The organism is Bacteroidia bacterium, from assembly GCA_041391665.1.
Taxonomy (GTDB): domain Bacteria; phylum Bacteroidota; class Bacteroidia; order J057; family J057; genus JAGQVA01.
This window is the reverse complement of the sequence record JAWKNO010000002.1, coordinates 692,056-1,153,428: the sequence shown is the minus strand read 5'-3', so window position 1 is coordinate 1,153,428 and position 461,373 is coordinate 692,056. Positions and strand designations below refer to the sequence as shown.

The following is a 461,373-nucleotide window of genomic DNA, read 5'->3' as shown; positions in this document are numbered from 1 at the left end:
CTTGGATTGATGCTGATTATGTCTTTATCTGCTTTTGCACAGGTGGATGTAAAAGATATTATCCGAAAAACTGAAGAAAAACGCCGGGGCATTGAGAGTTCCCAGGCGGAAATCACCATGACGATTATTCGTCCCGAATGGACACGCTCTATGTCGCTCAAAAGCTGGAGCAAAGGCGATGACTATGCCATGATGCTCGTAACTGCTCCTGCCCGCGACAAAGGTACGGCCACCCTGAAGCGCGATAAAGAAGTCTGGAACTGGATGCCAACTATTGAGCGAACCATCAAACTCCCGCCTTCTATGATGTCCCAGTCCTGGATGGGCTCTGACTTTACCAATAATGACCTGGTGCAGGAAGTGTCCATCATCGACGATTACGACCACAAAATTTTGAAAGACTCTACCATCCAGGGCCGCGCCTGCTGGAAAATCCAGTCAATACCCCACGAAGGCGTAGCCGTTGTCTGGGGGAAAATTCACGCTTTCGTCGATAAGACTGACTACCTTATGATGCGTTCTGAATATTTTGATGAAGACGGATACCTCGTAAATATCCTTCAGGCTTCTGGTATTAAAAATTTTGGCGGACGCACCTTTGCTTCCAAACTGGAAATGATCCCGGTAGAGGAAAAAGGTAACAAGACCGTACTTGAATACCAGAATATCGTTTTCGACCAAAACATACCGGAAACATTCTTCTCTGTGCAAAATATGAAGCGGCTAAAATAAATTATCCTCATGATCCTATTCAAACTTGCCTGGAGAAATCTCTGGCGAAACAAGCGAAGAACACTGATCACTGCTGCCTCTGTATTTTTTGCCGTAATGCTGGCCATCCTTATGCGATCACTGCAGGAAGGCTCTTACGAAAAAATGATTGAGAATGTCGTGAGTTTTTATACCGGTTATGCGCAGGTTCATAAGGATGGATACTGGGACGACCAGTCGCTGGACAACAGCTTTGAAATCACTCCGGAACTCGAAAAAGTTATGGATAACCAGCCGCTGATCGCTCATTCTGTAGCCAGACTGGAGTCTTTTGCCCTGGCTTCCTCCGGCGAAATCTCAGAAGGATGCCTGGTGGTCGGTACAGACCCTGCTGCCGAAGACCAACTCACACACTTATCTGGAATGATCAAAAAAGGAAAGTTTTTCGACATCCAAAGTCAGGGGGCAATTATTTCCACCGGACTCGCCGACAAACTGGGCATTTCTGTCAACGACACGCTGATTTTGATCAGCCAGGGATATCAGGGGGTAACTGCAGCAGGAAAATATCCTGTGGTGGGATTGGTGCGATTTGGCAGCCCGGAACTCAACAACCGCCTCGTATATCTTCCCCTGCCGCTGGCACAGCAATTTTATGGCGCACAAAACCGGCTTACTTCTTATGCAGTATCACTGGAAGATCCGCACAAAGTACCGGCTATGCTCAAAAGCCTGAAAACCAGCCTTGACGAAGGATATGAAGTTTTAGGCTGGAAAGAATTAATGCCGGAACTGGTCCAACTGATTGAAGCCGACCGGGCTGGAGGAATTCTGACCATGGGCGTATTGTACACCATCATTGGTTTTGGCATGTTTGGTACGGTATTAATGATGGTAGCGGAAAGACAACACGAAATGGGCGTTTTGACTGCGATCGGCATGAAGAAATCCAGGCTTGCAGCCATTATTACCATAGAAACCATTTTCATTTCCATGATCGGCGTAATCGCCGGGGCTTTGGCCAGCCTGCCGCTGGTAATCTATTTTCACTTTAACCCGATCTACCTGGGCGACCAGATCGCAGAAGCTTCCGCAGAATTTGGCATTGAGGCCTTTTTCCCCACGGCCATTGATCCCGGAATTTTCCTCACGCAGGCACTCGTTGTCTTTTTCTTTGCATGGATTGTGTCCATTTATCCTGCCTGGAAAATCATGAAACTGAATCCCATAACAGCTATGCATACCTAACTAATTTTACTCCTATGTTATTCAAACTTGCCTGGCGAAATATGTGGCGCAATAAACGCCGTACGATGATCACCCTGGCATCAGTGTTTTTCGCCGTACTTCTTTCAACAACGATGCGTTCTCTTCAAAGGGGTGTCACTGTCAAAATGATTGAGAATGTAGTCAGTTTTTATACGGGCTATGTGCAAATTCATAAAAACGGTTACTGGGATGAACCCAATCTGGACAATACTTTTGAGCAGACTTCCGCTATCACAAAAGTTGCCAATGATGATCCCCGGATCGCAAAAGTTGCCCCAAGATTGGAATCTTTTGCCTTGGCTTCGTCGGGAGATATTTCTGAAGGTTGTCTGATTCTGGGTATCGATCCGGAGAATGAAAATTCTCTCACCGGTCTCGGTTCCAAATTGTCTGAAGGAAAATATCTGAAAAAAGGAGATCAGGGCGTAATGGTTACCTCCGGCCTCGCCGAAAAACTTAAAATCGGAATCGGAGATACGCTCATCCTCATCGGCCAGGGATATCAGGGCATCAGTGCTGCCGGTATATTTCCCGTTACCGGCATAATCGGCTTTGGCAACCCCGAACTCAACCAGCGACTTGCCTACCTCTCTCTCGATGCCGCCCGGAGGTTGTATGGCGCAGAAAACCGGCTGACCGCTTTTGCCATTAACCTCAAAAAACCCGCTTTTGCCGCCGCAGTTGCAAAGGATATCCGGGGCGAACTGGACAACCAGTACGAAGTCATGGACTGGGCAGAAATGATGCCCGAGATAGCACAGCTACTCGAAATTGACAAGACCAAAGGGCGGATAGTCATGGGGATTTTGTACATGATTATCGGCTTTGGCATGTTTGGCACTGTGCTGATGATGACTTCGGAGCGAAGGCATGAATTTGGCGTCCTGATGGCCATCGGCATGAAAAAAAGAATCATGGCCGGAATGGTGATTGTCGAATCCATTCTCATCTCCATGGCAGGAGTGGCCGCAGGCTTTATGGCCAGTATCCCATTGATCTTTTATTTCTACTTCAATCCGATCCGGATGGGAGGTAAAATGGCCGAAGCTTATGCAGAATTCGGTCTGGATCCTATTATGCCTATGTCCATCGAACCGCAAATTTTCTATTCGCAGGTATTCACCGTTCTGGCTTTTGCTATTCTTGTCTCAATTTATCCGGCGTGGAGCATTATCAGAACCGACCCTGTAACCGCAATGAAATCTTAAGAACACTAACATTATTACCATGATTTTTCAAGTAGCCTGGAGGAATGTCTGGCGAAACAAGGTCCGAAGCCTGGTCGTAATATCGGCCGTCGCGCTGGGATTGATCGCCGGTGTGTTTATGATGTCTTTTTCATGGGGAATGAACATCGAACGTTCCCGCGAAATCATCGAAACCCGCACCTCCCATATACAGATTCACGAGAATCACTATAAAGATGACCGGAAAATGAGTTTGTTTATCCCCGAAGGGATGAATTTACTCAACCAGACCAGTGCCCGTCCTGAAGTAAAAGCAGCCACAGGCAGAATCCTCTCCAATGGCATGTTGTCCACCACAAAAGGGGGATTTGGAGTGCAGATCAGTGGCGTCATTCCTGAACGGGAATCCGTTGTAACCCTCCTCGACCAGCGACTGGTCGCAGGTGAATACTTCAACGAGTCAGGAAACAATCCCATACTTATCGGTGACAAACTGGCCGAAAAACTCGGATGGAAATCGGAATCAGACTCTGCGGGCGCAACTGCTGCTGCTTACCGTCTGAGAAAGAAAATTGTCCTTGCTTTCCAGGGGCCCGACGGAGAAACCAAATACGGAAGTTTTAAGGTGTCAGGTGTCTATAAAACGATCAACTCCAAATTTGACGAAACCAACGTATTTGTACGATTTGATGACCTCAACCGCCTCTCCGGCACAGAAGGCCAATTGCACGAAATTGCCATTATCCTCAATGATCAGGCACTGGCAGAGGATTCTGTTTTCCTGGCATCGATCCCCGAAGGACGCACCGATCTGTTGGTAGAAAACTGGAAAGACATCGCACCGGATCTCCGGCTGCTGGATGAGACCTTTGCTACCACACTGTATATTTTCATCGGTATTATTCTGCTTGCCCTGCTTTTTGGTATCATCAATACCATGTTGATGGCGGTGATGGAAAGAACCCGCGAACTGGGAATGCTGATGGCCATTGGGATGAACAAACCCAAAATTTTCTTTATGATCATGCTGGAAACCTTGTTTCTCTCTTTTGTTGGCGGGCCTGTCGGACTATTATCCGGATTTGGACTGGTAAAACTATTTGGGAAAATAGGCATAGACTTGTCCAGCATGGCAGACAGTGCTTCGCAATTGGGAATAAGCAGCATTGTTTATACAGATCTTGAATCCCAATACTATTTCCAGATTGCGATCATGGTGGTGGTTACAGCAATTATTGCTGCGGTTTATCCCGCATACAAAGCCTTAAAACTCAAACCCGTAGAAGCCATTCGCGCATTATAATATATACTCATCTCTTATTTATCAGCAAAATGAAAGTCATAGAAACCATCCATATCGATAAAATCTACGAAGGCGTTGTTCCTGTACATGCGGTGGACAATGTAAGCATCGCCATTGAAGAAGGCGAATTTACTGCCATCGTAGGCCCTTCCGGCTCAGGAAAAACCACCCTTCTCAATATCATTGGCGGCCTGGACAGACCCTCATCGGGCCAGATCATTGTCAATGGAACAGACATTTCCCAACTCAGCAATAACGAACTGATCGACTTCAGACTCAAGAATATTGGCTTTGTATTTCAGTCATATAACCTGATTCCGGTACTTACCGCCAAAGAAAATGTAGAATTTGTGATGCTACTCCAAAACCGCTCAAAAGAAGAGCGCGATGCACGGGTAACCGAGCTGCTAGAAGCTGTAGGCCTTGGAGACAGGACCAACAACCGCCCCAACCAAATGTCGGGAGGGCAACAGCAGCGCGTAGCGGTCGCCAGAGCACTCGCTTCCAAACCCGGATTTATTCTTGCCGACGAACCCACTGCGAACCTCGATTCTGCCTCCACCTCCAACCTGCTTGACATCATGGCGGACCTCAACAAAAAGGAAAATATCACTTTTGTATTTTCTACCCATGACCAGCGGGTGATCGACAGAGCCCGAAGGGTAATTACCCTGGAAGATGGAAAAATTGTCAGCGATATAACCAAGTCCTGATTATGAAACGTTACTATCTGTTCGTTCTGGGTATTTTTCTGGCTATTTTTAATGCCAGTGCCCAGAACGACTCCACCGAAAAAATTACCCTTAGCGGCTATATAAAATTTCTCCAAACGGTCTCTTTTTCCGGTTTGGATACATTTGCTGATCCCCTGACCAATAACCTGATTCACAACCGGCTCAACTTCAGGTATTTCCCCAATGACCACTGGACCGTCGCTGTAGAAGCGCGAAACCGTATTTTTTACGGTGAGCAAGTGCGTTTCACCCCCAACTATGGAGACCTCATCGACCAGTACAACGGACTTGTTGATCTTTCGGTCCGGTGGCATGAAGGCGATGCCATACTCGTTCATTCGATCATTGACCGGGCGTATGTCGATTATTCTTCCGGAAAATGGGAGGCGCGGGTCGGTCGTCAGCGGATCAACTGGGGGGTAAACCTCGTCTGGAATCCCAACGACCTGTTTAATGCCTTCAACTTTCTCGATTTTGACTATGAAGAAAGGCCGGGAAGTGATGCCGTCAGAGTTACCTATTACCCCGGAGTACTTTCTTCGGCTGAAGTGGCCTTTGCCCCCGCCAAAAACATTGAAGAATCGGTAGGCGCCGCCATGTATAAATTTAATGCACGGGGTTACGACGTACAGGTTTTGGGAGGTTATTACAAAGGAGATCTAGCACTGGGTACAGGTTGGGCGGGCAATCTTGGACAAATCGGGTTTAAAGGAGAAGCCACCTGGTTTGTGCCGATGGCGCCTTCTCCCGATTCGGTTCAGTCGCTGGGGGTTTCGGCAACTGCCGACTATCTTTTTGGTAACGGCATTTATCTCAGCGGCGCATTTTTGTACAATTCGGCAGGAAAAGCGGGTGGACTTGGCGGAAGCGGCGGATTATTCAACTCAAACCTTACCGTTTCAGCTAAAAACCTTTTTCCGGTAGAATGGGCATTTGTGGCACAGGGCTCGGGAAGTATCACCCCGCTTTTTTCTGCCAGCGGCGTAGTGATTTATTCGCCCCAGAACAACCTTGTAGCCGGGATTCCCACCCTCACCTACTCTATCAAAGAAAACTGGGATATCGACCTGGTGGGGCAATTGTTTTTTATGGAAGTACAAAACGACTTCCGGAGCCTGGCTGCTTCCCTGTTTTTCAGGATAAAGCTCAGCTTTTAGCCGGTTTCAGTACGTCGCCCGCCCACCGGAAAGGTCAAATACAAATCCGGTGTTGAAACTCGCTTCCGGAGATACGATCCATGCGGCCAGAGAGGCCACTTCCTCTACGGTTCCCAGTCTTTTCATCGGTATTTTATCCACCATATACTGCAACATCTGCGGATCGGTATCGAGGTTCATGGGGGTAGAAATCACTGCCGGGGCAATACCATTTACGGTTATTCCCGTTCCGGCATATTCTTTCCCAATTCCCTTTACCAGCCCTATTACGCCTGATTTACTGGCAGCATAGCCAGCCATTCCGGGGTTTCCCTCCTTTCCACCAATGGAGGCTATCAATAAAATCCGACCATAATTTCGCGGCTTCATATAGGGAATAGCATACTTGGTAATCAGAAAAGAGGCATTCAGGTTCACATCCACCACATTGCGGAAATCGGCATAGCTGTACTCTGTAATTTTTGTCGAGGAGGGGCCGATAATACCTGCACTGTTGACCACAATATCCAGCCGGCCCCAGGTATCAAATATAGTAGCGAAAGCTGATTTCACCTGTTCCTCATCTGTTATGTCGATGGCCATTCCAGATACAGACAGGCCTCTTTGGCTCATTTCTGCACAGGCTTCATTTAGAATATCGGGCAAAATATCCCATAAAATCACACGGGCGCCTTCGGCGGCCAGTCGCTCTCCGATACCCGCACCGATACCCCTGGCACCGCCGGTTACCAGTGCCACCTGATTTTCAAAACGTTTTGTCATTTGATCTGTTTTCGGGAAAGATAATAAGAACGTAGAAATAAAGTAAATGGGCGGAGGCATTTCGAGCATTGTCTATAACCATTTGCACAAACTGACCCTTGTAATCTTTGAACAGAGTCGGGATTGAACCACGTAGGATCATGATTACCTTATGGCTACGTGCCAGGTGGGTATATTCTGGTTAATCACTATCAATTGATGCTTCTCCACCCTGGGGATTGTTGGGTCTTTTTCATGTGCAGGGGCATCTTTGGTTTTATGGGCTACTTTTCTATTCCGGATAAGAATATTCTCTTAATTTTGATTCCGGAAAGACAACTGAACTGCTATTTTCTCATGCCGCTGATTTCAACCTCCTCGTACCGCTCTCCCTGGTGGCTGTCCAACCCCCATGCGCAAACCATCTTCCCCAACCTCGTGCGCCCTATGGCAGATGTAAGCTATGTGCGGGAAGTACTCCCTACTCCTGATGGCGACTTCCTCGACCTCGACTGGGTAAGGCAGGGCGCTCCCCGACTGCTGATTGCCCTCCACGGACTCGAAGGCAGCAGCCAGTCCAAATACATTCCGGGCATAATCCATACCTTCCGCCAATACGGCTGGGATGGCCTTGCCCTGAATTTTCGGGGCTGCGGGGGAACGCCCAACCTTCTTACCCGCGCCTATCACAGCGGAGAAACCGGCGATCTCGATTTTGTGATCAGGCATGCCGTTTTCATGGGGTACAAAAGAATTGTCATCGCCGGATTCAGCCTGGGAGGAAATGTGCTGCTGAAATATCTGGGGGAAAAGGGCGCATCTATTCCTGCGGAAATCACACATGCTGTCGCTTTTTCCGTTCCCTGCGACCTTGCTTCCAGTTCGGCCAAACTGGACCGCCGGGAAAACTATATCTACCGGCAGCGGTTTATGATCAGACTGAGAAAAAAAGTCAGGCAAAAACCCTCCATGATGAAACTGGCAGGCGACCCGGAAAAACTCAAAAACTTCCGGATGTTTGACAATGCCATTACTGCACCGATTCACGGTTTTGCTGATGCAGATGACTATTATACCCAATCCTCCTGCAAACAGTTTATCCCCGGAATCAGGATACCCACACTCCTCGTCAATGCGCAGAATGACCCGTTTCTTACCCCCGCCTGTTTTCCGGAAGAAGAAGCCCGAAACAGCAGGTATTTTTATATGGAAACCCCACACGACGGGGGTCATGTGGGGTTTTATACGCCGGGAAAGGCAAATATCTATTGGTCAGAACAGCGCGCAATTGACTTTGCAGAAGGTAGTTGATCAGCCTTCAGCCTCTACCACACCTGCACCGGAAATATTTTCTTTTACTTCTGCAGGATTACCTTTGTAGCGCACTTTACCTGCACCGGATACGTTGACATCCAGTTTCTGGTCAGTATTTACCTCTGCATAACCTGCACCACTGATTGAGATACTCATTTCATGTGTCTTAAGTTCGAATGCCTTCAGCTTACCGGCACCCGAAATATCTACCGTCGTTACCCCCGCCTCACCCGAGAGGGTAACATCGCCGGCACCTGAAAAATCAGTGTGGATAGATTCCATCATTACGTTGAGATTGACTTTCGACGCACCGGAAGCTTTGATCTCGAGTGATTCGCCATTCAACTGGGTACCAGAACTAAGCGATACCCCACCAGAAGTATGAACCTTATTGTATGCGGCTGAGGTAACCACAACTTTCATTCTGGAAAAATTTCCAATATTCCCGGTTGTTTGAATTTCCAGAACTTCATCGTGCACTTCCGCAACAATATTTTCCTGAAGATTCCCATCAGTTTCAACTTCAACAGAATAGGTATCTCCCTGATTCAGCACCACTTCAAAAGCTCCGCTGACCCGAATCGCATTAAAAGGTAACACATCTCGTTGCTCAATGGATACAGTTCCATTTCCTTTTACTTCGTCTTTCTTATTTTTTTTGGCAAAATAAACGCCGATGCCGATCAGGATCAGTGTTCCGTAGAATAGCATTCGCAGAAATCGTCGCATAATATTTTTTTTAAACGAATTATAATTAAATGACTTGGCAAAACACTACAGGTTGGAAACAAACTAATAATTTTCAAGTTTTACCTGAAAAATCTTCACAACGCTGTATGCTGAAAATTGCCTGGTCAGACCTCTATCGTCATCCGCTTCCCGAGGGGCATCGATTCCCTATGGAAAAATACAACCTCATTCCGGAGCAGCTACTATATGAAGGGACGATCACAGAAGAAAACCTGTACAACCCGGGCTTTGCCGAGAGAGAAGATATTTTGCTCACACATGCAGAAGATTATCTGAATAAACTTCAAAATCAGCTACTTACCCCCAAAGAGATCAGAAGAACCGGCTTCCCCCTTTCTCCCCAACTGATCCGCAGAAGTTTTTCCATTACCAATGGTACCATTCAAAACACATTGTTTGCAATGAAGTATGGGGTTGCTATCAACGGTGCGGGGGGCACACATCATGCGTTTGCAGACAGAGGAGAAGGATTCTGCCTGCTCAACGATATCGCCATCGCAGCAAACTGGCTGCTTGCCAATAATCATATTCAACGGGCACTCATCGTCGACCTGGATGTTCATCAGGGAAATGGCACTGCTGCAATATTTCAGCATGAACCACGGGTTTTCACTTTCAGCATGCACTGTGAAGCCAATTACCCTTTGCAAAAAGAAAAGTCAGATCTCGATATCGGTCTGAACCCTTTCACCAGAGACGAAGAGTATCTTCAAACCCTCAAAAACACGCTTCCCCGGCTGCTACAGGAAACCGAACCCGATATGGTCTTTTACCTCTCCGGGGTGGACATATTGAGCACAGACAGACTTGGGAAACTTTCCTGTACCCGGGAAGGTTGCAAACAAAGAGATGCCTACGTATTAAAACTTTGTCACGAAAATGAGCTTCCCGTTGTCATATCTCTGGGCGGCGGTTATTCGTACCATATAAGAGATATTGTGGAAGCACACTGTAATACTTTTCGCCTGGCGCAGGAGATTTGGTTTTAGTTGAAATGAATTCCAACTTTGGGCACTGAGACTGAATCCTTATTATAAATCAGTTCGTATTGATTCAATACTAATTTTAACAAAAAAAATCAACAACAAGACATATGCAAAGGATAGGAATTATTTTTTTGGTACTGGTTTTATTTTTGGGTGGATGTGGTTATTTCACCGGCAAAAGCAATTACAACCGGATGGTAGAACTTCAGGAAGAAGTTGACGCCCAATGGGGGCAGGTGCAAAACGTATATCAGCGTCGGGCCGACCTTATTCCAAATATCGTTGAAACCGCCAAAGGATACGCAAACTTTGAACAATCCACATTGAATGGCGTCGCAGAAGCGCGGGCCAAAGTAGGCCAGATTACCGTAACCAAAGAAGTGCTGGAAGACCCCAAAATGATGGAACGTTTTTCTGAAGCACAAAACCAACTGGGGCAGACCCTTTCAAGGCTGATGTCTGTCGCTGAAAGTTACCCCGAACTCAAGGCAAATGAGAACTTCAAAGCGCTGATTGTAGAGCTGGAAGGCAGCGAAAACCGAATTTCCGTTGAACGGAAAAAGTTTAACGATGTCGCCCGCGAATACAATACCTATATCAAGAAGTTTCCTTCTAATATTTTTGCCAACTTCTTCAACTTTGATGATGTAGCCTATTTCGAAGCGCAAGCGGGTACCGAGGCTGCACCGAAAGTAAGTTTTGAGTAATGAAAAATTGTAGCGATGATTCGGGGGAAAGCACAAAAAGGCACAATCTGGTTTTAACCCCTTTCTCCCGAATCCTATTCTCCCTGCTTTTCCTGGTACCGGTGTTTTCTTCCGGGCTGTTTGCACAGACGTTTCCGGAACCGCTTGGGTTTGTCAATGATTTTGAAGACATACTTACCCATGATCAGGAACAGCAGTTGAATGCCTATCTTACGGAGTTTGCACAAACCACTTCCAACGAAATATCTGTTGCTACGCTTCGACTTCCGGAAGATGAAACCATCGAAACCTATACGGTTGCGCTGGCCCAGCATTGGGGCGTAGGAGGTGCAGAGCAAAACAACGGGGTACTCGTTGCGATTTACCCCGGCATTCGAAAAATCAGGATAGAAGTTGGTTATGGGCTGGAGGGGGCGATACCGGATATTCTTGCGACCAGCATCATCTCTGAGGTCATGCAACCGGCTTTTCGTCAGAATGATTTTTACGGCGGTATTTATAAAGCTGTTGACATATTGGCCAAAACGGCCAGGGGCGAATACGATACCGGCCCATTACTTCGCAACTATTACAACAAGCCGACTTCCCGTGATACAGTAGATGCTTCGAGGCTGGTTGTGCTGATTATCATCATCGTTTTATTTGTCATCCTCAGCAGAGGTGGCGGTAACGGAGGCGGCGGCAGAGGTCGCAGAGGCGGCAGCGGTATTATATTCTGGGGCGGTGGATTTGGTGGCGGAGGCGGAGGATTCGGCGGTGGTGGAGGATTTGGCGGCGGCGGCGATTTTGGTGGATTTGGTGGTGGTAGTTTCGGCGGCGGCGGCGGCTCTGGTGGTTGGTAAATCCGAAAGGATTTATTGGCTAAATATTTCCAACTATTGCAATTTTGGCTATATTTGGACTTACGCCGCAATTTGATCATCTATGCTGGAAGCTATTCGCCGATTTTTTGCCGGATTATTTGGACTGGAATCATCTGTCAGAAATACAGAAGATCTGTATGATGGCCCTGAAGATGCCTCTGACATTCAGGATGAACATATCATATTTATTGAGGAAAATCCTGAGGCTTCTCAAAGAAGCAGAGGCTTTGGCCTTGAAATTTCGGAGGTAATAGAAACCGATGGTGACGGGGCAAATAGTGATTCACCTGTTTTTGAAATCACGCACCCCCGTTTCCTTTGGTGCCTTGACAACGGACATGGCAGACTCCAGGAAGGCAAAAGATCTCCTTTCTTTGAAGATGGAACCAGATTCGAAGAGTGGGAATTTAACCGGGATATCGTACGCCGAATCATGGAACAACTGGATGCCTGTGGGGTCCAATATTTTAATGTCGTGCCTGAAGTGGATATTGATGCCTTTACAACAGGCAGATCCGTACGCGCCAATGAAAAGGTTTCCCCTATGGGATTGCCAAAAATATTCCTCTCTGTTCACTCCAATGCATTTGGCATGAGTGCGTGGGCTGATGGATTTACGGGCATTGAGTCCTGGTATTATCCGGGAAGCAGCTCGGGCATTCGCCTGGCTTCAGCTTTCCAAAGAGAACTTATGAAAAAACTGCCCAACTGGTCTGACAGAGGGATAAAAAGTCACCAACCAAACAGCCGGAAAATTTTCACGGTACTCCGGGTTCCGCAAATGCCTGCTGTGTTGACCGAGAATGGTTTTTATACAGACCGCACGCAGGCTCGCGCACTTATGACGGATGAAGTTCGCCAAAAAATTGCCGATGCACATATAGCAGCAATTTTACAGATAGAAAGAGATGGGTATGATAATATTCCTGTTTACCGGCCCAATATGATTGTAGGAGACTAATGACAGAATTGCTTAAAAAGTCTGACAAACTTTTTGTCTATGGTACCTTGCTCCGCGATACTGAAAATCCCATGTCTGCTTATCTTAAGTCAAAAAGTACTTTTGTAGGTGAAGGTTCTATGCGCGGAAAACTCTTTAAAGTTGATTTTTACCCGGGTGCAGTCTTTTTACCGGAAATCAATCAGCAGGTTTTTGGGGAAATCTATTCCATTCTTCATCCTGAAGAGGTTTTTGAAGTGTTGGACACGTATGAAGGCTACGTCCCCCAGGCACCAGAGCAAAGTCTTTTTACCCGCAAAGTGATTCCAGTCAAGACAGCGGGCGAAACGCTTTATTGTTGGGCTTACCTTTATAACCATCCTACAGTTGGATTAAAACAACTGGATTCCGGTTATTTTTTGGAATAAAAAAAAGGCGGTCGTACCAATACGACCGCCTTTTTTGATACTGTTCTTTTATGGGAAAATTCCCAGATCCATGTAACTGCGTGCGATTTTATCAATGGCGTTGATAAATGCAGCTTTACGAAGAGTCGAAACCCCTTTTTCCAATTTCTTCTCACGGGTTTCGTGGAATGCTCTGATCATGGTATCCTCCAGCCCGGACTGAACCAGGTCGCGTTCATCGGCACCCCTGATAATATTTTTGCGCATTACATCGGAAAGGGAACCACCGGTTGCTGCTTCAATAGCCTCCACCAGTCGCTGATTGTTGAGTGCATCATACCGTTTTTCAATTTTTCCAAAAGAAACACGGGAAAGGTTTTTCAGCCATTCAAAATAGGAGACCGTAACACCACCGGCATTCAAAAACAAATCGGGAATAACTTCAACACCCATATCTGCAAGCATAGCAGCGGCAGAAGATGTAACGGGTCCATTGGCAGCTTCTCCGATAATTTTTGCTTTTATCCGGGGTGCATTTTCTTCAGTAATCTGATTTTCCAGGGCTGCAGGAACCAGAATATCACATTCATATTCGAGCAACTCAATGGAATGATCAAGCGTCACCGCGCCGGGGAAATTGCGGATGGAGCCGGTTTCTTTTCTATGGGCATCAACGGCCATTACATCCAGCCCGTTGGCGTTGTAAATCCCCCCGTCGTACTCTGCAATACCAATAATGGTAGCACCAGCTTCCTGCAGGTATTTAGCAGAATAAAAACCTACATTTCCCAATCCCTGGACAATCACAGTTTTATCCGAAAGGCCTGTTTTCATCCCAAGTTTTTTCATGTCTTCAGGTACATCTACGGCCTCCCGAATACCAAAATAAACACCTTGGCCGGTAGCCTCGGTTCTACCCCGAATCCCGGATTGGGAAAGTGGCTTTCCGGTAACACAGGCCCCGGCATTAACAGATTCCGGGTGAAAGGCAGAATACGTATCCATAATCCAGGCCATCTCCCGCGAGCCGGTTCCATAGTCTGGTGCAGGCACATCCAATGCCGGACCGATACTGTTTTTCTTGATCAGTTCGTAAGCATACCGTCGGGTAATGCGCTCCAGCTCAGAGGTTTTATACTTTCTCGCATCAATGCGGATTCCCCCTTTTGCACCGCCAAAAGGAACGTTTACCAGGGCACATTTGAACGTCATCAGGGCAGCAAGGCCGGTAACCTCTGACTCGTTGACATCAGGTGCATAGCGAATACCGCCTTTAGTGGGCGTTTTATGATGCGAATGCTGAACCCGATAGGCCCTGATCACTTCATAGACGCCCTTCTTTCGACGGATAGGGAAATTAAACTTGTAGATCGCGTTGGGTTGTTTGATCTGCTCAATCAGACCCGGATGATACTCCGTATAGCGTGCAGCCTCATCTATAAAGTTGCACACCTCTGCAAAAAGGTCAAAATTATGCTTGTTACTACTCATGGGGTGAGGTTAAAAAATAAATCGTGCGCCCCTGCAATAAATTTTACAGAAACGCACGTTTGAATATAGGGATTAACCGATTCAGAACAAACTCAGTTTTTATTCCGGATCATTTTTTTCATCACCTTCTTTTCCCGGGCCGTTCTGGTCAGTTTCTTCAGCCGTCTCGTCCACCTCAAATATATTCACATCCCACTTTCCACCCATAAATCCCTCTTTGAATTTTTTCTTCTCCTCGGGCGACATCCCTTCCATTTTCTCTTTCATTTTTTCCCGCCAGTAGGCTCTCCGCTTCTCCCAGTGCCCCCCGCCACAGCTCCCGTGGTGGCATCCATGCCGGAATACTCCACCACTAAGAAATTTGCCCAAAATTACCAGCCCAATTGCCTGAAGAAACCCGATGATCGGCCCCCCAAACAATGAAGGAATCAGGATATTCCACAATAGTTTTACGACAAATCCTGAAATCAACAACCCAACGATTCCTCCACCCCAATGGCCTCTGTGTTTATAGTGCCCTTCAAATTTTCTTTTCCCGTGCTTATGCATGACTTTTATATTTTTTGTTAAACATAATCTGCGGTTTGTCATAATTCTTCATACAAACTCCGCAGCCTTTCTCTCAGGTACAATACAGCATATCTTTTTCGTGAGAGCGCCGTGTTCACCGTTACGCCGGTTGATTCTGCAATTTCCTTGAAGCTTTTGTCTTCAAACTCATGCATCACAAAAACTTCCCGCTGCAATTCTGGCAGTTCTTCCAACGCTTCTTCAAGGGCGTCAAGAATTACTCCCCGATCGTACATCGCATCAGGTTGGCGTGAAAGGTCTTTCAGAATCCCCGCCAAAGACAGGTCTTCCTCATACTCCTCCCCTTCTCTGCTTTGCATTTTACGGCTGAAGTTTTCGGGCTTCTTTTTCCGGTAACTGTCTGTGATCCGGTTTCGCGCCACAGTAAACAGCCAGGAAGTCACCTTATCTACGGATTCAATCGCATCAAAGCTATTGACAAACTGGAAGAACACATCCTGCAGGATATCTTCTGCATCTTCCAGGTCAGGTACCCGTTTGCGAATAAAATCCAACAGACGGCTTCTTTCCTTCTTTACGGTCTCTTTAATAATCTGCTCACCCTGGGCGGTCATGACATTCTCCTCAAAAGATTATGCTTGTTTTCCCGATAGACGGACAAGCCAGCGGGATATTTTAAGAAAATGATTTTTTTATCATTCCTCTTGCAAAATACGGGAGAACCTGCAAATGGTTAGCTAGTACTGCCCTACCAGAACGGTCCAGGGCCTGTGAATAATTCGCCAGTGATCATTGACATAGATGAGCATATCGTAAGCACTACCCAGATATCTGCCGGGTTGAATAAACTTGAAACGATAAAAGGTAAAACCAGGGTTCATAAAATGAGCCAGCTCTTTATATCCGCCAGGAAAATACTGGGCATCACCCGAATATTCAAGCAATTCACTGGTAGTCGCATGCCAAAGGAGAATGTCCGTTTGTGATTTTAGCAATGGCTGGATCACGATGCCCGCCTGGCGGTCCAGTTTACGCTGATAGCGATATACTTTTTTACCTAAATCCCCTTCAAATATCGTCTCACAATCCAATAAGGTGGGTTTCATCTCACGGGTGATATCACGTCTTTCAGAAAAAGATTTTGACAGGATATAATCCAGCAATTGTTTGGCTCCCTGAGGCGTACCCGGAAATTGGTCTGTAATCGTCGATTGACCGATGGTGCAGGTAAATGAAAAAATGAGCAGGACGGCGAAAAATGAACGAAGCAAAAACATAACGCACATATCAAAATCAAGTACTTAGTCTAAAGTAAATAATACTTACTTAGTAAAAAAGCTATTTGTCCATCCAAACTATCACGTACATTTATTCTATGAATACTGAAACACTCACGCATTTGATCAAAAAAGAGGGCTACAGGCTGGGGTTTGATATGATAGGTATTTCTCAGGCTGAGTTTCTCGAGAAGGAAGCACGAGATCTGGAAAAATGGCTGAATATGCAACAGCATGGGACTATGACCTGGATGGAAAACTATTTTGACAAACGGGTAGATCCCCGTCTGCTCGTCCCCGGAGCAAAGTCTGTGATCAGTGTCATTCACAATTATTTCCCCCAGCCAGACTCCTGCCAACCAAAGGATGCGCCCAAAGTTTCTACTTATGCCTGGGGCGAAGACTATCATAAAGTACTCAAAAAGAAACTGTATGAATTATTTCTTTTTATTGAAGAAACAACCGGAACAGAAATACCGGGAAGAGTATTTGTGGACTCAGCACCCGTCATGGACAAAGCATGGGCCAGGCGAAGTGGATTAGGTTGGATCGGTAAAAACACCAATCTTATCACGCCCCACAAGGGTTCATGGTTTTTTATCGGGGAAATTATCCTTGATCTGGAGTTAGTAGCAGACGGTCCGGTCAAGGACTATTGCGGCACTTGCACACGTTGTATCGATGCATGCCCTACCGAGGCACTGGAGCCTTATAAAATCGATGCCTCCCGATGCATTTCTTACCTGACGATAGAATTGAAGGAAAATATCAGCGCTTCATTTGAAGACAAACTGGAAGGCTGGGCATATGGCTGCGATATTTGCCAGGAAGTCTGTCCATGGAACCGTTTCTCGACACCTCATCCAGGGGGAGAATTTAAGCCCTTGCACCATATCACCCAATTTGATCGCGCAGACTGGGAGGAGTTGGATGAAAAAGCATTCAAAAAACTCACACGCTACTCTGCCATGAGCCGTATTAAATGGGGGAAAATGCAGGACAATCTAAAAAAAAACCGAAAATAGAGACCGGTCTCGATATTTTACACACTCCTTTCAGCACCTACCGGATTGCCCGGATATTGAATCCTCGAATGATAAATACTCAGCAACTGTTTGTGAATGACTTTGCGAATGACTGCGATATCGTTGAAGGTGAGGTTGGAGTTTTCGAGTTGATTATCCTTGATTTTGTAATCAATAACATTATCAACCAGTTCCTTTAACTTTTCCGGAGTGGGGTTTTTCATCGCACGGGAAGCTGCTTCTATAGAATCAGAAATCATCAAAACAGCCGTTTCCTTCGAAAAGGGCTTGGGCCCGGAATACCGAAATCTGTCCTCAAATTCGGGCGCATCGCAGCTGTTTTCCCGTAGATAAATCCGGTAAAAATACTCCACACGTGTGGTTCCATGATGCGTTTCAATAAACTCAATGATTTCCCTTGGAAGCGAATATTTATGCGCCAGCTCAATCCCCCTTTTTACATGCCCAATGATGATCGCAGTACTTTCTTCGCAGCTCAACTGATCATGAGGATTTTGGCCTTCAGACATATTTTCGATAAAAAATCTGTGGTTTACCATTTTCCCCACATCATGGTACAAGGCACCCACATGGGTAAGGAGGGCATTTCCGCCTATTTCATTTATCGTTGCCTCGGCAATATTGGCAACCTGAAGACTATGGTGAAAGGTGCCCGGCGCTTTCCTCGCCAATTCTTTTAATAGTGGGTGATTGGTATCCAGCAGTTCCAGGTACGTGAGGTCAGAAGTCAGACCAAAAATCTGTTCAAACAGGAAGATCAGATTATAAGCGATAATCGTAATCGCTACATTGATGACAAACAGCAGAATTGTCCGGTAGTTGATGTCCGCAAAATCGCCTTTCGAATAGATATTAAAAAGGATATAAGACAAAGTATATGCGAGGAAAATATAGGCCAGTGTATAAAAGAAAATTTCCCGCTTCCTCAGTTTGCGCAGACTGTAAACAGCCACTGTACCGGCAATCATCTGAACAAATACAAATTCCAGCCCTTGCTGGATCAGTACGCCCCCATAAAGCGCCACCAGAATATTACAGAGGAAACCCGTGCGAAGACCAAAAAAGTTGGTGATAAAAATGGGCACAATACACGCAGGGGCAATATAGATATAGGAAAGATTCAGATTGGGGCCGATAATATCAGAAAGCCTTTCTGCCAGATCATTGAGTTTGGTAGAAACAACCATTGCGGCCACCGCCAACAAGAGCGTAAACAATATCAGCCCCAGCTTAGCATTGTTGAAATAAATCCTCGGCCGGTTGACACTCAGATAGGAAAGCAAAATGACAGTAATCACCAGGATAATCAGGAATTGACTGACGATGATACTCATTGCATTTTCACCCCCCATGTGCAGGCTTTGTTCATGGATCAGCGATCGGAGTTTTGCATCCACCTGCTTATCCACGATTTCATCTTTTGAAATAATCCTTTCCCCCTCCTGAATGCTTCCATAGACAGGAGACACCAGTGCCATCTGCGCATCGCGCACCTGTTGTGTCAATTTATCATCATATCTCAGATCAGGCTGAATATGCATCAGCACCACTCTTTTTATTAGTTCCTGCTCCGCATTATTGCCGGAGGGGGTAATGCGGTTCATAAAATCATTAAGCGGATCCACTCCCAGCAGCATGCGGCTCAGGGGTCTGTATTCTTCATATGCAGGTGCCAGACGAAGAGAAACCAGATCACCGATAGAATCAGGCAATACTGAGTTTATATAACCTTTTTCCAGAATTTCCCGGGCGAGATTGACACTGGCCGTAGCCATACGCTCCTGCCAGTCTTTGGTGTAATTGTCATTCAGCTTTTCAGGGGCAACTTTATATTGCCGGCTAAAAGCAGCCAAAAGAGCGGGAATTTCACTTTCTGCGCTCCCATCAGCCTGACGAATTTTTTCCAACTGAGCGACGATATTTTCCCATTCTTTCCTGATATTTCGGGAAACCTCCGGAAAAACTGCAGAATCTTTTACAAAAATAGGCAGCACCTCCTGTCGTACCCGCATTTTTTCGGCCTGTACGCTATCAGGAGATTTGTAAATCGAAAAGGGAAATGGCGCAACAAGGTCTGCCCCCTGCCAGGCTTTTCCCACTTCATACTGGAACTTCAACCGGAAGGATCTAGGCATCATCAGGGTCATTAAAACAAGGTATAACCCCACAAAAGCCATTCTAACCAAATATCGGCTATCGCGAAGCCGCCGGTATCTGAAAATATTTCGCCTGCTGTTCACCATAATTATCCACAGCACCCAAACTCATATCACTGTTTTTAGTTGGGTTTGTAAGTCAAATGTACTTATTTTGAAGGTTTTCATTGATATAAAAATTCATTTTCAATCATGATAAAGGAAAATCATAAAGGGCAGGCCGTCAGAAACTTTGAAGCACCCGATTATTATATGATGGATGATCTGCTTACCGATGAGCAAAAGCTGATCCGCGCATCCGTCAGAGACTGGATGAATCAACACATTATTCCCCATATCAATGAATGGGCACAGAATAATGAATGTCCGAAACACCTGGTAAAAGAAATGGGCGCCCTGGGCCTTTTTGGGCCTTCTTTGCCCGAAAAATATGGGTGTCCCGGACTCGATGAAATTTCTTATGGCCTGATCATGCAGGAAATAGAAAGAGCAGATTCGGGCATTCGGTCAATGTGTTCTGTACAGGGTTCATTGGTCATGTACCCGATTTATAAGTATGGTTCAGAAGAACAGCGCATGAAGTATCTTCCACTGCTTGCTTCAGGAGAACTTATGGGATGTTTTGGTCTTACGGAACCAGACTTTGGCTCAAACCCTGGCGGAATGGCTTCCTCCTTCACCGATGAAGGCGACCATTATCTGCTGAACGGATCAAAAACCTGGATATCCAATGCACCATTTGCAGACATTGCAGTCATATGGGCAAAAAATGAAGCGGGAAAAATCCATGGGATGATTCTGGAAAGAGGCATGGAAGGATTTACTACTCCCAAAATTGAAAACAAATGGTCGCTTCGCGCTTCAGATACCGGCGAGCTTGTGTTTGACAATGTAAAAGTACCCAAAGAAAATCTATTGCCCAATGTCAGCGGTTTACGCGGCCCGCTGGGTTGTCTCGATAAGGCGCGATATGGTATTTCATGGGGGGTCATTGGCGCCGCTATGGATTGTTACCATACTGCGCTTACCTATTCGAAAGAGCGTATTCAGTTTGAAAAGCCGATCGGCAGCTTCCAGCTTACCCAGAAAAAGCTGGCTGAAATGTTGACAGAAATCACCAAGATGCAACTACTTGCACTCAGACTGGGACAACTGATGAATGAAGGCAAAGCCTCTACACAACAGATTTCTATGGCAAAACGCAATAATGTCGAAAACGCCTTAAAAATTGCCCGGGAAGCCCGGCAAATTCTCGGTGGCATGGGTATTACCGGAGACTATCCCATCATGCGGCATATGATGAATCTCGAATCAGTGGTTACCTATGAAGGGACACACGACATTCACCTGCTCATTACAGGCATGGATATTACGGGACTAAATGCTTTCCGGTAAGCGATTACTTGCTTACCCCTATCCCCCACTGGTACACCATCACCCCGCCTTCATGGGCGCCATAACTCATGGCGCCCAAAGAAGCGGCAAATAAGGCAAGAAACACCCATTTGCCGACGCTCCCCATCTTTCCATGGCGGATAAACTGCCACACCCACAACCCCGTGAATAGCCAGATGGAAAGATAGCCGAGCAGTTCATGGCGTTGGAGGATATCTGCGGTTTCAGCAGAAACCTCCACCATACTTTCGGCTTGTCTTCCCGAAAAAATCGAGAGAATCATCGCAACCAGCCCCAAAACATGAAGCAGATTGGCAGACCGGGTAACCCAATCCTGCGGTCGTACTGCATGCCAGACAAAGAGGCCAAAAGCAGTATATAGCAAGGCGATCGGGAAATGAACGGTTTGCGGATGAAAAGGCATAATACTACTCTTCTGCGGCAGTTTCTTCCTCCTTCTCAGGCGTAGCTTCTGTAGTTTCCTCTGTACTCACTTCCAGGCTGACATTAAAAGCCTCCAGAATTTCATACCAGGAAACAAGTTTTTTTACATTGGAAGGATACACTTTTTCCTTGTCGTAATTAGGCAGTACCTCTTCAAGAAAACTCATCAACTCATCTTTACTGCTGAGTTTGTTTACGGGTAGCCCGTCGGCATATTTTTCTTTGATGTTTTTCAGGACACTGATCAGGGGCTCACTGTCATCATCGGTATAGATACTGACATCCATCAGCTTGGTTACCACCATATTTCCCTTGATCAACTGCCGCTTTTTACGGTCGTCCATGGACTCTACCACGATGGCTTTTTCGTCGGCTTTCAGGATTTTGTGTAATCCCGGAGCGCCAGCAAGCGCCACGACATCTTTAATTTCTACAGATTCTGCGGACATATTTTGATTACTATTTGTAAACCGGGTTGCAAGTTTTGAATGTTACACAAGAAAACCAACTGGTTTTTTAAGAAAAATTGTCTTAACAGCATATTATACATGACAAATATGCAGAAATAAACGATCTTTGTGCACAGGGCATGCCCTTTGTACCTGATTAAAAGTTGACATTTCTACTTATCAGGTTGTGTTGCCTCCAAGCAACATGGCTCATCACCAACCTATTTTTTCGATAAGATGACATTTTTCAATATAAATTTTGACCAGGAAAATTTTCTTGAGGATGAGTTTCCAATCATTTCCAATTCAGAGGAAAAAATGATGGCGGAGGAAGATATTCCGGAAGAAATCAGCATCCTCACACTCAAGAATACAGTTCTATTTCCCGGAGTTGTGATTCCCATTACCGTTGGCAGGGACAAATCAATACAGTTAGTAAAAGAAGCTTATAAAACTCCGAATAAAATCATCGGGGTCGTCTCCCAGCGAAATATGAATATTGAGGATCCTCAAAAAGAGGATCTTTTTACCACAGGTACCCTCGCGCGGATTCACAAAATGATCCGGATGCCTGACGGAAGCGTTACGATTGTCATTCAGGGTCGAAGCAGATTTAAAATAGAATCATTTACCCAGGAACAGCCCTATTTTCGGGCAAAGGTGAAAAAAGTACCGGAGATTTACCCCCTCCCGGATGAATCCCGGGCTATTATGTATAGCCTGAATATCGAGGCCTCCCGAATCATAGAGCTCTCGCCCAACATTCCAAGTGAGGCCCAAATTGCGCTGGAAAATATCGATAGCCTGAGTTTTCTGATTCATTTTATCGCATCCAACCTCAGCCTGAACGTACCCCAAAAGCAGGAAATCCTGGAAATAGACTCCCTCAAAGGAAAAGGTGAATTGGTTTTGCAATATCTGGGAAGCGAACTCAAAGTACTGGAACTGAGTGAGGAAATTCAGATAAAAGTAAAAACTGATCTCGACAAACAACAACGGGAATATATCCTGCGTCAGCAAATCCGCACCATTCAGGACGAACTGGGGGAAGCTGGGCCCGATTCAGAGCTTGACGATCTGCGCAGAAGGGCGGAAGATAAAATATGGCCGGAAGAAGTTGAAAAAGCCTTTCAAAAAGAAATAAACCGGTTAAGCAGGCTTATTCCGGCTATGCCCGACTATGCAGTGATCATGAACTATATCGAGTGGCTGCTTGAACTCCCCTGGCAAAATTATTCGGAGGATAATTTTGATTTCAAGGAAGTACAAAAAATCCTCGATGACGATCACTATGGTCTGGAAAAAGTCAAAGAAAGAATCCTTGAGCATCTGGCTGTATTAAAGCTCAAAGCAGACAAAAAAGCGCCCATTATCTGTTTCTATGGCCCTCCCGGTGTGGGAAAAACCTCTTTAGGCAAATCTATCGCAAGGGCGATGAACAAAGAATTCATCCGGATTTCCCTCGGCGGAGCAAAAGATGAAGCAGAAATTCGCGGGCACAGGCGCACCTATATTGGCGCTATGCCGGGAAGAATTATACAGGGCTTAAAAAAAGCCAGCACCAGCAATCCGGTACTCATGCTCGATGAAATCGACAAAGTAGGCAATGATTTCCGGGGAGACCCATCTTCTGCTTTGCTCGAAGTACTGGATCCAGAGCAGAACAATACTTTCAGAGATAACTTTCTGGAAGTAGAATATGACCTTTCACAGGTTATGTTTATCTGTACTGCAAATACGCTTTCTTCTATCCACCCCGCCCTCAGAGACCGGATGGAAATTATAGAAATCAATGGATACTCTCAGGAAGAAAAACTGGAAATTGCCCGTCGCCACCTGGTCCCCAAAGCCAGAAAAGATCACGGGTTGAAAGCCAGTAATATTAATTTCTCCCCCAAATCCATTGAAAAGATCATCGAACACTATACCCGCGAATCCGGCGTACGGGCACTCAGCCAAAAAATTGCTGCGGTTTGCCGGGGTGTAGCCAAGGAGATTGTCCTCTTTGACAAAGAAAACGTAAGGGTATCGGAAAAAAACCTCACGCAGTTTCTCGGCATCGAACAATTTGAAAAAGACCTTTACCAGGATTTGAAAGTGCCTGGTGTAGCCATCGGGCTTTCTGTCAGTTCGGTCGGCGGGCGTATTCTCTTTATCGAAGCTACGCTCACCCCCGGAAGAGGCAGACTCAGCATGACCGGCCAGTTGGGCGATGTAATGAAAGAATCTGCCACCCTGGCCTTTACCTACCTCAAATCACAGAGCAGCAAGTTTGGAATCCCCTATGAGGTTTTTAACCAGTGGGACGTCCACCTGCACGTGCCTGCTGGCGCCATTCCCAAAGACGGGCCTTCGGCAGGCATTACCATTCTGACGACCCTCGCATCAGTCTTTTCCCAGCGACTCGTAAAACCGTCCGTCGCGATGACAGGTGAGATTACACTCAGAGGGAAAGTGTTGCCGGTGGGAGGAATTAAAGAGAAAATCCTGGCAGCAGTGCGGGCAGGCATTACCACCATTATCCTGTGCCGCGAAAATCAGAAAGACGTCAGCGAAATCAAAGCCGATTATCTCAAAGGAATTGAGGTCAGATATGTCTCCGATATGAGCGATGTATTGACATTGGCGCTGGAAACCGATAAGGTTACCAACGCCATGAATCTTTTACCCCAAATCCGCGAAGAAGCAGGGAAGGATATCAGTCAGTTGGAGCAGATCCGGAAGATTGTCGCTCAGGCTTAGACTTAAATAGCGGCTTTCATTATTTCTACCCCCCGGGAACGGTCTATTATTTTGCCATTCAGGCCGTGGATGATGCCGGAAATTCCAGCCTGTCCAATGTGGTGCGGATGTTGGTCCATTTGCCACTTTGTTCGGAGATTTTAACAGGCCAATGATGAACATTAACGCTAGTATTGTGACCGATAAAAACGGCATTTTCACAGGTGTGAGAGTAGGTGATCAGACGATCTCGATTGAGCAATGGAATAAGGATAACTCGGGCCCAATGTCAGTAGATGAGTTCAAAGAACAGTACAAGGATTTATACAACTCCTTATTTGGTAACCAAGAATAAAAAAATTTAAGATGGTGAATATCGTTCAAAGAAAGAATTTAGAGATACCCTTGATTATAATGGGGGTTCTGGTTTTGACTTCTTTTGTTCCAATTATCCAGATAATGATAATGACCTTGAATGGAGGAGTTATGTATTTATTCTCTATGCTATTTGGTAGCAAGGAGCTTGTCTCAAACTTTTTATTGGCGATTGAAGGCTTCATATCGTTGATTGGATTGATTCTTTATTATAAGTCAATTAAAATCTCTTGGAGGATACTCTCAGTGATTTTCACTGTTTTGTTTTTGCTACCATTGATGGCTTACATTTTTGAGTTTCTTGAGACAGATACGTACTTTTTACAAAACTTGGTTGCTGGGTTTGCAGTGGGCTTGATCCTTCTTGTTGTGGCGTTATTGAAAAAGAACCCTGACCATTAGCCTTAAAAAATAGAAATCAAGATAGTAAGAGAGCTTCTACAGTTGATGTAGAAGTTTTGTTATTGCGTAGCAGGCAGGTTCTTTTGAAAGAAGTCCTGGAACTTCTTTTTGGTCAGTATGGTAACGATCATTTTAAAAATCACATTCCGGTCATCGTCATCGAGTTGATTGATCAATTTTAGTTGCTGGGTCAATGGTTCATCTTCGAGGTTTATAAGCAGATCGGTGGTCATACCAAAGCGCTTGGCAAATTTGTAAAGCACAAGTCAAGTTGATTTAAAGAAAAATGTTACTTCGGAACTATCTGAAACCATATAGCATTTGTCCCAAAAAGTAACCCCCATGCACCTCTCCGCCCAAAGCCTGATCGAGATGTAGCGCGAGAATGTAGAGCCAGATTATAATCTGGCTCTACGGGACCTACCGGGTGGGTATATTTTGGTTAATCACTATCAACTAGCCGTTCTCCACCGGCTAGATGCTGCGGAGTGAAAATGATACGATTATGATTTACCGGCAATGACAAATTCTTTCAGGAGATCATTTCGGTATAGGTCTTCTATCGGAAAACACAGATCAAAATCATTCCAGTCGAGGTTCCCGGACTTTATCTGAAAGTTTTGGAATAAAGATTCCTGAAGATATTTTTTGATTGCGGGGTGAGTGGATTTTTCGAGAAAAGGTTTGAAATCAACCAGTTTCTGATAACCATCCGAAAACCTTAGACGGATCGCAAAATCTCCAATATAATACGCCTCTTTGATAAGAACAGGGGTGCTTTTCGTCGTGTATTGATATCTTTCCGTAATTTTCATGTACTACAATTTTTGCGTAATCTTCTCAAAAGTCACTTCTCTATGATAGACGAAATAGTCAATCCATTTACTTACGATTTCGTCGGCATAATGGGTTAAAAAAGTTTTCAAATGATTCAGTTCTTTGCCTTTTAGCGGCTTACGTCCCTTTACATCGGAAATAATAATCTCTGCAATCTTCCCATTCAAGACAAAGATTTCGGCTTTACTTTCGTATTCTCCTTGCCGTGCATGCACATGAATCGGTTCATGTTCGTTCGAATAAAAAAATAGTACAATTCCAAGGTATTCATAAAGCTTAGGCATGGATCTGCTTGAATTTTATCCCTTAAAGTTACAATTTTTCTTCCAAAAGTTACCCATCCACCTCAACAAACCCTACGAAATTACTTTCACCGGGGGACCCAATATCAACCAAAAAATTCGTTATATTTATGCTTGCCCTGAGCCTGGTCGAAGGGATGCCGCAGGCACCAAATTAAGTCAGGAAGTCGTGAATACCTCCAATACCGTTACCAAAACCTCGGATTATGTGGGCGCTTTTCATTACGAAAACGGCAACCTGATTTTCCCTCAAATGGAAGAAGGCAGGGTACGGCTCGACGGCACTGACTGGGTGTATGAGTATCAGATTAAGGTCGAAGATCTGCCCGGCAGAAGCATTTGGGTAATGTCCGGGTTATACTTCGGGAGCCTCAGCACAAGCCTTTGGTGATCTGAATGATGATGGGATTCTTGATCCGAATACGGAGATACAGGATACGAATGATTACTATGCTTGCATCCGCCCAAGCGGACCCTTTCGGCCTGCGCATGGCCGGAGAAAACACCCTCGTGGCTTCGCCGGGGAATGAATATCTGTATAATGGCAAGGAACTACAAACGGAGCTGGGGCTGGGGTGGTATGATGGCGTTTACCCTGAGCGATCGTCGAAGGGGGGCTAGGATGTATGCGCCCGATGAAGGGCGGTGGAAGGGGATGGATGCGTTGGGGGAAAAGTATGTGAGATTTTCTCCCTATGTGTATGTGGCAAATAATCCGTTATTGTTTGTGGACCCGAATGGGAATGATATTTTTATAGTAATTGATGGGCAATCCCAAAGGGTTACACAAGAAGTGCTAGATAATCCTGATAACAATTCTTCTGTAGTTGAATCGTTACGCATTGCTCTTCGCATTGAAGATAATTATATCGGAAAATACTTAGATAGTAAAGAGCATGACGTGTATATTTCTACATCCCAAACCCTAACGAAAACATTGACAAATGCTAATGAGTTCAATGCCGGAGAGGAAGAATCCTTTAAACTTGATTCAAAAGTTCCAGAGAAATTTGGTGAGTTGGAAACCCAAGGACTTGATTCTTTTAATGGGCTGGATGTTTCTTCATCAAATGAGGAGGGAAAAACATACTCCTTAGTCTTATTAAATAGTGATGTATATGGTGAAACGGCAACAGAAGAAAGTATTAAGGGTAATATGGCACTGTTTGCAGGAGGAACTGAAGAATTTGAGAAAGTGAAATATCAAGGCGCATATGAATTAAATCATGAAGCTGGAGCTCATATAGATAATCGGAATGATCCAAAATATCCAGGTAATCCACATGCACCAGCGAAAGGGGCCAATCCCAATAATCAATGGGATTATTGGGGTCAAAAAGAAGTAATTTTACGCGCCAGGGTTAAGGATCTTTATGAAAAAGATAAGAATTAACTACTTCATAGACCTATCGACATGAAATTAAATATTCTATCTGTATCAGTAGCCTTAGGTTCATTAGTTGGGCTAATTCTTTGCGGATGCCACAGTACTCAGGAATTTGTTTTCAATGTAAATAAGAATATTGAAATTCACATTTACTCTAAGCATAAACCTATTCAAAATGAAGAAAAACCTGACCCAATTCAAGAATTATTGACGGTCAAAGCAGAAGATTTGATTAGAGTAAAGCTAGATTGTATCCCTGAATGTACCATAGAGATAATAACTGACCATTCAGGCATTCATATGGCTCGACAATTACTAAATCCTTCACACAAAGCAGGGTGGATATACTTTCGTTTAGTTGATTTAGCATGCCCATATCGAAGCAAAATTCAAGGAAACGGATTCAGAACTAATAGAATATATTTACGTGTCCGACTATCATCAGGAGAATATCAAAATATTGGGTTTTTACTTAATAAACCAATATTAGTGTGTATCTAGACCTTTTTTAGGGTATCCGTCCCACGAAGTACATGTTTGAAAAAGGGATTGGCGTAGCGAGGTTCGTGGGATGGAATTGCTACGACCTAACAGGTCGCAGCCTCATATCAACCAGAAAATTCGTTATATTCGTTATATTTATGCTTGCCCTGAGCCTGGTCGAAGGGATGCCGCAGGCACCAAATTAAGTCAGGAAGTCGTGAATACCTCCAATACCGTTACCAAAACCTCGGATTATGTGGGCGCTTTCCACTACGAAGACGGCGATCCCGGTAAGGGATTTTCGTCCGTAAAGGGACTTCAACCTGATGTTCCTTCAAATGGAAGAAGGCAGAGTACGGCTCGACGGCTCGGGCTGGGTGTATGAGTATCAGATTAAGGTCGAAGATCTGCCCGGCAGAAGCATTTGGGTAATGTCCGGGTTATACTTCGGGAGCCTCAGCACAAGCCTTTGGCGATCTGAATGATGATGGGATTCTTGATCCGAATACGGAGATACAGGATGCGAATGACTACTATGCTTGCATCCGCCCAAGCGGACCCCTTCGGCCTGCGCATGTCCGGAGAAAACACCCTCGTGGCTTCGCCAGGGAATGAGTATCTCTATAATGGCAAGGAACTACAAACGGAGTTGGGGCTGGGGTGGTATGATTATGGGGCCCGGATGTATGCGCCCGATGAAGGGCGGTGGAAGGGGGTGGATGCGTTGGGGGAGTTGTATGCAAATTATGGAGCCTATACCTATGTACTGAATTCACCGATCAACTTAATTGATCCGGACGGACAATCGGTACAAGGCATCGCCGGACAAAGAGCGAAAACTTCTCGACCGACTACCTATTACGGCCCTGATGTAAGCCTAAATAATATTTCCCATCTACTCGGTAATGCCGATCCGGGGGAAACCTTTCATCGAATCACGGGCGAAAAGATTCATGATGACGGCCTTTCGGATGGTAGAGTCTATGTTGGAATCAAAACGGACGGTTCCGATCGAGAATATGTGGGGCAACGACAAGATATACCCGATAAAACCCTGGACGCTTATGAAACAATTAATAATTTCAAGAAGATGGCCATTCAGTTGAGATTCGATGTTGATCATGGCGTCTTAACATCAGGCTATTTAAGCCATAAAATCGTTACTATTTGGACATGGAAACAAGCAGTTACTGATCATTCTTATTTTGACTCAAAAAATGACAAGGAAAGTTTACTTTATAAAAAGACTTTTCCTGAAATTGCTAAATTTTATGGCTTTTTTGAAGGCCGTTTGTTACGATATGATGCTTTTGGGAATCTAGCCTTTGGTGCTGCGGCCAAAGCCTATGGATTGTCCCTTACACTCAACCTATTTGGGGGTGGGATGAATCAACTTTATAAGGGGTGGGAATTAGACTTTTCACCGGAAGCCTTCGTACTTAGGCGATTTTTAAGAAGAACCGGTCATCCGCTCGGCGGGCCTTCAACCTTTTTTGATACCGAAAAGGATGCCTACTGGGTGAAATATGGATACAATAATTTTTAAACCACAATGAAATACCTGATTGCGATTGTTCTCCTTATTACCTTGTTTAGCTGCTACCAACCCAAAAGCACCTATAAAATTGAAGTCAAGGATTTAGAAGAATTTGAAAGGGTCTATCTTTCAATGGATACCTTACTGCGGAAAATCAATGAAAAAGGCTGTCCCGATGACAGCCCCTGTGATTTCAGTTTCATAGAGGATATTTTATTTGTAGGAACCCATAGGTATAAAGTTTCGGAAAACTTTAAACATTCAGACAGCTTGTTTGAGAACTTTACCCCTGAAGAGTTTTCACTTCTACAAAAGAATATGTCCTTTATGTTGAAGGAGAGAATTGCAGGAATAGGTCCCGAAATTTGCAATTCAAGGTTGTTCCTTTATAAACAAACAGATAGAGATGAATGGTATGATACAGAATTTTTAACCTATGTTGAATCAGAGGAGCAGTATCATTGCCTGGAGGATAATTTTTTTGTCCGGGTTTTCGATCGCAAAGGTAATATTGTTCTGGTTGTAGGTAAAGATTGAAAATAACCCCGTTTTTTAGCAATCACTCTTATTAGAGATATTTTTCAGTATAATCCCTCAACAAATTCAGACCAAAGGCTAAAGTGCACCAAAAGAAAATGAACCTCCCCGCCCAAAGCCTGATCTATACGCTCCTGATCAGCCTGATCGTGAGCACCTTGCTGGGTGGGTATATTCTGGTTAATCATTATCAACTAATATTTCTCCACCGGCTGGATGCCGCAGAGCGGGCGAGGGAAAATCTACGCTCCGGGCTGCTCTGGTATCTCCATCTGGGGTGGAATCTAGGGGAGACCTTTGAGACCGATCTTTTTGACTTCGGCTCAGATCATGTATCTATCTCCAGTGAACCCTGGGGATTGTTGGGTCTTTTTCATGTGCAGGGGCGGTACAATCAAACGGTAGCCGAACAATCCTGCCTCGTCGGTCAGGGACGAAACCTTTCGACTGATTTTTCCCTTTCCCTCACTGACCAGCGCCAGCCGCTGGTGATAGTGGGAAATACAAGACTGGAAGGGAAACTCCTCCTGCCCCAATCCGGTATCCGGTCCGGCCAGATTGGTGCAACTGCCTGGATCGGTTCCACCTTGCCCACAGGAGCGAATGCACCGATTTCCATCCCCTCACTCAATTCCCGTTATTTCCCTTCATTAGAGAATTTCCTCCGCAACGTAGCAGAAATGCAGCCTTCCGGGGAATGGTATTCTCTTGAAAATGATTCTGTTTCCCACCCCTGGACAGAAAAAGTATATGAACGGGTTTCGCCACATTCGCTCCTGATATCTGCCAGTAGTTATCGTGGGAAATGCCTGATTCTCTCCGGAGGAGAGGTGCGAATAGCTGCTTCCACCGAAATGGAACATACCCTGATTTTTGCCCGGCGGATTACCTTTGCCTCAGGCTTTCGCGGTTCAGTTCAGGCCGTTGATCACCGGGGGAATTACGCGCAGGAAAAGCGGTTGATTCTGAAAAGATAAGCCTCTGCTAGTTTACTTCCCCAAATTCTTTAGACCACAAGCAAACTTGATTTAAAGAAAAATGTTACTTCGGAACTATCTGAAACCATATAGCATTTGTCCCAAAAAGTAACCCCCATGCACCTCTCCGCCCAAAGCCTGATCGAGATGTAGCGCGAGAATGTAGAGCCAGATTATAATCTGGCTCTACGGGACCTACCGGGTGGGTATATTTTGGTTAATCACTATCAACTAGCCGTTCTCCACCGGCTAGATGCTGCGGAGTGAAAATGATACGATTATGATTTACCGGCAATGACAAATTCTTTCAGGAGATCATTTCGGTATAGGTCTTCTATCGGAAAACACAGATCAAAATCATTCCAGTCGAGGTTCCCGGACTTTATCTGAAAGTTTTGGAATAAAGATTCCTGAAGATATTTTTTGATTGCGGGGTGAGTGGATTTTTCGAGAAAAGGTTTGAAATCAACCAGTTTCTGATAACCATCCGAAAACCTTAGACGGATCGCAAAATCTCCAATATAATACGCCTCTTTGATAAGAACAGGGGTGCTTTTCGTCGTGTATTGATATCTTTCCGTAATTTTCATGTACTACAATTTTTGCGTAATCTTCTCAAAAGTCACTTCTCTATGATAGACGAAATAGTCAATCCATTTACTTACGATTTCGTCGGCATAATGGGTTAAAAAAGTTTTCAAATGATTCAGTTCTTTGCCTTTTAGCGGCTTACGTCCCTTTACATCGGAAATAATAATCTCTGCAATCTTCCCATTCAAGACAAAGATTTCGGCTTTACTTTCGTATTCTCCTTGCCGTGCATGCACATGAATCGGTTCATGTTCGTTCGAATAAAAAAATAGTACAATTCCAAGGTATTCATAAAGCTTAGGCATGGATCTGCTTGAATTTTATCCCTTAAAGTTACAATTTTTCTTCCAAAAGTTACCCATCCACCTCAACAAACCCTACGAAATTACTTTCACCGGGGGACCCAATATCAACCAAAAAATTCGTTATATTTATGCTTGCCCTGAGCCTGGTCGAAGGGATGCCGCAGGCACCAAATTAAGTCAGGAAGTCGTGAATACCTCCAATACCGTTACCAAAACCTCGGATTATGTGGGCGCTTTTCATTACGAAAACGGCAACCTGATTTTCCCTCAAATGGAAGAAGGCAGGGTACGGCTCGACGGCACTGACTGGGTGTATGAGTATCAGATTAAGGTCGAAGATCTGCCCGGCAGAAGCATTTGGGTAATGTCCGGGTTATACTTCGGGAGCCTCAGCACAAGCCTTTGGTGATCTGAATGATGATGGGATTCTTGATCCGAATACGGAGATACAGGATACGAATGATTACTATGCTTGCATCCGCCCAAGCGGACCCTTTCGGCCTGCGCATGTCCGGAGAAAACACCCTCGTCGCTTCGACCGGGAATGAATATCTCTACAATTGAACGAAGTGAAATCCCCTTGGGATGGGAAAGAGTTGCAGGATGAGCTGGGGCTGGGGTGGTATGATTATGGCTTCCGATTTTACGACCCGGAAAAGGCGCGGTTTGTGTCGGTGGATCCCCTGGCGGAGTCTCAATCAGCTTTTACACCATATCATTACACATACAACAATACCATTTTATTTGTTGATTCGTCAGGACTAGCATCCTTTAAAATAGCTGCTAGGGATTTTTTAGGTAGCGGAGGGAGAAATAGTAATAATAATCTCCTCGGAGGGCAATCGTTATTCATTGAATATTTAGCTCATATTGGTGCTCACGAAATTTATCATACGATGAGATATAGAGCCTATAAGTGGGATTGTTATTCTGATTCTGAAGCAAAAAGTATTGCAATCGGCCATTTGGGTGGCCCAAGCTTAGCTCAGGATGGATATTATTCTGAAGATGCCTTCTTCCCAAGCTCAACAATAGCAACTAAAGAAAACCGACAAAAAGTAAATCAGATTCCAGCTGAAGAGCGTGCTTTGATTCTTTTTTATTACGGGAAAAAATAAACATTCCAATGAAGGGTACTATTTATATTCTCGTCATATTTTTGATAATCTTTCAAATGGGATGTTTCAAAAATAACTGTCCAAGACAATCAAAAATAAATTCGATGAATTGTTCCTTTTCAAAAGAACACTTAGTCGATGTTGTTTTCAAAAATGATTCTAGATTTAGCGTTTTTGAGAATGAAAAGGATTTTTCAGCCCTCGATGCTCACGATACCCTCCAACTGTCATGCGGAATCAAATTATATACCTTTAATTACTTTGACTTATTTTTTTCTGTAATTGAAAGTGAACAGTTAAATCTATGTGAGATTTTGGATTCTGATGATTTGACTCAAATTCTCGATTCTAAATCGGACATTGATGATCTCACTTTTTTGCGAGAATGTCTAAAGGATTGTTCTGACTTAAAACCCTCGGATATCCGATCAATCTTAGAACATATGTACTTTCTGTATATGTATCAACAGTCACCTAATAATTATTCTAAAACTTTGGATCATCTATCCAAAGAGATTCCAAATGCACTATTTTCTTCTGGCCACGATTCTTTAACAATAGTTAAGAAGATTGATTCAGTCTTAACGAATCAACAAAAGGAGATCGAAAAGAATAAAGCAATCTATTTCTATTATCCGAACTATACAGAAATAGTAAGTGTCTCGATAGATTCTTCCAACCCACTTAATTTCAAATTATCAAGCTATGATATTGAAAAAGAAAGGTAACTTGGGAAGTAACAGGATTCAGAGAACGGAGAGTGTAGTTTCCCCCAATTTTTGGGACAACAAGTTATGGTGACAAAAAGTAAAGCGTTACCTTATGGCTACAATCAAATAGTGTAGCATTTCCTCAAAAACCGCCAACCCCCATGCACCTCCCCGCCCAAAGCCGGGGCGTGACGTAGGGTGAACACGTAGAGCCAGATTATTATCTGGCTCTACCAGGTGGGTATATTCTGGTTAATCACTATCAATTGATGTTTCTCCACCGGCTGGATGCCGCAGAGCGGGCGGGCCTATACCGGCCCGGCTTTGCGGGTCAGCACTCCCGGTATGCAACCTATTATTCTTCCACAAATACAAACCCCGACGGAATCACGCCTGCACGAAAAGTATCTATTGCGGTACCGCTTTCTTCAAAGCGAAGCATAAGCCCACGCTGGGAAAAGTCCAATGCATCGGCTACATACAATGTGCCGGAAACCGGGTCAACCCCCAGTCCATAAAAATAACTACCCTCACCACTCAAAACCTTGGGTGCTGCAGGAAGTGTAGTCGCATCAATAGCGATTTCGTACAAACCATTATTCAAGTAGTATATTCTGTCTCCGTCAGGATTTACTGACAACCGCACAGGATAATCGCTTGTTGTGAAGGTGAAACTTTTTAGTGTGGAGAGATCAGAAGGATTGATTACCGAAAGGGTTCCGGCAATCCCGTTAAAAGAGTCTCCGCTGCTCAATACCCACAGTCGCCCCTGTTTGTCCAGCCTGAGGCTATTGGAACCAAGGCCAACTTCCACACTGTCCACCACCTGGTCAGTTGCCGGGTCAACCACATATACATATTCACTGGAAAGATTGGTTATAAATACCCTGCCTTCGGCCAGTAACATCTCTTCCGTCCATCCGGGCAAAGCGATCGATCCCGTAATTGTATTTGTATTCAGATCAACAATGGAAACTGCACCGCCAAAAAGATCGGATACATACGCTTTAGCACTGCTAACCTGCAACAGGAAGCGAGGGCTGGTAAAACCCGTAATTGTGTTTTGCACAGCCAGATCGCTGAGCGTTACCACCTCGATTTTCTGCGAATTATTCACGACAATATATCCTTTATCGCCAATAATCGTCATGGATTGAAGCACATCTCCCAACGGAATCTGATTTCTGGAGGAAAAAACATCGCTGGAAAGCAGGGAGGTTTTCGGATCAAATTGGTCAATGCTTGCGTTTCCAGCCTGAAAGTTACCTTCATTCAGAATAAAAACATTACCAGATCCTTTGGGGTCAACAGGAGCATCTGGTTTGCATGAAGTAAAAACCAGCCCAAGAAGTATTGGGAAAAATAATTTGTTAATCAGGTTGGTGTACATATGAATAATTATAGATTGGTTACTGTTTTATTTCTGAGGGCTTGTCAAAAAACAAATCGAGCCGAAGGGTATAGTTGCGCAAAGGCATCGGATAACCGGCCACCACCTGGTAAGCGGTATTCCATATATTCCCTACATTCAATGAGCATGACATCATATAATGGCGCCATGTCCACGATTTACCCGTGCCCATACGCCCCAGATGGTAGGAAGGCAAACCGGAAGAATGGTCGGAAGTGATATACCGTTTGCCGCTATAGGTATGGTTATAGGAAAACCATACACCTTTAAAGGAGAAGATGGAAAACGCCTGAACGTTGTGTTCGGGTATGTATATCAATTGTCGGTTTACGCCATCATCCCAGGCAGAAAGTTTGTTCTGCCGGGTAGATTTTACCCACTGATAGTTGATTTTGCCTTCAATTGTCCAATTGCCTAAACGAAAAGCGCTGGAAGAAATACCCGCCTCAACACCACGGCTCCAAACCAGTTGTACATTATCTGGTTTCCAGAAGCTACCGCCCGGAAGCCAGAGAATCCAGTCTTTGATACGGGAATGAAACAGCGTAACATCACCAGTAACCCTCCCCTGCCCTACGGGCATGTGATAAGTCAGCCCCGTCTCGCTGCTAAATCCTGACTCTGGCAGCAGATCGGGATTGCCCCCCGGTTTCCAGTACAGATCGTTGAAAGTCGGCAGCCGGTAGTTACGACCCGCATGCATTCTCCAGACAAGCCGTTCGTTCCATGTTTTTTCCAGCCCGATTGCCGGGACAACGGGAAGTGCGATCTGATTTCGAAATCCCTGCCTGATGCTGGCAACCAGATTCAGGCTGTTGGGGAAAATGTGTTTATAAGAACCAAAAAGAGCCGCATTTGACTCGTTAAACCGTTCTTTTCCATAACCATCGGCGGTTGCACGGAGATAACTGAAGTTTGCCCCGGCCTGGATGATATCGGATCCGGAGAGAATGACCCTTGCTTCCGATTCCGTTGTCAGCACTGCGGACCTGCTTTGGGAGAAAATCCCTGAAACAGAATCAGCATAACCGATTTTATCACTAAAATACCCAGACCGGATCAGGAAAAAAGTTCTTTCAGCATTCCTTTCCCATATCAGCGCAGAGCGAAGGTTTTGGTCGTTTTGTTGTGCTGTGGGAGGAAGTTGGCGGGGACTGTCAAAATACCAGAGATGCAGATGCAGTTGCTGGCGAGGGTTTATCCGGAAAGATTGGGAGAGTGTTATTCCTGTGCGGGAAAAAGCGCCATGATCAAACCGGGCAGAAATACCTCCGGGTTTGACGTAGCGGAAATCATTTTCTGCATCCTGACGGAAAAAGGCAACAGAAGTCGAAGACTGATCAGCGCCAGAAAGAAACCGCGCAGAAAGACCGCGTTGGCCAAAACTGCCGGTTTCGGCAGAAACAGAAATTTTCTGTCCGGCACCATAGTGCGGTACTGAGGAGAGGTAAATAATTCCGCCCATGGCCCCGCTGCCAAATAAAGCAGAAGCCCCTCCGGGCTGAATGCGGATTTTATCGGCCATTCCCACCGGGATCAGAGAAAAGTCCACCCCACCATGCATTGGATTTTGGAGGTTAAACCCCTGCCAAAGGACAGCAGTATGCCCGGAACCCGTACCGCGGAAAGAAGGAGAAGACACGCCGCCCGGGCTATAGCTTTTAATAAAAATGCCAGACTGAGCCGCCAGCAAATCCCCCAGAGAAGCATTTCGGAAATACGATTGAAGCGAACTGTCAGGAGAAAACTGCTTCAATCCGGACGAAAGCAGATCTTGTCTTTCCGCAGAAATATTAATCGGAGAAATATGGGCAAATACCGAATCAGTCTGAGCCGGGAGTTCAGAAGAAAAAAACCATAAAATCAGCGATAAGCTATAAATTTTCTTTTTCATAAGCTGCAACCGTAAGGGCGCGCAGCTTCGAAGTAAAGGCAGGAGAACCTGATGTTTTCCACTATTAACAGGAATTGAAATCAGGATCTGTAAGTAACCATATGCCCTGCGGTAAAGCAGGATGTATGGCTCTTTGCTTTTTCTCCGAAAGCTCCGAACCTGATTTCCGGCAGGTCTTCTGACTTACTTCACCTTGCCGGCCTTCCCATCTTTTCAGAAGACAGTGGCTATTGTCGGCAGAGGTTTAGCTGAAAAATCAGCTGAAGATTACAGCAGCGGGAACTGTACAGGATTTTCACCTGATTCCCTATTATCCCAGAGGAAAAATCCACATTGGGACCGAAAATCATCCAAAGGTATGGGAAATTTTTGATAAAAAAACTGCAATTATTATTAGCAAGTCTAATTTTTTTATCAGAGATTTATACCAGGAATCAGCGGTTAGTATTAAGGCGGGTGGACGAGTAGTCCAGATTTTTTCCACATTTGGGTGTGAGTTTTCCACAACACTGTGCATAACCCTGGTAGAGACCTGCTTAGATTGCCGTGAAGGGACATACCAGAATCTATAAATGTGGATAAATTTGGCATCTTTTTAAGTTACTGATAAACAGCGATTTGTGAAACTATTTCAATTTTCGTCTGATTGGGGAGCGGAAAGACTATTCGTATATTGACCTCCCTTTTCAACAAAAGAACACCAAACGACCAGAAGGCCTATGTCTGACCATTTAAACCGTGATTCCCAGCCACCTTTTTCTAACCCGGATAACTTACAGGGAAAAGTAAGACCCATCACCACGCCTTCCCTGGGTGCAGGAAAACTGCCACCACAGGCACTGGATATGGAGGAAGCGGTACTGGGTGCGCTGCTGCTTGAAAAAGATGCGCTGCACAGAATCATGGATATCCTCCAGGCTCATATGTTTTATAAGGATGCGAATGCGCTGATTTTTGAGACGATTCTCGAATTGTTTCAAAATTCGGAGCCAGTAGATATCCTGACCGTAAAAAATGCCCTTCGAAAAAAAGGGGAGTTGGAAAAAACAGGCGGTCCTTTTTACCTCACAGAGCTCACTTCAAGGGTAGCCTCGGGGGCAAATATTGAATATCATGCGCGGATTGTAGCAGAAAAGTTTATTCTCCGACAGTTGATACGGGTCTCTGATGATGTCATTCGCCAGGCCTATGACGAAACTTCTGACGTGTTTGAGCTGTTGGACAAAGCAGAACAGGGACTGTTTGAGATTTCCGAAACCAATCTCCGGCGCAACTATATGTCTATGCCCGAACTGGTAATGAAAACCCTCGATCGTCTGGAAGAAATGCGTGGCAAAGATTCCAGCGTGACCGGTATCCCGTCAGGCATCGCCGATCTCGATCAGATGACTGCCGGCTGGCAGAAAAGCGACCTGGTCATCATCGCTGCCCGTCCCGCGATGGGAAAAACTGCGTTGACGCTGACATTGGCCAGAAATGCGGCGCAGCGGTTTAATGAACCCGTTGCATTCTTTTCTCTGGAGATGGCCGCCGTGCAGCTCGTACAACGTCTGATTTGTGCAGAAGCCGAACTCGATGCCCAAAAGGTGCGGACAGGCCGGCTGGAAGACTATGAGTGGAAACAACTTATCACCCGGATCGGTTCGCTTTCCAAAACGCCCCTCTTTATAGATGACACGCCCGCTTTGTCTATATGGGACCTTCGCGCCAAATGCCGGCGCCTCAAAGCAGAAAAAGGAATCGGAATGGTCATTGTCGATTACCTTCAGCTCATGTCAGGAAATTCGTCAAAAGGCGGAAACCGCGAGCAGGAGATTGCAGGCATCTCGCGGGCACTCAAAGAAATGGCCAAAGAACTTAACGTCGTCATGATCGCGCTGTCGCAGCTCAGCCGTGCCGTAGAAAGCCGGGGGGGAGACAAACGCCCGGTGCTGTCCGACCTTCGTGAAAGTGGAAGTATTGAACAGGATGCGGACATGGTTATGTTTCTCTACCGCCCGGAATATTATGGATTTGAAACGGACGATGAAGGAAACTCAACCCTTAGTATGGCTGAATTAATCATTGCCAAACAGAGAAATGGCCCTACAGGAACGGTCAAAATGCAGTTCATCGGGAAGTACGGAAAGTTTACCGACTGGAATACAGGCACTCCGGGACTCGACATTCCCAAAGGGTTTAATACACTTGACGCAGGTAATACCAACACGATCACGTTGCCCTCAAAAATGAACCACGACCAGGGGACAGGGGGAGACGATGACAGCGTTCCATTCTAACCCGAAAGACAAGCCTTTTCCAACATGTAAGATTTGGGGTAAATTAGCGGAAAAAATGGAGCATTAAATTGCTTCCAAATTTGCAATATCCCAAATGCTTAATTTATATTCGTAATATCATTTTACGTTTTTTTACATACCTCATTCCAAAGCTCAATCTTTAACATTAACCTGTACCGTAACTGGCGCGTTTACCCACCCGACAGAAAAATTTACGGCAATTTTTTGAATCTGAACAAACGCTTACTCCTTGTAATTATGATCCAAAGAAAACCCTTTCTGATCATTTTGACGCTTTTGATATGCAGTCAGGCATTTGCTGCGGACAGAAGCATTCCGTTTTTTTCGGGGACACTTGATGAAATCCAGTCGCAGGCGATGGAAAGTAATCAGCCATATTTTGTCTATTTTTCTGCGAGGGAAAACAGATCGTGCAAGCGAATGACCCGTTATACCTGGACAGACCCCATGCTCAACCGGTTTATTTCGAAAAATTTCCTTGCTGTGGAAATTGATATTCTGGAGGCTGATTTCAACCTTGTCCAACAATTTCAGGTTTACGCCTACCCCACCATTCTTCTTTTCAGTCCTGATGGAAAAGTCCTTGGCAGAGCCAGCGGATACCTGGCGCCAACTACCGTTTACCATATTCTTAAAAAACATATGGCATCCATCAACGAGGAAATGCAGAATACCATCCTTGCAGAGGAAAAACCGATTGCGCCAGCGCCAACGATAGAAAATAATATTGCAGAGCCGGAAGAAACTGTAGCCCAAACAACGCCTGTCGCAGCTGAACCGCAGCTCGCTATGGCTACCCGTAGTGCCGAACCCGCACAATCGCAACCCATCATCGATATGAATCCCAATATCGTTATGCGTGGACAGTCAGCAGCAGTTATTCATCTGGATATTCCCGGGCTGGAGGCTTATAGTCTCAAAAGACTCGCTATGGAGCCCGGACAAGATGTGTTTGGACTCCTCGTTGACAGCCATACCAGTTACCGTAGTTTTGAGGAAAAAGTAAAACAATACAGGAACCTCTGGAAAGGAGAAATATGGGTCTATGCAGAAGAAGTGGCGGAAACTCCGGTATATAAACTTATTCTGGGTGCCTATGCAACAAAAGAAGAAGCAGACATCTTTGCACAAGCCATGTATAAGTTTGGTAAAATCAATAGCAGCATCCTTAACATAGGCCACCTCAACCGATAAAAATAAAGTATGTATATTGGGGCGGAATCTTAACATTCCGCCTTGATCTCTTTTTTTCAGGAATAATGAAATATCCTGAAAAATTCTACGTATTTTTTTTAAAATTGGATATTGCAGTCTTTCTTATTTACCCAGCAAACACATGCAACTTCTTTCAGTCCATGCCTTTACTTTTATTCTTTACTTTTATGCTGTTGTTTTTCCGCCCTTCTCACTTTTTTCCACACTGAAGGGGGAAAATCCAGGCAGTGGAGATCCGACTTCCCGCGCAGAGGGATTCGGTACCGGCTCTGGGTTAATTCTAAAAACAACGTACAGTAGTAATGATATCCGACCAAAATCCATTGCACATTCTGGTAATGGATTGTTTTTCGCGCAAAATATGATGTATCGCCACTCGATTACGGTTTTTGACCGAAATTATACGGTGGTGAAAACGATTTCTGATAAGGTGGATTTATCTAAATTCCCCCTGGATGGCTATCGTGGCATTGCACAAGGATCGCCTGTGGAAGTAGCCTTCTCTGCCGATGGCAAATATGCATGGGTTTCCAACTATAAAATGTATGGAGAGCAGTTTGGCAACCCCGGAACGGACAATTGCCAGATCAGTCAGAAGTATGACAATAGCTTTGTCTATAAAATCAATACCCAGACATTTGAAATTGAGTCCGTCATCGAAGTCGGTTGTATTCCCAAATATGTAGCCATTACTCCCGATGGCAAATCTGTTTTGGTAACGAACTGGTGCAGTGGGGATTTGAGTATCATTGATACCGAACTGGAAGAAGAAGTGAAACGCATCCCGCTTGACCGATACCCGCGGGGAATAGCCATTGACTCCAAGTCACGGTATGCCTATATCAGTATCATGGGAGAAGATGAAATTGCCGTTATCAAACTGGCTGATTATTCGGTATCCTGGATATCGGGTGTGGGAAAAACTCCCCGCCACCTCTGTATTGACCCCACAGACCGCTACCTATACGCGACTCTTAGCAGGGAAGGCGTGGTAGCCAAAATTGACCTGGTCAAAGCCCGGGTAATCAGCAAAATATCCACAGGCAATGCCGCAAGAAGCATGACCATGACCCCCGACGGGCAGTTTCTTTATGTCGTAAACTATATCGACAATACGCTCACTAAAGTAAAAACCGACGATATGTCTTTGGTCGAAACCGTTTCAACCAAAGAAAAACCTATTGGCGTTACCTTTGACTCCTCCACAAAGTCTGTTTGGGTTGCTTGTTATACCGGAAGTATTATGGTTTTTGAAGACAAAAATTATTATGACCTCCGCGAAAGGGTAGATCTGATGGAAGCCGGTCCTCTCCCTCCGGCCAGTACCGTTTCCAGAGATTACCGAAGAAATTACTTCAACCCTGCGATAAAAGAAAAAGAGCAGGACGACCATTATTATATCTACAAAAATCACGAGGTGGAAGATGATGAAGACTTTAATGCACCGTCTCTTTCACGGGGGAATGCGTGGATTACGGCCACGCCAGAAAAACCTTCACCTGAATCTGTAAGTTCCAGCCCCACAACTGCTTCAGAAGAAGAGATTTCCAGATCCAGAACCGTGCTCTCCAAACCTAATATTTCATCTCTTTCCAAACTTGACCAGATCAATGGACAAGTATCGGGTTTCCATGTGATCGTTGGGAGCTATGACCAACGGGACAATGCCATCGTCAGAGTTGAAAAACTAAAAAATCAGGGAATACAAGCCATGATTCTCCCCACTGATGATGGAAAATTCCGTGTAAGTTGTTTTCAGTTTAATACACGGTCTGAAGCCGAAAAATCTCGTATTGAGCTTTTTCAAAAACACAAAATTGAAGCCTGGATTCTGGAAAAATGATCTACGATATAGTCATTGTTGGAGCTGGCCCTGGTGGAGCAACCTGCGCCCTTGCCCTCGCCGGTAAGGGTCTGAAAGTAGCGGTAGTCGATAAAGCAACATTCCCACGCGACAAAATCTGCGGAGATGCACTGAGCGGAAAAGTTCTTTCTGTGCTGAAGTACCTGTCTCCGCAAACCCTTGAAAAACTCCATCAATTTCCCCCTAAAATTGGTTCGTGGGGCATCCGGTTTGTCGCCCCTAATGCAAAAATCCTGGACATACCATTTAAACATGTCAAAACGGCTTCCAGTGATTTTGCTCCCGGCTATATTGCCAGGAGGATGGATTTTGATGATTTTTTATTTCGCCAGATTCCTTCAGAAACGGCGGTCTTCCAGCATTATCCGATTTCTTCCATTTCCCACGAAGCCGAGGGTTTCCTGCTGAAAAGCGGAGAAAATACGCTACGCGCGAAAATGGTTATTGGGGCCGACGGCGCACATTCTATTGTAACCAAAAGCCTCGGCAATATTCCCGTTGAGAAAAAGCATTATAGTGCAGGAATCAGAAGCTACTACCGCGGGGTTACGGGCTTTCATCCTGAGAATTTTATCGAACTACATTATATCCATGATTTGCTGCCGGGCTATTTCTGGATATTTCCCTTACCTGATGGGCAGGCAAATGTGGGATTAGGCATGCTTTCTTCTGACGTGAAAAAATATCGTGTAAACCTGAAAGAAAAGCTCCAAACCATCATCACGACACATCCGGAAATTTCCCGTCGTTTCACGCATGCGACGCCAATAGGTGAAGTGAAAGGATTTGGCCTGCCGTTGGGATCAAAAAAAAGAAAGATTTCAGGAGAGCGGTTTATGCTGACCGGAGACGCGGCCTCTCTCATCGACCCATTTAGTGGAGAAGGGATTGGAAATGCCATGCTTAGCGGAAAAATTGCAGCAGCGCATGCAGTCAAGTGTTTTGAAACCGGCAACTTTTCCGCGCAGTTTATGGAAGGATATGACGATGCCGTTTACGCCAAAATATGGAGCGAGCTAAAACTGAGTCACAATATGCAAAAGCTGGTCAACTTCCCGTGGTTATTTAATTTTATCGCAAAGAAGGCCAACAGCAACTCTGCGGTACAAACTATGCTTACTATGATGTTTGACGATCTGAACATCAGGAAAGAACTTAGTAAACCTTCTTTTTATTGGAAGCTGATCGCAGGCTGACCAAGGCAATAATAAAACAGGGAATCATCAGCAGAAGTAACGGAAACACCGGCACGGCAAACCGCGAGGCCCCGGAACTTCCCGTAAGCCCGGCAATGTACAAAACTAAACCGATGATTATCACCCGGTTTTCAACAGATACCCTTCGGCAAAAGGCAAAATAAATCAGCCCCGCCAGTTTCACCGCATTTGCCAATGCAACCAGGACCAGCAACAAAACGATCAGCAAGGGTTGTTTTTGCAGATATAACCCAATGCCTCGATATCCCCCCTCACTAAATGCCGACAAAAATCCTGGGCTATTGTGCTGCGAATCGATACCTGTAAAGGAATAGAGATCAAAACGACCAGGGTCCATAAATAAATTGATCATGCCTTTGATGTGAAATTTGACAAATTGCAGCTTATGTGCCCGGATAACGTCTGAACATTCTTTTACCAACAGTTTTTGCCCTTCCGCATAACTGGGTTGATCGAGCGAACGATACAAAATCCCGTCGGCGAGAACTAACGCACTATCGGGACCATAGGTGTGAATCAGCAGATTGTAGGTAGTATATTGGAGTAAGCTGAGATTTTGAATGCTCGAAAAATGAAAGTAACCCGTTTGCCTTTCATTTGCCTTCATATAAGCCCCCCAGATCAGAAAGGGAATCACCAGATGCCATACACCCATCGGAGAACGCCATCTGACAATGAGTGCGGCGATAACCACTGAATGAGGAATGATAAAGAGGTACAAAACAGGTTTTGTCATCGCACCCGCGATCAATAGTAAAGTATAGATGCCTATCCACCGCCAGGATTTTGCGCTTATTCCCTTCATTGCAGCCAGTGTCATGCCCAGGAGGAATGTCTGAAAAAGTATTTCTGACATGACCATATTGGCGTAAATAAACTGAGCCGGATATAACAAAATCAGCGGAATCATCCATCGAAAGTGTTTTTCCTGAAGTCCAATGAAGGTGCCGATTTCTATGAGCAGGATAAAATTAAAGAGGCTCAGCAGGTTCTGAAGGATGATTACAAGCCACGCATTTCCCCCAATCCCAAAAACAAAGGAAAGAAAAAGCGGATATACGGGTGGGCGTTTGGTAAAATCATCATACCTTACAGGCTCATCAAGCTCTCCGCAGTAAAAAGTACCCGTTGAAAGAATATTTTCCGCCTCAGCTATATACTCCTCAGAATCAACCAGATACAAATTGCCATTGACCACCTGCCACCCTAAAAACAAAAGGTGGGCGGCCAGCACCAACAAAAGGAAAACCCGGTGTTTCCCATATATTTTAAACATCATGCGAATCATCGAGGGTTGATATTAAGCAAAATCCGACAATTTAGTATATTGCCACAATAAGCAAACTCCGTTAGCAGGACATGGTCCAATTTGGAAAGGATGAAAAAAGGGACTGGGAACAGACCCTCGAAACAAATACTATTCCGGCAATTCGCCGGTTCCTTGCTATTTATCCGATGAGTGTGCATGCGCCAGAAGGTATGCGCATTCTGGCAAACCTCAAAGAGGAAAAAATGTGGGAACTCACAACAAGACAAGATGTGATGTTTGCCTATGAAAACTATTTGAAAGAATATCCTTCAGGCAAGTACGCAGCATTGGCAGGTGAAAAAATAGAAAAACTTGAAGACCAGCTTGCGTGGAAAGAAACCTGCAAAAAAAATACTGTATCGGCATATCTTGAGTATAAGAGTAATTTTCCTTCCGGTGAATTTGTCAGTGAAGTAGAACAGAAAATCACCGCCCTCGTCAGGGCCAAATCAGGCAATAGCGGTGGCGAAACAGAAGATGACGATACGCTTAATGAGGAAGCCGCATTGGAAGCAGCTACAAATGAAGATTCTGTTTCGGCTTACAATCAGTTTTTAAAACGGTTTCCCGATGGAGAGTATGCCGACCAGGTAAGAAACCGGATTCACCAACTAGAAATACATCTGACCAGGCAGTACCGGGCGATTGAAGAAGAACTTCAGGCCTGGGAATACGCCGACAAGCAGGATTCGCTGCTTTCTTATCGGGATTTTATTAAAAATTTCCCGGAAGGCAGATTTGCACCACTCGCCCGCCAACGGATCAAAAACCTTGAGCGAAAACTACAAGGCAAAGTCGTCATTAAATCAGGTGAACATATTGTATCGGGCCAAAAGTCCAATTCTGGCAACACCGCCAGCAAAAGCACAAAGCCATTTGTCCCTGGTGAAAAAGATAAGTTGGAGAGAGATCTCCAGGGATTTCGACTGGCGGTGATCTGGGGAATGGGTTTTGGTATATTGTCGATTGCCACCAGGTTGCTGTCACCGGGATTTTTTCCACTCAGTCTGATAGCGGCCATTTTGGTCGGTGGATTTTTTGTTTATCAACGCAACAAACATCTTACTTCAAAAGAGGTTTCTATCTATTTAGCAGGCACCGGGTTGATTATTTTCTGGATTACCATAGAAATATTCCTGACAATGCTCAATAATTACGCGGTTGCTATTATATTCAGCGGAATATTTGCCATATTGTTTGTCATCATCCTCCGGCATTATTACCGGCGGTATCAAAATCGAGAAGGGTAATAAAAATTATGGATTTCTTCAACAACCCTCCCCAAGTATTGATCAGTGCAGGATATATTGTACTGTATCTGGCTACATTCTTTTTTGCTAAATGGCTAAAAGGATTATTTTCAACTTACAAACTCGACGAACAGCTTACCCAATACGACAACAATGCCGTATCTGTGAGTGTTGCCGGTTATTTTATTGGGATAACCCTGATCTTCATCAGTGCGATCAGTGGCGATTCAGGTCAGGCTGTGGGAATTGAGTTTTTGACAGTGGCTGGCTATTCCCTCTTCGGGATCCTGCTGCTCCATGTCTCAAGGATTGTCAACCGCAAACTGATTTTATATAAATTTTCGGTTGATAAAGAAATCATTCAGGATCAGAACCCCGGAACCGGTGCAGTGGAAGCAGCCACTTATATTGCTTCGGGATTGATTATCGCCGGCTCTATTTATGGCGAAGATGGAGGGCTATTGGTTGCCCTGGTATTTTACATGATCGGACAATTATGTCTTGTACTCTTCTCGCTGATGTACGTAAGGTTTACGCCCTACTCGGTACATGAAGAGATCGAAAAGGACAATATTGCCGCAGGCCTTAGTTTTGCCGGCGGATTGATTTCCATTGGAATCATTGTCATGCATGCAGTATCCGGTACCTTTGTGGGCTGGAAAGAAGATTTGCTTTCCCTCGGCAAAGATGTCCTGATTGTATTTGTGTATCTGCTTGTGGTAAGAATCATTTTCGACCGGTTTGTGCTTCGAAATTCCAACCTTGCAACTGAGATTGCTAAAGATCAGAACATTGGTGCAGGTCTGCTTGAAATGGTAGTTGCCATTTGTTTTTCAGCGGTTTTGTATTTTGTGATATAATTGGTCCAGCTTTCCCACGGCCCAATTACCCAGAGGAAAATAAAAACCGAAAAAAATAGCCATTCCCAGGCTGAAATTCCGGATACCGAAAACCTGATCCAGCATATTGTCGGGATAAGCGTAGGAAGTCTGAAACCAATACCCGGCAAATTCGAGCAGGGCCATTGCGACCAGCCCATAAGCATATTGCTCGTACCATTTCAACTCCCTGAGCAGCAAGGAGATGGGTACCATATACAAAATATAGCAGGTAATCACCTGCCACCAATAGGTAAACCGCGCGATAGCCGTCGCCTGGCCGATGTAGTTCATCATCAGTCCCCAGCAAAAATACAGGGTTATATAAATCAACAACGTATGTTGCGGTACACGCAGTTTGTCTTTTAATACTGTAAGATTAATCATAGGATTCCATCGTAAAGGCATGGCTAACAAAATGTCCGTGGTGGCTGAGTGAGAGATCAAACACCTGCTTTATGCCGCGAATATATAACCGGGGAATTCCTTCCTTCGATTTCAGCAGCACAAAGTTTTCAATACTACTAAAAGGAAATAGTTTTTTAAGGTGAGCAAATAAATGCTGCCTTACGGCAACCGAAGGGTTTTTAGTCTTTGGGAATTGCCCAATGCCTGTGTAAAGTTGTTGCAAACGGCTATTTTCGGACGAGGCAACTGCTGATATATAGTTGTTTTGTATTACTACCCGGGCATATACAATTCCTGCCGGCGTTTCTACTTCGATACCGACTTTCGGTGTGAGCGCAGATACGACAAACCGCTTAGGGGCAAACAAACGCGTACGGCTATGTTTTACCCATACCTTATAGGCACTTTCTTTCAATGCCCAGCAGGTCCAATGGCTTAAGCCTGGGTTTGGAGAAGATAAAATCAGTTCCTGTTCCGCAGGGCCATAAATTTTATCCAGATAACGCGGGTTTCGAAAAACACCCGATACATCTGAAGCAGCGATACAGATGATGTCATTGCCAATCATGGCTTTGCGTTTATCCGCTCAGAAATAATCCGCACAGCTTCACCTACGGTGAGCATTTTTTCTGCTGATTCGTCGTCAATGTCTATATCAAACACCTCCTCAGCATCAAGGATAATATCGACCATGTGAGCAGAGTTGATCTTAAGATCATTGAGGAGATCTGTTTCACCGGTAACCTTTTCAAGCAAAGACTTATCCTCGACATAAGGCGTAACGATCGTTCTGAGTTTTTCCGTAATTTCTGTTATTTCCATAGTAGCTATTTGTTTTCCCAGCGTTTAAAAATAATACAGGTATTGACATCGCCAAAACCAAAGCTGGATTTGGCAATAATTTTAAAACCGGTATCCGTCACTAATTGTTGTGGCACTTTTTGAGGATCAACCCATTTGGCAACTTCGGGATGCATATCTTCACAGTTGAGCGAAGCGTGAAAAAATCCCCGATGAAGCTGAAGCATTACGGCAACACTTTCTATTGCACCCGCGGCGCTCAGGCAATGGCCGATCATTGATTTCAGTGAATGAATATAGGGAAAATCCTTTCCTTCTCTTCCAATGGCCTGTGCCCAGTTGGCAACCTCATAGGGGTCAGCCATGGTAGAGGTAAGGTGGCCTGAGATTGCATCAATTTGCCCGGACTGAATCCCACTTGCCCGCAAAGCAGCCCTGATGCAATGCTGAACCCCTTCACTGTTGGGCGCAGTCATAGACCCGGCGCCGCGTTGTCCGCCTGAGTTGATATTACCACCGAGGATTTCGCCATAGATTCTGGCGTTTCGGGCAAGCGCGGTTTCCAGCGATTCGAGGATGAGTGCGCCAGCGCCGCCTCCCGGCACAAAGCCGGAGGCTGTTGCGCTCATCGGCCGCGAACCCTCCTCCGGCCTTTCGTTAAATTTCCTCGCCAGCACACGCATTGAGTCAAAGCCGCCCCAGACAAAAGGGTCCGGACTCTCACAACTTCCGGCAATCATTCTTTTTGCCTGTCCGCTTCGAATTCTGTCGAAAGCCATCAGGATGGCTTCTGTTCCGGTTGCACAGGCAGAGGCATTGGTTGAGACCTGATTCCCCAGGCCAAGCATTCCCCCCAAATGTGCACTTACCCCACTTACCATACCCTGGTCAACCGCCCCGCTTCCCAACCTTCTCGTATTGCCTTCTTCAATCAAAAAGAGGCTGCGTTTGATAATTTCTCCGGCTGCCTGACCCGTACCCATAATACACCCCGTGTCCCAATCGGGCGATTGTTCTTTATCTGAAGGAATAGCGAACCCGGCATCCTCCCAGGCTTCCAACCCTGCCAGGGTAGCGAAGATGATACTTTCACTCCGCAACATTTTCATCTGCACGGGTGAAAAATATTTTTCTTTCAGGCTATCCTCAACTTCGGGTTTGCCTCCTATGTGGCAGGCAAAGTTTTTTTCTGCGAGTATTTCTAAAAACCGGATACCTGATTTCCCCTGCCGAAGGGCAGATTCGAATTCAGCCAGTCCATTCCCATTGGGAGATATTACTCCCATCCCTGTAACCACTACCCGGTTTTTGATGTTTTCCATGATAGAATCACTTATCGTTTGAGTAACATGCCAGAAAGTATCCCCCGGCAAACTGTTTTCCCTTCAGCATTAAACATCTGAGCTTTTACCTTGAGTTTTCCCAGGCGGAAATATATTTTCTCCGCAGAAACGACTACCTGTTCGCCGGGCAAAACGACATGAAGGAAATCCACCTCAGATCCTGTCAGAACAAATGCCGGTATATTTGCCGGATCAGAAGTATCCCAACCTTTGTCTTTACCCAACAGGTAAATACCCAAAGGAAGCAATCCTGCCTGCGCCAGCGTTTCAATGAGAATTACGCCCGGTGTTACAGGATTTCCGGGAAAATGACCTTTATAAAAAAATTCGTCCTCCCGATAGGTATAGAACCCGGTAACAGCAGATTCGCTGACATTGGTAATTCCATCCACAAAACGAAAAGGCCGCTCATGGGGAATACAAGCCAAAATATTATCCGAAAATATATGCATAACTATACAAGTCTTTCACCGCCATCCACGGGTATGATTGCGCCATTTATCCAGGAGGCTTCATCCCTGCAAAGTAAATATACCGCATTGGCGACATCTTCAGGAAGAGTCAGGCGGCCAGATGGATTTCTGAATACTGCACCTAGCTTCAGATTTTCATTGCCGGGAATCATACGTAAGGATGGGGTATCCGTGACGCCCGCCTGAATCAGATTGGTGCGAAGTCCCAGATGGGCCAGTTCGACCGCCATAGAGCGGACCAAGGATTCGAGGGTAACTTTCGCGGCAGATACAGCTGCATAAGAAGGCCATACGCGTTGGTTGCCTTCACTTGTGAGACCAATGATCCGCGCATCGTCAGCAAACAAAGCGCGGCTGATACACTGCTGTGTCCACGTAAGCAGGCTGGTTGCCATAGCGTGAATGGTCAACCGGAAATCTTCTTCCGAAAGATGTTGGCCGGATATAGGTTCCAAACCAAGGGACTTTTTCAGGTTTTCCCAGGGTTTTACCAGTTTTTCCCCATCTACATTGGCAAGGGAAGCAAAATCCGGATAATCAGATTCAGAATCCCTCACAATCAATGGCTTAAGATTTCCTTTTGCTATGGAGTGGAACAGCAGACGGATTTTGCCTGTGCTGCCGGCAAGACTTGAAAATTCATCCAGCACCTTAGTCATTCCCTCTTCCTGAAGCGCATTTACATTCATACTTTGAAATGCTACCCCCGTACGACGAATCACATCAAACGATGCTTCAATAGCCGGAATTTCCGCCCTTCGGTCGCGGTGGACCACGAAAATATTCATCCCTTCATCAGCCAGTTTTTTTGCAGTTGCCAGGCCCATTCCGCTGGATCCGCCAAGTATCAATGCCCAATAACCACGATTGGTAAATGATAATGCCATCTTCGATTGATTTTAATTTAACGCCATTGCAGTAAAACTCTCTGGGCGGAAAAACCCGGACCAAAACTCAGCATCAGGCCATATTCTCCTGCGGAAATTTCCTTTCTAAGAAATCTTTCCAGCACATACAAAACGGTAGCGCTCGACATATTCCCAAATTCGCGCAGTACGGCTTTCGTGTCGTCTATATTCTTTCCCATATTTCCCAGCAACCCTTCCACCATTCTGACGATTTTTTTTCCTCCGGGATGGAAAATCAGGTGTTGAATGTCTTCGATGGTGAGATTATTTTTTTCAAGGAATGGGAAAAGAATATCATCAAAATGCGCTTCGATCCGCTCAGGTACCTGAGGGTGAAGCACCATTTGAAAGCCGGTATTTTTCACATCATACCCCATCATATCGATAGCATCAAAAAAGTGATACATTTCCCCGTCGAGAATTACAGGCCGAAGTTCATCTGTGGGGCCAAGAATTGTACAGGCAACGCCATCTCCAAAAATGGCTGCACAGACAATATTGGTCATTGAAAAATCTTCCCTTACTACTGCGCAGGAGGGAAATTCTGCGGCCAGAATCGCTACCCGTTTACCCGGGTTTGCTTTGAGGAGATTGTGGGCATAGATCAGCGCGGAAGTACCTGCTGCACAACCCATTTCCGTAACCGGGAGCCGCACAATGTCTTTACGCATTTTGAGCCGGTTGATCAGATAAGCATCCACCGAAGGAATCATAAAACCTGTGCAACTGGTGGAAATAATAAAATCGATATCCTCCGGTTGAAGGTTGGCCAGTTTGAGGGCATCTGTGAGGGCTTTTTCCCCCAGTGCAATGGCCTGCTCCATGTAGATTTGATTGCGTTCTTCAAAGGTTTCACCCGCAAGCATACTGGCGGCATTTCGCACAATATACCGACGGTCTACTTCTGCATATTTAAAGATACGCTGAGCTTTCTTTCTTTCACGCTCGGGGAGTTCATTTACCCATAAATCTACATAGGCAAGACTTTCTTCCTGAGTGATCGATTGCGCCGGCAAAGCTGTAGCCGTTGCTATAATTTTTGATTGCATGAATCTGCTTTAGATAATTCTGAAATTAAGCAGGTAGGTGTTGTGAGTGTAATTTACAACATCACCTGGTATAAAACACCAACTGAAAACGGAAAGCCCATTTCCACCTGATATGCCATTCTACGGGATTTAATATGCTCATTCTCTCCGCCAACTCTTTTCGGGTAAAACCCCGCATAATAGAAATCAGTCCATCGTGCCTGACGACCGTCGGCGACCGAAATAACCCGGTAACCATCCTAAAAAGAAGGAATGGCAACCAATGTCGCTGCAAATCATTGACAATCACAGCCTTTCGGCTGATTCGGGATAGCTGGTGAAAAATCTCCGGCAATTGCTCGTCGGGAAAATGATGCAAAAACAAGCTGCAAATCACCAGGTCGTAACTGTTTTCGGGAATCTCACCTGAAAATACGTCTGCCTTTTCATACTGAATCTCCGGAAATTTCAGGGATTTAGCACGCGCATATTCTATACAGGTTTCGTTAAAATCGAGTCCATAAAGTTGCACAGGAACCCCTTTCTTCATTGCCCAGGTAGCGATTACCCGGAGAATATCCCCACCGCCACAACCCAGATCTGCAATAGACAGCGGTTGCTTGCCCATTGGTTTCTTATCCAGCACCCTCTCGATTGCATCAACAACAATTTTTCTTCCACCCAGCAACTGATTGATCTTTTCCAGATTGTCAAGTTCAGAACGCAGAACGTCCCCCGAAAGCGAGGGGTCATCCATCGTTTCCGGGAGTTGTGTTCTTATATCAAACCGGGGCTGAATATGGGAAAGTGGCGTATTCTTTATTTTCATTTCCAAAGGGTTTTCCATGTGTTTGACGAACAATTGATTGGAGCAGATCCGGCTGTTTTGCCAGGAAGCGCACAGACAGGTTGGTCAGGGAGGGATTTCCAAAAACAGATTGCAGTCTTCTTCCAAGCCACATTCGCATACGAAATTCTTCATTCCATTCCTTTGAATAACCCTCAATCATTTGCTGACGGTTTATTTTTTGCCGAATAAATTTTTCCACCCAGGGGGCTGCCATCCAACCGGAGCGTATCGCCATGGCCATTCCGTTTCCGCATAGCGGTGTAATCATCCCCGCAGCATCCCCGATCATGATGATACCATCTGTAACCCGTGATTTGGGTGCAAAAGAGATTTCATTGATGGTAATAGGCTTGTCAAACAAGCGTTTTCCATTTTCAAATACTTCTCTAAGCCAGGGATTTTGCCCCAGAACCTTTTTCTCCGCCCCTTCCATGCCGCCGGCAGCCTTAAAAACCGACCTTTCCATCATATAACAAACATTGGTTCTGCCCTCCTCTACCCTGGAGACGCCACAATAACCACCCCTGAAGGTGTGTAACTCGACCAGGTCATCAGCTACGTCCCAGTTCATATGATATTTGATCCCCAGATAAGGCGAACGTTTCCGGAAAAACGGGCGGTCCAACACCCTGTCTAATCCGGAGCGTTTGCCAAAAGCGCCAAGTACAACCGGACTTACCCTTTTTTCGCCGCTCCGGGTCACGACTTCAAATCCGTCGCCGATAGCATTGACTGATGCGACTTCTGTACCGGGAAGAAATTCCACGCCCAGCGCCTCACCTTTACGCACCAGCGCATGGTCGAGGGTAAAACGACTGATGCCAAACCCTCCCAGTGGGAGCGGGGTTTGGGAGACAAAGCCATCGGGAGAGCTTAACTTAAAGCGATGAATGCTGACTGCCCCATGAGAAAAAGGATCAACGCCCAGTTTTTGGAGAAGCGGTAGTACCTCATTGGAAATATATTCGCCGCAAACCCGGTGAAAGGGCCAGTTTTTTTTCTCTATTAAGGTTACAGGGATTCCTTTTTCCCGAAGGAGAATGGCTGTTATAAGCCCGGAAAGACCTCCACCGACAATGATTACAGGAGAATTTAACACAAGCAATTTTTCATCAAAGATACAGGCTAAACTGTTAAAACAATTCCGCCTTTGCAAAGGTTTAATAATAATGTTGTAACTTTGTATTTTACAAATTTGATAATACCGTCATGATCTATACAGAAATCACTCCCAATCCTGCCTCTCTCAAATTTGTTGTGGATTGGACCTTATTGCCCAATGGCTCTGCCGATTTTCCGGATGTATCTGCTACAGAAGATGCGCCCATCGCCCGGAAATTGTTTGACTTTAAGTTTGTGGAGCGGGTGTTTATTGGTTCCAATTTTATTACTATCACAAAAAGTGCTGATTTTCAGTGGGAAGAGTTGATTCCTGTCATCAAAGATTTTATTAAGGCATTTTTTGCACAGGGACTTACGCCGCTTACCGGTAAATATGAGGAAATGATGGTTCCCGCAGCTGATCCTGATGATGATGAAGTTACGACCAAAATCAAATCATACCTGGAAAGTCACGTTCGTCCGGCTGTCGCTATGGACGGCGGAGACATCATTTTTGATTCCTTTGACGAAGGGATTCTGAAACTTCGCCTGCAGGGGAGCTGTTCCGGTTGCCCGTCTTCAACCATTACCCTTAAAAAGGGAATCGAAGGATTATTGACCCGAATGGTTCCTGAAGTTAAATCTGTAGAAGCTGTATAGCCCGGTACAAAGCTGTTTCCAGCTTCCGAAACGGGCAAAAATTGTTTAATCACTTCTTCCAGGCTGTCGCCGAGAAAACTACAATCCTTCAGATTCCGCAGAAACTGATACACATTCCGTTTGAGCATGCTGTCCGATGGCGAGGTACGCATAATGGTGCTTAATGTATCCTTCAGCGATTTCGGACCATTTATCTGGCTAATAAAAGCACGAAGAGAAGTTCTCACTTTTGCAGCATCACCGTTTTGGATAATGGCAGCAATCGTATCCTGAAGGAAAGCACAGTTACTCAAAACCGTAAACACTTTATCCATTGAGTCGGACATGATCTGGGTACTGTCTATCGCAGCAACCAATGGCTTATCCGATTGTGCGGGAATATCTCCCGGAAGCGTTACAAAAAAGCCCATTGATTTTCCGATTCCCCGGATATAATCTACAGCCATTTTATCAGTCTCGACCAGTATTCCTGCTTCAATGGCTTTGTTTTTTACGATTTCTTCTGTTTCGGCAAGCGCGTCTTTCATTTGCTGGTAAACTTCATAGTACATACCCTCTTCCTCCTTTGAGAAAAGGCCATTTTTGGCTTTGCCTCCGGTCTGGAAACGTTTGGTATCGGATAAGTTTATTACCACAGAATCCAGTTTGGCCACGGGCATCCGGTTGACAAACATCACCATGGAATCACCGCCACTGTGACGGGTCAGATGTTCTGTTTCAAAATCCAGCTCTTTCAGGTCCACCATTCCGGTAACCTCCACCGAAACGATAAACAATAACTTTGGCAAAGGCTCTCCTTTTCTTTTGAGCATTTCACCTTCGGCCTCCACAAGATTAAGTCTCCGTTTTTCCAGATCGCCCCTGGCGTCAAGGACATCTTTTTCAGCTTGCTGATAGGCTTTGATCGCCTTTTCCTTTACCTTTTTTAAATCTTTCCGGAAATCATCTGACTGCTTTTGCATTTCCTGGAGGATATTTTTCTTAGATTCAAGATTTTCGCGAAGCCTTTCCCGCCGAAGTTTGATTTGGTCCAGCATTTTGCTTTCAAGTTCCTTCATCTCCCGCTTTTTCGCATCCATAGTTTCATTTGCCTGCCGTTTCCGGTCCCGGGTTGTGTTTCTGGCTTTTTTAATCACCTCCTCCTGAGCAGAGACAGATTCGGCAGCTTTGTATTGCCGGTAACTAATGGCAACCACGGGGCCATACCAGGTGTCGGCGGAATCCAGTTTCCAGCGGATTTTATCAAAAGGATTGACTACCGGGAGATCAAAATGCTCAAGTGTATCGCGTGCGGCAAAATAAGCATCCTCAAATTTCTTCAAGTTTTCATCCGCCGAATTGTAGCGAATAATGGCTTCTTCCATCTTCGCTTTGAGGCTGTCGCGGAGAATTTCTTTCACGATCACTATCCGTTCGCCTTCACTTACCTGATCTTTCGCCCGCTCTACCAGTTGCTGCATTCGGTCAGAGGTGCCGATTGCCACAATCTCTTCATAGTAGTAAGTAACCAGACGCAATTGCTCGACATATTCAATCTTTTGGAACAGGGAGGTTACCTGCACCTGATCTTTGGATTTGGTAAAAAACTGCTTCTTCACAAAAAAGAAAACAATCACTCCAAGAACGAAGATCAGCAGATTCCGAACCCCGATCAGGCGAAAAAAATGTATGATGATTGATATAAATCCCATAGGTTTTTGATTAACGACCGCCAAATGGCCGCATAGCGGGTAAGAATCTGAAATACTTTTTCTCCAGCGCTTTTCGCTGCTCAGGATCGGTGATCGAAAAAATTTGCTGATACATTTTTTCGAGACTATCCGGCTGCATAGCGACAGGTTGATCGGACTTAACAAATTCTACCCGGTAGCCAAGATTATTTACCATATTGGTAATATATTCTTCCGCTTTATCTTCTGTATCATCAAGAATTCCATTGATAATTGCCCTTCGATGTACATCCAAACTGGCACTGTCCAGTGCCGTTCGTATTTTATCATACGCTTCCAGATAATTCGATTTAGGGTCAAATTTTTCCTTCATTTGTCCCCAGAAAGAACGCTGGAATGTATACTCTTTGGTATTCCGGACACTGATAATGGTTTGGGAAATTTCTGGTTCCGGCAGCGTAATCAGAATCAGGCTGTCAGGGTTGATGGAATAGCGAAGTTTGCTGAGATCAACAAACCCGCGCACTTCAGATGGGGCGACAATCAGAAACTGTAGTTTTTCTTTATTACCTTTTGTAATCGGCAGAATCGTCTCATAATGATGTTTGACCAGTGTCAGCTCCTTAATTCGCTTAATAGCCTCTACCTTGGCATAGGCGGGGTTTACGGGTTTGGGGGCAAACAGCGGTTTTATCAGGAAAAATCCCAGCACCAGAATGCCCAGCAAGAGGATCCCCATAACGATGGCAGACCCCACATCTCCTTTATCGCTTTTTTCATCTCCCGTACCACTTATGACCACAGGTCGCGCAAGCAAGTTTTTTATCTGCTCCAGTAAATTGGTCTGCACCTGCTCCGGGTCAGCAGGTGGCGGCGTGGGATTGTCCCCGGGAACCGACCTTGACTTATCCTGATCCTCGTGACTAAAAAATGGTTTCTTTGCCATCTGTAATTATCATGTGGAGGATAATATACAAAGATTCGGATAAATCTCAATAAAGTTGTCCTTCTTCCGCTTTTACTTCCACATTTTCAAGGAAAGCGTCAAGTGCAAATATCATGTTCTCTCCTACCCTGGTATCGAGTAGAAATACCTTTTTCAATGCTGGCATTTCAGATATTTTCAGCACATCCTCATCACTGATATCTGTATGGGAAAGGTTAAGTATCTCAAGGTTGGATAATGCTGTGAGATAGGTAAGCCCTTCACCTTTCACACAGGTTCCTGCCAATATCAATGTTTTAAGGTTGGGCATTCGGCTGAGATAATACAGGCCTTCGTCTGTAACTTCGGCTGAGACCAGGGAGATGCGAGAAAATGCTTCTGCATAGGGCTGAATATCCGCCAGCATATTGTCCGAGATTTTTGATGGAGGAATTTTCATTGAAAGGGCAAAATGCAGACTGTCGTCCGGATCAGGGATCAGTATCATTCCATAGGCGTCTGCAATGGGTTGGATTTTCTTTTGAAGCTTGTCCCGTTCCGCTTTCTTTTCCATCTGAATGACCTGTACCCGGCCAATTTCGGGGAGCAACTTATCAACGGCCATCGCAATCTCAGAGCCTTGAGATAGTTCTCCCAGCTTTTGTTCGGGATCAGCACCACTTTCAATCCACCACTTGAGTAATGCTACTTCGGATTCATTCATCTGTGGTTTTCCCGAAGGGGGCATATGTTCATCTTCCGTTTCCGCGAGGGTAATGCGGGCGAATAGCTCACTTTTGGTGAGATCACCGGGAGTAACCGAAGTTTTCTCACTTTTTCCTCCTTCCTGAAGGGCCGCAAAAGAGGTCATGATCAGGCCGCCTTTTTTCTTGTTTTTATTGTGGCAACTGATACACTTCACCTCAAATACAGGTTGCAGGATATCCTGGTACACGAGCAATTCTTCCTGAGGTTTTTGCACAATGGGAGCCTCCGGCCTGAAGAAGGGAAAAACCTCGGTGAGGTAATCTTCCCCATGGGTCAGACTTCCGCCCAAATGACCGGTATAAATCAGCCAGCCGTTGGCGACCAACAGAAAAAGGACATATAGTTTGTAGTAGATGGATGTACCTTCTTTATTCTGCCGCAAAAAAACCGAGGCAATAAGCAAAAGTAAGATTACACTTACTCCCCCCCAAAGGTGATCATTTACCAGTTCGCCTTCATAGCCTCCTGTTGCATAGAGAAAGTATCCGGCTAAAACAGCCCCGATAGCTGAAGCTACCGCAATTGCCATCATCCAGGGCCGATAGGAGGTGAGGGATTCATTTTTCCCAAAATAAATGAGCGCCTCCAATGCAAGCGGAAGCAGGATCAGCACAATAGGAAAATGAACAATCAGCGGGTGAAATCGCCCGATAAATGCTGCCAGCCCCTCCGACGGGAGTTCGTGTGGCAAAAAAGGAATCGCCATGGCAAGCAGTGCCGCCATCAACCCTCCTGCGAAAAGAAAACGCCGAAAATTAACCATAGAGTTCACATAGTTCTCCTGTAGCATCGGCAAAATTTTCTTTTTCCATGCCCAGTACGTTCATCATTGTAAGATATAGATTAGCCAGAGGGGTTTTTTCGGGAAAATTGATATTCCTGCCAGTCTTTAAAGCACCGCCTCCTTTGCCACCAACCACAATAGGCAAATTTACCGGAGAATGCCGGTTGCCATCACGAAGACCAGAACCAAAGACAATCATCGAATTGTCAAGTAAGGTGCCATCTCCTTCAGGGATTGCTTTCAGTTTTTCGAGCAAATATCCGTATTGTTGAATATGCCAGGTGGAAATAATTTCATACTGCGCCATCATTTCCGGAATATTGCCGTGGTGGGAAATGGAGTGGTGATTGCCATTTACACCTTCGAGGAAGGAAAAATTGCGCGTACTGACAGAGTTGCCAAACATAAAGGTCGCTACCCGTGAAATATCACTCCAAAAAGCCAGAACAATAATGTCTAAAAGCAGCCGGGTTTTTTCCGTAATATCAATTCCCTCCGTCAATGCGATATAATCTTCGATGCGTTCATCCATTCTGAGAATTTCCTGCTTGACTTCTTTGGGAAGTCTGGCCTCAAAATCACGCAAATCAGGCGTGTTTTCAATACGCATTTCAATCGACCGGATGGCTTCCATATACTCCGACAACTTATTCTGGTCTGCAGCGCCCAGATTTCGTTTCATGGCATCTGCATCATCTTTGACGATGTCCAGTACACTTTTTTTCCAGGGATTTTCCTGCTTTACAGGTTTTCCGGGAACAAAATTCCGAAAGAGACGGTCAAAGGCCTGTCTTGGTTCGATTTCTTTAGGATTGGGCTGGGTGGCACTTCGCCAGGAAATCGCAGAACCGTATAAGCGGGTAAATCCCACATTCACATCTACCCCGCTCTTAAACCCATCCAATGCATATTCCAGGGAAGGGAAAGCGGTTTGGCCTCCTACCTGGCCGGCGATCATCTGATCCACAGACATACCTCCGCTATTAATATCGGCACCTGTTGTTTTCTGAATTTTCATACAGGTGAGGAAATTGGCGGTTTTGGTGTAATGCCCATCCTGCTTGGTATCGGAATTTTTGTTGAACAGTTCGCCCAGTACCAGGATGTCATCTTTCACCGGAGAAAGCGGCTGAAGTACAGGTGAAAGTTTAAAGTTTCGCCCGACACCTTCCGGAGACCAGTTATGAGGGTGCACACCATTTGGCATAAACAAAAAAGCCGAACGAATGGGCCGTTGTTTTTCAAAGAAAGAACGGGCATTTAATCCTGTGGGGATCATTGCTTCAAGGAAAGGTAAGGCAATACAGGCGCCCATACCTTTCAGCGCCCTGCGGCGGGAGAGTTGCCAGGATTTATTGCTCATAGTTTAGTACTCTTTTTCAATGGGGTCTGAAATTTTGTATCGGAAAGGAAAGCTTAAAACCAGTTCACGTATAAAAGCGGTTGTATTAAAATCCGTTTCCAGTAAAGTTTCCCTGAGATGATCGATCGTACGTTTGTCTTTAAACTGTATCGACCGGCCCAGCGAAAATGAGATCATCTTTTCGGAAAGGTTTTTGGCAAAAAGTGCTTTATCCTTCAGCAGAATTTGTTTGAGCTCGACGGGGCCTTCGAATTTTTCTCCGGTTTTTAGAACACCTGTGGCATCCAGTGCGCCGGTTTCATAGCTGTCCCGCCACCTTCCGATGGGGTCGTAGTTTTCCATGCCGAAACCCAAAGGATCCATTTCCTGATGGCAGGAGCTACATGCAGGGTCCGAGGCATGTAAAGTCATGAGCTGTCTGACGGTAAGCTCGTTGCCTGCTTTTTTTGCGGCTTCCAGCTCCGGTACATTGGGTGGTGGTGGTTTGGCCGGCGTGCCGAGTATCTGTTCCAAAATCCATTTACCCCGAAGCACCGGGCTGGTGCGATGAGGGAGGGAGGTAGTGGTAAGTACGGCTGCCATACCAGTCAGACCGCCTCTTTCGCGATTGTGAAGCACCACCTTCCGCATTTCGTCGCCTTTTACCCCCTCTATGCAGTAATGTTCCGCCAGCCTTTCATTCAAAAAAGTATAGTCGCTGTCTAGCAGGTCCAGGAAATTTTCACTTTCAGTCAGCACATAGTGGAAATACATAGCCACCTCCTGGTTCATCACCTTCTTAAGTACCGGGTCAAACTCCGGAAACATTTCCGGGTCCATGCTAAAGGAAGGATCTTCCATCCGGCTGGTTTCCAGCCATTGGGTCGAGAAACTCTCGGCCATACGGAAAGATTTGGGGTCGCGGAGCATCCGTAACACCTGGCCTGTCAATACTTCCGGATCGTGTAAATCCTGACGGTAAGCCGCTTCCAGGAGGATTTCGTCGGGCAGACTTGACCAGAGAAAATAGGAAAGGCGGGTAGCCAGTTCAAAATTGGTAACGGCATAAGGCCCTTTCATCAAGGGGTCAGTTTCGGTGCGGAGAAGAAATTGATGGGAGATTAAAATCAACTTCATGGTCTCTTTTACCGCAGTTTCATAGGGCGACTCCTTTGCCGTACTATAGACTTCCTCGAAAAATCCAATCAACCTGTCTTCTTCTGCCGAGGTAAGAAACCGCCTGAAAGCACGGGTGGCAAAGGGAACAATTGCTTTTCGGCCAGCTGTGGCAATAACTTCATCGCTCAGATCTCTTCCGGTCCAGAGTTTTACCCACCACGATTTCAGGGCATATCCCACCGGCTTTTGAAAGGCAGGAACCCACTGGTTCCACTTTTCATTGTCCCGGCTAAATGTCTCAATAGCAAGTTCGGCGGCATCATAATATTTTTCCATCAGGAGGGTATTGATGAATAAAGTCCCTCCCTGGTTATCAAATCCGCCGCCGCCGGAAGGATCGGTAGGAAAAATCGAATCTACTGGCAATTTCACCCCCAGCAAGTCATATATTGAATACTTATACTCCCGGTTGCTCAGACGACGAGGCGGAATCAGACCCGGATCGGCGTCATTTAGCGCATCTTCCAGATAGCGGTTGATATAAGTGATGAGGGTATCTTTTTCAGCTTGCTCCAGACGCGGTTTGTGTTTGGGCGGCATTTGACCGGTTTCGACTTCCTCCATCAACTTAATAAACATGTTGCCATTTCTGACAACCTGGTGCACCCAGACATAATCCTCAAAGTTGATCCCGGCTTTTTTATCCAGGGCATTGTGGCAGCTTTGGCAATGTTTGACAAGGATAGGTTTGACGACCCTTCGAAAACGACGGTCCTCGTCTGTATCTGCCTGCAGAATACCTGCGGCGACAATTATCAGCACAGCAAACGCACAGAAATGTTTTAGCAACGATTGAGGGAGCATGGGCTTGTAGGTATTACCTGTAGTTTACAAATTCAATTTACTGATTTTCTGCGAATTAAACCCTTTGCGCAAACCATTTCATCAACCATTTTTTATCTGCCTATTCAAAATTCAGGATAAAGGCCCGTCAACAAGGCTCACAGGCAAACAAACAGTGAAATTTTGTATAATTACATCTCCAAAAATACATCTTGATGCAGATACCCCTTCTTGATTTTTCCAGTGAGGAGCGCAACGAACTGATGCACACACTGATTCAGAGACTGGAAAGTTATTATGCCCATACCAAAAGCCTGGCGGTTGCTCCTGTACTTGATCGGGAAACGATCATCCAGGCTGCAAGGAAGTTTGATTTTAATCACCCGGTCAACCCTCGGGAAGCACTTCTGGATATCATTGGTTCGCTGGAAAAATTTACTGTACATACCTCCCACCCCGCTTATTTCGGGCTATTCAACCCCAGATCCAATTTTGCGGGTATCATGGCTGATCTCATTTCTGCGGCTTTTAATATACAATTGGCGGCATGGAGTCATGCACCTTTTGCTGCTGAAGCTGAGAATTATCTGATCCAGGTGTTTGGCGAGAAATTTGGCTATGCCCCCGGAAGTATTGACGGGGTTTTTGCTACAGGAGGTGCGGAAGCCAACCAAACTGCTGTTCTTTGCGCACTCAACCATCACTTCCCTGAATTTGCGTCAGCAGGACTGAGGGGTATGGCCCGGCAACCTATGATATACTGTTCGGCAGAAGCGCATCATTCTATAGTAAAAGCTGCACGTACTTCCGGACTTGGATCCGGGGCAGTAAGAAGTATTCCTGTGGCCGGGGATCTCCGAATGGATCTGCAAATATTGGAAAACGCCATCATCGAGGATATCCGGAACGGAAAAATACCTTTTATGGTGACCGGGACCGCGGGAACCACAGGCCCAGGGGCCATCGATGATTTACCCGCCATTTCAGCCATTTGCAAAAAATATAATCTTTGGTTCCATGTCGATGCAGCCTATGGAGGTGCGGTTGTGGTGCATCCTGTTTTCAAAAAATGGCTGAAGGGTATCGAAGAAAGTCAGTCGGTTACCTTTGACATTCACAAATGGCTTTCGGTACCCATGGCTTGCAGCATGTTTATTACCAGTCAAAAAGATATCTTATCACAGACTTTTTCCATTTCTACCGGATATATGCCCCGGGATGCAAACAGGCTTCCGGTAACAGACCCTTTTACGCATTCCATTCAATGGTCAAGAAGATTTATTGGGTTTAAACTGTATCTGTCAATGGTTATGTTTGGCTGGGAAGGTTATGCCCAAACCATAGAACATCAGATCCACATGGGCAACTATCTCAGACAACAGTTGTTGGACTCCGGATGGGTAATAAAAAATCATTCTATGCTGCCTATTGTCTGCTTTGCCGACATGGCGCGTGAAGAAGAAGAGGGCTTTGTTTCCCGGGTTTGTGAATTTGTGGTAAAGTCGGGCAAAGCGTGGATTTCCGTTTTTCCGGTCAAAGGTCGTTCCTGCCTTCGCGCATGTATTACCAATTACGGTACAACGGAAACTGAAATCCGGGAGTTGATCCAGTTGCTACATGAGGCCAGAGCAGAAGTCGGCAAAGGGTATTAAACCAACGCGAACGGGGGGATTTTTTTTAAGAAAATTTTACTCAATCGTTTGTCCTTTCTGTAAGTTCATGTTATTTGTGAAAAAGGAGTAAGTTTCATCATAAAAAAGATATTCAACTAACAACTACTATGCAGCTATCTATTCATAACTGGATGCGGGCCGAATCACTGGAAACCACCCTGCGAAGAATTTCCTCCCTGGGATATCACAGCATAGAAATCTCCGGAGAACCGGATCGGTACGACACAAAGGAAGTTCGCCAGCTTCTGAAAAAATATAACCTTACCTGCTGGGGGTCAGTAACGCTGATGCTGGAACAGCGAAACCTTGTAGCCAAAGATCCCGCCCAACGCCAGATGTCGGTTCAATATGTGAAAGATATTGTCACGATGGTAAAAGAACTCGATGGGTATATGGTATCTGTTGTTCCGGGTACGGTAGGAAAAATCGTTCCTGACGGTCGTCCGGAAGAGGAATGGCAGTGGGCGGTGGAAGGAATGCAGGAGATCTGCCATTTTGCAGATTCGGCAGGCGTAAGGATCGGTATTGAGCCCATCAATCGCTTTGAAACTTACTTTATCAACCGCGGAGATCAGGCACTGGCACTGGCTGAGGCTGCCGGTTCCAGTTGCGGGGTATGTCTCGATATTTTCCACATGAATCTGGAGGAAAGTGACCCCTATGCCATGATAAAAAGAGCCGCCAGCCGGCTGGTTGGATTTCATGTAGCCGACAACAACCGCTTTGCTCCCGGTATGGGAACCCTCGACTGGCCCAGGATTGTAAGCACCCTTAAATCCGTCGGATATGATGGCGCACTCTCCGTGGAGTTTTCGCCGCCAGTAGATCGCACACCAGCCAATCCCCACAAAGACTCGATTGATACAAATCCCGAAGGCCTCAGCCCCGAACACAAAAAATTCCTTGAGGACCACGGAAGTTCTATACTTAGTGAAGAATTTTATACCATGCTTACCCGCAAATCCATCGAAACCCTTTCACCCCTGATTTGATGAAGATCGCAGATGTATCGGCGTATTGGCTGAGGTGCCCTATTCCGAAAGAAAAACAGCACACCTCCGACTATGGACTATTGACGGATTTTGATATGACATTAGTCGTAGTCACTACTGACACTGGTTTACAGGGGTTTGGAGAATCGAAAGCTGCCGTAGGCTCTTCGGGAGTATGCGCCTCTATTGTCACATGTGTGGAGCAGGAGCTTCGCCCGATCCTCATCGGAGAAGATGCCCGCAATATATCGATGTTGTGGGAAAAAATGTACAATGGCACGAGAGATCATTACGCGCTGTCGAGAGGCCGGGGGTTTCCGATATTAGGGCGCAGAGGCCTTACGGTATCAGCCATGAGTGGAATCGATATGGCGCTTTGGGATATCAAAGGCAAGGCACTGGGAGTATCCGTCGCCGAGTTGCTGGGTGGGCTCTGTCGTGAATCCATGCAGGCTTATGCCAGTGGAGGCTGGGCAGATGTCGAAAATATAGGCAGCCAGTTGAAAGGATATCTGGACAAAGGGTTTGATGCTGTGAAAATGCGTGTAGGGGTGATGGATCAGACCGTAGCGACCAGCGTAGCCAGAGTCAAGGCAGCCCGGGAAGCCGTAGGGCCGAATGTAAAAATCATGGCAGATGCCCATGGTACCTATAGTGTACCGGAAGCCAAACGGTTTTGCCGCGAGTTGGAAGATTATGACCTGTACTGGTTTGAAGAGCCTATCAGCCCCGACAACCGGCAGGGTACAGCAGAAGTCCGGTCTTCGACGGCCATTCCGATCGCTGCCGGTGAAAGTGAATACACCCGGTTTGATATACGGGATATGATAGAACAGCGGGCAATGGATGTCGTGCAGCCGGATGCAGCCATTATTGGTGGCATTACGGAGGCCATGCGGGTGGCTACCTTAGCCCAAACTTATCAGCTGGAACTTGCCCCGCATTGCTGGGGTTCAGCCTTCTCCTTTATGGCAGGCATCAATGTGGCCTTTGCCAGTCCGGCGGCGACAATTATTGAATTTTCCTCCGGAGGAAATCCGATGATGTACGACCTGGTCAATGAAAAAATTGCGGCTGTAAACGGACGGATAGAAGCACCTCGTACACCGGGACTGGGTGTCACGCCCAACTGGGATTTTGTCAATGAATTTAAGCAGTAAATACTGATTACTATGGCTACTAAAGCAATTCGCATCAATCACGTTACCCTGATTGTCGACAACCTCGAAAAAGCAGGGAAATTTTACGAAGAAGAACTGGGGCTGGAAGTTTTACCGGCATTTAAGTTTGACTACCCCGCCATGTTTTTCCGTATCAATGCAGAACAACAACTGCATATTTCCGAATGGGAAGACAAAGTTTCTTTCCGCGGTCATATATGTATGCAAGTCGATGATTTTAATGCGGCTTTCTATCGGTTTAAGGAACTGGGTATCATTGATGTAACGCCCTGGGGGCATGTACGCCAACTGCCTGATGGTGCCATGCAGATGTTCCTCCGCGATCCCTCTGGCAATCTGGTTGAAATATCTTCCGCTCCGGGAAGTACCATTGATCCTGCAATATTTAAGGATGAATTGTACCGGGAAGGCGTATATGTTTCCAACCGAAACGATGCCCGTGGGCCACAAAGTGAAGATGCGACACTATACCATAACTAATGGAGCAACCTCGCGTCCTGCTACTGGAAACCATTCACGATGAGGCCTATCAATACCTGTCCGGACAATGTGTGATTGTACCGGGTTATGAAGAGGCATCTGTGTCTGGCGATTTCCATGCGATCATCACTCGTGGGAAAGGTAAAGTCACGGCTGACCTCATGGATCAAAACAAATCCCTGCGGGTAGTTGCCCGTTGTGGTGTCGGGCTGGACAATGTGGATGTTGCTGCGGCTACTTCAAGGCAAATACCGGTAATCAACGCACCCGGTATCAATACTCAGACAGTAGTCGAACATACGATCTCCCTCATGCTGATGCTGGTGCGAAATATGTACAACAGTGTGACCGCCGTCAAGCAGGATCAGTGGCAATTCCGAAATTCCCTCGTGTCTGATGAATTGTCCGGCAAGACGCTCGGCATTGCCGGTATGGGTAATATTGGCAAAAAGGTAGCAAAAGTAGCGCAAGCGCTGGGCATGAATATTTGCTATTACGACCCATGGGCTGCGGTTGATGAATTTCAGAAAGTAGAACTGCACGAATTGCTCCAAACCTCAGATGTCGTTTCTATTCACTTGCCGCTTACCGGACAAACCCGAGGAATGATCGGAAAAACAGAACTGGCGAAAATGAAGCCATCATCTTTTCTTATCAATACTTCACGTGGAGAAATCATTGACCATCAGGCACTTGAGCAGGCCATTCGTTCGGCCCATCTGGCCGGATTTGCAGCAGATGTATTACCCGAAGAACCTCCTGAAACCGGTTATTCCCTCCTTTCTCATCCGGGCGTGCTGGTAACCCCGCATTCTGCCAGCCTCACAGCTTCAACTTATCGGCAGATGTGCCTGATTACCGTACAGAATGTCGTCAGCCTGCTTTCGGGTACCCCTTTCGACCCTCAATGTATTTTTAACCGCAGAGATATTCTGCCTTTCCAATAACAACTAACTCTCCTGAATCATGCGCTTGTTCTACCAATTAATAATTCCCGCTATTGCTGCATGTATGCTGCTTATAGCCGGGTGCAACACCCCCACAACCACGACTAATCCCGATCAGGGTATTCTGGATGCTTCTATGGACGGCATTGCCAGTCAGGTTCATCTACCTAAAGGCTTTAAAATCGAGCACCTGTACAGTCCCTCTGAACACGATCAGGGCTCCTGGGTATGTATGGCCAACGACGGCCAAGGCAATCTGATTACTTCTGATCAGTATGGCTATCTTTACAAAGTTGCCCTTCCAAAAACTGGAGAGACAGGTATTACCGTAACAAAACTTCCTCTCGAAGTCGGACATGCGCAAGGTATGCTTTGGGCATTTAACAGCCTCTATGTGATGGTCAACAGCGACAAAGGTATAGAAGGCAGGGGGAGTGGTTTATACCGGGTTACGGACTCAGATCAGGATGGCGAGTTAGACAAAATACAGCTTTTAAAAGAATTAAATGGCGCAGGTGAGCACGGTCCCCACGCACTCAGGCTGGCTCCTGACGGAAAAACCATTTTTGCACTGGCAGGTAATCATACCGACGTGCCCGAGGGTTTCACCTCCATTCAGCCTGCTGTATGGAAGGAAGACCGTGTTTTTCCGGCAATCAAGGACCCCCGTGGGCATGCAGCTTCCAGAGAAGCACCCGGTGGATGGGTAGCGATGACTGACTCCGCAGGTTCTTATTGGGAAATATTCAGCTCTGGCTACCGGAACCCATTCGATATGGGATTTGATGCGAGAGGAGAATTGTTCATTTTCGATTCTGATATGGAGTGGGATCTGGGAATGCCCTGGTACCGCCCGATCAGAGTATGTCATGCAACAAGCGGCAGTGAATTTGGGTGGCGCAATGGCACGGGAAAATGGCCTGAATACTATCCAGACAATCTTCCGCCTGTCGTAAATATCGGACAAGGTTCGCCCACAGGGGTAATCATGGGAAGAGACGCCGCTTTCCCCGCCAAATATCAACAGGGGCTTTTTGCTTTTGACTGGAGTTTTGGCACTATGTATTTTATTTCATGGGATATGGCAGGTGGGAGTTATAGCGGCCGAAAAGAAGAATTTGTATCCGGAGTTCCTATGCCGCTTACTGACGGGGTCATTGGTCCTGATGGTGCCATGTATTTTGCCACGGGCGGGCGAAGAACTGATTCGCACATATTCCGTGTTTCCTATATTGGGGAGGAATCGACAGAACCTATTGCGCACGATGTTTCAATGTCTGACGCATTTTCCCTTCGCCGGGAATTAGAAAGCCATCACCAGGATCCAAAACCAGCGGACCTTGAGCTGGCATGGAAAAACCTCGGCCATGAAGATCGGTTTGTACGATATGCCGCCAGAATTTTGCTGGAACAGTTTCCGCCTGCCCAGTGGAAAGATAAACTCCAGAAAGAAACACAACCTCAGGTCATCATTGAGGCTTCGTTATCCGCAGCGAGACTTGCCCCTTCCGACTGGAAGGAATCTGTTTTGGGATTATTGGGCAAAACCAAATACAGCGATTTGCCGGAACCCATGCAGCAGTCCTATATACGGGCTGTGGGACTGGCTATCAGCAGATGGGGAAATCCGGAAGAGACGAACAAACAGTCTTTGCTCGCATCCCTTTCATCCGCTTTTCCGGCAGAAGACCCACTGATTTCCCGCGAAATTCTGCCTTTACTGATCAGATTAGGAGATGAGTCTGTGGTGAAAAAAGCGGTGGAATATCTATACGAAACCGCCGTCTCTACTCCGGAAAAAACCTCACTTATCAGCCAGGAGATTACCACCCGCAGCGAACAATACGGCCCGCAGATTGCCGATATGCTTAAAAATATGCCTTCCTCTCAGTCAATATCTGTCGTTCAGAGCCTGAGTTATGCGGAGACAGGCTGGACAAGTCAACTTCGGGAAAAGTACTTCCTTTGGTTTCAGGATGCTTTAAAAAAATCTGGTGGCGTAAATTACCGGGGATTTCTCGATGCCATCAGACAAAATGCATTAGACAGAGTGCCTGCATCAGAAGCCGAGTTGATTGCCAAGGTAACCGGAAGTATTGCCGCAGATCAGTCGCAGGTTTTGGCCAATTTGCCACAGCCGGAAGGACCAGGCAAAAACTGGAATATCGGAGAAGTAGGACACTTTACAGGTCAGGCAGAAGATTCGCCCAAAGACTTTGCAAGAGGGGCAAAAATGTATGAGGCAGCTCTTTGCGCCTCGTGTCACATGATCCGGGGAAAAGGAAACAATATTGGCCCGGATCTCACACAGGCCGGAACCCGGTTTTCCAGAGGAAATATTCTGGAAGCCATTATGATGCCCAGCGATGTGATTTCCGATCAGTATGCCATGACCGTTTTTACTTTAAAAAATGGCACTACCGTTACGGGAAGAATATTGGATGAAAACAAAAATACTGTAGAAATCAACTCCAACCCTTATGCTCCTCAGCAAAAACAGTCCATTGCCACGTCGGATATCGCCGCAAGAGAACTTTCACGCGTCTCTATCATGCCAGCAGGTCTGATCAACCGGTTGAACAGTGGCGAGATCATTGACCTGATTGCTTACATTCAGGCAGGCGGAGACCCCGATCACGAGATATATAAAAAGTAATAAACACAGGAAGCGCCCTCTCACGAAGGCGCTTCCCATTTAATAGTAAAGAAATTTATTAATCAGAATGCATTCTGACGAGTCTTTTTGCTGAATACTGTCAGGAAAATGATTTTTATATCTGTGAGCAAACTCCAGTGATGGATGTACCAGAGGTCATGATTTACACGCTCGCGTTTTTGTAGCTCCGTTTCAGTTGGGCCTCTCCAGCCATTAACCTGTGCCCAACCTGTCAGACCAGGTTTTACATAATGGCGAACCATATACTCATTTACTACTTCACGGAAATCATCATTCAGATTGAGGCGGTGTGGCCGGGGACCAACTACACTCATATCCCCCTTCAAAACATTAAAAAACTGAGGCAGCTCATCCAGATCAAATTTCCGAAGGTATTTACCAATCTTTGTGATACGCGGATCGTTGATCACTGTCGAACGGGTACCTGCAACGGCATCATCACTGTCAGTCATAGTCCGAAACTTGTAGCAAACAAATGTTCCTCCTGCCTGTCCTTTTCTTAGTGGCTTATAAAATACAGGGCCTTTTGATCCCATTTTGATCAAAATTGCAATTACCAGAAATACCGGAGAGAGGAAAGTCAGTACAGCCAGGGCAAACAGAATATCAAACCCCTTTTTGAGCATAAAATTGTGGAAGTGATCCAGCGGGATTTGCTTGAGCTGATATACCGGCATACTTCCGATACTATAAGCCTTATAGTTGTGTTCAAACTCCGGCGGAAATTCAGGAACCAGGTTTACCCGTATGCCGCGATTGTCAGCGATATGAATGGCCGTCTGAATTTCTTCTTTCTTCTCAAATGGAAGCGCAATCACAATTTCGTCGACCGGTTTGGTATCCAGAACCCGGGATAAGTCATTCATTCTACCGAGCAGATTGATCCCGTTGGAGCCAGGATAATCATCATCAAGAAAGCCGACAACATCATATCCCAGATGTTTGTTTTGAGTAACAAAATCCAGCACCTCTTTTCCTTTTTCACCCGCGCCCAAAACCAGCATCTTTGCACCAAAATTATAGTACTTTTTACTTTGGCTGAAGGACTTTTGCACCAGTTCGATGGTTACCAGATTCAGTACATAAAATAATGCAATCGTCTGGATCGCCATTTCAATAAAAGAAATATTAATTCCTGAAAGGAAAATGGCCGTTACAGAAAGCCCGATCAGAATAAAGCAGCCTACCCCAAGAATCCGTGCCCGTGTAGAAAGTCGCGTTTTAAAGTATACATCTTGCGCACTGTTTATAAAAACAGTCAGTATCCAGGAAGAGAGATACACAAAATTTAACAGCAAAGCCGTCTTTTTAAACACAACCGGATCAAGACCGTAGGTTACACCATTTTTGATAGACCAGAATAGAATCAACAGGTTAGCGATACAGAGAATCAACAGTTCAAGGAAGATATATCCGAAGATTATTCTTTGCTTTTTTACTTTCATGGCTGATTATATGTGGGGGAATATTTCGTATTAAGTGGTACCATAGTGATGTGATATTGGCTCGAATTTTAGAATAAAAATGTTTTGGTTTCAGAAGGATGTTTGGTTTAGCGTATTTAAGGTAAATATAGCTCCTTTATGGCCTCAAACCTTACAATCAGAATGAGTAGAACAATTTAGATTCTGAAAGGTAAGTTTTGCCAGATGAAGTGATTTCCTAAAAGCAAAAGGTACAAGAATCAGGCCGAAATGATCAATTTCGCTAACTGGGTACAAAAATTATTTTTGGGCTTATAATATTCTTATAAGACAATTTCCAAAAAAGTATTACCCGGGAAATGAAAGAATTTGGTTTGAAAAAAATTTATTTATAAAGACAGATAAAAAACAGTTTGGCGTTGCTTTTGATAGATTCACGCAGAATAGGTCTACCGATAAAGGCATCAGGTAAGCCGTCCGTTCGCAATTTGTAACCGGTTGCAGTGCAACACACGCAAAATTTCCAGAAATTGACATACCTTCAAACCCGAATTCGACAAATACATATTTTATTATGAACCGGAACAGTCTGTTAATTTTCTTTGTAGTCTTAACAGTAACAACCCTTTCCTCCTGTATCAACTTTAAAAATCTCGTTTTTCTACAGGAACAGGAATCTGAAGAAGGGGTTGCACTTGACTCACTAAGACCTTATTTTAGTAAGTACCTGAGCGAAAACTACCGTGTCAGGCCTTTTGACCAACTCTATATAAAGGCAAGTAACTATGAAAATTCGACCATCAACTTCTTTAACTCTGCGGGTGATGGAGGTAGCAACTCCGGTGGCGGCGGTGGTGGTGGCGGCGGTGGAAATACAAATGCAACATTCTTATACCTAAGCAGCTATATTGTAGATAATTACGGCAATATTAATCTCCCGCTTATTGGAGATGTAAGTGTAATCGGAAAGACCACAGAAGAAATACAAGATACGCTCAATGTGCATTTACGAACTTATCTGGACTATGCTTCGACCAGCGTAAAGCTGGCAAACTTCAGAATTACAATGTTGGGGGAAATCAGACGGCCCGGGCAAATATATATTTTCAATACCCGCACCCCGCTTCTTGAGGCATTAGGAATGGCAGGTGATATTACAGAATATGCTAATATCAGGAGAGTTAAAATTATAAGAGAAGAAGGAAATGCGGCACATACGGTCTATATCGACCTGGCTGACGCAAATTTAATCTCGTCAGAATACTATTTTGTCAGACCTAACGATATCATTTACATAGAACCCGTCAAAGCAAAAGCTTTTAATCTAAACTCACGGCCTATCAGTGTCGGCCTTTCTGCCGCATCTGTATTATTGGTTATCGTAAATATTGTGCTAAACTCAATCAAGAAGTAAAAAATTGAAAACGACGCCATCTCCTTACCCTTCTAATAATAACCTGGATATCCAGGCCCTGCTTAACGCTTTATTAAAGCGTTGGTATTATTTTGCCATATGCATTCCATTATTCCTTCTGCTTGGTATTATTGCCATCCAGACTACAGCCCCTACTTACAAAGTCAAAGCAAGTATGTTAATTGATTTTGGTAAAGAGGACGAAGTATTGGGAAGCAACCAGTTCATGGAAAGCGGAATCCAGCTTTTTGGCAACAACCAGAATCTCATCAATGAGATTGCCGTAATCAAATCCTTTAATCTCGTTAGAGAACCCCTGAGATATCTGGGCTTTCAAGTTTCCTATTTTGAGAAAGGTGGTTTCAGCGACAAAGAGCTTTACAAAAAGTCCCCGTTTTCAGTAATCGCCAATGAAACACAGCAGCAAATCATCGATATACCCATCACATTCAAAGCCATTTCTGACCAACTTTATGAAATTGAAATAGAGACAGAGGACTACAAAATGCTGTTGCCAGACGGAAGTGTGCAAAAATTTGAAGGAAAAGAGCTAAAAATTAAACAGGCATGCCAATACGGTAAAGAATGTGCTACTGAATATTTTTCATTCTTAATTGTAAAGGGCGACAATTTTAACTCGGTAGAGTCGCTTAAGGATCGGGAAATCTATTTTATGCTTCACGACCTTGAAAAACTGACAACCAAATATATCAACGGACTTACTATTGCAGCTATTGACGAGGAGAGTACGGTCATCGAACTTTCCACTGAAGGTACAGTTATTCAAAAGGAAGAGGATTTTCTCAATACCCTTTGCAAAACCTATATTCAGGCTAAGCTGGACGAAAAAAATCAGTTTGCTATGGGGACCATTGACTTTATCGACTCTCAACTCGACATCGTAACCGACTCCCTTAAAGGCGCAGAGGATCAGATGACCAATATTCGCCAAAGTCAACAAACCCTGGATCTTAACCTTACTGCATCTAATGCTGTATCTAAAATGCAGACACTTGAGGCAGATAAGTCCAATCTGAGTGTCCGCAGTAATTATTATAAAGATCTTCTGAAAGGTCTGGAAGTTGAGGAGGGTATCCAGACGATTGTCGCTCCTTCCCAACTGGGGATCACGGATCCGGTTCTCAACGATTTGGTGATGGAGTTGAAGCGATTGAATAATGAAAAAATTGCGCGCTCTTTAGGAGGTGCGAACTCTGCTAATATTGAGCTAAAAATCCTTAATGAGCAGATTGCCAATAATATGAATACCCTTCGGGAGAATGTTAAAAGTATTATTAAATCCACAGAATATACCCTTACTGAAGTCAATCGCCGCATCGCCGAAGCGCAGGCTGTTGTGAGTCGGCTACCCAGAGATGAGCGCAACCTTATCAAAGTAAGAAGAAAATTTACCTTCAATGAGACGCTCTATAACTATCTGCTTCAGCGCAGGACAGAAGCGGGAATTGCCCAGGCAGCCAATACTTCCGACAGCAAAATACTCGACGAGGCACGAATGGCGGGCACGGGTCCTGTTTCCCCTAATATTCCTTTTATTCTTGTGGGCTGTATTATTTTGGGTATTCTGATACCTACGTTGTTGTTAAGCACACAGAGCATTTTGAATACCACTATTTCAGAGCAATCTCAACTGGAGAATAAACTATTCACGCCCATTGTTGGCAATATCCGCCAGGGGATCGCAAATAGCAAAAAACTAGACCTTGATAATCCTGCAAATGCTGCAGTAGTAGAATCATTCAGGTATCTGAAAGTCAATCTGCAGTATCTCGCGCCCGACCGATCCCGCAAAGTCATTTCTTTCACCTCGACTGTACCGAATGAGGGCAAAACCTTTTGCGCTATCAACCTGGCCTATGTACTGGCAATGGCCGGATCAAAGACAATTATCCTGGGAATCGATATGCGCAAACCCATGCTTGCCATCAACCTGGGGATTCCAGATAACCGAGGTATGAGTGACTATCTGACAGAACAAGCGGGACTAGAAGCAGTGATTCAATCAACCGGAATTCCCAACCTCGATGCGATAACCAGCGGGCCAGTTCCCCCCAACCCTGGCGAACTGCTTGGACTCGATCATTTCCGGGAATTACTCGATAAGCTTCGGGGCATGTATGATTATATTATTCTGGATACACCGCCAACAGGCCTTGTTGCAGATTTTCTGGCCATCGCTCCGCACTCAGACGTCAATCTTTATGTTGTACGTATGGGCTTCTCCAAATGGGAATTCCTGAAGGAGGTTGAAAATGCCAGCACCAATAAAGCTTTGAAAAACCTTTATGTAGTGGTCAATGGAGTACAGAAAGGCCCCGGTAATAAGAAATACGGATATTACTCCTCATATTATCGTCCAATGGACGGTAAATCAAAAAATAAAAACACCAAGCCCGGATCCGACAATGGTAATACCATGATTGACAAATTAAAAACATTGATCACAGCTAAATCTTAAATTGTGTCTGAAATAAAAAATCAACCACACGCACTTGTTACGGGCGGTGCAGGGTTCATCGGAAGTCATTTGGTTGACCTTCTCCTTGGTAAAGACTGGGAAGTAACGGTTCTTGACAATTTTGATCCCTTCTATGACCCTATTCTGAAAAGGGAAAATATTTCCCAGCACCTGTCATCCCCCTCCTACACCTTGATTGAGGGCGATATACGGGATCAGGAATTAATTGACCAATTAGGTGAATTTGACGTCATTGTACACCTTGCTGCCAAAGCAGGCGTAAGACCATCCATTCTCAATCCTACTGAATATCAGGATGTCAATGTGAAAGGAACCCAAAACATGCTGGAATTTGCCAGGAAAAGGCAAATCAAACAGTTTGTATTTGCTTCTTCCAGCAGTGTCTATGGTATAAGCCCAAATGTCCCGTGGCGGGAAGCCGATGCGGTTTTGCAACCGATCAGTCCTTATGCCTCCACAAAAGTAAGCGGAGAACTATTGGGCCATGTATATAGTCATCTTTACGGTATCCGCTTTGTGGGCCTCCGGTTTTTCACGGTCTTTGGTCCCCGCCAACGCCCGGATCTGGCGATTCATAAATTTGCGGAGAAAATGATCCATAAACAGCCTATTCCGGTATTTGGAGACGGCTCCACACGAAGAGACTATACATTTGTCGGTGATATTGTACAGGGAATTGAGAAGGCTATGCATTTTGAGGATAACAACTATCAGATTTTCAATTTAGCCAATGGAAACCCCGTATATCTTACCGATATGATTCATTTTCTGGAAGAAGAGCTCAATGTCAAGGCAATCATTGACAGGCAGCCCGAACAACCCGGAGATGTACCACAAACCGTAGCAGATATCCATCTGGCAGAAAAACTCCTTGGATATAAACCAGAAACGAGTTTCAAAGAAGGCGTCAAAAAATTTAGTGAATGGAAAAAATGCCATCAGTAGACAACATTTTCATCACAACCATTTTTTATATTTTCTCTAACAGATTTATTGGCTAAAATCCTTCATTGTGAGTGTAAAAAGAAAAGTTAAAGAATCTCTCCCCTACTCAATCGCTATTTCAGTATTCAATTTATTTATTTCCCTTTTTGGGATGGTTTATCTTGTCCGTTATCTGGACGAGGTTGAATATGGTGCAATGGGATTGTTTACGGGCTTGCCATTTATGTTGAATATTGCAATCTCAATGGGCTGGGATTCCTATATTACCCGGTTTATTCCTGGCCTTGTAGATAAAAAAGAGATAGGCACAAAATTCTGGCAAATCCTCGTCCCCAATATGTCTCTGGCAGCGGGCATTTGCCTGCTCTTGGTAATAGGATACGACTGGTGGGCACCCAGCTTTCAGATTGGTCAGTACAAACTGCATTTTATTGCCTTTCAGGGGTCACTTTTATCGACTTTTGGATTTGTATACGTCCAGAAAATGCTAAATGCACGCTTCATGCAGAAGCATATGTTGTATTCTCGGATTGCCTATCAGGCGTTACGATTGGGATCGATTATATGGGGTATCCAGACCAAGCAAAGCTTCCTCTATTTTATGTATGCATTCTCTATTGTGGATACGGTATACTTCCTCATTGGGATCTCCTTTGTGGTATTCAACTCCGATTGGCCGCGGTTTCGGGAAATATTCCGCACACCTGTAGAATTGCCTGATGAGAAAAGTTATCGCAGAGTCAGTTATATCAATAAAATCGGTACTTCTTTTTTAGGAACGGATATCGACAGGTACATTCTGGGATATTTTTCCAATCCCACCCAGGTAGCTATCTATGTACTGGCGACAAAGGTGCTTACCAAACTAATGGACTTTTATCCGGAGAAAATGTTTAAACCAGTTTCAGAGCCAGCATTTTTTAGTAACTACGACAACAGCGAAAAGAAAGAAAAGGAAGTAAATCGCATGTTTCGTTTTATGTTTAATGCCAACAATATCATAGGTTTTCTTTTCCTAGCGATTCTGCTTCCTTTAGGCAAGGACTTTTTGATTCTGGTATTTAAGAAAGACTATACAGCAGATGCCTATTTCCCCCTGATCGTCTTTCTGATCTTCCTGGTATTTTATTCTATGCCTCTGGGGTTGGTTGCGCAGGCCATTAAAAAACCTATGATTCTGGTTTACTCAAAATTGACGATTATTTTCAACATTGCCACCGGGATCCCACTGGCATATAAATATGGAGCGACAGGTATGGCTCTCTCAACTGCGGCGAGCGTTTTTTTAAAGAACCTCATGGTTTATTATATGACACGGCGCCATATCGAAGTAAAAATCCCCTGGCATTCTGCTGCGAAATCCACGATTAATACACTGGTTACTGCAGGAATCATCTATGCAGTCAAGCTATTTTTACCTTTAAACCTGTACATTCTGGCCATTCTGGCTACGATCGTGTATTTTGTTACAATGAAATTCAATCCAATTTTTACGAACAATCAGCGCACAATTTTCTTTGATCTCGTTCCTAAAAAAATGAAACGGGTCATGCACATTATTTTTTGATAACCAATTTTTAGTCATTATATCGCTGTTATGCTTCCAAATTTCCTAATCATCGGTGCTCCCAGAGCCGGAACCACTTGGATTCAGAAAAACCTGATTCAACATCCTGATATCTATATGCCATCAAAGAAAGAAATTCATTTCTTTGACCGGTTTTATGAAGAGGGAATCGGGTACTATGAAAACTATTTTGAAGGGGTTTCCGGTCAGACAGCGATCGGTGAAGCGACACCTGCCTATCTCCATCGCGAAAATGTCCCCCAGCGTATTTACGATCATTTGGGTCCGATCCGGATGATCGTTACCCTACGCAATCCTGTAGATCGACTCTATTCAAGATACTGGAATTCAAGGGGTAAATTTATCGAAAACAAGGGGCTTTCGTTTGAAGAAAAGGTCATGGCCAAGCCTGAGTTTATTGAAGAAGGTTTTTATGCTGCACATCTCAGTCGATATTATGAAATCTTTCCCAGGGAGAATATTCTGGTGATGTTTTTTGACGATATCAAAAAAGACAGTGATGGATTTCTTAAGCAAATATTTGAATTTATTGGGGTTGATCCTGATTTTGACTCCTCTATTTCTGATAAGCGGGTGAATACCTCTGACTCGAAAAAGCTCCTTGTCAAAAGTAAACCGATTTATTATTTATCTAAAGCTTCCCGCAAACTATCATTGACTAACCTGGCGACGAAACTAGAGGATATCAACCGTGCGACTTTACCTCCTATGACCTCAAAAACGCGTATGTGGCTGATAGACAACTACTATCGGGACAAAAACGAAAGCCTCGGAAATCTTCTTGGAAAGGATTTGTCTTCATGGAACAAAGTCTGAAAAAAACATATGGAACTGGTCAAACAATTCATCAAACATCGCTCAACTTTTCATACTCCCGGACAGGAAAAAAATGTTTTCCTGTTCTCTACCCCAAGGAGTGGCAGTACCTGGCTGACGGAAATCATTGCGGCTCAACCCGGCTTCAAAATGGTTAAGGAGCCATTTAATCTCAGAAACCCTGTAGTAGCTGAACATCTCGGCCTGAATTCATGGGAAGATATGTTTAGCATCACAAGCCGGGATAAAATTTATCAATACGTACAATCTTTTCTGAAAGGCAAAGACAATGATCTTCGCTGGAAAAGACCTGCACCATTTTCTGATCTCTGGCACCTTCGCACTGATAGGATTATTTTTAAGATTCTGTTTTCAGGCGAAGATTTTATCGGATGGTTTCAGGAAAAGTTTGACGGGCAAATTGTTTATCTGTTGCGACACCCAATACCAGTATCTTTTTCCAGAAGTAAAAGCCCCAGACTAGCTTCTTTCCTTCAATCTGATTTTCGCAATAACCTTAGCGATGAGGAGTACGGCTATGGCATGAATATTTTAAATAATGGCAACGATTATGAAAAAGCGGTACTTGACTGGACGCTTCAAAATCTTATGCCACTACGTCAGATGAGGAATGACTGGCTGTTTATTTCATACGAACAGCTGGTTCTGGAGCCGGAAAAAATGGTGTCTCATATGGTGTCAAAGCTGGGCTTTAAAGATCCTGATCAAATGTTGTCTCGAATAAACAAGGCTTCTGCATCATCACATAAATCGGCAAAAGAGTCACAAGATGTGCTACTTGATCCAGAACAAATAAAAAATAGCCGCCGCTGGTTGGTCGAAAAATGGAAATCCAAAATTAGTCCGGAGAATGAAAAAAGAACATTCGAGATTCTGGAAGCTTTTGGCGTAGACCACTACCAGTATGGAGACTTTGAAATGAACACAAAATACCAGATTCACTAACCAGAAATTCAGGTAGATTGAATAGAAAAATTTGTTTTGTCCTCCCTCACTTCCATCTGGAATATACCGGGGGCGCTGAGACCCAATGTTATTACCTCGCTCAGGAACTGGTCTCCCGTAATTGGGAAGTCCACTATATCCGTGAGTCTGGCAATAATCATCCGGAAGTCATGGAAGGAATCGTCGTTCATCCTATCCCAAAGAGAAAAAGCTATTTGAAATGGATGAATTTTCTTGCCATACGTCGCCAGATGAATTTCATCAAAGCTGACTACTGGTATACCCGTGCCAATATTTCTTACCTGTTCTGGCTGAATCTTTTTACCAGAAGTGCCGGGGGCAAAGTCATCTGGGCTTTTTCACGTGACTCCCAGCTAACTGCCGGAGGTGAAATGGAAAGACATGCCTCGCCTTTTATTCAGGCTTTTCATAAGATAAATGAATGGCTGTTTTTTCGCACCCTGCCTCGCATCGACCTGATCCTGGCACAAACCAAATACCAGGAAAGCCTATTGAAAAAAAATCTTGGCCTTTCAGGAAAACAAATTTATAACGCCCACCCGGTACCAAAAGAAAAAACGGAGGTGTCCCGCAAAGATAAAATTCTCTGGATTGGGCGAATACAAGATTTTAAACATCCGGAGCGATTTGTTGCGCTGACAGAATCCATGAAGGGTCAGGGACTCGAATTCGGTATGATTGGCGGCCTTGGAAAAGATCCATTAAGCAAACAGATACAGGAAGCAGCAAATGCAAATCCTGAAATCAGGCTATATGGTAAAGTTTCTCCTGAAGAAGTCCATGAAAAATTAAATGAGGCAAAGTTTTTGGTGAATACCAGTGACTATGAAGGGTTTTCCAATACTTTCATCGAAGCCTGGCAGCGAGGTGTTCCCGTTATTTCATTCCATGTCGACCCCGACAATATGATAACGGACCAGGACCTGGGGATTGTTAGCAAAGATTTTGATGAAATAAAAAGATGGATAGCCAGAATGCTTGCTGATGACAAACAGTGGGAAGCCATATCTCAGCATTGTAAGTCATTCGCCAAAGCAAATTTTGAAATAGGTGCAGCCGTTGATAATTTGGAGATGGCGCTGAAATCAACACATTAATATGAATATAGCCTACATACTTGGCCTGGGGCACAGCGGATCAACTTTCCTGCAACTGGTTCTCTCCACGCATCCCGATGTAGTTGGGATGGGTGAAATCGACAAATTATTGAAAGAGCTGGAGGCAGGAGTAGCAGAAAAAGACATCCCCCTGTGTTCCTGCGGAGAAAGTATGGCTGACTGCGAGGTTTGGGGAGAATTGAGGCACCAGATCAAAGGTTTGGACAAGCAGGAAGCACTAAAGAAAATCATGGTTCATTTTGAGGCAAAATTCCCAGCAACAACCATGGTTGACGCATCCAAATCGCTGGGATTTTTAAAAGATTATTATCGACCGGACAATCATCCCGGTCACAAAATAAAAGTAATCCTTGTTATCAGAGATATCCGAAGCTGGCTCACTTCGGTAAAAAAGACCAATCTTCGCAAAGGCCGGAAACATTACGGTGCAGTATATGAAGGGTATCGATGGCTAAACGCAAACCTCCGGAACTTAAGATTTCTGAAAAAAAATAATTTTGAGTATAAGGTCGTGGTTTATGAAGATCTTGTATTCCGGCATGAAAGTGTAAAGGCAGATTTATTCCGGTTTCTGGAGCTATCCCCCGCGCCGGAAGAAGCGTTTCCTTCAAGATCTCACGACATTTATGGGAATCGGATGAAAAATGATCCCTCTAAACAAGGGAAAATTGTATATGACCACGCATGGATGAAAAATGGATACCAGCCATTGGTTTCTATGCTTCTTTCACCCCAGTATGTATATAATAAGCAGTTTTACGCGATTAGTACCGGAACAACTCAGGGAAAATGATTGAAATATTTTTTGCAATAAGCGGAGCACTCGTGGTGATTTTCCTGGGTTTGATAATCCTAAGGAGTAAAAAAACCATATTCTGGATTTCTTATATCCTGTGTTTTACCCCACTGGGATATCTCTCTCGATTTTTCAATGTAAAAGGTCCTTTTAACCTCAACTGGTTTGCCTTTTTTGCGCTCGTGGCGTTGGCATTCGGTACAGCGTTATTCCGAATCAACAAAACCTACTATCCCAGGGGTCCGGTACTGATATATTTGGGTATTGCGCTTATATCCGTTATGTCCATGCTGTTGAACTATATCACACCCTTTTCTGTGATTTTTCCGCAGAGGGGATACCTGATGATGTTTGCATATTTTGCCCTGTTCCGCACCATTTATGAATACTACGACAAAGAAGATATCTTTAGCTTTATTGTGATTACAGGAATCTTATCCGGCTTTTATGCAATTTTCCAACGAATGGTTTTTGTAACTATTCTAAAAATAGGATCGCCGGACATGGTAACGGGTTTTTTCCCTGCAGATGGAGGATTCAACTATTTTCAACTGATTTGTATTATCATTCTGGTAGTATATTGGTTTCAGGAAAAGCCAATGAAGAATCTGCCCGTATCAGTTCCCACCGCTTTGTTACTGATTGTGGGTTCTTTTGCATTTGCCAATGATAAGGTAGTTTTCATTTTCCTCCTAATTATTATTGGGGCCATCATCACGCAAACAGGTATTGAGGTGATCAGAAAACACCTGCCCAAACTATTTGCTGGATTTATTTTTCTTACTATAGTGGGAATAGTGTTTTCTGACTATCAGGATGAAGCATATAGTTCTGACGGAGGTGCGACAACTGCCGAGAAAATGATGGACATTGAGTTTTATAAAGCCTATATATTTGGAGACGAATCAGACGAAGGAAAATTCGCGAAAGGCGGGCAGCTAAAAAGAGGTGCAGCTGTGGTGGTTGCCTTTGAACAAATACAAAAAAGCCCTTTCCATGTTTTATTTGGCAGAGGCCCTGGATCTACTTCACAAAATTCCGTTCGGGGCGCAGAGGGAGAACTGGAGAAGCTGTTTCCCGGATGGGAGATTGGTCGCACAGCCTTATCCTGGTATATTGCTGAAACCGGTATACTGGGCATGATCTTTCAAATCCTTTTTATCATCTCCATCGGTTTCTGGAAGGCGCCAAATGCTACAGAAGAAGAATCTCATTTTCGAATCATCAGGAAGACTTACGCCTTATTTTCCTGTATGTATATCACTTTTGACAACCTGTATTTTCTTCCGGTCATGGGTCTGCTTGTCGTAGTAATGACCTATCCGATTCCTGTACGAAAAGTTAAAGATTCAGGCGAAAATGAAACAGAAACGCCCGAAACAGAACTCAAGACTATTTTATAATAATTTTCACCAACTGTAACACTTATTGTTTTGCGCATACTAATTAATGTACCAGACCTGAATGTAATTGGCGGCAAAGCCAATTATTACACTGCTCTTAAACCCCAGTTTACAAAGGATGTGTCTTATTTTACGTACGGTTCCCGCGGAAAAAAAGCAGGGAAAATCAGTACTATGATTCGTATGGTTACAGATTATTTCAATTTTTTTAAAACCATTAGGAGGAATCAGCCAGATCTTGTACTACTCAACCCTTCGCTGGAATTTAAAGGGTTTTTCAGAGATGGCATATTCTTTTTTATTGCCTCTCTATTTCCCGTAAAAATTGTGGTTTTCTGGCGGGGATGGTCTCCAACATTTGAAAAAACCGCTACCTCCAAATACTGGTGGTTTATGAAAAGAACCTTTATGAAGGCGGATGCGACCATTGTTTTGGCCCAGGAATTTGTCGAAAAAGTAAAAAAATGGGGCTTTACAAAACCTGTTTATAAAGAAACCACTGTTGTCGATCAACGTCTGGTGGATGGGCTTACCGAAATTCAGGTTATTGAAAAAATACAGGACGATTCTGAAGTAAATTTACTTTTTCTGGCCCGTCTTGAAAGGAACAAGGGAATATTTGAAATATTGGAAAGCTATGAAGCATTAAAACCCCGTTTCCCAAACCTGACCCTTTCTATTGCAGGTATCGGAGGGGCCTACCAGGAGGTTGAATCTTTTATCCAGTCTCACAATCTGAATGATGTGGAAATGCTGGGATTCGTTCAGGACGACGCCAAAAATGCCGCTTTTCACCACGCCGATATATATCTTTTCCCTTCCACCCACGGTGAGGGTATGCCAAATTCCCTGTTGGAAGCAATGGGCTGTGGACTTCCGGTTATCACTACCCCAAATGCGGGCATTAAAGATTTTTTTGAAGAAGGAAAAATGGGACTGATTTTGGAGGAAGTCACTTCCGCAAAGCTAACTCAAAAAATTGAACAACTTCTGGAAGACCAAACACTTAGAACCAAAATCAGTACCCATAATTTCCAATACGCTTCGACCAGATTCTACGCCTCTGTAGTCGCAGGCAGATTAGAAAACATTTGCAGTGAGGTGCTCGCTAATCCCGTTGAATCCATATCTGGAAAGACCGTTGTTCCATCCCGACCTTAACGCTGAGGATATAATACCCCTCAGGTATAAAATCGGGAATACGGTATTTCACCATTCCGCTCTCCGTTCTTATTTGCTTGGAAGCGAGTTTCCTGCCATTGGTATCAAATATCCTGGCGATCACGGTTGTGGTCCCCTCAACGGGCACCGTAATCGTAATAGTTGATCCAACAGGCAATTGGGTTGGAAAAACGGCTATTCCCTGATTTTTCCCAGGATCATAATTGATCTTTATTACCGATGAATATGCGACCGCGCCATCAAAATCTATTTGCTTTATTCGATAGTACATATCACCTTCAATAGGATCAATATCTTCAGCAGTATACTCGGTGGTTTTGGTTGAATTACCTACTGCGGTCACTGAAAACAAGTCTTCAAATACTAACTGATCCACGGACCGCTGAACCTCAAAACCACTATTGTTGGATTCTCTTGCTGTAGCCCATTTCAGGTCTATTTTTTTAAGCAGATAGTCTGGGGATCCGGTAAAGGAAAGCCACTCGACCGGAAATTGATCCCCTATAGCTGAACCAAACTCAGCTATACCAATGTCAGGAACCTCATTATAGGCCAATGGCGTATCGAAATAGTCAGAAGTTGCACCTACATTCACACCGCGATTGATAAGAGGGGAACCAGCACTGATCAGGAAGTCATTAACATCACTGATTCCAGAAATACCATTAATGAATTCAGGATCACCGAAAAGGCCATTTTGCTCATTTGAAAACTGACTTTTCAGATCCTGCAAAGAATAGGTTTTCCCGCCAGTTGAGAAAAACGGTGTCCCGATATTAGCGTTAGGTTTAAAGTAAAAATTGTAATCAAAGTTAAAATGTCCGCCAGAACCAAGCTTTTCACTATTTTTCAAGTTGAATAAAGGTGAGGAATTGCTTGCCCCAAAGACATTGTTCTTAAAAGTTACATTACTCTCTGTTTGTTCGGCAGATAGAAATGTAGAGGAACCTGTTTGCCAGAAAATGCAGTTATAAATTTCGAGGTTGTTGGCAGAACCTTCGCCCGGATTCTGAGAAAGCTTCATCAGGTTTTTATTTCCCAGAAACACTGAATATTCGAAGCGAATATTATTGGTTTTTTTCACCTTTAGTGCATCCAGATCGTTATAAGAAAAGTGTTTCCGGATAATCACATCGTGTACGCCATGACCAGTAACAATACTTCCGGCTGAATTGTCATGAGAAGAGTTTCCTTCGAAGAGTATTTGGCTTCCCGTAGTGCAATCAAAACCTTCTTCTCCTGCACCAACCGCTATATTATTGCGAAAGATTATGCCGTACCCAGCCTCAGCTTTACTGGCGCCCTTGTGGCAGGTAAAATTGTCGATTGAGGAACCTTCTACATAACAATCTTCCACCAGAATGTCCTCAAAACCGGAAAAACCCAATCCTTTGATACGGATTCCATTTTGTCCTGCACCAAAAACTTCACAATTGCGGATAATAATATGCTGACCGTTGGAACGGGCAATTCCATTGGATGATGCGTTGCGGAAAACCATATTTTCAACAGCAATCCAACTGCCATCAATATTAAGTCCCTCATTGATAAAAGCAGGCTTATTACCCGACCCATAGGCTCCATACACGACATAGGCTCCCGGGTTACCAGAATTATTTGCCTTGAACCCGACATTTGACCAGGAATCACCACGACGGAACAGGATAGAGTCTCCAGCTTTAAATGAAGTTGAATTCACCTTGTTGAGAGATTTCCAGGGACCGTTTCCACCACTTCCATTGGAGGGATAATAGCCGTTGTTGCCATCATCTCCATTGGAAGCAATGTAATAATTGCGGGCCTGAAGGCCGGTAAAAAGAAAACAATAAAGCAAGCACAAAACCAGAGCAAGGATTTGTTTTTGCATTTTAGAATACATAGCAGATTAATTTTAAGCATTCAATGATTAACATGAATAAACTTCTACAGGTTAAGTAAGACAATGAGCGATCCGGCTGATGGTTTGCGGCATCAGTCTGATTTTTTTTATAAATGGGGGGAAACAAAAAGAGCCAGATGTCAGCTCCTATAGCAGGGAGGACATCCGGCAATGAGATATTCGAATGAAAAATTCAATCTAAAAAAAGGATACAGCAAGTTGGGCAATGAAGCCTTTTGCATTTGCATTTAATACGTTATTAACCTATACCTAATTATCCAGAGGCACATGTTCTGTCCTTCTGAATTAAACCTTGAGGCTAATATACGGGTTTCGAATAAATTATCGCCATGCTTGTCAACACATAAAGTACCATCACAGGCACCAGGTCTGTTAGATTTTTTGTCTAAATGGAACTTTTAAGCAATCAGAAGGTCAGGAAAAGCCCTTTTAAAAGCGAAGTGTACCACTTGCGAAAGATCGCCGATGTAATATTTTAGCCATGATTTATCTATTTATGAGCAATTTTTAACCACCCATACGCCCTCGTTTGCCAACAGCCCAAAATCAGACATATTTATACTTTTTATGTTTTATATTTATAGCTAAACCGACGTACAAAACCATACATGCAAATATTTTATCTTAGCAATTCCCTCATCCCTTCGACTAAAGCCAACAGTATCCAGGTAATGAAGATGTGTCAGGCATTTTCCAATCAGGGGCATGAAGTAGTTCTCTACTGCCGCAAACCCCCAAAAGAAGAAAAGCCTGAGGAAATCTTCCGTTATTACGGAATCGAAACTCAATTCCGTATCGAAAGCATCCATCTTCCCCGTGTTCCCTTTCTTAGCAGGATTATTTTCTCCTTATTGGTACTTTGGCGACTGCGAAAAGAAAAATCGGATGGAACGATTTATGGCCGCGACCGCTATCTGCTGGGGGCCATAAGTATGTTAGGACTTTTGCGAAGACCATTTGCATTTGAAGCTCATACGCCCCCATCCGATGGATTCCAAACCTATCTTCAGAGGAAAATTTTCAGTCACAGAAAGTTTGTTCGCCTGGTGGTCATTTCGGAGGCTTTGAAAAATGAATATTTGAGACAATACGGAAATCTTCTTGAAGGAAAAATCATTGTGGCGCATGATGGTGCTGATGGAGCCCAGATTCCAGATAAGCTGATTTTGAATGAAAACTCTTTCCCTGAACGAAGTACTTTTAAAGTCGGCTATATTGGCCATCTCTATCCTGGTAAAGGAATGGAAATGATCGCCCGTCTACCCGCATTACTCCCCGAAGTAGAATTTCATGTTGTAGGCGGGAACCCGGAAGATATTTCCAAGTGGAAAAACACAATCAATGCTGCCAATTTGATTTTTCATGGTTTTGTAGCACCTGAAAAAGTCTATGATTATATGGCCGAATTTGATGTCATGCTTATGCCTTATCAGCCAAATGTAATCGTTGGCACTAAAAAAATTGATATAGGAAGCTGGATGTCACCGTTGAAATTGTTTGAATATATGGGTGGTGGCAAGCCCATTATTGCTTCAGATTTGCCTGTATTGAGAGAGGTACTTACGGACGGAAGAAATGCGCTGTTGGTAGATGCGACGAATCCTGATTCCTGGGCTGAAAAAATCAACATCCTCCGCCAGGACTCCCGATTAAGAAGAAAGATTGCAGAGAATGCACAACACGACTTTTTTAACGTTTATACCTGGGATAAACGCGCTGAACATATCCTTGAACATATAGCATAACCTCACGATGATTATGGCTGATTTAACGCCTTTTACTGGCCCTTTGTTTATTTCCGGTATGCCCAGAAGCGGCACAAAGCTTCTGCGGGATCTGGTCAATAACCACTCAAAAATTTCTATTCCTACCCATGAGAGTCATCTGATACCCTGGATGATCAGAAATTTTGGGATAGATTTTGATCTCAACCAAACACAAAATCTTGAGCGAGCAGTTGCGGCTTTTCGCACTACAAAATTCTTCGGGAATTATCCCGAAAAAGCGGAAAAAATAAATGCTGAGCACATTCGGAATTTTTCGCCCAATATCACATGGCGTGTTTTCTTTGAATACCTTTTCCGGCTTACTGCTCCGGAAAAATCCGGAGACTTTATCTGGGGAGATAAGACACCCGGGTACATCCTTCACTATGATCTGTTAAGAAGAATTTTTCCGGATGCAAAATTTGTCCATATTATTCGGGACCCAAGAGATTACGCCTTGTCAGTCAAAAATGCCTGGGGACGAAGTATGTATCGTGCAGCCCACCGATGGAATGAGACTATGCATTCTATACGCCAAAAGGCTGCCCAGGGCGGAGAATATCTGGAAATTCGCTATGAGGACTTGCTGGAGAACCCATCGAAGATTCTGAGCCAGATCTGCACTTTTGCCGGAGTTTCATATGAGGAAGGAATGGACCAGTTGCAACGGGTGACCGAAAACCTTGGCGAAGCCAAAGGCCAGAAAACTATAATGTCGGGTAATAAGAATAAATTTCTCGAACGCATTCCCCAAAAGAAACTTAAGCGAATAGAAGAACTGGTATGTACCGAAGCTGAAAAGCTATCCTATGAAATGGTAAACCCAGTTAACTACCGGCCACTCACAAAAAATGAGATGTTCTTCCTCCGAATATATGATGGATTTTCTTCTGCCCGGTTTCACATGGGAGAAAGAGGTCTTGCCAAAGGTATGCAGTATTTTCTCAAACTTCACCGTCAGGGAAGCTGGCGACAGGTTGAGGTTTCACACTAGATATCAGAGCAACTCAATAAAAAATGAGTCATCTCCTGTTTTGGATATGACTCATTTTTTTATTTGGAACCAATACTTTTCAGGCTACTGAAACTCATACTGGTAATCAGGATTTTCGCGCCATTGCTGCAGGCTCTGCGGGTATTTTTCCACAAACCAGACCAGAAAACCCGTCACATCGATCTTCTCATCGAGCATTTTCTGTGTCCTTTGCGCCCACTCTTCCTTGATATTTTCCATTTGAAGGATTTCCAGCGCCCTGGCTATCGCTTTTTCCTGGTCTTCGGGAGATTCGGTGAAGTTGTACACCAACTGGTATTTTTCCTCCTGCTCATCAGTGTATCCGCGGCCATCATTGTCTAGGAAAATAGAAGGCGTACCAAGCATAGCGCATTCGGAGGCCATCGTGGCACTTTCGCCAAACAAAAGGCTGGCGTAATACAGCGCATGATGTACTCTCTCAGGCTTGATTTTGATCTGGTAAGGCCGAAGCTCTTCAGGAAGTGTATCCTCAGAAGTAATAAATACCCGGGCATGTTTTGCAAATGCTTTGACCGCCTTGATTTTATTTTCCAGAGAGATACCGTTATGGCCGACATCGTGATTGGCCGTCCAGGAGACCAGCCTTACGATCACAAACTTTTCGCCTTCTTTTACGCCCAACTCATCCAATATGGCAGGATCGGGCTCAAAGTAGTTTTTGTGAAGGTATGCCAGTTCGTGGTACCCCTGATAAAACATCTGCTTTTTGCTGTTGAGCTCACGGTGAAAACACACCGGGTTGAGCATGACATCGCAGAAAGGAACCGTCAGCTTGTGCTGAAGGGTAGCGTGCTCCGTATCCTGAAGAAGGATATTCGGTTTTCCGACCAGAAAAGAAGCATGAGAACCATAAATAGAACCCATACTAATAAATATATCCGGCTTAAATTTCAAGGCAACTCCCCAGAGTTGTACGTCGTATTTGACGATGCCCCAAAGTTTGCCCAGCGCTTTTTTGTAGTGTTTGCCCAGGCATATGTATTCAAATCCGAGGTTTTGAAGCAATACATGGGAGATTTCCTTTTCCCTTGTGGTAAAAAGTACTTTGTGGCCACGGCTTTGCATGACCCATGCAAAGTTTTTAAACAAATGAACGTGAGCGGGATGATTAATATCAATCAATACTCTCATCTACATGAATTTCAGTTGTAATTTCAAATGATTGGGAAGTGGTAAGTTCTGATAAAATAACCGGGCAGGCCGTCTTTTTGTAAAAAGACGAAGAGTACCATCCCAGTATCGGGTGAGTTTGTCCGGAAACCATGCCGGGGTTCAGTTTTTTGTCGAGCACCAAATGCACCGCCCGGGCACCTTCTGCGAGAAGTGTAAACCGGTTTTCGCCCAGATCATTCACCTGTACTTCCGGGTGAAGGTGAAAGGGTATTTGAATCAGGTGTTCTTTATCATCTGTGATTTCGACAGAATCTGTAATCAGGAAAAGATTGCGTTTGCGGTCAAAATCGATCCGCCGCTTATGTTTCACGCCACTGGATTCATACCCATCATGAGATCCCGAAACCGTCTCAACTGCGCCACTCTCTTTCACTTCCAGTACGCGGGGATTGTAATGATCTGTCCACATCGTCGGGCCGCCGCGTAACGCCTGGTTTTTTCCATCTACACAGATGGTATTGTGGGCCAGCGTACTGATGAAATAATTTCGCCAGTCCATATCCGTATGATAGGAGAAGGTTCCCGGGTCAATGAAAATAAATTTCCCGTCCACACCCATATAAAACGAAAGCGCATCAGCATGCCCGTGAGCCGCAATCCCAAGATACCCCAGAGGCGCAACATCAAAGTGGAGAAGAATTTCCCTTCCGCCGCCTTCTTCCTTGCGAAAGATAAAGTGGCCATCTTCCCGGTAAAACTTGGAGCTTCTGACCTGGAACACATCTTTCACACTGTCGTATTTATCTTCACCCTCCCGACCAAAAAGTATCTGATTTTTCAGGTCAAACCCATTGCCCCGGGCTTTAAAAGCCTGGTCTCCATACAGGATCGCACCAGATGTCAGAAGAGAACTGTAATTGTTGAAAGATTCCTTATCTTCTTCCAAAATAAAGGTACGCCCGTCATCTCCATCACCATAATGATTGATTTTACCCCTGACATCCATCAGATGATAGATATATTCGAGAATGAGACGAAATCGATCGTACGATTCTGTTGATAATTTATTACCTGTTTTTTCCCCTACAACCATGGCGATGAGGAAAAAATCAGTAATAAACTGAATATACTCGGAGGTTTCCTCCCGATTCACCCCTGAAGGTGCATGCTGTTTGAGGAGTTCAGTTTCCACAACCTTTTTAGCTTCCCGGTTCCACTTGGGAGATTCCGGAAATTTCCAATAAGCTGATGCGATAAACAGTCCGACGCCTTCACTGATACGGTGATTATTGGCAGAAGTAAATTTGGAGGGAAAGTCATGACTATATTTACAATGGAGGTAAATAGTCGGGATCCAACGGGACTTGACAAAAGCATCAAAAGCGGGATCTTCCTCCATTAATGTATTCACATCAAGAATTTCCCAGCAGAGAAACCAGGTGATAAGCCGTACATTCACCTCAATATTACTGTACCAGTTTACCCCTATCAGATAGGGGTTCTCCACGATCCATGATTCGAGGATCGTTTGAAACAACTTGAGGTACTTGCGGTTACCCGTGGTTTTAAATTGCATGGCCAGGCGGGTGAGAAACTGGTGCCGGTTGGGCTCCCAAACATATTTGGCAATACCATTTTCATCAGAACGCGTATTGACGTTTCGGCAAAAAACACGCGGGAAGATACCCTGTGTACGGATATCTTTATGCCAGTCAATCATTTCTGAGTAGTCCCAATCCAGGCCGAGTATCTCAAAATGAGTGTCTTCGGAAGAGAAATGGATGTTTTCTGTATCCAGAATTTTTTCAGGGAGAAAAACGAGAGATTTTTCAGGAAAATAGCCCTGAAACTTCATCTTATTAATCCGGCGGTTGAGCATTTGATCCATCCTGAAGGCAAGTTCAGGCACCGACATGGTTTTTAGTCGGTTTAAATACCAGGAGATGTTCATAAATCCTTGAAAGTTTGAGTAGTTCGGTTCAATAGTTATACCAAACCCGAATAAAATTACAACTATATTCCATTGTGGTTTAGATTATTCGGTGAACATGTAATTTCAGGGCATCAAAAGTAAAAATCCGGTATTGAGCTGTATCTTAGGTATAGAAGTTTTTTGAAAAAAAATGAACACTGCTATACAAACGCTACGGTGTGCCAGAAAATATTAATGGCTGGAAAAACAATTCATGAAGTAAAAATGCTCGTTCGCGTGGCAAGATAGACTTATGGTCATAATGTGACAAAAAAGCTGGTTCCTTTAGTTACTTTTAGTATCCAATACAGCAACCCTTATATGTACTTATACCACTCGCGATTAGAAGTTCCCAGGTGGCTTTCTTTTAGGACTATAGCCATCCCTATATTTATAAATCTTATCCTTGCCACTTTCCTTTCTTATATTTTGCCCTTAAGAACGGACGAGGGTTATACGATGGCATCCATATCCTCCGGGTTCCTCCTGGCAATTAAGCGAGCTGTTGTTTTTGAAAACTACCCGCCACTCTACTTTGGATTACTGGCGATATGGAGTATCATAAGCAAAAGTTATTTCTGGGGGCGAATGTTTTCTGTATTATCCATCACTGGTGCAGCCTTATTGATCCCTGAACTGGGGAAAAGATATTTGCCGAAAGTGGCACCGGTCTGGATGGTTTGTGCTTTGTCCTTAAACCCGATGGTCATTGTACATCAGGTAGATATGCGCTGTTATGCTTTTCTTATATTCCTTTCAGCCATTTCACTTATTCTGTTTTATGATGGCTATCTGAGCGAAAATCCAAACCGGAAAGCCCGCTGGTTTTATATACTTGTTGCGGTAATAAGTCTGTACACTCACTATTTCAGCGGATTTCTATTGGCTGCCAATGGAGCGGTTCTCGTTGTTACGCAAAACTGGAAAATGGTCAAAAACTACCTGCTGGATATGATCATTCCGGCCATTGCACTGGCCGCCCTCATTCCTTTTATCCCCGGGCAGTTTGAAAACCAACATCATGAGGCGGATTCTGGCACATTGGGCAGTACAATCATTTTTTCAATCAAAGTGGTGGAGAGTTTTTTATTAGAAACAGATGCGGTTTCCCCCATACCAGAATTTCTCAAAAATTCCCTGCCTTTATTGATAGCCGGAATCCTGCTATTCGCGCTAACACTCAATATAAAGGAGTTGAAATACTTCTTCCGCAGCGAGGAACGATATATTGTTATTATCTTCTGCTGCCTGTTATTGTTTATATCCGCGATATTTTTCCTCTTTGGCAGATCAGTTGCACAACTCAAGTATATCATTTTCCTCTCGATTCCTACCATTTTCCTATTCTTTTATGCACTCTCTCTGAAAGACCGGAAATGGATGATTCCGGTGGGGGGAGGTATCCTTATGACTTCGTACTTTATCATCACACCCTTACAGTTTTTCCCTCCTATCAAAACGGAGGACTACAAAGCAGTAGGGGCATATCTGGAGGAAAAAGCAAAACCGGGAGAGCCCATTCTTGTTTTTGAAAATATCCATGAGTTGGTTCTAAAACACCATTACAACGGCCAAAACCAATTGTATCCTTTCCCGGTAGAAGTAAATCTCAATGAAGCCTGGAATCATAAAAAATGGTCCTTAAAAAGCAATGAGCAGGTAGAGATGTTTTTTAAAGAGAAAATCAATAACCCCGAATATTTCTGGCTGGTAGGGCATGAAAAAACCATTAATCAGAATGTACCACTTAACAATCACTATCTGGAGGAATACCTTGCGAAGAACTATGAGACCCTGGAATACAAACATTTCAGATATATGATAAATGTTAGATATCTGAAGAAAAAGGAGTAATCCGGGAAAATCGCTATCGGTCAGATTCTGTTGGCGAAGAGTAAATCACCAATGAAATAGCTTTTCTGACCGTCGGTCAATATGCCTGATTTCTCAATGTAAATTTTTGACTAATTATGGAATAAGTTTTGGCATAGTATTTTGTTTTTTACGCAAAGAAATATTTCATCCAATCTGATCATTTTCAAAAAATAACCGATTCACTCAAAATAATTATCAAATATTTTATGTCTGCAGTTCAACCACCTAAAAAAATTCTGGTTACCGGTGTTGCCGGGTTTCTTGGTTCCAATTTCCTTAAAAAGCTCATCGCTGAAGGTCATTCTGTATGGGGAATTGACAACCTTTCCATGGGTAAAATCGAAAATATCAGCGAATTTCTGGAACATGAGCGTTTCGTTTTTCTGGAAAAAGATATCGTTGAGCCAGCGACCTTCGAAGAACTGGAAGAAACCTTTGATGTGATTGTTCACCTTGCCGCTTTCAAAATCCCACGGTATGGTAAAGCGGTCGATACCCTTCAGATCAATGCAAAAGGCACAGAAAACCTGCTGGAATTTGCCCGTCATAAGGGGACAAAGTGCGTTCTGGCTTCTACTTCCGATGTATATGGAATGAGCCCTGATATTCCGTTTAAGGAAACCGGCAACTGTGTGATCGGCAACTCCAAAGTGCCTCGTTGGGGATATGCGGTTTCCAAGTTGTTTGACGAACATCTCGCACTGGCTTATATGGAGTCCTACGGCTTCCCCGTGGTGCTGCTGCGCTTTTTTGGCTCCTATGGCCCCAATCAGCACCTTTCCTGGTGGGGCGGTCCACAGTCTGTTTTTATCGACTGTATTCTGAAAGACAAAGTAATCCCGATCCATGGTGACGGTCAGCAGACCCGGACCTTTACTTTTGTGGAGGATACGGTTGCTGGTATTTATGCAGCCACCATGAAAGAAGAAGCCAATGGAGAAATTTTCAATATCGGAGCCAACCAGGAAATCACGATCCTCGGACTCGCAGAATTGCTGAAAAGAATTTCAGGCACTCCGGGAGAACTGAAGGTAGAACTGATTCCCTACGACCAGATTGCACAGGGAAGACAATACCAGGATGTCATGCGCAGAGTTCCCGATACGTCTAAAGCAGAGCAGATCCTCGGTGTAAAGGCCCAGTATGGTTTGGAAGAAGGTATGCGTCGTACGCTGGAATGGCAGAAAAAAATTATTGAACAAGAAATAGCGATATGAAAATAGGCATAATAGGCGGAGGTTTTATGGGCCTCGCACTTGCTCAAAAACTAGCCGGACCAGATACTTATGTAAAAGTATTTGAGCGCGACGAACAGTTGGGCGGGCTGGCAACTTACCACGACTATGGAGATTATGTCTGGGACCGGTTTTATCACGTCATACTTCCCGGGGACAAATACCTTCTCAGTTATCTGGAAGCCATAGGACTGAAAGATAAACTTCGGTGGAAAAAAACCTATACAGGGTATTATGTCAATGAGAAGTTCTATTCGATCAGCAATTCCAAAGAATTTCTCCTTTTCCCGCCACTGAGCCTCATCAGCAAAATGCGGCTCGCGATTACGATTCTCTACGCTTCCCGCATCAACGATTGGAAAAGCATGGAGAAAATCACCATCGAAGAATGGCTGGTAAAAGTAGGCGGACGAAATACGTTTGAAAAATTCTGGAAACCGCTGTTGCTCGCCAAACTGGGAGAAAACTACAAACGTGTTTCCGCTGTTTTTATCTGGACCTATATCAAAAGGCTTTTTGAAGCACGGGGCGATGACTCTGCCCGTGAAGAGCAAATGGGCTACGTCGAAGGCGGATACAAAACGGTATTTGAGCAGGCAGAGAAAGTGCTCATTGAGAAAGGCGCAGCCGTTGCCAAAGGAACTACCGTATCGCGCATTACCCCTGATCCGGAAGGCGGCCTGATGATCGAAGCCGACGGGCAAAAAGAACATTTTGACCGCGTTGTATTTACCAGTCCGGTAAACGTACTTCAACAAACTGCCGATCCATCTTTGGTAGCCATCACAGGCAACCTCGATAAAATCGAATATCTGGGTGTTGTATGTATGGTAATGGCGACAAAAAAACCCCTTACGCCATATTATGTACTAAATATTGCTGATAGCAGAGTCCCCTTTACAGGTGTTATTGGTATGAGCACGTTGGTAGAAACAGCACAAACTGGCGGGCATCATATTACCTATTTCCCCAAATACGTCCTATCAACCGATCCCGTACTGAAAAAAACTGAAGCGGAACTAAAACAATGGTTTATGGATGGGGTAAAACTCCTCTATCCTGAGCTGAAAGATTCGGACATCCAGAGTGTACACATCAACCGCGCATTCAAAGTACAGCCGTTGCAGTTTCTGAACTATTCACAGATTGTTCCGCAAACGGAAACCCGCCACCCGGACTTTTTTGTACTGAATACATCCCAGTTTGTCAACGATACCCTTAACAATAATTCTGTCGCACGGCATGTGGAAAGATTTGTTGAACAGTATGGTTCTCAACTTCTTCGCCCTGCCAGATCCGTACTAAACTTCTAGCTTACGAAATAATATGAGCAAGCCGATTGCAAGCCTATCTCTTGACCTTGATGATCAATGGACCTACATGAAAACCCACGGGGATCCCGGATGGGAAAGTTATCCATCGTATCATGCCTACGCCATCCCCCGAATTCTCGACTTTCTCGATGCGCACAATACAAAAATCACTTTTTTTATTGTAGCCCAGGATGCAGTATTTGATCATAACCAACAAGTGCTGGCAGAAATTGCCAAAAGAGGCCATGATATAGGGAATCATACCTTTCATCATGACCCCTGGCTGCATGTGTACTCTGAGGAAGAAATCAACGAGGAACTGGCACTTGCGGAAGCCCATATCGAGCGGGTTACAGGGGTAAAACCGGTAGGTTTTCGCGGACCGGGGTTCAGCTTTTCGGAGAATGTACTCAGGGTGCTGGCAAAACGCGGTTATCAATACGACGCATCTACCCTGCCCAATATTCTGAATCCATTGGCCCGCGCCTATTTTCTTTCAACCAGCAAGTTGAGCAAAGAGGAGAGAGAACAACGGAAAGGGCTTTTTGGTAGCTGGAAAGATGGTTTCCGCCCATTGAAGCCCTATAAATGGACGCTCGACAATATGCAGCTTACAGAAATCCCTGTAACTACGATGCCTTTGTTTAAGGTTCCGATTCATGCAAGTTATGTCTTGTATCTCAGCACCTTCAACTACCATCTGGGGATTGCATTCTTCAGGTTTGCCATAGCCATGTGCAAACTGACAGGTACGCAACCATCGATCTTACTGCACCCACTTGATTTTATTGGCAACGATGACACACAGGACCTGTCGTTTTTCCCCGCTATGCGGGTCCACAGCGACCTGAAACTTCGGGTAATGCACAAGATGTTTCAAATACTGAAACAGAACTATACCCTCAAAACTATGCAGGGGCATTATGAATCCATTGCCGGGAAGAAAGATCTCAAGGTACTCGACGTTGTTACAGCCTGAAAACCAATATCCAGAAAACATGACAGGCACAGAGATTATAAAAGATAAAAACAGCGATCATGCTATCGGCATTTTCTATTTAATGCTGGATCTTCTGATTTCGGTTGCAGGGCAGCTAACGCTCAAGTATGCCATGCACAATCTGGGCAGTATCCCTGAAGATGCGCCATTGACGGATTATTTGCTCAGTATGATTAGTCTGCCTGTTATCGCAGGCCTGGGGCTTTATGGACTGGGGATAGTTTTCTGGATATTGTGTCTGACCAAACTGGATTTAAGTTTTGCGTATCCGGCTGGTACGATTCAGTACTTCCTGATTTTTATCGGTGCGTGGGTAATATTTGACGAACAAATCAATTTTCTACGGATCGCCGGCGCGGTGGTGATTGTTGCCGGTGTGGTGGTCATGTCCAAAGATATAAAAGTATCATGAACCCGCATATATACATATTCAGCAGCATAACGCTGGTAACGCTGGCCCAGTTTGCCTTTAAGAAGGGCGTATCTGTTCCGGAAGCAGAAGGACCAGATAAAGGCATGATTTCGAAAATCATTGCGATGATTTTTCAAAAACATATTATTGCCGGGTTGATATTAAACGCACTGGCTGCTTTTTTCTGGTTACTGGTTTTATCGGGTTTAGAACTCAGTTATGCATTCCCGTTTCTGAGTCTAAGTTATATCCTTGTGCCTCTTGGAGCATGGCTTTTTTATAAAGAAAACCTAACCGTTTACAGGAAAGTCGGGATTGGTATCATTTGTGTTGGTATATTCTTAATTGCATTCAGCTAACTAAAATTCAATATTATGGCAACCAGCCCCCAATCTGCTGCCTTAGCTAATTCATTTGGTGCATCCGTTATGGAATCACTTCCGCTTGTCTCTATTATCACCCCGGCCTATAACGAATCTGCGATTATTACCAAAAATCTCACCCGGCTCTGTGAGTATATGGATAGTCTCACGGATCGGTATCGATATGAAATCATCGTAGTCAATGACGGCAGCAAAGACGGCACAGCCGAGCTTGCAGACAATTTTGCCAAAGACCATCATCAGGTCATCGTTCATCACCATATTGTAAACAAAAACCTCGGTGGTGCAATAAAAACCGGATTTGAAATTTCAAACGGGGAATATGTGATAGTGATGGACCTCGATCTTAGCTATTCGGCGGACCATATCGAAAGGCTCCTGACAAAAATGGAAGAAACAGAAGCAGACATTGTGATTGCTTCTCCTTATATGAAAGGAGGGAAAAACACGGCTGTCCCGGCTTTCCGTCTGCTGCTCAGTAAAGTGGTAAACTATTTTATGAAGATAGTAGCGCCAAAGAATATTTCCACTTTTACCAGCATGGTAAGATGTTACCGGAAATCCTTTCTTAAGAAGCTAAATCTTAAATCCAATACGTATTCCATCAACCCGGAGATCATTCACAAAGGCCTGATTTTAAGGGCGAAGATAGAGGAAATTCCCGCTCATCTTGACTGGAGTTTCCAAAAAGAGGTCGGGCAGACCCGCACGTCCAGCATCCGGGTGTTAAAAGGCATATTTGCCGGTTTAATGACCGGATTTATCTTCCGGCCCTATGCTTTTTTTATGAGTATCGGATTAGTGCTCTTACTTCTGTCAATGTATATAATCGGGTGGATATTCATCCATACACTTCAGATATACCCCGAAATTGTAGTTCCACCCGGATCATTTGACGATCAGTTTACGGAAGCTGTAAAAGCAGTATTTTATCAGACCCCTCATGCTTTTGTAGTGGGAGGAATCATATTTCTGGCTGCGCTTCAATTTCTCGGCATAGGCTTTCTTTCGCTTCAGAGCAAACGCTATTTTGACGAAATGTTCCATTTTTCCACAACCATCTATAACCAGCAGCAAAAAGAATAGTTATGGCGAAATTTCTTCTTTTATGCAGAAAGAGCCATTCTGCCGCCCCTTTGCTAAATCAGGAAAACGCATCTTACATATCCTCCCAGATTATACCCGACAATATTACACCAAACGCTCCTGAAATTGTACAAGTGGATTCGGGTTTGGAGTATGCAATTTTTAATCCTGTATCCATTATTACCCGACAACCCGGTGCAATTTGTATGGGTGCAGGTTTTCCCGAACGGGGAAAAAGCTGGATGCAGCCAGGGGATCCCAAACCTTATGGCTCTTTTGCTTTAAGTAGATTTAATGCCACACAGCTGGAATTGGTGGCTGACATGGTGGCCTCGCAGACGATTTGGTATTATCACGATGAAAATCTATTTCTCGCATCTACCAGCCAGCGGGCTATTCTTTATTTTCTCGAAGGTTTTCAGTTGAATACAGATGTCCTGCCCTGGATGCTTTCCAACGGCACCCTGGGTCCGGGTTTTTCATGGGACAAGCGGTTGCAGTGTGTGCCTCCCGACGCCACAGTAACCCTAAACAGAGAAACGTGGAAATTAGAAACCGTTGAAAACCCGATCAAACTCCAAATTACAGAAGGGACTCGCGCTTTCCATAAAAATCAGACGGATGAAGTGCTGGAAGAAATCGTGGGTAATATGGATTTTCCCGAAGACAAATGGGTTTTATCGCTTTCCGGTGGATACGATAGTCGCGCATTACTCCTGTATCTCAAAAACAGGAGAAAAACACGATGTGTAACCTGGGGACTGACATCTTACTTAAAACACCACCTCAGCGATGCTTATGTAGCAAAATCGCTGACCGAACATTTCAACCTGCCTTTCAGGTTCTTTTCTCTGGACAACTCACAGGTTTCCTTTCATGAGCTCTTCAGGCGTTTTCTCATTGCTTCTGAGGGACGCACCGATCATATTGCAGGTTATAGCGATGGGCTCGATCTGTGGAAACAACTGTTTGAGTCAGGTATAGAAGGTATGCTCAGGGCAGACCAGGTGTATGAAACGAAAAATATCCTGTCAGTCGAAGAAACCATCAAAGTAAATGGGATTGTATCGCTGGACCAGTATAGCAATACCAAAATCTTCAAAAAATTTGGCCTTGGTACGCTAACCTGGCCCGAAGGGCTCTGGCTGAAACAAGGCGAATCATTGATCGATTGGAGCGCAAGGTTATATCATAATTTTCGGCTTCCATATTTACAGGCGCCCCTGAATGCAATTAAAACCTGTTATGTAGAAATGGCATCCCCGTTTCTAAGCAGGCCAATTGTCAATAATGCCTATTCATTACCTGATGAACTTCGATTCAAAAAACGGTTGTTCCGGGATATTGTAGAGTCGAAAACACCAGATATTCCCTTTGCAACCTTTAATGCAAGTCATAAACTCACCGATTTGGTATCCACCAAAGAGGCTACAGAATTTCTTAAAGCTGAGCTGAAAAATGGGTTAGGCAGAAATGTTTTACCTGATGCAATCATTCAATTTCTAATTGACAAACTTCGCCCAGCCAATAGCGACCTGAAAAAAAAGAGCGAGAAGAAAAAGCTTCTGGAGACGATCAAACAGCTGATTGGAACAAAGACCCCGCTGGGGATGTCCAAGAAAAAAAATAAGAATACGATTAATCTTAACCTTGTGGCTTTTCGGGCGGTGATCAGCCTCCGGGCAATAGAGTTGCTTTCCATGGATCGTATAAAAACAACCTCCTTTGCTCAAAAAAATTAATTTTATACGACCCCCATTTTTTCCTATCTTAAGATGATAATTCTGCGTATATAAATGTCCAAATTGATCCTCGTCTGTAACCGAGACTCCAGTATTCCTGATTTTACTTCAAAGGCGCAAACACTTTTCAAGCGTTTGCTCCCTCCTGATATCCAGCCCCATCCACCGCTTATATCTAACTCCCAAAATCTTCATTGGGCGATTTTAAATCCGTCCCCAGTCCTGACTTATCATGAAGACTCTGTTTGTCTCGGCACCATATTTGACAGAGACGCGTTCTGGTGGCAACAAGGTCAATCCATTCCTGACGGAAACTTTGCCATTTTCAGAAATACAGATACGGCCATTGAAGTGGTGACAGATATGCTCGGCACCCGAACGGTTTGGTATTATTTCGATCATGAGCAGTTGATCATCTCCACCTCTCAACGCAGTATTGTTTATTTTCTTGGCAGCTACGAGCCCAACCCGGAAGTGCAATCATGGTTTTTATTTTCGGGAAACCAGGGCCCCGAATTATCATGGGACAAAAGAATCAAGTACCTGCCAGGTAATAGTCGCCTTTTCCTTGACCGCGACACATGGACCCTGGATGTTGAGACCTATCCTCTTACGCTCAACCCGTCTGATCATGTTGATACAAATTTTGAGGAAGAATATGAATCAGCACTCAGAGATTCGCTTTCAAAAATTAAACTTAATCCGGAAAACTGCGCGATGTTACTCTCAGGCGGGTATGACAGCCGGGGATTATGCTATTTTCTGCCTGAAGCCCAGAAAATGACAGGTATCACATGGGGGAAGGCTACCGCCATCTATTCCAAACGCACAGATCCCTATATCGCCATCCAAATTGCCAAAAAGCTCAAAATGAATTTCCGGTTTCTGAATATAAAAAATTCAGCTAGTGAGTTTGAGGAAATGATCAACCGCTTTCTGATCAATGGGGAGTGTCGTACAGATAAAATTTCGGGTTACATGGATCTGTTTGTTACGTGGAAAAACATTTTTGAATCCGGATTTGATGGAATTATCAGGGGCGATCATACTTTTGACTATCGCAAATCCAGCAGTGAATTTGAAACCCGCTATATCTATAGCCTCATATTATGGGAAGATTATAAAGGTATGGAATTGTTAAAGCCATTTGGCCTTGCCAAACAGGTCATTCCTGAAAAGCTAAAGCAACAGCCAGGTGAATCTTTTTCAAATTGGGGCGGGCGTCTCGACAGAATGTTTTATATTCCAGTAATTCAGGCTGCATTGGCAGATCTCAAATTGGGGTATGTAGAAAATATTAATCCATATATCAATAAATCTCTAATAGAGAGATTGGGAGCGCTACCAGAAAAAGTGCATATAGACAAGCAGGTTTTAAAGAAAATAATTGGGTCTGTTAATCCGGACATTCCATTTGCGACAAGCCAGGGATTAACGGAAGAGAAGAGTTTTATCAAACAACCCAAAGTTATTAGATATATTCAGGAAAGCCTGATGAATAACCATTCAACAGGGTCTTTCCCTCAGGAAATGAAGGCGATGATAGTTGAGGAAATAAAAAGAAGTATGCCGAAATCGTATGGGTTTGAGTATGGGTTTTTATTCAAAATCAAAAAGGCCATTCAATATTATATTCCCACAAACTTTAAGAATTCTATAAAAAAACCAAAAAGTCATTTAAATGCAGATTTTCCGCGTTTGGGATTCAGAATTGTACTCATAGAAAAAATGCACGAGTTGTTGCTTGAAGATGCTTCTATTATAAACAAAAATTTCGTTGATCAACCTAACCATGAATCCAGCATATAAAATCATCAGTATCGTAGGGGCACGTCCCCAGTTTATCAAACTTGCCCCCTTTACCCGGGCCATCGCCCGTCACAATGAAACAAAACACCCGTTTGTTACTCATAAGACGATCCATACCGGACAACATTACGATGCCAAAATGTCGGATGTTTTTTTTGAGGATCTGGAAATCCCCTACCCCGAATTCAATCTCGCCATAGGTTCGGGATCTCATGGAGAACAGACAGGAAAAATGCTCATCGGAATTGAGGCCATATTGCTGGAAGAAAAACCCGATATGGTGGTGATTTTTGGCGATACAAACTCTACCGCAGCAGCTGCGCTGGCAGCTGCCAAACTTCATTTACCAATCGCTCATATTGAAGCAGGTTTGCGGAGTTTTAACCGTACCATGCCTGAGGAAATCAACCGGATTGTCTCTGACCATATTTCAAATATCAATCTTGCACCAACAGGAACGGCCATGGAGAACCTAAAAAGGGAAGGTCTGGAAGCAGTTTCTATACTCACAGGTGATATTATGTACGATACCGTACTGCACAATCGAAAAATTGCTGCTGAGAAATCTACGATTCTGGCGGATATGGGCCTGACACCCGGAGGTTATGCCATCGCGACGATTCACCGTGCAGAAAATACCTCTGATGCACAATTGCTGGGCGGAATTCTCGACACACTCAACCTGGTAGCCGATACCCGCATTCCGGTAGTTTTCCCCATTCATCCCCGGGTTTTCCATCTCCTGCCCAAACTTCTCCCGGAATGGAAAGCATCCGCTAATTTAAAAATTTGCGACCCGGTAGGATATCTCGAGATGCTGCAACTGGTAGGAAATGCCCGATTTGCACTGACTGATTCAGGTGGATTACAGAAAGAGGCGTTTTTCCTCGATTGCCCCTGCATTACCCTTCGCACAGAAACCGAATGGCTAGAAACCGTGGAAGGTGGCGGGAATATTATCACAGGCCCTGATCCTGAAAATATCGTAAAAGGGGTAGATTTCTGGTGGGAAAAAACCATGGAGGAAAAACCTTCTTTCGAATCTAATGCCAGAAGATATTTTGGTGATGGAAATTCATCAGAAATAATTTTATCGGCTATTCTCCACCTATAAAATTTCTATTATCTTCATATTGACAAAAATTGTATATTTTTATTAATCATTCATAAGTCCCCCCATTATGAAATATTTTGCAATCACTGGTGTAGCCGGCTATATCGCACCCCGGCATCTGAAAGCTATTCACGATACAGGGAATAGACTCATTGCAGCGACGGATCCACATGATTCGGTAGGAATTCTTGACCGATACTTTTCCGATGTGGCGTTTTTTACTGAATTTGAAAGGTTTGACCGGCACCTGGAAAGACTTAAAAGAGATCCCAAAAGGCCAAGTATCGATTATCTGACGATTTGCGCCCCAAATTACCTTCACGACGCGCATATTCGTATGGCCCTCCGGCTGGGATGCGATGCAATCTGTGAAAAACCCCTGGTCGCAACCCCATGGCACCTCGACGCGTTAGCTGAGATGGAAGCTGAAAGCCAGGGGAAAGTATACAATATTCTCCAGCTCAGAGTTCATGATTCACTGATCAAACTGAAGCATAAGCTTGAAGCAGAAAAAACTAATAAAAAATATCAGGTGGAGTTGACCTATATTACCTCACGTGGCCCGTGGTATAACTATTCATGGAAAGGGGATGAAGATAAATCTGGTGGAATCGCAACCAATATTGGTATTCATTTTTTTGATATGCTGATCTGGCTTTTTGGAAAGGTCCAGCATAGTGAGGTCTATCTGAAAGAAAAAACAAAAATGGGGGGTATGCTCGAACTCGAAAATGCGGATGTATCGTGGTTTCTGAGTATTGACAAAAAAGATATCCCGGTTGATATTGCAGAAAAAGGGCAAACAACGTATCGCTCAATCAAATACGATGGCAACGAAATTGAGTTTTCAGATGGATTCACAGACTTGCATACACGTATGTATGAAGTGATTCTGGAGGGAAATGGCTTTGGATTGGATGACGCACGCCCTTCTATTGAACTTGTTCACAACATTCGCAGCAGTCCCGTAAAAAATGAAAGAAAAATGAATCATCTGTTTATCAAATAGGTTCTCTTTTTCAATATAAAAAAGGCTGTCTTTTCTCAAAGACAGCCTTTTTCTTTTTTATAATTTGTTTATCTGACCATTAACCGGATACTCTTCTGACCATAGGTGTAAACCATCTGAGCAAAATACAAACCTTTGGGCAGGTGTGATACATCGATTGTTTCTTCCCACCGGGCAGCAGATGGATTAGTTTCATATACAGCTTGTCCGGTGAGCGATAATATTCTCACGGTTTCGAGCATCTGGTCCCCTTCTATAGCAGCCTGCAATGTGAGACTACTCGAAGTAGGATTGGGATATACGGCAAAAGAAGCCCGATCATTACCCCAAAGTACCAGTTCGACGGTTTTGCTAAAACTAAACCTTCCATCTATGTCCACCTGGCGAATACGGTAGGACAAGACAATACCGTCTGCATTCGCCGGAATATTGTGATCTTCAAATGTGTAAACCGTAGCTTTGTCTGTAGTTCCTGCGCCTTCGGTTCTGCCAACTTCGCTCCATGTGTCGCCGATACTGCCTTTGACCGCTCTTTCTATGACAAAATAGTCATTATTGATTTCCTGGGTAGTTCCCCACTGGATTTCTGCGACACGACCGGCCACGCCAGTCTCCCATTGCGCCTCAATAAACGCCCATTCTACAGGGAATCCGGCATCACCCAAACCTTCAAAAGGCCCCAAATCAACCGTTCCGTCCTGCACGCGAGCTTCTCCGTCCGCATCAGAAGCGGTTATACCCGGTGCGGAGTTTGTTCCGGCGTTGAGCGCCGGAGATCCCGCGCTAAGACCAAAATTGTCATCATCTGTGCAGGAAGTATTATCAGAACCATTGGCATCATAAAAAAGCGGGTCGTTGTCGAGATTGTTGCCACCATCTGTAAAAGCAGATGCCCATCCCCCCCCACTGCCGTTAGAACCTTTGATCAGTGTATAATACGAGTTTTTTGAAGAGGTCGAACCGTTGGCATAGGCCTGAGAGTTTGCGGCAGCACTGCCATTCTGATCCGTATTATCCCAAAATATACTGTTGTAAAAACTACAGGAAGAGGAAGAAACAATATAAAATCCGCCGCCATTTCCGTCAGATTCATTTTGATAGAATGTGCTGTTGGTAACAGTAATGGCACTCAAAGAATGATTGTAAACACCGCCTCCGTTGCCTTCAGAGGTATTTCCGGAAAAAACAGAGTTTACGATCATCAGGCTGCTCAAAGATTTGTTGTACATTCCCCCGCCACCTTCTTCTGAGGTATTGTTACAGAATCCACAACTGCGAACTACAATTGCACTGGTATTGTCATTGTACATTCCGCCCCCTTTTTCAGCGTCATTTCTGCGAAAACGGACATTCTCGACAGTTACGGAGTTGGAGTTTTCATTGTATATCCCCCCACCCTTGATCGCTTCACAGTCCTGAATCAAAAGGTTTTGCAACAATACATTACTGGCATTGGAAAGATAAATGCCTCCACCATTGGCATATGACGAGCTGCCATCTGCTTTTCCATTACTAATCGTAAACCCGTCCAATGTAGCCCCATTCAGGCTTGCAATATACACAACCTGATACACGGAGGTAAGGCCGGTACTGCCATTTAAAGCCGTTACATTGGTAGCAGGGTTGCGCTGAGAAAGGAGATTCTCCGAACCTGCAAAACCACCATATATACCAATTGATTTGTAGATACGAAAAGTTTTTTTCCTGCTATCAGCTGGAACGACACCCGATTTATCCTTCGTAGGATAATAAGTACCAGCTGCGACCCATATTTCATCACCGGAATATGCAGCTGCATCAATGGCAGCCTGGAGCTGGGTGTAGGCATGGGTCCAGGATGTACCATTGTTGTCTCCTGTAGCATTATGTTTCACATAAATGATGGATGCCTGGATGTAAGAAAAATACAAGAAGAAAAGGGAAAAGGTAATAATGTGAGATGCTTTCTGCATTGGGGGTAGTTTTTCGGTTGTTTAAAAGAAGTTGGAAGATGTAAGATTCTGTTAAATTACGTACAACTTCGCATTTCACTACCCCTATCAACCCCTTCAGATAAAAGTCGGTTACCAATGGTTATTTTTACGTATTAATCGGAAACAATTTTTCACCGGGTTTTTCAATTTGCAGAACTATCCATTCTGATATTAAACCTGCCTGTTGATATATCATAAAATGGTTTCCATTTTTCAAAATATTCGATTTTTGAATTTTATTCACAGGAAAGACCTTATCCCGGCCTCCATTTAGTCTTATGACCGGAGTTTCCAGGGACAGACCTCTCCAATGGACAAGCTGTCTGATCGCCCACATTCTGTAATGGTCTGAAAAAGATTTAAAAATATCCACGAGCAATTGTTGCTCTTCACGATGATGAATACCAAACAGCCTGCTCCAGTATTTTAAGGTATAAATTCGCCACTTCCCCCGGGATAGCCGGTATAAGGGAACTTTCCGCATGATTGAAAAATGGAAAGGCAATTCGGCGGGAGACTGAATGCCAGATATCATCAGGATTTTTTCCACAGGGCGAAAAGCCGCCATTTCCTGTGCTACAATTCCACCAAAAGAGACCGCTAATATGGTTACCGGTTCCTGAACCGGGATTTGGGCTGCCATTCTGCGGGCATAATCCTGAAGAGATTCTTCGGGAATGGGTTCAAGCCATTTCAGAAAATACAGATGAAAGGGCAGATTCAGCCGGGAAAAAATACGTTCATCAGTACCTAAGCCAGGAATGGCATAAATGATTCGGGGGGGAACGGTTGATAATACGTCAGGATTCATTTACTTTACCTGTGAAATCGAAAATAATATGCTCATACCCATTGTTTTTGTGGTCTGCATCGTAGTCGTTGTTGCGCTGGTCATCGCAGGGTTAAGCCTTCAGCGGAAATTCACCCAAAAAGAAAATCTTCACCGGGAACTTGCCAGACGATTGAGTCTTCATATAGCTTATACCAGCGAAAAAGATTTTACCATTTTCGGGCGGTTTCGCGATTACCCGGTAAAGGTCATTCCTTTCGACAAGATTGTCAAACCGGCGTGCCTGTGTTTTTCGGTTCCCATGATCAACCCCAACCTCAAATGGCTAAAGATCAGTAAAAATCTTTCGGAAAATCTTGAAGCCATCACACAAAATGACAAGTCTATTCAAGTCAATCACGATCTTGATACAGATATCCGTATTGAGACCAACGACATGATGTTTTCGGGTCTGCTGTTGTCGGAAAATGTAAAAATCAGTATTCACGATACGTTTAAAGAGGTAACAGAAGCGATATTATACATTGATGGAGAGAATATGAATTTTGTAATGCCCAGACAGATAAAAGCGGAGCAAGATATTCTTCTTTCCACCAAAATCATTCATTTGATGTGCGATATGAAAGACGAGCTGAATTGAAGGATTGGGTTTCGTGAGCGATCAAATTGCCCATACTAAAAATGGCAGGTAAAAAACGCCATCGCCCCATATGCGGTAGCGCTCATTTATACTGAACCATTTTCGCTGAAAGATCAATCCCAGAAGAATCCCCAGCATAAACCCATAAATGGCTTCTACAGCCCATTCTTTGGGCGAGAAACCCAACCCTCCCCATAACCCCAAACCGACGACAATCAAAGATAGAAACCCGATAAGCCCTTTCGCTTTTTTTTCTCCTATCGCCCGCACAAAAGAGGTCTGGTTGTCCCGGGTATCTGTTTCAATATCAAACAGAGAAAATATGATAAGATTGATCAAGGCAAGCAGAAAAAACTGTATAAATAGATAAATCTCCATCAGGCTCACCGGGTATCCGGCCATTACCAGCGGCCCACCCCACACGCCCACAGCATAAATTACCGCTACGCCCAGTTCTTTGTGAAGCAACCAGGAAGTTTTACCGCCGACCCACTGCACCAATCCCAAATGAAATACCACAAGCACTCCCATACCCAGCCCCAGGTACAACATTTGCGCTGGCACATAAAAGGGTATCCAGGTGAGACAACTCAAAAAGAGGATGGCCCACACGCTTCCAATCACCCGAAAATGGCGGTAGTGAAATAAATGCCTCTCCGTATGTGCCTGATTTTTAAGCCGGGAGGCATCGAGCAGATGGTCGAGCGTATAGATTACCCAAACACTTACGGGAAGGGCTACCCACCAGATCAACGGCATTGAAACCTGCAGCATTTTTGCAGCCATTCCCCCTGAGGCAACAGCCCCCACAACGACATCGAGGCTTAAAATCTGAAAATACTTATACATCCTTTTCATAGGTATAAGTCAGAAAACGGGGATATAATCCTTGTGCTCAAACGGCTGTATATCAGCCAGGGGAAGCGTTTCCAATATCTGACTGACCGTTTGATCAAAACCGGTAGGAACCCACCCGGGCTCCAGGTCGGCGAAAGGAACCAGAACAAAAGGCCGTTGAGGATAGAAAGGATGAGGAAGCGTGAGACTTTCAGTCGAATGAATTTCCCGGTTGAATTCCAGAATATCAATATCTATCAACCTTGGGCCCCATTTATAATAGCGATAACGCCCCATGAGTTGTTCGGTATCCAGCAAAATCTGCAACAGCCGTTCGGGGGAACCGTCAAAGGAAACCTCGCATACGATATTCAGAAATTCGTCCTGAGTTTCGACTCCCCAGGGAGGGGTTTCAAAAAGCCGTGAACGGCGACGGATCAGAACCTCAGCAGAGGACAAGTGATCCATGGCCGCAATTATATTCCGGACTTTATCACCCATATTCGAACCCAGACCAAGAAAAATCATCTTTAGCAAAGATAGCTTATTTACAGGCAGGATGAGAAGTTCTTTTAAAAGTTTTGTTATTGTAGGTAAATTTACGTCTCAAACAGGTATTACTGCGTAATATCTCTAATTACAAATGAATATAAAATATGAATTTTATTAAAAACATTTTTGCAAGTTTTCTTGGAGTAATGCTTGCCTTTTTAATCGGGATTCCCATTTTGTTTCTGATCATAGGTGGAATTGCCGCGGCAATTGGAGGATCTGGTGATCAGGTGGTCGTGAAAGCCAATACTGTCTTAAAGTTGGATCTCTCAGGAGAGTTTGTAGAAAACGCAGCAGCAGATCCCCTTGAGTTTGATTTTAGCGAGTTTATTCCTTTTGCTGGCGTGTCAAATACCAAAACCGGTCTGTTTCAGGTCATCGAATCCATTCAAAAAGCCAAAGAAGACGAAAAAATCAGAGGGATTTACCTGACACTCCCTGCTGGGCTTCAGGCAAACTGGGCTTCACTCAAATCTGTACGCGACGCATTGATTGATTTTAAGACAAGCGGAAAGTTTATTTATGCCTATTCCGAGATTTATGCAGAAAACAGCTATTACCTCGCAAGTACCGCTGACAAGCTCTATATGCCAGCGACCGGGATGCTGGAGTTTAACGGTTTCGCTGCCCTGCCAATGTTTTATACCGGGTTGTTTGAAAAAATCGACCTTAAACCTGAAATTTTTCGGGTAGGAACTTTCAAATCTGCGGTGGAGCCCTATTTTCTTAAGGAAATGAGTGAGGCAAACCGTTTGCAAACACAAAAATATATGGATGACCTTTGGCAGGTATTTGCGGAAGATGTGGCCATTTCCAGGTCAACGACCGTTGAAAAAATCAACGCGACTGCCAGCGATTTTATCTTTGGAGATGGTGAAGATGCCCTAAAAGCAGGTTTGATTGATGAAGTTGCTTATGAGCAAAAAGTACTCGATGAACTTCGGACTGAACTTGGCCTCGATGAAGGCAAAGCAATTACTTTCCTTAGTTTAAAAAAATATATGCGCGCACCTTCTTCAAAAGACAAGTACTCCTCCACTAAAATAGCCGTTGTATTTGCAGAAGGTGGCATTCAATCGGGGAAAAGTAGTGATGGTACGATGGGCTCTGAGACAATTGTAGAAGCGCTCAGAAAAGTGAGGAAAGACAAAAATGTGAAAGCAGTTGTGTTTCGCGTCAACAGCCGTGGAGGCAGCGCGATGGCCTCAGATGTGATTGCTGATGAAATCCGGCTTCTGAGTAAGGAAAAACCCGTAGTTGCGTCTATGGGCGACTTTGCCGCTTCTGGTGGGTATTATATCTCTGCTCCCTGCGATAAAATTTACGCACAAGCTAATACCATTACCGGGTCTATTGGCATATTTGGTGTACTCTTCAATACCAAAGAACTTTTTAATAAAAACCTGGGGATTACTTTTGACGAAGTAGAAACACATCCTCACGCAAATTTTGGCAATCCCAATTTCCCTATGCCTGAGATGGAACGCCAGCTTATGCAGAAATACGTAGAAAAAGGCTATGGCACTTTTCTCAAAGTTGTTCAGGAAGGCCGGGGGTTTGCAGATTCCCTTTCTGTAGATAAAATTGCACAGGGGCGGGTATGGTCAGGCACGGAAGCGAAGAAAATCAATCTTGTAGATGAAATAGGCGGATTGGATCAGGCGATTAAGGCGGCAGCAGAACTCGCAGAACTGGGAACTGATTACCGGCTTGAGCGGCTGCCTAAAGCCCAATCACCCTTTGAAGAGATCATGGCAGGTATGGCGGAATCCTCTGCTTCTTATATCGACCAGAAGAACCCACTTTATGAAGAATTGGAAACAATTCGCACCATCAAAAAAGACATTCCCCAAAGCGGACTTTACACGCTGATGCCTTTTCAGCTGGAGGTTCGGTAAGGGTTGGGGCAGGTAAAAAGTAATAAAAAAAAGCCGCGAAATTCGCGGCTTTTTTTGTTGGAGCAAGAGACGAGATTCGAACTCGCGACCCCGACCTTGGCAAGGTCGTGCTCTACCAACTGAGCTACTCTTGCGATTGGGATACAAAGGAATAACTTTACTTTTAATACTCCAAAAAAAAAATCAAATTTTTTGCGATTGTATGCCCCGATTTAGAATTTTTTTTCCCAAAATCAGAGATGCGACCCAATAAACGCCATAACTGAGTGCAAAATATATCCATTCTTCCTGCTGATAGCAAATAACTGTGTCCACGAACATCAGTGCGTACACAGGCATAAACGGCGACGGTTGTCGCTGATAGCGAATGGACAGGTAAGAAGCATCGATCAAATTGTACAGGATATATCCTGCAAAGCTTGCCAGTAGCACAGCCCAGCTTTTAAAGATCATGGCTGCGACCAGCAATACGATCATCGTTATTGCGACGATACCGGTCAGATAAGATTGTTTGCTCTTTAAATGGGCATACATCACACTATAAACCAGAATCGCCTTATGAAAAATAATAACTGATGCCAGAAAGTAAAGTAAATACACCATGCAACATTCCTTAATACATACAGATACTAATGCAACTACAATTATTATTCCAACGAAAAAAACTGGCAATTGGAAGCCTATTGATGAAAAACGCCCGAAAGAGGTAAATTGTTTTAAAAATTTATACCCAATCTGAAACCGGTTTTTTCAGTTCCCTAATCGCTTCAAGCGGATCAGGGGTGCGAAATACTGAACTTCCTGCGACCAGAACATCCACACCCGAACGTACCAGTTGTTTTACATTTCCATTGTCCACCCCGCCGTCAACCTGGATCAGCGTATCAGACCCAACCGCTCGTATCATGGCTTTCAGTTGGATAATTTTATCATATACATAAGGAATAAAGGCCTGCCCGCCAAAACCGGGATTGACCGTCATAAGCAGAACCATATCGGCCAATGGCAGAATATGCTTTAAGACCTCTACCGGCGTAGCCGGATTAAGCGCGACCCCTGATTTTATGCCTAGTTTCCGAATGGCATGAAGGGTACTGTCCAAATGAGTAACCGCCTCCTCGTGGATGGTGATCCTGTCAGCTCCGGCATGCTGAAAATCAGCCAGATATTTTTCAGGCTCTACGATCATCAAATGAACATCGAGTGGCTTTTTTGATATTTTTTTTACCGCAGAAATTACGGGGATGCCGAAAGAAATATTCGGCACAAACCGCCCGTCCATGACATCACAATGAACCCAATCGGCTTCTGAACGGTTAATCATCTCGATTTCGTCACCCAAACGGGCAAAATTGGCGGCAAGGATAGAAGGAGCGATCAAATGAGACATAGCGAATGATCAGGCTGACGGAATGGTAGGAGGATTATTTTTCCCCCAATAAATTTTTCTGACGGACGGTAACAACAGAAAGGTTACGCCGAGAAAACAGACGATAGCGAATACAATATTAACGACAATAGACTCCAGCAGGGGATAATCCTGTGGCAGAATCTCTCGTTCCATTACCTTACGTGTATATTCATCCCAACTGCCGACCAGTTTCCATGCAATGGCAGAAAAACTTCCGGCAAGAATGGTAAGCAAAATCAGACAGGTGGCCCAGCCAAACCCGGTATACAGTCTCAGACCTATACCCAGAATCAGCAATGCCAAGGGGAGGTTGATGGCCAGCAAATCAGCACGGCCCAGTTCAAATCCACCAAACAATGGAATCCATTTTAAATCACACACATTCCAATGCAGGACTTTACACATCAAAACGAATAAGAGAGACACGATTCCTGTCAGCAGCAGCGCTGTTGACATTACTTCGATGAAAGCATGATCAGATTCAAATATGTCCCGAGGTTGGTCATCCATACAATACTAGCCCGCCTGAAATTATGCCGGAAATCGAATGGCAAGCTAAAGAAAATTCTTCATCCCTACCAATCAAAAGCATTTTTTCCGCTCAGGAGGCGCCTGTTTTGATCTGCCTGGCTATGTTTGTCCGCATGGTCTGGAATAATTGATCCGGCCGAAAGGGTTTGGATACGAAATCATTCATTCCGGCGTCTATTACGGTACCTTTTACAGGTGATAATGCGGAGGCAGTCAGGGCAATGATGGGCAAGTTCTGGTAGTATGATTCAGAAATTGCGCGTATTGCCCTCGTAGCATCATATCCATTCATTTCAGGCATATGGAGATCCATCAAAACCAGGTCATACTGCTTGGCCTGTACCTTTTCCAAAGCTTCTTTCCCATTTTCAGCAATATCAAAAAGAATCCCCCATTTACGGAGGTAATTGGAGGCTACGATCTGATTTACCCGATTATCTTCCACCAGGAGCACCGATGTGCCTTCGAGCCCTTCAAAGACGACTTTTTCGTGCGGGGGCACACTATGAGGCAGCGAATGGGAATTTCCTTTTTTTACTTTCAATGTAAACGTAAACACAGACCCTGCGCCCAATTCACTTTTCACGGATATCCTGCTTCCCAAAAGCTCTACGAGCCTGCGCGTAATCGCGAGCCCCAGCCCTGTACCGCCAAATTTGCGCGTGGTATCGGATTGAGATTGCGTAAAACTTTCAAATATCAGATCCTGCTTATCTTCCGGAATACCAATACCTGTATCTTCGACTTCAAATTGGATATGCACAAAATCATCGGTTTCCCCGCGGTAAACAATCCGAAGTAACACATGTCCCTTCTGGGTGAATTTCACTGCGTTACTCATAAGATTGGTGAGAATCTGGGAAATACGAACAGGGTCACTCGTGAAGGTATGGGGTAACCTGTGATCAATTTCGACCCCAAGTGAAATGTCTTTGTCCCGGGCTTTATAAGATACGGATTCTCTGATACTAGAGGTCAACTGTTTCAGATCAAACTCCACTTCTTCCAGTTCGATTTTACCGGCTTCTATTTTGCTGAAATCCAAAATATCATTAATAATCACCAAAAGGTTCTCTCCTGAAAATTTAAGTATTTTCAGATTTTCCAATTGTGCTTCCGTCAGGTCTTCATCCATCAACAAATCGGTAATCCCAATCACCGCATTCATCGGGGTACGGATTTCGTGGCTCATATGAGACAAAAACTGAGACTTTGCCACTGCGGCAGCCTCCGCAATTTCTTTGGCTTTGATCAGCTCATTTTCGGCATTTTTGCGATCTGAGATGTCTCTTACAATCGCCAGAAAAAAATGTTCATCTTCCAGACTCACTTTACTGATCGTGATTTCCATAGGAAATGAACCTCCCGATTTCCGAAGCCCCTTGATCCGATCCTCACTGTCTTTTTCTTCAACTTTACCGGTCAAAAAAAGTGATTCCATCATTTCTTCATACCACTCAAACGAATCGGGGTCAAGAAGATTTTTGCAAGGCATACCGATAATCTCGCTGGCCTTATAGCCAAAAATAGCTTCAGCTCCGGGGTTAAACGTCTGAATTCCAAACTTGGGATTAAAGGTAACCACACCATCGACCACATTATCCAGAATTGCGGAGATAATCACCTCACTTTTTTCCTTCTGCTTTTTATTCGCTTCAAATAATTCTTTGGACATCAGTTCCACCGAACGATCTTTTTTTCGCCGTTCTTTATCAGCCTCATCATAAGTATCGCTTACAATACCGGCAAATGCTTCCAGTAGTGCTTCCGGGTCACTGAATTTACGCTGAAGTACCTTTAGCTGCCGTTGAACCAACTTGTGCATAATACGATGTTAATTTTCTGCAAATACGGTAATGGTCATGGTCTGATTATGTAATTCACAATTCCCCGCCTCTACGTGAGGCGAAATCTCTCCGTACGAATAAAATCCGATCCGGGCAACATGGCCGATCTTTTCCTCCAATACTTCGCCTACCGCCTCTGCTTCATCTGCAATTCTCTGCCCCAAAACAATTTTCCGCCCCACACAACTGATCAGCAACGCGAGTTTGTCGCCCGATGCTTCCCGTATAGTATTCAATGATGCATAGGTTGCCGCCTCTGCGGCCCCATCGACAAGTCTGTCAAAATTGGCCATCATCAGTTGAGCCACATAACCTTCAGGCATATCGCCTGCAAATATCATAGCCCCTTCTGCTTCGTTGATAGAAAGAATGGTACGGACAGTACCACTGCCCGGATGAGCATTTTCTCTAATTGACAAGGGAAACTGTAAGGCACTACCCGGAAGTTTTTCTGATTCTTCGCCAAGATATGTTTTATACAAATCCAGAGCAGGCTTGCCATCCAGTTCAAATAATATGTTTTTCTCAGCCCGGGTTATCATTCTTTCGGGACCAAAAACATCCCATCCACCGACAGATCCATGTCCTACCTGAATTGCAGAACCATAAAAACCTATGGCGGCAATTCTACCCGATTCCGGAACATGATTGTGGCTTACCAGCGTCTGCTCAAATCTTGGCCCATCACCTGCAAGACCACCTGTGATTACTACATCGTCAACTAATGCATGGGTAAGCCCCTTGACCAGCTCACTTCCATTTACCCGATTTCCATCAGAAATAATAAATACTGCCTTCAGATCCTCAGCGGATAACCTTCCGCCCAGGACACTACCGGCGGAAAAAGAATTTTCAACATCCGAAATCAACAAGGATTCAACCCTTACCGGGGTTTTTTCCAAAGTAATGGTTGAAACAACCACAGTTTCATCCATTACCTCATCCCCCAAAATTTCACCTGAAGTCGTACATCCCACGAGTTCTGATTCAGGAAAGCTATTTTTCAGTGTCTGATAAATTTCGCCGGAAACCAGCGCGTTTTTCCCACCAAAAAACAAAACAAGCTGGGGAGTACTGGATTGAGTGGGTAGTTCGGGATTCCATCCTGTAGAAGGTTCCCAACGAAATTGCTGAATAAGCATATTGCTTTATGTTTAGAAGAAGACACAACATCATGTCCCGCATTTCACAACATTAAACAATTATTCAGTTTGCAAATAATCCCAATTATGTATTTTATAACATATATAAGTGAATATTATTTTCATCATTCATAATTGGGATACAACCTCCTTTGCGTATCGCTGTGAAGAATCTCGCCGGAATCGCTACTGATCCAGATGGTACGTGTAAGAACAGCAGTACATCCATTGGTAAAGCGACATTCACCTTCTCTGGTGGTACTGGTTGAAATCAGACATAGCCGCCAACAACACATATTGTCCCATAAGTCCAACTGACATTCGAGATGATCATTTTTTTTGATTTCAGCCCGGATACCTACATTCCCGGCGATTTCGATGGCTCTTTCCTGTTGGATTATTTTTGCATCATTACATTTTTCCAGGCTATGCACCGCTTCAGAAAGCACCTCAAAATCTTTAAACCGGCCCGGGTCCGGGAGTAACTCCTTCTTATAGGTAAAAACTTCATTTCCCAGGGTATCCACATAGCCGGTTTTACCTTGAGAAAAGGCCAGGAATACCGATGAAGAAGGGGTTCTTTCCAGTGAGTCAAATTTTATATCTGTAAATTGTTGCCCGTTCATTCCGAGTATTCCCCATTTTCCTGCATTTTCAGCGAGGATTGTATTTTCACCATATACGGGCGTCAGACTGTCAAAAATTAAAGGAATCACCCATTTCCCGGAGGTATCCAGATACCCCATTTTCCCGGCTCTTTTCACCCTTCCCATTCCGCGCCAATAGGGAAATACCTGATCATACTTTACGGGGATTATGATTCTGCCTGTTGTATCAATTGCGCCCTTCTTCCGTCCCCGGCTCACGAGGATTATGCCATTTTCATCCGGAATAAAATAAGGGTCATCATAACGGATTGGGATAATACGATGGCCATTGGTATCGATCTGCCCCCATTTCCCTTTATACTCTACTGTAGCCCTCCCAAGGGAAAAAGAAGTAGCACTATGAAATCTGGCAGGAATCACAATTTGTTCAGCCCCATTGAGGTAGCCCCATCGCCCCCTCTCCTTGTAAAGATTTCGTTCGGAAACCTGAGCCGAAAGCATAGCACATAACCCCGCGACTATAAAAAAAAACAGTCCGGCTATTTTTAATTCTATCCCCAGATTTTTTAGGTATTCTTGCATAAACCTACCGGATGATCGCGATGCAAGGAAACCAAATTTCGACTAAAATCAAGATTTTTTGTAAAATTGCCGTCTATGAATAAAATTCTCGTTACCGGGGCCGACGGATTGCTTGGAAGCAACCTGGTTCGCACCCTGATCTCCAGGAACTATGATGTGCGGGTTTTGATCCAGCGCGACAGGAATGTTCCATCCTTAGACGGACTAGAAATCGAGCGTGTAAGCGGCGATGTACTTGACCGAAATTCGCTTGAAGCAGCAGCAAAAGGGTGTAAACAGGTTATTCACGTAGCCGCAAACACCAATGTATGGCCGTCAAGAGGTGAAATTTATCACAAAGTGAATGTAGAAGGCACACGCAATATGATTGATGCCGCCCAGAAGAATGGGATAGAGCGATTTGTACACATTGGCAGTGCAAGTTCTTTTGGTGTTGGCACGAAATCCAAACCAGGCACCGAAAATGATCCTTGCGTCTCAGCCAAATATGGATTGGATTATATTGATACCAAGGTAAAGGGGCAGCTTGTGGTACTGGAAGCCGTAAAAAATGAAGGGCTTCCGGCAATTGTAGTAAACCCAACATTTATGATCGGGCCATATGACACCAAACCCAGCAGCGGAGCGATGATCATTGCAGCTGCCAAAGGTCAGGTGCCGGGTTTTACCGGTGGGGGAAGAAACTGGGTTCACGTCAGAGACGTAGCCGAAGCAGCAGCCAACGCCCTTACCATGGGCCGGATAGGCGAGGCCTATATCCTGGGACACGAAAACCTTACCTATAAAGAAGCGATTACCCAGATTTGCGAAGCGGTAGGAACCAAACCGCCAAGGCTGACAGTCCCTGATTTTATTATTAAAGGTATTGGACTTGCAGGAACGGCAATGGGTAATATCACGGGAAAAGCACCCAAACTTACATACCCGATGGCATTGGTATCGTGCGATGAACATTATTTTTCGCCGGCAAAAGCGATCAAAGAGCTGGCACTTCCCCAGACGGGCCTTAAAACTGCGGCAAAAGAAGCTTTTGATTGGTTTAAGGCAAATGGATATTTATAAATTTCCTGCCTGATAGGGAGATAAAAAAACAGAACATGCAAAAAAAACTGGAAGGAAAAGTAGCGATTGTTACAGGGTCGCGGATGGGAATCGGCAAGGCAATAGCTATTGAACTGGCTTCCCAGGGGGCATCCGTCGTACTGAATGCGCGAAATATCAGTCAGTTGGAAGAAACTGCCGAAGAACTCCGATCTATGGGCTTTCAAATCGCAGCCGCAGGGGGCGATATCAGCAAATGGGAAGATGCTTCTGCACTCATTCAGACGGCAATTGATACGTGGGGAAGGCTGGATATCCTCGTCAATAATGCAGGCGCAGCCACACGCGGGTCCATCGAATCCATGAGCCCGGAGGTCTTTCGCAATATTACGGATACCAATATTCTGGGGTCTATTTTCCCCAGTAAGGCGGCACTCCCATGGATCAAAAAAAGTAAAGGGAGTATTGTCTTCATATCAAGCATTGCATCCTTTCACGGACTTCCCTTCAACTCCATTTACAGCGCTTCCAAGAAGGCACTTACAGCCTTTTGCGAATCGCTGAGGCTGGAAACCACAGGAGCGGGCGTTCATGTGGGCATCGCTTATGTGGGCTTCACTGAAAATGATCCCAAAAAGGTCATTATGGATGCAGACGGAAAATTAATTTATCTGGAAGACAGAAAAGGAATTAAAAAACAAACACCTGCACAGGTCGCCGCCATTGTCAGCAATATGATCCTTAAAAGGAAAAAAAGCACAACCCTCTCCCTGATGGGGAAAGGGTTGCAATTGGTTAAGTGGCTTGCGCCTGGGCTGGTTCACTGGTTTTTCTCGCTCAACATCGAGAAAATCAAAGCCAATTCCTCAGGCAAACCGAACTATGTTGAGCCGGTTTCCTGATTTTTCAGAAACAGGCAACCGGCTTTGATTTGATGGCTATAATTGGGTTTCGAGTTTTACTGAAATGCCAAAATAGTCTCTCATTCGCAGCATCCAGAATCCAAAGAATACCAAAACCAGAGTAAATATCGCTGTAGGCAGCCAGGCATAGTTCATCCCCAGAAAGAGGAAGGGGATATTCACCATGACAAACAACAGCCGGAATATTTCTACATATAAGGCAGCCTTTTTTCTTTCCATGAGTAGCCCAAAACTCAGCACAGAAATCGCGATTATAGATGCAATCTGAGCAATAGGAACAGCGGTGAGTTCGGCCCTTCTGATCATCAGAAATACAAATCCGCCAATGGTGAGAAGCGTATTAACAAAAACGTACAACTGTAGCCGGAATGGCATGTCAAGCTTGTATTTTTTGCGTTTGCCGTTCTCATCTGTTTCATATTTCAGTTTGGGCAGGGGGTCATCTTCGGGTGCCCAGGTAGGAGGCATAAGAAAGACCCGGATTTTATCTTTCCAGCTTTTGGTTCTACGCGCACGTTTAAACAAATCCACCCAATAGTAAAAATACGCCCAATAAGGATTAGAGCTTTCAAACCCGGTAGTTATGCCATACTCGGGTTCTTCCTGTTCTTCTTCAAAAGTGCCCAGCAGACGATCCCAGAAAATGAAGACATGACCGTAGTTTTTGTCCAGGTAGTGTTCATTTCTTGCGTGATGTACCCTGTGACTGGAAGGCGTAACCATGATATACTCCAGAAAGCCCAGTTTACCAACCAGACGTGTATGGGTAACAAACTGGTATAGTCCAATAAAAACGGTTGCAAAAGTTACCACACCGGATGGAAATCCGACCATAGGCATCCAGACAAAAAAGAAAGAGCGATAGATCACAGAAACTGCGGATACACGAAAAACCGTGGTAATATTCAGTTCCTCACTTTGATGGTGGACAATGTGACCAGCCCAAAGGAAATTGATTTCATGACTCAACCGGTGATGCCAGTAAGCGAGAAAATCAGCCACCAGCAAGGCCAGGATCAGTACCAGCGCCTGAATCCAGACAGGTTGTCCGTCAAAAGGTATATGAGCAATCGCAAAATTATCGTAGAGGTAAGCATAGACGAAATACATCATGACCACATAGAAGAAGTCAAACAGTCTTTCCAGCATCCCACAACTCATATTTACGATTGTATCGCTGAAGCGATAAGCCTCTACATTTTTCCGGCGGGAAACGAGGTATTCCAGCAAAGCCAGAAATAACAAGACCGGAATAATATAACCTGCATATTGTAATCCTCCCATAGGAATAATTGTTGATTATTGGTTTTTAGAGAAAGGCATTAATGCCGGCTGAAGCATCAGCGCCCCGCGCAGCATAATTAAAATATAGATCGACATCAACACATGACTTAGGTCATGGTAGTTGAAATATTTATGAATGGTGAATTCGGTATTGTAAACAATGGCAGGGATTATTCCCCATATCACCGCTAAGGCAATGATTTTGCTTCCACCAGCCTTATGCTGCAACCAAAGCCATGCATGAATAGGCAGCACAACGCCTACAAGCCCTACGGTTGAATTGATTTTTACTGTAGTGAAATTGCGGGTCTCGGGAAAAGCCATTGTACCCAGGAATACCAGAAGCTGCAGGACACCGAAAATCTGGATGAGGCGGGTTCTTCTTGTACCAATCAGCGGTTTTGCATACTCTGCGGAGGAAAAGCCCAACATCATGATCGCAAGTGCACTAAATGTCCAACCGATCATTTTCCAGTCTGTCGTAACCATATACAGGAATGCATGTCCAATGAATGCAGCAAACGTCATCCCAATTCCCATCAGTAGAAAATAATAACGCATCAGGCTGTGGACATTGTTATTCGCGTTCTGTCGCTGCAAAACCAGAAAAGACAGGAAACATACGATTGCCGTGATAAAATCAGTCAGAGAAGTCACCGGCTCCAGTATCAAAATACCCAGTGGTTCAATTTTGGTAAGCTCCATTGTAAAAGGAAAATAGACCTTTTCTTAATTAGCCTGCAATTTACAACCTTCTACCCCAATTTTACAAATCAACTATCTGTCGTTTTCCTTTCAGGAAAGAATCAGTTCGCCGCCTTCCTGACCTGTTTGGGCCCCAATCGCCACCCCCATTCCTCCCAACCTTACCGAAACTGCGACATTCGGACTGATTTTTTCTACGATCGGTGTTTTGGTCTTTCCCAATCCCATAATACCGCTCCATCGCCGGGAGATTGTCCATTTTATACCCGGAAGGATCATCTCATCGACCAGGCGATGCAGCTCTCCCTGAATGACTGCTGTAGAGCCCGCCTGATCGGTCGTCTCTCCTTCAAAATCTTTATTTCTGGCTCCTCCTATCAGCAATTGATTGCCCACATTGCGGAAATATACATAACCCTCATCGTAATGATAACAACCCCGCACCTTCCAGCCGGGGATGGGGTCGGTAATCCATACCTGATTTCGTCCGGGGTTTACCGCCAGGGCAGGAAACAATTTACGGGCAAATCCATTCGTAGCGACCAATACCCGGCTGGAAAAAAACTCCCATTCGTTTTCACACTTCACCCCTACCCGATCGCCCTGGTCAAATAATTCACGAATCCCTAATCCATTGATGATTTCCACATTCAAAGCCCGTGCCCTGGCAATTAAAGTTGCCATCATTTTTCCTGTATCTATCTGTCCCTCAGCGACATTGGCAATCATTTTCTCCACTCCGGCAAATCCCAGCGAAGCAATCCGGTCATTTTCTATCCGGAATACCGTCTTTTCCCCAATGATGGCATACAACATCTGGTTGATTTCGGACATCCGGTCCTGACACTTTTCAAAAACCAGCCGGTCTTTGGCGGTAAATATTTCGTAGCCGCCATAATGTTCGTAGCCAATTGCTGAATCCCCTAACAAGCTGCGGAGTTTTTTTAATCCCGCCCAGCGTTTTTCCACCAGACCGGCAACCGCGTCCGCAGGCTGGGCGGAGAGGTCTGCCAGCAGTTCGGTCATACTGCCAAAACAGGCAAAACCTGCATTTCGGGTGCTGGCACCACTAGGCAGAGGCCCTCTCTCCACCACAAGTACCCGCAAGAGCGGGCTTATCGTTTTAATGTGAATCGCGGCATTCAGTCCCACAATCCCACTGCCAATAATCAATACATCCGGGTGGCCGATAAATGATTCGGCTTCCCAGAAACTCATTTCCATCATGTCAAACTGGGGTTAATAGCCCGCTGCCTGCCCGTCTTTCCGGGATTCGGATGCGCCGTAATACACACCGTTTTTGGCATCATACATAATCGCCTGATATCCGCCATAATTTCCCGAGTCAAACCCAATTTTATGGCCTTTTAGTTCCAGCCCGCGTATCGTTTCATAGGGAAAGCCGCTCTCCAGATTCAGCACCCCTCCATCGGTCATGACACTGCCTGTGGGGGAAGAAGAACCGTCGTGGTTCATCCGGGGGGCGTCTCCCGCCTCCTGAAGGTTCATGCCAAAATCAATCAGATTCACCAGAATCTGCACATGTCCCTGGGGCTGCATATCGCCCCCCATGACACCAAAACTGATAAAAGGCTTTCCTTCTTTGGTTACAAATGCGGGAATAATTGTGTGAAACGGACGTTTTCCGGGTTCGTACACATTAAAGTGCCCTTCTTCAAGGGTAAACAATTCGCCGCGGTCCTGAAGCATAAAACCCAGATCGCCAGGTACTACGCCAGAACCCATTCCCCGAAAATTGCTTTGAATAAAGGAGACCATATTGCCTTCTTTATCGGCTACGGTCAGATAAATGGTATCGCCATCTTTGATTTTGCCCGCAGGATAGGATCTTCCTGCGCGATTGAGATTCAGGAGATTACGCCTTTCATTGGCGTATTCTTTAGAAATCAGCCAGTCAACCGGAATTTCATTAAAGGCCGGATCAGCATAAAATTTTGCACGGTCTTCAAACGCAATCTTTTTTGCTTCGGTAAGCACATGCAGATATTCGGGCGTACCAAACCCCATGGATTTGAGATCGTAGGCCTCCAGAATATTGAGCATTTGCAAGGCAGCAATCCCTTGACCATTGGGGGGAAGTTCCCACACATCGTAACCGCGATAATTTGTAGAAACCGGTGTTACCCATTCAGAAGTATGATTTTTGAGGTCTTCTTTGGTAATAAATCCGCCCACTTCCTTCATATGAGCAGCAATTTTGGCGGCGATTTCGCCTTTATAGAAGGCTTTCCGCCCGTCATTGGCAATCAGTTCGAGGGTGTTCGCCAGCCGGGGATTTTTGAATACTTCGCCTTTCCGCGGGCAGTGTCCGCCGGGCATATAGGTATCGGCAAAGTTGGGCATATCTTTATAGGCACGCTCCGAAACTTCCAGATAAAAGGCAATCAGTTCCGAAACAGGAAAACCCTCTCTGGCATAATTGATCGCCGGGGCGAGCACAACTTTCATGGGGAGTTTTCCAAATTTTTCATGCAATTCAAACCACCCATCGACACAGCCTGGTACAGAAACCGGCAGCGGTCCGCGGGGAGGAATGCTGGTGTAGCCGTTGTCCTTAAAATACTGAAGGGTGAGGGATTGAGGCGAACGACCAGAGGCGTTAAGGCCGTAAAGCTGCTGGGTTTTGGCGTCCCAGACGATGGCAAACAGATCGCCGCCAATTCCCGAGCCGGTGGGCTCCATGAGTCCGAGCGTTGCATTGGCAGCGATGGCGGCGTCAACTGCCGTTCCGCCTGCCTTGAGGATATCAAGCGCGACCTGAGTAGCCAGCGGCTGACTGGTAGCAGCCATTCCATTTCGGGCAATGACTTCTGATCGGGTAGCGAAATTGTAACCGGTGAGTCGATCCTGTGCGCGAGCCATAAAGCATACAAAAATAAGCAGATTCAAGTAAATAAACCTTTTCATAAATATTCAGATTGAATGGACAAGGGATTAAGCTAAGAAAAAGCCGTGAAAAAATGAGAAATGAATAAATGTTTTGGAAAAAAAGAAATTTGGCGACGGGTACCTTCATGCTTAAATTAGCGTTTCTATTCGTAAACAATTAAATCAGACGGAAGTCATGAAATTTATTTCTTATTTATTCTTTTCTATCGTCCTGTTGACCTATATCGGTTGTGATGATCTTCCGACCTTCGAAGAGCAACTTACCATTGACAAAGCGATAATCGAAGATTATATCGCTGAAAATGGCCTGGTTGGTCAATGGACTACTAACGGTGTGTTTTATACCATGGAAAAAGAAGGCGTTGGTACTGCTCACCCAACTACTTCCAGCTCCATTGAAATCATCTATGAAGGTAAATTTCTCGATGGCACTACCTTCGATTCTTCCAAAGGCTTTCCTGTAAATTTTAATGTTTACTCGCTCATCAGAGGCTGGCAGGAAGGCATTCTCCAGTATAAAAAGGAAAGTAAGGGTACCATGATCATCCCTTCGGGTCTTGCCTATGGCCCCAATGGCACCTATGGCATTCCTGGCGATGCGGTGATTCTCTTTAATATTGAATTGCTGGACTTTAACTGATCTTCAGAAATCCTGAAAAAAGCCCTGCTTCCGGCTATGGCCGAGTTAGAAGCAGGATTTTTTTCTTACTGCCCTATTAACACTGTTATATTTTATTTCATTTATAAATTAGTTATTTTTTTCTCCAATTTTGCCCAACTTGAGTCCCTATATCCAATAATACACGACAATGGAAAAAATCCGCTGGGGAATCCTCGCCACTGGTAAAATTGCCCACAAATTTGCACAAGGGCTTCAAACCCTGCCGGGCGCGATCATTCAGGCTGTAGGATCCCGCTCTGAAGAAAGTGCCAAAAGCTTTGCGGCAACCTATCAAATCCCGAATATCCATACCAGTTATGAAGCACTGGCAGCAGACCCGTCCGTGGATGTTATCTATGTCGCCACCCCTCACCCCTCGCACAAAGCAAATACGCTCCTTTGCCTGGAAAATGGAAAACATGTTTTGTGCGAAAAACCTTTTGCCGTAAATGCCAGCGAAGCGGAAATCATGGTTTCCAAAGCCAGGGAAAAAGGATTATTCCTCATGGAAGCTATGTGGACGCGGTTTATGCCCGCCAATATTGAATTGCGGAAAATCCTCAAAGATCAACTGATAGGAGACATCCGTATGCTGACCGCTGACTTTGGGTTTGGATCGGCATTTGATCCCCTGGCAAGAACCTATAACCCGGAGCTCGCGGGCGGGGCGCTTCTTGATGTGGGCATTTATCCGATTTCTTACGCTTATATGATCTTTAGGCAGGAACCCGCTCATGTCAGTTCCACCGCTTCAATTTGCGCAACTGGCGTGGATGATCAGTCTGCTTATCTGTTTGGGTATAATAATGGAGCTATCGCGCGCCTGAGTTCCTCCGTAGCAGTTGAAACTTCTAAAGAAGCAGTCATCCATGGAAATAAAGGCATGATCCGGATTCCTCTTTTCTGGAAAGCAAACGAGCTGCATATTCAGCAGGAAGGGAAAGAAGCCGTTACCTACAAATTCCCCTATGCCAGCACAGGGCTTCAGTTTCAGGCAAAAGAAACGATGAACTGTATCCGTGAGGGAAAATCAGAAAGTGCCATTATGCCTTTGGATGAAACGCTGCAAATCATGCGCATGCTTGACCGGATTCGCGCACAATGGGGAATGAAGTATCCGATGGAATAATGAGTTACGACAGGATTCCTTTGATTACCTTACCGTGGACATCGGTCAGGCGAATATCTCTTCCGCTAAAGTGATAGGTCAGCCTTTCGTGGTCAACGCCCAAAAGATGCAGCATGGTGGCATGCAGGTCGTGAATGGTCGTTTTATTTTCCACTACATTATATCCGTATTCGTCGGTCATCCCATAAACCGTTCCTGCTTTTATACCTGCGCCTGCCAGCCAGATACTAAATGCAGATGGATTATGGTCGCGGCCATCTGTTCCCTGTGCAAAAGGCGTTCGCCCAAATTCACAGGCAAAGACGACCAGTGTTTCTTCCAGCAATCCACGGCTTTTCAGATCTTTGAGCAAACCAGCAATCGGTTGATCTACGGCATGTGCATTGAGGGTATGTCCTTCTTTTAACCCCTGATGTTGATCCCATCGGTCGGCCTTTACCCTTGGACAGGTCAGCTCAATAAATCGCACGCCTCTTTCGACCAGGCGGCGGGCAAGGAGACACTGCGCGGCATAACTTCTTGTATTGGGATCATCGGAGAACAGTCCGTACATATTTTTCGTTGCCCGGGTTTCTCCTGAAATATCTGCCAGTTCGGGCACCGATGCCTGCATACGATAGGCCAGTTCGTAGTTGGATATCGCCGATTCTATCTGATCTTCATGGCCAATTTTGCCAAGCAATCGCTGATCCATCTGCTGCATAAACCGCAACTTCTGATCCTGAATGGCCGGGGTTGCTTCGAGTGGGCGAATATTGGCCAATGGCATTTCCCCGGAATTAAATATAGAAGCCTGATAAGAAGCTGGCAAAAATCCGCTCTTAAAGTTGTCAAGCCCTCCCGGAGGGGTTAATCCGCCATCAAGAACCACATAACCGGGCAGGTCTTCATTTTCACTTCCCAATCCATAATTGATCCATGATCCCATACTCGGTCTTCCCTGAATCCCAATCCCTGTGTGGAGGAAATAATTGGCATTGGTATGTTCGGGAAAGTCAGAAACCATCGACCGAACAACCGCTATATCATCTACACAGGTAGCGATATGGGGAAACAAATCACTCACCCAAATGCCGGATTGCCCGTACTGGCGAAACTCCCAGGGGCTTTTCAGAATTTTTCCAATGTTGTTGAATTGTGTAGCCTGTACTTCAAATTTTTCGTAGGGGTTTTGTCCGTTTTCCTTAGCCAGTCTAGGCTTAGGGTCAAAACTATCCACCTGAGACACCCCGCCATCCATATAGAGGAAAATAATACTACGGGCTTTTGCCGGGAAATGGGGAACAAGTCCCGGATTAATTCCGCCACCGGCAGCCAGTTTTTCAGTCGTGGCCATTAACTTTGTGCCAAAGGGAATGCTACTCATTAGCCCCATGAGTGCCACAGAACCAAATCCATTGCGACAAAGGGTCAGCATTTCTCTGCGCGACATCCGGTGATTGCAGGTATGGGGTTTCATAATAGGTGAATAAATTCCTTGAGGTTAAAAATCGTATGACAGTAATCCGCCCATATCTGCGGCTCATCCATCTCCTGTCCGTCCTCACAGCCGTAATAAACAGCCTGCATTTTCAAAAACTCTTCTGCCTGACGGATATCTTCTGTTGTTGGTTCCCGGGAAAATGCCCGTTGGTAAATGGCCGCAATCCTCGCTTCCCTGGAAGCAGTAGCTGCCATCACATTTGCGGCCCAGTAACCAGCTTCTTCCTGCACAAATGGATCATTCATCAGGGTAAGCGATTGCGCCGGGACATTGGTAATATTACGGTTGCCAAATGTGGAAAAAGGCACAGGCATGTCAAATACCAGCATCATCGGAGAGAGAAAATTTCTGCGGATTGAAAGATAAATGCTTCGCCGGCCACCGCCGTCCAGAGGGCCGGAAATATCGGGGCGCCCTCTGCCAGTCATAAAGGGTGTGAGATGAACAGGAACTGACTCGCCAAACATGGCAGAGTCCAGACAACCAGATATGGCCAGTATTCCATCGCGGATAGATTCTGCTTCCAATCTCCTTACCGGAAAATGGTGCCACAGAAGATTTTGGGGATCTGCAAGTTGGTTTTCCGGAGAGACTTCGGAAGCTCTTCGAAATGTCTGAGTGAGCACCAGGCTTCGGATCATTTTTTTCACTGACCATCCGTCCTCAATAAACCTCACAGCCAGAAAGTCCAACAACTCCGGATTTGTCGGGAGTTTACCCTGAAGACCAAAATTATCAACGCTTTCAACAATCCCACGTCCATAAAGATAATGCCAGATACGGTTGATCATCACCCGGGAGGTAAGCGGATTAGCAGGATCAGTAACCGCTTTTGCCCACGCCAGCCGGCCACTGCCATTCTGCGGAAACGGTTCCTTCCCTGCTACGGAGTGTAAAAACTGATGCTGCACATCAAACTCGCTGTAGTTTCCCACTTTCCCACGAATAAATACCGGACTAAACACAGAATCCCCTTCTGTAAAACCGATAATGTAATCCGGGCGCCAGGCTTTTTGTGTGAGCACCTGCCATTTTTCCACATCTTCCCAGACCGGATCCAAAGAAACATCCACTTTATGAGTTTCAATCAGTTTGTTTATCAATTTTAATTCTGAAAGACTTGCTGTACCTGCAATCCAGTTTTCAATAGCCGCCCGGGCGCCCGAAGAAGAAGTGGAAACCGAGGGCTCTGGCAATTCCGGTGATTTTCCCGACCAGGTAACCACATATTCCACCTCAGCCCAGGCATCTGAAGGAAGAGAATAGGTATGCCGGTCAAATAATCCGGGAAGAATTTCCACATACGCTTTATGTCCTTTCCACATCGCCACATCCATCCGGTAATTGGTCATATTTTCCCCGGCAATCGTCTTCGAAATATCTCCGTAAATCGGCCATTGGATAAGTTGAAAATTATCAATTACCGCGCGAATGACACTATTTTTACCCGCTGCCCGAACTTCAATAAAATCGTCGGTTATCGTAAAATTGGGCGAACGAAGTGCGCCGTGAATGCCGGGCCCATAACGACGCATTGTCGCAGAAGGATATGAGATTGCAGATAACTTACAGGTTGCTGTGTCGGGTAAAAACTTCCCTTCCGCTGGTTTTTCACCAAAAGCCAGTCCGTCGGCGTACCATCCATCAAAAGTTCCCGATCGAAAGTCACCCAGTACAGAAAATGTCGAACTGTCGTTGTCTTCGGTTGCGCCGCCATCAACAAGAACCGCATTGATAACCGGAGGAATCGTTTTAGTCAATGCTTCTTCTTCCAAAGACTGAAGCATTTGTCTGCCCACAGCGTTTCTCAAAACCGTTTGCTGCCTGTCGAGCATATTCAAAATATCCTGATAGTCAGGAGACAAATTTACAGGTTGAGGCGTAAAACGGGCACTTTCCAGCATCCCGTACATGGCGTAGTAGTCGGTAGTAGGAATGGGATCGAATTTATGATCGTGGCAGCGGGCACATCCAACTGTAAGTCCCTGAAAAGTCTTGGACGTTACATCAATCATATTATCCACACGATCGGCCTCCTCCTGTTTGATACTTACCGGGCTATGTTTTCCTTCACCCATGTAAAAAAAAGCAGTTCCGATTACGGATTCATTACCCCCCTTGCCAGGTTGCAGCCGGGGATTAGGCAGCATGTCTCCGGCAATATGCTCCATCACCAGTTGGTTGTAGTGCACATCTTCATTAAACGCCCGTATCAGGTAATCGCGATAATGCCAGGCACCCCCCACATTGTAGTCAAATTCATGCCCCATAGACTCGGCATACCGCACAAGGTCCATCCAGTGCCGCGCCCACCGTTCTCCAAAATGCGGCGAATCCAGCAACCGGTCCACCAACTTTTCGTAAGCATCGGGGGAATTGTCAGCCAGAAAATCACGCACATCCTCCGGAGCGGGGGGCAAACCGGTAAGCAAATAAGACAGGCGCCTGATTTGGGTGTGTTTATCCGCTTCAGCGGAAGGAGTTATCTTTTTGTTTTTCAGCTCCTTACCGATAAGATAATCGACCACTGCTGAAGTTCCTGCTTTGGCCACTTTTCGGGGGATTGCCGGTTTTTCAGGCGGAATAAACGCCCAATGGGTTTTCCATTCAGCGCCGTTGTCAATCCATCGCCGGAGCAGTTCAATTTCCGTTTCGGAGAGAATCTTTTTTGCCTCCGGCGGGGGCATCTGCACTTCCGGATCATGAGAGGATATGCGCCGCATCAATTCACTTTTGGCTGCATGCCCCGGCACAATTGCATGTCCGCCATCTTCCAGAGGGGAAGTAGCATCGGCAAAATTGTCAAGCCGAAGGTTTGCTTCCCGGCTACTGGAGTCGGGGCCGTGGCAGATATAGCAATTGGCCGAGAGAATCGGCCGTATATGATAATTGAAATCAGGCGATTCCGGCAAGCCGGGAAACGAGGTATCCTGTTTCCAGGGATTAATCATAAACCCGGTAGCCAGCAAAACCACCCATGGCGCCCACCATCGGAGATATCGCCAGGAGAAGATTTGAATAAACTGGCGCATCAGCTTAGACCTTTATTTCCCACCCAGGTTCATACGTTCTGCCCCAAAGTTCCATCGCCTGCGGATCACCGATGATATGCCCGTTGCGCTGGTCGATATTCAGTACACGGCCGGTACGCTGGGCGATATTGCCAAGCTGGCAAAGCAGGGTACTTTTGAATCCGCCTTCAATTTCGCTATTAAGCGGGCTGCCATCTCTGATTGCTGAGAGGAAATTGGCAATATGCGGGGAATCATAGCGCATGCCGGGGCCCATAGTGTTGGTGGTTTGGTCGGGGGAATCGTCCTGTTTTACATCTTTGATGATCTTCGCCTGACTGCTGTTGTCATACACCGTATAGGTATCATTTCCCCTGACGACAATCGTTCCGCCTTCGCCGTAAAAGATTACCCCCGCTCCGGTATTTTCGGGCTGATAGCCATTACAGCTCCGGCCTTCCCAGGTCATGGATTTCCCTTCCTCAAAATCAAAACTGATGACCTGTGTATCTGGCGTCTGCCAGTCATCTTTATAATGATATCTTCCGCCAGTGGAAACAACCCTTGAGGGGTAGTCCAACTGCATACCCCAGCGCATCAGGTCAAGCATGTGCGTACCATTGTTGAGCGACTCACCGGTACCCCAGTGCCAGAACCAGTGCCAGTTGTAGGGGTGAATATTGTCCTGGAAAGGCCGACGCGGTGCTGGCCCCTGCCAGAGGTCAAAATCCAGGTAGTCTGGTACGGCGGTTTGTTTTCCAAATCCAATCGGGGCACGGTTGTTTGCGTACCAGCCTTTGCTGTAATACACCCTTCCAATTATACCGGAATGAATTTCGCGGATACATTGCTGCATATTGGGCCAGGTCCGGCGCTGATTACCCATTTGCACCATACGGTTGTATTTGCGCGATGCGGCGACCAGCCATTCGCCTTCCTGCGGATTGTGGCTACAGGGTTTTTCGACATACACATGTTTACCAGCCTGACAGCCAATAATCGCAGCCGGCGCATGCCAGTGGTCGGGAGCGGCAATGGCAATCGCATCTACATTTTTATCTTCCAGGACTTTGCGTATATCCTTTTCAAGTTTGGGGCGTTTTTTCTGGTATTCAGACATCCCTTCGATTGCTGGCTCAAAATAGCGCTCATCCACATCAACCAGATAGGCAATTTCGCAGTCGGGCTGCGCGGCAAAATTTTGGGTAAGCGCATGCCCCCGACTTCGGAGACCCATGATGGCAACTACGATTTTTTTGCTGGGCATGCCTTTAGCAAAAATCTGAAAGGGGCTGGCAGCAATACCTGCGGTTACGCCGGCTGCTGCAGAAGTTTTGATAAATGACCTGCGGTTTATCTGATTTTTCATTCGACAAAGGGTTTGGGTTTGTTCAATATCGGACTTTTCCGACTTTCTTCAAAGCCGCGTGCAGGTATTCATTTTCCCAGACCGTCAATGTTTACAGCTGCCCCTTATACTTCTAATCGTTGCGCACCCATCTGAGCACGCCTATTTGGCCATTTTGCAATAACTGAACGATATAAACGCCCGCAGGCAGATCTCCAACCGTTACTTCCCACTGGTTCCATCCGGCTGTAAAAAAGGTTTGCCCATCATACCATTCTCTTCCTGCCAGATCAAAAATATGCAGCGCTGCCTCGCCCGCCGAACGGGTCTCGGAAGTGAGCGTAAACGATGTTGTTCCGGGATTAGGGGTAATTCGCATGAAGATTTCGCTTATATCGATATCTACTGTGGTACGTATAAAAAAGATCTCCTCCGACCTTCCGGTACAGCCATTGATATCGGTTACCTCTACATAATATTTACCCGAATCAGCAGCTACATACAGTGAATCATTTGCTCCCGGAATGGCAACACTGTCCTGATACCACTGAAAGGATACCCCCGAACCGGCCCATAACGTATCGCCCGAAATGGTGATTGCCGGAGCAACTGCGATCCCCTCCTGCACAACTACAGAGGCAGAAACCGAACACAAAGCAGAATCTGTCACGGTAAGCGAATACGTACCGGGAAAAAGGCCGGATAAATCAGCGGAGTCCGGGCCATGAGACCAGGAATAGGTATAACTTCCGGTACCCCCGGTTACAGCAACCGAAATACTTCCGTTTCCAAGTCCGGCACAGCTCACATCTTCGCTTTCCAGCGAAACCGATAGCCCGTTACAACTTTCTTTTAATTGGTAAATAATACCATTGCCCGTTCCGGCAACAAATATTTCCCCGTCAACATTTTCTCCAAAAGAACCTATATTGTATGTCGGAGAAAGCACCCCATGGTCGGTAATCATCCAGCCGGAAACAGCTGTGGTATCCGGGTAAATCGTCCAGAATCTACCCGAGCAATAGTCGGCAAAAACATAATAGCCATACATGGCCGAATAGTTGCTTCCCCGATAGACAAACCCGCCAGTTACGGAACAGCCGTTGGCCCCGCTGTGAGCATATTCAAAAACGGGAAATTCGAATCCGGTGCTACCACATCCGCTTTGATTGAAGTTGTGCGTACCTTCAAAACACCGCCAGCCATAGTTTTCGCCACCGGGGGAGGTTGCAGGCTGAAAATCAATTTCTTCGTATTGGTTTTGCCCGACATCGCCGATCCACATATCTCCGGTAAGTCGATCAAAGCTAAACCGCCAGGGATTTCGGAGGCCATACGCCCATATCTCATCATTGATATTGGGCACATGCACAAATGGATTGGTTGGGGGGATAGCATATGAATTTCCCTGATTCACATCCAGGCGGAGAATTTTCCCCAGCAGAGAAGAAGTCGTCTGTCCATTATTTTGAGGGTCTCCGCCACTTCCACCATCTCCAAAAGAAATATACAAATAGCCATCCGGACCAAAAGCCAGGTCGCCACCGTTGTGATTTGAATACGGCTGACTAACGGTAAGGAGAATCACCTCACTGTTGGGATCGGCAGAATCAGGATTTGCTGTAACCGAAAAACGGGAAACCCGGGTGTCTCCGTTGCTATTGATATAATCCACATAAAAATAAGGGGTCGAAGGATACTGCGGGTGGAAAACGAGCCCCAGCAATCCCCGCTCCGAACCACCCGTAGATAAGACTCTCGCATCTATATCCAGAAATGGGGTAGGATTTACATTTCCTGCGGAATCGACAATAAAAATATAGCCATTCCTTTGAACGACAAATAGTCGGCTGTCACCCGAATGGGCAATATCTACCGGCTGAGTAAACCCATTGGCAAAAGGATCCAACACAAGCGTTGGCTGCGCAAAAAGAGACATTGATCCGAAACCGATCAAAATCAGAGGAAAAAGTAAATATTTCATCATCAAACAGCATTACAGTGAAGCCCGGAAGCCAGGCTATATATAAAACTACTTTAACAGACAAAACCCTCTGATTGATTGATTGTTTTTATTTTTTCCTGGCGACTACATTGGAAAGTGTACCGATTGCCCCAATGGTAATGTTGACAATATCTCCGGGCTGTAGCGTAAAGTCGCTGTCAGGAACAATCCCTGTACCGGTCATCAACAGACAGCCTGTCGGGAATTCACATTCGCGGTACAGCCAGCCGGCCAGTTCTTCCGGGTTTCGCTTCATTTGAGAAAGGGTAATATCTCCGGAGAAAACGACCTGATTCATCCGCAAAATTTCTATAGAGACGGGTGTCTCGGCGTCAAGCGGTTGTTCTGGCACATAGATACAAGGACCTAAACCCGCACAACGCTCATAGGACTTTGCCTGTGGCAGATACAGCGGATTTTCACCTTCTATGCTCCGCGAACTCATATCGTTGCCGATGGTATAACCAATGATTTTGCCAGAAGAGGATATCATCAGGGTGAGTTCCGGCTCGGGCACATCCCAGACCGAATCTCTCCGAATGTACACCTCTGTCCCAGAACCCGCAACACGGGAAGCTGTTGCCTTAAAAAATAATTCCGGCCGGTCAGCATAATATACCCGGTCGTAAAAATCGCCCCCACCGGCAGCTTCTGCTTCCTCCATACGTGCAACCCGGCTGCGAAAGTAGGTAACGCCTGAAGCCCATACTTCCTGTGTTCCGATCGGTGCCAGCAGTCCATTTGCGATACGTTGATCGCCATCTGACACCGGTGTCATCTGAAGCACGGCTTTCAAAACCTCTGCGCGCAGATTGTCCCGGTTGATAAATGTGTCCCAACTGATATGGGAGAATAGAAAGTCGCCCGTCTTCAGGCGAACCAGAATGCCCTCATTTGTGTTAAAAATATGCATAATTATTTCCTTTTATATCACTCCGGGTTTGTCTCTGGATGACAGCGAGATATGCAAATGATCTGCTGTCCCGGAGTGACGCAAGGTATTAAATCCCATCAGGATAAAATATAATTGAAGCAATTTATTTCTGATTTCTCCGTGACCTTTTGTACGAAGATCCATGGCATGAACGTAACCATCTTTTTGTTTGTAATGAAGAGAATTTTTTCCAGTTTTCAATCCCATCGCATGGTAATCTTCCTTTACCCGGGAGAGATCCGTGATGAGCACCGACTGGTCCAGCAGGAGGAGGGTACCGGCCGACATCCGCAGAAGCGGATGCAAAGAGGAAAACTCTTTTCTGACCTTTTCAGTTTTGGCATTGGCCCCGGAGAGGTTGATCAAGGTATACCCTCCATAAAAAACCAACAGGCCCGCAGCCAGCCATGCTTTGATTTTCAACGCGCTTTTGTCCAAGGTTTTCGTTCCGGTAAACCATTGCCAGATCATTACGAAGTAAATCATGATCACTGCAAATGCCAGGATAAACATCAACAAAATCGCCAGCCAGTGATACCAGTGATGATGTTCGTACAAGTACACAGACCCCCTGATGATGAGCCAGAACGGAGCGGCGATCATGATTGTCAGTTGAAACAAAACAGACAGATATTTTTGAATGGTATGCTTCATGCTGGAAATAAATAGATTTTTTATATTTTGGCTACGAGAAACAACCCAACAAATGCGGTTATACAGGATCTTCTTTCTTTTACTATTGACATTTTTCTTCGCAAAAGTGCACGGAAACGCGCCAGAATATGTTCAGGCCATGGCCGGACCGGGAGACGGCGTATATTCCATTCTGGACAAATACAAAGCAAAAACCCCGTGCAACATTGAACAATTCAGGAAAATCAACGGACTGAAAAAAAATCAGGGATTACAAAACGGACGGGAGTACAAACTCCCTATTTTTCTTTATACCTATAATGGAAAAAGTATTCGGACAACCACCGGAGTCAACGATCTTCCATGGGCTGAGGAAGTACAAAGGTACAACGAGGTTATGGTGAAGTCTGGCTTAAAAACCGGCGATTACCGAGATAACAAAGAACTTTGGGTGCCCTATCACATGATGTACTGCAAAAATGAGTCAGTACCTTTGGAGGAGGTGGAAGCAGCGGCCATTACCCAAACCGCTACTTTGAACAAACCTGCGAAAGGCGTACCGCTCAGAGGTACTTACGATATTTTCGGGGAAAAATATTCACGGGTTCCCCTCGAAAGTACCCGGCTTAGCGGAAAAGTATTTTATATCGTAAGTGGGCACGGCGGTCCTGATCCCGGGGCTATTGGCACTTACAATTCTCACAGTCTGTGTGAAGACGAATACGCTTACGACGTAGGGTTGCGATTGTCCCGCAGCCTCCTCGCCCACGGGGCGACGGTGTATATCATCACCCGTGATGAAAATGACGGCATCCGCGAAGGGGAAATCCTTCCCTGCGACAAGGACGAAACGCTTTGGGTAGATCAGAGAATTCCCGCCGGGCAATCAGACCGGCTTTTCCAACGCTCCGACCAGGTGAATATGCTTTTTGAAAAAAACCAGAATCAGGGCGTACGCTATCAGCGGCTGGTAATTATACATGTTGATTCGGATGACCGCACAGAGCAGATCGACATGTATTTTTATCATCGGGTAGATGATATAGAAAGTAAAACCTTTGCGACCACTTTGTATGACATGATTAAAGCCAAATATGACGAGTTTCGCAAGGGAAGAGGGTATGAAGGGAAAGTTACCCCCAGAGACCTTCATATGCTCAGGGAAACCTTGCCCACCGCAGTTTATATTGAACTGGGTAATATCAAAAACCGAACGGATCAGTCGCGGCTGGTAGTAGAAGCAAACCGGCAACTCATGGCCAATTGGTTATTTGACGGCCTGGTACAGGATGCCGAAGGGAAATGATTTTTATCGGGCCTATTCGCTCTTTTTCCTTCTCAGCCCTACAATCACCCTTTTAGAGTGGATTTGTTCCAATACTTTATTAAGATTGTACAAAGTGGTATCCAGTTGTGCGGATAACTTCGGATCGCTCAGCACTCTTCCGGCGATACTATTGTCATCATTGAGGCCTTCCATCACACCATTCACGGCGCTCATGGTTTTGTTCAGGTTATTCAGTGTGGTTTCCATTTGTCCGAGCAATGAGTCTGCGCGGGGAACAAGCGTGGATTCGGCAGAGCGGGAAACTGCTTCGAGTTGGGTCAACAGGGGCTCGGTTTTTCCCATGAGATGATTCACTGCGGTAAGTGTAGTATCTACAGAATTGATCAGACCACTTCTTCGCAAATCTGAAAGCAACAAATTCAGGTTGGTGGCCGTGGTGGAGAAATCTGCGGTAAGTTTCGAGATTTCCCGTGAATCCATTTGCCCCATAAAGGCCTGGATATTGCCCATAAGGGTATCCATCCGGCCAATAATCCGGTTTATTCCGGCCATATCAACACTACCGGTTATTTCCCCAAAACCCGAAAACGCACTTGCAAAATCGGGGGAAGTTTTACCGGGAATAAACTGACTCAAGTCAAAGGGTATCCGCTCATTTCCCGGAAATATTTCAATCATTTTTCCTCCCAGAAGTTCTTTGATCCGAATCTCCGCATGTGCATCCTGAAACAATTGTACCCGCTGGTCAATGCTAACCGATACTGTCATAAAATCCTGTTCAGGGTGAATATCCACTACCCTGCCCGCGAGATATCCTCTTACATTCACCGCATCTCCTTCAAGCAGGCCACTTACCTGGTCAAACTTTATTTGATATAATGTCTCATCGGGTGCAAAAAAATGAATCCTTTTGGCCCAGGCAATCATAAGATATAGCAGGGCGATTCCTGCCAAAACGGTTAGTCCTACCCTGATTTCGTTTTTCATTATACTGTCGTTGAAATTTCCTTTTCCCGCTCCACGAACGATATTCCAAAACTTTCGAGTTCCTGCAGCACCGGTTTATAAATTTCCGGCAGAAGGGGAAGCATCACACCGCGAGACCGGATCTTTTCCTGAAGAATCAATTTTACTCCCATGGCGGCAGGCAATCCTACCGTTCGGGAAATGGCCGTATGCAGCGGGTCCAATCCTTTAGCTACAAGGGACGACTCCCGGGCAAACATACGCCCATTCAGTTGGTATTCAAAATAATCGAGCATGACCAGCATATCGGTGTCTGTCTGCCGGAACGAAAGTTTGTCGAGCAGCAGATCAAGCAGAATTTCTGCCGGTGTACCATTATTCCGGGAAATTTTCTCCTCTGAAAAAAGGCCTGCCCATTCCAGCCTTTGCATGAGCGGACTGCCGGGAATCGTCTCTAGATAATCGGCTAAGGCCTTTTCAAAGTCGTTGTCATCTGCTGCCGGCACGTACGCTGCGACCCATTCCCGGTAAGAAAGGCGGGAAGAATCGGGCAAACTATAAGAAGGATCCGTAATTCCCAATTTGACCAGCGCGTTCCATGCTTCGCAAAAGCCGGGATAACGCAGGGTTCCCCTGTACATCGTGGGAAGATCCTGTAATCTGTATTTTTCCCGGTAAACCAATGAGTCGCGGTTGGCATAGGCTTCGAAAGTGCCACAGCCGGGAATTTCAATGGCCTGCGTAGAAGAAAACAACCGGTGGTAAGGTATATACCGGCGTTTTCCCCTTTCAATAAAACGGGCGGTATGTTGGCCTGCGACAATGATATTCATCGGACTCCAGGTAAATTTATACCCCCAGGGATTATCATTGGATTCAGGTGCGACCAATGCACCACAGTAGGACTTAAACGCCAGCAATTTGCCCCCCATTTCTTTGATCTGATCGATATTTTGCATGGCGCTCATATGATCAATCCCAGGGTCGGCGCCCATTTCATTGAGGAAAACCAGCCCTTTTCGTTTTGCCTGCTCATCCATGGCTGCAATCTCCGGAGACAGATAGGAAGCTGTAACGAGATGGCATCCGAGTTCCAGACAATCACGGGCAATCAGAACATGCATATGTGGCGGCAAAAAAGAAACCACCAGATCAGCATGCATCAGTTGCTGACGACGCATTTCCTGATCATTGGCATCAAAAAATATTGCTTTTCCGCGGGGATGGTTACCGGTTTTTTCCTGAGCGAGAGCTTCCGAATAATCACCTACTGTAATTTCCCAATCATTCTCCCTTGCAGCGTGAAGCAGATATTCAATCAGATCAGAAGCAGAGCGACCTGCACCTATAACAAAAATTTTCTTCATACCATCAACCGTTCCAGGTTATTTCGGGTGCCTTTGTAGAATGAGAAAAAAAGCGACTAAGGACAAACAGCCAGTCAGACAGCCGGTTGAGATACGTGATAATCACCGGTGCCACTGGTGACTGGGAATCCAGTTCTACTACCCTGCGTTCTGCGCGCCGGCAAACGGTCCGCGCGACATGTGCCGTAGAATTGGCGGGATGCCCGCCCGGAAGCACAAAGTTTTTTAAGGGGGGCAGACTTTCTTCCATTTTGTCCATCGACAATTCCAACAGTTGGATATCGGCTTCTGTTATTTCGGGTAGCTTGAAAACAGATTTGTCCGGATCACTTGCCAGAATGGAACCAATGGTAAACAGGTTGTTTTGTATCTGGCGAATCTGCGAGACAAATTCCAGCGCAGGCGCCTGGTCGCCGACCAGCCCCATCCATGCGTTGAGTTCGTCCAGGGTGCCATACGCCTCTATCCGCAGATTTGCTTTAGAAACCCGGGTTCCACCCAACAGAGAGGTTTCGCCTTTATCGCCTTTTTTGGTATATATTTTCATCGAAATTGATATTAATTTTGTTTTATACTATCGATGCCAGCTTGCACCTTAAAAGGAACCGCCACCGAATCGGCCAGATATTCCGGCAGGGTATTTACAAAGTTGAGGGTGATTCCCTTTTTATTTTCAGCGAGCAGCAGCCGCACTTCCATTTCCGGGGTATATCGCGTGCCCGCATTCCAGGAGTAATCTCCATAAGTACCGCTGTATATCCCGTAGCTGCTGTTGAAATAGGTTTGAATTTCGCTATAAAGCTGGGCGGTCTGCACCTCATCATTGAGCGAAATATTTGCAACAATAGAAGCTACGCGTTCCTGCGACCGTTCATTGCGGATATTATCAGAGTAATAATCCACCAGCATAGTTGTCGCGGAGTCAATGGGGATAAAATAACTGGTACCCAGTTTATCGTCATGTTCAGGCCTATTGGGCAATTCTACTTCCCTTACATGACTCATCATATCGCCGATATTGGTCCCGCGGAAAGTAGCAGAATCATTGGCAAATATATGCCGGAACAGAGCCGAATGTGAAGAAATCTGGTCATGGCAAGCCGTCAACAGCAAGCCTGAAAATATGCCGAAAGCAAGGAGATATGGTGTACTTTTCCTCCGGATCATCGGTTTTTATATGTGTTGGCAAATTGCACAAAATAATCCAGTGAATCAGGATTTTTCATCGCATCTTTACTGGCAACCTGCGGAAGGGGCGTTCCCATGAGTATTTTTTTTACGGGTGTTTCCATCTTTTTTCCGCTGATTGTGTAGGGGATTTCATGGGTTTGGAAAATCGCATCCGGCACGTGCCTGGGGCTAAACTGGGTTCTCAGGGCCTGGTTGATCTGGCTTTTCAGTGAGTCTGTCAGTTCCACCCCATTTTCCAATACCACAAAAAGCGGCATAAAAAACTCCCCGCCTTCTTTTTCTATGCAGATCACCATACAATCCTTCACTTCCGGAATACTCTCCACCGCCCGGTACACCTCGCTGGTTCCGATTCTGACTCCCCCCCGGTTGAGCGTTGCGTCCGACCTTCCGTAGATGATTACAGTTCCGCGTTCCGTGATTTTAATCCAATCGCCGTGTCGCCATAAGCCAGGATACATGTCAAAATAACTGTTAAAATATCGCTCATTTCCGGGATCGTTCCAGAAAAATATCGGCATGGAAGGCATAGGAGAAACAATGACCATTTCACCTAATTCACCAATAACCGGTTTGCCCGACTCATCCAGTGCAAGGACATTTGCGCCCAGCATTCTGCATTGAATTTCACCGGAATATACCGGAAGATTCGGCGAACCACCGACAAAACCGCTGCACACATCCGTCCCGCCACTCAAAGATATGAGCCAGAGGTTTTGTTTTATGGCGCGATAAATCCATTCGAAGGCTTCAGGCGGCAGAGGCGAACCGGTAGAACCCATAGATTCCAGATACTGTGCCGCCACCGAATCGCGAAGATCCAAACCCGCTTTCATACAGGCTATATAAAATGCGGCTCCTGCCCCAAAATGGTTCACTTTTGCCTTGCCTGCAAAATCCCACAGTACATTCAGGTCGGGATACCCCGCAGAACCATCGTAAATGACGACAGTCCCCCCCGTAAGCATCGCAGCAACCGAGTAATTCCACATCATCCAACCAGTTGTAGAGTACCAGAAAAAACGGTCGCCGGGTTTTACATTCTGATGAAGGCCGAGGGCCTTGACGTGTTCGAGCAAACACCCCCCAACACTATGCGTAATTGCTTTCGGTTTTCCGGTCGTTCCGGAAGAATATAAAATCCACAAAGGATCGTTAAAAGGAATGCGATGAAACGACAACGGAGGAGGATTGCCGGAAAATGTCGCTGACCACAGAACCGAATCAGAGATATTTTCAGGAGCGGAATTCTGATTAAGGTAAGGCAGGAAAATCAGTTTTTCAACCGAAGGCAGCGCTTCAACCAGTTCTTCAACAGCTAACATCCGGTCGTGAGATTTGCCATTGTAGCGGTAACCGTCAGCGGCAAATAATATTTTAGGCTCGATCTGAAAAAAACGATCGATTACACTGGCTGTACCAAAATCAGGCGAGCAGCTTGACCAAATGGCTCCCAGCGCATTGGTAGCGAGAAAAGCAATTATCGCTTCAGGGACATTGGGAAGGAAAGCAGCCACACGGTCGCCGGGAACTACCCCCGACTTTCGCAAAAAATCAGCCATTGAGGCCACTTTCAGCGTTAGTTCGTCCCACGAAATTTCAACCAAAGGAGAATTTTCCGATTGAAAGATGATTGCGGGATGGGATGGCGTCTGATTTCGGAAAATATGTTCGGCATAATTAACCCTTATCCCCTCAAACCATTTTGTGCCAATCATGCCTGAGTCTGGAATATCTGTTACCCTGCTGTAATTCCCCGCATAAACAATTTCAAAAAACAGAAACACAGACTCCCAGAAATCAGAAGGAGCCACGACCGACCACGCATACAGTGCATCATAATTAGCGAATTCAAGCCTTTTTTCGGCTTTAAGCCATTCAACAAAATCATACATACGCGATGACCGAAAGAACTCCACAGAAGGAGACCATAGCGGCGGAATCAGGGGCGATTGGTTCATACCACAGAAAATTTGCAAAAATCAAAAGGTCGGCAACATTTACCACCAGACCAGTTTCAAAGGTAAAAAAATCTAAGGCCGTCTCAAACAAAACCAAAGATTATGACCGAACATGGCTTAATTATTGCCGCAATCCCTGAAACATGCTAAAAATCTCGCAAAGGTTGGTTAATTTTGAGAGAAATAAAGGTTCAGCATGTATTGAACCAGGTAACTAATCGAAGAAAAGAGGAATTGTCAATGAGTCTATTCACGGAAAAATCTTTTCAGGGCAAAAGTGCGCTGGATCCTGCGCTCCAACGGCAAAGAGAAAAAGTAAATTTGCTGCTGAAAGAGATGGAAAAAGTAGTAATTGGTCAGCAGAAAATGGTCAACCGGTTGTTGATTGGGCTGTTTACCAATGGTCATATTCTTCTCGAAGGGGTACCGGGACTGGCCAAAACCCTTACGATCAGCACATTGGCAAAAGCGCTGAAGCTGGACTTCATGCGCATACAGTTTACCCCCGATTTGTTACCCGCCGATTTGATCGGCACCCTGATTTACAACCAGACTACAGGGAAATTTGAAGTCAAAAAAGGTCCCATATTCGCCAATATTATTTTGGCAGATGAGGTAAACCGTTCCCCTGCAAAAGTGCAGAGTGCATTGCTCGAAGCCATGCAGGAACATCAGGTATCCATCAGCGACCAAACTTATACCCTGGAGCAGCCATTTTTGGTCATGGCTACCCAAAACCCCATCGACCAGGAAGGTACCTATCCGCTGCCAGAGGCCCAGGTGGACAGGTTTATGATGAAGGTATTTGTCTCCTACCCAACCAAAGAGGAAGAAAAAGCCATTATGCAGCGGATGGCCAAAACCAGCCGCAAACATGATATTGATGAAGTATTTTCCAGGGAGGACATATTTGAGATCCGCCAGATCGTTGACGACATCCAGCTTTCCGGAAAGCTGGAGGATTATATCATAGATATCATCATGGCGACCCGATATCCGGAGCAATACGGCATCCCGAAATTGCAGGAGTATATTGAATTTGGCGCATCGCCGCGCGGAAGTCTGGCATTAAACCTGGCGTCCAAGGCACATGCCTTTTTGCAGGGGCGGAGTTATGTACTGCCCGAGGACATCAAGGCCATTGCTCATGACGTACTCAACCACCGGATCATCCTCAACTACGAAGCAGAAGCCGAAGAAGTGACGTCTGGCGACTGTATCGACCTGATATTGAGAAGTGTAGAAATTTGATCTGCAATTTTTCAGCAAAAATTTTATTATTACAGATTCACCAGCTATATTTGTGCCCACATTCAGTAGCACACATAGCTCAATGGATTAGAGCACCTGACTACGGATCAGGAGGTTGAAGGTTCGAGTCCTTCTGTGTGTACACCAAAATCCCTTTCTTTTCCGAGAGGGATTTTTTTTTTGGAAAAATTTTAACCAGAAGGGAAACGAAGGTGGATGTTTTTTTTGTGTCCCTTGTGATTGCCTTTGTGCCCCTTGTGGTTCCTTCCTGGCAAAACAAAGAATAGTCTTTCAATATTTTTAATCGACGATTTACCCAAAGCGGATAAGCCACGAATGACACGGATTTACACGAATGGTTTTTGCGCTGATTTTCGTGGTTATTCGTGTTATTCGTCGCTGACTTCATCAAGCCAAATCATCAATAGCCACGAATGACGCGAATTTGCGCGAATGGTTTTTGCGCTGATTTTTGAGGGATTCGTGTTATTCGTGGCTGACTTCATCAAGCTAAATCATCAATAGCCACGAATGACGCGAATTTACGCGAATGGTTTTTGCGCTGATTTTCGTGGTTATTCGTGGGATTCGTGGCTGACTTCATCAAGCCAAATCATAGATAGCCACGAATGACGAGAATTTGCACGAATGGTTTTTGCGCTGATTTTATAGTAGTCATATAATTTGGCCGGGAATCAACAAGCACCTCTAATCCCCAACTATTTTGCCAAAAATCAGAAATTTCGCTTATATTTCAGAAAGATAAATAGTTTTCATGCCTGATCCATCACACACCGGAAGCGGAGACAATGTCGGAGGAGATAAAAAACAAATCGACCGCCAAATTAATATGGGGGACAATAGTACCTATATTGAAAAGATCGTTTATCCTGGCGACCGAAAAATCCCCCGCCACCTCACTACTCCACCCTTTTTGTCTGAAGTTTTTATCGGCAGGGAAAAAGAGATGGAAACCATTCGCAAGAAACTCTCCTCCGGCGCCGGGCTGCTTCTCCTTGTCAATGGCCGGGGTGGGATTGGCAAAACTTCGCTCGCTTCGCGGTATTATCACAAGTTTCAAGCCGACTACGCCCATACCGCCTGGCTGCTGAGTGAGTCCGGCATCGCTTTTGCCCTGCTTCGACTGGCGCATTCACTCGGGATTACCTTTGAGGACCGGATGCCGATTGACGAACGCCTCGACCTCCTTCTCGCCGCTATGGCCGAACTCAACCGCCCCTGCCTCCTGGTCATCGACAACGCCAATGAGGTCGAAGACCTGAAAGAAAACTACCTCCGCCTCTCCCGCTGCCGCAACTTCCACCTCCTGCTGACGACACGGGTGTCGGATTTTGAACAGGCGGAGACCTTCCGTATCGAAGGCCTGCCCGCTGCCGAAGCACTGGCACTCTTCCAAAAATACTACCCCAAACACCAGCCTTCGGAAGATGGGCTGTTTGAGCAGATACGCACCGCCACCGGCGGCAATACCCTCGTCATCGAACTCCTGGCCAAAAACCTGGCCCTTCTCAACAAACTCAAAACCCGATACACCCTCTCCAACTTGCTGGCAGACCTGCAAAGCAGAGGCGTACTGGCCCTGAGCCAGAGCCGGGCGGTGCGGACAGGCTACCAGAGTAAGGACGTACTGCGGGAAGAAAAACCCGAAGCCATCATCGAAGCCATGTACGATCTGGGAGGTCTGAGCCGGGAGGAAGTGGCCCTGCTTTCGATATTTGCCGTCCTGCCTGCGGAGCAGATCCCTTTGGCTCAACTGGAAGTCCTCTGTCCCGGTCAGACAGAACTGGATCAGACGCTGGTTTCCCTCAGCCAAAAAGGCTGGCTCGAATACAACGAAGAAACCACCTCCTTCAAAATCAGCCCCGTCGTACAGCAGATCACCCGGAAGAAAAATACAGACCTGTACGAGGATTGTAAGGGAATGATCGGGGTGTTGCTGGAAAAGCTAAAGTATGAAGGTGGCATCAGTCATCTGGTCAATACCACCTACGAAGAAGCAGCCCTTTGGGTGAGATATGCCGCAGCCGTGGTAGAGGGGTTGGAAGCGCCTTACCATAACACAAGCATTCTTTGTGAGCGGATGGGAGCCTATTTCACTGCCACCGGGGATTTGATTCAGGCATTGGCTTGGTTTGAAAAGTATGAAGAGATTTCCACCCGCCTTTGCGAAAGCGATCCGGAAAATTCAGACTTTAAAAACGGACTGGCCATTTCGTACTCTAAATTAGGCAACACCCACACCGCACTCGGACAACTCGACCGCGCACGCGCTTTCTACGAAAAAGACCTCCAGATTTCGAAAGAACTCTATGAGGCCTACCCCAACAACGTGTCCTTTAAAAACGGACTGGCCATTTCGTACAATTTCTTAGGCAACACCCACACCGCACTCGGACAACTCGACCGCGCACGCGCTTTCTTCGAACAATACAACCAGCTTGAAAAAGAACTCTATGAGGCCTACCCCAACAACGTGTCCTTTAAAAACGGACTGGCCATTTCGTACGCTAAATTAGGCGAGACCCACACCGCACTCGGACAACTCGACCCCGCACGCGCTTTCTTCGAACAATACAACCAGCTGGAAAAAGAACTCTATGAGGCCTACCCCAACAACGTGTCCTTTAAAAACTCACTGGCCATTTCGTACGAAAAATTAGGCTCCACCCACACCGCACTCGGACAACTCGACCGCGCACGCGCTTTCTTCGAAGATGAAACACAGCTGTTTGAGCAACTCTATGAGGCCTACCCCAACAACGTTTCCTTTAAAAACTCACTGGCCATTTCGTACGAAAAATTAGGCGAGACCCACACCGCACTCGGACAACTCGACCGCGCACTCGCTTTCTACGAAGATGAAACACAGCTGTTTGAGCAACTCTATGAGGCCTACCCCAACAACGTGGAATTTAAAAACAATCTGGCCATTTCGTACGAAAAATTAGGCGAGACCCACACCGCACTCGGACAACTCGACCGCGCACTCGCTTTCTTCGAACAATACAAACAGCTGGAAAAAGAACTCTATGAGGCCTACCCCAACAACGTGTCCTTTAAAAACGGACTGGCCTTATCTTATCAATGGTTGGGATGGTTTCATAAAAACAAACTCCAGAACATACCAAAGGCAAAAGAATATTATCTGTCTTCTCAAATACTGCTTGTTGAATTATCCGAAGCTTTTCCTGCTTATGTAGAATTTCAGAAAAATCTCAACTGGGTGCAAAATGCCTTGAAGGAGTTGGAGTGAATTGGCGGATGAGACAAGTTTAACCACAAGGGACACGAGGGATTCACGAAGGGCACTAAGGTGGATGTTTTCTTTGTGTCCCTTGTGGTTGCCTTTGTGCTCCTTGTGGTTCCTTCCTGGGAAAACAAAGAATAGTCTTTCAAGATTTTTAATCGACGATTTGCCCTAATCGGATAAGCCACGAATGGCACGAATTTGCGCGAATGGTTTTTGCGCTGATTTTCGTGGTCATTCGTGTTATTCGTGGCTGACTTCATCAAGCTAAATCATAAATAGCCACGAATGGCACGAATTTGCGCGAATGGTTTTTGCGCTGATTTTCGTGGTCATTCGTGTTATTCGTGGCTGACTTCATCAAGCCAAATCATAGATAGCCACGAATGACGAGAATTTGCACGAATGATTTTTGCGCTGATTTTCGTGGGCATTCGTGGGATTCGTGGCGGACTTCATCAAGCTAAATCATCAATAGCCACGAATGACCCGAATTTACGCGAATGGGTTTTGCGCTGATTTTCGTGGTCATTCGTGTTATTCGTGGCTGACTTCATCAAGCCAAATCATAAATAGCCACGAATGACACGAATTTACACGAATGGTTTTTTGCCTGACAAAGTTATTTTATCCCCGCCAGCGCCTCCTCGGCGCGGGTTATCGCGGCGTCGTCTACGTCGAGGTGGGTGACCATCCGTATCCAGTCGTTGCCGAAGGAGGAAACCCGTATGCCTTTTGCTTTGAGTGCATCAACTACTCCATCGCGGGTGATCAAAGTTGTATCCGGGCGGAAAACAACGATATTGGTCTCCACCGGCAGCAGTTCTGCCACCCAGTTCAGGCGGCTTAGGGTTTCTCCCAGCCTGGCTGCCCTTCTGTGGTCGTCTGCCAGGCGGGCGATATGTTGATCGAGTGCGTAGATGCCCGCCGCAGCGAGATACCCTGCCTGGCGCATCCCGCCGCCAAACATCTTCCGCACCCTGATTGCTTTTTTGATGTCGGCTTTACTGCCCAACAACAGCGAACCTACCGGCGCGCCGAGTCCTTTGGATAAGCAGACAGACAGGGTGTTGACATACTGTCCGTAATCTTCTGCTTTGTCGCCGCTGGCGACCAGGGCGTTGAAGATGCGCGCACCATCCATATGCAGGCGAAGTCCGTGCCTCCGGCACACTTCGCTGATCGCCGCCACCTCCGCCAGGGTGTAATAACTGCCGCCGCCCTTGTTACAGGTATTTTCCAGTGAAACAAGTGCCGTCGGGGGAAAATGGATATTTTCAGGATTGATACTGTCTTCGACCTGCTGTGGAGTCAGCCGCATACGGTCGCCGGGCAACAGCCGTACCGATGCATGCGAAAGCGCAGCTACTCCCCCGCCCTCATACAGGTAGATATGGGAATACTGATCGCAGATTACCTCTGTCTGTGGCTGGGTCGAGATGCGGATGGCAATCTGGTTGCACATGGTTCCCGACGGACAAAACAGGGCTGCCTCCATGCCAAACATCGCGGCAATTTTCTCCTGAAGGGCATTGATGGTGGGATCCTCGCCAAACACATCGTCGCCCACTACGGCTTGAAACATGGCTTCCTGCATGGCCGGGGTCGGACGGGTAACGGTATCGCTTCTGAGATCAATCATAAGGAAAAATAAAATAACCAGTTCGCATTTTCCGTCTTTGGCAAATCTGGAAAGTCTTTAACCAAAGAATGAAAACGGCTGTATAAGGGCGGTAAAAATAACTAATTGGTCGAATTTTTTTGCACTTACAGTCTAAATCCGGTAATATTCCAGCTATGAGACGAATTGACCCTATCTCCAAGAAAAAAGGTTCATTCCTGGCAAATCTCAAATTGCCATTCAAAATCCCCGCACCCAACCCAAACGCTAAACTCAAAAAAAAACGCGGCAGCTTGACGGGGGTTTGTGCAGGCCTGGGCGAATACTTTGGGGTGGAACCCATTATCTTCAGACTGATTTTTATTGTGACTAGTTTCTTTTCGGGGATTGGTCTGCTGGCATATCTGGGTTTGTCGATTTTCCTTCCTATGGAAGGAGAAGACAATCAGGCTACCGATGGCAGGTTTCGTCTCAATAAACGCCCGAATATATTTGACGATGGGATCAATTACCGTAAATTCGAGGCAGATGAATCGCCGGAAGAATCACTGGCCGTATGTCCCAAATGTGATACCGTCAGCAAACCCAACGCACGCTTCTGCCATAAGTGCGGAGAGCGTTTGTAATAAAGAATAACCGTCATATAAATCATGTCCCGCAAAATCCTCCATGACCTCCTGACGTATGAATACGAACATCCATTTGACAGAGAATCCCTGGACCGACTGGAGCGCACACGGGGACTGGATCTATTGACTCAGAAGATTCTGGATTATGGATTTGAAAAATATCTGTTGATTAAACATACCGGAGGCAATATCCGGGTAACTGGAAAAAATATCCCTGAGCTGCACAATTTGCTCAAAGAAGCCTGTCGCATAGTCGAAATGCCCAATGTGCCGGAATTGTATATCGAACGGGAGGATAAAATCACCGCTTTCACCAGCGGGGAAAAAAGGCAGATTATCGCCATCAGCAGTGGCGCCATCGAGTCGCTGACTGACGATGAAATTCTTTTTCTTTTTGGACGCGAACTGGGCCATATTCGCAGCAACCACGTCCTGTACCGAATGATCGCCGAATCGCTCCGTGTGGTAACCCAACTCATCAGCGATGTTACCCTGGGTGTAGGCAACCTGCTCTCCATGCCACTTCAGATGGCCCTGATGCACTGGTACCGGATGTCGGAGTTTACCGCAGACCGGGCCGGACTCCTCACCTGTCAAAATCCTGAAGTTGCCGCAAGTGCACTCATCAAAACCGCCGGTTTACCGGAAAAGTATCAGGGCAGAGTTTCTACCGAAGATCTGCGCTTGCAGGCTGCCGATTTTGACGGAATACCCGAAAATACTTTCGACAAGCTGATTCGCTTTGCCGCCGGGTACGAAAACCCTGAGCCATTTACCATTATCCGCGCTTCTCAATTGTTTCAATGGATTGATGCGGGCGAATATCAGCGGATTATGAACCGCGAAGTCGTAGCAAAAGCGCTAAAAAACAAAGGTCTTTGTCCGGCGTGTGATACGCCTTATTCCGCTGATGAAAATTTTTGCCATAAGTGTGGTACTAGGCTAGCGAGCGCAACACAATCCGTAGAAAATTAGTCCCTTCTCCGAGCAAAATCCGCATATTCACCCGGCTAAATACGACGCCTTCGCGCAGCTCAACCTGAAGTGGGGTGAGTTTGAGATTTTTTTGCCGGGAAGCCAGAAAAATAAATTCAAGGTCGGCCAGGTAGCGGTTGATCGTTGTCTGAAGGAAAATAGCCCGGCCTGAGGCGTTAAACCCCTTCAGTCCACACTGGGTATCGGTAATCGGAATGCGGAGAAAATTGCGGATCAGAAAACGTAGAAACCGGGAAACTTTCACCCGCATGGGCGGCAGTTTGTCGTAATAGTTCTGGTTTTTGATGCCTACGGCAATGTCTGTTTCCCCGCCCGACAATACGCCATAAATTTTCACCAGACTTTCCATCGTATAAGGAAAATCGAGGTCAGTAAATATGCTGATAGCTGCATCTGACACGGCCATTCCCTGGCGAAGCGCATACCCTTTGCCGCGATTGACAGAATAGGAAATGTATTCAAATGCCGGCAAGGCCTCGCGGAGTTTTTCAATCGCTGCCGGATCGATGGGAGAAGGCGAACCGTCATTCACCAAAATATAACGGATATGCACCTCCGGAAGCCGGGTTTTCAGTTCTTCGGCGGATGTGATAATCCTCCCAGTCCAGTCTTCCCGTGGATGAAAACAGGGAAGGATGATATCGAGTTGGTTAACGCTCAAGGTAAAAATTGTTGTACATCAGCGACTGTCCGGGTATTTCCCGGAACACGTCCGTATTCTCCTGCCGGATGAGGAATGACTCTGCCTCCGGATATTTGTCTTTCAGCCAGAATTCCACCCGGTTGCCTGCGGCTTTTGGTTGAAAAGTGTATTCCACCATCATCCAGTCTTTGTAAATGACTTGACCAAACATGGTAGCGATTTGCTGGTAATCGACCTGATTTCCGGCATGGTCATATTCTCTGTAAAAAAATCCGGGGAAACCCGATTCCTTCGGATCGACCCGCATCCAAAGCGAAACATGCAGCCTGCTGTCGGAGGGAATAGTATCGTTAAACAGCCAGAGCGGATCACTTTCATTTCCCCGCAGCGTTTCAGCGCCAAATGGGCTGTGTTCATTCTGGTCGTAACCATTAAAATACACCCAGCTTTCCCGGGTTGATTTATGAACCGGACCGTCGGCAAACAGGAGGCTGTCCTTTTCCGCGGCAAATCTTTTTTCCACTTCCCCCCACCGCGTAGAAAGGCTGTCAAGCTCCAGCCGGTAAAGGGCAAATCGGTCTTCGGGGGTAATCCGCACCGCTTTTTTCATCAGATTTTCTTCGCCTGGCGATAGTTTGACTCCCGATTCAAAGAGAATCAGCAGCGGTTTGCGGTTGGGATAATCGGCGAGAATGGTTTTTTCTATATAATCCCCGCTGAAAAGCTGAATCAGTTTTTCTGACTGGGAAATGGAAGTTCGCGACATGCTCCCACATGCGATTGGAAGCCCCAGGTTGTACGCCAGCTTAAAGACCCGGGCAACCGTACCATCGGAAGGCGGGTAAGGCACAAATTTCTCCGAACCGGTGTTAAAAGCGGGAATTGGCAATACAGCCTGAAAATCATCAGGATTTCCCCCTGCATCAGCCAGCCATTTTGCAAAGTCAGGTTCAACATTGGCCAGCACATTATCGCCTTTGGTTTTTAGCGCCACATCCGCATGGATTTTAATATGAATGGCCGCTTCCCATAACCAGAAAAACAAGGCGGTCACCACAATGGATATCGCAGAGAGACGAAGCCCTTTTTGGGAAAATCGCCGGAAGATCATATATACATACACTGCAGCATATACAGTGAATGTATAAAAAAACACCCAGGCAAACCGCCCCAATGATCGGAACTGCCGCAACGGCGTCAACACATCGAGCAGCCATTCGAGATGCCAGCGAAAAGGCAATGCCATAGAAAACAACAAGATCAGAAACCCTGCCCAAAAGGCTACGGCCAGATCACCCGGCAGCGCCGGCCAGAACATCCGGTCATACCGAATCTGCCAGCCGTACCGTACGGTGCGGAGAATTGTCATCACGCCAATCACAGTCGCCAGCATGCCGACATAAGAAAACCCCTCCACTTGTGGGCGCGGCGTTTTAAAAAACCAGTGCCAGCCGTCCCACAACGGACCCTGTACCGGAAGAAATACACTTTCCCAGTATGCGCGATAGAAGAAAAATCCGGAAGGATTGTCAGGCCTGTCACCAACGGTATCCGTCAGTGCCATGAAAGTCTGGAAAATTACCAGCGGCAATAACAGTCCCAGCCCGGTTTTTATCAGCGAAAGGATCAGCTCAGATCGGTTTTTACGGCGGCTGAAAGCAAATACAGCCATATAAGCCCCGGTAAACAGAACCCCCATCAACAGATAATACGCATGTACGCCGCCAGCAAGCGTTACGGTCAGCAAAGCGCCAGCAAAACCCAGCCAGGGGCGCGGGCCCGTTGTGCCGCGAATCAGCAGCCACCAGAGCATCGGAATATAGATAGTATAAGCCAGCGCATAATGACCGGCAAAACGGTGAATCTGCGGAGACAGGCAGGCGATAATGATCGCAACCGGAATGGCGTAAACCGCGGGCATCAGAAAATGCCGGAGAATTTTATACAGAAAGTACATACAACCCACCAAAGCCCCCAGAATAAGACCATTCATAATACCCACAGTATAATCCGCCAATGGGAAAATGTGATTGTCAATCAGGTTGAGGAGCCAGGATATAAGCGGCTGATTGTCAGTATAAAGCACGTGCTCGCCAAAAGGATAATTCATCCCCGAAAAATGCAGCCCTGTGTCATACTTCAAATACCAGGCAGGCGTGAAATAATTCTTCAATCCGTCCTGAGATTTACCCAGAAGGTAGTTGTTGGGGTTGCGCAAAATCTTCAAAAAGGCCTTATCCAGAATCAGGTAACCCAGACCCAGGAGAACAGCAACAGAAAGATATGGCTTTAACCTTTTCACAACAACAGCTAAACTTTGCGCCAAAAATAGTATTTATCCGCAAACAAACCGTTTTTACAAACATCTTTATCACCCGGTCGTAAACGCCATATAAATATATCCAGACATTATGCAAAAAAAATCTGTTGTAACCATTGTTTTCTTTTTGCTCCTATCTTCTGCTTTTTCTCTTTTTGCACAAAGTGTTTCCCCATCAAAGATCAAGTTAAGGCTCAACCTGGAAAAAAACGACCATTTTACGATAAGCTATTTTGCCCATCAGGATATCAGTCAGGTGTTGATGGAAACAGAACAAAATATCAATCAGACCATTGGCATGTACTATACCTACGATGTACTGGAAGCCGATGCCAAGTCCTATGAAATCAAGGTTACCTATTCGCGGGTTATCTTTAACCAGGACGGCGTCACGGGCAGCACTCGTTTTGATTCAGACAGTATCGTCGAGACTGTGCCTCCGGCAGCCAAAGGTTTTGCCGCTTTGGCCGGACAATCTTTTTTCATGACGATAACACCTATGGGAGAGGTGACGGAGGTCAAAGGGATTGATCAGATGCTGGATAATATGCTCGTTTCTTTTGAGGGGCTGGATACCGAAACCCGCCAATCACTTTCCACCTCATTAAAAAATCAGTACGGAGACGAAAACACCCGTGCCACAATGCAAAATCTCATGGCTATTTATCCCCGGAAAAAGGTAGGCATTGGGGATGAATGGACCCGCGTAACGACCATTAATCAGGGATTCCCGATCACCATGGAAACCAGTTATAAAGTAAAAGCCCTTGATCAAAACCAGGCAACGCTCGAAGTGTTTTCCAAAATGGCTTCCAACCCGGATGTTCCGATGGAGATGATGGGTATGCGGCTTGCCTACCAACTGGCAGGTTCACAGCAAGGGGAAATACTCCTCAACCCCCGCAACGGATGGACAATCAGGACGTCGATCAACCAGGATTTAAGTGGAGAAGTGAATCTCACCAGTGATCTATTGCCAGAAGGGCAGCGCTGGCCTATTACCATGGTTTCAGAGTATGAGATCATAACAGAATAAAATACCCATTCGCAGATTTTGAGGATTTTTTCAAAAAAAATGTAAATTGACGTAGGCTTAGGGTAATATTTCCTACCTTAGGTTATGCCCCCACCACAAAAACTATCCTCATGCGTATTAATTCCCTTTCAGAATTAGAATCCAAATTCCGGACACCAGAGACCAACAAAGGCTTCAAACTCGACTCTTTTTCCATCGCTGTGCCTGGCGAGTCAAACCTTATGTTGAATGCGACACTGGCAACCCGGAAAGATGGTTATCGCGATTTTTACGAAAGCGAAAAGTGCGATAAAGACAAGGTGGTCATCCACTACACGGTCGGGCATGTTTTAAGCGATGTCACCACCCTTTCCCCAAGGCCGGCTACCGGGAGAACGCGTCTGAGTGTCGCCTATGTGATTGCCCGGGACGGTACGATTTATCAACTTTTCCCCTCTCACTACTGGTCCTATCACCTCGGCTCTGAAGCTTTGGGCGGAAACAGTATCGGAAGCAAAAGCTCTATCGGGATCGAATTATCCAACTTCGGCCCGCTGACATTAAGCCCCGATAAAAAAACCCTGGAGACGGCCTATTCCCGGGTAAAAGGAAACCCGGTAGATACCTATTGTGCGCTGACTGATGCAGACCAGTATATTAAGCTGGATAAGCCGTACCGTGGGTATCAATATTTTGCGGCCCATACCGACAAGCAATATGACAGTTTGATTATATTGGTTCGATACCTCACCAGTTTATACAACATCCCTCGCGAGTTTATCGAAGAAAGTAAGCGTTATGAAGCAACGCTGGAGAACGCGCAATTTAAAGGCATTACTACCCACGTCAACTTCCGCACCACGGGAAAAACAGATATAGGCCCTGCATTTGACTGGAAAAGGCTGATAGATGGAGTAAAAACCGCACAATATTTACCATTGGGAAGTGTCAAATTTGGCACAATGGCAGCAGCCGCTATGGGTGGTGCCGCAGCAGCTTCAGGCCTCGCAAGCGCAGGTGTTTTTGGTTCTTCTGCTGTTTCTGGTCCCCCCCCTTCCAAATTTCCCGTGTACCAAAACGAGGACGAAATGGAAAAAGCGCTGATCCCCCCCCTGGCAAGATCAAAAGGTATCTTTTTTGACGAAGATTTTGGTCCGGCGCCAGAGGAAGAAATGGAAGTGGAAGAGAGAAACTGGGTGGAATAAACCACCCTTTTATTTAAAAAACTTCTCAACTTTGTGAACCGCAGAAGGAAGGGTGAATACCACCACCCGATCTCCGCTTTGGATAAAGGTATTTCCGTCGGCAATAAAGCTATCTTCTCCCCTGACTACACCGGCGATAATCGCATCGCGGGGAAACTGAAGCTTTTTAATGGGAATATCAGCAATTTCACAGTCTTTATGGACGATAAACTCCAGCACTTCGGAGTCAACGCCATGCAGGCTGGTAAGCGCGGTTACCTGACCTTCTCTTACGTAGCGGAAAATATTGTTTACCGTGATCATTTTTTTATTAATCAGGGTATCAATTCCAATGGTCTGCGAAAGGCTGATATAATCGATATTTTCCACGAGGGCGATAGCGCGTTTCACACCATGGTTTTTGGCGACGAGACAGGAGATAATATTGGTCTCAGAATTGCCAGTTACCGCGACAAAAGCGTCCATTTCCTCAATTCCCTCCTCTTCCAGAAACTGCACATTGCTGCCGTCACCGTGAATGATCATCGCATGGTCAAGTTCTTCTGCCAGGCGATAGCATTTATTTTTGTCAATCTCAATCATCCGCACTTTATAATTGTGCTGCACATAGCGGGCAAACTCCCGGCCAATGAGACTGCCACCCAAAATCATGATTTTCCGGATATCTACCTTTTCTTTTCCGGCGAGGTCCATCAGCTTATGGGTATTTTCAGGATGAGTAATAAAATAAACGTGATCGTTTTTCTGAAATACCGTATCTCCCCGCGGGATCAGCGTTTTGCGGCCACGCAAAATTGCAACCACAGTAAACTTCACATCCGTATCTATCTTAACTGATTCGATCAGATTCATCCCAATAAGTGGTGCATCTTCCTCTAAAACCACCCCTACGAGCGACAACTTCCCCTCTCCAAATTCGAAAGAATCGGTAAGTGCGGAAAACTCAATCAGGCGATGGATTTCCTGCGCAGCGAGGTTTTCGGGAAATACCATCGAATCGATACCCAGTTTCCGCAGATCCAATTTTTCCTTATCTGTCTGAAACTCAGGGTTGCTGATTCGCACAATGGTCCTTTTGGCGCCAAGATGTTTGGCAATAATTGCAGTAGTAATATTGGTCTCCTCCGAAGAAGTAGCGGCAATCACAAGATCTGCCCCATTTACCCCCGCCTGCTCCAGCAATCGTATGGAAACCGAATTTCCTTTCAAAACCCCGACATCTATATGTGACTCAGCATGCGAGAGCCGCTCTTCCACTTTATCTATCAGGATAATATCATGGTCCTCATGAGACAACTTTCGGGCAAGGTGAAAGCCGACTTCTCCAGCTCCTGCGATAATAATTTTCATTATGATTTTCTCTAATAATCAAACAGGCTGCAAAATTACAAGATAAACCTGAGATTTACGAACGTAGGTGATCACCGACATTTTACTTCAGGCATTTCATCCGACAAAGATGACCATTCGCGCAAAAATCGATCAAAGGAACGCTATTTTAGCGTTTCTTCGTGGTAAGAAATGCTTCTTGTAACCCATATTTTTGAACCCTATAATACGTCATGGATAATTTGAATCTCGAAATTCTTGCTAATATCCAGCAATTACCGCCTGAACTTCGGGAAAATGTATCTGACTATGTCAGTTTCCTCCTCTTTCAAAGAGAACAAGCCAGAAACAAACACAAAGAACCGCACTACGTTGCTGAGATTGATAGCGGAGCCGGAATATTTTTGTTAGATGAGAGTCTGGAGGAACCTTTCAAACTGTACAAACAGTTTAAATCTGATATTACCTGACAAATAACATTTCCCGGTATTTGGGAAGTGGCCAGTTTTCATCGGGCACAAGTCCCTCCATCGCGTCTATCTGTGCGCGGATAAGGGCAAATACAGGAACGACCCGTTCGGCATAGGCTTGGGCGATCAGGCGGGTAGAATTTGTTTTTGCAGCAAAAGCTCTGGCTTTATTCATTTCCGCTACTCCGCTTATGACGGCATTGATTTGTTCGCCGAGTTTTTCGGCGAGCTTTTCCTGTGAAGCTACAGCCACTGGAGAAATATTCACTGCACGGGCACGGGCGATATTTTTAAGCAACTGGCCCTGATAGTTAACTGCTACAGGCAGCAAACTTGTCATGGCTAATTCTTCGATAATATCTGCCTCAATACGCACTTTATTAAGGTAGTTTTCGACTAATACCTCGTGGCGGGCTTTTAATTCATCGGCAGAAAAGACCTCTGCCTCAGTGAAAAGCTTTACTACTTTTTCTTCCAGCAATGCATCCAGTGCGTGAGGCGTAAACCGTATGTTCTTCAGGTTTCGTTTCCCTGCGGCTTTTTCCCATTCCGGGCTATATCCATCACCTTCAAACCGGATACTTTTACTGGTTTCGATATACTCGCGAATAATGTCGAGAATTGCCGCCTCCTGTTTGCGTCCCCGATTGATCTTGCTCGCTACACGCTGAACAAAATCCTGCAACTGTGCTGCGACGATTACATTGAGGATGGTCATCGGTGCCGAACTGTTCATAGCAGAACCCACGGCCCGAAACTCAAATTTATTACCAGTGAAAGCAAACGGAGAAGTTCGGTTGCGGTCAGTATTATCGATGAGCAATTCAGGAATTTCGCTGATGCCCAAATGCATCAGTTCGCTTACATGATCGTTTTTTTTCCTTCGGGGAGGATTTTCAATGTCGTTGAGAACGCGGGAAAGCTGGCTGCCAATAAACACCGACATAATAGCCGGAGGCGCTTCGCTGGCACCCAGACGGTGGTCATTGCCGGGAGAAGCAATACTTGCCCGCAGGAGGTCTGCATATTCATGTACAGCCTTGATGACTGTCACGAAAAATGTCAGAAACATAAGATTCTCTTTGGGGTTTGATCCGGGGGCCAGAAGGTTTTTCCCGGTATCAGTCATCAGGGACCAGTTGTTGTGTTTACCGGAGCCATTCATTCCGGCGAATGGCTTTTCGTGCAGAAGTGCTGCCAGGTTGTGTTTTCGGGCGGTACGGTCTATGAGATCCATTACCATCAGGCCATGGTCCACCGCCACATTAAGATTTTCAAACTGAGGCGTACATTCAAACTGAGCGGGAGCGACTTCATTGTGTCGGGTACGCAGAGGAATACCATGCCGGTGGCATTCCTGTTCCAACTCATTCATAAAAGCAAAAACACGCTCCGGGATAGAGCCAAAATAATGGTCATCGAGTTGCTGTCCACGGGCAGAAGCTGCACCAAAAACGGTTCGCCCGGTAAGTATCAGATCAGGGCGAAGGTCGTAGTAGCAGCGATCAATCAGGAAATATTCCTGTTCAATGCCGAGTGTAGGAGAGACATGTCTGACCTTTCGGTCGAAATAACGGCAGACTTCTGTGGCCGCCTTATCGAGCATCCTTATGGAGCGAAGCAGCGGGATTTTATAATCCAGCGCCTGCCCGGTATAAGACACAAAAATGGTGGGAATACAGAGGGTTTTTCCGTAGGTAGTTTCAAAAATAAAAACCGGGGAGCTGCAGTCCCATGCTGTATAGCCCCGGGCTTCAAACGTCGTGCGAAGCCCTCCACTGGGAAAAGAAGAAGCGTCTGGTTCCTGCTGACTGAGTTCGTCACCAGAGAATTTATCGATCGGTTCGCCGTCCGATATCTCCAGAAAAGAATCGTGTTTTTCTGCGGTTCGACCAGTAAGCGGCTGAAACCAGTGGGTAAAATGCGTAGCCCCTTTGTCAAGAGACCAGGATTTTATGGCATTTGCTACCGGACCTGCAATTTTCCGATCCAGCGTTTGTCCCTGTTCAATGCTTTCTTTGAGCGAGCGGTACACCTCTTCGGAGAGGTATTGTTTCATTTTTGCCCGGGTAAACACATTCTCCCCAAACAATTCACTGGGCCGGCGTGACTGGTCGGTCGGTGGCACAGGTTGCCTGGTCTGGATCAGATGAAGCGCTCTAAACCGCGGGTTCATACGCCTAGTCCCGCTTCAGGAGTTTGAAGGCAATTTCACTGCCCATTCCCATATTATTGCCGAGGCGAACGATCAGCACCGCCATAGGCTCAAGCAGGCGGGCGCTGCTAAGCGGGCCACAATCGACGGGTTCAAAACCAGTAGCTTCAATTAATCTGGCAACAGACGCCTTCGCATCGGCATCATCTCCGCAGTAAAACATAGAAGCATCGTTGGGGCCAAAATATGGACCGTTTGCAATATGCTGGGCAAAAGCGGTATTGTATGCTTTGACTACCCGGGCAGCAGGGATCATTTTTGCGATTTGCTCTGCAGCGGAAGTGGTAAACCCGATGGCGAGTTCTGCAGGATTGCCCATAATCAGAGGGTTTGTACAATCTACGACCACTTTTCCCTGAAAACTATCTGAATTGCGCAGCACATCCTCAATAGACTTATAAGGTACTGCGAGAAAAATGATTTCTCCGTAATGAATGGTACTGGCTACCGTGCCTCCCACGGCGTTATGCTCCATTTCCCCGGCAGCTTCATTGGCTCTTGCCAGAGAATGAGAGGCAAACATGACTTTATAACCTTTTTTTGTAAGGGCCTTTCCCAGGGAAAGACCTATGTTTCCGGTTCCGATAATGCCTACTTTCATATATTTGGGTTCAATTCGCGAATGGATAAATATAGGTGGGAATGATCAAATTAAAAATAGCTAGAGATCTAAAGGATGTGCTATTCCAACTCTTTTCCTGAGAAATTTGTTTTCCGTCATTTCCGCAGTAATAAAATCAGCGACATCTTCTACGGAGACTTCATTTCGGGTACGAGGGGGATAATAGTCTGCTTTTACAACGTATTTCCCGGTTCGGTCTCCATTATGCATAAACGCCGGAGCGACCAGCGTCCAGTCCAGATTGCTTGCAGCCAACCCTTCATACACCCGCTGATGGTCCATGGATATGTTTTGCAAATTGGGAGGGAAACTCAGACTTTCCATAATCAGCAAATCTTCGGTTTCCTGCAAAATACCTGCGCCCGTAATCGTCAGCAGCCGCTTTACCCCTCGCTTCTCCATGACACCTATGATATTTTTAATACCTGTAGAGAGGAGGGTAATCGGGCCGCCAAACTGGCGGATGCCAATAACGGAAAGTACAATATCCTGTCCCTGCACCCCTGCATCAATCAGGGAGGGATACAAAACATCACCCGTCACAAGTGAAAGGCGAGGATGCTGGATGGGGTAATCCTCCATATTGCGGGCAAATGCAGTTACATCATGCCCTTTCTCAAGTGAATATTCGACGAGCAACCTTCCAGCTCTTCCTGTTGCCCCTATGACGAGAATCTTCATGTAAAAATTATACTATAATTTCCCGGTTAAAAATTTGCACTAAATAAACAAAAAGCCCTTATAAAACCAGTTATACCCCCAGAGATTCCATAATTGGGGTAAGATTTATATGTGTTTTAAACAGTTCGACCGCTTTCCTCACTTTCCAGGGGGTGCGTGTATTGATCTTAACCTCAATTCTGGAGATTTTCATTACCACTTCATATGTATCCATCATAGAGCGAAGAACAGGAATTTTATGGTCCTCAAAATACTTATTATATTCTTCCGAAGGCTCTCCCTCACCTGTGATAATAATACCGCTCAGCGGAGACTCATCGGTATCCATCAGTCGGGTGACCTGGCTGAGTTTCCGCAAGGCATCTTCTAGTCTTTTGACACTTACGACCAGAAGCTGATTGTTAAAATTTTTCAATTGTGTCAAATCTATCAATGAGCCGGCAATAATATCTTTGACTTTGTTGTCCAGATATCCTTCGTTTTGTGTAACAGTCGCACCAATTCCTTTTACAATGGTGCGCATGATAATTTGCCCCAATTCTTCTTCATAAGGCAAAATACCGAGGAGCGGCAAGCCGCGTTCCTTGAGTACCTTGCCCACATAGTACTGAATTTTATCTATTTTGGAAGGCAGCGCCTTGTTGATAATCACCCCAATGACCGGGATTTTTTTCTGCTCGAATACAGAGAGATTAAGATCCAGCGAATCAATCGTTTTGCCTATACCGGCTTCTACCACCATGATCAGCCCTGCGCGCAGCAGCTTCGCTACTTTTGCGTTGGAGAGTCCGACGACACTTCCGACACCGGGGTGTCCGGTCCCTTCATAGACCATGACATCATAGTTTTGGTTCAGGATTTTGGAAGCCTTCAAAATCCGGTTGCCATAATTGTATTGCCGGGGGTTGTCGATGTATGCCGTAGTTGCCCCGTCGCCAAGTATCACGGGGCTATGCAATTCCGGCACAAGGTCAAAACCCATCACGGTAGAAAAAAGTAAGGCATCTTTATCAGCCCGGCTGGAACCCACATCAATATATTGCTGGCCGACGGGTTTACAATAACCCACGTTAATTCCGGAATCCCGGAGAGTGGCCAGCAGCCCCAGGGTAGAAGTAGTTTTACCTACATGCTGGCTGGTAGCCGCAACGTAAATCTGTTTTGAAAACATAGGGCAAACATTTGTTTTATCAGTACCTTATTTTTCAGTTCCAAATCCATAAATAGTTGTACTCCTGTACATTTCGCCAGGATTTAAGACAGTGGAAGGAAACGCAGGCTGGTTGGGGGAATCGGGGAAATGCTGGGTTTCCAGACAAAAGCCTGATCGGTTCTGATAGATAATCCCATACTTGCCGGGCTTACGACCCTGAAGGAAATTCCCTGTATAAAACTGTACGCCAGGCTCTGTGGTGAATACTTCCATTACCCTGCCTGTATATTTTTCGGTTACCCTTGCGACAAGCGCCAGCTCGTCTTCCTGATTGTTGACCACATAATTATGATCATAACCATTGCCAAATCTGATTTGTTCATCCTGGCTATGAATTCTCGCGCCGATAGGCATAGCATGAGAAAAATCCAGTGGCGTACCTTTTACGGGCCGAATTTCTCCCGTGGGGATCATTACGTTACTTACCGGCGTAAACTGATCAGCAAACAGCTGAAGTTCATGATCCAGAATCGCTGTGGCGCCACAATCTTTCAGATTGAAAAATGCGTGGTTGGTAAGGTTGATGACCGTAGTCTGATCGGTTTCCGCTGTATAATCGATCCGCAGTTCATTCTTTTCTGTCAGGGTGTAGGTCACCTTCACAGATAAGTTTCCGGGATATCCTTCTTCGCCATCTTTGCTGATGTAACGAAGAATGACTCCGGCTCCAAGGTCGTTGGAAAATGGTTCGGCATCCCATATATGAGTATCAAATCCTTTGAGTCCGCCATGTAAATGATTGGGGCCATTGTTGACCGCCAGTGGGTAAGTTTGACCGTTTAAGGAAAATTTCCCGCCGGCAATCCGGTTTGCATATCTTCCGACAATACAGCCATAAAACGGGCGGGTAGCCTCAATATCTGCCAGATTATCAAAACCAAGAACAATATCGCCAGGGTTTCCCTCCCGGTCAGGAACCTTTAATGAAATAATTGTCCCGCCGTAATTGGTAAGGGACAATTCTGCACCCATCCTGTTTCTGAAGTGAAACAAATGCGCTTCCCTTCCATCTCTGGTTTTCCCAAATGATTGTATATCTCCTGCACTTTTCATAATAGTTTATTCCGAAGCTGACAAATATAGAGAATCCCCCGCGTTTTCACATTTTATGACCAAAGTCTTATATTAAAAATCATAATGTTTTTATCTTAGGAATCAATCTTGATAAAATTTACTATGAACGGCTCGAGAAGAAAATTTTTAGCAAATACTGGCAAACTTGCGGCCACCGCAGGATTATTAACAAGTGGATTAGGTTCCCTTGCCAGTGAATACCCCTTTACGTCCAACCTGAAAAGATTTGGACCAAATGATACCATTCGCCTCGGTATTATCGGTACTGGAGGCAGGGGAACAAACCTGATGGAATCCATCAATGAAATTCCCGGGATGGAAGTGGTTGCTTGTTGTGATATCCTGCCTTTCCGGCTCGAAAGTGGAATGGCCCTGGCAGCAAAAGGTGCCAAAGGGTATGACAATTATCACAAAATGCTGGAAGACAATTCGTTGGACGGCATCATTATCTCTGCCCCGCTTTATCTTCACTTCGAAATGGCCAAAGCTTCTCTGGAAGCGGGGAAACATATCTACTGCGAAAAAACCATGACCTTTACCATTGATGAGGCAAAAAAACTGGGAGAATTGCTAAAATCAACTGATAAGGTTTTCCAGGTGGGGTACCAGCACCGGTATAATCCCATCTACAAAAAAATCAATGACGTCATCCACGGCGATGAATTTGGGCCTCTTTCACATATTGAATGTTACTGGAACCGTAACGGCAACTGGCGCAGGCCTGTTCCTGACCCACAATTTGAGCGAATCATCAACTGGCGGATGTATAAAGATTATTCGGGCGGCCTGATGGCAGAATTATCTTCGCATCAGATCAATGTTGTCAACTGGATGCTCGATGCAAGCCCTGTGCGGATTATGGGAATGGGCGGAATTGATTACTGGAAAGATGGAAGAGAAACATTTGACAATACCCATGCGATTTTTGAATATCCGGATGGTGTTAAAGCCAGTTTTACCTGCCTGACGACCAATGAGGAAATGGGTTTTCAGATGAAGTTTTACGGTAAAAATGCCACGATCCGACTGATCCGTGCGGAAGGTTATCAGGCAACTGTAACGATAGAACCCGCATATCTGCGGCAATTCAAAGAAGAGAAAAAGCTCGATGCCGTTTCTGCAGCTTCGCCAAAGTGGGAAGCCGGAAAACCCATGCCTTTGTACCAGACTGAGCCGGGTAAAGAAGACAGTGAACCAACGAAGGAAGCGCTTGCAGGTTTTGGTGTGTGTATCAGGGAAAACAAAACCCCGGTGGTAGGTTATGAAAGTGGCAGAAAAAGCGCGATTGCAGTAGCACTTGCCAATAAGGCGATATATTCAGGGGAGATTTTGAATTGGAAAGATTATGTTTAACGCGATTTTTTGCCGATAATTGGAAACCGGTATCAAATGCCGGTTTTCAATTCCCCTAAAATCTTTTGTATGCTTTTCCTCAATAAATCATTTTTGGGTATCACGGCCTTCATCCTGCTAATATTCAACTTCGCCTGTCAGCCCGATTCTGAAACTACTACAACTCCCCCCCCTAATATCATTTTTATATTGGCCGATGATCTGGGATATGGCGACCTCAGTTGTTATGGGCAGAAAAAATTTCAAACACCCAATCTGGACAAGCTGGCCGCAGAAGGTATCCGCTTCACGCAACACTACGCAGGAGCAACCGTATGTGCACCTTCCCGATCCTCCCTGATGACGGGCCTCCACACAGGACATACATTTATCCGCGGCAATAAAGAAGTTCAACCTGAAGGGCAATGGCCCCTGGCAGACAGCATTTTCACCCTGGCCGAAATGATGAAGGCGCAGGGATATGTTACGGGTGCTTTCGGAAAATGGGGGCTGGGTTATCCCGGATCAGAAGGAGATCCCAATCGCCAGGGATTTGATGAGTTTCTGGGCTATAATTGCCAACGGCTGGCCCACAATTACTATCCCCGGTATCTATGGCATAATCAAACACAGGTATCGCTACCGCAAAACTCCGGCTCCTTTACAGGATTATATGCACCGGACTATATTCAGCGTAAAACACTTGAGTTTATAGAGAAAAATAAAGACACTTCCTTTTTCCTGTATGTTCCCAATACTATTCCGCATGCCGAGCTGCTGGTGCCAGATTCTTTAATTGCATTGTTTAGGGGAAAACTTCTTCCCGAAACACCCTTTATCGGAACCGATGATGGCGAAAACTATCGCAATGGGCCTTACGGCTCTCAGGCAGAACCCCATGCAGCTTTTGCTGCAATGGTTTACCTGCTCGACAAACAAGTGGGCGAAATTATGGACAAACTGAAATCTGCGGGCATTGACGACAATACGCTGATCATTTTCACTTCAGACAACGGGCCCCATGTGGAGGGAGGAGCTGACCCCGACTATTTTGACAGCAATGGCCCGCTCAAAGGCTATAAGCGAGATCTGTATGAGGGCGGGATCAGGGTTCCGGCAATCGCCCGATGGCCGGGAAAAATAAGCCCGGGAACTACCACAGACCATATTTCGGCCTTTTGGGATCTGATGCCGACACTGGCAGAAATTACCGGGGCACAAGTCCCGCCAAACATCGACGGAATCTCCTGGTTACCCGCGGCGCTGGGAAAAGGCGAACAAGCAGAGCACCCGTATATGTACTGGGAATTCCATGAAAAAGGCGGCAGAGTCGCTATCCGAAAAGGAAAATGGAAAGCCATAAAATACGACTACATTGCCCGACCTGAAGCGGCATTTGAGCTCTATGACCTTAGCCAGGACATTGGAGAAACCCAAAATCTGGCAAACGCCCATCCCGAAATACTTTCAGAAATGGAGACGATTCTGAAAAACGCGCGGACAGACTCAGAAATATTTTCTTTCAACAAAGGAAAATAGCTGCTATTGCGTAGCTTAAAGCAACAACACTGAATTTTCTGTACCTGGATACGGCGCGGAAGCATACTTGTCAGCTTCCGGATCATTGATCCAGTTCTCTCCATTTATCAGGTATCTAAACTGGTAAGCCTGCCCTTGTTTCAGGCTCAGGGTGATAGAAAAATCACCAGATTTCAGCTTCTTTAATGGGAGTTCGTCTTTCTGCCACTCATTAAAATCACCTACAAGGCAGACTTTCTCAGCGTTTTTTACCAGATCAGCAGGCAATCGAAAAGTAACTTTGCATGTTAATCCGTTTTTTTGAAAGCTCTTTTTGATACTCATGAATTGTAATTTGGGTTATTTCCGGATTATCTCCTAAGGTAAATTCATCGAAATATGATGCCAATAAATTAAGGCATTATCCATCCTGATTAATATCATACCCCCAATATGAGTACAGATTAAATTTAGGAAGCAAAAATGATGAATAAAGCAGGGTGAATAATTTGACAGAGTCAGAATAAACCCCCAAATTAAGAAAGTATCATTTTCTGTATGTATTACTAATATCTACCTATATTATGGAGACAAACGTTACTCGTCGAAAATTTCTCACTTCTGTAAGCATGCTGGCCGCAGGCAGTCTGATGCCACTTCCAGCCTGGGGATTTGGACTTGGGCAAAAAAAACTCAGGATCGTTTTAGTCGGAACAGGCGTAAGAGGCACTTCCTTTTGGGGCCGGAGGCTGGTTGAGCAGTATTCGGATCTGCTCGAATTTGTCGGGCTCTGCGATATCAATCCCGGAAGGTTGGCTTATGCAAAAACGTATATGAAGGTAAATTGTCCGACGTTTACCAATTTTGAGGAAATGCTCAATCAGACCAAACCTGACCTGATCATCGTTACGACCAAAGATTCCACCCATCATAAGTTTATCATCAAAGGACTTGACATGGGATACGATGTTCTCACGGAAAAACCCCTTACGATTGACGAGCAAAAATGCCAGGCTATCCTGGACGCAGAGCGCGCGTCAGGTAAAAACCTGATTGTAGGCTTCAACTACCGATGGAGCCCTTATATGACAAAAATCAAGGAATTGCTGGCAGCCAACAGCATTGGAAAAGTAACCTCCGTAGACTTTCACTGGTACCTCAACACCTACCACGGAGCCGATTATTTCCGCAGATGGCATGGCCAACGGGAATCCAGCGGTACATTGTGGATCCACAAAGCCACTCACCACTTTGACCTGCTCAACTGGTGGATAGATTCCGATCCCAAAGAAGTTCATGCATATGGTTCGCTCGAACACTATGGAAGCAATGGAACATTGCGCGGGAAAAGCTGCCGGTCATGCGAACATAAAAAGGAGTGTAAATTTTACTGGGATATCACTAAAAGCGACCACATGATGAAGCTTTATGTGGACAATGAAAAACACGACGGCTATGTTCGGGACAACTGTGTTTTCCGGGAAGAGATCAATATCTACGACAAGATGTCTGCACAGATCGTCTATGCCAATAATGTAGTAGCCAACTATTCCCTTACAACCTACTCACCTTTTGAGGGATGGAGAATCTCATTTCATGGTACAGAAGGATACCTGGAAGCCTGGGTGGATTTTCCCTGGTTAAAAAACGAAAACCTCGATCAGTCTTCTCTGCATGAAGCAGAAATGGCCCAAAACCAGCTCGAAGCAGCAGACTTTGAGCCGATGATTCTTCACAAAACCTGGGGAAAATTTGAAACAGTAAAAGTGCCGGTTGTCAGAAGCGGGCACGGAGGGGGAGACGAAAGGCTTCACGACAAAATTTTCAAAAACCCCGATGCACCAGATCCTTACCGTCATTCTGCTGGTTCACGCGATGGCGCCATGTCCATTCTCATTGGTATTGCAGCCAGAAAAAGTATTGAATCTGGCCACCCGGTACGTGTTGCTGAGCTGACCGATCTTGAACCCAGAGCACAAAGACTCTAAAAAAAATCAAAAGACAGTCGGGGAATAATCATTTACACAGTATATTTCCATTTCTAACAGGATCATTCCCCGATTTTTATTCCAAATCTATTACTATGTCTAATAAAATTACTCGAAGAAACTTTGTCAGGCAGACCGCAATGGGCGGCGTGGCACTTTCTGCAACTACCCTCGGGTTTAATGCAAAAAGTTATGCCCGCATCATGGGTGCCAATGACCGGGTAAATTGTGCTATGCTGGGCACCTATCGCCGGTTTGGTGCACTCGCGCCCTCAGTCAGCAAATGTGATGATGCCGGCATGATCTATGTCTCCGATGTGGACAGCCGCAGAATGGACAAAGGGGCAGAAGCGGTAAAAAAACTGACCGGTACAAGCCCTAAAAAAGAAAAAGATCTCCGCAAAATCATCGAAGACAAAGATGTCGATGCGGTTTTTGTTGCCATCCCTGACCATTGGCATGCCGCAGCAAGCTGGTTGGCTCTCGATGCGGGCAAACATGTCTATGTCGAAAAACCCTGTAGCCACAACCCCCGTGAAGGCGAAATCCTGATCGCCCTTCAGCAAAAATACGGTAAGGTTGTCCAAATGGGTAACCAACAGCGCTCCGCGCCTGAATCACAGGAAATTATCAGCGAAATCCATGGCGGCGGCATCGGAGAAGTATATCTCGCAAAGGCTTTCTATTCCAACGGAAGAGGTAGGGTCGATAATGCCAAAAAAACTGCTGTACCCGATTATCTGGACTGGGACCTCTTCCAGGGACCCGCGCCCAGAACCGATTTTATCGACATCGTCGCTGACTACAACTGGCACTGGTTTTGGGAATGGGGAACCGGTGAAACCGGCAATAATGCTACCCACGAACTAGACGTCGCCCGCTGGGCACTTCAGGTTGAATACCCCGACGCCGTATACGTAAATGCAGGCAAACGCCATTTCAAAGATGATCCCTGGGTAATGTATGATACCATGGACGCTACCTTTGAATTTAAAGGTGGAACCAAAACCATCATGTGGGATGGAAAAAGCCGTAGTAACTACAATACGTACGGATCAGACCGGGGCACAGTCATCTATGGCTCAGAAGGCACCGTGTTTGTAAACCGCAGTGGTTACAAACTCTACGACCGCAACGGCACACTGGTACGTGAAAGAAAATCCCGCGGAGAAGAAGGATCTACCGGACTCGGCGGCGGCGGGGATATGACTACCTTGCACGTACAAAATTTCTTTGATGCGATCAGAGGAAAAGCTGCGCAGAACTCTCCCATCAGAGAAGGTTCTCTCAGTGCAAACCTTAGCCATTATGCCAATATATCTTATCGCGCAGGAAACGCACATCTCCTGGTGAATCCGTTAAATGGCCGGTTCCTCAATAAAAAAATCCAGAAAAAATACTGGGGAAGAACCTACGAGCCCGGCTGGGAGCCACCACAAATCTAAGGATTTACGACCTCCAGTTGCGTGACAACTGTTTCGCTTAAACCATCCGAAGTCAGGGCCAAAACCCTGACTTCATATTTTCCGGTGGCATCTGAGGTGTAAAATTCTATCCGTGCCTTTCCGTCTTCGCCGGTACGTATATCCGGCTCCCAATGCAGCAGGTTTCTAAAATCAGGTATATGGGCAGAGGTATTCTCTTTCTTAATAACAGGAGAAAAAATTTCGGGCGCAGTATATAAAGAATAGTTCTGTCTCAGATAGCTGTCCGGCAATTTCACGGCTTCGCCGTTACCATCGTAGGTGATCAGATGAACCGCTCCATGAAAAAAATCCCCATCTGCATAATACAGCGTACTCAATACCTCGATGTCTTCGATTTGCCGGGTGTTGACCCCGAGCAGGTTTTCTGCCTGAAGAAAGGGGATTCCGTCTACCAACATCAAGGGATCTTCTTCCAGCATGGCATCCTGATACTGGTCATAGATGCGAAGCAATGTTTGATTCTGACGGTGAAGTACATGTACCTGATATACGATTTCGATAAATGTTTCTTCTATCGAAAACCGGGTATAATCATCCAAATGATACTTGCGCTCTGCCTGACCAAAAAATGGCTGCATTTCAGGTACGGGCATAGGCTCACTTAAGCTGATGATATCTCCATAAGCCGACTGAATCTGTTGATTGAGAAAAATTTCCTGTAACTGCCTGGCTTCAGCCCGGGAAAAGGAAAGAGTGGGAGAAACAGGAGGGGGAGTACCCGCAGCAATCGCCGGATCCAACACAACTTTAAGCGGATTTCTGGCGCTATCAACCCCAAAGACAACGACTTCTTTGACGCCGTACAGGTCTTCCAACTGAAAATAAAACCGCCCGGCTGTATTGGGTTTGGCAACTCTGACGTAAGGGATTTTTCCGGGAACTGCAAGAAAAATCCGGGCACCGGAAGTATGCGGGGTTTCTGAAACTGAGCCACTGAGCGTCATGCCATACAACTCAGGGATAACTGACGGTTTTTTTTCTGAAGCAAGCGGTGCCAACGGCCGGCAAAGCATATCCAGATCATTGACCAATTTATTTCTTTCTGCAAAACCAAAAGGCAACGGCGCTTTTTTTGCAACACTAAGCGAGAGGTTGGCAGGCCGGGGGTTACCGTTTATATCAACAGTCTGAATATCAGCAACTATCCGCGTACCCACCGATACCGCTTCAGAAGAGAGCTGTATATTCACCATCAGGGGTTTAAGGTCAGTTATCCAGATATTTCTGCGTGCAAGTATGCGCGCATTCCGGTCTTTGATAAAAATCTCAAGTACACCCTCCGGAAAAAAACCGGAAGGAACAGATATCCGGGTTTCACCACCCGATAACTTTACCGTAACAGGAGCCAATTCGACCCCACCCCTTTCCATATGTACGGTCAACATTTCTTCATCGGAAAGTGTGCTCCTGATGGCAACTGAAATATCCCCGTTGGGCTTTTGTTCTGCCATCAGGCTTACACCAACTTCCTGAACATCAGGCAAAAAAACCTGCTGCGGGTTCCCGTCTTTTTTTCTGACAAATACCTTGAGGTCGCGATTAGGTTCAACAGTTATCGAAAAAACACCCAACCCGCGATCGTCTGTAAAAAACTCACTTAACCGCGTCCCGGAAGAATCACTGATCCAGCCAGAAGTCTCTACCCCTCTCCCCCATTTATCTTTTACAGCTACCCCTACCCGACTTTCCAGTCCCGCGACGAGGTTTCCTCCTTCAGGAAATAAGGCAATAATTAGTTTATCAGACAGGTTTTCAGGCAGCTCATCAAAAACCGGTATTTCCTCTGCCGGGTTGACAACCGCTACGGTTGCGAGAAAAAAATTTTCAGCAGACCCATTGGTCATCCAGCGGGTATAGGCTCTGATTTGATAATAACCTGTAGAAAGCCCGGATTCAACGGGAAGGCATACCTGGCCCATTCCATGAACCACAGGAACACGCAGTTGGGTTACGGGATTACCTTCAGGACTCCAGAGTTCGACATACACAACTTTACTAAAAGTCGAAAGCCGGTTAAATGCGGCATCCGTAACATACAGTTTCATCCAGATTTTTTCTCCGGAAAGGTACAGATCCCGATCATAGTGAATAACCACCCTTTCCTGAACAAAAGGCTGAGAGAAAACCATGGGTATCATCCAGGCAAAACATATGGCAGAAATCAAGTATTTTATCCGCATTTTCTTGGTCTTTATGGCCAGAAGGCTGGTTTTTTCAGATCACCTTGCACGGTGCAATCAGAACATTTTTTGGTACTGCCTGTGTAACCAAGAATATTACCGGCAAAATCTGCGACTGCTCCTACCCAGGCATTTCCGGCGAGGACATATCTTTGCATATCATCGATATTCGAAAAGAATATATAAGGGCAATTTTCCAGTCCTGTCGGAATCAATACCGGGGGAACATCAAGTCTGTCAATAAAAATCCGCTTTTGGGAAAAGCCATCTGCGCTAAAATACCCGATCACCGGCTCGTCCGGGTCATCGACATTTTGAATATTGCCGGTAATATCTGTGGGGATTGGGTCAAATAATGTCCCTAATTCCTGATTGATTTCTTTGGTCACACGCCAGTAGTCATAAGCCTCTTCGCTCAGGGTATATTGCTTCAGCAGAATACTGTATTTGAGGGTAAGCCGATCCGTTTCCGTGGAAATATACAGAAACGGGTAATCCACAATTTTATCCTCCGCAAGCCCTTCGGTGGTATTCAAAATGATATCTACAGATTTTTCACTTTTGTAGCAGGTACGCCGAATAGAGTCTGGCTCTACAAATACAGGTTGTTTGTTGGCAATATCCCAGTATCCCCGTGCAGGATATGGCACACGAAACATCCAGGTTTCTTCAAATTCCCACCGGTAAAATCTGCTGTTTTGGTCAGAGGAAGAAGTATTGAGATAAAGCTGCATACCCATGAGCGTATCAAATCCGGTAACATACGTCTCAAATCGCGGGTTTATCGATTCAATCGCTGCTCCTTTTTTCATGAATTGCCAGGTAGATTCATAGGATTTGCCATCGGCGGTTTCAATGACAAGCTGATAACTCCGCCCGGGTTCCCCTCTGACTACGGTTGTGTCTGATTCATACACGCCATTCCCTTTGGCGACCAAACGATGTTCTTTCCCCTTGTCATCACGAATATATACAATGGCCCCGCTGATATACTCTGGTTTGTCCTCGTCGAAGGCAAAAGTACGGCTGAGGATTACCCTTGCAGGATTTTTCCCCTCCAGCATATGGCCTTCTACCACCAGCGCATTTTCGTAGTTTTTGATATCGGGATTGAAAGGCTCCACACAAGCTGAAAGCCATAGGTTCAACCCCAACAGCATATAGATAAATGGTCTGCTCATTTTATGGTGAAGTTGTAGGTTGCAGTAAAAATAGGTCTTCCAAAGATTGACAATTTATATCCCTGTACACCTTTCGTTTCCGTTACGAAGTAAATAGAGTACACATTTCTCCGGCCCAACACATTGTACACGGCCAGAGAGAGCGAGTTATGTACAAATTTTTCCACTTTATGGTTGCCTTCCAGATTCATTGAAACATCCCATCGGAAGTAGTCAGGCACACGAAACTGATTCCTTTGGGAATAACTGAGACGCGTACCATTTCCAAACTGATATAAAGCAACCGGATAGGTAATCGGCCTCCCGGTATTCCAGGCAAAATTGCTTGAAAAATTAAACCGTCTGGAAAAACGATAGTTTGCCACCAGCGAAAAATCGTGTGGCTTATCAACCGTTGCCGGATAATACTGACCTCTGTTAATGATCTCATCAGGATAATTTCCTTTCACCCGAATCAAGGTGCGCGCATAGGTATAACTTACCCAGCCATTGAGTTTTCCCCGGTCTTTTCGTATCAGAAACTCTGCACCATATGCCTTGCCAAGGCCACTCACCACGGCTGTTTCCACATATTGATTGAGCAACAATTGCGCGCCGCTTTTAAATTCGAGCATATTGGCAATTGATTTTACATAAATCTCTACTGACGTTTCGATGGAATTCTGCCTGAAATTGCGGTAATAACCCAATGAAAGCTGATCGCCTACCTGTGGTCGGATATATGGGTCGCTCAGTTTCCATGTGTCGGAAGGAGAAATCGAAGTCGTATTGGACAACATATGCAAATACTGTCGCATACGGTTATAACCCAGTTTAATTGAGCTTTTTTCATCCAGGTTAAACCGTGAAGTAAGTCTGAATTCAGGGCCACCATACGATTGAACCAAACTACCTGAAGAAAACATGGTGCTATCTGTGAGATTTCCAACTTTTCGGGAAGCGCCAGACAGATAATTATAAATGGTTTGCGGCCCCAGCATTCCATACCACGAATAGCGAAGTCCGGCATAGATTTTCCACCTGCTGCCAACATCAAATTCATCACTCAGGTAAATGCCACTTTCTATTCCCTGTTCATTTTCCAATGCCTGGGGGCTGACCAGAGAGGCCGGGTCTGTAGCAAACCGATTACCCGGAGAAAGATCATAGCGAATCGCATTTACGCCCATCCTTATCTGATGTTTGGGGCCGGGAATAAAGGTAAAATCGGTTTTACCCTCCTGATAACGAATCTGATACCCAACCTGAAACGATGTTTCAGGGGACTCCGAAATGTCTATTTTATAATTATATTGACTAAAAATCGCAGAAGTGACTGCATACAGGCGGTTGTTGAACAGATGCTTCCAGCTTAGGGTTCCATTTAGATTCTGATAGTTGTAGGTGGTGTCTTCATTAAACAGAAAATAGTCCCGGCTGAAATAACCGGAAATATCCATCCGGTTTTTTTCATTCAGCCCGATATTTAGCTTGCCGTTAAAATCGTTGAATGCAGCTTCGCTGTTGCGGATGGCGGCATTATTAAACTGGCGGAGTATCCAGTTGGAATAGGTACTTCGCGCGCCCAGTATCACCGAACTTTTGCCCTTAAACAACGGCCCTTCCACCGTCGCCCTTGCCGTAACCGGGCTAATACCTCCACTTGCCACCCATTCTTTGCTGTTGCCGTCTTTCATGGTGATATCGAGCACGGAAGCCAGCCGGCCACCAAACCGGGCGGGTATGCCACTTTTGTACAGATCAAAACTTTTGACAATGTCAGGATTAAACACGGAGAAAAAACCAAACAAATGAGAGGTGTTAAAAACCGGAGCCTGATTGATCAGAACCAGATTCTGGCTGGCAGTTCCGCCCCGCACATTAAAGCCGGAAGCACCTTCGCCGACAGACTGCACCCCCGGCAAAAGAAGGGCGGATTTGACGATATCTACTTCTCCCATAAATGCCGGCATCTGTTGCAGGCTTTCGATCCCGAGGCGGGTTACGCCCATTTGAGCGCCTTGTACGTTGGCAGCTCTTTCTGCTTCTATCACTACTTCATCCAGCATATGAATATCGTCCCGCATCTGCATATTGAGTGCACCATCTCCTAAAAGGGAAACCTGTTGTTTCACCTCCTCCTTTCCATAGCTCCGAAAAATCAACTCGTGTTTTCCTTTGGGTAAGGTCAGAGAATAATACCCATAAGTATCCGTATTTACCCCTATTCTTAAAGATTCAACCATTACTACTGCACCGGGCAATGGTTCTCCATTTTCCTCATCCCGGACATATCCTGCAAGCGTAACTTTTGAGGACCTTGCCGGCGACTCTCCGCCAATTTCTATCATCGCTTTATTTGTTGTGGAAGCAGAATCATTTCCTGCTGTAATCGCCGGACGAAAGGATGAAACAAAAGATTCGTTTTCATTTGAAGGGCGAAGGATTTCCGGAGGACGAATAGAAAAAGTAAGGCTGTCTGAAAGTATTCGGTTTTTTGAGAGAATAATCCTTCCTGCCGGATCCGTAAACCATGAAACAGACGTTTGGCTAAGCGAAGCCCGCAGGATATCCAACAGATTCATCGGTTGCTCTGACTGGCGTACAACCACCGAGTCCACCCATTCATCCACATAGAAGACGGTGATTCCATAGCGGGGGGAAAGCGTCTGAAGAAGCCGGGTGATTGGTTGGCCATCAAAATTATCCTGGATAATGACGTCCTTTTGCTGGGCGTTCATGCTCAGCGTCAGCAAGATCCAAAGACCGAAGAAAAAGGGAAAATGGATTTTCATAGTTGATCGCAATAACGAAGAAATTTAGCAAGCAGATCTGGATTTCGCGTCCAGTCACGGATGTGATGTTCCCGCCAATAGGGTTTTACAAGCTCTTTCTGATCAGCAAACAGTGAAAAAATATCCCGGTTGTTACCCACTTCATAAAAAGCCCCTTCTCTAACGATATACCAGGCGGTTCGCGCTGCAAATCTGCCAGAAGTTTCGGTGTTGTCGCTGGTGGTCAACAGCGCTTTAGTTCTTTTTGCCAGGAGAAGCGTTTTCCCCTGATAATACAATTCAAAATAACCCGGCGAAAGCCGGATTTGATCCATAGCATCTTTTTCCGGGCCTCTTCCCAAATAAACAAATTTCATCCCTGAAGTTTCAAAAGCCACAATTTGAATCGGGTTTAACATGACCATATCCAGGCTGAAAGAATCGGGAAAATAAATCAGGGCATCCTTATATGCGTCGTACTGAATCGGAATATTGCGGAATACATATTTGGGCGTCTGTATATTACCGTACAGCCATACGCCGCTAAACCAGAAAGGCGTACCTCGCACAAACGGATATTGGGCCTGAAACCTTCTTCCATGAAGCAGGCTGGTCATATCACCACTTTGAGCTGTAATTAGTTTCGCCATTTCACCGCGTGAAAAAGCGAGGATGTCTGAGGCATGGTCTGTAGTACCCTGTGCGTTACCGTTTTGAACTGAAAACAGAAAAACAGATACTACAATCAAACCGGACAAAACACGGAAAAATCTATTTCCGCAGGTAAAATTTCGCAGCATTTTCTCCGAGGATTTTTCGTTGAGTTTCTTCCTGAAATTGGGAAACATAAGTACGGACAATGCCCATCGTTTCGGCATATTCACCCGACAGTTTGCACACAGGCCAGTCACTGCCGATCATCAGCCGATCTTCACCAAATGCGTTCCACACAACATCCAGATAAGGGGTAAAATCTGCATTTGTCCATTTTTGCCACTGGGTTTCCGTCACCATTCCAGAGAGCTTGCAATAAACATTGGGAAAGGCGGCAAGCTGCCGGATATCTTCAGTCCATGGGCTGAAGCGCTGGGCTTTGATATGAGGTTTGGCAATATGATCGAGGACAAAGGGTTGTTCCGGGAATTCATTAACCAGGGAAATGGCACGGGACAGGTGTTTCGGAAAAAGCAGCAAATCATAGGTCATATGATACTTTTTCAGCAGACCTATTCCCCTGCGAAAATCTTCTCTGAGCATAAAATCATCGTCGGGCTCATCGTGAACAACATGTCTTACCCCCACAGCTTTAGGATGGGAAGCAAATAGTTCCAATTGGTCTTCGGCCTGATCACTGCAAAGATCCACCCAACCCACAACCCCTTTGATCCAGTCGTAATGCTCAGCAAGTCCAAGCAGAAAATCATTTTCGGCAAGCGTTTGCCGGGCCTGTACAGAGATGGCTCCTTCAAAACCAGCGTTTTGCTGCTCTTTGGCAAGTTCGTCAGGATAAAAATCGCGTTTAATAACCTTCATGGAATCGCCAATCCATCCATAATCTTTAGCGTCATATTTCCAGAAGTGCTGGTGTGCGTCGAGGTTCATATTAGGATATATTTTATAGTTTGCCCGAAGTCCATAAGGCCGCGCGCCGGAGTATCCGCTGAAATTCGTATTCTTTAAAAGATTCAGGTGCATGCCCCAGCACAGTCTGAAAAACTCTCCCTTCGCCATAGCTATATGTCCAGGCCATGGGTTCCAATGAGTTTTTGACAGTAGAAGTAGCCATGAGGATTACGTTGATTTTCCCATCGCCCCGCTGGTTGTAGTACAGTTCGTCCTCCGTCGAAAAATTTTTCATTTCAAATGTAATGGGATGCGTGGAAGGGGTTTTCGCTACCACAAATTTGCCAAAGGGGTCATGCCCACTGCTGTCATTATGATCCCAGTATCTGCGACAAATATTGCGGTATTCGGGCCAGTCAGAAGCTCCGGCACCGGGCAATGAATAGTTCCATGCGCCATTGGCAAAATGTATCAACATCAGTCCGCCTCCGCCTTCCAGGTATTTCACAAATTCTTTTTTAGCCTTTTCACTCAGGCCAGTCGAATCTTCCCAATTGCAATAATTCAGTAAAATAAAATCATAATCTTCCAGCGTATAAACCCCCAGATCACGAATGTCTTCCGACACGTCGATATAAATGGATTTTTCTATCTCCAGCAGTGATTTTATTACTTTTGTTTTTGCTTTCCAGTCATGCGCCGGATGATCATTTCCGGTGAGAATCAACCCCTTAACGGTTCGATCATACAAAATTTCCGTAACCTCACGGTCTTCATAAAACGGGGCATCCATTCCATTTGCCGGCACTTCCACTCCTGCAGCCCAGACAATTCCGTTGAGCATCAGTTTACGGAATTGGTCGTTCTTCCAGTTATCGAAAAAATGGCCCATAGTCGTCGAGAATCCCCGGCTGCCATTTTCCCGTTCTACCGCCCAGGCGACCAGGTCGCTGTGTGGCAAATCGTTTTTCAGCGAGGGTACATTCAGGATCGGTATCAGCCCGGGATCGCTGTCGCGAAAGCGTATCTGATAGTAATATTCATCTTTGAGGCGAAAATCATTGGGCAAGCCCCGGGAAATCGGGTGCGCAGGCGAGGCAAGGGTAACAGTTGTGTCGAGGGTTTTAATTGCCGAGTACCAGTTCCTTGCGCCGGTATCATCCTGCCAGTCAAAATATCCACCACCCCAATCCAATATTTCATCCGAAAGATTGTCAGGGGCAAAAGTAGAAAAATGAATCACCCCAAAACTACAGCCTCTGGCCATTTGTTTTTTCATGATTTCCATTCTTTCGGGCAGCATAAATGGAACAGGAGAATATAAATCTCCATCCTGGCCATCTGATATAGTGAGAATCAGGCTGGCATTGTCCAATGCTTTTGGATATTCGGGCCAGCCGTCGTAATAGATTTCGGTGCGAATATTCAGTCCCTCCGTCTTGTCCAGCATCGCTTTGATGAGACGGGCACTTTTGATATATTCATGTTCACCGGGTCCATGGCTTTTTTTACCTGCAAGAATAACGATTTTGGTCTGTTCACCAGACCCGGTCAATCCGGCGCAAGCAGAAAAAAAAGAAAGCGAAACAATAAGTAGAAATGAGGTAGCGGCATTCATAGACATCGTGTATGTCCGTGAATTTAATCATTTCAGGAAAAAAGTCCGTATAATTCTCCCTTTATCCTGTTAATGATAATGCCGAGGTGCTCGGGGTTGTCCCTGAAATTGAGATCACCTACGGTAACTTCGATTTTTTTTCCATAATTGTAAGTCTCATACCACGCTTCGTAACGTTCGTTGAGCCTTTTGAGGTAATCCAGCCGAATGGAATCTTCGTAGTTTCTTCCTCTGCTCTGGATTTGTTCGACCAGCGTAGGAATGCCTGCCCGCAGATAGATCAGCAGATCGGGAGGCTGTACGAGATCGGCAATGGTTTCAAACAATTCTTTATAGGTTTCATAGTCCCGGGTGGACATCAGCCCCATTGCGTGAAGGTTGGGAGCAAATATCTGTGCATCCTCATAAATGGTCCTGTCCTGAATAATGTTTCGTTTTTCACGTCGAATGATAATCAGTTTTTTGAGACGGGACTGAAGGAAGGAAACCTGAAGATTAAATGACCAACGCGGCATATCCGAATAAAAATCCAGCAGGTACGGATTCTGTTCGTTGTCTTCAAACAGCGATTCAAATCCAAAATATTTGGATAAGAGATAGGTGAGGGTCGTTTTGCCCGCACCGATATTTCCGGCTACACTAAGGTGCATAGGATTTACATTTAAGCATAACTGGCAACGCCAGGGTTGTACCCCATTCTTTCACGGACCCTTGCCAGTACCGGTTTGGCCACGGCACGGGCTTTGGCTGCACCTTGGGCGAGTTTTTCATCTATTTCCCCGAGGTTGTTCATATAGTGGTCAAAGGTGGCTCTTTCCTTTTCAAAACGGGTCATAATACATTCAAGCAAAGCTTTTTTCGCGTGGCCATATCCATATCCTCCACGAAGATAGTTTTCGCGCATTTCTGCCGTCTGCGCAGGAGAAGCCAGGAGTTTGTATAACGCAAACACGTTGCATGTATCCGGATTTTTGGGATCTTCCAGAGGTGTTGAATCCGTAACGATACTCATCACCTGTTTTTTCAGCGATTTATCATCTGTGAAAATCATAATAGTATTGCCCCGGGACTTGCTCATTTTTTCCCCATCTGTACCGGGCACCACCATGACCTGTTCGTCGATCTTTGCATCGGGAAGCACAAAAGTGTCTTCACCATAAGTACGGTTGACCGCTTCGGCCATATCGCGGGTAAATTCCAGATGCTGTTTCTGATCTTTACCGACGGGCACTATCTCAGAGTCATAGAGGAGAATATCGGCAGCCATCAGCACCGGGTAGAAAAATAATCCCCCGCTCACCAGATCCATCCGATCCGCTTTATCTTTAAAGGAGTGTGCCAGTTTCAGTCGGCTGTAAGGCATAAAACAGCCCAGGTACCACATCAACTCGGTGACCTCAGGCACATCAGACTGCCGGTAAAAAACGGATTTATCTGTATCCAGGCCACAGGCAAGCCATGCAGCAGCGGTTCCATAAGTATTTTGCCGGATCGTCGGGCCGTCATGAATCGTGGTCAGCGAATGCATATCGGCGATAAAAAGAAACGAATCATTGTCGGGATTGGCAGACAACTCAATGGCAGGGATAATCGCTCCCAATAAATTTCCCAAATGAGGGATACCTGTACTCTGTATTCCCGTTAAAATTCTGGACATAACCGTAAAAAATCAATATTAAATGGTTTATACTCCTCAACAGCCCTTTACGTTTGAATATAAAGCCCTGCGAAGGTAATAACAATCCGGGCAAAAAGGAAAACAGGAACGGATTCAGGAAAATTCTGTAAATTTCGGGCGGAACAGAAACCTATGTCAATTGAGATCAAAAACCTGCGGAAATCCTTTGGCGAAAAAGAAGTTTTGAAAGGAATTGATTTTCACTTCGAAAGGGGGAAAATCAATATGATTATCGGTGCCAGTGGAAGCGGAAAAAGCGTTATGCTAAAATGTGTGGTGGGTCTGATCAAACCCGATGAAGGACATATTCTTTATGACGGAAAGGATTTTCATGCATCAGATTTCCGGGAAATAAAAGAAATCAGGCAGAATATCGGCATGCTGTTTCAAAGCTCCGCTTTATTTGACTCGATGACAGTCGAGCAGAATGTGAGTTTTCCGCTTCAGACATTTACCAACAAAAAACCCGCTGAAGTCCGCGAAAGGGTCAACCTTTGCCTCGACAGGGTCAATCTCACAGGCTCTAATAAACTCCTTCCCTCCGAAATCTCTGGCGGAATGAAAAAACGTGTGGGTATCGCCCGTGCCATTGCGATGAATCCCAAATACCTTTTTGTGGATGAACCCAATTCTGGCCTCGACCCGCTTACTTCCTCTGTCATTGATAAACTGATACAGGAGATTACCCTGGAATACAATATGACTACCGTTGTCGTGTCTCACGATATGAATAGTGTGATGAATATCGGAGACAAGATTATGTTTCTGTACAAAGGCAACAAAGAATGGGAAGGCTCCAACAAAGAAATCCTCTACTCCGGTTGCCCTCCTCTGGACGAGTTTATTTTTGTATCAGACCTTATTAAACGATAATTCTCCCTTCATTCAACCTTACGATCGTGTCTCCGAAAGAAAGAATCGACTACCTTACCCAGGAACTCCATCTGCACAATCACAACTATTACACCCTCAATAAGTCTGTGATTTCGGATTATGAGTTTGACCAGTTACTGAAAGAGCTGGAACAATTGGAATCCGAGCATCCGGAATTGAGGCATGCCAATTCCCCTACCCAACGTGTTGGCGGCACTATCACCAAATCATTTCCCACTTTCCGGCATACCCGTCCCATGCTCAGCCTGGGAAACAGCTATTCCATGGAAGATATCGTGGAATTTGATACGCAGGTAGAAAAGCTGGCAGGAGGGAAACCATACAGCTACCTTGTCGAACACAAGTTTGATGGCGTATCGCTGAGCCTTCACTATGAAAATGGTTTACTGATTCGGGCGGTTACCCGTGGCGACGGTGTGGAAGGGGATGAAATCACCCACAATGCCCGTACGATTAAAAGCATCCCGCTACAATTGATAAGCACTGACTATCCGGCAAGTGTGGAGGTGCGTGGAGAAGTAATTTTGCGGAAAAGTGATTTTGAAAAAATCAATGAAACCCGGCTGGAAGAAGGCCTTCAACCCCTCAACAACCCACGAAATACAACCTCTGGCACCCTCAAAAAGCAGGATTCCAGCGAAGTAGCCGAGCGACCGCTTGTATTTTTTGCCTATTACCTCGAAGGAGACGGATTGGCAATGGAAACAGATGCCGTGGCTATGGATCTGCTCGAAAAATGGGGATTTAAGCTCAGTGGTTTTCACAAAGTTTGCCAGAATATACAGGAAGTAGAAGCCTATCTTGGAATATGGGAAAATCAGCGCCACGAGCTGGACTATGAAATTGACGGCATTGTCATCAAAGTCAATGAGCGCGATCTTCGGGAAGAAATCGGTTATACAGCCAAGGCGCCCCGTTGGGCGATTGCGTACAAATACAAAGCGGCAGCCGCCGTCACCCGCCTCAATTCGGTATCCTTTCAGGTAGGTCGTACCGGAAAAGTAACCCCGGTAGCCAATCTTGAACCTGTATGGCTGGCCGGCACTACCGTCAAACGCGCATCCATTCACAATGCAGACGAAATCGAAAGACTGGATCTGCATGAAGGAGACTATGTGCATGTAGAAAAAGGCGGAGAAATCATTCCCAAAATTACGGCCGTGGCGTTAGAGAAAAGGGCGCCGGGGGCAAAACCCATCGTCTTTGTAGCCGACTGTCCGGAATGCGGAACCCCGTTGGTGCGAACCGAAGGAGATGCCAACCACTATTGCCCCAACGAGTCCGGTTGTCCGCCGATGATTAAAGGAAAAATCGTCCATTTTGCCAGTCGGAAGGCGATGAATATCGACGGACTCGGAATAGAGATCGTCAACCAGTTGACAGATGCAGGTCTGATCCGCAATTATGCCGATTTGTATGACCTGACCTACGAAAAACTTATCGCGCTGGACCGGTTTGCAGATCTATCGGTACGCAACCTGCTTGCGGGAATCGAAGCCAGCAAAGAAATACCATTTCCGAAAGTATTGTTTGGTCTCGGTATTCGTTATGTAGGAGAAACCGTAGCAAAAAAACTGGCACGGTATTTCAGTAGTATTAACGAACTTGCATCGGCAGATTTTGAAAGACTGGCTGCGGTACCAGATATTGGAGAGAGGATTGCAGAGAGTGTGGTAGCGTTTTTTCAGAATCCGGAGAACAAAGAAATAATCCTCCGGCTTCAACAGTCAGGATTGCAGCTTGAAACGGCAGAAAAAACCGGTCTATCGAACAAGTTAAATGGGAAAAGTTTTGTAATTTCAGGCGTATTTTCATCCCGTAGCCGGGAAGAGATCAAACAGATGATTGAAGACCTTGGTGGAGAAGTAAAAAGTGCCCTGTCAAGCAAAACGACTTATCTGCTCGCGGGCGAAAGTGCGGGGCCTTCCAAACTCTCAAAAGCCCAACAGTTGAATGTTACAGTCATCTCTGAGGATGAATTTTTGAATATGATCTAATGGAGTGGTTAAACGACATAAAAGAAAAATTCAGTAAACGACGGATTCGCAATCTCGACCGGTCGGAAGAATACCTGCGTGATTTTGTGGATATTGAAAGCGCCAAAAATATTGGTGTGATTATCAATATGAATGCACTTTCTCAGGAAGAGCTTAAGTTGGTCAACAACTATGTCGAAGCGCTTCAGAAAAGACATAAACGATTGCTGGTGATTGAGTTGAACTTCAACAAAAAATCAGAGCCCTATTTTACCAATTCAGTTGAGTCCATTTTTATCAACCCTGCCAAACTCAACTGGCTGGACTACCCTACCCCCGGTATTGAAAATCAGATCAGGAAATACGATCTCGACATCCTGATGGATTTTGACTTTTCTAGCCGGATGACTTCCAAATATATCTGCGGTATGGCCAAAGCCAAAACCCGTACGGGTGTACATCGGGAAGGATTTGAAAGTTGTTATGAATTAATGATCGACCGTGAAGACGAAAGAGATATTAAGGCTGTGATCAAGGAGTTTGATTATTTCCTCAATATGATTGACAACGGTAAAAAGGTAAAGGTACAAGGCTAATCTAAACAAATGCAACAATTCTCCGGCACCGGAGTGGCAGTTGTCACTCCCTTTTCCAGTGACTATACCCTGGATACGTACGCATTGCGCAAAACGATCAACCATTTGATCGATGGCAAAGTTGAATATCTGGTTGTGCTTGGCACAACAGGTGAATCCGCCACCCTCTCCTCTGAGGAGAAAAAGCGGGTAATAGACATATTTTTCGAGGAAACCGACAATCGCATACCGCTCGTTCTGGGTTCCGGAGGAAATAACACTGCCGAAATCTGTAAACAGGTTGAATATTATACCGAAAAATACCGTCCGGCAGGCATCCTTTCTGTAAGTCCTTACTACAACAAACCCTCGCAAGAGGGGATATATCAGCATTATAAAGCTGTGGCTGGAAGCACGGATCTGCCGGTCATTCTCTATAATGTACCGGGTCGTACCAGTTCAAACGTGCTGGCTCCCACTACCCTGCGTCTGGCCCATGATTGCAGCAATATCGTAGCTGTGAAGGAGGCCTCCGGCAATTTTGAGCAGTTTATGGAGATATTGCGGGAAAGACCCGCCGGTTTTCAGGTATTGTCGGGCGACGATTCGATCAGCATACCGATGATCAGCCTGGGGGCTGAAGGTACAATCTCCGTGATTGCCAATGCCTTGCCGCTGGAATTCAGCGATATGATCCGCGCTGCACTGGCAGGAAAATATGAGGAGGCGAGAGAAATACACTACAGAATATTTCCGTTTATGCAGCTAATTTTCCGCGAAGGAAATCCCGTAGGGATCAAAGTGCTGATGGAAATGCTGGGCATTTGCAGCCCAACCGTGCGGTTGCCTTTGGTGGAAGGAACCGCAGCATTGCGGGAAGCGATTCAAGGCCAGCTGGCTGCCACGCGATAAACGATAAATGCATATTAGATGGTCAGGCGACCAGGCTAAAACAAAAAACGGGTTGACCCAATGGATCAACCCGTTTTCTTTTTAAAGAGTATCAGGCTTATTTCATGTCCTGAATTTCTTTTCTGATATCCTGAGCGAGTACTTTGATGTCCTGCATAGCTTTTCTTGCACGAGTTCCGGCAGCTTTGTTGCCTTTATCGTAGAACTTTGAGAAATCATCCTCAATACTAATGACCAGGCTTTTTAGTTTTGCGTATTTTTCCATTTTCTTTACTATTTGTTGTTACAAGCAATTAAAAAAAAATCCTATTTTTCGCCAAATAAACTACATTTTTATTACAGGCAATTCCGAATTTAGATACACACCAGCCTCAATATTCGCTCTTACTGCCTCAAAAGCGTTGAGGGTATAGTCTACATCCGCCTCGGAATGCGCTGCGGTAGGTATTAGCCTAAGCATAATCACCCCTCTTTCCACTACGGGATAGGTAACAGGTGAACAGAATATTTTGTGGTTGAAACGGATATCTGAAACAATTCCAATCGCCTCTCTGTCCGAACCCTTCAAATATACGGGTGTAACTGGAGATTGTGTAGGTCCTATATCAAAACCACGCTCTCTAAGACCATTTTGAAGTCGGTTTACAATCGTCCAGAGTTTTGTTCTCAGTTCCGGTTGGGTGCGAAGAAGTTCCAGACGTTTGATTGCTCCGATAGTCATAGGCATACAGAGAGACTTTGCATAAATCTGGCTCCGCATATTGTACCGAAGATAGTTAATAACTTTTTTATCTCCGCAAACAAATGCTCCGAAACCAGCCATAGACTTAGCAAACGTATTAAACAGCACATCTATTTTATCCTGAACACCAAAATGTTCACCTGTACCGATTCCGGTAGCGCCCATGACCCCAAATCCGTGCGCATCATCGACAAAAAGTCGTGCATTATACTTCTCTTTTAGCGCAGCAACTTCGTCCAGCTTACCCATATCGCCTTTCATGCCAAATACCCCTTCGGTGATAATCAGAATTCCACCTCCGGTTTTTTCAACAATCTTTTTGGCTTTATTGAGTCTGTCCTCGAGTTGTGCCATGTCATTGTGGGCGAAAACAAATCGTTTGGCCAGAGACATGCTCATACCATCAAGGATACAGGCATGAGACAACTGATCATAAACGATAACATCCCGGCGATCTGTCAATGACTGAACAATCGATACACAGCCCTGATACCCGAAGTTCAGGAGAAATGCATCTTCTTTTTGCATAAACCCGGCAACTTCTCTCTCAAACTTTTCGTGATTGTCGCTATTTCCGGTGAGCATTCGTGAGCCCATAGGATAAGCAAGCCCATACTCAGCGGCAGCATCAGCATCCGCTTTGCGAACCTCGGGGTGGTTGGCCAGTCCCAGGTAGCTATTGAGGGACCAAACCAGTAGTTCCTGTCCCATATACCGCATACGTGGTCCGATTTCTCCTTCCAGCTTAGGGTAAGCAAGATACCCATGCCAACTGTCGGCGTACTGTCCCAAGTCCGTCGACATCATTCGGTCTATCTTATCAAATACGTCCAAGATCTTAGTTTTTGTAGTTTTTAGGTCAATTTCTGACGGAGCAAAGTTAAGACTATTTCCCAAAATTGAAAATTATTCATATTCCCGTGATAATTCTTTGACAAAAGAATAAACCGGCAAACACAAAAAATGTATTGGCCGGTCTGATTTTCACCGTGTTGTGTTTTTTTTCAATCCTTCATTTTTCCCTATCTGTTGGCACCTTTATCTCGCAATTCTCTTGCCTGATGGGCTTTTTCTGCCGACCAGGTAAAAGCAGGCTCTACAGAACAGGCCTTTTCGAATAGCGAAATGGCCTCATCATAACGCCCCAACTTGAGATACAGATCGCCCATAGAGTCATAGGGGTTGCCGGAAGCGGGAAATAGCTCCATATAGGTTTTGAACGCTTCCTCAGCCTTGACGTACTGATCCATCGCTATATAAGTATAGCCGATCATGTTGTAAGCGTTACCTAAAGTGCCATCAAGTGCCAGCGATTTCTGAAATTGCCCTAAGGCAGCCACATAATCATGCAAGCTGTTTTTATAAATATATCCCAATATCAAATGAATGTACTTATCGTCAGGATACATTTGTTCAAGCGACTGCCAGATTTCCGCAGATGAAGGGCCCTGCATCATTGCCGCAATAAACATTCGCTCTCCTTTGGAAACTTTACCGGCGTATTTCTGCGCCTGCTCCATGGCGTTTTTCTCCCCATCTGTATTGCCCATCGTGCCATAGTGCATCGAAAGATACACCCATGCCAGCGCAAATTCCGGATCGAGCGCAATGGCCTGTTTCAATAATTCGAATGATTGCGAAAGGTTGGTAAAGTCATGTCTGTATTTTCGCGCCATCTCAAACCGGCTTAATGCCCGGTCTGAATCAGTGGTTACAGGCATGACCAACAAGCTCTTGTCTGTCTGTTGTTCGATAAGTTGTTTACTGATTTTTGCTTCGGTCATCAGGGGATCAGAGGGGGATTGGGTTTTTTTCAGCGCTTCTGAAGTTCTGCTGCTACAACCCACCAAAAGGGAGATAGCGAGAACCAACCCAACTGCGATCAGGCTACGGAGGGTATTTTTCATAGCAATTGGTTTTAGGTTAATTCATTCTGCGGGAACGTGTCCAGGGAAACCAGGGTTCACTGAGGAAGCAAAAGGAGTAAAATACTTCAACGAACAGGGGGCAAAACACAACCGAATTGTATAATATAGTGAATATTTTGGGAAAATCAAATGAAATTCTGGCTGGATAACGTTGTCAAATGGTCTTTGTTTCTTCCACTGGGTGCCGGCCTGGCCATCTTATTATTTGCTTATTCTGATCACCTGATGGACCCGACGCTTTTACCCAAGTTTCTGGGAATAAATTTCGTGGCCGCAGGTTTTCTAGTAGCGAGTTTCATTAAAGACCGGGGCCAGAAAATCACAAAAATCCTGGCCTCCAACCCCTGGCTTTGGGCCTACGCTTTTTACCTGATGATCTCTGCTATCAGTCTTTTGTACACCATCAATCCTGCCGATGGTTTTTTTGAATGGAGTGTCGCCCTTCTGCTTTTTGTTTATTTTCTGATCCTTGCCTCCTGGTTGCCTGATTCTGCCAGGGTTGACAAATGGATCAGCATTTTCACCCTGATTATTCTCGCTGCGGGTGTCAACCAGTATATGACCATGATTCGCGCATTTGGAGCCTCCCACAATACCAGCTATCTGGTTTCTTCTGTATTCGGGCATAAAAATACGTTTGCAGAATGCCTGCTGCTCCTTTTGCCGATAAATTTTTATGGGACTTTGCGCCAATCGGGCTTCTGGAAAATCTTTTCGGCAACTGCCCTTCTGGTCAGTCTGATATTTATCCTGCTGCTATTATCCCGGGGCGTGTGGGTAGCTTTTTTCGGTGCAACGGCGGTAACCATTCTGCTTTATTTTTTTATCCTCAACAAAAATTTAACCTTCCGGATAAATCGCAGATTTCTGCTGAGAGGCGGATTAATTGCGGGCATTTTGGCGTCAGGGACCATTTATTTCTATTCACAAGTCGATACATCGGAAACCCTGGTGAAACAGGTAACCTCTATTGCCGATGTTTCTCACCAGTCTACCGAAGACCGGCTGGGACTTTGGAAAAGGAGTTTTAGTCTGTTTATGGAAAAACCTTTTACCGGCCACGGAACCGGAAGCTGGAAAACGGAAGTGCTACGGCTGGGTACAACAGGCATGAAATCAGCTGCTGGCGGATTTCATTTTGTACGCCCCCACAACGATTTCCTTTGGATCCTTGCTGAAAATGGGTTGCCGGGCTTTCTGGCTTATGCGGCTTTTTTCCTTCTCCTGATCTGGCAGTTGATACGAATATTAATAACCCACCCCGATGACTCCCTGCATTATCTGATGGCTGGTTTTGGCCTGTTTGCCTATATGCTCATCGCGTGTGTGAGTTTTCCCCGAGAACGTATCGAACACACCGTAATCCTGGCCATTACGCTTCTGCCTTTTCTCTCCCAAACAGGCAGTGCGCAAATCAAAAATCAAAAAAAGCTGATTTCTGGTTTGGTTGTGATTTTTCTGACTGGTATTTTAATCGCAGGTTTATACGTAGGTTTGGAGCGGTTTGCCGGGGAACAACATATCTTTAAAGCTATTCAATTCGAACAAAAACAACAATGGGATCCCGCTTTGAAGGAACTCCACCAGGTAAATCTGCGTTTCCTGCCACTGGATCGTACAGGTACCCCCATTCAACTTTATACAGGATCCATCTATATGCTGAAATTTCAGCCTAAATATGGTTGTTCGGAATATCAGCGCGCGTTGGCGGTGCACCCTTATAATCCCGAGGTTATTGCAGGACTGGCCCAGTGTTACAAACTTTCCGGACAAAAGGAGCAGGCCGAAGTTTTCTTTAAAAAATCTCTCGAAATTGCCCCGTTTAACAGTCAGGTACTAATAAAACTCACAAATTTTTATCTCGAAAATGGCCGATATCAGGATGCCATCACTACCCTTCGCAAAGCAGATCCCCGGAGGAATGATATCGCCTATGACGAGGCAATTGAAAAAATTATTCAAATAGAAATAGAACAAATATCCACTGCGCCAGAACTCGCACCGCTGGCTCTCTGGCTGGCAGACACGACACAGACAAAACCCAACTATCATCATGTTTTCAGGGAATCTATTTTCCGACAGCAGCCATTTACCCAATTGCTTCAAGAATACGCAGACATCCGTTAGCCCTTAATCATTAAGTCAATGCAAACACACATATCAGAGAAACTTACTCATCAGGAACGGGATCTGCTGAAAACGATGCTCTACTTTGATCTATTTTCCTATCCGCTAACTGTCGCAGAAATTCACAACTGTTCACGGATAAAGGGCCTGCCACTCAACGAATGTCAGCGCATCGTGGAAAAACTGAGCAAAAACGGATACATATTCCAAAAAGGAGATTTCTGGGGTATAGACCCAGATCATTCGTATCATGAACGCCGGGTTAGCGGAAATCTTCTTGCAGAGAAAAAACTGCCGCAAGCCCGCCATATTTCACAATGGATTGGCGCATTTCCTTTTGTAAGAGCCGTTTTTTTGTCGGGTTCTATTTCCAAATATTTTATGACCGAAGAGTCAGACATAGACTACTTTATCATCACCGAACCACGCCGGCTATGGATAGCCAGAACGCTGCTCGTGCTTTTCAAAAAAATCTTCCTCTTAAATTCCCATAAATACTTCTGTGTCAACTACTTTATAGACACAGAACATCTTGTGATTGAGGAGCAAAACCAGTTTACCGCTACAGAAATCGTGCATTTGATTCCCACTTACGGCAAAGAATATTATCAGCCTTTTGTGGAAGCCAATAGCTGGACAAAGAAGTATTTCCCCCAGTTCCCATCCCGGTTCAGTCCGGATATTCCCGGGTCGAAAAGCGGGCTGCTCAAACGGCTGGGCGAAATTTTGCTCGGAGGAAAAGCCGGAGAGTGGCTGGACCGGTTTTTTATGAAAAAAACCGTTACCTACTGGAACCGAAAGTTTGATTTTATGGATAGGAAAGAAATAGATGTTGCCCTAAAATCGCGCACTTATGTTTCTAAACACCATCCACAAAACTTCCAAAAAAAGGTGTTGGATGGCCTGAAAAAACGAATTAGCGATTTTGAAGAGAAACACGGAATCGAACTCAACTGAAGCTATGGCAAAAATTTTACTAACGCCTTCCTATTTCTACCGGTTTGACCCCAAACAATGGAAAACTGCGCAACCTTATCCTCCTCTGGGTACGATATATGCTGCTGCGGTCATGCGGGAAGCCGGCTACGAAGTTGCCCTTTTCGACAGTCATCTCTCCAGTGGCCCTGAAAACATTCTACCTGTTCTGGAATCTGAAAAACCAGATTACCTGGTGATCTACGACGATGGATTTAACTACCTGACCAAAATGTGCCTGACTGTCATGCGCGAAGCTGCTTTTCGTCTGGCCGAATATGGAAAAACGCATGGATGTACCGTCATTATTTCCAGCTCTGATTCTACTGATCATTATGAAAAATATCTTTCAAAAGGAGCGGACTATGTGATCATGGGAGAAGGAGAAATCACGCTTCAGGAATTGATAGACGGGTTGGAGAAAAAAGCTGTACCCGTGTCTTCAATTGCGGGAATTGTCTTTTCAGATGGCAAAGAAGTGATCGCAAATCCCAAAAGACCCGTGCTTCGCGACCTTGACAGTTTGCCACAGGCTGCCTGGGATCTCATCGACATTGCGCCCTACCGCAAAATCTGGGAGAAAGCACATGGTCATTTTGCCCTCAATATTGCCACCACCCGCGGGTGTCCATTTAAATGCAACTGGTGTGCAAAACCCATCTACGGCAACCGTTATCACTCCCGTTCTCCGGAAAAAGTCACAGACGAAATCGAGATGCTGATCAAACGCTTTGGGGTAAATTATTTCTGGATGTGTGATGATATCTTCGGCCTGAAACCCGGATGGGTGCAGGCATTCAGAGACGAAGTAAAGCGAAGAGCGCTAAATTTTAATTACAAAATCCAGTCGAGAGTGGATCTTTTACTTCAGGAGGATACGATTGACGCATTGGCAGAATCTGGGCTTGACACGGTATGGGTAGGTGCAGAATCGGGTTCCCAAAAAATTCTGGATGCCATGGACAAAGGCACCCAGGTAACCCAGATTTTTGAAGCGAGAAAACTATTGGGAAGCAAAGGGATACGGGTGGGATTTTTTCTTCAGTTTGGCTATCTTGGAGAAAATAAAGAAGATATCAGGCAGACGATTGATATGGTATTACAACTTATGCCCGATGAAATTGGCATTTCGGTCTCCTATCCGTTGCCGGGGACAAAGTTTTACGAAAAAGTAAAATCACATCTTGGGAAAAAAGCCAACTGGGAAGATTCCGACGACCTCGCGATGATGTTTCATTCGACGTATTCTCCGGTATATTACAAACGACTGCACCGGTATGTGCATAAAGTTTACCGCCGAAAACAGGGAATAGAAAGCCTTAAAAAAGTATTTTGGGAACCGGGAAAAGCAAAATCACAGCAAATCCGCGCAGCATTGTCAACTCTTTATTATATTCCCACTTCTGTTTTGGACAAAATACAGTTGAATAAGCTCGAACGTATGGGGGAAGCTTCGAAAAATTGAGATTATGACACCTTTTGATACGATTGCAGCCGAATATGACCATAGCTTTACCCACTCAGCCGTAGGACTAATCCAGCGCCTGCAGGTTTATGCCTATCTGGAATCTGTTCTCCCCGAAAAGCAAACACTCAGAATTTTAGAACTAAACTGTGGCACAGGAGAAGATGCGCTTTGGCTTGCCAGAAAAGGGCATCTGGTAACTGCTACAGACATATCCGCTGAAATGATATCCATAGCCCGACACAAATCAGTGGTACATGGAATGGGCAAAAAAATCCAATGTAAACAACTAAGTCTGGAACAGGTAGCAGAAGGCGCGGTTCATACTCGTTTTGATTGGGTTTTTTCCAACTTTGGCGGGTTGAATTGCATTGACCCCAACAAGCTGAGTGCATTGATTGAGGAAACTGCCACACTGATGAATCCCGGCGGGAGATTTATTGCGGTCATCATGCCCAAGACCTGTATTTGGGAGTCGGCATATTTTCTCAGCAAACTTCAAATCACCCATGCTTTCCGACGGAGAAGCAAAGAGGCCGTTCAGGTAAAACTGGAATCTGAAATCGTAGATACCTGGTACCACACCCCAAGGGATGTGGTAAAACTGCTTCAACCCTTGTTTGATGTTCAGGCATTAATGCCTGTCGGATTCGCTGTTCCGCCTTCTTATATGAACCCCTTTTTCAGCAAACGCCCCCGACTCCTGCGCAGACTTGCTGCCTGGGACAAAAAGCTTGCAGAAAGGCCCGGGCTTTCTCCGTTTGCAGATCATTACCTTATTGATGCCAAACTGATTTGAAAATACTACTTACACACGGCTATTTTTTGAATGAAGACCCTAAGGAAAGGGAAATAATGCGGCCCTATCCCCCGCTGGGTATTCTCTATATTTCGGCATGGCTGGAAGAAAACGGGCTGAAAAATACGATTTTCGATACTACCTTTTCCGCACCTGCACAATTGTTTGATTATATCCTGGCTGAACGTCCGGCTTATCTGTTGGTATATGTCAATCTGATGACTAAAATCAACGTTCTGCGCCTGATCAGGTTTGTGCGTAGCCAGCAGGATCTCAACCATACCAAGATTATATTGGGCGGGCCGGAAGTAAAATATCATGCAGCGAATTTTCTGGAAAACCAGGCAGATTTCCTCGTCATTGGAGAAGGAGAAGTAACGACGCTCGAACTCCTCCAGGCACTCGAAAGTGGCGAAAATGCTGATATCGCCGCCATTCAGGGGCTTGCATTCCGGGATGGCAGCGGCAACGTCGTATTTACCGAAGCGCGTACAAAGGTCAGGGATATCGACAGCCTTCCCTTTCCAGCCAGGGATAAAATAGATTTGCATCAATACATGGAGACCTGGCGTACACACCACGGTAAAAGCACCCTTTCGGTCAGCACGATGCGCGGCTGTCCTTATACCTGTAAGTGGTGCAGCCGGGCAGTGTACGGACTCAGTTACCGGCGTCGGTCGCCGGAGAAGGTAGCCGAAGAGCTAGCCTATCTACAGCAACACTACAACCCCGACTCCCTGTGGTTTGTCGATGATGTGTTTACAGTCAGCCACAAATGGCTGGCCGACTTTCGCGATGCCATAGCGAAAAAAGAGATTCATATCCCTTTTGAGTGTATCACACGCGCCGACAGGATGAATGAGGAAGTAATCAAAATGCTGAAGGAAAGCGGCTGCTTTCGTGTATGGATTGGCGCGGAAAGTGGCTCACAAAAAATCATTGACCGAATGGACCGGAGAGTGGATGTAAATCAGGTTAGGGAAATGATTATTCTCACCAGAAAACATGGCCTGGAAGCCGGCACATTTATCATGCTGGGATATCCCGGCGAAACAGAAACGGATATTGAAGAGACCATTGATCATCTCAAAATCGCCAACCCCGACCATTTTACCATTACAGTCGCCTACCCGATCAAAGGTACGGAGTTGTACCAGGAGGTTGCGGCCATACAGACCGTTCTCCCCGAATGGGCAACTTCCACTGACCGGGACATAGATTTTGTCAGAACCTACCCGAGAAATTATTATAACTGGGCAGTAAGGCATGTGGTAAATGAAGTAAATTTCCACAAAAATGGTTTAATTCACCCCCGGTATTCCTTCACAGGCCTGGGACTGAAAGCACGGTCAATCATTGCCAAAACCGGGATGTGGTGGATTCGCTCACGCAATGGACTATCAAAAACGCAGGTTGACTTATGATCAAACATACAAAAACTGTCAGAAAATTTACTTATATCACAGGCATAGCGGCGATAGTCGTAGGAATAATAGGAATTGTGTCTGTACTGAGTATACTTCAATATAGAAAATCGCAGGCTGCACAAGTAAACAAACCCTGCGCGGCTTTTATCAGCGAAGATCTCAGCCCGATCTCTTTTCAGGTAAAAGTGACACATGTTACCAAAGAAAATACCCACACTTGTTTTGAGACAGAAAATCCAGTCGCGGGAAGGACTTCATTTTGCATGTGCCTTTCTATGGACCTGGAGCGAAGATTTACGATATCTGCGGGAGATATTTTCTCAAAAGAAGCGGGGTCAGACATGGTTACTTTTCTTAAAACCGCCGGGAATCAGTCAGCTACATTTAGCTACCCATGCTGTAATTAAAAAAAATCATGGATACAACGGTCAAAGACATTGATACCTATATCAGTGAATTTCCGGAAGAAATTCAGGTCATGCTGGAACAAATCCGCGCGACGATCCGGAAGGCAGCACCTGAGGCAGAAGAGGCGATCAAATACGCCATGCCCACCTTTGTTCTGAATGGCAACCTTGTCCATTTTGCCGCATTCAAAAATCATATTGGATTTTATCCGGTTCCGTCCGGGATCAAGGCATTTGAGGCAGAACTTTCTGTGTATAAGATGGGCAAAGGTTCGGTACAGTTTCCGCTGGATAAGCCGATGCCACTGGAGCTGATAGATAAAATTGTCAGGTTCAGGGTTGTGGAAAATGCAGACAAAGCCACAAAAAAGAAGCGGTCTGGAAAATGACCGGCAAATAGCTGTAGTTTTGGAATTCCGCTTCAACAAATGTATCTTCGGGATTCTTGCACCCAATCATTCTTTAGGAAGAAATGCCTGATAAAAACAAAGGCGTAGAGATTCTCTCACCCGTTTCTGAAAATTTTGAGAAACACTACCTCAAGGTTAGAAGAAAGGAAAATCGCATCTATTCAGATGCGGAAGTACGCGAATTGCCCGATACTTTTTTTTACAACCTCCACAGACAGGAATGGGAATTGCGCCAAAAGTCTCTTCAACGTATATTTCAATACCTCAAAAAAAGAGAAAAATCCGCCCGCGTACTTGATCTGGGGTGTGGAAACGGATGGCTTTCAGGAAATCTTTCAAAACTCCAACACCTGGAAATTACCGGCATGGATGTGAATTTATTTGAACTGGAACAGGCGGAAAGAGTGTTTGATGCACCTAATCTTCATTTTGCCTACGGCAATATTTTTGAAGACATTCTGCCTTTTGCCACCTTCGATTACATTATTCTCGCCAGTGCTATCCAGTATTTTCCCAATTTACCTCAACTGATCAACCGTTGCCGGCAGTTTCTGGTTCAGGGAGGGGAAATACATATTCTGGACAGTTCCCTGTATCAGGAAAAAGAACTTGAAGATGCGAAGGAAAGAACCCTCAAGTACTATCAGTCTATCAGCTGTGAGGAGATGGCAGAACGTTATTTCCACCATCTCCAGACAGACATTCAAGGGTTTGATTTTTCGTATTTATACCGCCCGGGCGGATTTTTCAACAAAATCAGGGGCAAACGAGACGTTCCTTTCCCCTGGATTCGCATTATCAACTGATCATACCCGCACCAGCTTGATCGGATACGATTTTTCTGCATTCCACTGACATACGTAGATATTTTCTTCATTGTCAATACATACGTCATGGCAATGCATAAATACCGGCGTTTCCTGTACCATTAGCTGCAGTTCTCCTTTGCGGTACACAGGTTTTGTACCGCCGGGATTAGAAATCACCTTGTCATTTTTGTCCAGAATCGTTACAAAACCCGAACGGTTGGTCTGATTGAGGTACTTAAGCCGGGACCAGCATACGCCTGCGTAGATATTTTCACCGTGAATCACCGGCCGGCACACAAAAGCCCCCGGAAGGAAAATCGTAGAAAGATATTGCCCATCCAGTGTAAACCGCTTGAAGCTGTTGTGCACGCGGGAAGTACACAATAAGGTAGGGTTAGCAGGATTACGGCTATCTATACATACCCCGTGTGCAGTTTCAAACTGTGATTCCCCATCACCTTTACCGCCAAACTTTCGGATAAACTCCCCGGTAGCCGAATACTGAAGGATCCACTGAGAGCCGTACCCATCAGCGACATAGATATCCCCATTGGGACCAATCGCAGTTTCTGTTGGTTTAAACGGATCGGTATCTTTGTATTCGCCAATCTCTTTGGGGTGGCCGATTGTCAGCAGCACTTTTCCATCGAGGGTGGTTTTCTGAACAATCCCCAGATTGGGATCGCAAATAAACAAAAACTCCTCTCCACCGGCATTCCAAAGCGTAAGTCCATGGCCGCCAGGGTATGCAGTACCCCAGGAGTCCAGGATTTTCCCCGACTTGTCGTAGATGAGAATATTGTTTTTGATTTCATCAGTGACCATGATCAGCCGGCCTTTGCTGTCCATCATCATTTCGTGGCAATTGTTTACCGGAAATTTTGAGGGATCCTGATTTCCCCATTCTTTTTGTACACGGTAGCGATGTGAGCCGTGGCCAATAATATCTTCACTCATCCGGGGTGGAGCAGGAAGAATATTAAAGGTGAATCCAGGTGTCAGAAAAGCAGCACCAGCCAGACCGGCCGTAGCTTTGACAAAATCTCTGCGGTTGAGGGAATTGGGTTTTGATTTCATAGTGGTAGTATTCAGTAGAATCTTCAGAAATAATAATTACAAATTTCCGCGTTTGAGCTCATTTACAGCATGATCACAAGCCCGGGCAGTCAGAGCCATATAAGTAAGCGAAGGATTCTGGCAGGCGGAAGAAGTCATACAAGCACCATCTGTCAAAAATACATTCTTCGAATCATGTACCTGATTGAACTGATTCAGTACCGATGTTTTAGGATCTCTTCCCATACGGGCTGTACCCATTTCGTGGATTCCCAGCCCGGGGTAAGCACCATTGTCGTAGGTAGTTACATTTTTTAGTCCTGCGGCTTCCAGCATTTCGGCAGCAGAATCGGCCATATCTTTGCGCATTTGCATCTCATTTTCCTTAAATGAGCAATCAATGGTCAGGGTGGGTTGCCCCCAATTGTCCCTTACGTCCTGATTAAGCGTTACCCGGTTATCTTCGTAAGGCAAACATTCGCCAAAGCAGGTAAGTCCCATGGTCCATGGTCCAGGCTCGGCCATGCTTTTCTTGAATCCTTCACCAATGCCATCGACATTGGCGCCCCGTGTCCAGCTTTCACGCATACCACTTCCCTGAATTCCGAACCCACGGATATAGTCAGGATGTTTGTCTTTGACATTCCGGTACCGGGGAATATAGATTCCATTTGCCCTGCGGCCTGTATAATTTTCGTCTTCAAACCCCTCATAATAGCCTCTGGCACCTGTCATAAAATGATGATCCATCAGATTTCGCCCCAGCATATCACTGGAGTTGCCAAAACCATTTGGAAAACTGTCGGAGACGGAGTTTAGCAGAATAAAGGTCGAACCCAGCGTCGAGGCATTGAGGAAAATGATTTTTGCGTAGTATTCCAGCCACTCATTGGTTTCCGCATCAATCACCCGTACCCCCACCACTTTTCCTTGTTTTTCGTCGTAGATGAGTGAGTTGACGATTGACTGAGGGCGAAGGGTCAGGTTGCCGGTTTTCGCAGCCGCAGGAAGGGTCGCAGCATTACTGCTGAAATAACCGCCATAAGGACATCCGCGGCTACAGAGGTTGCGGTACATACATTTTCCGCGGCCATTGTGAGGCTGCGTCAGGTTTGCTACCCGCCCAATGGTCATGATCCGGTCAGACCAGTTTTCTTTGATTCTTTTGGCTACATGTTTTTCCAGACAGGTCATTTCCATAGGGGGGAGAAACTTTCCATCGGGTAAATGTGCAAGCCCTTCTGCCTGCCCGGAGATACCTGCGAACGATTCGACATAATCATACCAGGGAGCCAGATCTTTATACCTTATTGGCCAGTCAACAGCAACCCCTTCTTTGGCATTGGCTTCAAAGTCCAGATCGCTCCAGCGATAACTCTGCCTTCCCCAGATCAGGGAGCGCCCGCCTACATGGTAGCCACGAATCCAGTCAAATCGTTTTTTCTCGGTATAGGGATTCTCCTTGTCATTGACAAAGAAATGTTTGGTTGACTCAGTGAATGCATAAGTGCGACTTTGTACGTAGGAAGTTTCCGCTTCTTCTGCTGTCAGCTTATTGCGCAGGGGAAGTTCCCACGGCTTCAACATGGCAGTAGGATAATCCTTAACATGCTCTACATTTCTTCCGCGCTCCAACACCAGGGTTTTTAAGCCTTTTTCTGTCAGCTCTTTGGCTGCCCAACCGCCACTGATGCCCGAGCCTACAACAATTGCATCATAAGTAGCTTCCTGTTTTGCTTTTATATTTAAGTTCATTCGTTTTGTAAATAGGTAAGGTAATGGATAATAGTGGAAATTATACAGCCCACGCTTTTTGTCCCGGCTTCATGGGTACGCAACCTTCAAAATTTCCGGGAATGTGGAGATACTCAAGCACCTTGCTTGCGCCAACCTCCGAAGTAAAGTAGCCGAGAAGTGTCAGCTCTTTCATCATACGCATAAAAGGTTTGTCAGATCCTGACTGTTTTTTCCCGTCCTGTTCCGCCTGAAGCAGAATATCGGTTTGCGCCTGCTTATCCAGTGAGAGAAAGGGTTTTCCTCCTGCCTGGTTGATCGCTTCCAGACCTGCAAGAAAGTGATCCTGCTCAGCCTTAGGGAAATGAACCATAAACAATTTATCAATCAGCCGGTGCACAAGCACATCTTTAGCTCCGGGTGTATCCGTAGCCGGAATGATCATCTCGGCAATCTCAGCGACCAGGTCCCCTTGCTCAATGGAAAAAAACTCAGGTATCCAGTCAGGGCGGGTGTCGGCCTCACATCCCTGAAGAATGCCTGCTACAGCGGGTACCGAAAGTGCACCGCCGACAAGTATCGCTACTTGTTTTACTGCGTCTCTTCTGTTCATATTTCTGCTTTTCTTAATTTTTTTACAATCTCAATCAGCCGTCGGCTCAAAAATGGCGCCCCCGATGGCTGTATAATTTCCGCAACCATCTCATAGGTTCCTAATGAATCGGGAAGCACAATGGGGATTATGACAGATTTTTCAGTATCGGACCCTACCGAAATATTCTCCGTCGCCTCTGTCAAAATTTCTTTGCCCTGTCTAACCACCATCTTTACAGGACCTGACCATGATTTTTTTCCGCTTACAGAAACCACTACCGGAATTTCCGCCTTTGTGCCGGGGAGATACTGGTATGTATAGTCATCGATCTGCACAGAGACATGTGCCTCGTGGCTGGGGTCATTACTTCCGCAGGAAAAATAAAACAGCGCAAACACCATCGCGCCGGCAATCAGGGTAAATCGTGAGTAGTAACGCAACATATCTCAAAATATATCATTCGACCCGATAAAGAAAAAGGGAAAATCGTTTTAATTTATCAGTTATAACTAAAATTCTGCCCGTTCGCCATTTTGCAATACGCTGTATGGCTGCCTTTCGCTGTTTGCATAGTGGATAAAATACTGAGGATCAGCTGTATTAAACTCAAACATATCATAGTGGCAGGGAATCACGCATTGGGCCGATACCTCTTTAGCCAACAGGACTGCCTCTGCCGCATTCAGGTTACCGGCAACCCTTCTCTCCGGAGCGCGCCCATTGATGGGGAGAAGGAGAATGGATGGTGAATATTCCTTCAGCCGGTCTGCCAATCCCGGATACAATACCGTATCACCACTGTGGTAAACAGTCCAGTCCCCAAAAGAAAAAATATAACCCAAATAGATGTGTCGCCCTTCGGGGTCAGTTTCCAGTTCTTCATGGGCTGCGGGAATAGCCGTGATCCGGAAACCTGCTATTTCTGCTGTTTGCCCGGCTGTCATCCCTAAGGGAAAGTTGATTTCTTTTTGAATGCGGTTGGCTGCGAATATACGGTTGGCTTCAGGAATCACAAATATCGCTTGCGGATTGGCAGCAAACAGCGGAATCAGCGTTTCTCCGTCAAGATGGTCGGTGTGATTGTGGCTGGAGGTAATGATATCGATGAAGTCCAACCGCGCCGGATCCACAACTCTTTCCGTAATCCGGACGTGGGGTTTGTCGGTGGCTGAATATTTTTTCGTGAGGGAATCCGAAAGATATGGATCGATCAGCAAATGTTTTCCCTGCCACTGGATCAGAAACCCGCTTTGACCGAGCCACCATAGCCGAAAACCCGAATTGAGTTTCATCCCGGACTTTATATCGGCGATCAGTTGTTCGTCTTTTTGAAATGCGGGTTTCATCTGCCTAATGTTTTTCTTACGACACGGGCGCCTTCGACCATATTGCGGAGCTTTTGCCGGGCAGCCCAGCGGGCAGTCTGACTCAGTCCGCAATCTGGTGCGACGGCCAACCTTTCAGGGTGGACATATTTCATACACAAACGAATCCGCTCCTCAATATCCTTTACGGTTTCTATATAATAGCTTTTGACATCGACAATTCCCACCGCCACATGTTTATGTCGGCCAATCATCTCAATGAGCTCAATCTCCGCAAACTCCCGGCTTGCCATTTCTACATGGATTTCTTCTACTTTAAAATCCAAAAAATCTGGAAACATGGGAGCAATACGCCGGTAACCTACTGCCCGGCCTTTATAGTTGCCAAAACAGAGATGGGTGGAGAGCCTGCATTTTCCGGCAACAGATTCTACGGTTCGGTTAAAAATGTCTACAAACCTGCGGGTATCTTCTTTGTAGGCATAACAACTCATCGAGGGTTCGTCAACCGTAATTTCTTTGCAACCGGCGGCGACCAGTGCTTCAAGTTCTGCCCTTATCAATGGAATCAATGCTTCAGTAATTGCATAACGATCGGTGTATTGGCGATTAGGCAGCAGTCGGCCACTTAGCGTAAAGGGGCCTGGAATACTCGCCTTGAGCACGGGTCCTTCGGGGGCAAGCTTTTTAAGCCGAAGGTATTCCGCTACTACACCAAGTCCCCTCGGAGCAGTGATATCTCCCGTAATCGTGTGTTTGCCCCGCTGGTCGTGTGCAGGTGGACCCCAACGCCGGGGCGAGTGCCCCTGGGCATCAATTCCTTCCAGAAAACCATAAAAGGAGAGGTTAAAATCCAGACGGGTTTGTTCGCCGTCGGTAATTACGTCTAGTCCGGCAGTCATCTGGTCGTGAATCGCGGCAATTACGGCATCCTCCTGTATTTCGGCAATGTCGGCTTCGCCAAACTGGTCGAGGTTTTGGGAAGCAAACTCCAGCCATCCGGGAAAGGGATAGCTGCCAATAACGGTGGTTCTTATAGGAATTTCACTCACGTTCAGGGGGTTAGGGTTTTTATCTTGATATTGCGGAAAGATACACCATCTCCGTGATCCTGGAGTGCGATATGACCTTTTTTGTCTTTTCCATAGCCAGGCATATTGGCAAATTTGGTCTCTGCAACCATGGCCTCCCATTCAGGCGTCCACAACTCGTAAGAAACGACATTCTTACCATTTAACCAGTGTTCGACGTGGCCATTATTGACGATGATGGTCGTAGTATTAAATTCTCCTGCGGGTTTGGCTGCCAGTTCGGAAGGAGCCTGAAGGGCATAATTGGCGCCTGATTTTTGGGTGTCATCCAGCGGATCGGGGTAATTGACATCGTCGATGATCTGAAACTCGGGTCCTGTTTCGTAGGTCGTAGGGTATTGTGGATCTTCCGTTACACCAAAAAATATCCCGCTATTGCCCTGAGGCTCGACTTTCCACTCGATCGCAAGCTCGAAATTGTCAAAGGTAGCATCAGAAACCAGGTCGCCATTTCCTCCCGGCGTAGTAAGCGTTCCGTCTTTCACTGTCCAGCCGGAGACGCTGTCTTTCAGGTAAGAATGCCAGCCATCAGTGGTTTTTCCATCAAAAAGCAATTGCCAGCCGGCGGTTTTTTCGGTATCGGTAAGCGCATTCATCTGAATTTCTCCCAATAGTGTTTGTGTATTCTCCGAATCATCGTCCTTGTCTGGCTGACAGGAAAACAACACACATAGAACCAGTAAAAATGGGGTGAGATTTTTCATTATTTACAATTTAGGTACAGGTTTAGCTGATTTTTTTTCCTACTTCCGCAAAAAGCCGGGCCATTCGGTGGGCATGTTCATCATAAGCGCTTTCAAAGAGATTTGTGGCCTTTTCGGTTCCTACCAGACAGGTAGCGGTCAGCACTTTGGGAGGTACGCCATTTTCTGTGAGCAATCGCGCGGTTTCGGCTTTGATTGCGTTGATCATCATCGCACCTCCGACCGTTGATCCCGGAGAAACGGGAGTTTCAAGTCCTTGCACCCGAACCATCGAATCACCGGCAGGCGCCCCTGTATCCAGTATCAAATCTGCAAAATCTCCGAGTTTTTTTCCATCACTCCGCTTACTGGTTGACCGGGCAGAATGTTCCTCTGTAATTAACGCTACAACCCGGATATTCTGATTTTTAAATTCCTCTGCGATTTCAACCGGAACAATATTGGTTCCGCTCGATGAAATCACCAAGGCGGTGTCCTGTGCCGAAAGATCAAAATTTCGAAGAATACGCCCTGCAAGTCCAGGTACATTTTCCAGAAACATCGCCTGTCGCTGCCCGTTGGCGCCTGTGACAAGGTTATGAAAAGTAAGAGACAACTCAACAATCGGATTAAAACCGGGAAAAGAACCATAACGCGGCCACATTTCCTCCACCATGATCCGGCTATGACCCGATCCAAATACATGAACCATTCTTCCGGCAAGTATAGATTGGGAAAACCATTGGGCAGCAGTTTCGATCAATTGTTTTTGTTCGCGAACCCGGTTGAGGATTTGGCCACATTTGTCAAGATAGTCATTGATGGGGTCGGTTGTAGGGAAAGAATTGTCTATAGCCATATTTAAGCGTTTGAAAGTGCATATAAAGCGGCCCCCGTTGCACCGGCGAGATCGCTGAAAGCGGCGGGGACAATTTGTACAGCCTGATTATTGGGGCGCCATTCGAATATATCCAGAAAAGCGGAAAGTGGCTCAAACAAAGCGTTGCCCGCCCGGGTAATACCACCACCGAGGATTACACATTCGGGAGAAATCATATTGGCGATCCCTGCAATGCCTATGGCCAGCTTTCGCACGGAGTTTAGCCAGAAATATGCTGCCAGGGGATCACCCGCTTCATAAGCGTTGACCAGATCAACCGTTGTGTCAAAACGTCCGAATGTACGGCGTTTGATGGTACTTTCGCCGATCGCATCTTCCAGGCTACCCGGCATATTGGAGATTCCCTGAATCTCGCTTTCGGCGTCCATACTAAAATGCCCGAGATGCCCTGCCCGCTGAAGAAAACCCTCACAATAACGACCATTGATCAGCATTCCACCCCCAACCCCTGTGCCTAGCGTGAGTAAAACTACATTTTCAACGCCTTTTCCGGCACCCAGTTTTGTTTCTGCCCATAACGCTGCCTGCGCATCATTGATCACTGGCAGTTTTTTTTCACCGAGGAAATCTGCCCATACAAATCCTTCCAGGCCCTGCAAGCGCCCCGGCATAAAATTTATACACCGGTGGTTTTTGTCGGGTAAACCCGGAGCGGCAAGTCCGATCGCATCTACCGTGTGAGCAGCAGATTGTTTCAGGTCGTCTACGACTTGCCTGACACCTTCCTGCCAGGGAGTAAAAACATCAGATGAAGGCTGTGATTGATGATCCAGCGTAAGTCTTTCCTTTTCAGATAAAAGGTTTCCTTTTTCATCGATGAGCACGCCTTTGATCCGGGTGCCTCCAAGGTCTATGCCTATCGCGGTTTTTTTATTCATGTTTTGGGGGAATTTGTCCTTCGCTCAGCAGCCAGCCGCCATCGACGGAAAAGACCTGGCCAGTGGTAAAGCGGGAAAGATCAGACATGGCATAACAAACCATACCAACCAGATCGTCTGGCTTGCCCATTCGGCCACCATCAAGGGGTTGTTTGGTGCGGATAAACTTCAAAATATCTTCATCCTCAGCTGCCCGGCGCGACATCGGCGTTTCGACCAGGCCGGGAGCCAGCACGTTTGCACGGATATTGTGGGGGGCATAGGCGGCTGCAAGGGAAAGTGTCAGTCCGGTAATGGCAGCTTTTGCTGCTGCATAGGCATGGGTAGTAAAAAAGGCAGGAGAAGGGGAAGCGGCCAGTACAGAGCCCACATTCAGGATGGATCCGCCGACGGCATGATCGAGCCAGAACCTCACCGCAGCCTGATTGCTGTACATGACGGAGGTAAGGTTGAGCGCCAGTGTTTTTTGCCAGCCTTCGGCTGTAAGCTGGTGAATCGGGCCGTCGCCCCATTTCCGTCCACTGCCTCCGGCAACGTGAAACAACCCGTCCATTCCACCAAATGTTTCCACGCAAAGATTCACTGCCAGAACGGCCGTTTCAGCCAAAACCGCATCGCCGGCTATTTGCAATCCGTTTCCGGAATATATCTCCCCTGCTGCTTCGTAATATTCATTCTCCAACCCTACAGCAACTACTTTTGCCCCACTATCCATAAATGCTTTTCCGGCAGCAAGTCCGATCCCACTCGTACCGCCAATGATGACGATCCGCTTATCCTTCAGTCCCGGGTAATAACAGTGAGTAGCAGGTTTATTTTCCATCGGATGAAAGCTACAAACTTTCACGGAAATCTCGAAAAATGACACGTTTGAAAAAGAAAAAGCTTCGGATATATCCGGGAATCCATTTTTTCGTAGATTGAATTAGCATTAACCCTAATTTCTCCATTTATGAAAACAAACACTTACCTTTTTACTATTTTATTTTCTCTGCTTACCGCTACATTTTCCCAACTATACGGGCAGGGCACATTTACCATGAGTGGTAGTTTTTTCCAGCCTGTGGGCGAACTTCAAACGCAGAATTTTCGCCAGGGCGGCGGAATCAGTATGGATATGATTTCCGACGATCTTCGGGAAAACCGTTTTGGAAGCCTTCAGATGGGATTTCATTTTGACGCGGGTTTTCACGGACAGGAAAAACGCCCCGTTGACAGCTACTATCCGATTGAAGGCCCGGTCGATCTTCAGATTTCCAATGAATCGATTGGCATGTATGGACTGGCCCGGGTGATTACGCCTGCGCGGTTTCCTCTCAGGTTGTATGCCGACGGACTGGCTGGTACGAGAATGTTTGCCAGCACACAGTACGTACTTCCTGAAGACGAACATCAACAAAGCGACGATTGTGAGGGAGAAAATCTCACCCGCAGCTGGACATTTCTTTACGGCGCCTCTGCCGGTATGCTTATCCGGATCAACCATGAAATTTCCCTTGATCTCCGCTCAACCCTGACAAGGGGCAGTCATGCGCGTTTTGTAGATTTGGGAACCGTATCTTTAGCGGAACAAAATGCCCTGGGATACAACACGCGTCGGGCAGCTACTGACATGGTACAGGTTTCCGTGGGGCTGAATATGCTTCTGGGGCCTTGTACGCCTTCGCGGAGCAGTATGGCAGGATGCAACAATTGTTGTTCCTCCGGCAGCGGATTTTCGGGAGGATGTAACCGATAAAATTATCACTTATACTTCGCTTCAATCGCATCCAGCTTCGACTGAATTTCTTCCCGGGGAAGCCATTTTCCCCTATACATCACCCCTGACGGATTTTTCATATTTGACAAATCTGTCAGGGGATTTTTGTCAAGCAGGATAAGATCTGCCGAACTTCCCTTTGCGACGACCCCAAATTCCCCTTCCCTATCAAAATACTTTGCCGGATTGAGGGTACCCGTAACCAGGCATTCATAAGGCGTAAGTCCGGCATCCAGCATCGCCGCCAACTCGTGCTGAATGGAAAATCCGGGCACATTAAATACCTGCGGGGCGTCGGATCCCAGTACAATCAGTGCGCCCTTTTCGTGGAGGACCTTCAGAATTTTTTTGCGAATGGCGATAAAATCTGCCACACGGGCTGAATCGTAGTTTTCCAAACGCTGGAAGCCAAATTTACTCTGTACCCACTGGTCTCTGGTGCGCGGCGACATATACTTCATTTCTGGTTCGGCAATGGTTATTTCGGGCTTTTCGGTGGAAGTCCACCGCACCAGCAACCCTTGTGTAGGCACAACGGCGACATTGTGAGAGAGGGTAAGGTCAACGAGTTCGGGGATCAGGGAGGTATCAACAAGATCAGTAAAATTAAACCCAAAAAAACCATTGTCTTCCGGCTTTACACCTGCACTTTGGGGAACCAGCCCTTCGAGGTATCCATCGATATGGTCGACCGAAGCGTAGTCTGACTCCAACGCGTGGCGGATGCCGACATAGATAGATACGTGTCCGGCGTAAGGCATTCCTACTTCTTTGGCTGTGCTGACGATTTTGTCAAACACTTCGCGTTTGATACCTGGGTGCAGCTTCATAAAATCATAACCGGCAAGCTTCTGCGCCCGAACCGTACTGTCTGCGATTTTCAGGTCGGGGACCGTATTTCCGTTGAGTGAAGGACCGGAGGTAAAAATGCGCGGACTGACAATTTCTTCCCTTGCCACACGCGCCTTAAGTTCAAGGTGAAAAGGATCACCCAGCATGCCCCGAATAGTAGTAATACCGTTGGAGAGGTACAGGAAAAGCGTTTCATCGACTACATCTTCCTGCCCTTCCCGTGGAACGGGAATATGCGCATGCATTTCCGCAAGGCCGGGCATAAGATACTTGCCGGTAGCATCGATCACCTTTGCAGATTCAGGTACAGAGATTTGTCCGGCATCACCCACTGCCAGAATTTTCCCCCCACCGATGACAACTGATTGATCTTCCATCACCCGCTCGCTGTCCATGGGGATGACATTGACATGAGTAAACACAAACTCAGGTACCACACCGCCAAAATCGATAGTACTTTTTTCCTCACAGGAGAAAAACAGCAGTGCGGAGAATAAGACGAGGGAAAGATTTTTGATCGTTGTCATGAGCATAGGATTTGGGGGAGAATTTACAAAAATCTATTTTTAGTAGAATGCAGGTACAGAAAATTTTCTATCCCTCGGATCCCTGTCGTATTTGGAAATGCGCGCATATTATTTGGCGCGAAAGCAAAATTTATCCATTTTGGTCAGGAAAAATTGTGCACTTTAGTTTTTCTCAATCTGAATCCGACAGCTGACGATGGATCTATCTGTATTTTTTCAGCCGGTTGACCCGGTGCTTTCCGAATTTCAACAAACCCTCCATCCCGACAGATGGGGACGCCATATTCCGGTTTTCACCCAGAGTTTTCCCGACTGGGAAAATGCAGACATCCTGCTTGTGGGATGTCTGGAAGAGAGGGGGGCACTGACCAAAGGTCTGTCCGACGGAGCAGACGCCGTGCGAAAATGTCTGTACGAGCTCTCCCTCCCGGCAGCAGAGCCCCGGGTAGCTGACCTCGGCAATCTCAAACCCAAAGAAACGCCGGAAGCGTATTTCGAAATGCTGGCTTATGTGCTGGCAGAAATTGTACGTAAGGGGAAAACGGTACTGATTATTGGTGGGAGCCAGGAAATCGCTTACGGGCAATTTATGGCGTATGAAGATATGGGGAGAAATATTGAATATGTTCATGTGGACGCCAGGTTTGATGTCGAAGATTCTGACATAATGCTAAACAGCCGTTCGTACAACCACAAGATTTTCCTCCACAAGCCCAACTATCTTTTCAGTTATACCAACCTCGGCTATCAGAGTTTTTTTGTCTCACCCGAACAGCGCCAATTACTCAAAGACCTCAATTTTCTGGCGGTCAGATACGGCGATATCAATATGAAAGCGGAGGAGGCAGAGCCCCCGATCCGCACGGCAGATATGATGAGTATAGACCTCTCATCCGTTAGGCTTCCAGAGGCGCCCGGCGCACTTTCGGCTTCTCCCGGAGGATTTTCTGCGATGGAAATATGCAGAATCGCCCGCTATGCAGGCCTGGCTTATGGGCTGAGCACATTGAGCATTTGTGATTTTAGCGTAAAAAAAGACCATTCCACCCAGACAGCTCAACTCGTAGCGATGATGTGCTGGTACTTTGCGGAAGGCTACTACAACCGCTGGGAAGATTATCCCGCTGAGGACCGGTCCAACCTGCGGAAATATGCCGTAAGACTACATGCCAGTATAGAAGAAATCCTATTTTACCAGCACCCGACTACTGACCGCTGGTGGATGGAAGTGCCTTATCAGCATTCGCTGGGAAAGAAGAAACCGCAAACAAGGCTCATCGCCTGCTCACGCGCGGATTATGAATTTGCCCGCACAGATGACATTCCCGAACGCTGGTGGCTGGCCTACAATAAGCTGAAATAAACGTGATACAAATCGACCATATATCCAAACGGTTTGGCCAGCAACCTGTGCTGGAAAATATCTCAATGGAAATTCCTACAGGGGCCAAACTCTGCGTAGTCGGCAGTAGCGGGGCGGGAAAATCAGTCCTCTCACGGTTGATTATGGGGCTGGAGAAACCCGATTCCGGAGAAATCTATATCGACGGAGAGGCAATCAGCAGTCTGAGTCAGAAGGACTGGCGGCGGATTCTGGACGAATTTGGGGTAGTTTTTCAGGGAGCAGCGCTATTTGACTCTCTCAATGTACTGGAAAATGTAGGGCTAAAACTCTTTGAAAATCGCGAAGGAACCAAAAACGAGATCAAAGACCGCGTAGTGCAGGCACTGGCGCAGGTAAATCTGGGCACTGAAATTTTACAGAAATACCCGGGGCAACTTTCGGGAGGCATGCGTAAAAGAGTGGGCATTGCAAGGGCCATTATTCACGACCCGGTGTACATCGTGTATGACGAACCCACTACGGGACTTGATCCGATCAGCGCTGATACCATTGACGAACTGATAGAAAGACTTGCAGAAAAACCGGGCAGAACGTCTATCATTATCACACACGACATGGCCACCGTCCGGAATATTGCGACCCAGGTAGCAATGATTTACCGGCATCAGTTGTTGTTTGAGGGAAGTCCCGCAGCTTTCAAAGATTCTTCGGATCCATCCATTCGTGCATTTCTGGCAAGAGGATAACCTTCGCTAATGCATCAGCCATGCCACGGTAAGCTCCAGTCCCCCTCCCAGTTGATTGACAAGGGTTATCCGGTTGTCATAGCCAAAGCCTACCCGAAGATCTGCTTTCCCCTGTTGCACAGGTGTAATGATGCCCACGTTTCCGTGAATAGCGACAGTATTGTCCACCCCAAATGTTACCCAAAAAGGAATCCGCGAATTGAATGTCATCCGCACATTCATATCCATTTGCGCAGCGGCATTGCGGATCATTCGAAGCCATAAATAGGGTTCTACCGAACGGAAAGGCCCCACCCGGCGGGCAAGCGTAGTGCCAAAAAGGAAATAATAATGATGCAGTCTTTCCCGGGTACCATTGGCAGTAAGGCCTACAATTTTGGGCATGGAAAACCCGGCAAAATAGGCCTGATTGGTATAAAAAACGCCAATCCCCGGGTCCAGATAAAACTCGGTTTTGTCGCTTCCTGTAAGGGTAATATCGCCGGGATCTGTTGTGGTCAACAGCGCATTCCGAACAGAAAACTGCGAAAGTCCCAGCGACAATCCTGCGTACAAATGCTGATCTGTGCCCAAATCTCTGTGTGCAGAGAATGTTGTGTACAAACCTGATACGTTGCTGGTACCGACTCTGTCTGAAAACAAATATCCTCCAGCCCAGAAATCTACCCCCCTGTCTGATGGTTTAAGATATCGCTGATAAGTAGCGGTATAGGTTCTGGGGCGATATTCACCAAATGCCCACCATTGGTCGCGATAGGTCATGGCCGCAACCTGCCGGTATTCAAAAGTAGCAGTTCCGGGGTTGATAATCCTATGAGAAACCGGAATGGCCGGATTGACCAGAAAGCTATTGGCCTCATGGTGTGTCATAAAGGGCAGCAATTGCGCCCTGAGCCATGGTGTAATAACCAGAAAAAAAAGTGTAAATAGTATTCTCATAGCCGGGAAATTGAGGAATGTTCCAATTTAGCGCACAATCGTAATCGCGCCACGGGTGGTTTGTCTGACTCCATTAATAGTTATTCTCAGGACATAAAAATATGTTCCCTCCAGCAGCGGTTGTCCGCCTGAAGTGGTACCCGTCCAGTCATTGTTGTAGGATCGCGAATAATACACCTGATTGCCCCAACGATTGAGGATAATCAGTTCATTATTGGGGAAGTTTTCAATGTTTTGGATGATAAAGGCTTCATTCATGCCATCTCCATCAGGGGTAAATGCGGTAGGCGCACGAATGACAGAAATGATTTCCTCCACTACAGGAACTTCCACGCAGGGCGCAAACACAGAACTGTTACCCAGGACATCAGTAGCAATTGCCGTTACATTCAGTCCTGAAAGCGCATAGTTTCCAGAGAGTTTCCAGGTCTCGTCGCCCTGAACTACGGTTTTTCCTAACAGATATTTACCTTCACAGGTATTTGTGTTGTTTGCACAGCCTCTTGAGTCAGCAGCGTAAACATCGATAGTATCCCCCGGGTTCCCGGTGCCAGAAACCGTATCTACAGTTGCAGAAAGTATGATTGGAGGGATTTTGCCCAGGTTGGTATTTTCATTTTCAAAAACGATTGCCCCATTTGCCTGACAAAACATGCGATTGCCCGCAAATTGAATCTGGCTGGAAAATTTGTCGACGTATATGCCAGTATCATTAAAGGCAATGATATTTTGCTCTGCGGGGTTATTACCGCCAAATTTTATTTGATCTGATTCGAATACATAGATTCCATAGCTACTGTTGCCAAGATCGAAAAAATCACCGGTAGTGTCGGGAACTGTTCCAAAGTAGTTGCCCTGAATCAGTACATCACTACTTCCCTCTGCCAGAAGAAACCCTGATAAACTACCTGTAAACATATTTCCTTTGCCTGGAGCCCCAACAATATTGCCCACTCCACCGATTGCGAAGGCAGCAAACGTAAAATTGCGAAAATGCAGGCCATACACTTCTAAGGTGTCTCCTATTATCGTAATTCCTTCTGATAATCCCAATCCATCGATAATGACCGAGCCAGGCACATAACCGGGTTGTGTAGTGGCGTCTATCCTGAGGTAGGGATTATTTATGTTAATGGATGTTAAAGTGGAAACCGGAATTTCCCACGGAGGCGGGCCGGGCAGATTAAAGGAAATCGTCCGGGGCCCCTCAAGTGTTTTTGCGCATGACAATATGGAGAGAAAACTACCGGGACCTGTTTCCGACAGGCTTGTCACGACCAGATCCTCATTGGCACATTGCACACTGGCGCAAGCTGAAAACGCAGAACTTTCACCAGTAGCAGCAGTAGCAATGGCCACAACCTGCATCCCCGCCAGAAAATTCCCATCTGAAAGCCGCCAGGTATTGTCTGCGCCGACCACTGCGGTGCCCAAAGGTATTCCACCCTGGCAGAGATTCTGAAAACAGGCATTTTGAAAAGGCAGTTCATCTGCCGAAAAAATTTCCACTGTACTTCCTGCCTCTCCTGTGCCGGTAACGGCAGAGAGCCTGGCTTCTGTAATGGTCGGAGCAGGAAAAGCACTCGTAGGGTTGCCTTTTAAAATTCCTTCGCCTGTATTACAAAAAAACTGATTCCCAAAAATGCTCACAGGCGCAAAAGCTTCAAACTCAATGCCCGTCTGATTATAAGCGATGACATTCCCTTCGCCAGCCTTACTGCCTCCGATAAGGTTATATCCTGCAGTACTGGCAATAAATATACCCGCATCACTATTTCCTCTGTTCAGGTAGGTTCCGTCTGGAAAGGGCTCAGCACCTATATAATTGCCCTGAATCGCATTCGACGCGCCATCCAGATATATCCCTCTGGCTCCCTCTGCCATAATATTCCCTTTACCTGGTGCACCTATTCGGTTATTGGATCCCGTCAGACTCAAGGTAGGCCAGGTTGGATCACTTGTCGCGCTGGTAAGATGAAGTCCATACACTTTACAGAAGTTGCCGGAAATTGTAAAATTTGAAAACAATTCCGCCATATGCAGCTTTATCATCCCTAATTCATAATTGGGTTGAGTCGTGGCATCCAATGTAACATAGTCCGATGACAGAGCGAGAGAGGAAGTCATCATAATTATATGCGGCCCTGCTCCCGGTATATTAAAATCAATGATCACACTATCTGCGACCGCTATACTTGCAGAAAAAAGTGCCCATCGCAGGGATCCTGAGCTTCCGTCGTCCAGTGTATTGGTTACAGTGAAGGTCAGGGTCTGAGTGAAAGTTTGAGATACAATCGTTATGAAAAACAGAAAAAGGAATAGTTTCTGACGCATGGGTTTTCAGGTTAAATTTTCCACTGAAAAAATACTTGCATAAAATTCTGCCGGGCAAAAGAAAAATCAAAGAGCCCATTTTGGAAACGGCTCCCATATCGAAATCCCACCATAGGTCCCCGGTTGACTTTGCCCAAGGTCATCTCTGCAAACATATTCATTGCCAGATACGATCCGGGGTTGTTTCTGATCTCCGGATCAAATTTTTCTCCAGCCGGGAAACTGAGGGTATCATATTGTTTTCCCAGGAAAAGCAGACCGGTACGAACTTCCTGATTGACGGTTTGCACAGATTGTCCTTTCTTCAGTTTTGCTTCATATTGTCCGGCACCTGCAAGCAGGGTGGAAAAACCACCGCCAAAACCTATTCCCACCCAATCATTGAAGTGAAACCGGCTCTGGGCCAGCACATCCAGATAATACAGGTTGATCGAAAGGTCTGTGCGAATAGAATCACGGCGAAAGGGGTCATCTTCCGAAATATACAACTGCGACTTGGCGCGCATAAACCGGTACCCCGAATAAGCCAGTTCAGACTCAAAAGCCTTACCTTTATGCACCGGGTTGTCGGCAAATGTCACCGCCGCAAAAATATTAGAGAGATCATTGGCACTGGCGATCAGTTCACTGAGGTTTCGCCCCAGATTATACCCGACCTTTATCCCGATGGTCCGCTGGCGCACTTGTATATCAATCAGGTTGGTGTAAATGGTATCATCTTCTGTATCGAACTTTATTGCCGCACGGGTAAAAAAGGCATCTACATCCGGGACTTCCGGCGCTTTGGTACCCTCTGCGGCAAGGGGTTTGATACGATACACAATTTCTCCTTTTGTAGTCTGATTCCGGAGGGTCTCTGCCCCTTTGGTTCCGGCCAGGCGCACGTTTTTGAAAACAAAATCCACAAATCCTTTCTGCTTTTCTATCTCCAGACAACTCGCCCGTTCGGCCAGACTGTCTGCACATGGTGGACAAAATTCGGATGCAATCGTTGCCTCAAGCACTTCCAGACTGTCGGGATTCAGCGCGGGATCGATATTTACCCTTACCCGGATGCCGTTGGCGTTTCCCTCTCCTTTATTTTGAAAAAATACCCGATAGAGAATGCTGGTATCCACCGAAACCGGGTACTCGATCGTACGAGGTATCACCGTAATTCGGTTTGGGTCATGGGAAGCCAGAATCATCATCGTTTTGGTAAATGAGGTACCCGCTTTTCGGATTGGGCCCTTATCAGGAATAAAAAAAGCCCGGATTCCAATTTCTGTTCCCACATGCGGACTTTCAACCTGAAGCGAAACAAACAATCTTGCGGGTTTTGCAGAAGATCCGGACGTATATGCGTATGCCACAACACTCTGGTATTCTCCCGCCTGAGATTCAAGATAGCTCAGATATTCAGGATTGGCTTTTACAGAAGGATCCGCATAGATATCTGCAATCTCCTTTTCGCCACTGTAAGTTCGGGAGGATAAATAACGGAAACTCTTCCGGGTAGAAAGTTTTTCATTAAACGCCAGCACGATTTTCCCTGAGGAATAACCGGGAGGCGGAAGATAATGAACCACCAGTTGCATTTCCTCCCGCATGACCAGTTCGTTGTTGTTACTGGTAAGGCGAATGGCAGAAACCGGCGTCAGCAAGGGATAGGATTTCTCCGGGGGGGTTGTGCCCGATTTCGATATTTGTACAGACTGCGTAAATTTTTTACCGCGATCGAGCGAATAAGCCGGCGTCAGACAGACATTTACTACATACTCACCAGGACGGGAAAATATATGAATGGGCGATTCTTCCTCCGAATAGTGCCCATCACCAAACTCCCAGAAATACAGCCACTTAGGCTGAACAGTTCCCCCCACGGGCTTTAGGGGAGGCACGGGTTTCGGATCGAGGGAAAATCGATATCCGCTACCCGAAGGCTCAACCTTCATCGGGGTAGTCTGCGCGCTCATATTGAAGTGAAAAAAAAGGCAGAAAGAGAGCAAAATCAAAATCTGGTGCAGACGCATATTGTGAAAGTAAAAAATCACTTTATATCATATTGTTTTCTGATGTGAGTGTCAAGGATATTCAGAATGCCTTCATTGAGAAAATCAGCCAATGGCATCCGGAAATCATTCCACACACGAAGGTACTTGTCGTCAGACGCTGTGGCTATCCATTTTCCGTCGGGAGTGAAAGCTACTTTGTTGACTATATTTTTATGACCTGAAATATCTGCAATCGCATATCCCTCCAGGTCATACATGACCACCCGTTCATCTTTGTAACCAACCAGTAGCAGCGTTTCGCCGGGATTTACAGCCACCGTATTTACGGGCTTCGCCAGGTCGCCAAATACCCGAAAAAGCTTGCCGCCTTTGTCCCAAAGTCTGATTTTCTGATCCTGGCAACCCGTGAGAATCCGCCCCGTTGAAGGGGTAAAACCAACACTTAGCACTTCTCCCTTATGCCCGGATAGAACCTGAACTTTTTTACCCGTTTTATCCCAAAGATAAGCCGAAGAATCTTCACAACCCGTAAGAAAGTAATTCCCATCCGGATTGAACGCAACGGAAAATACCAGTCCCTGATGTGGCAAAACCAGGCTTTCTTCACCCGTGTCGATATTCCAAAGCCGGGCAGTGCTATCGGTACCCCCGGTCAGCAGCCATTGTCCGTCGGGGGAAAATGCGGCACTCAGCAAGGCGATTTCTCCGGCCTGAAATTCGCGATCAATCGCCTTATTTTCAGCATCTACCCGCACTACGCTTCCGTATTCATCGACAGAGCCGACCCTTCCATCCGGAAAAATTGCTACGGCCAGAATCTGTTCCCGGTGATGCTGGTGTGTCCATAGAAATTTACTATTCACCGGATCGATCAGGCTTACCATCTGATCACGGCCACCTGTCACAATGCGTTGCCCGTCAGGAGAAAATGCCAAAGCAGAAACCCCTCGCCCATGCGTTTCGGTTTCGAAAAAAGGAGGAGGATCAGGCATGTTCCAGATGCGAACTGTCGAATCCAGCCCGGCTGTCATCATCAGATTATCGGCGCCAATACTCACCGAGCGAATCTCGCCTGTATGTCCCAGAAGTCGCACCGGACGCCCCGCATTCATGGGCCATAGAACTGCCGTACTGTCGGCACTCCCGCTTACCAGCCAACGGCTGTCGGGAGAAAAAGCCAGCGCATGAACGGCTGATCGATGTTGCCCAACCTGCTTCAACCATTTAATGGAATCATATCCAACTTCCCACAGTAAGATCTTTCCGCTTCCATCCCCACTGCTGAGATATTTGCCATCAGGTGAATAAGCCAACTTTTGAATCGCATCACCCGGCATGCTAAACCGCGCCGTTTCCCACCCGGACTCCGTAAAATAACCATAGATAATATCATGCATATTCCCCGCTACGGCAAAGGAAGCAGCATGAGGATGAATCGCCACGCAGGTAATTTCCATTTGCGCATTCAACTCAAAGATGGGCTGCTGTTTGCCGGTAAGCCATATCGAAACCTTCCCATCGGAAGCGCCCGACACAACATGTGTGCCTGCAGGAGAAATCGCAACCGAGCGAATATCGGCAGCCTGATCACCTTCTGCCGGTACAAATGTATCGGCAGGTTTTCTATCCTCTCCCCAAAGAATAGCGGTTTTATCATTACCAGCCGAAGCGATATGTCCGTTTCCGGCAATATCAACATCATATACCGGATGAATATGCCCAGTCAGTTCTCCGGTTTTTTGACCTTTCTCATTCCAGATTTGCGGCACTGGTGAGGAAGCCGTTACGGTAACCAACTGATGGCCATCCACTGACCGGGCAGCAGCAATCACCGGCCCATCGAGTTTGAGCAAAATCTGGTAAAATGCATTTTTACGGTAAGTTTCAAACATATCCTGCCGGATGGCAGCATTATCGTCTATGGCATAGGCAGCTTCTTCCAGCCGGAGAGCCATGGAGGGATCGGTTGTGCTAATCTGTCTGGCTTTAGCGTTGAGGTATTGCGCCTGATAACGTTGGCCCTCGATATATGCCCGGATGCCGAGCACCGAAATAATCAACACAATCACAGATACGGCTCCGGCCAGAAATTGTCCTTTTCTTTTGACCGATGTTTCGCTTTTCCGCACAAAAACCTTCACGGATTCATTTAGTGGAAGGGACCCCAGATAGGGCCGCACATAGTCCAGGTCTTCACGGTTCATCAGTACCTGGCTGCTCTCATAGCGGGCATATTGTTCCTGAAGAAAACGAAGCATCTTCCGGCGAATTTTTTGTTCGTCGGAGACCATTTCCTCAATTTGTCTGGCCAGTGAATCGTGGGTAAGTTCGTATTTCAAAATTGTCTGTGCGATTAAAATTTCACCCAATACTTTTTAGAATGCGCATTTCCTCAAATCTGCGGATACAAAAATTAAGGGTTTCTGCCGAAATTCCCATATCTGCCGGCAATAAGTCGCGGATTTCCGCCTGTCCCAGACTTCGCTTTGTCCCGTCATCCGTTACCAGGGTATATAACACGGTCAAAGGTACGTCTGCACGTCCTACTTCCCGTCCGAGTAGATTCAGTTGCTCTTCCAGATACAGTGCCAGAACATTCTCGATTTCGCCGGCGGCAACAACGAGTGCCGGATCAAAAACGACCTTTTTTTCAACACCATACAAAGACTGAAACTTGCGGTACAGCCTGTCCAGATATACCTGAACATGCGTAAGATCAATGCCCGTTTTTTTGTTCCCCAGCTTCGATATCATGGCGTCAAGGGTAACATCAGGCTCGTCCATCCCGATATCAAAAGCCGCGGTTGTTCCGGCAATCACTTTTCGCAGATTTTGAGCATTCATTTTTTCCAGGCGGATCCGGTTGTCAAATAAAGTAGGGATATATTTTTCATACTCAGAAAGTGAGGCAATATATTCTTCCCGCATGGAAAGGATAATGGTAACCTGAATATTGATTTCCAGCAGACGGGCCAGTTCTGATAAAAACAGTTGTTGTTCTGCTTCAGTGCCAAGAATAAACAACTCTTCAAACTGATCAAAAATCAGGTATATAGGCTTGTAATGATCGTAATACAGGGATTTTAGCGAGGGTACGAGCCCGGTAGTTTCATCAATCGGGGTAATGCTCCGCCGGCGAATCTCCCGGTGAAGCGAATTCAACAGATTATCCCCCCGTCGTACAAACATTGCAAACCAGTCGGTATCCTGAAATTTGTTGCTTAATCCACAGTTGATCAGACTCGTCTTACCTGTACCCGACGCGCCATACAATAAGATCAGACGTGTTTCAAACAGCTTCTCATACAGCAATTCCACCTCAGCCTCCCTGCCAAAGAAGATCTTTTTGTCCTCCCTCCCATACGAATCAAGAAATTTAAATGGACTGTTCATAGAATTGGCTGTTGGCTGTTGGGTTTTATTTGGTAAATAATTGAAACTGCTCCTGAAGCACGGCATAGGACGCATCTTCGGTGATGATCTTATCCGGTGCCTCGGGGTCAGGTTTATTGATATTAAAATTCACACTCAGGTATTCATAATTACTACCAACCCGGGCGTTGAACATATATACATTAGGCACGGGTTTTCCCGAAAAAGCATTCTTGTCAACAATGAAAGGTGAGAGATTGAGAAAATGGTCGATATCCCGAAGGTCTTTTACCAGAAGAATTGAATGGCTATCGGTATAGATATGCTGGTCTCTGGCTTTTTCTCTTAAAAACTCGCTGTCAAATGCATTGAGCACGCCCATTTGTACCCGGAAAAGCGGTTCGCGGTGGCGGGGCTTGAAAATTCCTATATCCTTAATGGTAATGAGGCGGTATCCGGCAAGAAAAGCTATTTTCTTCAAAATGACGGAAAGGCAAAATTCGCATTCATTACAAAGTTGCGCGAGTTCTTCCGGAGCGATGGAATTATCATTGAGTCGGTTTCGTACACCTTCCAGAAACTGATACGCCAAAAACACCTCGTCTTTAGCCTCCAGGCTTTTGAATATGACTTCCACTTCCTTTACATAAGCGTCAATTTTTTTCTCCCGAAAAATGTCCCTCGCCTGGTCGATCAGTTGGAAGAAATCATAATTATCGGCCTTCTCGGGAGTAATAGAAAGGAAACTATCCAGGAGATTGCTTCCCAGACTTCCCTGGCCTTTATTTTTCACCTCCCACAACTGCGCGAGCAAGATATAACACAAAAATTTGGCGCTTACCACATACGCATAGATCAGCTGACGCAGCCGCGATAGTCCCGGCGCATTCATCATATCCGAATTGGCCACAAGAATCCGCAACTGTGCGCCAATCGGCCAGGGGAAATTTTTTATAATAAGCTCAGGAAATTCGCGGGGATCGCGGGGGTCGCCAAATTCGTCTTCCATTTCCCGGTACAACGCTTTATTGTAAGCGGCCATGGCTTCCAGAACGGTGACAATATATTCATTGACTTTATGGTTTTGTCTGACCGAAGCACCAAATCCTTCCGGGAGTGCCACCTTTTTATGATCTGGCAGTTTCCATTCGAGCACAGATTCTGCCTCCGGATGAATGTAAAGTCCCCACGGTATAGTTTCGTTGTTTTCGTCTGATTCGGACCAATCGGCACTGCGAAAAATCCCTGCGGCCCGGGCATTGCCGTATTTGGTTTCAAGAAAGGCGACGGCCTGGTTAAAAGCATTACGGACATTGCCACTATTGGCGAGAGATTGGTACAACTGCACGGCAAATTCCGAGGCCATATTGTCATTCACGGGGACGGAAGTAGCAATTACCGCCCGAACACCGGCTTCAAGCAGGCGGGTAACCTGGCTTCGGGTAGAGCAACCGTTGAGTACCACCAGCTGGAGCGAGGTTTGCTCACCAAACATCCGGGCCAGTCCCCGCGCATCTGCCTGCCGGTCTTCCAGTTGCAGATGCGTACTACTGGCATGGCCGCCATAGTGAAAGATGGCGACCCTGTCCTTAAAGCGATTGAAATTATAGAAAATATCGTCGATAGCAGCACTTTCTTCCCGGTACAATTCGATGTACTGCTGGTCGTGAAGGGACTGCAAAGTCCGATATATATCCCTGCCTTCCTGCTTAAGCATTTCGAGATGAGAATCCGGATCATTGGCAAAGGCTAAGAAGATTACAGGGCGCTGCGACATAAACTCCAGAGTGTAAGGTGCAATTCTATTCTAAAGTAGGAGTTTACAGGATCATTCGCAAAGAACCCGTATAATTGGTCCTGGTATAATTTATTTTTCAGGGGAATCTTCCAGCACAGGAACCGTCTTAAGATATGACCACAACGCATGCGTCTCCTCGTCTGAAAGAAAATTAAACCTTGGCATCGCGGGGTCTAATGGTTTATTATCAGGTCTCAATCCGCCGGTTACCGCTACACGAAACTGCTCTTCCGTCCATTTGCCGATTCCGTCTTCCGGGTGCATAGTGATATTGGCAGAATACACTACGTCAGAATGCTCATTTTTATGGACCGGGTTACCTCCTCCAAAAAAGTTTACAGATTTTTCCGGATTTACCAGATCGTTGGTGTCAAAACCTGCGCTATGACAGCCACCGCATCCCAGTCTCACATTTGCCAGATAACGGCCATGCGATACAGGGTCAGCTGGATCGGGATGTGGCCACGGCTTAACGCCATCAGGCGTGGGCTTAAATATCCCTACTCCCGCAATCAGCACTTTTGCCAAAAATGACCAATCCGCCGGCGGTGGGGTAAATTCAGAATATCGATTTATGGGATGATCGGACCGCAAAAAGGAAATAATTGCCGTAATATCTTCATCTGACATAAGGGTATGTTCCATAAAAGGGCCAATGTAGCGACCTTCACGGGTAATGCCCCTGCGGATGGTGTAAGCGAGTTCTCCGTCTGAATAATTATCCAATGTTTTGTGCGTAATATTGGCGGACCATATTTCGCCAAAACCTTCTTCTTTGGAAGCAAAAATTTTTCCGCTCAGCGTCCCGTCTTCACCCATATGGCAATACGCACAAATCGCAGTGGTAATTGTTTGCCCATGTGCGATTAGGGATGAGTCATTGACCGCTTTAATGGCCAGTGGCCGGACCGGGAGTGGCGGCATATTCTCAAACTTCCAGGCACTATATCCGCCAAAGGAAAGAATGAATAACAGAAAAAGGCCTATAATGATACCAGAGATTTTCAATATCTTTTTCATTTTGGGGAATTTAAAGGGTTAAAAAAACTGCCCCGGCCTTTTGCCGGGACAGGCACTTTTGGTGTCGAAAAAAAACTAGTAACGACGTTTCACCCAGTAAGATTGGTCCCCTGTCGGCCAGGCCAGTTGAATTTCTTTGACCAGATTGTGGGAAAATGAACTGGCTTGTGCAGCGTTTCTCAGTGCGTCAAGCGAGCTGTTTGCGCTGGCAGCGGGGTTTGCTGCACCATTGGCATAAGCTTCTACATATTTTTCTGTGGCGCTTGCGAGTACTTTGTTATAAATCTCTTCATACAATTTATCAGGATTGGCGGTATTGTTTAATTCTGCCATAGTCTGCGCATAAATCGTCTGGATGGTATTTTCGTATTTGGCGATCAGCTCCTGTTCCAGATTCTGGCGGTAAATCTCGGCATCAGCCATGATCTTTTCGTACATGGCCATATTTTCAGCGTATGAGCGATCGTAGGTTTCCTGCACTTGCTGCATGACTTCCTGCTGCATGACATTCGCATTTTGCTGAATGGCTTCATCAGAGTATTGTTTCATCAGATCCTGATACATTTTGTCTGCATTTGCTTTGATGGCTTCGTCAGACCAGGGATCGACGTTATTTTGTGCAATAGCGGGGAGTGTGAGGAAAGTCAGCGCGGAAAGGATGATTGAAAGGATGGTCGTTTTCATAAATTTGTTTGTTATAAGTGATGGTTAAATCGAACAATACAAATCTATGATCTGCCCCTACCCTTACACATCCGCAGAGGTTCGTAATCTGACTACGCAGATTTGCGTATTTTTCAAACACAACTCGATTTCCGCTAATTCCAGCGCGGATTGGTAATCAAAATAATCAGCATCAACAAGCCGGCGATAACGCCAGGCACAGCCAATACCCCCACCAGAATTTTGGCAGCAAGAAGATTGCCAGAACTTTTCAGCCAGAGACTGCCAAACAATACGCCACCGACTACACTCAACAATCCTATCCAAAGGAGCATATTGTTAGCGCTGACGGATCCGTCCAGCAGTCCAATGATAAAAAAATATACAGCAACCAATGCCACAATGGCGCCGATGCCAAACATTACCCAATAGGTGCTCATATAATTTTAGTTGCTTACCATAATAAATATGGCAAGCAATATAATGCTATTGTCTGAAAATTCTACCTCTTGCCTTTTTTACCTCATCCGAAGTAACTGCTCCGGCAGTATTGCCAAAACTTCCTCTGATATAGGTCAATATCACAGCCAATTCTTCATCTCCCAAAAACTGATGCCCCGGCATGACGCCATTATAGTTTTCCCCATTCACCTCCATAGGGCCTTGTTTTCCATGTAAGACTATATCGATCAATCGGTTTTTGTCCCCCGTTACCCAATCGGTTCCGCCAAGCGGCGGAAACCGCCCGGCTGCTCCGAGTCCATTTTGCTGGTGGCAGGTACCACAAAATGTATTGTAGAGGCGCTGCGCTTCACTCAGATTTTTCTGAAGGTTGTCTTCAGTTTCATCAGGCACGCGGATGTGTGAAAGGGTTTTGCGCGCCTCCATTCCAGCCAGTTCTTTTTCTCCGAATGTCTCTCTGTCGCCTTTATACATCACCCGCCAGATTTTCCCTTTATTGGACTCAGTAATATACAGCGAGCCATCTGGACCCACTGCAAGCCCCATCGGACGGTATGCCGCATCGCGGGTATTGACGACAGGGTCAACGCCGGTAAACCCATCCGCAAAAACCTCCCATTCCCCCGTAGCAACCCCATTTTCGAAGGGAACAAAACAGACAAAATACCCCGATTGGGGGTACGGTGCGCGATTGGTCGAGCCGTGAAAAGCGATAAATGCGCCATTGCGATATCTTTCAGGAAACTGATTTCCCCGATAAAACAGTACATCATTGGGCGCCCAGTGCCCGGGAAAACCCATTACCGGCAAGTCCATATCTTCACATCTCCCTACTATTTTCCCATCACCGCCATACTCAGGAGCCAGCACTTTCTTTTGCTGCATATGGTCATAAAAACAGTACGGCCAGCCATAGTCGCCGCCTTCTTTTATTCTGATAAATTCTTCAGAAGGCAGCACCGCACTTTGCCAGGGAGTAAAAAACTGAGGAAACAAACTGTGAAGATTATCACGCCCGTGCATGACGATATACAGACTTTTGTCCGCCGGGTTCCAGTCCATCGCGACCACACTCCGAATACCGGTAGCAAACCGGGTTCCGTCTTTTTGGGTAAGCCCGGTTTTGCCGGCAGGAAAACGCCAGATTCCGGCGTGTTCTTCCAGTTCAGGACAAGGATCCAGCCCCACCCCACCGGGAGCGCCATTGGGGGTAGCTGTAATATCCTGACAGGCATTGGAGGGAGAACCAAAAGGCACATACATAAATCCCTGATCGTCAAAGGATACCGGTTTTGTAATATGCCAATGGACCCCGTGTTCATGGTCATCGGTCAGCACCACCTCACGTTCGCTGTCGGGAATCAACTGTCCAGGCTTCAGCTTGTAGCGAAAAAGTTCGAGCGCAGAACTAAAGTACAAATAACCATTATGGATGGTCATGGCTGTACCATAATAGCCTCTTTGGGTACCGATTCCTCCGAAATAGCGAATAATGTCGGCCCTGCCGTCGTGATTTGTGTCCCGAAGTGCGACATTGCCGCCCCGCACACTGTCAGAAGAACTGAGTTTGACATAGACATCTCCGTTTTCATTGACGGTCAAATGGCGGGCACTTCCAGTACTGTCTGCGACAACCAGCGCATCAAAACCACCTGGGAGAACAAGTCCCCCATTGTCAGAATCGCCGGGAGGGAGTTTTTCGGCAGGCGTGCAATTTATCAAAGGGAAAAATAGGGTTAGAAGCAACAGTTTATATACCGTTGCGCATTGAAATTTTTTTGGGTAGTCAAGATATTTCATAGTTTTGAAAAGGCTATTTTTTAAATTCCCGGGCAGAGATTCCATTCAGATCCCAGACAATTTTCCCGGCCCGGATGGTCAGTTCTGCTTCCAGCTTTCGCTTTCCGGTGATCCGGTTGCCGCCAGCGTCAGTAAAGCCAAATTTCCCTTTCCTCAGCGCCAATACAGCAATATCTGCCACAGAACCTTCACTCAAATTGCCCAAATCTTCTCTTTTCAGGGCTTTTGCCGGGTACCAGGAGCCACGAATCAACACGTCCTCCAGCGGCATGCCCATGGCCAGATATTTGGACATAACATTCAGCAGGTCTTTCATCCCGGCGTTGACGCTAAACCGGTGCATATCGGTGCCAAAAGAATTGGGCCAGAGCCCTTGTTGCAGCGCAGGGATTGCCTCACTAAACCAGAAGCCGGCGCCACCATGGCCAAGGTCAAATAACACCCCCCGGTTTTTTGCTTCCATGACAAACGGACGCACCTGACCATTATCATCAATGACTGACATCCGTTCAGAGACCTTTTCATAGGAATGGGTAATCATGTCGCCGGGGCGCATTCTCGCCAGTTGATCTTCCAGTGAATACTGTGGAAGATGGCACTCCACAAAAACAGGTACACCGGCCAATTGTCCTGCTTCAACAGCCCGGTCAAACGGAGTCCATTCAGGCCCTTCATAATGACCGATTTTGACGCCGGCAATCACTTCAGGGTATTCCCGAATGGAAGCAGCAGTTTTGGCCGCATCCATATCTTCGACATCCTGTTGGGTAGGATTGCCACTCATGCCGGAGCCTGCGATATTCAGAAACGCGAGGATGCGCGTTTTGGACTGGTCGATAACCTGAGCCTTAAACTGCGCAAAATTGCGCCAGCCTGAGGTACCGGCATCCACGACCGTAGTAACCCCCGAGCGCAGCGTAAAGTCATCGGGAGACAGACTGTTTACCCCATCGGCAAACTGGCCGGATTTACTGCCTACAAATACATGGGTGTGGATGTCGATTAACCCGGGACTTACCCAAAAACCCGAAACATCTATCACCTTTTTTGCACCGGCTTCCGGGATATCCGATGCCACCCGTTGGATTTTCCCATCGGATATGGCCACATCCATCACAGCATCTATCCCGTTTTTGGGATCAAAGACGTGCCCGCCTTTCAAAAGGATATCGGCAGGTTGAGCAAAAATCCACACGGGAAACAGACACACAATGATCCCCGGCAACCAATGATACCTGGTTTTCATAACGATTGTTATTGTTTTTTTCCCGGCTCATAAACCGGCATGCTGATCCCATTCAAATCCCAGACAATGCGCCCTGCGCGAAGGGTAAGCTCCGTTTCGAGTTTTTGAGTGCCTTTATATTTGATTCTACGGACATCTGCAAAACCAAAATCGCCCTGTCTCAAAGTAAAAACCGCCACATCTGCCTCTGTTCCCACACTCAGATGGCCCAGTTCAGGGCGGTGAATGACATTGGCAGGTGCCCAGGTCGCGCGCTCGATGACTTCCGGCAATGTATACCCCATCGCCATAAACTTGGAAAGCACATTCGTGAGATCTTTCATTCCGCTATTCATGCTTTGGGTATGAAGGTCTGTACTGATGACATTGGCCTTAAATCCTTGCTGGGTGGCAGGGACCGCCTGACGCCAGGAAAAAGCACCGCCACCATGGCCGACATCAAAAACAATCCCCCGCTTCTGCGCAGCGAACACAAAGGGCTTTACTTTTCCGTCTTCGTCCACGATCGTTTCGCGTTGGGTCGGACCATAGGAAAACGTATGCGTAAACATATCACCCGGTCGCAGATGTTCCATAAATAATGATTCGATCGAATTAGGCGGGTCATGTTCACCAAAATCCACCATAACCGGCACATTGGCGAGTTTTCCCGCCTCTACGGCTTTGTCAACCTGAGTAAAATCACCCCAGTAATGCGCAGATTTTATTCCGACGATGATTTCCGGGTAGAGCTTTTGAATCATATGAGCGGTCATCACCGGATTCATATCCTCGGTATCCTGTTCTTCAAACCGACCTTCCATACCTCCCCCTACAATGTTGAGCAGGGCAAGCACACGTGTCTGGGCAAGGTCAATGGTCTGCGCCTTAAACAGGCGAAAATTGCGCCAGCCGGAGGAACCAGCATCCACCACAGTCGTTACCCCCGAACGGAAAGTAAAGCCGTCAGGCGCAACGCTGGTAGCACCATCGGCGATATATGCGCCCGGTTGATTGCCCATAAATACATGGACATGCATATCGATCAAGCCCGGTGTCACATACATTCCACCGACATCAATTACCTTTTTTGCCCGATCAGCGGAAATTACCGAGGCAACTTCCGCGATTTTCCCATCCGCGATCGCTACATCCATTACTGCATTGATACTGTTTTTCGGATCAATTACATGACCGCCCTTTAACAGAAGATCATACTGCTGTGCCTGAAGAAAAACGGGAAAAATCAGTATTAGCAGCAATAACAACCAGTGGCTTCGAAAAAACCGGGGGCTGAGGGCACTCGAAGCCCCCGGATTACCCGCATTCATTTTATTTTTCATGATTTTATCAGGTTGCAAGTGGTGGTCCGCCGGGAATGACAATAGGTCTGCGCTCAGATTTGTAGACAGCCCGTTTGGCAGAAAATTTAGCGGTAAGGTATTCGCCCAAAAATACAGAGCCTGTCATCACATTATCCTTTACTTCGCCGGAAAACCAGTAAGTAATACCGTCTCCTGGTTTGCGGTGCGAGCTTCTCAGTTTTACCTTATTGCCTTCCACCATTCCGACAATTTCTGTCATAGAAAAATCGCTTTGATGCGTGCCCTGTATCCAGTTTCCATCCTGATCAATAAAAAACTTATGCATACTCTTGCTGGTGAAAAACTCCATTTCCACCTCCCAATGTCCGCTGACAGAAACCGTGGGGGTTTCCAGCGCTGCAGATTTGGGTTTGCGTTTTTGAGACAGCACACCATGCAGGCGGTCTGCTACCAGTTTTACCTGCTCCGCTTTCATCTGGCTGGGCGTAATGGTAATCGAAGTACTTCCTTCCCGGCTACGGCTTCCAATGGCAACGCGGGGCTTTTTCCGGGCAAGATCTTCTGCCACCTCATCGCCGGTGATGTGGAGTTTTTCAGGATCCCAAGATACAATGAGTGTTGGTGCGTGATTGGACAAACCTTCAGGTTCCTGCACAGATGCCGTGATGCCGTCGATTTTTGTGAGGCGGTCAGATATTTGCCCCAGCCAGGAAAGCCAGGTTTTCCATTCTCCGGCGTGATCGCGTTTAGTCCAGGCCTCAACGGCTGCGAGCATGCCGAGCATTTCTTCTTTTCCCACTTTGTTGTCTCTGCCCGGGCCGTGGTGCGGCGAACTTGCCTGCCACGCAGACATAAGCAGGTTTTTGTCACCGAGCAGCAGGCCGGCGCACTGTGGACCACAGATGGCCTTTCCGCCACTGTAAGCGACAATTGTTGCACCGCGTTTGAGGTGGACATTGGGGATCGTCAGATCTTCAGCAGCGGCATCCACCAAAACCGGGATATTGAGCGGTTTGGCTGCTTCTGCGATAACTTCGAGCGAAAGCGGCTGCCCCTTGTCCATCTCCCCGCCTGCCACGAGATAAATCATTGCTGTGCGCGAGCAAATGGCATTGCGAAGTTCTTCCGGCGTTTCTACAGTGATGACCGTAACCCCAACATTTCTCACCGCATGGTCATACACGTTGCGCGAATAACGGGGTATGATGACCTCGGTTTTTTCCAGTCCGGTAAGGTCGGGAATGCGAATAAGTTTTTCGGGATTTCCGCCCGTTACGCAGGCAGCGGTGACGTGTTTAAGTCCGGCAGCACAGCCCGCAGACACCATGCCCCATTCTGCCTGTGTAAGCTCGGCCAGCCGGCGGCCAATACCATAGGCCATTTCATCGTATTGAACAAAATATCCTGAAGCAGCTTCCATAGCGGCAAGAACTTCGGGTCTTTCGATCGATCCGCCAAGAATGGTAAAGGTACCGCGGCAGTTGACGATCGTTTCGACCCCAATGGATTCGTAGATATTTTCAGCATCCAGAATCGAATTTACCAGCGCATTTTCGGCAGCCGGTGCTCCGTGCAGCGATTCTGCATATAACATGCCTCCTGCAATGGGAAAGGCAGATAAATGTTTAAGAATTTCTCTTCGGTTCATAATAGTAAGTTATAGTTCTGACGAAAGGACAAAAAATCAGAGTTAAGGTAATAAAAAGTTAGGTTCATCCTGAACCAATAAAGTGAATTTTTACCTAAAATCCATTCGCTTTCTACAAAATACTCCTGCCTGGTTTTGGAGAAACAGACCCTTCATTATATATTTGGCTTCACAGCCAAATAGCCAAAAAGACGGCAAAATACCACCCATTATTTATTCCTTATGAAAATATTCACCTGTATCCTTTTGATATTTCTCGGTATTAACGGTTATGCGCAGGATTACCTGGAAAAAATTGCCGCAGAATCCTGTGAATGTGTCGACAAAATTCCCGATGGACTCGACAGAGAAAGTTTTTATATGGAAGCGGGCTTTTGTATGATTCAGGCAGCCGGACCTTATAAGAAAAAAATCAAATCAGATCTGGATATTGATTTGGATAATATTGTAACAGACGGAGAAAAACTGGGGAAAGTACTCGGAATGAAAATGGCCCTGATTTGCCCGTCAGTCATTGTGAAAATGGCAAACATGGACGATGAAACCGAAGATTCGGAAATTGAACCGACAAACCAGATATACAGCCTAACTGGAAAAATCACATCCATAGAAGATGATTTTTTCGTCACTTTTTCTGTAAAAGACGATGCGGGAAAAACTGTCAAATTCTATTGGATTACTTTTGTGGAATCGAATACAGAACTCATTGATTCTTACAAAGATCTGCTGGAAAAATCTGTAAGAATATCCTACATAGCTCAGGAGTTTTTTGATCCCAGGATCAGCGAATACAGAATATTTAACATCATATCAAAAATCGAGGTTTTGGACTAGTTTTTCAGGGGATATCACGTCCTAAAGCTTCATATCAAAAAAGTTTTACCTTACTTATTATAATTCCCAAAATGCCACAAATCAAAAACATTGAAGGTCTCACAACGGGAGAGATCAACCGCGAATTGCGCGAAGGTGCAAAATTTGTCATTTTTCAGTATTGTATCTCTATTGTTTTAATGACCTTCAAACGCGGTAGCGATATCTATTTTATCAGAGCCGATGAATCGCCTTTGAAGTATAGCTTTGGCTTTACTTTGCTAAGTCTTGTACTGGGCTGGTGGGGCATTCCCTGGGGACCGATCTATACTATAGGTTCCATTTACACCAACTTGTCAGGTGGAAAAGATGTAACCGAGGATGTATTGGCAGCGATTGGTGATGTTCCGGAAGCGCAATAGGAGAAAGTTTTCTTTAGGCAAAATATTCACTTACTATAGGAGGGCAATTCGATAGAAAATTGCTTAGCTTGAGTGCTATGACAAAAATTACCAGATTTTTTGCACTTATTTTTCTCCTGGCAACTATTGGCTGCGACAAACAGGATTACGACCAAAGTTTTCCCGCGGAAAACACACAGCAAAAATTGCTCACAGATCAACCAGTTGAGCCGGAAAAACCCGCGGTCGAACGAAAACTGATCACAGAAGGTCGGGTCGGGTTTGAAACGCCTTCGATTGACTCCAGCAGAAACGCGGTTTTAAGGGCGGTAAATAAATACGGCGGATATGTTTCCAGCGACCAGGCTTACAATTCTCCCGGAAGAACAACCGTCACGATGGTCGTTCGTATTCCCGCCGGCCACTTTGATGATCTGTTGCGCGAGGCTACAGCGGGCATCAAAAAGTTTGACAGTAAGGAAATTGATGTGAAAGACGTCACAGAGGAATACCTCGATATAGAAGCCCGCCTGAAGACGAAAAAAGCGCTGGAAGCGCGATACGCCGAACTCCTGAAAAAAGCCAATACCGTAACAGAAATCCTGGAAATTGAAAAACAAGGCGGAGAATTGCGCGTTGAAATCGAATCCATAGAGGGGCGCATGAAATATCTGGAAAACAGGGTTTCTTTTTCCACGCTCACCCTCACTTTCTACGAATCGACTCCGCTGGACAAATCTTTTGGGAAAAAGTTTGCACAGGGCTTCAAAAACGGATGGGAAAACCTGATTCTGTTTTTCGTTTTTCTGGTCAATATCTGGCCGTTTGTGCTGTTGCTGGTTGCAGTGATTGTCGGGCTGAGAATGAACGCCCGGCGAAAAAAGAATACATAACGTAGAATGGGAGATCTTTCGGCCCTGGATTCTATTTGACTGGCTCAATCAAATCCCACAGATTTCCATACAAATCTGCAAAAACTGCGACTTTGCCGTATTCTTCCACGGAAGGTGGCCTGACGATTGTAATATTCTGATCCTGAAGATTCTGAAAGTCCCGGTCAAAATTATCGGTATAAAGAAATAAAAAGACGCGCCCGCCAGTCTGATTGCCGATGCGGCTTTTTTGTTCGTCGCCTACGGCTTTTGCCAGCAGGATGCCGCAGCCATCCGAACCCTTGGGTCTCACTCTCACCCAGCGTTTGGTTTCACTCAACGGGGTATCTTCGAGCAGGTCGAAGTGGAGTTTTTGTGTGTAAAAAGTAATCGCTTCGTCGTAATCTCCTACGACGAGGGCAAATTGGGCGATGTGTTGTTTCACAGGATTAAAGTAAATTATATGGGGCAAAAATAAGGATTCTTTCTGCCCCACATAATTGCCACCATATTTATTGTGGCTGATGGGAGGTCTTGTACCAGCCTATGGCCAATCCAAAAGCTGCAATAGCTAAAATGATAGCCACAGGTTTGTGATCGGCCCACAACCAGTAAACACCTCCACTGTCAAACCGAAAAGCAAAGCAGAGGAGTCCGCACATGATGGTAGTGCTCATGAATAAGTTTCTTTTACGCATATTGTTGTTGGTTAATCAGATAGTTATCTGTTTAGCCAAATGTACGTTTACCAAAGAGGTGCGAAAAGAAAACCAGGGTTGAAAAAAGGTTGAGACCGGGGTTGAAAAAGGGTTTATACAGATAAATCCCTCGTCTTTCCCATGAGTCTGGCCTCCCTGCGGCTTTTGATATCCAGCTTTTTATATAACTGATTGATATGGGTTTTGAGGGTGCTTTGTTCAATCGAAAGAATACTCATAATTTCCTTATTGGACTTTCCCTGAGAAATGAGCTCAAACACTTCTTTTTGTTTTTCGCTTAAAGTATTAATCTTTTCTTCCCTATCGGTAGTCTGTCCGGTAAAATTAACCTTAAGATCGGCTATCCGGATTTCTGTTTTTTTGCTTTCAATCCTGATCCAAATCATAGCTGCCAGAATAGCCCCCAGCGTCAAAATCATTGCAATAAATGGATAGCCATCCCAAACCCATTGGGTATCTGACTGGTTAAAGCGAAAGGAAATCGCACATAGCAACAAAAAAACTGCTACGGGAGCCAGCCATTTTTGTCTTTTGTACAACAGGTCTGAGAATTTATCCAGGAAACGCATAAACAGGTTTTCCTTAATGTAACCAAATATCAATAAAACTTTTCTCCCTTTGCCAGTTTTTCCAGAATGGACTTCATCCTTCGCTCGCGGGTTTCTGGCCTTTTGGCAGTATGAAGCTGAAAGGCGATGTAATAAGTATTGGTTTTGTTGAGCGTCTGGAAAAAGGCCAGTGCGGCAGAGTCTTTGGCCAATTCTGCCATAAAATCTTCGGGGACTGTGATGTTGGCGGGAGAATCATAAGCTTGATCCCAGCGTCCATCTGCTTTGGCTGCTTCGATTTCTTTCCATCCCTGGGGTTGTATTCTTCCTTCCTTTTCCAGCCTTTCTATATGTTCGAGGTTGCGTTTCGACCACATACTTCTTTTTCTGCGGGGGGTAAATTTCTGGATGTAGGAAAGTTCGTCGTATTTGTTTGTCTGACTGTCAATCCATCCGTAACAGAGGGCCACATCGAGCGCTTCTGCGTAAACTATCGTTTCTACACCGGAATTTTTTTTATAAAACCGCAACCAGATTCCATCTGAATGAAGATGGTTTTCAGCGAGCCAAACTTCAAAATCCTGCGAAGCAGGGAATGCAATGATGGGGAATTCTTTTCTGGGTTGGGTTGGACTCATGTATAGTGAAATTATTATTTTTCAGATAATCTGAATACTTAGCCGTTTGCCCAAACCAGCTTCGATAATTTTTTTTAGGGTCAACAACTCAATGTCGGACTTATGATTTTCAAGCCGGGAAATATAATGTTTGCTTGTTCCGCTCTTTTTCGCCAGTTCTTCCTGAGTCAGTCCGGCTTCTTTTCTAGCCTCTTTTACCATCATTCCAATACGGATATCTTGTTTTTCATCAGGCACACTATTTTCAAACAGCACCACAGGATCTACTTCATAGGGGTAATATACTGTTTCGCCCGAAAAATCGCTGGCGTAGATCCCTGTATTCCGCCAACCGATAGTATTACCCATAACTTCAATCCGGTTAAATTCCTTTACATCATCTAATAGCTTATATGCGGGATGCCTTTCGGAAAAGTTATTCCGGCTTTGGAAAAACTTTTTAAAATCAATCACTCGTGATTCTCCATTATTAAACAGACAAGATACGTTGTACCCATCCACTTCGTTGATTTTCAATATTTTCGGGATGCTGCGCAGACCTTTCATTACTTTATTTATTGGGGTTGAATTCATTCCATTTCAAAATAAGAAATTCCTGATTTTCACTTGCCCATTCAATCACCCGTTTTCTCTGCTTAACAGGGAGCTTACCACGGCAAGTTTTGAGTGTCATAATTTCAATTAATTCTTCATGCTCGTTATATTCAGCATGGAAGTGAGGAGGCATGTGATCATCAAAATAAATAAGTATTCTGATTGAATTGAGAATGAATATGGTTGGCATGCTTGGGTATATAGTATTTGTAAATATACAATTTGTTAACTATTTAAGCAACACGTCTAATTGGTTTTCTCCAAAGAATTCATTTAGTTTAGACTATATACAACCTACTTTTTGCAATTAATGAATCTATGAAAAACATCGCCATTACCACTCTCACCTGCCTGATATTCCTCTCATGTTCTGCCCAAAAGCCCGCAGCAAGGCTCATCGTTCGTGGCGATGATATGGGATACGCCCATTCGGGAAATCTCGCCCTCATGAAATCATGGCAGGAAGGGATCGAATCATCCATAGAAATCATCGTACCCTCTCCCTGGTTTCCGGAAGCTGTCAAAATGCTAAAGGCAAACCCAGGGATTGATATCGGCATTCATTTGGCGATCACCAGTGAATGGGACAATGTAAAATGGCGGCCATTGACAGATTGCCCCAGCATCACCGATGCCGACGGCTATTTTTACCCGATGATTTACCCCAATAAAAATTATCCCGGCCAGTCGATCAAAGAAAATGAATGGAAGATCGAAGATATTGAAAAAGAACTTCGCGCCCAGATTGAGATGGCGCTGAAATATCTGCCGGAGATCAGCCATGTTTCTGCACATATGGGTTGTACCAGCATCAGCGATGAGGTAAAAGCTATGGCAAAAAACCTCGCCAAAGAATATAAAATCGATATTGATCCCGCAGACTATGGGGTGATTTCTGTTCGGTACGAGGGCCCAAAGGAAACTTCAGAAGAAAAAATTCAGAGTTTTCTCAATATGCTCGCAAAACTCGAAAGAGGGAAAACTTACCTGTTTGTGGATCACCCTGGACTCGACGACGCGGAGTTGCGGGCCATCCACCATATAGGTTATGAAAATGTAGCTGCCGACCGCCAGGGCGTAACTGATTTGTTCACCAGTGAAAAGGTCAAGGCTTATATTAAAGAAAAAGGAATCCAGCTAATCGGATATAATCATCTTGTTAGCCGTTAGCTTTTAGCTTTTAGCCGTTAGCTGTTAGCTTTTAGCTTTTAGCTGTTAGTAATTGACAATTAACGATTATCATCACATTTGGGAACGCAAATCTTTCAGTTCCTGATTGAGCAATTCACGGGCGCGAAATAGCTGTGCCTTCACAGTTCCCAGCGGGATCTGCAACTCTTCTGCAACTTCTTCATAAGAAAGCTCCTGAAAATATCGCAATTCTACCAGCACCCGGTATTTTTCAGGCAAACGTTCGATCGCCATATTGAGGTAGCGGCGACGCTGATCTTTGAGCATGCTTTCGTTGGGATCCAGGTCTTCAGTTTTAACATCAAAACGCATGGAGGAGCCATCATCTCCCTCTACCGGAGAGTCGAATGAGACAGTCTGTACTCTTTTCTTTCGGATATAATCGATACAATTATTGGTGGCAATACGAAACAGCCACGTAGAGAATGCGAATTTAGAGTCGAATTTTTCAATCGAATTAAAAGCTTTAGCAAAAGCTTCCTGCGTCAAATCCTCCGCATCATCGGGGTTTTTGACCATCTTAAGTAGCATATAATATACCGATTTCCGGTATTTTTTAAGCAAAGTCTCGAATGCATTTGGCTCTCCTCTTTTCGCTGCCGCCACGAGATCGCGGTCTTCTTGCGTATTTTTGGAGACTCTGGGTGTTAAATCCATGAAGGCTTTCTGGTTAGTCCAATCGGAACGGCCGATAAATTGTAGATAAAAAACAAAAAATCCAAAACAGGATATAGCCAGATTATACGTCGCATACCAATGTTGTCTGCAATCTTTCCCAACAATATCCCGCTAAGTGTAATTCTTATGATATATAACGAAAAAAATCCCCAACCTGTTAGGTTGTTCATACAAAGAAGCAACCCAAACAGATAAAATCCACTATGGGAGACGTGAAATATTCCGAGAATGAGTTTTGTTTTCACCGAATAGGCACCTGACGCACTCACATGCCGTAACTTCTGCCGAAACCATGTAGAAAAAGTGTGTTTGGGTTCGGAAAATACCTGACTTGGGGTGGAAACCATGACTGCCGTGTGTGTGTTTCGGGCGAATGCATTCACCAATAAATCATCATCTCCGGAAAGCCTGCTTCGAAATTTTTCAAATCCGCCATTTCGCTCAAAAAAAGTGCGGGTATAGGCGATATTTCTCCCGACGCCCATATAGGGAATTCCCCTGACAGTCAGACCGATATACTGATACGCCGCGTAAAATGTCTCAAATTGTATAAACCGGTTGAGCAGCCCCGGGTAGGAAAAATAGGGTCCCACCCCCAGGATGAGTTCGGTCTCGCCGGAGAAGTGTTTATTCACTTCCAGCAACCAGTATTTGCCGGGCTGACAATCGGCATCGGTAAATACCAGGTGTTCGTACCTGGCTGTCCGGATTCCTTCTGTCAATGCCCATTTTTTGGGTGCCCAGCCTGTGGGCGTTTGACGGATATCTACAAGGATTAACCGGTCGTTTTTTAATGCGGAAAGCCATTCAAGACTTCCGTCATCACAACGGTCCAGTGCCACCACAACCTCATAATTATCATAATCCAGAGACAATACGGACGGGAGGAATTTCTTCAGGTTTTCAAGTTCATTGTGCGCGGCAATAATGACTGAGACAGGCAGGATATCCGCCGGCGGGGTTGTCCGGGGCGTTTTTATCCAACCGGTAAACATCCACCCTTGCAGCAGCAAATACACGAGTCCGCAAACGATAAACAGCCACAACATAGGCACAAAATCGGCAGGCCATTGAGTCTATTCTTCCTTATAAATCACAGCCAGCAGCGTCTGACCTACGGCCTGCAGCGTCTCTTTGGAGATCACGTCGAGATTATCTCCATGGGTATGCCAATGCTCAAAAAAACCACGTCCTTCGGGTTGATCAATAATATCCACCGTGCCAATTCCCCCCTTGACGCTTATATATACATGGTCATCGATGATTGGATCGGTTCGTTGAATGGAGAAATACTGACCAAATCCCAGTAAATGAGCCTGACGCCATATTTTCTCTACTGCATTGGGCGCGTATTGAAGTGAATGCCCTTCTTTGGAGAATACAGCATTTTTGGCCCCTACCATATCGAGGTTGATACCATACATGGCCGTATAGCCGGGTTTATGTTTGTTTTGAGTCCAGTATTGAGATCCCAGGCAATAGGAATTGGGCACGTCCGAATTTCCATAATCCTCTGCATCCCAGAAGACAATGTCCACCCCAATATTGGTAGAATCCTGCCCGAGGATACGTGCAATTTCAAGCAAAACCCCAACGCCACTGGCACCGTCATTTGCACCTGGGATGGGTTCGTCTTTTCTCACACTGTCCTGATCTGCAAAAGGCCTTGTATCCCAGTGTGCAGTCAGCATTACCCTTCGTTGTTTTTCCGGTTGAAACGACCCGATAATATTGATCATATTCAGCGGAGTATTGTTAAACGCCTGAACGACTGCGGGTTGTGTGATAACTTTTGCACCAGCAGCTTCCAACTGAGAAATGATCCAGTCTGCACAGGCAGCATGGCCGGCAGTATTGGGCACACGAGGACCAAAGGAAAGTTGTTTTTCGATAGCAGCATAGGCATTTTCAGCCTGAAAGACCGGAACAGGAATATCTTTGGCCGGAGGCGGAGTATCCTTGTGATTTTTTTCTCCAGTCCCGCCGTTGCAGGAGGAAAGAAAAAAGCATATCCCCCCCGCCAGAAGCAGAAGGGATATTGCGCGTATTGTTGATATTTTACTGTTCATAATACCAGTCGGTACCTTCTTTGGTGTCCTCCAGTTTAATATTCACTTTAGAAAGCTCATCTCTGATCAGATCAGAAGCTGCCCAGTTTTTATCTTTACGGGCTTGTCCTCTGAGCTGAAGGATCACATTCATCAACCCATCGATGGTTTCGCGGGCCTGTCCCCCTTCATCAGACTCTGCTTTCAGTCCCAGCCAGTCAGAGAAGACCGTATGGAAAAATGTGCGGAAGCGATGAAAAGTATCGGGATTTACGGCAAACCCTCCGGTTTTGTCTTTAAACAGCTGGTTGACAACCGGTAAGGTGTCAAACATACGGGCGATAACCTTGGCTGTATTAAAGTCGTCATTCATAAATGACGTCACATCTGCCTCGAAGGAGGCCAGGTTCTGTTCAAACTCAGGATTAATCGCAACAGCTCTGACATCGGGCTGAATGGCATTCAGCCGTTTGATCGAATCGGCCATTCGTTTCAGTGCCTTATCGGCAGCCTGAAGTGCCTGATTTGAAAAGTCAAGGGTGCTCCGGTAGTGAGCCTGAAGGATAAAAAACCGGATATTCGCAGGTGAATAGGCCTGTTCCAGCAAGGGATGTTCACCCGAAAAAAACTGATGGAGGCTGATCGCGTTCCCCAGTGATTTTCCCATCTTCTGCCCTTCGTAGGTGATCATATTATTGTGGAGCCAGTAGCGGGCTTCGCCATGTTTCTCTTCAGGAAGCTGGCAGTTGCATGCATTAGACTGGGCGATTTCGGCTTCATGGTGCGGGAAGATCAAATCCATTCCGCCACCGTGAATATCGTATTTTACCCCCAGATACTTGGTACTCATGACCGTACATTCGATATGCCAGCCGGGAAAACCTACGCCCCAGGGCGAATTCCACCGCATAATATGCGAGGGACTGGCATTTTTCCAGAGGGCAAAATCTGCCGGATTTTTCTTTTCGTTCTGGCCTTCCAGGTTGCTGCGGGAATCGGCCATCATATTTTCCAGATCACGACCTGAAAGAATTCCGTAGCGAAAATCTTTATTATAAGCCTCCACATCGAAATAGACAGAACCATTGGTCACATAGGCATAACCATTTTTGAGAATCTCTTCAATCGCCTCGATTTGTTCGGGAATATGCCCGGTCGCTCGGGGCTCAATACTGGGGCGAAGCAGATTAAGCGCGGTCATATCATTCACGTAAGAATTATAATACCGCTGTGCGACCTCCATCGGTTCGAGTTGTTCAACTCTCGCCTGTTTTTCCACTTTGCTATCCCCTTCTTCCCCGTCATTTTCGAGATGCCCTACATCAGTGATGTTTCTAACATAACGAACTTTGTAGCCAAGATGCTGAAGGTATCTGAATACCGTGTCAAAAGTAATCGCCGAGCGGGCATGCCCCAGGTGCGCATTGCCATACACGGTAGGTCCGCAGACATACATACCGACAAAAGGCGGCTGCATTGGTTCGAATACTTCTTTTTTCCTTGTGATTGAGTTATAGACTGTCAGTGATTCCATATACAAACAAGCCCTTTATATGGGCGTTTTAGCTATCGATAAATAAGTGCCGCAAATATACAATTTTTATGGTACCAGATGGTAAGTGGCTTGTATCGGGTAATGATCTGATACATGGGAGTGGAAAATTTTATGGTTTAAAACCTGCAACTCGCGTGTATAGTATTGATAATCAATACGCAAGCCCAAAGGCCCAACCAATGGATAAGTCCAACCGATTCCACTTCCTCCTTCTGCAAAACTATCTGAAAAACGGCTGCGAAACTGATTGCCGATACGGGTATGCGGGGGAGAGTTAAAATCCCCGGCAATAATCAGCGGATAGGGATAAACCATGGTTTTTTCGAGCACCATCTTTACCTTTTCCTGCTGAAGTGGCAAAACGATTTTCACCCTGTCCCATACGCCCTGAAACTTATCCTTTACCTTTTCATTTTCTTCGAGCGTTTGGGCAGCCTGAAAAGAACTGAGATGAATATTTGCTACACCCACCTTCCCTATCGGGGTTTCAACAGTTGCCAGGATACCGCTATTGATCTCTTTTTGAGGTAAAAACAACGTATCGATCGCAACAATCGGATATCGGGAAAATATAACCGCCCCATGAATATGTACGGGCAAATGTACAAATGCAGCAAAAGGCATTTCCAGTTTTTCTTTCAGATAGTCAAGCGAATGAATATTACCAGCCAGTTTGTGGTTGCGAAATTCCTGAAGGGAAATCACATCCGGATCCATACTTCTGATCAGAGCTGCTACCGTGTCTATTTTTGCAGGTTTAAAGTCGAAGGTTCCGACGTTGAAAGAGGCAATCGTCAATTGCCCTTCTTCCAATGTGCTCTTTTTACGAAACACCACATCTTTTTCTGCTACCCAGATACAACAGAATATGGCTGCCAGGGAAACCGCCATCCACCGTACCGACTTTCTAAAATAATAGAAAAAAGCCACCAGAAACAGAGGAAGCAAAAACGGCAGAAATGCCGGGATTAATTGTATAAACGAAAATATCTTTACGCTTACCCATGGCGCAACTGCGCCCATAAACGTAATCAGCGCAAAAAAGAGGAACAAGCCTGTAAATAAGAGGTAAAAAAGACCTCTATTCTTTTTTTTCATCCTCTTTCTGGCTTGATGCTTTAAATAGTAATTCTTTCTCTTCCCGGGTCAGGCTGTCGTAACCTTTATCGTTGATCTTGTCGAGAATATCATCGATGATGTCCTGGGTAATGACACTTTTACGCTCTGTCTTAGCGGAACCGGGCTTCTTACTTTCAGGGAAGGCAGAGCCGTATTTCACCGTCATTTTGGGCTTGGGTTTACTGTCCTGATAATAGGACCAGATAATTTCAGTAATATCTGTACCGCTTTTCAGCAAAAAAACATGCAAATATCCGAGTACGGCACCCACGATCAGCGCAATGCCCAACGGCGTAGTGAACCCTGCCCACATGAGCTCAATACCCAGTAAAATGACCCCTACCCAGACGATCCGCACCTGCCCAAACAAAAATAGCTGAATCGGGTAATTGGGAACCAGAGTAATGGCGGATACCACCAATACCATAATCAGGGCAATCATACCCGAAGCATGCAGGTGATTGGGGTGAATGGCGGCTGAATAAACCGCGGCTTCCAGCACTTGAGGCGCGTCTGCCTGCATTTCTATTGCCACAGACTTATCGACGCCTGTGGGGATTGTCGTAGTTTCGAATGTAAACATAGACGAGAACGCAATGGTCAACAGCCCGATCAGTGGTACTGACAACATGACCAGGCGTCGTGTGCGCAATTCACCCAACACCTGCTGGTGAATTCTTCCAAAAGCGAATAAAATCAAACCATTGACCAACAGGCGTAAGGGGTCAATTTTTGCCATAAACAGTGGCCAGGTAATAATACTCCAGGGTTGGGTAAGCCAGGTTTTCAGCGAATACGGCAAAGTCAGTGCATACATCACAGACTGATAGGCAGGTTTATTGTCGATCAGTGCAAAAACGAGAAGTAACAGTACCTGCAATATAAAGCCGCCTACCATCAGGCCAATCAGCCATCCCACAGTTTTGTGCCGCTGAAGAAAGTCTTTTATCTCTTTTTGGACGTCCATGAAATATTATACGTATTTTCTTCTGTAAAAGGATGTCTTAATATTTTTGTCTTACAAATTTAACAAATTGATATCCTTCGCCAATACTTACCTTTAATTGCGCAGGAAAGGTATGTATTTTTCGAGGTAAAAAAACAATACCCCGGCCAACATACCCGCCAGGTGTCCGAAGTGCGAAATATTGCTCATTTCCGCCACGCCTTCTCCCGCTACCTGCAACAATGCCAGTACCGCAGATATAATAGCTGCGCCGATAAACAAAGTTTTGGCTTCTATTGGCGGAAGAAAGAAAAAGCTGAGCCGGGAATGGGGAAACATGATTCCATAAGCCGCCAATATTCCCGATATGGCAGTAGAAGCTCCCAGCACAGGATTGTTCTGCGGATCAAGGAAAGCGAGTACGAGCGCCGCGACAACTCCACAGAATAAGTAAAACTTTAAAAACCGGCGGGGGCCCAATGCCATTTCGACCGGAGTACCGATCGAATACAGCGCAAACATATTAAACAGCAGGTGAAAAACGGCAGTATGCGCAAAAAAACTGGTTACGAGCTGATAGGGCTCAAACGGGAAAAAATTCCCTGTGCGGAAACCTAATGCATTGCTTTTCCCCAGAACAAAAAAGTACTGCAACCAGCTGGTATAGGGAATAAACAGCAACAGGAAGACAATAACATTCACAATGATCAGGTTTTTGACAACCGGTGTAATCTGTGTCATAATTTTTTATCTGAAGTATTCTTCCAACTCTATCGATGTGATTACCTTGAAAGTGGGTTTACCTGTTGGTGAAAAGCCCGGCACATCACAACGAAAAAGATCAGAAGCGATATTTTTCATTTCTATCATACTCAATTTCTGGCTGGAGGTTACGGCAGAGCGATAAGCCACAGCTTTTGCTACGCCTTCCTGCAACCGCTCCTCAACGCGGGTAGTGCCGATCTGCCGTATATCATTCAACACCTGATCGACAATTTCTTTTAGTTTTCCCGGCGCAATTCCGGCGGGCATACCGTAAAATATCATGGTATTTCGCCCAAACTCCTTAATCTCAAATCCCATGCGGGTCAGTACCGGTTCGGCTTCCTCCAGGGAAGAAAAATCGAGGGGAGAGAACTCCATCGTTTGGGGAAACAACAACTGCTGGCAGGGAAGACGGTTATCTTTATTTGCGTGAAGAAACTTTTCATACAAAATCCGCTGATGCGCCAGATTCTGATCTATCAAATACAACTGGTCTTCTTTCTGTGCCAGAATCCACGACTGCATAAACTGAGCAATCACGGCATCTTCCGATAAGACCGGCCGGGCAGGAACGGTGGTTTCAAATAAACCTGGCGTACGGGTAATTTTTGCAGGTTTCTCTTCTGAAAATGTGGATTTTCCTACTGTTTCGTTTCCGTATAGCAGATCCCAGTTCATGCCACCGGGCACTTCGGGTTTGCGGGTACGGGGAAAACTCCCAACGGTAAGCCCACTGCCAGAGTCTGGTTCTGGCGATGACTGATAAATGGTATGTTTGAGGTCAGAATCGGTAAAGTCAAACTCTGGCGCCTGTTGTGTTTCTCCCAGCCCGCGTTTTACGATACTTTGGAGCAATACATACAGGGTTCGTTCGTCGTCAAATTTCACCTCAGTTTTGGTAGGGTGAATATTGATATCTACGTGTACGGGATCTATTTCGAGAAATATGCAGTAAAAAGGATGGGCGTCACCGGGAATAAACTCCTGGTAGGCATTTGCCACTGCATGATGCAGATAGTTGCTGCGAATAAACCGGTTGTTGATGAAAAAAAACTGTTCACCACGGCTTTTGCGGTAAACTGCCGGGTCGCCGATATAGCCCGAGATTTTCACATAACCGGTTGCTTCTTCCACATACTTGAGTTTTCCTTTAAGATCTTGTCCCAAAAGATCGACGATGCGCTGTTCCAGCGAGGATTCGGGCAGGTCATACACCAGCGTCTCATTGTGATTGAGCGACATCCGTATGCTGGGATTGCCAAGTGCCACGTGGATAAATTCGTTAAGCACGTGCCGGGATTCGACGGGATTGGACTTCAGGAAATTGCGCCGGGCAGGAACGTTAAAAAACAGGTTTTTCACCGAAAATACCGTTCCAGGAGGTGTGGTACACGGCGACTGGCTTTTGATTTCACTGGCTTCAATCTGGATTTCAGTGCCGAGTTCTTCTTCGTGTTGACGCGTGCGAAGCCTCACCTGCGCTACCGCAGCGACAGAAGCCAAAGCCTCACCGCGAAAGCCAAGGGTGCGTATATTAAACAGATCGTCCTGCGTACGGATTTTGGAGGTAGCGTGGCGTTCAAAACACATTCTCGCATCCTGAGCAGACATTCCGCAACCATTGTCAGCAACCTGAATCAGGATTTTTCCGGCATTTTTCAGAATCAGTTCTACCCTTGAGGCGCCAGCGTCCACGGCATTTTCGAGCAATTCTTTTACTACGGAAGCAGGTCGTTGGACAACCTCCCCCGCGGCAATCTGATTTGCAATAGCGTCCGGTAATAATTGTATCAGGTTCTGCATACGACTATTCAGCCCAAAATTTACAACTTATTCGTTTGCCGTGAAATCCAGTTGTAAATTTTTACTTGAAATCCTCCTATTTCCTGAATTACCTTCCATATTAAAGCCCATTCCGATGAAATATCTACATCTACTATTTCCCCTGTCACTTTTTACCCTCCTTTCGGCTGGTTTAGTATTGGGTCAGTCGCAAAAATACCAAGAATATTACAGCCGAAATACCTTTTTCTTTGAAGGATTGGGACGTGCTGTGAATTTTTCCTTTAACTACGAGCGAAGGTATATCCCCGCCCCCAAAATAAAGCTGGGTATCCAGACGGGTATTGCACCAGACATCCAGCAGGTTAAAATCCCGCTGAGTCTTTCAGTGCTTTACGGCCTGGGGCCCCATCATCTCGAAGTGGGAGGAGGAATGGTCTTGCCATTTAACAGCGACGTAACTGCACACAAATACATCTATAACCGCCTGCGGCTTGCGGAGGATCAAATCTATACGCATGCTTTTGCTGGCTATCGCTATCAGCCCGACCTGGGCGGCTTTTTTTTCAGAATCGGTTATACTCCGATGTGGGGCGTTGCTTACAATCCAGTGATGGAGCCATTCTACAGGTTGGGGAAAAATCTTCAGCACTGGGCTGGGGTCAGTGTGGGATATTCGCTCAAGAATGCGAATGTGAAGTGAAACTATCTATTGGTTTAATGGCTGTATTATCCTTTTACCCGATAATTAAATAAAAAAATAATCCTATCTTAGCCAAAAGAAAGTGGACACCCCAAATGAACACAACTACGCTCAAAGACCATTTTGACCAGATTTACACCACCTGCGAAAAAGTGATTCATCGCAGGCCGAAACTGTTTGGTGTAATGGCGACGGTATTATGGGCTTTGGCTTTAAGTATTTTGATGATCCAGGCTGTGGTTTGGGAATGGATCACCCCGCTACCCGCTTCTGACGAACTGGCTCATATCAGCAATCCGACAGCCTCAGAGGTATATTCAATCGACGGTGTTTTATTGGGGAAATTTTACCTCGAAAACCGAAAGGACGTTTCCTTCTCCGAACTTCCCCGACATTTGATTGACGCATTGGTGGCAACAGAGGATGTGCGTTTTTTTTCACACGATGGTGTGGACACCCGAAGTCTGATACGGGTGTTTGTCAAATCGCTGATTCTCCGCAGCGAATCCGCAGGCGGGGGAAGTACAATTACCCAGCAACTGGCAAAAAACCTGTTCCCCAGACAGACATTCGCACTATTTTCCCTGCCTATCAACAAAGTCCGCGAATCAGAAATTGCCCACAGGCTGGAGAAAATCTATACCAAGGAAGAAATTATGGTTCTGTACCTCAATACCGTCTCCTTCGGGGAAAATGTATTTGGCCTTGAGGTCGCAGCCAACCGGTTTTTTAATACCACTACCGCTCAACTAACGCCTGAACAGTCTGCGGTTTTAATCGGGATGCTCAAAGCACCGACAGCCTATAATCCGCGTATCCATCCCGACGCTGCACAGGGCAGGCGAAATGTGGTTTTCTCACAAATGGTCAAATATGACTTCGTACCTGAAGCTACCGGCGACTCACTGAAAGCCATTCCTCTTACGATCAACTACAGCTTTCAGTCCCACAACACCGGGCTTGCCCCCTATTTTCGCGAACACCTGCGAATGGAGCTGGACCAATGGTGCAAAAAGACCTTTAAAGCCGACGGTAGCACCTACAACCTCTATACCGACGGACTGAAAATTTATACAACCATCCATTCGGGTTTGCAGAAATATGCAGAATCGGCAGCCCAAAGCCACCTCAAAACGCTCCAAAAAGCTTTTGACCGGAACTGGAGCACCAAAAACAAAGAAAAAAGTACGGGCGAAATGGTCAGCCAGGCCCTGCGAAAAAGTAAACGTTATCAGTCTCTGCAAAAACAGGGTTATGATGCAGCCGCGATAGACAGCATCCTTCGTATCCCTATTCCCATGAAAATATTCGACTGGGAAGGCGAACAGTCTGTAGAAATGAGTCCGCGCGACTCTATCCTTCACGATGCATTTATGCTGCACTGCGGTTTGCTGGCGATCGACCCGCAAAACGGACAGGTACGCGCATGGGTCGGCGGCATAGACCACAGCTATTTTCAGTACGACCACGTAACCTGCCTCCGGCAGACAGGTTCGATATTCAAACCCATCGTATATGCGGCGGCACTGGAAGCGGGAGAATCGCCCTGCGAATTTATTTCCAATGAAAAAACCGTATTTGCAGCCTACAACAACTGGTCGCCCAAAAATTCGGATAATGTATATGGGGGCGAATATTCGATGCAGGGCGCACTGGCGCACTCTGTAAATGTGGTAGCGGTAAACCTGATCATGAAAATCGGGGTGGAAAAAGTGGTCGAAATGTCGCGGCGGCTGGGGATCAGGCACGACCTGCCGGAAGTACCTTCGCTTGCCCTGGGTGCTGCCGATCTTTCGCTGGAAGAAATGACAGGGGTTTACAGTTCGTTTGTCAATGGCGGCAATTTTTTTGCGCCCACCCATATTCTCCGGATCGAAAATTCTGAGGGCCATATTCTCCTTGAGACATCGGCTATTCCCCCTAAAAGAGCCATGAGCGAGCGTACCGCCTCGATGCTCACCTATATGCTCGAAAGCGTGGTCAACGAGGGCACAGCCCGAAGCCTTCGCACCCGTTACGGACTCAAAAACGACATTGCCGGAAAAACAGGCACATCACAGGCCCAGGCCGACGGCTGGTTTATCGGCGCGACACCCGATCTGGTGGTAGGCGCATGGGTGGGAGCAGACGATCAGCGGGTACATTTCCCCTCTCTCACACAGGGACAGGGCGCGAGTACCGCACTCCCGATTGTGGCGCAATTTTTACAAAAGACCTATGCGGACAAAGAGTTTGCCTATATGAAAAAGACACCCTTTACGTTCCCATCCGATGAAATCATGGACGAGCTGAATTGCGATGATTTTTGGTTTCCGCTGTCAATGAGCGATTTTCAGGAATGGTGGCAGGCACAGAAAGAGAAGGAAGCGGCGGGGAAGAAGTAGTTGAAGGGGAGGGTTTTGTCTTGCAATGATACAGTGAGCCTGGCATTTATATATCGGTTTGCCAAAAATCCAGTTTTCATTCGTCCTTAATTCGAACATTCGTGGTTATCTCACGATCTATATAGAATCAGATCAAGCCACGAATGTCCCAAATGTGCACGAATGATTGGCATATCTGTGAGCCGCAGAAAAATCTTCGGCTCTACTTTGCTCCCTTCAAAAACCGCACCGCCGCATCTGCGCACTTCATGCCATCAATGGCCGCTGACATGATGCCTCCGGCATATCCGGCACCTTCCCCGCAGGGGAAGAGTCCCGCGGCACCCGGGTGCATGAGAGTCTCCGCGCTGCGCGGAATTTTTACTGGTGACGAAGTCCTCGATTCTACCCCTACAACGATGGCTTCTTCGGTCATATATCCTTTCATCTTACGGCCAAAGGCTTCGAATCCGCCGCGTAGCCGCCCCGCGACGGAAGCGGGCAGTACGTCGTACAGCGAAACGGGGGTAATGCCCGGCAGATAGCTGCATCCGGGCAGCGATTGCGATATTTTGCCCGCCACGAAATCGGTCAGCCGCTGCGCCGGTGCTACTTGTTTTCCGCCTCCGGCTACAAAGGCTTTTTCCTCCACAGAGGCCTGAAACCACATACCCGACAGGGCGTCGGAGCCAAACTGTCTGTATTCTTCAGGCCCTACTTCCACCACTATACCTGAATTGGCATAGGGGCTGTTGCGTTTGGAGGGGGACCAGCCATTGACCACAACTTCTGTACTGGTGGTTGCTGCCGGACAGATGATTCCCCCCGGACACATACAAAAAGAATAAACGCCCCGACCCTCCACCTGCTGTACCAGTGCATAAGAAGCTGCGGGCAGGTTGACAGGTCTTTCCGTCGGACAACTGTACTGTATGCGGTCAATGATCTCCTGCGGATGTTCGACCCTGACGCCGAGGGCGAAGGGTTTGGCTTCAATCGCCAGTCCGGACCGGGGAAAAAGCTGGAAAATATCGCGGGCAGAATGCCCCGTTGCCACGACAAGGGACTTCACCGAAATTTTTTCGCTTTCATTGAGTTGGATGGCTGTGATTTTTCCTCCGGCGATTTCCCAGCCGGTGAGCCTTGAATTGAACCATACTTCGCCGCCACATTCGATGATTTTTTCCCGCATATTCTGAATGATGGCGGGAAGTTTATTGGTCCCGATATGGGGATGGGTTTCGATGAGTATTTCCGCCGTTGCGCCAAAGGCCACGAGGGTTTCCAGCACCTGCCGGGTATCGCCACGTTTGGTAGAACGGGTATACAGTTTTCCGTCGGAGAATGTTCCCGCTCCGCCTTCACCAAAACAATAATTGCTGTCGGGGTTGACGATTCCTTCCCGGGTAATATTGGCCAGATCGCGGCGCCTTTCGCGCACAGCTTTCCCCCGCTCGATCAGAATGGGTTTGTACCCACTGGCAATCAATTGTAAGGCGGCAAACAGGCCAGCGGGGCCCATGCCGACGATATGCACTTCGGGCGAATTTGTTACATTCTGAAGCGGAAACTCCGGATCTGGCTGTGGCTGGTACGGTTCATCAACCCAGACTTCGAGTTGCAGGACAAATACCGGCGGCGCTTTCCTGGCATCGACAGACCGTTTGGCCAGGCGCACAAATGTGATATGACTGGGTGAAATGCCCAGTTTTCGTGCCGCCCGCTTTTTGATTTCGTCGTTTTCGCCAACCCTTTCGGGTGAGATCGTTATGGAACAGGTTAAAGCAGCCAAATCAGAAGTACCCTTGTTTTTTGCGGTCTTCCATGGAGCTGTCGGAGCGTTTGTCGTCGGCCCTTCCGCCTCGTTCGGTGACACGGGTGGCAGCTACTTCGGCGATGACATCCTCAAGATTTCCTGCATCAGAGAGAAATGCCCCGGTACAGGTAGAGTCGCCAATGGTCCTGAAGCGAACCTGTCTTTTTTCATATTTTTCGCCGGGAAGCAGGCTGATGAAAGGAGATTCAGCCAGGAGAATACCGTTTCGGTTCACGACATTCCGCTCATGAGCAAAATACAGGCTGGGCAATGGAATATTCTCCTTCATCAGGTACATCCACACGTCCATTTCAGTCCAGTTGCTGATCGGGAAAATGCGAAAATGTTCGCCTATATGTTTAAAGCCGTTAAACAGATCCCACAGTTCCGGGCGCTGGTTTTTGGGCTCCCACTGGCCAAATTCATCGCGGTGGGAGAAAAATCGTTCTTTGGCGCGGGCTTTTTCTTCGTCCCTGCGTGCCCCTCCGAGGCAGGCGTCAAATTTATTGGATTCGATGGCATCCAGCAGGGTGATGCTTTGCAATCCGTTGCGGCTGGGGTTTGCACCTTTTTCTTCCACTGCGCGCCCCTGATCAATGGAGTCCTGGACATAGGCGACCATGAGACGTGCATTGATTTTTTTCAGAAATTCATCGCGGTAGGTAATGGTTTCGGGGAAATTATGTCCCGTATCAACATGTAAGAAAGGAAAAGGAATTCTCCCCGGCCAGAAAGCCTTGCGTGCGAGCCAGGCGATGGTAATGGAGTCTTTACCTCCGGAAAACAAGAGCGCAGGTTTTTCAAATTGAGCAGCGGCTTCACGAATCACGTAAATAGCTTCGGATTCGAGTTGTTGCAGTTGACTAAGTCTGTAATCTGGCATAAATGAATCGCAACTTTTTTATAAAATTGATGGGATTGCGGCAATTTTCCTAACCAAAATCATTAATTCTTACACCTGTGCGTTAAACAGAAAACACAGCCTTCCGGATATTTATGAAATATGTTCTAATTTTGACCTGTCAGGCAAACACAATTGACAAAATTAACTATGAAACAAACGCTCGTTTATCATCCTGAGCTCTCTGTAAGAGATGTCATGCGGGCAATGGAGGCTACCGGAGAAGGGTTTTTAGCCGTAGTGGATGAACACAACCACTTATTGGGAACCATTTCTGACAGCGATATCCGGAGAGGCATTCTCAACAACCGGACACATGTGATGGAAATCATCAATCAGGAGCCGGTGAAAATTTTGCAAGGCACTGCCCTTTCCCAGGCCGTGCAGGAAGGGAAATCAAGGCAAAGCCGATATATTCCCGTCGTCGACGAGACGGGCAAACTGCTGGAACTTATTCCGATAAACGGGCAGCTTTTTAAAACCCGCCCTAATAAGGTAGTCATCATGGCCGGTGGTTTGGGACGTCGCCTTGGGGAGTTGACGGAAGATTTGCCCAAGCCTATGCTTCCCATGGGACACAAACCGATCCTTCATATTATTCTCGACTCTTTCCTTGAATATGGTTTTCGGGATTTTTACTTCTGCGTGAACTATAAGTCCGGAATTATCCGCGAATATTTTGGTGACGGCAGGTCTTTTGGTGCGAATATTACCTATGTAGAGGAATCACAGGCTTTAGGAACTGCCGGTGCGATCAGCCTGATTGAGGAAGTTTTTGATTCGCCATTTTTCCTCATCAACGGAGACCTGATCACCTCACTCAATTTTGACAGCCTGCTCAATTTTCACCTTGAAAGGGAAGCCACAGGCACCATGTGCATTCATGAGTACAGCCAGCAACTGCCTTACGGTGTGGTCAATGCCCGCAACGGACGCATTCTTTCTCTGGAAGAAAAACCCTTCCATACCTACTATATCAATGCAGGAATCTATGTCCTCAATCCCGAGGTAAAGTCCCGCATTCCCTTTGGGCAACCTTTTGATATGACAACCCTGTTTGAGAACCTGGTAGCTGAAGATTTTGAGGTAAATGCGTACATTATCAACGAATTCTGGGCTGACATCGGGCAAATACGCGATTACGAGCAGACCCGGCAGGTTTTTTCCAAATTTGGTATTTGATGAAAGGAAAGGTGCTCGTTACGGGGGCTGATGGTTTTATCGGAAGCCATTTGACCGAACATCTGGTCTCATGCGGATATCCCGTGCGGGCATTTGTCCTGTACAATTCCTTCGGAACCTGCGGATGGCTTGACACTTTACCGGAATCGATGTTAAGTCAGATTGAAATATTCCGGGGAGACATTCGCGACCCGTCTCAGGTACAGAAAGCGCTTGCGGGCATAGAAACAGTTTTTCACCTGGCGGCCTTGATTTCCATTCCCTATAGTTACGAAGCGCCGGAACAGTTTATGCAGGTCAATACCGGCGGCACGATGAATATTTTACAGGCCGCCCGGCAATTGGGGACCCGACGCATTTTGCTGACCTCCACCTCCGAAGTGTACGGCACCGCACAGTATGTCCCTATGGATGAAAACCATCCACTTGCCGCACAATCGCCTTACAGCGCTTCAAAAATCGGGGCAGATAAACTTGGAGAATCCTTTTTCCGCTCCTACGGCCTCCCCGTTACGATTGTCAGGCCTTTTAATACTTTTGGCCCAAGACAGTCTTTGCGGGCGGTGATTCCATCCATCATTGTGCAGCTACTTCAGGGGAAAAAAGAAATACATATAGGCAACCCCGAACCCACCCGTGATTTTGTCTATGTAAAAGACACCGCCAAAGGATTTCGGATCATTGCGGAGAGCGAAAAGACCATTGGACAGGAAATCCATATCGCCACACAAACCGAAATTGCGATTGGAGTTTTGATACAACAACTGACAAACAAGATTAGTCCGGCGGTAAAAATCGTGCCGGACACTCACCGTATACGCCCCCAAAACAGCGAAGTGATGCGCCTCATGGGCTCCCATAAAAAACTTCACGAATACACCGGATGGGTGCCCGAAACATCCTTCGAAGAAGGATTACGGCAAACCATTGAGTGGTATGACAATCCGCAGAATCTTGCGTATTTTGAACGGGTCAAAAACCACCTATGATTCCATTATTTGAGCCCCATTTTTCAGGAAATGAATGGACCTATGTCAAAGAATGTCTGGACACCGGCTGGGTTTCTTCCGCGGGGAAAAAAATAAAAGACTTTGAACAGGCAATTTCCGCTTATACAGGCAGCCCTTTTGCAGTGGCAACAGTCAACGGAACCTCCGCGCTCCACCTCACCCTGGTGGGATGTGGCATACAGCCAGGAGACCGCGTGATTTTGCCCAACCTTACCTTCGCAGCCACAGCCAATGCCGTACACTATACAGGTGCCACCCCCGTGCTGGCAGACGCAGATCCTCTCACCTGGCAAATGGATGCAACGCTGGTAGAAGAGTGGCTAAAAAAGCAAAAAGGCCCCTTACCCCGCGCTTTGGTATTGACACATGTGCTGGGTAATATGGGAGAGGTAGAAAAACTGGCGAATATTTGCCATTCCTACGGAATTATTTTGATAGAAGACGCCGCCGAATCACTCGGCACAACAAAAGACGGGTTACACGCCGGAACATTCGGAAAAGCCGCTGTTCTCAGTTTCAACGGAAACAAAATCATCACAACCGGAGGTGGCGGAATGATCCTTACCGCAGATCAAACACTGGCGCAGAAATTGCGGCATTTGTCCACACAGGCAAAAGCAGATCCTGAAGAATATTTTCACGACGAAGTGGGCTACAATTACCGTTTACCCAATATCCTTGCTGCATTAGGACTGGCGCAAATGGAGCAGTTGGAAAACTTTCTGAAAAAAAAGCGGGCAGATGCTGCGCTATATCATGCATTGTTGAAAAATAGCGAAGCAGTTACCGGATTTCAGAAAACACTTTCAGGTGTATGGCCCAATTACTGGCTGTTTACGGCGAAGATGAAAGACAAAAAAACCGTGAAGGAAACATTGGCCAAGGCAGAAATTCAGTCGCGCGCTTTGTGGGTGCCGATAAATCAGCTTCCCGCTTACCAACAATGTGAATACATCACCCGGGGCGATGTGTCCGGTCAACTATATGCAACTTGCTTAAGCCTGCCGGGATCAGTTTCGCTCAAAGAATCACAGATACGAGAAATTTGCAAGATCATTACCACTGCATAAAATACAATTAACCAATACCTGATTTATGGAAAATTATTTCGCACATCCCACTGCTATTGTTGAACCCAGGGCCGTTGTCGGAACAGGCTCAAAAATCTGGCACTTCTGCCATATTATGGACGAAGCCGAACTGGGTACCGGATGTATTCTCGGCCAAAATGTATTTGTAGCTGCCAAAGTGCAACTGGGGAATAATGTAAAAGTGCAGAACAATGTTTCCATTTACGAGGGAGTAACCTGTGAAGATGATGTTTTTCTCGGCCCTTCAATGGTATTCACCAATATCCGCAACCCGAGAAGTGCGATTATCCGCAAAGGGCAGTACGATTCCACTTACCTGGAAAAAGGCGTTACTGTAGGGGCAAATGCGACGATTGTCTGCGGTACGAGACTGGGACACCACTGCTTTATCGGAGCGGGAACGGTTGTCACCAAAGATATTCCCCCTTACGCCTTGTATGTGGGAAATCCCGGAAGGCAGATTGGCTGGATGAGCGAATACGGTCATCGCCTGGCATTTGATGCCGAAGGCCTCGCGACCTGCCCTGAAAGCGGCCAGCAATATCGCCGCACAGAAAGCGGCGTGGAAAAACTGTAGATTCCACACCGACAAAATATCCGGACTTCTAACATACCCTCGTTTTCCCCTTGCAGAGAAAATGCTTTTGAGTAATTTTGTTACTCAAACTCTGCTATGATAGAGACACTCATTTCATCGAAAACCAGAATCAAGTTACTGTTGAAGTTTTTCCTCAACAGCAGCCTGACTGCGTATCTCCGGAATCTGGAGAGCGAATTTGGTGAATCGAGCAACGCCATACGGGTAGAGCTAAACAGGCTCGAAGATGCCGGATTTCTTTCATCCGAATTTGAGGGAAATAAAAAAATGTTTCGCGCCAATACCCGCCATCCTCTGTTTGGAGAACTCAACAGCATTGTGATGAAATATGCGGGCATTGACCGGATCATCGAGCATGTAGTAAAATGTCTGGGAGATGTGGAAGAAGTATATCTCACCGGCGAATTTGCCCGGGGACTGGACAGCAAAATTGTGGACCTGATCATGATTGGCAATATCGACACCCGGTATCTGGTAGAGCTGATTGAAAAAGCAGAACCACTCATTCACCGGAAAATACGCTACCTGATTTATTCCAAAGAAGAGTTTGAGAAAATTGATTTTTCGAATGTAAACACCACACCCTTGTTGCTGTGGAAAAAAGATAAATAAAAAACCTAACACCTTTACTGTTCCTGACAACCTATGAACCTGCTGTATCATTTTTCACTTACCCTGCTCTCCCTATTGGGAACTCCACCCGCCGATTACCATACCACCGCCATCATGGCGCCTGTGGTCAATCTCGGCGCAGATGTCATTGCCTGTGATTCGTATATGCTGGACGCAGGAAATCCTGGTGCCGCCTATTTATGGAGTACGGGCGCGACTTCGCAGACGCTCAATGTGACGAGTTCGGGAATATACTGGGTAGATGTAACCGATGGCTCAGGCACCACACGGGACAGCATCAATATGACCATTCTAAACACCCCCGGTTCTCCCCTGATGAATGACACCTCTTTGTGCGGCAGCGGTACCTATTCTTTTACACCACAACATAGCGGAGACTGGCTCCTCTGGTATCAGCAGACAAACAGCCCCCTGCCTTATTTTATCGGCAATACCCTGAACCCAACCATTAGCAATTCGACTACCTATTATGTCGAATCAGCAGAACTCGCCCAAAACGTCAAGGCGGGACAGGAGAATCCCGTCGGAAATTCAGGCTATGCTTATCTCTCCCTCCGTGGCCTACGGTTTAATGTGCTTTCGACCTTCCAGCTTAAAAGTGTATCAGTCATCGGCGATCTGGCAAAAACCATTACCATTCAGATCAGAGACAGTGCAAATAACACCATCTTCTCCACTACGGGCACGACGGTACTAGGTGTAAAAACGCCCATTGCGATCAACCATGTGTTATATCCTGGCAATAATTATAAAATCCTGGTTACAAGCCTTCCCGGAGGGGTAGGACTTACCCGGCTCACCAGTTATTCACAATTTCCCAAGGTCTTGCCGGGTGTGTTGTCCATCACCGGAGATGAAAATGGAGGAACTTCGCTTTATAACTATTTCTTTGACTGGCGAATAGATATCCCGCAATGTTTTTCAAGCCGTGTGCCATTTACAGCAACCATTCTTCCTTCACCCGAAATAGAACTTGGACCAGATACGATCCTCTGTGGGGGAGGAATTACCCTGGACGCGACATTTCCTGGCGCAACATATCTGTGGTCAACGGGAGAAACTACCCCTACCATATTTGTATCTAATACAGATACCGTAAAAGTTGTGGTTTCAACCGGCACATGTAGCGAGACCGATTCAGTTCGTGTCAACGTACTGACAGTACCCCAACTCCTGAGCACAAAAGATTCTACGATATGTGAGCCAGCAAATATCAGCCTGACTGCACAAAAAAGTGCAGATCACCTCTTGTGGTATGACGACCCGGTGAGCAGTCAGCCCATATTCATCGGGAATGTATATTCATCTTTTATCCCCGATGACAAAACCTATTATGTGTCGGCAGCCAATACTGCCAAAAACTACCGGACAGGGCTGCCACAACCAGGGCCTGCCAATATCTCTTATGTCTCACTTGCGAACCAGGGACTGATTTTTGATGTGCTGACTCCTTTTACACTCAAAAGTTTTGGCGCTTTCGCCAACTCACCGGGTAGTTTTAACTTTCAGATTCGCGACGCGAACAACCAGGTGCTTTTCAGCAGTTCGGGGCAGATTCCTTTTGCCTTTACCGAAAGCAAAGTGGCGGTTAACTATACCTTTATCCCCGGCAACAATTACAAGATTATCGCAACCAATATTTTCGGTGGTGCAGGGATGGCCCGCCAGACAGGTGGTGCCGCTTTTTACCCGATCCAGATTCCCGATGTCGTAAAAATCAAAGGAGACGCCACAGGCGCCAACAATCTCTACAACTATTTTTACAACTGGGAAATCGATATCCTGAAGTGTTTTTCGCCGAGAGACTCGATCAAAGTAGATGTACAGATTCCGATCGATATGCCGTCTTATATTTACTCGTGTGAGGCCACAACGATTTCAACTTCTGTTTCGGGATTCACCCATTTATGGTCTACCGGCGCAACAACGCCAACCATCCCGGTGACCGAATCAGGCACCTACTCTGTGATTGTCTCCAATGGTGCCGGCTGTGTGGTCAATGACACGACGGTCGTCGTCATTCCGATTGACGCAGGGCTACAAGATGACGGTATTCTTTGCGGCAATACCCTCAGAACCAATTACGGAACAGGCGCAATATTCAACTGGAGCACAGGCGATACCACATCCACCATTGACATCTCTTCTCCCGGCACATACTGGGTGGTCGTGGATGAACCAGGCGGCTGCCTGCTCACAGACACCATCAATGTTACAGGTTTTGATGTTTTCCCGACCGTCAACCTGGGTAGTGATTTTACCATTTGCGAGAGCGCGGTACTGGATGCGGGAAACCCCAATTTTCAGGTACTATGGAGCACAGGAGCGACAAGTCCCACACTGACTGTTTTTGCCAGCGGGACATATTCCGTTACCGTAACCAATACCAACGGATGCGCAACTGCTGATACCATTGGGGTATCTGTCATACCCGTACCAGAAGCATTTTTCTTTGTACCGGATACCGTTGCGGGAACCAATTTTGCGGTAACCTTCAACAACCTTTCCGATTTTGGTGCCTATTTCTGGAACTTTGGAGACGGAACCACAGGCACAGCCAACAATCCCGTCCATACCTACAATGAACCCGGTGAATACTGTGCCACATTGATTGTGACAGACCTGCTGAATTCCTGCGGACAGGATACTTTCAGCAAATGTTTCACCCTGCTGGAATACAATGTGGGACTGGAAAAAGATTTGTTTAACGCAGCTATTGAGGTATTCCCCAATCCTGCCGATAAAGAGATTTTTTTCAGGTATCGCGATATCCCACAGACTGTGCAGGCCACACTGACCGACCTGACAGGCAAAACACTCAGAAAAACCAACGAACAGAGAATGGATATATCGCCTTATCCATCAGGCGTTTACCTGCTTCGGTTTGAGTCAGCCGATGGCAAAAAAACGGTAAAAAAACTGATCATTCGTTAACCCATTCGCTCTAACCCAAACTAACCCGCAGATGAAAAAACTGCTGAGCCAAAATATTCTCATTCGCACGCTTTCCCGTCTTTACAAAGCCTTTCCGGCCAACTTCAGACGAAAAAGCATATGGGTAATGCTTTCCCAAACCCTGAGTTCTTTTCTTGAAATTTTTGGTCTGGCGACTCTTTTACCGGTTTTCTCCGTCATCATGGAAGAAAATGCCATTGAAGATCGGGAATACCTTCGGATTATGTACCACACACTTGGGTTTCATGACAAAACCCAGTTTGTGATTGCATTGTGTGCGGTGATCATCTCCATGATTGTTGCGAAGAATATCATCAACCTTTGCATCAAATATTTTGAAGCGAATTTTTCGTTCTCCCTCTATCAGTATTTCTCCGGTCAGCTTCAGCGATATTATTATCAGCAGGGATTTCTTTTTCTCAAGGATCAGAATTCCAACGAACTGGTTCGGGATGTCAATGAAGTAACGATGCGGTTTGGCCGCAATCTGGTGTTGCCCGTACTCAATTTTTTGAATGAAATTGTTGTTACCATCCTGATTCTCGGGGCATTGCTCGCTTATAGTCCGCAATCTGTTTTATTGATCATTGCCATCATTCTCCCGACATTCCTCCTCTTTTACCGGATCGTGCGCACCCGGCTGCAAAAACTCCAGTTGGATTTCCACGCCCTGAAAGCCGAGCTCACCAAAAGCCTGTATGAATCCATATTTGGCTATGTAGACGTGCAGATCAACAATCGGGAAGAATATTTTTTCAACCAATACGAAAAACAGGTAGAAAAATCCAAAAAAATCCAGACCTGGCTGTACGTCCTCAATCAGACACCGCTGCGCGTGATAGAGACCACAATGGTATTAGGGATTTTGGTACTGGTACTTTACGGGCTCACTTTTATGGAAGACAAAGGCAGCCTAACGCTGCTGCTGGGCCTGCTGGTGCTGGCGGCCTACCGAATCCTGCCTTCCGTGAACCGGATGCTGGTCGCCTTGCTGGAAATTAAAGGAAACGAGTACACCATCGGCATTATGGAGCAGGTAAAATCGCTGCAACCACAGCTCAGAGAAACTGCTCCTGCCATGACTTTTGAAAGAGAAATACAATTCAAAAATCTATCCTTTTCCTATAAAGGCCGCCAGGAAAAAGTGCTCGACGAATTATCTTTTCAGGTAAATAAAGGCGAAGCCATTGGACTTATCGGAAAATCAGGCTCGGGAAAAACCACCTTTGCCAATATACTCCTTCGGTTTTTAAAAGAGACAGGCGGGGAAATCAAAGTGGACGATACGGAGCTTACAGGCGACAATATTCAGGCGTGGCGGCAATTGCTGGGATATGTGCAGCAGGAAGTATTTCTGATAGATGGCACATTGGCGGAGAATATTTGTTTTGGACATAGCGTGGTAGATGAAAAACGAATTTACGAAGTGCTGCGTCAGGCCAGCCTGACCGAAGTGGTGGAAAAGCTACCACAAGGCATTTACACCCGTATCGGGGAAAGAGGCGCACAACTCTCCGGCGGCCAACGGCAACGCGTCGGCATTGCCCGGGCGCTGTATTCAGGTGCACAGATTCTGGTATTTGACGAAGCAACCTCGGCCCTTGATTCGGACACAGAAACCGAAATCACAGAAGCGATCCAGCAACTTTCGGCAGAAAACCTTACCATGTTTATCATCGCTCACAGGGTTACTACCCTCAAATACTGCGACCGTATCATTGAACTTGATAAAGGAAAAATCAACAAAATGCATTCTTACAAAGATTTGATTGTTAGCCATTTGTAATATGCCACAAACCCAAATTATCATAGAAATCGCCCAGGCACACGAAGGCAGCCTCGGTATTTTGCATTCCTATATTGACGCAGTTTCGCGCACAGGTGCCGATGCCATCAAGTTTCAGACCCATATCGCGCAGGCGGAAAGCAGCGAATACGAGCCTTTTCGGGTCAAATTTTCGTATGAAGACAACACCCGGTTCGACTATTGGGACCGGATGAGTTTTACGGAAGACCAGTGGATCGGCATCAAAGACCACTGCGAAGCAGTAGGGCTGGAGTTTATGAGTTCGCCTTTTTCCATTGAAGCGGTGGACATGCTCGACCGAATGGGAATGAAACGCTTTAAAGTAGCTTCGGGCGAGGTAAACAACTTCCTGATGCTGGAAAAAATGGCGCGCACAGGAAAACCGATTCTGCTTTCTTCCGGTATGAGTTCGTATGCAGATCTGGACGCGGCCATTGCTTTTTTAGCAGATTATGGCAACGAGGTAAGCATTTTTCAATGTACGACCGCCTACCCTACCGCACCTGAGCAGGTAGGATTAAATGTGATTCCCGAAATGCAGCAGCGGTACGGGCTTCCGGTAGGATTGTCTGATCACTCCGGCAAAATCTATGCGGCACTGGCAGCAGTTACACTTGGTGCGGCGATGATCGAGGTTCACGCCGTATTTCATAAAGAAATGTTTGGCCCTGACACCAAAGCATCCCTGACATTGGAAGAGATCAGGCAGATGGTGGAAGGCATTCGATTTATCGAAGCCGCCCGCAATGCGCCAGCCAATAAAAGCGACCATACCTCATTTGAGGAATTGAGAAAGATATTCGGAAAATCATTGGCAGTGCGAAAAAACCTGCCGGCCGGACATATCCTCACCTTCGACGACCTCGAAGGGAAAAAACCCGCCGGTTATGGCATCCACGCCAGCGAATACCGCAGCGTGATCAACCGGAAACTCAAAAAAGATATTCACCAATATAGTTTTTTAACCTACGAAGACTTGCATGACTAAGCGAAAAATATGCGTCGTAGTGACGGCCCGGCCCAGCTACAGCCGCATAAAAACTGCCCTCCGGGCAATCCAGAACCACCCCGAATTAGAACTACAGCTTGTAGTCGCCGCTTCTGCCCTCCTCCAACGTTACGGCACCGCCGTCAACTACATCGAACGCGACGGGTTTGAGATCAAAGCCCGCGTATTTAATGTGCTGGAAGGAGAAAATCTCACCGCTATGGCCAAAACTACCGGCCTGGGCATCCTCGAACTTTCGACCGTGTTTGAGCGGCTTGCGCCCGATGCCGTTGTCACCGTGGCAGACCGCTTTGAGACGATGTCCACCGCCATTGCAGCCTCCTATATGAATATCCCGCTGGTACATGTACAGGGCGGGGAAGTTACCGGTAATATCGACGAAAAGGTCAGGCATGCCATTACAAAACTGGCTGATATTCATCTGGTTGCCTCACAAAAAGCTGCCGAGCGCGTGATCAAAATGGGCGAAGACCCGTCAACAGTTTTTGTCACAGGCTGCCCATCCATAGACCTCGCAAAAGAAATCCGCGAAAATCCGGTGCTGGACTTTAATCCCTACGAAAGATATGGCGGAGTGGGAACAGAGGTAGATCTGGCCAACGGATACCTGGTGGTCATGCAGCATCCGGTAACGACAGAGTACAACCAGTCGCGGGCGCATATCACAGAAACCTTACACGCCATTCAGGATTTGAACCTACCCACTTTGCTGTTTTGGCCAAATGTAGACGCAGGGGCAGACGGTACATCCAACGGTATCCGGTCATGGCGGGAAAAAGGAAAAATGGCCAATGTTCATTTTTTCAAAAATATGGAGCCCAATGACTTCCTGAAAGTGCTCAAAAACAGCAAGTGCCTGATCGGCAACAGTAGCGTAGGCATACGCGAATGCGCCTATCTGGGCGTGCCCGTCGTGAACATTGGTTCCCGTCAAAACGGACGCGAACGCGGGCGGAATGTCATCGACGTAGGCTACTCCCGCGAGGATATAAAAGCAGCCATTTCGCAACATATATCTCACAACGGTACACCACAGGACGATATATATGGCGATGGCAGTGCAGGAGAACAAATTGCAGAAGTACTGAGTAAAGTGCCCTTTTCGATTGAGAAAGTGCTGGCTTATTAATAAACCCAAACAGATGAATACGATCACCCAAACCACCACCACACGTGCAGAGCGCATCGCTTCCCTGGCTTACAATTACGAACAACAGGAAAAAGTACGCCTCTCCCAATGCAATCTTTGCGGGGAAGGAACTCTTTTTACCATTACCCATAAAGACCGCTACGGATACCCCGCATCGGTAGATGTATGCACTTGCTGCGGCCTCACATTTCTGAATCCCAGGATGACCGCAGAGGCTTATACTGATTTTTATATTTCGGTTTACCGACCGCTGGTAAGTGCCTATCATGGAAGACTGATTGACTCCAAAACCGTACAGGAGGATCAGAAGGACTACACCGCCAAACTTACAGAAATCCTCCGCCCCTGGCTCGAAAAAGGATCCTATCAGTCTCTGCTGGATGTGGGCGGTTCTACTGGCGTGGTTTCTGTCGGACTCAGCCAGGCCTATGGCCTGAAGGCCACCGTGATTGATCCGGCGCCTGCCGAAATAGAAGAGGCACAGGCACTGGGTATGGAAACCATTACCGCCTTTATTGAAGACTGGGACCCCAAGGGAAAAAAATACGACGTCATCGGTATTTTCCAGACCATTGACCACCTGCTGGATGTTTCAGGCACTTTCAACAAACTCCGCTCGGTGATTGCTCCCGACGGGCTGATGGTTGTGGACATTGTGGATTTTCGCCATGCCTATCTGCGCAACTGGTCGATCAATGAAGGAACAAAAATCGATCACCCTTATTATTTCACCGAAGAAAGCACAGAAGCTTTGCTGGCGCGAACCGGCTTTCAACCTGTCGGAAAAGTAGTGAGCGAAGACCTGTTGCATATTTTCTATATCTGCCGCCCTTCAGTCCCCAATCCCCACGCATTGCCAACTGCTGATTCTGTAAGAGAATATCTTCGCGAGATCAGGTTTGTACAAGGTACCCAATGGAAAAAACAAAAATAAGCGTACTCGGTATTATCCCGGCGCGAGGTGGCTCCAAAGGAGTACCTCGCAAAAATATCCGCCCCCTGGCTGGCAAATCGCTCATTCAACGAACCTTTGAAACTGCCCGGGAAAGCCTGTCGCTCGACCGGATTGTATTGTCAACTGATGACGAGGAAATCGCCGCCCACGGGCGGGAGATCGGGCTCGAAGTTCCCTATATTCGACCCGAACACCTCGCGTCCGATACTTCTGCGATGGTAGATGTAATTATCGATATGGTCCAATTTCTGGGAAAAGACAACTATTTTCCGGATGCAGTCATGATCCTGCAACCGACTTCTCCCTTTCGGAAATCTCACTATATCGATCAGGCAGTACAACTGCTGGGAAACCATGACGCAGTCTGTGGGGTTGTGCAGGTTCCACCCGAACTTAGCCCGCATTATGTCATGCGCATTACAGCGGACGGGTTTATGGATTTTTTCCTCCCGGAAGGAGCGCTGATCAAACGCAGGCAGGATGTACCCAAAGCCTACCGCAGAGAAGGGACGGTATATCTCACCCGTACCGAGGTGCTGTTGCGGGATAAAACGATTTATGGAAAAACATGTGTGCCGCTTCTGGTAAATCCCGAAGATTCGCTCAGCATTGACACAGAAAAAGACTGGGAATACGCGGAACAAATCATCCGGCAGCAACACATTAACAACTGATCCATGCTTATCGCCATCAATTATCACTATATCCGGGACAGCTTCGAGGCGCCTTTTCCCGCCATATTTGGGCAGACGCCGGAAGAATTTGAAAACCAGCTCCGCACGCTGGGCCAACAGGGGGAGTTTGTCGGACAGGAAGATATTCTCAACCACCTGGTACACGGCAAATCACTTCCTGAAAAGTCTGTTCTTATTACTTTTGACGACGGGCTGAAAGAACAATACACCCGGGCGCTGCCTATTTTGGAACGTTTGGGCATACCGGTGGTTTTTTATGCCAATGCACGCCCGCTGGTAGAGCCCCGCGTGTTGAATGTGCACAAAATCCATCTCCTCCGGTCGCAGGTCGCACCGGAAGAATTGACGCAAAAAATTGTCGAAGCTATTGAAAAACAGCAGATTGCCGTTGATACCCAAAAGCTGGAAAGTCAGGCAACACTCACTTATCGATACGACAGTGAAGACAATGCCCGCATAAAGTACCTGCTCAACTTTGTACTCGATTTTCGGGAAAGAGAGATTTTGATGGATGATTTATTTCGCCAGTATTTTGGAGAGGCAGAAGCTGCGATTCACCAAAATCTATATATGGATGCCGCAGAAATACGCGAGGTTGCAGAAAAGGGATATCTGGGCTGCCATAGTTACGAACATCTGCCGGTAGGTCTTCTGGGAAAAAATGCCCTGCAAAAGGATATTTCTCTTTCAAAAACCATACTCGAACAAGCCGCAGGAAAACCAGTCTACAGCTTCAGCTACCCCTATGGATCGGCGGAGGCCTGCCAGAATGTAAAAAACACCCTCAGGCAAAACCATTTTCAGTTTGCCTTCACCATGGAACGCGCCATCAATCACCAGATCGGCGACCCCTTTTACCTTTCCCGGTTTGACACCAACGATGTGCCGTTGGGAAAATCGTATCCCTTCCAGCCGGAAGAAATGTTTGAAAAACTCAAAACCAAATCCTGGAATCTCAATTAACCATGCAGAAAGTTGTCATCATCACCGGTAACGAATTGCGCCATCAGTATTACGTATCCAGAATTGCCGAAAAACTGAATGTCGTTGGGATCGTTTTTGAGAAAAAAATCAATCAGGCAAAGAAGTTTGAGGATAAACCACAGGAACTTGATATCGCAGCCCGCCATTTCCAAAACCGTGAGGTTTCGGAACAATATCATTTTGCAGATAAAATCCTCCTCCCTGACTGTCCGGTCATGGAAGTAGAAACGGGCCATTCCAATTCGGAAGAAACATTTCAATGGGTGAAACACTGTCAGCCCGACTATATTCTTCTATTTGGATGCAGCATAATTAAACCGCCATTGTTAAGCCATTATGATGGAAAAATCATCAACCTCCACCTCGGGCTATCGCCGTATTATCGCGGTGCAGGTACCAATTTCTGGCCGCTGGTAAACGGCGAACCGGAATGCGTGGGAGGAACCATTCACCTCGCGACCCTCAAGGTGGATGCAGGAGATATTTTATACCAGGTAAGACCTCAAATCTCCGCCGGAGACAATCCCCATGATATCGGCAACAAAACCATAGCAGCCGCAGTCGCGCAGATTCCGGCGATTGTGGAGGCGTATCACGCCGGACTCATGCAAGCGCAAAAACAAAATCTTTCAGGAGGAAAAGTGTACCGGAGAAAAGACCTTACGACAGCGGCCATCGAACAATTGTACCAGAACTTTGAAAACGGGCTGGTAGAAGATTTCCTTAATAACCGCGAACAAAGACTTCGGGCATACCCAATAATAGAAAAGGCATGAAACGGAAACGCTCCATATTACTCATTTTGCCAAATGTCGTCTCGCTCCGCGACGTGATTTTCACAGGTCTGCTCAACCGGCTTTCCGTTGATTTTCAGGTGGATATCATGTGTGCGGCGGCAGACAAACCCAATCTCCGCACCTATTGTGAGGAAAACGGATTTGGGCTGTATAATACGCCCGAACAAAAGCCCGGGAAGTTTTTCGCATGGCTCAACCCCTGGCTCCTCGCGTGGGTACACTGGTTTGGGAAACAGCGCATCGCCCGGAAGGGGAATATTCACACCATCCAGACAGAAATGGAAGCAGAGCGGCATCGTTCCCCGCTAAAATACTATTCAAAATATCTGTTGAGCATTTTGTTCTTCCAGTTTTCTCCTTTCTTTAACCTGCTGCTAAAGGCCTATAAAACAAGCCTCGATACTTCCGAAAGCGTAAAACTGCTTGCGGAAATCAGCCCGGCCACCATTTTGATATTTGATATTTTTGCACCTACCCACCAGCATGTGATTGCCGCAGCAGAAAAGACGCCTTTCCCAATGGTCGCCTGGATCAGAAGCTGGGATAACCTTTCTGCTAAAGGGGTGATTCTTTACCATTTTCACCGATATCTTGTCTGGAATGATATCATGCGGGAGGAACTGCTCACATACTACGACCACATCCCGGAAACCATCATTGATGTCATTGGCGGGCTGGTTTTTGACTACCATATCCGTTTTCTTGAAGAGCCGGAGCCTGAAAGTTTTCTGTACCGGGAGCAGATTCATGGGAAAAAAGTCATCACATTTATGCTCAATTACCCGGATCTGAGTCCAGGGTATCTGGAGGATGTAAAAACCATTCTGGCAGCAATTGAGGATGGAAAATTTGGGGAAAACACGTTATTCATCGTTCGCATTCAGCCCGGTCCACGTAGTGAAGGGCAGTTTGACAAACTCAAACCATTTGAAAACCGCATACTGATTGACCGCTGGCCGGCAAATCCACCCGACTTTAGTCTTGACGCATGGATGATCAACCATCGCCATTTCTGTCAGTTGGTGCAATACAGCGATGTACTGATCAATTATCCCTCCACGACCACGATCGACGGCGCTATCTATGATGTGCCAAGTGTTACGATTAGTTTTGACGGCGACGGAGAAAAACCCTATAATCAGAGTGTAAGCAGGATTTCGAAGCGCACACATTATGTGCCTTTGGCAAACTGTGGCGGCAACATCATCGCCAATTCCCCGGAAGAGCTAACCGCTGGCATCCAGGCCTATCTGGAAAACCCGCAATTGCACCAGGAAGAAAGAAAGCTCATTCTCGAAAGAATGTGCGCCGGCAAAGTCGGTAAAGTCGGAAAAGAAGTCGCCAGCCTTATGGCAGATCTATATTTACCCACAAGCATACACACCAACCCCAAACATGCCTGAATATGAAGCAGTTAATGGAAATTTTCTCAAACCGAAAACGACAGGTAGCCTGGACGGTTCTGATAGTATCCGGCTTATCTGTGGTTATCGCCCTGGTAGAATCTCTGACCAGTCTGAATGTATATCCTTATATCCTCGGGTCGGCCGTGGTGTTGTTACTGACCCTGCTTATATTCCTGGTTTTAAGGCTTTTGGAATTGCCCGACCACAACACCCGGTTGTACGAGCAGGTCGAAGCCCTGTTTTACCTTCGCTCCGTACTTCCTGACAAACGTTACACCAACCTTCCCCGGATGCGGGACTATGCCGCTTCGCCTGATTTTCTGCGTGTTCTGGCTGAAAAAACAATGGAAGCCAAACCAAAACTGATCGTCGAAGCCAGCTGCGGATTGTCAACCATTTTTCTTTCCCATCTCCTGGCCGAACACAGCCCCGAAACCCGCCACTTCGCGCTGGAAGACTCCGAGTATTACGGTGGACTTTGTCGGGAGCGCCTTGATCCCGGTGCGCTTTCTCAGGTGATTCACGCACCGATGAAAGAGTATTCCCTCAACGGCAAAACCTGGAAATGGTACGAACTCAGCCAATTGCCGGAAGGAGAAATCGATATGCTGATTGTAGACGGACCGCCATTCCACATACAACTACTGGCCCGTTATCCCGCTTTGCCTTTGCTGTTTGACCGCATAAAACCCGGTGGCCTGATCATTCTCGATGATGCAGCGAGACCCGACGAAACAGAAATCGTCAGAAGGTGGGCGGAGAACTATCACTTCTCTTCCGAATTTATCAACACCGAAAAAGGCACGACGATTCTGACAAAAAAATAATTGCACGATGACTGAGAAACTGGTATATGTCGTTTCCGAACCTGCCTGTCTGATTCCGGGCACAGGTGCTTTCCGCCATATAGAGGCAGGAAGGGAAATGCTCAGCCGGCATTTCTCAGTTACTTTTTTGCCTTTATGTGCGACACCGGAAATCGTTCAGAATTCGGGTGCCACACCTTCTGAAGCCCTTCAGGTTTCCGCGCTAAAACAGTCATTTGTCTGGGGTACATTAAAGGATATTTACATACTCTTTCGTCATCACCGCAATTTCATCTATTGGTACAAAAAACTAAAAAGCGAAAAGCCTGAGGTCATTTATGAAAGAGCTGCCTATCTCAATTTTAACGCCCTGATTGCTGCCAGACTATTGAAAATCAGGCATATCTATGAGGCAAATGGCATTCAATATCTCGTAGCGCAAACACAGTATCAGTCATTGCTCAGACCAGTAATGAAGCTGCTGGAGAAATGGGCATATAAAAAAAGTGATTATACCTTTTTTGTAGGAAGCTGGGGAGATGTGTTGAAGATGAAGAAAAAAAACTGGGAGAATATTGAAAACGGAATTGAAGCTTCATTTGCGGACCAGTTTGCCGCAGTCAACCGCCATGCCGGAGATATTATTCATGTATGTTTTATCGGCACACTCATGCCTCATCACCGGATGGATGTCCTGACGGCAGCACTGGCGAAGGTACAACACAAAAACCGCATCCATTTGCATCTGGTAGGGAAGAAATTCGACTCCGTGGTAAAGGAATTTGCCGAAAAATTCGCCATCACTACCCACGGATTTCTGGATCGGGATCAGCTAGCCGAATTGCTCAAAACCATGGATATCGGCGTCATACCCGGCGGGTTTGAATATCCATCCTTTATGAAACTGTTTGAATATGGCGCGGCAAAACTGTTGGTTCTCGCTCCCCGGCTTTATAATCTCAGACAGTGGTTTGACGAATCGGAGATTCTATATTTTGATACAGACAACGCACAGGATCTGGCAAAAAAAATAGATAATGTAGTTGAAAACCCTGAAAAGGTGAATACCTATGGGGAAGCCCTCTACGCAAGTATCCGGGAAAAACACACCTGGGAGAAAATTTTTGAACACAAAACACAAATTATCCAATCGCTTCGAAAGTGAAAATTCTGCACCTAAACGATAAAACCGCCATTCTCGGAGGAGTGGAAGTGTATGTAGAGCAGCTACAGCAATTACTTCCTGCTACCGGAGCTGAAAGCGTTTGGATGGGGATTTCGAAAAATGAACAAACGTATTCGATGCAGATTTACCCCTCAGAAAAAGTATCTGCCCTGGGGGATCTCGCAGCAACAGGAGATTTTTTGCGGCAGTGGGCAGACAGGGAAAATATCGATCTGATCAACATCCACAGTATTTCTGACCCGGATTTGATCAGTCTTTGTTTTGCGATCCGGCCCGTAGTGCGCTCATTACACGAGCCCAGAATGTTTTGTCCGGGTCAGGGGAAATTCTGGAGGTTTTCCGAAAAAGTATGCAACCAGCCTTTTGGTATTCACTGTTTGTGGCACACCTACACCCAGGGTTGCTCCAACCGCCACCCGGTTAGGCTGAAACATGCCATGGAAAATACCTGGTTTGAATTGAACACTGCGGCACCTGCCTATCAGAAAATCGTCGTGATGTCCCGCTATATGAAAGACGAATGTATAAAAGCAGGAATCGCAGAGGAAAAAGTCGGGATTATCCCCTACTTCACCCTTTACCGGGACAGGATGGCGCCAACTGATTATTCCGGCCCAAAACGACTGCTATTTATGGGGCGATTTATCAGCCACAAAGGCATTCACCTGATGCTTCAAGCCCTTCGGCCCCTGCTGGAGCAGTACCCCGATTTATATCTCGATATGGTCGGAGACGGAGAATATTACCCTAAACTCCAGCAGGAAATTGAACAACTGAAGACAGCAAAAGTAGCAGAACGTGTGGTTTTTCACGGGTGGCAAAACCGTAGACAGGTGGAAGCGTTTCTCACCAATTGTTATGCAGTCATTTTCCCATCCATTTACCCTGAGGCATTTGGGATTGTGGGAATTGAGGCCATGATGTATGGAAAACCCGTGGTCGGATTTGACACCGGAGGCGTTAACTCCTGGCTCAACGACGGAGTTACCGGCTTTTGTGTGCCCACAGGAGACACCGCAGCTATGCAAAACAGTGTGCAAAAACTCATTGATTCACCCGAGCTACACAGAGAATTTGCCCTCGCGGCGCGTCAAACCGCAGTGGAAAAATTTGTCCCGGAAATACATATTCGTCAGTTAAGTTCCGTTTACCAGTCAGCCATATGAAAATTCTCCATCTGATAGCAGAAATGAATGCAGGCGGTGCCGAAAATATTGCGGCGGGGCTGGCCGAAGCAGCAGTTGCACGCGGCCACCAGGCCGGCATACTGACCATTTTGCCGGGAAACGAATATGAAACACGGCTTCAGGCATCAGGGATTCGTTTTGATTCGCTCAATTATTCCGGAGGATTTGGCGTCCGGCGAATGCTTTTTCTTTCCGGGATCAGGCAAGAGTTAATGGAGAAAATACGTGCCTTTCAGCCGGATATTATTCATTCTCACTTGTTTATCCCTACGATTTTGCTGTTTCGCGCTGCGGGAAAACTCCCATGTCCGGTGGTACATACCCAGCATGACAACTGCCCCTGGTGGTATAAAAAAGACCTGAAGTCGCGGTTTCAGACAGCCATTGAAAAAAGGTATGCCCAATCGGTAGCCTCCGTTTCTGCGTGTATCAGTCGCTCGGTAAAGGCAGATGTGGAAAATATTCTAAAAATAAACCCAGAGAAAGCGCCCCTGGTTTACAATTTTATCCGGTTCCCGGAAAATATGCCCCGCCCTGCAGACCTTTCCCGAAAGCCCTTTCGCATTCTGATGCTGACACGGCTGGACATGGAAAAGAAGGGAATTGATCTGGGTCTTCAGATTTTCAGGAACCTATTGGCAGACATACCCGATGCCCAGCTGGTGATTACGGGTAAAGGACAGGACGAAACCCGGATTCGCGAGTTGGCGGCCACGTTACAGGTTGAAGGGAAAGTAGATTTCAGAGGATACCAAAGCGATATTTACGCAGAGTTTGAACGCGCACATATCGTGCTCATGCCTTCCCGCTGGGAAGGATTTGGCCTCGTCGCAGCCGAGGCGGGTGCCGCTGGCCGGCCCGTTGTCGCCAGCGATGCGGGCGGTCTGCCGGAAGTCATCCGCCACAACCATACCGGTATTGTCTGCGCTTCCGGCGATGTACAGGCGTTTACGAAAGCCATCCTTACACTCAACCATGACCCGGACGGTTATGCTCGTTTGGCACAGGCTGCCCAGGAGTTTGTCAGGGCACAATTTGGGATTGAAAGAGCCTTTCAGCAATATATGGACATTTACCAAAAACTGATTCCCCAACACAAAACTTCGTCTGTTGTATAGTTTTATCAGCAAATATCGCGGGTTATTCCTCCTGATTCCGGTGTTTTTTATACTGGGCAATATCTTCGCGCCGCTGAGTTATGTGCTGCTGTTTTTTGTCATGAGCTTCTGGCTGATCAAGGGGAAACACGAAACTGCCGTCATTGCACTCGTGCTGATCCTGGCTATGGGTGACAGCCGGATGCCCAGCATGGAATTTGACAAGACCCTGAGGATTATCGCCATTCTGCTGATTGGCATCCAAACGATTGTCGATTTATTTAGAAAAAAATATCGCTTCAGAGGCGTCATGCTGGCGAGTATTCCTTTCTTTATCGTAGCCACCATCGGAGGCCTCCGGAGCCCTGAGACAGGGACCTCGCTTTCCAAAATGGTATCCTACTTCCTGATTTTGCTGGTAGCTTTTCACTATTTGCCCTACCACATCCAACGCACAAAAGGAGCTTTATATCTCGATATTCTGAAACTGGCTGCGTGGATTCTGGTAGTGGGGCTGGTGTTCATTGTACTCAACAACAATGTCGCTTACCTGCTCTACCGCTATCGCGGGCTGATGGGAAATCCCAACGGACTGGGGATTTATTCCACCATGATTTTTATGATGATGATGGTCGGGCGGAGTCTGTTTCCACACGAACAAAAATTTATACGATTTCTGACCGCGTTGATTATCTTCTCGGTCCTGCTCAGTGAGTCGCGAACCTCCCTGGGAACCATCGGCATATTTATGGTTCTGTACTTCTTTTACAAATCGGGCAAAGGAAGAAAATGGAGTTTATGGCTATTTTTCCTGCCACTAGGATTTCTGCTGTTTAATTTGCTCGATTATGAAGCGTTGCTCAAGTCAATGGGCCTGGGCGAATACCTCCGGGTAGAATCACTAAGCACCGGAACGGGCCGATACCTCGCATGGGAAATTGGCTGGCGCCATATGCAGGAAAATCTCTGGATCGGACGCGGGTTTGCTTATGAAGAGATATTTTTTAAAGCTCAAAAAGGATTTCTGATCTCTACCGAACACCAGGGCGGCATTCACAATTCCTATCTAACCTTTATTATGAACAACGGGATCATAGGATTTTTGTGTATCGCTTTTTTCTATACCCGAATATTTACCAAAATCAAAATCGAAAAATTTAAGATGCCGGTAATCATTACCGTGTTGATTTCTGCCAATTTTGAATCCTGGCTCACCTCATCGCTCAATGCCTTTACGGTTCACTACCTGATTATACTGGCTGTACTGATGAACTATTCGCTCATTCAAAAAAGTATCCGAAAATGAAAGTACTGTTTTTATATACCGAAATCGCCACTTATTTCATCGCCGGGGTACAGGCGCTTGTACGGGAATATGGGGCAGAAGTGCTGATTATCCGCTGGCCGGTAAATGCGCAGGCACCATTCAAATTTGAATATGGATCAGGGATCACGGTAAAAGACCGGACAGCATTTGACGACGTTTCCCTGTTGGCCACCTGTGAGGCATTTGACCCAGACCTTGTAGCGCTTTCGGGCTGGGCCGACAAAGGCTATATGCGTGTGGCAAAAAAACTGCGGAAAGCGGGAAAAACTACCGTTTGTATGATGGACAATCAGTGGTTTGGCACCCGCAGACAACGTTTGGCAACTGTGCTTAGCCCTTTTTTCATCCGCCCTGTATTTACGCATTTTTGGGTGCCGGGATTGTTTCAGTATGAATATGCGCGAAGGCTGGGGTATCCGAGAGAAAAAATCCTCACGGGTATGTATTGCTCTGAACAGCAGCGGTTTTACGCAGCGTATGAAAGCCAGCGGGAAGAAAAAGCACGAAATTATCCCCATCGGTTTTTATATGTGGGCAGACTTTCGCCGGAGAAAGGTACCCTGAATCTGTATCACGCATTTCAAAAAATAGCAGACAAGAAAGACTGGAAGCTGATATTCATAGGTACAGGCCCTGAAGGTGAAAAGATGCAACCCTCCGACCACATCGAGATGCGGGGATTTGTGCAACCTTCGGAGCTTCCGGCATTGGCTGCCGAAGGGGGATGTCTGATTTTCCCAAGCCTGCGGGATGCCTGGGGCGTATCTATCCACGAATTTGCAGCTGCGGGACTACCGCTGGTAGTAACTGATGCAGCGGGAGCGATAACCGCATTTGTACGGCACGGGTACAACGGGTATCTTTTCGCCAGAGGAAATGAACAATCGCTGCAAAAGGCCTTGCAAAAAATCATACAACACTCCGATGAAGAACTATGCGAAATGGGGAGCCGTTCTGCAAAACTTTCTCATCAGATTACCCCGGAAAGCTGGGCAGCTACGCTTGCCGGTATTCTGATCCAAGACTAAAAAAATGAAAGGACGAACCTCTATAATGATCATGATTGACTGGTTTGCCCCCGGTTTCCGGGCGGGAGGCCCTATACGGTCATGCGTGAATCTTGCGCTCGCGCTTCAGGAAGAATGCGAAATCTTTGTGGTGACAACCAACACGGACCTGGGAGAAGATGAGCCTTACCGGAATGTGGCCTCAGACGAGTGGACCGATTATTCGGACCGGGTGAAAGTATGGTATTTTTCACGGGAGGGATTACAAATGAGCGGAATGCACGCCTTAATCCGGGAAATTAACCCGGACTATATTTATCTCAACAGCATGTTTTCCGTTCCATTTACCGTTTGGCCGCTATGGCTCATGCGCAAGGAAAAAATGCTGGAAAAAGTAGTATTGGCTCCGAGAGGTATGCTCAAACCTGCTGCCCTGTCATATAGTCCGCTCAAAAAGCAGGTTTACCTTCAGATTATGCGCATGACCAATATTCCCCGCACGATAACTTTTCATGCAACCAATCTTGAAGAGTCCTATAATATCCGTGCCTGCTTTGGCCAGGATGTCCATGTCAGAATTGCCCCCAATCTGCCGCAAATGCATCAGGGGCCGCTGCGTCCGATCAACAAACAACCCGGCAAACTGAAGCTCGCCTTCCTTGGCAGAGTACATCCGTACAAAAACCTTTTATGGCTCCTTCAGCGTTTGCAAAACCTACAGGGAAAGGTAAAACTTAGCATTTATGGGCCGATGGAGGACGAATCCTACTGGGATCAGTGCATGAATGTCATTTCGGAATTACCTGAAAATATTGTCGTAAGTTATGAGGGAGGATTACAACCAGAGGAGGTAACGCAGGCACTGGAAGCGGCTCATTTCCACACATTGCCCACCCAGGGTGAAAATTTTGGCCATGCAATATTCGAAAGTTTTCTGGTGGGAAGGCCCGTCGTCATCAGTGACCGCACCCCCTGGGTCGATCTGGAAACACAAAAAGCCGGTTGGGTGATTTCGCTTGAAGATCCCCGGAAATACGAATCGGCACTTCAGGCTGCGCTGGACATGGAGCAGGAAACCTACAATGAGTGGGCCCAAAGCAGTTGGAATTACGCAGGAGAGTATATTCGCAACTCTCGTTTAAAGGAGAAATATTTAGCCCTATTTTCAACAATATGACTGAAAGAAAACAGGTAAATTTGCGATCATTCAACAATGACTGGTACAAGCCGGGTGCAGGAATCCTGCGCAGAACCCTCTGGTATTTTGTCAATGTGGCGTTCTTTCTCAATCCGTTCAACCCCGTTTCTTCTCTTAAGGTGTTTTTGTTGCGGTTGTTTGGTGCCAGGATCGGCCAGCGGGTAAATATCAAACCCTCGGTCAATATCAAATATCCTTGGCTTCTGGACCTGGGTAATGATGTCTGGATCGGAGAAAATGTCTGGATCGATAATCTGGCAAAAATAACCATCAAAGACAACGTATGCCTCTCTCAGGGGGCAATGTTGCTTACAGGAAATCACAATTATTCACGGACAGGCTTTGATCTCATGGTCGACGAAATCATCCTGGAAGAAGGAGTGTGGATCGGTGCAAAATCAGTAGTTTGTCCCGGTGTTACATGCCGTACCCACTCGATTCTCGCGGTAGGCTCTGTAGCAACGCGGGAACTGGAACCTTATGGAATTTATCAGGGAAATCCCGCACAAAAAGTGCGCGAAAGAGTTATTATATAAACACAAACCCAAATTAGATATGACCCGAACCATTTTAGTTACCGGTGGCGCAGGAAATGTAGGCGGTAGTCTCGTAGGAAGACTCGTGCAAAATCCCGAAAACTATGTTGTCATATTCGATGACCTATCTACCGGCGATAAAGACAAACTTCCTGGCCCGGAGTTTACCAACTGGAAATTTATCCGTGGCGACGTCAACCGCTGGCAGGAAATCTCCGCAGTCATGACCTCCTACAGGTTTGATTATGTTTTTCACTATGCCGCAGTTGTCGGGGTAAAACGCACGCTCGAAAACCCGATGAAAGTACTGGCAGACATCGAAGGCATAAAAAATGTGCTGGAACTTTCCAAAAACACCGGTGTTAAACGTATTTTCTATTCTTCCTCTTCGGAAGTTTATGGAGAACCTTTTGAAATACCGCAGAATGAGGAAACAACTCCCCTCAATGCAAGGCTCCCTTACGCAGTGGTAAAACAAACCTCTGAATGTTTCATCAAATCATTCCACCGGGAATACGACCTGGACTACACCATATTCCGGTTTTTTAATACCTATGGCCCCAAACAAAGCGACGACTTTGTCGTGCCCAAATTCCTCAGCGCAGCCATACGTGGAGAGAATATCACCATTTACGGCGATGGGAAGCAGACGCGAACCTTCTGCTATATAGACGATAACCTGGATTCTACCCTCAAAATCCTCTATGAAGGGCATTGCATCAACGACGTGATTAATCTTGGCAGCGAGGAAGAAATGACGATTGTCGAGTTGGCGCAAACAATCATCAATACAGTAAACTCTACCTCGAAAATCATTCATTTACCTGCACTGGCAGAAGGAGATATGAAACGCCGCTGTCCGGACAATACCAAGATGAAAAATCTGATTGGCAGAGATCTGGTTACCCTGGAAGAAGGGATCCGGAAAATGATGTCCGCTTATATTAACGAACACTCCGTCAGAATCTAATTCCGGCAGTCCCTTTCAACATTCATATCATCGATCATGTGCGGTATTGCAGGTCTTACAGGTGAATTTAACTCACAGGCAGCGAAATCTATCCTCCTGAAAATGACCAACCGGATGGCCCACCGCGGACCAGACGGAGATGGCCATTTTGTACAACCCGGAATCGCCCTTGGCCACCGGAGATTGTCTATTATCGATCTTTCGACGGCAGCTTCCCAGCCAATGACTGATCCCTCCGGGCGTTATACGATCGTTTACAACGGCGAAGTATATAATTTCCGCGAAGTAAAGGCAGAGTTAAAAAACCAGACATTTCAAAGCAACAGCGATACCGATGTCATCCTCGCAGCGTACATTGAATGGGGGGCTGAATGTCTGAGTAAACTCAATGGCATGTTTGCCTTTGCGATTTGGGACACCGTAGAGGAAACCCTGTTTATCGCCAGAGACAGACTGGGAATCAAACCATTGTATTATCATTTTGATGGAACAAACCTCGTTTTTGCCTCTGAAATCAGGAGCCTGCTCGAATCCGGAAAAGTGCCGCGCAAACTCAGCCGGGCTACCATTTCCGAATATCTAAGGTATTATACGATCAATGGGCCCAACACCCTGATCAGGGATGTATATATGCTCCGTGCGGGTGAATACGGAATATGGCAGGACGGCAATTTTTCCACCCATCCTTTCTGGCAATTGACTCCGGAAGATCCGCAGGTTCATACCGACAATTACCAACAAACCTGTGCCAGAGTGCAGGAATTGCTGCGGGAGGCAGTTGCCAAACGGCTGATCAGCGATGTGCCCTTTGGCGCATTTCTTTCGGGAGGAATTGATTCGAGTGCGATTGTCGCGCTGATGGCCCAGGTCTCAGATATGCCTGTCAATACATTTTCTGTTACCTTCCATGAAAAGGCTTTTGATGAATCGCCTTACTCCGACCTGATTGCAAAAAAATACAATACCACACACCACCCGATCAGACTGAGTCCCGACGATTTCCTGAAAGATCTTCCGGAAGCATTGGCTGCCATGGATCATCCGTCGGGCGATGGGATCAATAGCTACGTGGTATCCAAAGTAACGCGCCAGACAGGGTTTACCGTGGCGCTTTCCGGACTGGGAGGCGATGAGCTCTTTGCTGGCTATCCGGTGTTCCGGCGGTTTGAAAAACTGCACAATATGCGGATGTTTTATGGCATCCCCACGCCCATCCGGTCGGCTTTGGGCAAGTCCGTTTCAACTGTTTACAACAACCAGAAAACAGCCCGGCTGCAGGAATTGATTTCACTCGATGGAACGGATTTCGAAGATATATACCCTGTTTTCCGCAAATGTTTTGACGACGACGAAATCGTACAATTGGTAGGATTTCATACACCGGCAAACAAACAGCTTTTGCAGGTAATCGATGAAAAAGAACTGGGCAGAATCAATGGTTTGCCCGTGTTTAGCCAGGTGAGTGTAGGAGAAATCAGCACCTATACCCGCAACGTGCTCCTACGCGATGCAGATCAGATGTCTATGGCAACTTCCCTGGAAGTCAGAGTGCCCTTTTTTGACCATGAACTTGTAGAATACACCCTGGGAATCCCCGATGAATATAAGAACCCGGTTTTCCCCAAAAAACTATTGGTTGACGCACTCGGAGATTTGCTGCCGGGAGAAATTGTGCACCGGCCTAAAATGGGCTTCGTCTTCCCGTGGAACCAATGGATCAGGCAGGATTTGAAAAAGTTTTGTGAAGACCGGATCTTTCGGCTGGCAAACAGAGAGCTATTCAATGGCGAAGTTGTCAGGACGATGTGGAAAGAGTTTCTAAACAATAGTAAGCGGGTCAACTGGATCCGAATCTGGATGCTCGTAGTGTTGGAAGACTGGATGGAGCGAAATGGAATTGAAGCCTGAGTGAATATGTATCAAAAAAAATCAGATGAAAGTTTCCATTATTACCGTATGTTTTAATGCCGAAAGCGTTATAAAAACTGCCATCGAATCGGTATTGGCACAAGATTATCAGGATATCGAATACATCATTATTGACGGAGCCTCTACCGATAAAACCATGCAGATCGTACAGGCATACGGAGACCGCATTCACCATGTAATCTCCGAGCCCGATGAAGGATTGTACTATGCCATGAACAAAGGTGTGGCAGTGGCTACCGGTGATATTGTGGGCATTCTCAACGCCGACGATGTGTATGCCGACCATCAGGTCATCTCCAAAGTAGTCGATTCATTTAAAAACAATCAGGTAGATATGACCTTTGCAGATCTGGTATATGTCAAAGCCGATGACCTTAGCCAGATCGTTCGCTATTACCCCGGGAAAGGATTTGAGCCTGAAAAATTTGCCAAAGGCATGATGCCGCCGCACCCGACTTATTTTGTGCGCAGAGAATTATATGAAAAGTACGAAGCATTTAATACGCGGTACAGGATTTGCGCTGACTTTGACCTGATGGTCAGATTTTTTGTAACCCATAAAAGGCCTTACAGCTATATTCCCGGCGTAATTGTCCATATGCGGGTAGGTGGCAACAGTGCATGGGGGCGCAATACGCGGCAAATCAACCGCGAAATGCTCCATTCGCTGCGTTCTCATGGGGTACAAACCAGTCTGCTGAAAATTTATTCCAAGTATTTTACCAAGATATTTCAATTGCTGGCAAAACCAGCCTGATCAAAAAAACTTTATGCCTAAAATTCTTATCACCGGCGGATGCGGTTATATCGGTTCTCATACCGCGATTGAAATGCTCAGCAGACCCGGATACGAAATTGTATCGGTAGACAACCTCGTAAACTCCTCCATTCGCACATTGGATCGCATTGAGCAGATTTCAGGGAAGCGAATGATCAACCACACCGTAGATGTCTGCGACAAAACCGCTTTGGCGGCCATTTTTGAAGCAAATCAAGATATTGAAGGCGTCATTCATTTTGCCGCATTAAAGGCTGTTGGGGAATCCGTTGCCAAACCCCTTTGGTATTATCACAACAACCTCGTTTCGCTGATCAACATTCTCGATTGTTGCGAAAAGTTTGGGGTGAAAGCCTTTATTTTTTCTTCCTCCTGTACGGTTTACGGCGATATCGAAGATTTACCGGTGACAGAAAAAACGCCCACGGTGGAAGCTGCCTCCCCTTATGGAAATACCAAGTTGGTTGGCGAGCGTATCATCCGGGACTTTGTAGCTGCGACCGAAGGGATCAGCACCATTGCGCTCCGGTATTTTAATCCGGTAGGCGCCCATCATTCCGGTCTAAATGGGGAAGACCCGATCAACCGCCCCAACAATCTTGTACCAGTCATTACCCAGACAGCAGCGGGAATTATTCCCGAGCTGACCGTATTTGGTGGCGATTACGATACACGCGATGGCTCCAATGTGCGCGATTATATCCATGTTACCGATATAGCGCTTGCGCATATTCAGTCGCTGGAGTACCTGTTGGAAGGAAAAAACGAATCGCGGTACGAACAGTTTAATCTCGGTTCCGGGCAGGGGGTTTCTGTTTTAGAAGCGATCGATGCTTTTGAAACCGTTACTGGCGTAAAACTCAATTATCGGGTTGGTCCGCGCAGGCCGGGCGATGTGGTGGCGATTTATTCCGATAGTTCCCTGGCAAAAGAAAAACTAGGCTGGGAAGCCAAAAGAGGGATTGAAGAAATGATGGCCTCTGCGTGGAAATGGCAGCAGACCGTATTGGCGGAGAAAAACTAAGCCGAATTTCTATCGAAACAGGCTCCTCAAATCGCGCCGCACGTGTGCGGCAGATTTTTGATAAGGATGATTTTTATCCGAAGCAAGTTTATCTGCGAGTTTCATCGCTTCTGTTTCCTGGTGGTTTCCTACCAGCGCGAGAAGAAGATACCATTCTGCCGTTGTTGAAAACCGCGAATCGTGGCTGTCTGCTATTTGGCGTAGCGGCAAAACCGCAGCCCCCGGGTTGCGGGTCAGCAGTAATGCATTTCCCAGTAAAAGCTGAGATTCCATGAAGTGTATATCAGAAGTACCGATAGATTTGAAAAGATGAATGGCCTGCTCATAATTACGTGCCTCATAAGCCTGCATGGCCTGTACCCAACGTGAAGTATCGGAATCAGACACTCCACGAAGAGAATTGCCCGCATACGCCCCGGTATAATATTTCACCAGATTTTCATCTGAATAGCGGAATTTCCCATACCGAAAACCTGCAATAAGCAGCACTAAGGCAAGTCCGGCCGCCAAGGCCCAATACCACCTGAGTCTGTAAACCTTATGAGATTGAGGTGTTTGAGAAAAGTCAGTCCGGGAGCTCAGTTTTTTCTTCAGATGAATGCCTGCCCCTATTTTCAATATTGTGTGCGCAGCCTGATGTTTACGAAAGACCGAAGCAAACGACGCGTCATTGGCCAACCGATCTTCTACGGTCCGGGCAGCCTTATCATCCAGCAACCCTTCGAGGTAATCTTCGATCAGATCGAAATCGTCCTGATTTTCCATTCACTTTGCTTATTAGGGTTTTAATCTTTCCAGTAAATCAGGATTTTGGTCCAGAATATCGAGTAAATGTTTCATACAAAGCCGCTTTTTTTTTCGGGCAACACCTTCTGTTTTGTAACCAAGGACTCCGGCAATTTCCTTCATCGAGTAACTCAGCTTCCAAAGCTCCAGCACCTTGCGGCATTTGTCGCCAAGCAACCCGAGCAAATGATCCACTTCTGCTTCCAGTTCCCGGTCTACCAATATTATTTCAGGAGATTGGGCTTCGCGGAGGTCAGATTCAACAATCTGTGGATTTATCCCACCTTCTCTGTGCATCGTCCGGAACTGTTTGAGCCAAAGATTTTTCCCGATCCCAAACAAATATCCACCTATCGAACCCGTGCCCTGATATTTACCCGCCCTCACACTCATTATCAGGTTGCGGATACTGTCCTGAAAAATATCCTCCGCATCTTCCGGTGAGCCTCCTCGGCTTTGAACAAAATGAGAAATCTGCCGGCGAAATACTCCTTCCCGATACAAATGACGCATAACATGCTCCAAATCCGGACCACCTTTTACGATAGCCCGGATGATGTCTTCATCGCTATGAGGAACCATGGTATGCAATAATATGTATCTCCGGGAAATAAATTGTTACCGTGAGCAGACATATTTTACAGGGAGAAATTCCGCCCCGCTTATCTCAACTCTATGATCTCACTGAATACAGCTCCACCTTTCCCCCGGATCAGCAAAAAGTATGTTCCGGCGGGAATTGCCTTCAGGGAAAGACTTTCGGTTTCACTTCTCATATTTATTTCCTCCCGCAATACGGCCTGGCCCATCATATTGGAAAGGCTAACCGAAATCTGCGACTGGCCTGCCATCAATGATTCTATCTGCAATGACTGGGCTTGTTCAAGTGGATTCGGATATACGCGAAACGCTTTCTCTGACTGGTCAAAAAACACCTGTACCAGCGGAAAAACTTCTGTCTGTCCGTCAAAGTCTGTCTGTGTCAACCGATAATAGCTCATCCCGGCAATGGGGAAATAGTCGGTGGCCGCATATTCACGTGTAACCGTGCCATCTCCTTTGCCGGCAACTGTGACAACTTCTTCGAAGGAAATACCATTTCGAGATCTTTCTATGGTAAAATAATTGTTATTCAGTTCACTTGCGGTAATCCAGTTAAGCTGAACCATTTTTTGAAATGGCGTGGCAGTAAAACTGAGTAGTTCTACCGGAGCCGGAGCACTGCCGCCATCACCCGATAGGGAAACATTCACTGCTGCATTCCCACCAGTGTGAGTTACTTCAAGTGTAGCCGTTTTTAATCCTGTAGTGGTTGGCACAAAATCTACGGGAATATTGAGTGAGCCGCCCGCAGGAATGACCACTGGCAGAGTAACGCTCAAATTAAGTGCAAACTGATCGCTATTTGTTCCGGTGATTTGGATATCCTGAATAATTGTTGCCTGGTTTCCCACAGAACTCACCAATATTGAAGTAAGCGAACCGATATTGCCAACGCTTACAATTCCATAGTTCAGGGAATTGGCCGTAGGGTCGATATCACTCGCTGTAATCGCCGTTCCAATTGGTGTGCCGCCACTATAATCACCCTGTACAAGATAGTTGGGATCGGTACCCGCAATATTGGTTCCCCCCCGAACCGGAGATGCCCCTGCAGCGATATAAATCCTGCCATTGTTGGCGATAGGCTGTGAAGCGTGGCGTCCGACATTCATTGGATTCCAGGTATTCCAGGTAAGCGTATTTAAATCAAGCGCCTCGACATTATCGGTGGCATTGGTTGACAAATCATTTTCTCCGCCAATCACAACTACATGGTCATTAAATAAACAAGCCATGGTGCCAGCCCTTACCGTGGGAATATTGGATGCAGGAGGCAGGGTTGTCCAGGTATTCGTGGGAATATCATAGACATCGACTTCTGAAACCGTTCCCTGAAAAACATTGGCGCCAGAGCCGCTTCTTCTCCCTCCGGCTACATAAATTTTACTTCCGGAAAGTACTGCCTGAAAATGGTCGCGGGAATGGGGCGCATCGGCCAGCTCTGTCCATGTATTGGTCTCAGGATCATACACATCTGTCCAGGGCACCCAGCCACTCTGGTGGCCATTCTGGATACCTGCGATGACATAAATTTTACCGTTGTACACAACAGCGCCGGAAGAACCTCTTCTCCGTGAAACAGGAATCGTGGGACCAACAACCCATTGATTAGAAACAGGGTTGTAGATATAAATATCCGGAACAGGAGTTTCTGTAGGAAAAGGTCCGGTCATCACCCCAATGGCATAAATAAGCCCATTGAGCTCTACCGCCTGAAAATGGTGCATTTCCAATGGGTGTTGTCCGCCATTTGACCATGAATTGGTTCCGTAGTTAAATACTTTTACCTGAACATTAGAAGCATCACTGCCTCTTCCGCCCAACAGGTAAAACCGATTTCCGGCCTGTGCAAATGCATTTTCGTGTCGTGCTTTAGGCGCTGCCCCAGTAAAGGACATGCCCGTCCAGGTACCCTGCGCAGATAATAAATAGGGAAAAAAACAGATGCCGGAAAGCAGGATATAGAGAATATTTTTTTTCAAGGTAGTAACTTTTGAGAGAATAATATATGAGCAAATTTTCTTCTAAAAATTCAGGCCAAAACCATTCCAAAAACGATTTATTGCCGAATGATTTGCATAAGATTCACTAAAATTTCAATGCATATTTACAGGATAAAATCAGATTTTTTATACACTATCGGGGGAATAAAAAAAATAGGGCTTTGAATGGTGATGTTTAAGGGATGACCGGCACCATGATGAAGCCATCTATTTTTCCTATATTAGGATAAAAATCATGTTTTGAAGAAGTTGTCGTATCTGGTAGTTTTTCTTTTATATGACGTTGTGTTCCTGGCTGAGGTAATTTCCCAGGTTGATTCTCCTGCGAATCCCGATTCATTGCAGGCGGAAAACTGGTACCAGCAAGCACAACAATTGTCGGATGCTGCCAGCTATGACAGTGCGATTTTCTACTTCCAGAAATCCGCAAATTTGTTTCGGCACTCGGGGCAGACAGAAGGTTATCTCCGGGCAATCAACCATGTTGGCGTCATTCATATATTTAACGCAAGAATTGAAATTGGAAAATCTTTTCTCGATACTGTGATCCGCCTTTCAACCCGCAACCCCCGCCTGGTCAACCAACGTGCCCTGGCATATAATTATCTGGGAGGATATTATCAGCGAAAATCCCATCCGGATTCCACCACTTTTTGTTATCAGCAAGCCCTCGCATTGCAAAAAAAATCGCCAGATGTGCCGCCTTTTGATCTGGTAATGACTTACAACAACATCGGTAGTAACTACAACGAATGGGGCGCATTTGACAAAGCGATCGTTTACCTGGATTCTTCCATGTCTATCGCACAGCAAAAACTCCCGGACAATGAACCGATACTCGGCATTTTGTTTAATAATCTCGGATTCAGCTATTCAGCCCTGGGAGAGTATGACAGATCTGTAGCCTTCCTCGAAAAGGGTGCCCGAACCGAATTGAAAATTTTAGGGGAAAAACACCCCAACCTGGGGATTACCTATGTCAACCTCGCCCGAAGTATTCAGGAAACCAAAGAGTATGACAGGGCATTGACTTATTATCAAAAAGCTTTAACCATATTTTCTACGGCATTCAACCCCAAACACCCCTATGTAGCCTCCACTTATACCAATATAGGACAGGTTTACGGGATAAAAAATGAATTTTCACAGGCCATACGCTTCCAGCGAAAAGCCATTCAACTGAAAAAAGAGACACAATCCCCCTTAAATGTCAGCCTGGCCGCCAGTTATGGACATATGGCCCGCGCGTTTTCGGGTATAGGGCAACCAGACTCCGCTTTACACTATTACCAGATGAACCTGGATATCCTCGAATCTGTATATCAGGGGAAACACCATGAACTCGCGGTTGTTTATCGGGAGAAAGGAGAAGTTCTCCTACAGACAGGTCAAAAAAAATCAGCCGAAACGGCATTCAGGCAGGGAATCACCGCATTGTGCAACAACTGGAATCCGGAATCAGTATCCATTTCAGAATCAGGTGATTGCATCATTCACCCTGAACTCATTTACACCCTCGCGGCATTAGGAAAGTACTATTTCAAAACTTATGAGCAGGACTCCAAAATAGAAACGCTTGAAAAAGCCCTGAAATGCTACCAACAATCCGTATCAGCTGCCGATGCCCTCCGAAAAGGTTATCACTCTGTCAGTGCCAGGGAATCACTGGCAGCCCGTACCGCTGATACTTTCAGAGAGGGATTAGCGGTTTCTTCTACGCTATACCAAACAACCAACGACCCCCAATACCTCGAAACAGCTTTTTGGTTTTCTGAAAAAGCGCGTGCCCTTGTTCTGCTTGAAGCAGAAAGAGAAATTGCGGCGAAAACGTATGCTGGCGTTCCAGACTCACTGATTGACGAGGAGTACCAGTTAAAAACCAACAGGGCTTTCTACGAAAAATTATTATTTCGCGAACATAGAAAAGGAGGAAATGCATCGGATGAAATCCCCCGGTTGAAAGACAGCTTATTTGTCATAAACCAAAAACTTGCTAGTTGGCAACAATCCGCCCAGATTCAATTTCCCGATTTTTATCAGTTGAAGTATGGGGCCCAACCGGTCACCATTCGTCAAATTCAACAGTCCATTATTCAGTCTGGAGAAACATTTATTTCTTATCTCGCCAGGGAAAATCAATTATTCATATTTCTGGTCACAACAGAAAATTCCATACTGGCGGCTGTACCGCTGGAAACCCCCTTATCCCTTTGGGTTGACAGTCTCCGAACCAGTATTTGCGGATATCATTTATCAGATCAACCGACCGAACCCCTATATCTTGCCCTCAATCATCAATACACACGCCTTGCCCATAAGCTATACCAAAAACTGCTTGCTCCGGTTGAAACCCAGCTAACCCAACGTTTGATCATTGTACCTGACGGCGTGCTAGGCTATATTCCATTTGAAGTACTGCTTACCCAAAGCCCTGAGGTCGAAGGCGCGTTTAAAAACTATCCGTTTTTGATTCGGAAACACGCCATCAGTTATGTCTATTCCGCCAGCCAGTATAGAGAATCTTCCGAAAGAAAACGAACTCCCACAGAGTATTTCCTCGGAATGGCACCGGCATTTTATGGCAATGCAGAGAATAAATACATCTCTGCCCGGGAGATTCAGGCAAATAACCTTATGCCACTCCGGTACAATCAGGAAGAAGTCAAAAAAATCAGCAAAATGCTTTCGGGAAGAACCGAACTGGGCGACCAGGCAACTTTGGAAAAATTTCAATCTTTGGGGCATTTGTACCGGATCATCCATCTTGCGACACACGGAAAAACAGACGACGCATATCCGGATTATTCATTCCTGGCTTTTCGGCAGGAAGGTAATCCAGACAGTATCGCCAGACTTTACATCAGCGATCTCTATGCGCTCAACCTGAATGCAGACATGGTTGTGTTGAGCGCATGCGAAAGTGGTACAGGTAAATTGCTTCACGGCGAAGGCATTTCCAGCCTTGCAAGAGGATTTTCCTATGCTGGTGCGGGAAGTCTGCTCACCACGCTGTGGGCAATTAATGATCAAAAGACAGCCGATTTTATGAAGGATTTTTATGAAAAAATCCATGAAGGAATGACCAAGGATGAAGCCCTTCAACAGACAAAAATCCAGTATCTTGCGACCCACGACAACTATTATTCCCACCCCTTTTTCTGGGCTGCATATATAGGTATTGGCGACATGAAACCCATGCAAAACCCGTCAAATCCGGTATTCGTATGGCTGTTGTTTTTCCTCCTGGCAGCGGGAATGGTGGGGGGAATCTTATATTCTAAAAAATCAATATTCACACGATGAAAAAACTGTTTTTATCTATCTGCTTTTTGCTGACAATTTACGCAGTGTGGGGACAGAGCGGGGAGATTTTGCCGCTTTCTGCAGAAGAAACCGCCCTTATCATGGCAGGAGATACCGCCACGCCTATGCGCGTATTTCTGATCACCCAATATGAAGATTCGCTTCTGCTGCGGTCAAAAAGCCTTCCGGTAAAAGCGGACCCTGCCGATACCGTATTGCAGCAATTTATCGCACGCCTATATCGCACGGTGACCGACTCCGCCTCTATGGGGGTGGGCATTGCAGCCCCGCAGGTGGGTTTGCTTCGCCAGATTATATGGGTACAGCGATTTGATAAAGAAGGATTTCCTTTTGAAGCGTACCTCAATCCAGTGATTCTTCAATATTCGCGACTCAGCCGAACCGGAATGGAGGGGTGTCTTTCTATCCCCGATATCAGAGATACCGTTAATCGCGCCTACGCGATTTTGATAGAATACGACTATCCTGACGGTAGTCACCATATTGAAATGGTAGAAGATTTTACCGGCGTGATTTTTCAGCATGAAATCGATCACCTCAACGGGATCGTATTTACTGACCACCTGAAACAGGAGATCAAAGACGCAGAGGAAAAAGAATTGAAAAAAGAATCCGATAAGGAGTAAGAATGAATCAGTGGATTTATACCGGTGGCTGAGGTCACTCGAAGCCCCGGTATAAATCCACCAATTCACTCGCCAGCCCCATGGTGATGTTCTGGCTCGGGAACCGGATCATACCCACTGCCTCCCCAGGGATGACAGCGGGAAATTCGCCGGATAGCCATCCATCCCCCTTTGAGCGGACCGTGTTTTTGGATTGCCTCTACCGCATAATGGGAACAGGTAGGTACATATCGGCAGGTCGCCGGCGTAAAGGGAGAAATCGCCCCCTGATAAAACCGGACGATCATGATCATCAACCAGGAAAAAAAATTCCTTATTATTTTCATTCTGCAAAAATAATATATAATCCCTTCATTCGCCTACTTACCCAGGATTACATCATAAATCGCCTGATGCACCCGCTGATAAATATCCAGTGAATACGTCTTTCGGTTGAGGCGGGTTGGATTTACCCGGTTGGACAAAAAGACAATCAACAGCTGATTTTCAGGATCAGCCCAGGTAAAAGTACCCGTAAACCCTGAATGCCCGAAACTGCTATCACTGGCGTCTATCGCACAGTAACCTTTTTCCCGGTCTTTCAACAAAGGTTTATCAAACCCCAGCCCCCGGCGATTTCCCCGGTCGGCAAACTGATAACTGGAAAATTCTTTCATCGTCGATGTGGAAATGTACCGCTTTCCGCCATATTCCCCCATCTGGAGGTACATCTGCATAAGTTTTGCCAGGTCATTGGCATTGGAAAATAAGCCGGCATTCCCCGTAACTCCGCCAAACATAGCCGCAGACTCATCGTGAACAAAACCATGAACCAGCTGATGCCGGAAGAAGGTGTCATTTTCCGTGGGGATAATATCTGACATCGGGAATTTTTTCCATGGGTTGTATGTGAGGTTTGTCGCACCCAAAGGATCGTAGATATTCTCGCGCAGATACGTTTCCATGTCTGTACCTGTTTCAAGCCTGATGACCTCCGGATAAAGCAAAAAACCCAGGTCAGAGTACACATATCCCTGATTGACATCCAGCTTAGCTTTTCGTATCGTCTTATACATTTTGTCCCAGTAATTGTAATAGAGGTAGTAAAACTCAGTCGTTCGTACAGGATACAATTCGGAGGAATCCCGGGAGAATGTATGTCTTTTAAAAGAGCCGTTCTTTTTAACTGCCGGCTTCCAGAATACAATAGAGGCAGGCAATCCTGCCTGATGAGCCAGCATATCCCTGATGATCATTTCGCCCTTGTCAGATCCATCGTAATAGGGAAAATACGTTTTCAAAGGCTTATCCACATCCAGCAATCCGCTGTCCACCATTTGCATCAATACCGGTAGTGCACCCGAAATTTTGGACACAGAAGCGAGATCATACAGGTCATTCAGATCAACCTGTTGTGTTTTTTGATTGGTTGTATAACCATAAGCCTGGTGAAAGATCACCTGATTATTTTTTGCGACCAGAATCTGACATCCGGGAAAAGCCATACTGTCGAGACCTTCATTAATTACGGCTTCAAGTTTTTGTCTGAGTTTTTGGCCATCCAGTCCGACAGCTTCCGGAACCGTATAGGTAAACCGCAAACCACCCATCGAGGAAAGACCTTCTCCCTGGCAAAAGTCTCCCGCATCTACCGGCATTCTACCCCTTGCTGCGAGCCCGCCAAACAACAACTGCGCAGCAACCGACTGACTGACGGAGGAATGCTGAAAGGTAAACAACAACGAAGAAGCATGGGAAAGACCCGTAAAGCCCGCAATCTCAGAGATTGGGGTAAATACAACAATGGTCACTTTTTCAGATTGAATCAGCCATTGCAGAAAATCTTTCATGGAGGGAGAAAAGTTCTCATATCCCTCAAAAATGCCCACCACTACCCGATCTGTCTCCTCCAGCGATTGCTTTACTTCTTCGATAGGTGCAGCAGAAGCATCAGCGGCAATCTGTTGGTGGTGAAATGAGGTGTAGAGTCCGAGCGTTTGCTGGAACACATTTTCCGCGTCCGCACCAATGACTAATGAAGTGAATTTATGCAGTCCCAGATTTTGAAAGGGAATCACAGAATGATCGTTGCGCACTAAAGTCAAAGCCCCCGCCGCAAACTCAATGGCTGGAAGCATGGGACGATACATACGATGAGAGATGCGGGCAGAAGGCGAATTTCTGCTAACGGTAAGTTGTTTGACCATCAAGACCTTACGGCACTTTTCGTCAATTTGTGCCTGGGTAAGTTTTCCGGCTTTTAGCGATTCTTTTATCTGGGCGAAAGCAGTAGCGACATCCGTATTTAACAAAATCACATCCTTCCCGGAGGCCAGCCATTCTCCCGCATGTGCCGATTGGCTGCGAATATCACCGATTGCCAGTCCTTCAAACCGGTACGTACTAGCTGAAAATGTGGGCATATCAGACCTTATTCCACCTAATCCCCGCTTGACCTGGACCATATAATCAGGATCCATATCTGAGGGCGCAACTCCCGCAACAGGCAGGATACCCTTTTCCTGAAGGCCATTCACAAACAAAGAAACACGCCCGGCATCATTGCGAAAAGCAGTATGAGAAACATTACTTTTCAAATCCAGGACTTCAGGCAAGGCAAAGTCAATGCCTGCAGAATGATATTTTTCGGCCAGTTCATTTGCCCAAACCGTCACCTGCCGCATATCAGCCATTGCCCCTATCATTTCCGGAGAGGGAAAGCGCTCATTGCCCGCCTGCGGGATTCCCCATGCACCTGACGCCGCACCTTTCAGGAGGGGCACCCGTCCCGACTGACTGAGCTGAGAAGATATCTGGCTCAATTTTCGGTAATCATCGGTAACGATCAGGCAGCCGCCTAAACGCCAGTTTTTTAGGGAAGATACCAGATCAGAAATGGTAAAAGGCCCTTCAGCAGGCACGGTCCACGAACGCCAGACCAATTGTCCGATTTTTTCATCAGCGGAGAGCGCCTTCATCAACGAATCAACCCCCTCCGACCGGGCAGCAGCAAACCAGGGTTGAAAAGGCGAAGGGTCAGCCTGTGCCGAAAGAAAATCCGGCTGACTAAAACCCAGAAAACAAAACAAAACCCATACGGGGAATGAGCAACGGATCAGACAAACACGCATAAACGGGAGTAGTTAGATGGTAAACCGGCAGATATATTAAGTTTTTTTGATCAAATAAGAAAAAACATGCAAATAAATGCACAAAGATTCAAATCTTCTTCTTACATTTGCATAAACCAGCATAAACACGCAAGGATATGCTTAAAGAAGAACGTCATAATTTTATTCTGGAAGAACTCCGGACCAAAAATAAGGTTCTTACTTTTGAATTGAGCGAAACCCTGGCAGTCTCTGAAGACACGATCCGCAGAGATCTGAAAGAACTTTCTGACCAGGGACAAATCAAAAAAGTGCACGGCGGGGCAGTTTCTCATTCGCTCAACCCTTACCATTACAACGACCGCGCGGTGTATGCCCATGAGGAAAAAATCCTGATTGCGGAAAAGGCAAAATACCTGATCAAAAATCAGCAGGTAGTATTTATGGACGGAGGGACGACGAATCTGGAATTAGCCCGTCGCCTCCCCCTGGACCTCAATGCAACAATTATCACGAATAGTATTCCTGTAGCATCTCAGCTTACCGAACACCCGAATATCGAACTGGTAGTAGTGGGCGGAAAAATATTAAAATCAGCGCAGGTCACCATCGGTCCCGAAGTGATTGATGCAATTTCAGGCATACGGGCAGACCTCTGTTTTCTGGGCACCCGCAGTATTCACCATCAGATCGGAATATCAGAAATTGACTGGGACGAAACGAAGGTCAAGCGCGCGATGCTAAACCACGCCAACGAAATCATTTGCCTGGTCATCCCCGACAAAATAGGCACTGTACAACCCTATATCATTGGAGAAACCCGGCAAATTTCCACCATTGTAACCACCCTTGACAAAAAAAATATTACGCTCTCTCCTTTCCTTGAAATGGGAATAGAAATCCTCTGACAAAAAACTATAACTAACCAACGCTATGATACAAACCGCTTATCCTTCCGTCTATCAGTACGAAAAAATCCCCACGCGTATCTACGATGACTCCGCGTCTGCTTCCAAAGAGGTCGCCCAGCAAATCGCCAACATTATCCGCCATAAAGCCAAGAAAGGCGAAATGGCTGTTTTGGGCCTGGCCACCGGTTCTACCCCTACCGGCGTGTACAACGAGCTGGTGCGAATGCACAAAGAAGAAGGTCTCTCCTTTAAAAATGTAGCGACTTTCAACCTCGATGAATATTTCCCGATGGCACCTACAGCGCTGCAGAGCTACCACCGGTTTATGTACGAGTACCTTTTCAACCATATCGATATTGAAAAAACCAATGTCCATATTCCCGACGGAACCCTGCCGATGGAAGAAATTTCAGCTTTTTGTGAAAACTACGAAAAGCAAATTGAAGCCATGGGTGGCCTGGATCTTCAGATTCTGGGAATCGGACGTTCGGGCCATATTGGATTTAACGAACCGGGTTCTGCCCTTAGTTCTCGTACCCGACTGATAGCCCTGGATCAAATCACCGTCCGCGATGCTGCCAGTGATTTTTTTGCCCAGGAAAATGTGCCCCGCAGAGCCATCACCATGGGGGTAGGCACGATCATGGAGGCCAAATCAGTAATTCTCATGGCCTGGGGTGAAGGAAAAGCACCCGTAATCAAAAAAACCGTCGAAGGCCCGGTTACGGAACTCATTCCGGCAACTTTCCTTCAGAAACATCCCAATGCGCAGATTATCTTAGACAGCGCCGCTGGCGCAGAGCTCACCCGCCTCAAAGCGCCATGGCTCGTAGGGCCCTGCGAGTGGACCGACAAACTTATCCGCGTTGCCGTTGTCTGGCTTTGCCAGCAAGTGAAAAAGCCTATCCTCAAACTTACTGACGAAGATTATAACGAACATGGAATGGGCGAACTGGTGGCAGACCACGGACCAGCTTATGACATCAATATCAAAGTATTCAACGAACTCCAGCACACCATCACCGGTTGGCCGGGTGGAAAACCCAATGCAGACGATACTTTCCGGCCGGAGAGAAAAGGGCCATTCCCCAAACGAGTGGTCATATTCAGCCCCCACCCCGACGATGATGTGATTTCTATGGGGGGTACATTTATTCGCCTCGTAGACCAGGGACATGAAGTTCATGTCGCTTATCAAACTTCCGGCAACATCGCCGTATTTGACGATGCCGCCATCAGGTTTATTGACTTTGCGGTGGATTTCAGTGAGAAATTCAAACAAGATCACGAGCGGATTGCCAAAATGTATAAAGAAAGCCGGGAGTTTCTGGCAAATAAAAAACCCGGACAGCCCGATTCCGAAGACATCAAACATATCAAAGGGTTGATCCGGAGAGGCGAAGCCAAATCAGGCTGCAGATACTGCGGGATTCCCGACGAAAATGCCCATTTCCTCGATCTCCCTTTCTACGAAACCGGAACGGTAACCAAAAAACCACTTGGCGAAGAAGACATTCAGATTACCGTTGATCTTCTGAGAAAGATTAAACCTCACCAGATTTATGCTGCGGGCGACCTTTCTGATCCACATGGTACACACCGGGTATGTCTGGATGCTATATTCAGAGCGATTGAGCGGCTCAAACACGAAGACTGGATGAAAGACTGCTGGGTATGGCTATACCGCGGTGCATGGCAGGAATGGGGAATTGAAGATATCGAAATGGCTGTGCCAATCAGCCCCATTGAGCTGAGAAGGAAACGCAACGCGATATTCAAACATCAATCTCAAAAAGACAGCGCACTTTTCCCGGGATCTGACCCCCGCGAATTCTGGCAAAGAGCGGAAGACCGGAACCGCAGAACTGCCAAGATTTACGACGAACTGGGACTACCGGAATACGAAGCGATTGAAGCATTTGTCCGCTACAAGTTTTAATCTGAAAAAATGAAAACCACCGAACAACCCTCCCACTACGACCGTCTGGAACAAATGTCCACCCGCGACCTGCTGGCAAATATTAATCGTGAGGACCGGAAAGTACCGGAAATCATTGGTGAAATATTGCCACAGATCGAAGCCGTTGTGGATGCCGTATATGCCAAAATGAAGGATGGCGGCAGGCTGTTTTACATTGGCAGCGGTACCTCCGGGCGATTGGGAATTGTAGATGCCTCCGAATGCCCGCCTACGTATGGTGTACCCCACGGTTGGGTGGTAGGGTTGATCGCCGGTGGAAACAGTGCCATTCTCAAAGCAGTGGAATACGCAGAAGACAGCACCACCCAGGGCTGGGAAGATTTGCGTGCCCATCAGGTCAGTAGCCATGACTTTGTCATCGGTATTACCGCATCGGGAACTACCCCATACGTACTGGCGGCCATGGATGCATGCAGCGCACATGGCATCCAGACCGCAGGCATATCCTGCAACCAAAACGCGGCACTCTCTGCCCGTGTCAATTTTCCTGTAGAAGCAGTGGTAGGGCCGGAATTTGTAACCGGCAGTACCCGCATGAAAGCAGGAACCGCCCAGAAGCTCATTCTCAATATGATTTCCACTTCTGTCATGGTCAAATTGGGAAGAGTGCGGGGAAACAAAATGGTAGATATGCAACTGACCAATGTAAAGCTTGTTGACAGAGGTACTAAAATGGTTTCAGAAGCGACCGGACTGGCATACGATGCCGCCAGAGAATTGCTGCTCAAACATGGAAATGTGCGCGATGCAGTAGATGCTTTTGCAGGAAAATAAGCCAAAGCATATCTCAAATGGGGAATTATGCTTAGCTTTCCCAAAAAGTTTATGTTTCGGCTTTTACACCTCCTTTCACTGCTTTTGCTCTCGGTATTTTTTTGTCTTCAGGGATACCCGCAGCCGCCCAAACGTGAATTTCGGGGCGTATGGATTGCGACGGTTAAAAATATTGACTGGCCTTACTCCACGCAATCCCTGGGAGAAGAACAAAAAGACAACCTCCGCGATCTGATAGCGTTTCATCACAACAATGGAATGAATGCGGTCATCTTTCAGGTCAGGCCGTCATCAGATGCCTTTTATAATTCCCGGTTTGAACCCTGGTCAGAATGGCTTACCGGCCAGCAGGGACAGGCGCCTTCCCCGCTTTATGACCCGCTCCAACTGGCCATTGATGAAGCACATTCCAGGGGAATGGCACTCCACGCCTGGTTTAACCCCTATCGGGCTGTAATGGACTGGAAACCCAATAAATCATTGGCACCCACCCATATTGCCCGGCTCAAGCCTGAGTGGATGCTGCAATATGGCAATAATCTCTATTTTGACCCGGGAATTCCGGAGGCCAGAGATTATGTCGTCAATGTCATCATGGATGTCGTACAACGTTATGATATCGATGCCGTGCACTTTGATGATTATTTTTACCCCTATCAAATTACGGGAACCGATTTTCCCGATACGCTGAGCTATAAAACCTATGGCAGTGGGTTTCCGGATAAAAATGCCTGGAGAAGGAATAATGTAACAGATTTTGTCCACATGCTTCGGGACAGCATGCTGGTTTACAAACCGGAAGTGTTGTTTGGTATCAGCCCGTTTGGGGTCTGGAGAAATAAAGATATGGACGCAAACGGATCAGCCACCCGTGCTGGCCAGACCAGCTACGACCATCTGTATGCAGATATTCTCCTTTGGCTTAAAAATGGATGGATTGATTATGTTGCCCCCCAGATTTATTGGAGTATCGGATACCCGCCGGCCGCATTTGATATCCTCGCCGAATGGTGGGATTCACATAGTTATGGAAAACATGTATATATCGGCCATGCGCCTTACAAGGTGGGCAATAATACCGACACCAACTGGAACAACCCCTCCGAAATCCCCAGTCAGATACGTATGACCCGTTATCTGCCCAACATCCAGGGAAGTATTTATTTTAGCTCAAAAAGACTGGAAGAAAATCCCCTGGGAGTAACGGACTCTCTGACAAGCAATTATTACCACTACCCCGCCCTCCTTCCCGAAATCCGCTGGGTAGATGATGAAGCCCCCAAACCCCTGCCGGAAGGACTGGATCCTGTTTCCGGCAAAGAAGGAATCATCCTGAGATGGAATCCCCCGGCAGAAGACGGTGCCAAATATTTTGGTATTTACCGAAAAAGAGGCGCCGATTCACCCGAAATTATTCCGGAAAACCTGATCCGGGTTATCAATCCGCAGGAAGGCTCTTTCCTCGACCGCGATACGCGTTTTCTGAGAAGATATAGCTATACACTTACCGGACTCGACCGCTTTCACAATGAAAGCGAACCTATCAGCCACGAAACTCAAATCAGATGGAGTGGTTGGTTTATTGGAAGAAAATTCCCAAAAAAGAAATAACCACAGGGTGTTTTTTATGCCCGGGTCCAATTCTGGCATACTGTATGCAGGATTAACCCTAAATTATGTATTACAACAAACACTATGGCAAATCTGAATACCAAAATTTATCTGATTGCCTTCCTCAGCATATGGCTGGCCAATAAAGCCAGTGCACAGGATATTTTGTATATGCAGGGAGGAAACAGACTTGAATGTCTGATCTCAGATACACAGGGCGGAAAAGTCAAATACAAAATGTGGCAAAACCGCCGGGGGCCTGACTATGTCGTTCCCAAAGAGCGTCTGCTAATGCTTTTTTACCAGGATGGCAGATATACTCTTTTTTCCTCAGCTTTCCCTGATGGAATGCAGCAGTTTGAAGCCTTGACTGGTACAGATCGCCTCATTCTCCGGGATGGCAGCTCGATTTCCTGCCGACTGGAAAGGCGTACGCCAGAATCCATCATCTACCTTGACCAGACAGAAAACAGGTTGGATATTCCGCTTTCTTCTATTGTAATGATTTTCTTCAGCGACGGGCAGCACGAACTTACCGGAAGTGCAGAACAGGCTGCCCAGATACTGCAAAATCTGGGGAAAAATAACCCCTCGCCCATTGAGCCACCGGCAACCCCGGAACCACAAATAGTAGAAGAGCCCATCACAGTTACCACCCCTGAGCCAGAACCAGAACCGGTGTTTGAAGAACCAGACCCCCACACCGCAGAATTTGAGGAGGCCGAAGAAGTGGAAGAAGTGGCAGAAATCCCGCCGGTAAATGAAAGTATACCGGCAACCGAACCTCCGGAGGAAACACTAACCGGAGCGACGACGGATGCGACACCGCCTGACAATACAGGCTACGAAATCCCGGCGATTGACATGAAAGAATATAAAGCCAAAGCACTGGACCGGACGCGAAATCTGGGGCAGTATTTTTCTATTATAGCCGATAAAGCAACCAACTGGCAGGATGCCAACGATGCCATTGACCTCGCAGTGGCTTTGTTTGTAGGAGAGGAAGCAACCGTCGAAGTATCCAGCGCGGGTTCTGCCGACAAGAAACTTTATCCGATCCGCCAATACCTCGAAAGACTAAAACTACTGAAATACGAACGGGTAGATATCACCTGGTCAGATATTGTCTATGTCAGTGAACTGAAAAAAGGTGTTGACGGCAATTATTATGGCATCATATCATTCGTACAAAAGTTTACCGGCTACAGAGACGGGCAGCCGGTCTATTCAGACTATACACGCAAGAATATTGAAATCGTACTCAAGGGTTATACCAAGCAGGTAGGCGGACAAACCAAAGAACTTTGGGATGTATTCCTTTCTGATATTGGCGTAGTTAATACCCGCAGAGGATAAATGAATTTATGACAACCTACACATCCCTGTTTTTTTCTTTCTTTCTTTCTTTAACCTTCATTTTTGCTCAGGCACAATCCGGAGATATATCTTCTGCCGAGGAATTGGGTTTTGCCCTTGAAGTTAAACAGCTTGATGAGTTTATCGAGCGGTTTAACTACGAGGAAAATACAATGGTGCTTCAATACATCAAGACTCATTTCCCCAATCAGATTCCTAATCGGACGGAATTGATCACCACACTGTTCAACCACAAGCGAACCAATTGGAACGATGCAGAAGTTGATGCATTTGTCAGACAGGTAGCAGACTCCTGCAACCCTGAGTATCTCAATTTTTTTGGTGATGGCTGGTTTGCCGAACTGGATTGCCAGGTTTTGTACAATGGCAAACCCGAAAAGGTCATCCTCATTATGAAAATCCAACTTCTTCCCAACCGCAGTTCAAAATGGGTAATTCAGGGAGTAAGGGCCGATTTTCTGAACCTTCCCAAAGAAGAAGACCAATACCGGTCGTTGAATCCGATGAGCCATGGAACTGACTTTATGGGATTGGGAAAAGCACTTGCCGATATCAACAATATAGGGAACTACGTCACGAGTGACTTTAAGCCTGACCAGATGACCATATTCCTTTCATGGATTATGGATGGAAGGATTACCTTTCGCCAGGTAAACCACATCTGTTACCATTTTCTTCAGGTTGAAGGATGGGTTTTTCAACTGGAGCGGTTTCTCCGAAATACCGGAAACTCGGGTTGGCTCATCAACAATCTGTTTCGCATCGACCCGGCTGATAAAGAAAAATATATGGAGGAAGTACTTGCCAGCAAATCACAAAACTGATTATTCGCAGTAATGAAACGCTTTACTTATTCAATATTATTAGCTTTTTTTATCCTGGGAAATCTCCCCTGTTCTCCTGCACAGGATCGCATATATTTACGGGAAGGGAGTAACCTGGAAGCGAAAGTTCTGGAAATAGGCGTGGAGGAAATCAAATACAAAAAAAGCGATTTTCCTGATGGCCCCATATTCGTTATGCAACGCGACCAGATCTCAAGGATTGTGTTTGAAAATGGCTATGAAGAATCCTTTGTCCCGCGTTCACCTGATGCCATTACGCTGAGAAACGGGGAGGAAATTCGCGCAGAAATTGTCGAGGTAAGCGAAAACAACGTCATTTTCCGCCAGGGTATGGAGACAGATACCCTGCCCAAAACAGAGATCGCCTTTATTACTTATATTAATGGCACAGTTGAAAAACTGGAAGGCCTGAATCCGGTAAAAAAGAAAAAGAAAAATAAACGCTAAACGCCCGCATCCAAATCACACACTATGTACAAATTACTCTTCCTGTTCTTGCTTTTGGGTTTCCAGATTGGCATGGCTCAACCCTCCGCAAAATCAGCCCTTACCACCCGGGATAAGGTAGAAATTACTTACAAGGCTGAAGCTATTGTAAGAGAATTGGAAAACCTTATGAATGTTATTTCCAACTCCGACCTCTACAAATCTGAAATTGACGATCTGATTTCCTTCAGCTATGGCGAATCCAACAACAAAATTTTCTACAACGACAAAATCACTGTGGAAGATGATATTGATCCGATAGCACATGACAGCAAATCTTCCCGCGATGTATCGATCCGGCAGTACCTTGGCGACCTCAATCTTCTCTACAACAAAAGTGAAGATCGATCGATCACCTTCTCCGATCTTAAAGTTTCCCGGGTTTATGAAGTAGAATATGTATATGTCAGAGTATATTTTGAAAGTGAGTTTTCCAATTCCCACAAAACCGTCAAAAATGCCTACCAGCGTACCCGAAGAGTCGCAGAGGTACGGGCAGAACAACAGGGAAAACAGTGGGAAGCCCAGATCGTCAGCATTGTCTTTTTTGACGAAGCGGAGCCTATCGAACCGGCAGACTATCAGGCCGAGAACCCTGCACCCGAATTGGCTAAAAATACCCGTACCGCAGCTGATTCAGTCTCTGTAAATCAGAAAATGATCGATGAAGCTGAAAAACAGCGGAAACTGCAGGAAGAGCTTTTCGAAAAAATGATGGTCGAAGTGCGCCGCCTTGCAGAAAAGGAAGAAGAGCAAAAGAAAGAAGCGAGCAAAAAACTTATCGAAGAAGGTGACCAGGCATTTGCGGAAGGTGATTACCCTCAGGCACTGAGAACCTACCGTGAAGCAAAACTCATTAATCCCTACCAAACCGTAGCTTTCTCCAAAATCAACCGAACACAAAAAGCCATTGAGAATCAGAAAAAAAGAGAAGAGCAGGCGGAAAAGTATTACAACGATCTGGTTAAAGATGCAGATTATGCCTTCAAAATCAGAGATTTTCAGACATCTATCAAACTGCTTCGCGAAGCCAAAACGCTTCGCCCAGGCGAAGACAAAATCGCCACACGCCTGAGGGAAACCGAGCAACTGGTGATTCCCCTGAGCACACTCGAAGCCAAATACAAGGCAGGTGATTACAATGGCGCATTAAAAGATTATACAAAAGCAATCAAAACTGAGCCGGAAAACCCCGATCTCTATCTGGGCAGAGGAAAATGTTATCTGAAACTCGACAAAGGGAAACAGGCTTTTGCAGACTTCAACAAGACCATCGAATTATATCCCAACTACCGGGAGGCTTATATCCTCCGGGCAGGCATTCATCAGCAGGAGCTCAATTACCCCCTTTCCATTGCAGATCTCAGCATGGCGCTGACCCTTGAAAGTCGCGACGCCAGTCTATATGTGCAGCGATCTTTTGTCCACCAACTGGCGGGCAATCCGGAGGAAGCCATAGCTGATTATACCTGGGCTATTGGCGTAGACTCCCTTCAGGGGCAATTATATATCGATCGCGGCATCCTGTACCGTAAAGCAGAAAAAATGCCTGAAGCGATTGCCGATTTTTCACGTGCCGTGCGAATCGCACCAGAACTTGCCGATGGCTGGTATCAGAGGGGGCTTTGCCGGATCAGCCAGGGTGAAATAGAAAAAGCAGCCAGCGATTTCCAGCAGGCCAGAGAACAGGACATCGATCCCTCCGCCTGGCAAAATGTCATTAATATCGCCTCGGGGCATTACAATACAGGAAAGGCTTATTTTAACTCCGGCAATTTTGACGATGCCATTGTGTCTCTCACACATGCGGTTACCCTCCTTCCCGAATACACGGAGGCCTGGTACGCCCGCGGAGAAAGTTTTGAAAAGAAGGCGGATATTCCGGCTGCAAACAAAAACTATACAGAAGCCGTGACCCATGACTCAACCTATTTTATGGCTTACTACCGCAAAGGGGTCAACCTCATTGGGATGGAAGCCTATGACGAGGCCGTAAGGGAACTGGAAAAAGCGACAAAAACAAAACCAGACTATTTCCCCGCATTTGTATCATTGGGCGATGCCTACCGGTTTCAAAAACAATATTCTGAGGCCCTGAACGCTTACACTCAGGCACTACAACTCAAAGCAGACTCACCGGAAACCCATTTTTATGCAGGCAGAATGCAGGCAGAACTCAACAATTTCCCGGCGGCCATTGAAAGTTATAGCATCGCTATTCGCCAGCATCCTACTTTTGCAGAGGCATTTTATCACCGGGGACTGGCGTATAATACAGCCAAAGATGACCGAAGAGCAATTGCAGATTTCTCCACAGCCATTAAGGAAAATCCAGCCTATGCTGCGGCATCTTATGAAAGGGGAATCTTGTATTATAAAAATAATAACTTCAGTGGCGCTGTAAGCGATTTTACCCAGGCGATTAATAATCAATCCAAAGAAGCCGATGTATATCTCTTGAGAGGAAAAGCTCAGGAAGCGCTGAAGTTATACGCCAAAGCGCTGGAAGACTATCAAAAAATGGCTCAAACCGAATCCGGAAGTGTAGATCTTTATACCCGTATGGGCAATATGTGTCTGTTTCTATCAAAATGGGCAGAAGGCAGAAGTTATTTTGAAAAGGCCCTGGCAATCGAAACACAAAATCCTCAGGCTTTGTATGGATTGGGCAGCACCTATGCAGGAGAAAACCAACCCGCACCCGCCATCGAATGGCTCAGCAAGGCTTATCAAACCGGTACATTTACAGCCAAAGAACTCAAAACCCATACCTGGCTGAAATCGCTCAAAAAAGAAAGCGGCTATAAAGAAATAGCCAAAAAATATCTGAAATAACATCTGAGATTTTTACTTAAAGAACCTCAAAAGACAAATTATTCACGGAATCCTTTACCGGATTCCGCGATTTTTCTATATTTCAGGAAAATTTTTTCTTTATATTTATTTTTTACTGTAAAATTCTTTGCTACTGATAGAATAAATTCCTGAAATTCAGTAAATAATTGTAAACCCAAAAATTATAAACATGTTAAAAGACAAGCACAGAATGAAAAAATGGCTGAAAGGTGCCCTGACAACCGCTTTCATGGTATCCTTTACCCTGCTGTTTTCCTTTCGCTCCCAGGCTCAGCAGGGAAACCACTATCTGATTGCGGGAAGTTTTGACACCTTTGAAACCGCCAGTGAAATGGTCGCTTCCCTCAAAACAAAAGGCTATAACCCTTTGATCATTTTCCCTGATGGCTCCACTAAAAAGTACAGAGTGTCAGTCTATCATTCGCTAAACAAACAGGAAGTGGAGTCTTTTTCCAGCGGACTGAAAGCGAAAGACAAAAACACAAAAGCTTATTGGGTTTATTCCCAGCAAGATCCTGCATCTATGGCTACCCGCAGCAGCGAAGTTGCAGATAGCAACAAACGAGTCAAAAAGGAGGATAAAAAGAAAAAAGCTAAAATCGATAACAGCAAACCGGTCTATCATCTGATTCGTGGAAGCGTCAACAGTTTTGAATCGGCACAGGAACAAGTTGCCACACTGGCTGCAAAAGGGTATGAGCCTTATATCATCTTCCCTTCAGGCGCCCAGACAGGTTACCGAATCTCTGTATATGCATCCAACGAAAAGGAAGAAGTAGAGGCATATTCTGACCTTTTAAAGAAAAAGGGAGAAGCAACAGGCTGGATTTTTGAAGAAAAGCCCGGCAGCAAAGTTACGTCAACCCTGGGAGCCAAAACAGCCACACAGGCGAGAATTTCGGCTGGAGAAGGCCCCACTTACCATTTGATTGGCGGAAGCTATAAAGGATTTGACCAGGCCAGTGAATATGCCGATCAAATGAAAGCCAAAGGATATGATCCGCTCATTATGTTCCCGGAATTGGGCAAATACGATTCATTCCGCGTATCTGTATTTCGGTCAACCGATAAAACAGAAGTAACGTCCTTTAACCAATCAATGGTTAGCAAAGGTGAAAAAGCCGGTTGGGTTTACGAACAAAAGTAAACCGAGTATCACTGTACTTCTAAAAAAAACAGGCATACAGAAAATAAAATCTGTATGCCTGTTCCTTTATTAGCTATGCCCTTATTGTTCTACCAGATATTTATAACTTTTGTAGTTGGTGTCGTTACGCCAGAACTCATAACAAGCCTTTCTTTGCACTTCTTCAAATGAAGGGTCTGCTTTAAGTTCTTCCCAGTTTCCCAATCCCAGGGTTTCGCAGAACTTATAATACTCATCAGTCTGTTTTCCGATTTTACCTTTGGGCAGTACCAATGAAGACAATATAGGCCGCCCGCGTTCATATTCCTGTTCTGAAATTTCTTCCAGTATCCGGGAAAAAAGCATCCGGTCGCCCTTTGTTTTCATATCCAACTGCAGTTGGAATTCATCACTGAGCGCCTGGTAAGAGATTTTTGCGCCATTTATTCTCGCAAGATCAATGAGTTTTCTTCTTAATTTATGGTCCATAGGTGTTTATACGATTTTTTTTCGCCTCCGTTCCATTTTATCGTGCCGCCAAACAGTCAGATCATATTTGGATTTATTAGTTTTTCCTGCAAAAATCACCAAAATCTTACAGGGTTTTTCATCAGCGATTTTTAAAAATTAGCTACCATGCAAAAAACCAAACCCAATTTCATACTTTACGGAAATACAAAATATCATTCTAGCCATTAACATATAAATCTATCAATCAATATTTTAAGTAGCAAAATTAATAATTAAAACGAATTTTGTAATTTTATCAAAAACAAATATTCACAACACTTACTCATTGCGTCACCAATGCCCCCGGTTCGCGTCAACAAAAAAAACAGTTCGGGGACAAAGTTTAACCATTCATTCAAACAGTACCGCCGGGGATGTTATTAATTCCTACTTTGTTTCATGTAAATTTGATCAAAACTCGTGTTAATTGTGGTTAGTTTAATCAATTTAAGGCATGTACTACATACGAAAATACTCGGGTAACTGGGCGGTTCACAACAACTATACCGGTAAAAGCCGCTCGCTCAATGATTCGGAGGTTCAGTTGATCCTTGCAGAATTTCCTAATCTGCAAAATTATCTGACGACAAGTCAGGCCGTGACTTTCTTCAGAAATAAAATCAGGTCAATTGCAGACCTTCCATAAAGATCAGGCCGCTGATTTTCACTTCTTTTGCTACGGATATTTAGTCCTTTATCCTTTTTTCTTGAAAAATTCACGTAATTCGTGAAAATTTAGGTTTATAGGACTATATTTAGATATGAAAATACAGCTCAAACAACCTGCTGCCTTGCACGAATCCGGTGGGAAGGAACTGAATGAAGATTTTATTTTTCCACTGGCAGGTAAAGCCGGCACACAAGGAACCGATCAGGTTTTTATTGTATGTGATGGTGAAGGAGGCCCCAATGCGGGAGAAGTTGCCTCAAAACTCGTAGCATTAAGTTTTGCCAAATATATTTCCAGTACAGCTCCGGAAGGTGAAATGACATCCGCCTACCTGGAAAAAGCCCTTCGTACAGCCGAAGAGGCGATTTCCGCCTATAAAGAAGCACATCAAGAAAGTGCGGGAATGTCTACCACACTCACGTTAATGTATTTTGGCGAAACCCAGGTTTCCTTTTCCTGGACTGGAAATAGCCGGATTTACCACTACAACAGCCATAAACCCGCCATCCGTATCATTAATCCACCATCAGAAGAAGATAGAATCCGGATATCGGGCAATCATCAGCCGGTAAAACTCAACTTTACCTCAATCCCTTATTCGGAACTTCACGCGGGAGATTCTTTTTTACTTGCCACCGACGGAATCGCCGACCAGGTCGATGCCAGTGTGCTGGAAAAAATCTTAAATGGAAAGAACAAAGTCGAGCCAACGCTGCTTGTCGAAGAATTGAATAAGTTTAATCAGGGTTTTGCCAAAGACAACTACAGCTGCTATCTTGTTCAGGTTGAACATGTTGAAGATGGTATAAACACTATACCAACAGCAGAAACGTCCTCATCACCAGAAACCCAGACCCCTCCAGAAGAGCCCAAAGGGGCAACCATTGAAGAACTGGAAGAAAAAAATGCAAAAATCCTGAAAAACCTCGCGTTTGCCGCGCTGGTGGTAGTAGTGTTATGCCTGGTTTTTCTGGCATGGCGCGCTTCTACCGGAAATAGCAACGATTTCGACGAACTGGTAAACCGGGGAGACCGCTCCATGGAGTCGGGTAACTTCCAGCTTGCCATCGCACAGTATGACAGTGCTTTCAAAGTGGCCAAAAACCCCACAAATCAGGAAATCGCAGCCCGGTTTAAAACCAAAGCAATGAATCGCCTGAGCCTGGCCAGCTTAAATCTGGATGCAGAACCAATAGATTCGCTCAAACTTACGGCGGAAGCTTATAAGGAAGCTGGTGATGAGTTTTTCAGACTGGGCAATTATGAAGAGGCACTTCGCTCTTATAACCGCTCCGAACGTGTGAAAACCCATACGGAAACCCAAACGCCCGAAATTCCCAGGGACAACGTCGCATTGGCTTATATTCACCTGGCAGATAAGGTTTACGAACAACCGGAAAAAGATTGCAATCAGGCAGTGGTGCTTTATTCTGAGGCCTTCAAGGTCTATGAAAGTCCGGAGATCACAAGCAGCGATCCGGAAATTTTTAAACGGGCGAAGGACAGAGCGCTCGAATGTAATGAAACCCTGGCAGGAAATACGGGGGAGGATAAAAAACTTACCCCTGCCCTCACAACAACTACGGATTCAACCGTAAAAAAAGAAATCGCAGAAGCCCCCAAAACAGAAACTCCGGCAGAAACATCCACGACGGAGACCAAAACCCGCTCACTGGAGAGTTTGCCAACTACACCCCCTACGTCAAAAACGACCACAACTCCTGCACCTGAAGAAACCCGCCGCACGGCGATTAACACCCGAAGTATTTCCCCGGAAGAGCAGGTCAAACTCGAAAAATATCTCTCCACTGGCAAAAGACTATTTGTCAAAGCCCGTGATTCCCAATCAGCTTTTGAGTACCGGTTGAGTGCAGAAAATCTTGAAAATGCGGCTCAGATTCTCGACGGCCCTTCGGCTTATATGCTGGCCTATATCTACAACTCCGGTCTGGGAGTTGATAAAGATGAAGCGAAGGCGTTGAAATATGCACAGGTTTCTGCCCTTCACGAGTGGCCCGCCGGTCATTATCTCTATGCGCATCTTCTGCTCAACCGCAAATTTGCAAGAGATACCGTAACGGCAAGGCAGTCATTAATTAAAGCCGCAAATCAAAACTTTCTCAAAGCAATCGAACGGCTCGACGAACTTGACGGAAACTAGGCAATGGCGAATTTCTGGAATGCTCCTGTAAAAATACTTGATTCCATCAATGAATGGACAGGCAAAACGACCGCGTGGCTGACAACGATACTTGTTGTTTTTATGTGTTATGATGTCATCATGCGCTATTTGTTTAGTCAAACTGCTGTATGGATTTCAGAACTGGAATGGCACATGTTTGCGCTGATTTTTTTGCTGGGAGCGGCCTATACATTGAAAGACGACAAACACGTCAGGGTTGATGTTTTTTACACCAATTTTTCACCCAGAAAACAGGCATGGGTCAATCTTTTCGGAACCATATTTTTCCTGATTCCCTTTTGCCTGATTGTGATTTATACTTCGATATCATACGCAGGAAAATCATGGGCCATAGGAGAATCTTCACCGGATCCCGGGGGTCTTCCTGCGCGTTATCTCATAAAATCTGCCATTACCGTTGGATTTGTACTCTTGCTGCTTCAAAGTCTGGCGGAACTGATGCGCTCAATATCCACGCTTACTACTACGAATACGAAACAAGACCATGTCTGAAATCCTGCCCTTTATATTTTTTGGATTGGTTTTTATATTTCTCCTTGCCGGATACCCGGTAGCCTTTACGCTTGGAGGCCTTTCTACACTTTTTGGGCTGGTCTTTCTGGGACCCGAATTTTTTAATCTGCTTCCCTTACGGATTATGGGCACGATGAGCAATTTTGTACTGCTTTCGGTGCCCTTGTTTATCTATATGGGGATTATGCTGGAAAAATCAGGTCTGGCAGAGAGCATGCTGGAAACGATGGCCCTGCTTTTTGGGCGATTTCGTGGGGGATTGGCCATATCTGTGATTCTTGTAGGCGCAATGCTGGCTGCTTCGACGGGCATTGTGGGAGCCACGGTTATCACCATGGGCCTGATCAGCCTCCCGACGATGCTTAAAAGAGGCTATAGCCCCGAACTGGCCACAGGTACCATTGCCTCTTCCGGTACGCTAGGGCAAATTATCCCCCCCTCCGTAGTGCTGATTCTGTTGGGCGATGTCATGCATGTATCTGTCGGTGACCTGTTTAAGGCAGCGATTATACCGGGACTGGCACTTGTCGGCTTTTACCTCGCATTTATTGTTGTGGTCGCTCTCATAAAACCTGATGCAGTACCCCGTATGCCCAAAGAAGAGCTGGCAGCTTTCAGGGCCGGGACAGGTAAAGAAATGGCAGCCCGGGTCTTCCACGCATTTTTATTGCCTTTTCTGCTGATTTTGGCAGTACTAGGCTCCATATTTGCCGGCATAGCTTCTCCCACAGAAGCTGCAGGTGTCGGCGCGCTGGGCGCAACGATTTTGACGATATTGGCTGCCCATCGGAAAAAGACCCTTTCACTGCAAATTTTCCAGGACGTCATGCGGGAAACAACCCGAATTACTTCCATGGTATTTCTCATTTTAATTGGTGCGACCACCTTCACCCTGGTATTTAAAGGAATGGGGGGAGATCATCTCCTGACCGATTATATAGAGCGATCCAATCTTTCGGCAGATATGTTCCTGCTGGTCGTGATGTTAGTAGTTTTTGTGTCGGGCTTTTTTATCGATTTCATTGAAATTATTTTCATTATTGTACCGGTCGTACATCCCGTTTTTGCCAAATTTATTGCGGCAGGAGAAGGGATATTTGGCCAGTTTCAGACCATGGGCGTGCCCGGGGGCGCCATGATCTGGATCGGAATTTTGCTTGCATTAAATCTCCAGACGTCCTTTCTTTCACCACCTTTCGGGTTTTCCTTATTTTATCTCAAAGGAGTCGCACCACCGGAAGTTCGCACAAGTCATCTGTACAAAGGAATTATTCCCTTTATTGCTATCCAGATTGTTTTTCTGGGTGTGATCATTGTTTTCCCCGAAATAGTAACCTTCCTTTTTTAGAAAGGCTGATAATCGCCTATCTTTGCTTTATGTCAAATACTTTTGGTACCTTATACCGCATCACCAGTTTTGGAGAATCACACGGCGAAGGAATCGGTGTGGTGATTGATGGTTGTCCCGCAGGCATTTCCCTCGACCGGGCTTTTATACAGTCAGAACTGGACCGAAGAAAACCCGGACAAAACAGAATCACGACCCAACGCAAAGAGGCAGATGAGTTCCAGCTATTTTCCGGCCATATGGATAATATCACGACCGGAACACCACTGGGCTTTTTTGTTCCCAACCAGAATGTTCGCTCCAAAGACTATGACCATCTAGCCAGGGCTTTCCGCCCTTCCCATGCAGACTATACCTATCAGGTCAAATATGGAGTCAGGGATCACCGGGGTGGCGGACGCTCGTCAGCACGCGAAACGATCGCCCGCGTCATAGGCGGAGCAGTCGCCAAACTCTTTCTTCAGAAAGTATCTGATATTCAGATTAATGCATGGGTTCAGAGTATCCATGATATCGAACTGGCTCATGATCCTACCTCATTTGACCTGACAACCGACTTTTGCGAAGCCGTCAAATGCCCTGACCCGATCGTAGCCGAAAAAATGTTCCACTTCATCGACGATATCCGAAAATCGGGAGATTCAGCAGGCGGTGTCATAAAGTGTAAAGTAAGCGGGATGCCCGCAGGTTTAGGTGAACCCATTTACGGAAAACTTTCAGCCATTCTGGGTGCCGCAATGCTCGGCATAAATGCGGTCAAAGGTTTTGAAATAGGTTCGGGATTCGCCGGTACACACCTCAAAGGTTCAGAACACAACGACCTCTTTTATACCGAAAACGGCAAAGTACGTACCCGCACCAATCGATCAGGCGGTGTACAGGGAGGCATCAGTAATGGCGAAGATCTGGAATTTCGGGTAGCGTTTAAACCCACAGCAACCATCATGCGTAATCAAACCAGTATCGATGAAACATTGCAGGAAGTCGTGCTCGAAGGGAAAGGAAGACATGACCCGTGTGTAGTCCCCAGAGCCGTTCCTATCGTAGAATCGATGGCGGCCATCGTGCTTGCTGATATGTTCCTGCTCCATCAGGCCAAACAAATGAAATAACGGCTTTTTATTCAGGTCAGGAACACGTAATTTTGCATAAATTTTTCAGGGAAGTTATGAGTTCATCCAAAAACAGAAGTTTTACACGGCTTGGCATCTTTGCAGGCATCGTCCTGCTCAGTATACTAATTGGCTACCTCACAGGGCATATACAAACTGTATTTGATATATTAGGTGCGATTGGACTTGTACTTGTCGGTATCACCATTCTCGTTACGATACACGAACTTGGACATTTTCTATCCGCAAAAGCTTTTGGGATGCGGGTAGAGGCCTTTTCCATTGGATTTCCTCCCAAAATATTCAGCTTCACCAAAGGGGATACGGAATATCAGATAGGCGCTGTGCCACTTGGCGGTTATGTCAAAATATCAGGTATCATCGACGAATCCCTCGACACAAATCATATCAATGAACAACCCAAATCTTATGAATTTCGCTCCAAACCCGTTTGGCAACGACTAATCGTAATGACCGGAGGGGTAATCATGAATGTGATTCTGGGCATTTTCATATTCTCCATGATGAAGTGGCAATTTGGCGAAGAAAAACTGCCCATGTCTGAAGTGAAATACGGTATCGAGGTGAATGAACCCTGGTACGAAAAAACAGAAGACGGGAAAGACTCTGTCAGAAAACAATCGCTGGGGTATTTTCTGGGCTTCCGTACCCGCGATGAATTGGTCTCTTACAAAGGGCAGGCACTACCCTATTTCAATGATTATATCAATCAGGAAAAACTGCTGGAAGACGACGCCTGGTTTGAGGTAAAAAGAGATGGAGAAATTGTCAGGATTGATATCCCCGGCTATGTCCAGAATTTTTTCAACAGCGATACGATATCCAGTGCCAATGACTTCATTTTTCCCGCTGTACCGGCTATTATTACTGTAACCGACAGTATCAATATCAGCCAGACAGAAGATACCAAAGAAATGGTGGCCTCTCCGGCTTTTGCTGCTGGGCTTCGCACAGGAGACAGAATTGTCAAACTTGACAGCACGAACGTTCTTTTGTTTTCAAACATCACCCGATATGTAAAAGGCAAAAGAAATTACCCTATTTCTGTTGTAGCAGAGCGGGAAGGGCAGCTTTTGACTTTTGATGTAACGACAACCAATAAAGGGCTTCTTGGGGTAGGAAGAATACCTATTGACTCTATATTCAAATCTGAGACAACAACTTTTGGCTTTTTCGAATCCTTTGTACCGGGTACCCGCGATGCGTTCACATTCCTTTCTGCAAATGTAAAAGGTATCCGAAATTTCAGTAAGGAAGGGGTTGATCCCAGCAAATCTATTATGGGTCCGTTTCAGATTGCTTATGTCTATCTTCAGGCGTTTAAAAATGGCGGGGTTAAGGCATTTTTGTCTCTCACCGGTATGCTGAGTATGATCCTGGCATTTGTGAATATTTTACCCATTCCGGCACTTGATGGCGGCCATGTAGTTTTCCTTCTGATTGAAGCAGTTACCAGAAAAGAGCCTTCTGTCAGAGTCAGAATCATCGCCCAGCAAATCGGTATGGTACTGATTCTCAGCCTTATGCTTTTGATCATCGCAAATGATATTTTCCGGCTAGCTGTTTAATCTGACTCATGTTGAAAATTTTCAGAAAAGGATTTTTTCCCCTGATTGCTGCCCTTACAGGCGCTTTTCAACTGTCTGTAGCTCAGTCTGTCATTGTCCTTGCCAACGACTCGCTGGCCCGGTCACCCTTCGCCATGTCTCCCTCCGGCCAAAGAGGCGGAAGCCCCGATACGCTTTCCATCGGCCCGAATACTCCCTTTTTCGACGATTTTTCTTATCCGGGTCTTTTTCCTGACTCTGCGCATTGGTTCATGGCTCCCAATGATCTTACCACACCGGTTATTTCCCGCAACCAGGCTGTAAATCCCCCCTCCCGCGGTGTGGCAACTTTTGATGGTTCTAATAAATACGGGGAAGCCTATAACCCTGCCAATATCGGCAGCGGAATCACAGACCGGCTGCTTTCTCATTATATTGACCTGGCCCCCTGGACAGTATCAAGCCAGGCAAAATTGTCGTTTTTCCTCCAGCCGGCAGGTTTAGGCGAAAAACCGGAAGCTACCGACTCCTTTTATGTTTATTTCCGTACGCCGCTTCCTCCGCCAAACGATTTTAAAAAAGTGCTGGCTATCGGGGGCACTCCTTCAAAACCTTTCCGGCAGTATGTCATCCCTCTCAATGATCCACTGTTTTTTCATACTGGCTTTCAGATTCTGTTTCAGACGCTGGGATCGCAAAATGGGATGCTGGATGTCTGGCATCTGGACTATGTGTTGCTCGGACTCAACCGGAACAGTAATGATACAACCTACAATGACCGTTCTCCGGTAAACCTTTCCCGCTCAATCCTCCATCCATTCTCGGCCATTCCGATAACACATTACCTGGCCGGGTCAGGTAGCAATATGCAGCCATTTACGGTCAATATCGATAACCTTGCCGGGCAGAACCAAAACGCAACACTTTCCGCAAAACTATCAGACCCTGTTGGCGGATCCGTGTTTAGTGCTACACAAAATCAAACGGCAAGCCTTCCCCCTTATGCCGTGAATCCTGTAAATTTTCCGGCTTTTGCTGATCAGGCGCTAAATGGAATCGCTGCTTACAAACTCGAAGTATCTACGCCAGCAACAGGAGATATTCGTCCGGAAAATAATGTGCTGGAAGAAATTTTTCGTATCGATTCCGTCTTTGCCTACGATGACGGTGAAGCGGATGCCTCATTTGGCCTAAATCAGGGACTGGGCTTTGGGATGAAATTTACGCTCTCTCAGCCAGACTCGCTGGCAGCGGTATGGATCAGCTTTGTTCCCACAGTAAACTACAATCAGGTAACAGGAAAGGCCACTTATATGAAGGATAAATCCTTCCGCCTGGCAGTATGGAAAGATTCGCACCCCGACTCCCTGATTCTTCAGCAAATCGGCGGCATGAAAGTAACCTATGGAAATACCCCCAATCATTTTCAGCGGTTTCCGCTTTCTACGCCATTGCAGGTTCCACAGACGTTTTGGGTAGGTGTACAACAAACCGATACAGAACCGCTGGGAGTAGGGTTTGATTTTAACTATGACAATGACGCCTATACTTTTTGGGATTCGCTGGGGCATTGGGTAAATACCCGTATGGGCGGCTGTCTGATGATAAGAGCGGAAATGTATAATACGACAGCGTTAGCGACTTCCATTGAAAAATCGGTTTCTCCCCCCCTTGTCAATCTGTTCCCCAACCCGGTTACCGGCAATACAGTTGAAATCAATCTGGAAAATATTGAACCCGGTACTTTGTACCATGCAGAAATCATGGATATACAGGGCCGAATCCTTCAGTCATTTCCTGCGGAGAAAATAAACAATCCCGCTTTGCGACTGAACTTGTACGAAAATATTCCCGCAGGCATGGTCATCTGGAAACATTATTTCCAAATGCCCAACGGAGACAAAAAATACTTTACAGAAAAACTGCTCATTTTACGCTAAAGACAATTTGTATGAAGCTTGATATTCTGGTTTTTGCGGCGCATCCGGATGATGTAGAACTCGCGTGCTCTGCAACTCTGGTAAAGATGATCAGTAAGGGAAAAAAAGCAGGAATCATCGACCTTACGAGAGGAGATCTCGGCTCCCGGGGAACCCCCGAAATCAGAGACAGAGAAGCAGAAATCGCCGCAGAAATCATGGGCATACATGCCAGAGAAAATCTGGCCTTTCGCGACGGATTTTTTTTGCATGACGAAACACACCAAATGGCTATCATCCGGATGATACGCAAATACCAGCCCGAAGTGGTGATCGCCAATGCGCCTTCAGACCGGCATCCCGACCACGGAAGGGCCAGTAAGCTCGTCAGAGACGCGGCATTTCTCAGTGGGCTGCGACGTATCGAAACACAACTCGACGGGCAGGAACAGCCAGCATGGAGGCCTAAAAGATTATTCTACTATATTCAGGATCATGCATTAGAACCAGATTTTGTTGTCGATGTGACTGAGTACTATGAAAAAAAGGTAGAAACACTGAGGGCATTTGGTTCCCAGTTTTACGACCCCAACAGCAAGGAGCCGATAACGTATATTTCCACGCCCGATTTTCTTCCGTTTATCGAAGCCAGGGCCCGAATATATGGACATATGATCGGGACAACATTTGGCGAAGGATTTATTTCAGAAACCCCAATCAAAATCGATCTCCCCACTGATTTAATTTAGTCACACTGCCAATATCCGGCATAGTTTGGGCGTTACTTTTTCAGATAAAGTAACGCCCTTTATTTATATATATTAAACAGTTGTTTAGTAAAATATTTTACAATGTAGATCATCCATTGATTGTGTTATTTCATCCGTATAAATTGACACCTGACGTTATACCTTATTGTAAGTCCCCGCTCTTACGAGTATTTTTAATTATGATTTACCCCAAAATGTTCTTTGGATATGAAATTTATGATTTATGTTTTCCTTTGCTTGCTGACTCTCCCCTCTGCTTCTAATTTTGCGCAAAATGCGCTTCGCCCTATCAGCTCGAATGAGCGGGTTGCTTCTACTACGGTTTCTTTTGAGTCGAAAAGTGACTTCGAACTTCAGGAACAACTCAAGCAAAAAGAACTCAACCAACTGATTAAAGATTACGGACAGGCACCTGAAAGTCAAAGAAGAATTATTCAGGAAAAAATCCAGCAGACGCTGTTTGACCTGTTTGATCTCGGTTTGATGGACATGGAAGCCAAGGCAATGAGCCTTGCTGAGGAGCTTCGGAATATGGAAAATACCCCGCAATTTCGCACGCGCTCCCAGGACATTCAATCTTTGCAGGATGCGTTGAAAAAGGTTAATTCCAGCATTGAATGGCGCAGAGCAAACCGGGACAAGATTGTTGCAAAACGGTTGTTTGAAATCCTTGAAAAATAGGAAATACCACTATTTACCCCGCCCCTCTATAATGACGATGATTGTATAGAGTATGATTTTAAAGTCAAGAGCGAGAGACATATTCTCCATATAGAGAATATCAAATTTGAGCCGCTCAATCATCTCTTCCACATTCGAAGCATAACCAAATTTGACCTGGCCCCACGATGTGATGCCAGGTCTTATTTTATGCAGATGCCGGTAATGTGGCGCTTTTTTCACGATCTGATCGATATAAAACTGCCTTTCCGGCCGGGGGCCCACGATGCTCATTTCTCCGCGCAGGACGTTAAAAAATTGAGGCAATTCGTCCATACGGAGCTTTCGGAGCCAGAGGCCGATTTTAGTAATACGCGGATCGTCGTCACTCGAAAGTGCAGGCCCAGCTTTTTCGGCATCCTGTCTCATGGTGCGAAACTTAATGATAAAAAATGGTTTGCTATTTTTACCGATCCGTTCCTGTCTGAAAAATATCGGCCCGGAAGAATCCAGTTTAATCAAGATACTTAATGTCAGGTACAGCGGGGAAAGGATAATCAATGCCCCCAGGGAAGCAATAATATCAAATGCTCTCTTGGCTACACTTTCCCACGGGCGCATAATCTGTGGGAAAATCTCAATCAATGGCGCGCCCAGTATGTGAGAGATTTTTACACTTCCGACGATATAATCATAAACACCGGGAACGACCTTTATATTCGCGCTGGTTCTTTCGCTCAATTCTATAGCTACTCCTACCTCTTCCACCTCATCTTTTTCAAGCGCAATTATCACTTCTTCAATTTTACGGGCTTTGATGATTTCATCCAGCCGGTCAAGGCTCCCAAAGTGTTTAAGTTTACCCATAAACAGGTTATCCCCATTTTCTTCGCCCAGCGATACATAACCGACAAAGTGATATCCCAGAGACCGGCGCATACTTTCCAGCTCATGATAAATCCCATAGGCCTGTGATTTGCACCCCACCAATACCGTCGGAAAACCCAGCTTTCTTCGCCGGATACGCACATTGGTACGGGTGGTAATCATAAAGCGGATAATTGCCACAGAGCCAAACTGCAAAGTCAGATAGGTAGTAAGCAGTATCCGATGCATGGAAGGGTTTTCGGGGGGAATCGGGTCATCCAAAAAAATCAGGAAAAAGATCGCCAATACGCCCATGAGCGAGTACTTAAACAACTGCGTGATTTCTTTTAGCCGGGACCGCCGAAAGGGGTTGTTGTAGAGGCCGGCTATTGCGTAAAGAATAATCCAGTAGATAGAAATCACCGCAGCGTTGACAAACTGCTGATTGTCCAGATAAGCGAATCCCTCAAGGGTCTGCCGTCTGAAATACACAAATCCCAGCCATACAATGTAAGTCGTCCAGAAGTCTGCGGAAAAATATAAAAAACGCTGTAGTCGTTTGCGCATTATTAGCGAAAGTGAACGATACGGATATTGTCGAGATATATAACACCGGAAGCAGCCTGTCCTGTAGTAGCATTAAGGCTGTTGGCCCGAATATATGGTTTAAAAAATGCGCCATCCTGCACAGACCTCACCCCATCATTTAAATGGACAAATACGGTATTCCACTCACCCTTGGAGTTGAAATACACCTCAGCAGGAATTTCCCCCACATCTACCCCTACGGAATAGAAAAGACCAACCGTGAAGGAGATATCATTTTTATAGGTAATTTCCATATAGATATCGTTACTGCCATTTTGAGGAAGACGAATAAAGTCTGCTGCAATCAGCTCTAATTGATATCGATCCGGAGAAAAGCTGATCTTCCCAGATTTGGTACCCATAAATACCGACTCTGTCGAAGAGGTTAGCGAAGTCGTAATGGCGGAAGATGAGACATTTTCAAACGCAATGGAAGCATTTTCAAAGGCTTCAACAAACGGAAAAGCAATGACGGTATCGGGATAATATGAAAATACCGGGCTGATGATCTGCGTATCGGCAGGAGAACTGTTTAAAGGCAAAATCAACGGCCTCCAAAACGGATACGGGGATCTTACGAGCGAAAGCCCGCTCTCAAATATTCCTCCCCGTATGACCACCGAATCTACCCCTTCCAACGGGATCAGCGGAACGACGGAGGGCAACCGGTAAACCCCCAACTGTCCGGGTCCATAATCCACCCACAAATCTTTTACCCCCAGTTCACTTTTAATAGAACCTGATGCATTTAGCCGGATTTCAGCACGTGGGAGACTGAGATAGACCGGAAGTGATTCCGGACGATCAAAGGTATTACAGCCAGCTACCCAGATTAGTATTGGCAACAATATATAGAATGGGTGATACTTCATGCCCGCCAATTGACCTGCAAATATAGGAGAAAGGGGAAATTTTGCCCAAAATAAAAGCGAATTCCGTCTCATTATTCTTTTTCATCTATAACGAAGGCGGAGTCAACAACGATGGATGGACAAAAAAAAAGGCCGGAAACATGCTTCCGGCCAGTGTAATCTATATATTACGATGTATAGAGACGAGAGAATATTAGCGAAGTTCTACATTGTGAGTCAGTGCTTCGCCATTCTTGATCAATACTTTTGCAAAAGAAGGGTTTGCTTCAATTGCTGTCGATCCTCTGGCCTCTACCATGACGATATAGGTTCCGTCTGGTAAATGCTCAAACCGATATTCTTGCCCCTGACTAAAATTGTGAGTGGAGATATACTGATTGCCATTGTCTGGTCCGTACAATGAAATACGGAAAATACCTGCGGTGCTCTTTGCGTTTCCAAAAACACTTCCCGAAATAGAACCCAGTTCAACTGCTTCCTGACTGGATTTATCTCTTTTCAGAAAGGTATATAAATAGTTTTTGGAAATTTTCTCGTCGTCTTTCAACAATATTTCTTTTACCCTTACCGTCATATCTTCCCCTGAAGGAGCCATTTCTATCACAACTTCCCGGTTGGTATTTCGATAAACGACCGAAAGAAACTCATCAGACCGCCCGTCAGCGGCAAAAGACACCGGCATTGCTTCGGCCTTTCCCCACACACAATCATCATCGATACAGTTTCCTTTCGCCTGGATAAACAGTAATTCGTTTTCTGCAAGGACTTCAATCTCTGGCAAAAAAGCGCCGGGTTGCGTGTTTACCCAAACACCGGTAAATTTACTGATATCAGCAGTCTGAGTTTCCTGGTTAAAGTTGAGCCAAAAGGATGAAATACAAAAAGATAACAAGAGTGCTTTCATACAAAATAAATGGTCATAAAATGAAACAATTTTGGGTCTTAACAGCAGCTTAATATACCAATGACAATTACTGTTCCAAATACCCAATGATTCACCGATATGTAGGGATTCGGGGCAAAAAAGAGTCATTTTCGGTAATGCTGTTTTGACGAATAAAACCCGATATTATCATTGTCGATGCACAAAATACCAAATACAGCCAAAATCAGAAATGCTAACTAGCTGTTTATGAACTACTTAAAAAGTTTAACACGATGTTAATATTTACCCTAAATGATTAAGTGAACGGATAGTACGGAAAATGGTTACAAATACGATTTTCACGAACAGTCAAAAACCGGGTATATCCGGTGTTGACCATTTGCGTAAGATTTTTGGAAAATTGTTCCATTTTTATAGCCGGAAGGCTCATTAATGGAAATTACTTACCTTCGTATATGATTTATTTCAGATGCAGGAACTATTAGAAAGGCTCGCCCAAACCATCCAGAATTATGAATTGATCCTCCCGGGACAAAAAGTACTTGTAGCCATAAGTGGTGGCCCTGATTCGGTATTTCTTGCAGGTGCTCTCCATAGGTTGGGCTACGCAATCGGCCTTGCACATGTCAACTACCACCTCCGGGGACAAGATTCAGAAAATGAAGAATTGCTCATCAGACAATACGCCCGCCAATGGAATGTTCCGGCTTTTATCTGCCATGCTACCCCTAAACAACACGCCCTGAAACACCATGTATCGCTACAGGTCGCCTGCAGGGATATCCGCTATGACTGGTTTGACCAAGTCCTTACCACAGAAAACTACGACTGCTGTGCGACAGCTCACCATCTCAATGATCAGTCAGAATCTATCCTGATGTCTTTGGTAAAAGGCAATAGCGAATCGGTTATTCACGGTATCCCCATAAAACGCGGGCCGTATATCCGCCCATTGACAGAAATTTCAAAAATCGAAATACTCGCCGCAATAAATGAAACCGGATGGGCATATTCTCTTGACTATACCAATGAAAAAAATGATTATACCCGCAATCAATTCCGCAACCAGATTATTCCCTATCTGAAAAACATTAATCCGGACCTTGAAAATCAGTTGAAAAACCGGCTCAAGTGGTATCAGCAGCAACATGCCTTCATCAGAAAAATCATCGAACAGCACCGGAAAGAGTTGATTACCATCTCAGAAGAAGTCATTTCTCTCGACTGGGGGCCATTTGAAAATAAATTTGGCCGCGAACATCTGCCTGTGCTCCTTGCTGAGGTTGTCGCCGAATGGGGGTTGCACGGCCATGAAATCGAACAGTGCATCCGGCTGATAGATAGTCAGCCGGGTAAAAGGATGGAAACAAAGTCCGCCAGGCTGACCCGCACCCGTTCCGGCCTGCTTTTTCAGGTAAAACCAGGCCAAGTGGAAGCAGCAACTCCCCTGAAGCTGGAAAACTTCCCCCAATCAGAGACCATCCATTTTGATGGTCGGGAAGTATCTTTCACAACGGAAACGCTATCACCAGCTGCAGAGGTTTTTATTCAGGGGAAATATCTGCTGGATATAGAAAAAATACATTTCCCGGTAACTATCAGGCATTGGCAGCAGGGAGACAGAATGAAACCACTGGGGATGAAAGGCCACAAAAAACTCAGCGACATATTTATTGATGAAAAATTTGACCCATTGGCCAAAGCAAGAGCGATCGTGCTGGAAGACCAAAGAGGGGTTATTTTTCTTTCTGAATACAGAATTTCGGATCGCATAAAACTCACTCCCGAAAGCCGAAAGATTGGAAGGATTGTCATTATCGACTAATTTCGCACCTAATAAAATGGAAAAATTATGTACGGACGATACTTTTTCTGGTTAGCGATCTGGAGCTGGGGAATCGCCATCACTACCGTCGGGTGCAAAGAAGATCCGGAAAATCAATCCACAACCACAGAAACCGCTCCGGCTTTTCTCTCAGATTCTGCTGCCGAAGATCCCCAGGTTCGCTTATTATCGCTCAACCAACAGATAGAATATAATCCCCGGGATTATACCCTTTACCAACAGCGGGGCGTAACCTACTACGAACTAGACAGCCTGGAAAAGGCGATTGCAGATATTGAAACCGGTATCACATTGTTTCGCAACAGTCCAGATCTCCACTATTGGCGGGGATTTTTTGCTTTTACCATTGATGATACGGCAACAGCTATGGCCGAATACCAGGCCGCAGCCGGCCTCGGTTCAAAAAGTCCGGAGACATTTTATCAGATGGGGCAGATATATTTTTTCCAGGGGAAAAACGAAAAAGCCCTGGAAATGTACGACAAAGCGGCGCAGCTCAATGACCATGATCCGCTCTATATTTTTGCCAGGGGTTATCTCGAAGAAAATCGCCGGCTTTACTCAAAAGCAGTCGAAGCTTATCTTCGCGCGCTGGAGCTGGATCCGGGTTATGACCGGGCCCTCATTCGCCTCCACGATGTTTATCTCGAACATTATGAGAATGAAACCGAAGCCATCAAATACCTCGATCAACTGTTGGCAGCACATCCCGGACATTCTCTGGCCAGGTTTTACAAAGGAAATGAGTATTTCCGAAAAGCAATGAAAGTGTACAATGACGCGCAAATGGAATCATTTCGCAACAGGATCAATGAAGCCGTAGCTGAATATACCATATCTATAAACCGCGACCCAGGATATGCGCAGGCCTGGTACAACCGGGGGTATTGTTACTTTCTTGCCGACCGATATCAGGAAGCCATGAAAGATTTTGAAGAATGCCTGAAAAATAATCCCAAACACGCCCAGGCGGCATTTATGCTGGGCTCTTCCTACGAATACTTCAAAGATTTTAAAACCGCACTTTATTATTACCAGCTTTCACTCAACAGCAAACCTGATTTTGCCGATGCAAAAAAGGCTGTACAGGAAATGCAGGAAAAACTTAAATAAAAAAAATATTCCATAAATAAATAGTCCTGCCAACAAATAGACCATTAGACAGATTTATCCCATTTGGGTATTGCATGTTGCCATGAACTTATTTACTATTGTAATAAGTTGAAAATTCGTTCATTTTAATACTTTGTTCTGATTTCCCCCAGATAGAAATAATTATGGATAAAGCAGAACTTGAAATAATTATACGAGAAGTTCTTTCGGTTTCCGCAGATGAAGCCGGATGGGCAAACCTTGCGAAAATAGGTATCCTGTTGCGTAAAAAAGGGGTAAGCTATGGAAAGCTATCCAGATTTTTCAGTGAGTTTACTCATATGGTTGAAACACGGGTAGATGACACGATCCAGCCGCCCATAACCTACGCAAGACTGAGGACCGTCGAATAAACGCCGATAAAAATAATGTTGGAAGATATTACCGTTATTGAGCTCGCCAGTGTGCTGGCAGGGCCAGCGACAGGCATGTTTTTTTCTGAGTTGGGCGCAAGAGTCATCAAAGTAGAAAATCCGGCCGGTGGCGATGTTACGCGCAGTTGGCGACACGCAGCAGAATCAGCATCCTCTGATATTACAGCCTACTTCAGTGCAGTAAACTGGGGGAAACAATCCCTTTCTCTGGATATAAAATCTGCTGAAGGCCGTGAAGTGATCTACAAACTGGCTTTAACTGCGGATATTATTATTTCCAGCTTTCTCCCCGGCACATCCCAACGCTTACTTTTAGACGCCGATACACTGTTGAAGATCAATCCGCGGTTGATCTGTGCTGAAATCAATGGCTACGGCCCCGATGACCCCCGCCCTGCTTACGATGCCATTATACAAGCGGAAAGTGGCTTTACCTACCTCAACGGCACACCTGGAAACATTGGAAAAATGCCCGTCGCACTTATGGATCTCCTGGCGGCGCATCAATTGAAAGAAACTATTTTACTGGCCTTAATCCGGCGAATGAAAACCGGAAAGGGAGGGAAGGTGAGCGTCTCCCTGATCGAATCCGGAATTACAGCCCTCGCCAACCAGGCTACCAACTGGCTCAACTCCGGTATAATGCCTCAGCCATCGGGCTCTGAGCATCCCAACATCGTTCCTTACGGTACCATTTTTACCACAGCTGACGACAAACAACTGGTTTTGGCAGTAGGCACAGACGCCCAGTTTCTGGCTTTGTGCAATGTGCTGGGGATTCTGCCTCCGGAAGAGATGTTTACCAATGCGGGAAGGGTACGCCTTCGGGAACAGGTAATGGCATGGATTACGCCTGAAATTTCTGCGTACAAACGGGATGATTTGCTCCAGCTATTACTGAATGCGAAAGTACCGGCAGGGGCAGTGAATGATATGAAAGACGTTTTTTCGATCCCCATTGCAGGCCCGATGATATTGAAGGACGAAAAATGGCTGGGGCTGCGCACATTTGCCGGGCAGGGCATTGGACAAAAATCGTTGACTCCCCCACCCCACCTGGGCCAGCATTCCTGGCAACTACTACAGGATCTGGGATATACAGAAGAAGAAATCTACCGGGTTTTGAGCTCAAACTGATCCAGTTGCAGCGAGGCGTTTATCGCACGAAGTTCAAGTTTATGGGGGCCATGAGAAAGGTTAGTGAGCAATAATTTTTGCCCGTCGCAGTTTTCCGTCCATTGCCAGTCGCGGGTATTGATGCAGGAAATTTCCCCCACAGACTTACCATCGAGAAACACTTTTACCCCCGTGGTTTTCCCATCAGCAGACCTTGCGCGAAGGCGCAGATACAGATTCTCCTGATCTTTAGTCCTGGGAGCAAAGATATATTCTGCACAGCCTTTTCCTGACGCTGTAGCCCAATAGCTGGTAAATACAGAAAAATCGCCCGGAGCCGACAAGCCGGTTTCCGTTTGAATGGTGATATTTTTCCCATCGTCAAACACCTCAGCATCAAACAGAAAACTTTTGGACCACCAGGAAGGATGACCGGATTCATGCCAGGCATCCAATTGGTAAAAAACAGGTTTACCCGCCACAGTCTTATCGTAGATATAAACGCTTCCCTGCCTTCGCACTTCAAACTTCAGCGTTTCCCCTTCCAGCTCAATAACTGCAATTTTTTTGTCTTCCACATTGCCTTTGAGATTGCTGTTGGGGTTGATATTACCGGCAATTACATACAGACGTTTTGAGTCGTGTTTTCTCACTGTCACCAGGATCCTCGGGTCGCCGGCCCAATGACGGATTACCGGAACGCCTTTTTCATCTTTGAGTGCATTCCCATGCCGGAGAATGTCTTCATAGCGGCTGGTGATTGCCTGAGCATAGACAGGTGTAACTGCCTGCCAGGCATAATTGCGGGGATTGGCAAGATTGGGCCATTGAGATTCATTAAAAAAGCCCGTGTAGAAAAACTCAGCCCCCACTACGCCCAGATTTTTCAGCAGCCCCAGCCATTGTGAGGGGCGAACATTTTCTTCCGGATTTTTCTCCCATCCGGCTCCGACAAAAGGAGAAAACAACCGATCGCCGGCGGCGATTTCCGTTTCCCGGCAGATTCTTATCCAATCCCAGCCACGCCAGGGGCCTGACCATTTTTCCCAGTTTCTCGGCCAGCGGGGATAAAAATCGGGGGTAGAATAGTATTGTCCGTTGATGAGATCGCCTATTTTCCGCGCTTCAGACCATTCAAACCGGTCGAGATTTTGCGGGCCGGCATCCACGCCATACCATGAGAAGGTCGTGTTTTTCAACTGAGGAAGTGAGAGAAACTGGTCGGCGTAAGCCTTGCGAAACCGGGTTTTCTGCCGGGCCTGATATTGGTTCCAATCAGTTATACCCGAAGCATTTTTATGAGCGACCACCGAAGGGCTTTTTTCCATAACAGATCCTTCGATTGGCAATGGCGGTACTTCCCCATTTTCATTAATGAAATCGATAGGACGGGTAAGTTTGCTCAATATCCGGATCAGGTATTGACGCTGCACCTGCCCATCGCGGACAAATAAATCGTCAGGAGCCGCAGGGCTGATTTGCGGATTTTTGGTATTGAAGTTACCGCCTCTGTCAAGAATATTGTCTTTTGCATCGCGGAGGTAGTACGCAGGCGGAAGATTTTTTCTACGAATGAAGGCATCAGGTTCTTTTTCACCCCCATCTGTCAGCCTCACCTGCGGCCAGATGGTGGTTATGGAAAAAGGTATTTCGGGATGTTCATTTGCCAGCTTAATCCATGCCGCTTCATAGGCGACCGGATTGTTGAGATTGGCTTCACGCGAAGCGCCAAGAGTATTTTGGAGCACCAGCATATAGTTCCAGTAACTTCCCAGCTCTTGTTGAATAGCCACAGAGTTGGCACAGGACTGCGCCTGACTTACTCCCGGAAAATTTCCTTCGGCAAAGTAGGTCATACCCATCCAGTTGAAATTTCGTCGCAACCCATTCCCCGGCAAAAACCGGGGCAGCGGGAAGGACTGGAGTTGGGCCACAGGTGAAATCGTTACTTCAGGATGGCCCGGCGCATATTCCCGAAGATCGACAGACTCCGTTTTTTCTTTTTGCCGGGGGATGACTACACTGCGGTCGTTCTGAAAAGAATAGTGTTTTCCACTTCTGCATTCATTATAATGTTTGCGATGCAGGGTAGCAGGAATGAATTGATTGTATATAGCCACCTCATCGAGATCACCCACAAAATATTGTTTTGCGGCGTCTCCTCTGTCGGAAAAATAAATCTGTTTATAACAAACGGCATTCCGGCAGATCAGACCTTTAGTTGGTACGTTTGAAGAAAAACCCTCAGGCATTTCACCGTCCACCCAAATTTCTTTCGTACCGTTTCCGGCATGGTATTTAAACACCATATGATGCCAGTTTCCATCGGTGTAATAGCCCAGGGAAAAAGGCCCGGCCCCATTGAGCGGAATACTTAACCGGTCTGGAACAGATTCTCCCGAAGCGGGTTTCACCCACGTCTCAAACCTTAGTTCCTTTGCGCTCATCATCAGAAATAGGCCATTGTCCTGCGTCCAGAAAAACCGCCAGGACGGGTTCATCTCACCTTTTCTGATCCTAAACAGAAATTCAATGGAAATGGCCTGATCAAAATCGACGATGGCAGACATCTGCCGGGACTTATCTGCCCCAAAAGACAGATAATTTCCTACCACAGGGTTTTCGCCCAGTATCTTCATCCCGGGATCTGCCTGCCATCTGGATTTACCCGTTTTTCCCGCTTCCCATGTTGGTGATTCGAAGTCCCAGTATGCGTCAGGCTGTATTTCCTGGGCAAATAAACTACAGGAACAGGATAAGAGAAGCAGAAAAAAAACAGGTTTCATAGATAATAATTATAAAAATGGCTGTGTGTCCAGCCGCTTTGAAATAGCAAAAGCCGCATTGACAAGTCCCACATGACTGTAAGCCTGAGGGAAATTGCCCCATTGGCTGCCAACCGTAGCATCTACATCTTCACTCAGAAGCCCCAGATGGTTGGAATACCCCACCAGCCTTTCAAATATTTCGATTGCTTCATCGAGACGACCTACGCAGGCCAGCGCTTCCACATACCAAAACGCACAAATCAGAAAAGTAGTCTCAGGCTCGCCAAAATCATCGGCATGCTTGTATCGGAAAAATAGGCCTTCTTTTGTTTTTAGTTCTTTCTCCAATGCTTCCACATGCCAGCGCGCGCGGTCACTTTCCGGATTGAGATAGTTCATAGTCACCAATTGCAGCAAACTGGCATCAAGATTTTTGGTACCGATGGCCTGGGTATAAACGCCGCGATCGGCATCAAAACAGTTTTCGAGTTGAACCGTTGATTCTTTGATCAATTTTTCAGCCAGTGCCTTCATTTCCTCATCATTGAAATGGCGGGCAATTTTGAGTGCCGCGTGGCTTCCTGCCCAGTGAAAAAGAAACGTATAAGCGTGTAGCTGTGATTTATTTCTAAATTCCCACAACCCGGCATCGGGTTCTGACATGGTAGCCTCCACCTGCCGGAGAATGCGCATAATGAGTGGTAGCAGGTGTTGTTTGTCTTCCTGAACCAATCTTTTGTCTACAAATAGAGGGAGCAAGGAAACCAGTACCTGTCCGTATACATCATTTTGAATGTGTTCATAGGCCTGATTCCCAACCCGTACAGGGGTATTGTTTTTATATCCTTTTAAGGGCAGAATTTTTTCAATCAGTTTATCCTCTCCGGTGATAGAATACAACGGTTGAAACCGATCTTTTTCCCCCAGATTCAGGGCGATATTTTCGATGTAATGCGCATATTGTTCCAATTCGGTAAAATGCCCAAGGTTGGTAAGCGCTTTCAGGGTGTAATGCGTATCGCGAATCCAGCAATAGCGGTAATCCCAGTTGCGGGTACTTCCTGGTGATTCGGGCAGGCTGGTGGTGGTCGCAGCGATAATGGCACCGGTATCCTGAAACTGGTGAAGCTTAAGTGCCAGCGCGGAGCGAATTACCTTTTCCTGGTGAAACTGTCCAATGGAAGTGCGTTTCACCCAGCTTTGCCAATAGAGTTTAGTTTTCTGGTAAAAGGTTTCCAGGGTAGTTTCGAGTTCGGCTTCCAACGGAATGCCCCAGGTAAGTGCGAGATGTTTGTTTTCATTGAGGATAAAAGCCTTTTCCTCCGAAATATAATTGAGCGCAATATTGGTGGTAAGGCGTACCTGGCGCTCCAGCCCCATAAAGCGGAGGTGGCTGCTGCCAAATAACAATTCAGGCACCACTTCCCCATATTCGCCACGTGGGCGGCATATTACCCGGATCCTGGGGGTACCCTGAATGGGAATCACTCTCCGGCCCAGAAGTAATGGCTTGTAATAACGTTCATACTGCAGAAACCTGGGGGCAAAATCCACTACTTTGAACTTACCATCGACACAGTCAAATTCCGTCACCAGAATATTGGTGTTTTCAATATAATATTGATGTGAGGTATAGTTTTCAGTTGCAGGTTTAATGGAAAACTCTCCGCCCTTTTCATCATCGAGCAAACCACCGAAGAGAAAACTACTGTCAAATTTTGGCCAGCATAACCAGCCGATATTGGCTTCGGTATCAACGAGCGCGAGGTAGGCACAATTGCCGATTAATCCGTAATTGTAGGTGTGTTTTTCTGACATAAAAAAATTCCTGTTATTTCGTTTCAAACTGTTGGTTTACCCACTCCCTTGCCGCAATATCGGTTTCAAACAGATCGTTCAAATCGGGATTTGTCACGAAGTGAACACTTTCCATCGCAGCCTCATTTAAGTCAGCCAACCGGGTAAAGGAGATCCGGCCTTCCCGGAAAAGGCGGTTGGTTTCTTCATTGGCAGCATTCAGAATACAGGGTACATTGCCCCCTTCTTCCATGGCCCGGAAAGCCAGTCCAAGGTTTTTAAATACCGATGTGTCGACTGTTTCAAATGTCAGCGAAGGGTAGTCGGAAAAATGAAATCTCGGGAAGGGGTTCTTTAGTCTTTGGGGGTAAGCGAGTGCGTATTGAATAGGAAGGCGCATATCTGGCAATCCCATCTGAGCTTTGATACTGCCATCTTCAAACTGTACCATCGAATGGATGATAGACTGTGGGTGAACCACTACTTCTATTTGTTCGGGGCTTAAGTCAAACAGCCAGCGGGCTTCAATGACTTCCAGTCCTTTATTCATCATAGAAGCTGAATCTATTGTAATTTTTGCGCCCATTTCCCAATTGGGATGTTTGAGGGCCTGTGCAGGGGTAACTTTGGTCAGTTGATCATGGCTAAACCCTCTGAATGGGCCTCCTGAAGCTGTCAGCAAGATCTTTTCTACCGGATTTCCAGTTTCCCCGACCAGACACTGAAACAGCGCTGAATGTTCACTGTCAACCGGAATGATCGCGACGCCGTGTTGATTTGTGAGCCGGGTAATGATTTCTCCGGCGACAACCAACGTCTCTTTATTGGCCAGGGCAATGGGTTTACCACTTTGAATCGCACGGATAGTGGGGCGAAGACCCGCAAAACCAACACAGGCAGTCAATACCATATCCACTTCGGGTAAAGTCATGGTTTCAGCCAGTGCCTCCTCTCCGGCATGCGTATGAATGCCTGTACCGGCCAATGCGGTATTCAGTTGCTGATAATGTACGGGGTTGCCAATTACCACGTGTAAAGGGCGAAAAATCAATGCCTGCCGGATCAATAAATCCACATTGGCATGGGCCGTGAGCACAACGGGCCTAAACAAATCAGGAAAGCGGCTGATGACATCAAGCGCCTGTGTACCGATTGAGCCGGTTGAGCCCAGTATGGCAATATTGCGGGGTGAAAACATGCGGGAGATTCCAGTTATTCTAAAGAATGGGGCAATTTAGTTTTTTCTCCCGGGAAAAATCATCCTTTTTTGCGCTTTTGCTGGCGCGAAGACTTCTGGTTTTCGTACCATTCGTCAGTAATTGCCATCGCCGCTTCGACCAGCTCTATGATATCCTCCGGAGGACCTTCGGATAACGATCCGTAAGTAAATTCAAAACCGGTATCGGTTTCCGGGCCTTCCAGCGCAAGGGTGAGAATACATACATCGCCCTTCGGGTCGGGAAAGGTATATCTGCCTGCGATTTCAAGGATATCGGCATGCAGCAGTTCCAGCCAGCTTTCGAGAAAAGGTTCGGGACTACTTCCCATAAACATGCTGGAAGCATCTTCCGGAGAGCCGTCACCGGCGCGATTTATCGCGCCGGATTTGCTCAGTCTGATATACAATAATTGCTGCTGGTTGACTTCCAGCTTGATAAATACACTGTCTATTGCGGGCAGATGCTCCATTCGCATTTATATCTGAAAATCTGCCTTGATGAGTTTACGCATCGCGCGGGCTTTACGAATCAGCTCCGCAGATTCATAAAAATTCAGGGTCTGCTGGCCATCAGATGCGGCTTTTTCCGGCACAGGATGAATCTCATAAATCACACCATCGGCACCCGCCATCATGGCAGCCAAAGCAACGGGTTCCACAAAATTGCGAATGCCAATCCCATGTGAGGGGTCAGCGATTACGGGAAGATGCGTTTTTTCTTTCAGAATTGCAATGGCATTGATATCCATGACATTTCGGTAGGCATTTTCATAATTCCGGATTCCACGTTCGCAAAGCATGATTTTTTCATTTCCTCCCGAATAAATATACTCCGCGGAGTGAAGCAATTCTTCAATGGTTCCGGAAATACCCCGTTTGAGAAGTACGGGTTTATCGACCTCCCCCAAAGCGTCCAGCAGATTGTAATTTTGCGTATTTCTGGCTCCTACCTGGAAGACATCCACGTATTCCATCATTTCTTCAATTTGAGATGATTGCATGACTTCGGTAATGATTTTCATCCCAAATTCTTTCGCAATCGAGGACCACATTCGCAGCCCGTCTATCCCCAATCCACGAAAAGAATAGGGAGAACTCCGCGGCTTATACACCCCGCCACGCATGATTTTTATTCCCTGCTCTACAAGGTGGGCAATAATTTCTCTGACCTGTGTTTCATTTTCGATAGAACATGGGCCAGCCATCATGGTGAAGCTGCCTTCTTTGATCACCACACCATCACCCAGATCAATAGCCGTAGGATCTACACGCCATATACGCGAAACCAGTTTATAATCATCTTTGATCCGGTGGATATCGCGTACACCGGGAAGTGAACCGATGCGGCGGGGATCGATTTCATTTTTGCCTACTGCGACCAGATAATGCCCGCCCTGGGTTTTTACTTCACGGGCCTTATAGCCAATTTTTTTTACTTCCTCTTCTATTGCCGTACGAGCGGCCTCAGAGATTTTGTTTTCTAAATGAATGATCATAGTTGATTAATAATTATTACTGATAATTGGGGGTTATTCAGTATAACATTCAGGACACATTGCGGATCTGGTTGATAAATGTCCGGACCGTTGTTTCGTCTGCACCCTGAGAAATTGCCTTAATAAAAGCACTTCCAATAATTGCGCCCTTATTATAGTCAGAAGCAATCCGAAAACTCTCAGGCCCGGAAATACCAAATCCTGCAAGTGTAGGGTTTTTCAGTTTCATCGCAGACAACCGTCCGAAATATTCAAGCTGTGCCTGTCCAAAACCGTCAGTTTTACCTGTCGTGCTATCTGTGGAAACCACATAAATAAATCCCTGCGATTCTGCATCTATTTTCCGAATCCTTGCCTCGCTGGTCTGAGGTGTGATCAGGAAAATATTTGACAGTCCACAGGACTCAAACAAAGAACGGTAGTTTTCGAGGTATTCATCCATCGGGAGATCAGGCAGAATTACGCCATCAATCCCGACTTCAGCTGCTTTATGGCAAAAGTTTTCCACCCCATATTGTATCACAGGATTAATATAGCCCATCAGCAACAGGGGAATATCTACGGTTTTGCGGATGTCCTTAATCTGCTCAAACAACAATGGGAGAGAAATTCCATTATATAGTGCCTGCTGATTGCTTTGCTGAATGGTTGGGCCATCTGCGACAGGATCTGAAAAAGGGATGCCGATCTCAATCATGTCAACACCAGCCTTTGCCAGATATTGAATCAGGGGGGCAGTATCTTCCAGCCCGGGATATCCGGCAGTGAGGAAAATGGATAATATATCTCCGCTTTTTTCCTGAAAAAGCTTCGTGATTCGATTGTTCATTCCGATTTGGGTTGATGATTCATGTAGGTGGCAAGGTCTTTGTCTCCCCGCCCGGAAAGGTTAATGACAACAACTTCCCCAGGTTTAAAGGTCATTTGAGGCAATGCGCCCAGGGCATGTGCAGACTCCAGTGCAGGAATGATACCTTCCATCCTACTGAGTAAATAACCGGCTGTTACGGCATCTTCATCTGTAACATATTGAAACCCGGCGCGACCGGATGAGAACAAATGCGCATGAACAGGACCTATCCCCGGATAATCAAGCCCCGCAGAAATAGAATGCGGTTCTACAACCTGGCCATCAAATGTCTGCATGAGCAGGGTTTTGCTTCCGTGAAGCACACCAGGCTTTCCCAGGTAAGTAGTCGCAGCCGAAAGACCGGACGCCAATCCGTGTCCGGCAGCCTCCACAGCCACCAGGCGCACCGAAGGCTCATCGAGAAAATGATAAAATGCACCCATCGCATTACTGCCCCCACCGACACAGGCCATTACGATATCGGGCAGTGGGTTACCGGTTTTTTCGGCGAGTTGGTGGCGCATTTCCTCACTGATTACCGACTGAAAACGCGCTACCATATCGGGATAGGGATGTGGACCGACCACTGATCCAATAATATAATGCGTGTCGCGGGGATGGTTGATCCAATGGCGCATCGCTTCGTTGGTCGCATCTTTCAGAGTCTGGCTTCCACTGGTGGCCGGAACGACCGTTGCGCCGAGCATTTTCATTCGCTGGACATTGGGCTTTTGCCTTTCGATATCGACCGCTCCCATATACACAATGCATTCCATGCCCATCAGCGCACAAACGGTAGCTGTAGCCACGCCATGTTGCCCGGCACCTGTTTCGGCGATGATTTTGTGTTTACCCAATCTTTTGGCCAACAAAATCTGCCCCAGCGTATTATTGATCTTGTGTGCGCCGGTATGATTGAGATCTTCTCTTTTCAAAAAAATTCTTGCACCATACAGCGCGGAAAGTCGTCGGGCTTCATACAAAGGGGTAGGTCTTCCTACATAATCTTTCAGCAATGCATAAAATTCCTCCTGAAAGCCAGAGTCGCCAATAATATCCAGGTAATTTTCCCGCAGTTCTTCTACATTGGGAAACAACATTTCGGGAATAAAGGCACCGCCAAATTCACCATAATAACCCCGTGCATTTGCCTGATAAAGGCTTTGGGTGTTTATCTTATCCATCTTTGCCTGTATTTATTAATTAAACATAGAGGTAGATAGTTCCTCTTTGAGCAGTTTTACTTTCTTGACATCTTTTTCTCCCGGCTGCACTTCAAACCGGCTGTTGACATCCAGCGCATACAGTTGGGGATGTGAAAATTGTGCGAGTAAAGGGAGTTCTTCGATTCCAATTCCCCCACTGAGAAAAAAGGGAACGGATAAGGTATATTCCGCCAACATTTCCCAGTCAAAGGTAACGCCATTACCGCCCGGGTTTTTTCCGCGGGTATCAAAAAGAAAATAATCAACTACCGATTCATAAGGATTGAGTCGTGAAAAGTCCATTTCCTCCCCCACCGAAAACACCTTGATCACTTCCAGGCCAGTCTTTCGGAGAGAATCACACATTTCCGGAGATTCATTTCCATGAAGTTGTACCATATCGAGTCCAAAATCATAGGCCTTTTCTTCTATAAAAGATTGTGTTGCATTCACAAAAACACCTACTTTTTTTACAGAATTGATAAAACGCACAAACTCCGGCCGTATCGAATCACCGACATTTCTGGGCGATTTTTCAAAAAAAATAAACCCCAGAAAATCCGGTTCCAGTCCAAGGATCATTTCAATATTCGGGCGGTATTTCATCCCACAGACCTTGAGTTTCATCGTCATCCGGCAGTTTGTTTTTCTGCTTCCAGAAGTTTGCGAAACTGTTGGATAAAGCGCACACAGGTTTTGGAGGGATTGGGCGTTTTCATAAAATGCGTACCGATTAGAAACCCGTCAAACCCGGCTTTCCTGAGCATAAATGCATTTTCTGGTGTATGGATTCCACTTTCAGAAATACGGGCAAACCCAGCAGGTATTTTGTCGAGCAATTCCAGTGAAGTATCAAGCGAAATGGTCTGTTCTTTGAGGTTTCGGTTGTTGACACCGACAAGATCGACATGGTCGTTGATACTGCGGTCAAGCTCAATTGCATCATGAACTTCGAGCAATACTTCCAGACCGAGCGAATGAGCAAAGGCAGAAAGTTTTCTGATTTCCTCCGGATAAAGGGCTGAGGCAATTAGCAAAATGGCATCGGCTCCGATCGAACGCGCTTCGATGATCTGGTATTCATCGATAATAAAATCTTTGCGCAGTACCGGACCATAGATCATCTGTCTGACTTTTTGCAAGTCTTCATTTTTCCCACCAAAGTATTTTTCGTCGGTAAGAATAGAAACCGCTGAAGCACCGGCATACATATACCCGTTGGCCACTTCGTCCACCTTGATATAAGGATTCAGCGATTTTTCGCTGGGAGAACGGCGTTTAATTTCGGCGATAATACCGACCTTATCCGGACGAAGAATATACTTTTTGAGGGAAACACATGGAGAGTCAAAATATATAGACTGTTCCAGTAATTTTACAGGATAGAGCTGGCGTTTTTTTTCAACTTCCTGTTTTTTGTTAGCGAGGATTTCGTCAAGAATAGACATGGGGATTTATTTTTCTATAAAGTTTTGAAAGGATTTTTTGGCATTGCCTGATTCCAGAGATTCTCTGGCAACAGAAATCGCTTCTACTCTGCTCAGCTCAGGTCGGGCACACCCAATAGCCAGTCCGGCATTTGCCAAAACCACTTCCTGCTGGGCGCGGGTTCCCTGATTATCCAGAACCTTGATAAAAATACGGGCTGCATCTTCTACGGTTTTACCGCCAAATAAGTCTTGCGGGTTCCATTTGAGAAAACCCAGATCCATTGGCGAAAAAATTTCATCCCCCTCATTACTCAGCAACTTGGTATTACCGGTCAGGGAAACCTCATCATATCCATCCATGGCATGCAAAATCACAAACTGCTTATCTGTCTTATGATAAATATATGCATACAGCCGGGCCAATTCCAAACTAAATACGCCAACCAGCTGCTTTTGAGGAAATGACGGATTCACCATCGGGCCGAGCATATTAAAAAAGGTCTTTATGCCCAGTTCGCGCCTGATCGGCCCTACATTCTTCATGGCAGGGTGAAACAGAGGGGCGTGGAGAAAACATATATTTGCCCGGTCCATCTGTTGCCTGATTGTATCATAATCATTGGTGAATGTACCGCCGAGATACTCAATGACATTGGAGGATCCCGAAACACTTGACACGCCATAGTTGCCATGTTTGGCCACAGATACCCCTGCACCAGCCGTTACAAAGGCTGCAAGTGTAGAGACGTTAAAAGTATCTTTCGCGTCGCCGCCTGTTCCACAAAGGTCTATCGGGTCATAATCGCTTAAATCTACCGGAATACACAACTCCAGCATCGCTTCGCGAAAACCCGAAAGCTCTTCTACAGTAATACTCCGCATCTGAAAAACAGTGAGAAACGCGGCTATTTGGGCAGGGTTAAAATGTCCTCCCTTCGCTATTTTTGTCAGAATATCTTTTGATTCAGCCTGTGTAAGCGTGTTATGCTCAAAGAGATAGTTCAGAATTGCCTTCATTCGTTTTTGGTTGGACAGGCTTCGTACCTTCGATATAACTACCTGTATGTTAATTGAAAGTTAATTATTTAACCAGTTTTGAATAATTTGAATGCCATATTCGGTTATCACAGACTCAGGGTGAAACTGAAGACCGTAAACCGGATAGGTTTTATGCCGGATCGCCATGACTTCGCCTTTATCATCTATTGCCAGAAGGTCGAGTTGCCCGTTGAGCGTAGCCTTTTGTACTGCCCAACTGTGGTACCGCCCAATGCGAAAAGTGGCGGGAACACCCTTGAACAAAGGATCATTCGTATCCAGAATCTGAATGTCTGTTGCCATCCCATGGAGGACTTCGGGGAGATTATACAATTGTGCGCCAAAAGCTTCTGCAATCCCCTGGTGCCCCAGACATACGCCCAGTATGGGTTTCTGCGGTGCATATTTGCGGATGACCTCGGGCATAATTCCTGCTTCGGAAGGAATGCCCGGTCCGGGGGAAAGCAATATCCGGTCATAGGCTGCAACAGCATCCAGTGAAAGGGCATCATTGCGGTAAATATCCATATTTTCACCGTACCCCAGTTCGCGGATGATGTGCACCAGGTTGTAGGTAAATGAATCGTAATTATCCAGTACAAGGATTTTCATTGTGCAATTGTTAAATTTCTTCTGCCTGTTTAATGGCTTTCCGGAGTGCCATAAGTTTATTGTTGACTTCCTGTAGCTCATTTTCAGGAACCGAACGGGCGACAATGCCTGCGCCTGCCTGGAAATAGAGCGTATTTTTTCGGCTTAAAAATGACCGGATCATAATTGCCTGGTTAAACGTACCATCGAATCCCAGATAACCGATACATCCCCCGTAAAATCCGCGGTTCTGGTTTTCGTATTTCTCGATCAACTGCATGGCCATGTGTTTGGGTGCACCAGATAAAGTACCGGCCGGGAAAGTATCGGCAACAAGTTGAAGCGAGGAAACACTCGGCGCGATTTGGGCAGTCACGCTGGATACGAGGTGAATCACGTGGGAGAAATACTGGATTTCCTTGAATGTGTCCACCTTTACATGGCTGCCATTGCGGCTGAGATCATTGCGCGCGAGATCCACCAGCATGATGTGTTCTGAGTTTTCTTTGGGATCGTCAAATAACTTTCTCGCGAGCCGCGAGTCTTCTTCGTCATTACCTGTACGGCGAAACGTACCGGCAATCGGGTGGATCGTCGCTTTCCCGTTCTGCACGACCAGTTGCGCTTCCGGCGATGAGCCCATAAGTTTGTAGCTGCCATAATCGCAGTAAAACAAATACGGCGAGGGGTTGATAGAGCGAAGCGCCCTGTAAACATTAAACTCATCCCCCTCAAACTTCTGCGAAAATCGGCGCGAAAGCACAATCTGAAATACATCCCCCCGCTGGCAATGGCCTATACCTTTGCCAACCATTTCAAGGTATTCTTCAGGCGTATTGTTTGCACCTTCATCTCCTTTCATTTTAAAACGGTACAAAGGCAGGCTCGGATTATTTAACCAGGCCTCCACATGCTCCAGTCCTTTTTCCACGCCATTGTACACGTGCTCAAACATGTACATCTCGTTGTTGAAATGGTTGATCACAATGATATACCGGTAGGCGCGGTAAACCATATCCGGAATCGCTCTTGCATCGTCGGGATATGATTTTACCGCTACTGATTCATAGTACCTTACGGTATCATAAGACTGGTACCCAAACAGCCCATTGGTACTGAATTTCAGGTCTGTGGGCTCAGCAATAAAAGAGCGGGAAAAAGCCTGAAGCAGAGCGGGAAGTTCTCCCGGGTTTTTGAGCTCACGGGAAATCCGGGTTCCATCAGGATAGACTTCAGAAACGCCCCCCCCATTTACCTCAAATGATGCGACCGGTTCGAGACAAATGTAGGAATAGGCATTTTCATTCCCGTGATAATCAGAGCTTTCCAGCAGTAAGGGGTTTTCAAAATGATCTCTCAGGCGGAGAAACACACTTACCGGCGTAACGGTATCCGCAAGACGTCTTTTCATGCGGGTTTTTATGGAAAATGATGGTGCGAACTCCGCGGATTTATCAGTTTTCATTTTCAGTCAGTTAAATTCTGGCAAAAAAAAAGGGCTTACTCCTTCAGGGAGTAAGCCCATATCGATAAGATATCTTATGATTTATTGCATAAACATATCCGGGCCTCCCTGTGAAATAATCATAGGACGCCACCAGAAATAAGTATTATGCAAAAGATTAGTCATTTTTTTTCAATTCTTACAGGCAAATATAGATACTGAAATATGAATTGCAAATTTTTTTTCTTTAAACCCACAAAGCGTAGATAAACCCTCAGGGTTGAATCGTTTTTTTCCGGAGAATCACATCCTCCTGATGCTTGGATACGACATACTCAAAAAAGGTTCTGATCGCCTCATATTCACTGGGGAGAAAAGTTGTTTTATTGAGTAGAATGGTACTGGTGAGATGAAGAATCGGCCCCATTTCCAGCACATTATAAGTAAACGAGCCGCCATTATTGGGCAACAGCACACGAATAGGCTGAGGGAGCTGTGCGACCTCATACCCTTCAGGAATGCGCAGCCCGAGCATATGAGAATCGCGAAGTGGATAGGTAAAATCGACGGGGGTAAGTCGTTTTTTTTCGGTAAAAGGGTTTTCACTTACCATCTTGATCATCATCGGTTTGAGAAAAACCAGATCATCGATCGTGCGGATAAAGTCTTTGGTCGTAACTTCACAATTTACAATCAGGGGTTGGTCGTCGGTATTGTCGGCATTTTCTACATCTTCACTAATAATTTGGGGATTTACCATTCCCACCAGTACAAAGTCGCGAAGGTATTCATTTGGGTTGTCAGGAAATTGTTCCAGGCGGCCCCGCTCTATGACCGCACTATAATTTTCGTTGATGACAGAAATATCGCCAGACAACACACTGCCCGTATTATCGAGATCAAAACGGCTGTAAGTTGTGCGCACAATTTTGTTCTGGTCTCTGAGTTTCACCCACCTGCCGCCTTCTTCATCGACAAGATAACCGAGTTCATTCAGATCAATTTTGGGTAAAATGCCAAATACATCTGTTTCGCCTACCGCGTCGAGCAGCACTTCCTTCTCTCCCAATACCACCGATACCAGCAGGTGGTTAAACTGCGACATTGTGGGGTAGATGGTCTGGAGATTACCTTCGGCACGGGTGCGGATCAACACCGGCCAGGCTTTAAATCCGGCATCACGGAGCAAATAGAGCATCAACAGGTTGATTTCAGAAGAGGAGCCTGATTTGCGGTTGAGCGCCTGGCCAATGTTCCAGTTGTCAGTCGTGTATGTGCCATCCCAGGTATAGGTATTTCTGACAAAGTCATAAATCGATTTGGCCTTATCTCTGTCCCAGTTGTATCGGATCGTTGCTGCACGGGAAATGTGCTGAAGTTCTTCCCGAACAGATTTGTTCCTGACTCTGGATTTTTTGGTTACGAATTCGGCGAGGTCGGGCCAGTTGTCAAAAACAAGGGTTCTGGTACTTTGCGATAAAAAATCTTCGGAAAGCTCCAGCCGGATGCCGGGCAAATAGTCTTTGGTTTCGGGCGTAAAATCTTCAGCAACAATCGCAGGCAGGTTAAACATCAGATAGATATCATGTGTGCCGGAGAAATTTGCATAAAACCGGTTGCCAAAATCCCGTGTGGCATACTGCATATTCCGGGTAAACAAGTCCGTAGTATTGATCGACTGTTGTTGAAAACGCGTTGTGTAGTGAGTGATTTCCCCTTCTAACCCCTGCACAAGCCGGAGATATTTATATCCATCGGGAATATAGGTATGATATTCGGAGTGAACGACAGGCAGATTTCCCTGGAAAATCCAGGGCTTCAGCTGGGAAAAGTTTTTTGAAATCAATTCGTAGGAAAATTCTATCACTGAGCCTGATTTGACAAAAGGAAAGCTGATCTCCACCTCCATCGAGTCTTTACCGATCCGGGTTTCCTTTATTTTCCGTGGATTAACCTTAAACGCTACCACTTCCCCGACAGCATTGAGATTGTATGTGGCGGCTTTCAGGTCTGAGAACGTTTCACCTTTAGTTGGAGAGAGATATGGGATAATGACGCGGGAAATATTTGACCGGTTTTGCAGATCAAGGATTTTGATCTTGCGGTGATAAGTGTACCGAACCCGGGGAGTCCGGCTTACCAGTTCAAACGAAACGGTACTATAATCATATAAAACGACGGCTTCTGTTCCCGGCGCCCAGTCCCCCTCTATTGACTCAATCTCCTCCACAGTCACTTTTCCATATTCGGGAGAGGTTGTTTCCTGTCCAAATCCCAGTGAGGCGCAGAATAAGACGGCCGCAAATACAGCTGTTCGTTTGGCAAACGCGATTTTCATAGTCAGTTTATTTAGTATTCCGGCCTCCAACCCAGAACAATCATGCATGAATGTACTACTTAGCATTCGCAGAATCAATTTTCTTTCTAACAATTCGGCAGCAGAAATGTTGCGAAAACCCGCCATCCCCAAAAGCGAAAAGTCAACAATCGTATAATGGCCGACATTCACACTGCTTAGAAAATTTCTATATTTACCTATTGAATATTGAAGTCCCACATATTGCGCTTATCTACTTCAGCAGAAATACGGATGCTGAAAGCCACGCCAAACATTGGTTTGGCAACAAACGCGCAAAAAACAGGGCCATTGCCTCTTCCCTTCAGCTCCAGACTTCCCGTATCGTTCAGGAAGCAGGATTTCCCGTATTTCATTATCATGAGGGCAACCAGCGCGGTGATACGTTTGGTCAGCGGCTGGCTCACGCTTATGAAGAAGTATTTGCCCTGGGATACCAGGCTGTCATCGCAGTAGGTAATGACAGTCCGGAGTTGGGGCAAACTGACTGGGAAACTACCGCCCAAAAACTTTCAGCGGGAATTTGCGTGCTGGGACCTTCTCTCAGAGGTGGGGCCTATTTCATCGGAATTACCAGAGAAGCGTTTCATAAAAATGTTTTCCAGAATCTTCCCTGGAAAACCAATCGCCTGTTTGAAGCACTGAGACAATTTTGCTCATACAAAAACCAGGCAGCCCATCTTATCGCCCCGCTTCGGGATATAAATTCACTGTATGATTTGCGGGCAATTGTTAAAAGTGCCTTCATCACGCAGGGTTTTAAGCGACAGCTGCTTTTTTTGCTGGCTGAATACAAAAAATACATAGCCGAAGCACCGGTTAATATTCTGTCAACTTTTTCCCCTGAAATAGGGCCATCCCGGGCACCGCCTATTCTCCCTGTAATTCTTCATTAAACACATTCACCTGATATTCAACTTCATCAACACTTCTTTCCCCCAAAAGAAGCATAGCACCTTTATACATAAAATGGTAATGAAAAAAATATTCCTCTTAGCCATTCTGGCTATTTTTCATCAATTTGCTGCCGCACAGGCTGCGTTGGAAATCACGCTGGTTGACAGCCTGAACAATCCCCTGGGATTTCACACGGTGGTTGTGACAAACCCGTCCATTGGCTATATCAATGAAACCCTCACCAACGAAAAAGGAAAAGTTCAGTTAAGCGGGCTTTCAACTTCCGGAACCTATTCAGTCACAGCAAAGGAATCTGACAGCAATGTTTCTCAAGCTGTTTCAGGGATCACTTTATTTTCTGAAAAAACCAAAAGCGTAGTGCTTGTCCTGGGGCAAAAAATCATCAGTCTGGATGCGGTAAACATTTCAGCAGACAATTATCAAACCATCAATACCATCGACGCCGAAGTAGCCTCTGTATTGAGTGCCAGAGAGATTGAAGAACTTCCGGTCGAAGGACGGGATATCACCCGCGCATTATACAGACTCCCAAATATCACTCAGGCGACCGGTTTTTTTCCCGAAGCACCCAATGTATCTATCAATGGAGCCAATTCCCTCTATACCCATTATCAGATTGATGGAATGGATAACAATGAAAATTTTCTGGGGGGACAGCGGTTTGCCATGCCTGCGGGATTTACCCAAAACATTACGGCACTGACCAATAATTTTAGTGCAGAACACGGGTTGACGGCAAATGGCATCGTAAATATCACTTCCAAATCAGGAACCAATGAAACAAAAGGGGAAGTTTTTTATGTAACACGCCCCGGGCCCGTCATCGATGCGCCCTCTGCTTTTGCCCAGCGAGATCTATCGGGCAATCAGGTAAAAGATGGTTTCCAACGGCATCAGGGAGGTTTTGGGATTGGCGGGGCCATCGTGAAAGACAAAACCTTTTACTTCCTTAATGCAGAACACACCACCGACATCAAAGATAATTTGCTGAATGTACCCCAACTCGGAATCAATGAGACGGTGAGAGGCACCAATCAGTTTACCTATTTATCCGGGAAAATAGACCAGCACTGGTCTGAGAAGTTCCGGTCTTCGCTTCGGGTAAATACAGGTATTGTGAATATTGAAAGACAAGGTGGCGGACTCGATGGCGGGAACACGTTTCCCTCAGCCGGCAACCGCCAGGACCGGAATTCGGCGAATATTGCTTTAAAAAACACCTTCACGGGTGAAAAATTCACTTATGAGGGGAATTACCTTTTCGGACGATTTCGCTGGAACTACGCAAATCCCGAAAATAATTCCAGCCCGAATGTTTCCGTATTAGACCCTTCAGGACTCAGTCTGGCTTCATTAGGACATCCGGGTTATGTATTTGATGAGCGGGAAAACTTACATGTCCTCCAGCAGAAGTTTACATTCTACCAAAAATACCACCGCATCAAAACCGGCTTCCAAATCAAAAGCTCACACTTTTCATTGTATGGCGGTGGAAATCCCAATGGCAGTTACCTGATACAACTCAATCAGGAGCAATTGGCCCTGCTCAATGCTTCCGGGATCGGGAGCGATTTAACGCCCCAGGATTTGCCAGATGATGTGCAGGTATTAAGCTATGGCGTCGAACTTCGCCCCAATGCTTTCGAAAAGCGCCAAAATATTTTCAGCATCTATCTCGAAGACCAGTGGACCGTCCATGCAAAGCTGAATGTAAACTATGGCGTGCGCTACGACTACGACAATCTCTCCAAAGGAGGAAACCCAAAGGGGGATCTGAACAATGTTGCACCGCGCCTGAGCCTCAATTATCAGTTAAACAAAAAATCGTCAGTCAGGGCGGGGTACGGCATCTATTACGATAAAATATTATACGCTGTGTACAGCGATGCTATTCAGTTTAACGCGGTTTCGGAGGACTATAAAAAACAGTTGCAAACCTTGGTTAACCTCGGCGTGCTTCCACAAAATACAGATATTCAAGCTATTACAAACGAAGGCAACCTCGTTGCCAGTGATCCGAATGCAGCCTACCTGCAAGGTCCCGGGGCCAGTCAGTTGCAGGAACAGCGGGAAGGGATCTTTCAAAACGAACTCCGGGTTCTGAACCCCAATGGCTATGATAATCCGTACAGCCACCAGTTGATGCTGGGATATCAGCAAAAGGTAAATGAAAATATCGTTTTCTATATAGACGCATTGTACAACCGCTCTGAAAACCTGTTTAGACTGAGAAATCTGAATGCGCCCTCCGCCTACCCGCTTGACCCGGCGAATGTGGTAGTCAGAAGTACAACAGCCGCGGACCTTACCCGCCCTGTGCCTGTCTATACCGATGCCACCGGTAGTTATGCGATTGCCGGAAGAGATACCCTGAGAGGCGCAGCAAGAAATGTCGTCATGACTGAGTCTGCCGGGAGTTCCAATTATTACGCGTTGAACTTTACCCTTCAAAAAACAAAAGGCGGGGACAAATTTGCCTACCGTTTGATGTACACCCTTTCTTATCTGGAAAACAATACCGAGGATATCAATTTCAGAGCAATGGACAGCAATGATTTTGAAGCAGAATGGGGCCCTTCTATCAACGATCGCAGGCATTTGATCAACGGAATTGTCAATTATTATCCCATCTCAAATCTGACCCTGACGGTGGGTGCAATCCTTCAAAGCGGACAACCGATCAACCGGATACCCGATGCTGCGATTTATGGAACTACCGATTTAAATGGAGACGGGCGCGCATTTGGCGACGCTTATGTAGGGAACAGCGACCGGTATCCCGGGGAAAGTCGCAATAGTGACCGTTTACCCTGGGCGAAAACCTTTGATTTTAGTGCCTTTTACAAAATTCCGACAGGAAAAAACCAACATATTGAAGCAGGCGCGCAGGTATTTAATGTATTGAATGCGGAAAACCTGAGTGGATATTCCAATAATGCCACACAAAGCAACCAGATTCAAATTGGTCCGGCCAGTTCAGGGGTTATCGTAAGAAGAAATGCCGCTCCACCCCGGCAGTTTCAGTTTTCGGTCAGGTATCTGTTTTAGGTTTCCAAACATTTCATTTAAACACAGACAAATGAAAAAAATCAGTTTTATTATCTTCTCCCTATTGCTTATTGCTGCCTGTTCGCCAGCAGAAAAAGATACACCATCCGTTACGCTGATGATGTGGCAGGGCGATCCGATGATCAATGCGTATATGAGCGACTATGTTGTTCCCCAACTGAAGGCACAACAAGGGATTGACCTGAATATTGTAAGCGGGCAGGGAAATGAGATTGTGAGTGTGCTGATGGCAGAAATCGAAGCGGGAAAACCATCGAGCGAAATTGATATGGTATGGATCAATGGCGAGACCTTTTATCAGTTGCGTCAGATTGAGGCACTCTATGGGCCATTTGTAGAAACACTTCCCAACAGCCAGTATATCAACTGGGAAAGCCCTTATATCGCTTACGATTTTCAGCAGCCGGTGGAAGGATATGAATGTCCCTGGGGAAATGTACAGCTGGCACTCATCTACAATTCCGGGAAAGTAGAAAATCCGCCCATGGACCTGGCCGAGCTGGAAACATGGGCAAAAGCTAATCCCGGAAAATTTACGATTGGCACAGAGTTTACCGGAATGACGTTGCTCAAGTCGTGGCTCATCTACCTCGCAGGTGGGGAAGGCTCTCTCAGCGGAAACTTTGACGAAGAAAAATACCAGAAATACAGCGCCGAATTATGGGCGTATCTCAACCGGATCAAACCCTATTTTTGGAATAATGGAGAAAGTTTCCCACCTACGGTAGCACAAATGCATCAGCTTTTTGCTAATGGCGAACTATGGTTTACGATGAGCAACAACGACGGAGAAGTGGACAATAAAATTTTACAGGGGATATTCCCGGAAACCAGCAAAGCTTATGTGCCCGGTACCGGCACCATTATCAATTCGCATTATATGGGAATTGTCAACCACTCGGCCCATAAAGAAACAGCGATGGCTGTGTGCAATTTCCTCCTCTCTCCCGAAGCACAATGGGAAAAAATGAAACCTTCAGTTTGGGGAGACTACACGGTACTGGCGCTGACAAAACTGCCAGCGCCCTGGCAGCAGAAATTTGCCGAAATTCCCGGGAGAAAACAGGCACCAAAGCGAAGCGACATTCAGGACAAAGCCCTGATGGAACCTGCGCCGGAATATATGATCCGCTTATTTGAAGATTTTCGAAAAGAAGTGATAGAAAAATAATCGTGAAAAAGCGTATCGCCACCGGCCTCTTTGTATTGCTTACCGTCGTACCGCTTATCCTGGGTTTGGGCTATTCCCTGCTTTACAGCCTCGGGCTGGTGGGGCTGCTCAATCATGGCTTTACCCTCGAACACTGGCAAAAGCTTGTGCAGGATCAGTCCATATTTACCACTTTTGGATACAACCTCTACATTACGGCCACTTCGTTGGTTTTTATTCTTGCTTTAGCACTTTTCTTTTCACGGTGGCTGATGTTGTACCACCACAAAGGGTTTTATGGAAGCCTGTTTCTGCCGTTGACTTTTCCACCGCTTATTGCAGCATTCAGCTGGTATTATCTGCTCAGCCCGGCAGGTATTCTATCGAGAATCTGCTATTGGCTGGGGTTGACAGAAGGCGTAAATGATTTCCCCAGGCTGGTCAATGACTTTCTGAGTGCAGGCATTATTATCACCCATATATTTTTGGTTTTCCCTTTGTTTACCATCCTCTTTTTTCATCAGTCAAAAAAAGAACGAGTCGCAGAACTGGAAGCAATGGCCTGTACATTGGGAAGCACCAAAGGTCGTTTTTTCCGGGAAATCTACATCCCGCTATTATTAAAAAAGACTGCACCTTTCATTTTGCTTTACGGTATTTTTCTGTTTGGCGCTTATGAAGTTCCGCTATTATCAGGCAGGTCTTCTCCGCGCATGGTGACCGTTTTTATCACCGAAAAAATGACGCGTTTTAATCTGCTTGACATTCCACAGGGCCATGCCATGGCCGTGCTTTACAGCCTGGTAGTCATTGTGATTACCCTGGTATTTACCCGAAAATCAAAACGAATGATATGGTAAAAAGAGGTTTGTTTTTGCTCACGGGACTGATCCTGCTATTGCCGTTGGTATCTTTGCTGTACCTGACGATTGTACACCAATGGACATTTCCGGAGATAGCAGGAAAAGGCTTTTACGCCGGATATTGGCGTGATTTTTTCACCGGGGAAAACAACTTGTATCTCAGTGCAGGGCTTTCTTTGTTTCTTGCTGGAAGTATTGCCGCAACTGCTACATTTTTGGGATTTTTCATCTCATATTATCTCTCCCGGCAACCCGGCATACTTAAGCTTGCCTATTTTCCGTACCTCATTGCGCCGGTTGTCTTCGGCACTATGCTTCAGTACTATTTTGTGAGAATGAACCTTACGGGCACGGTCCGGGGGGTAATGATCGCGCAGTTTTTATTTATTTTCCCCTACAGTGTATTGTTGTTTTCAACTTTCTGGAACGATCGGGTAAGGCAAACCGCTTTTCAGGCAACTACTTTAGGTGCAAGCCCTGACCAGGTATTCCTTTCCGTGTTATTGCCCATGGCCAGGCCCTGGTTTTTTCTGTGTTTCGCACAATGTTTTCTGATTTCCTGGTTTGAGTATGGCATCACACAATTGATCGGTGTGGGGAAAATCGAAACACTCACCATTAAAACAATGTTTTTTGTCAAGGAAGCAAATCCTCATCTGGCTGCGCTCTCGGCTTGTCTGATGGTATTGCCAATGGTGTTTCTGCTTGTCATTCAACGCAACCTGTTTTTAGCCCGAACTACAACATCATGATTAAAGCAGAAGATATTGGGAAGCGATTCGGAGGGGAAATCGTTTTAAACAAAATCTCCTTTTCCCTTTCCCCTGGTACAACGCTGAGCATTTTGGGGAAATCAGGATGCGGAAAAACCACCTTGCTGAAAATCCTGGCAGGGCTACTCGCATCTGACGAAGGCACTTTCACCGTCAACGGACAAAATATGTTTGCTCTTCCCCCGCAGCAGCGCGGTGTCGTTTACCTTAGCCAGGAGCCTTTGCTTTTTCCACATATGAACGTGTTCGACAATCTGGCATATGGATTGAAAATCAGAAAGTTGGAAAAATCAACCATACGGGCACAGGTGACACAGCTGGCATCAAAACTGGAATTAGAAGACCATTTATCCAAGTCCCCGGAGCAGCTTTCCGGAGGGCAAAAACAACGCGTGAGCTTTGGCAGGGCCCTGATCATCAATCCCCAAATTATGCTGCTGGATGAACCATTTGGAAGTTTGGATACCCAAACCCGGGTAGAAATGCAAAAACTGTTTCGTTATGTCAGCCAGTCAGTGAAGATGACGGCTTTGTTTGTCACTCATGACCTCAAAGAAGCCCTCACGATGGGAGACCAGATCGCCCTGATGCATAGAGGATCACTAAAACAATATGATAGCGTACAAACCTTAGCCCAGGACCCGGAATCAGGTATAAAAGCAGAAATTGATTTTTGGAAAAACCTTCTTTAAGCAGGTTATCAAACCCATTTTACAATGAAAAAATTCAATCATATAGAATCCATTTACTGGGTGTTTACCCAACTCTGCAATGACCAATGTGATCATTGTTATAATCTCTCCGGTCCGCAGGGGAAACGAATATCAGAGGAAGATTGCCTGGCCATTGTCGGAAATTTGCCCGACGCTGTGGACAGACTGATCTTATCAGGCGGAGAACCACTGGCGGACAAGAAAAAGCTGTTTCTGATCCTTGACAAACTCAAAGAAAAATATGGCAACCGCACACAGATCATGCTGCAAACCAACGGCGATTTGCTCAATGAAAAAATACTGGATACGCTGATAGAAAAAGGCGTTACCCGTTTTGACATTGCCAGCATTGACAGATATCACAAAGCAGCAGGAGGGCGGCTGGCAAAACTCGCAGAAATGTTTGCCTCAAGAGGAGTCAATGGAGAGGAAAAAGAGCCATTGGTGCGGAAGGAAAATTATCTGCATAGTTTTCCCCTTAGTTGGGGGTATTGGGGTGCCAATGAAGAAATGTGGCTGGGAGGAAACTGGGCCAGAGGCCGGGCAATGCAAAAAAACATCTGGCTAAAAAACCCGGATCACAATTTTTGCGCGATTCTCTCGGGCGGTATAGGCTTTCTGAATGGCGGCGAAAATGTACCCCAGGAGATATCCATTCAGTTGTGGCAGATCAATCCCTGTTGCCCCGGCACAAAAGACCCCCTCGGTGATGCGAGAGTGGAAAAAGTTGCGGAGGTACTGGAGAGAGTATCCCAAAACCCCATATTTCAGATGCTGGACAAAGGAGATCCCTATAAAATGGGCGAATCAATAGGAGTAACCGAAGCCTATGCCCAAAAGCGCTGCGGCGAACTTCAAAACGTGTGTTTGTGGTGTGACGAATTTTTTGACAAACATTATGATATGAAAAACCTCAAAAAGAAAGAAGCGGAAAACCCCATCATGTAAAGAAAAAAAGACAACGAAATTTTACAAATCGTTGTCTTTCAGTTTTTTCGATGGTGATTTTGTACCGCTGCCAGGAATCGAACCTGAATCTAGAGTTTAGGAAACTCCTATTCTATCCATTGAACTACAGCGGCCAATTTTGTGCAAAAGTAAAGAAAATTCCTCAATGGATATAAAAATCAGGCACAAATTAGCCGCATTTCCAATAAATCAATAAGCAATGGCTGAGACAGACAAAGTTTCGATAATCTCGCTGGTATTGGTAACCAGCGTGACATAACACTTCATCGTACCCGTAGAGCTGGGCTTAAGGTTGATTTCCACGGTTCCGGTTTTGTCGGGAAGGATCGCATTTGAAGGTTCAACTACTGTCATACAGCTACAATTGCTGGATGATCCGGTAATACGCAATGGCTCGCCACCTGTATTTTTGAACTGAAAACGAAACGTTTGAGAAGCACCTACAGGCACATACCCAAAGTCAAAGAATTTACTTGTCCAGGAAGCTTCCGACTTCAGGGAAGGCGCCTCTAATAACGGTTTTTTTTCAACAGGATAAATCTTCTGGGGGAAAATCATCAATTGTCCAAAGAGTGAGCAGGTACCAAGAGTAAGGAAAGCAAAGAATAGTATAAGTACCCGAGTCATAGTTAATTAAGTTTGTCATCTATCAATCATACCGAAAGATAGACACAGACGTAACTTTGACAAATCTTGTTTTATACCTGATCTAACAGGCTATTGAATGATCAAACCCTCTTCTCCCATGGTGATTTCGACTCTTTTTCCGCCCAATTCCAACTGAATAATATGGTTGGCAAACTGGTCGTGATCATGCGATTCCAGCCCGATATCGCTCACTTTTTCCCCCATTAAAGCTGCCCAAACCGGCGAAACACTCATGTCAATCCTGTCCAACACTACCTGCCCCCGAAATTGCTGAAATACTCTGGTCTGTTGAATTCCGTAGTTCAACGGTTCGATACTTATACCCGAACTGTCTTCGCCTGCGTGAATCGTCAATTGTACGTTTTCCGAAAAGAAAAACTCCACCCAGTCCAGAGACTCAAACCCATCCCCATTTGAAGAAAGGTTTTTCCAGACTGTATAAATTACTTTTTCGAGCATTCTGCCTTTGACCGCTGCAAGCTGTTCCAGTTCTGACAGAGAAAAATATCCCGGAATTTGTTCAAACATGACCATTTTCTTTCTCCGGCAAATTCTGTAAGTTGAGTTGAAAAGCCAAATTCTGAAGTTTTTTTTTCAATTCCGGGCGCTTGAAAATGATTTTTCATGAAAAATATCAACCGCAGCAAATGGTTTTTTTTGATAATTTTTTTTCCATTGTGCAACTTCGGACAAAACCTTGTACAAAATCCTGGTTTTGAACAACACTCCGCACTTCCGGTTTTTCTTTCCTCATGGCCCCTGGTAACAGGCTGGACCAATGCGGGAAATAGCATCACTACGCCCGACTATTATCATTCAGGCAGCACTTCCGTGGCCACTGGTCTCCCCAATTCCCAATTTGCCCAAATTATCCCATTTTCAGATAGTGCAATTATGGGATATTATGCTTACGAAACCATCTCCACATCTTCCTATCGCGAGTATCTTCAGACGCGTCTCTTATCTCCGCTTATTCCGGGAATGGCATATCAGGTATCCCTTTCGCTCTCAACCGGCAAAACCAAACCTGCCGGATTTGGCGGAACCAATGGCGCGGGGGTGCATCTTTCTCCCTCACCTGTCAGTCAGGCTTCCGCAAGCCCCGCATATTTTGGACCGATCAATATTACCCCTGTATGGCATTTGCCTCATGTACTTTGGGATTCAGCCTGGCAAACGTTTAGTTTCATTTATTTGCCCGCCAACCCTGACGAGTACCTCACCATCGGCAATTTTCTCTCCGACCAGGCTACGGCAAAATTTCATCCAGACGGAGCCATCCCCTCAAATTTTGCTTCCTATATTTATGTAGATGAAGTATCGGTAACTCCCACCCTGATTGTACAGGGAAATGACACCATTTGCCAGGGAGACACGGTTTTTCTTTCGGCATCGCTGGCTCCTTCGTGGAAATGGATAGCCGAAGGGGGAACCGGACAACCACTCGCTACAACCAGCAGTCTGGTCGCAACCCCTTCCGCCACCACCACTTTTCTGGTTATTTCTGGTCCCGATACAGCGCGCCATACGGTTACCGTTATTCCCCGCCAGACGCTCAATCTCGGCCCTGACACATCGATTTGTGCCGGAGACAGCCTGAGACTCAACGCACAACTGCCCAATGCACAAAGTTATTTATGGCAGGATGGCTCGAATTCGCCTGCGATCACGGTCTTCCAGGAAGGAATATACTTTGTAAATGTCACCCACACCTGTGATCTGCTCTCCGACACCATTGAGATAGACGTTTCTACTCCGCCTGGCCTTGTTCTCAGCCCCGGTGACACGACCCTGTGTCCGGGAGAATCACTGCGGCTCTCAGCCGGAGCAGGGGTAGTTTGGGAAAACGGAAGCAGAGATACTATCCGGATCATTCAGGATGCAGGACTATATATCGCAGAAATCAGCAATCGCTGTGGAACAGCCAGAGACAGCGTGCAGATCAACGAAGGATTTGCCGCAACCGTAAATCTTGGCAATGACACCACCCTGTGTACCGGCCAAACACTACTATTGGAAACATGGCAGGATGGAGAAGCCAATTACTTATGGTCAGGCGGCAGCAAAGAGCCATTTTTAATGGTAGAAACGCCCGGTATATTTTCGGTGAGCGTGACCACAATATGCGGCGTTTGGCGGGATGAGATTCAGGTAAACTTTCTGGAACCACCGGTAATTAACCTGGGGAAAGATACCATTCTATGTGAAGACAGAAAGGAAATTTTGCTGTTGAATGTATATCAGCCTTTTGCATCTTACCACTGGCAGGACGGAAGCAATAATCCCTATTTTGAAGTAAATCAGGCTGGCCGCTATGAGGTCGAAATCAGCAATATTTGTGGCACAATCAGCGATGAAATACAGGTGGATTATACCCTGTGCGACTGCTCCCTATTTTTCCCCAATGCTTTTACCCCCAATGAGGACGGGGTGAATGAAACATTTGGCGCCAAATTCAGCTGTGAAATCGGCTCGTGGCAGATGGAAATTTTTGATCGCTGGGGAAAACGCATTTTATCGACCGGGAACCCTGACTATCAATGGGACGGCACATTTCGGGGGAAAGATTGCCCGGAAGGGGTATATGTGTGGAAATTGCGCTATCATCAAAAAAATCAACCCCTGACAGAAAAAGGCGGTACAGTTACTTTGATTCGGTAAATCAGGAAGGTTACTTTTGCCAAAACGATTTACTCAATGAAAGACCAGCCCGTAAAAATTGGCATTATCAATGTATCAGACCGCGCAAGTGCAGGAATCTATGAAGACCTGCCAGGAAAGGCGATCGTAGCAACACTGAACGAATACCTTCTCACTTCGTGGGAGCCGGTGTACCGCGTCATCCCCGATGAGCAGGATCAGATTGAAGCAGCCATGAAATACATGGCCGATGAAGCCGGGTGTTGCCTGGTCGTAACTTCGGGCGGAACCGGCCCGGCAAAACGAGATGTAACCCCCGAAGCAACCGAAGCCGTTTGCGAAAAAATGATGCCTGGATTTGGCGAGCGCATGCGCGCCGAAAGCCTGAAATACGTGCCAACAGCTATTCTGTCACGGCAAACCGCCGGCATTCGCAATCGCACCCTCATCGTCAATCTACCGGGTAAACCCAAAGCAATCAGGGAATGTCTGGATGCCGTCTTTCCGGCCATTCCATATTGCATTGACCTGCTGGAAGGTCCGTTTCTGGTATGTAATGAATCTGTTATTCAGGTATTCAGACCAAAATCTTCCTGATTGTCAGCAGTTTCGGTTTCTGCCAATATTTAGATACCGTTAATACTCGTATATTTGCCTGCTACAACTATATAAGACAACCAAAATCTTAAACTAATTATGAAAAAAAATTCCCTTGCATGGGGCCTTATCCTGGGGGTAATGCTGGCATCACACCCCCTGCTTTTTGCGCAAAGTACAGCTACCCTGAATATTGCGGCAGATACCGAGCAAAAAGTTAATCCTCAGGATGCAGAGATCCCTTTCGACCCGGAAACACGAACCGGCACACTTGAAAACGGACTTCGTTATTATATCAGAAAAAATGCCCTCCCGGCAAACTATGCAGAATTGCGTTTGGCAGTCAACGCTGGCGCACTTCAGGAGACCGATGCCCAGCAGGGGCTGGCGCATTTTGTGGAACATATGTGTTTTAATGGTACTGCCAATTTCCCCAAAAGTGCGTTGGTCGATTACCTCGAATCCATCGGCACTAAATTTGGCGCACACCTCAATGCCTACACCAGTTTTGACGAAACTGTGTACATGCTCCGCGTCCCCACCAATGACCAGGCAAAATTTGATAAGGGGATGAGTATCCTCGAAGACTGGGCGCATAATGTGTCCTTCGAAGGCGAAGAAATTGACAAAGAAAGAGGCGTCGTGGTAGAAGAATGGAGGACCCGGCTTGGTGCTTCCAATCGCATGATGCAGGAAACACTGCCCGTTACATTTTACAATTCCCGCTACGCCAATCGTCTGCCGATAGGCAAAAAGGAAATTCTGGAAACCTTCGAGTACGAAACGCTCAGGCAGTTTTACCGCGACTGGTACAGACCCGACCTCATGGCCGTGGTTGCCGTGGGCGATTTTGACGTAGATGCCGTCGAAAAAATGATCCGCGAACGATTTGGAAGAATTGCTCCCGTAGCCAATCCCAGGCCCCGGTTGCTTTATGAAGTACCCAATCACAAAGAAACTCTTATTGCGATTGTTTCTGACGAAGAAGCTTCCTCAAACCGGGTGCAAATCGAATACAAACACGATGTCAGAGAATATAAAACCATTGCTGACTACCGCCAGTCGATTCTGGAAAATCTGGCCAGCCAACTGATCGACCAAAGACTGGCAGAGCTTACACAAAGCGACAATCCGCCCTTTACTTTTGCCTACTCCGGATACAGCGGACTTTCCCGCACCAAAGATGACTACTCATCTCTGGCAATTGTACCTGAAGGAGGATTTATCCAGGGAATGGAAGCCCTGCTGACAGAAAATGAAAGAGCGATAAGATTTGGCTTTACTGCAACCGAACTGGAAAGAGCTAAAAAAAGTCTGATCGCCGGACTGGAACAAAGAGAAAGGGAAAAAGACAAAACCCAATCCAATCGGATCGTCATGTCTTATGTTTACAACTTTCTTTCCGGCAGCCCGGTACCCGGTATCAGCAATACACTTATGCTGCACAGAAAACTTTTGCCGGAAATCACTCTGGAAGAGGTAAACGAAGAGTTCAGAGGGTTTATCACGGAGGAAAACCGTGTGGTAATTTTGACCGGAATCAAAAAAGACGGAGTAAATATGCCCACGGAAGCTGAAGTGCGCGAACTGATTGCCAGCATTCCCCAAAAAGAACTTCAGCCCTACGAAGACGAAGTCATGGATGCGCCCCTGATGGCGGAGATTCCCCAACCGGGCACAATCACCGAAACAAAAACCATCGAAAGTATCGGCGTTACCGAACTCACCTTTGCCAATGGGGTAAAAGTAATTCTGAAACCCACCGACTTCCAGAATGATGAGATCAGCATGCAGGCTTACAGCCCGGGAGGCACATCGCTTTACCCCGATGCCCAGTTCATGTCGGCGTCTATGGCCAGCGCGATTATCAATCAGTCTGGTTTGGGAGAATTTAATAACATCCAGCTTGAAAAATACCTCTCGGATAAGGTAGTGAGTGTTTCGCCCTTCATCAGCGAACTTACAGAAGGAATGAGCGGAAGCTGTTCGCCCAAAGATTTGACCATATTTATGCAAATGGTCAACCTCTACTTCACCCACCCCCGGAAAGATGAAAGTGCATTCACTTCCCTGATGACCAAAACCAAAGGGTATTATGCCAACCTGCTTTCCAGCCCTGAAATGTACTTCCGCAGTGAAGTATTGCGAATCATGAGCAGCGACCACTTCCGCCGTGAACTAATCGCATCTGCCGAAAAACTCGACATGGTAAAACTCGATGATGCTTTCCGGATTTATCAGGAGAGATTTGCCGATGCCGGCGATTTTACTTTTTTCTTTGTAGGAAACTTCGATGTCGAAGCTATTAAGCCGGTTCTGGCTACGTATCTGGGCAGTCTGCCTTCCTCCGGACGGATAGAAAACTGGAAAGATGTAGGGGTGAAAAATCCGGAAGGATCATTTGAAAAAATCGTTTACAAAGGCCGTGAACCCAAAAGCCAGGTACAGATGAAATGGACCGGTGATTTTGAATGGAATGGCAAAAACCGCTATAACCTGAATGCGATGGTTCAGGTTCTTCGCATCATGCTTCGCGAATCTATGCGGGAAGATAAAGGGGGAGTATACGGTGTAGGCGCTGGTGCCAGCCCATCCAAAGAGCCTAAGTCCGAATATGATATTACCATTTCCTTTACCTGCTCGCCTGACAACGCCCGCGATCTGATGGAAACCGCTTTGAAAGATATTGAAACCCTCAAAAAGAAGGGCGCATCAGAAAAAAATCTCCAGAAGGTCAAAGAAACGCAACGCAAAGATCTGGAGGTAGGATTAAAAGAAAACCGTTACTGGATGCAGGGGCTTGTTTCTGCCTACCGGTATGAGGGAGACCCCGAAAATATTCTCAAACAAACCGAGGCCATAGACAAATTAAAAAGCAGTGATGTGAAAAAAGCTGCCAAAAAATATTTGAATATGGATAATTACAAATCCTTTCTGTTGATGCCTGAATCGTCCAAAACAGAAAGATAGTCGCCCTCCGGGTTCAAAAATTCAAAAGCCATCTCTCCACAGGGATGGCTTTTTGCTATTTTGAAAATTGCCAGATATTGCGGATCATTAACCAGACAAACCTTTTATCCTTATCCTCATGATTCAGCGAACCGGTGCCCTCCTTTTTTTTCTGCTTCTTTCAGGATTCATTCTCACTGCGCAAACCACTTCCAAACCCAATATTCTGTTTATCGCCATCGATGACCTGAAACCCGTATTAGGGTGTTATGGAAACAAATTGGTACAAACCCCCAATATCAACCGTTTGGCGAGGCGCAGTACGGTATTTCTCAACAACTATTGCCAACAGGCCGTATGTGGCCCGACACGTGCAAGCCTGATGACAGGCATGCGTCCGGACTATACCCAGGTATGGGACCTGAAAACTACCATGCGAAGTGTAAATCCTGATATCCTCAGTCTTCCCCAATACCTTATCAGTCAGGGGTATTCTACCCAGGGGATAGGAAAAGTTTACGACCAGAGATGTGTGGATAAAGACATGGACAAACCTTCGTGGAGCGTACCCTATTATAAAACCGATGAGAAGTATTATGCGCCTGAAACGGGAGAACCGGCCTTAGGCAGATACCAATTGCCCGAAACCAAAGCACTTGCCGCCAAATACCGGCAGGAAGCGATAGAAAAAGGACTGGGAAAAGGCGAAATCAACGACTATGTCGTGGCCCGGATCAGACCAACCGTAGAGGGAATAGATGTTCCGGACAATGCGTATGTAGATGGGGCAAATGTGCTTCAGGCAAAAGACATTTTGGCCGAACTGAGCAAAAATCCCCAGCCATTCTTTTTTGCCGTGGGACTATCCAAACCCCATTTACCATTTGTCGCGCCAAAAAAATACTGGGACCTGTATGACCGGGAAGACATGCCGCTTGCCGCTTTTCAGGAAAAATCAAAAAACGCCGTCGATATGGCTTACCACAATGCCGGTGAGCTGCGCAATTATTCGGATATACCAGATTTACTGTCTTTCACAGATCAGAAAGATTTTGGCCTCACGTTACCCGTTGAAAAACAGAAGGAGCTAATCCATGGCTATCATGCTGCAATCTCCTATACCGATGCAAATGTGGGGATTCTCCTCCGGGCTCTGGACTCCCTCGGGCTGAAGGACAATACCGTGATCGTTTTGTGGGGAGACCATGGCTGGCATTTGGGCGACCATAACCTCTGGTGCAAACACTCCAACTTCGAGCAGGCAGCCCATGCCCCGCTGATTATCTGTGCTCCCTGGTTGGCTGGATCCCGGGCAGCCTCTCCTTCGGAGTTTATCGATATTTTCCCGACGCTATGTGAACTTGCCGGGGTATCCATCCCTAATCACCTGCATGGAAAAAGTCTTGTCCCTGTGATGAAAAATCCGTCCGCTTCCGTGAAGACGTATGCAGTCAGCCAATACCCGAGAAGTGGTCCCCTGGCGGAATCTGAAAGACTGGGCTATGCCAGCAATAATTATATGGGATACTCGATCCGCACCAACCGCTACCGGTATACACTATGGATGGGAGATAATTTCAGAAGTAATCAGCCGTTTGACGAAAAACTAGTGGTCGGGGCTGAATTGTACGACTACAAAAAAGACAGGCTGGAGAAAGTAAATGTCGCGGAAGATCCTAAATATCAGGGCATTGTGGATGAAATGCACAGCAAAATGATTGATTTTTTTAACTCCCAGAATTTCTAGGCCGCCGCAAACCCAATTAACAATGAAACATCCCGCTTCCCCATTTTACAAGACTTACGCACAGGTATTTTTTTCAGTGCATATTCTTTCTTTTTGCTTTTTCGGCTTTACCCATCATCTCCATGCACAGGTATCGGGAAATAAACCCAATGTAATTGTAATCCTGACAGATGACATGGGCTATTCCGACATTGGATGTTTTGGAGCTGAAATCCGCACACCAAATATCGACCGGCTGGCAGGAAATGGGTTGCGGTTTACCCAATTTTACAATACGGCCCGTTGCAGTCCAACCCGTGCATCACTGCTTACAGGATTGTATCCTCACCAGGCAGGCATGGGGCATCTGTCCACCAATAATTTTGAACAACCCGGATACAGAGATGATCTCAGCAAAGATGCAGTAACCCTGGCCGAAGTTTTCCGCCAGGCAGGATACGCGACTTATATGACCGGCAAATGGCATATTTCACAGAGCATACACTTTGATGGCGATAAAAGTAACTGGCCATGTCAGCGGGGGTTTCAGCGCTACTTCGGGACATTGTACGGATCTGGCAGCTATTACGATCCGGGATCTCTCACAAGCAACAATACATTAATCGCACCCGGAAAGGACTTCTACTATACAGATGCGATCAGCGATACAACGGTAAAATTTATCAGGGAACATCCCCAGGACAAGCCGTTTTTCTTTTATGTAGCTTATACCGCTGCGCATTGGCCGTTACATGCGCCCGAAGACCAGGTAAATAAATATAAAGGGCAGTATGACAAGGGCTGGGATGCTGTTAGGGAAGAACGATTTAAAAAGTTAAAGGCACTGGGCATTATCAGCGACAATTGTGTGCTGACGGAAAGAGGTGTTGACATCCCCGAATGGAAAGATGAACCGCTGAAAGCATGGCAGGCACGAAGAATGGAGGTATATGCTGCCATGGTTGATATTATGGATCAGGGTATCGGCAGAATTATTACAGCCCTGGAAGAGAAGGGAGAACTGGAGAATACGGTTATTTTTTATATGCATGATAATGGCGGATGCGCGGAGCCACAGGGATCAGATAAGCCAGAAGTACCGCTTACGGAGGAACAAAAAATCCTGAAGCCATTTAGTTATGATTCTGTCTTTTACGGTAAAAACCCTGTCTATACCCGTGAGGGGAAATTTATCAGAAAAGGAGAAGGGGTGATGGCCGGCCCGGCCGATACATGGGTTGCATATGAGGCAGAATGGGCCAATGTAAGCAATACCCCTTACCGTTTGTACAAACACTGGACTCATGAAGGGGGCATAGCTTCTCCGTTGATTGTCCACTGGCCTGCCGGGATACAAGCCAAAGGCGAACTTCGCAGACAACCGTCTCATCTGATTGACATCATGGCTACCTGCATAGAGATCGCGGACATCGATTATCCCCAAACATTCAACGGACATACCATTCAGCCTTATGAAGGGGAAAGTCTTTTAAAGGCTTTTGAAAACAAGCCGTTGAAAAGAAAACCTATTTTCTGGGAGCATGAAGGCAACCGGGCGATTCGCGATGGAAAATGGAAACTGGTCTCTCAAACTCAGCATTTCAGGATATTTACTGCCGGGGATGAAAATGCCTGGGAACTTTACGATCTGGAAAAAGACCCATCTGAAACCCAAAACCTCGCTACAAAATACCCAAAGAAAGTAACGAAAATGGCCGCACTTTGGGAAAAAGAGGCCATCCGAACAAAAGCAAAACCCTGGCCCTGGAAAAAGGGAGACTAACCCGCCTCACACCTACTCTAATTTTTACATTAAAAAAATATTTATGGAATAATTTCTGACCACAATAACGATTGCATGGCAAAAATTGTTAAACTTGGGGACAAATTACCACTTGCCCAAATACTAACAGGAAAATATGTTTAAACACCCTTTTTCTTTTGACGGCCGTATCCGGCGGACAGAGTATGGTATCAGTTATATTATTTACACTGTCATTTACGTTTTCATCAATCTGCTATTAGTTTCTGATTCAAATCTGTCTTTAATAGCTTTTGTCCTCTATATTCCGCTTTGGGTTTTTCTCCTGGCTCAGGGAGCCAAAAGATGTCACGACAGAGGAAATAGCGGTTGGTACCAGATTATTCCGTTTTATGGATTATGGATGCTATTTGCCGAAGGAGATCATGGTCCCAACGAATATGGCCCTGATCCCAAAAATCCCCAGTACAAAAATATGGAGGATGATTTAATCGAGGAAATTGGCAGTGACTCACAGGATACTGATAACTACTTCACCTGAATTCCATTCTGCCATACGGCTTCGATATTTCTGATATCTTTTATCTGTGCGGTGGGTCTGCCATTGACCAATATAAGATCCGCTTTTTTCCCAACGCTGATCAGTCCTTTTTCGTGATCGGCCTTCAGGGACACAGCAGCGTAGAATGTTGCCGTGCGCAAAGCGTGTTCGGGAGTAAGACCTGCCTCAACCAGTAGCTCAAGTTCCCGGTGAAGACTTTCGCCAAAGGCCATATTTCCCTGCGTATCTGTTCCCGCACCAATCAATACTCCGGCAGAATCAAGTCTGGGCAAATTACGCATTCGCCAGGGCTGATCATTTAATACACCTTGTGCTTCTATGACCGAAAGTGTCGGTACATAAAGCACTCGCTTCTCAGCCATTAATTGGATAATGTCATCGGGCAACGCTTCGCCTGTGCCGTGTTCAATGGCATCTGTCCCCCAGGCAGTTACTTCGGCCACATCACGGGCGGTTCCGGTATGCACGGTTACCCAGAGGTTATTTTCATGGGCCGCCGCAATAATTGTCTTCAGTACAGTCGAATCTAGTTTGGGAAATTTTCCGCCCACATCGTCATATACGGCTTTAATGCCATTTACGCCCATATTTGCCAGTGCTACCACTTCTGCGCGGGCAGTTGCAGTATCGTTTACCTGACGGGTTCCATTTTCCACGAGGTAAGCATTGCCTTTGTAAATCGTGCCGGCAGGATGTCCGTCTGGCGCCGTAAATAATGGACCCGCGCAATACACTTCCGGGCCGGAGAGATCGCCATTCTGAATCTGCTCCCGGAGTTTGAGAATATTGCCAGCAATATCACCGACAGACCGAACCGAAGTGACGCCGGCGGCATGCAGATTTTTTCTCACATCTGGTCGCTGGCGGATATAGTCAAACAGTTGGCGGAATGAGGAAAGTTCGCGGTTTTCTTTGGAAGGTGCGTAAAAATGAATGTGCAAATCGATCAGTCCGGGAATCAGGCTTTTGCCTTTTCCATCAATGACTTTCGCACCTTCACCTGGTTTACAGTCTTTACCGAGGCAGTCAATTACCCCGTCTTTTACAGAGACGTGGGTTGAACCCAGCACTTTTTCGCCGTCAAACACTTCTATATTGTGAAAAAACACAGCCTCTGCCTTGTCTTTTTCAGGCGTGTACAGATTGGCTCTGAGTAAAATATAAAAAGCAGCCGTACTGATACTGGTAAACAAAATGACCAGTATCAATACGGTACGAAGACAGCCTGAAGGTTTTGCCTCAGCCATATGATTTATCTCTAGGTAAGTTCGTTAAGAATATCTGTTGAAATTCCTACACTGGAGAATCCCCCATCGTGGAAGAGATTCTGCATCGTCACTTTCCGGGTATAGTCGGAAAACATCATGATACAGTAATCTGCACATTCATCAGCGGATGCATTGCCCAGCGGAGACATTTTTTCACCATAGGTAAGCATTTTATCAAAGCCTGCTACCCCGGTTCCGGCAGTAGTGGGTGTAGGAGACTGAGAAATGGTATTAATCCTTACTTTACGCTTGATACCATAGTGGTAGCCAAAACTGCGCGCAATAGATTCAAGCAGGGCTTTGGCTTCTGCCATATCATTGTATTCGCTGAAAGTACGTTGTGCGGCGACATAACTCAGGGCCAGAATAGACCCCCAGTCGTTCATCAGGTCGCGCTGATACAACGACTGAATAATACGGTGAAAGGACATCGCAGAGATGTCATAGGTTTTGACCAGCCATTCGTAGTTCAGATTGGTATATTCACGTTTTTTGCGCACGTTGGGTGACATACCGATAGAATGAAGGACGAAGTCGATTTTCCCAAACTGTTCGGAAGCCACATCCAGCAATTTGGCAATATCCTCCATGTTGGTGGCATCAGCCCCCACAACCTGAGCGCCGGTTTTTTCGGCCAGTTGGTTGATTGTACCCATACGCAAAGCCACAGGCGCATTGGTGAGGACAAACTGTGCGCCTTCTTCGTGCGCTTTTTCAGCCACTTTCCATGCGATAGAAAGCTCATCCAACGCGCCAAAAATGATTCCTTTTTTCCCTTCAAGTAGTTTTTTTGCCATGAATTACGAATTGTTTTAGGGTGATATGGGGTGCAAGTACGAAAGTTTTTCTTAAGGAATCAAGACTTTGCCCACCGCTCAGCACGTTACAGAACTATAGCTTTTGGCGTTTAATGTGCAGAAAACTATGGAAAACAGAAAATCAATTGCGCAGAAACGCAACATTGGTTTTGAACTTGATGCAGGATTATTTTTCTTTGCGCTGGAAAAAATGAGACGTGCCAGACAATGGGTGAGCAAATAGTTATTGTCCCGACGTACAACGAACGGGAAAATATTGAAAGCCTGATCCGCAAGGTTCTTCAGATGCTGCCAGAGGCGCATATTCTCATTATTGAAGACAACTCGCCCGACGGAACTGCCGACATCATCAAAACCCTTCAGCAAGATCCGGACTTTGGCTCCAGGATATTTATGGAGCAACGTGCGGGAAAACAGGGTCTTGGCACGGCATATATCCACGGGTTTCAGTGGGCATTAAAAAATGGCTATGAATTCATTTTTGAAATGGATGCCGATTTTAGCCACAACCCCAAAGAGCTCCCGGTCCTGCTTGCGGCATGTAAAGATGAAGGCAATGACCTGGCTATTGGCTCCCGGTATGTAAATGGGGTGAATGTCGTAAACTGGCCCATTGGCCGTGTTTTGATGAGCTACTATGCCAGTGCATATGTGAGGTTTGTGACAGGTATGTCCATCAGGGATACGACTGCAGGTTTTAAATGCTATCGGAGGGCTGTGCTGGAAAAAGTGCTGGAAAGACCTGTCAGGTTTGCCGGGTATGCCTTCCAGATAGAGATGAAGTTCCGGGCATGGAAATATGGCTTTAAAATTAAGGAGGTGCCCATCATTTTCAGAGACCGCACCATGGGCGAATCCAAAATGACAAGAGGAATCTTTAAGGAGGCTGTTCTTGGAGTAATCAAAATGAAAATTTCTTCGTGGTTTGTAAAATGGAACTAAGTTGCCGGGGAAATTTTGTACCTTTGCAGGCTAATAACCCTTACCCCCGGTAATCAGTCAGATTAAACATATTCAACTCATGAGTACTAAACTAAAATTCCGGCCTGGCGTTCTGCACGGAGATGAAGTGCAGGAACTGCTCAACTATGCCAACGAAAAGAATTTTGCACTTCCCGCTGTAAACGTAGTGGGAACGAACACGGTAAACGCGGTTCTGGAAGCTGCCAAGGAAGTAAACTCTCCGGTAATGATCCAGTTTTCAAATGGTGGTGCGGCTTTTTTTGCAGGTAAAGGACTTTCCAATGCAGGCGAAAAAGCAGCAATAGCCGGCGCTATCTCCGGAGCACACCATGTTCACCTCATGGCAGAAGCTTACGGAGTTACCGTGATTCTTCACACCGACCACGCAGCAAAAAAACTTCTTCCCTGGGTAGATGGCATGCTGGATGCAGGTGAAAAACATTTTGAACAATACGGTCGCCCGCTCTATAGCTCGCATATGCTCGACCTTTCAGAAGAGCCGATCCACGAGAACCTCGAAATCTCTTCAGAGTACTTTAAAAGAATGGCGGCTATCGGTATGACCCTCGAAATCGAACTGGGGGTAACCGGTGGTGAAGAAGATGGGGTTGACAATTCCGATGTTGACAGCTCACGTCTTTATACCCAGCCTGAAGAAGTGTCTCTCGCTTACGAAACATTAAAAGCTATTTCTGATCGCTTTACCATTGCTGCTGCTTTCGGTAATGTGCATGGTGTATATAAGCCAGGTAATGTTCAGCTTCGCCCGATTATCCTGAAAAACTCACAGGATTTTGTTCAGAAAAAATTTGGTACCGGCCCCAATCCCATCAATTTCGTTTTCCATGGCGGCTCAGGATCTTCCCGCGAAGAAATCCGCGAAGCAATTGAATACGGTGCAGTAAAAATGAATATTGATACCGATACGCAATGGGCATACTGGGATGGTATCCGCGCTTACGAAGCCAAAAATCGCGGCTATCTCCAGGGACAAATCGGAAACCCTGAAGGAGCAGATAAACCAAACAAGAAGTTTTACGACCCGCGCGTATGGTTACGTGAAGGAGAAAAAACGCTGGTAAAACGCCTCCATCATGCATTCGAAGACCTTAATGCAATCAATGTTCAGGGATAGTCCTCTCTGTCTTTGAAATTTATATTCTATCCGCGTCTGGTTCTCCAGGCGCGGATTTATTCATCTTAAGACTTACAGCTATGACGCATCCCTTCGATTTTCAAAAAGATGTATTAATAAAAAGTACAGAAATACCGGTAGTCGTTGATTTCTGGGCTCCTTGGTGCGCCCCCTGTCGGATTCTGGGACCGGTAATTGAAGAACTTGCCGCAGAAGCCAACGGGCGCTGGGAACTGGTTAAATTAAATACCGAAGAACAACAACAGGTCGCTCAGCAATACAACATCAAAAGCATTCCCAATGTCAAGATGTTTTTCGAAGGAAAAGTTGTCGCCGAGTTTTCGGGGGCTCTTCCCAAATACCAGATTGAAAAATGGCTGTCCCGCCATTTACCTGACCCCCGCACCCGAACCTTCCACGCGATCCTTCGCAGATTGGAACACGATCCGGAAGCCATGTCTCAGCTCTATTCCTTTGTCTATGACAACCCGGATATGGGAGAGCCCCGGCTGACACTGGCAGGGATTATCCTTGTTGAAAACCCCGCAGAAGCGATCGAACTGCTTGAACCTCTCAAAGCGGGACATCCGTTGGCAGGTCATGCCGAAGATGTACGGACCATGGCTCAGTTACTAAGTTTTGAAACGACCGATGACACGGTCGTGGCTTCCAGACTCAAAGCCGCCAGAGAAGCGCTCTGGGCATCTGACTGGGAGGAAACACTCGAACTGCTGATTGAGTGTATTTCCATAAATAAAACATACGCTGGTGAGCTCCCAAGAAGAGCTGCCATCGCTGTTTTTCACCATCTGGGAGAACAACACGAATTATCCAAAAAATATCGCCCAAGATTCAGTATGGCGCTCTACTAAACGGTAGGGTTTTGCATAAGGAAATTGTTTCATAGGAAAATTGACCATTGCTATGAATCAAAAGGCTTTTCTGATTTTGGGAGTAATAGCTTTCGTTTGCACCATCCGGAGCTTCAGTCAGCCTTTGTTCAATAACTCTTTACCTACTTCCTTACCAGAACTGGAAGCAAACTTTATCCATTGGTCAGGCGAACATTCTCTCGACAGCACCAAAGGATGGAAGTGGTATGCACGATGGCAGGAACATTATATGGCCCGCGCTGACGGAAAAGGAAATCCCTCGGACCCATCGGTTGTTTTTAGCGAAATCATGAAAGCTCATCGGCTGCGGTCGCAGGGGCATATTGCCTCTGCCCGTACAGCCAACTGGTCTCCCGTTGGTCCAATGGCCGTACCAGCGAGCCCTGATCCCACTTCCCAACACGGAATGGGACGCATAAACACGGTTCTGTTTCACCCCACAGATCCTCAAACTTTCTGGGTAGGTGTTGCACAGGGCGGTATATGGAAAACTACCAATAGCGGTCAATCCTGGACCCCGCTTACCGATGACCTGCCCATTCTCCGAATCAGTGATATTGCCCTTGACCCTTCGAATCCGCAGGTCATGTACGCCTCGATTGGAGATTATGCCTATATGGGCGTTGCGCTCAACCTTGACAACCGCAAACGCCATACCCATTACGGACTCGGTGTGTACAAAACTACCGACGGAGGACTTACCTGGAACCCTACCGGACTCGGATTTAGCCAGACACAGCTGGATGGATCGCTGATCCGGCGCGTATTTGTCCATCCCTCCCAACCCAATACGCTTTTGGCAGCGGGAATAGACGGTATCTGGAAATCGTGGGATGGCGGACAAATTTGGAGCCATATTTCTGACAGCCTCATCTGGGATATTGAAAAACATCCTGCCAACCCTAACATCCTCTATGCCTCTACGGGGTTTGTTGCAACCCTTCAACAGGGAACAGCCGGCATCATGAAATCTACAGATTTTGGCGATACCTGGACAGTACAAAACACGCCATTCCCCGGAAAAAATGCCGTGCAGCGCATAGAGCTGGCGATTTCTCCCTCCGATCCTGAATATGTCTATGCCCTTGCCTGCAATATGGCTCGCGGGTTTTATGGGCTATCCCGCACCACCAACGGAGGTTCAACCTGGGAATTACAATCTGACCAGAATTCCGCCCCCAATATCCTCCACTGGTATGAGGGAAACAGCGGGAACGATGGGCAGGGAACCTATGACCTGACCATTCTCGTGGATCCCAACAACAAAGACCGGATATATACCGGAGGAATCAACCTCTGGGGTTCTGACGATGGTGGCGCTTCCTGGAAGGGCATTTCTTACTGGCGGGGCGATTTTGGCCCCAGTGTCCATGCAGATCAGCATTTTCTCAGTTATAATCCACTGGATGACAAATTTTATATTTGCAATGACGGGGGCATTATGCGCACCGATTCGCTAATCTTCGGGTCATGGGAAGATGCATTCTCCACTGGCGGTTATAACTGGCCTACGCAATGGGAAGATATCAGCGATGGAATCAACGTTACTTCCTTTTATCGGATAGGAATCACCTCCGCATTTCCGGATAATCTTATAGCCGGAGCTCAGGACAATTCGACTTTTTTCAAGACCGGCAATGCCTGGTTGAATATTATCGGTGGGGATGGAATGGAATGCATTATTCACCCTGACGATCCCGGTACTATTTATGGATCATATCAATACGGCGGACTCACGCGATCTTATGACGGTGGGCAGAATATAGATTATGGAATTGCGAGTGCCATTACGTCCGGTGCAGGAGAAGCAGGGGCATGGACCACCCCCTATGTTCTTCACCCCAATGACCCCGACTCTGTTTACGCAGCTTTTGGCAATCTATGGATATCTGACGATGGCGGTGATGTCTGGACAAAAAAGTCCAACTTTGCACCCATGACAGGGGTTGGTTATCCTTCGCCAGCCTCAGCCCTTGCAGTCGCACCTTCAAACCCACAGGTGATTTATCTTGCAAAAAGAATTTACCACAGTTTTAATCAGCCATCAGAATTGTGGCGCACAACCAATGGGGGCGACTCATGGACAAATATAACCGCAGGTCTGCCAGACTCGCTCTTTTTCTCAGACCTGACAGTAGCAGATAACAATCCCATGAAACTGTGGGTTACCGTGAGCGGATTTACCCCTGGCGGAAAAGTCTTTACCTCAGATAACGGCGGAAACAGCTGGACAGATATTTCATTAAACCTGCCCAACCTGCCAGCCAACACCATCGTGTATCAGCCGGGGACTACCGCCAATCTGGTTTATGCTGGAATGGACAGAGGTATTTGGATATTGAGCGATACCGCCAGCGAATGGCAACTTTACAGCGAGAATCTTCCCAATGTCATCATCAGCGAACTGGAGATCGATCCGGTTGCTGGCAAAATATATGCAGCTACTTTCGGCCGGGGTGTATGGGTCAGCGACGTGGTGGAAACAAACCCACCAGCCTCCTTATACCAAAACCAACTATACAAACTGGTCGCGACTATTTATCCCAATCCGGGTAAAGGCAATTTCACATTGGAATTGCACGATGCCCGGATGCCGAAAGTAGATTTGCAAATCATCGACATAATGGGCAGGCAGATTTTCAGCCATTCTATTTTTCCCCTTCAGGGAGAATATCGCGGCGATTTTTCACAGAATCTTTCCCCCGGCCGATACTTTATCCGACTTACTGCAGGGGGCCGTTCCAAAGTCCTTTCATATCTGGTAGAATAGCTTATGTGTCGGGGGTTTTTTGCAGAAAAGGGAAATTGTGGTAATTTCCCAATTATGCTCATTTAACGCAACTCACCAAAATGACACACAAAGCACTCTTTACCCTCCTTATTATTGTGTTTTCTATTCATTATCAAGCCTTTTCACAAAAGAAGGCCAAGAAAGAAGACGCCCCCGCAACGACTACCGAAGAAAAGGATCCGATGAATTCCGGCACCTTCTCCGGGCTAAAATTCAGAGCCATTGGCCCGGCTTTAACCTCGGGCAGAATTGCGGATTTTGCAGTTAATCCCAAAAATCGGGCAGAATATTATGTGGCCGTTGCCTGTGGCGGGGTCTGGAAAACTGTCAATGCCGGGACGACTTACGAGCCCGTGTTTGACGGCGAAGGCTCCTACTCTATCGGCTGCGTGACGATAGACCCCAACAATCCGGCGACCGTATGGGTAGGCTCTGGCGAAAACAATGCCCAGCGGAGCGTCGCCTACGGCGACGGGGTCTATAAATCCACCGATGGTGGTAAATCCTGGAAAAATATGGGACTCAAAGAGTCCGAACATATCGGCAACATTGTCGTCGATCCCAGCAACTCCAATATCGTTTTTGTCGCAGCCCATGGCCCACTTTGGCGCTCCGGGGGAGACCGGGGACTTTATAAAACCATTGATGGCGGTAAAAACTGGAAGAAAGTTCTCGAAGTGGATGAAAATACCGGGGTCAACGAAGTCATCATGGACCCCCGCGATCCCCATGTACTCTATGCTTCTACCTGGCAGCGCACCCGCAGGGTGTGGACCTTCATCAGCGGCGGCCCCGGGTCAGCTCTGTATAAGTCTACCGATGGCGGCGAAACCTGGGAAAAATCTCAAAGCGGATTCCCCGGCGGGGATCTGGGAAGAATCGGTATGGCTATTTCTCCGGTAAACCCAGATGTATTGTATGCCATTCTGGACGCAGAAGGCGGCAAAGGAGGGGTATTTCGTTCGACCAACCGGGGGGTTACCTGGGAAAAACGCGGGGACCTTGTTACCAGTGGAAACTATTATCAGGAGCTTTTTTGTGATCCGGTAAATGTAGATCGTGTCTATGCTATGGACATGCTCAACATGGTTTCCGACGATGGCGGAAAAACATGGAACCGACTGGGCGAAGAAAACAAACATGTCGACAACCACGCTTTCTGGATTGACCCAGCCTTCCCCGATTACTATCTCTCAGGATGCGACGGCGGTATTTATGAAAGTTTTGATCGCGGACAAAACTGGCAATTTAAGGCAAACCTGTCGGTTACCCAGTTTTATAAAGTTGCGGTTGATGAAGCAGAACCATTTTACAATGTGTATGGTGGTACTCAGGACAATTACAGCCTGGGAGGGCCTTCACGTACAAGCAGCCCTTCGGGCATCCTCAATGCCGATTGGTTTGTAACCAATGGCGGTGACGGATTTGAATCACAAATAGATCCCAAAGATCCCAATATCGTCTATGCACAATCTCAGTACGGGGGGTTAGTTCGTTTTGACAAACAAAGCGGGGAAGATATCTTCATTAAACCCATGGAAGGAAAAGGAGAAGCAGCTTTTCGCTGGAACTGGGATGCGCCTCTGCTCATTAGCCCGCATAATCATAAGAGGCTGTATTTTGCCGCAAATAAACTCTTCAAAAGCGAAGATCGCGGCGATAACTGGAAAGCCATCAGCGGAGATTTAAGCAGACAATTAGATAGAAATACTCTTCCTGTAATGGGCAAAGTATGGGGGGTGGATGCCGTTGAAAAGAACATATCTACCTCTATTTACGGAAACATCGTAGCCCTTGACGAATCGCCTAAAAAAGAAGGCCTGATTTATGTCGGCACAGATGACGGACTGATTCAGGTTACCGAAAATACAGGGGAAACCTGGCGAAAAATTGAAGCCTTTCCCGGAATACCGGAAAGAACCTACGTCAATATGCTGCTTGCATCCCTCCACGATGTCAATACAGTTTATGCGGCATTCAACAACCACAAAAACGGAGACTTCAAACCCTACCTGCTCAAAAGCACCGATAGGGGGCAGTCATGGACAAGTATTACCGCAAACCTTCCGGAAAGAGGTTCTGTTTATGCGATAGCAGAAGACCATGTGGATCCCAACCTTTTATTTGTCGGAACCGAATTTGGGCTTTTCTTCACCTCCGATGGCGGTAAAAAATGGATTCAACTCAAAAGCGGGCTACCGACCATCGCGGTACGCGACATAGCGATCCAACGCAGAGAAAATGACCTGGTGCTGGCTACATTTGGCAGGGGTTTTTATGTGCTTGATGACTATAGCTGTCTGAGAAATATCTCCAAAGAAACCTTTGCGCAGGAAGCGACCATTTTCCCGGTAAAAGATGCGCTTCTTTTTGTAGAGTATAGCCCTTTGGGAGGCAGAGGAAAAAGTTTCCAGGGAGCATCCCTTTTTACAGCAGAAAACCCACCGGTTGGGGCAGTATTTACTTACTATCTTAAAGATTCTCCCAAAACGCTGACGCAAATTCGCAAAGACCGGGAAAAAGAAGCTGAGAAAGCCGGAGAAGCAATCAAGTACCCGACTTTTGAGGAAATGCGTGCGGAGGACAATGAAGAATCTGCCTATACGCTATTCACGATTACAGATGAAAAAGGTGAAATCGTCAACCGGATCAAAGGCGGTACAGGTAAGGGTATTAACCGTATGGTCTGGAATTTCCGGTATGCCTCCAGCATGCCCATTCAATCAGGTGGTGGCGGACGCAGAGGTTTTGGTGGAGGTGGCGGGTATCTGGCCCTTCCTGGTAAGTACTTTGTGTCAATGGCAATCAGTGTCAATGGCCAAATGCGCGAACTGGTAGGTCCACAACCATTTATGGTTAATCCGCTCAATAACCTCACCCTTCCCGCAACTGATCAGGCTGCTGCACTGGCCTTTCAAAAAGATGCCACAGAACTGTATCGGGTGATCCGGGGAGCCAGCGACCTGCATAAAGAACTGACAGAAAAAAATACACGCATTATGGAGACCTGCAGGATTTACCCAAAAGTACCCGCATCCATACTTGGAGAGGCACGGGAAGCCGCGCAGGCGCTGATCAAAATTGACCTGCTGCTCAACGGAGATGCCAGCGTCGAAAAACGGCAGTTTGAAGTAGCCCCTTCCATCAACGATCGCATAAGCCGGGCATTATTTGGCCTTTACAGCGCACGCACTTCTCCAACAGGTACGATGCTTGAGCAATACAATATAGCCAGGGAAGAGTTTGAACAGGTAAAAAGCATGCTTCGTGACGTAGTAGAGAATATCAAGGATATTGAAGAAAAACTGGAAGCAGTAAAAGCGCCTTATACCCCTGGAAGAACTACAGTTTTAGAAGACTAATCGTATGAATAAGTCCATATTAACTCTTATGATACCAGGAAAGTTGCTGTTGGCAGCTTTCCTGGTTTGTTTGTTTTCTATGAATGCCTCAGCACAGGAAATTCCCAAAAACCTTCTTCCCCTCTGGAAAGAAAGCCCGCCCGACTGTGTGGAGGCGATTGAAACAGAGCTTGTCAAGGACGACCGGATCGGCAGGCGACTCAGCAAGGTGAAAATCCCCGGACTGGATGTATTTCTCCCTCCCGACTCTATCGCTACGGGTACAGGGGTGATTATCTGTCCGGGCGGAGGTTACACGATCCTGGCCTGGGATTGGGAAGGCACAGACATTGCCAAATGGTACAATGCACAGGGCATCGCGGCATTTATTCTGCAGTATCGGCTGCCGCACTGGATGGGAGAAGAATGCAGAAGTACAGCTGCCCTGCAAGATGCACAGCGTGCGATCCGGCTGGTACGAAGTAAGGCAGGCGAATGGAAGCTAAACCCCGATAAAATCGGCATAATGGGATTCTCCGCAGGCGGTCACCTTGCCTCTACGGCAGGCACACATTTTGACAGAGGGATTCGCGACTCCAAAGACCCGGTAGACAGGGTAAGCTGTCGCCCTGACTTTATGGTTTTGATGTATCCGGTAATAACGATGGATACCAGCTATGCACATATGGGTTCGCGGAAAAATCTTATAGGCGAAGATCCTTCAGAAAAGATAGCCGACTATTTTTCCAATGAAAAACAAATTACCCCGGAAACGCCCCCTACGATTCTTATACATGCAAACGATGATAAGAGTGTGGTGCCGGAAAACAGTGTGAATTTTTATCTCAATCTCCGGAAAAATGGCGTGCCTGCTGCCATGCATATATTCACGACCGGAGGGCATGGATTTTCCCTTGCCAAAGGCAAAGGCCCGGCTGAAAAATGGCCTGGACTCGTACTTGACTGGATGCAAGAACTTGGATTCTGATAGCATTTACGCATTACAGAAAGAACCCCCGGAACGCAAATGCATTCCGGGGGTTTTTCTATAATTAAAGCAGTTGTGGTCTATTTTGCCCACCACATTTTAGCACCAAACAAACCGGAATCATCCACTCCCTGCTTGCTGATCGCAGAGGCAAGATTGGTTCCATTGGTTGTAAACTCAGTAGTTGCATACGCAAAACGAAGGGGCACTCCTTTTCCAGGATATACAGAACCGGGTACTTCCTGAATAGTGGAAGGATAGCCAGTACGACGATATTCTGAAAAAGCCTCACAGCCATTTCCAAACAGAGCAATCCAGCGCTGGTTCGCTATCGCCTCTACAGCATTTGCATCAAAAGCGGCTTCAGCAGCAGTAATATAGTCGGTGTCAGGTGCAAGACCGTACATATCCATGGCAGCGGCTATACCGTCAAGATACGCCTGCTTGTCATTCTGAACTTCTGCTTTGATGAAAAGAACCTCCGCGTAAGTCATGATATGGGAAGGGCCTTTAGGATCGTCCCGGAAAGTAGGTCCGATAAGTGAAATCGTTCCAAAGTCTCCCGGCTGAACAGAACCATTAGGCTGCCCAACATAAGCAGTCGGATCATTTGCGGTAGGCTTAGCATATACAGCTAAGCGGGGATCGTTGAGGCTGGACAACAAATCAACCATCGTCTTACTGATAGCGTGGTCATTTCTGCCACTTAAATACTTGTTGGCATATAGTGGATTGGAGTAAGAAACATCACCTATATATACCAATGAAGCATTCTCGTCATTGCTGGAGATTACAGGAACACCTGCATTCAGCATAGATTCAAGCGTAGCTTTGGCGGAAGGATTTACGCCAGCCATACGGTTGAGCAGACGCATGCGGAGGCTATTGGCCAGTTTACGCCAGCTACTGATATCCCCGCCAAACAAAACATCACCGGCACCCAGATCATCGCCATTGTCGTCAAACATTGCAGCGGCTTGTTCCAACTGAGCAACCAGATCGTTATAGATATCCTGCTGGGAGTCATATACAGGCTGGATAGCTTCACCACCTTTCAAAGCAGAAAAATAAGGAATATCTCCCCACATATCAGTAATAACACTGAAAATGTGCGCTTTCATCGTCATGGAGGCAGCTTTCATATTAACGCCGACGCCTTCTTTTTCGATGATAGTTTGAAGATCAAGCAATGGCCCTACATACAATCCTGTCCAGTGAGCATCCATATTAGCCGTACGATAAGAATAATAATCCTCATCGATATACTGGATTTTCGCATAATGCTGAGCCCATAGACCGCCGTAGGTCATGTTCATATCAGCACCGTGAATCCGACTCACGCTATTGGTAATGGCTGATACCAAAATATTGGTTGAAGGTACATCTGTCGGTGCATTGGGGTTGGTATTCAGCTCGGCAAAATTGTCGGTACAAGCCGGAAACACCGAAGCAACCACCACCAGGAAAAATAATTTATACAAAAACTTTTTCATCATTATTAATTTTTTAGGTTAATCAGAAAGTAGCATCAACCGTAAAACCTACGGTGCGGGCGGAAGGTGTTTGACCAAATTCAAATCCCTGGATTCCATTGGCATTTCCAAATGCTGTTTCCGGATCAACATGCGGTATGTTTGAGAAAATCAGCCACAGGTTACGTCCGTATGCACCTACGCTTAGCTTGCCAAATGGTGTTTTGGAAAGGAAGCTGGAGGGCAGGTCGTAGGTGAGGTTAACTTCACGAAGTTTAACGAATGAACCATCAAAAATGGAACGGTCATGTCCTCCGAGTGACTGGTAGTAAAATACATTCCAGGTTTCTGCATCCATAGGAGAAGTATTGGGTGTACCGTCAGCATTGACACCGTCATATACATAGCCATTTTTAATTTCGTCAGCAGAACCACGTCCCTCAAGAGACTCCTGTAATACACCTGCATACCGACCAAACATATAGGTCATAGAGAAGATATCACTACCTTTTCTTACGTCAACCAGGAAGGTAAGTGAAGCATTCTTGTAGCGAATGGTATTGCGGATACCACCGATCCAGTCTGGGGTAATCGTTCCCAGCACACTGGGGGTAGCTTCTCTTACCGGCAGACCACCATCGAGGATGATATTACCTTTGTCATCATATTTGGCGGAGAACCCTCTGAAGTTTCCGTAAGCCTCGCCTTCACGTGCTTCGAGGTCCAGAGACCAGTAACGACCCAGACGAATGGCATCCACGCCTTCGGGCAACTCTCTTACCACAGACTTGTTTTTGGCGAAATTCACCATAATGTCCCATCCAAAATTGGTAGTGCGGATTGGCGCAAGGCTGAGCATAAGTTCTATCCCGCTATTGTCAATCTTGCCGGCATTAATGAGCTGGCTGGTATAACCGGTAGAAGGTGCAGCATCCACTGGCAGAATCTGATTGATCGTAGCCGCCTGATAATAGGTAGCGTCAAGTCCCAAACGGTTCTGGAATAATTTCACATCCAATCCCACTTCCAGAGAAGAGGTAAACTCAGGCGTAAGAGCCGTAGGAGGCAATACATTGCTGAGGGAGAAAGAGGGTGTACCCCCCCAGGCTGTATTCGCATTGTAAACCGCATTCAGCTGGTAAGGATCGGTATCAGAACCCACTTTGGCCCAGCCACCGCGCAACTTCACAAAGTTGATAAAATCAGGCATGGCAATCGCTTCTGAAAGCACCATACTCAGGTTCACCGATGGATAGAAGTAAGAATTACTTTCTACCGGCAGGGTCGAAGACCAGTCATTACGGCCGGTTATGTCTAAAAAGAGGAAATCTTTAAAAGCAAGAGATGCCATTCCGTAGACTGAATTGATCACTTTGTCAGATGTATACACATCGTTGATAGGATTTCCATCAGCATTGGATACGTTGTAAATTTCAGGAACGGTAAGCGCCTGAACTGTTACAGAGTTTCTCTCATAACGGCGGGTCATGTGGTTGGCACCCAGGTTAACAGTGAGCTGAAGGTCGCCAAATTGTTTGTCGGCAGTAACCAGCACATCGCTGTTCATCTCATTGACATACAACAGGTCTTCATCAAAACGACCGTTGGGATAGTCTTTGGTATCTTTGGCAAAGATACGCTTACGGCTTTCACGGTACAGGTCATCCCCTACTCTCGCCTTGATCCGCAACCAGTCTGTCAGTTGGTATTTAACTGCATAATATCCGTTGATACGGTCGCGGGTCTGTGGTTTTACGTTTTTGTAAAGTGTGTAAAACGGATTGTTCTGATAACTGTGAAGCCAGTTATAGTTGTTGCCAAACTCATCTTTTGTCTGCCACTTATCGCGGAGGTCATTGATATCAATCTGACGACCTGACCAGATAAACTGCTGTACGATGTTGTCACCAGCATACCCTGTACCCGGACGGTTGTCGGAGTGAGTCTGTGTGTAGGTAATATTACCTTCTGTGGTCAGTTTTTCGCTAAGATTTGCACCAAAGCTGAAGTTGAGGCTGGTTCGGCGGATGTCGGTATTAGGCACCATACCGGTCTGATCCATATTCGTAAATGACAAACGCGAATACAGCTTTTCGCTGGAAGCCGCAATGGATACGTTGTTGGTGATGCTCACACCGGTCTGAAACAGATCTTTGAAGTTGTCAGGATGAGCCACCCATGGGAGGTTTTTACCCTGATACTGGTCCATGAGAGCCCCTTCACCGGGTTCATCTGTCTGGCCGTCGCCATCATTGTCAATTCCATCATTTTCATTAATAGATGTGTTGAAAGCAGGACCCCAGCTTTCGTCAACACCATCATTTAAGCCTCCGTAGTTGCCATCAACATACCAAAACTGCTGGCCGGAGCCCTGACCAAACTCGTTCTGAAAGTCAGGAAGGCGAAGCGGATTGGAGAAACCAAAGTTGCCGGAATAGGTGATACCCAGGCCTTTCTGAGCACCTTTGCCGGTTTTGGTCGTGATCAGGATTACCCCATTGGCAGCACGTGAGCCGTAAAGTGCTGCGGCATTCGGACCTTTGAGTACGGAAACCGACTCAATGTCTTCAGGGTTAATGTCCATCGCGGCATTTCCATAGTCAACGCTGCCGTAACCGTCGTCACCATGATAGGTTCCGTTGTCAATCGGAATTCCATTTACTACAAACAAAGGTTGATTGTTTCCGCTGATAGAGGCATTTCCGCGGATAACTACGCGGGCAGAGCTACCCACATTACCTGAAGAACTGGTAATTTGTACACCGGCAATTTTTCCGGAAAGTGTGTTGACCACATTACCATCACGTGCTTTAGTAAGCTCTCCACCTTTTACATCCTGAACAGAATAGCCCAGGGCTTTTTTGTCACGGGATATACCTAATGCAGTAACAACTACTTCCTGAAGATACAACTCATCGCCACTCATTGTAATGTCAATGGTTGTTCTTCCATTAATTGCTACTTCCAGAGGCGCTTTCCCGATAAATGAGAAAACCAGCGTTTCTCCACTTTCTGGTACGCGAAGGGAATATTTACCCTGGGAATCAGTAAAAATCCCCACCGTTGTACCTTTCACCTGGACAGTTGCTCCTTCCAATGGTTCACCGCTGTCGCCATCGGTAACCCGGCCGGATACTGTCGTCTGCGCCCATGCGAAACTGAGCGACAGCGTGAAAGCAGTCACTAATAATAGAAAGTTTTTCATGAATAAAGCTTTTGGTTAGAAGTTGTGATATAATCTGAAAAGAACGTATTAGTAAATGTGCATTTCAGTTACAAAAAATGCAAGGAAATTCATCCGAATATGAAAGTTTTTAGAATTACATAGTTTCCAGAACAAGATTTTTAATCAGGAATTTTCCATAAAATAAGCCCTAAGCACCCGTATGGCGCCTTTTCCGCCAATGAAGTAGTGTTTCATCTTCACCGCATATTTCAAAGCCATTTTTTCGCAATACCCGCTGTGACGGGTAATTATCCCGGGGTGTATCTGCGGTAACGGTCCTTAGTTCAGGATTTTGCCACATCCAATCCAGCAAACACTCAACCGCTTCTGTGGCGATTCCCTGATTGTGATGCCGGTTATCTATCACATAACCAATCATGGTTTCGCCATTATGATTGGGCCAGGAACTCATGCCTATTCCGCCAATGGATTCGTTTTTCCCGGTATATACAATCTCCCAATGGGTAAACCACATATACCGCTCCGGATATTGACTGGTGTGAGAAATCCAGTAGGGTATGGCATCGTTCAACTCTGCCGCTATTTCTGCATTCATCCGGATTTCGGAAGGATTTAGCCCCAGTGATTGGGTAAGGAGATCGCGATTTTTCTGAAGCAACAACAACTGCTCCGTATTTAATGGAATAAGGGTAAGGCGTTGAGAATAAATACTAAACATGATTATTGGGATTAAATTTGTGGAATGAAAATTATTCAGACAACAGCTCTAATCCCTTCCAGGCATTGGAGTGGAAATGAAAGATAAAAGATAAGAAATAGGACTTTTCAGAGGCGTTTTATTACTTTACCGAAAGTAATAATTTCATTCTTTTTCCCCAAAGACCCTTTGTAAGTTTTTGTTATGAATATCTCACATACCGTTACCGAGCGTTTCCTCCGATACGTAACCATTGACACACAGTCAGATCCAAATTCTCCAACCTGCCCATCCACAGAGAAACAAAAAGACCTTGCAAAGGTTCTCCTGGCAGAACTGACGGCCATGGGTATTCCTGATGCGGAAATGGATGAGTTTGGGTACGTTTATGCTACCATTCCCCCCAATACCTCCAAAAATGTTCCGGTCATCTGCCTGTGTTCACATATGGACACTTCGCCTGACTCCTCCGGCACAAATGTAAAACCGATCCTTCACCGCAACTACCAGGGGTATGCGATTGCCCTGCCCGATGATCCTACTGTTGTCATTCGCCCAGACGATCACCCCGACCTGCTATCGCAGATCGGCAACGATATCATCACCGCCAGCGGCACTACTCTGCTGGGGGCTGACAATAAATCAGGGGTAGCTGCTATTATGGATGCGGCACACTATTTTATGACGCATCCGGAAGAAAAAAGAGGAAAAATACGGATTCTCTTTACTCCTGATGAAGAAATCGGCAGAGGGGCAGATAAAGTCGATATGGAAAAACTGGGCGCTCAGTTTGGCTATACCATTGACGGTGAAACGCTGGGTTCCCTGGAAGATGAAACTTTTTCCGCTGACGGTGCGATCATCACCATTTATGGCGTAAGCGCTCACCCTGGATTTGCCAAAGGCAAACTGGAAAGCGCCATTAAAATTGCGGGCGAAATCCTGTCCCGCCTTCCCAAACAGGGTCTCTCACCGGAAACCACCGACGATAAGCAAGGTTTTATCCATCCTGTAAGTGTCGAAGGGGTAGTCGAAAAAGCTTCTATCCAGTTTATTATCCGTGACTTTGATGATAAAAAACTCGCAGAACACGAAGCCATTCTCGAAAATATCATGCATGAGGTTCTGAAAAACTACCCATCTTCCCGGGCAGAATTGACCGTCAAAGCTCAATACCGCAATATGAAGAATGTATTGGATCAGTTTCCACATGTGGTAAAATACGCCGAAGAAGCCATTTTAAGGGCAGGAATTAAGCTGAAAAAACGAAGCATCCGCGGGGGAACCGACGGGTCAAGACTTTCTTATATGGGTCTTCCCTGCCCCAATATATTTGCAGGAGAACATGCCTTCCACTCAAAAGAAGAATGGGTTTCGGTTCAGGATATGGAAAAATCGGTACAAACGATTATTCACCTGTGTAAAATCTGGGAAGAAAAAAGCTAACAGCCCCATCCCCTCGTATGAACCTTTCCGAATTTCGAAAACAAGCACATCTGTTGGTTGACTGGATGACCGACTATCTGGAAAATGTGGAGACCTTTCCTGTAAAATCTCAGGTGGAACCCAGACAGATTTTTCATCAGCTCTCCCCTGCGCCTCCTTTTGAAGGAGAATCCATGGAAACCATTTTCGAAGATTTTCAGCGGGTAATTGTGCCGGGCATTACGCATTGGCAAAGTCCGGGCTTTTTTGCCTACTTTCAGGCCAATTCCAGCCCGCCTTCCATCCTTGCTGAAATGCTCACTGCCACGCTGGCCGCTCAGTGTATGATCTGGGATACTTCTCCCGCGGCTGCAGAGCTGGAAGAAATGATGATCAACTGGCTGAGAGATATGTGCGGGCTCCCCCATTCGTGGACAGGGGCCATTCAGTCCACTGCATCTGAAGCTACGCTTTGCGCCATGCTTTCCGCCAGAGAGCGAATCACTGATTTCCGCATCAACGAATCTGGCTTTGGGCCCTCTGACCGGATCCGCATTTATTGCTCTTCCGAAACGCATTCCTCTATCGAAAAAGGCGCCAAAATCGCTGGTTTTGGTCGTCAAAATGTGGTGAAAATTCCGGTTGATCTCCAACTCGCCATGCGTCCCGATGCACTGAGAAAAGCGATTGCCGATGATGTCGCTGCAGGATACCAGCCGGGCTGTGTGATTGCTTCCATTGGTTCTACCAGTACGCATGCGATGGATCCGATAAAAGAAATCGGTGAAATCTGTGAATCGCTGGGAATATGGTTTCACATCGATGCGGCTCATGCAGGAACAGCCATGATATTACCGGAATACCGCTACCTGATAGATGGGATAGAAAAAGCTGACAGCTATGTTTTTAACCCGCACAAATGGATGCTGACCAATTTTGACTGCACCGCATATTTTGTCAAAGATAAAGGCACGCTTATCCGCACATTTGAGATTTTGCCCGAATACCTGAAAACCCAACATACTTCCCAAACCAACAACTACCGCGACTGGGGAATCCCTTTGGGCAGAAGATTTCGCGCCCTGAAACTATGGTTTGTTATTCGCTCATACGGCCTGGCTGGACTGAAAGAAAAAGTGCGTAACGATATCAACAACAGCCAACATATCGCAGATGTCATTCAGGCCAGGCCAGATTTTGAGCTATTTATTCCCCCACCCCTGAATCTGGTCTGTTTTCGATTTAAGCCTGAAGGCAATTGGTCTGAGAACCAAATCAATGAATTTAATTCTCAGATTGTCAACCAGTTAAATGCTTCCGGTGAAATCTATATTACGCATACAAAAATCGATGGCAAGTATTTAATTCGCCTTTCCATCGGACAAACAAACATGACGGCAGCTCATGTTGACCGGGCGTGGAACCTGATCAGTACAAAAGCTGCCGAAGTTCTTCAATCTGCACACCTGTCCGGATAAAAAATTACCGGGTCAGGTATAGGATTCGCGATGAGCGAGCCTGCTGATTATCCAAAATCACGATATACATCCCTGCGGATAAATCACTCAGATCCAGGGACACATGCTGGTTTTGAAACTGCACATTCTCGATTCGCTTTACTTGCATACCCAGAGAATTTACGATCGAAAGATTTACTTTTGTAAGTTTTTCGGTCAGTTCTACCTCTACCTGCCCGGAAGACGGATTAGGATAAACCCTGAAACTGGCCTTTGCCACCAACTCTTCAATAGATGTATTGAGAGAGTCCATGGGTGCATCGGAAAAATGGATCATACTGGAGGCCACAATCAGATGCGGGTTAAACCCGTCATTGCAATTGGGACAGGTAACCCCGCTCACGCAGTTGGGGTTATTGGCATGGCAAAAATCCTGATAGTTTTGATCAAAAATATAATCCAGCGAAATCTCCTCCAGGGGGATGTAGTTGCTCAGGTTAAAGTCATTCCACGGAGAGATTGCCCCAGGGCAAAAACCCGCCCGGTTGAAGTACCATGTTCCATTTTGAGGCTGACAGCCGTCGGGATTAGGGTTGCAGGTCAACCAGTTATAATGGGCAAAAGCGGGATTATTGTTAATCCGGAGCTGGTGGGTAGTTTCAAAAAATTCAGCGGCATTTGAGGTATTGTTATCGCCCCATCCATGTCCGGTAGCAATAAGCTTAAATCTGGAGGCCAGGGTATTCTGCGGAAACTTAATCGTCTGGGAGGGAACCGGCTGTAAGTTGGCAGGATTGCCAAAGTCAAAGGTTTGGTGCCATACAGGGCTGATTTTAGAATACGCATACATTGGCGTCCCTGCATGATAGAAGAGGTTCAACTGATATTTATAGCCATTGTCAAAAGTCTCACAGTTTACGCGAAAAGTAACCTTTCCCTGTAAAGCTGACATAAAATCCGTAACATCCAGGTCATGACTACAGGCAGTTCCATACGGCGTAATATACCGGATCAATTCAAACCAGACGCCCTCATGCGTTTTTACTTCAATTTGCGCTACGCGGTCCCATTCACCACAACCTCCGGGAGGACAGGAAACCTGAAGCTGAGCGGAAATACTGTCATAAGCGCCCAGAAATGAAGGTAAAGAAGCTTCTACTTCCTGATTAAAGATCGTGCTGTTTATCCAGATATTGGAAAAAGCATTGATCGTCTGGGTATTGGTATTGGGTGAAATAATAATGGGTACTGTATACGTTGCCACTGCACCAAAATTATTAAACGCCCTCACCGTAAGGTTGTAAAGGCTATGTGCCGGAGGTGTCCACCAGGCAGTGTAATGTTTATTTCCCCAGTCTTTGGCGGGGACCGTAGTTCCATCGATTTCAAATTCCAGGCTGGAAACCTGAAGCAATTCAGGGAAATCAATATCTGCAATCGCAGCAAGCTGAATGGGCTTTAGTTCGGGTACATACACATTTCCGGGCAGTGGGTTTCTCAGGTCAATATTGGGAACGGTTGCCATTGGGTCAATCACCATAAAAGACTGCGTAACATCCGTTGCCGGACTATAAGTAGTATCTCCTGACTGGGAAGCGGTTACCACCACCTGCCCGGCGGTTCCATCCAAAATTAAAGTATCCCCATTCAATGTTGCCGGGCCAGAGACAATCTGAAACGCAACAGGCAGCCCCGAACTTGCGGTGGCATCAAGTTTAAATGGCTGGTCTGAAATCAATTTATTGGACAGATTGGCAAAAGAAATGGTCTGAAAACCAAGCTGCAAAGTACCCGCGAAGTTGGAAGTACAGCCATTTAAGGCAAAACCAATCAAATCTGCATCCCGGTCTCCGGTACCTGTTTCTGAAATCAATTTGGTAATGGCTGTATTATCACCACAAGGCTGCCCCTGGTTAAATTTGTAATATAGCTGGAGGTTGGGTTCGGTTCCCGTAGGCTCTGTAGCCATCATTGCCAGAATCTCTGTTGCGGACAAGGCTTTATCCCAAACCGTAACCTCGTCTACCCTTCCCCCAAAGTAAAAATTCAGGTTAGTCAGAATACTTCTGCCAATCGTAAAGGGGATATTCGTCATCGTAATTTGCCCTGATGCACTTTTGCTTCCTTTATTCACGCCATCAATAAAAAGCGTTACTGAAGAGCCATTATATACCCATGCCACATGTTGCCACTGGCCGGGAAGAATGGTAAAATTGGGACCGACCACTTCGTGTAGTCCGGTAGATGTTTGTAACCGGCATTCCAGGGTTCCGTTGTTGAGCTGAATAAAATAGAAACCTTCCCCCGTTCCCCGAAATCCCAGCATACCTTGACCATACGCCAATTGATCGGTATAAAACCAACCCGCCATCGTAAAGGCAGATTTATTAGCGATATATTGAGAGCCATTGTCCAGCCGGACATAGTCATCCGTACGATCAAAATGGAGGTATTGATTGCTTTGAGCATAGCCCTGAGCGATAAACAAGGTCCATAGACTGAATAGTATAATTGTTTGTTTCATATTGGATAGGTTTTGGTATGTAAGGTTGAATGTTGGCTTTTGGCTTTTGGCTGTTGGCTGTTGGCTTTTGGCTGTTGGCTTTTGGCTGTTGGCTGTTGGCTTTTGGCTGTTGGCTTTTGGCTGGTGGCTTTCTTACTACGGCATCCACCACACTTTGGTGGAATGCTCATCGCCCCCCATCTTCGCGGCCTGGGTTGCCCAGTTTTGCGGGTTTTTCTCGGCTTCAGAAGGCGGATATTTGAATCGCATAAATTGATTGGCATTGCCTTCACGGGGTGTGGCATTGGTTCTTCTTAACAGGGAAAATGCTTCCCAGGGCTGTCGAAAACTGTCCAGCCAGCGTTGGGCGTAAATCAGCTGCAGTTTATCATTGGCCGGATTAAATATACTGATGCGATTATGGTTGACGCGGGAAAACAATTCTCCGGAAGACAAAACAGGCGGTTTGTTGACCCATATAGCGGAGTTTACCATCACATCCTGCCAGAACTTCATCGAAGCTGCTACGCCGGAGGTATATTCAGATTCTGCCAAAGGTGTATTTTGCGCTACGCCAAGTCCCCGGAGGTAAATTTCTGCTTTGATGAAATGCACCTCTGCCGCCGTTAAAATGATCTGGGGTACGTCCTTTTCATCTCTGATCAGATAATAGTTAAACGCCGAATAAATATTTCCCTGCCCTTTAAAATCATAGCTGACATCCCGGTGTTGCTGGTAAGGAATTCCGCCGGACTGTGGAGTGGTCGGATCAGGGATTTGGGGGAAAGGCTTCCATTTTCCGTCATTATTGGTGTCGAAAAATATCTTCGTACGCGGGTCAAAAATACCACTGCCCGTCGAGTCATCAGAGGTAGAAAGCCAATTCCAGACCGTCGTTCCCATCCGGAGTTTTTTGTGCTCGCGAAAAGACCAGTTTACACTAAGATTCAGCCAGTTTTGATCCGCGGGTTTCATCAAAACGTCCTGACCGTCATCTATCAGATCCAGTTTGCCTTCGATAATTTCTGCGATAACGGGAAACGCAAAAGCGGGATCTTTATCTGCCATTCTTAAAGCATGCCGAAGCCGGAGTGAATTGGCAAATTTCACCCACTCATGAAGGGATCCTCTAAAAAATGTATCAAAAGAACCTAAAGACAGATAGGCTTCACCCGTAGCTGTTACAGGATTAGCTTCCAGATTGATATTTTCTACTGACCATTTTAACTCTTCTAACAGAAACTTATAAATTTCCTCCTGACTGTCAAAAGCCGGACGGGAAAAATCAACACTTTCAAATGCCTTTCCTGCTTCAAAAAAGGGCATATCGCCAAAGAGATCAGTCATGCGGAAGGTCTTGTAAGCCGTGATGATTTTTAGCTGTGCTTTCACATTATTCAACGCTTCCGGATCGCCCGAATAGTCTTCCATTCGCCGTTCAATCTCCCGAATATGTGCCAGCGCGCTATAATATTGCGACCAGGCTTCTTCGGTTCCGATATTGATGTTTTGAAAAGTCTCCGCAGTCAAGGCCGCTTGTTGTGTAACCTGATAGAGCTTTTCATTATGCATGTAAAACTGCTCATTCCACCCCAGTTGCAAGGAACTGACTACAGTATTGAACAAGGGGCCTATGTCGGTCGTAGTTGGAGAAAAAGGATTTTTATTGATATCTTCAAAACCTGCGTCGCAGGAGGTCAATAAAACGAGCCAACAAGCTATAAAGAATGGATATATATTGTTTTTTCTCATTTGTTTACATTGAATAAAGCAGGGAAATCAAAAATCAAAAATTAGCCTGCACCCGAAAACTCACCGACCGCATCCCTGGATAGGAAGCCCATTCAAGCCCCTGGGCATTGCCCGATCCATTTATTCCTTCCGGGTTAATGCGATCAGGAAGGGTGGTATAGAGATAAAATAAATCACGCCCTACCACCGAGATATTCAATCCCTGGAAAACTTTTGTCTTTTGCAGAAAGGTAGTCGGAACGGAATAGGACAAAGACAATTCCCGCATTTTCACCCAGGTATTTTCCATGATTCCTGGTTTGGAGAGGAAATGCCCCCATCCTCCTGCATTGGGGATGTATTTAAAATAATAATGAACCACTTTATCATTGGGGGTACCATCGGCATACACACCGTCCAAAATGACGCCGATATTGCGCGTTTCACCACTGGGATCTGTATAGGGAAGCCCGCCGCCCTGTCTTTCTATCAGCGTCTCAGGGCTTTGTCCCGTTTGTAAACCAATCACATAAGAACCTGCATAAATATCTCCGCCCCATTTGAAGTCAACCAAAGTCTGCAAGGTAAAATCACCCAGCCTGATCTGGTTTTGCCAGCCGCCGATAAAATCAGGCGATGCATTGCCAATCGGGACACGGTTATTGGAAATCAAATAATGCGTCCCTTCTTCATTGAGAATCGGCTTTCCATTTTCATGATAGACATAATCGTAGCCGATAATGGTTCCGTACTCTTCCCCTGCCCTCACAGCGATTGCCGGGCCATTTAAATCCCAGATATTGGCCAGTTCAAGGATTTCAGCTCCGTCGCCCAGGCTCACGACATAATTTCGGTTGCGGGCGATATTCAGGGATGTTCGCCAAAAACTATTCTGCGTTTTAAAAATCGTCGCTGTTACAGCAGCCTCGATTCCTCTGTTTTCCAGCTTTCCGGTATTAATTTTAATCTGATTGGCACCGGAAGAAGCGGGCAAAGGCGCGTCGAGAATCTGGTCAAAAGACTGAATATAGTAGTAGGTAAAGTCCAGACTGAATTTATCCTCCCAAAAACCCATGGAAGTCCCCAGCTCGTAAGAATTGGCTTGCTGCGGGCGAAGCGCAATCGGGGGAATAGTTGTTGGCAAAGCTGCCGTCTGCGCATTTCCAAAGGTTCCGGTAGAATAGACAAAATCTACCTGAAAAGGATCTGTGTCCGAAGCGGTTTGGGCGTATGCACCCCTGATTTTCAAGTAATTGAGGAAATAATTGGAAAAATTAAACGCCTCCGAGGCGATAAAACTTCCCGAAACGGAAGGATAGAAATAAGAATTATTTTCCACCGGCAGGGCCGAAGACCAGTCATTCCGCCCGGTTAATTCGACAAAAAGATAATCTTTAAAACCCAGGTTCAGGAACGCATAGAGGGAATTGATATTTTTGTCATAACGGACCTCCGAAGGTATCGGAACAGAAAGCGGATCCTGATAATTATTGAAGTTAAACAACCAGGGATTTACCCAGGTCCCGCTTTGGCCTTTTATTCCGTAAAGTCTCCGTTGCCACTGCGTGCCTCCGACTGAAAAGCGAATATCCAGATCAGAACCAAGGATTTTTTCCTTTTGAGCTGTGATCAGGAATTCATTATTATTGACCTGATTTCTCGTCAATTCATTACTGTAATACCCTTCCAGAATCCCCAGCGCATCAATCGGATCATTGCGGGTTTCAAACTGGTCGAGGTTAAAATCCAGTCCGATTCGAGCCATAGCAGTCAGCCAATCGGTAATCTCATAATTCAGGGCCAGTGCGCCAATGACTTTATTTCGGGTCAATGTGGTGTTTTGGTGGTAGGTATTCCACCAAAGATGCGGCGGCGTAAAGGTAAAAGGATATTGGCCGTTGTAATTGTTGCGGGTGCCGTTGGGGAGAATATTCATTTCCTTTTCCAAACCTTTGTAAGAGCGCGGCCAGCTATAGAGAATGCCCTTGCCAAATGACTTATTATTATCATCGCCCAGCGTCGGGCTGTTAAGTCTTTCGTAGTTGATGTAGGAAAGGCTCAAATCAGCTGTTACTTTGGACGAAATATTGAGCTTCGCGCCGATATTGGCGGTAATCTGATCGTAATTGCTATTGGGGATTACGGCAGAATGGCTGGCATTTGAAAAAGAAAAACGCACAGATCCCATTTCGCCGCCGCCGGAAAAAGATACGTTTTGAGTCGTTGTATGGCCGTTTTGAAAATAGAGCGATAAATTGTCGGGCTGAGGTGAATAGTCCCGCATCTCGCCGTCCCACCACCTCACCATCTGCCCAAGCATTTCAGGTCCCCAGGAAGCTCCTGTTGAATAGAAACCAAATAGTTCGGTAGTGGATTTTCCAAAAGGCCCGTCATTGGTATGTACCGAAGCAGGATACATAAATTCGCCAGCGGAATTTTTGAAAAGCTCCGGTTCAGTGAGGCCAATCGGCCCGCCGGCTCCATAGACATTTTGCACATCCCGATAGCGATAGGGCTGAATCATCTTATAGTTGACCGTGTATTGAATACCGATTCCTTTTTGTTTTGCCCCTCTTTTAGTGGTAATCAATACTACCCCATTTGCCCCCCTTGCGCCATATAAAGCAGCGGCAGTCGGACCTTTGAGGATATTAATATCCTGAATATCGTCGGGATTGATATTATTGATGGCAGAACCCCAGTCAACACCCCGACCGATATTTTCAAGTCCGGGCGCATTCTCCAAAGGAACCCCATCTACCACAATTAAAGGCTGATTGCTGGCATTGATATTATTATTTCCCCGGATGGTGATCCGGGTTGTACCGCCGTCGACACCATTAGGTGTGGAAATCTGAACACCTGCGGCTTTTCCCGAAAGTGCATTTACCAGGTTGGGCGCATTGGAAAGGGCAATGGCATCACCGTCAATTTTGGTGGTAGAATAGCCAATTTCCTTTTCCTGGCGCTTGACGCCAAGGGCTGTAATGACGACTGCATCGAGTTTTTTTTCTTTCAGCTTGAGGGTAATCAGGATATTTTTCTGACCATTTTTTACCACTACACTTTCTGAGTTATAAGAGTAATAGGAAAAAAACAGTTCCAGAGAATCCAGCCGCTCATCTCTGATATCGATATTAAACGCGCCATTTTCATCCGCAAAAACGGCAACCCGGTCGGCATTAGCTAACACACTGGCGCCTACCAATGGATTACCTTCTTCATCCACTACTTTGCCGGAAACAGAAAATTGGCCGTAAGAAATCGCAGTAAATACGAAAAGAAATAAATGGGTTAGTAGTAATTGTTTCATAAACGAATATCTTTATTTCACTACCATTTTTTCAGGATCCCACAAAATCGGTTTCCTTTCAAAATAGCTCATATTGGCCGCCAGTGAAGGCCCTGCGGCCCGAAGCCCAAAGCTGGCATCTTCTACAACCGAACCGCCGGTACGAATAGCGTAAAAGAAATTGGTAAAATGATCGAGGTGTTCACTATATCCTTCGGGCGTTTTATACTCCATTCTTGCGGGCTCGATCACCCGGGTTTTCAGGTGGCCGTAAGCGACCAGGGCTGTACCAGCCATATTTCTGAGAAATTTTCGACGTGAGTGAGTAGTAGTATTTTTCATAGCGGGAATGTGAAGAAATTTCTGTAAAAATGCATTATGTTTGAATTTTCGTAAAATACAATTTTATATTATTTCCCAGAATAGTATTTTTGAAAATATCATAATGGACATATTTAACCTGTCAAAATTACCAAACAATATATGAAAACATTCTATTCATCAATTCTTTTATTGCTTCTGTTTATCATTTCCTGTAATCCATTGCAGGAAGAGCTGATCCTGCCCGATGGAGAATTAAAATCATCGGAGATGTTCATTCCGGGAGCGGACGCAGAAACAGGGGATATGAACACCCAGGCAGACCGTTCATTTCCATGCCGGATGCGTGGCGTGATGTTTCCGGCTCCTCCGGACTGGGAATGCAGGGTATTGATCGAGCTGGAGACGGGTCACCTTATCAACCCGGTAAATATTGAGGATTATTTTAGTGGAGAGGTAGAAAATCCGGTATTGGTAAAAGTCAGTTTTATACAGCTTCAAAACAGTCCAAACCGGTGTGGCAGAGCAATACCGGTACAGCTTACCTGCCTTACGAGGGATTCCCGGACACAAGCCACAATTCCGGGAAGGGAAAATTAAATGGCTAAAGAAATATTAGGTAGATTCATAGCTGCAGGAGGTCGGCCCAAAAGGCCGCCTCATTTTTTTTGCGATGATTTCTGCGATCATTTTCTCTTTTAGGTGGAATGTTTTTTAGTTTTGCAGCGCTAATCTGTACCGGGAGGCATCCATGTACAGATTTTTTTACGTTTATACTGCGACTAAACTAAATAACAAATGAAACGAGCATACTTTCTGATTTTTATGGTGTTAACAGCGGGGCTATTTTCCTCATGTAAAAAAGATCCCGTATTACCCAGCTTATATGAAACCCTCAAATCAAAGCCCGAATACAGCAAATGGGTAGAAGTAATTGAAATCAGCGGGCTGGACAGCCTCTTTAACTCCTCGACAATTTTTACGATTTTTGCGCCCAACAATACGGCCGTGGACAATTTTCTTGAGGAATTTAAATACGGCAGCCTCTCTGATATTCCGGTAAATGAACTGAGCGGAATCCTCGCCTATCATGTACAATATACCCGGGTTAAAACAGAAAATCTTGGTACCGGATATTTTGTAACCCCCTGTAATCTGGGGCCTGACGGGACCTTTATTCTGATGCAGATTGAGGAGACAACCCTGCTTCAGATCAACCGCAGAGCAAATATCGTCGATCCCGATATAGAAACAGGCAACGGGTATATTCAGGGACTGGATGGAATGCTCCCTATGCCTACTATGATGGATTTTATTGACATGAATGAAGGTCTTTCAACGATGAAAGAATTGATTGACCGTGCAGAGTTAAGGACGACTTTATCAACCAAAGGGATTTCACGTACTTTTTTTGTGCCTGACAATAATGCATTTAAAGCCTATTTCGATAAAGTTCCCGGCATTGTTGGTCCACAAGATCTTTCGGTAGAACAAGCACGCGCACTGGTATTGACCCATATGCTAAATACCAATATAACAGGCAGCGTCTTACTGGGGCTGGTACTTCCAACAGAATACACAAATCTGAACAATAAAACCCTCACCATTTCTCCCCTCATCAATGGTGTTGTGATCAACAACAATGCTTATACCACTTCCTTAAATCTCCAGTCGAGAAATGGCGTGATTCATTTTATGGAAGATGTGATTGACCCCAATTAAATCAGTACCTCTTTCCATTTTCCCCGTCTGAAAACTGCGACGCTGATAACTGCAATAAAAACCAGCGTCAGGGCTATGGCAATAAATACGCCGACAGGGCCCCAGGCCAACGTTACCGACAAAACATAAGCCAGCGGTATCTGTATCAACCAATATCCAATCAAATTAATGATGGTAGGTGTACGGGTATCGCCGGCTCCGTTAAATGCCTGGCTTACCACCATTCCGTAGGCAAAAAAGATATAGCCTGAGCAAATGATTTTCAGGCTCATTACGCCATACCGGATCACTTCTGCTTCCTGCGAAAACAGGCCTACAAAAAAAGAAGCGTTGGTGAAAAACAATGCTGAAATGGCTGTCAGGAATACCATATTATAAAAGGCAGCATACCAGACTGATTTTTCGGCACGATCGGGTTGATTTGCCCCAAGGTTTTGCCCGACAAGCGTCGCGGCAGCATTGGCAAGTCCCCAGGAAGGAAGGATTGTGAAGATGATGATCCGAAAAGAAACGGTGTAGCCGGCCAGAGCTTCACTGCCAAAAATGGAAATGATTCGTACCATAAAGGTCCAGCTAGCCGAGCCTATCAAAAATTGCCCCATTCCACCAAAAGAAACTTTGATCAGCCGCCACATCAGTGCCAGATTTGCAACCAGATCCTGGCGTTTGATCATAATCACTCCATTTCCACGGAAAAGTATCCATAGCTGCCAGACCACGCCAATTCCCCGGCCAATATTGGTAGCAACCGCGGCACCGGTTACGCCCAGTTCGGGAAAAGGTCCGTAACCAAAAATCAGGCATGGATCCAATAACATATTCAAGCCGTTGGAAACCCAGAGCACCCGCATCGAAATAGCCGCGTCTCCGGCTCCGCGAAATATCGCGTTGTTCAGAAACAGGAGCATAATCGTGAGGTTGCCTCCCAGCATCCACATGGCATAACCCGATCCCGCTTCGATCAGCTGCTCACTGCCCCCCATCAACCGAAGGATATCTTTAGAAAAAAACAACCCCGAAATACTGATGACTGCGGCAAAACTCAATCCAATAAACAGAGCCTGGGCTGCAGCTTTTGACGCCTCTTCGTGTTTTTTTTCACCGACCCTTCGGGAAATCATGGCTGTCGTAGCCATACTTAGCCCCACGGCGATGGCATAGACCAGAAATAAAATAGATTCAGTCAGCGCGACAGTTGCCAGTGCGTCCACACTTACCTTTCCTACAAAGTAAATGTCCACAACGGCAAACAGCGACTCCATCACCATTTCAAGAACCATGGGAATGGCCAGAATAAACAATGCCCTGCGAATACTTCCGGAAGTAAACTCCTTCTCCGTACCGTTAATTGCCATAGCGAGGAGACGGCGGGCACGACCGATCCTCGCTGATATAGACTCAGCTTGATTCATACAATATGATTTCTGCTACGTAACGGAGGGATGTAAAACGTTTCCTACGGAATAATATAAAAGTGGTTCTGAAGAATCTATTTTTTTTTTGAGTTTTTTAGATGCCATACTTTTCGGCGATTTGTCGCAGACCATCAAGCGTAAGCATAGGATCCACTTCGTCAAACCTGGCCTTCAGCGGCGCCAGCACAGAGGAAAGCCCCCCGGTAGCGATGACTTTCGCTTGTATTGGTAATTCAGCCTGTATCCGGTCAATCAACTCATTTACCAGCCCTACATATCCCAGCAATATTCCCGCCTGCAAAGCATGCGCAGTATTTTTACCAATGGCAGATTCGGGCAACTCCAATGGCACGACCGGAAGTTGGGCTGTATTGGAAAATAAAGCCAACATCGCCGTTTTCAGGCCAGGCGCAATGGCTACGCCCAATATTTCGCCCTCATCTGACACCGTAGTAAATGTCAAGGCAGTACCAAAATCCACAACAATTGCCGCCTGAGAGAATCGCGCATAGGCAGCTACGGCATTGGCAACAAGATCAGAACCGATTTCGTCCGGATTGTCGATCCGCATTTTCATCTTTCTGAAAATATCAGGACCAATAATAATGGCTTTTGAGCCGGTAAGTTTTTCGAGCATGGTTTTCACCGCTGGAGAAATCCCCGGAACCACGCTGCTTATCACGACCTTTTCAAATGCGTTAAGATTTATTCCGGCAGTATCTGCATATTTTTGGATAGCGGCTCCGGCAGAAGGATACTTTGAAGACGGATGTCGCCACTGGTGTAACCACGTGCCATTATCCCATACCCCCCATACGATGTCTGAATTCCCAATGTCTGTAACGAGTAGCATGTATATATTTTTCGCCGCACAAGATAAGAAGGTTGTGATGCTAATCATTCATACCCTCAACAAATTTAAGAAAAGTGTCTTTAAATGAATTGCTAATAGGGATTTCTTTGCCGGCAATAATTACGCGATTGTTTTGTATCAGTGAAATATGGTTTAATCCGATAATATACGACTTGTGAATTCGCATAAAATCTCCCGAGGGAAGTTTATCCATCATTTTGGTCATACTCATCAATGTGAGTATTTTCTGCCCGGGTGTATGGACCGCTATATAATCTCTCATTCCTTCAACATAGAGGATATTTTTGAAGTCCACTTTAAAAAAGCGGGTATCAGATTTAATAAAAAGATAGTCTTTATCCGAAGCCGTTTCTTCTTCGGGCAAAGTTTCTTCCTGGTTTTCAATCGCTTCCCGGGCTTTCATCTGATCGAAAGCTTTATTCACTGATTTGAGAAAGCGGTCAAATAAAAAGGGTTTTAGCAGATAATCGATCGCATCAAATTCGTAGCTGTCAACCGCATATTCGGAATAGGCAGTGGTAAAAATCACCATCGGTTTATGGCTTAGCGACTGAAGAAGTTGAATTCCGTTGAGGTCGGGCATCTGAATATCGAGAAAAACCAAATCTACCGGGTGGTTGCGAAAAAACTCGACAGCTTCTATCGGATTGCGGAAAGTGCGCAGCAACTGAAGGTTAGGAATCTTGCCGCAAAATCTTTCGATTACTTCCAATGCCAGCGGTTCGTCGTCTATGGCTATACAATTCAACATCATAAGGCAATGGTTAGGTTTATTTCAAAAAAACCATTTTTCTGGTCTATTTCAAGTCTAAATGCGTTTTTATATAAAAGATTCAGGCGTTTTTCCACATTTTTAAGGCCTATACCCCCAAAGGGTGCAGCGGAGCTTTCGCTCCGGTGAATGGTATTGACGACCCTAAAAGACAGGTCGTTTTCCAGGATGTTGAGCTGGATGACAATGGAGGAGGGTTTTGCTGTACTTACCCCGTGTTTAAAGGCATTTTCCACAAAAGGAATCAGAATCATAGGGGCAATTTTTTTTCCCTGTACCTCCCCCTTGACCGAAAAATCTATATCCACAGCGCCCTGTGTACGCAATCGCTGTAGGTCTATGTAATTTTCCATATAGCGGATTTCTTTGTCAAGCAACACCGCATTGTCGTTGGATTCATAGAGCATATACCGCATCAGGTGAGAAAGTTTGGCAATCCCCTCGGCAGTGGGTTCGTCGTCATTTTGATAGGCCAGACCGTAAAGGCCATTGAGAATATTAAACAGGAAGTGGGGGTTGATCTGATGTTTCAGGGCAGACAATTCGGCTTTAAGCTTTTCCTGTTCCAGGCTTCGCCTGTTTTGTTGTTCACGAAACCAGGCGAAAGTGAAGCCATAAAAATTGGCAACCAGCATGAATACTACATTCAGTACCGTATTGGTTTCTACCCAACCGCCAAACGATTGCCACGAGTCGGGAGAGGTCGGTAAATGGTGAAAAACCACAAATGAATAATCCAGAAAACTTTCCAGCAGCACAAATCCCGACAGGTAGATCAGGTTGATGAGAAAAAAATAGCTGATATTATTTTTCTTAAGATACCGTGGCAGAAGCAAATGAGCATAGGTATAAATCATAATGGCATTCAGCAAAATACCATATGTGATAAACCACAGATTTTGCCGGGGCGAAAAAACGGGCAGTAAAAAACGCCCTACACCAACAGGTTCTGGTGCCAGCAGATAATACGCACCTGTCCATAGGAGAAGGTGTACCAATACATAAATATATTTTGGCCGCATGCAAAAAGTCTTCCCGAAAGCTACGAAACCCTGACTATCACAGCAAGGTTACATGTCGAATAAATGATTCTGTTTGCCGAAGAAAGACTGCACCTCAGCGAAAGGTCAGGATAATTCTGTTACCTAAACCCATTTTTTCAGTATAACTCAGGTAAACACTAACCAAGGCCCTGATGTTATTCAAAAAATTCTGTTTGCTTCTGACAATTCTGGCCAGCATAGGTATCGCCACGGCGGCCTACTGTCAAACCAGCCAGGAAGGCATCCATCTGGCACTTACCCCTTACGCAGAAATGTATCAGGAGACAACACAAGCTCCGGCCAAAAAAACAACACAACTGGTACCGGCGGCTAAACCAAACTGTCAGCCAGACACCTGCAGGATGACACCGCCAAAATGCAATTTTACCAGTCCCGAAAAATCAAAAGATATCAAGAAGCCTTAACAAAAAATTGTTCTTTTCTCTCCATAATAAAGCCTTTTGAGCGTCAGTTGTCATTCCGAAAACTGACGCTTTTTTTATTTCTTTATATGCAGGCTGAATTGGAAGATTACAATTTTTTTTAATTATATTTCGACATATTAAAAGGTTAGGCAAAAAACATAGTTCAATATTCGACAAAAATAGCTTCGTATGAATCAAGGTGTAATGGAAACTACTAACTGCTGGATTTCGATAGATAATGACGGGATCCTGCGCTTGGTGACCAAACCCCAGACAAAAAGCACACTTGAGACGGTAAGAGAAGAACACCGTGCCATAAAAAAACTGATAGGAGATAAAAAAGCCATAATGCTGACCGATATCCGGAATATGATTTCGGCTACTCCTGAAGCCCGGGCCTACACAAACTCTGAGGAAATGACCAATACCTACCTGGCAGTAGGGCTTCTGGTAGGAAGTGTCTTTAGCAGAGTAATCGGAAGTTTTATCATTGGAATCAATAAACCTGACTATCCGGTAAAATTATTTACAGATGAAAACTCCGCCATCAATTGGTTAAAGCAGTTTGCGCAATGAGCGAATCCGTACATGACACAAAAATCCAGAAAATCCTGGAGCAAATTCTCCAGCTTGCGACAGGAAATCTGGAAGTACGAGGAGAACCCACAGATGCCAATGACGAGTTGGATGGAATTGTGCTGGGCCTGAATATGCTCGGGGAAGAAATGTCAAAAAGCAGAGAAAAGCTTAAAAATCAAGCAATTGCACTCGAAGCGCTTGTGCAGGAAACTGTAGCTTCCAACGAGCTGCTAACCAAAGAAATTTTGGAAAGAAAGAAGGCGGAAAAAGAAATCAGAAAACTCAATAAAGAACTTGAAAACCGCGTCCAGCAACGAACCGCTCAATTGCAAAAAGCAAATGATGAACTGGAGGCTTTTTCCTATTCCGTCGCCCATGACTTGCGTACCCCCCTCCGCAGTATTCTCAGTTACAGCCAACTGGCTATAAAAAAACATTTTGAGAGCCTATCGGAAGAGGGGCGCCATTACCTGCGGGTGATTCAGGCCAATACCCATGAGATGGGGCAATTGATCGATGACCTGCTCACCTTCTCATTACTCAATCAAAAAGACGTCAGCCACCAAAAAATCAATACCAATTATCTTATTGGAAGCATTATTTACTCTTTTAAAAGTGAAGCTAACTTCGAGAATATCCAATGGGAAGTAGGCCATTTTCCGGATATTTACGCCGACAGAACGCTGATCAAACAGGTTTTTACCAATCTTATTTCCAATGCAATAAAATTTAGCCACAATAATCCGCAGCCGCAAATATCCATTAGCTGCCACAATGAAGGCGAAGATTTTATTTTCCATATCCGAGACAATGGGGTTGGATTTGATATGCAGTACAAGGACAAACTTTTCGGGGTTTTTCAACGCCTACATGAAAAAGAAGAGTTTGAAGGTACCGGTGTCGGGCTGGCAATTGTACAGCGTATTGTAGAACGCCACCGGGGTCATGTGTGGGCGGAATCCTCGCCGGGCAATGGGGCCTCATTTTATTTTTCCATTCCTCAGAATCAACCATTAAATTTGTAATTAATGGAACTTAAAACTGTTGATATTCTCCTTGTTGAAGACAATGCCTCCGATGCCGAACTGATTCAGATCAGCCTCGAAGAACAACAACTATTCCCCAGCGTCTCGATTGTGAGAGATGGGGAAAAAGCGCTTGACTATATTTTTGCCAGAAAAGAATTCAGCGACCGGCAAGGAGAAGAAAATCCCAAACTTATCCTGCTTGACCTTAAACTACCGAAAGTCAATGGGATAGAAGTGCTCAACTCTATCAAATCTACGCCGGAAACCAAAAGCATTCCGGTAGTAATTCTCACCTCTTCCGCCCATAGCAAAGATATTGAAGAATGTTACCGGCTGGGCGCCAACAGCTATATCGTAAAACCTATTGGTTTTGATGACTTCAGCAAAATCATTACGCATACGGTCAACTACTGGCTTAAAATTAATTACTCTATATAACTTTACACTTTTCCTGCAAAATGAACCTACGATTGCAAAACGCTGTATTGTCCCTGATCCTCCTGACAGCTACCGCTTTTTTTACCGGCTGTGGTTTGGGATCTTCTGAAGAAGTAAACCTTCCTGATGGTCTATATGCACAAATAACCACCAATAAAGGAGACATAATCTGCCGCCTTGAATATGAAAAAGTCCCGCTGACAGTCGCCAATTTTGTTGCTTTGTCTGAAGGGAAAATGGAAAATACCTACAAACCCCTCGGAAACCCGTTTTTCGACGGACTGACCTTTCACCGTGTAATGAGCAATTTTATGATTCAGGGCGGAGATCCCCTCGCCAACGGTCTGGGCGGCCCCGGATATCAATTTGCGGACGAGTTTCACCCTGAGCTGCTCCACAATGTGGCAGGCACGCTCTCTATGGCCAATTATGGACCAGCAACCAATGGAAGTCAGTTTTTTATCACACATAAAGCTACGCCATGGCTTGACAACCGGCATTCTGTCTTTGGGTATGTAACATCGGGACTCGCTACCGTATATAAAATTGCGCAGGACGATACCATCAAACATATCGAAATCCTCCGTATCGGAGATGCTGCCGGGGCGTTTGATGCGCCTGCCGTTTTCCGCGAAAAAGGAGGGGTACCCGCCGCCGGCAACCCATGATACATGCCGTAATTTTTGATATGGACGGGGTTCTGATTGATTCGGAGCCCTTCTGGCGGCAAGCCATGATTGAGGTTTTTCGCGAAATAGGCGTAACCCTTACCGAAGTCCAGGCTACAGAAACCATGGGAATCCGGATCAATGAGACGGTTGCTTACTGGTATCAACGATTTCACTGGACAGGAAAAAGCCCGGATGAAGTCGTAGATGCTATCCTGGCCGGGGTAATCCGCATCATCAAAGCGAAAGGAGAAATCAAAGAAGGCGTAGCAGAAATGATGGCCTTCCTCCGGGCAAAAAATATTCCGATGGCTGTCGCCTCTTCTTCCGCCATGATCGTCATTGATGCTGTACTCGATACGCTCGGCATACGGTCACAGTTTGCCGTGATCAAATCCGCAGAAAAAGAACCTTTAGGCAAACCTCATCCGGCTGTTTTTCTGCTCACAGCTGAAGCCCTTGGCGTAACACCCGAAAGCTGCCTCGTGATAGAAGATTCCCTCAATGGCCTCATCGCCGCAAAAGCCGCCAGGATGAAAACGATCGTTGTGCCTGAACCACTCGTAGCTCAAAAGCCCGAATTTGTCCTGGCTGACCGAAAATTTGCATCTCTTACCGCTTTTAACGAGATTATCTGGAAGGAACTGGGGGGAGAATAACGACCCGGGAAAACACCACCCGCAGGTTTCCGTAAAATGATATCAAACGAATAACACCTTCCAAATAATAATTAATTATGCCATTACGACTAGGAGAAATTGCACCAGATTTTACCGCACTTACGACTCAGGGCGAAATACATTTCCACGACTATATCAAAGGTCAGTGGGCGATTCTTTTTTCACATCCTGCCAACTATACTCCGGTTTGTACGACAGAACTCGGAATGGCGGCAAGTATGAAGTCAGAATTTGACAAAAGAAACACCAAAATGATCGGGCTGAGTGTGGATCCCATCGATGATTTTGATGGATGGTTAAAGGATATTAAGGAAACCCAGGGCGCTGATGTCAATTTTCCCATCATTGCTGACAGTGATAAAAAAGTTGCGGTTCTGTATGACATGATTCACCCTGAAGCTGCGGAAAAAGTAACCGTCAGGTCAGTATTTATCATTGGCCCCGACAAAAAGATCAAGCTGACACTCACCTATCCGCCCAGCACAGGCAGAAACTTCGTCGAAATCCTGCGTGTATTGGATTCCCTTCAGCTTACAGCCAACTACAGCGTCTCCACACCCGTAAACTGGGAAGATGGGCAGGATGTCATTATCAGCCCCGCCATTCCCAAAGAAGATTTGGCCGCAAAGTTCCCGAAAGGCTACACCGAGGTAAAACCCTACCTGCGGGTAACCCCACAGCCCAATAAATAGAGAAGACTCACATACCATTCAATAAGGAACTTCAGGGAAAACCCTGAAGTTTTTTTTTGGCGGTTTTCCCTGAAGTGCCTATGGTAGCAGGAGGCCATATTTGTAAAGACAAACGAAATCTTAAAAGTTTGACTTTATGAAAATCATCCTGTTACATCTTCCACTTTTTGCTCTGCTGTTTTTCAGCATGAGCATTTTTGCACAAACCACAACACGCAAAGTCCTCGTCAACGGATCTTTGTTAGACACCCCTACCCTACAGCAACTGGACATGATGGCACACATTACCATAGCCGATGGCGACTATTGGTACGATCGGATGAATGGCTCCTGGGGACTCACGGGTGGCCCATGCCTGGGATTTACTACGGCCAATATGAATCTCGGGGGTGCTCTTTCGCCACGCGCATCTGCCGGCAATACGGGTGTTTTTATCAACGGACGTGAACTACATGCTGCGGATGTACAGGGGTTGAATACACTTTTCGCTCCATTTGGAACATCCACACAACGCGGCAGATATTGGGTAGATGCCTATGGGAATTTCGGTACAGAAGGCGTCCCCTACCCGACCGGTAATCTTATGCAGATGGCCCAAATCCTTCAGCAGCAGAGTAAGGGGAATGGATACTACAAAAACAATGCTACCTCAGGCGCCTATTCTTCTTTTGGGAGTGGGGGTGGATTTGGTTATTTCAGTTCCAAAGATAATAGCGGAAATCAGTCTTCTGTTTACACCAATCCCGATGGTAGTGTGGAAATATTTTATGACAAGAAAAATGATTAATACCATGAAAAACCACACCATTATTATCCTTGTCTCTTGCTTTATTATGCTGCTGGCAGGTTGTCAGGGCTGCTGCATAGACAAACCTGTTTGCAGTCCTACAGAAAAACTTCTGCTCGATGTCTGTGAATGTCAATGTAATATCAAGGAGAACGGCTATCCCTGTGCGGTTGGCAGCATCGCCCATCCGGATCCACTGGTCTGTTACTGCGAATGTCCTCCTGGCTATTCCGGAGACTTATGCGATATCTATTCCGGGTCCAGTCACAGCATTTGTGGGCAGGTACTGGAGGGTAACTATACGGTTTCTGATTCTTTCAATTTTCAGAAGGTCACCTATCCGGTTACATTTAAAAACGTGCTGCCTATCAACCCCATAAACGACAACTTTACCTATTCTTTTCAGATCGCCAATTTTGGCAACAGTGGCAATGAAGCTACTTTGGTAGCCAGTGAAGACGGATATATGTGCAACATGCGGTTTCCCAACGGAACCAGCCTAAATATATCAAACTATGGGAATCTGACCGAGTTGTATGGGTTTGCACATAATACCAGTGTGGGATTTCACAATCCTCCACATTTTGAGATGCAGCTTAATGTGGGAGGCACGCCGCATTTACTCTGGTTCACCCGAAACTAATCCTCATATCAACCCCTTCAATATGGCTTCCCTGACCAGGGCGGCCATATTGGGGACTCCAAATTTTTGAAGCAGGTTGAGTCGATGCGTTTCTATTGTACTCACACTCACAAATAGCCGGTCAGCCATCTCCTGTGTTGTCAGCCCTTCCACAATACAGACAAGAATATCCTTTTCACGAGCGGTAAGTTTGGGTATATATGCTGTCGAAGGCTTTATTCCCATGGCAGTACCCAGTATTTTTTTCTGTAGTTCTGACTGAATATATGCCTCATTGGAGTTATGTACTTTCCTTATGGCAAGGAGCAATTCATCGCGGCTGACAGATTTGAGTAAATACCCGCGGGCACCACTTTTTATCATGTTTTTTACAATCGCTGTTTCTTCGATATTGGTAAGGACTATAATACAGAGGCTGGGGTAGGTTTTGGAAATACGCCGGCACAATGCCATACCGTCCCCATCGGCAAAATTCAGATCCAGTAACAATACATCATAGTCATCTTCTCTCTGGAGTTTTTCCATAAGTGCTGCTGCCGAAAGCGCTGTACCAGTCACTGCCAAATCAGGTTCACCGGCAAGCATGGCGGCAATACCATTGAGCACAACCGGATGATCATCCGCCAGAAAAACACGAATCATATTTCCTTGTTTGAGGATAAAGGTAACTGAATAAAAACAGAAGTGCCACGCCCGGGGACCGAATGTATTTCCATTTTCCCACTTAATGCTTGTACTCTCATCTCTATACTGGTGAGCCCCATTCCTACAGACAACCCTTCAGGCATAAAACCCTTGCCATTATCCTCCACAGTAAGACTCAGCAACTTATCGTGGCGGTTGATTTGAACAAGGACTTCGGTAGCGGCAGCGTGTTTCAGCACATTATTCAGTAATTCCTGAACAATGCGATAAATCAACAGGTTTTGATTGTCAGACAAACTTTCTTCCCATCCATATACCTGCACATCGATTTTCAGGCTGGCAGAACTCGAAATTTTTTCACAGAACTGAACTAATGCAGTTTCAAGGCCCAGGCGGATCAAGGTTTCGGGCATGAGGTTGTGCGCAGTATGGCGGACCTCAACAGCAGCCTGGTCAAGGAGTTCAAGCGTTTTATTTAAATCTACATTTTCTTCCGGAGCAGGCTGTTTTTTGATCAATAGCTGGAAATGCATTTTCGCTGCGGAAAGCAGACCGCCGATATTATCGTGAAGATCGCGGGCAATACGCGATCTTTCTTTTTCTTCTCCGGCAATCAGAGCCTGCATGTGTTTGAGTTGTTCTTCCTGGCGAAGAGTTTTTATCTCCTGTGTGTAGATGATCCGGCGATGGCGAAGTCGGTTCAACAACAGAACCACAAGCAAACCAGCAACAAGAAACGCCCCAACAGATACGGCCACCCATGCATATACACGCCTGATTTCCGCAGATTTAGCCAAAATTTCCTTATCCTTTTGTGCAGTCTGATATTGTCTTTCGAGTTCGACTACTGTTTTTCTTTGTTCGCTACTCATTACGCTGTCGCGGTAGGCTGCATACAGCTGGTGTGCGGTCAGAGCCGCAGAATAATTATTTTGCCCCGCTTCGATACGGGAGCGAATATCCCAGGCATCCTGAAGTACGGAGAAGGAGTGATTTTTTTCACCGTAGTCAAGCATTTCCTGCTGGGCAGCATCAGCATCAGGCCAACGATTTAGGCGGATATACAGCAGCGCGAGTTCGTAAAGGACCTTTACGGTTTCATACCGGCTGGAAGCGCGGGCATAAACAAGTGCCTTTTCATAGAATTGAAGCGCTCCGGGTAGATCCCCCGCCCGAACTGCCAGCACCCCCATATTCACATGCACGACCGAGCGGATACTGGTTCCGGCATTTGCGTTACGGATGATTTCCCGATAAGCTTTTCGCAGATACAATTCCTCCTGAGCAGAATCACCCATCGCACCAAAGAGACTGCCCAGATTATTATAACAATCAGCGACAGAAGCCGTGTCGTTGAGCAACTGGTACTGGCGGGTGGCAGACTCCAGATATTGGCGGGCTTCGGAATAATTTTCCGTTTTTTTAAACACCACTGCGACATTAAACCAGATTGTCGCCAGATTGCGCAGATGTTTTTCTTTGGGTTGAGGAATCCGTTGCAGAACTTCTGCCGCCTTAAGAAAATATTGTACAGATGCGGCATAATCACCGCTATGTTGGGCACAGGAAGCGATGCCATTATAGGATCGGGCCATTCCGGGAAGGTCATTCAACGCCTCAAAAACCAGGAGTCCCTGTCGGAAAAAAGAATCAGCTCGCCCGTTTTCCCCCATAGACTGAAGGACGTAAGCAGCATAGTAGCACGACTTTGCTTCACCTTTTGGGAAGTGGGAGGTTTTGGCAGCGGATATCGATTTTATGTAAAAGTCCAGTGCCTTAGCAGGTGAAGATATTTCATATAACGCGGCAGAGTCCAGCCATTGATTGACCAGCAGAGAGTCGGGTGCGGCAGACAAAGTTGCAGCGAGCCGCAGGCAGACAACACCCCCAAACAACAAAAGGTAAAACCGCATCATTCCACAAAGATTAAACACTAAAGATGCGCAGAATATGGGAAAACCACAGGGGCTGATAATTTTCACCCCATACCCAAAACCGATGATTTCAATATTTTTTCCACCTCCGCAGCGATTCCGGAGGCATCAAATGTCAGTAGCAAATATGTCCAACCACCCATCGGCACGAACAGTAGGGCAAGATTACAATCTGGCCTCAATTCTATTAACCCTTATTCTACCGTTCTAAGTAACAATACCCTTGTTCTGCGTATTCAATTCATTCACCGTCCCAAACCCAAAACTTACATTTTTTCCCAGCCCGATACCATTGGGCAAAAACACATTGGTGCGAAACCTGGCGTGAAAGGCGAGAACCCCTACCCCTTTTACCCTGACTTTAAAGGGTTCCGACAACTTTGTGATCGATGTTTCAATGGGCTTATCCACATACCAGCCAATACCCTTGGCCATTGACAGGATATTCCCCGTCAACTTCTTTTCGAGAAAAGGAATCTGGTCTGAAGGTCTTTTCATCCCCATAAACACGCGGTGCGCCTCCTGATTAAGGGCAATCCAGTTCTGAATCTGGTATTCAAACCCGCGGTCCCAGACCTGCATGACATACCCATTCAGGCTTATGTCCAAAATCTTCATCGGAAGTCGCCGTCCGCTGATTTCGACCGACCAGTCCTGCTGCGAAAAAAAATGATGAATCTCATCCAAACCCTCGCCAATACATACCAACGCAGGGCGATTGCGGATGCATTTGTACTGAATCAACGGGTACCCGGTCTCCTTATGGTTGTGAAACAATACCGATTGCTCCCCCACCTTCGCAGAAATTGCGCCGCGCAAAGCCGGAATTTCCCATGACTGGATAGCTCCGTCAAAGATTATCTGTAATACTTTTAGCTTCTCTGTCATTTTTTTTCCCATTCCTGTAGCATGCGATTCCTATACCATCACGAAAAACCTGCCGCAATGGGCAAATCCACCGATGACCAGTTGCATATATTGAAAAATAGTATCAAAATGTGATACCCGACCTCCTACAAAGGATGCCGGTTCTCTACAGAAAAGCTTATTGTAATACAATGATAAGATTAGGCAATTTAGTTATACAAGCATAATTTTTGCCGATATTTCTACACGTTTTGCAGGGCTTTTTCCAAAACTCGCAGAGGTTATTTTCCGTACGACAACAGAAGAGTATTTTGTGAGTATACACAACTAAACAGAACACTTTTCTTCATAATAAAGCTTTTGGTAGTTACAAAACCGATCCCCACAAAGGATCGGTTTTTTTCTTTTACCATTGGCAGATAAATCGTACTTTTGCGGAAGCTTTTAAGCGTATTTCTTAAACAATACGCTTTTATTTTGGTTACCTACTTAGATTAAGTCTAAATAAATTTAAGGATGACGGACGAAAAGTTCACCCCTGTGCAGGACCTGTCTGATGATGAAAAACTCATTCAGGAAGTCACCGGCCAGAAATATAAATACGGTTGGGTTACCGATATCGAGTCTGATCTGGCCCCTAAAGGCCTCAATGAAGATATTATCCGGCTCATTTCTTCCAAAAAAAATGAGCCGGAATTTATGCTCGCCTACCGCCTCAAAGCGTATAACCACTGGCTCAAAATGGCAGAACCCAAATGGGCGCATATTCACTATCCTCCCATTGACTTCCAAAATATTCACTACTACGCAGCACCTAAACAAAAGCCTAAACTCAACAGCCTCGATGAAGTCGATCCTGAACTTCTCAAAACATTTGAAAAGCTCGGTATTCCGCTTTACGAACAAAAAGTGCTCTCAGGAGTCGCCGTTGACGCTGTCATAGACAGTGTCTCGGTTAAAACAACTTATAAAGAAAAACTCAAAGAACTGGGTATCATTTTCTGCTCCTTCAGTGAAGCCGTCCACGAATACCCTGATCTGATTCGCAAGTATATGGGCTCGGTGGTACCTTATACCGACAACTATTACGCAGCCCTCAACGCGGCAGTATTCACCGACGGGTCTTTTGTCTATATCCCCAAAGGTGTGCGCTGCCCCATGGAGCTTTCTACCTATTTCCGGATCAATGAGCAGAATACTGGCCAGTTTGAAAGAACGCTCATCGTCGCTGAAGAAGGTAGCTATGTCAGCTATCTCGAAGGGTGTACCGCGCCCAAACGCGACGAAAATCAGCTCCATGCTGCTGTCGTAGAACTCGTTGCCTTCGACCACGCAGAGATCAAATACTCCACCGTACAAAACTGGTACCCCGGAGACCCCGAAACGGGTGCGGGCGGGATTTACAACTTTGTTACCAAACGCGGCATCTGCGAAGGTATTCGCTCCAAAATATCCTGGACTCAGGTAGAAACCGGCTCCGCCATCACCTGGAAATACCCTTCCGTTGTCCTTAAAGGAGATCACTCCGAAGGGGAATTTTACTCCGTAGCCGTTACCAATGGACGCCAGCAGGCTGACACCGGTACCAAAATGACCCATATCGGCAAAAATACCCGAAGCCTGATTGTATCTAAAGGGATTTCCGCAGGCCATAGCAACAATAGTTACCGCGGCCTTGTCAAAATAATGAAAGGTGCACAAAATGCCCGCAACTTCTCCCAGTGCGACTCGCTTCTGATCGGCGACCAGTGTGGCGCTCACACTTTTCCCTATATCGAAGTCGGCAACAAATCCGGTACGGTAGAACACGAAGCCACTACCTCCAAAATCGGAGAAGATCAGATATTTTACTGCAACCAGCGTGGTATTAATACAGAAAAGGCAGTCGCCCTTATCGTCAATGGCTACGCCAAAGAAGTGCTCAACCAACTCCCCATGGAGTTTGCCGTCGAAGCACAAAAACTATTGTCCATCAGTCTCGAAGGTAGTGTAGGGTAAATTTTTCAGAATCAACGATCATGTTAAAAATTCATAATCTCAACGCCTCTGTAGAAGGCAAACAAATACTCAAAGGTTTCTCTCTCGAAATCAAACCGGGTGAAGTACACGCCATCATGGGCCCCAATGGCTCGGGCAAAAGTACGCTCGCTTCTGTACTCGCAGGCAAAGAAGACTACGAAGTAGAAGGTGGGGAAGTCACTTTCAATGGGAAAAATCTCCTCGATATGGAAGCTGACGAGCGCGCAGGCGAAGGCCTTTTCCTCGCTTTCCAATACCCTGTCGAGATCCCTGGGGTAAGTATGGTCAATTTCCTCCGTACCTCCCTCAACTCCGTCCGCGAATACCGCGGCCTCGATCCTGTCAGCGCCGGGGACTTCCTCAAGCTGATGAATGAGAAGAAAAAAATTGTCGAACTCGACGCCAGCCTTACCAAACGCTCCGTCAATGAGGGTTTCTCCGGTGGTGAGAAAAAACGCAATGAAATCTTCCAGATGGCTATGCTCGAACCTTCTCTCGCCATCCTCGATGAAACAGACTCTGGTCTCGATATCGATGCCCTGCGAATCGTCGCCGGAGCCGTAAATAAGCTCCGCAGCGAAAAAAATGCTTTCCTCGTCATCACCCACTACCAGCGTCTGCTCGATTATATCGTACCTGACGTTGTACACGTAATGGTAAATGGCAAAATTGTCAAAACCGGAGGCAAAGAACTTGCCCTCGAACTCGAAGAAAAAGGCTATGACTGGATCAAAGCTGAAGTTGCAGTCGGTTAATCGAAAATCAATGACAAGTCAGACAATAACCAAAGACTCTCCCAAAGATTCCTTCCTGTCTGTATTCCGGAAGAATCCCTCCACCGGCTTATCGGCCAATCACCCTGCCAAAAACCGGGCTGAGGAAGTTTTGCCGGGTCTGGAAATTCCTACCCGGAAATACGAAGCCTGGAAATATACCAATCTTAAGCCGATTGTATCTGTTGACTACCAGCAGGCATCTGATGCTCAGGTCGACACCGTTGATCCTTACCTTATACCAGGCCTGGAAGCGGACGTGTTTGTCTTTGTCAACGGGAAGTTTCACGCGGGCCTTTCTTCTGTTTCTCTCAACGGAGATTCAGTCAAAGTTTCTCCGTTGACAGCACTCAGCGAATCCGAAAAAGCGCTTTTTGAAACGCATTTCGGCACACTTGCAGATTCGGAAACGGATTTCTTTACGGCGATGAATACGGCCTACGCTACGGATGGAACCATGATCCTCGTTCCTCAGGGGAAAATAGCAAAAGTTCCGGTTCATCTTCTGCATATCCAGACTTTGGGCGAACAGCCCTCGGCTTATCAAACCCGCAACCTGTTCCTCATTGAAAAAAATGCGCAGGTAAAAATCCTGGAAACCCACCACTGTATCGGAAATACACCCGCATTTGCCAACAGTGTCACAGAAATCAGGGTCGCAGCCAATGCTTCTGCTGAGTACATTCAGCTTCAGATGGATGAGGATCATACTTCCCGCATCACCCGCACAGAAGTGTATCAGGAAGCCGACAGCCGGTTCTCTACCTTTACCGTTACTCTGGGGGGGCAATTGATCCGCAATAATCTCAATATTAAACTCGGCGGCTCCAACAGTGAGTCCATCCTTATGGGCGCCTATCTTTTGTCAGGCTTTCAACACGTAGACAATCATACGCAGGTTGACCATATCGCCCCCAATTGCTATAGCAACGAATTGTACAAAGGGATCATCTCGGAAAAAGCTACGGGTGTTTTTAATGGAAAAATTCATGTCCACAGGGACGCGCAAAAAACCAATGCGTTTCAGTCAAACCGAAATATCCTTTTGTCCGATACGGCCAATATTTTCACCAAACCCCAGCTTGAAATTTATGCAGACGATGTAAAATGTTCGCATGGGGCGACAACCGGTCGCCTCGATGATGATGCGATGTTTTACCTCCAGGCGCGCGGTATCCCTGTTGATAAAGCCCGTCTGATGCTGGTACATGCCTTTATGATGGAAGTGGTGGAAAATATTTCTATAGAACCCATTACCGATTTTATCGCTTCACTGATTGATAACCGCTTCGAATAGAAGCATCATTGATTATGAGTATCCTTCAACCCAACGGTTTTATACAATCCCTCGATATTGAAAAAATTCGTCAGGATTTTCCGGCCCTTCATCAGAATGTGCACGGCAAACCGCTGGTTTATTTTGACAATGCTGCTACTTCCCAAAAGCCTGTCCAGGTAATTGAAAGACTTAATCACTATTACCGGGCAGAAAACAGCAATATCCACCGCGGGGTTCATTTCCTGAGCCAACAGGCGACCGATGAGTATGAAAATGCGCGCCATCTTGTCCGCGACTTTATTCATGCGGCTCATGCCCATGAAGTGATATTCACCCGGGGAACCACAGAATCCATTAATCTGGTCGCCAGTGCTTTTGGTAGAAAATATGTAAAAGCAGGGGATGAAATCATTATTTCCACCCTCGAACATCATTCCAATATTGTACCCTGGCAAATTCTCTGTGAGCAGACCGGTGCAATCCTGAAGATCATACCCATCAACGAAGCAGGGGAACTTGATATGGAGGCCTATGAAAACCTCCTTTCAGACCGAACCCGACTGGTATCCGTGGTGTATGTTTCCAATGCGCTCGGTACGGTCAATCCTGTAGAGGAAATCATTCGTCTCGCCCATCAGAAGGGTATACCTGTCATGCTTGACGGCGCACAGGCAGTGCCGCATATGAAGGTGGATGTTCAGGCGCTGGATGTGGATTTTTTTGCTTTTTCAGGACATAAAATGTTTTCCCCTACAGGTATTGGCATCTTGTACGGAAAAGAAAAATGGCTCAACGATATGCCCCCTTATATGGGAGGCGGAGATATGATCAAGGTCGTGCGTTTTGAAAAAACCGAATACAATGACCTTCCTCACAAGTTTGAAGCAGGCACACCTGATATTTCCGGCGGGATCGGCCTGGGTGCAGGTATTCAGTATATGAATTCTCTGGGAATTGAAAATATTGCTGCGTGGGAACACGAACTGTTGCGTTATGGTACAGAGGTACTGAGCAACATCCCCGACCTTCGCATCATTGGTACGGCCAGAGAAAAAGCCAGTGTCATATCCTTTCAGATTGGCAATATCCATCCTTACGACGCAGGTACCATCCTCGACCAGTTGGGTATTGCTGTCAGAACCGGCCACCACTGTACACAACCCCTCATGCACAGGCTCGGAATACCCGGAACAATAAGAGCTTCATTTGCTTTCTACAATACCAGAGAAGAAATTGACCGGTTGGCGGAAGGGATTATCCGGGTAAAACGTATGTTTTAGATTATGACAAGACCAATTCAGGAAATAGAAGAAGAGATTGTAGATGAATTCAGCCTTTTCGAAGAATGGCTGGACAAATACGAATATATCATTGAAATGGGACAAAATCTGCCCGGTCTTCCGGAATCAGACAAAACCCCTGATTTTATTGTGCATGGGTGCCAGTCGCAGGTATGGCTCAGGGCGGAAATGGATGATGATATGATAACCTTTCGGGCAGACAGTGATGCCATCATCACAAAAGGGTTGATTGCCATGCTGATGCGGGTACTTTCCCAACAACCTCCCCAAACAATCCTGAACGCAAAACTTGAGTTTATTGACCGTATCGGAATGCGCGAGCATCTCTCCCCTACCCGCTCCAACGGGTTGAATGCGATGATCAAACAAATGAAAAATTATGCCCTTGCCTTTTCAATGAAGAATCCCAACTAAGATCTGGAAAATTGCTATGAACAAAGCAGCGCTCAAAGATAACGTTATCGAAGTCATTAAGACCGTCTATGATCCCGAAATCCCTGTCAATATCTGGGAGCTTGGGCTTATCTATGATGTGAATATCAGCGACGAAGGCAAGGCACATATTCTAATGACGTTAACCGCTCCTGCATGCCCTGCAGCAGAAATGCTTCCCGAAGAAATTAAAGAAAAAACGATGGGCATTCAAGGAATTTCAGAAGCGGAAATTGAAATCACCTTCGAACCCCCATGGACCAAGGAAATGATGTCGGAAGAAGCCATGCTCGAACTGGGGTTTATGTGATTATTCCACTTCCACCTCCATCCACGACCCATTGGAAGAAGCATAATACCATTCATACATCAGGGTCAGTATATACCGGTACTTACCGGGCTTATCCGGCATAGTAATATCGACATAAGCCGCCATATATTCTCCAGGTAAAATCTCTCCTGCCAGCCGTTGCGTATTCTTATCAAAACGACTGAATTTTTTCCCCACGTAAAACAATGATGTCAGGTAAATGGGCGTATCCTGATTACCATCAAGTTTTACCGGGTGATCGTATTCATTATAGATTCTGACCGACATCCGAAAGGTTCCCCCCCTTTTCCATGTTTCAGGAACTGAGACAGGCTCTATCCGAAGATTTCGGAATACCTGAAAATTTTCTTCTGTCCGGTAGTAAAATTTATCTCCGTATCGGGTGACCAAAGAATCACAGCCATTCACCGCCGTATTCGAAACAAATAGTACGGTTTTCCCCTGTACAGCCGCTTCTCCTCCCCAAAGGTCAAAGCTGTTGGTGTGATACGTAAATGTATTCAGCGCGTGGGTAACATTGCCACCCGTATAAAACGCATATTTGGATGGCAGCTGGTACGTATCTGTAAACACAACTGGATTGCCATGTGCCAATGCCGCAATCTCCTGCGCCCATTCATCCCAACCGTGAAATTCCCGCCGAAACTGCCTCAATTCCGGGACAATATTAAACGCAAGGTAAATGCGTAAAAAAACGAACAAAAACAGCCCCGGCACCGCCAGACGCCATACCCATCTTTTACCTTTTGCGCTTCTCTCCAGATATTGGTATGCCAGAATCATTCCGGGAATATAAGCCCCCGCTGCCCAGTTGGCTTCAATCCAGCTATTGATACTGAATAGCAACAAAATACCGGTGATACCGACAAATACAAACTTTAGCGTACGCTCAAATTCATTTTCTGTCTTGTATAAGATTGCCCCCAATATCACGGGAATCCCCATAAGCGGACCGGCAAAAAGAACCTGTCCCAGCAAATAGTTTAAAAAGGTCTCGAATGGAAAATGACCCTTGGGTCGCTGCAGGAGATGATAGCGAAAAGTGCCAAAATCATTTTCCACCAGCCAATGCAGATGAGGAATAAACAAAACCGTACTGATCGCCACAATTAACCAGAAACGCCAGTTTTTCAACAATTTGAAATTGGATAACAGCGTAAAAAAAAGCACCATAATCCCATGGTATTTGCTGTAAATCAACATCGTCACCACAATGGCCAGCAAAAGCGTATTGGTCAGGGAAGAATCGCGAAGAAAACGCCTGTATTGGAACAAAAATAAGGCTGAGAAAAATATATAAGGAGCGTCGGGTACAGCCAGAAATCCGCCGACATGCACCATCACCATCGAAAATATCAGGGTGAAAAAAAATGCCGGGTTTTTCTGATCCGTCATTTTCCAGGTGAGAACCAGCGTAGCAGAGCCCATGAATACCGGAAACATCCGCACGCCCCATTCTCCCGAAAACAAGACCGAACCAGCCCGTATCAACAACCCAATCATGGGCGCATGTTCAAAATATCCCCAGTCCAGATGCTGCCCATATAGCCAGTAATAAGCTTCATCATGAAAAAGTTCAGTAAAGTAAGCCTGCGCTATATTGATCAGCAACCAAATGCCAACAATAATGGCTACGATCCGGGGAGATTCGTTTAGCCGCGTTTCCAGTTTTTCGTACCACTTCACAGGGGGCAAAGGTAAAACTTACCGGTGAATTCACCTACACCATAAATTTTTCCCTGTTAATTGCACCCCATATCATGCCGTGATGATTCATCATTATTGGGAAAACAAAAACCTGATGGAATCCTTACCGGAACATAGCGGTCAAGATGTGGGTCATACAGTGAGCGCTCCAGAAATCCGGTAATCTGGTTGATTTGAGCATCAGTCAGGTGAAGGGGAATGAACCCTGGTGCAAGCTGTGAGGCAGGAACGTTTTGATTCTCTGAAACTGCGCGATTTTTGTATTCTACGATTTCCCTTACCGAGTGGAAAGTTCCGCCATGACCATAAAACGGAGAATCTTTCAGGTTGTACAGTTGAGGAACTTTAAATTTAAAATTGTCTTCAGGCTTGCCGGTAAAACCACCCCTTCCCAGATTTGCCGGGTTTTGCGAACTGGCGCCACCGTAGGTGCCGGGCCCTTCCATATCACGCATTCCCAGCGCATAGAATTCCATGGAATTGAGAGCGGGGCCATTGTGGCAGGAAACGCAATTGGCTTCGCCAAAGAAAAGCAGCGCCCCACGTTTTTCAAAATCACTCATCGCCCGCTTTTCCCCCTTCAGCCACCGCTGGAAAGGAGAATGATTGGCAAGCAGGGTGCGCTCATAGGCTGCGATCGCGAGTCCGGCGTTTTCTTTACTATAGCGATCGACGGAATCTACTTCTGCAAACGCATGATCAAAATATTCTTTATACACCGTGCTGAAAATAAGCCCCTGATCAAGATCCATCCGGTGCACAGTCAGACCTGCAATAGCCTGGGTTTCCGTACCCTCATACCCCAGCTTATTGACTGCAATGGGAGTCCCGTCTGTCCAACGGCTCTCCGTACCCTCATTGACGTGTGTGGCACCAAACTGCCCATTCCATAGCACATTAGTCTGGTAGGCGATGTTCAATGCGGAGGGCGACCTTACGGGCTGCACATCCAAGCTGTCAGTCGGATACATAGGATTCGCTATCCGTTTTTCACCCGTATAGCCAAAGCCCAAACCGCCTTCCCCGATTCCCTGCTGAATCCCTGCCTGAAATCCAGCCTCCACGTGATGACAACTCGCACATGAATATGTGTACATCCCCTCGGTATATTTGGGGCGAATACCTAAACGGGTTTCATGAAAAAGCTTTTTACCCAAATCAACCTTCGCCACATTGATCGGATTGCGGGGATCCTGGGGAATGGAAGCAAAATCATCACTTTCAGGAAGAATGTATGCCTGCAAACCTACACCACCTGACGCTTCTTCCATCGCAAGCCCGATCGCTTCATCAAGATCAAACGCGGGAGATTGCTCCACCATCTTCTGGCAACCCGACAAACCCGAAAGCACAACCCATATCCCAAAACTAACAAATAGCAGATTTTTGCACATAGAAAAGCTTATTAAATGCATCCTATATACAAATGGCAATATTTATACCATTGGAATTTTTGTTTCGTAAATTATCAAAACAATAAAGGCGGAGGAACAATCGGCTGAATAAGCCCTGCGTGATCGATCCGTACATTTCCCACCTGTGCAGAGACTGGGTAAGCTTGCATCCGCCGGTGATCATAGGGACGGGTCAAAGTCAAAACTTCGCCCACATCTGCATTTACATCCAGCCATTTTTTCTCCGCATCTCCCTTCAGGATCACAGGCATCCGGTTATGAATATCTGCCATCAGCTCATTGGGTTCTGTGGTAATAATCGAAAAAGAATAAATTTTTTTACCATCGGGTGATTGCCACTCATCACTGATTCCGGCAAAATAAAAGATATCATCCGACTTTAGCGCAATTCGGTAGGGCTGTTTACCTGTACCGGTTTTTTTCCATTCATAAAACCCATCAGCAGGTATCAGACACCGGCTTCGCCTTACAGGCTCCCGAAACGCAGGCTTTTCCAGCAGGGTCTCCGCCCGGGCATTAATGGTGCGAAGACCGATAGACATATCCTTTGCCCAGTAGGGAATCAATCCCCAACGGAAATAATAGGTATGTAAAGGATCATCCATGGGAATCACCGGGGCATATTGAGTGGGGGCAATATTGTAACGCGGTCCTGTTTCAACCGGAATACCCTCCGGGTAAATGACTGAACCGGCATCTGGTATCCGGGTAAATGTATATCTTCCGCACATAAAACTAGTTTGACCCTTAAGTTCGGAAATTTTACCTTCATGCACCAACCCCATGCACAACAGATACGTGATTGTAAAAAGAGGGAATCTTTCCCATTTTTGCAGCTCATATTATTTTTTTCTTCTGACTTTCCGCCAATGACTATGGCCAAATATATATTCTCTTTTTTGTGGTTAATCTCCGGTTTCTGTCTCTCTTTCTCCCAGGGAAAGCTGATGATTGCCGGCGGAGGTTTGATATATCCCGGTGGCTGGAGTGATGCCCCCTATGCATGGGCCATAAATCAGGCTCACAATCATAAGGTCGCGATTATTCGGACAAGCTATACAGCTGAAAATCAGGAAGATTATCTTATCGATCTGGGCGCCGCCAAAGTGCGCTATTTTGCGATTTCATTTCCGGCTCTTGCCAATCACAAACCTACCATCGACTCGCTGATGTTGTATGATTTCTGGTTGTTTGAAGAACAATCGCCTGTGGAAATGTACACCATTTTCAGAAATACCAAACTCGATTCAGCCGTGGAAGCGAAGTTTCAGCAAGGAGGAGTGATAGGTACAAATGGAAACGCAGCTGCACTTTTATCAGATGTGGTCTTTACAGGCGCTTATGGAAATATCGAAAGTGCCGAAGCCTTGGCTGACGTCAGAGATGCACGAATACAGCTAAAAAATGATTTTTTTTCCCTGACAGAAGGTTATGTAATCGATCCTTCCTTTTCCGAAAAAGGAAGATTTGGCCGTACGCTGGCTTTTATGGCGCGTTGGTGGGTCGAAAAAAAGGAGGTAATCTCTGGACTGGGAATAGATGAACAAACCGCATTCTGTGTGGACAGCATGGGCAATGGCCGTGTGTATGGCACAGGAGCTGCAGTCCTATTGCTCAATGACATAAGTGCGGACAACTTCACCCTGAATGCAGGAAAACCTGTCATAGATTCGCTGCGGTTTATCCAGTTGCTGGATGGGGATCAGTTTAACATTATTAGTTGGGAAGTTAAGGGTATGCATACCATGCTGACTCCCGGTATTGGTGAAGAAATGGCCGATCAAACCCTGCTGTTCAGCGGAGGAACAGATCTCTCCGGCAATGAAAGATTCCTGGACACCCTGATTTACGGTACAGGCTATCCTTCCGATAAGATACTCATTATCACTGGCGAATCGGATTCCTATGCACAAGTCGTAAAAGCAATGCTGGAAGCCAGAGGGGCAGCGATTGTAAATGTCTTGCGAACAACTGAAATTTTTGAAAATGATCCCGCGAAAAATGCAGAAATACTGGCTTCACATAAATTTCTATTTGCCCATAATGACCCAGCCGCACTCACAGAATTTTTACGATCCGGCACAAACGGTCCCCTTCTGCTATCGAGAGTTCTAGAGCCCGCAACGATCGGCGCATTTATGGGACAGGACTGCCAACTTGCCAGTCCGTGGCTCATTTCCCCGCAACAGGTACGATCAGCCACGCTGACGGATGCAGAAAGCCATCTATTTTTACAACCCGGGCTTGGCATTCTCCAGACAACCGCTATTATCCCCCAGTCAGAAGATCAAAACAACTATTTTTCGTATCCAACCACCGGGATACCCTATCTGATGGCCAACAAGACACTCGCCTATGGCGTCTCACTTTCTGAAGGGAGTTTTCTCAAATATTATACCGCACAAAATCAAACCTGGATGATCTCACACGGTAAAAATCCGGCAATCTTACTCCACAATCCAGGTACAAACATTCATGTCAGAGAAACTGAATATCCGGTATCCAGAAACGCTACAGGGTTTGACAATATGCGGATATCGCTGCTTGACAGTATCGCTTTCCGGCTAGGAACCGTCACTCCTCCTGCGGAAGAATCACAAAGTGAAAACGCAGATTGGATCAACATTTACCCAAACCCCGTCAAGGAAAACATGAATATTCTGCTCACAGGCAAACCATCGGGGACGTACACCTTCCAGTTACTTAACAGTGATGGACAAAATGTAATCACCCAGACTTTTGTACTTCAGCCCAATACACATACGATCAGAATCCCTGTTCCAGACCTGCTCCCAGGCGTTTATATGCTATTGGTAAAGGAGTCAGGTAAAAAAATAATCAAACGTATTCAGGTGATTCATTGAGTTAACCCTGTAATCTCAGCTACGTATGACTAGTAATTTAACATTATTGGCAAATTTTGCTTTTAAAAGCAGAAAAAATGGCAGTACTTTCGGGTAGGTATAAGATTTGATACCTAAACCTGTTGATTAGCCAACAAATACCCTTAATTTTAAGTTAATCATTCTGACTGACTAAAAGCTAAAACCAAAATTCCCCGAACGGAAAATTTATATGGCAGATAATCAAAATCCGACTGACAGAAACAGAAACCCAAAGCCCAACAATAATATTTATTGGATATACATTGTTGTACTGGCCTTTTTCATTCTGGTCATGTATATGGTTGGAAATCAAACTGGTCCCGAGGAAATATCGATAACCAAATTTGAAACACTCAACAATGAAGGCCTTGTCGAACGCGTAGAGGTCATCAATGGGACAGATGTTCAGGTCTATCTTACCCCGGAAGGTAAAAAGCAAATGCAGAAAGATCAAAAGGATTCAGATCTGAAAATGAATCCAAACGGACCTCAGTACTATATGAAACGAGGTTCGGCAGAAGCAACTGATAACTACCTTGTGGAAAATAAAATTCCACATACTTATGTAGAAAGGACTGAATGGGGAGACGTTATTCAGTTTTTAATCCCTATCGCTATTCTTGTCGCACTCTGGTTCTTTTTTATGCGGAGAGTAGGTGCAGGCGGCGCCGGAGGCCAGATTTTTAACATTGGCAAAAGTAAAGCAAACCTGTACGACAAGGAAAATAAGGTCAATGTAACCTTTAATGATGTTGCCGGCCTTGAAGAAGCCAAAGAGGAGGTCCAGGAAGTTGTAGAGTTTCTTAAAAATCCTCAAAAATTCACCAAACTGGGTGGCCATATTCCAAAAGGAGTCCTCCTCGTAGGCCCTCCCGGAACAGGTAAAACCCTCCTGGCAAAAGCTGTTGCGGGTGAAGCAAAAGTTCCCTTCTTCTCACTGAGTGGTTCTGACTTTGTGGAAATGTTTGTGGGAGTAGGTGCCGCCCGTGTTCGCGACCTGTTTAAGCAGGCAAAAGAAAAAGCACCTTGTATCATATTCATCGACGAAATTGATGCCGTGGGAAGAAGCCGGGGAAGAATGAATGTAACCGGCGGAAACGACGAGCGGGAAAATACCCTCAATCAATTGCTCGTAGAAATGGATGGTTTTGGCAGCGATACGGGTGTAATCCTCATGGCGGCAACCAATCGTCCTGACGTACTTGACCCGGCGCTTTTACGTGCCGGTCGTTTCGACCGCCAGATTGGCGTAGATCTCCCCGATATCAAAGGCCGTGAGGCTATCTTTAAAGTCCACCTGAAAAAACTCACCCTGTCTGATGAAGTAAATATCAAACGACTGGCTTCCCAAACTCCGGGATTTGTGGGTGCAGATATTATGAACGTCTGCAATGAAGCTGCTCTGATCGCCGCAAGAAAAAACAAAAAAGCCGTCGAAATGGATGACTTCCAGGACGCTGTGGACCGGGTGATCGGCGGCCTTGAAAAGAAAAACAAAATTATCTCCCCTGAAGAGAAAAAAATTGTCGCCTACCACGAAGCTGGCCACGCCGTTTCCGGATGGTATCTGGAACATGCTCACCCACTCGTGAAAGTTTCTATTGTACCTCGTGGCCTGGCTGCACTTGGCTATGCACAATATCTCCCCAAAGAGCAATATCTCCGCACCTACAATGAACTGATTGATACCATGTGTATGACCCTTGGCGGGCGCGCTGCAGAAGAAGTGGTTTTTGGAGAAGTATCCACCGGTGCACTCAATGACCTGGAAAAAATAACAGCCACGGCCTATGCTATGGTCACACGTTATGGAATGAACCCGAAAGTCGGCCAGGTATCCTTCAAAGAAGACGGGGAATACAGTTTTACCAAACCTTATTCTGAAGCTACAGCTAAATTGATCGACGAAGAAGTAAAACAGATCATTGATCTGGCCTACGAACGCACAAAAAAGTTGCTGCTTGACCATAAAGACGATCTGGAAGCCATTGCTCAGGAACTTCTCCGCAAGGAAGTACTCTTCAAAGAAGACCTGACAACGCTTATCGGAGAGCGACCCTTCAAAGAATATAACCCGCTGGCTTTTGAAGAAGATACGACGGAATCCAAAGTTGATCAGCCTTCAAACAACGGGAAAATCAATAACCACGAAGAATCGCCTGAGGAAAATCGTCTGGAACTGGAAGACGAATCCAAAAGCCATTGATAAGACGAAATAACATATACTTTGTCTCTGATCTGCATCTGGGTGCTCCCGACCATGGATCAAGTCTGATTCGTGAAAAACATTTTGTTGACTGGCTAAAAACCATTGAAAGCCAGACCACTGAGCTTTACCTTTTGGGGGATATATTTGATTTCTGGTATGAATACAAATATGCCATCCCAAAAGGTTTTGTGCGTGTGTTAGGGCAGCTTGCCACAATGGCCGACAATGGAGTGCTCATCCATATTTTCACAGGAAACCACGATCTCTGGTACAGAGACTATCTGGTAAAAGAAATCGGCGCAAAGGTGTACAGCGAGCCGGTAATTCGCGAGATTTACGGGAAGAAGTTTTACCTCGCCCACGGCGATGGACTGGGGCCCGGAGACGCGGGGTATAAATGGATGAAAAAGGTTTTTACCAGTCGAGTCAACCAATGGCTTTTCACCCGGCTCCACCCTGACTATGGTATCGGACTTGCCCGATTTTTCTCCTCTCTCAGCAGAAATCATAATTATGGAGACACGCAAGGCAAAGAGGTATTCCATCATGGAAATAAAGAGTATCTGTACATACATGCCCATGAAATTTTAAAACAAATGCCTGATATTCAGGTATTTGTTTTTGGACACAGGCATATTCTCATTCGGGATGAAATTGCACCTGGCAGCGAACTGGTTATGCTCGGAGACTGGATTCAATATTTTTCCTTCCTCGAAGTAAGCGAAACAGGTTTGCATCTGGATATTTTCCCCTTATTTCAACATCAAATTTTACCACAGTATGAATAAGTTATTCCGGTTACTGTGGATTTTTTTTGCCCTTCACCCAATATTTTTTGCCCAGGCACAGGGGTTTCGCCTGGATTCCGTTACAACGATAACCACCGCATCGGCCTGCGAATCCATAGAAGTGGATAGTGAAGGAAATATCCTCCTGCTTGATACAGATCAAAGTCAGTTGTATAAATTATTTCGAAATACTGGCTACGATTCTGCAATAGTGATTGGTGGTAAAAGTTTTCGCAATGAAGGTTTCCTGCACCCGGTAAAAATGTCGGTCAAAAACCGACAAAATCTTTACCTGCTGGATGATGTCGAACGGCGCATTATCCTCTTGAATACCAATTTTAAACTGGCAGGTGAGTTCAATTTCCTCCAGCCCGTAACTTCTCAGCAAGGTTTTAGAGAAGAAACTGATATTTACCCAGTCAATTTTGATATAAGTGTTGATGGTACACAGTTTGTCCTCAATCAGCTGGACAATAAAATTTATGTATTTTACCCCTCCGGAGGTCTTCAGTTGTCTTTCGGCGGACTGGATTATGGGCAGGGAGTGTTGAAAGCTCCGGTTGACGTACAGGTAAATGAAAAGAATTATGTATTTGTAAGCGATACGATCGCCGGAGAAATTATGGTCTTTGATAACTTTGGAAGCTACCGAACCACAAGGAAACCACAGACAGATTTTCCCTGGAAAAAATTCCACCTGGCAGGCAATACCTTGTTATGCTTTGATCAGAAAAATATATATCTCGAAAATATGCTTACCGGCCAGTACTACACAATCAATGCCCCCAATAAAGTGCTTGTCACAGATTTAAAACTAAAAGGGGAATACCTTTACTTGTTGCAAAAAAATGCGGTAAATTTGTACCGCATTGGCGAATAATCGCTTTAGCTAAAGAGAAATTTACAGGACATGCTCGAAAAACTTGCACAAATTGAAGCCCGCTTTGAAGAAGTAAAGCAGGAAATTATTGATCCGGAAGTAATTGCTGATATGAAACGCTATAAAGCGCTGAATATCGAATACAAAGAGTTGGAAAAAATAGTCCTCAAAACCCATGCATATCGCTCTGTCCTAAGCAATATTACAAACTGCAAAGACATCATCAATAACGAAAAAGACGAGGAGATGAAAGACCTCGCCAAAGAAGAGTTATCAGGTTTACTCCCTGAAAAAGAGCAAATTGAGGAAGAAATCAAGTTTTTGCTTATCCCCAGAGATCCCAATGACTCCAAAAACGTTGTGCTCGAAGTGAGTGCTGGGACAGGAGGTGACGAAGCCAGCCTTTTTGTAGGAGATCTTTTTCGGATGTATCAGCGCTATTGTGAACACCAGGGACTCAAATTTGAGATCAACAGCCTACAGGACGGCTCACAAGGTGGCTATAAAGAAGCGATAGCCACGATCAGTGGAGAAGATGCCTATGGCCTGCTAAAATTTGAATCTGGCGTCCACAGGGTACAACGTGTACCCAAAACGGAAGCACAGGGGAGAATCCACACTTCTGCTGCTACGGTAGCTATCATGCCTGAAGCAGAAGACTTTGACGTGGAAATCCACGAAAATGATATTATTAAAGAAACCAAAACTGCATCGGGTCCTGGTGGACAGTCCGTAAATACTACTTACTCGGCAGTTGTTCTTACCCATAAACCTACGGGCGTAAGGGTTTCTATGCAGGATGAAAAATCTCAGCTGAAAAATTTTGAGAAAGCCATGCGGATCCTTCGCGCCCGTGTGTACAAACTCGAAATGGACAAACGAAAACTGGAAGAGGACCAGCTTCGCCGCTCGATGGTCGGTAGCGGAGACCGCAGTGAAAAAATCCGCACCTACAACTTCCCACAGGGAAGGGTAACTGATCACCGAATTGGTCTGACAATTTACAATCTGGCTGGCATCCTTGATGGCGATATTGGCCAATTGATCGAGCAGCTCCGATTAGCGGAAAATGCTGCAAAACTCAAAGACGGAGCGTCATAGCCATAGAATCTTACGAAAATCCGGGGATTGAAAAATCTGCGCCCAGCCGCTCATTGATGAGCTGCCCGGCCAGCTTATAATCAATTTCGTCCAGATCTGTCAGTCCATCTATAAGCTTTTCGAGAATTTCAAGATTGATCTGCCCACGGCGATAAGCTTCGGCATAAGGTACTCTGCTGAATGAAACCAGTTCGTATCGGGAAAAATATGGGCCAAAATTCTGTCCAAGCAAATGCTCTACTTTTTTTCGAAATAAGAACTTTTCATCTGCTACCGTATCCCGCATTTCCACAAAATTTTCCAGGGCCATATCTGCAATCGCATCGGCATTGACTTTTCGTTTTTCCTGATAGACTTCGAATATTTTCCCCCAGTCTGGGCCATACTGATCAATGCACTCACTTAAAACCGTACAATCTTCAAATGCGGCATTCATACCCTGCCCAAAAAATGGAACAATTGCATGAGCCGCATCCCCCAGCAGCGCAACTTGACCTGATATCCAGGGATAACAACGAATCGTAACTAACGAACTGGTAGGGTTTGTGAAAAAATCATCTATCAGATCAGGAATCAAAGGGACTGCATCGGAGAAGTGCTGATCAAAAAATACCTGAACGGCTTCTTTCGTCTGTAGATTGGCAAAGCTATTTTTTCCCTCGAACGGAAAAAACAAGGTACAGGTAAATGAGCCATCCGGGTTTGGGAGAGCAATCATCATAAAGTTGCCTCTTGGCCAAATATGCAGGGCGTGTTTTTCCAAAAGGAAAGAGCCGCCGGGGCCGGGCGGTATCGTCAGCTCTTTATAACCATGTGCCAGATAAGACTGAGAAAAATCAAATCTGGGGGTTTTTTGCATATCATATCTTACGGCAGAAAATGCACCATCACAAGCCAGGGTAATATCACCGGGCGCAACCAGTTTTTCCCCGGATTCGATATCTTTCAGCGTAAGTTTGCCTGATGCGAAATCCATTTCTTCACAGATCTTTCCAAAATGGAAATTGACGTTGTCATAAGACTCCGCCCTTGTCATCAGCGACTTGTTGAGTTCTGCCCGCGAAACAGAATAGATACAGCTTTTCCGGTCACGACTATACGCCTGGAAAGTCTGATCGCCGGTTTCATCGTGAATCATCCGTCCATACATAGGAATCGCCATTTTCATAACCTCGGCATCCATTCCCGTTTCCGTCAGGGCATGAATGCCCCGAACAGATAACGCAAGGTTGATAGAACGCCCTCCCTCCGCTTCTTTTTTCCGCATATCCGGCCTGCGTTCATAGACATTGACGCTAAATCCTTTTTGGGCGAGATATACAGCCATCAGCGATCCGGCAAGACCTGCTCCGACGAGATTGATTGTAGAATTGTCCTTAAACACCATAAATCACCTCCAGATATAAATTTCACGGTAATTAATAGTTGGCAAATTACTATCTTATGCCGGGGAATTAAAATGACTATATGTCAAAAATAAAAATTGGTACGGCAGATGATCATAACTTATTCAGAATAGGCCTGTCTACGCTTTTAGAAGAAAACCCTGAATTTGAAATCGTCTTACAGGCCAGCAACGGAAATTCGCTCTTAAAGGCGATTCCTGAGGCAAAACCAGACATTATCCTACTGGATCTCAAAATGCCTGTCATGGATGGAATTGAGGCAGCGGAGATTATCAGAAACGAATATCCTGCCATTCGGCTCATCGCACTTTCGGGGTACGACAAAGAAGATTTCATCCTGCATATGATGGAAAAGGGAATTCACGGGTTTCTCAATAAAAACTCGGAGCCGGAGGAAGTTGAAACCGCCATTTACTCCGTCATGGAAAATGGATTCTATTTCAATGACCGCATTTCCCGCATCATGTTGAAAGGATTGCTAACCAAAAAACGCATCACACCATCTTTCAATAGTGAGGTAGAGCTTTCTGAAAGAGAACAGGAAATATTGGAACTTATCTGCAAGGAGTATACAAACCGCGAAATTTCAGACAAACTCGCCATCAGCGTACGGACAGTAGAAGGCTACAGGACCAGCATGCTTCAAAAAATAGGTGCGCGAAATACGGCGGGACTGGTTGTATTTGCCTACAAAAACGGAATTATTGATTGAGCACTTGTGGCTCAGATACCGACAGGTTGCGAAGGGCCTGATAATACAATTCTACCGCACGGTGTTTGGGTGCATCAAACCGGAAGTTTAGTGATTCGGTCAGATAACGGGTTGCTTCCGGCAAGGATACTTTATAGGCAGCGGCCCATCTTTCCGCACAAGCTTCCAGCCGGTGGACACCCCAACGCATAGCGTCATTCATTTTCTGTAAAAACTGAGCGGGCACCTGTCCGGGATAATACGCCCAAACGGCAAACGCAAAGGGAAGGCCCGTCATTTTCTGCCATTCGCCGGAAAGGTCATAGGCATATCTGTAGTGATTGCGTACATGTAATGCCTTATCGCCAATGATAACGCCGCCAACATTTCCATCAATCAGGTCAAAATGTTTTTGGTCGGGCATTACGAAGTTTACTGTATGTTTCCAGTGATAACGCATCAGAATCTGCACCAGTCCATTGGAAGTATTGGAATGTGGATCCAGCAGAATTGTGTCCAATTTATCTACCGGGCGTTGTGAAAAAAGAAACACTGATTCAACCGGTCCATTGGCGCCCAGACAGTAGTTGGGCATGATTGACAGACGATGAAAGCGAGGGAGTGAACCAACCGGAATAAGTGCAATCTGGCATTTCTTTTCAAAAAGTGCATCCGCACAAGCAGCGGGCGGATAAAGATGAAAACAAGCTTCCTTCTCGGAAATCAGGGCCTCAAATCCGTCCATAAATGGACGTGTATTCAGATAAGCGACGAGGGCTACATCTATCATGGTGGTTATCCTACATTAAGCTTTGAATTCTCCAAATGCGTAGTGTCGTTGAGCCGGATAAGGTTCGCCTTACCTGCTTCATTTATCTCAACAATGGAAAGTGCCGTATTGTGGTGGTTATACTTTTCCATATGCTGCATCCCTTCTCCCAGAAGGTTACTCAATATTACCCGTAGCTGTCTGCCATGCGAACAAAGAAGCAGGGTTTGATCCATATACTGCTGCCTTAGCATGTCAAACAAAGGAAAAGCCCGATCCCATGCTTCAAGTGGAGATTCTCCCCCGGCGGCTCTTTGCGTAAAGTCGCCTTCAGCCCATTTATGAAGGATTTGACGGAAATCGCGGTTTTGTTCGACGGAAGGTTTTTTCCCTTCATGAATCCCCCAGTTGAGCTCATTCAGGCCGGCATGGGATTGTATCTGAAAACCCTGTTCTTTCCAGAAAGAAAGTGTCTGGTGCGTACGCCTGAGTGTACTGGCAAAAATCCCATCAAACCGCACAGTACTATAGTAATGGTCAAAAAAGGCTTTGGCTTGAGAGAACCCCTCCTCATTTAAAGTGGAGTCGATGCCACTTCCCTGCACAATGCCTTGCCGGTTATAGTCGGTTTCCCCATGCCGGACAAAATAGAGGGTGAGTTTGCTCATACTTTTTCTGCGTAACCGGCCTCCTGTTCGAAGGATTCAACGGAATAGTCGTGTACGATGTGATAAAGGGTATCTCTTTCGATCGGAGTAAAACCTGCGCGTAAAATCAGATCGATCAACTCTGGGGTAGACATAGAAGGGTTCTGGTCTTCAGCTCCGGCCATAGAATAAATTTTGGTGGTATCATCGATTGTTCCATCTATATCATCTACGCCATAAGACAATGCCAATTGTGCGGTCTTGCGGCCAATCATCGGCCAGTAAGCCTTGACATGGTCAAAATTGTCAAGATAAATCCGGCTGATTGCGTAGTTTCTAAGGTCTTCGATTACAGAAACTTCCGGAAGGTGAGACATTTCATTGTTTTGATTGCGAAACTTGAGCGGAATGAAAGTCTGGAAACCACCCGTACGGTCTTGCAGTTCTCGCAGGCGGCGCATATGATCGACACGATGCGCAAAGGTCTCTATATGCCCATACAGAATCGTCGCATTGGTACGAAGTCCCAATTGGTGTGCAATTTCGTGAAGTTCAAGCCATTCGGCAGAGGTACATTTTCCTCCGGCAATCTCTTCGCGGATCACTTCATCAAAAATTTCGGCACCACCGCCGGGGATAGAATCCAGGCCTGCTGCGATGAGCGTTTCCAATCCTTCCCGGTAAGAGATTTTCGCTTTTTTAAATATATAGTGGAATTCGACCGGGGTCAGCGCCTTGATATGCAGTTCGGGGCGGTGTTCTTTAATTTTGCGGAACAAATCCACATAAAACTGAAGGTTATACTGAGGCAGTACCCCACCTACAATATGCACTTCGGTAACAGGTTTGCCGTCATAGCGCCTGACTATTTGCATAATTTCTTCCAGCGACAACTCCCATCCGTCTTCACGCTTTTTGATTCTTCGGGAGTACGAGCAGAAAGAACAAGTGTAAATACAGACATTCGTAGGCTCTATATGAAAATTGCGGTTGAAATAGGTTTTTTTACCCTGTTTACGATGGCGCACATGGCTTGCCAGAATCCCCAGAAAAGAAAGATCGCTGTTTTCATACAGAAACAGACAATCTTCATCAGAGATTCTTTCGTTGTTCAGGACTTTATTAACTATAGATTTTTCCCCTTGAGAAATATGGGAATGGTGGGAAAGATAGTCTATCAGATTCATGGACGAGGGTTTTAGCGGTTAGACCACAACAAAAACAAACTTACAATTTTTTCTGAAACTTCTGTATCTTTTTACGGTTAGAAATCACAGGAGTTCCGGAATATTGTGGCAAATATAGGTGTTTGTACTGAAATAGAGAAGATGAGAGGAAAAGTGAGAAATCAGATAAATATCCTAACAAAGCCAAAGAGTTTTTGCATTTTTATTAAAAAAAATCCTGTTGGTTTCCGAAATATATTTATCTTTAAGCTTGGTTTTTTCTGTAGTGTGAGAAGCTTTAAGCATTTTAGATAAATTTTACTTCCTAATCTATGCGATTAGTTGACCCCAGGCTACCCTTTACCGCGGTTTACTCGATCTATCATCACGAGTATCTGGGCTATATGATTTCTGCACATATTGTGCAGCTACTACCGAGTGGAGATCTCAGTCTTGTCCATCATCGGCTGGTTCCTGAAAATATGGACCAGTTCCTCCACGGGCTTGATGAACAAGATATCGCCTTGATTAAAATGACGGATGAAATATCTCCGCGAAGAATAATCAAAAAGTTTGGAGGAAACCCACGCCATGAAGCTGAATTTTTCACCACAAGATTTATCGGCGAGCTAGCCAATCTGGCGAAAAATTTTGTTCAGCGGAAAGTAGCTGTTATCCTTGATACGCTGGGAGACAAATGGGTATTTGAAATGGGGAATGACGGATACCCGGCCAAAGAACCGATTCGCCTACTGGATGAAAAGGCCTCTGTATGGTTTCATTTCCGAAGAAAGGAATCTTTTACCCGATATTATCCAACCATCAAACTTCGCGGTGATTCGGTGCTCCTTCGCGGTTTACAGGCACGTCTGATCTGTCTTCAGCCTGCCTGGGTTTTGCTCAACGGAGAGATTTTCACCTTTGAAGAAGAAGTAGACGGAAAAAAACTGATTCCATTTCTTAAAAATGAATACATAGTCATTCCCAAAGACACGGAAGCCGTTTATTTCGAAAAATTTATCACCCGGCTGATTGAAAACTACAATGTTGTCGCCAAAGGGTTTGACATTATTGATATTCGTGAAAAACCTGTGTTTCAACTGTTGGTAAAAGAACACGATGGCAGCAGTTTTTCGCTCCTGCCCCGGGTACTATACGGGTCGTTTTGTCTGGATTTGCTCAAGGAAGGGAAAATTCACGCCAAACTGAAACAAATCGGGGATTCCTTTACCTTTCATCGTATTTACAGGGACTGCCGGGAGGAAAAAAAATCCCTTGACTTTCTCGATAGCATAAAGCCAAACGAAAATAGCCTGACGCCCTGGGAATATGTAGAAAAAGAAAAAGGCCTTGCCTGGCTATCTCAGCACCATGATCTGCTAAAAAATAATGGCATTCAGATCGTTCAGGAAAATAAAAGTTACCGGATCAACCTCACCCGGCCGGAGATAACCATGGAAACTCATGATGCCGGCGACTGGTTTGATATCAAGGCTGTAGTTCGAATTGGGCAATTTGAAATTCCTTTTATAAAATTCCGGAGCCATATTCTCCGCAATAAGCGGGAATTTGAACTGCCAGATGGGTCTATAGCTATTCTTCCCGAGGAATGGTTCTCTGACTACCAACACCTGTTGGAAGTGTCGGAAATGCACAATGGAGAAACATTAAGCATAAGAAAATATCAGGTTCCGCTGCTACATTTACCCTCTAAGTCAAATGGAACGGCAAAATTGTTTGAGTCTATCAAACAGCTCGACCGCGTACCGGAATTCGCCCCGCCTGTTCACCTCAATGCGGATTTGAGAAATTATCAGCTACAGGGATACAACTGGCTGATGTTTATGAAAAATCACAGTATGGGAGCGATTCTGGCAGATGATATGGGTTTGGGAAAAACCCTTCAGACCCTTACGCTTCTTCAAAAAGAAAAAGAGTCTGGCGATGCCTTAGCGCCTTCGCTGATTGTGTTGCCGACATCTTTGATTCACAACTGGAAAAACGAAGCTGAGAAATTCACGCCACAACTTCGCGTACATATTCATACAGGTATAAACAGAGCGAAAAATCCGGAAATGTTTTCGGGTTTCGATATTATTCTGACTACCTATGGTATAGCACGTCAGGATATAGACATCCTTCGTGGATTTCCCTTTCACTATGTCATCCTTGACGAAAGTCAGATGATAAAAAATCCCGAGTCAAAAACGGCCCGGGCGGTGCGAAAACTGATCTCGAAATACCGACTTTCCCTTACCGGAACCCCAATCGAAAATACGGTCATGGATATCTGGTCGCAGATGGCCTTTCTCAATCCGGGATTGCTCGGCAATGAAACTTTTTTTAAGCGGTTTTATGTACAACCCATAGAAAAAGACCGGGATACCAAACGATCAGCCAAATTGCAGCGCATTATCTACCCCTTCATTCTTCGCAGAAAAAAACAGCAGGTGGAAAAAGAGCTTCCACCTAAAATTGAGAAGCTGCATTATTGCGATATGGTCGACACGCAGAAAGATTTTTATGAAGAAGTAAGGAGTAGTTACCGAAACTACCTGATGGAATTGATCAGCCAGGGAACATGGAAAAAAAATAAACTCAATATTCTCACCGGGCTGCAAAAGCTTCGTCAGATTGCTATTCACCCACAATTGATTGACAAAGAAAATTACGACCTCCAATCCTCCGGAAAATACCAGGAAGTGCGTCGTATGCTGGATCAGGTTATCAGGAAAAAACGATCAAAGGTATTGATATTCAGCCAATTTGTAAAAATGCTGCATTTACTCCGCGATGACCTCGATCAGGCAGGCATTCGCTACAACTATCTGGATGGAAGTACCAAAGATCGACAAGCGGAAGTAGATTCTTTCCAAACAGACAAGGAAATACAGGTGTTTTTGATTAGCCTGAAAGCGGGGGGTGTGGGGCTGAATCTTACCGCAGCAGACTATGTATTTATTCTGGATCCATGGTGGAACCCGGCCGTAGAAAACCAGGCGATAGATCGTTCACACAGAATCGGCCAGCAGAAAACCGTATTCTATTATAAGTTTATTACAACAGATTCTATCGAGGAAAAGATTCTGAATCTTCAGCGAAAAAAAGCGCAGCTTTCAGATGAAATCATCAATGTAGAGGAAGACGTATATAAATCGCTGGATATCGGAGATATTGAAGATTTGCTAAAATAATCAGGCCGAAATATTGACAGGCTTCTCAGCAATTTTTTTCCGTTTACCTTGTCCTGAAGAAACTTCGGCATCAATCGGTGAAGGTGGGAGAACAAATAATACCGTTGTTCCCACATCAACCTGCGACTCAATCCAGATTCTGCCTTTATGTTGCTCCACAATCTTCTTGCAGATTGAGAGACCGATCCCCGTGCCTTTATACTGAGATTTTTTATTGTGAAGGCGAAGAAAAAGACCAAAAATTTTGTCTTTATACGCCTCATCTATACCGATGCCATTGTCTGCCACTTCAAACCGATAACCTTCTTCCGTCAGGGTACAACTGATTTTAATTTCGGGTTTTCGGTCCGTGCTTCTGAATTTAATGGAATTGTCCACCAGATGTTGAAACAACTGGACCATTTGTCCCTTGTTGGCCGTAATCACAGGAAGGTTTTGGATTGAGATTCGGGCACCCTGGGTCGCCTTGTCGCGATTAAGCGTTTCAATAATAGAAGTAATGACCTGGTTGATATTGACATCTGTATATTCATGTTTTCCGATGCCCACTACAGAATATGCCAGAAGATCAGATAAAAGTGTATCCATCCGGTTTACACCACTGGTGATATAGTCGATAAATTCATTGGCCTGAGTGTCAAGTTTATCGTGATACCGTCGTTTGAGCAGTGTAGTAAAACTGCTGATACTACGGAGAGGCTCGCGCAAATCATGAGAGGTTACATGAGCAAATTGCCTGAGTTCTTCATTGGAACTGGCAAGGCGCTCATTTTGCATGCGGATTTCCTCATTTTTACCAGCGAGAATATAGTTTGTTTCTTTGAGCGTTTTGTTGCGAAGGTAACCCATATAGACGACAGCGAGCAACAATACCATACCCGAACCCAAAAGGATAAAAAACAACTGGCGACTTGAAGATTCTGACTCCTTTTGTTGAAGGATAATTTCATTTTCCCGTTGGCGCAACTTATACTGATGATCGAGTTTTGCCAATTGAGTAATTTTTGTTTCATCCAGGAGGGAATCTTTATAAATAATAAATTGTTTATAGTTTTTATAGGCCTCAGCAGCCATGTTTAGCTCATCGTATGCGCGTGCCCGTTCTTCATAAACATCCCGTATGAGAGAGAGGGAATGGATGGATTCTACGATGGGTTCTACTTCATCCAGTATTGCCAGAGCCTTTTTCGGATTACCGGTTTCTGTATATAGCCCAGCTACCTGAATTTTAAAACTTGATGATTCTTTTTTGGTTCCAATCGCATCAAAGAGAGCTACTGCATTTTCGAGCGATTGAATAGCTGCGCGAAAGTTTTTCTTTTCCCGGTAAAGGTTACCCATCATTCCTTCGGCGTAAGCCAGTCCATATCCATATTGAATAGAATCAGCAATCTGCCGGGAAGCATTAATAAATTTTTCGGCTTTATCGAGCTGCTTTAACTCTAAATATGCGGCCCCCACAGATGCCGTATAGGTAAAGATGTTTTCAGCGTCTTTGGTATATTTCCCTAATCTCAGCGCACGTTCAAAACTATTCAGTGCCTCGGTAAAAGCTTTTTGACTCCAGTAAATCGTGCCCATATTGCGGTGACTGGAAGCAAGGCCTACGGTATCATCTTCTGCCTCAAAAATCTTGAGGGCATTGTATTGATACTCCATAGCTTTTTCAAATTCGCCCAGACTTACATATACTTCAGAAATCTGTGTGAGGTTTTTCGCATTCCGGGAGGGATCATCAATCAGATTGGCCAGTTCATTGGCCTCCAACAGATATTTAATGGAATTGTAATAATCATCTTTAGGATAGAAATAGATCACACCTACGTTGTGAAGAAAAGCGAATTCCGAATTATTATCACGGATCAGCCTTGATATCTCCAGGCCGGTAAGCATACATTTTAATGCCTCATCTGTCTCCCCTTGTTCCATATAATAAATACCAAGCTGTCTGTAGGTATTCATCAATTGGGCTCTTTTGTCCGGGTTTTTGGACAGGGTATCGATCTCCCGCTTCAGGCTGTCGGGATTTCCCCCCAATAACATCTGAGGAAGCAGAACAAGCAAAGTGAAAAGGCCAGATAAGAAAAGATGCTTCATACACCAATAAATATAAAACAATATCCTGGATTTCTACTTATCCAGTGAAAAACGAAAGCACCAGCTATTCTGGTATTTTGATGTAGAATATATTTCCTTTTCCGAAATCAGACTGAGAGATAAATTTTCCACCATGCGCCTCTGCAACTATTCGGCAAAAGTTTGCTTCCTGGTCTGTCTGTGGCAATCCTTTTGAGTTGTCCTCAAAAACAATCATAAAATATCCATCCTGCCGGGTATAGGAAATCGATATAGTAGGATCTTCATCTCTGCGAAACCGGGTTGCATTGGTCAGCAGATATTGAAACAATTTTACCATTTGCCTGCGATTTGCGAGAATCTCAGGCAGTTCGTGAAACCGTATTTTTATGGGTTGTCGTTTTAGGGCTTCAGGCAGCGTAGCTGTTGCGTCCCTGATAATATCTGCCAGGTAAATCTTTTCCAGTTGAATTACCTTTTCCTCCTCTACGGCCTTCAGCTTAAATCCGGTCAGCATAGATTCAATTCTGGCGGCCTGATCCTTAATTGTTTTGGCAACGTCCTCCACATCCCGACCGTCATCGACAATCTGGGTGAGGTTATCAGCCTGCTCGGAAATTTGATGAAGCGGACTGATCACTTCGTTTGAAATCAGATCAGTCAGATTGATCAGATCCTGGTTTGCGCGGGAGAGCTGCTGATTGTTGCGCTGAATTTCGTTGTTTTTGACTTCCAGCAACTCTGAGGTTTTTCGTTGAGAGCGAAAGCGCAAATAGACAAGCCAAAGTACAAGCATCAAAAACAAAACACCTGCCACCAGTCCATAGATGAATATCCGGTCACGGATTTTATCATTCTGCCGCTGAAGGCGGTTGATCTGATCCTGTTGTCTTTTCAGCTCAAACTCGGCATCTAATACCGCCATATGGCGCGCATCTTTTTCATTGATCAGCGTATCACGAATGTCTACATACTGACGAAAATAGTCCAGCGCTTTTTGATTTTCACCAAGCTTCTCATAGTTATCGGCCAGGGTTTTAAGCGTCAGGCTTTTCAGCTGCTTGGATTGAATTTCATCCGCGGAAATTAATGTCTTATTAAGAACAGAGATAGCTTTTTCATATTTTTTGTCCAGAAAATATATTTCGGCCAGTACAACCTCAAAATCCGCAGCTTCTGCTTTAATATCGAGAAGATCAAACTGTTCGATCGCAGCTTTTACCTGAGATTCTGCGGATTCGAGCTGTCCCAGTTCCTTATATGCCGTGCCAATCATCCCTGTAGAGAAAGCAATCCCATAGGAATAGGGAATTTCATTTGCAATTTTTAGCGATTCGTTGGCATATTTCAGCGCTTCTTCCGGCTGCTTTTTCTGGGTATAGACAGACGACATTGCAGCAAAAACGGTGTACAACTGTATCCGGTGTTCGCCTTTGCGATAATACTTCAACGATTTACGCAGGTGCTCCAGCCCCTGATCAAACATTTCCCGATACCAGTAGATCGTGCCTATGACACGATGTGCATTGGCAATTCCCAGGGAATCATTTACCCGTATGGAGATATCGAGCGCGTCCAGCTCCAGTACGAGGGCCTGTTTATAGTTGCCCAGGCTGATATATACTTCTGCGGTTTGAGACAGGTTTTCAGCCTGCTGCGGAAGGGTAACGACATTCTGCCCCATTTCCCTGGCTTTTAGGTAATAGTCAAGGGCATTTGAATAGTTATCCAGCCAGAAATAAATGGTTCCGATCTTATTGAGAAGAAAAAATTCCTGATCTTTCAAATTGAGCTCCTGCGCCAGAGCCAGACTAATCTGAAAATGTTTCAGCGCCTCCTTGTGTTCGTAGATATTATGATAGGCAACGCCAAGATCGCGGTGGATTTCCAGTCTTCTCGCATCATCCCCTGCGGAGGGCAACGCATTAAGTGCCACCATCAGGCTGTCCAGGTTGGCAGCAGATGAAGGCAGAGCGAGGAAAACCGAAATAATCAGGACAAGCAGGGATCTATTCATGCTGGCGATCAATCTCTGCTAAATACCCCCCAATATTCAGACCAATCTTAACCACTAACTGCCTGAAACTGAAAATTGTGGAATATTTTTCCATTTTCGTAGAATTTTCCCTGCCCCAGTCAAGCAAAAATGCAAAATCTCTGGCTATGATCCTTTTCCACCTTTTTGCACCTTCTGTAATGTTTTCCTAATTTACCGGTTGTTTAGAACATAAAATCAAAACCAATTTCAAATGAAACAACTAACTAGAAATCTATTCACGCTTCTGGCCATATTGGGACTGGCTGCTACTCAGGTATATGCACAAATCCCGACACCACGCCCCAGCCCTACCGCTAAAATCGAACAGGAATTTGGGTTGGGATCGATTACCATCGATTACTCTCGTCCAAGTATGAAAGACCGCAAAGTATTTGGCGGACTTGTACCTTTCGGTGAAGTATGGCGTACCGGTGCCAATGGTGCCACAAAAATCACGTTTACAGATGCCGTCAAGCTTGAAGGTAAAGAGGTGCCCGCTGGCTCTTATGCGCTGTATACGATCCCGGGGGAAAGCGAATGGACTGTCATGGTTTACAAAGACCTCAGCCTCGGCGGTAATGTTGCCGGTTATGACAAATCCAAAGAACTTACCCGGTTCACCGTAAATTCCAGCAAACTTCCATTTAAAGTAGAAACCCTGACGATCAACGTGGACAACCTTCGCGACAACAGTGCTTCTATTTACCTGATTTGGGAAGAGACGATGGTGCCAATCAAAGTAGAGACAGATGTTGACGCAAAAGTAATGGCCGCGATTGACAATGTCATGAAAGGTGTTTCTGCCAACGATTATTACAATGCAGCGATCTACTATTACAATACCGACCGTAATATCAATCAGGCTCTCGAATGGATGGCTAAAGCAGAATCATCCATGGGCGACCGCTACTGGGTAGAAACCTGGTATGCAAGAATCCTTGCCAAAGCAGGAAAAACCAAAGAGGCCTTAGCCGCATCAGCTAAAGCAAAAAGCCTGGCTCAGGAAGCAAAAAATAACGACTACGTCAAAATCAATGACGAACTCATGGCCGAGCTGAAAAAGAAAAAATAGTCTGCAATCACTAAATGAGGTGGATGACCGTATATAAGGTCATCCACTTTTATAATGAAACTACCGGGTTATGGTTATCCGTTTTTTTATCGGTCTGATTTGGGTGCTCAGTCAGAGTACAGGCCATCCACTTTCTGCCCAAACCCTTCATTGCCCCTCTCCTACCCTTTTGCCGGATTCATCGGTACATTTCACCGCAAAAATCCGACTCTCTTCCCAGACATTTGTTGATCCTACCCATAGTTTTCAAAATAAGACCAGCCAAACACCTGATATTCTCCCTTCCTATGCCAAAGAAAACCCGTCTGGTTATTCATGGTTGTGCAGAATGGAACTAAAAATCGAAGACGAACTCCCCGTTGGTCTTTGGGTGAAAGCAGGAGATTCGGGGGGTGTGGTCAATTCTACTGGAAATAACCTACACATAAAGCTGAAGTTGTTCCGGTTTTAAGGGGTGTACCTTACCGGCTTTTCATCCAGCCTGATGATTTCTCCTCCTTTGGCTAAGGGTACAGTTTCTTTTGCCGTTTTTGCATCAGATTTACTGGCAAATGGCCCGATAACCGTCATAAACGCCTTTTGCCTGCCGGGAAATATCCATACGCCTTTATTCCAATTCCTTGAAATCCGGGTTGCGGTTTCCCGGCTGCTCATATAATCACTGTCCGTTTGTACAATAATTCCGAATTCCGGTTGCTGATTCCAGGCATTCCCGCTACGGTTATCAGAAACCCTCGTAATTGCAGGAGCTGTGCGCAATCCATTGGTTTTTTCCAGAAATTGCGCCCAATGAGATTCTGATTCCTGATAGTAACACCGGTCCACTTCATTTCCCTCTCCATCCGTAATGACAATGGTAGGATAGGTATTGATCGCAAACCTTTGAGCTAGTAAATCGCTTTTGCCATCATTACCCCATCCATTGATTTTTGTAGCAATATAATTTTCGGTCAATAGCTTTCTGAGCCGGGAGCTATTCATCAACCGCTCATCTGCTTTATCGCAGGGGTAACAAAAATCTGTATAAAACTTTACATAACAGAGTTTATCTGCTTTCTGGGCAGCATTCAGGTTATCTTCAAAACTTTCACCTAAAAATACCGAATGCGTCTCATCTTGAAAACGCAAAACTACAACAGATGCCAGGAATAAGGCTGTAGCCATAAATTTACCGAGAAATCGCAGTTTTACTGTGTCTGAAATCCGGGTAGAAAATCGCAGATACTGATTCAAGTATATCTTATTTACAAAATTTACATTAATTCAAAATTACCACTATTCGTATAATAAATTATTACAGATTCTGTCATCATATTACAGCCAATCTGTTGGAAATATCCTTGCGCTTACCTACTTTTCGCGCAAAGAATCAAATATGCGCGCAACTTCTCTTGTAATTCCTTTCCTGATATTACTTCACACCCTGCAAATCCATGCACAGCCTGACAAAAGGATCATGTTGTACAACCCAGAGGCAGATGCTGTGGCTCAGATAGATTCAGCGGTTTTGCTGGCAAATAATACAGGAAAGCATGTACTGCTTCAGATCGGGGGAAATTGGTGCTCCTGGTGTATCAAGTTTCATCAATTCTGCCACAATGATCAAGGTCTGGACTCCCTGATTCAGGCAAATTATGTTGTACTGAAAGTCAATTACAGCAAAGAAAATACGAATGATGCCATTCTCAAAAAACTAGAATACCCGCAAAGATTTGGCTTTCCGGTATTTGTGGTGCTTGATGGAAAAGGCAAAAGGCTTCACACACAAGATTCGGGTTATCTGGAAGCAGGTGGAAGTTATGACAGGGAAAAAGTAGAGCGATTCTTCAAAAGCTGGTCTCCCCAGGCACTGAATCCAGACAATTACCGATAGCCGGCATTTTGAATGCAACCATTTTTGTAAGTGAATCATCTTCCATTCACCTACAAAATTCTATTGCATGAAAATCAACATCATTTTCTTCCTGCTTTGCGGGTCAGGTATTTTTTTGCCTGTTTTCTCCCAGGAAAAATCTGCGTATGAACAGGTGATTGCCGCAGCCATTGAGTATAGAGAACTACAGGATTTTTTGGAGTCTGGCCAAAATGGAGAAGCGCTGATTGAAGTTGTCGCAGCCAACAACAGGATTCCCCAAACAGGAAATATCCACGCATTCAACCGTCCCATCATGATTGTGCCAGAGGTCAGCAACCAATACGCTTATGCTGTTGAGATCTGCAAGATCCATCTCAACGAAGATAAAGCCAGACTCTCTTTTTTATATAATCACAACCTGAAAGCCAAATTCCACCTCCGAAATTCCGGCGATCAGTGGGAAGTGTCGGGTTCCTGGCTCAGGCTTCGCAAAACGGGTGAACGCGGGCAAAAAATACGCCGGTTTCACTGGGATTTCTGAGCTTAGGAAAGATAATAACCAATCCTCAGAATTTCTGCAAATACGCCTGCCGCAGTAACTTCTGCACCTGCACCCGGGCCTTTTACAACCAGTGGCCGGTCTTTGTAGCGATCAGAAGTAAACACGATCATATTGTCGCTGCCCGAGAGATTGTAAAACGGGCTGCTGCTGTCAAGGGTCTGAAGTGAAATAAAAGCCTTACTTCCCTCCAGCGTGGCTATAAAACGCAATACTTTTCCTTCTGCCTGAGCTTTTTTCAGTCTTTCGGCAAAGAGGTTGTTTGCTTTTTCCAGTTCGGCAAAAAATTCCGGAACGGTAGCCGCGTCAAGGCAGGGTTGAGGCAGAATGTTTTCTACTTCTATTTCTTCGGCTTCCATCGGCAGACCGGATTCACGGGCAAGGATCAACAATTTACGCGCAACATCTCTTCCACTGAGATCTTCCCTGGGATCTGGTTCTGTATATCCCTTTTCCTTCGCTTCCTGTACAATCTCACTAAAGGCCATTCCAGGGTGAAAAGAGTTGAAAATAAAAGATAATGATCCGGAAAGCACCCCTTCGATTTTCAAAATACGGTCTCCACTTCTTACCAGATCGGAAAGTGTAGTGAGCACTGGCAGGCCAGCACCGACATTGGTCTCGTAGAAAAATTTGACATTCTGGCGATCGGCCAGGCTTTTCAGATTAAGATAGTCCTTAAAATTGCCGGAAACGGCGACCTTGTTTGGCGTAGAGATAGAAATACTCGCTTTGAGAATTTCATCATAAAACCTCACAATATCTTTATTGGCCGTATTGTCCACAAATACACTATTCGACAGGTTCAGTTCTTTCATCCGGGACACAAACAAATCGAGGTCTGAAGTTTCGCCCGACTGGTTCAGCGTTTCTTCCCAGGAATTCAGATCGATCCCGTTTTTATTAAAGAGCATTTTCCGGGTATTGGCCATTGCAACCACCCGCAATTCGACAAACTGGTTTTTGCGGAGATACTCTTTTTGCTGGAGAATCTGCTTGAGAAGGGTACCGCCGATCAGACCGACCCCTACGACAAACAAGTTCAAAACATAATAACTGGAGAGGAAAAACACATCGTGGACAGCGGTGAGCGCTTTGGCTTCATCTTCCTTTTTTATGACGACGGTAATATTTCGTTCGGAAGAACCTTGTGCTGTGGCGATCACATTAATACCATTTTTGCCGAGAGCTGTAAAAAATTTGCCTGAAATCCCCGGGTGTGAGCGCATATTATCCCCAATGGCTGCAATTACGGCTAGATCTTTTTCCACTTTGACCGGATTGACGATTTTCATCTTGATTTCCAGTTCAAATTCCTCTTCGATACCCATACGTGCAATTTCTGCCTGGCTGGGGTTCACAGCAAAACAGATGGCGTGTTCAGAAGATCCCTGGGTAATGATGATTGCATTGACTTTTTTATCATCGAGCACCTTAAACAATCGGGCAGCAATCGATGCCCGCCCCCACAAACCACTTCCTTCGAGAGTCATGAGTGCCACATCGCCGATTGAGGCAATTCCTTTGACAGCATGTTTATCTTTAGGGGCCGTTTTGGCGATCAGCGTACCTTCATCTTCAGGGTTGAAGGTGTTTTTGATTCGAATGGGAATATTTTTTTCAAGTGCGGGGGTGATTGTGGGAGGATAAATGACTTTTGCCCCAAAATGCGACATTTCCATCGCTTCCTCATAAGTCATATAGCGAATCGAAAATGCCTGCTTTACCCGACGGGGGTCAGCCGTCAGGACACCATCAACGTCTGTCCATATCTGAATTTCCTCAGCATCAAGGGCAAAACCAAAGATTGCGGCGGAATAATCTGAACCACCGCGTCCGAGGGTTGTGGTGATACCATCTTTTGTAGAGCCGATAAACCCCGTAATGATTGAAATTGCGTCAGGATTTTCAGTGAAATGTTTTTGAATATTCTCACGGGTGAGCGGCATATTCACTTTGGCAGATCCATAATTTTCGTCAGTTTTTACGACATAGCGGGCATTCACATAGATTGCCTCCGTGCCATAACTGCAAAGCACCTGGCTCAGAATGAAAGCAGAACTTCTTTCACCGAAACTATAAATATAATCCATTGTCCGGGGTGTGAGATCTCTGGTGAGATACAATCCCCGGAGGAGATTACCCAGTTCCTCCTGCCCGTCAATAATTTCCTGGAGGATTGCAGGATGGCGCTCACTATCATGTACCAGTTGGTTGACCACGTTGAGGTGTTGGCTGGAGAAAAGGTTTAATTCCTCCATATAGGCCATATTACCAGCCGAAGCCAGCCGGCTCATTTCTATCAGTTTATCTGTCATTCCCCCCATGGCAGAGACAATGACAGCAATTTTTTCTCCCTGCTGATGAAGCCGCTGGATAATCTTGGCTACATGGTCTATGCGTTCCGGGCTTGCTACGGACGACCCACCGAATTTCAGGATTTTCATAATGGTATTTTTCAGAAATGCCAAAGATATAGGCATTTTAATGATAAAAAAAGGGCCAATTGATGGCCCCTTTAAATAATTGTTAATATATTTTGGCCCAATGTCAGATCACAACCGATTCCGTAGTTGTTGACATCAGTTGAATAAACTCATCAAATAAGTAATGACTGTCATGTGGTCCGGGAGAAGCTTCGGGGTGAAACTGTACTGAAAACGCTTTTTTGTTGCGGATACGAATTCCTTCTACTGTATCATCATTGAGATTTACATGAGTGATGACGACGTTAGGAGATTTCTCCAGCTGTTCTCGGGCTACACAGAAGCCATGATTTTGGGAGGTAATTTCACATTTACCGGTAAGGAGATTTTTGACGGGGTGGTTGGCACCGCGGTGGCCGTTGTGCATTTTATAGGTATTGACATCGCAGGCCAGGGCCAGGATCTGGTGTCCGAGACAAATACCAAAAAGAGGAAGATCTGCCTTCAGGATTTTCTTCACCGTATTGACGGCATAAGGCATGGCAGCGGGGTCTCCGGGGCCATTGGATATGAAAAATCCATGCGGATTGAAGCTTTTGAGTTCTTCAAAGGAAGCGGTTGCAGGGAAAATTTTCATATAGCAACCTCGGGCTGCGAGACAGTCGAGAATATTTTTTTTGACGCCAACGTCAAGCACTGCTACCCGGAAACGGGCAGCGGGGCTGCCATGAAAATACGGTTGGACGGTACTCACTTTGGAGGAAAGTTCAAGACCTTCCATTGGAGGGCAGCTTTTGAGGAGTTTTTCCAGTTCCTTCCGGTTGGTAACCTGCGAAGAAATAATAGCATTCATCGCTCCCTTGTCGCGAATATGGGTAACGAGCTGTCGGGTATCAATATCAGCGATACCCACGATACTATTGTGGTTGAGGAAGGAGTCCAGACTTTCGATGGCATTGGAGCGGGAATACAGCTGCGAGAAATTCCGGACAATCAGTCCGGCAATTTTTGCTGAAGAGCTTTCGTATTCCTGAAAATGGACCCCATAGTTACCGATATGCGTATGGGTTTCGATGAGAATCTGGCCATAATAGGAGGGATCGGTAAATATCTCCTGATATCCGGTCATGCTGGTGTTGAAACACAGTTCGCCGGTAGTGGAGCCACGTTTTCCAATGGCTGTACCTTCAAAAAAAAGCCCATCTTCCAAAAGGAGACAGGCCGGTTCTTTATGAATATATTTCATAGTAATTTCAATCCGAGAATTTTTGATTACTGAGTGGAATTTTTTCGTAGGGGAGCTCTTCGTCATTGCGGAGTTTTTCAACTATGCTGCGAATTTTTTCTTCTGTGAGGTGATGCGCAAAGCGGCGATTGGTCACCTGACACATGGGAGCGGTATCGCAGGCGCCGAGGCATTCTGCTTCGCGGACCCAGATTTTGCCATCTTTGCTTTTTCCTTTGGCGTCGGCTTCAATATACTCTTTGAGATATTGATAAGCTTCCGGACCGCCGACTTCGCGGCAGGAGAAGCAGGTACATACTTCAATCAGATGTTTGGGAACTTTCTCCTTAAAGTACATCGTATAGAAAGAAGCAACCCCATACACGTGTGCATAAGGGACATTAATGGTTTCAGCCACCAGTTTGATCGCTTCAGTAGAAAGCCATCCAAACTTTTCCTGGGCTATCCATAGGGCTGGCATAACAGCAGAACGGTGATCGGGATACTTGGCGATATGCTTTTGTATCTCCTGGATTTCCGCTTCGGTAAAACTATAAACAACGTTCTCCATACTTCAATACAACAAATTCGCTGGCAATTTAACACCTATAATTCATTATGCTAAATTTTGTTGATAATATTTTTCAAGGTTTATCACCAAAAACGGCCCTTTTTTTGCCATACTCAATTGTATATCCGGCCAACTGAACATTATGCAAACCCGATGGGAGTCAATCACACCTTGCGCCAAAGATCAAATTCCAAACCTTAATTACAGAATAGTCCATTTATCCGGAAAAATTGACCTTTCGGGAATATTTCAAACCCGCTTAAGAAAAAAGGACACTTCACCGCTGATTCCTTACATATCTTTGAACTTCTGACATTAGGTACGCAGAAATAAAAAATTCCACTTTCGTTTTTTTACTGCTTCTTTAGTATTACAAACACACAAACAACACAATAATAGATCGCAAGTCATGAAGGGTAATCGTTTCTTTTTCAGAATTTTCGCACTGATAACTGAGTTCATCATCATCAATATCTCCTGTAAGCTCGCTTACTTTCTGAGGTTTGGGGAATATGGCTCAGATGTTTATGAAGACTATTATATTTCCTTTTTTATCATTTTTAATCTTTCCTGGATCGGCGCATCCCTGTTCACCAATGCGTATGATTCCAACCGGCTGCTGAGCCTGAACGCCTTCCTGAGAAGCCTGTTCACCACGCTTTTTATTCATATATTCATTGTAACGCTTTATATAGTCAGTGTAAAGGCCCAGTATCTTTCAAGGCTTTATCTGATTTACACTTATTCTACCACACTTTTAGCGATTATTTCCTTCCGGTCATTGTTGATTATCGCCTATCGGTATTACAACAGCATGACCTACAATATCCGAAAAATCGCACTTGTGGGCCAGGAAAGTTCGATTACCGAATTATATAACTTTTTTGACTCCAAAAACACAACAGTTTTCCGGTTTCTCGACCATGTTGATGAAACCAATAGCGAAGAAGAAAAGGAAAATATGATTCGTGAAGGAATCGAAGATCTGAAAAGCTTTTGTCTTCAGGAATCTATTAATGAAATTTATATTTCATTGCCCTTAACTTCTGAAGATCTGATAGATGAGCTGAGTGATTTTGCCGACGACAACTTCATCTATTTCCGCATTGTTACCGACTTTAATGTATTGAGAAGAAAGCAGGTAAATGTGGATTTCTTTGGCCATATCCCCATCCTTTCGCTTCGGCAGGAGCCTTTGAAAGCGCTGATCAACCGCGTAATGAAGCGGAGTTTTGACATTGCTTTTTCGCTGGCAGTGATTCTGTTTATTTTCCCCATCATCATGCCGATCGTGGCAATTCTGATCAAGCTGGAATCCAAAGGGCCGGTCTTTTTCCGTCAGCTGCGTTCGGGAAAAAACAACCAGGAGTTCCTCTGCTATAAGTTCAGGACGATGACCGTCAACTCAGATTCAGACAATAAACAAGCTACCAAAAACGACTCAAGAATTACCCGGGTAGGTGCATTTTTGAGAAAAAGTAGCCTCGATGAGTTCCCTCAGTTTATCAATGTACTCAAAGGCGATATGTCAGTTGTAGGCCCACGGCCGCATATGCTCAAGCATACCGATGAATATTCACAGATCATCAACAAATACCTGTTCCGCCACTTTATTACTCCAGGCATCACCGGGCATGCCCAGGTAAATGGTTTCCGCGGCGAAACTACCGACCCCAGCATGATGGAAAAAAGGGTCGAATACGATACATGGTATATCGAAAACTGGAGCCTTATGCTCGACATCAAAATCGTCTTCCTGACTGTATGGAATGCCATTCGTGGTGAAGAAAATGCTTATTAATATGAATTTGGACAAGGTTAATATTCTCAACATCGATATTCACAACCATACCTTCGATGAACTACTTGCAGAATTAAAGGAAGGCGTTGTTTTCACGCCCAATGTCGACCATATCATGAAGTTGCAGAAGGATCGCGAGTTTTACGAAGTATACACCAAAGCCGATTATCTGGTTTGCGACAGTCAGATAGTAAAAGCGACTTCCGGGCTGGTATCTCCGGTAAAAATCCGTGAACAAATCGCCGGTTCAGATTTTTTCCCGGCTTTCTGCTACCACCACCGGAATAATACAGAAAATATCCGCGTATTTCTGTTAGGCGGAACAGACGAATCCGTACAGCAAGCCAAAGACAATATCAATCAGCAGGCAGGCGTACCTGTGGTCGTTGGCGGATATTCCCCCCCTTTTGGCTTTGAGCGAAATGAAGCAGAAGAGCAAAAGATTATCGATCTGATCAACCAGTCAGGTGCAACGGTACTGGCTGTAGGTGTAGGCGCGCCAAAGCAGGAAAAATGGATCATGAAGCAGAAAAGCAGGCTTCCCGGTATCCAAATATTTTTTGCGATCGGCGCTACGATAGATTTTCAGGCGGGCAATGTCAAACGTTCCCCCAAATGGATTACAGCTATCGGAATGGAGTGGCTGTACCGGATGATGCAGGAACCCCGCCGCCTGGTAAAAAGGTATCTGATCGACGATTTGCCCTATTTCTACCTCATTTTAAAACAGAAAATGGGGAAGTACGAAAATCCCTGGGCATAAAAATTTCAACTAAGGTGTTACAAATCAACAGGTTTCCAATATTTTCTTTGCGACCTGTATTGTTAATTTATATTCATGATCATTAGAAGTAAAGCTCCCTTGCGAATTGGTCTGGCCGGTGGCGGCACAGACGTAAGCCCCTACTCTGACGAGTATGGCGGTTCGATTCTCAACGCCACCATAGACAAATACGCCTACGCGACCATTATCCCCCGGCAAAACGGAAAGATCGTACTCAACGCCCTCGACAAAGGCGAGCGGATCGAGTTGGAGAGCCATGCAAGGCTTCCTATCAATGGCGAGTTGGACCTGTTGAAAGGCGTTTACAACCGGATAGTCAAAGATTTTAATCATAATGCACCACTTTCCTTCGAGCTCAACACGTATGTAGATGCCCCTCCCGGATCAGGTCTGGGCTCTTCATCTACGCTTGTGGTAGCGATTGTAGGTGCTTTTACCGAATGGCTGCGCCTGCCGCTGGGCGAATATGACATAGCCCACCTGGCCCATGATATAGAGCGGGTGGATTTGCAGTTTGCCGGAGGAAAGCAGGACCAGTATGCGGCTACGTTTGGAGGATTCAACTTCATGGAGTTTTACCACGATGACAAGGTGATCGTCAATCCTCTGCGGATACGCAGCAGCTATATCATGGAGCTGGAGTTCAATACTTTGTTGTATTATACAGGCACCAGCCGTTTGTCCTCTACGATTATTGAAGCACAATCAAAGAGTGTCTCCCAAAAACAAGGTAAATCCATAGAGGCCATGCACGAACTCAAAAAGCAGGCCTATATGATGAAGGAAGCCCTGCTTCGCGGAGAGCTCAAACGTATCGGCGATTTGTTGGATTATGGCTGGCAGTTTAAAAAGAACCTGGCCGAAGGCATTTCCAACCCGGTCATTGATGATATTTATGAACAAGCCCGCAAAATGGGCGCCACAGGAGGGAAGTTGTCAGGTGCCGGCGGTGGCGGGTTTATGACCTTCTTCTGCCCCGGAAACACGCGATACGCCGTTTCAGAAAAACTCGCCTCCTACGGAGGAGAAGTATATAGTGTACATTTCAGTAAATTAGGAGTAACCACATGGACAGTCAAATGAACAGAATCAAAGAAGTCATCGCGAATTCCATCAGTGTCAAACAAGCCGTTCTCGCTGATGAATCATTGCTCAGCATAGTCGAACAAGTAGCCAATGTCATTACAGAGGCTTTCCGCAACGATAAAAAAGTACTGTTTTGCGGAAATGGCGGCAGCGCTGCCGACGCACAACACCTCGCAGCAGAATTTTCAGGAAGATTTTATTTTGACCGCGACCCGCTTTTTTCAGAAGCGCTTCATGTCAACACCTCCTATATTACTGCGGTTGCCAATGATTATTCTTACGAACAAATCTACAGCCGCCTGATCAAAGCCAAAGGCCGTGAAGGAGATGTATTGGTAGGACTTTCGACTTCCGGCAACTCCAAAAACGTGGTCCGCGCTTTTGAGCAGGGAAAAGAAAACGGGATGATCATCGTAGCGATGACAGGAGAAGGCGGGGGCCTGATGAAGGAGGCCGCAGATTACCTGATTGACATTCCTTCCAAAGACACCCCACGTATCCAGGAATGCCATATGATGTTGGGCCATATTATTTGTGAATTAGTAGAAGCAGCACTCTTTCAACCATCAGCTGTCAGCCAGTAGTACTTATGATAAAAGAAGCAATCGTACTTGCGGGAGGAATGGGAACCAGACTCAGGTCAGTGGTAGCCGATGTACCCAAGCCCATGGCGGAGGTCAACGGTCGGCCATTTCTGGCTTATCTTCTGGACGAACTCAACGAACAGGGCGTCGAGACCGTCGTCCTGGCCGTCGGGTATAAGCGGGAAGTAATTGTTGACTATTTCGGAGAAAAATACAAAAATATCAGCCTGCGGTACTCCGTTGAAGAAGAAGCACTTGGCACCGGAGGAGGCATCAAACAAGCCTGCGAGATGCTCGACCGAAATGATGCACTGGTACTAAACGGCGATACTTTTTTTGGGGTTGACGTACAGCAACTCTACCAATATTACCAGAAAAAGGACGCAGATCTTGTGCTTGCACTGAAAGAAATGCGCGATTTTGACCGGTATGGTACCGTACAAATCGATGAAGCAGGACAAGTGACAGGCTTTGAAGAAAAAGCGTACAAATCTGTAGGGATGATCAACGGAGGGATTTATCTGTTCAAAAAGGAATTGATAACCAACGACTTATTCCCCCAAAAATTCTCCTTCGAAAAAGACGTACTGGAAAGTTTATTCCCCCAAAAACGCTTCTTTGGTCTGGCTTTTGATGTTTACTTTATCGACATAGGTATTCCCCAGGATTATGAACGATCTCAAAGAGAGCTTGCTGCCAGAACATATTGACCATTCATGGACGCTATTTATCGATCGGGACGGTGTTATCAACCAAAAACGAGACGATGACTATGTAAAAACGTGGGAGGAATTTATTTTTATTCCCGGTTCTTTGGAAGGATTGAAATATTTAAAAGATCATTTTAGCAGAATGATCATTGTCACCAACCAGCGTGGGGTAGGAAGAAAAATGATGACCGAAGCTACTTTGCTTGAAATCCATTCGCAGATGATGGACGAAATACAAGCAGCAGGAGGCCGGATAGACAGGATCTACTACTGTCCGAATCTGGAAGAAAATGACCACGAAGGGTGCAGAAAGCCCAAACCTGGTATGGCGCTGAAAGCAAAAGCTGATTTCCCCGAGATAGATTTAAGTCGTTCTTTGATGATCGGAGATGCCATTTCCGACATGAAATTTGGCAGAAATGCAGGGACAAAAACAGCCTGGGTATCAGACCAAAATATACGGGAGGAGTATCTGCCACTCATAGATTTACAAGTAACTAGTTTATATGAATTTGCCAAATGGCTAGGCAATAAATAAAAGCCGAAATGAGTCAGAAGAAAATTATTTATATTATCGGTGCAGGAAGAAGCGGAACAACCCTTCTGGATGTAGCGCTTGGCAATGCCGGAGATGTCTTCAGTTGCGGGGAGCTTAACCGCTACCCTGTGCGGGAAGGCATTCCTACCGGATTTCAGCATGCACCCGAAAGGCTGGTTTTTTGGAGCAGCTTTACCGAAGAATTCCAAAAAAACCACAACCTGAAAAAACAAGCCATACTTCACGACGAGTTTGAGTATCACAAAGGTCTCGTCAAAAGGCTGCTGGGCGCTTCCAGAAAAGCAAAGTATGCAGAGTATCAGCAGTTTCTTCGCGATTTTTACACCAAGCTCTTTGATTCGATTGATGAGTCCATTGTAGTGGATTCGTCCAAATATCCGGGACGGGCGCTCGGTATTTCAGACGCCCTTCCCTTTGAGATTAACTATATTTATCTCAAAAGAGATCCGATCAGTGTAGTGGAATCCTTCGCAAAAACCGATGTATATCTTCCCCCCAAAGGCTGGCTGGCGGCCAATCTGTACTATTTCCTGGTGAACGGACTGTGTAAGATTGTGATCAACCGACTGCGCAAAAAACACCGGGTACTGGAGATTAAATACGAAGATTTTATAGAAAGTCCGGAGAACGTGATGGAAGTGATACAGCGGGAGCTTTCCGTAGACCTGTCAGAAGCGATTACAAAAATAAAAAACAACGATTATCTGCAGGTTGGCGAGCTTTTTGAAGGGAACAGTATGCGTATCGATCCCAGGATCAAACTGCGGAGAAGTAAGCAGAAACAACATGGCAAAAACATTCGCAACAGTGTGACAAGGCTGTTGAATTATCCGATATACAACTGATGATAAAAGAAAGAAAAACTTTAGGCGTAGTAATGACCTGCTACAACCGCAGGGACAAAACCCTTACCTGTCTGGAAAATGTATATGCCCAGGAAGGCCTTGGGGAAATATTTGACCTCGAAGTATTCATGACCGATGACGGAAGTACAGACGGTACTGCTGACGCGGTTCGCAACCGATTTCCGGAAGTACATGTACTGGAAGGCAACGGGTCCCTGTTTTGGAACGGCGGCATGAATCTCGCCTACGGCGAAGCCCTGAAGCACAACCTTGATTTTTATCTCTGGCTCAACGACGACACATTTCTTTATGCAGATGCCATCCGCAGGCTGCTGGAAACTGATACCTGGCTGACCGTGCAGGGCCATCCAACGAGTATGGTACTTGGCGGAACCGCAGACCCCCGCACCGGAGAGTTTAGTTATGGAGGATTTAAGCGCGTGAGCCTCTGGACGCTGAAAATGCTTCCGGTAGCACCCGGCGATGAACCCAGGGAATGCACGACCAACACAGGCAACTGCGTGCTGATACCGCGATCGGTAGCAGAAAAAGTGGGCAATATAGAGCCCTACTATACCCATCGCTGGGGCGATCCGGATTATGGGCTTCGCGCCCGCAAAAAAGGTTGTACCGTCTGGCTTGCCGCTGGCTATATAGGCACTTGCGAAAGCAATCCGACCGCAGAGCGCTGGACAGACAGAACCCTGCCCCTGAAGGAGCGCCTGCGCGACTTCCATTCAGTAAAAGGATATATCAAAAAGGACTGGTTTTTTTATGTACGCAGACACGGCGGGCTTTTATGGCTCCTCCTATGGATCAAGCCATATGTGGACATGCTGGTAACCTCCTTTACATTCAGAATTTCAGGCGGAAAGCCTGCGGTTCATTAACCTGTCAATAATCATTTCCCGGAATGAAAAAAGAACTTCTCTTTATCACTTCTCAGCTCCCTTACCCACCCTTCAAAGGCGGGGTCAGTACTTCATGGAATCTGATCAATTATCTTTCTCAGCACTTCCATACCTCTATGGTCACCCTGCTAAAATGGGAAGACCCTGATTTTGAACAGGAATTTCTCTCCAAAGTTACTCTGGAAGATTATTTCAGCTTCGAGCTCAATATAGAGCGTACACCTTCGACGGTGATCAAAAGTTACCTCAAAGGTGTACCGATCAATCTCGTAAGAAACTATCATCAGACCGTGGCAGATAAAATCAATTCCATGATCGATGATTACGAATACGTTTTTGTAGATCATTATGAGATGTTTCAATACATCCCTGAAAAAGCCAAAGCCAAAACCATCATGCACGAACACAATGCGGAGTTTGTCATGTGGAAACGCTATTCGGAGGTCAGCACCAATCCGCTCAAAAAGCTGATCACCGCCATGGAATCCAGGCGGATTCAGAAGTTTGAAAAAGAATATTGCTCACGGGCAAATATGGTATTGGCCAATCCCAACGATCAGGTGATTCTGGGAGATTTGACCAATCATGTGGGAAGAATTGAGCAGATTGTGCCTTGCGGCGAAGATTTTATGCTGGACTGGCCAGATCTTCAATGGGACAATACCGAAGAATCCCTGCTTTATATCGGCTCCCTGACATGGGAAGCCAATGCCGACGGGCTCATCTGGTTTTTGAATGAAGGATGGGAAAAGCTGAAAGCAAAACGCCCCAATGTGAAGTTTTACATCGTAGGCGGAACTCCTGACCAGAGACTCAAAGATCTGGCAGCCAAACACAAAGATATTATCCTTACCGGCTTTGTGGACGACCTAGAAGACTACTATGCCAAATGCCGGGTATTCATTACCCCACTCAGATTTGGCAGTGGCGTAAAACTGAAAGTCATGAATGCTATGTTCCGGGGAATTCCTGTGGTTACCACACCTATCGGTTCGGAAGGAATGGCCGTTGAAAATGGTGTTCACCTGTACCATACCCAGGACATGGACGAATTTGTCGATGACTGTGCAGATCTGCTGGTAAGTCAGAATACATGGGAAACCTTCCGCGACAAATCCCGTGAACTTACCCGTGCCCAGTTTTCATGGGCAGTACAATTAAATAATATTAAACAAAATATCCTTTCACTCAATGGAGCAGTCCATCAGGGTTAAGCCCTCTCCCCTGGTCATGATGAAAAAGAAAATAAGCGACCAGATCGAATATCTTATCAAGAAGTATGATTTTATCAATCATAACTTCGGATACGTGTTTGAGCTGGGTGTATATATATCAGCTATTTATAAAGCGAAAACCCGTCCGAAAGAGAAGTTTGTCATCTTTGGGACAGGTAGATCCGGCAGCACTTTACTGGTGAGTCTGTTAAATTCAAACTCAAAAGTATTTTGCGACAACGAAATATATCACCGAAAGGTATTGTTCCCCCAACTTTACCGGCGTGTGCGTACATTGCTGGGCAACAAGGAAATATATGGATTTAAATGCCTCACTTATCAGGTAGGAAAAATCCTTGGATACGAACGCGATGACCAGCATTTATTCCTCCGCAAAATCACCAAAGAAGGGTATAAAATCATATACCTCGAAAGGGAAAATGCATTGCGGCAGGGATTATCCAATTTGTATGCCCGTTACCGAAATCAGTTTCACAGCAACTCCACGGTCATGACGAGAGATTTGCCAAAGCAGATGCACGTTGACCTTCAGGAATTGCTGGACTGGGTAGAAGGCGTACAAAGAGCGGCAGCACGCGAAAATAAAATGTTGGAGGGCATACCTCACCTTAAGCTGTATTATGAAAGAGATCTTGAAGATCCCGCTTCTCACCCCAATACGTTGAAGAAGCTTTCTGAATACCTGAAGGTGGATTTTGAATTGCCAGATACGGAATTGCAAAAGGTAACCCCCCAAAAACTTTCAGACTTTATCGCCAACCACGAGGAAGTCGAAGCGTTTATCAGGGAAAAGGGTTACGGTCATTTTCTCGATAATTAATGAACGAAAACTTTAAAGCCTTCTTAAGACCTTACATCCGCCCTTATCAACGATCACTTAAGGAACTAAGGAAGGACACCGTCCGCTTGCTCCTGTATCCTGTACGCAAATTACCGGTCAGCTCGGAAGTATTCGGGCCGCCCAAAGGCTTTTACACCACCGTAAAAGAGTGGCTTGCAAAAGAACCTGGTACAAATGGCAGTAAACCCTATGTCGAGGAAATTTTTCCGGAACATAAACTCTACCGAAATAAACCTAAAACGCTTGAAACAAAAGTACACTGGAAAATCCGTAAGGAATATAAACACCAGGCGCCCGCAGCTTTTGTCGCTTCGGTAAAAAACGCCCGCCTGTGGGTAAATCACAATTTTGCAGGCCACGTTGATTCCATGGCCGTCATCAGTCCTGAGGACAAACTTATCGGCGAAATTTCCTATGAGTTTGCAGAGGATCTGGGGAAAAGCATCATCATGAGTAAGTTGCGGCTTTCACCGGCACACTATTTTCCGGGAAAAGCCGTAAGTCTGACGACAGTCAAAGGCGAACAGTTTTTCCATTGGATCCTGGATATCCTGCCAAAACTCGCCATTATGCGTGGGGCGGGCATGAACTGCAATATGCTGGACTATGTGATTGTCAATAGCACCAAAAGCCGCTTTATGCGCGAAACACTGGCGCTTGCCGGAGTTCCGATGGAAAAGGTTATTACGACCGATGACCATCCGCATATCAAGGTAGACGAACTGCTGGTGCCCTCCAAGCCCGGATGGACAGGTAATCCGCCCGCATGGTCCATTGAGTTTCTGCGCGACCTGTTTTTGCCAACCATTCCGGAAGACACCTCCCATTTGCCCAAACGAATCTACATCAGCCGGGCAAAAGCACCGGTCAGAAAAGTCAAAAACGAAAGCGCGGTGATTGACTATGTACAAAAGGCCGGGTTTACCTCCGTCTTACTGGAAGACTTTTCTATTACAGATCAGATTGCCATGTTTGCCGGTGCTGAGGCGATTATTGCCCCCCATGGAGCAGGCCTGACACATTTATCATTTTGCAAACCGGGCACAAAAATCATCGAGTTTTTCAGCCCATTGTATGTAAATGCGTGTTTTTATTCACTCGCCAGCGTCGTAAACCTCGATTATTACTATTTGTTGGGGGAAGGAAAAAGTCCGAAAGAAGGCGTAGATCTGGAAATCAATATTGCCGATATCGAGCTGGACATAGCTAAGCTGAAAGCAACGGTTGAATTTGCAGGGCTGGGGTAAATCTCGGGGGAATTTTCCATAATTCCCCTAAACCCGCTATATTCAGCCCACTATGACTTCAAACGAGAAATTCAGCAGTCGCTGGGGGTTGATTTTTGCCGCCCTCGGCATGGCAGTGGGTGCAGGCAACCTCTGGCGTTTTCCACGTCTGGCCGGACAATACGGCGGGACATTCCTGATTTTGTGGGTGATTTTTTTGCTGATATGGGCCATGCCCGTACTCCTGGCCGAATTTGCCATTGGCAAAGCCTATAAAAAAAGTGTGATCGGCTCCTTTGCCCAGTTTGCGGGAAAACGCTACACCTGGATGGGGTATTTTATTACCCTCTGTACCCTGGGCATCACATTTTATTATTCGGTCGTCACGGCCTGGGGGCTGCGATATATCGGGCTTTCGCTGACCCATGTATGGGCAGCAATGACAGGCGGCACTACCCTTTCGCAGCACCTCGCCACCAACCCCGAATACATCAATCAATACTGGGCCGAAATCTCTTCCCATAGTTATCTGACTGTCGGACTTCATCTGCTGGCCGTACTCCTGGGCGTATTTTTCCTTATTCGCGGTGTACAGGGCGGGCTGGAACGTGTCAATAAATTTCTCATTCCGGTATTGTTCGGACTCCTGATTACGACCGGCATTCTCGCGCTGAACGCAGGCAATGGAATCAAAGGACTGGAATATCTGTTTACCATTCGGCCCGAACTGTTTGGCGATGTAACCGTCTGGATCGAGGCTCTTTCCCAGTCTGCGTGGTCAACCGGCGCCGGATGGGGGCTGATGATGACATTTGCCGCTTATTCCAGAGAAAAAGAAGACGTTACCCTCAACATATTTATCAGCGGATTTGGCGACAATACCGCTTCGTTGCTGGCGGGAATGGCCATTTTACCTGCAGTTTTTGCCCTGGCATCTTCAGATGCAGAGGCCATTACCTTTTTACAAAGCGGAAACCAGGCGCTGATATTCAATATTATACCCCGGTTTTTTGCCCAGATCACCGGTGGCGCATATTTTGCCCTGCTGTTTTTTGTGGTGTTTTTTCTGGCGGCTTTCAGTTCGCTCCTGTCTATGGTACAGTTGTTTATCAAACTCGTAACCGATCTGGGATTTGACCTGCGGCGGTCGTCAGTAGTTGTGGGAATATTTTGTGTAGTATTTGGGTTGCCTTCGGCCTGGTCGCTCGATTTTTTCAACAACCAGGACTGGGTATGGGGCATCGGGCTGATCGTATCGGGGCTATTTATCATATTTGCCGTACTCAAACACGGAGCCAAAAAATTCAAGACCCAGTTTATCGATCAGGACTCCGATTTCCGGGTACACAACCTGTACTTTGTTGTAGCCATATCCGTGAATGTATTGCTGGGGCTGATTATCATTCTCTGGTGGATGTCGCGGGGATATGACGCCCATCCCTGGTTTGACGAAAACGGGAGCTGGAATTTTATCAGCATATACAGCAACGCAACGATTGTGACACAGTGGGCGATCGTATTGATTTCAGGTATTGTACTGAATCGCTTTCTTTATAAAAAGTTTGTGACTGATGTAAAAATATAAACCCATTGCCATGAAATCCTCCAGTTATATCATCGAACTCATTGTCGCCGGTGCCGGAACGATCGTCTGGCTGGCCCTGGTACTGTTTATCTTTGTCGGGTATGAATGGATTTCTTTGCCATTAATCAGTGAGCCTGCATTTGTGATTGTATTTTCTCCGTTTTTGTATATCGCAGGCGTGGTTACAGACCGGCTGGTGGACAACCTGTTTGACAAGTGGTTTAAAGAAAATTACCACAACCCCCGATTTCTGGGTAAGGAAGATTATATCATCGCCCGGACCAAAATCTACCTGAAATCAGACAGTCTGCGCGAGTTGATCGAATACAGCAAAATGCGCATCCGCATTTGCCGTGCCTGGGCATTCAACAGCATGATGATACTGATCACGGGTGATTTGTTTGTACTTCTGCCCCACTCCCCGTTTGACAGATGGGGTCAGCGATGGGCAGCCTTTGCGGGCATTACGGTCAGTTTTCTGATATTTTCACTCCTCGCCTTCCGCGCATGGAAGAGTCTGAGTCTGAAGGAGGCGGAATATCTGGCGATCCAGAGTAAGGTGCTGGATGAGATGGGGTGAGGGGAACACATGAAACACCTTAGTTTTTTTAATCCACGGAAGGAGATTTTTTAACGGAATTATAAAGTAATTGGGAGAAAGTAATCTTTCCGAAGCGAAGCAGAAACCACCAGGGACACAAAGGCCTCTCAAAGGGCACAAGGAAACTGTGCTTTGTGTCCCTCGTGGCTTCCTGGTGTCCTTCGTGGTTTATCCCAATAAGTTGATAATTCCGTTTTTTAATGTACTTTAGGCGCGGTTTTGCTGATTGGGGAGTCCAAAATCTATTTCGCAAAAAGTTCATAAATCGCTTTATTTAAAGTATAACCTTCCGTCGCACGCTGGCAGTAGCAAAAAAATAGCGTATATTTATGCCTGCCCTGAGCGACCGTCGAAAGGACGCATCCGGCACCAAACTCACCCAAACCGTGAAACTCAGCAACGCCGTGCAATATCAGGTTCAACCCTTCGGCCTCTCCCTCCACGGCCCGTGGATGAACGCCGCCGCGCCCGACAACCTGTACCAGTACAGCGGGAAGGAGTTGCAGGCTGATCACGGGTTGGGGTGGATCGACGGAGTTTACCCTGAGCGATCGTCGAAGGGGCGCGCGGATGTATATGCCCGAGGCGGGGAGGTGGAATGGGGTGGATGGGTTGGCTGATCAGGCTCCGGGCTGGACGCCGTATCGGTTTGGGTTTAATAACCCGTTGAAGTTTGGCGATCCGAGTGGGAATTATGAAAGCCACTATGTGGATGAAAATGGAGTATACCTAGGACAGGACAAAACGGGTAGCACAGATATTCGGGTCGTGAATCTCACAGATTGGCAGGATGCAGGCGGAACTGAAGGTGCGCAAACAGAGGTAGGCACCAAACAATCACAGAATAATTCTACAGCAGTAGTTGGGGGGAATGCGGATTATGGCCCTATTACAAGAGGTTCTACTAATTCCAAATGGGGGCGATTAGTTTCTTCTTGCCCTGATCCTAGTCCGTGTAACTAGATCATTTGCATATTTTTAAGTATTATATTGAATTGTTCAAAGTAAGCTCGTATGTGGGAAAACGGTTCAATTTTGTGAAAAGTTTTAACCTCAAAAATACAAAAGGGCTTGCGATGGGGGACTAAAATAATCTAAAACTAATTTGAAAAGATTCGTGATCGGGTATTTGAGGTAAGTCCAATTGTTTAATAACATGTAAAAAAGTTGTAATGAAAATTTTGATTAGACTTTTATCGAAGCTCTTCTTGTTTACGGGGTATTTATCTATTTTCGGAGTTCTGATAACTATACTTTTTACCGGGGTCGCCTATTATAAGTTAGGAAAACTTCCGGATGAGGAGAATGGGTTTTCAATAACACATTTTGCTCAGGTGAATAGAAATTCGATCGGCATTTTATTTAGTAATTTCCTTATCTGGGCAGAAAAATTATTCCTTTGGGTAGATATAATGTATATAATCACATTTCTTCCCTCGTTGCTATTTGGCTATAGCCAATTGTTCTTTAGGAGAATAAAAGGGAAAAGCTTTATTATCTACTTTATGTTTATTCATTTATTTTTAATTATTTATATCCAGCGGTCAATCCCTATCCTTAACTCTGTCTATTGTTTTACATGCTGGTATTTTAATGATTTATTTGTGTAATATCTATGTCAAGATACTCGCTGTTATACATAGCTGGTAGCGCAGATTGGGAGTATCCTCTTCCCCTAAGCCGCAACAGGTCTAAAGTAGAAATTCTGCTTTAAAAGTTCTACGACCTCCTCAACCCTTGACTATGAGAAAAAATAATATATTGTTATTACTCGCAGTAATTTTGTTATCACCCACATTTTACAGAGCATCACCAGTTTATAAAAACGGAGACACGCTATCCGTCACCGGTTACGCAGTCATTTCAGTTGACCGAAAGGCTGCTAAGGCTATTAAAAATAACACAACAGATGAGAAAAGAAAGAAAAAGGTTTTGATTGATTTTGATGCGGAGATTTTTTTCATGAATACGGGAACGAATGAATCTCAAACTCCCCAAATAAGAGACATAGCATTCACTTCAGTGAATCAAAAAGACAGTGTTTATATTTTACTACGACCACAAGCCTATTTGGAACTTTTGACCATTTTTTGTTTTAATGACCAATCCCAAATTCTGATAAGGGCATCATCTTTACCGCTTACCGGATTTAGAAAAATAAAAGGCTTACCGACTTTCAAAGGCAAGAGAGTAGTGATTTATAGAATTGAAGGAGATTTTCTTGTTTGGAAAGTAGATGAATGTGTCAAAAATCTATTAGAAGGAAGTTTTATGGAGAACAGTAATTACGCATATTTATTAATACCCATAGATTACAGGTACATTCAGTTGTTGTAAAAATAGCGTATATTTATGCTTGCCCAAACTCACCAAAACCGTGAAACTCAGCAACGCCGCGCAATATCAAGTCCAATCCTTCAGCCTCTCCCTCCACGGCCCGTGGACAAACGCCGCCGCGCCCGACAACCTGTACCAGTACAGCGGGAAGGAGTTGCAGGCTGATCACGGCCTGGGGTGGCTCGACGGAGTTTACCCTGAGCGATCGTCGAAGGGGGGCGCGGATGTATATGCCCGAGGCGGGGAGGTGGAATGGGGTGGATGGGTTGGCTGATCAGGCTCCGCATTTGTTTTCGTTTGCTGCGGCGAATCTGCTGGAGCAAAGAATCGTTACTCGCGGTAAAAATGCCTATATTGATTTTAGCAGCATCTGGGCCGGAGATAAGATAAATACGTATCTGACTGAATTGGATGGTGTAGCAAGTTTTTTTACATATGCGTCAAACGCGGGAGCCGATGAGCGATACGATATTAAAACAAATGAAGATAACCCCGGAGGGAAAGAGGGTGCTTACTATGGCTCTCGCCTCCCGGATGGCACGATTGTTTCCGCACGGGATGCCGGGAATATTCTGGCGGGAGTGGTGGCGGACAGGACAAAGTGGATGACGAATAACTTTGCCTTGAATGGGTTTGGTTCGTTAGATATTGGCGGTTCAAAACCTGCGGGTTTTGCGGTTTTGGTGGGTTCTTATATAGGTGGTATGGGTTCTGGAAATGTCTTAAATCCATTAAATTTCCATCCCGGCCACGGAGAAGACCGGGCGACCTTTAAGGCGATTCAATACGGCATGAAAAATTCAAAAAAGTTTTGATTATGGAGAAAGTAATTGTAACATCTGCCTGGGGGTTTCTGGTAGTTTTCTTTGCAGGCCTCGTATATTTCCTGATTCCCAAATATGAATTTTATTATTATTCGTCCCCCGACGGCAGAAATCATATCACTCAGATCCAGTATTATCAGGGTTCCTATTGTCAAGCCTATATCACCCCCGGGATATACAAAAAGTGGAAAGCCCCGGAGGTTTGCCTAAAAACAAGCGAATGCGGCTATCGCGACGGATTTCATCTGGTGCTGGAGTGGAGAAAAGATACGTGTGTGTTTTATGCAATTGGAGGCGATTTTGAAAAAGAAAACATAAATGACAAATTCAGATTTATCGAACTGGATTTTTTTGAGGCAGAGGATAAGGAATTCTGGCGTAAAATACAGGAAGATAGCACGGGGAAGTATCTTGAATTAGGTTTAGTCCTGTAGTAAATTGCCAGGCGAAGGGGAATAGACAGGTAAAAAAACCAATGAAGGATTTTAGGTATTTCAGTGCTATACTGAGAATTAAGTGGTCTGCGGAATTTTTGCATGATAATACTCAACCTTCTGCGACCTCAACGGCGACGGCGCGGTACAGACGCCTTCGGAGATCCTCCAGGAGAATCATTAGTATGCTTGCATCCGCCTCAGCGGACCCGTTTGGATTGAAAATGGCTGGTGCACTTCATCAGGGTGCAAATAAGGGGACAATGATTGCCCTTGCTGCCTTACCTCCTATCGTGCCCTCTCCTTATGGGAATGCACCATATTACGGTGAAGTCGAATATGCCGGACGAATGATTGACAAAGGATGGGACCAAGGAGCAAAAATCAGATATCAGGTAAAACAAAGTGAAAAATGGAGAAAACACTAATATCTATTTCGAAAAATCGTATTTATACCTTGCTTTTCTTCTGGCTTGCAGTAATCATCATGTTCCTTGTTGCCTGCGGCCCAACATATCTCATCGAATCACACGAAATTCATGCGCCCCATAATCCCGAGAAGCTATATCTTAAACTTTATTCATGGGGTTTCAGTGGTTCATTAACTTATATTTCTACCTCATCCAGCACGACAAAGAAACCTAATAAGAAAATTGATATTGTGTATAGTTCCGAGCAAACCTTGTTTTATCGGTTTCGGGGCGATACATTGGAAGTATTATCCTCTGGAAAGCCACATGTTCCCGAAAAATTTAATAGTTCCTATATTGTGAAAATATCCCCATACGATTCTGCCGGAGGTTCTTTTTATTTAAACGAACACTACACCTCTCTGGGATATCAACGATTTGGGTATGAGACTTTTGAGGACCAATAACTTAGTGTATGGGTGATAACGCTGAGATCGAAGCCATTTACCACAGTGAAGGTTGTTCCCTGAGTTCTATCGAAGGCCGCGTCGCCTACACCGCCGGAGCCAATCCGAAGTATGAATATACCATCAGTTTTTTGCCTCAATCTTCAGCAAGATAAACTTCGGAAAATAAATCCCCTGGTTTTCAATCAGTGCCCCAAAATCCAGACTATTTACATTAAAAGTGATCCAAAGCCCGTCTCCCAATAGCTCAGGATGGGCCCTGGCAGCATACATGATCGGGCTTTTTACGCCTGTATAGTCGGGTTTGTAAAATATAATGGGTTCCGACCACTTTCCCACTATGCTGTCGGCCATCCGCAACCCCAGTTCCGCTTCACCAAAACCATAGGACTGAATCTGCACATACTTTTTCAACCGGTAATCATAGTGTACCGAATATTCGGTACTGCCCATAAACAAAGGTGCTGGCACTGACAACCGGGTTTTCCGCTGCTCCCACCTGTCCCCTATCCACCATTCAGGATGTGCCATTTTTCCCTTATAGGCCTGGGCCAGCTTCCAACGCAGCACATATGCCTCATGGGTATCGGGTTCGACTGCACCAAATGCATACAGGTAATGATCATCGCTCAGCACTGCGGCTGAGCCTGCAATCAAACCGTAAGTTTCTGCTCCTCTGTGGTAGCGAAGTTCCCACGTCGCAGGATCGTCGTCAGGGTTTTGAATCAGCACCGTAGCCCAGTCAAATACTTCAAAACCCAGTCCGGTTTCAGTACTTCGCACCTTCATCAGAAAGACGAGCACCCGGTCATTAATCCTCATACCGTGCCCGGTCCAGAACCAGTATTTTCCGGGTTGATGAAAAAATGCCCGGGGATTTCCCCCTTTTCGGTTCCAGAAAAACCTGATAATGGCTGTTGGTAAATCATAGCCATCCTGAACAGCGATACTATTTCTGATTAAGACTGCATTTTTTCTCGAACCGGAAGAATCACTGGCAATGAAACTATCGCTGAAAAGCCATAAAATTTTGCCATTTCCGAGATCAATGGAGGATGCCCCGTCTGCACCTCGCCAGACAGGGTCGTTGGTAAAAAATTGCTGGCTGCTTTCAGGAGTTTCAACCTTGAAGACATCCATGGCAGTATCCGCCACCTGCCCCGGACAGATTTTTGTCAATGAAAAAAGAAGGAGAAGCGTGGTATATTTCATTCGTGGTTACCCTGATAATCGCCCCTTTAGTTTAAGCCACGAATATCACGAATGCGCACGAATATTCCAGCAAACGGATTTTTGAAAATCACGATCACAAATCAACCCTGCTGCGTTGGCGTTGACATCGACCTTCCCCATTTTTACTTCCTGTTTGTCGCGGGGTTTCTGGGTTGTTTTTGCTTTTGGAATCTGTTTAAATCCGTTGGAAAACGTTTTTTTGTCCGTGACAAGCTGGGTGGACATGGGACGCAGATTTTCGCAGAGGAAGCGCAGATTTTCGCAGAGGTTTTTGGGTTGTTTTTGCTTTTGGGAATCCGTTGGAAACCGTTACAAACCGTTACAAACCGTTGGAATCCGCTTCTTTGTCCGTGACAAGCTGGATACACATGGGACGCAGATTTTCGCAGAGGAAACGCAGATTTTCGCAGAGGTTTTTGGGTTGTTTTTGCTTTTGGAATCCGTTTAAATCCGTTGGAAAACGTTTTTTTGTCCATGACAAGCTGGATGGACATGGGACGCAGATTGTCGCAGAGGAAACGCAGATTTTCGCAGAGGTTTTTGGGTTGTTTTTGCTTTTGGAATCCGTTACAAACCGTTGCAAACCGTTGGAATCCGATCCTTGAGGGATTCTTCGATTCCAAACCGTTGGAAAACGCTTTACTCTTTCCTGCAATACGGATTGCGAGCAATTTCCGCGCAGTCAATCATGGCTGCTTCATCCTTACTGATTCTACAGCATTTTTTTCGCTATTCTGCTGAAACTTTTACGACGCCTGATGCAACGAACTTGGCTGTAAGTTCCGCCGCAACCTTCTCCAGATCAATCCCCATACGGGTTTTGTTAGTACCTAATACAGTGGCGACCATATCCTGCGGGAGGCTGCTTTTCCCATAATATGCGCCCAAAATCGAACCGGTTACGGCTCCCACGGTATCGTTGTCGCGCCCATAGTTGATGGCAAATTCGAGCGACCGACGAAAGTCAAACTCTCCGAAAAGCAGGGCTGTCAGGTTGATCAGGTGAATTTCTCCCGCATGAAAGGGCATATCCTGGTTTTTGGCGTCCAGCAGCTCAAAGGCTCGCTGCATTTGCGCCATATACAACAGGTCCCGGCCTTTAATGGGAAGCTTGATTTTCGCAGCGTCCACATCTTCAAGCCTGATTTTCCGGGCCTCATCGACGATATACTGCGCGTCGCGATAAATGCGGTAGGCCGTTCTTCCCACCAACCTACTCTTAAAATATCCGTTGGGATCGGTTGTGCGCAATACGGACAAAACTTCCTTTTGGGTAGGTTCGGGCCGCATCGCTGCAGATACCATCGAAGCCGTCAACGCTGTGATATCGCGGGCATAACCGATATCAAATATACCAAGCCGGTATGCAGAAGCGTAGGCTTCCCCTTCCGCTCCGGGAAAGGCCAGTCCCACCATCGGAGAATACAACATCCCCGCACAGGTCATTTCTCCTCCATAAAAATGATTCACCGCATAACTATACCCTTCCATGTCTTTTTCGGAAAATGGTTTCGCAACCACCGCCCATTCCTGCAACCATGCCAAACGGCGCACCTGATTTTCAATGGGCTCGGGATCAAAAGTTTCAGTGGTTTTTAGTCCGGCGATTTCCTGCTCGTATTTTACCATGAGAAAACGGGAAAATTCGTACGGATCGGCTCCACCTGTGTACATGGATTGGTTTTGCGACAGCAGAAATTCGCTGAAAAGCACTTTCCAGCGGGTATCGTCGGTCGTTCCACCTGCGGGCAAGTTCATCGCCCAGGTGCCTTCCGGCGAGGGTTCCCGCACCATATCATCAAGGGTATCGACAAATCCGTATTCCACCTGAATGCTCTTGCGGCTCCACATCTCGGTAGGTGCCCCCATGGCATCGCCGATCGCAGACCCCACCAGCATGCCCAATACTTTATCGTACAATTTCTCCTCCGACATCTCTACGTAGGGCAATGGCGTACTTTCAGGGAGGGTTTCGGTTATGTTCATTTCTTTGGACTTCTCCGTTGTGTCCTGACAGGATAGCAGCACAACCGGCAGGATAATCAGCAGGTATTTTTTCATGAGAATAGTTTTTCGATTTTACCTGTGCGAATGGCTTCTGCTGCCTGCGCCAAAATCACTGCTTTTTCGTCCAGCGTAAAGGATACGGGTAGTTGCGCCAGGCCAATTAACCTACGCAATATTTCTGTCCCGGCAAAACCTGCCAGCAGTTCCATATCCAGCGATTGTGTACCACCGTATCCGGAGAAGATTTCCTGCATGATTTCCTTTCCCTGCGAAGCCAGCTTCATCTGCGCCAGGAAAACGCCCAGATCAAACTCCGGATAACCAGCAAAACCAAATTCGGGGTCGATGACCTTTACTTCGTTTTTTACCTTCAACCAGCTTCCGGGGTAATAATCTCCATGAATCAGGGTCGTGCCTTCGGAAAGATAAACATCACCCAGGCCTGCGATTTTTTGCTTCAACGATTCATCCTGCTTATAAGGAAGAGAAATTGCCTCCAAACCTGGTTGAACCTGATTGAGGTCAAATCCGTTTTCTTCACTGAATGGAAAGCGGAATATATGTTCGTGGTTGAGTAAACGCATCTGGCGATTTTCGGGAAAATCTTCCAGTACTGCCCCTGTAGCTTCCTTATGCAGGCGGGAGACAAAATCTACGAGGGAGTGAATTTCTGCGCGGGTAAGGTGATTGCCTTTTTGGTACAAATAGGTGAAATCCGCACCCTCACCCAGGTCCTCAAGTGCGAGGATAAAGTTTAACGCATCATAACCCAAAAGTTTAGGCGTAAAAACACTCGCGCTGGTCGATTTTTCAACAGCCTGAAAAAACTTCGCTTCTACCAATGTTCTTTCAACCGGCGCAGCAATCTGCGGATATTTTTCCACCCACGGGCGCGATTGTTTGAGGATAAATGTGCGGGTACTGGTGGTAATTCGCAGCACATAGTTCATATTTCCCTCGCCGGGTTTTTGGGCAGAAAGGATTTTTTCTCCCGCTGATAACCAGCTTTGTTTGTGCAAATAGGCGTCCATTGCCCCGAGGTCGGCAGCATCCATAAAATACCCATTGGGAAAGGACGCAAGAAAAGTTTGTCGTTTATCCATAACTCAGTCTTTGTTTTTATTTAATATCACCAACCCCGCCATTCCTCCATAAACCAACACCGCCATTTTATCCTGATCGAGAAAGCCGTTGAGAAAGCCATGAAACCAGAATGTTATCAGCGACAACCATAACCCCAATGCCAATGGTGTTTCGTGCGGTCGTTTACCGATTAAAGTTAACCCTGATTTTACGGTAAAAAAAACCAGCAGAAGTACAATCAATCCACCGGCAACGCCTTGCTCAGCCAGCGGACCAAGATATTCTGAATGCGCATTTCCCATGTCTCCATGATATGTGCTGATACGGGTCATTTCTTCCACTTTCTGATACGGACCATATACGTATTGATATGTGCCAGGCCCCCACCCCAGCAATGGACGTGCTTCAAATAGACGAACTGCCGTCAGCCAGCGGTTGATCCGCTCCTGATTGGAGACATTTTCAGTGTAATTGCCCGTGTTTGCTGTATAAAAAAGAAAAAGTCCTGCGGCAGCAAAAATGACAGGAAAAACCCATAAGAGCCATTTTCGGGGAAAAGGCAGATACAATCCCCCCCCTACTCCTGCGGCAAAAGCCAGACTAAGCCAGGCACCTCTCGAAAAAGACAAAAACAAGCCTGAAAACAGCAAAAATACTCCACCCCAAAGTGCGGGCTTATAGCGCCGGGGAAATTCTTTAAATCCCTCCGTCATTAGGAGCGGGATAAAAAAAGTAATCACCGCGCCATATATCGTATGATCAGAAAAAAAGGGCGAAGGCATGGCCGGGGCAAACCGCGCCTCAAAGCCGTAAGTAGCATGGCGGACAATGATAATGATTACCGATAACAGCAATCCCGCAAAAACCGCCCAATAATAGCCCATTATCATTCGCCGCTCCCGAAACACGCGCAACATCCACCAGTAAAACACGAGAAAATACAACACTTTTACCGCCAATCTCTTAAATGATACCAGTGGCAGTTCACTGTTGATTGCGGAAAGCAGCGAAATGGCCAGATCGAGCAGCAACAACAGCGTTATCGGATGATTCATGGCTTCGTTTTCAGGCCATCTTCCCCGAATGATTCCCCAGACCACGACGATGCTCAAGAGAGAGAGCATCCATTCAGAAGGAAAATTTAATACCGAACCGCCGGGAAGAGAAAGCGGAAACGAAAGCGGAATAATGGCGAGTGTAACCCAGAAAAACCATTTAAACAACCGTCTCATACGCTTTGGTATTCCGGTCGATTTCTGCCAGAATTTCATGTGCGACCTGCAAGGCGCGATAACCATCTTCAAGCGAAACGCGAATCGGCTTATCGTCAATAATTGAGGCAGCAAACTCTTCCAGTTCCATTTGAATGGAATTTACAGGTTTTACCTCCGGCTGTTCAAACAGCAGAAAGCGCTTTTCATCTCCCCGGTTTAGTTCAAACTTCATCTTCCCATCCAGCCCCTCCTCGTCGGGATCGGCGAGGCGAAACACCTCAGTACTTTTCTTCAGAAAATCCACAGCCAGATAGGTGTTTTTCTGGAAAATACGCAGTCTGCGCATATTTTTTATTGAGATGCGGCTGGCCGTCAGGTTGGCCACACAACCATTTTCAAACTCAATACGGGCATTGGCAATGTCAGGTGTTTCACTGATGACCGATACCCCGCTGGCGCTGACAGAGCGAACCGGTGCTTTTACCATGCTGAGAATCACGTCGAGGTCGTGAATCATCAGATCCAAAACGACAGAGACATCTGTCCCTCTGGGGTTATACACTGCCAGCCGGTGCCCTTCAATAAATACAGGGCGGATCGAAGACTGATTTACAGCCAGAAAGGCGGGATTAAACCGTTCCACATGACCTACCTGTATTTTTAAAGCAGGATTCTCAGCCGCTAGCGTTAAGAGCGCCTCGGCTTCTGCCACCGTATTAGTCAGCGGTTTTTCAACAAAAACATGTAACCCCCGCCGAAGTGCCAGGGAAGCACATTCGAAGTGCGACAAGGTAGGCGTAACAATATCCACAGCCTCCACAACATCCATCAGTGAGTGAATATCCGAAAATGCCTGAACCCCATATTCATCCGCCACCTTTTTGCGTACCTCAGGATCAGCATCAAAAAAACCCATTACCTCAAAAGCGGGAATTTCTTTCAACAATTTCAGATGAATTTTTCCCAAATGGCCGGCACCCAGCAAACCGATTTTTATCATTCTATCGTTTCTTAGAAAACCTGTATGGAATTACCGGTGTCAAAGTTAAGCGATAATTTGATTATTTTCACCCGAAACCCCAAGCTATGCCCAGTTACCGAATCCGAGTCTTCACATATATACTGACTCTTTTCCTTTTTTCCTGTGAACATGATTACCCTTCAGATCAAGATATTATCTCATCGGCGTACCCGGAAGCGGTTGGACAGATTATACTCGCCAATTGTGCAATCAATACCTGCCATGCCGGCCCAGATTCCCCTGAGAATCTTGATCTTACGAGCTGGCAGCGTATGTACAACGGATCTTCTTTTGGCGCTGTGCTGATCCCGGGTTCGCCCCGCTGGTCGCATATTTTCCAGCACATCAATACCTACGAAGATCTCGGCATCCGGGCCACACCAGTCATGCCGCCTGACAGCAGCGGGGTACTTACCCGTGAGGACATATTGGTGATGCGGGAATGGATTGAATCGGGAGGCAAAAACCGGCTGGGTGAATCATTTTGGGCCACACAGGAAACCCAAAGCGGAGGAAAACTATTCACCTTGTGCGCAGGCAGCGACCTGATTGCGGTGACCGACATTCGCACCAATCTGGTCATGCGAATGATCCCGGTCGGACAATATCCCGAAGATCTGGAAGCACCCCATTTTATCACGTTGTCGCCGGATAAGTTATATCTGTATGTCACCCTGATTGAAGGCGGGTTGGTAGAAAAATATCGCACCGACAACTACGAATTTGCAGGCCGGGTAACAGTAGGGGCCGCCCCGTCAATCATTCAGTTGAATTCAGACGGAACGAGAGCCGTGGTTACCCACTGGAATGCCGCAGGTGCAGCCGCGAAACTCAGCATGATCAATACCGAAGACATGACGATCGTCGAACAGATCAAAGCCAGTAGCGACTTCCTGAGTTTCCCGCATGGGATGGAAATAACAGCAGATTTCCGCACATTGTATGTGGGGGCAAATGAAGGCAACTATTACTCCAAACTCGAGATTAATGAAAATGGATTTGTGGGAGAAGAAAAATACCCGGTTGACCCGGTCAATTCTCCCGTACCCTTTGCCAACAGTGCCTACAAACCCTACCAGTTGTTCCTCACTCCCGACGAATCCACGCTCTTTGTGAGTTGTAATGCCTCCGACGAAGTGCGGGTATTTGATACCGCCACAGATACACTGATTGCCGCCATCCCGGTCGGAGACGGCCCCCGGCTGATGACCTACGACCCGGTGACAGACCGGCTGTTTGTCGCGTGCCGTAACCAGGAAAACTTTGCCGAACAGGGAAGCCTTCAGGGTTGTGTGTCGGTCATAGATGTGGGGAACCGCAGCTTTGTGCAAAATATTTATCGCGTAGGACACCGGCCTCATGGCGTTGGGGTGGACATTACCAATCGCAGGCTGTACATATCCTCCGAAAACACCGGAGGTGTGGACGAACTCCATCACCCCCTGCAGGGCAATAGCCAGCCGCCGGGAAAATACAACATGGTCGATCTCAATACCCTGCTGGTACTGCGCAATCAGGAAACCGAAATCGCCGAATTTCCCAATGCGCTGGTAGTGAGTGAATAGAAGTTGTAATGCAAGCGAAAAGTATGTGAAATTCGCTGAAAATAATAACTTTGCAGTAACTAAAATTGACATGAAAATTTCCAAAATCCATTTAACCAATTTCAAGCGGTTTACGGACCTGGTGATTGACAACATACCAGATACGTCAAAGCTGGTTTTGCTGGTAGGTTCTAATGGATCAGGGAAATCGTCTCTATTTGATGCTTTTGGTTTTTTGGATGGGGCCATTAAACATGATATTCCACTAAATGAAGCGTTTTGGAATTATTTTCAAAAAAAGAAAGACAGCCCTGCTTTTGTAACTGTTCATTTTAATAACCAGTTAAAATTTTCAGTTGACAAGTCAAATTACCATCAGTCAAGCCATTTACCTGTTACAACTTTTTACGGTCGAACCAGCTTTCGACAAATACCCAGACTTACAAGAACAGCCTTGGGGCAGGGAGAAGGTTTTGACTTTGAAAAAGATTCTGACCGACCCCGTTTTTTTATTGAGCGGGATAATCGCTTTGAAAACGACGTAGAAAAAATAACAGAAATCATCCTGAAAGACCTTTTCCGCTCCGGACAGTCCAATGAACAAATCAAAAACAAATACATAAACCCTGTCAATACAGCC

The 461,373-nt window shown here is 45.8% G+C and carries 402 protein-coding genes, 3 tRNA genes, 2 pseudogenes and 1 riboswitch (2 of these 408 cut by a window edge); of the genes and pseudogenes, 223 read left to right on the top strand and 184 right to left on the bottom strand.

The genetic code is table 11. The features are described 5' to 3' along the window. The 6 genes in view from R3D00_16490 to R3D00_16465 are tightly spaced (at most 29 nt apart) and all read left to right on the top strand, a layout consistent with a single transcriptional unit that may run on beyond the window. On the top strand, nt 1–732 hold the 3' portion of the coding sequence (locus tag R3D00_16490; protein ID MEZ4774785.1) for an outer membrane lipoprotein-sorting protein. 24 nt of this gene lie to the left of the window's left edge; only the last 732 of its 756 coding nucleotides appear in the window; its start codon lies beyond the left edge, outside the window; its stop codon occupies nt 730–732. Nucleotides 733–741: 9 nt separating this feature from the next. Continuing rightward, the gene (locus R3D00_16485; GenBank protein ID MEZ4774784.1) at nt 742–1,959 is read left to right on the top strand and encodes an FtsX-like permease family protein; all 1,218 of its coding nucleotides are present in this window, start codon (nt 742–744) and stop codon (nt 1,957–1,959) included. 14 nt (nt 1,960–1,973) lie between these two features. After that, entirely contained in the window at nt 1,974–3,188 is a 1,215-nt protein-coding gene (locus R3D00_16480) for an FtsX-like permease family protein (protein MEZ4774783.1), read from the top strand. A 19-nt stretch (nt 3,189–3,207) separates the two neighbouring features. Further along, nucleotides 3,208–4,470: an FtsX-like permease family protein gene (locus R3D00_16475; protein ID MEZ4774782.1), complete on the top strand. Its 1,263-nt coding sequence runs from the start codon at nt 3,208–3,210 to the stop codon at nt 4,468–4,470. Nucleotides 4,471–4,499: 29 nt separating this feature from the next. Further along, a complete protein-coding gene (locus R3D00_16470; GenBank protein ID MEZ4774781.1) occupies nt 4,500–5,183 on the top strand; it encodes an ABC transporter ATP-binding protein in 684 nt (227 codons plus the stop codon). Between the two features lie 2 nt (nt 5,184–5,185). Beyond that, the gene (locus tag R3D00_16465; protein MEZ4774780.1) at nt 5,186–6,361 is read left to right on the top strand and encodes a hypothetical protein; all 1,176 of its coding nucleotides are present in this window, start codon (nt 5,186–5,188) and stop codon (nt 6,359–6,361) included. 6 nt (nt 6,362–6,367) lie between these two features. On the opposite strand, the gene R3D00_16460 is transcribed toward R3D00_16465, so the two are convergent. Beyond that, nucleotides 6,368–7,123 carry an SDR family NAD(P)-dependent oxidoreductase gene (locus R3D00_16460; protein ID MEZ4774779.1) on the bottom strand — a complete coding sequence of 252 codons (756 nt, stop codon included), beginning with the start codon at nt 7,121–7,123 and terminating at the stop codon, nt 6,368–6,370. Between the two features lie 258 nt (nt 7,124–7,381). Here R3D00_16460 and R3D00_16455 point away from each other — a divergent pair, with 258 nt between their 5' ends. After that, a complete protein-coding gene (locus R3D00_16455) occupies nt 7,382–8,413 on the top strand; it encodes an alpha/beta fold hydrolase (GenBank protein MEZ4774778.1) in 1,032 nt (343 codons plus the stop codon). On the opposite strand, the gene R3D00_16450 is transcribed toward R3D00_16455, so the two are convergent. Beyond that, the gene (locus R3D00_16450) at nt 8,414–9,145 is read right to left on the bottom strand and encodes a head GIN domain-containing protein (GenBank protein MEZ4774777.1); all 732 of its coding nucleotides are present in this window, start codon (nt 9,143–9,145) and stop codon (nt 8,414–8,416) included. It abuts the gene before it with no gap. 107 nt (nt 9,146–9,252) lie between these two features. Here R3D00_16450 and R3D00_16445 point away from each other — a divergent pair, with 107 nt between their 5' ends. From R3D00_16445 to R3D00_16425, 5 genes are all read left to right on the top strand, one after another. After that, nucleotides 9,253–10,155 (top strand): histone deacetylase, encoded by a 903-nt coding sequence (locus tag R3D00_16445; GenBank protein MEZ4774776.1) that lies wholly within the window; start codon nt 9,253–9,255, stop codon nt 10,153–10,155. Nucleotides 10,156–10,259: 104 nt separating this feature from the next. Continuing rightward, the gene (locus R3D00_16440; GenBank protein ID MEZ4774775.1) at nt 10,260–10,859 is read left to right on the top strand and encodes a LemA family protein; all 600 of its coding nucleotides are present in this window, start codon (nt 10,260–10,262) and stop codon (nt 10,857–10,859) included. After that, nucleotides 10,859–11,701, top strand: coding sequence for a TPM domain-containing protein (locus R3D00_16435; protein MEZ4774774.1), 843 nt, complete (start codon nt 10,859–10,861; stop codon nt 11,699–11,701). The genes R3D00_16440 and R3D00_16435 overlap by 1 nt, the downstream gene beginning before the upstream one ends. 82 nt (nt 11,702–11,783) lie before the next feature. Beyond that, the gene (locus R3D00_16430) at nt 11,784–12,683 is read left to right on the top strand and encodes an N-acetylmuramoyl-L-alanine amidase (GenBank protein MEZ4774773.1); all 900 of its coding nucleotides are present in this window, start codon (nt 11,784–11,786) and stop codon (nt 12,681–12,683) included. Further along, the gene (locus tag R3D00_16425) at nt 12,683–13,090 is read left to right on the top strand and encodes a gamma-glutamylcyclotransferase family protein (GenBank protein MEZ4774772.1); all 408 of its coding nucleotides are present in this window, start codon (nt 12,683–12,685) and stop codon (nt 13,088–13,090) included. Before R3D00_16430 ends, R3D00_16425 begins: the two co-directional genes overlap by 1 nt. A 48-nt stretch (nt 13,091–13,138) precedes the next feature. On the opposite strand, the gene R3D00_16420 is transcribed toward R3D00_16425, so the two are convergent. From R3D00_16420 to R3D00_16405, 4 genes are all read right to left on the bottom strand, one after another. Next, nucleotides 13,139–14,560, bottom strand: coding sequence for a Glu/Leu/Phe/Val dehydrogenase (locus R3D00_16420; GenBank protein ID MEZ4774771.1), 1,422 nt, complete (start codon nt 14,558–14,560; stop codon nt 13,139–13,141). 99 nt (nt 14,561–14,659) lie between these two features. Continuing rightward, a complete protein-coding gene (locus R3D00_16415; protein ID MEZ4774770.1) occupies nt 14,660–15,109 on the bottom strand; it encodes a hypothetical protein in 450 nt (149 codons plus the stop codon). A gap of 38 nt (nt 15,110–15,147) precedes the next feature. Beyond that, entirely contained in the window at nt 15,148–15,705 is a 558-nt protein-coding gene (locus tag R3D00_16410) for a sigma-70 family RNA polymerase sigma factor (GenBank protein ID MEZ4774769.1), read from the bottom strand. A gap of 123 nt (nt 15,706–15,828) precedes the next feature. Beyond that, nucleotides 15,829–16,368, bottom strand: coding sequence for a hypothetical protein (locus R3D00_16405; GenBank protein ID MEZ4774768.1), 540 nt, complete (start codon nt 16,366–16,368; stop codon nt 15,829–15,831). Nucleotides 16,369–16,466: 98 nt separating this feature from the next. Between R3D00_16405 and queG the strand changes: the two genes are divergently transcribed. Next, nucleotides 16,467–17,393: a tRNA epoxyqueuosine(34) reductase QueG gene (gene queG, locus R3D00_16400; protein ID MEZ4774767.1), complete on the top strand. Its 927-nt coding sequence runs from the start codon at nt 16,467–16,469 to the stop codon at nt 17,391–17,393. Nucleotides 17,394–17,410: 17 nt separating this feature from the next. Here the strand turns inward: queG and R3D00_16395 are convergent, their stop codons facing one another. Continuing rightward, complete coding sequence (locus tag R3D00_16395; GenBank protein MEZ4774766.1) at nt 17,411–19,552, bottom strand: HDIG domain-containing protein; 2,142 nt, start codon at nt 19,550–19,552, stop codon at nt 17,411–17,413. A gap of 210 nt (nt 19,553–19,762) precedes the next feature. Here R3D00_16395 and R3D00_16390 point away from each other — a divergent pair, with 210 nt between their 5' ends. Continuing rightward, a complete protein-coding gene (locus R3D00_16390; protein MEZ4774765.1) occupies nt 19,763–20,965 on the top strand; it encodes an acyl-CoA dehydrogenase family protein in 1,203 nt (400 codons plus the stop codon). Nucleotides 20,966–20,969: 4 nt separating this feature from the next. Here the strand turns inward: R3D00_16390 and R3D00_16385 are convergent, their stop codons facing one another. Together R3D00_16385 and R3D00_16380 are read right to left on the bottom strand one after the other, a co-directional pair. Continuing rightward, nucleotides 20,970–21,389: a DUF2231 domain-containing protein gene (locus R3D00_16385; protein MEZ4774764.1), complete on the bottom strand. Its 420-nt coding sequence runs from the start codon at nt 21,387–21,389 to the stop codon at nt 20,970–20,972. Nucleotides 21,390–21,393: 4 nt separating this feature from the next. Continuing rightward, complete coding sequence (locus R3D00_16380) at nt 21,394–21,858, bottom strand: DUF5606 domain-containing protein (protein ID MEZ4774763.1); 465 nt, start codon at nt 21,856–21,858, stop codon at nt 21,394–21,396. A gap of 237 nt (nt 21,859–22,095) precedes the next feature. On the opposite strand from R3D00_16380, the gene lon reads away from it, so the two are divergent. Both lon and R3D00_16370 read left to right on the top strand, forming a co-directional pair. Then, nucleotides 22,096–24,600, top strand: a complete 2,505-nt coding sequence (gene lon, locus R3D00_16375; GenBank protein ID MEZ4774762.1) for an endopeptidase La — start codon at nt 22,096–22,098, stop codon at nt 24,598–24,600. Between the two features lie 345 nt (nt 24,601–24,945). Continuing rightward, entirely contained in the window at nt 24,946–25,356 is a 411-nt protein-coding gene (locus R3D00_16370; GenBank protein ID MEZ4774761.1) for a hypothetical protein, read from the top strand. A gap of 59 nt (nt 25,357–25,415) precedes the next feature. Here R3D00_16370 and R3D00_16365 read toward each other — a convergent pair whose 3' ends face one another. The 3 genes from R3D00_16365 to R3D00_16355 all read right to left on the bottom strand — a co-directional run bounded on the left by R3D00_16365 (nt 25,416) and on the right by R3D00_16355 (nt 26,477). Next, complete coding sequence (locus tag R3D00_16365) at nt 25,416–25,619, bottom strand: hypothetical protein (GenBank protein ID MEZ4774760.1); 204 nt, start codon at nt 25,617–25,619, stop codon at nt 25,416–25,418. Nucleotides 25,620–25,859: 240 nt separating this feature from the next. After that, on the bottom strand, nt 25,860–26,171 hold the full coding sequence (locus R3D00_16360; protein ID MEZ4774759.1) for a DUF2442 domain-containing protein: 312 nt from the start codon (nt 26,169–26,171) through the stop codon (nt 25,860–25,862). Nucleotides 26,172–26,174: 3 nt separating this feature from the next. Next, entirely contained in the window at nt 26,175–26,477 is a 303-nt protein-coding gene (locus R3D00_16355) for a DUF4160 domain-containing protein (GenBank protein ID MEZ4774758.1), read from the bottom strand. Here R3D00_16355 and R3D00_16350 point away from each other — a divergent pair. The 7 genes from R3D00_16350 to R3D00_16320 all read left to right on the top strand — a co-directional run bounded on the left by R3D00_16350 (nt 26,476) and on the right by R3D00_16320 (nt 31,416). Next, nucleotides 26,476–26,886, top strand: coding sequence for a hypothetical protein (locus R3D00_16350; GenBank protein MEZ4774757.1), 411 nt, complete (start codon nt 26,476–26,478; stop codon nt 26,884–26,886). The two genes, R3D00_16355 and R3D00_16350, sit on opposite strands and share 2 nt — an antisense overlap. A gap of 150 nt (nt 26,887–27,036) precedes the next feature. Next, nucleotides 27,037–27,888 (top strand): RHS repeat-associated core domain-containing protein, encoded by an 852-nt coding sequence (locus tag R3D00_16345; GenBank protein MEZ4774756.1) that lies wholly within the window; start codon nt 27,037–27,039, stop codon nt 27,886–27,888. Nucleotides 27,889–27,909: 21 nt separating this feature from the next. Further along, nucleotides 27,910–28,383, top strand: coding sequence for a hypothetical protein (locus R3D00_16340; protein MEZ4774755.1), 474 nt, complete (start codon nt 27,910–27,912; stop codon nt 28,381–28,383). Nucleotides 28,384–28,453: 70 nt separating this feature from the next. Continuing rightward, nucleotides 28,454–28,750, top strand: a complete 297-nt coding sequence (locus tag R3D00_16335; GenBank protein MEZ4774754.1) for a hypothetical protein — start codon at nt 28,454–28,456, stop codon at nt 28,748–28,750. A gap of 141 nt (nt 28,751–28,891) precedes the next feature. After that, entirely contained in the window at nt 28,892–29,911 is a 1,020-nt protein-coding gene (locus R3D00_16330; GenBank protein MEZ4774753.1) for an RHS repeat-associated core domain-containing protein, read from the top strand. 6 nt (nt 29,912–29,917) lie between these two features. Further along, nucleotides 29,918–30,439: a hypothetical protein gene (locus tag R3D00_16325; GenBank protein ID MEZ4774752.1), complete on the top strand. Its 522-nt coding sequence runs from the start codon at nt 29,918–29,920 to the stop codon at nt 30,437–30,439. A gap of 98 nt (nt 30,440–30,537) precedes the next feature. Then, nucleotides 30,538–31,416 carry a hypothetical protein gene (locus R3D00_16320; protein ID MEZ4774751.1) on the top strand — a complete coding sequence of 293 codons (879 nt, stop codon included), beginning with the start codon at nt 30,538–30,540 and terminating at the stop codon, nt 31,414–31,416. Between the two features lie 278 nt (nt 31,417–31,694). Here R3D00_16320 and R3D00_16315 read toward each other — a convergent pair whose 3' ends face one another. Then, nucleotides 31,695–32,006: a DUF2442 domain-containing protein gene (locus R3D00_16315; GenBank protein ID MEZ4774750.1), complete on the bottom strand. Its 312-nt coding sequence runs from the start codon at nt 32,004–32,006 to the stop codon at nt 31,695–31,697. A gap of 3 nt (nt 32,007–32,009) precedes the next feature. Continuing rightward, the gene (locus R3D00_16310) at nt 32,010–32,312 is read right to left on the bottom strand and encodes a DUF4160 domain-containing protein (protein MEZ4774749.1); all 303 of its coding nucleotides are present in this window, start codon (nt 32,310–32,312) and stop codon (nt 32,010–32,012) included. On the opposite strand from R3D00_16310, the gene R3D00_16305 reads away from it, so the two are divergent. The 3 genes from R3D00_16305 to R3D00_16295 all read left to right on the top strand — a co-directional run bounded on the left by R3D00_16305 (nt 32,311) and on the right by R3D00_16295 (nt 34,158). Next, on the top strand, nt 32,311–32,721 hold the full coding sequence (locus tag R3D00_16305; protein ID MEZ4774748.1) for a hypothetical protein: 411 nt from the start codon (nt 32,311–32,313) through the stop codon (nt 32,719–32,721). The genes R3D00_16310 and R3D00_16305 overlap by 2 nt on opposite strands. Before the next feature lie 160 nt (nt 32,722–32,881). Further along, complete coding sequence (locus R3D00_16300) at nt 32,882–33,430, top strand: RHS repeat-associated core domain-containing protein (GenBank protein MEZ4774747.1); 549 nt, start codon at nt 32,882–32,884, stop codon at nt 33,428–33,430. Between the two features lie 104 nt (nt 33,431–33,534). Then, complete coding sequence (locus tag R3D00_16295) at nt 33,535–34,158, top strand: hypothetical protein (protein ID MEZ4774746.1); 624 nt, start codon at nt 33,535–33,537, stop codon at nt 34,156–34,158. 337 nt (nt 34,159–34,495) lie between these two features. Here R3D00_16295 and R3D00_16290 read toward each other — a convergent pair whose 3' ends face one another. Together R3D00_16290 and R3D00_16285 are read right to left on the bottom strand one after the other, a co-directional pair. Beyond that, nucleotides 34,496–35,530 (bottom strand): YncE family protein, encoded by a 1,035-nt coding sequence (locus R3D00_16290; protein MEZ4774745.1) that lies wholly within the window; start codon nt 35,528–35,530, stop codon nt 34,496–34,498. 19 nt (nt 35,531–35,549) lie between these two features. After that, nucleotides 35,550–37,445 carry a TonB-dependent receptor plug domain-containing protein gene (locus R3D00_16285; GenBank protein ID MEZ4774744.1) on the bottom strand — a complete coding sequence of 632 codons (1,896 nt, stop codon included), beginning with the start codon at nt 37,443–37,445 and terminating at the stop codon, nt 35,550–35,552. Between the two features lie 150 nt (nt 37,446–37,595). After that, nucleotides 37,596–37,804, bottom strand: a riboswitch (cobalamin riboswitch). A 360-nt stretch (nt 37,805–38,164) separates the two neighbouring features. Here R3D00_16285 and dnaB point away from each other — a divergent pair. The 4 genes from dnaB to R3D00_16265 all read left to right on the top strand — a co-directional run bounded on the left by dnaB (nt 38,165) and on the right by R3D00_16265 (nt 44,020). Then, entirely contained in the window at nt 38,165–39,724 is a 1,560-nt protein-coding gene (dnaB, locus tag R3D00_16280; GenBank protein ID MEZ4774743.1) for a replicative DNA helicase, read from the top strand. A 258-nt stretch (nt 39,725–39,982) separates the two neighbouring features. Next, the gene (locus tag R3D00_16275) at nt 39,983–40,939 is read left to right on the top strand and encodes a thioredoxin family protein (GenBank protein MEZ4774742.1); all 957 of its coding nucleotides are present in this window, start codon (nt 39,983–39,985) and stop codon (nt 40,937–40,939) included. Between the two features lie 382 nt (nt 40,940–41,321). Next, nucleotides 41,322–42,803: a cytochrome D1 domain-containing protein gene (locus tag R3D00_16270; protein MEZ4774741.1), complete on the top strand. Its 1,482-nt coding sequence runs from the start codon at nt 41,322–41,324 to the stop codon at nt 42,801–42,803. After that, nucleotides 42,800–44,020 carry an NAD(P)/FAD-dependent oxidoreductase gene (locus tag R3D00_16265; protein ID MEZ4774740.1) on the top strand — a complete coding sequence of 407 codons (1,221 nt, stop codon included), beginning with the start codon at nt 42,800–42,802 and terminating at the stop codon, nt 44,018–44,020. Before R3D00_16270 ends, R3D00_16265 begins: the two co-directional genes overlap by 4 nt. Here the strand turns inward: R3D00_16265 and R3D00_16260 are convergent. Continuing rightward, complete coding sequence (locus tag R3D00_16260; GenBank protein MEZ4774739.1) at nt 43,980–45,320, bottom strand: hypothetical protein; 1,341 nt, start codon at nt 45,318–45,320, stop codon at nt 43,980–43,982. The genes R3D00_16265 and R3D00_16260 overlap by 41 nt on opposite strands. Nucleotides 45,321–45,400: 80 nt before the next feature. Here R3D00_16260 and R3D00_16255 point away from each other — a divergent pair, with 80 nt between their 5' ends. Both R3D00_16255 and R3D00_16250 read left to right on the top strand, forming a co-directional pair. Continuing rightward, nucleotides 45,401–46,600, top strand: coding sequence for a hypothetical protein (locus tag R3D00_16255; GenBank protein ID MEZ4774738.1), 1,200 nt, complete (start codon nt 45,401–45,403; stop codon nt 46,598–46,600). A gap of 8 nt (nt 46,601–46,608) precedes the next feature. Then, nucleotides 46,609–47,460: a DUF350 domain-containing protein gene (locus R3D00_16250; GenBank protein ID MEZ4774737.1), complete on the top strand. Its 852-nt coding sequence runs from the start codon at nt 46,609–46,611 to the stop codon at nt 47,458–47,460. On the opposite strand, the gene R3D00_16245 is transcribed toward R3D00_16250, so the two are convergent. The 9 genes from R3D00_16245 to R3D00_16205 form a co-directional block, all read right to left on the bottom strand. After that, nucleotides 47,434–47,865: a hypothetical protein gene (locus R3D00_16245; GenBank protein ID MEZ4774736.1), complete on the bottom strand. Its 432-nt coding sequence runs from the start codon at nt 47,863–47,865 to the stop codon at nt 47,434–47,436. The two genes, R3D00_16250 and R3D00_16245, sit on opposite strands and share 27 nt — an antisense overlap. Next, nucleotides 47,858–48,454 (bottom strand): 4'-phosphopantetheinyl transferase superfamily protein, encoded by a 597-nt coding sequence (locus tag R3D00_16240; GenBank protein MEZ4774735.1) that lies wholly within the window; start codon nt 48,452–48,454, stop codon nt 47,858–47,860. Before R3D00_16240 ends, R3D00_16245 begins: the two co-directional genes overlap by 8 nt. Continuing rightward, the gene (locus R3D00_16235; protein ID MEZ4774734.1) at nt 48,451–48,708 is read right to left on the bottom strand and encodes an acyl carrier protein; all 258 of its coding nucleotides are present in this window, start codon (nt 48,706–48,708) and stop codon (nt 48,451–48,453) included. The genes R3D00_16240 and R3D00_16235 overlap by 4 nt, the downstream gene beginning before the upstream one ends. 5 nt (nt 48,709–48,713) lie before the next feature. After that, nucleotides 48,714–50,009, bottom strand: a complete 1,296-nt coding sequence (locus R3D00_16230; protein MEZ4774733.1) for a beta-ketoacyl-[acyl-carrier-protein] synthase family protein — start codon at nt 50,007–50,009, stop codon at nt 48,714–48,716. An 11-nt stretch (nt 50,010–50,020) separates the two neighbouring features. Beyond that, nucleotides 50,021–50,482 (bottom strand): hydroxymyristoyl-ACP dehydratase, encoded by a 462-nt coding sequence (locus R3D00_16225; GenBank protein ID MEZ4774732.1) that lies wholly within the window; start codon nt 50,480–50,482, stop codon nt 50,021–50,023. A 2-nt stretch (nt 50,483–50,484) separates the two neighbouring features. Next, a complete protein-coding gene (locus tag R3D00_16220; GenBank protein ID MEZ4774731.1) occupies nt 50,485–51,390 on the bottom strand; it encodes an SDR family oxidoreductase in 906 nt (301 codons plus the stop codon). 17 nt (nt 51,391–51,407) lie between these two features. Further along, nucleotides 51,408–52,460, bottom strand: a complete 1,053-nt coding sequence (locus R3D00_16215; GenBank protein ID MEZ4774730.1) for a 3-oxoacyl-[acyl-carrier-protein] synthase III C-terminal domain-containing protein — start codon at nt 52,458–52,460, stop codon at nt 51,408–51,410. 61 nt (nt 52,461–52,521) lie between these two features. Further along, on the bottom strand, nt 52,522–53,268 hold the full coding sequence (locus R3D00_16210) for a methyltransferase domain-containing protein (protein ID MEZ4774729.1): 747 nt from the start codon (nt 53,266–53,268) through the stop codon (nt 52,522–52,524). After that, the gene (locus R3D00_16205; protein ID MEZ4774728.1) at nt 53,222–54,388 is read right to left on the bottom strand and encodes an NAD(P)/FAD-dependent oxidoreductase; all 1,167 of its coding nucleotides are present in this window, start codon (nt 54,386–54,388) and stop codon (nt 53,222–53,224) included. The genes R3D00_16210 and R3D00_16205 overlap by 47 nt, the downstream gene beginning before the upstream one ends. A gap of 110 nt (nt 54,389–54,498) precedes the next feature. Between R3D00_16205 and R3D00_16200 the strand changes: the two genes are divergently transcribed. Further along, nucleotides 54,499–55,050, top strand: a complete 552-nt coding sequence (locus tag R3D00_16200) for a NifU family protein (protein ID MEZ4774727.1) — start codon at nt 54,499–54,501, stop codon at nt 55,048–55,050. A 413-nt stretch (nt 55,051–55,463) separates the two neighbouring features. On the opposite strand, the pseudogene R3D00_16195 reads toward R3D00_16200, so the two are convergent. The 5 genes and pseudogenes from R3D00_16195 to R3D00_16175 form a co-directional block, all read right to left on the bottom strand. Then, nucleotides 55,464–55,862 (bottom strand): annotated as a pseudogene (locus R3D00_16195) (DUF4230 domain-containing protein). 889 nt (nt 55,863–56,751) lie between these two features. Next, on the bottom strand, nt 56,752–57,666 hold the full coding sequence (locus R3D00_16190) for a DUF4230 domain-containing protein (GenBank protein MEZ4774726.1): 915 nt from the start codon (nt 57,664–57,666) through the stop codon (nt 56,752–56,754). A 46-nt stretch (nt 57,667–57,712) separates the two neighbouring features. Continuing rightward, complete coding sequence (locus R3D00_16185) at nt 57,713–59,176, bottom strand: DUF2231 domain-containing protein (protein ID MEZ4774725.1); 1,464 nt, start codon at nt 59,174–59,176, stop codon at nt 57,713–57,715. After that, complete coding sequence (locus R3D00_16180; protein ID MEZ4774724.1) at nt 59,169–60,560, bottom strand: DUF1552 domain-containing protein; 1,392 nt, start codon at nt 60,558–60,560, stop codon at nt 59,169–59,171. Before R3D00_16180 ends, R3D00_16185 begins: the two co-directional genes overlap by 8 nt. 3 nt (nt 60,561–60,563) lie before the next feature. Continuing rightward, entirely contained in the window at nt 60,564–62,522 is a 1,959-nt protein-coding gene (locus R3D00_16175) for a DUF1592 domain-containing protein (protein MEZ4774723.1), read from the bottom strand. Between the two features lie 194 nt (nt 62,523–62,716). On the opposite strand from R3D00_16175, the gene R3D00_16170 reads away from it, so the two are divergent. The 6 genes from R3D00_16170 (at nt 62,717) to R3D00_16145 (ending at nt 70,430) form a co-directional block, all read left to right on the top strand. Further along, nucleotides 62,717–64,153 (top strand): pyridoxal-dependent decarboxylase, encoded by a 1,437-nt coding sequence (locus tag R3D00_16170; GenBank protein MEZ4774722.1) that lies wholly within the window; start codon nt 62,717–62,719, stop codon nt 64,151–64,153. Nucleotides 64,154–64,281: 128 nt separating this feature from the next. Then, nucleotides 64,282–65,166 carry a sugar phosphate isomerase/epimerase gene (locus R3D00_16165; protein MEZ4774721.1) on the top strand — a complete coding sequence of 295 codons (885 nt, stop codon included), beginning with the start codon at nt 64,282–64,284 and terminating at the stop codon, nt 65,164–65,166. Continuing rightward, the gene (locus R3D00_16160) at nt 65,166–66,326 is read left to right on the top strand and encodes a mandelate racemase/muconate lactonizing enzyme family protein (GenBank protein MEZ4774720.1); all 1,161 of its coding nucleotides are present in this window, start codon (nt 65,166–65,168) and stop codon (nt 66,324–66,326) included. The genes R3D00_16165 and R3D00_16160 overlap by 1 nt, the downstream gene beginning before the upstream one ends. A gap of 12 nt (nt 66,327–66,338) precedes the next feature. After that, nucleotides 66,339–66,827, top strand: coding sequence for a VOC family protein (locus R3D00_16155; GenBank protein MEZ4774719.1), 489 nt, complete (start codon nt 66,339–66,341; stop codon nt 66,825–66,827). Further along, nucleotides 66,827–67,774, top strand: a complete 948-nt coding sequence (locus tag R3D00_16150) for a hydroxyacid dehydrogenase (protein ID MEZ4774718.1) — start codon at nt 66,827–66,829, stop codon at nt 67,772–67,774. The genes R3D00_16155 and R3D00_16150 overlap by 1 nt, the downstream gene beginning before the upstream one ends. A 19-nt stretch (nt 67,775–67,793) precedes the next feature. Beyond that, complete coding sequence (locus R3D00_16145) at nt 67,794–70,430, top strand: c-type cytochrome (GenBank protein ID MEZ4774717.1); 2,637 nt, start codon at nt 67,794–67,796, stop codon at nt 70,428–70,430. Nucleotides 70,431–70,492: 62 nt separating this feature from the next. Here R3D00_16145 and R3D00_16140 read toward each other — a convergent pair whose 3' ends face one another. After that, nucleotides 70,493–71,896, bottom strand: a complete 1,404-nt coding sequence (locus R3D00_16140) for an exopolysaccharide biosynthesis polyprenyl glycosylphosphotransferase (protein ID MEZ4774716.1) — start codon at nt 71,894–71,896, stop codon at nt 70,493–70,495. A 553-nt stretch (nt 71,897–72,449) separates the two neighbouring features. Between R3D00_16140 and R3D00_16135 the strand changes: the two genes are divergently transcribed. The 10 genes from R3D00_16135 to R3D00_16090 all read left to right on the top strand — a co-directional run bounded on the left by R3D00_16135 (nt 72,450) and on the right by R3D00_16090 (nt 84,603). After that, on the top strand, nt 72,450–73,289 hold the full coding sequence (locus tag R3D00_16135) for a polysaccharide biosynthesis/export family protein (GenBank protein MEZ4774715.1): 840 nt from the start codon (nt 72,450–72,452) through the stop codon (nt 73,287–73,289). 175 nt (nt 73,290–73,464) lie between these two features. Beyond that, the gene (locus R3D00_16130; GenBank protein ID MEZ4774714.1) at nt 73,465–75,768 is read left to right on the top strand and encodes a polysaccharide biosynthesis tyrosine autokinase; all 2,304 of its coding nucleotides are present in this window, start codon (nt 73,465–73,467) and stop codon (nt 75,766–75,768) included. Nucleotides 75,769–75,771: 3 nt separating this feature from the next. Next, a complete protein-coding gene (locus R3D00_16125; protein ID MEZ4774713.1) occupies nt 75,772–76,734 on the top strand; it encodes a GDP-mannose 4,6-dehydratase in 963 nt (320 codons plus the stop codon). 67 nt (nt 76,735–76,801) lie between these two features. Then, complete coding sequence (locus R3D00_16120) at nt 76,802–78,301, top strand: polysaccharide biosynthesis C-terminal domain-containing protein (protein MEZ4774712.1); 1,500 nt, start codon at nt 76,802–76,804, stop codon at nt 78,299–78,301. Nucleotides 78,302–78,331: 30 nt separating this feature from the next. Continuing rightward, a complete protein-coding gene (locus tag R3D00_16115; protein ID MEZ4774711.1) occupies nt 78,332–79,138 on the top strand; it encodes a sulfotransferase domain-containing protein in 807 nt (268 codons plus the stop codon). 9 nt (nt 79,139–79,147) lie between these two features. Then, nucleotides 79,148–80,104 carry a sulfotransferase domain-containing protein gene (locus tag R3D00_16110; GenBank protein MEZ4774710.1) on the top strand — a complete coding sequence of 319 codons (957 nt, stop codon included), beginning with the start codon at nt 79,148–79,150 and terminating at the stop codon, nt 80,102–80,104. Between the two features lie 17 nt (nt 80,105–80,121). Next, nucleotides 80,122–81,222: a glycosyltransferase family 4 protein gene (locus R3D00_16105; GenBank protein MEZ4774709.1), complete on the top strand. Its 1,101-nt coding sequence runs from the start codon at nt 80,122–80,124 to the stop codon at nt 81,220–81,222. A 1-nt stretch (nt 81,223) separates the two neighbouring features. Beyond that, nucleotides 81,224–82,036, top strand: a complete 813-nt coding sequence (locus R3D00_16100) for a sulfotransferase (GenBank protein ID MEZ4774708.1) — start codon at nt 81,224–81,226, stop codon at nt 82,034–82,036. Further along, a complete protein-coding gene (locus R3D00_16095) occupies nt 82,033–83,442 on the top strand; it encodes a hypothetical protein (protein ID MEZ4774707.1) in 1,410 nt (469 codons plus the stop codon). The genes R3D00_16100 and R3D00_16095 overlap by 4 nt, the downstream gene beginning before the upstream one ends. Before the next feature lie 30 nt (nt 83,443–83,472). Beyond that, nucleotides 83,473–84,603: a glycosyltransferase family 4 protein gene (locus R3D00_16090; GenBank protein MEZ4774706.1), complete on the top strand. Its 1,131-nt coding sequence runs from the start codon at nt 83,473–83,475 to the stop codon at nt 84,601–84,603. Here the strand turns inward: R3D00_16090 and R3D00_16085 are convergent. Continuing rightward, nucleotides 84,551–86,503 carry a right-handed parallel beta-helix repeat-containing protein gene (locus R3D00_16085; protein ID MEZ4774705.1) on the bottom strand — a complete coding sequence of 651 codons (1,953 nt, stop codon included), beginning with the start codon at nt 86,501–86,503 and terminating at the stop codon, nt 84,551–84,553. The two genes, R3D00_16090 and R3D00_16085, sit on opposite strands and share 53 nt — an antisense overlap. A 629-nt stretch (nt 86,504–87,132) precedes the next feature. On the opposite strand from R3D00_16085, the gene R3D00_16080 reads away from it, so the two are divergent. Together R3D00_16080 and R3D00_16075 are read left to right on the top strand one after the other, a co-directional pair. Continuing rightward, complete coding sequence (locus R3D00_16080) at nt 87,133–88,269, top strand: glycosyltransferase family 4 protein (GenBank protein MEZ4774704.1); 1,137 nt, start codon at nt 87,133–87,135, stop codon at nt 88,267–88,269. 13 nt (nt 88,270–88,282) lie between these two features. Next, a complete protein-coding gene (locus tag R3D00_16075) occupies nt 88,283–89,284 on the top strand; it encodes a sulfotransferase (protein MEZ4774703.1) in 1,002 nt (333 codons plus the stop codon). Nucleotides 89,285–89,368: 84 nt separating this feature from the next. Here R3D00_16075 and R3D00_16070 read toward each other — a convergent pair whose 3' ends face one another. Both R3D00_16070 and R3D00_16065 read right to left on the bottom strand, forming a co-directional pair. Next, entirely contained in the window at nt 89,369–90,457 is a 1,089-nt protein-coding gene (locus R3D00_16070; GenBank protein ID MEZ4774702.1) for a DUF354 domain-containing protein, read from the bottom strand. Further along, the gene (locus tag R3D00_16065; GenBank protein ID MEZ4774701.1) at nt 90,441–92,390 is read right to left on the bottom strand and encodes an alginate lyase family protein; all 1,950 of its coding nucleotides are present in this window, start codon (nt 92,388–92,390) and stop codon (nt 90,441–90,443) included. The genes R3D00_16070 and R3D00_16065 overlap by 17 nt, the downstream gene beginning before the upstream one ends. A gap of 450 nt (nt 92,391–92,840) precedes the next feature. Here R3D00_16065 and R3D00_16060 point away from each other — a divergent pair, with 450 nt between their 5' ends. The 11 genes from R3D00_16060 to R3D00_16010 all read left to right on the top strand — a co-directional run bounded on the left by R3D00_16060 (nt 92,841) and on the right by R3D00_16010 (nt 105,389). Then, nucleotides 92,841–94,265 carry a glycosyltransferase family 39 protein gene (locus R3D00_16060; protein MEZ4774700.1) on the top strand — a complete coding sequence of 475 codons (1,425 nt, stop codon included), beginning with the start codon at nt 92,841–92,843 and terminating at the stop codon, nt 94,263–94,265. 227 nt (nt 94,266–94,492) lie between these two features. Beyond that, on the top strand, nt 94,493–95,503 hold the full coding sequence (locus R3D00_16055) for a GDP-mannose 4,6-dehydratase (GenBank protein MEZ4774699.1): 1,011 nt from the start codon (nt 94,493–94,495) through the stop codon (nt 95,501–95,503). After that, nucleotides 95,500–96,834, top strand: coding sequence for an NAD(P)/FAD-dependent oxidoreductase (locus R3D00_16050; GenBank protein MEZ4774698.1), 1,335 nt, complete (start codon nt 95,500–95,502; stop codon nt 96,832–96,834). The genes R3D00_16055 and R3D00_16050 overlap by 4 nt, the downstream gene beginning before the upstream one ends. 13 nt (nt 96,835–96,847) lie before the next feature. Beyond that, complete coding sequence (locus tag R3D00_16045; protein MEZ4774697.1) at nt 96,848–97,813, top strand: polysaccharide deacetylase family protein; 966 nt, start codon at nt 96,848–96,850, stop codon at nt 97,811–97,813. 19 nt (nt 97,814–97,832) lie between these two features. After that, entirely contained in the window at nt 97,833–98,246 is a 414-nt protein-coding gene (locus R3D00_16040; protein MEZ4774696.1) for a hypothetical protein, read from the top strand. Then, nucleotides 98,243–98,605 (top strand): EamA family transporter, encoded by a 363-nt coding sequence (locus R3D00_16035; protein ID MEZ4774695.1) that lies wholly within the window; start codon nt 98,243–98,245, stop codon nt 98,603–98,605. Before R3D00_16040 ends, R3D00_16035 begins: the two co-directional genes overlap by 4 nt. A gap of 15 nt (nt 98,606–98,620) precedes the next feature. Then, nucleotides 98,621–99,715, top strand: coding sequence for a glycosyltransferase family 2 protein (locus R3D00_16030; protein ID MEZ4774694.1), 1,095 nt, complete (start codon nt 98,621–98,623; stop codon nt 99,713–99,715). A 2-nt stretch (nt 99,716–99,717) separates the two neighbouring features. Beyond that, nucleotides 99,718–101,457 carry a hypothetical protein gene (locus R3D00_16025; GenBank protein MEZ4774693.1) on the top strand — a complete coding sequence of 580 codons (1,740 nt, stop codon included), beginning with the start codon at nt 99,718–99,720 and terminating at the stop codon, nt 101,455–101,457. A gap of 54 nt (nt 101,458–101,511) precedes the next feature. After that, nucleotides 101,512–103,266: a hypothetical protein gene (locus R3D00_16020; protein ID MEZ4774692.1), complete on the top strand. Its 1,755-nt coding sequence runs from the start codon at nt 101,512–101,514 to the stop codon at nt 103,264–103,266. After that, nucleotides 103,250–104,380, top strand: a complete 1,131-nt coding sequence (wecB, locus tag R3D00_16015; protein ID MEZ4774691.1) for a UDP-N-acetylglucosamine 2-epimerase (non-hydrolyzing) — start codon at nt 103,250–103,252, stop codon at nt 104,378–104,380. Before R3D00_16020 ends, wecB begins: the two co-directional genes overlap by 17 nt. A gap of 67 nt (nt 104,381–104,447) precedes the next feature. Continuing rightward, nucleotides 104,448–105,389, top strand: a complete 942-nt coding sequence (locus tag R3D00_16010; protein ID MEZ4774690.1) for a Gfo/Idh/MocA family oxidoreductase — start codon at nt 104,448–104,450, stop codon at nt 105,387–105,389. A gap of 68 nt (nt 105,390–105,457) precedes the next feature. Here the strand turns inward: R3D00_16010 and R3D00_16005 are convergent, their stop codons facing one another. Both R3D00_16005 and R3D00_16000 read right to left on the bottom strand, forming a co-directional pair. Further along, the gene (locus R3D00_16005; protein ID MEZ4774689.1) at nt 105,458–107,341 is read right to left on the bottom strand and encodes a T9SS type A sorting domain-containing protein; all 1,884 of its coding nucleotides are present in this window, start codon (nt 107,339–107,341) and stop codon (nt 105,458–105,460) included. Between the two features lie 127 nt (nt 107,342–107,468). Continuing rightward, the gene (locus R3D00_16000; protein MEZ4774688.1) at nt 107,469–108,173 is read right to left on the bottom strand and encodes an alpha/beta hydrolase; all 705 of its coding nucleotides are present in this window, start codon (nt 108,171–108,173) and stop codon (nt 107,469–107,471) included. A gap of 28 nt (nt 108,174–108,201) precedes the next feature. On the opposite strand from R3D00_16000, the gene R3D00_15995 reads away from it, so the two are divergent. Further along, nucleotides 108,202–108,792, top strand: coding sequence for a hypothetical protein (locus R3D00_15995; protein MEZ4774687.1), 591 nt, complete (start codon nt 108,202–108,204; stop codon nt 108,790–108,792). A 21-nt stretch (nt 108,793–108,813) separates the two neighbouring features. Here the strand turns inward: R3D00_15995 and R3D00_15990 are convergent, their stop codons facing one another. Further along, nucleotides 108,814–109,650: a hypothetical protein gene (locus tag R3D00_15990; GenBank protein MEZ4774686.1), complete on the bottom strand. Its 837-nt coding sequence runs from the start codon at nt 109,648–109,650 to the stop codon at nt 108,814–108,816. A gap of 9 nt (nt 109,651–109,659) precedes the next feature. Then, nucleotides 109,660–110,157, bottom strand: coding sequence for a 2-amino-4-hydroxy-6-hydroxymethyldihydropteridine diphosphokinase (gene folK / locus R3D00_15985; GenBank protein MEZ4774685.1), 498 nt, complete (start codon nt 110,155–110,157; stop codon nt 109,660–109,662). A gap of 128 nt (nt 110,158–110,285) precedes the next feature. On the opposite strand from folK, the gene sppA reads away from it, so the two are divergent. Beyond that, nucleotides 110,286–112,079 carry a signal peptide peptidase SppA gene (gene sppA, locus R3D00_15980; GenBank protein ID MEZ4774684.1) on the top strand — a complete coding sequence of 598 codons (1,794 nt, stop codon included), beginning with the start codon at nt 110,286–110,288 and terminating at the stop codon, nt 112,077–112,079. Between the two features lie 58 nt (nt 112,080–112,137). Here the strand turns inward: sppA and R3D00_15975 are convergent. From R3D00_15975 to R3D00_15945, 7 genes are all read right to left on the bottom strand, one after another. Beyond that, nucleotides 112,138–112,213: transfer RNA gene (locus tag R3D00_15975), tRNA-Gly, on the bottom strand. 49 nt (nt 112,214–112,262) lie between these two features. Beyond that, nucleotides 112,263–112,682: a hypothetical protein gene (locus R3D00_15970; GenBank protein ID MEZ4774683.1), complete on the bottom strand. Its 420-nt coding sequence runs from the start codon at nt 112,680–112,682 to the stop codon at nt 112,263–112,265. 121 nt (nt 112,683–112,803) lie between these two features. Beyond that, nucleotides 112,804–113,469: a ribulose-phosphate 3-epimerase gene (gene rpe / locus R3D00_15965; protein MEZ4774682.1), complete on the bottom strand. Its 666-nt coding sequence runs from the start codon at nt 113,467–113,469 to the stop codon at nt 112,804–112,806. Between the two features lie 9 nt (nt 113,470–113,478). Then, complete coding sequence (locus R3D00_15960; GenBank protein ID MEZ4774681.1) at nt 113,479–114,000, bottom strand: hypothetical protein; 522 nt, start codon at nt 113,998–114,000, stop codon at nt 113,479–113,481. Between the two features lie 91 nt (nt 114,001–114,091). Beyond that, the gene (locus R3D00_15955; GenBank protein ID MEZ4774680.1) at nt 114,092–115,846 is read right to left on the bottom strand and encodes an ATP-binding protein; all 1,755 of its coding nucleotides are present in this window, start codon (nt 115,844–115,846) and stop codon (nt 114,092–114,094) included. A gap of 9 nt (nt 115,847–115,855) precedes the next feature. Further along, nucleotides 115,856–117,010: an FIST N-terminal domain-containing protein gene (locus R3D00_15950; protein ID MEZ4774679.1), complete on the bottom strand. Its 1,155-nt coding sequence runs from the start codon at nt 117,008–117,010 to the stop codon at nt 115,856–115,858. 125 nt (nt 117,011–117,135) lie between these two features. Next, nucleotides 117,136–118,200: a WG repeat-containing protein gene (locus R3D00_15945; GenBank protein ID MEZ4774678.1), complete on the bottom strand. Its 1,065-nt coding sequence runs from the start codon at nt 118,198–118,200 to the stop codon at nt 117,136–117,138. A gap of 75 nt (nt 118,201–118,275) precedes the next feature. Between R3D00_15945 and R3D00_15940 the strand changes: the two genes are divergently transcribed. Together R3D00_15940 and R3D00_15935 are read left to right on the top strand one after the other, a co-directional pair. After that, nucleotides 118,276–119,262 (top strand): NAD-dependent epimerase/dehydratase family protein, encoded by a 987-nt coding sequence (locus tag R3D00_15940; GenBank protein ID MEZ4774677.1) that lies wholly within the window; start codon nt 118,276–118,278, stop codon nt 119,260–119,262. Nucleotides 119,263–119,297: 35 nt separating this feature from the next. Further along, a complete protein-coding gene (locus R3D00_15935) occupies nt 119,298–120,143 on the top strand; it encodes an SDR family oxidoreductase (GenBank protein ID MEZ4774676.1) in 846 nt (281 codons plus the stop codon). A gap of 36 nt (nt 120,144–120,179) precedes the next feature. On the opposite strand, the gene R3D00_15930 is transcribed toward R3D00_15935, so the two are convergent. The 4 genes from R3D00_15930 to ggt all read right to left on the bottom strand — a co-directional run bounded on the left by R3D00_15930 (nt 120,180) and on the right by ggt (nt 125,081). After that, nucleotides 120,180–121,448 (bottom strand): sterol desaturase family protein, encoded by a 1,269-nt coding sequence (locus tag R3D00_15930; protein MEZ4774675.1) that lies wholly within the window; start codon nt 121,446–121,448, stop codon nt 120,180–120,182. Between the two features lie 15 nt (nt 121,449–121,463). After that, nucleotides 121,464–122,153, bottom strand: a complete 690-nt coding sequence (locus R3D00_15925) for a hypothetical protein (protein MEZ4774674.1) — start codon at nt 122,151–122,153, stop codon at nt 121,464–121,466. 90 nt (nt 122,154–122,243) lie between these two features. Further along, nucleotides 122,244–123,380, bottom strand: coding sequence for an FAD-dependent oxidoreductase (locus R3D00_15920; protein ID MEZ4774673.1), 1,137 nt, complete (start codon nt 123,378–123,380; stop codon nt 122,244–122,246). 12 nt (nt 123,381–123,392) lie between these two features. Continuing rightward, the gene (gene ggt, locus R3D00_15915) at nt 123,393–125,081 is read right to left on the bottom strand and encodes a gamma-glutamyltransferase (GenBank protein MEZ4774672.1); all 1,689 of its coding nucleotides are present in this window, start codon (nt 125,079–125,081) and stop codon (nt 123,393–123,395) included. A gap of 157 nt (nt 125,082–125,238) precedes the next feature. On the opposite strand from ggt, the gene R3D00_15910 reads away from it, so the two are divergent. Then, nucleotides 125,239–125,703 (top strand): FKBP-type peptidyl-prolyl cis-trans isomerase, encoded by a 465-nt coding sequence (locus R3D00_15910; GenBank protein ID MEZ4774671.1) that lies wholly within the window; start codon nt 125,239–125,241, stop codon nt 125,701–125,703. Nucleotides 125,704–125,872: 169 nt separating this feature from the next. Then, nucleotides 125,873–126,853 (top strand): Gfo/Idh/MocA family oxidoreductase, encoded by a 981-nt coding sequence (locus R3D00_15905; protein MEZ4774670.1) that lies wholly within the window; start codon nt 125,873–125,875, stop codon nt 126,851–126,853. A 4-nt stretch (nt 126,854–126,857) separates the two neighbouring features. Here the strand turns inward: R3D00_15905 and R3D00_15900 are convergent, their stop codons facing one another. From R3D00_15900 to R3D00_15875, 6 genes are all read right to left on the bottom strand, one after another. Continuing rightward, nucleotides 126,858–128,312 (bottom strand): DUF1501 domain-containing protein, encoded by a 1,455-nt coding sequence (locus R3D00_15900; GenBank protein MEZ4774669.1) that lies wholly within the window; start codon nt 128,310–128,312, stop codon nt 126,858–126,860. Beyond that, the gene (locus R3D00_15895; protein MEZ4774668.1) at nt 128,309–131,368 is read right to left on the bottom strand and encodes a PSD1 and planctomycete cytochrome C domain-containing protein; all 3,060 of its coding nucleotides are present in this window, start codon (nt 131,366–131,368) and stop codon (nt 128,309–128,311) included. The genes R3D00_15900 and R3D00_15895 overlap by 4 nt, the downstream gene beginning before the upstream one ends. Nucleotides 131,369–131,372: 4 nt before the next feature. Further along, complete coding sequence (locus R3D00_15890; protein ID MEZ4774667.1) at nt 131,373–132,716, bottom strand: Gfo/Idh/MocA family oxidoreductase; 1,344 nt, start codon at nt 132,714–132,716, stop codon at nt 131,373–131,375. 112 nt (nt 132,717–132,828) lie between these two features. Further along, nucleotides 132,829–134,682, bottom strand: a complete 1,854-nt coding sequence (locus R3D00_15885) for a PQQ-dependent sugar dehydrogenase (protein MEZ4774666.1) — start codon at nt 134,680–134,682, stop codon at nt 132,829–132,831. 85 nt (nt 134,683–134,767) lie between these two features. Next, nucleotides 134,768–135,613, bottom strand: a complete 846-nt coding sequence (locus R3D00_15880; protein MEZ4774665.1) for a fumarylacetoacetate hydrolase family protein — start codon at nt 135,611–135,613, stop codon at nt 134,768–134,770. Nucleotides 135,614–135,625: 12 nt separating this feature from the next. After that, nucleotides 135,626–136,288 carry a hypothetical protein gene (locus tag R3D00_15875; GenBank protein ID MEZ4774664.1) on the bottom strand — a complete coding sequence of 221 codons (663 nt, stop codon included), beginning with the start codon at nt 136,286–136,288 and terminating at the stop codon, nt 135,626–135,628. Between the two features lie 52 nt (nt 136,289–136,340). On the opposite strand from R3D00_15875, the gene R3D00_15870 reads away from it, so the two are divergent. Then, entirely contained in the window at nt 136,341–137,573 is a 1,233-nt protein-coding gene (locus R3D00_15870; protein MEZ4774663.1) for an N-acetylmuramoyl-L-alanine amidase, read from the top strand. Nucleotides 137,574–137,585: 12 nt separating this feature from the next. On the opposite strand, the gene R3D00_15865 is transcribed toward R3D00_15870, so the two are convergent. Genes R3D00_15865 through R3D00_15845 form a run of 5 tightly spaced genes read right to left on the bottom strand, consistent with a single transcriptional unit; the run spans nt 137,586 to nt 143,040 of the window. Next, the gene (locus tag R3D00_15865; GenBank protein ID MEZ4774662.1) at nt 137,586–138,542 is read right to left on the bottom strand and encodes an MlaD family protein; all 957 of its coding nucleotides are present in this window, start codon (nt 138,540–138,542) and stop codon (nt 137,586–137,588) included. Beyond that, nucleotides 138,542–139,888 (bottom strand): saccharopine dehydrogenase C-terminal domain-containing protein, encoded by a 1,347-nt coding sequence (locus tag R3D00_15860; GenBank protein MEZ4774661.1) that lies wholly within the window; start codon nt 139,886–139,888, stop codon nt 138,542–138,544. The genes R3D00_15865 and R3D00_15860 overlap by 1 nt, the downstream gene beginning before the upstream one ends. A gap of 4 nt (nt 139,889–139,892) precedes the next feature. Then, complete coding sequence (locus R3D00_15855; protein MEZ4774660.1) at nt 139,893–140,435, bottom strand: cob(I)yrinic acid a,c-diamide adenosyltransferase; 543 nt, start codon at nt 140,433–140,435, stop codon at nt 139,893–139,895. Nucleotides 140,436–140,446: 11 nt separating this feature from the next. Continuing rightward, the gene (locus R3D00_15850; protein MEZ4774659.1) at nt 140,447–141,055 is read right to left on the bottom strand and encodes a hypothetical protein; all 609 of its coding nucleotides are present in this window, start codon (nt 141,053–141,055) and stop codon (nt 140,447–140,449) included. Further along, complete coding sequence (locus R3D00_15845; protein MEZ4774658.1) at nt 141,052–143,040, bottom strand: acetoacetate--CoA ligase; 1,989 nt, start codon at nt 143,038–143,040, stop codon at nt 141,052–141,054. Before R3D00_15845 ends, R3D00_15850 begins: the two co-directional genes overlap by 4 nt. Before the next feature lie 240 nt (nt 143,041–143,280). Between R3D00_15845 and R3D00_15840 the strand changes: the two genes are divergently transcribed. From R3D00_15840 to R3D00_15830, 3 genes are all read left to right on the top strand, one after another. After that, entirely contained in the window at nt 143,281–144,291 is a 1,011-nt protein-coding gene (locus tag R3D00_15840) for a MoxR family ATPase (protein ID MEZ4774657.1), read from the top strand. Between the two features lie 68 nt (nt 144,292–144,359). Next, nucleotides 144,360–144,433, top strand: a tRNA-Arg gene (locus R3D00_15835). A gap of 633 nt (nt 144,434–145,066) precedes the next feature. Beyond that, complete coding sequence (locus tag R3D00_15830) at nt 145,067–147,565, top strand: tetratricopeptide repeat protein (protein ID MEZ4774656.1); 2,499 nt, start codon at nt 145,067–145,069, stop codon at nt 147,563–147,565. Between the two features lie 616 nt (nt 147,566–148,181). Here R3D00_15830 and R3D00_15825 read toward each other — a convergent pair. Then, nucleotides 148,182–149,201, bottom strand: a complete 1,020-nt coding sequence (locus R3D00_15825) for a GntG family PLP-dependent aldolase (GenBank protein MEZ4774655.1) — start codon at nt 149,199–149,201, stop codon at nt 148,182–148,184. Between the two features lie 155 nt (nt 149,202–149,356). On the opposite strand from R3D00_15825, the gene R3D00_15820 reads away from it, so the two are divergent. Continuing rightward, nucleotides 149,357–149,806, top strand: a complete 450-nt coding sequence (locus R3D00_15820; GenBank protein ID MEZ4774654.1) for a PspC domain-containing protein — start codon at nt 149,357–149,359, stop codon at nt 149,804–149,806. A gap of 24 nt (nt 149,807–149,830) precedes the next feature. Further along, nucleotides 149,831–150,784 carry a M48 family metallopeptidase gene (locus R3D00_15815; GenBank protein ID MEZ4774653.1) on the top strand — a complete coding sequence of 318 codons (954 nt, stop codon included), beginning with the start codon at nt 149,831–149,833 and terminating at the stop codon, nt 150,782–150,784. Here the strand turns inward: R3D00_15815 and R3D00_15810 are convergent. Together R3D00_15810 and R3D00_15805 are read right to left on the bottom strand one after the other, a co-directional pair. Then, a complete protein-coding gene (locus R3D00_15810; GenBank protein MEZ4774652.1) occupies nt 150,747–151,466 on the bottom strand; it encodes a glycosyltransferase in 720 nt (239 codons plus the stop codon). The two genes, R3D00_15815 and R3D00_15810, sit on opposite strands and share 38 nt — an antisense overlap. Beyond that, nucleotides 151,456–153,750, bottom strand: a complete 2,295-nt coding sequence (locus R3D00_15805; protein MEZ4774651.1) for a hypothetical protein — start codon at nt 153,748–153,750, stop codon at nt 151,456–151,458. Before R3D00_15805 ends, R3D00_15810 begins: the two co-directional genes overlap by 11 nt. Before the next feature lie 109 nt (nt 153,751–153,859). Between R3D00_15805 and R3D00_15800 the strand changes: the two genes are divergently transcribed. Then, nucleotides 153,860–154,804, top strand: coding sequence for a DUF6263 family protein (locus R3D00_15800; GenBank protein ID MEZ4774650.1), 945 nt, complete (start codon nt 153,860–153,862; stop codon nt 154,802–154,804). Between the two features lie 110 nt (nt 154,805–154,914). Then, a complete protein-coding gene (locus R3D00_15795; protein MEZ4774649.1) occupies nt 154,915–155,988 on the top strand; it encodes an N-acetylmuramoyl-L-alanine amidase in 1,074 nt (357 codons plus the stop codon). A 9-nt stretch (nt 155,989–155,997) separates the two neighbouring features. On the opposite strand, the gene trkA is transcribed toward R3D00_15795, so the two are convergent. Continuing rightward, nucleotides 155,998–157,338 (bottom strand): Trk system potassium transporter TrkA, encoded by a 1,341-nt coding sequence (trkA, locus tag R3D00_15790; protein MEZ4774648.1) that lies wholly within the window; start codon nt 157,336–157,338, stop codon nt 155,998–156,000. A gap of 212 nt (nt 157,339–157,550) precedes the next feature. Between trkA and R3D00_15785 the strand changes: the two genes are divergently transcribed. Beyond that, the gene (locus tag R3D00_15785) at nt 157,551–157,787 is read left to right on the top strand and encodes a DUF2281 domain-containing protein (GenBank protein MEZ4774647.1); all 237 of its coding nucleotides are present in this window, start codon (nt 157,551–157,553) and stop codon (nt 157,785–157,787) included. Here R3D00_15785 and R3D00_15780 read toward each other — a convergent pair. From R3D00_15780 to R3D00_15760, 5 genes are all read right to left on the bottom strand, one after another. Then, the gene (locus R3D00_15780) at nt 157,780–159,963 is read right to left on the bottom strand and encodes a glutamine synthetase III (GenBank protein ID MEZ4774646.1); all 2,184 of its coding nucleotides are present in this window, start codon (nt 159,961–159,963) and stop codon (nt 157,780–157,782) included. The genes R3D00_15785 and R3D00_15780 overlap by 8 nt on opposite strands. Before the next feature lie 4 nt (nt 159,964–159,967). After that, entirely contained in the window at nt 159,968–160,603 is a 636-nt protein-coding gene (locus R3D00_15775) for an NADPH-dependent F420 reductase (GenBank protein ID MEZ4774645.1), read from the bottom strand. A gap of 60 nt (nt 160,604–160,663) precedes the next feature. Further along, nucleotides 160,664–161,305 carry an SDR family oxidoreductase gene (locus R3D00_15770; protein MEZ4774644.1) on the bottom strand — a complete coding sequence of 214 codons (642 nt, stop codon included), beginning with the start codon at nt 161,303–161,305 and terminating at the stop codon, nt 160,664–160,666. 70 nt (nt 161,306–161,375) lie between these two features. After that, a complete protein-coding gene (locus tag R3D00_15765; GenBank protein MEZ4774643.1) occupies nt 161,376–162,476 on the bottom strand; it encodes an AAA family ATPase in 1,101 nt (366 codons plus the stop codon). A 27-nt stretch (nt 162,477–162,503) separates the two neighbouring features. Next, nucleotides 162,504–163,571, bottom strand: a complete 1,068-nt coding sequence (locus R3D00_15760; protein MEZ4774642.1) for an aldose epimerase family protein — start codon at nt 163,569–163,571, stop codon at nt 162,504–162,506. A 123-nt stretch (nt 163,572–163,694) separates the two neighbouring features. Between R3D00_15760 and R3D00_15755 the strand changes: the two genes are divergently transcribed. Both R3D00_15755 and R3D00_15750 read left to right on the top strand, forming a co-directional pair. Beyond that, entirely contained in the window at nt 163,695–164,945 is a 1,251-nt protein-coding gene (locus R3D00_15755) for a Gfo/Idh/MocA family oxidoreductase (GenBank protein ID MEZ4774641.1), read from the top strand. 69 nt (nt 164,946–165,014) lie between these two features. Continuing rightward, nucleotides 165,015–166,463 carry an arylsulfatase gene (locus R3D00_15750; GenBank protein MEZ4774640.1) on the top strand — a complete coding sequence of 483 codons (1,449 nt, stop codon included), beginning with the start codon at nt 165,015–165,017 and terminating at the stop codon, nt 166,461–166,463. Nucleotides 166,464–166,478: 15 nt separating this feature from the next. On the opposite strand, the gene R3D00_15745 is transcribed toward R3D00_15750, so the two are convergent. Next, nucleotides 166,479–166,787 (bottom strand): isoamylase early set domain-containing protein, encoded by a 309-nt coding sequence (locus tag R3D00_15745; protein ID MEZ4774639.1) that lies wholly within the window; start codon nt 166,785–166,787, stop codon nt 166,479–166,481. 239 nt (nt 166,788–167,026) lie between these two features. Here R3D00_15745 and R3D00_15740 point away from each other — a divergent pair, with 239 nt between their 5' ends. Both R3D00_15740 and R3D00_15735 read left to right on the top strand, forming a co-directional pair. Continuing rightward, complete coding sequence (locus R3D00_15740) at nt 167,027–168,430, top strand: Gfo/Idh/MocA family oxidoreductase (protein ID MEZ4774638.1); 1,404 nt, start codon at nt 167,027–167,029, stop codon at nt 168,428–168,430. A gap of 95 nt (nt 168,431–168,525) precedes the next feature. Next, complete coding sequence (locus R3D00_15735) at nt 168,526–169,875, top strand: Gfo/Idh/MocA family oxidoreductase (GenBank protein ID MEZ4774637.1); 1,350 nt, start codon at nt 168,526–168,528, stop codon at nt 169,873–169,875. On the opposite strand, the gene R3D00_15730 is transcribed toward R3D00_15735, so the two are convergent. From R3D00_15730 to trpS, 8 genes are read right to left on the bottom strand one after another with little or no spacing between them, the layout of a single operon-like run. After that, nucleotides 169,872–172,097: a hypothetical protein gene (locus R3D00_15730; protein ID MEZ4774636.1), complete on the bottom strand. Its 2,226-nt coding sequence runs from the start codon at nt 172,095–172,097 to the stop codon at nt 169,872–169,874. The genes R3D00_15735 and R3D00_15730 overlap by 4 nt on opposite strands. An 11-nt stretch (nt 172,098–172,108) precedes the next feature. Then, a complete protein-coding gene (locus R3D00_15725; GenBank protein MEZ4774635.1) occupies nt 172,109–173,278 on the bottom strand; it encodes a DUF4249 domain-containing protein in 1,170 nt (389 codons plus the stop codon). Next, nucleotides 173,275–176,052 (bottom strand): TonB-dependent receptor, encoded by a 2,778-nt coding sequence (locus R3D00_15720; protein ID MEZ4774634.1) that lies wholly within the window; start codon nt 176,050–176,052, stop codon nt 173,275–173,277. Before R3D00_15720 ends, R3D00_15725 begins: the two co-directional genes overlap by 4 nt. Next, nucleotides 176,049–176,831 (bottom strand): hypothetical protein, encoded by a 783-nt coding sequence (locus R3D00_15715; protein MEZ4774633.1) that lies wholly within the window; start codon nt 176,829–176,831, stop codon nt 176,049–176,051. The genes R3D00_15720 and R3D00_15715 overlap by 4 nt, the downstream gene beginning before the upstream one ends. After that, entirely contained in the window at nt 176,803–177,633 is an 831-nt protein-coding gene (locus tag R3D00_15710; GenBank protein MEZ4774632.1) for an amidohydrolase family protein, read from the bottom strand. The genes R3D00_15715 and R3D00_15710 overlap by 29 nt, the downstream gene beginning before the upstream one ends. A gap of 13 nt (nt 177,634–177,646) precedes the next feature. After that, nucleotides 177,647–179,212, bottom strand: coding sequence for a ThuA domain-containing protein (locus R3D00_15705; GenBank protein ID MEZ4774631.1), 1,566 nt, complete (start codon nt 179,210–179,212; stop codon nt 177,647–177,649). A 32-nt stretch (nt 179,213–179,244) separates the two neighbouring features. Continuing rightward, entirely contained in the window at nt 179,245–179,862 is a 618-nt protein-coding gene (locus tag R3D00_15700; protein MEZ4774630.1) for a deoxynucleoside kinase, read from the bottom strand. A gap of 11 nt (nt 179,863–179,873) precedes the next feature. Further along, nucleotides 179,874–180,869 carry a tryptophan--tRNA ligase gene (trpS, locus tag R3D00_15695; protein MEZ4774629.1) on the bottom strand — a complete coding sequence of 332 codons (996 nt, stop codon included), beginning with the start codon at nt 180,867–180,869 and terminating at the stop codon, nt 179,874–179,876. 153 nt (nt 180,870–181,022) lie between these two features. Between trpS and R3D00_15690 the strand changes: the two genes are divergently transcribed. Genes R3D00_15690 through dapA form a run of 4 tightly spaced genes read left to right on the top strand, consistent with a single transcriptional unit; the run spans nt 181,023 to nt 185,247 of the window. Continuing rightward, nucleotides 181,023–181,763, top strand: a complete 741-nt coding sequence (locus R3D00_15690; protein MEZ4774628.1) for an ATP-binding cassette domain-containing protein — start codon at nt 181,023–181,025, stop codon at nt 181,761–181,763. 26 nt (nt 181,764–181,789) lie between these two features. Then, nucleotides 181,790–183,781 carry an NAD-dependent DNA ligase LigA gene (gene ligA, locus R3D00_15685; GenBank protein MEZ4774627.1) on the top strand — a complete coding sequence of 664 codons (1,992 nt, stop codon included), beginning with the start codon at nt 181,790–181,792 and terminating at the stop codon, nt 183,779–183,781. After that, on the top strand, nt 183,781–184,356 hold the full coding sequence (locus R3D00_15680; protein ID MEZ4774626.1) for a hypothetical protein: 576 nt from the start codon (nt 183,781–183,783) through the stop codon (nt 184,354–184,356). Before ligA ends, R3D00_15680 begins: the two co-directional genes overlap by 1 nt. Nucleotides 184,357–184,365: 9 nt before the next feature. After that, the gene (gene dapA, locus R3D00_15675) at nt 184,366–185,247 is read left to right on the top strand and encodes a 4-hydroxy-tetrahydrodipicolinate synthase (GenBank protein MEZ4774625.1); all 882 of its coding nucleotides are present in this window, start codon (nt 184,366–184,368) and stop codon (nt 185,245–185,247) included. Between the two features lie 97 nt (nt 185,248–185,344). Here the strand turns inward: dapA and R3D00_15670 are convergent, their stop codons facing one another. The 3 genes from R3D00_15670 to R3D00_15660 all read right to left on the bottom strand — a co-directional run bounded on the left by R3D00_15670 (nt 185,345) and on the right by R3D00_15660 (nt 187,896). Next, nucleotides 185,345–185,512, bottom strand: coding sequence for a histone H1 (locus tag R3D00_15670; GenBank protein ID MEZ4774624.1), 168 nt, complete (start codon nt 185,510–185,512; stop codon nt 185,345–185,347). 60 nt (nt 185,513–185,572) lie between these two features. After that, nucleotides 185,573–186,796: a pyridoxal phosphate-dependent aminotransferase family protein gene (locus R3D00_15665; GenBank protein ID MEZ4774623.1), complete on the bottom strand. Its 1,224-nt coding sequence runs from the start codon at nt 186,794–186,796 to the stop codon at nt 185,573–185,575. 215 nt (nt 186,797–187,011) lie between these two features. After that, a complete protein-coding gene (locus R3D00_15660; GenBank protein MEZ4774622.1) occupies nt 187,012–187,896 on the bottom strand; it encodes a tetratricopeptide repeat protein in 885 nt (294 codons plus the stop codon). Between the two features lie 150 nt (nt 187,897–188,046). Between R3D00_15660 and R3D00_15655 the strand changes: the two genes are divergently transcribed. From R3D00_15655 to R3D00_15620, 8 genes are all read left to right on the top strand, one after another. After that, nucleotides 188,047–190,044, top strand: a complete 1,998-nt coding sequence (locus tag R3D00_15655; protein ID MEZ4774621.1) for an O-antigen ligase family protein — start codon at nt 188,047–188,049, stop codon at nt 190,042–190,044. Nucleotides 190,045–190,062: 18 nt separating this feature from the next. Further along, on the top strand, nt 190,063–191,001 hold the full coding sequence (locus R3D00_15650) for a nucleotidyltransferase domain-containing protein (protein ID MEZ4774620.1): 939 nt from the start codon (nt 190,063–190,065) through the stop codon (nt 190,999–191,001). 4 nt (nt 191,002–191,005) lie between these two features. Further along, nucleotides 191,006–192,484, top strand: coding sequence for a radical SAM protein (locus R3D00_15645; protein ID MEZ4774619.1), 1,479 nt, complete (start codon nt 191,006–191,008; stop codon nt 192,482–192,484). 4 nt (nt 192,485–192,488) lie between these two features. Further along, nucleotides 192,489–193,283, top strand: a complete 795-nt coding sequence (locus R3D00_15640; GenBank protein ID MEZ4774618.1) for a class I SAM-dependent methyltransferase — start codon at nt 192,489–192,491, stop codon at nt 193,281–193,283. Nucleotides 193,284–193,339: 56 nt separating this feature from the next. Then, a complete protein-coding gene (locus R3D00_15635) occupies nt 193,340–194,707 on the top strand; it encodes a radical SAM protein (protein MEZ4774617.1) in 1,368 nt (455 codons plus the stop codon). Further along, a complete protein-coding gene (locus R3D00_15630; GenBank protein MEZ4774616.1) occupies nt 194,704–195,117 on the top strand; it encodes a hypothetical protein in 414 nt (137 codons plus the stop codon). The genes R3D00_15635 and R3D00_15630 overlap by 4 nt, the downstream gene beginning before the upstream one ends. Before the next feature lie 8 nt (nt 195,118–195,125). Then, on the top strand, nt 195,126–195,506 hold the full coding sequence (locus R3D00_15625) for a DUF1801 domain-containing protein (GenBank protein MEZ4774615.1): 381 nt from the start codon (nt 195,126–195,128) through the stop codon (nt 195,504–195,506). An 83-nt stretch (nt 195,507–195,589) separates the two neighbouring features. Continuing rightward, nucleotides 195,590–196,333: a class I SAM-dependent methyltransferase gene (locus tag R3D00_15620; GenBank protein MEZ4774614.1), complete on the top strand. Its 744-nt coding sequence runs from the start codon at nt 195,590–195,592 to the stop codon at nt 196,331–196,333. On the opposite strand, the gene R3D00_15615 is transcribed toward R3D00_15620, so the two are convergent. From R3D00_15615 to R3D00_15570, 10 genes are all read right to left on the bottom strand, one after another. Continuing rightward, complete coding sequence (locus R3D00_15615; protein ID MEZ4774613.1) at nt 196,334–197,413, bottom strand: twin-arginine translocation signal domain-containing protein; 1,080 nt, start codon at nt 197,411–197,413, stop codon at nt 196,334–196,336. A gap of 36 nt (nt 197,414–197,449) precedes the next feature. Next, the gene (locus tag R3D00_15610; GenBank protein MEZ4774612.1) at nt 197,450–199,147 is read right to left on the bottom strand and encodes a GMC family oxidoreductase; all 1,698 of its coding nucleotides are present in this window, start codon (nt 199,145–199,147) and stop codon (nt 197,450–197,452) included. 40 nt (nt 199,148–199,187) lie between these two features. Next, nucleotides 199,188–199,739: a gluconate 2-dehydrogenase subunit 3 family protein gene (locus tag R3D00_15605; protein ID MEZ4774611.1), complete on the bottom strand. Its 552-nt coding sequence runs from the start codon at nt 199,737–199,739 to the stop codon at nt 199,188–199,190. Beyond that, complete coding sequence (locus R3D00_15600; GenBank protein MEZ4774610.1) at nt 199,736–200,164, bottom strand: hypothetical protein; 429 nt, start codon at nt 200,162–200,164, stop codon at nt 199,736–199,738. The genes R3D00_15605 and R3D00_15600 overlap by 4 nt, the downstream gene beginning before the upstream one ends. A 66-nt stretch (nt 200,165–200,230) precedes the next feature. Then, entirely contained in the window at nt 200,231–201,067 is an 837-nt protein-coding gene (locus R3D00_15595; GenBank protein ID MEZ4774609.1) for an MBL fold metallo-hydrolase, read from the bottom strand. Continuing rightward, entirely contained in the window at nt 201,064–202,098 is a 1,035-nt protein-coding gene (locus R3D00_15590) for a methionine synthase (GenBank protein MEZ4774608.1), read from the bottom strand. Before R3D00_15590 ends, R3D00_15595 begins: the two co-directional genes overlap by 4 nt. A gap of 2 nt (nt 202,099–202,100) precedes the next feature. Further along, nucleotides 202,101–202,841, bottom strand: a complete 741-nt coding sequence (locus tag R3D00_15585) for a DUF1080 domain-containing protein (protein ID MEZ4774607.1) — start codon at nt 202,839–202,841, stop codon at nt 202,101–202,103. 22 nt (nt 202,842–202,863) lie between these two features. Next, nucleotides 202,864–203,679, bottom strand: a complete 816-nt coding sequence (locus R3D00_15580; protein MEZ4774606.1) for an SIS domain-containing protein — start codon at nt 203,677–203,679, stop codon at nt 202,864–202,866. A 2-nt stretch (nt 203,680–203,681) separates the two neighbouring features. Continuing rightward, complete coding sequence (locus tag R3D00_15575; GenBank protein ID MEZ4774605.1) at nt 203,682–204,599, bottom strand: ROK family protein; 918 nt, start codon at nt 204,597–204,599, stop codon at nt 203,682–203,684. After that, complete coding sequence (locus R3D00_15570) at nt 204,592–205,422, bottom strand: SDR family oxidoreductase (GenBank protein MEZ4774604.1); 831 nt, start codon at nt 205,420–205,422, stop codon at nt 204,592–204,594. The genes R3D00_15575 and R3D00_15570 overlap by 8 nt, the downstream gene beginning before the upstream one ends. 129 nt (nt 205,423–205,551) lie before the next feature. On the opposite strand from R3D00_15570, the gene R3D00_15565 reads away from it, so the two are divergent. Continuing rightward, the gene (locus tag R3D00_15565; protein MEZ4774603.1) at nt 205,552–206,337 is read left to right on the top strand and encodes a hypothetical protein; all 786 of its coding nucleotides are present in this window, start codon (nt 205,552–205,554) and stop codon (nt 206,335–206,337) included. 5 nt (nt 206,338–206,342) lie between these two features. Here the strand turns inward: R3D00_15565 and R3D00_15560 are convergent, their stop codons facing one another. Further along, nucleotides 206,343–207,737 (bottom strand): amidohydrolase family protein, encoded by a 1,395-nt coding sequence (locus R3D00_15560; protein ID MEZ4774602.1) that lies wholly within the window; start codon nt 207,735–207,737, stop codon nt 206,343–206,345. A 196-nt stretch (nt 207,738–207,933) separates the two neighbouring features. Between R3D00_15560 and R3D00_15555 the strand changes: the two genes are divergently transcribed. Then, complete coding sequence (locus R3D00_15555; protein ID MEZ4774601.1) at nt 207,934–209,100, top strand: formimidoylglutamase; 1,167 nt, start codon at nt 207,934–207,936, stop codon at nt 209,098–209,100. A gap of 2 nt (nt 209,101–209,102) precedes the next feature. Continuing rightward, entirely contained in the window at nt 209,103–209,828 is a 726-nt protein-coding gene (locus R3D00_15550; GenBank protein MEZ4774600.1) for an ATP-binding cassette domain-containing protein, read from the top strand. A 6-nt stretch (nt 209,829–209,834) separates the two neighbouring features. Here the strand turns inward: R3D00_15550 and R3D00_15545 are convergent, their stop codons facing one another. From R3D00_15545 to R3D00_15485, 13 genes are all read right to left on the bottom strand, one after another. Next, entirely contained in the window at nt 209,835–210,767 is a 933-nt protein-coding gene (locus R3D00_15545) for a PorP/SprF family type IX secretion system membrane protein (protein ID MEZ4774599.1), read from the bottom strand. Between the two features lie 27 nt (nt 210,768–210,794). Next, complete coding sequence (locus R3D00_15540; GenBank protein ID MEZ4774598.1) at nt 210,795–213,101, bottom strand: gliding motility-associated C-terminal domain-containing protein; 2,307 nt, start codon at nt 213,099–213,101, stop codon at nt 210,795–210,797. Nucleotides 213,102–213,112: 11 nt separating this feature from the next. Continuing rightward, a complete protein-coding gene (locus tag R3D00_15535) occupies nt 213,113–215,056 on the bottom strand; it encodes a PKD domain-containing protein (GenBank protein ID MEZ4774597.1) in 1,944 nt (647 codons plus the stop codon). Nucleotides 215,057–215,130: 74 nt separating this feature from the next. Continuing rightward, nucleotides 215,131–217,434, bottom strand: a complete 2,304-nt coding sequence (locus R3D00_15530; GenBank protein ID MEZ4774596.1) for a WD40 repeat domain-containing protein — start codon at nt 217,432–217,434, stop codon at nt 215,131–215,133. Nucleotides 217,435–217,456: 22 nt separating this feature from the next. Beyond that, a complete protein-coding gene (locus R3D00_15525) occupies nt 217,457–218,488 on the bottom strand; it encodes an ATP-binding protein (protein MEZ4774595.1) in 1,032 nt (343 codons plus the stop codon). A gap of 25 nt (nt 218,489–218,513) precedes the next feature. Beyond that, nucleotides 218,514–220,244 carry a CHAT domain-containing protein gene (locus R3D00_15520; GenBank protein MEZ4774594.1) on the bottom strand — a complete coding sequence of 577 codons (1,731 nt, stop codon included), beginning with the start codon at nt 220,242–220,244 and terminating at the stop codon, nt 218,514–218,516. 90 nt (nt 220,245–220,334) lie between these two features. Next, nucleotides 220,335–221,285, bottom strand: coding sequence for a c-type cytochrome (locus tag R3D00_15515; GenBank protein ID MEZ4774593.1), 951 nt, complete (start codon nt 221,283–221,285; stop codon nt 220,335–220,337). Between the two features lie 75 nt (nt 221,286–221,360). Next, the gene (locus R3D00_15510; GenBank protein ID MEZ4774592.1) at nt 221,361–221,969 is read right to left on the bottom strand and encodes a hypothetical protein; all 609 of its coding nucleotides are present in this window, start codon (nt 221,967–221,969) and stop codon (nt 221,361–221,363) included. A 134-nt stretch (nt 221,970–222,103) separates the two neighbouring features. After that, a complete protein-coding gene (locus R3D00_15505) occupies nt 222,104–222,388 on the bottom strand; it encodes an osmoprotectant transporter permease (protein ID MEZ4774591.1) in 285 nt (94 codons plus the stop codon). Between the two features lie 46 nt (nt 222,389–222,434). Further along, nucleotides 222,435–224,132, bottom strand: coding sequence for a PQQ-dependent sugar dehydrogenase (locus R3D00_15500; GenBank protein MEZ4774590.1), 1,698 nt, complete (start codon nt 224,130–224,132; stop codon nt 222,435–222,437). Nucleotides 224,133–224,223: 91 nt separating this feature from the next. Beyond that, nucleotides 224,224–225,456, bottom strand: a complete 1,233-nt coding sequence (locus R3D00_15495; protein MEZ4774589.1) for an amidohydrolase/deacetylase family metallohydrolase — start codon at nt 225,454–225,456, stop codon at nt 224,224–224,226. Between the two features lie 8 nt (nt 225,457–225,464). Beyond that, nucleotides 225,465–226,778: an amidohydrolase/deacetylase family metallohydrolase gene (locus R3D00_15490; protein ID MEZ4774588.1), complete on the bottom strand. Its 1,314-nt coding sequence runs from the start codon at nt 226,776–226,778 to the stop codon at nt 225,465–225,467. 7 nt (nt 226,779–226,785) lie between these two features. Then, nucleotides 226,786–228,408 (bottom strand): selenocysteine synthase, encoded by a 1,623-nt coding sequence (locus tag R3D00_15485; protein MEZ4774587.1) that lies wholly within the window; start codon nt 228,406–228,408, stop codon nt 226,786–226,788. A gap of 222 nt (nt 228,409–228,630) precedes the next feature. On the opposite strand from R3D00_15485, the gene R3D00_15480 reads away from it, so the two are divergent. The 3 genes from R3D00_15480 (at nt 228,631) to R3D00_15470 (ending at nt 230,515) form a co-directional block, all read left to right on the top strand. Next, a complete protein-coding gene (locus R3D00_15480; GenBank protein ID MEZ4774586.1) occupies nt 228,631–229,242 on the top strand; it encodes a hypothetical protein in 612 nt (203 codons plus the stop codon). A 71-nt stretch (nt 229,243–229,313) separates the two neighbouring features. Next, nucleotides 229,314–229,643 carry a hypothetical protein gene (locus tag R3D00_15475; protein ID MEZ4774585.1) on the top strand — a complete coding sequence of 110 codons (330 nt, stop codon included), beginning with the start codon at nt 229,314–229,316 and terminating at the stop codon, nt 229,641–229,643. 77 nt (nt 229,644–229,720) lie between these two features. Beyond that, nucleotides 229,721–230,515 (top strand): DUF4349 domain-containing protein, encoded by a 795-nt coding sequence (locus R3D00_15470; protein ID MEZ4774584.1) that lies wholly within the window; start codon nt 229,721–229,723, stop codon nt 230,513–230,515. 31 nt (nt 230,516–230,546) lie between these two features. Here R3D00_15470 and R3D00_15465 read toward each other — a convergent pair whose 3' ends face one another. The 6 genes from R3D00_15465 to R3D00_15440 form a co-directional block, all read right to left on the bottom strand. Next, the gene (locus tag R3D00_15465) at nt 230,547–230,939 is read right to left on the bottom strand and encodes a VOC family protein (protein ID MEZ4774583.1); all 393 of its coding nucleotides are present in this window, start codon (nt 230,937–230,939) and stop codon (nt 230,547–230,549) included. 67 nt (nt 230,940–231,006) lie between these two features. Beyond that, complete coding sequence (locus tag R3D00_15460; protein ID MEZ4774582.1) at nt 231,007–231,192, bottom strand: hypothetical protein; 186 nt, start codon at nt 231,190–231,192, stop codon at nt 231,007–231,009. A 113-nt stretch (nt 231,193–231,305) separates the two neighbouring features. Then, complete coding sequence (locus tag R3D00_15455) at nt 231,306–231,782, bottom strand: helix-turn-helix transcriptional regulator (protein ID MEZ4774581.1); 477 nt, start codon at nt 231,780–231,782, stop codon at nt 231,306–231,308. Nucleotides 231,783–231,811: 29 nt separating this feature from the next. Next, on the bottom strand, nt 231,812–232,399 hold the full coding sequence (locus R3D00_15450; GenBank protein ID MEZ4774580.1) for a YdeI/OmpD-associated family protein: 588 nt from the start codon (nt 232,397–232,399) through the stop codon (nt 231,812–231,814). A gap of 21 nt (nt 232,400–232,420) precedes the next feature. Next, nucleotides 232,421–232,972 carry a helix-turn-helix transcriptional regulator gene (locus R3D00_15445; protein ID MEZ4774579.1) on the bottom strand — a complete coding sequence of 184 codons (552 nt, stop codon included), beginning with the start codon at nt 232,970–232,972 and terminating at the stop codon, nt 232,421–232,423. Then, nucleotides 232,950–233,183, bottom strand: coding sequence for a DUF4160 domain-containing protein (locus tag R3D00_15440; protein MEZ4774578.1), 234 nt, complete (start codon nt 233,181–233,183; stop codon nt 232,950–232,952). Before R3D00_15440 ends, R3D00_15445 begins: the two co-directional genes overlap by 23 nt. A gap of 128 nt (nt 233,184–233,311) precedes the next feature. Here R3D00_15440 and R3D00_15435 point away from each other — a divergent pair, with 128 nt between their 5' ends. Continuing rightward, nucleotides 233,312–234,163, top strand: a complete 852-nt coding sequence (locus R3D00_15435) for a polysaccharide deacetylase family protein (GenBank protein ID MEZ4774577.1) — start codon at nt 233,312–233,314, stop codon at nt 234,161–234,163. Between the two features lie 72 nt (nt 234,164–234,235). On the opposite strand, the gene R3D00_15430 is transcribed toward R3D00_15435, so the two are convergent. From R3D00_15430 to mutL, 8 genes are all read right to left on the bottom strand, one after another. Next, nucleotides 234,236–234,841, bottom strand: coding sequence for a sigma-70 family RNA polymerase sigma factor (locus R3D00_15430; protein ID MEZ4774576.1), 606 nt, complete (start codon nt 234,839–234,841; stop codon nt 234,236–234,238). Next, nucleotides 234,832–235,911 (bottom strand): glycosyltransferase, encoded by a 1,080-nt coding sequence (locus R3D00_15425; GenBank protein MEZ4774575.1) that lies wholly within the window; start codon nt 235,909–235,911, stop codon nt 234,832–234,834. The genes R3D00_15430 and R3D00_15425 overlap by 10 nt, the downstream gene beginning before the upstream one ends. Before the next feature lie 27 nt (nt 235,912–235,938). Continuing rightward, entirely contained in the window at nt 235,939–236,931 is a 993-nt protein-coding gene (locus R3D00_15420) for a M28 family peptidase (GenBank protein MEZ4774574.1), read from the bottom strand. Then, the gene (gene cysS / locus R3D00_15415) at nt 236,921–238,444 is read right to left on the bottom strand and encodes a cysteine--tRNA ligase (GenBank protein MEZ4774573.1); all 1,524 of its coding nucleotides are present in this window, start codon (nt 238,442–238,444) and stop codon (nt 236,921–236,923) included. The genes R3D00_15420 and cysS overlap by 11 nt, the downstream gene beginning before the upstream one ends. A gap of 66 nt (nt 238,445–238,510) precedes the next feature. After that, nucleotides 238,511–239,563, bottom strand: coding sequence for an endonuclease/exonuclease/phosphatase family protein (locus R3D00_15410; GenBank protein MEZ4774572.1), 1,053 nt, complete (start codon nt 239,561–239,563; stop codon nt 238,511–238,513). Continuing rightward, nucleotides 239,547–240,551, bottom strand: coding sequence for a DUF6576 domain-containing protein (locus R3D00_15405; GenBank protein ID MEZ4774571.1), 1,005 nt, complete (start codon nt 240,549–240,551; stop codon nt 239,547–239,549). Before R3D00_15405 ends, R3D00_15410 begins: the two co-directional genes overlap by 17 nt. A 93-nt stretch (nt 240,552–240,644) precedes the next feature. After that, nucleotides 240,645–241,271, bottom strand: coding sequence for a rhomboid family intramembrane serine protease (locus R3D00_15400; protein ID MEZ4774570.1), 627 nt, complete (start codon nt 241,269–241,271; stop codon nt 240,645–240,647). Nucleotides 241,272–241,277: 6 nt separating this feature from the next. Then, complete coding sequence (mutL, locus tag R3D00_15395; GenBank protein ID MEZ4774569.1) at nt 241,278–243,098, bottom strand: DNA mismatch repair endonuclease MutL; 1,821 nt, start codon at nt 243,096–243,098, stop codon at nt 241,278–241,280. A gap of 115 nt (nt 243,099–243,213) precedes the next feature. Between mutL and R3D00_15390 the strand changes: the two genes are divergently transcribed. Further along, entirely contained in the window at nt 243,214–243,780 is a 567-nt protein-coding gene (locus R3D00_15390) for a hypothetical protein (GenBank protein ID MEZ4774568.1), read from the top strand. A 95-nt stretch (nt 243,781–243,875) separates the two neighbouring features. Next, nucleotides 243,876–246,164, top strand: a complete 2,289-nt coding sequence (locus R3D00_15385; protein ID MEZ4774567.1) for a transglycosylase domain-containing protein — start codon at nt 243,876–243,878, stop codon at nt 246,162–246,164. 202 nt (nt 246,165–246,366) lie between these two features. Here the strand turns inward: R3D00_15385 and R3D00_15380 are convergent, their stop codons facing one another. Both R3D00_15380 and cysD read right to left on the bottom strand, forming a co-directional pair. Then, complete coding sequence (locus R3D00_15380) at nt 246,367–247,935, bottom strand: FAD-binding protein (protein ID MEZ4774566.1); 1,569 nt, start codon at nt 247,933–247,935, stop codon at nt 246,367–246,369. A gap of 1 nt (nt 247,936) precedes the next feature. Then, nucleotides 247,937–248,842: a sulfate adenylyltransferase subunit CysD gene (cysD, locus tag R3D00_15375; GenBank protein ID MEZ4774565.1), complete on the bottom strand. Its 906-nt coding sequence runs from the start codon at nt 248,840–248,842 to the stop codon at nt 247,937–247,939. A gap of 168 nt (nt 248,843–249,010) precedes the next feature. On the opposite strand from cysD, the gene R3D00_15370 reads away from it, so the two are divergent. The 26 genes from R3D00_15370 to galE all read left to right on the top strand — a co-directional run bounded on the left by R3D00_15370 (nt 249,011) and on the right by galE (nt 278,177). Next, nucleotides 249,011–250,042 carry a nucleotidyltransferase family protein gene (locus tag R3D00_15370; protein ID MEZ4774564.1) on the top strand — a complete coding sequence of 344 codons (1,032 nt, stop codon included), beginning with the start codon at nt 249,011–249,013 and terminating at the stop codon, nt 250,040–250,042. Beyond that, entirely contained in the window at nt 250,042–251,031 is a 990-nt protein-coding gene (locus R3D00_15365; protein MEZ4774563.1) for an SDR family NAD(P)-dependent oxidoreductase, read from the top strand. The genes R3D00_15370 and R3D00_15365 overlap by 1 nt, the downstream gene beginning before the upstream one ends. Then, nucleotides 251,028–252,122 (top strand): aminotransferase class I/II-fold pyridoxal phosphate-dependent enzyme, encoded by a 1,095-nt coding sequence (locus R3D00_15360; GenBank protein MEZ4774562.1) that lies wholly within the window; start codon nt 251,028–251,030, stop codon nt 252,120–252,122. The genes R3D00_15365 and R3D00_15360 overlap by 4 nt, the downstream gene beginning before the upstream one ends. A gap of 25 nt (nt 252,123–252,147) precedes the next feature. Continuing rightward, nucleotides 252,148–252,720 carry an acyltransferase gene (locus R3D00_15355; GenBank protein MEZ4774561.1) on the top strand — a complete coding sequence of 191 codons (573 nt, stop codon included), beginning with the start codon at nt 252,148–252,150 and terminating at the stop codon, nt 252,718–252,720. 96 nt (nt 252,721–252,816) lie between these two features. After that, entirely contained in the window at nt 252,817–253,353 is a 537-nt protein-coding gene (locus R3D00_15350) for a winged helix-turn-helix domain-containing protein (protein MEZ4774560.1), read from the top strand. 33 nt (nt 253,354–253,386) lie between these two features. Beyond that, nucleotides 253,387–256,308 (top strand): T9SS type A sorting domain-containing protein, encoded by a 2,922-nt coding sequence (locus tag R3D00_15345; GenBank protein ID MEZ4774559.1) that lies wholly within the window; start codon nt 253,387–253,389, stop codon nt 256,306–256,308. 31 nt (nt 256,309–256,339) lie between these two features. Further along, nucleotides 256,340–258,115: an ABC transporter ATP-binding protein gene (locus R3D00_15340; protein ID MEZ4774558.1), complete on the top strand. Its 1,776-nt coding sequence runs from the start codon at nt 256,340–256,342 to the stop codon at nt 258,113–258,115. A 1-nt stretch (nt 258,116) separates the two neighbouring features. Then, nucleotides 258,117–259,124 carry an N-acetylneuraminate synthase family protein gene (locus tag R3D00_15335; GenBank protein ID MEZ4774557.1) on the top strand — a complete coding sequence of 336 codons (1,008 nt, stop codon included), beginning with the start codon at nt 258,117–258,119 and terminating at the stop codon, nt 259,122–259,124. Continuing rightward, complete coding sequence (gene neuC / locus R3D00_15330; protein MEZ4774556.1) at nt 259,117–260,274, top strand: UDP-N-acetylglucosamine 2-epimerase; 1,158 nt, start codon at nt 259,117–259,119, stop codon at nt 260,272–260,274. The genes R3D00_15335 and neuC overlap by 8 nt, the downstream gene beginning before the upstream one ends. 13 nt (nt 260,275–260,287) lie before the next feature. Continuing rightward, entirely contained in the window at nt 260,288–261,229 is a 942-nt protein-coding gene (locus R3D00_15325; protein MEZ4774555.1) for a class I SAM-dependent methyltransferase, read from the top strand. After that, nucleotides 261,211–261,924 (top strand): acylneuraminate cytidylyltransferase family protein, encoded by a 714-nt coding sequence (locus tag R3D00_15320; GenBank protein MEZ4774554.1) that lies wholly within the window; start codon nt 261,211–261,213, stop codon nt 261,922–261,924. The genes R3D00_15325 and R3D00_15320 overlap by 19 nt, the downstream gene beginning before the upstream one ends. 3 nt (nt 261,925–261,927) lie before the next feature. After that, nucleotides 261,928–262,908, top strand: coding sequence for a polysaccharide deacetylase family protein (locus R3D00_15315; protein MEZ4774553.1), 981 nt, complete (start codon nt 261,928–261,930; stop codon nt 262,906–262,908). 2 nt (nt 262,909–262,910) lie between these two features. Further along, on the top strand, nt 262,911–263,705 hold the full coding sequence (locus R3D00_15310) for a formyl transferase (protein ID MEZ4774552.1): 795 nt from the start codon (nt 262,911–262,913) through the stop codon (nt 263,703–263,705). After that, nucleotides 263,702–265,129 carry a hypothetical protein gene (locus tag R3D00_15305; protein MEZ4774551.1) on the top strand — a complete coding sequence of 476 codons (1,428 nt, stop codon included), beginning with the start codon at nt 263,702–263,704 and terminating at the stop codon, nt 265,127–265,129. The genes R3D00_15310 and R3D00_15305 overlap by 4 nt, the downstream gene beginning before the upstream one ends. A gap of 2 nt (nt 265,130–265,131) precedes the next feature. Next, nucleotides 265,132–265,959: a class I SAM-dependent methyltransferase gene (locus tag R3D00_15300; protein ID MEZ4774550.1), complete on the top strand. Its 828-nt coding sequence runs from the start codon at nt 265,132–265,134 to the stop codon at nt 265,957–265,959. Between the two features lie 7 nt (nt 265,960–265,966). Then, nucleotides 265,967–267,103, top strand: coding sequence for a glycosyltransferase family 4 protein (locus R3D00_15295; protein ID MEZ4774549.1), 1,137 nt, complete (start codon nt 265,967–265,969; stop codon nt 267,101–267,103). Further along, nucleotides 267,100–268,290, top strand: coding sequence for a glycosyltransferase family 4 protein (locus tag R3D00_15290; protein ID MEZ4774548.1), 1,191 nt, complete (start codon nt 267,100–267,102; stop codon nt 268,288–268,290). Before R3D00_15295 ends, R3D00_15290 begins: the two co-directional genes overlap by 4 nt. Beyond that, nucleotides 268,287–269,429 carry a glycosyltransferase family 4 protein gene (locus R3D00_15285; protein ID MEZ4774547.1) on the top strand — a complete coding sequence of 381 codons (1,143 nt, stop codon included), beginning with the start codon at nt 268,287–268,289 and terminating at the stop codon, nt 269,427–269,429. Before R3D00_15290 ends, R3D00_15285 begins: the two co-directional genes overlap by 4 nt. Beyond that, nucleotides 269,422–270,714: an O-antigen ligase family protein gene (locus tag R3D00_15280; protein ID MEZ4774546.1), complete on the top strand. Its 1,293-nt coding sequence runs from the start codon at nt 269,422–269,424 to the stop codon at nt 270,712–270,714. The genes R3D00_15285 and R3D00_15280 overlap by 8 nt, the downstream gene beginning before the upstream one ends. Continuing rightward, on the top strand, nt 270,711–271,763 hold the full coding sequence (locus R3D00_15275; protein ID MEZ4774545.1) for a glycosyltransferase family 4 protein: 1,053 nt from the start codon (nt 270,711–270,713) through the stop codon (nt 271,761–271,763). Before R3D00_15280 ends, R3D00_15275 begins: the two co-directional genes overlap by 4 nt. A 4-nt stretch (nt 271,764–271,767) precedes the next feature. Then, entirely contained in the window at nt 271,768–272,919 is a 1,152-nt protein-coding gene (locus R3D00_15270; protein ID MEZ4774544.1) for a glycosyltransferase, read from the top strand. After that, nucleotides 272,916–273,476 carry a WcaF family extracellular polysaccharide biosynthesis acetyltransferase gene (locus R3D00_15265; GenBank protein ID MEZ4774543.1) on the top strand — a complete coding sequence of 187 codons (561 nt, stop codon included), beginning with the start codon at nt 272,916–272,918 and terminating at the stop codon, nt 273,474–273,476. The genes R3D00_15270 and R3D00_15265 overlap by 4 nt, the downstream gene beginning before the upstream one ends. A gap of 19 nt (nt 273,477–273,495) precedes the next feature. Next, a complete protein-coding gene (locus R3D00_15260) occupies nt 273,496–274,446 on the top strand; it encodes an NAD-dependent epimerase/dehydratase family protein (protein MEZ4774542.1) in 951 nt (316 codons plus the stop codon). 36 nt (nt 274,447–274,482) lie between these two features. After that, on the top strand, nt 274,483–276,354 hold the full coding sequence (gene asnB, locus R3D00_15255; protein ID MEZ4774541.1) for an asparagine synthase (glutamine-hydrolyzing): 1,872 nt from the start codon (nt 274,483–274,485) through the stop codon (nt 276,352–276,354). Between the two features lie 25 nt (nt 276,355–276,379). Then, nucleotides 276,380–277,132: a glycosyltransferase family 2 protein gene (locus tag R3D00_15250; GenBank protein ID MEZ4774540.1), complete on the top strand. Its 753-nt coding sequence runs from the start codon at nt 276,380–276,382 to the stop codon at nt 277,130–277,132. Nucleotides 277,133–277,145: 13 nt separating this feature from the next. Beyond that, entirely contained in the window at nt 277,146–278,177 is a 1,032-nt protein-coding gene (galE, locus tag R3D00_15245) for a UDP-glucose 4-epimerase GalE (GenBank protein MEZ4774539.1), read from the top strand. Nucleotides 278,178–278,186: 9 nt separating this feature from the next. Here galE and R3D00_15240 read toward each other — a convergent pair whose 3' ends face one another. The 3 genes from R3D00_15240 to R3D00_15230 form a co-directional block, all read right to left on the bottom strand. Further along, a complete protein-coding gene (locus R3D00_15240) occupies nt 278,187–278,942 on the bottom strand; it encodes a hypothetical protein (GenBank protein ID MEZ4774538.1) in 756 nt (251 codons plus the stop codon). Between the two features lie 12 nt (nt 278,943–278,954). Then, a complete protein-coding gene (locus R3D00_15235) occupies nt 278,955–279,545 on the bottom strand; it encodes a sigma-70 family RNA polymerase sigma factor (protein MEZ4774537.1) in 591 nt (196 codons plus the stop codon). An 80-nt stretch (nt 279,546–279,625) separates the two neighbouring features. Then, on the bottom strand, nt 279,626–281,548 hold the full coding sequence (locus tag R3D00_15230) for a kelch repeat-containing protein (protein MEZ4774536.1): 1,923 nt from the start codon (nt 281,546–281,548) through the stop codon (nt 279,626–279,628). Between the two features lie 261 nt (nt 281,549–281,809). Here R3D00_15230 and R3D00_15225 point away from each other — a divergent pair, with 261 nt between their 5' ends. Next, nucleotides 281,810–284,872 (top strand): CHAT domain-containing tetratricopeptide repeat protein, encoded by a 3,063-nt coding sequence (locus R3D00_15225; GenBank protein MEZ4774535.1) that lies wholly within the window; start codon nt 281,810–281,812, stop codon nt 284,870–284,872. Beyond that, nucleotides 284,869–285,519 carry a peptide deformylase gene (def, locus tag R3D00_15220; protein ID MEZ4774534.1) on the top strand — a complete coding sequence of 217 codons (651 nt, stop codon included), beginning with the start codon at nt 284,869–284,871 and terminating at the stop codon, nt 285,517–285,519. The genes R3D00_15225 and def overlap by 4 nt, the downstream gene beginning before the upstream one ends. 65 nt (nt 285,520–285,584) lie before the next feature. Here the strand turns inward: def and yidD are convergent, their stop codons facing one another. Together yidD and R3D00_15210 are read right to left on the bottom strand one after the other, a co-directional pair. Beyond that, nucleotides 285,585–285,845, bottom strand: a complete 261-nt coding sequence (gene yidD, locus R3D00_15215) for a membrane protein insertion efficiency factor YidD (GenBank protein MEZ4774533.1) — start codon at nt 285,843–285,845, stop codon at nt 285,585–285,587. Nucleotides 285,846–285,878: 33 nt separating this feature from the next. Continuing rightward, nucleotides 285,879–288,629 (bottom strand): serine hydrolase, encoded by a 2,751-nt coding sequence (locus R3D00_15210; protein ID MEZ4774532.1) that lies wholly within the window; start codon nt 288,627–288,629, stop codon nt 285,879–285,881. A gap of 137 nt (nt 288,630–288,766) precedes the next feature. Here R3D00_15210 and R3D00_15205 point away from each other — a divergent pair, with 137 nt between their 5' ends. The 9 genes from R3D00_15205 (at nt 288,767) to R3D00_15165 (ending at nt 300,596) form a co-directional block, all read left to right on the top strand. Then, complete coding sequence (locus R3D00_15205) at nt 288,767–289,516, top strand: DeoR/GlpR family DNA-binding transcription regulator (GenBank protein MEZ4774531.1); 750 nt, start codon at nt 288,767–288,769, stop codon at nt 289,514–289,516. A gap of 25 nt (nt 289,517–289,541) precedes the next feature. Further along, nucleotides 289,542–291,458: a glucosamine-6-phosphate deaminase gene (nagB, locus tag R3D00_15200; GenBank protein ID MEZ4774530.1), complete on the top strand. Its 1,917-nt coding sequence runs from the start codon at nt 289,542–289,544 to the stop codon at nt 291,456–291,458. 9 nt (nt 291,459–291,467) lie between these two features. Continuing rightward, nucleotides 291,468–292,274, top strand: a complete 807-nt coding sequence (murQ, locus tag R3D00_15195; GenBank protein MEZ4774529.1) for an N-acetylmuramic acid 6-phosphate etherase — start codon at nt 291,468–291,470, stop codon at nt 292,272–292,274. 27 nt (nt 292,275–292,301) lie between these two features. Further along, a complete protein-coding gene (locus tag R3D00_15190; protein MEZ4774528.1) occupies nt 292,302–293,885 on the top strand; it encodes a family 10 glycosylhydrolase in 1,584 nt (527 codons plus the stop codon). Between the two features lie 84 nt (nt 293,886–293,969). Then, on the top strand, nt 293,970–295,241 hold the full coding sequence (locus R3D00_15185) for a hypothetical protein (protein MEZ4774527.1): 1,272 nt from the start codon (nt 293,970–293,972) through the stop codon (nt 295,239–295,241). 8 nt (nt 295,242–295,249) lie between these two features. Then, nucleotides 295,250–296,086, top strand: coding sequence for a hypothetical protein (locus R3D00_15180; GenBank protein ID MEZ4774526.1), 837 nt, complete (start codon nt 295,250–295,252; stop codon nt 296,084–296,086). Between the two features lie 12 nt (nt 296,087–296,098). Beyond that, nucleotides 296,099–296,554: a hypothetical protein gene (locus tag R3D00_15175; GenBank protein MEZ4774525.1), complete on the top strand. Its 456-nt coding sequence runs from the start codon at nt 296,099–296,101 to the stop codon at nt 296,552–296,554. A gap of 24 nt (nt 296,555–296,578) precedes the next feature. After that, nucleotides 296,579–299,428: a tetratricopeptide repeat protein gene (locus R3D00_15170; protein ID MEZ4774524.1), complete on the top strand. Its 2,850-nt coding sequence runs from the start codon at nt 296,579–296,581 to the stop codon at nt 299,426–299,428. Nucleotides 299,429–299,618: 190 nt separating this feature from the next. Beyond that, nucleotides 299,619–300,596 carry an SPOR domain-containing protein gene (locus R3D00_15165; protein ID MEZ4774523.1) on the top strand — a complete coding sequence of 326 codons (978 nt, stop codon included), beginning with the start codon at nt 299,619–299,621 and terminating at the stop codon, nt 300,594–300,596. Between the two features lie 81 nt (nt 300,597–300,677). Here the strand turns inward: R3D00_15165 and R3D00_15160 are convergent, their stop codons facing one another. Continuing rightward, complete coding sequence (locus R3D00_15160; GenBank protein MEZ4774522.1) at nt 300,678–301,064, bottom strand: hypothetical protein; 387 nt, start codon at nt 301,062–301,064, stop codon at nt 300,678–300,680. Nucleotides 301,065–301,539: 475 nt separating this feature from the next. Here R3D00_15160 and R3D00_15155 point away from each other — a divergent pair, with 475 nt between their 5' ends. The 9 genes from R3D00_15155 to R3D00_15115 all read left to right on the top strand — a co-directional run bounded on the left by R3D00_15155 (nt 301,540) and on the right by R3D00_15115 (nt 311,869). Next, on the top strand, nt 301,540–301,731 hold the full coding sequence (locus R3D00_15155) for a hypothetical protein (GenBank protein ID MEZ4774521.1): 192 nt from the start codon (nt 301,540–301,542) through the stop codon (nt 301,729–301,731). A gap of 115 nt (nt 301,732–301,846) precedes the next feature. Beyond that, a complete protein-coding gene (locus tag R3D00_15150) occupies nt 301,847–303,916 on the top strand; it encodes a protein phosphatase 2C domain-containing protein (GenBank protein ID MEZ4774520.1) in 2,070 nt (689 codons plus the stop codon). Between the two features lie 3 nt (nt 303,917–303,919). After that, nucleotides 303,920–304,450: a TRAP transporter small permease subunit gene (locus R3D00_15145; GenBank protein MEZ4774519.1), complete on the top strand. Its 531-nt coding sequence runs from the start codon at nt 303,920–303,922 to the stop codon at nt 304,448–304,450. Continuing rightward, nucleotides 304,443–305,819, top strand: a complete 1,377-nt coding sequence (locus tag R3D00_15140) for a TRAP transporter large permease subunit (GenBank protein MEZ4774518.1) — start codon at nt 304,443–304,445, stop codon at nt 305,817–305,819. Before R3D00_15145 ends, R3D00_15140 begins: the two co-directional genes overlap by 8 nt. A 29-nt stretch (nt 305,820–305,848) precedes the next feature. Then, complete coding sequence (aroC, locus tag R3D00_15135) at nt 305,849–306,931, top strand: chorismate synthase (GenBank protein ID MEZ4774517.1); 1,083 nt, start codon at nt 305,849–305,851, stop codon at nt 306,929–306,931. Nucleotides 306,932–306,987: 56 nt separating this feature from the next. Beyond that, the gene (rseP, locus tag R3D00_15130) at nt 306,988–308,520 is read left to right on the top strand and encodes an RIP metalloprotease RseP (GenBank protein ID MEZ4774516.1); all 1,533 of its coding nucleotides are present in this window, start codon (nt 306,988–306,990) and stop codon (nt 308,518–308,520) included. Nucleotides 308,521–308,528: 8 nt separating this feature from the next. Further along, on the top strand, nt 308,529–310,439 hold the full coding sequence (locus tag R3D00_15125; GenBank protein MEZ4774515.1) for a T9SS type A sorting domain-containing protein: 1,911 nt from the start codon (nt 308,529–308,531) through the stop codon (nt 310,437–310,439). Between the two features lie 11 nt (nt 310,440–310,450). Then, nucleotides 310,451–311,167 (top strand): bacillithiol biosynthesis deacetylase BshB1, encoded by a 717-nt coding sequence (gene bshB1, locus R3D00_15120; GenBank protein MEZ4774514.1) that lies wholly within the window; start codon nt 310,451–310,453, stop codon nt 311,165–311,167. Between the two features lie 228 nt (nt 311,168–311,395). Beyond that, nucleotides 311,396–311,869, top strand: a complete 474-nt coding sequence (locus tag R3D00_15115) for a hypothetical protein (GenBank protein ID MEZ4774513.1) — start codon at nt 311,396–311,398, stop codon at nt 311,867–311,869. 9 nt (nt 311,870–311,878) lie between these two features. On the opposite strand, the gene R3D00_15110 is transcribed toward R3D00_15115, so the two are convergent. From R3D00_15110 to R3D00_15100, 3 genes are all read right to left on the bottom strand, one after another. Continuing rightward, the gene (locus R3D00_15110) at nt 311,879–313,282 is read right to left on the bottom strand and encodes a sugar transferase (GenBank protein MEZ4774512.1); all 1,404 of its coding nucleotides are present in this window, start codon (nt 313,280–313,282) and stop codon (nt 311,879–311,881) included. Nucleotides 313,283–313,284: 2 nt separating this feature from the next. Then, complete coding sequence (locus R3D00_15105; protein ID MEZ4774511.1) at nt 313,285–314,175, bottom strand: hypothetical protein; 891 nt, start codon at nt 314,173–314,175, stop codon at nt 313,285–313,287. A 193-nt stretch (nt 314,176–314,368) separates the two neighbouring features. Then, the gene (locus R3D00_15100) at nt 314,369–315,079 is read right to left on the bottom strand and encodes a hypothetical protein (GenBank protein MEZ4774510.1); all 711 of its coding nucleotides are present in this window, start codon (nt 315,077–315,079) and stop codon (nt 314,369–314,371) included. A 451-nt stretch (nt 315,080–315,530) separates the two neighbouring features. Here R3D00_15100 and tilS point away from each other — a divergent pair, with 451 nt between their 5' ends. From tilS to R3D00_15080, 4 genes are all read left to right on the top strand, one after another. After that, nucleotides 315,531–316,886, top strand: coding sequence for a tRNA lysidine(34) synthetase TilS (tilS, locus tag R3D00_15095; GenBank protein ID MEZ4774509.1), 1,356 nt, complete (start codon nt 315,531–315,533; stop codon nt 316,884–316,886). A 27-nt stretch (nt 316,887–316,913) separates the two neighbouring features. Further along, nucleotides 316,914–318,020: a tetratricopeptide repeat protein gene (locus tag R3D00_15090; GenBank protein MEZ4774508.1), complete on the top strand. Its 1,107-nt coding sequence runs from the start codon at nt 316,914–316,916 to the stop codon at nt 318,018–318,020. Between the two features lie 164 nt (nt 318,021–318,184). Further along, nucleotides 318,185–318,412: a hypothetical protein gene (locus tag R3D00_15085; protein ID MEZ4774507.1), complete on the top strand. Its 228-nt coding sequence runs from the start codon at nt 318,185–318,187 to the stop codon at nt 318,410–318,412. A 15-nt stretch (nt 318,413–318,427) separates the two neighbouring features. Then, nucleotides 318,428–319,570, top strand: a complete 1,143-nt coding sequence (locus R3D00_15080; protein ID MEZ4774506.1) for a CoA transferase — start codon at nt 318,428–318,430, stop codon at nt 319,568–319,570. On the opposite strand, the gene R3D00_15075 is transcribed toward R3D00_15080, so the two are convergent. From R3D00_15075 to R3D00_15015, 13 genes are all read right to left on the bottom strand, one after another. Beyond that, nucleotides 319,546–322,335 carry a LamG-like jellyroll fold domain-containing protein gene (locus R3D00_15075; GenBank protein MEZ4774505.1) on the bottom strand — a complete coding sequence of 930 codons (2,790 nt, stop codon included), beginning with the start codon at nt 322,333–322,335 and terminating at the stop codon, nt 319,546–319,548. The genes R3D00_15080 and R3D00_15075 overlap by 25 nt on opposite strands. 9 nt (nt 322,336–322,344) lie before the next feature. Further along, nucleotides 322,345–324,135, bottom strand: a complete 1,791-nt coding sequence (locus R3D00_15070) for a glycoside hydrolase family 15 protein (protein MEZ4774504.1) — start codon at nt 324,133–324,135, stop codon at nt 322,345–322,347. A gap of 13 nt (nt 324,136–324,148) precedes the next feature. Next, on the bottom strand, nt 324,149–325,312 hold the full coding sequence (locus R3D00_15065; protein ID MEZ4774503.1) for a 1-deoxy-D-xylulose-5-phosphate reductoisomerase: 1,164 nt from the start codon (nt 325,310–325,312) through the stop codon (nt 324,149–324,151). Nucleotides 325,313–325,371: 59 nt separating this feature from the next. Then, on the bottom strand, nt 325,372–325,803 hold the full coding sequence (locus R3D00_15060; protein MEZ4774502.1) for a hypothetical protein: 432 nt from the start codon (nt 325,801–325,803) through the stop codon (nt 325,372–325,374). Nucleotides 325,804–325,809: 6 nt separating this feature from the next. Next, the gene (locus tag R3D00_15055) at nt 325,810–326,829 is read right to left on the bottom strand and encodes a bifunctional 3-deoxy-7-phosphoheptulonate synthase/chorismate mutase (GenBank protein ID MEZ4774501.1); all 1,020 of its coding nucleotides are present in this window, start codon (nt 326,827–326,829) and stop codon (nt 325,810–325,812) included. A gap of 49 nt (nt 326,830–326,878) precedes the next feature. Then, nucleotides 326,879–327,658 (bottom strand): tryptophan synthase subunit alpha, encoded by a 780-nt coding sequence (gene trpA / locus R3D00_15050; GenBank protein ID MEZ4774500.1) that lies wholly within the window; start codon nt 327,656–327,658, stop codon nt 326,879–326,881. Continuing rightward, entirely contained in the window at nt 327,655–328,863 is a 1,209-nt protein-coding gene (gene trpB, locus R3D00_15045; GenBank protein MEZ4774499.1) for a tryptophan synthase subunit beta, read from the bottom strand. Before trpB ends, trpA begins: the two co-directional genes overlap by 4 nt. A 15-nt stretch (nt 328,864–328,878) precedes the next feature. Next, nucleotides 328,879–329,517 (bottom strand): phosphoribosylanthranilate isomerase, encoded by a 639-nt coding sequence (locus R3D00_15040; protein MEZ4774498.1) that lies wholly within the window; start codon nt 329,515–329,517, stop codon nt 328,879–328,881. Beyond that, nucleotides 329,514–330,332: an indole-3-glycerol phosphate synthase TrpC gene (gene trpC / locus R3D00_15035; GenBank protein ID MEZ4774497.1), complete on the bottom strand. Its 819-nt coding sequence runs from the start codon at nt 330,330–330,332 to the stop codon at nt 329,514–329,516. The genes R3D00_15040 and trpC overlap by 4 nt, the downstream gene beginning before the upstream one ends. Before the next feature lie 6 nt (nt 330,333–330,338). Beyond that, the gene (trpD, locus tag R3D00_15030; protein MEZ4774496.1) at nt 330,339–331,331 is read right to left on the bottom strand and encodes an anthranilate phosphoribosyltransferase; all 993 of its coding nucleotides are present in this window, start codon (nt 331,329–331,331) and stop codon (nt 330,339–330,341) included. Between the two features lie 60 nt (nt 331,332–331,391). Next, nucleotides 331,392–331,964: an aminodeoxychorismate/anthranilate synthase component II gene (locus R3D00_15025; GenBank protein ID MEZ4774495.1), complete on the bottom strand. Its 573-nt coding sequence runs from the start codon at nt 331,962–331,964 to the stop codon at nt 331,392–331,394. Between the two features lie 10 nt (nt 331,965–331,974). Then, nucleotides 331,975–333,354 carry an anthranilate synthase component I family protein gene (locus R3D00_15020; protein ID MEZ4774494.1) on the bottom strand — a complete coding sequence of 460 codons (1,380 nt, stop codon included), beginning with the start codon at nt 333,352–333,354 and terminating at the stop codon, nt 331,975–331,977. A 307-nt stretch (nt 333,355–333,661) separates the two neighbouring features. Further along, entirely contained in the window at nt 333,662–335,725 is a 2,064-nt protein-coding gene (locus tag R3D00_15015; GenBank protein ID MEZ4774493.1) for a DUF3857 domain-containing protein, read from the bottom strand. Nucleotides 335,726–335,925: 200 nt separating this feature from the next. Here R3D00_15015 and R3D00_15010 point away from each other — a divergent pair, with 200 nt between their 5' ends. The 7 genes from R3D00_15010 to R3D00_14980 all read left to right on the top strand — a co-directional run bounded on the left by R3D00_15010 (nt 335,926) and on the right by R3D00_14980 (nt 344,177). Then, nucleotides 335,926–336,639 carry a DUF2064 domain-containing protein gene (locus tag R3D00_15010; GenBank protein ID MEZ4774492.1) on the top strand — a complete coding sequence of 238 codons (714 nt, stop codon included), beginning with the start codon at nt 335,926–335,928 and terminating at the stop codon, nt 336,637–336,639. A gap of 79 nt (nt 336,640–336,718) precedes the next feature. After that, on the top strand, nt 336,719–339,709 hold the full coding sequence (locus tag R3D00_15005) for a TonB-dependent receptor (GenBank protein ID MEZ4774491.1): 2,991 nt from the start codon (nt 336,719–336,721) through the stop codon (nt 339,707–339,709). Between the two features lie 31 nt (nt 339,710–339,740). Further along, the gene (locus R3D00_15000; GenBank protein ID MEZ4774490.1) at nt 339,741–340,901 is read left to right on the top strand and encodes an ABC transporter substrate-binding protein; all 1,161 of its coding nucleotides are present in this window, start codon (nt 339,741–339,743) and stop codon (nt 340,899–340,901) included. Nucleotides 340,902–340,903: 2 nt separating this feature from the next. Further along, entirely contained in the window at nt 340,904–341,740 is an 837-nt protein-coding gene (locus tag R3D00_14995) for a hypothetical protein (GenBank protein ID MEZ4774489.1), read from the top strand. Next, entirely contained in the window at nt 341,734–342,495 is a 762-nt protein-coding gene (locus tag R3D00_14990; GenBank protein MEZ4774488.1) for an ABC transporter permease, read from the top strand. Before R3D00_14995 ends, R3D00_14990 begins: the two co-directional genes overlap by 7 nt. Beyond that, nucleotides 342,492–343,208: an ABC transporter ATP-binding protein gene (locus R3D00_14985; protein MEZ4774487.1), complete on the top strand. Its 717-nt coding sequence runs from the start codon at nt 342,492–342,494 to the stop codon at nt 343,206–343,208. Before R3D00_14990 ends, R3D00_14985 begins: the two co-directional genes overlap by 4 nt. A 24-nt stretch (nt 343,209–343,232) precedes the next feature. Then, nucleotides 343,233–344,177 (top strand): radical SAM protein, encoded by a 945-nt coding sequence (locus tag R3D00_14980; GenBank protein ID MEZ4774486.1) that lies wholly within the window; start codon nt 343,233–343,235, stop codon nt 344,175–344,177. A 62-nt stretch (nt 344,178–344,239) separates the two neighbouring features. Here the strand turns inward: R3D00_14980 and R3D00_14975 are convergent. The 3 genes from R3D00_14975 to R3D00_14965 all read right to left on the bottom strand — a co-directional run bounded on the left by R3D00_14975 (nt 344,240) and on the right by R3D00_14965 (nt 345,374). Beyond that, nucleotides 344,240–344,311, bottom strand: a tRNA-Arg gene (locus R3D00_14975). 76 nt (nt 344,312–344,387) lie between these two features. Continuing rightward, nucleotides 344,388–344,825, bottom strand: coding sequence for a DUF1573 domain-containing protein (locus R3D00_14970; protein ID MEZ4774485.1), 438 nt, complete (start codon nt 344,823–344,825; stop codon nt 344,388–344,390). A 90-nt stretch (nt 344,826–344,915) separates the two neighbouring features. Next, on the bottom strand, nt 344,916–345,374 hold the full coding sequence (locus R3D00_14965; protein ID MEZ4774484.1) for a hypothetical protein: 459 nt from the start codon (nt 345,372–345,374) through the stop codon (nt 344,916–344,918). A gap of 96 nt (nt 345,375–345,470) precedes the next feature. Between R3D00_14965 and R3D00_14960 the strand changes: the two genes are divergently transcribed. The 6 genes from R3D00_14960 (at nt 345,471) to R3D00_14935 (ending at nt 355,061) form a co-directional block, all read left to right on the top strand. Then, entirely contained in the window at nt 345,471–347,507 is a 2,037-nt protein-coding gene (locus R3D00_14960; GenBank protein MEZ4774483.1) for a gliding motility-associated C-terminal domain-containing protein, read from the top strand. A gap of 36 nt (nt 347,508–347,543) precedes the next feature. Next, nucleotides 347,544–348,083 carry a molybdopterin adenylyltransferase gene (gene mog / locus R3D00_14955; GenBank protein ID MEZ4774482.1) on the top strand — a complete coding sequence of 180 codons (540 nt, stop codon included), beginning with the start codon at nt 347,544–347,546 and terminating at the stop codon, nt 348,081–348,083. A 99-nt stretch (nt 348,084–348,182) separates the two neighbouring features. Beyond that, entirely contained in the window at nt 348,183–351,053 is a 2,871-nt protein-coding gene (locus R3D00_14950) for an insulinase family protein (GenBank protein MEZ4774481.1), read from the top strand. A 118-nt stretch (nt 351,054–351,171) separates the two neighbouring features. Next, a complete protein-coding gene (locus R3D00_14945; protein MEZ4774480.1) occupies nt 351,172–352,779 on the top strand; it encodes a sulfatase in 1,608 nt (535 codons plus the stop codon). Nucleotides 352,780–352,801: 22 nt separating this feature from the next. Beyond that, nucleotides 352,802–354,541, top strand: coding sequence for an arylsulfatase (locus tag R3D00_14940; protein ID MEZ4774479.1), 1,740 nt, complete (start codon nt 352,802–352,804; stop codon nt 354,539–354,541). Nucleotides 354,542–354,677: 136 nt separating this feature from the next. Continuing rightward, nucleotides 354,678–355,061, top strand: a complete 384-nt coding sequence (locus R3D00_14935) for a DUF805 domain-containing protein (protein ID MEZ4774478.1) — start codon at nt 354,678–354,680, stop codon at nt 355,059–355,061. Here the strand turns inward: R3D00_14935 and R3D00_14930 are convergent. After that, complete coding sequence (locus tag R3D00_14930) at nt 355,049–356,329, bottom strand: amidohydrolase family protein (protein ID MEZ4774477.1); 1,281 nt, start codon at nt 356,327–356,329, stop codon at nt 355,049–355,051. The genes R3D00_14935 and R3D00_14930 overlap by 13 nt on opposite strands. An 11-nt stretch (nt 356,330–356,340) precedes the next feature. Continuing rightward, entirely contained in the window at nt 356,341–357,147 is an 807-nt protein-coding gene (locus R3D00_14925; GenBank protein ID MEZ4774476.1) for an SDR family oxidoreductase, read from the bottom strand. A gap of 228 nt (nt 357,148–357,375) precedes the next feature. Here R3D00_14925 and R3D00_14920 point away from each other — a divergent pair, with 228 nt between their 5' ends. The 6 genes from R3D00_14920 (at nt 357,376) to R3D00_14895 (ending at nt 367,279) form a co-directional block, all read left to right on the top strand. Next, nucleotides 357,376–358,110 carry a polyprenol monophosphomannose synthase gene (locus tag R3D00_14920; GenBank protein MEZ4774475.1) on the top strand — a complete coding sequence of 245 codons (735 nt, stop codon included), beginning with the start codon at nt 357,376–357,378 and terminating at the stop codon, nt 358,108–358,110. A gap of 79 nt (nt 358,111–358,189) precedes the next feature. Next, nucleotides 358,190–359,266: a class II fructose-bisphosphate aldolase gene (gene fbaA, locus R3D00_14915; protein ID MEZ4774474.1), complete on the top strand. Its 1,077-nt coding sequence runs from the start codon at nt 358,190–358,192 to the stop codon at nt 359,264–359,266. Between the two features lie 80 nt (nt 359,267–359,346). Then, nucleotides 359,347–360,138 carry a thioredoxin gene (gene trxA, locus R3D00_14910; protein MEZ4774473.1) on the top strand — a complete coding sequence of 264 codons (792 nt, stop codon included), beginning with the start codon at nt 359,347–359,349 and terminating at the stop codon, nt 360,136–360,138. Between the two features lie 52 nt (nt 360,139–360,190). Continuing rightward, nucleotides 360,191–362,929 carry a T9SS type A sorting domain-containing protein gene (locus R3D00_14905; GenBank protein ID MEZ4774472.1) on the top strand — a complete coding sequence of 913 codons (2,739 nt, stop codon included), beginning with the start codon at nt 360,191–360,193 and terminating at the stop codon, nt 362,927–362,929. An 80-nt stretch (nt 362,930–363,009) separates the two neighbouring features. Next, complete coding sequence (locus tag R3D00_14900) at nt 363,010–366,312, top strand: glycosyl hydrolase (GenBank protein MEZ4774471.1); 3,303 nt, start codon at nt 363,010–363,012, stop codon at nt 366,310–366,312. Nucleotides 366,313–366,340: 28 nt separating this feature from the next. Next, nucleotides 366,341–367,279 carry an alpha/beta hydrolase gene (locus R3D00_14895; protein MEZ4774470.1) on the top strand — a complete coding sequence of 313 codons (939 nt, stop codon included), beginning with the start codon at nt 366,341–366,343 and terminating at the stop codon, nt 367,277–367,279. 80 nt (nt 367,280–367,359) lie between these two features. Here the strand turns inward: R3D00_14895 and R3D00_14890 are convergent, their stop codons facing one another. From R3D00_14890 to R3D00_14880, 3 genes are all read right to left on the bottom strand, one after another. Next, entirely contained in the window at nt 367,360–368,772 is a 1,413-nt protein-coding gene (locus R3D00_14890; GenBank protein MEZ4774469.1) for a SusD/RagB family nutrient-binding outer membrane lipoprotein, read from the bottom strand. A gap of 22 nt (nt 368,773–368,794) precedes the next feature. Then, entirely contained in the window at nt 368,795–371,956 is a 3,162-nt protein-coding gene (locus R3D00_14885; protein ID MEZ4774468.1) for a SusC/RagA family TonB-linked outer membrane protein, read from the bottom strand. Between the two features lie 169 nt (nt 371,957–372,125). Then, complete coding sequence (locus R3D00_14880) at nt 372,126–372,656, bottom strand: GNAT family N-acetyltransferase (protein ID MEZ4774467.1); 531 nt, start codon at nt 372,654–372,656, stop codon at nt 372,126–372,128. Nucleotides 372,657–372,839: 183 nt separating this feature from the next. Here R3D00_14880 and pepT point away from each other — a divergent pair, with 183 nt between their 5' ends. Then, entirely contained in the window at nt 372,840–374,081 is a 1,242-nt protein-coding gene (pepT, locus tag R3D00_14875; GenBank protein MEZ4774466.1) for a peptidase T, read from the top strand. 17 nt (nt 374,082–374,098) lie between these two features. Beyond that, nucleotides 374,099–375,538, top strand: a complete 1,440-nt coding sequence (locus R3D00_14870) for a pyridoxal-dependent decarboxylase (GenBank protein MEZ4774465.1) — start codon at nt 374,099–374,101, stop codon at nt 375,536–375,538. Between the two features lie 4 nt (nt 375,539–375,542). Here the strand turns inward: R3D00_14870 and R3D00_14865 are convergent, their stop codons facing one another. The 4 genes from R3D00_14865 to R3D00_14850 all read right to left on the bottom strand — a co-directional run bounded on the left by R3D00_14865 (nt 375,543) and on the right by R3D00_14850 (nt 383,385). Then, the gene (locus R3D00_14865) at nt 375,543–378,041 is read right to left on the bottom strand and encodes a LamG-like jellyroll fold domain-containing protein (GenBank protein ID MEZ4774464.1); all 2,499 of its coding nucleotides are present in this window, start codon (nt 378,039–378,041) and stop codon (nt 375,543–375,545) included. Between the two features lie 135 nt (nt 378,042–378,176). Then, entirely contained in the window at nt 378,177–379,772 is a 1,596-nt protein-coding gene (locus tag R3D00_14860) for a SusD/RagB family nutrient-binding outer membrane lipoprotein (GenBank protein MEZ4774463.1), read from the bottom strand. Nucleotides 379,773–379,806: 34 nt separating this feature from the next. Further along, on the bottom strand, nt 379,807–383,064 hold the full coding sequence (locus R3D00_14855) for a SusC/RagA family TonB-linked outer membrane protein (GenBank protein ID MEZ4774462.1): 3,258 nt from the start codon (nt 383,062–383,064) through the stop codon (nt 379,807–379,809). A 12-nt stretch (nt 383,065–383,076) separates the two neighbouring features. Then, nucleotides 383,077–383,385 (bottom strand): hypothetical protein, encoded by a 309-nt coding sequence (locus R3D00_14850; protein ID MEZ4774461.1) that lies wholly within the window; start codon nt 383,383–383,385, stop codon nt 383,077–383,079. A 141-nt stretch (nt 383,386–383,526) separates the two neighbouring features. Here R3D00_14850 and R3D00_14845 point away from each other — a divergent pair, with 141 nt between their 5' ends. After that, a complete protein-coding gene (locus tag R3D00_14845; protein MEZ4774460.1) occupies nt 383,527–383,964 on the top strand; it encodes a hypothetical protein in 438 nt (145 codons plus the stop codon). Between the two features lie 198 nt (nt 383,965–384,162). After that, nucleotides 384,163–385,086: a fasciclin domain-containing protein gene (locus tag R3D00_14840; protein ID MEZ4774459.1), complete on the top strand. Its 924-nt coding sequence runs from the start codon at nt 384,163–384,165 to the stop codon at nt 385,084–385,086. Here the strand turns inward: R3D00_14840 and R3D00_14835 are convergent. The 4 genes from R3D00_14835 to R3D00_14820 form a co-directional block, all read right to left on the bottom strand. Further along, nucleotides 385,083–386,498 (bottom strand): MATE family efflux transporter, encoded by a 1,416-nt coding sequence (locus tag R3D00_14835; protein MEZ4774458.1) that lies wholly within the window; start codon nt 386,496–386,498, stop codon nt 385,083–385,085. The two genes, R3D00_14840 and R3D00_14835, sit on opposite strands and share 4 nt — an antisense overlap. 97 nt (nt 386,499–386,595) lie before the next feature. Then, entirely contained in the window at nt 386,596–387,354 is a 759-nt protein-coding gene (locus tag R3D00_14830; protein ID MEZ4774457.1) for a type III pantothenate kinase, read from the bottom strand. A 40-nt stretch (nt 387,355–387,394) separates the two neighbouring features. Continuing rightward, nucleotides 387,395–388,129 carry a LytTR family DNA-binding domain-containing protein gene (locus R3D00_14825; GenBank protein ID MEZ4774456.1) on the bottom strand — a complete coding sequence of 245 codons (735 nt, stop codon included), beginning with the start codon at nt 388,127–388,129 and terminating at the stop codon, nt 387,395–387,397. Beyond that, the gene (locus tag R3D00_14820; protein MEZ4774455.1) at nt 388,126–389,169 is read right to left on the bottom strand and encodes a histidine kinase; all 1,044 of its coding nucleotides are present in this window, start codon (nt 389,167–389,169) and stop codon (nt 388,126–388,128) included. The genes R3D00_14825 and R3D00_14820 overlap by 4 nt, the downstream gene beginning before the upstream one ends. A 194-nt stretch (nt 389,170–389,363) precedes the next feature. On the opposite strand from R3D00_14820, the gene R3D00_14815 reads away from it, so the two are divergent. The 9 genes and pseudogenes from R3D00_14815 to R3D00_14775 all read left to right on the top strand — a co-directional run bounded on the left by R3D00_14815 (nt 389,364) and on the right by R3D00_14775 (nt 395,130). Further along, complete coding sequence (locus R3D00_14815) at nt 389,364–389,615, top strand: hypothetical protein (GenBank protein MEZ4774454.1); 252 nt, start codon at nt 389,364–389,366, stop codon at nt 389,613–389,615. A 189-nt stretch (nt 389,616–389,804) separates the two neighbouring features. Further along, nucleotides 389,805–390,191, top strand: a complete 387-nt coding sequence (locus tag R3D00_14810) for a hypothetical protein (GenBank protein MEZ4774453.1) — start codon at nt 389,805–389,807, stop codon at nt 390,189–390,191. Further along, nucleotides 390,188–391,219 (top strand): ATP-binding protein, encoded by a 1,032-nt coding sequence (locus R3D00_14805; protein MEZ4774452.1) that lies wholly within the window; start codon nt 390,188–390,190, stop codon nt 391,217–391,219. Before R3D00_14810 ends, R3D00_14805 begins: the two co-directional genes overlap by 4 nt. A gap of 3 nt (nt 391,220–391,222) precedes the next feature. Next, nucleotides 391,223–391,660: a response regulator gene (locus tag R3D00_14800; protein ID MEZ4774451.1), complete on the top strand. Its 438-nt coding sequence runs from the start codon at nt 391,223–391,225 to the stop codon at nt 391,658–391,660. A 95-nt stretch (nt 391,661–391,755) separates the two neighbouring features. Next, nucleotides 391,756–392,295, top strand: a pseudogene (locus R3D00_14795) (peptidylprolyl isomerase). 29 nt (nt 392,296–392,324) lie between these two features. Continuing rightward, complete coding sequence (gene hxpB, locus R3D00_14790; GenBank protein ID MEZ4774450.1) at nt 392,325–392,987, top strand: hexitol phosphatase HxpB; 663 nt, start codon at nt 392,325–392,327, stop codon at nt 392,985–392,987. Between the two features lie 77 nt (nt 392,988–393,064). Beyond that, nucleotides 393,065–393,700, top strand: a complete 636-nt coding sequence (locus R3D00_14785) for a peroxiredoxin (protein MEZ4774449.1) — start codon at nt 393,065–393,067, stop codon at nt 393,698–393,700. A 136-nt stretch (nt 393,701–393,836) separates the two neighbouring features. After that, nucleotides 393,837–394,487 (top strand): hypothetical protein, encoded by a 651-nt coding sequence (locus R3D00_14780; GenBank protein MEZ4774448.1) that lies wholly within the window; start codon nt 393,837–393,839, stop codon nt 394,485–394,487. A 4-nt stretch (nt 394,488–394,491) separates the two neighbouring features. Further along, nucleotides 394,492–395,130 carry a hypothetical protein gene (locus R3D00_14775; protein MEZ4774447.1) on the top strand — a complete coding sequence of 213 codons (639 nt, stop codon included), beginning with the start codon at nt 394,492–394,494 and terminating at the stop codon, nt 395,128–395,130. A gap of 3 nt (nt 395,131–395,133) precedes the next feature. Here the strand turns inward: R3D00_14775 and R3D00_14770 are convergent, their stop codons facing one another. The 3 genes from R3D00_14770 to R3D00_14760 all read right to left on the bottom strand — a co-directional run bounded on the left by R3D00_14770 (nt 395,134) and on the right by R3D00_14760 (nt 398,597). Next, nucleotides 395,134–395,772 (bottom strand): response regulator transcription factor, encoded by a 639-nt coding sequence (locus tag R3D00_14770; protein ID MEZ4774446.1) that lies wholly within the window; start codon nt 395,770–395,772, stop codon nt 395,134–395,136. Then, complete coding sequence (locus tag R3D00_14765) at nt 395,769–397,691, bottom strand: sensor histidine kinase (protein ID MEZ4774445.1); 1,923 nt, start codon at nt 397,689–397,691, stop codon at nt 395,769–395,771. Before R3D00_14765 ends, R3D00_14770 begins: the two co-directional genes overlap by 4 nt. A 225-nt stretch (nt 397,692–397,916) precedes the next feature. Continuing rightward, a complete protein-coding gene (locus R3D00_14760) occupies nt 397,917–398,597 on the bottom strand; it encodes a CRISPR-associated endonuclease Cas6 (GenBank protein ID MEZ4774444.1) in 681 nt (226 codons plus the stop codon). A 528-nt stretch (nt 398,598–399,125) separates the two neighbouring features. Between R3D00_14760 and sufB the strand changes: the two genes are divergently transcribed. The 6 genes from sufB to R3D00_14730 are packed head-to-tail and all read left to right on the top strand — an operon-like array spanning nt 399,126 to nt 404,690. Next, nucleotides 399,126–400,574, top strand: a complete 1,449-nt coding sequence (sufB, locus tag R3D00_14755; protein ID MEZ4774443.1) for a Fe-S cluster assembly protein SufB — start codon at nt 399,126–399,128, stop codon at nt 400,572–400,574. Between the two features lie 20 nt (nt 400,575–400,594). Beyond that, nucleotides 400,595–401,350 carry a Fe-S cluster assembly ATPase SufC gene (gene sufC / locus R3D00_14750; protein MEZ4774442.1) on the top strand — a complete coding sequence of 252 codons (756 nt, stop codon included), beginning with the start codon at nt 400,595–400,597 and terminating at the stop codon, nt 401,348–401,350. Between the two features lie 10 nt (nt 401,351–401,360). After that, a complete protein-coding gene (gene sufD / locus R3D00_14745) occupies nt 401,361–402,665 on the top strand; it encodes a Fe-S cluster assembly protein SufD (GenBank protein MEZ4774441.1) in 1,305 nt (434 codons plus the stop codon). Nucleotides 402,666–402,679: 14 nt separating this feature from the next. Further along, nucleotides 402,680–403,927 carry a cysteine desulfurase gene (locus R3D00_14740; protein ID MEZ4774440.1) on the top strand — a complete coding sequence of 416 codons (1,248 nt, stop codon included), beginning with the start codon at nt 402,680–402,682 and terminating at the stop codon, nt 403,925–403,927. A 3-nt stretch (nt 403,928–403,930) separates the two neighbouring features. Continuing rightward, on the top strand, nt 403,931–404,362 hold the full coding sequence (locus tag R3D00_14735) for a SufE family protein (protein ID MEZ4774439.1): 432 nt from the start codon (nt 403,931–403,933) through the stop codon (nt 404,360–404,362). 16 nt (nt 404,363–404,378) lie between these two features. After that, the gene (locus R3D00_14730; protein MEZ4774438.1) at nt 404,379–404,690 is read left to right on the top strand and encodes a DUF59 domain-containing protein; all 312 of its coding nucleotides are present in this window, start codon (nt 404,379–404,381) and stop codon (nt 404,688–404,690) included. Here R3D00_14730 and R3D00_14725 read toward each other — a convergent pair whose 3' ends face one another. The 3 genes from R3D00_14725 to R3D00_14715 all read right to left on the bottom strand — a co-directional run bounded on the left by R3D00_14725 (nt 404,691) and on the right by R3D00_14715 (nt 408,564). Beyond that, complete coding sequence (locus tag R3D00_14725) at nt 404,691–406,397, bottom strand: glycosyltransferase family 39 protein (protein MEZ4774437.1); 1,707 nt, start codon at nt 406,395–406,397, stop codon at nt 404,691–404,693. A gap of 56 nt (nt 406,398–406,453) precedes the next feature. Beyond that, entirely contained in the window at nt 406,454–407,812 is a 1,359-nt protein-coding gene (locus R3D00_14720; GenBank protein MEZ4774436.1) for a cytochrome c peroxidase, read from the bottom strand. Nucleotides 407,813–407,886: 74 nt separating this feature from the next. After that, a complete protein-coding gene (locus tag R3D00_14715) occupies nt 407,887–408,564 on the bottom strand; it encodes an SOS response-associated peptidase (protein ID MEZ4774435.1) in 678 nt (225 codons plus the stop codon). Nucleotides 408,565–408,708: 144 nt separating this feature from the next. On the opposite strand from R3D00_14715, the gene R3D00_14710 reads away from it, so the two are divergent. From R3D00_14710 to prfA, 5 genes are all read left to right on the top strand, one after another. Then, nucleotides 408,709–410,697 (top strand): T9SS type A sorting domain-containing protein, encoded by a 1,989-nt coding sequence (locus tag R3D00_14710; protein ID MEZ4774434.1) that lies wholly within the window; start codon nt 408,709–408,711, stop codon nt 410,695–410,697. A gap of 211 nt (nt 410,698–410,908) precedes the next feature. After that, the gene (gene ftsH, locus R3D00_14705) at nt 410,909–412,924 is read left to right on the top strand and encodes an ATP-dependent zinc metalloprotease FtsH (GenBank protein MEZ4774433.1); all 2,016 of its coding nucleotides are present in this window, start codon (nt 410,909–410,911) and stop codon (nt 412,922–412,924) included. Beyond that, complete coding sequence (locus R3D00_14700) at nt 412,921–413,715, top strand: UDP-2,3-diacylglucosamine diphosphatase (GenBank protein MEZ4774432.1); 795 nt, start codon at nt 412,921–412,923, stop codon at nt 413,713–413,715. Before ftsH ends, R3D00_14700 begins: the two co-directional genes overlap by 4 nt. Continuing rightward, nucleotides 413,708–414,595 (top strand): hypothetical protein, encoded by an 888-nt coding sequence (locus R3D00_14695; protein ID MEZ4774431.1) that lies wholly within the window; start codon nt 413,708–413,710, stop codon nt 414,593–414,595. The genes R3D00_14700 and R3D00_14695 overlap by 8 nt, the downstream gene beginning before the upstream one ends. Before the next feature lie 30 nt (nt 414,596–414,625). Continuing rightward, nucleotides 414,626–415,696 (top strand): peptide chain release factor 1, encoded by a 1,071-nt coding sequence (gene prfA / locus R3D00_14690; GenBank protein MEZ4774430.1) that lies wholly within the window; start codon nt 414,626–414,628, stop codon nt 415,694–415,696. A gap of 10 nt (nt 415,697–415,706) precedes the next feature. Here the strand turns inward: prfA and R3D00_14685 are convergent, their stop codons facing one another. Continuing rightward, nucleotides 415,707–417,083 carry an NAD(P)/FAD-dependent oxidoreductase gene (locus R3D00_14685; protein ID MEZ4774429.1) on the bottom strand — a complete coding sequence of 459 codons (1,377 nt, stop codon included), beginning with the start codon at nt 417,081–417,083 and terminating at the stop codon, nt 415,707–415,709. Nucleotides 417,084–417,163: 80 nt separating this feature from the next. On the opposite strand from R3D00_14685, the gene R3D00_14680 reads away from it, so the two are divergent. Next, a complete protein-coding gene (locus tag R3D00_14680; GenBank protein MEZ4774428.1) occupies nt 417,164–417,814 on the top strand; it encodes a response regulator transcription factor in 651 nt (216 codons plus the stop codon). On the opposite strand, the gene R3D00_14675 is transcribed toward R3D00_14680, so the two are convergent. The 3 genes from R3D00_14675 to mqnE are packed head-to-tail and all read right to left on the bottom strand — an operon-like array spanning nt 417,804 to nt 420,396. After that, nucleotides 417,804–418,583: a menaquinone biosynthesis protein gene (locus tag R3D00_14675; GenBank protein ID MEZ4774427.1), complete on the bottom strand. Its 780-nt coding sequence runs from the start codon at nt 418,581–418,583 to the stop codon at nt 417,804–417,806. The two genes, R3D00_14680 and R3D00_14675, sit on opposite strands and share 11 nt — an antisense overlap. 5 nt (nt 418,584–418,588) lie before the next feature. Continuing rightward, a complete protein-coding gene (locus R3D00_14670) occupies nt 418,589–419,230 on the bottom strand; it encodes a histidine phosphatase family protein (GenBank protein MEZ4774426.1) in 642 nt (213 codons plus the stop codon). Further along, nucleotides 419,227–420,396, bottom strand: a complete 1,170-nt coding sequence (mqnE, locus tag R3D00_14665; protein ID MEZ4774425.1) for an aminofutalosine synthase MqnE — start codon at nt 420,394–420,396, stop codon at nt 419,227–419,229. Before mqnE ends, R3D00_14670 begins: the two co-directional genes overlap by 4 nt. A 311-nt stretch (nt 420,397–420,707) precedes the next feature. Between mqnE and R3D00_14660 the strand changes: the two genes are divergently transcribed. Next, nucleotides 420,708–423,569, top strand: coding sequence for a DEAD/DEAH box helicase (locus R3D00_14660; GenBank protein MEZ4774424.1), 2,862 nt, complete (start codon nt 420,708–420,710; stop codon nt 423,567–423,569). Here R3D00_14660 and R3D00_14655 read toward each other — a convergent pair whose 3' ends face one another. Both R3D00_14655 and R3D00_14650 read right to left on the bottom strand, forming a co-directional pair. Then, nucleotides 423,570–425,666 (bottom strand): tetratricopeptide repeat protein, encoded by a 2,097-nt coding sequence (locus tag R3D00_14655; GenBank protein ID MEZ4774423.1) that lies wholly within the window; start codon nt 425,664–425,666, stop codon nt 423,570–423,572. It abuts the gene before it with no gap. Nucleotides 425,667–425,730: 64 nt separating this feature from the next. Further along, on the bottom strand, nt 425,731–427,662 hold the full coding sequence (locus R3D00_14650; protein ID MEZ4774422.1) for a tetratricopeptide repeat protein: 1,932 nt from the start codon (nt 427,660–427,662) through the stop codon (nt 425,731–425,733). Between the two features lie 232 nt (nt 427,663–427,894). Here R3D00_14650 and R3D00_14645 point away from each other — a divergent pair, with 232 nt between their 5' ends. After that, on the top strand, nt 427,895–428,755 hold the full coding sequence (locus R3D00_14645; GenBank protein ID MEZ4774421.1) for a DUF2911 domain-containing protein: 861 nt from the start codon (nt 427,895–427,897) through the stop codon (nt 428,753–428,755). A 70-nt stretch (nt 428,756–428,825) separates the two neighbouring features. Beyond that, nucleotides 428,826–429,206, top strand: coding sequence for a hypothetical protein (locus tag R3D00_14640; protein ID MEZ4774420.1), 381 nt, complete (start codon nt 428,826–428,828; stop codon nt 429,204–429,206). Here R3D00_14640 and R3D00_14635 read toward each other — a convergent pair. Continuing rightward, on the bottom strand, nt 429,203–429,988 hold the full coding sequence (locus R3D00_14635; protein ID MEZ4774419.1) for a hypothetical protein: 786 nt from the start codon (nt 429,986–429,988) through the stop codon (nt 429,203–429,205). The genes R3D00_14640 and R3D00_14635 overlap by 4 nt on opposite strands. Nucleotides 429,989–430,130: 142 nt before the next feature. Here R3D00_14635 and R3D00_14630 point away from each other — a divergent pair, with 142 nt between their 5' ends. Both R3D00_14630 and R3D00_14625 read left to right on the top strand, forming a co-directional pair. Further along, the gene (locus tag R3D00_14630) at nt 430,131–430,628 is read left to right on the top strand and encodes a thioredoxin family protein (GenBank protein MEZ4774418.1); all 498 of its coding nucleotides are present in this window, start codon (nt 430,131–430,133) and stop codon (nt 430,626–430,628) included. Nucleotides 430,629–430,695: 67 nt separating this feature from the next. Continuing rightward, a complete protein-coding gene (locus tag R3D00_14625) occupies nt 430,696–431,151 on the top strand; it encodes a hypothetical protein (protein MEZ4774417.1) in 456 nt (151 codons plus the stop codon). A gap of 2 nt (nt 431,152–431,153) precedes the next feature. Here R3D00_14625 and thrA read toward each other — a convergent pair whose 3' ends face one another. The 3 genes from thrA to nuoE all read right to left on the bottom strand — a co-directional run bounded on the left by thrA (nt 431,154) and on the right by nuoE (nt 435,391). After that, nucleotides 431,154–433,616 carry a bifunctional aspartate kinase/homoserine dehydrogenase I gene (gene thrA / locus R3D00_14620; GenBank protein ID MEZ4774416.1) on the bottom strand — a complete coding sequence of 821 codons (2,463 nt, stop codon included), beginning with the start codon at nt 433,614–433,616 and terminating at the stop codon, nt 431,154–431,156. A gap of 103 nt (nt 433,617–433,719) precedes the next feature. Next, entirely contained in the window at nt 433,720–434,841 is a 1,122-nt protein-coding gene (carA, locus tag R3D00_14615) for a glutamine-hydrolyzing carbamoyl-phosphate synthase small subunit (GenBank protein ID MEZ4774415.1), read from the bottom strand. Between the two features lie 7 nt (nt 434,842–434,848). After that, a complete protein-coding gene (nuoE, locus tag R3D00_14610) occupies nt 434,849–435,391 on the bottom strand; it encodes an NADH-quinone oxidoreductase subunit NuoE (GenBank protein ID MEZ4774414.1) in 543 nt (180 codons plus the stop codon). Nucleotides 435,392–435,800: 409 nt separating this feature from the next. On the opposite strand from nuoE, the gene R3D00_14605 reads away from it, so the two are divergent. The 13 genes from R3D00_14605 (at nt 435,801) to R3D00_14545 (ending at nt 448,138) form a co-directional block, all read left to right on the top strand. Further along, the gene (locus tag R3D00_14605; GenBank protein MEZ4774413.1) at nt 435,801–437,192 is read left to right on the top strand and encodes an undecaprenyl-phosphate glucose phosphotransferase; all 1,392 of its coding nucleotides are present in this window, start codon (nt 435,801–435,803) and stop codon (nt 437,190–437,192) included. 1 nt (nt 437,193) lies between these two features. Then, nucleotides 437,194–437,955, top strand: coding sequence for a WecB/TagA/CpsF family glycosyltransferase (locus R3D00_14600; protein MEZ4774412.1), 762 nt, complete (start codon nt 437,194–437,196; stop codon nt 437,953–437,955). A 75-nt stretch (nt 437,956–438,030) separates the two neighbouring features. Continuing rightward, nucleotides 438,031–439,059, top strand: coding sequence for a dehydrogenase (locus R3D00_14595; protein MEZ4774411.1), 1,029 nt, complete (start codon nt 438,031–438,033; stop codon nt 439,057–439,059). After that, nucleotides 439,056–439,646: a D-sedoheptulose 7-phosphate isomerase gene (locus tag R3D00_14590; protein ID MEZ4774410.1), complete on the top strand. Its 591-nt coding sequence runs from the start codon at nt 439,056–439,058 to the stop codon at nt 439,644–439,646. The genes R3D00_14595 and R3D00_14590 overlap by 4 nt, the downstream gene beginning before the upstream one ends. Before the next feature lie 5 nt (nt 439,647–439,651). Further along, a complete protein-coding gene (locus R3D00_14585; GenBank protein ID MEZ4774409.1) occupies nt 439,652–440,356 on the top strand; it encodes a nucleotidyltransferase family protein in 705 nt (234 codons plus the stop codon). Beyond that, nucleotides 440,316–440,894 (top strand): HAD family hydrolase, encoded by a 579-nt coding sequence (locus R3D00_14580; GenBank protein ID MEZ4774408.1) that lies wholly within the window; start codon nt 440,316–440,318, stop codon nt 440,892–440,894. Before R3D00_14585 ends, R3D00_14580 begins: the two co-directional genes overlap by 41 nt. Before the next feature lie 8 nt (nt 440,895–440,902). Further along, nucleotides 440,903–441,760: a sulfotransferase gene (locus tag R3D00_14575; protein ID MEZ4774407.1), complete on the top strand. Its 858-nt coding sequence runs from the start codon at nt 440,903–440,905 to the stop codon at nt 441,758–441,760. Next, nucleotides 441,760–442,650 carry a glycosyltransferase family 2 protein gene (locus R3D00_14570; GenBank protein ID MEZ4774406.1) on the top strand — a complete coding sequence of 297 codons (891 nt, stop codon included), beginning with the start codon at nt 441,760–441,762 and terminating at the stop codon, nt 442,648–442,650. The genes R3D00_14575 and R3D00_14570 overlap by 1 nt, the downstream gene beginning before the upstream one ends. A gap of 23 nt (nt 442,651–442,673) precedes the next feature. After that, on the top strand, nt 442,674–443,885 hold the full coding sequence (locus tag R3D00_14565) for a glycosyltransferase (protein ID MEZ4774405.1): 1,212 nt from the start codon (nt 442,674–442,676) through the stop codon (nt 443,883–443,885). Then, nucleotides 443,863–444,726, top strand: a complete 864-nt coding sequence (locus R3D00_14560) for a hypothetical protein (GenBank protein ID MEZ4774404.1) — start codon at nt 443,863–443,865, stop codon at nt 444,724–444,726. The genes R3D00_14565 and R3D00_14560 overlap by 23 nt, the downstream gene beginning before the upstream one ends. Next, the gene (locus tag R3D00_14555; protein ID MEZ4774403.1) at nt 444,726–445,994 is read left to right on the top strand and encodes a glycosyltransferase family 61 protein; all 1,269 of its coding nucleotides are present in this window, start codon (nt 444,726–444,728) and stop codon (nt 445,992–445,994) included. Before R3D00_14560 ends, R3D00_14555 begins: the two co-directional genes overlap by 1 nt. 52 nt (nt 445,995–446,046) lie before the next feature. Beyond that, nucleotides 446,047–447,558: a sodium-dependent transporter gene (locus R3D00_14550; GenBank protein ID MEZ4774402.1), complete on the top strand. Its 1,512-nt coding sequence runs from the start codon at nt 446,047–446,049 to the stop codon at nt 447,556–447,558. 10 nt (nt 447,559–447,568) lie between these two features. Next, on the top strand, nt 447,569–448,138 hold the full coding sequence (locus R3D00_14545; protein ID MEZ4774401.1) for a hypothetical protein: 570 nt from the start codon (nt 447,569–447,571) through the stop codon (nt 448,136–448,138). 263 nt (nt 448,139–448,401) lie between these two features. Here R3D00_14545 and R3D00_14540 read toward each other — a convergent pair whose 3' ends face one another. After that, on the bottom strand, nt 448,402–448,674 hold the full coding sequence (locus R3D00_14540) for a hypothetical protein (GenBank protein MEZ4774400.1): 273 nt from the start codon (nt 448,672–448,674) through the stop codon (nt 448,402–448,404). A 55-nt stretch (nt 448,675–448,729) separates the two neighbouring features. On the opposite strand from R3D00_14540, the gene R3D00_14535 reads away from it, so the two are divergent. Together R3D00_14535 and R3D00_14530 are read left to right on the top strand one after the other, a co-directional pair. Next, nucleotides 448,730–449,122: a hypothetical protein gene (locus R3D00_14535; protein ID MEZ4774399.1), complete on the top strand. Its 393-nt coding sequence runs from the start codon at nt 448,730–448,732 to the stop codon at nt 449,120–449,122. 780 nt (nt 449,123–449,902) lie between these two features. Then, nucleotides 449,903–450,496, top strand: a complete 594-nt coding sequence (locus R3D00_14530) for a hypothetical protein (protein MEZ4774398.1) — start codon at nt 449,903–449,905, stop codon at nt 450,494–450,496. A gap of 13 nt (nt 450,497–450,509) precedes the next feature. Here the strand turns inward: R3D00_14530 and R3D00_14525 are convergent, their stop codons facing one another. Further along, the gene (locus R3D00_14525; GenBank protein MEZ4774397.1) at nt 450,510–450,665 is read right to left on the bottom strand and encodes a hypothetical protein; all 156 of its coding nucleotides are present in this window, start codon (nt 450,663–450,665) and stop codon (nt 450,510–450,512) included. Between the two features lie 55 nt (nt 450,666–450,720). Here R3D00_14525 and R3D00_14520 point away from each other — a divergent pair, with 55 nt between their 5' ends. The 5 genes from R3D00_14520 to R3D00_14500 all read left to right on the top strand — a co-directional run bounded on the left by R3D00_14520 (nt 450,721) and on the right by R3D00_14500 (nt 452,786). Beyond that, the gene (locus tag R3D00_14520; GenBank protein ID MEZ4774396.1) at nt 450,721–451,311 is read left to right on the top strand and encodes a hypothetical protein; all 591 of its coding nucleotides are present in this window, start codon (nt 450,721–450,723) and stop codon (nt 451,309–451,311) included. Between the two features lie 2 nt (nt 451,312–451,313). Next, nucleotides 451,314–451,754, top strand: coding sequence for a hypothetical protein (locus tag R3D00_14515; protein MEZ4774395.1), 441 nt, complete (start codon nt 451,314–451,316; stop codon nt 451,752–451,754). Between the two features lie 185 nt (nt 451,755–451,939). Further along, entirely contained in the window at nt 451,940–452,182 is a 243-nt protein-coding gene (locus R3D00_14510) for a hypothetical protein (GenBank protein ID MEZ4774394.1), read from the top strand. After that, the gene (locus tag R3D00_14505; GenBank protein ID MEZ4774393.1) at nt 452,167–452,631 is read left to right on the top strand and encodes a hypothetical protein; all 465 of its coding nucleotides are present in this window, start codon (nt 452,167–452,169) and stop codon (nt 452,629–452,631) included. The genes R3D00_14510 and R3D00_14505 overlap by 16 nt, the downstream gene beginning before the upstream one ends. Before the next feature lie 8 nt (nt 452,632–452,639). Next, nucleotides 452,640–452,786 carry a hypothetical protein gene (locus R3D00_14500; protein MEZ4774392.1) on the top strand — a complete coding sequence of 49 codons (147 nt, stop codon included), beginning with the start codon at nt 452,640–452,642 and terminating at the stop codon, nt 452,784–452,786. On the opposite strand, the gene R3D00_14495 is transcribed toward R3D00_14500, so the two are convergent. The 6 genes from R3D00_14495 to R3D00_14470 all read right to left on the bottom strand — a co-directional run bounded on the left by R3D00_14495 (nt 452,755) and on the right by R3D00_14470 (nt 459,168). Further along, complete coding sequence (locus R3D00_14495; GenBank protein ID MEZ4774391.1) at nt 452,755–453,843, bottom strand: DUF4185 domain-containing protein; 1,089 nt, start codon at nt 453,841–453,843, stop codon at nt 452,755–452,757. The two genes, R3D00_14500 and R3D00_14495, sit on opposite strands and share 32 nt — an antisense overlap. 45 nt (nt 453,844–453,888) lie before the next feature. Beyond that, entirely contained in the window at nt 453,889–454,089 is a 201-nt protein-coding gene (locus R3D00_14490; protein ID MEZ4774390.1) for a hypothetical protein, read from the bottom strand. A gap of 504 nt (nt 454,090–454,593) precedes the next feature. Then, nucleotides 454,594–455,925: an ADP-ribosylglycohydrolase family protein gene (locus tag R3D00_14485; protein MEZ4774389.1), complete on the bottom strand. Its 1,332-nt coding sequence runs from the start codon at nt 455,923–455,925 to the stop codon at nt 454,594–454,596. Continuing rightward, nucleotides 455,922–456,974: a phosphotransferase gene (locus tag R3D00_14480; protein ID MEZ4774388.1), complete on the bottom strand. Its 1,053-nt coding sequence runs from the start codon at nt 456,972–456,974 to the stop codon at nt 455,922–455,924. Before R3D00_14480 ends, R3D00_14485 begins: the two co-directional genes overlap by 4 nt. A gap of 3 nt (nt 456,975–456,977) precedes the next feature. Beyond that, nucleotides 456,978–458,186 (bottom strand): O-antigen ligase family protein, encoded by a 1,209-nt coding sequence (locus R3D00_14475; GenBank protein MEZ4774387.1) that lies wholly within the window; start codon nt 458,184–458,186, stop codon nt 456,978–456,980. After that, nucleotides 458,170–459,168 (bottom strand): Gfo/Idh/MocA family oxidoreductase, encoded by a 999-nt coding sequence (locus R3D00_14470; GenBank protein MEZ4774386.1) that lies wholly within the window; start codon nt 459,166–459,168, stop codon nt 458,170–458,172. The genes R3D00_14475 and R3D00_14470 overlap by 17 nt, the downstream gene beginning before the upstream one ends. 86 nt (nt 459,169–459,254) lie before the next feature. On the opposite strand from R3D00_14470, the gene R3D00_14465 reads away from it, so the two are divergent. Continuing rightward, nucleotides 459,255–460,754 carry a beta-propeller fold lactonase family protein gene (locus R3D00_14465; protein ID MEZ4774385.1) on the top strand — a complete coding sequence of 500 codons (1,500 nt, stop codon included), beginning with the start codon at nt 459,255–459,257 and terminating at the stop codon, nt 460,752–460,754. 70 nt (nt 460,755–460,824) lie between these two features. Then, a protein-coding gene (locus tag R3D00_14460) for an AAA family ATPase (protein ID MEZ4774384.1) crosses the window boundary here: on the top strand, nt 460,825–461,373 show its 5' portion. The gene runs 1,113 nt beyond the window's last position; 549 of the gene's 1,662 nt are visible here — the first part of the coding sequence; its start codon is at nt 460,825–460,827; the stop codon falls past the right edge of the window.

Coding starts and splice junctions, on each gene's coding strand:
- R3D00_15825 (MEZ4774655.1), bottom strand. CDS start 149,201: ATGATTGATCTCAGAAGCGATACCGTTACCCGTCCGACCCCGGCCATG.
- R3D00_15265 (MEZ4774543.1), top strand. CDS start 272,916: ATGACTGAAAGAAAACAGGTAAATTTGCGATCATTCAACAATGACTGG.
- R3D00_16055 (MEZ4774699.1), top strand. CDS start 94,493: ATGTCTGCAGTTCAACCACCTAAAAAAATTCTGGTTACCGGTGTTGCC.
- R3D00_15155 (MEZ4774521.1), top strand. CDS start 301,540: ATGTACTACATACGAAAATACTCGGGTAACTGGGCGGTTCACAACAAC.
- R3D00_14965 (MEZ4774484.1), bottom strand. CDS start 345,374: ATGTTTGAACAAATTCCGGGATATTTTTCTCTGTCAGAACTGGAACAG.
- R3D00_15345 (MEZ4774559.1), top strand. CDS start 253,387: ATGAACCTGCTGTATCATTTTTCACTTACCCTGCTCTCCCTATTGGGA.
- trpA (MEZ4774500.1), bottom strand. CDS start 327,658: ATGAACAATCGAATCACGAAGCTTTTTCAGGAAAAAAGCGGAGATATA.
- R3D00_14660 (MEZ4774424.1), top strand. CDS start 420,708: ATGCGATTAGTTGACCCCAGGCTACCCTTTACCGCGGTTTACTCGATC.
- R3D00_15450 (MEZ4774580.1), bottom strand. CDS start 232,399: ATGAGTCCAACCCAACCCAGAAAAGAATTCCCCATCATTGCATTCCCT.
- R3D00_14465 (MEZ4774385.1), top strand. CDS start 459,255: ATGCCCAGTTACCGAATCCGAGTCTTCACATATATACTGACTCTTTTC.
- R3D00_15510 (MEZ4774592.1), bottom strand. CDS start 221,969: ATGAAAACGACCATCCTTTCAATCATCCTTTCCGCGCTGACTTTCCTC.
- R3D00_15930 (MEZ4774675.1), bottom strand. CDS start 121,448: ATGGGAGGATTACAATATGCAGGTTATATTATTCCGGTCTTGTTATTT.
- R3D00_15800 (MEZ4774650.1), top strand. CDS start 153,860: ATGCAAAAAAAATCTGTTGTAACCATTGTTTTCTTTTTGCTCCTATCT.
- R3D00_14495 (MEZ4774391.1), bottom strand. CDS start 453,843: ATGAAATATACCACGCTTCTCCTTCTTTTTTCATTGACAAAAATCTGT.
- R3D00_15815 (MEZ4774653.1), top strand. CDS start 149,831: ATGTCCCGCAAAATCCTCCATGACCTCCTGACGTATGAATACGAACAT.
- R3D00_16210 (MEZ4774729.1), bottom strand. CDS start 53,268: ATGAAAATAAAGAATACGCCACTTTCCCATATTCAGCCCCGGTTTGAT.
- R3D00_15585 (MEZ4774607.1), bottom strand. CDS start 202,841: ATGAAAAATCTCACCCCATTTTTACTGGTTCTATGTGTGTTGTTTTCC.
- R3D00_14920 (MEZ4774475.1), top strand. CDS start 357,376: ATGGGTGAGCAAATAGTTATTGTCCCGACGTACAACGAACGGGAAAAT.
- R3D00_15485 (MEZ4774587.1), bottom strand. CDS start 228,408: ATGAACCGAAGAGAAATTCTTAAACATTTATCTGCCTTTCCCATTGCA.
- R3D00_15165 (MEZ4774523.1), top strand. CDS start 299,619: ATGTTAAAAGACAAGCACAGAATGAAAAAATGGCTGAAAGGTGCCCTG.
- R3D00_15740 (MEZ4774638.1), top strand. CDS start 167,027: ATGGAGACAAACGTTACTCGTCGAAAATTTCTCACTTCTGTAAGCATG.
- R3D00_15400 (MEZ4774570.1), bottom strand. CDS start 241,271: ATGACACAGATTACACCGGTTGTCAAAAACCTGATCATTGTGAATGTT.
- R3D00_15575 (MEZ4774605.1), bottom strand. CDS start 204,599: ATGAATAAAAAAACCGCGATAGGCATAGACCTTGGAGGCACCCGGATC.
- R3D00_14600 (MEZ4774412.1), top strand. CDS start 437,194: ATGAATTTGGACAAGGTTAATATTCTCAACATCGATATTCACAACCAT.
- R3D00_15420 (MEZ4774574.1), bottom strand. CDS start 236,931: ATGAACAGTAAAATATCAACAATACGCGCAATATCCCTTCTGCTTCTG.
- R3D00_14765 (MEZ4774445.1), bottom strand. CDS start 397,691: ATGATGCGGTTTTACCTTTTGTTGTTTGGGGGTGTTGTCTGCCTGCGG.
- R3D00_14810 (MEZ4774453.1), top strand. CDS start 389,805: ATGAATCAAGGTGTAATGGAAACTACTAACTGCTGGATTTCGATAGAT.
- R3D00_16420 (MEZ4774771.1), bottom strand. CDS start 14,560: ATGAGTAGTAACAAGCATAATTTTGACCTTTTTGCAGAGGTGTGCAAC.
- R3D00_15110 (MEZ4774512.1), bottom strand. CDS start 313,282: ATGCGCAAACGACTACAGCGTTTTTTATATTTTTCCGCAGACTTCTGG.
- R3D00_16460 (MEZ4774779.1), bottom strand. CDS start 7,123: ATGACAAAACGTTTTGAAAATCAGGTGGCACTGGTAACCGGCGGTGCC.
- R3D00_14585 (MEZ4774409.1), top strand. CDS start 439,652: ATGATAAAAGAAGCAATCGTACTTGCGGGAGGAATGGGAACCAGACTC.
- cysD (MEZ4774565.1), bottom strand. CDS start 248,842: ATGCCAGATTACAGACTTAGTCAACTGCAACAACTCGAATCCGAAGCT.
- R3D00_16225 (MEZ4774732.1), bottom strand. CDS start 50,482: ATGCATATATTTTCGGATAATATTTTGGCTTGTATTCCCCATGAGCGG.
- R3D00_15650 (MEZ4774620.1), top strand. CDS start 190,063: ATGCAAACACACATATCAGAGAAACTTACTCATCAGGAACGGGATCTG.
- R3D00_15325 (MEZ4774555.1), top strand. CDS start 260,288: ATGAATACGATCACCCAAACCACCACCACACGTGCAGAGCGCATCGCT.
- R3D00_15785 (MEZ4774647.1), top strand. CDS start 157,551: ATGGATAATTTGAATCTCGAAATTCTTGCTAATATCCAGCAATTACCG.
- R3D00_14945 (MEZ4774480.1), top strand. CDS start 351,172: ATGATTCAGCGAACCGGTGCCCTCCTTTTTTTTCTGCTTCTTTCAGGA.
- R3D00_16265 (MEZ4774740.1), top strand. CDS start 42,800: ATGATCTACGATATAGTCATTGTTGGAGCTGGCCCTGGTGGAGCAACC.
- rseP (MEZ4774516.1), top strand. CDS start 306,988: ATGAGTTCATCCAAAAACAGAAGTTTTACACGGCTTGGCATCTTTGCA.
- R3D00_16465 (MEZ4774780.1), top strand. CDS start 5,186: ATGAAACGTTACTATCTGTTCGTTCTGGGTATTTTTCTGGCTATTTTT.
- R3D00_16380 (MEZ4774763.1), bottom strand. CDS start 21,858: ATGTCCGCAGAATCTGTAGAAATTAAAGATGTCGTGGCGCTTGCTGGC.
- R3D00_16355 (MEZ4774758.1), bottom strand. CDS start 26,477: ATGCCTAAGCTTTATGAATACCTTGGAATTGTACTATTTTTTTATTCG.
- cysS (MEZ4774573.1), bottom strand. CDS start 238,444: ATGGAATCACTGACAGTCTATAACTCAATCACAAGGAAAAAAGAAGTA.
- R3D00_16320 (MEZ4774751.1), top strand. CDS start 30,538: ATGAACCTCCCCGCCCAAAGCCTGATCTATACGCTCCTGATCAGCCTG.
- R3D00_14970 (MEZ4774485.1), bottom strand. CDS start 344,825: ATGACTCGGGTACTTATACTATTCTTTGCTTTCCTTACTCTTGGTACC.
- R3D00_16080 (MEZ4774704.1), top strand. CDS start 87,133: ATGCAAATATTTTATCTTAGCAATTCCCTCATCCCTTCGACTAAAGCC.
- R3D00_15000 (MEZ4774490.1), top strand. CDS start 339,741: ATGAAAAAAATCAGTTTTATTATCTTCTCCCTATTGCTTATTGCTGCC.
- dapA (MEZ4774625.1), top strand. CDS start 184,366: ATGCAACAATTCTCCGGCACCGGAGTGGCAGTTGTCACTCCCTTTTCC.
- R3D00_15480 (MEZ4774586.1), top strand. CDS start 228,631: ATGAAAATATTCACCTGTATCCTTTTGATATTTCTCGGTATTAACGGT.
- R3D00_14990 (MEZ4774488.1), top strand. CDS start 341,734: ATGGTAAAAAGAGGTTTGTTTTTGCTCACGGGACTGATCCTGCTATTG.
- R3D00_14605 (MEZ4774413.1), top strand. CDS start 435,801: ATGAAGGGTAATCGTTTCTTTTTCAGAATTTTCGCACTGATAACTGAG.
- R3D00_16405 (MEZ4774768.1), bottom strand. CDS start 16,368: ATGTTTTTGCTTCGTTCATTTTTCGCCGTCCTGCTCATTTTTTCATTT.
- R3D00_14780 (MEZ4774448.1), top strand. CDS start 393,837: ATGAAAATCATCCTGTTACATCTTCCACTTTTTGCTCTGCTGTTTTTC.
- R3D00_14830 (MEZ4774457.1), bottom strand. CDS start 387,354: ATGCTACTCGTTACAGACATTGGGAATTCAGACATCGTATGGGGGGTA.
- R3D00_16290 (MEZ4774745.1), bottom strand. CDS start 35,530: ATGTACACCAACCTGATTAACAAATTATTTTTCCCAATACTTCTTGGG.
- R3D00_15570 (MEZ4774604.1), bottom strand. CDS start 205,422: ATGGAAAATAAACCTGCTACTCACTGTTATTACCCGGGACTGAAGGAT.
- lon (MEZ4774762.1), top strand. CDS start 22,096: ATGACATTTTTCAATATAAATTTTGACCAGGAAAATTTTCTTGAGGAT.
- R3D00_14770 (MEZ4774446.1), bottom strand. CDS start 395,772: ATGATTCGTGTTTTTCTGGCGGATGATCATCCGGTTGTGCTCAATGGT.
- R3D00_16450 (MEZ4774777.1), bottom strand. CDS start 9,145: ATGCGACGATTTCTGCGAATGCTATTCTACGGAACACTGATCCTGATC.
- R3D00_14530 (MEZ4774398.1), top strand. CDS start 449,903: ATGAGAAAAAATAATATATTGTTATTACTCGCAGTAATTTTGTTATCA.
- R3D00_15725 (MEZ4774635.1), bottom strand. CDS start 173,278: ATGAGCAGACCATTTATCTATATGCTGTTGGGGTTGAACCTATGGCTT.
- R3D00_16110 (MEZ4774710.1), top strand. CDS start 79,148: ATGGAACTGGTCAAACAATTCATCAAACATCGCTCAACTTTTCATACT.
- R3D00_15865 (MEZ4774662.1), bottom strand. CDS start 138,542: ATGAAAAACGAAATCAGGGTAGGACTAACCGTTTTGGCAGGAATCGCC.
- R3D00_15970 (MEZ4774683.1), bottom strand. CDS start 112,682: ATGGTGTATTTACTTTACTTTCTGGCATCAGTTATTATTTTTCATAAG.
- R3D00_15890 (MEZ4774667.1), bottom strand. CDS start 132,716: ATGAAAAATCAGATAAACCGCAGGTCATTTATCAAAACTTCTGCAGCA.
- R3D00_16220 (MEZ4774731.1), bottom strand. CDS start 51,390: ATGGCATTATCATTTACCAATCGTGGTTATTGGGCATTGATACTTGGC.
- R3D00_15020 (MEZ4774494.1), bottom strand. CDS start 333,354: ATGAAAAGACGTCTTGCGGATACCGTTACGCCGGTAAGTGTGTTTCTC.
- def (MEZ4774534.1), top strand. CDS start 284,869: ATGAAAAAACTGTTTTTATCTATCTGCTTTTTGCTGACAATTTACGCA.
- R3D00_14515 (MEZ4774395.1), top strand. CDS start 451,314: ATGGAGAAAGTAATTGTAACATCTGCCTGGGGGTTTCTGGTAGTTTTC.
- R3D00_14825 (MEZ4774456.1), bottom strand. CDS start 388,129: ATGATGTTGAATTGTATAGCCATAGACGACGAACCGCTGGCATTGGAA.
- R3D00_15080 (MEZ4774506.1), top strand. CDS start 318,428: ATGTTGGAAGATATTACCGTTATTGAGCTCGCCAGTGTGCTGGCAGGG.
- R3D00_15990 (MEZ4774686.1), bottom strand. CDS start 109,650: ATGAAAAGGATGTATAAGTATTTTCAGATTTTAAGCCTCGATGTCGTT.
- R3D00_15640 (MEZ4774618.1), top strand. CDS start 192,489: ATGACACCTTTTGATACGATTGCAGCCGAATATGACCATAGCTTTACC.
- tilS (MEZ4774509.1), top strand. CDS start 315,531: ATGCAGGAACTATTAGAAAGGCTCGCCCAAACCATCCAGAATTATGAA.
- R3D00_16160 (MEZ4774720.1), top strand. CDS start 65,166: ATGAAGATCGCAGATGTATCGGCGTATTGGCTGAGGTGCCCTATTCCG.
- trpB (MEZ4774499.1), bottom strand. CDS start 328,863: ATGGATAAGATAAACACCCAAAGCCTTTATCAGGCAAATGCACGGGGT.
- R3D00_15085 (MEZ4774507.1), top strand. CDS start 318,185: ATGGATAAAGCAGAACTTGAAATAATTATACGAGAAGTTCTTTCGGTT.
- R3D00_15905 (MEZ4774670.1), top strand. CDS start 125,873: ATGGAAAAAATCCGCTGGGGAATCCTCGCCACTGGTAAAATTGCCCAC.
- R3D00_16140 (MEZ4774716.1), bottom strand. CDS start 71,896: ATGAAAGTAAAAAAGCAAAGAATAATCTTCGGATATATCTTCCTTGAA.
- R3D00_14740 (MEZ4774440.1), top strand. CDS start 402,680: ATGAGTATCCTTCAACCCAACGGTTTTATACAATCCCTCGATATTGAA.
- R3D00_15875 (MEZ4774664.1), bottom strand. CDS start 136,288: ATGAAGCATACCATTCAAAAATATCTGTCTGTTTTGTTTCAACTGACA.
- R3D00_16435 (MEZ4774774.1), top strand. CDS start 10,859: ATGAAAAATTGTAGCGATGATTCGGGGGAAAGCACAAAAAGGCACAAT.
- R3D00_15765 (MEZ4774643.1), bottom strand. CDS start 162,476: ATGTTTTCAAAACAGATTTACGTTGCGGCTACCAGCCAGCATGTAGGT.
- R3D00_16485 (MEZ4774784.1), top strand. CDS start 742: ATGATCCTATTCAAACTTGCCTGGAGAAATCTCTGGCGAAACAAGCGA.
- R3D00_14730 (MEZ4774438.1), top strand. CDS start 404,379: ATGAACAAAGCAGCGCTCAAAGATAACGTTATCGAAGTCATTAAGACC.
- R3D00_14835 (MEZ4774458.1), bottom strand. CDS start 386,498: ATGAATCAAGCTGAGTCTATATCAGCGAGGATCGGTCGTGCCCGCCGT.
- R3D00_16335 (MEZ4774754.1), top strand. CDS start 28,454: ATGGAATTGCTACGACCTAACAGGTCGCAGCCTCATATCAACCAGAAA.
- R3D00_15525 (MEZ4774595.1), bottom strand. CDS start 218,488: ATGAACAGTCCATTTAAATTTCTTGATTCGTATGGGAGGGAGGACAAA.
- R3D00_14925 (MEZ4774476.1), bottom strand. CDS start 357,147: ATGGCAAAAAAACTACTTGAAGGGAAAAAAGGAATCATTTTTGGCGCG.
- R3D00_15660 (MEZ4774622.1), bottom strand. CDS start 187,896: ATGAAAAATACCCTCCGTAGCCTGATCGCAGTTGGGTTGGTTCTCGCT.
- R3D00_15180 (MEZ4774526.1), top strand. CDS start 295,250: ATGACAACCTACACATCCCTGTTTTTTTCTTTCTTTCTTTCTTTAACC.
- R3D00_15635 (MEZ4774617.1), top strand. CDS start 193,340: ATGCGGCCCTATCCCCCGCTGGGTATTCTCTATATTTCGGCATGGCTG.
- R3D00_14885 (MEZ4774468.1), bottom strand. CDS start 371,956: ATGAAAAACTTTCTATTATTAGTGACTGCTTTCACGCTGTCGCTCAGT.
- R3D00_15600 (MEZ4774610.1), bottom strand. CDS start 200,164: ATGTTGCGTTACTACTCACGATTTACCCTGATTGCCGGCGCGATGGTG.
- R3D00_16165 (MEZ4774721.1), top strand. CDS start 64,282: ATGCAGCTATCTATTCATAACTGGATGCGGGCCGAATCACTGGAAACC.
- R3D00_15100 (MEZ4774510.1), bottom strand. CDS start 315,079: ATGAAAGCACTCTTGTTATCTTTTTGTATTTCATCCTTTTGGCTCAAC.
- R3D00_14670 (MEZ4774426.1), bottom strand. CDS start 419,230: ATGAGCAAACTCACCCTCTATTTTGTCCGGCATGGGGAAACCGACTAT.
- R3D00_15870 (MEZ4774663.1), top strand. CDS start 136,341: ATGCGGTTATACAGGATCTTCTTTCTTTTACTATTGACATTTTTCTTC.
- R3D00_15250 (MEZ4774540.1), top strand. CDS start 276,380: ATGAAAGTTTCCATTATTACCGTATGTTTTAATGCCGAAAGCGTTATA.
- R3D00_15385 (MEZ4774567.1), top strand. CDS start 243,876: ATGAACACAACTACGCTCAAAGACCATTTTGACCAGATTTACACCACC.
- R3D00_15115 (MEZ4774513.1), top strand. CDS start 311,396: ATGAAATTTATGATTTATGTTTTCCTTTGCTTGCTGACTCTCCCCTCT.
- R3D00_16275 (MEZ4774742.1), top strand. CDS start 39,983: ATGATCCAAAGAAAACCCTTTCTGATCATTTTGACGCTTTTGATATGC.
- R3D00_16050 (MEZ4774698.1), top strand. CDS start 95,500: ATGAAAATAGGCATAATAGGCGGAGGTTTTATGGGCCTCGCACTTGCT.
- R3D00_15620 (MEZ4774614.1), top strand. CDS start 195,590: ATGCCTGATAAAAACAAAGGCGTAGAGATTCTCTCACCCGTTTCTGAA.
- aroC (MEZ4774517.1), top strand. CDS start 305,849: ATGTCAAATACTTTTGGTACCTTATACCGCATCACCAGTTTTGGAGAA.
- R3D00_15105 (MEZ4774511.1), bottom strand. CDS start 314,175: ATGAAGTATCACCCATTCTATATATTGTTGCCAATACTAATCTGGGTA.
- R3D00_15680 (MEZ4774626.1), top strand. CDS start 183,781: ATGGAGTGGTTAAACGACATAAAAGAAAAATTCAGTAAACGACGGATT.
- nagB (MEZ4774530.1), top strand. CDS start 289,542: ATGATACAAACCGCTTATCCTTCCGTCTATCAGTACGAAAAAATCCCC.
- R3D00_14545 (MEZ4774401.1), top strand. CDS start 447,569: ATGAAATCCTCCAGTTATATCATCGAACTCATTGTCGCCGGTGCCGGA.
- R3D00_16190 (MEZ4774726.1), bottom strand. CDS start 57,666: ATGGCAAAGAAACCATTTTTTAGTCACGAGGATCAGGATAAGTCAAGG.
- R3D00_15995 (MEZ4774687.1), top strand. CDS start 108,202: ATGCTCATACCCATTGTTTTTGTGGTCTGCATCGTAGTCGTTGTTGCG.
- R3D00_15410 (MEZ4774572.1), bottom strand. CDS start 239,563: ATGAAAAAAAAGAATAGAGGTCTTTTTTACCTCTTATTTACAGGCTTG.
- R3D00_14895 (MEZ4774470.1), top strand. CDS start 366,341: ATGATACCAGGAAAGTTGCTGTTGGCAGCTTTCCTGGTTTGTTTGTTT.
- R3D00_16440 (MEZ4774775.1), top strand. CDS start 10,260: ATGCAAAGGATAGGAATTATTTTTTTGGTACTGGTTTTATTTTTGGGT.
- R3D00_16410 (MEZ4774769.1), bottom strand. CDS start 15,705: ATGACCGCCCAGGGTGAGCAGATTATTAAAGAGACCGTAAAGAAGGAA.
- R3D00_15390 (MEZ4774568.1), top strand. CDS start 243,214: ATGAAATATCTACATCTACTATTTCCCCTGTCACTTTTTACCCTCCTT.
- R3D00_14950 (MEZ4774481.1), top strand. CDS start 348,183: ATGAAAAAAAATTCCCTTGCATGGGGCCTTATCCTGGGGGTAATGCTG.
- R3D00_15170 (MEZ4774524.1), top strand. CDS start 296,579: ATGTACAAATTACTCTTCCTGTTCTTGCTTTTGGGTTTCCAGATTGGC.
- R3D00_16020 (MEZ4774692.1), top strand. CDS start 101,512: ATGTCCAAATTGATCCTCGTCTGTAACCGAGACTCCAGTATTCCTGAT.
- R3D00_16230 (MEZ4774733.1), bottom strand. CDS start 50,009: ATGGAAAACATCAAAAACCGGGTAGTGGTTACAGGGATGGGAGTAATA.
- R3D00_15505 (MEZ4774591.1), bottom strand. CDS start 222,388: ATGAGCACCTATTGGGTAATGTTTGGCATCGGCGCCATTGTGGCATTG.
- R3D00_14680 (MEZ4774428.1), top strand. CDS start 417,164: ATGTCAAAAATAAAAATTGGTACGGCAGATGATCATAACTTATTCAGA.
- R3D00_15460 (MEZ4774582.1), bottom strand. CDS start 231,192: ATGCGTAAAAGAAACTTATTCATGAGCACTACCATCATGTGCGGACTC.
- R3D00_16000 (MEZ4774688.1), bottom strand. CDS start 108,173: ATGAATCCTGACGTATTATCAACCGTTCCCCCCCGAATCATTTATGCC.
- nuoE (MEZ4774414.1), bottom strand. CDS start 435,391: ATGGAGAACGTTGTTTATAGTTTTACCGAAGCGGAAATCCAGGAGATA.
- mutL (MEZ4774569.1), bottom strand. CDS start 243,098: ATGCAGAACCTGATACAATTATTACCGGACGCTATTGCAAATCAGATT.
- thrA (MEZ4774416.1), bottom strand. CDS start 433,616: ATGAAAATCCTGAAATTCGGTGGGTCGTCCGTAGCAAGCCCGGAACGC.
- R3D00_16295 (MEZ4774746.1), top strand. CDS start 33,535: ATGAATTGTTCCTTTTCAAAAGAACACTTAGTCGATGTTGTTTTCAAA.
- R3D00_15040 (MEZ4774498.1), bottom strand. CDS start 329,517: ATGACGATGAAACTCAAGGTCTGTGGGATGAAATACCGCCCGAATATT.
- R3D00_15315 (MEZ4774553.1), top strand. CDS start 261,928: ATGCTTATCGCCATCAATTATCACTATATCCGGGACAGCTTCGAGGCG.
- R3D00_15610 (MEZ4774612.1), bottom strand. CDS start 199,147: ATGAACTTAAATATAAAAGCAAAACAGGAAGCTACTTATGATGCAATT.
- R3D00_15910 (MEZ4774671.1), top strand. CDS start 125,239: ATGAAATTTATTTCTTATTTATTCTTTTCTATCGTCCTGTTGACCTAT.
- R3D00_14555 (MEZ4774403.1), top strand. CDS start 444,726: ATGAACGAAAACTTTAAAGCCTTCTTAAGACCTTACATCCGCCCTTAT.
- R3D00_15900 (MEZ4774669.1), bottom strand. CDS start 128,312: ATGAAACCCCATACCTGCAATCACCGGATGTCGCGCAGAGAAATGCTG.
- R3D00_14475 (MEZ4774387.1), bottom strand. CDS start 458,186: ATGAGACGGTTGTTTAAATGGTTTTTCTGGGTTACACTCGCCATTATT.
- trxA (MEZ4774473.1), top strand. CDS start 359,347: ATGACGCATCCCTTCGATTTTCAAAAAGATGTATTAATAAAAAGTACA.
- R3D00_16475 (MEZ4774782.1), top strand. CDS start 3,208: ATGATTTTTCAAGTAGCCTGGAGGAATGTCTGGCGAAACAAGGTCCGA.
- R3D00_15185 (MEZ4774527.1), top strand. CDS start 293,970: ATGGCAAATCTGAATACCAAAATTTATCTGATTGCCTTCCTCAGCATA.
- R3D00_14645 (MEZ4774421.1), top strand. CDS start 427,895: ATGAAACAACTAACTAGAAATCTATTCACGCTTCTGGCCATATTGGGA.
- R3D00_16215 (MEZ4774730.1), bottom strand. CDS start 52,460: ATGCAATCAAAAATTATAGCAACGGCTACAGCTTTGCCGGCGCAATCG.
- R3D00_15780 (MEZ4774646.1), bottom strand. CDS start 159,963: ATGAACCCGCGGTTTAGAGCGCTTCATCTGATCCAGACCAGGCAACCT.
- rpe (MEZ4774682.1), bottom strand. CDS start 113,469: ATGTCTCATTTGATCGCTCCTTCTATCCTTGCCGCCAATTTTGCCCGT.
- R3D00_15960 (MEZ4774681.1), bottom strand. CDS start 114,000: ATGGATGACCAACCTCGGGACATATTTGAATCTGATCATGCTTTCATC.
- R3D00_15445 (MEZ4774579.1), bottom strand. CDS start 232,972: ATGAATTCAACCCCAATAAATAAAGTAATGAAAGGTCTGCGCAGCATC.
- R3D00_14860 (MEZ4774463.1), bottom strand. CDS start 379,772: ATGAGAAAAAACAATATATATCCATTCTTTATAGCTTGTTGGCTCGTT.
- R3D00_14720 (MEZ4774436.1), bottom strand. CDS start 407,812: ATGTGCAAAAATCTGCTATTTGTTAGTTTTGGGATATGGGTTGTGCTT.
- R3D00_14960 (MEZ4774483.1), top strand. CDS start 345,471: ATGAAAAATATCAACCGCAGCAAATGGTTTTTTTTGATAATTTTTTTT.
- R3D00_14855 (MEZ4774462.1), bottom strand. CDS start 383,064: ATGAAACAATTACTACTAACCCATTTATTTCTTTTCGTATTTACTGCG.
- R3D00_14890 (MEZ4774469.1), bottom strand. CDS start 368,772: ATGAAAAAGTTTTTGTATAAATTATTTTTCCTGGTGGTGGTTGCTTCG.
- mqnE (MEZ4774425.1), bottom strand. CDS start 420,396: ATGAATCTGATAGACTATCTTTCCCACCATTCCCATATTTCTCAAGGG.
- hxpB (MEZ4774450.1), top strand. CDS start 392,325: ATGATACATGCCGTAATTTTTGATATGGACGGGGTTCTGATTGATTCG.
- R3D00_15520 (MEZ4774594.1), bottom strand. CDS start 220,244: ATGTCGCAGCGCCCTGTAATCTTCTTAGCCTTTGCCAATGATCCGGAT.
- R3D00_15795 (MEZ4774649.1), top strand. CDS start 154,915: ATGCGTATTAATTCCCTTTCAGAATTAGAATCCAAATTCCGGACACCA.
- R3D00_15565 (MEZ4774603.1), top strand. CDS start 205,552: ATGAAAACAAACACTTACCTTTTTACTATTTTATTTTCTCTGCTTACC.
- R3D00_15845 (MEZ4774658.1), bottom strand. CDS start 143,040: ATGAACCAATCGCCCCTGATTCCGCCGCTATGGTCTCCTTCTGTGGAG.
- R3D00_15625 (MEZ4774615.1), top strand. CDS start 195,126: ATGGATACAACGGTCAAAGACATTGATACCTATATCAGTGAATTTCCG.
- R3D00_16145 (MEZ4774717.1), top strand. CDS start 67,794: ATGCGCTTGTTCTACCAATTAATAATTCCCGCTATTGCTGCATGTATG.
- R3D00_15425 (MEZ4774575.1), bottom strand. CDS start 235,911: ATGTTGTGGCTGTTTATCGTTTGCGGACTCGTGTATTTGCTGCTGCAA.
- R3D00_14480 (MEZ4774388.1), bottom strand. CDS start 456,974: ATGGATAAACGACAAACTTTTCTTGCGTCCTTTCCCAATGGGTATTTT.
- R3D00_15925 (MEZ4774674.1), bottom strand. CDS start 122,153: ATGGAGCTTACCAAAATTGAACCACTGGGTATTTTGATACTGGAGCCG.
- R3D00_15455 (MEZ4774581.1), bottom strand. CDS start 231,782: ATGCGTTTCCTGGATAAATTCTCAGACCTGTTGTACAAAAGACAAAAA.
- R3D00_15690 (MEZ4774628.1), top strand. CDS start 181,023: ATGTCAATTGAGATCAAAAACCTGCGGAAATCCTTTGGCGAAAAAGAA.
- R3D00_14470 (MEZ4774386.1), bottom strand. CDS start 459,168: ATGATAAAAATCGGTTTGCTGGGTGCCGGCCATTTGGGAAAAATTCAT.
- R3D00_16285 (MEZ4774744.1), bottom strand. CDS start 37,445: ATGAAAAAGAAAATTTATAGCTTATCGCTGATTTTATGGTTTTTTTCT.
- R3D00_15645 (MEZ4774619.1), top strand. CDS start 191,006: ATGGCAAAAATTTTACTAACGCCTTCCTATTTCTACCGGTTTGACCCC.
- ftsH (MEZ4774433.1), top strand. CDS start 410,909: ATGGCAGATAATCAAAATCCGACTGACAGAAACAGAAACCCAAAGCCC.
- R3D00_15025 (MEZ4774495.1), bottom strand. CDS start 331,964: ATGAAAATCCTTGTACTGGATAATTACGATTCATTTACCTACAACCTG.
- ggt (MEZ4774672.1), bottom strand. CDS start 125,081: ATGAAAAGGTTTATTTACTTGAATCTGCTTATTTTTGTATGCTTTATG.
- R3D00_16390 (MEZ4774765.1), top strand. CDS start 19,763: ATGATAAAGGAAAATCATAAAGGGCAGGCCGTCAGAAACTTTGAAGCA.
- R3D00_14820 (MEZ4774455.1), bottom strand. CDS start 389,169: ATGCGGCCAAAATATATTTATGTATTGGTACACCTTCTCCTATGGACA.
- R3D00_15730 (MEZ4774636.1), bottom strand. CDS start 172,097: ATGCGGATAAAATACTTGATTTCTGCCATATGTTTTGCCTGGATGATA.
- R3D00_15490 (MEZ4774588.1), bottom strand. CDS start 226,778: ATGAAAAATAAAATGAATGCGGGTAATCCGGGGGCTTCGAGTGCCCTC.
- R3D00_14520 (MEZ4774396.1), top strand. CDS start 450,721: ATGTATATGCCCGAGGCGGGGAGGTGGAATGGGGTGGATGGGTTGGCT.
- R3D00_15935 (MEZ4774676.1), top strand. CDS start 119,298: ATGCAAAAAAAACTGGAAGGAAAAGTAGCGATTGTTACAGGGTCGCGG.
- R3D00_14980 (MEZ4774486.1), top strand. CDS start 343,233: ATGAAAAAATTCAATCATATAGAATCCATTTACTGGGTGTTTACCCAA.
- R3D00_15495 (MEZ4774589.1), bottom strand. CDS start 225,456: ATGAAAACCAGGTATCATTGGTTGCCGGGGATCATTGTGTGTCTGTTT.
- R3D00_14775 (MEZ4774447.1), top strand. CDS start 394,492: ATGAAAAACCACACCATTATTATCCTTGTCTCTTGCTTTATTATGCTG.
- R3D00_16260 (MEZ4774739.1), bottom strand. CDS start 45,320: ATGATGTTTAAAATATATGGGAAACACCGGGTTTTCCTTTTGTTGGTG.
- R3D00_15125 (MEZ4774515.1), top strand. CDS start 308,529: ATGTTGAAAATTTTCAGAAAAGGATTTTTTCCCCTGATTGCTGCCCTT.
- R3D00_14805 (MEZ4774452.1), top strand. CDS start 390,188: ATGAGCGAATCCGTACATGACACAAAAATCCAGAAAATCCTGGAGCAA.
- R3D00_16345 (MEZ4774756.1), top strand. CDS start 27,037: ATGGCAAGGAACTACAAACGGAGCTGGGGCTGGGGTGGTATGATGGCG.
- R3D00_14595 (MEZ4774411.1), top strand. CDS start 438,031: ATGATCATTAGAAGTAAAGCTCCCTTGCGAATTGGTCTGGCCGGTGGC.
- R3D00_15365 (MEZ4774563.1), top strand. CDS start 250,042: ATGAAAGGAAAGGTGCTCGTTACGGGGGCTGATGGTTTTATCGGAAGC.
- R3D00_16250 (MEZ4774737.1), top strand. CDS start 46,609: ATGGATTTCTTCAACAACCCTCCCCAAGTATTGATCAGTGCAGGATAT.
- trpS (MEZ4774629.1), bottom strand. CDS start 180,869: ATGTCCAGAATTTTAACGGGAATACAGAGTACAGGTATCCCTCATTTG.
- R3D00_15060 (MEZ4774502.1), bottom strand. CDS start 325,803: ATGGAGCATCTGCCCGCAATAGACAGTGTATTTATCAAGCTGGAAGTC.
- R3D00_15070 (MEZ4774504.1), bottom strand. CDS start 324,135: ATGTCAGAAAAACACACCTACAATTACGGATTAATCGGCAATTGTGCC.
- pepT (MEZ4774466.1), top strand. CDS start 372,840: ATGAATATCTCACATACCGTTACCGAGCGTTTCCTCCGATACGTAACC.
- R3D00_15275 (MEZ4774545.1), top strand. CDS start 270,711: ATGAAAGTACTGTTTTTATATACCGAAATCGCCACTTATTTCATCGCC.
- R3D00_14865 (MEZ4774464.1), bottom strand. CDS start 378,041: ATGAAACAAACAATTATACTATTCAGTCTATGGACCTTGTTTATCGCT.
- R3D00_16245 (MEZ4774736.1), bottom strand. CDS start 47,865: ATGATTAATCTTACAGTATTAAAAGACAAACTGCGTGTACCGCAACAT.
- R3D00_15210 (MEZ4774532.1), bottom strand. CDS start 288,629: ATGCGTGTTTGTCTGATCCGTTGCTCATTCCCCGTATGGGTTTTGTTT.
- R3D00_14655 (MEZ4774423.1), bottom strand. CDS start 425,666: ATGAAGCATCTTTTCTTATCTGGCCTTTTCACTTTGCTTGTTCTGCTT.
- R3D00_16095 (MEZ4774707.1), top strand. CDS start 82,033: ATGATTGAAATATTTTTTGCAATAAGCGGAGCACTCGTGGTGATTTTC.
- R3D00_16270 (MEZ4774741.1), top strand. CDS start 41,322: ATGATGTATCGCCACTCGATTACGGTTTTTGACCGAAATTATACGGTG.
- R3D00_16085 (MEZ4774705.1), bottom strand. CDS start 86,503: ATGTATTCTAAAATGCAAAAACAAATCCTTGCTCTGGTTTTGTGCTTG.
- R3D00_15605 (MEZ4774611.1), bottom strand. CDS start 199,739: ATGAACAGAAGAGACGCAGTAAAACAAGTAGCGATACTTGTCGGCGGT.
- R3D00_14845 (MEZ4774460.1), top strand. CDS start 383,527: ATGAAAACATTCTATTCATCAATTCTTTTATTGCTTCTGTTTATCATT.
- R3D00_14535 (MEZ4774399.1), top strand. CDS start 448,730: ATGTATATGCCCGAGGCGGGGAGGTGGAATGGGGTGGATGGGTTGGCT.
- R3D00_14550 (MEZ4774402.1), top strand. CDS start 446,047: ATGACTTCAAACGAGAAATTCAGCAGTCGCTGGGGGTTGATTTTTGCC.
- queG (MEZ4774767.1), top strand. CDS start 16,467: ATGAATACTGAAACACTCACGCATTTGATCAAAAAAGAGGGCTACAGG.
- R3D00_16010 (MEZ4774690.1), top strand. CDS start 104,448: ATGAAATATTTTGCAATCACTGGTGTAGCCGGCTATATCGCACCCCGG.
- R3D00_15320 (MEZ4774554.1), top strand. CDS start 261,211: ATGGAAAAAACAAAAATAAGCGTACTCGGTATTATCCCGGCGCGAGGT.
- neuC (MEZ4774556.1), top strand. CDS start 259,117: ATGACTAAGCGAAAAATATGCGTCGTAGTGACGGCCCGGCCCAGCTAC.
- folK (MEZ4774685.1), bottom strand. CDS start 110,157: ATGATTTTTCTTGGTCTGGGTTCGAATATGGGTGATAAAGTCCGGAAT.
- R3D00_16030 (MEZ4774694.1), top strand. CDS start 98,621: ATGGCAACCAGCCCCCAATCTGCTGCCTTAGCTAATTCATTTGGTGCA.
- R3D00_15090 (MEZ4774508.1), top strand. CDS start 316,914: ATGTACGGACGATACTTTTTCTGGTTAGCGATCTGGAGCTGGGGAATC.
- R3D00_14625 (MEZ4774417.1), top strand. CDS start 430,696: ATGAAAATCAACATCATTTTCTTCCTGCTTTGCGGGTCAGGTATTTTT.
- R3D00_15240 (MEZ4774538.1), bottom strand. CDS start 278,942: ATGGAAAATCAGGACGATTTCGATCTGATCGAAGATTACCTCGAAGGG.
- R3D00_16430 (MEZ4774773.1), top strand. CDS start 11,784: ATGCTGGAAGCTATTCGCCGATTTTTTGCCGGATTATTTGGACTGGAA.
- R3D00_15075 (MEZ4774505.1), bottom strand. CDS start 322,335: ATGAAACCTGTTTTTTTTCTGCTTCTCTTATCCTGTTCCTGTAGTTTA.
- R3D00_14675 (MEZ4774427.1), bottom strand. CDS start 418,583: ATGATAGATGTAGCCCTCGTCGCTTATCTGAATACACGTCCATTTATG.
- R3D00_16480 (MEZ4774783.1), top strand. CDS start 1,974: ATGTTATTCAAACTTGCCTGGCGAAATATGTGGCGCAATAAACGCCGT.
- R3D00_15470 (MEZ4774584.1), top strand. CDS start 229,721: ATGACAAAAATTACCAGATTTTTTGCACTTATTTTTCTCCTGGCAACT.
- dnaB (MEZ4774743.1), top strand. CDS start 38,165: ATGTCTGACCATTTAAACCGTGATTCCCAGCCACCTTTTTCTAACCCG.
- R3D00_15775 (MEZ4774645.1), bottom strand. CDS start 160,603: ATGAAAGTAGGCATTATCGGAACCGGAAACATAGGTCTTTCCCTGGGA.
- R3D00_15700 (MEZ4774630.1), bottom strand. CDS start 179,862: ATGCACCTTAGTGTAGCCGGAAATATCGGTGCGGGCAAAACGACCCTC.
- R3D00_16385 (MEZ4774764.1), bottom strand. CDS start 21,389: ATGCCTTTTCATCCGCAAACCGTTCATTTCCCGATCGCCTTGCTATAT.
- R3D00_16170 (MEZ4774722.1), top strand. CDS start 62,717: ATGCAGATACCCCTTCTTGATTTTTCCAGTGAGGAGCGCAACGAACTG.
- R3D00_15595 (MEZ4774609.1), bottom strand. CDS start 201,067: ATGAAACCCGCATTTCAAAAAGACGAACAACTGATCGCCGATATAAAG.
- R3D00_14940 (MEZ4774479.1), top strand. CDS start 352,802: ATGAAACATCCCGCTTCCCCATTTTACAAGACTTACGCACAGGTATTT.
- R3D00_14490 (MEZ4774390.1), bottom strand. CDS start 454,089: ATGTCCACCCAGCTTGTCACGGACAAAAAAACGTTTTCCAACGGATTT.
- R3D00_16185 (MEZ4774725.1), bottom strand. CDS start 59,176: ATGGTTAATTTTCGGCGTTTTCTTTTCGCAGGAGGGTTGATGGCGGCA.
- R3D00_14840 (MEZ4774459.1), top strand. CDS start 384,163: ATGAAACGAGCATACTTTCTGATTTTTATGGTGTTAACAGCGGGGCTA.
- R3D00_15940 (MEZ4774677.1), top strand. CDS start 118,276: ATGAATAAAATTCTCGTTACCGGGGCCGACGGATTGCTTGGAAGCAAC.
- R3D00_15555 (MEZ4774601.1), top strand. CDS start 207,934: ATGGATCTATCTGTATTTTTTCAGCCGGTTGACCCGGTGCTTTCCGAA.
- R3D00_16255 (MEZ4774738.1), top strand. CDS start 45,401: ATGGTCCAATTTGGAAAGGATGAAAAAAGGGACTGGGAACAGACCCTC.
- R3D00_14715 (MEZ4774435.1), bottom strand. CDS start 408,564: ATGTGCGGAAGATATACATTTACCCGGATACCAGATGCCGGTTCAGTC.
- R3D00_16115 (MEZ4774711.1), top strand. CDS start 78,332: ATGCTTCCAAATTTCCTAATCATCGGTGCTCCCAGAGCCGGAACCACT.
- R3D00_16310 (MEZ4774749.1), bottom strand. CDS start 32,312: ATGCCTAAGCTTTATGAATACCTTGGAATTGTACTATTTTTTTATTCG.
- R3D00_15855 (MEZ4774660.1), bottom strand. CDS start 140,435: ATGAAAATATATACCAAAAAAGGCGATAAAGGCGAAACCTCTCTGTTG.
- R3D00_15735 (MEZ4774637.1), top strand. CDS start 168,526: ATGTCTAATAAAATTACTCGAAGAAACTTTGTCAGGCAGACCGCAATG.
- R3D00_14710 (MEZ4774434.1), top strand. CDS start 408,709: ATGGCCAAATATATATTCTCTTTTTTGTGGTTAATCTCCGGTTTCTGT.
- R3D00_15430 (MEZ4774576.1), bottom strand. CDS start 234,841: ATGGATTTAACACCCAGAGTCTCCAAAAATACGCAAGAAGACCGCGAT.
- R3D00_15665 (MEZ4774623.1), bottom strand. CDS start 186,796: ATGATGTCGACGGACTTGGGACAGTACGCCGACAGTTGGCATGGGTAT.
- R3D00_15920 (MEZ4774673.1), bottom strand. CDS start 123,380: ATGATGGAAATGAGTTTCTGGGAAGCCGAATCATTTATCGGCCACCCG.
- R3D00_15005 (MEZ4774491.1), top strand. CDS start 336,719: ATGAAAAAAATATTCCTCTTAGCCATTCTGGCTATTTTTCATCAATTT.
- R3D00_15310 (MEZ4774552.1), top strand. CDS start 262,911: ATGCAGAAAGTTGTCATCATCACCGGTAACGAATTGCGCCATCAGTAT.
- R3D00_15055 (MEZ4774501.1), bottom strand. CDS start 326,829: ATGATCATTCATTTAGAAAACAAAATCTCTGAGGCCGCTCGTACGGCA.
- R3D00_15360 (MEZ4774562.1), top strand. CDS start 251,028: ATGATTCCATTATTTGAGCCCCATTTTTCAGGAAATGAATGGACCTAT.
- murQ (MEZ4774529.1), top strand. CDS start 291,468: ATGAAAACCACCGAACAACCCTCCCACTACGACCGTCTGGAACAAATG.
- R3D00_15285 (MEZ4774547.1), top strand. CDS start 268,287: ATGAAAATTCTCCATCTGATAGCAGAAATGAATGCAGGCGGTGCCGAA.
- R3D00_15655 (MEZ4774621.1), top strand. CDS start 188,047: ATGAAATTCTGGCTGGATAACGTTGTCAAATGGTCTTTGTTTCTTCCA.
- R3D00_14590 (MEZ4774410.1), top strand. CDS start 439,056: ATGAACAGAATCAAAGAAGTCATCGCGAATTCCATCAGTGTCAAACAA.
- R3D00_14905 (MEZ4774472.1), top strand. CDS start 360,191: ATGAATCAAAAGGCTTTTCTGATTTTGGGAGTAATAGCTTTCGTTTGC.
- R3D00_15705 (MEZ4774631.1), bottom strand. CDS start 179,212: ATGAATGCCGCTACCTCATTTCTACTTATTGTTTCGCTTTCTTTTTTT.
- R3D00_15545 (MEZ4774599.1), bottom strand. CDS start 210,767: ATGAGAATACTATTTACACTTTTTTTTCTGGTTATTACACCATGGCTC.
- R3D00_14510 (MEZ4774394.1), top strand. CDS start 451,940: ATGCTTGCATCCGCCTCAGCGGACCCGTTTGGATTGAAAATGGCTGGT.
- R3D00_16240 (MEZ4774735.1), bottom strand. CDS start 48,454: ATGATTGGCAATGACATCATCTGTATCGCTGCTTCAGATGTATCGGGT.
- R3D00_16360 (MEZ4774759.1), bottom strand. CDS start 26,171: ATGAAAATTACGGAAAGATATCAATACACGACGAAAAGCACCCCTGTT.
- R3D00_16040 (MEZ4774696.1), top strand. CDS start 97,833: ATGACAGGCACAGAGATTATAAAAGATAAAAACAGCGATCATGCTATC.
- R3D00_14930 (MEZ4774477.1), bottom strand. CDS start 356,329: ATGGCTGAGGCAAAACCTTCAGGCTGTCTTCGTACCGTATTGATACTG.
- mog (MEZ4774482.1), top strand. CDS start 347,544: ATGAAAGACCAGCCCGTAAAAATTGGCATTATCAATGTATCAGACCGC.
- R3D00_15895 (MEZ4774668.1), bottom strand. CDS start 131,368: ATGCGCCAGTTTATTCAAATCTTCTCCTGGCGATATCTCCGATGGTGG.
- R3D00_15945 (MEZ4774678.1), bottom strand. CDS start 118,200: ATGCAAGAATACCTAAAAAATCTGGGGATAGAATTAAAAATAGCCGGA.
- R3D00_15950 (MEZ4774679.1), bottom strand. CDS start 117,010: ATGCTTATTCAGCAATTTCGTTGGGAACCTTCTACAGGATGGAATCCC.
- R3D00_16135 (MEZ4774715.1), top strand. CDS start 72,450: ATGAACCGGAACAGTCTGTTAATTTTCTTTGTAGTCTTAACAGTAACA.
- R3D00_16025 (MEZ4774693.1), top strand. CDS start 99,718: ATGGCGAAATTTCTTCTTTTATGCAGAAAGAGCCATTCTGCCGCCCCT.
- R3D00_14560 (MEZ4774404.1), top strand. CDS start 443,863: ATGGAGCAGTCCATCAGGGTTAAGCCCTCTCCCCTGGTCATGATGAAA.
- R3D00_14695 (MEZ4774431.1), top strand. CDS start 413,708: ATGAATAAGTTATTCCGGTTACTGTGGATTTTTTTTGCCCTTCACCCA.
- R3D00_15560 (MEZ4774602.1), bottom strand. CDS start 207,737: ATGACAACGATCAAAAATCTTTCCCTCGTCTTATTCTCCGCACTGCTG.
- R3D00_16150 (MEZ4774718.1), top strand. CDS start 66,827: ATGGAGCAACCTCGCGTCCTGCTACTGGAAACCATTCACGATGAGGCC.
- R3D00_16350 (MEZ4774757.1), top strand. CDS start 26,476: ATGGATCTGCTTGAATTTTATCCCTTAAAGTTACAATTTTTCTTCCAA.
- R3D00_15760 (MEZ4774642.1), bottom strand. CDS start 163,571: ATGAAAAGTGCAGGAGATATACAATCATTTGGGAAAACCAGAGATGGA.
- R3D00_15770 (MEZ4774644.1), bottom strand. CDS start 161,305: ATGAAGATTCTCGTCATAGGGGCAACAGGAAGAGCTGGAAGGTTGCTC.
- carA (MEZ4774415.1), bottom strand. CDS start 434,841: ATGAAATATATTCATAAAGAACCGGCCTGTCTCCTTTTGGAAGATGGG.
- R3D00_16340 (MEZ4774755.1), top strand. CDS start 27,910: ATGAAATTAAATATTCTATCTGTATCAGTAGCCTTAGGTTCATTAGTT.
- R3D00_16395 (MEZ4774766.1), bottom strand. CDS start 19,552: ATGATGCCTAGATCCTTCCGGTTGAAGTTCCAGTATGAAGTGGGAAAA.
- R3D00_14500 (MEZ4774392.1), top strand. CDS start 452,640: ATGGGTGATAACGCTGAGATCGAAGCCATTTACCACAGTGAAGGTTGT.
- R3D00_15205 (MEZ4774531.1), top strand. CDS start 288,767: ATGCTTAAAGAAGAACGTCATAATTTTATTCTGGAAGAACTCCGGACC.
- R3D00_15065 (MEZ4774503.1), bottom strand. CDS start 325,312: ATGTTTTCACCCCGCAATATTGCCATACTGGGCTCAACCGGCTCAATC.
- R3D00_14880 (MEZ4774467.1), bottom strand. CDS start 372,656: ATGTTTAGTATTTATTCTCAACGCCTTACCCTTATTCCATTAAATACG.
- R3D00_15295 (MEZ4774549.1), top strand. CDS start 265,967: ATGACTGAGAAACTGGTATATGTCGTTTCCGAACCTGCCTGTCTGATT.
- R3D00_15885 (MEZ4774666.1), bottom strand. CDS start 134,682: ATGATGAAATATTTACTTTTTCCTCTGATTTTGATCGGTTTCGGATCA.
- R3D00_15150 (MEZ4774520.1), top strand. CDS start 301,847: ATGAAAATACAGCTCAAACAACCTGCTGCCTTGCACGAATCCGGTGGG.
- R3D00_14650 (MEZ4774422.1), bottom strand. CDS start 427,662: ATGAATAGATCCCTGCTTGTCCTGATTATTTCGGTTTTCCTCGCTCTG.
- R3D00_15015 (MEZ4774493.1), bottom strand. CDS start 335,725: ATGAAAATCGCGTTTGCCAAACGAACAGCTGTATTTGCGGCCGTCTTA.
- yidD (MEZ4774533.1), bottom strand. CDS start 285,845: ATGAAAATAATAAGGAATTTTTTTTCCTGGTTGATGATCATGATCGTC.
- R3D00_14575 (MEZ4774407.1), top strand. CDS start 440,903: ATGAGTCAGAAGAAAATTATTTATATTATCGGTGCAGGAAGAAGCGGA.
- R3D00_15370 (MEZ4774564.1), top strand. CDS start 249,011: ATGAAACAAACGCTCGTTTATCATCCTGAGCTCTCTGTAAGAGATGTC.
- R3D00_15710 (MEZ4774632.1), bottom strand. CDS start 177,633: ATGAACCTCGACGCACACCAGCACTTCTGGAAATATGACGCTAAAGAT.
- R3D00_15720 (MEZ4774634.1), bottom strand. CDS start 176,052: ATGAAAATCCATTTTCCCTTTTTCTTCGGTCTTTGGATCTTGCTGACG.
- R3D00_14870 (MEZ4774465.1), top strand. CDS start 374,099: ATGAACCTTTCCGAATTTCGAAAACAAGCACATCTGTTGGTTGACTGG.
- R3D00_15160 (MEZ4774522.1), bottom strand. CDS start 301,064: ATGGACCATAAATTAAGAAGAAAACTCATTGATCTTGCGAGAATAAAT.
- R3D00_15630 (MEZ4774616.1), top strand. CDS start 194,704: ATGATCAAACATACAAAAACTGTCAGAAAATTTACTTATATCACAGGC.
- R3D00_15535 (MEZ4774597.1), bottom strand. CDS start 215,056: ATGAGCGCGCAGACTACCCCGATGAAGGTTGAGCCTTCGGGTAGCGGA.
- R3D00_16325 (MEZ4774752.1), top strand. CDS start 29,918: ATGAAATACCTGATTGCGATTGTTCTCCTTATTACCTTGTTTAGCTGC.
- R3D00_15260 (MEZ4774542.1), top strand. CDS start 273,496: ATGACCCGAACCATTTTAGTTACCGGTGGCGCAGGAAATGTAGGCGGT.
- R3D00_15830 (MEZ4774656.1), top strand. CDS start 145,067: ATGCCTGATCCATCACACACCGGAAGCGGAGACAATGTCGGAGGAGAT.
- prfA (MEZ4774430.1), top strand. CDS start 414,626: ATGCTCGAAAAACTTGCACAAATTGAAGCCCGCTTTGAAGAAGTAAAG.
- R3D00_15300 (MEZ4774550.1), top strand. CDS start 265,132: ATGAAGCAGTTAATGGAAATTTTCTCAAACCGAAAACGACAGGTAGCC.
- R3D00_15615 (MEZ4774613.1), bottom strand. CDS start 197,413: ATGAAATCAAAACCCAATTCCCTCAACCGCAGAGATTTTGTCAAAGCT.
- asnB (MEZ4774541.1), top strand. CDS start 274,483: ATGTGCGGTATTGCAGGTCTTACAGGTGAATTTAACTCACAGGCAGCG.
- R3D00_15305 (MEZ4774551.1), top strand. CDS start 263,702: ATGAAACGGAAACGCTCCATATTACTCATTTTGCCAAATGTCGTCTCG.
- R3D00_15515 (MEZ4774593.1), bottom strand. CDS start 221,285: ATGAAAAAGATATTGAAAATCTCTGGTATCATTATAGGCCTTTTTCTG.
- R3D00_16235 (MEZ4774734.1), bottom strand. CDS start 48,708: ATGGAAATAACAGAAATTACGGAAAAACTCAGAACGATCGTTACGCCT.
- R3D00_16455 (MEZ4774778.1), top strand. CDS start 7,382: ATGGGCTACTTTTCTATTCCGGATAAGAATATTCTCTTAATTTTGATT.
- R3D00_16175 (MEZ4774723.1), bottom strand. CDS start 62,522: ATGCTCCCTCAATCGTTGCTAAAACATTTCTGTGCGTTTGCTGTGCTG.
- R3D00_14505 (MEZ4774393.1), top strand. CDS start 452,167: ATGGAGAAAACACTAATATCTATTTCGAAAAATCGTATTTATACCTTG.
- R3D00_16305 (MEZ4774748.1), top strand. CDS start 32,311: ATGGATCTGCTTGAATTTTATCCCTTAAAGTTACAATTTTTCTTCCAA.
- R3D00_15820 (MEZ4774654.1), top strand. CDS start 149,357: ATGAGACGAATTGACCCTATCTCCAAGAAAAAAGGTTCATTCCTGGCA.
- R3D00_15145 (MEZ4774519.1), top strand. CDS start 303,920: ATGGCGAATTTCTGGAATGCTCCTGTAAAAATACTTGATTCCATCAAT.
- R3D00_14800 (MEZ4774451.1), top strand. CDS start 391,223: ATGGAACTTAAAACTGTTGATATTCTCCTTGTTGAAGACAATGCCTCC.
- R3D00_15335 (MEZ4774557.1), top strand. CDS start 258,117: ATGCCACAAACCCAAATTATCATAGAAATCGCCCAGGCACACGAAGGC.
- sufD (MEZ4774441.1), top strand. CDS start 401,361: ATGACAAGTCAGACAATAACCAAAGACTCTCCCAAAGATTCCTTCCTG.
- trkA (MEZ4774648.1), bottom strand. CDS start 157,338: ATGAAAATTATTATCGCAGGAGCTGGAGAAGTCGGCTTTCACCTTGCC.
- galE (MEZ4774539.1), top strand. CDS start 277,146: ATGCCTAAAATTCTTATCACCGGCGGATGCGGTTATATCGGTTCTCAT.
- R3D00_15860 (MEZ4774661.1), bottom strand. CDS start 139,888: ATGAAGAAAATTTTTGTTATAGGTGCAGGTCGCTCTGCTTCTGATCTG.
- R3D00_15435 (MEZ4774577.1), top strand. CDS start 233,312: ATGAAAAACATCGCCATTACCACTCTCACCTGCCTGATATTCCTCTCA.
- trpD (MEZ4774496.1), bottom strand. CDS start 331,331: ATGAAGGCAATTCTGAACTATCTCTTTGAGCATAACACGCTTACACAG.
- R3D00_15750 (MEZ4774640.1), top strand. CDS start 165,015: ATGCTTTTCCTCAATAAATCATTTTTGGGTATCACGGCCTTCATCCTG.
- R3D00_14640 (MEZ4774420.1), top strand. CDS start 428,826: ATGGTTATCCGTTTTTTTATCGGTCTGATTTGGGTGCTCAGTCAGAGT.
- R3D00_16330 (MEZ4774753.1), top strand. CDS start 28,892: ATGACTACTATGCTTGCATCCGCCCAAGCGGACCCCTTCGGCCTGCGC.
- R3D00_16130 (MEZ4774714.1), top strand. CDS start 73,465: ATGTTAATTGATTTTGGTAAAGAGGACGAAGTATTGGGAAGCAACCAG.
- R3D00_15475 (MEZ4774585.1), top strand. CDS start 229,314: ATGCCACAAATCAAAAACATTGAAGGTCTCACAACGGGAGAGATCAAC.
- R3D00_16070 (MEZ4774702.1), bottom strand. CDS start 90,457: ATGAGAGTATTGATTGATATTAATCATCCCGCTCACGTTCATTTGTTT.
- sppA (MEZ4774684.1), top strand. CDS start 110,286: ATGAATTTTATTAAAAACATTTTTGCAAGTTTTCTTGGAGTAATGCTT.
- R3D00_14985 (MEZ4774487.1), top strand. CDS start 342,492: ATGATTAAAGCAGAAGATATTGGGAAGCGATTCGGAGGGGAAATCGTT.
- R3D00_16415 (MEZ4774770.1), bottom strand. CDS start 15,109: ATGCATAAGCACGGGAAAAGAAAATTTGAAGGGCACTATAAACACAGA.
- R3D00_15840 (MEZ4774657.1), top strand. CDS start 143,281: ATGAGTCTATTCACGGAAAAATCTTTTCAGGGCAAAAGTGCGCTGGAT.
- R3D00_15580 (MEZ4774606.1), bottom strand. CDS start 203,679: ATGGCTATAGACAATTCTTTCCCTACAACCGACCCCATCAATGACTAT.
- R3D00_15440 (MEZ4774578.1), bottom strand. CDS start 233,183: ATGCCAACCATATTCATTCTCAATTCAATCAGAATACTTATTTATTTT.
- trpC (MEZ4774497.1), bottom strand. CDS start 330,332: ATGTCTATTCTTGACGAAATCCTCGCTAACAAAAAACAGGAAGTTGAA.
- R3D00_15850 (MEZ4774659.1), bottom strand. CDS start 141,055: ATGATCCGGAGGAAAAGTACACCATATCTCCTTGCTTTCGGCATATTT.
- R3D00_16200 (MEZ4774727.1), top strand. CDS start 54,499: ATGATCTATACAGAAATCACTCCCAATCCTGCCTCTCTCAAATTTGTT.
- R3D00_15190 (MEZ4774528.1), top strand. CDS start 292,302: ATGCTTAGCTTTCCCAAAAAGTTTATGTTTCGGCTTTTACACCTCCTT.
- R3D00_15350 (MEZ4774560.1), top strand. CDS start 252,817: ATGATAGAGACACTCATTTCATCGAAAACCAGAATCAAGTTACTGTTG.
- R3D00_15405 (MEZ4774571.1), bottom strand. CDS start 240,551: ATGGACGTCCAAAAAGAGATAAAAGACTTTCTTCAGCGGCACAAAACT.
- R3D00_15715 (MEZ4774633.1), bottom strand. CDS start 176,831: ATGCTGCGAAATTTTACCTGCGGAAATAGATTTTTCCGTGTTTTGTCC.
- R3D00_16075 (MEZ4774703.1), top strand. CDS start 88,283: ATGGCTGATTTAACGCCTTTTACTGGCCCTTTGTTTATTTCCGGTATG.
- R3D00_16425 (MEZ4774772.1), top strand. CDS start 12,683: ATGACAGAATTGCTTAAAAAGTCTGACAAACTTTTTGTCTATGGTACC.
- bshB1 (MEZ4774514.1), top strand. CDS start 310,451: ATGAAGCTTGATATTCTGGTTTTTGCGGCGCATCCGGATGATGTAGAA.
- R3D00_14630 (MEZ4774418.1), top strand. CDS start 430,131: ATGCGCGCAACTTCTCTTGTAATTCCTTTCCTGATATTACTTCACACC.
- R3D00_15340 (MEZ4774558.1), top strand. CDS start 256,340: ATGAAAAAACTGCTGAGCCAAAATATTCTCATTCGCACGCTTTCCCGT.
- R3D00_14685 (MEZ4774429.1), bottom strand. CDS start 417,083: ATGGTGTTTAAGGACAATTCTACAATCAATCTCGTCGGAGCAGGTCTT.
- R3D00_14850 (MEZ4774461.1), bottom strand. CDS start 383,385: ATGAAAAATACTACTACTCACTCACGTCGAAAATTTCTCAGAAATATG.
- wecB (MEZ4774691.1), top strand. CDS start 103,250: ATGAATCCAGCATATAAAATCATCAGTATCGTAGGGGCACGTCCCCAG.
- R3D00_15270 (MEZ4774544.1), top strand. CDS start 271,768: ATGAAAGGACGAACCTCTATAATGATCATGATTGACTGGTTTGCCCCC.
- R3D00_14760 (MEZ4774444.1), bottom strand. CDS start 398,597: ATGACAGAGAAGCTAAAAGTATTACAGATAATCTTTGACGGAGCTATC.
- R3D00_16005 (MEZ4774689.1), bottom strand. CDS start 107,341: ATGCAGAAAGCATCTCACATTATTACCTTTTCCCTTTTCTTCTTGTAT.
- R3D00_14580 (MEZ4774408.1), top strand. CDS start 440,316: ATGAACGATCTCAAAGAGAGCTTGCTGCCAGAACATATTGACCATTCA.
- R3D00_14900 (MEZ4774471.1), top strand. CDS start 363,010: ATGACACACAAAGCACTCTTTACCCTCCTTATTATTGTGTTTTCTATT.
- R3D00_14785 (MEZ4774449.1), top strand. CDS start 393,065: ATGCCATTACGACTAGGAGAAATTGCACCAGATTTTACCGCACTTACG.
- R3D00_16035 (MEZ4774695.1), top strand. CDS start 98,243: ATGAACCCGCATATATACATATTCAGCAGCATAACGCTGGTAACGCTG.
- R3D00_16445 (MEZ4774776.1), top strand. CDS start 9,253: ATGCTGAAAATTGCCTGGTCAGACCTCTATCGTCATCCGCTTCCCGAG.
- R3D00_15540 (MEZ4774598.1), bottom strand. CDS start 213,101: ATGCGTCAGAAACTATTCCTTTTTCTGTTTTTCATAACGATTGTATCT.
- R3D00_15235 (MEZ4774537.1), bottom strand. CDS start 279,545: ATGGTTCCTCATAGCGATGAAGACATCATCCGGGCTATCGTAAAAGGT.
- R3D00_16045 (MEZ4774697.1), top strand. CDS start 96,848: ATGAGCAAGCCGATTGCAAGCCTATCTCTTGACCTTGATGATCAATGG.
- R3D00_15175 (MEZ4774525.1), top strand. CDS start 296,099: ATGAAACGCTTTACTTATTCAATATTATTAGCTTTTTTTATCCTGGGA.
- R3D00_15355 (MEZ4774561.1), top strand. CDS start 252,148: ATGGAAAATTATTTCGCACATCCCACTGCTATTGTTGAACCCAGGGCC.
- R3D00_14570 (MEZ4774406.1), top strand. CDS start 441,760: ATGATAAAAGAAAGAAAAACTTTAGGCGTAGTAATGACCTGCTACAAC.
- R3D00_15140 (MEZ4774518.1), top strand. CDS start 304,443: ATGTCTGAAATCCTGCCCTTTATATTTTTTGGATTGGTTTTTATATTT.
- R3D00_16100 (MEZ4774708.1), top strand. CDS start 81,224: ATGAATATAGCCTACATACTTGGCCTGGGGCACAGCGGATCAACTTTC.
- R3D00_14935 (MEZ4774478.1), top strand. CDS start 354,678: ATGTTTAAACACCCTTTTTCTTTTGACGGCCGTATCCGGCGGACAGAG.
- R3D00_14485 (MEZ4774389.1), bottom strand. CDS start 455,925: ATGAAAAAATACCTGCTGATTATCCTGCCGGTTGTGCTGCTATCCTGT.
- R3D00_16155 (MEZ4774719.1), top strand. CDS start 66,339: ATGGCTACTAAAGCAATTCGCATCAATCACGTTACCCTGATTGTCGAC.
- R3D00_15755 (MEZ4774641.1), top strand. CDS start 163,695: ATGAACGGCTCGAGAAGAAAATTTTTAGCAAATACTGGCAAACTTGCG.
- R3D00_15670 (MEZ4774624.1), bottom strand. CDS start 185,512: ATGGAAAAATACGCAAAACTAAAAAGCCTGGTCATTAGTATTGAGGAT.
- R3D00_15955 (MEZ4774680.1), bottom strand. CDS start 115,846: ATGCACAAGTTGGTTCAACGGCAGCTAAAGGTACTTCAGCGTAAATTC.
- R3D00_16065 (MEZ4774701.1), bottom strand. CDS start 92,390: ATGAACATCTCCTGGTATTTAAACCGACTAAAAACCATGTCGGTGCCT.
- R3D00_16315 (MEZ4774750.1), bottom strand. CDS start 32,006: ATGAAAATTACGGAAAGATATCAATACACGACGAAAAGCACCCCTGTT.
- R3D00_15745 (MEZ4774639.1), bottom strand. CDS start 166,787: ATGAGTATCAAAAAGAGCTTTCAAAAAAACGGATTAACATGCAAAGTT.
- R3D00_16470 (MEZ4774781.1), top strand. CDS start 4,500: ATGAAAGTCATAGAAACCATCCATATCGATAAAATCTACGAAGGCGTT.
- R3D00_14565 (MEZ4774405.1), top strand. CDS start 442,674: ATGAAAAAAGAACTTCTCTTTATCACTTCTCAGCTCCCTTACCCACCC.
- R3D00_14735 (MEZ4774439.1), top strand. CDS start 403,931: ATGACAAGACCAATTCAGGAAATAGAAGAAGAGATTGTAGATGAATTC.
- R3D00_16180 (MEZ4774724.1), bottom strand. CDS start 60,560: ATGAGCAATAAATCCTGGCAACTCTCCCGCCGCAGGGCGCTGAAAGGT.
- R3D00_15880 (MEZ4774665.1), bottom strand. CDS start 135,613: ATGCATATTTTTAACACAAATGAGGGCATTCTGGTTCGCCTGAAGACG.
- fbaA (MEZ4774474.1), top strand. CDS start 358,190: ATGAGTACTAAACTAAAATTCCGGCCTGGCGTTCTGCACGGAGATGAA.
- sufC (MEZ4774442.1), top strand. CDS start 400,595: ATGTTAAAAATTCATAATCTCAACGCCTCTGTAGAAGGCAAACAAATA.
- R3D00_16370 (MEZ4774761.1), top strand. CDS start 24,946: ATGGTGAATATCGTTCAAAGAAAGAATTTAGAGATACCCTTGATTATA.